The 461,373-nt window shown below is 65.7% G+C and carries 367 protein-coding genes, 5 tRNA genes and 14 pseudogenes (2 of these 386 only partly in view); 195 read left to right on the top strand and 191 right to left on the bottom strand.

Annotation, left to right across the window (positions count from 1 at the left end; all coding sequences use genetic code 11):
* Together ACV7NQ_RS21040 and ACV7NQ_RS21035 are read left to right on the top strand one after the other, a co-directional pair.
* Window positions 1–388, top strand: partial view of a CdiA C-terminal domain-containing protein gene (locus ACV7NQ_RS21040; protein WP_463365760.1) — the 3' end only. The gene continues 6,944 nt to the left of window position 1, outside the view; 388 of the gene's 7,332 nt are visible here — the last part of the coding sequence; its start codon lies beyond the left edge, outside the window; the stop codon is at window positions 386–388.
* Between the two features lie 68 nt (window positions 389–456).
* A complete protein-coding gene (locus ACV7NQ_RS21035; protein ID WP_463361234.1) occupies window positions 457–603 on the top strand; it encodes a hypothetical protein in 147 nt (48 codons plus the stop codon).
* 87 nt (window positions 604–690) lie between these two features.
* Here ACV7NQ_RS21035 and ACV7NQ_RS21030 read toward each other — a convergent pair whose 3' ends face one another.
* A complete protein-coding gene (locus ACV7NQ_RS21030) occupies window positions 691–900 on the bottom strand; it encodes a DUF397 domain-containing protein (RefSeq protein ID WP_463361233.1) in 210 nt (69 codons plus the stop codon).
* A complete protein-coding gene (locus tag ACV7NQ_RS21025) occupies window positions 897–1,790 on the bottom strand; it encodes a helix-turn-helix domain-containing protein (RefSeq protein WP_463361232.1) in 894 nt (297 codons plus the stop codon). Before ACV7NQ_RS21025 ends, ACV7NQ_RS21030 begins: the two co-directional genes overlap by 4 nt.
* Window positions 1,791–2,351: 561 nt before the next feature.
* Here ACV7NQ_RS21025 and ACV7NQ_RS21020 point away from each other — a divergent pair.
* A complete protein-coding gene (locus ACV7NQ_RS21020; protein ID WP_463361231.1) occupies window positions 2,352–2,996 on the top strand; it encodes a hypothetical protein in 645 nt (214 codons plus the stop codon).
* Window positions 2,997–3,023: 27 nt separating this feature from the next.
* Here ACV7NQ_RS21020 and ACV7NQ_RS21015 read toward each other — a convergent pair whose 3' ends face one another.
* The 4 genes and pseudogenes from ACV7NQ_RS21015 to ACV7NQ_RS21000 form a co-directional block, all read right to left on the bottom strand.
* On the bottom strand, window positions 3,024–3,341 hold the full coding sequence (locus tag ACV7NQ_RS21015) for a type II toxin-antitoxin system PemK/MazF family toxin (protein WP_463361230.1): 318 nt from the start codon (window positions 3,339–3,341) through the stop codon (window positions 3,024–3,026).
* Window positions 3,338–3,538, bottom strand: a complete 201-nt coding sequence (locus ACV7NQ_RS21010) for a hypothetical protein (RefSeq protein WP_463361229.1) — start codon at window positions 3,536–3,538, stop codon at window positions 3,338–3,340. Before ACV7NQ_RS21010 ends, ACV7NQ_RS21015 begins: the two co-directional genes overlap by 4 nt.
* The gene (locus tag ACV7NQ_RS21005; protein ID WP_463365759.1) at window positions 3,501–3,782 is read right to left on the bottom strand and encodes a Scr1 family TA system antitoxin-like transcriptional regulator; all 282 of its coding nucleotides are present in this window, start codon (window positions 3,780–3,782) and stop codon (window positions 3,501–3,503) included. The genes ACV7NQ_RS21010 and ACV7NQ_RS21005 overlap by 38 nt, the downstream gene beginning before the upstream one ends.
* Window positions 3,783–4,034: 252 nt before the next feature.
* Window positions 4,035–4,180 (bottom strand): annotated as a pseudogene (locus tag ACV7NQ_RS21000) (DUF397 domain-containing protein).
* 20 nt (window positions 4,181–4,200) lie between these two features.
* Here ACV7NQ_RS21000 and ACV7NQ_RS20995 point away from each other — a divergent pair.
* Window positions 4,201–4,578 carry a hypothetical protein gene (locus tag ACV7NQ_RS20995; RefSeq protein WP_463361228.1) on the top strand — a complete coding sequence of 126 codons (378 nt, stop codon included), beginning with the start codon at window positions 4,201–4,203 and terminating at the stop codon, window positions 4,576–4,578.
* Between the two features lie 679 nt (window positions 4,579–5,257).
* Here the strand turns inward: ACV7NQ_RS20995 and ACV7NQ_RS20990 are convergent.
* On the bottom strand, window positions 5,258–5,911 hold the full coding sequence (locus ACV7NQ_RS20990) for a Uma2 family endonuclease (protein ID WP_463361227.1): 654 nt from the start codon (window positions 5,909–5,911) through the stop codon (window positions 5,258–5,260).
* A 605-nt stretch (window positions 5,912–6,516) separates the two neighbouring features.
* Between ACV7NQ_RS20990 and ACV7NQ_RS20985 the strand changes: the two genes are divergently transcribed.
* Entirely contained in the window at window positions 6,517–7,746 is a 1,230-nt protein-coding gene (locus ACV7NQ_RS20985; RefSeq protein WP_463365473.1) for an IS110 family RNA-guided transposase, read from the top strand.
* A gap of 318 nt (window positions 7,747–8,064) precedes the next feature.
* On the opposite strand, the gene ACV7NQ_RS20980 is transcribed toward ACV7NQ_RS20985, so the two are convergent.
* A complete protein-coding gene (locus tag ACV7NQ_RS20980; protein ID WP_463361226.1) occupies window positions 8,065–8,322 on the bottom strand; it encodes a hypothetical protein in 258 nt (85 codons plus the stop codon).
* Window positions 8,323–8,376: 54 nt separating this feature from the next.
* On the opposite strand from ACV7NQ_RS20980, the gene ACV7NQ_RS20975 reads away from it, so the two are divergent.
* The 4 genes from ACV7NQ_RS20975 to ACV7NQ_RS20960 all read left to right on the top strand — a co-directional run bounded on the left by ACV7NQ_RS20975 (window position 8,377) and on the right by ACV7NQ_RS20960 (window position 11,535).
* Entirely contained in the window at window positions 8,377–9,255 is an 879-nt protein-coding gene (locus ACV7NQ_RS20975; RefSeq protein ID WP_463361225.1) for an ATP-binding protein, read from the top strand.
* A 78-nt stretch (window positions 9,256–9,333) separates the two neighbouring features.
* Window positions 9,334–9,558: an alpha/beta fold hydrolase gene (locus ACV7NQ_RS20970; RefSeq protein ID WP_463361224.1), complete on the top strand. Its 225-nt coding sequence runs from the start codon at window positions 9,334–9,336 to the stop codon at window positions 9,556–9,558.
* 231 nt (window positions 9,559–9,789) lie between these two features.
* A complete protein-coding gene (locus tag ACV7NQ_RS20965) occupies window positions 9,790–10,755 on the top strand; it encodes an alpha/beta hydrolase (RefSeq protein WP_463361223.1) in 966 nt (321 codons plus the stop codon).
* Between the two features lie 48 nt (window positions 10,756–10,803).
* A complete protein-coding gene (locus tag ACV7NQ_RS20960; RefSeq protein ID WP_463361222.1) occupies window positions 10,804–11,535 on the top strand; it encodes an alpha/beta fold hydrolase in 732 nt (243 codons plus the stop codon).
* Window positions 11,536–11,816: 281 nt separating this feature from the next.
* Here the strand turns inward: ACV7NQ_RS20960 and ACV7NQ_RS20955 are convergent, their stop codons facing one another.
* The gene (locus ACV7NQ_RS20955; protein WP_463361221.1) at window positions 11,817–12,383 is read right to left on the bottom strand and encodes an isochorismatase family protein; all 567 of its coding nucleotides are present in this window, start codon (window positions 12,381–12,383) and stop codon (window positions 11,817–11,819) included.
* A 23-nt stretch (window positions 12,384–12,406) separates the two neighbouring features.
* Window positions 12,407–12,814: a MarR family winged helix-turn-helix transcriptional regulator gene (locus tag ACV7NQ_RS20950; RefSeq protein ID WP_463365758.1), complete on the bottom strand. Its 408-nt coding sequence runs from the start codon at window positions 12,812–12,814 to the stop codon at window positions 12,407–12,409.
* Between the two features lie 152 nt (window positions 12,815–12,966).
* Between ACV7NQ_RS20950 and ACV7NQ_RS20945 the strand changes: the two genes are divergently transcribed.
* On the top strand, window positions 12,967–13,740 hold the full coding sequence (locus tag ACV7NQ_RS20945) for an RluA family pseudouridine synthase (protein WP_463361220.1): 774 nt from the start codon (window positions 12,967–12,969) through the stop codon (window positions 13,738–13,740).
* A 228-nt stretch (window positions 13,741–13,968) separates the two neighbouring features.
* Here the strand turns inward: ACV7NQ_RS20945 and ACV7NQ_RS20940 are convergent, their stop codons facing one another.
* Window positions 13,969–14,622, bottom strand: a complete 654-nt coding sequence (locus ACV7NQ_RS20940; RefSeq protein WP_463361219.1) for a TIGR03086 family metal-binding protein — start codon at window positions 14,620–14,622, stop codon at window positions 13,969–13,971.
* An 87-nt stretch (window positions 14,623–14,709) separates the two neighbouring features.
* Here ACV7NQ_RS20940 and ACV7NQ_RS20935 point away from each other — a divergent pair, with 87 nt between their 5' ends.
* The 3 genes from ACV7NQ_RS20935 (at window position 14,710) to ACV7NQ_RS20925 (ending at window position 17,743) form a co-directional block, all read left to right on the top strand.
* The gene (locus tag ACV7NQ_RS20935; RefSeq protein WP_463361218.1) at window positions 14,710–15,141 is read left to right on the top strand and encodes a MarR family winged helix-turn-helix transcriptional regulator; all 432 of its coding nucleotides are present in this window, start codon (window positions 14,710–14,712) and stop codon (window positions 15,139–15,141) included.
* 327 nt (window positions 15,142–15,468) lie between these two features.
* Window positions 15,469–16,248: a metallophosphoesterase gene (locus ACV7NQ_RS20930; protein ID WP_463361217.1), complete on the top strand. Its 780-nt coding sequence runs from the start codon at window positions 15,469–15,471 to the stop codon at window positions 16,246–16,248.
* Between the two features lie 298 nt (window positions 16,249–16,546).
* On the top strand, window positions 16,547–17,743 hold the full coding sequence (locus tag ACV7NQ_RS20925; RefSeq protein WP_463361216.1) for a glycosyltransferase: 1,197 nt from the start codon (window positions 16,547–16,549) through the stop codon (window positions 17,741–17,743).
* Between the two features lie 217 nt (window positions 17,744–17,960).
* Here the strand turns inward: ACV7NQ_RS20925 and ACV7NQ_RS20920 are convergent, their stop codons facing one another.
* On the bottom strand, window positions 17,961–19,526 hold the full coding sequence (locus ACV7NQ_RS20920; protein WP_463361215.1) for an alpha/beta fold hydrolase: 1,566 nt from the start codon (window positions 19,524–19,526) through the stop codon (window positions 17,961–17,963).
* Between the two features lie 246 nt (window positions 19,527–19,772).
* Complete coding sequence (locus tag ACV7NQ_RS20915; protein WP_463361214.1) at window positions 19,773–20,831, bottom strand: AraC family transcriptional regulator; 1,059 nt, start codon at window positions 20,829–20,831, stop codon at window positions 19,773–19,775.
* Window positions 20,832–20,936: 105 nt separating this feature from the next.
* On the opposite strand from ACV7NQ_RS20915, the gene ACV7NQ_RS20910 reads away from it, so the two are divergent.
* From ACV7NQ_RS20910 to ACV7NQ_RS20890, 5 genes are all read left to right on the top strand, one after another.
* Complete coding sequence (locus ACV7NQ_RS20910; RefSeq protein ID WP_463361213.1) at window positions 20,937–22,403, top strand: flavin-containing monooxygenase; 1,467 nt, start codon at window positions 20,937–20,939, stop codon at window positions 22,401–22,403.
* A 67-nt stretch (window positions 22,404–22,470) separates the two neighbouring features.
* Window positions 22,471–24,576 (top strand): ABC transporter ATP-binding protein, encoded by a 2,106-nt coding sequence (locus ACV7NQ_RS20905; RefSeq protein ID WP_463361212.1) that lies wholly within the window; start codon window positions 22,471–22,473, stop codon window positions 24,574–24,576.
* The gene (locus tag ACV7NQ_RS20900) at window positions 24,576–25,313 is read left to right on the top strand and encodes an energy-coupling factor transporter transmembrane component T family protein (protein WP_463361211.1); all 738 of its coding nucleotides are present in this window, start codon (window positions 24,576–24,578) and stop codon (window positions 25,311–25,313) included. Before ACV7NQ_RS20905 ends, ACV7NQ_RS20900 begins: the two co-directional genes overlap by 1 nt.
* A 118-nt stretch (window positions 25,314–25,431) precedes the next feature.
* Window positions 25,432–26,109 (top strand): hypothetical protein, encoded by a 678-nt coding sequence (locus tag ACV7NQ_RS20895; RefSeq protein ID WP_463361210.1) that lies wholly within the window; start codon window positions 25,432–25,434, stop codon window positions 26,107–26,109.
* Window positions 26,110–26,346: 237 nt separating this feature from the next.
* Complete coding sequence (locus ACV7NQ_RS20890; protein WP_463361209.1) at window positions 26,347–26,994, top strand: cysteine hydrolase family protein; 648 nt, start codon at window positions 26,347–26,349, stop codon at window positions 26,992–26,994.
* A gap of 74 nt (window positions 26,995–27,068) precedes the next feature.
* On the opposite strand, the gene ACV7NQ_RS20885 is transcribed toward ACV7NQ_RS20890, so the two are convergent.
* The 10 genes from ACV7NQ_RS20885 to ACV7NQ_RS20840 form a co-directional block, all read right to left on the bottom strand.
* The gene (locus ACV7NQ_RS20885) at window positions 27,069–29,411 is read right to left on the bottom strand and encodes an ATP-dependent DNA ligase (RefSeq protein WP_463361208.1); all 2,343 of its coding nucleotides are present in this window, start codon (window positions 29,409–29,411) and stop codon (window positions 27,069–27,071) included.
* A gap of 48 nt (window positions 29,412–29,459) precedes the next feature.
* Window positions 29,460–29,669 carry an antitoxin gene (locus ACV7NQ_RS20880; RefSeq protein WP_463361207.1) on the bottom strand — a complete coding sequence of 70 codons (210 nt, stop codon included), beginning with the start codon at window positions 29,667–29,669 and terminating at the stop codon, window positions 29,460–29,462.
* A gap of 34 nt (window positions 29,670–29,703) precedes the next feature.
* Window positions 29,704–30,846 carry an MBL fold metallo-hydrolase gene (locus ACV7NQ_RS20875; RefSeq protein WP_463361206.1) on the bottom strand — a complete coding sequence of 381 codons (1,143 nt, stop codon included), beginning with the start codon at window positions 30,844–30,846 and terminating at the stop codon, window positions 29,704–29,706.
* A gap of 1 nt (window position 30,847) precedes the next feature.
* Window positions 30,848–31,573 carry an enoyl-CoA hydratase gene (locus ACV7NQ_RS20870; RefSeq protein ID WP_463361205.1) on the bottom strand — a complete coding sequence of 242 codons (726 nt, stop codon included), beginning with the start codon at window positions 31,571–31,573 and terminating at the stop codon, window positions 30,848–30,850.
* 179 nt (window positions 31,574–31,752) lie between these two features.
* Window positions 31,753–32,610 (bottom strand): aldo/keto reductase, encoded by an 858-nt coding sequence (locus tag ACV7NQ_RS20865; RefSeq protein WP_463361204.1) that lies wholly within the window; start codon window positions 32,608–32,610, stop codon window positions 31,753–31,755.
* 231 nt (window positions 32,611–32,841) lie between these two features.
* Window positions 32,842–34,359, bottom strand: coding sequence for a carboxyl transferase domain-containing protein (locus ACV7NQ_RS20860; RefSeq protein ID WP_463361203.1), 1,518 nt, complete (start codon window positions 34,357–34,359; stop codon window positions 32,842–32,844).
* Between the two features lie 52 nt (window positions 34,360–34,411).
* Window positions 34,412–35,014, bottom strand: coding sequence for a GTP-binding protein (locus ACV7NQ_RS20855; RefSeq protein WP_463361202.1), 603 nt, complete (start codon window positions 35,012–35,014; stop codon window positions 34,412–34,414).
* Complete coding sequence (locus ACV7NQ_RS20850) at window positions 34,995–35,369, bottom strand: DUF742 domain-containing protein (RefSeq protein WP_463361201.1); 375 nt, start codon at window positions 35,367–35,369, stop codon at window positions 34,995–34,997. The genes ACV7NQ_RS20855 and ACV7NQ_RS20850 overlap by 20 nt, the downstream gene beginning before the upstream one ends.
* Window positions 35,370–35,376: 7 nt before the next feature.
* On the bottom strand, window positions 35,377–35,790 hold the full coding sequence (locus ACV7NQ_RS20845) for a roadblock/LC7 domain-containing protein (RefSeq protein ID WP_463361200.1): 414 nt from the start codon (window positions 35,788–35,790) through the stop codon (window positions 35,377–35,379).
* Window positions 35,787–39,389 carry an ATP-binding protein gene (locus ACV7NQ_RS20840; protein ID WP_463361199.1) on the bottom strand — a complete coding sequence of 1,201 codons (3,603 nt, stop codon included), beginning with the start codon at window positions 39,387–39,389 and terminating at the stop codon, window positions 35,787–35,789. The genes ACV7NQ_RS20845 and ACV7NQ_RS20840 overlap by 4 nt, the downstream gene beginning before the upstream one ends.
* 319 nt (window positions 39,390–39,708) lie before the next feature.
* On the opposite strand from ACV7NQ_RS20840, the gene ACV7NQ_RS20835 reads away from it, so the two are divergent.
* The 4 genes from ACV7NQ_RS20835 to ACV7NQ_RS20820 all read left to right on the top strand — a co-directional run bounded on the left by ACV7NQ_RS20835 (window position 39,709) and on the right by ACV7NQ_RS20820 (window position 44,637).
* Window positions 39,709–41,745, top strand: a complete 2,037-nt coding sequence (locus ACV7NQ_RS20835) for an AMP-binding protein (RefSeq protein WP_463361198.1) — start codon at window positions 39,709–39,711, stop codon at window positions 41,743–41,745.
* A gap of 253 nt (window positions 41,746–41,998) precedes the next feature.
* The gene (locus ACV7NQ_RS20830; protein WP_463361197.1) at window positions 41,999–42,388 is read left to right on the top strand and encodes a hemophore-related protein; all 390 of its coding nucleotides are present in this window, start codon (window positions 41,999–42,001) and stop codon (window positions 42,386–42,388) included.
* Window positions 42,389–42,437: 49 nt separating this feature from the next.
* On the top strand, window positions 42,438–43,157 hold the full coding sequence (locus tag ACV7NQ_RS20825) for a response regulator transcription factor (protein WP_463361196.1): 720 nt from the start codon (window positions 42,438–42,440) through the stop codon (window positions 43,155–43,157).
* Between the two features lie 97 nt (window positions 43,158–43,254).
* Window positions 43,255–44,637, top strand: coding sequence for a sensor histidine kinase (locus ACV7NQ_RS20820; protein ID WP_463361195.1), 1,383 nt, complete (start codon window positions 43,255–43,257; stop codon window positions 44,635–44,637).
* Window positions 44,638–44,968: 331 nt separating this feature from the next.
* Here the strand turns inward: ACV7NQ_RS20820 and ACV7NQ_RS20815 are convergent, their stop codons facing one another.
* The 4 genes from ACV7NQ_RS20815 to pdxH form a co-directional block, all read right to left on the bottom strand.
* Window positions 44,969–45,328 carry an FKBP-type peptidyl-prolyl cis-trans isomerase gene (locus tag ACV7NQ_RS20815; RefSeq protein WP_463361194.1) on the bottom strand — a complete coding sequence of 120 codons (360 nt, stop codon included), beginning with the start codon at window positions 45,326–45,328 and terminating at the stop codon, window positions 44,969–44,971.
* An 85-nt stretch (window positions 45,329–45,413) separates the two neighbouring features.
* Window positions 45,414–46,718 (bottom strand): citrate synthase, encoded by a 1,305-nt coding sequence (locus ACV7NQ_RS20810; protein ID WP_463361193.1) that lies wholly within the window; start codon window positions 46,716–46,718, stop codon window positions 45,414–45,416.
* 201 nt (window positions 46,719–46,919) lie between these two features.
* Complete coding sequence (locus ACV7NQ_RS20805) at window positions 46,920–48,221, bottom strand: MFS transporter (protein WP_463361192.1); 1,302 nt, start codon at window positions 48,219–48,221, stop codon at window positions 46,920–46,922.
* Window positions 48,222–48,273: 52 nt separating this feature from the next.
* The gene (gene pdxH, locus ACV7NQ_RS20800) at window positions 48,274–49,056 is read right to left on the bottom strand and encodes a pyridoxamine 5'-phosphate oxidase (protein WP_463361191.1); all 783 of its coding nucleotides are present in this window, start codon (window positions 49,054–49,056) and stop codon (window positions 48,274–48,276) included.
* Between the two features lie 120 nt (window positions 49,057–49,176).
* Between pdxH and ACV7NQ_RS20795 the strand changes: the two genes are divergently transcribed.
* The 4 genes from ACV7NQ_RS20795 to ACV7NQ_RS20780 all read left to right on the top strand — a co-directional run bounded on the left by ACV7NQ_RS20795 (window position 49,177) and on the right by ACV7NQ_RS20780 (window position 55,206).
* A complete protein-coding gene (locus ACV7NQ_RS20795) occupies window positions 49,177–50,325 on the top strand; it encodes a citrate synthase 2 (RefSeq protein ID WP_463361190.1) in 1,149 nt (382 codons plus the stop codon).
* A 142-nt stretch (window positions 50,326–50,467) separates the two neighbouring features.
* Window positions 50,468–51,355: a polysaccharide deacetylase family protein gene (locus tag ACV7NQ_RS20790; RefSeq protein ID WP_463361189.1), complete on the top strand. Its 888-nt coding sequence runs from the start codon at window positions 50,468–50,470 to the stop codon at window positions 51,353–51,355.
* A gap of 201 nt (window positions 51,356–51,556) precedes the next feature.
* Window positions 51,557–54,622 (top strand): sensor histidine kinase, encoded by a 3,066-nt coding sequence (locus ACV7NQ_RS20785; protein WP_463361188.1) that lies wholly within the window; start codon window positions 51,557–51,559, stop codon window positions 54,620–54,622.
* Window positions 54,619–55,206, top strand: coding sequence for a GTP-binding protein (locus ACV7NQ_RS20780; protein ID WP_463361187.1), 588 nt, complete (start codon window positions 54,619–54,621; stop codon window positions 55,204–55,206). The genes ACV7NQ_RS20785 and ACV7NQ_RS20780 overlap by 4 nt, the downstream gene beginning before the upstream one ends.
* A gap of 56 nt (window positions 55,207–55,262) precedes the next feature.
* Here ACV7NQ_RS20780 and ACV7NQ_RS20775 read toward each other — a convergent pair whose 3' ends face one another.
* A complete protein-coding gene (locus ACV7NQ_RS20775; protein WP_463361186.1) occupies window positions 55,263–55,943 on the bottom strand; it encodes a hypothetical protein in 681 nt (226 codons plus the stop codon).
* Between the two features lie 28 nt (window positions 55,944–55,971).
* Between ACV7NQ_RS20775 and serC the strand changes: the two genes are divergently transcribed.
* From serC to ACV7NQ_RS20760, 3 genes are all read left to right on the top strand, one after another.
* Window positions 55,972–57,096, top strand: coding sequence for a phosphoserine transaminase (gene serC / locus ACV7NQ_RS20770; protein WP_463361185.1), 1,125 nt, complete (start codon window positions 55,972–55,974; stop codon window positions 57,094–57,096).
* A 188-nt stretch (window positions 57,097–57,284) separates the two neighbouring features.
* On the top strand, window positions 57,285–58,430 hold the full coding sequence (gene sepH / locus ACV7NQ_RS20765) for a septation protein SepH (protein WP_463361184.1): 1,146 nt from the start codon (window positions 57,285–57,287) through the stop codon (window positions 58,428–58,430).
* Between the two features lie 504 nt (window positions 58,431–58,934).
* Window positions 58,935–59,681, top strand: a complete 747-nt coding sequence (locus ACV7NQ_RS20760) for a DUF6928 family protein (protein ID WP_463361183.1) — start codon at window positions 58,935–58,937, stop codon at window positions 59,679–59,681.
* Here the strand turns inward: ACV7NQ_RS20760 and ACV7NQ_RS20755 are convergent.
* Together ACV7NQ_RS20755 and ACV7NQ_RS20750 are read right to left on the bottom strand one after the other, a co-directional pair.
* Window positions 59,678–59,992 (bottom strand): DUF2537 domain-containing protein, encoded by a 315-nt coding sequence (locus tag ACV7NQ_RS20755; RefSeq protein WP_463361182.1) that lies wholly within the window; start codon window positions 59,990–59,992, stop codon window positions 59,678–59,680. The genes ACV7NQ_RS20760 and ACV7NQ_RS20755 overlap by 4 nt on opposite strands.
* Window positions 59,989–60,792, bottom strand: a complete 804-nt coding sequence (locus ACV7NQ_RS20750; RefSeq protein WP_463361181.1) for a TrmH family RNA methyltransferase — start codon at window positions 60,790–60,792, stop codon at window positions 59,989–59,991. The genes ACV7NQ_RS20755 and ACV7NQ_RS20750 overlap by 4 nt, the downstream gene beginning before the upstream one ends.
* Window positions 60,793–60,956: 164 nt before the next feature.
* Between ACV7NQ_RS20750 and ACV7NQ_RS20745 the strand changes: the two genes are divergently transcribed.
* The 4 genes from ACV7NQ_RS20745 to ACV7NQ_RS20730 all read left to right on the top strand — a co-directional run bounded on the left by ACV7NQ_RS20745 (window position 60,957) and on the right by ACV7NQ_RS20730 (window position 63,780).
* Window positions 60,957–61,301 carry a GNAT family N-acetyltransferase gene (locus ACV7NQ_RS20745; RefSeq protein WP_463361180.1) on the top strand — a complete coding sequence of 115 codons (345 nt, stop codon included), beginning with the start codon at window positions 60,957–60,959 and terminating at the stop codon, window positions 61,299–61,301.
* Between the two features lie 134 nt (window positions 61,302–61,435).
* On the top strand, window positions 61,436–62,017 hold the full coding sequence (locus tag ACV7NQ_RS20740; protein ID WP_463361179.1) for an IS607 family transposase: 582 nt from the start codon (window positions 61,436–61,438) through the stop codon (window positions 62,015–62,017).
* Window positions 62,014–63,234 (top strand): sterol carrier protein domain-containing protein, encoded by a 1,221-nt coding sequence (locus ACV7NQ_RS20735; protein WP_463361178.1) that lies wholly within the window; start codon window positions 62,014–62,016, stop codon window positions 63,232–63,234. The genes ACV7NQ_RS20740 and ACV7NQ_RS20735 overlap by 4 nt, the downstream gene beginning before the upstream one ends.
* A gap of 123 nt (window positions 63,235–63,357) precedes the next feature.
* On the top strand, window positions 63,358–63,780 hold the full coding sequence (locus ACV7NQ_RS20730) for a YccF domain-containing protein (protein ID WP_463361177.1): 423 nt from the start codon (window positions 63,358–63,360) through the stop codon (window positions 63,778–63,780).
* An 11-nt stretch (window positions 63,781–63,791) separates the two neighbouring features.
* Here the strand turns inward: ACV7NQ_RS20730 and ACV7NQ_RS20725 are convergent, their stop codons facing one another.
* The gene (locus ACV7NQ_RS20725; RefSeq protein WP_463361176.1) at window positions 63,792–64,229 is read right to left on the bottom strand and encodes a MarR family winged helix-turn-helix transcriptional regulator; all 438 of its coding nucleotides are present in this window, start codon (window positions 64,227–64,229) and stop codon (window positions 63,792–63,794) included.
* 63 nt (window positions 64,230–64,292) lie between these two features.
* Between ACV7NQ_RS20725 and ACV7NQ_RS20720 the strand changes: the two genes are divergently transcribed.
* The gene (locus ACV7NQ_RS20720; RefSeq protein ID WP_463361175.1) at window positions 64,293–64,532 is read left to right on the top strand and encodes a DUF2530 domain-containing protein; all 240 of its coding nucleotides are present in this window, start codon (window positions 64,293–64,295) and stop codon (window positions 64,530–64,532) included.
* 7 nt (window positions 64,533–64,539) lie between these two features.
* Here the strand turns inward: ACV7NQ_RS20720 and ACV7NQ_RS20715 are convergent, their stop codons facing one another.
* The 5 genes and pseudogenes from ACV7NQ_RS20715 to ACV7NQ_RS20695 form a co-directional block, all read right to left on the bottom strand.
* Window positions 64,540–64,881, bottom strand: a complete 342-nt coding sequence (locus tag ACV7NQ_RS20715; protein ID WP_463365757.1) for a neutral/alkaline non-lysosomal ceramidase C-terminal domain-containing protein — start codon at window positions 64,879–64,881, stop codon at window positions 64,540–64,542.
* Window position 64,882: 1 nt separating this feature from the next.
* On the bottom strand, window positions 64,883–65,320 hold the full coding sequence (locus ACV7NQ_RS20710) for a neutral/alkaline non-lysosomal ceramidase N-terminal domain-containing protein (RefSeq protein ID WP_463361174.1): 438 nt from the start codon (window positions 65,318–65,320) through the stop codon (window positions 64,883–64,885).
* Between the two features lie 77 nt (window positions 65,321–65,397).
* Window positions 65,398–65,553, bottom strand: a pseudogene (locus ACV7NQ_RS20705) (neutral/alkaline non-lysosomal ceramidase N-terminal domain-containing protein); the annotation flags it as partial.
* Window positions 65,554–65,612: 59 nt separating this feature from the next.
* Window positions 65,613–66,584 carry an RNA-guided endonuclease InsQ/TnpB family protein gene (locus ACV7NQ_RS20700; RefSeq protein WP_463361173.1) on the bottom strand — a complete coding sequence of 324 codons (972 nt, stop codon included), beginning with the start codon at window positions 66,582–66,584 and terminating at the stop codon, window positions 65,613–65,615.
* 133 nt (window positions 66,585–66,717) lie between these two features.
* Window positions 66,718–66,840 (bottom strand): annotated as a pseudogene (locus ACV7NQ_RS20695) (hypothetical protein); the annotation flags it as partial.
* An 18-nt stretch (window positions 66,841–66,858) separates the two neighbouring features.
* On the opposite strand from ACV7NQ_RS20695, the gene ACV7NQ_RS20690 reads away from it, so the two are divergent.
* Complete coding sequence (locus tag ACV7NQ_RS20690; protein ID WP_463361172.1) at window positions 66,859–67,032, top strand: type II toxin-antitoxin system prevent-host-death family antitoxin; 174 nt, start codon at window positions 66,859–66,861, stop codon at window positions 67,030–67,032.
* A gap of 45 nt (window positions 67,033–67,077) precedes the next feature.
* Here ACV7NQ_RS20690 and ACV7NQ_RS20685 read toward each other — a convergent pair whose 3' ends face one another.
* Window positions 67,078–67,290, bottom strand: a complete 213-nt coding sequence (locus ACV7NQ_RS20685) for a hypothetical protein (RefSeq protein WP_463361171.1) — start codon at window positions 67,288–67,290, stop codon at window positions 67,078–67,080.
* Between the two features lie 128 nt (window positions 67,291–67,418).
* Between ACV7NQ_RS20685 and ACV7NQ_RS20680 the strand changes: the two genes are divergently transcribed.
* The gene (locus ACV7NQ_RS20680) at window positions 67,419–68,039 is read left to right on the top strand and encodes a TetR/AcrR family transcriptional regulator (RefSeq protein ID WP_463361170.1); all 621 of its coding nucleotides are present in this window, start codon (window positions 67,419–67,421) and stop codon (window positions 68,037–68,039) included.
* Here the strand turns inward: ACV7NQ_RS20680 and ACV7NQ_RS20675 are convergent.
* Both ACV7NQ_RS20675 and ACV7NQ_RS20670 read right to left on the bottom strand, forming a co-directional pair.
* On the bottom strand, window positions 68,033–71,437 hold the full coding sequence (locus ACV7NQ_RS20675; RefSeq protein WP_463361169.1) for a sacsin N-terminal ATP-binding-like domain-containing protein: 3,405 nt from the start codon (window positions 71,435–71,437) through the stop codon (window positions 68,033–68,035). The genes ACV7NQ_RS20680 and ACV7NQ_RS20675 overlap by 7 nt on opposite strands.
* Entirely contained in the window at window positions 71,434–73,299 is a 1,866-nt protein-coding gene (locus ACV7NQ_RS20670; RefSeq protein WP_463361168.1) for a DUF3027 domain-containing protein, read from the bottom strand. The genes ACV7NQ_RS20675 and ACV7NQ_RS20670 overlap by 4 nt, the downstream gene beginning before the upstream one ends.
* Before the next feature lie 17 nt (window positions 73,300–73,316).
* Here ACV7NQ_RS20670 and ACV7NQ_RS20665 point away from each other — a divergent pair, with 17 nt between their 5' ends.
* The 3 genes from ACV7NQ_RS20665 (at window position 73,317) to ACV7NQ_RS20655 (ending at window position 76,572) form a co-directional block, all read left to right on the top strand.
* Complete coding sequence (locus ACV7NQ_RS20665) at window positions 73,317–74,090, top strand: glutaminyl-peptide cyclotransferase (RefSeq protein WP_463361167.1); 774 nt, start codon at window positions 73,317–73,319, stop codon at window positions 74,088–74,090.
* Between the two features lie 80 nt (window positions 74,091–74,170).
* Complete coding sequence (locus ACV7NQ_RS20660) at window positions 74,171–75,985, top strand: MFS transporter (protein ID WP_463361166.1); 1,815 nt, start codon at window positions 74,171–74,173, stop codon at window positions 75,983–75,985.
* Window positions 75,982–76,572, top strand: a complete 591-nt coding sequence (locus ACV7NQ_RS20655) for a DUF2771 domain-containing protein (protein ID WP_463361165.1) — start codon at window positions 75,982–75,984, stop codon at window positions 76,570–76,572. Before ACV7NQ_RS20660 ends, ACV7NQ_RS20655 begins: the two co-directional genes overlap by 4 nt.
* Window positions 76,573–76,744: 172 nt before the next feature.
* Here ACV7NQ_RS20655 and ACV7NQ_RS20650 read toward each other — a convergent pair whose 3' ends face one another.
* Window positions 76,745–77,170 carry a cold-shock protein gene (locus ACV7NQ_RS20650; protein ID WP_463365756.1) on the bottom strand — a complete coding sequence of 142 codons (426 nt, stop codon included), beginning with the start codon at window positions 77,168–77,170 and terminating at the stop codon, window positions 76,745–76,747.
* Between the two features lie 199 nt (window positions 77,171–77,369).
* Between ACV7NQ_RS20650 and ACV7NQ_RS20645 the strand changes: the two genes are divergently transcribed.
* A complete protein-coding gene (locus ACV7NQ_RS20645) occupies window positions 77,370–77,612 on the top strand; it encodes a hypothetical protein (protein WP_463361164.1) in 243 nt (80 codons plus the stop codon).
* 371 nt (window positions 77,613–77,983) lie between these two features.
* Window positions 77,984–78,631, top strand: a complete 648-nt coding sequence (locus ACV7NQ_RS20640) for a resuscitation-promoting factor Rpf1 domain-containing protein (RefSeq protein ID WP_463361163.1) — start codon at window positions 77,984–77,986, stop codon at window positions 78,629–78,631.
* Between the two features lie 250 nt (window positions 78,632–78,881).
* Here ACV7NQ_RS20640 and ACV7NQ_RS20635 read toward each other — a convergent pair whose 3' ends face one another.
* Entirely contained in the window at window positions 78,882–79,070 is a 189-nt protein-coding gene (locus ACV7NQ_RS20635; RefSeq protein WP_463361162.1) for a hypothetical protein, read from the bottom strand.
* A 74-nt stretch (window positions 79,071–79,144) separates the two neighbouring features.
* Here ACV7NQ_RS20635 and ACV7NQ_RS20630 point away from each other — a divergent pair, with 74 nt between their 5' ends.
* Window positions 79,145–81,442 (top strand): helicase-associated domain-containing protein, encoded by a 2,298-nt coding sequence (locus ACV7NQ_RS20630; protein ID WP_463361161.1) that lies wholly within the window; start codon window positions 79,145–79,147, stop codon window positions 81,440–81,442.
* 16 nt (window positions 81,443–81,458) lie between these two features.
* On the opposite strand, the gene ACV7NQ_RS20625 is transcribed toward ACV7NQ_RS20630, so the two are convergent.
* A complete protein-coding gene (locus tag ACV7NQ_RS20625; protein ID WP_463361160.1) occupies window positions 81,459–81,980 on the bottom strand; it encodes an LppU/SCO3897 family protein in 522 nt (173 codons plus the stop codon).
* Window positions 81,981–82,187: 207 nt separating this feature from the next.
* Between ACV7NQ_RS20625 and ACV7NQ_RS20620 the strand changes: the two genes are divergently transcribed.
* Entirely contained in the window at window positions 82,188–83,018 is an 831-nt protein-coding gene (locus tag ACV7NQ_RS20620; RefSeq protein ID WP_463361159.1) for a hypothetical protein, read from the top strand.
* Window positions 83,019–83,025: 7 nt separating this feature from the next.
* Here the strand turns inward: ACV7NQ_RS20620 and ACV7NQ_RS20615 are convergent, their stop codons facing one another.
* The 4 genes from ACV7NQ_RS20615 to ACV7NQ_RS20600 all read right to left on the bottom strand — a co-directional run bounded on the left by ACV7NQ_RS20615 (window position 83,026) and on the right by ACV7NQ_RS20600 (window position 87,562).
* Entirely contained in the window at window positions 83,026–84,414 is a 1,389-nt protein-coding gene (locus ACV7NQ_RS20615; RefSeq protein ID WP_463361158.1) for a M1 family metallopeptidase, read from the bottom strand.
* A 72-nt stretch (window positions 84,415–84,486) separates the two neighbouring features.
* Window positions 84,487–85,125, bottom strand: coding sequence for a LysE family translocator (locus tag ACV7NQ_RS20610; RefSeq protein ID WP_463361157.1), 639 nt, complete (start codon window positions 85,123–85,125; stop codon window positions 84,487–84,489).
* Window positions 85,126–85,178: 53 nt separating this feature from the next.
* Window positions 85,179–85,847, bottom strand: coding sequence for a DUF3239 domain-containing protein (locus ACV7NQ_RS20605; protein WP_463361156.1), 669 nt, complete (start codon window positions 85,845–85,847; stop codon window positions 85,179–85,181).
* Window positions 85,848–85,888: 41 nt separating this feature from the next.
* Window positions 85,889–87,562 carry a DNA repair helicase XPB gene (locus tag ACV7NQ_RS20600; RefSeq protein ID WP_463361155.1) on the bottom strand — a complete coding sequence of 558 codons (1,674 nt, stop codon included), beginning with the start codon at window positions 87,560–87,562 and terminating at the stop codon, window positions 85,889–85,891.
* A 777-nt stretch (window positions 87,563–88,339) separates the two neighbouring features.
* Between ACV7NQ_RS20600 and ACV7NQ_RS20595 the strand changes: the two genes are divergently transcribed.
* From ACV7NQ_RS20595 to ACV7NQ_RS20585, 3 genes and pseudogenes are all read left to right on the top strand, one after another.
* The gene (locus ACV7NQ_RS20595) at window positions 88,340–89,206 is read left to right on the top strand and encodes an NHL repeat-containing protein (protein WP_463361154.1); all 867 of its coding nucleotides are present in this window, start codon (window positions 88,340–88,342) and stop codon (window positions 89,204–89,206) included.
* A 138-nt stretch (window positions 89,207–89,344) separates the two neighbouring features.
* Window positions 89,345–89,501, top strand: a pseudogene (locus tag ACV7NQ_RS20590) (enolase); the annotation flags it as partial.
* Between the two features lie 346 nt (window positions 89,502–89,847).
* Window positions 89,848–90,426 carry a hypothetical protein gene (locus ACV7NQ_RS20585; protein ID WP_463361153.1) on the top strand — a complete coding sequence of 193 codons (579 nt, stop codon included), beginning with the start codon at window positions 89,848–89,850 and terminating at the stop codon, window positions 90,424–90,426.
* Window positions 90,427–90,765: 339 nt separating this feature from the next.
* On the opposite strand, the gene ACV7NQ_RS20580 is transcribed toward ACV7NQ_RS20585, so the two are convergent.
* The 5 genes from ACV7NQ_RS20580 to ACV7NQ_RS20560 all read right to left on the bottom strand — a co-directional run bounded on the left by ACV7NQ_RS20580 (window position 90,766) and on the right by ACV7NQ_RS20560 (window position 96,122).
* Window positions 90,766–91,944, bottom strand: a complete 1,179-nt coding sequence (locus ACV7NQ_RS20580) for a pyridoxal phosphate-dependent aminotransferase (RefSeq protein ID WP_463361152.1) — start codon at window positions 91,942–91,944, stop codon at window positions 90,766–90,768.
* A gap of 424 nt (window positions 91,945–92,368) precedes the next feature.
* On the bottom strand, window positions 92,369–93,292 hold the full coding sequence (locus ACV7NQ_RS20575; protein ID WP_463361151.1) for a sigma-70 family RNA polymerase sigma factor: 924 nt from the start codon (window positions 93,290–93,292) through the stop codon (window positions 92,369–92,371).
* Window positions 93,293–93,561: 269 nt separating this feature from the next.
* On the bottom strand, window positions 93,562–94,653 hold the full coding sequence (locus tag ACV7NQ_RS20570; protein ID WP_463361150.1) for a 3-deoxy-7-phosphoheptulonate synthase: 1,092 nt from the start codon (window positions 94,651–94,653) through the stop codon (window positions 93,562–93,564).
* 380 nt (window positions 94,654–95,033) lie between these two features.
* Window positions 95,034–95,504 (bottom strand): carboxymuconolactone decarboxylase family protein, encoded by a 471-nt coding sequence (locus tag ACV7NQ_RS20565; protein WP_463361149.1) that lies wholly within the window; start codon window positions 95,502–95,504, stop codon window positions 95,034–95,036.
* Window positions 95,505–95,597: 93 nt separating this feature from the next.
* Window positions 95,598–96,122, bottom strand: coding sequence for an Lrp/AsnC family transcriptional regulator (locus ACV7NQ_RS20560; protein ID WP_463361148.1), 525 nt, complete (start codon window positions 96,120–96,122; stop codon window positions 95,598–95,600).
* 16 nt (window positions 96,123–96,138) lie between these two features.
* On the opposite strand from ACV7NQ_RS20560, the gene ACV7NQ_RS20555 reads away from it, so the two are divergent.
* From ACV7NQ_RS20555 to ACV7NQ_RS20545, 3 genes are all read left to right on the top strand, one after another.
* Window positions 96,139–96,417, top strand: a complete 279-nt coding sequence (locus ACV7NQ_RS20555) for a hypothetical protein (protein ID WP_463361147.1) — start codon at window positions 96,139–96,141, stop codon at window positions 96,415–96,417.
* A gap of 201 nt (window positions 96,418–96,618) precedes the next feature.
* Window positions 96,619–96,783 carry a DUF5993 family protein gene (locus tag ACV7NQ_RS20550; protein ID WP_463361146.1) on the top strand — a complete coding sequence of 55 codons (165 nt, stop codon included), beginning with the start codon at window positions 96,619–96,621 and terminating at the stop codon, window positions 96,781–96,783.
* On the top strand, window positions 96,783–97,412 hold the full coding sequence (locus ACV7NQ_RS20545; protein WP_463361145.1) for a disulfide bond formation protein B: 630 nt from the start codon (window positions 96,783–96,785) through the stop codon (window positions 97,410–97,412). Before ACV7NQ_RS20550 ends, ACV7NQ_RS20545 begins: the two co-directional genes overlap by 1 nt.
* Before the next feature lie 12 nt (window positions 97,413–97,424).
* Here ACV7NQ_RS20545 and ACV7NQ_RS20540 read toward each other — a convergent pair whose 3' ends face one another.
* Both ACV7NQ_RS20540 and ACV7NQ_RS20535 read right to left on the bottom strand, forming a co-directional pair.
* Entirely contained in the window at window positions 97,425–98,303 is an 879-nt protein-coding gene (locus tag ACV7NQ_RS20540; protein WP_463361144.1) for an oxidoreductase, read from the bottom strand.
* Window positions 98,304–98,530: 227 nt separating this feature from the next.
* Window positions 98,531–99,295, bottom strand: a complete 765-nt coding sequence (locus tag ACV7NQ_RS20535; RefSeq protein WP_463361143.1) for a DUF2127 domain-containing protein — start codon at window positions 99,293–99,295, stop codon at window positions 98,531–98,533.
* Between the two features lie 195 nt (window positions 99,296–99,490).
* On the opposite strand from ACV7NQ_RS20535, the gene ACV7NQ_RS20530 reads away from it, so the two are divergent.
* The gene (locus ACV7NQ_RS20530; protein WP_463361142.1) at window positions 99,491–101,902 is read left to right on the top strand and encodes a glycerol-3-phosphate 1-O-acyltransferase; all 2,412 of its coding nucleotides are present in this window, start codon (window positions 99,491–99,493) and stop codon (window positions 101,900–101,902) included.
* A complete protein-coding gene (locus ACV7NQ_RS20525; protein ID WP_463361141.1) occupies window positions 101,902–103,392 on the top strand; it encodes an HAD-IB family hydrolase in 1,491 nt (496 codons plus the stop codon). Before ACV7NQ_RS20530 ends, ACV7NQ_RS20525 begins: the two co-directional genes overlap by 1 nt.
* Before the next feature lie 80 nt (window positions 103,393–103,472).
* Here the strand turns inward: ACV7NQ_RS20525 and ACV7NQ_RS20520 are convergent, their stop codons facing one another.
* From ACV7NQ_RS20520 to ACV7NQ_RS20485, 8 genes are all read right to left on the bottom strand, one after another.
* Entirely contained in the window at window positions 103,473–104,192 is a 720-nt protein-coding gene (locus ACV7NQ_RS20520) for a polyprenol monophosphomannose synthase (RefSeq protein ID WP_463361140.1), read from the bottom strand.
* A gap of 843 nt (window positions 104,193–105,035) precedes the next feature.
* Window positions 105,036–105,200, bottom strand: coding sequence for a hypothetical protein (locus ACV7NQ_RS20515; RefSeq protein WP_463361139.1), 165 nt, complete (start codon window positions 105,198–105,200; stop codon window positions 105,036–105,038).
* Window positions 105,201–105,292: 92 nt separating this feature from the next.
* Entirely contained in the window at window positions 105,293–105,625 is a 333-nt protein-coding gene (locus ACV7NQ_RS20510) for a DUF6247 family protein (RefSeq protein WP_463361138.1), read from the bottom strand.
* Window positions 105,626–105,835: 210 nt separating this feature from the next.
* A tRNA-Phe gene (locus ACV7NQ_RS20505) sits at window positions 105,836–105,912 on the bottom strand.
* Between the two features lie 61 nt (window positions 105,913–105,973).
* A tRNA-Asp gene (locus tag ACV7NQ_RS20500) sits at window positions 105,974–106,047 on the bottom strand.
* A gap of 29 nt (window positions 106,048–106,076) precedes the next feature.
* Window positions 106,077–106,149 (bottom strand) — tRNA-Glu (locus ACV7NQ_RS20495).
* A gap of 94 nt (window positions 106,150–106,243) precedes the next feature.
* The gene (locus ACV7NQ_RS20490; protein ID WP_463361137.1) at window positions 106,244–106,909 is read right to left on the bottom strand and encodes a TetR family transcriptional regulator; all 666 of its coding nucleotides are present in this window, start codon (window positions 106,907–106,909) and stop codon (window positions 106,244–106,246) included.
* A gap of 989 nt (window positions 106,910–107,898) precedes the next feature.
* Window positions 107,899–107,971: transfer RNA gene (locus ACV7NQ_RS20485), tRNA-Lys, on the bottom strand.
* Between the two features lie 413 nt (window positions 107,972–108,384).
* On the opposite strand from ACV7NQ_RS20485, the gene ACV7NQ_RS20480 reads away from it, so the two are divergent.
* From ACV7NQ_RS20480 to eccA (ACV7NQ_RS20465), 4 genes are all read left to right on the top strand, one after another.
* Window positions 108,385–108,921 (top strand): hypothetical protein, encoded by a 537-nt coding sequence (locus ACV7NQ_RS20480; protein WP_463361136.1) that lies wholly within the window; start codon window positions 108,385–108,387, stop codon window positions 108,919–108,921.
* Window positions 108,921–109,202, top strand: coding sequence for a hypothetical protein (locus tag ACV7NQ_RS20475; RefSeq protein WP_463361135.1), 282 nt, complete (start codon window positions 108,921–108,923; stop codon window positions 109,200–109,202). Before ACV7NQ_RS20480 ends, ACV7NQ_RS20475 begins: the two co-directional genes overlap by 1 nt.
* A gap of 485 nt (window positions 109,203–109,687) precedes the next feature.
* Window positions 109,688–110,653 (top strand): acyl-ACP desaturase, encoded by a 966-nt coding sequence (locus ACV7NQ_RS20470; protein ID WP_463361134.1) that lies wholly within the window; start codon window positions 109,688–109,690, stop codon window positions 110,651–110,653.
* Window positions 110,654–111,148: 495 nt separating this feature from the next.
* Window positions 111,149–112,975, top strand: coding sequence for a type VII secretion AAA-ATPase EccA (gene eccA / locus ACV7NQ_RS20465; protein WP_463361133.1), 1,827 nt, complete (start codon window positions 111,149–111,151; stop codon window positions 112,973–112,975).
* 459 nt (window positions 112,976–113,434) lie between these two features.
* On the opposite strand, the gene ACV7NQ_RS20460 is transcribed toward eccA (ACV7NQ_RS20465), so the two are convergent.
* Complete coding sequence (locus tag ACV7NQ_RS20460; protein WP_463361132.1) at window positions 113,435–115,081, bottom strand: hypothetical protein; 1,647 nt, start codon at window positions 115,079–115,081, stop codon at window positions 113,435–113,437.
* Between the two features lie 634 nt (window positions 115,082–115,715).
* On the opposite strand from ACV7NQ_RS20460, the gene ACV7NQ_RS20455 reads away from it, so the two are divergent.
* Window positions 115,716–188,477, top strand: a complete 72,762-nt coding sequence (locus tag ACV7NQ_RS20455) for a C2 family cysteine protease (protein ID WP_463361131.1) — start codon at window positions 115,716–115,718, stop codon at window positions 188,475–188,477.
* A 358-nt stretch (window positions 188,478–188,835) separates the two neighbouring features.
* Here the strand turns inward: ACV7NQ_RS20455 and ACV7NQ_RS20450 are convergent, their stop codons facing one another.
* The gene (locus ACV7NQ_RS20450) at window positions 188,836–188,979 is read right to left on the bottom strand and encodes a hypothetical protein (RefSeq protein ID WP_463361130.1); all 144 of its coding nucleotides are present in this window, start codon (window positions 188,977–188,979) and stop codon (window positions 188,836–188,838) included.
* Between the two features lie 33 nt (window positions 188,980–189,012).
* Here ACV7NQ_RS20450 and ACV7NQ_RS20445 point away from each other — a divergent pair, with 33 nt between their 5' ends.
* Complete coding sequence (locus ACV7NQ_RS20445; RefSeq protein WP_463361129.1) at window positions 189,013–189,345, top strand: hypothetical protein; 333 nt, start codon at window positions 189,013–189,015, stop codon at window positions 189,343–189,345.
* 226 nt (window positions 189,346–189,571) lie between these two features.
* Here ACV7NQ_RS20445 and ACV7NQ_RS20440 read toward each other — a convergent pair whose 3' ends face one another.
* Window positions 189,572–189,913: an alpha/beta fold hydrolase gene (locus ACV7NQ_RS20440; protein WP_463361128.1), complete on the bottom strand. Its 342-nt coding sequence runs from the start codon at window positions 189,911–189,913 to the stop codon at window positions 189,572–189,574.
* 213 nt (window positions 189,914–190,126) lie between these two features.
* Between ACV7NQ_RS20440 and ACV7NQ_RS20435 the strand changes: the two genes are divergently transcribed.
* From ACV7NQ_RS20435 to ACV7NQ_RS20395, 9 genes and pseudogenes are all read left to right on the top strand, one after another.
* Window positions 190,127–190,249: a hypothetical protein gene (locus tag ACV7NQ_RS20435; RefSeq protein WP_463361127.1), complete on the top strand. Its 123-nt coding sequence runs from the start codon at window positions 190,127–190,129 to the stop codon at window positions 190,247–190,249.
* A 117-nt stretch (window positions 190,250–190,366) separates the two neighbouring features.
* On the top strand, window positions 190,367–191,557 hold the full coding sequence (locus tag ACV7NQ_RS20430) for a cytochrome P450 (RefSeq protein ID WP_463361126.1): 1,191 nt from the start codon (window positions 190,367–190,369) through the stop codon (window positions 191,555–191,557).
* A 24-nt stretch (window positions 191,558–191,581) separates the two neighbouring features.
* Window positions 191,582–192,475, top strand: a complete 894-nt coding sequence (locus tag ACV7NQ_RS20425; protein WP_463361125.1) for a hypothetical protein — start codon at window positions 191,582–191,584, stop codon at window positions 192,473–192,475.
* A 66-nt stretch (window positions 192,476–192,541) separates the two neighbouring features.
* Complete coding sequence (locus ACV7NQ_RS20420; RefSeq protein ID WP_463361124.1) at window positions 192,542–192,805, top strand: hypothetical protein; 264 nt, start codon at window positions 192,542–192,544, stop codon at window positions 192,803–192,805.
* Complete coding sequence (locus ACV7NQ_RS20415; protein WP_463361123.1) at window positions 192,802–193,104, top strand: hypothetical protein; 303 nt, start codon at window positions 192,802–192,804, stop codon at window positions 193,102–193,104. The genes ACV7NQ_RS20420 and ACV7NQ_RS20415 overlap by 4 nt, the downstream gene beginning before the upstream one ends.
* Before the next feature lie 742 nt (window positions 193,105–193,846).
* Entirely contained in the window at window positions 193,847–194,146 is a 300-nt protein-coding gene (locus tag ACV7NQ_RS20410; RefSeq protein WP_463361122.1) for an EndoU domain-containing protein, read from the top strand.
* Window positions 194,147–194,907: 761 nt separating this feature from the next.
* Window positions 194,908–195,384 (top strand): annotated as a pseudogene (locus tag ACV7NQ_RS20405) (SAM-dependent methyltransferase); the annotation flags it as partial.
* 100 nt (window positions 195,385–195,484) lie between these two features.
* Window positions 195,485–195,709, top strand: coding sequence for an SAM-dependent methyltransferase (locus ACV7NQ_RS20400; RefSeq protein ID WP_463361121.1), 225 nt, complete (start codon window positions 195,485–195,487; stop codon window positions 195,707–195,709).
* Window positions 195,710–195,796: 87 nt separating this feature from the next.
* Window positions 195,797–196,633 (top strand): transposase family protein, encoded by an 837-nt coding sequence (locus ACV7NQ_RS20395; protein WP_463358528.1) that lies wholly within the window; start codon window positions 195,797–195,799, stop codon window positions 196,631–196,633.
* Window positions 196,634–196,796: 163 nt separating this feature from the next.
* On the opposite strand, the gene ACV7NQ_RS20390 is transcribed toward ACV7NQ_RS20395, so the two are convergent.
* Together ACV7NQ_RS20390 and ACV7NQ_RS20385 are read right to left on the bottom strand one after the other, a co-directional pair.
* A complete protein-coding gene (locus ACV7NQ_RS20390; protein ID WP_463361120.1) occupies window positions 196,797–197,333 on the bottom strand; it encodes a hypothetical protein in 537 nt (178 codons plus the stop codon).
* A gap of 60 nt (window positions 197,334–197,393) precedes the next feature.
* Window positions 197,394–197,900, bottom strand: coding sequence for a hypothetical protein (locus tag ACV7NQ_RS20385; RefSeq protein ID WP_463361119.1), 507 nt, complete (start codon window positions 197,898–197,900; stop codon window positions 197,394–197,396).
* Window positions 197,901–198,012: 112 nt separating this feature from the next.
* Here ACV7NQ_RS20385 and ACV7NQ_RS20380 point away from each other — a divergent pair, with 112 nt between their 5' ends.
* The 17 genes from ACV7NQ_RS20380 (at window position 198,013) to ACV7NQ_RS20300 (ending at window position 213,233) form a co-directional block, all read left to right on the top strand.
* Window positions 198,013–198,162, top strand: a complete 150-nt coding sequence (locus tag ACV7NQ_RS20380; RefSeq protein ID WP_463361118.1) for a hypothetical protein — start codon at window positions 198,013–198,015, stop codon at window positions 198,160–198,162.
* A 24-nt stretch (window positions 198,163–198,186) separates the two neighbouring features.
* A complete protein-coding gene (locus ACV7NQ_RS20375; protein ID WP_463361117.1) occupies window positions 198,187–198,858 on the top strand; it encodes a hypothetical protein in 672 nt (223 codons plus the stop codon).
* 153 nt (window positions 198,859–199,011) lie between these two features.
* The gene (locus ACV7NQ_RS20370) at window positions 199,012–199,482 is read left to right on the top strand and encodes a YbaB/EbfC family nucleoid-associated protein (RefSeq protein ID WP_463361116.1); all 471 of its coding nucleotides are present in this window, start codon (window positions 199,012–199,014) and stop codon (window positions 199,480–199,482) included.
* 14 nt (window positions 199,483–199,496) lie between these two features.
* Window positions 199,497–199,856, top strand: a complete 360-nt coding sequence (locus ACV7NQ_RS20365) for a YbaB/EbfC family nucleoid-associated protein (RefSeq protein ID WP_463361115.1) — start codon at window positions 199,497–199,499, stop codon at window positions 199,854–199,856.
* A gap of 34 nt (window positions 199,857–199,890) precedes the next feature.
* Window positions 199,891–201,645: a WXG100 family type VII secretion target gene (locus ACV7NQ_RS20360; RefSeq protein ID WP_463361114.1), complete on the top strand. Its 1,755-nt coding sequence runs from the start codon at window positions 199,891–199,893 to the stop codon at window positions 201,643–201,645.
* A gap of 40 nt (window positions 201,646–201,685) precedes the next feature.
* Complete coding sequence (locus tag ACV7NQ_RS20355; protein ID WP_463361113.1) at window positions 201,686–202,471, top strand: ESX secretion-associated protein EspG; 786 nt, start codon at window positions 201,686–201,688, stop codon at window positions 202,469–202,471.
* Window positions 202,464–202,988, top strand: coding sequence for a hypothetical protein (locus ACV7NQ_RS20350; protein WP_463361112.1), 525 nt, complete (start codon window positions 202,464–202,466; stop codon window positions 202,986–202,988). The genes ACV7NQ_RS20355 and ACV7NQ_RS20350 overlap by 8 nt, the downstream gene beginning before the upstream one ends.
* Window positions 202,985–205,183 carry a hypothetical protein gene (locus ACV7NQ_RS20345; protein ID WP_463361111.1) on the top strand — a complete coding sequence of 733 codons (2,199 nt, stop codon included), beginning with the start codon at window positions 202,985–202,987 and terminating at the stop codon, window positions 205,181–205,183. The genes ACV7NQ_RS20350 and ACV7NQ_RS20345 overlap by 4 nt, the downstream gene beginning before the upstream one ends.
* 1 nt (window position 205,184) lies before the next feature.
* Window positions 205,185–206,003, top strand: coding sequence for an ESX secretion-associated protein EspG (locus ACV7NQ_RS20340; protein ID WP_463361110.1), 819 nt, complete (start codon window positions 205,185–205,187; stop codon window positions 206,001–206,003).
* A gap of 47 nt (window positions 206,004–206,050) precedes the next feature.
* On the top strand, window positions 206,051–208,273 hold the full coding sequence (locus tag ACV7NQ_RS20335) for a hypothetical protein (RefSeq protein WP_463361109.1): 2,223 nt from the start codon (window positions 206,051–206,053) through the stop codon (window positions 208,271–208,273).
* Window positions 208,274–208,471: 198 nt separating this feature from the next.
* Window positions 208,472–208,792: a type VII secretion target gene (locus tag ACV7NQ_RS20330; RefSeq protein ID WP_463361108.1), complete on the top strand. Its 321-nt coding sequence runs from the start codon at window positions 208,472–208,474 to the stop codon at window positions 208,790–208,792.
* On the top strand, window positions 208,789–210,060 hold the full coding sequence (locus tag ACV7NQ_RS20325) for a hypothetical protein (protein ID WP_463361107.1): 1,272 nt from the start codon (window positions 208,789–208,791) through the stop codon (window positions 210,058–210,060). Before ACV7NQ_RS20330 ends, ACV7NQ_RS20325 begins: the two co-directional genes overlap by 4 nt.
* A gap of 43 nt (window positions 210,061–210,103) precedes the next feature.
* On the top strand, window positions 210,104–210,409 hold the full coding sequence (locus ACV7NQ_RS20320) for a PE family protein (RefSeq protein WP_463361106.1): 306 nt from the start codon (window positions 210,104–210,106) through the stop codon (window positions 210,407–210,409).
* A 65-nt stretch (window positions 210,410–210,474) separates the two neighbouring features.
* Complete coding sequence (locus ACV7NQ_RS20315; protein ID WP_463361105.1) at window positions 210,475–211,509, top strand: PPE domain-containing protein; 1,035 nt, start codon at window positions 210,475–210,477, stop codon at window positions 211,507–211,509.
* On the top strand, window positions 211,506–212,441 hold the full coding sequence (locus ACV7NQ_RS20310; protein WP_463361104.1) for an ESX secretion-associated protein EspG: 936 nt from the start codon (window positions 211,506–211,508) through the stop codon (window positions 212,439–212,441). Before ACV7NQ_RS20315 ends, ACV7NQ_RS20310 begins: the two co-directional genes overlap by 4 nt.
* 110 nt (window positions 212,442–212,551) lie before the next feature.
* On the top strand, window positions 212,552–212,860 hold the full coding sequence (locus ACV7NQ_RS20305) for a WXG100 family type VII secretion target (RefSeq protein ID WP_463361103.1): 309 nt from the start codon (window positions 212,552–212,554) through the stop codon (window positions 212,858–212,860).
* 64 nt (window positions 212,861–212,924) lie between these two features.
* Entirely contained in the window at window positions 212,925–213,233 is a 309-nt protein-coding gene (locus tag ACV7NQ_RS20300; protein WP_463361102.1) for a hypothetical protein, read from the top strand.
* Window positions 213,234–213,308: 75 nt separating this feature from the next.
* On the opposite strand, the gene eccE is transcribed toward ACV7NQ_RS20300, so the two are convergent.
* Window positions 213,309–215,090 carry a type VII secretion protein EccE gene (gene eccE / locus ACV7NQ_RS20295; RefSeq protein WP_463361101.1) on the bottom strand — a complete coding sequence of 594 codons (1,782 nt, stop codon included), beginning with the start codon at window positions 215,088–215,090 and terminating at the stop codon, window positions 213,309–213,311.
* A 97-nt stretch (window positions 215,091–215,187) separates the two neighbouring features.
* Between eccE and eccB the strand changes: the two genes are divergently transcribed.
* Genes eccB through ACV7NQ_RS20275 form a run of 4 tightly spaced genes read left to right on the top strand, consistent with a single transcriptional unit; the run spans window position 215,188 to window position 219,511 of the window.
* Entirely contained in the window at window positions 215,188–216,639 is a 1,452-nt protein-coding gene (gene eccB / locus ACV7NQ_RS20290) for a type VII secretion protein EccB (protein ID WP_463361100.1), read from the top strand.
* Window positions 216,640–216,685: 46 nt separating this feature from the next.
* Window positions 216,686–217,759: a glycosyltransferase gene (locus ACV7NQ_RS20285; protein WP_463361099.1), complete on the top strand. Its 1,074-nt coding sequence runs from the start codon at window positions 216,686–216,688 to the stop codon at window positions 217,757–217,759.
* A gap of 3 nt (window positions 217,760–217,762) precedes the next feature.
* A complete protein-coding gene (locus ACV7NQ_RS20280) occupies window positions 217,763–218,629 on the top strand; it encodes a CgeB family protein (protein ID WP_463361098.1) in 867 nt (288 codons plus the stop codon).
* Window positions 218,630–218,656: 27 nt separating this feature from the next.
* Window positions 218,657–219,511, top strand: coding sequence for a CgeB family protein (locus ACV7NQ_RS20275; RefSeq protein WP_463361097.1), 855 nt, complete (start codon window positions 218,657–218,659; stop codon window positions 219,509–219,511).
* Here ACV7NQ_RS20275 and eccA (ACV7NQ_RS20270) read toward each other — a convergent pair.
* Window positions 219,505–221,310 carry a type VII secretion AAA-ATPase EccA gene (eccA, locus tag ACV7NQ_RS20270; protein WP_463361096.1) on the bottom strand — a complete coding sequence of 602 codons (1,806 nt, stop codon included), beginning with the start codon at window positions 221,308–221,310 and terminating at the stop codon, window positions 219,505–219,507. The two genes, ACV7NQ_RS20275 and eccA (ACV7NQ_RS20270), sit on opposite strands and share 7 nt — an antisense overlap.
* 203 nt (window positions 221,311–221,513) lie before the next feature.
* Between eccA (ACV7NQ_RS20270) and eccD the strand changes: the two genes are divergently transcribed.
* From eccD to eccCa, 3 genes are read left to right on the top strand one after another with little or no spacing between them, the layout of a single operon-like run.
* Window positions 221,514–222,971, top strand: a complete 1,458-nt coding sequence (eccD, locus tag ACV7NQ_RS20265) for a type VII secretion integral membrane protein EccD (protein WP_463361095.1) — start codon at window positions 221,514–221,516, stop codon at window positions 222,969–222,971.
* Window positions 222,964–224,406 (top strand): type VII secretion-associated serine protease mycosin, encoded by a 1,443-nt coding sequence (mycP, locus tag ACV7NQ_RS20260; RefSeq protein WP_463361094.1) that lies wholly within the window; start codon window positions 222,964–222,966, stop codon window positions 224,404–224,406. The genes eccD and mycP overlap by 8 nt, the downstream gene beginning before the upstream one ends.
* Window positions 224,407–224,416: 10 nt before the next feature.
* Complete coding sequence (gene eccCa, locus ACV7NQ_RS20255) at window positions 224,417–228,445, top strand: type VII secretion protein EccCa (RefSeq protein ID WP_463361093.1); 4,029 nt, start codon at window positions 224,417–224,419, stop codon at window positions 228,443–228,445.
* Window positions 228,446–228,448: 3 nt separating this feature from the next.
* On the opposite strand, the gene ACV7NQ_RS20250 is transcribed toward eccCa, so the two are convergent.
* The 4 genes from ACV7NQ_RS20250 to ACV7NQ_RS20235 all read right to left on the bottom strand — a co-directional run bounded on the left by ACV7NQ_RS20250 (window position 228,449) and on the right by ACV7NQ_RS20235 (window position 233,788).
* Window positions 228,449–229,522, bottom strand: a complete 1,074-nt coding sequence (locus tag ACV7NQ_RS20250; RefSeq protein WP_463361092.1) for a glycosyltransferase — start codon at window positions 229,520–229,522, stop codon at window positions 228,449–228,451.
* Window positions 229,523–229,710: 188 nt separating this feature from the next.
* On the bottom strand, window positions 229,711–232,497 hold the full coding sequence (locus tag ACV7NQ_RS20245) for a WXG100-like domain-containing protein (protein WP_463361091.1): 2,787 nt from the start codon (window positions 232,495–232,497) through the stop codon (window positions 229,711–229,713).
* 12 nt (window positions 232,498–232,509) lie between these two features.
* Window positions 232,510–232,869, bottom strand: coding sequence for a hypothetical protein (locus ACV7NQ_RS20240; RefSeq protein WP_463361090.1), 360 nt, complete (start codon window positions 232,867–232,869; stop codon window positions 232,510–232,512).
* A gap of 163 nt (window positions 232,870–233,032) precedes the next feature.
* Window positions 233,033–233,788: a MerR family transcriptional regulator gene (locus tag ACV7NQ_RS20235; protein ID WP_463361089.1), complete on the bottom strand. Its 756-nt coding sequence runs from the start codon at window positions 233,786–233,788 to the stop codon at window positions 233,033–233,035.
* Between the two features lie 175 nt (window positions 233,789–233,963).
* Between ACV7NQ_RS20235 and ACV7NQ_RS20230 the strand changes: the two genes are divergently transcribed.
* Complete coding sequence (locus tag ACV7NQ_RS20230; RefSeq protein WP_463361088.1) at window positions 233,964–235,544, top strand: amino acid permease; 1,581 nt, start codon at window positions 233,964–233,966, stop codon at window positions 235,542–235,544.
* Between the two features lie 136 nt (window positions 235,545–235,680).
* Complete coding sequence (locus ACV7NQ_RS20225; RefSeq protein WP_463361087.1) at window positions 235,681–237,981, top strand: serine/threonine-protein kinase; 2,301 nt, start codon at window positions 235,681–235,683, stop codon at window positions 237,979–237,981.
* A 79-nt stretch (window positions 237,982–238,060) separates the two neighbouring features.
* Here the strand turns inward: ACV7NQ_RS20225 and ACV7NQ_RS20220 are convergent, their stop codons facing one another.
* Together ACV7NQ_RS20220 and ACV7NQ_RS20215 are read right to left on the bottom strand one after the other, a co-directional pair.
* Window positions 238,061–239,032: an ATP-binding protein gene (locus ACV7NQ_RS20220; RefSeq protein ID WP_463361086.1), complete on the bottom strand. Its 972-nt coding sequence runs from the start codon at window positions 239,030–239,032 to the stop codon at window positions 238,061–238,063.
* Window positions 239,033–239,210: 178 nt separating this feature from the next.
* On the bottom strand, window positions 239,211–239,492 hold the full coding sequence (locus tag ACV7NQ_RS20215; protein WP_463361085.1) for an AlbA family DNA-binding domain-containing protein: 282 nt from the start codon (window positions 239,490–239,492) through the stop codon (window positions 239,211–239,213).
* A 317-nt stretch (window positions 239,493–239,809) separates the two neighbouring features.
* Here ACV7NQ_RS20215 and ACV7NQ_RS20210 point away from each other — a divergent pair, with 317 nt between their 5' ends.
* Window positions 239,810–240,232 (top strand): DUF6924 domain-containing protein, encoded by a 423-nt coding sequence (locus tag ACV7NQ_RS20210; RefSeq protein ID WP_463361084.1) that lies wholly within the window; start codon window positions 239,810–239,812, stop codon window positions 240,230–240,232.
* Between the two features lie 205 nt (window positions 240,233–240,437).
* Here the strand turns inward: ACV7NQ_RS20210 and ACV7NQ_RS20205 are convergent, their stop codons facing one another.
* Together ACV7NQ_RS20205 and ACV7NQ_RS20200 are read right to left on the bottom strand one after the other, a co-directional pair.
* Entirely contained in the window at window positions 240,438–241,238 is an 801-nt protein-coding gene (locus ACV7NQ_RS20205; protein ID WP_463361083.1) for a hypothetical protein, read from the bottom strand.
* Between the two features lie 102 nt (window positions 241,239–241,340).
* Window positions 241,341–241,433, bottom strand: coding sequence for a helix-turn-helix domain-containing protein (locus tag ACV7NQ_RS20200; protein WP_463361082.1), 93 nt, complete (start codon window positions 241,431–241,433; stop codon window positions 241,341–241,343).
* A 22-nt stretch (window positions 241,434–241,455) separates the two neighbouring features.
* Between ACV7NQ_RS20200 and tnpA the strand changes: the two are divergent.
* From tnpA to ACV7NQ_RS20185, 3 genes and pseudogenes are all read left to right on the top strand, one after another.
* Window positions 241,456–241,707, top strand: a pseudogene (gene tnpA, locus ACV7NQ_RS20195) (IS200/IS605 family transposase); the annotation flags it as partial.
* A 249-nt stretch (window positions 241,708–241,956) separates the two neighbouring features.
* On the top strand, window positions 241,957–243,186 hold the full coding sequence (locus ACV7NQ_RS20190) for an IS110 family RNA-guided transposase (RefSeq protein WP_463365473.1): 1,230 nt from the start codon (window positions 241,957–241,959) through the stop codon (window positions 243,184–243,186).
* 20 nt (window positions 243,187–243,206) lie between these two features.
* Window positions 243,207–243,983: pseudogene (locus ACV7NQ_RS20185) on the top strand (ISAs1 family transposase); the annotation flags it as partial.
* 519 nt (window positions 243,984–244,502) lie between these two features.
* Here the strand turns inward: ACV7NQ_RS20185 and ACV7NQ_RS20180 are convergent.
* The 3 genes and pseudogenes from ACV7NQ_RS20180 to ACV7NQ_RS20170 form a co-directional block, all read right to left on the bottom strand.
* A complete protein-coding gene (locus ACV7NQ_RS20180; protein ID WP_463361081.1) occupies window positions 244,503–245,072 on the bottom strand; it encodes a tetratricopeptide repeat protein in 570 nt (189 codons plus the stop codon).
* A gap of 658 nt (window positions 245,073–245,730) precedes the next feature.
* Window positions 245,731–246,628, bottom strand: a pseudogene (locus ACV7NQ_RS20175) (IS110 family transposase).
* 189 nt (window positions 246,629–246,817) lie between these two features.
* Window positions 246,818–247,228 (bottom strand): transposase family protein, encoded by a 411-nt coding sequence (locus tag ACV7NQ_RS20170; protein WP_463361080.1) that lies wholly within the window; start codon window positions 247,226–247,228, stop codon window positions 246,818–246,820.
* 432 nt (window positions 247,229–247,660) lie between these two features.
* Here ACV7NQ_RS20170 and ACV7NQ_RS20165 point away from each other — a divergent pair, with 432 nt between their 5' ends.
* Window positions 247,661–247,930 carry a type II toxin-antitoxin system Phd/YefM family antitoxin gene (locus ACV7NQ_RS20165; RefSeq protein ID WP_463361079.1) on the top strand — a complete coding sequence of 90 codons (270 nt, stop codon included), beginning with the start codon at window positions 247,661–247,663 and terminating at the stop codon, window positions 247,928–247,930.
* On the top strand, window positions 247,905–248,378 hold the full coding sequence (locus tag ACV7NQ_RS20160; protein WP_463361078.1) for a PIN domain-containing protein: 474 nt from the start codon (window positions 247,905–247,907) through the stop codon (window positions 248,376–248,378). Before ACV7NQ_RS20165 ends, ACV7NQ_RS20160 begins: the two co-directional genes overlap by 26 nt.
* 12 nt (window positions 248,379–248,390) lie before the next feature.
* Here the strand turns inward: ACV7NQ_RS20160 and ACV7NQ_RS20155 are convergent, their stop codons facing one another.
* Window positions 248,391–249,020, bottom strand: a complete 630-nt coding sequence (locus ACV7NQ_RS20155; RefSeq protein WP_463361077.1) for a transposase domain-containing protein — start codon at window positions 249,018–249,020, stop codon at window positions 248,391–248,393.
* A gap of 532 nt (window positions 249,021–249,552) precedes the next feature.
* Between ACV7NQ_RS20155 and ACV7NQ_RS20150 the strand changes: the two genes are divergently transcribed.
* Both ACV7NQ_RS20150 and ACV7NQ_RS20145 read left to right on the top strand, forming a co-directional pair.
* The gene (locus ACV7NQ_RS20150) at window positions 249,553–251,286 is read left to right on the top strand and encodes a flavin monoamine oxidase family protein (RefSeq protein ID WP_463361076.1); all 1,734 of its coding nucleotides are present in this window, start codon (window positions 249,553–249,555) and stop codon (window positions 251,284–251,286) included.
* Between the two features lie 320 nt (window positions 251,287–251,606).
* Window positions 251,607–252,872: an ATP-binding protein gene (locus ACV7NQ_RS20145; RefSeq protein WP_463361075.1), complete on the top strand. Its 1,266-nt coding sequence runs from the start codon at window positions 251,607–251,609 to the stop codon at window positions 252,870–252,872.
* Window positions 252,873–252,887: 15 nt separating this feature from the next.
* Here ACV7NQ_RS20145 and ACV7NQ_RS20140 read toward each other — a convergent pair whose 3' ends face one another.
* The gene (locus ACV7NQ_RS20140) at window positions 252,888–253,070 is read right to left on the bottom strand and encodes a hypothetical protein (protein WP_463361074.1); all 183 of its coding nucleotides are present in this window, start codon (window positions 253,068–253,070) and stop codon (window positions 252,888–252,890) included.
* A 109-nt stretch (window positions 253,071–253,179) separates the two neighbouring features.
* Between ACV7NQ_RS20140 and ACV7NQ_RS20135 the strand changes: the two genes are divergently transcribed.
* The 5 genes and pseudogenes from ACV7NQ_RS20135 to phoU all read left to right on the top strand — a co-directional run bounded on the left by ACV7NQ_RS20135 (window position 253,180) and on the right by phoU (window position 258,562).
* Entirely contained in the window at window positions 253,180–253,674 is a 495-nt protein-coding gene (locus ACV7NQ_RS20135; RefSeq protein ID WP_463361073.1) for a patatin-like phospholipase family protein, read from the top strand.
* A gap of 161 nt (window positions 253,675–253,835) precedes the next feature.
* Complete coding sequence (dusB, locus tag ACV7NQ_RS20130) at window positions 253,836–254,990, top strand: tRNA dihydrouridine synthase DusB (protein WP_463361072.1); 1,155 nt, start codon at window positions 253,836–253,838, stop codon at window positions 254,988–254,990.
* A gap of 85 nt (window positions 254,991–255,075) precedes the next feature.
* Window positions 255,076–255,381: pseudogene (locus tag ACV7NQ_RS20125) on the top strand (tRNA dihydrouridine synthase DusB); the annotation flags it as partial.
* 170 nt (window positions 255,382–255,551) lie between these two features.
* The gene (locus tag ACV7NQ_RS20120) at window positions 255,552–257,798 is read left to right on the top strand and encodes an LCP family protein (protein ID WP_463361071.1); all 2,247 of its coding nucleotides are present in this window, start codon (window positions 255,552–255,554) and stop codon (window positions 257,796–257,798) included.
* Window positions 257,799–257,899: 101 nt separating this feature from the next.
* The gene (gene phoU / locus ACV7NQ_RS20115; RefSeq protein ID WP_463365755.1) at window positions 257,900–258,562 is read left to right on the top strand and encodes a phosphate signaling complex protein PhoU; all 663 of its coding nucleotides are present in this window, start codon (window positions 257,900–257,902) and stop codon (window positions 258,560–258,562) included.
* A gap of 73 nt (window positions 258,563–258,635) precedes the next feature.
* Here the strand turns inward: phoU and pstB are convergent, their stop codons facing one another.
* From pstB to ACV7NQ_RS20085, 6 genes are all read right to left on the bottom strand, one after another.
* Window positions 258,636–259,412: a phosphate ABC transporter ATP-binding protein PstB gene (gene pstB, locus ACV7NQ_RS20110; RefSeq protein ID WP_463361070.1), complete on the bottom strand. Its 777-nt coding sequence runs from the start codon at window positions 259,410–259,412 to the stop codon at window positions 258,636–258,638.
* A gap of 18 nt (window positions 259,413–259,430) precedes the next feature.
* A complete protein-coding gene (gene pstA / locus ACV7NQ_RS20105; protein ID WP_463361069.1) occupies window positions 259,431–260,333 on the bottom strand; it encodes a phosphate ABC transporter permease PstA in 903 nt (300 codons plus the stop codon).
* Entirely contained in the window at window positions 260,333–261,307 is a 975-nt protein-coding gene (gene pstC / locus ACV7NQ_RS20100; protein WP_463361068.1) for a phosphate ABC transporter permease subunit PstC, read from the bottom strand. Before pstC ends, pstA begins: the two co-directional genes overlap by 1 nt.
* An 88-nt stretch (window positions 261,308–261,395) precedes the next feature.
* The gene (pstS, locus tag ACV7NQ_RS20095; protein ID WP_463361067.1) at window positions 261,396–262,508 is read right to left on the bottom strand and encodes a phosphate ABC transporter substrate-binding protein PstS; all 1,113 of its coding nucleotides are present in this window, start codon (window positions 262,506–262,508) and stop codon (window positions 261,396–261,398) included.
* A 246-nt stretch (window positions 262,509–262,754) separates the two neighbouring features.
* Window positions 262,755–263,663 carry a mycothiol synthase gene (mshD, locus tag ACV7NQ_RS20090; RefSeq protein WP_463361066.1) on the bottom strand — a complete coding sequence of 303 codons (909 nt, stop codon included), beginning with the start codon at window positions 263,661–263,663 and terminating at the stop codon, window positions 262,755–262,757.
* 122 nt (window positions 263,664–263,785) lie between these two features.
* Window positions 263,786–264,550, bottom strand: coding sequence for a winged helix-turn-helix transcriptional regulator (locus ACV7NQ_RS20085; RefSeq protein WP_463365754.1), 765 nt, complete (start codon window positions 264,548–264,550; stop codon window positions 263,786–263,788).
* A 184-nt stretch (window positions 264,551–264,734) separates the two neighbouring features.
* On the opposite strand from ACV7NQ_RS20085, the gene ACV7NQ_RS20080 reads away from it, so the two are divergent.
* From ACV7NQ_RS20080 to ACV7NQ_RS20055, 6 genes are all read left to right on the top strand, one after another.
* A complete protein-coding gene (locus ACV7NQ_RS20080; protein ID WP_463361065.1) occupies window positions 264,735–265,550 on the top strand; it encodes an LmeA family phospholipid-binding protein in 816 nt (271 codons plus the stop codon).
* Window positions 265,547–265,984: a thioredoxin family protein gene (locus ACV7NQ_RS20075; RefSeq protein ID WP_463361064.1), complete on the top strand. Its 438-nt coding sequence runs from the start codon at window positions 265,547–265,549 to the stop codon at window positions 265,982–265,984. Before ACV7NQ_RS20080 ends, ACV7NQ_RS20075 begins: the two co-directional genes overlap by 4 nt.
* A gap of 293 nt (window positions 265,985–266,277) precedes the next feature.
* Window positions 266,278–266,775: a DUF4395 domain-containing protein gene (locus ACV7NQ_RS20070; protein WP_463361063.1), complete on the top strand. Its 498-nt coding sequence runs from the start codon at window positions 266,278–266,280 to the stop codon at window positions 266,773–266,775.
* 30 nt (window positions 266,776–266,805) lie between these two features.
* Entirely contained in the window at window positions 266,806–267,639 is an 834-nt protein-coding gene (locus tag ACV7NQ_RS20065; protein ID WP_463361062.1) for a sulfurtransferase, read from the top strand.
* Window positions 267,640–267,643: 4 nt separating this feature from the next.
* Complete coding sequence (locus ACV7NQ_RS20060) at window positions 267,644–267,949, top strand: DUF1416 domain-containing protein (RefSeq protein WP_463361061.1); 306 nt, start codon at window positions 267,644–267,646, stop codon at window positions 267,947–267,949.
* Between the two features lie 208 nt (window positions 267,950–268,157).
* Window positions 268,158–268,862, top strand: coding sequence for a heme-binding beta-barrel domain-containing protein (locus tag ACV7NQ_RS20055; protein ID WP_463361060.1), 705 nt, complete (start codon window positions 268,158–268,160; stop codon window positions 268,860–268,862).
* 401 nt (window positions 268,863–269,263) lie between these two features.
* Here ACV7NQ_RS20055 and cydC read toward each other — a convergent pair whose 3' ends face one another.
* The 5 genes from cydC to ACV7NQ_RS20030 form a co-directional block, all read right to left on the bottom strand.
* Window positions 269,264–271,051: a thiol reductant ABC exporter subunit CydC gene (cydC, locus tag ACV7NQ_RS20050; RefSeq protein WP_463365753.1), complete on the bottom strand. Its 1,788-nt coding sequence runs from the start codon at window positions 271,049–271,051 to the stop codon at window positions 269,264–269,266.
* Between the two features lie 349 nt (window positions 271,052–271,400).
* Window positions 271,401–273,332 (bottom strand): ABC transporter ATP-binding protein/permease, encoded by a 1,932-nt coding sequence (locus ACV7NQ_RS20045; RefSeq protein WP_463361059.1) that lies wholly within the window; start codon window positions 273,330–273,332, stop codon window positions 271,401–271,403.
* 4 nt (window positions 273,333–273,336) lie between these two features.
* Window positions 273,337–274,386: a cytochrome d ubiquinol oxidase subunit II gene (gene cydB, locus ACV7NQ_RS20040; RefSeq protein ID WP_463361058.1), complete on the bottom strand. Its 1,050-nt coding sequence runs from the start codon at window positions 274,384–274,386 to the stop codon at window positions 273,337–273,339.
* 9 nt (window positions 274,387–274,395) lie between these two features.
* Entirely contained in the window at window positions 274,396–275,895 is a 1,500-nt protein-coding gene (locus tag ACV7NQ_RS20035) for a cytochrome ubiquinol oxidase subunit I (RefSeq protein WP_463361057.1), read from the bottom strand.
* 180 nt (window positions 275,896–276,075) lie between these two features.
* Window positions 276,076–276,996, bottom strand: coding sequence for an aminodeoxychorismate lyase (locus ACV7NQ_RS20030; protein WP_463361056.1), 921 nt, complete (start codon window positions 276,994–276,996; stop codon window positions 276,076–276,078).
* Window positions 276,997–277,096: 100 nt separating this feature from the next.
* Between ACV7NQ_RS20030 and ygfZ the strand changes: the two genes are divergently transcribed.
* From ygfZ to ACV7NQ_RS20010, 4 genes are all read left to right on the top strand, one after another.
* A complete protein-coding gene (gene ygfZ / locus ACV7NQ_RS20025) occupies window positions 277,097–278,215 on the top strand; it encodes a CAF17-like 4Fe-4S cluster assembly/insertion protein YgfZ (RefSeq protein ID WP_463361055.1) in 1,119 nt (372 codons plus the stop codon).
* A 91-nt stretch (window positions 278,216–278,306) separates the two neighbouring features.
* Window positions 278,307–279,011, top strand: a complete 705-nt coding sequence (locus tag ACV7NQ_RS20020; RefSeq protein ID WP_463361054.1) for an MOSC domain-containing protein — start codon at window positions 278,307–278,309, stop codon at window positions 279,009–279,011.
* Window positions 279,008–279,961 (top strand): asparaginase, encoded by a 954-nt coding sequence (locus ACV7NQ_RS20015; RefSeq protein WP_463361053.1) that lies wholly within the window; start codon window positions 279,008–279,010, stop codon window positions 279,959–279,961. Before ACV7NQ_RS20020 ends, ACV7NQ_RS20015 begins: the two co-directional genes overlap by 4 nt.
* Window positions 279,962–280,134: 173 nt before the next feature.
* Window positions 280,135–280,353, top strand: coding sequence for a DUF3073 domain-containing protein (locus ACV7NQ_RS20010; protein ID WP_463361052.1), 219 nt, complete (start codon window positions 280,135–280,137; stop codon window positions 280,351–280,353).
* A 167-nt stretch (window positions 280,354–280,520) separates the two neighbouring features.
* Here the strand turns inward: ACV7NQ_RS20010 and purM are convergent, their stop codons facing one another.
* The 6 genes and pseudogenes from purM to purF all read right to left on the bottom strand — a co-directional run bounded on the left by purM (window position 280,521) and on the right by purF (window position 289,849).
* Window positions 280,521–281,600, bottom strand: a complete 1,080-nt coding sequence (gene purM / locus ACV7NQ_RS20005; protein WP_463361051.1) for a phosphoribosylformylglycinamidine cyclo-ligase — start codon at window positions 281,598–281,600, stop codon at window positions 280,521–280,523.
* Window positions 281,601–281,870: 270 nt separating this feature from the next.
* Complete coding sequence (locus ACV7NQ_RS20000; protein ID WP_463361050.1) at window positions 281,871–283,565, bottom strand: ABC transporter ATP-binding protein; 1,695 nt, start codon at window positions 283,563–283,565, stop codon at window positions 281,871–281,873.
* 334 nt (window positions 283,566–283,899) lie between these two features.
* Window positions 283,900–284,760: pseudogene (locus ACV7NQ_RS19995) on the bottom strand (ABC transporter permease); the annotation flags it as partial.
* 92 nt (window positions 284,761–284,852) lie between these two features.
* Window positions 284,853–285,863 (bottom strand): ABC transporter permease, encoded by a 1,011-nt coding sequence (locus ACV7NQ_RS19990; RefSeq protein WP_463361049.1) that lies wholly within the window; start codon window positions 285,861–285,863, stop codon window positions 284,853–284,855.
* A gap of 170 nt (window positions 285,864–286,033) precedes the next feature.
* Window positions 286,034–287,650, bottom strand: a complete 1,617-nt coding sequence (locus ACV7NQ_RS19985) for an ABC transporter substrate-binding protein (protein WP_463361048.1) — start codon at window positions 287,648–287,650, stop codon at window positions 286,034–286,036.
* A 618-nt stretch (window positions 287,651–288,268) separates the two neighbouring features.
* Window positions 288,269–289,849 carry an amidophosphoribosyltransferase gene (gene purF, locus ACV7NQ_RS19980; protein ID WP_463361047.1) on the bottom strand — a complete coding sequence of 527 codons (1,581 nt, stop codon included), beginning with the start codon at window positions 289,847–289,849 and terminating at the stop codon, window positions 288,269–288,271.
* A gap of 228 nt (window positions 289,850–290,077) precedes the next feature.
* Here purF and ACV7NQ_RS19975 point away from each other — a divergent pair, with 228 nt between their 5' ends.
* Entirely contained in the window at window positions 290,078–291,355 is a 1,278-nt protein-coding gene (locus tag ACV7NQ_RS19975; RefSeq protein ID WP_463365752.1) for a YhgE/Pip domain-containing protein, read from the top strand.
* A gap of 45 nt (window positions 291,356–291,400) precedes the next feature.
* Here the strand turns inward: ACV7NQ_RS19975 and ACV7NQ_RS19970 are convergent, their stop codons facing one another.
* The 4 genes from ACV7NQ_RS19970 to ACV7NQ_RS19955 all read right to left on the bottom strand — a co-directional run bounded on the left by ACV7NQ_RS19970 (window position 291,401) and on the right by ACV7NQ_RS19955 (window position 296,410).
* On the bottom strand, window positions 291,401–293,443 hold the full coding sequence (locus tag ACV7NQ_RS19970) for an ATP-binding protein (RefSeq protein ID WP_463361046.1): 2,043 nt from the start codon (window positions 293,441–293,443) through the stop codon (window positions 291,401–291,403).
* 152 nt (window positions 293,444–293,595) lie between these two features.
* Entirely contained in the window at window positions 293,596–293,991 is a 396-nt protein-coding gene (locus tag ACV7NQ_RS19965; RefSeq protein ID WP_463361045.1) for a sterol carrier family protein, read from the bottom strand.
* Window positions 293,992–294,002: 11 nt separating this feature from the next.
* Entirely contained in the window at window positions 294,003–294,680 is a 678-nt protein-coding gene (locus ACV7NQ_RS19960; RefSeq protein WP_463361044.1) for a lysostaphin resistance A-like protein, read from the bottom strand.
* Window positions 294,677–296,410: an alpha/beta hydrolase gene (locus ACV7NQ_RS19955; RefSeq protein ID WP_463361043.1), complete on the bottom strand. Its 1,734-nt coding sequence runs from the start codon at window positions 296,408–296,410 to the stop codon at window positions 294,677–294,679. Before ACV7NQ_RS19955 ends, ACV7NQ_RS19960 begins: the two co-directional genes overlap by 4 nt.
* 374 nt (window positions 296,411–296,784) lie before the next feature.
* Between ACV7NQ_RS19955 and ACV7NQ_RS19950 the strand changes: the two genes are divergently transcribed.
* On the top strand, window positions 296,785–297,075 hold the full coding sequence (locus tag ACV7NQ_RS19950) for a YiaA/YiaB family inner membrane protein (protein WP_463361042.1): 291 nt from the start codon (window positions 296,785–296,787) through the stop codon (window positions 297,073–297,075).
* 244 nt (window positions 297,076–297,319) lie between these two features.
* On the opposite strand, the gene purL is transcribed toward ACV7NQ_RS19950, so the two are convergent.
* Window positions 297,320–299,614: a phosphoribosylformylglycinamidine synthase subunit PurL gene (gene purL / locus ACV7NQ_RS19945; RefSeq protein ID WP_463361041.1), complete on the bottom strand. Its 2,295-nt coding sequence runs from the start codon at window positions 299,612–299,614 to the stop codon at window positions 297,320–297,322.
* A 247-nt stretch (window positions 299,615–299,861) separates the two neighbouring features.
* Between purL and ACV7NQ_RS19940 the strand changes: the two genes are divergently transcribed.
* On the top strand, window positions 299,862–301,169 hold the full coding sequence (locus ACV7NQ_RS19940; protein ID WP_463361040.1) for a glycosyltransferase 87 family protein: 1,308 nt from the start codon (window positions 299,862–299,864) through the stop codon (window positions 301,167–301,169).
* On the opposite strand, the gene ACV7NQ_RS19935 is transcribed toward ACV7NQ_RS19940, so the two are convergent.
* Window positions 301,118–302,416, bottom strand: a complete 1,299-nt coding sequence (locus ACV7NQ_RS19935) for a M18 family aminopeptidase (protein WP_463361039.1) — start codon at window positions 302,414–302,416, stop codon at window positions 301,118–301,120. The genes ACV7NQ_RS19940 and ACV7NQ_RS19935 overlap by 52 nt on opposite strands.
* 385 nt (window positions 302,417–302,801) lie before the next feature.
* On the bottom strand, window positions 302,802–303,218 hold the full coding sequence (locus tag ACV7NQ_RS19930) for a MarR family winged helix-turn-helix transcriptional regulator (RefSeq protein WP_463365751.1): 417 nt from the start codon (window positions 303,216–303,218) through the stop codon (window positions 302,802–302,804).
* Window positions 303,219–303,286: 68 nt separating this feature from the next.
* Here ACV7NQ_RS19930 and ACV7NQ_RS19925 point away from each other — a divergent pair.
* A pseudogene (locus tag ACV7NQ_RS19925) lies at window positions 303,287–303,433 on the top strand (regulator); the annotation flags it as partial.
* Between the two features lie 420 nt (window positions 303,434–303,853).
* Here ACV7NQ_RS19925 and purQ read toward each other — a convergent pair.
* A complete protein-coding gene (purQ, locus tag ACV7NQ_RS19920; RefSeq protein WP_463361038.1) occupies window positions 303,854–304,531 on the bottom strand; it encodes a phosphoribosylformylglycinamidine synthase subunit PurQ in 678 nt (225 codons plus the stop codon).
* Window positions 304,528–304,764, bottom strand: coding sequence for a phosphoribosylformylglycinamidine synthase subunit PurS (gene purS / locus ACV7NQ_RS19915; RefSeq protein WP_227998287.1), 237 nt, complete (start codon window positions 304,762–304,764; stop codon window positions 304,528–304,530). The genes purQ and purS overlap by 4 nt, the downstream gene beginning before the upstream one ends.
* A gap of 111 nt (window positions 304,765–304,875) precedes the next feature.
* Here purS and ACV7NQ_RS19910 point away from each other — a divergent pair, with 111 nt between their 5' ends.
* Window positions 304,876–305,520, top strand: coding sequence for an MBL fold metallo-hydrolase (locus ACV7NQ_RS19910; protein ID WP_463361037.1), 645 nt, complete (start codon window positions 304,876–304,878; stop codon window positions 305,518–305,520).
* Window positions 305,521–305,523: 3 nt separating this feature from the next.
* Here the strand turns inward: ACV7NQ_RS19910 and ACV7NQ_RS19905 are convergent, their stop codons facing one another.
* Both ACV7NQ_RS19905 and ACV7NQ_RS19900 read right to left on the bottom strand, forming a co-directional pair.
* Entirely contained in the window at window positions 305,524–306,888 is a 1,365-nt protein-coding gene (locus ACV7NQ_RS19905; protein WP_463361036.1) for a M20/M25/M40 family metallo-hydrolase, read from the bottom strand.
* 9 nt (window positions 306,889–306,897) lie between these two features.
* Window positions 306,898–307,107, bottom strand: coding sequence for a hypothetical protein (locus ACV7NQ_RS19900; RefSeq protein ID WP_463361035.1), 210 nt, complete (start codon window positions 307,105–307,107; stop codon window positions 306,898–306,900).
* A 482-nt stretch (window positions 307,108–307,589) separates the two neighbouring features.
* Here ACV7NQ_RS19900 and ACV7NQ_RS19895 point away from each other — a divergent pair, with 482 nt between their 5' ends.
* Window positions 307,590–309,029, top strand: a complete 1,440-nt coding sequence (locus ACV7NQ_RS19895; RefSeq protein ID WP_463361034.1) for a glutamate decarboxylase — start codon at window positions 307,590–307,592, stop codon at window positions 309,027–309,029.
* A 94-nt stretch (window positions 309,030–309,123) separates the two neighbouring features.
* Here ACV7NQ_RS19895 and ACV7NQ_RS19890 read toward each other — a convergent pair whose 3' ends face one another.
* Complete coding sequence (locus ACV7NQ_RS19890; protein WP_463361033.1) at window positions 309,124–309,825, bottom strand: DUF2334 domain-containing protein; 702 nt, start codon at window positions 309,823–309,825, stop codon at window positions 309,124–309,126.
* A 116-nt stretch (window positions 309,826–309,941) separates the two neighbouring features.
* The gene (locus tag ACV7NQ_RS19885; RefSeq protein WP_463361032.1) at window positions 309,942–312,119 is read right to left on the bottom strand and encodes a S9 family peptidase; all 2,178 of its coding nucleotides are present in this window, start codon (window positions 312,117–312,119) and stop codon (window positions 309,942–309,944) included.
* Window positions 312,120–312,268: 149 nt separating this feature from the next.
* Between ACV7NQ_RS19885 and ACV7NQ_RS19880 the strand changes: the two genes are divergently transcribed.
* Window positions 312,269–313,342 (top strand): DUF2330 domain-containing protein, encoded by a 1,074-nt coding sequence (locus ACV7NQ_RS19880; protein WP_463361031.1) that lies wholly within the window; start codon window positions 312,269–312,271, stop codon window positions 313,340–313,342.
* Here ACV7NQ_RS19880 and ACV7NQ_RS19875 read toward each other — a convergent pair.
* From ACV7NQ_RS19875 to ACV7NQ_RS19850, 6 genes are all read right to left on the bottom strand, one after another.
* Complete coding sequence (locus ACV7NQ_RS19875; protein ID WP_463361030.1) at window positions 313,324–313,539, bottom strand: hypothetical protein; 216 nt, start codon at window positions 313,537–313,539, stop codon at window positions 313,324–313,326. The genes ACV7NQ_RS19880 and ACV7NQ_RS19875 overlap by 19 nt on opposite strands.
* A 210-nt stretch (window positions 313,540–313,749) precedes the next feature.
* Window positions 313,750–314,709: an alpha/beta hydrolase gene (locus ACV7NQ_RS19870; RefSeq protein ID WP_463361029.1), complete on the bottom strand. Its 960-nt coding sequence runs from the start codon at window positions 314,707–314,709 to the stop codon at window positions 313,750–313,752.
* 198 nt (window positions 314,710–314,907) lie between these two features.
* Window positions 314,908–315,345: an HIT family protein gene (locus tag ACV7NQ_RS19865; RefSeq protein ID WP_463361028.1), complete on the bottom strand. Its 438-nt coding sequence runs from the start codon at window positions 315,343–315,345 to the stop codon at window positions 314,908–314,910.
* Between the two features lie 73 nt (window positions 315,346–315,418).
* Window positions 315,419–316,840, bottom strand: coding sequence for an adenylosuccinate lyase (gene purB / locus ACV7NQ_RS19860; protein ID WP_463361027.1), 1,422 nt, complete (start codon window positions 316,838–316,840; stop codon window positions 315,419–315,421).
* A gap of 83 nt (window positions 316,841–316,923) precedes the next feature.
* Window positions 316,924–317,562, bottom strand: coding sequence for a TetR/AcrR family transcriptional regulator (locus ACV7NQ_RS19855; RefSeq protein ID WP_463361026.1), 639 nt, complete (start codon window positions 317,560–317,562; stop codon window positions 316,924–316,926).
* Between the two features lie 128 nt (window positions 317,563–317,690).
* Entirely contained in the window at window positions 317,691–318,854 is a 1,164-nt protein-coding gene (locus ACV7NQ_RS19850) for a pyridoxal phosphate-dependent aminotransferase (protein ID WP_463361025.1), read from the bottom strand.
* A gap of 53 nt (window positions 318,855–318,907) precedes the next feature.
* Here ACV7NQ_RS19850 and ACV7NQ_RS19845 point away from each other — a divergent pair, with 53 nt between their 5' ends.
* Window positions 318,908–319,768, top strand: a complete 861-nt coding sequence (locus ACV7NQ_RS19845) for a M23 family metallopeptidase (protein ID WP_463361024.1) — start codon at window positions 318,908–318,910, stop codon at window positions 319,766–319,768.
* Here ACV7NQ_RS19845 and purD read toward each other — a convergent pair.
* Window positions 319,765–321,036, bottom strand: coding sequence for a phosphoribosylamine--glycine ligase (gene purD, locus ACV7NQ_RS19840; RefSeq protein ID WP_463361023.1), 1,272 nt, complete (start codon window positions 321,034–321,036; stop codon window positions 319,765–319,767). The two genes, ACV7NQ_RS19845 and purD, sit on opposite strands and share 4 nt — an antisense overlap.
* A gap of 135 nt (window positions 321,037–321,171) precedes the next feature.
* Here purD and ACV7NQ_RS19835 point away from each other — a divergent pair, with 135 nt between their 5' ends.
* The gene (locus ACV7NQ_RS19835; RefSeq protein WP_463365750.1) at window positions 321,172–321,549 is read left to right on the top strand and encodes a PH domain-containing protein; all 378 of its coding nucleotides are present in this window, start codon (window positions 321,172–321,174) and stop codon (window positions 321,547–321,549) included.
* A gap of 59 nt (window positions 321,550–321,608) precedes the next feature.
* Here ACV7NQ_RS19835 and ACV7NQ_RS19830 read toward each other — a convergent pair whose 3' ends face one another.
* A complete protein-coding gene (locus ACV7NQ_RS19830; RefSeq protein WP_463361022.1) occupies window positions 321,609–322,688 on the bottom strand; it encodes an alpha/beta fold hydrolase in 1,080 nt (359 codons plus the stop codon).
* 113 nt (window positions 322,689–322,801) lie between these two features.
* Here ACV7NQ_RS19830 and ACV7NQ_RS19825 point away from each other — a divergent pair, with 113 nt between their 5' ends.
* Window positions 322,802–323,227, top strand: a complete 426-nt coding sequence (locus ACV7NQ_RS19825; protein WP_463361021.1) for an HIT family protein — start codon at window positions 322,802–322,804, stop codon at window positions 323,225–323,227.
* 133 nt (window positions 323,228–323,360) lie between these two features.
* Here the strand turns inward: ACV7NQ_RS19825 and ACV7NQ_RS19820 are convergent.
* The 3 genes from ACV7NQ_RS19820 to ACV7NQ_RS19810 form a co-directional block, all read right to left on the bottom strand.
* Window positions 323,361–323,432, bottom strand: a tRNA-Thr gene (locus ACV7NQ_RS19820).
* A 111-nt stretch (window positions 323,433–323,543) separates the two neighbouring features.
* Entirely contained in the window at window positions 323,544–323,786 is a 243-nt protein-coding gene (locus ACV7NQ_RS19815) for an MbtH family protein (RefSeq protein WP_463361020.1), read from the bottom strand.
* Window positions 323,787–323,916: 130 nt separating this feature from the next.
* Window positions 323,917–324,750, bottom strand: a complete 834-nt coding sequence (locus ACV7NQ_RS19810) for an alpha/beta fold hydrolase (RefSeq protein ID WP_463361019.1) — start codon at window positions 324,748–324,750, stop codon at window positions 323,917–323,919.
* Between the two features lie 167 nt (window positions 324,751–324,917).
* Between ACV7NQ_RS19810 and ACV7NQ_RS19805 the strand changes: the two genes are divergently transcribed.
* The 4 genes from ACV7NQ_RS19805 to ACV7NQ_RS19790 all read left to right on the top strand — a co-directional run bounded on the left by ACV7NQ_RS19805 (window position 324,918) and on the right by ACV7NQ_RS19790 (window position 329,070).
* Window positions 324,918–325,088: a hypothetical protein gene (locus ACV7NQ_RS19805; RefSeq protein WP_169333842.1), complete on the top strand. Its 171-nt coding sequence runs from the start codon at window positions 324,918–324,920 to the stop codon at window positions 325,086–325,088.
* A 91-nt stretch (window positions 325,089–325,179) separates the two neighbouring features.
* Window positions 325,180–326,760, top strand: a complete 1,581-nt coding sequence (locus ACV7NQ_RS19800; RefSeq protein WP_463361018.1) for an alpha,alpha-trehalose-phosphate synthase (UDP-forming) — start codon at window positions 325,180–325,182, stop codon at window positions 326,758–326,760.
* A 70-nt stretch (window positions 326,761–326,830) separates the two neighbouring features.
* A complete protein-coding gene (locus ACV7NQ_RS19795) occupies window positions 326,831–327,565 on the top strand; it encodes a response regulator transcription factor (protein ID WP_463361017.1) in 735 nt (244 codons plus the stop codon).
* Window positions 327,562–329,070 carry a sensor histidine kinase gene (locus ACV7NQ_RS19790; RefSeq protein ID WP_463361016.1) on the top strand — a complete coding sequence of 503 codons (1,509 nt, stop codon included), beginning with the start codon at window positions 327,562–327,564 and terminating at the stop codon, window positions 329,068–329,070. The genes ACV7NQ_RS19795 and ACV7NQ_RS19790 overlap by 4 nt, the downstream gene beginning before the upstream one ends.
* Window positions 329,071–329,089: 19 nt before the next feature.
* Here the strand turns inward: ACV7NQ_RS19790 and ACV7NQ_RS19785 are convergent, their stop codons facing one another.
* The 12 genes from ACV7NQ_RS19785 to ACV7NQ_RS19730 all read right to left on the bottom strand — a co-directional run bounded on the left by ACV7NQ_RS19785 (window position 329,090) and on the right by ACV7NQ_RS19730 (window position 340,819).
* Complete coding sequence (locus ACV7NQ_RS19785) at window positions 329,090–329,503, bottom strand: h domain protein (RefSeq protein ID WP_463361015.1); 414 nt, start codon at window positions 329,501–329,503, stop codon at window positions 329,090–329,092.
* 98 nt (window positions 329,504–329,601) lie between these two features.
* Window positions 329,602–330,381, bottom strand: a complete 780-nt coding sequence (locus tag ACV7NQ_RS19780; RefSeq protein WP_463361014.1) for a hypothetical protein — start codon at window positions 330,379–330,381, stop codon at window positions 329,602–329,604.
* Window positions 330,378–331,787, bottom strand: coding sequence for an MCE family protein (locus tag ACV7NQ_RS19775; RefSeq protein ID WP_463361013.1), 1,410 nt, complete (start codon window positions 331,785–331,787; stop codon window positions 330,378–330,380). Before ACV7NQ_RS19775 ends, ACV7NQ_RS19780 begins: the two co-directional genes overlap by 4 nt.
* On the bottom strand, window positions 331,784–333,031 hold the full coding sequence (locus ACV7NQ_RS19770; protein ID WP_463361012.1) for an MCE family protein: 1,248 nt from the start codon (window positions 333,029–333,031) through the stop codon (window positions 331,784–331,786). The genes ACV7NQ_RS19775 and ACV7NQ_RS19770 overlap by 4 nt, the downstream gene beginning before the upstream one ends.
* Window positions 333,028–334,296, bottom strand: a complete 1,269-nt coding sequence (locus tag ACV7NQ_RS19765) for an MCE family protein (RefSeq protein ID WP_463361011.1) — start codon at window positions 334,294–334,296, stop codon at window positions 333,028–333,030. The genes ACV7NQ_RS19770 and ACV7NQ_RS19765 overlap by 4 nt, the downstream gene beginning before the upstream one ends.
* Window positions 334,293–335,360 (bottom strand): MCE family protein, encoded by a 1,068-nt coding sequence (locus ACV7NQ_RS19760; RefSeq protein WP_463361010.1) that lies wholly within the window; start codon window positions 335,358–335,360, stop codon window positions 334,293–334,295. Before ACV7NQ_RS19760 ends, ACV7NQ_RS19765 begins: the two co-directional genes overlap by 4 nt.
* Window positions 335,357–336,385, bottom strand: a complete 1,029-nt coding sequence (locus ACV7NQ_RS19755) for an MCE family protein (protein WP_463365749.1) — start codon at window positions 336,383–336,385, stop codon at window positions 335,357–335,359. The genes ACV7NQ_RS19760 and ACV7NQ_RS19755 overlap by 4 nt, the downstream gene beginning before the upstream one ends.
* A 2-nt stretch (window positions 336,386–336,387) precedes the next feature.
* Entirely contained in the window at window positions 336,388–337,521 is a 1,134-nt protein-coding gene (locus ACV7NQ_RS19750) for an MCE family protein (RefSeq protein WP_463365748.1), read from the bottom strand.
* Window positions 337,522–337,607: 86 nt separating this feature from the next.
* Complete coding sequence (locus ACV7NQ_RS19745) at window positions 337,608–338,459, bottom strand: MlaE family ABC transporter permease (RefSeq protein WP_463361009.1); 852 nt, start codon at window positions 338,457–338,459, stop codon at window positions 337,608–337,610.
* A 4-nt stretch (window positions 338,460–338,463) separates the two neighbouring features.
* Window positions 338,464–339,228: an MlaE family ABC transporter permease gene (locus ACV7NQ_RS19740; RefSeq protein ID WP_463361008.1), complete on the bottom strand. Its 765-nt coding sequence runs from the start codon at window positions 339,226–339,228 to the stop codon at window positions 338,464–338,466.
* Between the two features lie 287 nt (window positions 339,229–339,515).
* Entirely contained in the window at window positions 339,516–340,415 is a 900-nt protein-coding gene (locus tag ACV7NQ_RS19735) for a 3-oxoacyl-ACP reductase (protein ID WP_463365747.1), read from the bottom strand.
* A 215-nt stretch (window positions 340,416–340,630) separates the two neighbouring features.
* The gene (locus tag ACV7NQ_RS19730) at window positions 340,631–340,819 is read right to left on the bottom strand and encodes a ferredoxin (protein WP_463365746.1); all 189 of its coding nucleotides are present in this window, start codon (window positions 340,817–340,819) and stop codon (window positions 340,631–340,633) included.
* A 155-nt stretch (window positions 340,820–340,974) separates the two neighbouring features.
* Between ACV7NQ_RS19730 and ACV7NQ_RS19725 the strand changes: the two genes are divergently transcribed.
* From ACV7NQ_RS19725 to ACV7NQ_RS19690, 8 genes are all read left to right on the top strand, one after another.
* Window positions 340,975–342,168, top strand: a complete 1,194-nt coding sequence (locus tag ACV7NQ_RS19725) for an acyl-CoA dehydrogenase family protein (RefSeq protein ID WP_463361007.1) — start codon at window positions 340,975–340,977, stop codon at window positions 342,166–342,168.
* Between the two features lie 31 nt (window positions 342,169–342,199).
* Window positions 342,200–343,309 carry an acyl-CoA dehydrogenase family protein gene (locus ACV7NQ_RS19720; protein WP_463361006.1) on the top strand — a complete coding sequence of 370 codons (1,110 nt, stop codon included), beginning with the start codon at window positions 342,200–342,202 and terminating at the stop codon, window positions 343,307–343,309.
* A gap of 182 nt (window positions 343,310–343,491) precedes the next feature.
* Window positions 343,492–343,731 (top strand): type II toxin-antitoxin system Phd/YefM family antitoxin, encoded by a 240-nt coding sequence (locus tag ACV7NQ_RS19715; protein ID WP_463361005.1) that lies wholly within the window; start codon window positions 343,492–343,494, stop codon window positions 343,729–343,731.
* A gap of 72 nt (window positions 343,732–343,803) precedes the next feature.
* Window positions 343,804–343,971 carry a hypothetical protein gene (locus ACV7NQ_RS19710; protein ID WP_463361004.1) on the top strand — a complete coding sequence of 56 codons (168 nt, stop codon included), beginning with the start codon at window positions 343,804–343,806 and terminating at the stop codon, window positions 343,969–343,971.
* A gap of 1,131 nt (window positions 343,972–345,102) precedes the next feature.
* Window positions 345,103–346,128, top strand: a complete 1,026-nt coding sequence (locus tag ACV7NQ_RS19705; RefSeq protein ID WP_463361003.1) for a hypothetical protein — start codon at window positions 345,103–345,105, stop codon at window positions 346,126–346,128.
* Window positions 346,128–346,439: a hypothetical protein gene (locus ACV7NQ_RS19700; protein WP_463361002.1), complete on the top strand. Its 312-nt coding sequence runs from the start codon at window positions 346,128–346,130 to the stop codon at window positions 346,437–346,439. Before ACV7NQ_RS19705 ends, ACV7NQ_RS19700 begins: the two co-directional genes overlap by 1 nt.
* 15 nt (window positions 346,440–346,454) lie before the next feature.
* Entirely contained in the window at window positions 346,455–347,234 is a 780-nt protein-coding gene (locus ACV7NQ_RS19695) for a hypothetical protein (RefSeq protein WP_463361001.1), read from the top strand.
* A gap of 606 nt (window positions 347,235–347,840) precedes the next feature.
* Window positions 347,841–349,049: an ISAs1 family transposase gene (locus tag ACV7NQ_RS19690; RefSeq protein WP_463358437.1), complete on the top strand. Its 1,209-nt coding sequence runs from the start codon at window positions 347,841–347,843 to the stop codon at window positions 349,047–349,049.
* A 76-nt stretch (window positions 349,050–349,125) separates the two neighbouring features.
* On the opposite strand, the gene ACV7NQ_RS19685 is transcribed toward ACV7NQ_RS19690, so the two are convergent.
* The 4 genes from ACV7NQ_RS19685 to ACV7NQ_RS19670 all read right to left on the bottom strand — a co-directional run bounded on the left by ACV7NQ_RS19685 (window position 349,126) and on the right by ACV7NQ_RS19670 (window position 351,431).
* Window positions 349,126–349,671, bottom strand: coding sequence for a hypothetical protein (locus ACV7NQ_RS19685; RefSeq protein WP_463361000.1), 546 nt, complete (start codon window positions 349,669–349,671; stop codon window positions 349,126–349,128).
* Window positions 349,668–350,537, bottom strand: coding sequence for a hypothetical protein (locus ACV7NQ_RS19680; RefSeq protein WP_463360999.1), 870 nt, complete (start codon window positions 350,535–350,537; stop codon window positions 349,668–349,670). The genes ACV7NQ_RS19685 and ACV7NQ_RS19680 overlap by 4 nt, the downstream gene beginning before the upstream one ends.
* A 2-nt stretch (window positions 350,538–350,539) precedes the next feature.
* Window positions 350,540–350,851 carry a hypothetical protein gene (locus ACV7NQ_RS19675; RefSeq protein WP_463360998.1) on the bottom strand — a complete coding sequence of 104 codons (312 nt, stop codon included), beginning with the start codon at window positions 350,849–350,851 and terminating at the stop codon, window positions 350,540–350,542.
* Between the two features lie 247 nt (window positions 350,852–351,098).
* On the bottom strand, window positions 351,099–351,431 hold the full coding sequence (locus tag ACV7NQ_RS19670) for a hypothetical protein (RefSeq protein ID WP_463360997.1): 333 nt from the start codon (window positions 351,429–351,431) through the stop codon (window positions 351,099–351,101).
* A gap of 638 nt (window positions 351,432–352,069) precedes the next feature.
* Between ACV7NQ_RS19670 and ACV7NQ_RS19665 the strand changes: the two genes are divergently transcribed.
* The 3 genes from ACV7NQ_RS19665 to ACV7NQ_RS19655 all read left to right on the top strand — a co-directional run bounded on the left by ACV7NQ_RS19665 (window position 352,070) and on the right by ACV7NQ_RS19655 (window position 356,232).
* Window positions 352,070–352,468, top strand: coding sequence for a hypothetical protein (locus ACV7NQ_RS19665; RefSeq protein ID WP_463360996.1), 399 nt, complete (start codon window positions 352,070–352,072; stop codon window positions 352,466–352,468).
* A 472-nt stretch (window positions 352,469–352,940) separates the two neighbouring features.
* Window positions 352,941–354,014 carry a hypothetical protein gene (locus ACV7NQ_RS19660; RefSeq protein ID WP_463360995.1) on the top strand — a complete coding sequence of 358 codons (1,074 nt, stop codon included), beginning with the start codon at window positions 352,941–352,943 and terminating at the stop codon, window positions 354,012–354,014.
* A complete protein-coding gene (locus tag ACV7NQ_RS19655; RefSeq protein ID WP_463360994.1) occupies window positions 353,953–356,232 on the top strand; it encodes a type ISP restriction/modification enzyme in 2,280 nt (759 codons plus the stop codon). Before ACV7NQ_RS19660 ends, ACV7NQ_RS19655 begins: the two co-directional genes overlap by 62 nt.
* A 741-nt stretch (window positions 356,233–356,973) precedes the next feature.
* On the opposite strand, the gene ACV7NQ_RS19650 is transcribed toward ACV7NQ_RS19655, so the two are convergent.
* Genes ACV7NQ_RS19650 through ACV7NQ_RS19630 form a run of 5 tightly spaced genes read right to left on the bottom strand, consistent with a single transcriptional unit; the run spans window position 356,974 to window position 358,796 of the window.
* Window positions 356,974–357,177, bottom strand: coding sequence for a DUF397 domain-containing protein (locus ACV7NQ_RS19650; RefSeq protein ID WP_463360993.1), 204 nt, complete (start codon window positions 357,175–357,177; stop codon window positions 356,974–356,976).
* A gap of 43 nt (window positions 357,178–357,220) precedes the next feature.
* Window positions 357,221–357,424 (bottom strand): DUF397 domain-containing protein, encoded by a 204-nt coding sequence (locus tag ACV7NQ_RS19645; RefSeq protein ID WP_463360992.1) that lies wholly within the window; start codon window positions 357,422–357,424, stop codon window positions 357,221–357,223.
* 43 nt (window positions 357,425–357,467) lie between these two features.
* Window positions 357,468–357,671 carry a DUF397 domain-containing protein gene (locus tag ACV7NQ_RS19640; RefSeq protein WP_463360991.1) on the bottom strand — a complete coding sequence of 68 codons (204 nt, stop codon included), beginning with the start codon at window positions 357,669–357,671 and terminating at the stop codon, window positions 357,468–357,470.
* Between the two features lie 43 nt (window positions 357,672–357,714).
* A complete protein-coding gene (locus ACV7NQ_RS19635; protein WP_463360990.1) occupies window positions 357,715–357,918 on the bottom strand; it encodes a DUF397 domain-containing protein in 204 nt (67 codons plus the stop codon).
* Window positions 357,915–358,796: a helix-turn-helix domain-containing protein gene (locus ACV7NQ_RS19630; RefSeq protein WP_463360989.1), complete on the bottom strand. Its 882-nt coding sequence runs from the start codon at window positions 358,794–358,796 to the stop codon at window positions 357,915–357,917. The genes ACV7NQ_RS19635 and ACV7NQ_RS19630 overlap by 4 nt, the downstream gene beginning before the upstream one ends.
* A gap of 356 nt (window positions 358,797–359,152) precedes the next feature.
* Between ACV7NQ_RS19630 and ACV7NQ_RS19625 the strand changes: the two genes are divergently transcribed.
* The 6 genes from ACV7NQ_RS19625 (at window position 359,153) to ACV7NQ_RS19600 (ending at window position 363,828) form a co-directional block, all read left to right on the top strand.
* Window positions 359,153–359,527 (top strand): hypothetical protein, encoded by a 375-nt coding sequence (locus ACV7NQ_RS19625; protein ID WP_463360988.1) that lies wholly within the window; start codon window positions 359,153–359,155, stop codon window positions 359,525–359,527.
* The gene (locus ACV7NQ_RS19620; protein WP_463360987.1) at window positions 359,524–360,156 is read left to right on the top strand and encodes a DUF3558 domain-containing protein; all 633 of its coding nucleotides are present in this window, start codon (window positions 359,524–359,526) and stop codon (window positions 360,154–360,156) included. The genes ACV7NQ_RS19625 and ACV7NQ_RS19620 overlap by 4 nt, the downstream gene beginning before the upstream one ends.
* A gap of 2 nt (window positions 360,157–360,158) precedes the next feature.
* Window positions 360,159–361,526: a hypothetical protein gene (locus tag ACV7NQ_RS19615; protein WP_463360986.1), complete on the top strand. Its 1,368-nt coding sequence runs from the start codon at window positions 360,159–360,161 to the stop codon at window positions 361,524–361,526.
* Window positions 361,523–362,242, top strand: coding sequence for an ESX secretion-associated protein EspG (locus tag ACV7NQ_RS19610; RefSeq protein ID WP_463360985.1), 720 nt, complete (start codon window positions 361,523–361,525; stop codon window positions 362,240–362,242). The genes ACV7NQ_RS19615 and ACV7NQ_RS19610 overlap by 4 nt, the downstream gene beginning before the upstream one ends.
* 244 nt (window positions 362,243–362,486) lie before the next feature.
* Window positions 362,487–363,515, top strand: coding sequence for an IS630 family transposase (locus tag ACV7NQ_RS19605; RefSeq protein WP_463360984.1), 1,029 nt, complete (start codon window positions 362,487–362,489; stop codon window positions 363,513–363,515).
* A 73-nt stretch (window positions 363,516–363,588) separates the two neighbouring features.
* Window positions 363,589–363,828, top strand: coding sequence for an AbrB/MazE/SpoVT family DNA-binding domain-containing protein (locus ACV7NQ_RS19600; RefSeq protein WP_463360983.1), 240 nt, complete (start codon window positions 363,589–363,591; stop codon window positions 363,826–363,828).
* Between the two features lie 203 nt (window positions 363,829–364,031).
* On the opposite strand, the gene ACV7NQ_RS19595 is transcribed toward ACV7NQ_RS19600, so the two are convergent.
* Entirely contained in the window at window positions 364,032–365,621 is a 1,590-nt protein-coding gene (locus ACV7NQ_RS19595; RefSeq protein WP_463360982.1) for an ATP-binding cassette domain-containing protein, read from the bottom strand.
* Between the two features lie 326 nt (window positions 365,622–365,947).
* Between ACV7NQ_RS19595 and ACV7NQ_RS19590 the strand changes: the two genes are divergently transcribed.
* Window positions 365,948–366,409, top strand: coding sequence for a hypothetical protein (locus tag ACV7NQ_RS19590; RefSeq protein ID WP_463360981.1), 462 nt, complete (start codon window positions 365,948–365,950; stop codon window positions 366,407–366,409).
* 24 nt (window positions 366,410–366,433) lie between these two features.
* Here the strand turns inward: ACV7NQ_RS19590 and ACV7NQ_RS19585 are convergent, their stop codons facing one another.
* A complete protein-coding gene (locus tag ACV7NQ_RS19585) occupies window positions 366,434–367,030 on the bottom strand; it encodes a TetR/AcrR family transcriptional regulator (protein WP_463360980.1) in 597 nt (198 codons plus the stop codon).
* A 111-nt stretch (window positions 367,031–367,141) separates the two neighbouring features.
* On the opposite strand from ACV7NQ_RS19585, the gene ACV7NQ_RS19580 reads away from it, so the two are divergent.
* Window positions 367,142–368,332 carry an FAD-dependent monooxygenase gene (locus tag ACV7NQ_RS19580; protein WP_463360979.1) on the top strand — a complete coding sequence of 397 codons (1,191 nt, stop codon included), beginning with the start codon at window positions 367,142–367,144 and terminating at the stop codon, window positions 368,330–368,332.
* A 154-nt stretch (window positions 368,333–368,486) separates the two neighbouring features.
* On the opposite strand, the gene ACV7NQ_RS19575 is transcribed toward ACV7NQ_RS19580, so the two are convergent.
* Together ACV7NQ_RS19575 and ACV7NQ_RS19570 are read right to left on the bottom strand one after the other, a co-directional pair.
* Window positions 368,487–369,272 carry an acyl-CoA thioesterase domain-containing protein gene (locus ACV7NQ_RS19575; protein WP_463360978.1) on the bottom strand — a complete coding sequence of 262 codons (786 nt, stop codon included), beginning with the start codon at window positions 369,270–369,272 and terminating at the stop codon, window positions 368,487–368,489.
* Window positions 369,273–369,421: 149 nt separating this feature from the next.
* Window positions 369,422–371,071: an acyl-CoA synthetase gene (locus ACV7NQ_RS19570; protein ID WP_463360977.1), complete on the bottom strand. Its 1,650-nt coding sequence runs from the start codon at window positions 371,069–371,071 to the stop codon at window positions 369,422–369,424.
* 61 nt (window positions 371,072–371,132) lie between these two features.
* Between ACV7NQ_RS19570 and ACV7NQ_RS19565 the strand changes: the two genes are divergently transcribed.
* Complete coding sequence (locus ACV7NQ_RS19565) at window positions 371,133–371,915, top strand: crotonase/enoyl-CoA hydratase family protein (protein ID WP_463360976.1); 783 nt, start codon at window positions 371,133–371,135, stop codon at window positions 371,913–371,915.
* 51 nt (window positions 371,916–371,966) lie between these two features.
* Here the strand turns inward: ACV7NQ_RS19565 and ACV7NQ_RS19560 are convergent, their stop codons facing one another.
* Window positions 371,967–372,386, bottom strand: coding sequence for a VOC family protein (locus ACV7NQ_RS19560; protein WP_463360975.1), 420 nt, complete (start codon window positions 372,384–372,386; stop codon window positions 371,967–371,969).
* 212 nt (window positions 372,387–372,598) lie between these two features.
* Between ACV7NQ_RS19560 and ACV7NQ_RS19555 the strand changes: the two genes are divergently transcribed.
* Entirely contained in the window at window positions 372,599–373,597 is a 999-nt protein-coding gene (locus tag ACV7NQ_RS19555; protein ID WP_463360974.1) for a sigma-70 family RNA polymerase sigma factor, read from the top strand.
* A 219-nt stretch (window positions 373,598–373,816) separates the two neighbouring features.
* Here the strand turns inward: ACV7NQ_RS19555 and ACV7NQ_RS19550 are convergent, their stop codons facing one another.
* Complete coding sequence (locus ACV7NQ_RS19550; RefSeq protein ID WP_463360973.1) at window positions 373,817–375,367, bottom strand: acyl-CoA synthetase; 1,551 nt, start codon at window positions 375,365–375,367, stop codon at window positions 373,817–373,819.
* 21 nt (window positions 375,368–375,388) lie between these two features.
* Window positions 375,389–376,426 carry an LLM class F420-dependent oxidoreductase gene (locus ACV7NQ_RS19545; protein WP_463360972.1) on the bottom strand — a complete coding sequence of 346 codons (1,038 nt, stop codon included), beginning with the start codon at window positions 376,424–376,426 and terminating at the stop codon, window positions 375,389–375,391.
* Window positions 376,427–376,539: 113 nt separating this feature from the next.
* On the opposite strand from ACV7NQ_RS19545, the gene ACV7NQ_RS19540 reads away from it, so the two are divergent.
* The 4 genes from ACV7NQ_RS19540 to ACV7NQ_RS19525 are packed head-to-tail and all read left to right on the top strand — an operon-like array spanning window position 376,540 to window position 380,216.
* Window positions 376,540–377,538, top strand: coding sequence for a Zn-ribbon domain-containing OB-fold protein (locus tag ACV7NQ_RS19540; RefSeq protein WP_463360971.1), 999 nt, complete (start codon window positions 376,540–376,542; stop codon window positions 377,536–377,538).
* Between the two features lie 10 nt (window positions 377,539–377,548).
* Window positions 377,549–378,589: a thiolase domain-containing protein gene (locus ACV7NQ_RS19535; RefSeq protein ID WP_463360970.1), complete on the top strand. Its 1,041-nt coding sequence runs from the start codon at window positions 377,549–377,551 to the stop codon at window positions 378,587–378,589.
* On the top strand, window positions 378,586–379,752 hold the full coding sequence (locus ACV7NQ_RS19530) for a thiolase domain-containing protein (protein WP_463360969.1): 1,167 nt from the start codon (window positions 378,586–378,588) through the stop codon (window positions 379,750–379,752). The genes ACV7NQ_RS19535 and ACV7NQ_RS19530 overlap by 4 nt, the downstream gene beginning before the upstream one ends.
* 41 nt (window positions 379,753–379,793) lie before the next feature.
* Window positions 379,794–380,216, top strand: coding sequence for a nuclear transport factor 2 family protein (locus tag ACV7NQ_RS19525; RefSeq protein ID WP_463360968.1), 423 nt, complete (start codon window positions 379,794–379,796; stop codon window positions 380,214–380,216).
* A gap of 110 nt (window positions 380,217–380,326) precedes the next feature.
* Here the strand turns inward: ACV7NQ_RS19525 and ACV7NQ_RS19520 are convergent, their stop codons facing one another.
* Window positions 380,327–381,634, bottom strand: a complete 1,308-nt coding sequence (locus tag ACV7NQ_RS19520) for a cytochrome P450 (protein ID WP_463360967.1) — start codon at window positions 381,632–381,634, stop codon at window positions 380,327–380,329.
* 100 nt (window positions 381,635–381,734) lie between these two features.
* Here ACV7NQ_RS19520 and ACV7NQ_RS19515 point away from each other — a divergent pair, with 100 nt between their 5' ends.
* On the top strand, window positions 381,735–382,898 hold the full coding sequence (locus ACV7NQ_RS19515; RefSeq protein WP_463360966.1) for a steroid 3-ketoacyl-CoA thiolase: 1,164 nt from the start codon (window positions 381,735–381,737) through the stop codon (window positions 382,896–382,898).
* Between the two features lie 362 nt (window positions 382,899–383,260).
* Window positions 383,261–383,677, top strand: a complete 417-nt coding sequence (locus tag ACV7NQ_RS19510; protein ID WP_011207048.1) for a helix-turn-helix domain-containing protein — start codon at window positions 383,261–383,263, stop codon at window positions 383,675–383,677.
* A 449-nt stretch (window positions 383,678–384,126) separates the two neighbouring features.
* On the opposite strand, the gene ACV7NQ_RS19505 is transcribed toward ACV7NQ_RS19510, so the two are convergent.
* Together ACV7NQ_RS19505 and ACV7NQ_RS19500 are read right to left on the bottom strand one after the other, a co-directional pair.
* Window positions 384,127–385,038, bottom strand: a complete 912-nt coding sequence (locus ACV7NQ_RS19505) for an SDR family oxidoreductase (RefSeq protein WP_463360965.1) — start codon at window positions 385,036–385,038, stop codon at window positions 384,127–384,129.
* 36 nt (window positions 385,039–385,074) lie between these two features.
* Complete coding sequence (locus tag ACV7NQ_RS19500; protein WP_463360964.1) at window positions 385,075–385,947, bottom strand: SDR family oxidoreductase; 873 nt, start codon at window positions 385,945–385,947, stop codon at window positions 385,075–385,077.
* A gap of 91 nt (window positions 385,948–386,038) precedes the next feature.
* Here ACV7NQ_RS19500 and ACV7NQ_RS19495 point away from each other — a divergent pair, with 91 nt between their 5' ends.
* From ACV7NQ_RS19495 to ACV7NQ_RS19475, 5 genes are all read left to right on the top strand, one after another.
* Window positions 386,039–386,803 carry an enoyl-CoA hydratase family protein gene (locus ACV7NQ_RS19495; RefSeq protein ID WP_463360963.1) on the top strand — a complete coding sequence of 255 codons (765 nt, stop codon included), beginning with the start codon at window positions 386,039–386,041 and terminating at the stop codon, window positions 386,801–386,803.
* A gap of 12 nt (window positions 386,804–386,815) precedes the next feature.
* A complete protein-coding gene (locus ACV7NQ_RS19490; RefSeq protein ID WP_463360962.1) occupies window positions 386,816–387,697 on the top strand; it encodes a CoA transferase subunit A in 882 nt (293 codons plus the stop codon).
* Window positions 387,698–387,743: 46 nt separating this feature from the next.
* Window positions 387,744–388,502, top strand: coding sequence for a CoA-transferase subunit beta (locus tag ACV7NQ_RS19485; protein ID WP_463360961.1), 759 nt, complete (start codon window positions 387,744–387,746; stop codon window positions 388,500–388,502).
* Window positions 388,499–389,593, top strand: a complete 1,095-nt coding sequence (locus tag ACV7NQ_RS19480; protein WP_463360960.1) for an NAD(P)H-dependent flavin oxidoreductase — start codon at window positions 388,499–388,501, stop codon at window positions 389,591–389,593. Before ACV7NQ_RS19485 ends, ACV7NQ_RS19480 begins: the two co-directional genes overlap by 4 nt.
* 312 nt (window positions 389,594–389,905) lie before the next feature.
* Entirely contained in the window at window positions 389,906–390,496 is a 591-nt protein-coding gene (locus tag ACV7NQ_RS19475) for a YbhB/YbcL family Raf kinase inhibitor-like protein (RefSeq protein WP_463360959.1), read from the top strand.
* 1,196 nt (window positions 390,497–391,692) lie between these two features.
* Here the strand turns inward: ACV7NQ_RS19475 and ACV7NQ_RS19470 are convergent.
* From ACV7NQ_RS19470 to ACV7NQ_RS19450, 5 genes are all read right to left on the bottom strand, one after another.
* On the bottom strand, window positions 391,693–392,883 hold the full coding sequence (locus ACV7NQ_RS19470) for an acetyl-CoA C-acetyltransferase (protein WP_463360958.1): 1,191 nt from the start codon (window positions 392,881–392,883) through the stop codon (window positions 391,693–391,695).
* A 22-nt stretch (window positions 392,884–392,905) separates the two neighbouring features.
* Window positions 392,906–393,586, bottom strand: coding sequence for a TetR/AcrR family transcriptional regulator (locus ACV7NQ_RS19465; protein ID WP_463360957.1), 681 nt, complete (start codon window positions 393,584–393,586; stop codon window positions 392,906–392,908).
* Between the two features lie 59 nt (window positions 393,587–393,645).
* Window positions 393,646–394,380 (bottom strand): hypothetical protein, encoded by a 735-nt coding sequence (locus ACV7NQ_RS19460; protein WP_463360956.1) that lies wholly within the window; start codon window positions 394,378–394,380, stop codon window positions 393,646–393,648.
* Between the two features lie 202 nt (window positions 394,381–394,582).
* Window positions 394,583–395,380 carry an SDR family oxidoreductase gene (locus ACV7NQ_RS19455; protein ID WP_463360955.1) on the bottom strand — a complete coding sequence of 266 codons (798 nt, stop codon included), beginning with the start codon at window positions 395,378–395,380 and terminating at the stop codon, window positions 394,583–394,585.
* A 76-nt stretch (window positions 395,381–395,456) separates the two neighbouring features.
* The gene (locus tag ACV7NQ_RS19450; protein ID WP_463365745.1) at window positions 395,457–396,650 is read right to left on the bottom strand and encodes an acyl-CoA dehydrogenase family protein; all 1,194 of its coding nucleotides are present in this window, start codon (window positions 396,648–396,650) and stop codon (window positions 395,457–395,459) included.
* A gap of 97 nt (window positions 396,651–396,747) precedes the next feature.
* On the opposite strand from ACV7NQ_RS19450, the gene ACV7NQ_RS19445 reads away from it, so the two are divergent.
* The 8 genes from ACV7NQ_RS19445 (at window position 396,748) to ACV7NQ_RS19410 (ending at window position 405,632) form a co-directional block, all read left to right on the top strand.
* Window positions 396,748–398,298 carry a FadD3 family acyl-CoA ligase gene (locus ACV7NQ_RS19445; RefSeq protein WP_463360954.1) on the top strand — a complete coding sequence of 517 codons (1,551 nt, stop codon included), beginning with the start codon at window positions 396,748–396,750 and terminating at the stop codon, window positions 398,296–398,298.
* Entirely contained in the window at window positions 398,298–399,221 is a 924-nt protein-coding gene (locus ACV7NQ_RS19440) for an enoyl-CoA hydratase (RefSeq protein WP_463360953.1), read from the top strand. The genes ACV7NQ_RS19445 and ACV7NQ_RS19440 overlap by 1 nt, the downstream gene beginning before the upstream one ends.
* Window positions 399,221–400,363, top strand: a complete 1,143-nt coding sequence (locus ACV7NQ_RS19435; protein WP_463360952.1) for an acyl-CoA dehydrogenase family protein — start codon at window positions 399,221–399,223, stop codon at window positions 400,361–400,363. Before ACV7NQ_RS19440 ends, ACV7NQ_RS19435 begins: the two co-directional genes overlap by 1 nt.
* Window positions 400,360–401,391 carry an acyl-CoA dehydrogenase family protein gene (locus tag ACV7NQ_RS19430; protein ID WP_463360951.1) on the top strand — a complete coding sequence of 344 codons (1,032 nt, stop codon included), beginning with the start codon at window positions 400,360–400,362 and terminating at the stop codon, window positions 401,389–401,391. Before ACV7NQ_RS19435 ends, ACV7NQ_RS19430 begins: the two co-directional genes overlap by 4 nt.
* A 136-nt stretch (window positions 401,392–401,527) precedes the next feature.
* Entirely contained in the window at window positions 401,528–402,583 is a 1,056-nt protein-coding gene (locus tag ACV7NQ_RS19425) for an acyl-CoA dehydrogenase family protein (RefSeq protein ID WP_463360950.1), read from the top strand.
* A gap of 160 nt (window positions 402,584–402,743) precedes the next feature.
* Window positions 402,744–403,187: a MarR family winged helix-turn-helix transcriptional regulator gene (locus ACV7NQ_RS19420; RefSeq protein WP_463360949.1), complete on the top strand. Its 444-nt coding sequence runs from the start codon at window positions 402,744–402,746 to the stop codon at window positions 403,185–403,187.
* Between the two features lie 126 nt (window positions 403,188–403,313).
* On the top strand, window positions 403,314–404,066 hold the full coding sequence (locus tag ACV7NQ_RS19415) for a DUF427 domain-containing protein (RefSeq protein ID WP_463360948.1): 753 nt from the start codon (window positions 403,314–403,316) through the stop codon (window positions 404,064–404,066).
* 87 nt (window positions 404,067–404,153) lie between these two features.
* A complete protein-coding gene (locus ACV7NQ_RS19410; protein WP_463360947.1) occupies window positions 404,154–405,632 on the top strand; it encodes an AAA family ATPase in 1,479 nt (492 codons plus the stop codon).
* Between the two features lie 92 nt (window positions 405,633–405,724).
* Here ACV7NQ_RS19410 and ACV7NQ_RS19405 read toward each other — a convergent pair.
* Window positions 405,725–405,952 (bottom strand): annotated as a pseudogene (locus tag ACV7NQ_RS19405) (phosphotransferase); the annotation flags it as partial.
* Between the two features lie 59 nt (window positions 405,953–406,011).
* On the opposite strand from ACV7NQ_RS19405, the gene ACV7NQ_RS19400 reads away from it, so the two are divergent.
* Entirely contained in the window at window positions 406,012–406,143 is a 132-nt protein-coding gene (locus ACV7NQ_RS19400; protein ID WP_463360946.1) for a hypothetical protein, read from the top strand.
* Window positions 406,144–406,738: 595 nt separating this feature from the next.
* Entirely contained in the window at window positions 406,739–407,149 is a 411-nt protein-coding gene (locus ACV7NQ_RS19395) for a cupin domain-containing protein (RefSeq protein ID WP_463360945.1), read from the top strand.
* On the opposite strand, the gene ACV7NQ_RS19390 is transcribed toward ACV7NQ_RS19395, so the two are convergent.
* Together ACV7NQ_RS19390 and ACV7NQ_RS19385 are read right to left on the bottom strand one after the other, a co-directional pair.
* Window positions 407,150–407,482 (bottom strand): hypothetical protein, encoded by a 333-nt coding sequence (locus ACV7NQ_RS19390; RefSeq protein WP_463360944.1) that lies wholly within the window; start codon window positions 407,480–407,482, stop codon window positions 407,150–407,152. It abuts the gene before it with no gap.
* Window positions 407,482–408,732, bottom strand: coding sequence for a Rieske 2Fe-2S domain-containing protein (locus ACV7NQ_RS19385; protein ID WP_463360943.1), 1,251 nt, complete (start codon window positions 408,730–408,732; stop codon window positions 407,482–407,484). Before ACV7NQ_RS19385 ends, ACV7NQ_RS19390 begins: the two co-directional genes overlap by 1 nt.
* Before the next feature lie 198 nt (window positions 408,733–408,930).
* On the opposite strand from ACV7NQ_RS19385, the gene hsaA reads away from it, so the two are divergent.
* Genes hsaA through hsaB form a run of 4 tightly spaced genes read left to right on the top strand, consistent with a single transcriptional unit; the run spans window position 408,931 to window position 412,538 of the window.
* Window positions 408,931–410,094 carry a 3-hydroxy-9,10-secoandrosta-1,3,5(10)-triene-9,17-dione monooxygenase oxygenase subunit gene (gene hsaA / locus ACV7NQ_RS19380; protein ID WP_463360942.1) on the top strand — a complete coding sequence of 388 codons (1,164 nt, stop codon included), beginning with the start codon at window positions 408,931–408,933 and terminating at the stop codon, window positions 410,092–410,094.
* Between the two features lie 8 nt (window positions 410,095–410,102).
* On the top strand, window positions 410,103–410,984 hold the full coding sequence (gene hsaD / locus ACV7NQ_RS19375) for a 4,5:9,10-diseco-3-hydroxy-5,9,17-trioxoandrosta-1(10),2-diene-4-oate hydrolase (RefSeq protein WP_463360941.1): 882 nt from the start codon (window positions 410,103–410,105) through the stop codon (window positions 410,982–410,984).
* Window positions 410,985–411,036: 52 nt separating this feature from the next.
* Window positions 411,037–411,942: an iron-dependent extradiol dioxygenase HsaC gene (gene hsaC / locus ACV7NQ_RS19370; RefSeq protein WP_463360940.1), complete on the top strand. Its 906-nt coding sequence runs from the start codon at window positions 411,037–411,039 to the stop codon at window positions 411,940–411,942.
* Between the two features lie 20 nt (window positions 411,943–411,962).
* The gene (gene hsaB, locus ACV7NQ_RS19365; RefSeq protein ID WP_463360939.1) at window positions 411,963–412,538 is read left to right on the top strand and encodes a 3-hydroxy-9,10-secoandrosta-1,3,5(10)-triene-9,17-dione monooxygenase reductase subunit; all 576 of its coding nucleotides are present in this window, start codon (window positions 411,963–411,965) and stop codon (window positions 412,536–412,538) included.
* Between the two features lie 86 nt (window positions 412,539–412,624).
* Here the strand turns inward: hsaB and ACV7NQ_RS19360 are convergent, their stop codons facing one another.
* Both ACV7NQ_RS19360 and ACV7NQ_RS19355 read right to left on the bottom strand, forming a co-directional pair.
* Window positions 412,625–413,431 (bottom strand): hypothetical protein, encoded by an 807-nt coding sequence (locus ACV7NQ_RS19360; protein WP_463360938.1) that lies wholly within the window; start codon window positions 413,429–413,431, stop codon window positions 412,625–412,627.
* A gap of 50 nt (window positions 413,432–413,481) precedes the next feature.
* Window positions 413,482–414,345 carry an asparagine synthase-related protein gene (locus ACV7NQ_RS19355; RefSeq protein WP_463360937.1) on the bottom strand — a complete coding sequence of 288 codons (864 nt, stop codon included), beginning with the start codon at window positions 414,343–414,345 and terminating at the stop codon, window positions 413,482–413,484.
* Between the two features lie 254 nt (window positions 414,346–414,599).
* Between ACV7NQ_RS19355 and ACV7NQ_RS19350 the strand changes: the two genes are divergently transcribed.
* From ACV7NQ_RS19350 to ACV7NQ_RS19330, 5 genes are all read left to right on the top strand, one after another.
* Entirely contained in the window at window positions 414,600–415,040 is a 441-nt protein-coding gene (locus ACV7NQ_RS19350; RefSeq protein ID WP_463360936.1) for a hypothetical protein, read from the top strand.
* Window positions 415,031–415,735: a DUF6236 family protein gene (locus ACV7NQ_RS19345; protein ID WP_463360935.1), complete on the top strand. Its 705-nt coding sequence runs from the start codon at window positions 415,031–415,033 to the stop codon at window positions 415,733–415,735. The genes ACV7NQ_RS19350 and ACV7NQ_RS19345 overlap by 10 nt, the downstream gene beginning before the upstream one ends.
* A 264-nt stretch (window positions 415,736–415,999) precedes the next feature.
* Entirely contained in the window at window positions 416,000–416,251 is a 252-nt protein-coding gene (locus ACV7NQ_RS19340; protein ID WP_463360934.1) for a hypothetical protein, read from the top strand.
* An 84-nt stretch (window positions 416,252–416,335) separates the two neighbouring features.
* On the top strand, window positions 416,336–416,557 hold the full coding sequence (locus ACV7NQ_RS19335; protein ID WP_463360933.1) for a hypothetical protein: 222 nt from the start codon (window positions 416,336–416,338) through the stop codon (window positions 416,555–416,557).
* On the top strand, window positions 416,529–416,870 hold the full coding sequence (locus tag ACV7NQ_RS19330; RefSeq protein WP_463366113.1) for a hypothetical protein: 342 nt from the start codon (window positions 416,529–416,531) through the stop codon (window positions 416,868–416,870). Before ACV7NQ_RS19335 ends, ACV7NQ_RS19330 begins: the two co-directional genes overlap by 29 nt.
* Window positions 416,871–417,171: 301 nt before the next feature.
* Here ACV7NQ_RS19330 and ACV7NQ_RS19325 read toward each other — a convergent pair whose 3' ends face one another.
* Window positions 417,172–417,363, bottom strand: a complete 192-nt coding sequence (locus ACV7NQ_RS19325; protein WP_463366112.1) for a hypothetical protein — start codon at window positions 417,361–417,363, stop codon at window positions 417,172–417,174.
* A gap of 80 nt (window positions 417,364–417,443) precedes the next feature.
* Window positions 417,444–417,761, bottom strand: a pseudogene (locus ACV7NQ_RS19320) (recombinase family protein); the annotation flags it as partial.
* Window positions 417,762–418,178: 417 nt separating this feature from the next.
* Here ACV7NQ_RS19320 and ACV7NQ_RS19315 point away from each other — a divergent pair.
* The 4 genes from ACV7NQ_RS19315 to ACV7NQ_RS19300 all read left to right on the top strand — a co-directional run bounded on the left by ACV7NQ_RS19315 (window position 418,179) and on the right by ACV7NQ_RS19300 (window position 422,752).
* Complete coding sequence (locus ACV7NQ_RS19315) at window positions 418,179–419,288, top strand: site-specific integrase (protein WP_463360932.1); 1,110 nt, start codon at window positions 418,179–418,181, stop codon at window positions 419,286–419,288.
* A complete protein-coding gene (locus tag ACV7NQ_RS19310) occupies window positions 419,285–420,787 on the top strand; it encodes a tyrosine-type recombinase/integrase (RefSeq protein ID WP_463360931.1) in 1,503 nt (500 codons plus the stop codon). Before ACV7NQ_RS19315 ends, ACV7NQ_RS19310 begins: the two co-directional genes overlap by 4 nt.
* Window positions 420,777–421,229, top strand: a complete 453-nt coding sequence (locus ACV7NQ_RS19305; protein ID WP_463360930.1) for a DUF6262 family protein — start codon at window positions 420,777–420,779, stop codon at window positions 421,227–421,229. Before ACV7NQ_RS19310 ends, ACV7NQ_RS19305 begins: the two co-directional genes overlap by 11 nt.
* Window positions 421,230–421,864: 635 nt before the next feature.
* Window positions 421,865–422,752, top strand: a complete 888-nt coding sequence (locus ACV7NQ_RS19300; protein ID WP_463360929.1) for a tyrosine-type recombinase/integrase — start codon at window positions 421,865–421,867, stop codon at window positions 422,750–422,752.
* A gap of 143 nt (window positions 422,753–422,895) precedes the next feature.
* Here ACV7NQ_RS19300 and ACV7NQ_RS19295 read toward each other — a convergent pair whose 3' ends face one another.
* The gene (locus ACV7NQ_RS19295) at window positions 422,896–423,657 is read right to left on the bottom strand and encodes a dienelactone hydrolase family protein (RefSeq protein ID WP_463365744.1); all 762 of its coding nucleotides are present in this window, start codon (window positions 423,655–423,657) and stop codon (window positions 422,896–422,898) included.
* Between the two features lie 486 nt (window positions 423,658–424,143).
* Between ACV7NQ_RS19295 and ACV7NQ_RS19290 the strand changes: the two genes are divergently transcribed.
* Window positions 424,144–424,920, top strand: a complete 777-nt coding sequence (locus ACV7NQ_RS19290; protein WP_463365743.1) for an ArsR/SmtB family transcription factor — start codon at window positions 424,144–424,146, stop codon at window positions 424,918–424,920.
* Window positions 424,920–425,417, top strand: coding sequence for a hypothetical protein (locus ACV7NQ_RS19285; protein WP_463360928.1), 498 nt, complete (start codon window positions 424,920–424,922; stop codon window positions 425,415–425,417). Before ACV7NQ_RS19290 ends, ACV7NQ_RS19285 begins: the two co-directional genes overlap by 1 nt.
* Before the next feature lie 377 nt (window positions 425,418–425,794).
* Here ACV7NQ_RS19285 and ACV7NQ_RS19280 read toward each other — a convergent pair.
* Window positions 425,795–426,285, bottom strand: a pseudogene (locus ACV7NQ_RS19280) (Tn3 family transposase); the annotation flags it as partial.
* Between the two features lie 272 nt (window positions 426,286–426,557).
* On the opposite strand from ACV7NQ_RS19280, the gene ACV7NQ_RS19275 reads away from it, so the two are divergent.
* Window positions 426,558–426,971: an NUDIX domain-containing protein gene (locus ACV7NQ_RS19275; RefSeq protein ID WP_463360927.1), complete on the top strand. Its 414-nt coding sequence runs from the start codon at window positions 426,558–426,560 to the stop codon at window positions 426,969–426,971.
* Here the strand turns inward: ACV7NQ_RS19275 and ACV7NQ_RS19270 are convergent.
* The 5 genes from ACV7NQ_RS19270 to ACV7NQ_RS19250 form a co-directional block, all read right to left on the bottom strand.
* Window positions 426,855–427,472: a hypothetical protein gene (locus ACV7NQ_RS19270; RefSeq protein ID WP_463360926.1), complete on the bottom strand. Its 618-nt coding sequence runs from the start codon at window positions 427,470–427,472 to the stop codon at window positions 426,855–426,857. The two genes, ACV7NQ_RS19275 and ACV7NQ_RS19270, sit on opposite strands and share 117 nt — an antisense overlap.
* A gap of 108 nt (window positions 427,473–427,580) precedes the next feature.
* Window positions 427,581–428,618, bottom strand: a complete 1,038-nt coding sequence (gene dmpG, locus ACV7NQ_RS19265; protein WP_463360925.1) for a 4-hydroxy-2-oxovalerate aldolase — start codon at window positions 428,616–428,618, stop codon at window positions 427,581–427,583.
* 14 nt (window positions 428,619–428,632) lie between these two features.
* Complete coding sequence (locus tag ACV7NQ_RS19260) at window positions 428,633–429,577, bottom strand: acetaldehyde dehydrogenase (acetylating) (protein WP_463360924.1); 945 nt, start codon at window positions 429,575–429,577, stop codon at window positions 428,633–428,635.
* Window positions 429,578–429,587: 10 nt separating this feature from the next.
* Window positions 429,588–430,373 carry a 2-keto-4-pentenoate hydratase gene (locus tag ACV7NQ_RS19255; protein ID WP_463360923.1) on the bottom strand — a complete coding sequence of 262 codons (786 nt, stop codon included), beginning with the start codon at window positions 430,371–430,373 and terminating at the stop codon, window positions 429,588–429,590.
* 1 nt (window position 430,374) lies between these two features.
* Complete coding sequence (locus tag ACV7NQ_RS19250) at window positions 430,375–432,009, bottom strand: FAD-binding protein (RefSeq protein ID WP_463360922.1); 1,635 nt, start codon at window positions 432,007–432,009, stop codon at window positions 430,375–430,377.
* Between the two features lie 83 nt (window positions 432,010–432,092).
* Here ACV7NQ_RS19250 and kstD point away from each other — a divergent pair, with 83 nt between their 5' ends.
* Both kstD and ACV7NQ_RS19240 read left to right on the top strand, forming a co-directional pair.
* The gene (kstD, locus tag ACV7NQ_RS19245; RefSeq protein ID WP_463360921.1) at window positions 432,093–433,823 is read left to right on the top strand and encodes a 3-oxosteroid 1-dehydrogenase; all 1,731 of its coding nucleotides are present in this window, start codon (window positions 432,093–432,095) and stop codon (window positions 433,821–433,823) included.
* 160 nt (window positions 433,824–433,983) lie between these two features.
* Entirely contained in the window at window positions 433,984–434,850 is an 867-nt protein-coding gene (locus tag ACV7NQ_RS19240) for a MaoC family dehydratase (RefSeq protein WP_463360920.1), read from the top strand.
* 305 nt (window positions 434,851–435,155) lie between these two features.
* Here the strand turns inward: ACV7NQ_RS19240 and ACV7NQ_RS19235 are convergent, their stop codons facing one another.
* The 12 genes from ACV7NQ_RS19235 to ACV7NQ_RS19180 all read right to left on the bottom strand — a co-directional run bounded on the left by ACV7NQ_RS19235 (window position 435,156) and on the right by ACV7NQ_RS19180 (window position 447,490).
* Complete coding sequence (locus ACV7NQ_RS19235) at window positions 435,156–435,611, bottom strand: hypothetical protein (protein WP_463360919.1); 456 nt, start codon at window positions 435,609–435,611, stop codon at window positions 435,156–435,158.
* On the bottom strand, window positions 435,608–436,882 hold the full coding sequence (locus tag ACV7NQ_RS19230) for a DUF58 domain-containing protein (protein ID WP_463360918.1): 1,275 nt from the start codon (window positions 436,880–436,882) through the stop codon (window positions 435,608–435,610). The genes ACV7NQ_RS19235 and ACV7NQ_RS19230 overlap by 4 nt, the downstream gene beginning before the upstream one ends.
* A gap of 10 nt (window positions 436,883–436,892) precedes the next feature.
* Window positions 436,893–437,855, bottom strand: a complete 963-nt coding sequence (locus tag ACV7NQ_RS19225; RefSeq protein WP_463360917.1) for an AAA family ATPase — start codon at window positions 437,853–437,855, stop codon at window positions 436,893–436,895.
* Window positions 437,856–437,884: 29 nt separating this feature from the next.
* A complete protein-coding gene (locus tag ACV7NQ_RS19220) occupies window positions 437,885–438,382 on the bottom strand; it encodes a hypothetical protein (protein WP_463360916.1) in 498 nt (165 codons plus the stop codon).
* Window positions 438,379–439,290 (bottom strand): DUF4129 domain-containing protein, encoded by a 912-nt coding sequence (locus ACV7NQ_RS19215; protein WP_463360915.1) that lies wholly within the window; start codon window positions 439,288–439,290, stop codon window positions 438,379–438,381. Before ACV7NQ_RS19215 ends, ACV7NQ_RS19220 begins: the two co-directional genes overlap by 4 nt.
* A 441-nt stretch (window positions 439,291–439,731) precedes the next feature.
* A complete protein-coding gene (locus tag ACV7NQ_RS19210) occupies window positions 439,732–440,172 on the bottom strand; it encodes an NUDIX hydrolase (RefSeq protein WP_463360914.1) in 441 nt (146 codons plus the stop codon).
* A 163-nt stretch (window positions 440,173–440,335) separates the two neighbouring features.
* On the bottom strand, window positions 440,336–441,514 hold the full coding sequence (locus ACV7NQ_RS19205; protein ID WP_463360913.1) for a lipid-transfer protein: 1,179 nt from the start codon (window positions 441,512–441,514) through the stop codon (window positions 440,336–440,338).
* Window positions 441,507–441,929, bottom strand: a complete 423-nt coding sequence (locus ACV7NQ_RS19200; RefSeq protein ID WP_463360912.1) for a MaoC family dehydratase — start codon at window positions 441,927–441,929, stop codon at window positions 441,507–441,509. Before ACV7NQ_RS19200 ends, ACV7NQ_RS19205 begins: the two co-directional genes overlap by 8 nt.
* A 147-nt stretch (window positions 441,930–442,076) precedes the next feature.
* Entirely contained in the window at window positions 442,077–443,003 is a 927-nt protein-coding gene (locus ACV7NQ_RS19195; protein WP_463365742.1) for a bifunctional MaoC family dehydratase N-terminal/OB-fold nucleic acid binding domain-containing protein, read from the bottom strand.
* Between the two features lie 34 nt (window positions 443,004–443,037).
* Entirely contained in the window at window positions 443,038–444,264 is a 1,227-nt protein-coding gene (locus tag ACV7NQ_RS19190) for an acyl-CoA dehydrogenase family protein (RefSeq protein ID WP_463360911.1), read from the bottom strand.
* Window positions 444,249–445,313, bottom strand: coding sequence for an acyl-CoA dehydrogenase family protein (locus tag ACV7NQ_RS19185; protein ID WP_463360910.1), 1,065 nt, complete (start codon window positions 445,311–445,313; stop codon window positions 444,249–444,251). Before ACV7NQ_RS19185 ends, ACV7NQ_RS19190 begins: the two co-directional genes overlap by 16 nt.
* Window positions 445,314–445,339: 26 nt before the next feature.
* Window positions 445,340–447,490 (bottom strand): acyl-CoA dehydrogenase, encoded by a 2,151-nt coding sequence (locus tag ACV7NQ_RS19180; RefSeq protein ID WP_463360909.1) that lies wholly within the window; start codon window positions 447,488–447,490, stop codon window positions 445,340–445,342.
* A 153-nt stretch (window positions 447,491–447,643) separates the two neighbouring features.
* Between ACV7NQ_RS19180 and kstR the strand changes: the two genes are divergently transcribed.
* The 4 genes from kstR to ACV7NQ_RS19160 all read left to right on the top strand — a co-directional run bounded on the left by kstR (window position 447,644) and on the right by ACV7NQ_RS19160 (window position 453,450).
* Window positions 447,644–448,291 (top strand): cholesterol catabolism transcriptional regulator KstR, encoded by a 648-nt coding sequence (gene kstR, locus ACV7NQ_RS19175; RefSeq protein WP_463360908.1) that lies wholly within the window; start codon window positions 447,644–447,646, stop codon window positions 448,289–448,291.
* Between the two features lie 266 nt (window positions 448,292–448,557).
* On the top strand, window positions 448,558–451,128 hold the full coding sequence (gene otsB, locus ACV7NQ_RS19170; protein ID WP_463360907.1) for a trehalose-phosphatase: 2,571 nt from the start codon (window positions 448,558–448,560) through the stop codon (window positions 451,126–451,128).
* Window positions 451,129–451,381: 253 nt separating this feature from the next.
* Window positions 451,382–452,551, top strand: coding sequence for an acyl-CoA dehydrogenase family protein (locus ACV7NQ_RS19165; RefSeq protein WP_463360906.1), 1,170 nt, complete (start codon window positions 451,382–451,384; stop codon window positions 452,549–452,551).
* Between the two features lie 89 nt (window positions 452,552–452,640).
* Entirely contained in the window at window positions 452,641–453,450 is an 810-nt protein-coding gene (locus ACV7NQ_RS19160) for an enoyl-CoA hydratase/isomerase family protein (protein WP_463360905.1), read from the top strand.
* A gap of 20 nt (window positions 453,451–453,470) precedes the next feature.
* Here the strand turns inward: ACV7NQ_RS19160 and ACV7NQ_RS19155 are convergent, their stop codons facing one another.
* The 6 genes from ACV7NQ_RS19155 to carD all read right to left on the bottom strand — a co-directional run bounded on the left by ACV7NQ_RS19155 (window position 453,471) and on the right by carD (window position 457,954).
* The gene (locus ACV7NQ_RS19155; protein ID WP_463360904.1) at window positions 453,471–453,749 is read right to left on the bottom strand and encodes a DUF4190 domain-containing protein; all 279 of its coding nucleotides are present in this window, start codon (window positions 453,747–453,749) and stop codon (window positions 453,471–453,473) included.
* Window positions 453,750–453,826: 77 nt separating this feature from the next.
* On the bottom strand, window positions 453,827–454,807 hold the full coding sequence (rlmB, locus tag ACV7NQ_RS19150) for a 23S rRNA (guanosine(2251)-2'-O)-methyltransferase RlmB (protein ID WP_463360903.1): 981 nt from the start codon (window positions 454,805–454,807) through the stop codon (window positions 453,827–453,829).
* On the bottom strand, window positions 454,807–456,213 hold the full coding sequence (gene cysS / locus ACV7NQ_RS19145) for a cysteine--tRNA ligase (RefSeq protein WP_463360902.1): 1,407 nt from the start codon (window positions 456,211–456,213) through the stop codon (window positions 454,807–454,809). Before cysS ends, rlmB begins: the two co-directional genes overlap by 1 nt.
* A gap of 66 nt (window positions 456,214–456,279) precedes the next feature.
* Window positions 456,280–456,747 carry a 2-C-methyl-D-erythritol 2,4-cyclodiphosphate synthase gene (gene ispF, locus ACV7NQ_RS19140; protein WP_463365741.1) on the bottom strand — a complete coding sequence of 156 codons (468 nt, stop codon included), beginning with the start codon at window positions 456,745–456,747 and terminating at the stop codon, window positions 456,280–456,282.
* A 2-nt stretch (window positions 456,748–456,749) separates the two neighbouring features.
* Entirely contained in the window at window positions 456,750–457,463 is a 714-nt protein-coding gene (gene ispD, locus ACV7NQ_RS19135) for a 2-C-methyl-D-erythritol 4-phosphate cytidylyltransferase (protein WP_463360901.1), read from the bottom strand.
* 2 nt (window positions 457,464–457,465) lie between these two features.
* A complete protein-coding gene (gene carD, locus ACV7NQ_RS19130) occupies window positions 457,466–457,954 on the bottom strand; it encodes an RNA polymerase-binding transcription factor CarD (protein ID WP_040686206.1) in 489 nt (162 codons plus the stop codon).
* Between the two features lie 344 nt (window positions 457,955–458,298).
* On the opposite strand from carD, the gene ACV7NQ_RS19125 reads away from it, so the two are divergent.
* The gene (locus tag ACV7NQ_RS19125; RefSeq protein WP_463360900.1) at window positions 458,299–458,934 is read left to right on the top strand and encodes a hypothetical protein; all 636 of its coding nucleotides are present in this window, start codon (window positions 458,299–458,301) and stop codon (window positions 458,932–458,934) included.
* A gap of 115 nt (window positions 458,935–459,049) precedes the next feature.
* Entirely contained in the window at window positions 459,050–460,453 is a 1,404-nt protein-coding gene (gene radA / locus ACV7NQ_RS19120) for a DNA repair protein RadA (RefSeq protein ID WP_463360899.1), read from the top strand.
* A 532-nt stretch (window positions 460,454–460,985) separates the two neighbouring features.
* Here radA and ACV7NQ_RS19115 read toward each other — a convergent pair.
* Window positions 460,986–461,373, bottom strand: partial view of a hypothetical protein gene (locus ACV7NQ_RS19115; protein WP_463360898.1) — the 3' portion only. 290 nt of this gene lie beyond the right edge of the window; the window shows 388 of its 678 coding nt (coding positions 291–678); its start codon lies beyond the right edge, outside the window — the gene reads right to left on this strand; the stop codon is at window positions 460,986–460,988.

The following is a 461,373-nucleotide window of genomic DNA, read 5'->3' as shown; positions in this document are numbered from 1 at the left end:
CACGATCATCGACAAGAAGGGTCGCCTGATCATCATCGACTACGGGATAGCCTTCCCGGGAGATCCCGACTACGAGTTCGCGGTTGTGAACCACCGCGTGATGGGCAGTCTTCTCCCTTCCAACCTCGGCGGCTGGAACAGGCAGGTCTACGACCAGTACCTCGACGCTCAGCGGGTTCTTTACGATGCCATCAAGTTGTCTTCGCACGACGTGAGTCCGGACCAGCGACGCGCCATCCTCAAAGGCTATTGGCTCAGCCTGGACCGTTTCCGCGACCGCTCGGGTCTCCCCCCGCTGGGGACCTCGAGATCTCGGAAGTACCTCGAGGTCGTGGACCTGATGCAACGGCACAACGCCAGGTTGCAGCGGGAGACCCGGGACAGGTAGCCATCGGCGTCGGCGCGCTCGACCCCGACCATGTCGACCGAGCAATCACGGTTGCCAGCACCGCCCCGATGCTCTACAACATGCGCCGCTGGTCAGGCAATATGTCCGACTCGAACAAGGATGTCTACAACGCCCCGGCTGTCGCCGACATGGCCGCGAAGCTCACCGCCACGGCCGAAAAAGTCGCCAGAGTCGTTGCGCCGCAAGGGAATTAGATGGGGTTAGGTATGCAACAGCCCCGCTCCGACCGCGCGGTGGTCGGGAGCGGGGCTGCTCGATTCGGCTACATGTGCGAGTCCCGGTCAGGCAGGGCGCTCGAACTCCCCATCCTGCACACCTGTGGTGAAGGCATCCCATTCACCCGGCGTGAACATCAGCGCCGGACCGGTCAGGTTCTTGCTGTCCCGAACACCGACCATGCCGCCTTCGAGCCACGCCACCTCGACACACTGCGAACCGCTGGCGCTACGGCTGCTCTTGAGCCATTTCGCTCTGGATAGGTCACCGTTCACCGTTCGTAACTCCTCGCCACCCGCCGCAGCAGGTCTCGCGTTTCCACTTCACCCAGAGATGTTCCCCGGATAGCCGAAGCAAGCTCACTATAGTGGCGTATCTCCTCGGGCTTCTCCAGATATACATCCTGGTTTGGCCCTCCCTCCAAGTAGACAATCGGCGGCTCGACGGGCTCACACTTGGCGTTCGAGTCGAACTCCATGACGATGAACAAACCATGCGGCATCCCCCAGGTCAGTCCCGCGCCGAAGGGATGTATCCGCAACGAGACGTTGGGCCGCTTGGAGATTTCGGCCAGCTGCCGGAGCTGGGTCACCATGATCTTCGGGCCGCCGACTACGCGATGCAGTGCTGACTCGTGCAGAAGGACTTCTAATTCCACCGGCTTGGTTTTGCGGGTGACGAGGGCCTGCCGCCGCAGTCGATGCTCAACCCTCCTGCCGGTGTCGTCGCCGCTGAATTTCGGGTACGCCCCGATCACAGCGCGTGCGTAGTCGGCGGTCTGCAACCAACCAGGGACGTGTTCGTGGTACGTGGTCAGTCGCCGCGCGGCGGCTTCGAGCCCGACGTACATGTTGAAAGCCCCGCTGTAGAGACCGCCATACGCGTGGTACCAGCTCTTGGCCTTGGCTTGCACCGCAAGGTCGACAGCCGCCTTCGTTTCAGCCGCATCGACGCCGTACACCTCGCACAGCGCCTGCGCATCCTGTTTGCGGACCTTCTGAATCTGGCCGGTCTCCAAGCGTTGGAGTACCGCCCTGGACAGGTCAACTAGTTTCGCGGGCTCGGCGAGGGTGAACCCGGTTGCTTCGCGGCGGTCGCGCAGGAAGCGTCCGAGTTGGCGGCGCGGCAGGGTCGACGAGGGGCCTTCTTCATCAGGGCTGGTCACAGGGGTCTCCTGAAATCGAGTCGTGCGGGGTTGGAAATCGATCTCTATCTGCTCCAGAACCGAGTCCCATCCTGGGCATTTGAGCAAACCAGGTCTGGGTTCTCGCTTTTGATGGTATCCGTCGGTCGCTGGTGGTGTCCTGGTTTTCGGCGTTCGGGCGGAACCGATCCAGCGGGCGAGTGCAGCCACCGATGCCACGGAAACCACACGCCACCAACATGATTCGGGGACAACAATGCACGCACACACGACGGAGCAGGCCGACCGGCCAGTCATCCACAACGCACAGAAACCGAAAGCCGTAGGGCTGGTACGGACCGACGTGTCCGGACTACACGCGCCCCGCCACGCAACCGAGATCCGCCGCCACGCCGAACAATTGGGCTACCACTACCTCTACACCGTCCGCCCCCGGAAAGAGAACCCGATCCGATCGGATACGCGCTCACCATCGCAATCGGAGTCCACGCCGCCACCCTCGTCGTCCACGACCTCACTACCGTGAACAACACCCCAGCACGAGTCTGCGAGACATGCGACCTCGAAACAGTGTGCCCAGCCGTGACATGGGCGCGTGCCCAGCCCGGCACCATCGGCCCCGCCCACACCTACCCCGACCACGAACTCACCGTCGCGCAATCGCATCGAATCATGCAGCAGCACAAAACATGTCGCGCTATCGAATGCCCGCGAAAGGCAACGGCACTCAGCCGACTGGTACGAGCGGGCAAACTCGTTCCCCCGGCATTGAGCCCGCGTGAACGTGCCGCCACCCGCGGTCTGAGGTTCGAACCAGCCGCCGATCAACTGCCCGTATCAGTGGGCCCCGACATGCAAACGCTGCTGAATGTGCTCGACGCACTCACCGACCCCCGCACGCTCGTCACCCGCCCGTTCGAAAACACGCGAAGCGAACGGGAGTTATGCGGAATGGACGACATGCACGAGACCGAAGCCGACGGCTTCCGGGCCACCTGGCGACTGGACCACCACCGCATCTCAATCATCTTCGTGCACAACACATCCAACTCGACACCGACAGTGTCATTCACACCTGGCCGGTACCCCGACCTCGCACAAGCCCGCGAACAGCTACCGGAAATGACCAAACTATGGGACGCGGTCCGCCACGACTTCTGGACGGAACTCCTTGCACACCAACGACATTCCGCCACCTCGACCGAAAACGAGCAGGCACGGCCATGACCCCGGTCGCCCGATCCAGCCCTGGTTTCAGCCGATCCCGAGATACAGCGCCAGCGCGTGATCCAACTCGGCCAGGACGTCACGCGGCAGGTAGTCGACCATGTCGCCGATGTACATCGTGTCGACGGCGCGGACCTGGTCGACCAGCAACCTGGTTTCGCGTCCGGCGACAACTGCGGCGGGCCGGTGGATCGACGGCCCGGCTGTGGTCGAGGTGGGCACGATCGTGACCACTGACAGCGGCGAATCGGTCGGGGAGACAAGTACACCGAGCCGCCGTCCGCGCTGTTCGTGTCCGCGCTTGTACTCGCCCAGGTCGACTTGGTAGACGGCCCCCCGGATCACCAGGCATCTTCCTCGGCGTTGAGATCCTCGTCGGCAAGCTTGACGGCGTCGACACGGAACTGCTCGAGCCAGGCTTCTTGGTCGAGCAGGCGCAGGGCGCGGCGAATGACATCGGTGGTGTTCTCACCGCCATGACGGGCGTGCTCGATGATCCTCTCGTCATCGGGGGTGGGGCGGAAGGTGATCGTGGTAGCCATAAGGCAAGTGTATTACAAACATAAGACGCATGCCAAAGGATTCTTGGTCAGCATGCTCGACCATACGGTTGATCCGAGCTTGTCGTTTGGCGCGGAGCTGTGCACGTCGATCCAAGTCCTCAGGCTGATCGTCGGGGAAGTAAGCCCGATCGAGCGCGCGAGCACTGTCCGGGGTCTGGCGTAGTCCCGGAATGATATCCGGCCTGTAGAGGATCAGATGTTGCGCGCTGGATTCCAGCCCCACATACCCATTGAAGTTGCCCGGTATGAGGTCAGGGTACGAATGCCACCAGCTCTTGACCGATGCCTGCAAGGCCAGACCCTCAAGTGCGGTGGCGGTCTCGTCGTCGATGTCGAGGAACCGGCACAGTGCCTCGACATCGACGGTGCGGACCTGCCGTGATTGGCCCTTCTCGACGCGCGTTGCAGCTTGCTCGAAGACCACTGCATGAGCGTCGAGACCTCGTCGAGCGACATGTTTGCTGCCTGGCGCGCCTCACGCAAGTATTTCCGGCCGCGTGAACTCTCCACCCTGCACACCTGCGGTGAAAGCGTCCCATTCGCCGGCGTGAACACCAGCGCCGGACCGGTCGGGTTCTTGCTGTCCCGCACACCGACCATGCCGCCTTCGAGCCACGCCACCTCAGAAAGGCGTCCTCCACGTGTCGCTCAACTACTACGATGCGGCATGTCCCGTTCCGCGTGTCGAGCGTCCGGACCTCCCCGAGTACATGACCTGGGAGGAGTTGGAGCGCCTCCCCGAGGAGATCGCCGCACAGATAGAGCTCCCGCCACACCTTCAGTTCCATGGCTTCGCGCTGCCAGGCTCGGCGGCCATCGACATCGATGTAGGGCTGGCGGACGAGCAGGTCGATACGGCCGCGGCCGACACCGTATTCACGGTCGATATAGCCGCCGCCGTTGACGATCCGGTGCAGGAACGCCATCATCACCAGTTGCGCGGCGGCTTCGTGGTATCCCTGCTGTGCGGTGAGAATTTCCCCGTTCAGTTTCCAGAACGCGGCGAATTCGGTGAGTAGTCGTGGGAAATCGAGGCGTCCGTCGGGCAATCGGAAGCTGCTGGGCTCGGCGAGGATGACACTTTCGACTCCACTGCCGAGAACCCGGACGATGACCTCGTTATAGATCGGGTTGGCGATGCGCACCGTCTTGCCGGTGGCGACGAGACCGAGATCGCGAACGTAGGCGATGGCATCGTTGAAGGTCAGGTCGACGTTCGGAAGGGTCCCTGCGATAAGCGGTTCGATAACGCGCCGCACCCGGGTTTCCTCGAGTTTGGCGACCAGAGAGTCCAGGTGGGTGGCGCGGGCAATGATCAACCGCTCCTTCGCCTCGTCGATGTGGTCGTCGGTGATCACCGTCTCGACCCGCATCCGATCGACGACCTCCGCGGCCAGGGCATTCACCAGCCAGGGTTGGCCCTGAGTGTAGAAGTAGGCGAGATCCACTGCGCGAGAACTGAATTCCTGCCCGGTCGCCGCGGTGTGCTGGCCGTAGAGCCCTGTGGTCGCGTATGGCATCCCAACGCGGAATCCTACCCGCCCCAGAGCTCGAACCAGCCACGGCAGCAGGGTAAAGGGATCGCCGCGCGCCCGGGCCGAACCACGGTGAAGTGCCGTCGATCTGTGGTCGCGGCATGGGTCGGGTTGTGCCGCTCGGCGAGCGCGACCACGGAGGCCGAGCCGAGTAGCCGTCGAGTCAGTACTCGAGTTCGGACCAGGGGATGCTGATCGGGAACGGGAAGTCGATCTCGATGCCGTCCAGGTTGTCGTGGGTCCATTCGCCGGTCAAGAGATAGTTTGCGGAACGCAATGGGTGCACCCCCGGTGGGAGGCGGCCGGGTGAAGTCTCGAGGGCGTACGCGCGGACGGTTGCGATGGCGCTCGAACCAGGGGCCAGAGTGACTTCCCAGTACCAGGGGATACCGGCGCTCGCGTAGCGGCCTTTCTTCGCTTCGATATCGGTCTGTGTGTTGGACGGGGACAAGACCTCGCCGGCCAGTGCCACGTCGCCTGCACGGACGTCCTGGTAGGGGGATTCGAGGCAGCGAAATACAAGAAAGTCGGGTGTCAGGAAGTCAGACTTCCCGCTCTTCCCGAAGAAGACATTCGTCTCGAAGTCGACACGCCAGCAGCTCTGCGAATGCTCCGACATCACCTTCCGTGCGCAACCTTCGATTGAATTCGTCAGGCGGCGTGTGAATGTCTGATGCTCGGAGGGACCACGGCGCACCCAGACGACACGGCCGTTCCACAGCTCGATCTGCTCCGCGACATCCTCGGGAAGTCGCTCCAATTCCTCCCACGTCATGTACTCCGGGAGATCTGGACGCTCGATACGCGGACCGGACATGCCGCAATGGTAGTTGGCGCGACGGAGGATGGCTCCGACCATCATGCCGATCGGGCATGCGGCGAATCGGTCGGGGAGCCGTGGGGACGCGGTCCGCCACGACTTCTGGACGGGACTCCTTGCACACCAACGACATTCCACCACCGCCCACTTCAATGGGCAGGCGCGAGCATGACCACTAGGTATCGCGGAGGACGACGCCGGGCCTGTTCGGCAAGCTCGGCGGCATGTGCCGGCATCGGCTGGCCCGCGCGCTGGTAGCGGCGCACCAAGGCGTATGGAATGTCGACGATGGCCAGCCCGGAAGCCGAGGCGACCACAATGAGGAAGTACAGTTAGTGGAACTATACTTCCTAATGAGATGTAGCGGGTCGGTCGATCGGGCAGACTCGCTACTGGTAGCGGCTGGTAGGTGAGCACTGATTCGCCCCGGACTTCGAGTCCTGCTTTGAGATCGTGCCCCTGCCGGTCGGCCGGGAGAAATGGATCGCTGATGGGATGTCGTGCCTGCCGCATGACGGCGTGAGCACCGATTCATTAGGTCGCCGACGTTCTCCCGCACGCTGCCGGATTTGGTGTCCGACAACGATGAAGAGGGAACAGCTGTGCTGCTGGTCGGTGATGACTGGGCCGAGGACCACCACGATGTCGAGCTGATGGATGAGGCCGGGAAACGGCTGGCCAAGGCTCGATTACCGGAAGGGATCGCCGGGATCACCCGGCTGCACGCCATGATCGGTGAACACCTCGGCGACGACGCCGATGCCGCGCAGGTACGGATCGGGATCGAAACCGATCGTGGCCCGTGGGTCGCGGCGTTGATCGCGGCCGGCTACACGGTGTACGCGGTGAACCCGTTGCAGGCGGCCCGGTTCCGGGAACGCCGCAGCGTTTCGGGTGCGAAGAGCGATGCCGCCGACGCGCATACCCTTGCCGACATGGTCCGTACCGACGCGCACCAGTTGCGTCCGGTCGCCGGGGACAGTCCCGCCGCAGAAGCGGTGAAAGTTGTTGCGCGAGCACATAAAACGTTGATCTGGGAACGCACCCGCCACACGCAGCGGTTACGGTACGCGTTGCGGGAGTACTTCCCCGCCGCTTTGGAAGCGTTCGACGACCTCGACGCTCCCGACGCCCTGGAGCTGCTCGGCAAGGCACCCGACCCGGCCGCCGCGGCGCGGTTGTCGCTCAACCAGATCCGGGCCGCGCTGAAGCGGGCCGGCCGCCGCGGCGACCTCGACGCTAGAGCCGCCCGTATCCAGGCAATCCTGCGCAGCGAGCAGCTGGGCCGCAACCAGGTCATCGCGGCGGCCTACGCGGCAGGGACCCGCGCCGCGGTCGCGGTCCTGGCCACCCTCGACGAGCAGGTGAAAGTCCTGCAAGGGGAGGTCGAGGCCCATTTTGGCCGGCACCCGGCCGCTGAGATCATCTTGTCCCAGCCAGGACTGGGCAAGATCCTCGGCGCCCGGGTGCTCGCCGAGTTCGGGGACGACCCCACCCGCTACGCCAGCGCCAAGGCCCGCAAGAACTATGCCGCGACCAGCCCCATCACCCGCGCCTCGGGGAAAATGAAGGTCGTCGCGGCCCGGTTCGTGCACCAGGACCGGCTCGTCGACGCGCTGATGGCCCAAGCATTCAGTGCGCTCAACGTATCGCCGGGAGCCCGCGCCTACTACGACAAGCAACGCGCCCGCGGCCTAGCCCACCGTGCCGCCCTGCGTCAGGTCGCCAACCGGCTCGTGGGCATCCTCCACGGCTGCCTCAAATCCGGAACCCTCTACAACGAGACCACCGCCTGGACACACCACACCCAAGATCAACAAGCCGCAGCTTGACAAGCTAAGCCCTGGGATGTCTCAAATGAGAAAGGTGGTCCCACTGGTCACCAAGCCAGCCGACATGTTCGACCGTGAGCGGGAGTGGCGCTCGCTCGCCGGTTTCGTCACCAGCGGGCAGCCGCACGCGACCCTCGGCGTGGTGTCGGGTCGGCGGCGGCAGGGCAAGACCTTCTTGTTGGAGGCACTGTGCGAGGCCACGGGCGGGTTTTATTTCGCGGCCGACCAAGCCACCGAGGCGGAGTCGCTGCGGTACCTTGCCGCGGCGGTGGCGGAGTTCACGGGTTCATCGTTGCCGATCAGGTTCGACGATTGGCGTCAGGCAGTCGACACATTGCTCGCAGTGACCGCCGAACGCGAGCTGCCGGTTGTCATCGATGAATTTCCGTACCTCGCCAAGGCCAGCCCGTCGCTGCCGTCGATCATCCAGTCGGCGCTGGCGCCGCGCCGAGCCAAACGGCTCCGCTCGCGGGCGAGGTTGCTGCTGTGCGGTTCGGCGATGTCGTTCATGGGTTCGCTGCTGTCCGGCGGCGCGCCATTGCGCGGACGTGCCGGCTTGGAGCTGATCGTGCCCACCCTGGAAACCGGGCTGCGGCGAATTTCTGGGCGATCGACGATCCGCGGCTGGCGGTGCAGGTGCACGCGATCGTCGGGGGAACACCAGCGTATCGACGCGAATTCGTCGAAGACGATACGCCCGCCGGTCCTGACGACTTCGACGCCTGGGTATCGCGAACGGTGCTCAATCCCTCCAGCCCGCTGTTCCGTGAGGCCCGATATCTGCTCAGCGAGGAACCCGGATTGCGCGATCCGGGCCTGTACCACTCGGTGCTGGCGGCGGTCGCACACGGCAATTCGACCAGCGGCGGCATTGCCTCCTACATCGGACGCAAGGCTAGCGATATCACCCACCCGCTGGCGGTCCTCGAGGACTGCGGGCTGGTGCGCCGGGAACGCGACATGTTCCGCGGCAACCGCATGATCTATCGGATCAACGAACCACTCGTCACCTTCTATCAGGCAATCCTGCGACCCGACTGGACCGAATGGGAGCGTGGGCGCAACACCGAACGCCTGTGGCAGCGACGCCGGCACAGGTTCGAAAGCAACGTGCTAGGGCCGCATTTCGAGGAAATATGCCGGAACTGGGTCGCCGAGCATGCCACAGATGAGGTGTTCGGCGGCCACATCTCCCGTGTTGGGAGTGGAATGGTCAACGACCCCACCGAGAAGGCAACCCACGAGATCGACATTGCAGTGTTCGGCGAACTCCCCGACGGCCGCGAGGTCCTGCTCTCGATCGGCGAAGCCAAATGGAACGACGTGATGGGTATCGGCCATCTCGACCGGCTCCGCCGTATCAGAGAACGGCTCTCCGCCAGATTCGACACCACCCACACCCGCCTTGCCTGCTACAGCGCGGCGGGGTTCATGCCGGCGCTGCGCGACGCGGCCACGGACGGCGAAACAGTCTTGATCGGCCTCGACGATCTGCACCCGAGTGGCTGACAACGTTCCGGTGAACCTCGTCGACGGCAAATACCTGCTGCGGGGCGGATCGATGCGTATCTGCCGAACACTGGATGCATGCCGTCCGCAACCCCCACAATTGTTCTGGTGCACGGCGCTTTCGCTGACGCATCCAGTAGGTCCCCGGTCACCGAGCGACCGCTCGGGCGGGGCCACCGGGTGCTGGCGCCGCCAGTCTTCAATTACAGCCTGTCCGCCGATGCCGCCTACATCAAGTCGTTCGTGGAGCAGATCGACGGGCCGGTGATCCTGGCCGGGCATTCGTACGGCGGCGCGCGGTGATCACGGTCGCCGGTGTGGCGGACAACGTCTGCGCTCGAAGAGAGGGAAAGCCTCGGCCAGTTGCAAGGCGGATTCGGACTCCGACCTCGCGGCCAACCTCGTCTACCCGCCGTACCCGATCGAGAGTGGCGAACCCGCAACCGACGTCTCGGTGAACACCGAGGCGATCGCCGAACTTGCTTGACCCGCTTCACCATTCACCACACATCCGATGACGAGAAAGGCACGACGATGACAGGAAACCCGCTGCGTATCTCGCTCGAGCAGGCGGCGCAGGAGTTTGTCGACGCGACTTCGGAGCCGCCATTCCTCTACCAGCTGAGTCCGGAAGAGGGCCGCAGGGCCGTCGACGGCGTGCAGGACAGCCCCATCTTCAAACCCGAGATCGACGAGGAGTGGATCACCGTCGAGGGCGGCCCCACCGGCTCGGTGCGGGTCCGGATCGTCAAACCGCAGGGCGCCACCGAACCGCTCCCGGTCGTTGTCTACACCCATGGGGCGGGCTGGGTGTTCGGCGACGCACACACCCACGACCGGCTGGTGCGCGATATCGCCGTCGGCGTGCAGGCGGCCGTGGTGTTCCCCGAGTACGACCGGTCGCCGGAAGTGCGGTACCCGGTCGCGAACGAACAGTCCTACCGGGTCGCCCAGTGGGTCACCAGCAGCGGCGCCGAGAAGGGTCTCGACGCGTCCAGAATCGCGATCGCGGGCGACTCCGTCGGCGGGAACATGGCCATCGCGTTGACCCTCATGGCCAAGGAGCGCGGCGACGTCTCGTTCGTGCAGCAGGTTCTGTTCTACCCGGTGACCGACGCCAACTTCGACACCGAGTCCTACCGGAGATTCGCCGAGGGATACTTCCTCACCCTCGAGGGCATGAAGTGGTTCTGGGACCAGTACACCACCAGCGCGGCGGACCGCGCGCAGATCACGGCATCGCCACTGCGCGCCACCACCGAGCAGCTGACCGGTCTGCCCCCGGCGCTGGTCATCACGGGCGAGGCCGACGTGCTCCGCGACGAGGGCGAGGCATACGCGGGCAAGCTGCGCGCGGCGGGTGTCCCGGTGACGCAGGTCCGGTACGGCGCGATCATCCACGACTTCGTGATGGTCAACTCCATGCACTACACCCACGCCGCGAAAGCCGCTGTCGCACAGGCTGTTGCGACACTGCGATCCGCCCTGTACCCCGCATGATCCCCATCCGCCAGCCCACCGGCAGCACGATCATGGAGGACAACAGTCATGAGCACCGATCCAGTCACCGCGTCCTACGCACCGACCATCGTGCTGGTGCACGGCGCGTTCGCCGACTCCTCCAGTTGGAACGGAGTCGTCCAGCGGCTGCGCCAGGAGGGACATTCAGTCCTTGCCGCTGCCAACCCGCTGCGCGGTCTCGATAGCGACGCCGCCTACATCGGCTCGGTACTGCGCACTGTCGAGGGACCGATCGTCCTGGTCGGGCACTCCTACGGCGGCAGCGTCATCACCGTGGCGGCCGAGGCGAATCCTCGCGTCAAAGCCTTGGTCTACATCGCCGCGTTCATCCCCGACCAAGGCGAGAGCGCGTTGGAACTGACCGCCAAGTTCCCCGGGTCCACCCTGGCATCGACCACTCGAGAGGCGTCCTACCCGCTTCCCGACGGGAGCTGGGCGACCGAGCTATACATCCGGCAGGAGCAATTCCGCCAGCAGTTCGCCGCCGATGTTCCCGTCGCGACCGCTGAGTTCATGGCCGTGACACAGCGGCCGGTCGCGCTGGCCGCATTGCAGGAGACGGCATCAGCGGCGGCGTGGAAGTCCATCCCCGCCTACGCATTGCTGACCACCGAGGACAAGAGCATCCCGATCCGTGCCCAGCGGTTCATGGTCGAACGTGCCGGCGCCCACGCTGTCGAGGTCACCGCCTCGCACGCGGTCGCGGTTTCCATGTCCGATGCGGTGAGCGATCTGATCACCCTGGCGGTCAATAGTTAGGGTGAGTTCGGTTGGCGTCCCGGTCATACACATCCGTCGACCGGGGCGTGGCCGAGGGCGGCGGTGCGGCCGCGGCGAGGGCGAGCCGACGCAACCGTTCCCGCGACTCCGAACCGAGCTCCGCCCGCAGCGAGGTCACGCCTTCCGCACTGACGCTCTGAACAAACGAAGTCCATGTTCCCCCACCGTCATCCGAGGGCCAGAAACGACCCGAGTAGCCGAGCAAACCGGCCGCGCGTCAGCAACCCTTCCAATCCGACAGCCACGCTGCGGGCCATCGATCAGCCGTGCAGCGTGCTGAGGATTTCGTCTGTCGTGGTCACCCGGCCGATCCTCGGAAAGATCTTCCCGAAGGAGTGCGCGTGCGATGCGGGGTCGAGGTCGGTGCTGGCGTCTTCGGGGAACACCAGCTGGTAGCTGTGCTCCCAGGCGGTGCGGGCGGTGGATTCGACGCCGACGCTGGTGGAGATGCCGGCGAGGACGATGCGGTCGATGCCGCGGCGGCGCAGTTGCAGATCGAGTTCGGTTCCGGTGAAGGCGCCCCAGTGCCGCTTTGTGATCACGACATCGCCGAGTTCGGCCAGTTCGCTGGGAATTTCGGAGAAGGCGGCCGGTGGCGCGGCGACCGGGCCGGGCTGATCGGCCGCGGCGACGGGCAGGTCACCGCCGTCCGGGGACCAGGCAACCTTGACAAGTACAACGGGAAGTTTGTTACCGCGGAAGGCATTCGCGAGCTGGATGCCTCGTCGCAGTATCTCGCCCGCCGGGACCGTGGTCGGCAGGCCGAGGACGCCTTTTTGCAGGTCGATGAGCACAAGGGCGGTGTTGTCCAAGGCGAGTTCGGGCATGGCGATCTCCTCGAGAATGTGGGTCAGTGTTCGGCAAGGCGGCGCAGTAAAGGGATTGCGGCGGAGAGGGTTTGCTGTTCGGCGGGGGTGAAGCGCTCGGTCATCAACTGAGCCAGCAGTCCGAGGCCGGTGGCCTGGCGCTTGCGCAGAAACTCACGCCCCTGTGCGGTCAGCGCGATCAGCAGTTGCCTGCCATCGGTCGGGTGCGGCGTTCGGGCGACGAAACCCTGCTCCTGCAAGGCATTTACGGTCGCGATCACCGATTGCGGTCGGACCTTTTCGGCACGAGCCAATTCGACCGCGGTCGTTGAACCTTCGCGAGCGAGGTGTTTGAGTACGGAAGTCTGCGACAGCGTCACGCCATCGGCGGCGGATGCTGCCCGCACCTGCCGGACCAGCAGGCCGAGGGTAAATTGTAGTTCCTCGGCCATTTCGCGCACCTGCCGTTCAGCCGTCACTCCACCACGCTAACGATCGACAGGAAAGCTTGCAAGTTTGCCTTACTATTTCCGAGTTCTCCTTCGCGACGTTTGCTCCGGCCGTACCCGACTCGACCTCAGGGCATGACCCTAAGCTCATGCTGGTGGATGTGGACTGGGCGCAGTTGCGGCGGACGTGCGTCGTGTTGGAGGACGCGGCGGTTTTGGCGCTGAACAAGCCCGCCGGAATTTCCGTCACCGGGGAGCGGCACGATACCGACATCGTCGAGGCGGCCGCGGCGGCGGGCGAGACGCTGTATCCGGTGCATCGGATCGACAAGGTGACCTCTGGGCTCGTGCTGCTTGCCAAGGAACTCGCCGCGCACGGCCAGCTGACCAGGCAGTTCAACAAACAGACCGCACAGAAGGCGTATCTGGCTATTGTCGAATCGACGGGGCTGCCCGATCGCGGCGTCATCGATCTGCCGCTCAGCGTCGGGCGCAAGAACCGAGTCCGTATCGCCGCGCCGCGGGAGAGCATTCGCCAGGAGGACTGCCGCTGGTCGGTCGACGCGGCAGACCTGTTGGATACCAAGAACTATCCGTCGGTGACCGAGTTCGCCACAATCCACCGCTGCGACGAACACACCGTCCTCGCGCTGCGCCCGATCACCGGCCGCCGCCACCAGATCCGCGTGCACCTGGCCTGGATCGGACACCCGATCGTCGGCGACCCACTCTTCGACAAGTCCGGCAAAGACAACCGCACCTACCTACACTCCTGGCGCCTCGGCCTTACCGCACCATGGCGCACTGCCCAAGAACTCACCCTCGAAGCAACCCCCGGCCCGGACTTCTGGCAACCAATACAGGCCGACCCGAACACCGTCACCACGATCCTCCACCGAGCCGACGAACTACTGCACGCCGCGCAATAGCCGCTCAGCAGAAGCGAACCGGTGCCCCACCGACCCGCCTCCACGCCACAATCGCCGCGAAGCCGATCAACACCTACACGCCACCGAACAGCCGCCCGGCAGAAGCGAATTGACACCTACCGACCTTAGCCACCCGCCACGGGTCTCCACCGAGTCGACGAACTCCTCCACACCGCGCATAGCCGCTCAGCGGAAGGCAGCGGCACGAAACCGGCGCGGGCTCTCGGCCTATTCCGGCCAGTTGGGTGATCGGCCCAAGATGGCGATGATTTCGTCGAGGGTGGAATCGCCGGACCAGGGGACCTCGGGCGCGAAGGCGGAGCCTGGGGCGAGGCGGATCTGGCCACCGGGGACGGCTTCGGCGACGGGGAGGGCGGCTTTCAGGAGGTGGTCGTCGAAAGTCACTGTCCTGCCGAGGGTTCGGGCGACATCCCAGGAGTGCACGACGTAGTCGATGAAGTGGAAGCTGATCGCCTGTGCACCCGAGAATAGGAAGCCGGCGCTGAACTCCGGTAGCGGGAACTTCCGTTCGAGCACGCCGTCCTCGGCGAAAGCCGCGATGACATGCTCGGCGCAGGCGCGGTAATCGGCGACCGGGTCGTCGCCGAGGGGCCGCAGCTTCCACAGCGCGAGATCGCCCTCGCCGCGCGATGCGGCGGCGAAACCATAGTGCTGGGCGATCATGTGCGTCAGCAGGCTGTGCAGTGTCCAGCCCGCGCACGGTGTCGGCTTGGACAGATCCGCTGCCGCGACCTGGGCTACCAGGTCGATGCTGGTGCGGACGGCTTGTGCGTTGAGCGCGACGAGATCGACGTCGTCGCCGAGCGCGTTGAGGGCGCGCAGCTCTTTTGCTACCGCGCGGGTATCCGAATCGCTGGTCATTGGAGTCCTCTCGATGTGCGGACAAATCATAATCTATCGCTTACCATATGCTTATGCTTACGATATGACAAGCAGTATTTTCTAACCATGCCGGAAGTGAAGCGACCCGACCTGGCCGCAATGATTGTGCCGCTCGGCCGCGCGCTCACCGCGGCGGAACTGCCCGTGCTCGAGCGCCACGACCTGACGATGTGGGGCTACGGGGTACTGCTCGGGCTCGGCGACGAGCCCGTCTACACCCAGTCCGCCCTCGCGAAGGCAATCCGCGCGGACAAGACCCGCATCATCGGCGTCCTCGACGAGTTGCAGCAGCGCGGCCTCATCCACCGCGAACCCGACCCCGCCGACCGCCGCGCCCACCTGGTGTCCCTCACCCCCGCAGGCCGGACCACCCGCGACAACGCGCAACGCGAGATACAGGAGCAGGAAGACCGACTGCTGAAGCACCTGACCCCAGCGGATCGCCAAGCCTTTCTCCGCGCACTACAGACCCTCTCCGCACTAACCGTGCAGCGGTAGATCGGCCTGCACGGACACGTTCGCCGACTCGAACCAGGAAGCTCGCGATCGGGACCGAAACTGTCCGCGTAAGCCGGTGGTCCGGCCATCGAAAGGCCGCATAGCGGACTGCTGAGCGGCGGGACCAACGGAGAGCAAATGAGCCCGGCGCACCACACCGGCGATGTGCGACTGTGAGAGTCGACACAATTCAGTCCGGGGCACCCCGGTGGCGAGGCTCATGGCGACGCGTAATGCGCAGGTCATCTAGCCTGATGACGTGCCGTGAACGCGACGAGGGCACACTCTGACGCAACGGAGCGATCCCCCCAGAGAAAGCGAACGCCGATGATCCTGGTGGCTCAGGTCAGCGATACACATTTCGATCTCGGCGCCCGCAACGCCGAACGTGTCGAGCGGGTGATGGCCTTTCTCGCAGACCTGCGACGTAGGCCCGATGCCATCCTGCTGACCGGCGACGTCACCGATGCCGGCAAGCCCGATCAGTACGCCGAGGCGCGTATGGCGCTGCAAGCCGACATTCCGGTGTACGCCATTCCCGGCAATCACGACGACCGCGCCGCCTTCCGCACCTCGCTGCTCGGTGAACCGCCCTCGACCGCACCGATCAATCACGCGCATGAGGTCGGCGAATTGACCGTCGCCCTGATGGATTCGAGCATCCCCGGCGAACCCGGCGGCAGGCTGACCGACGAGACCTACGACTGGCTGCGCGGTGTGCTCGCCGCCGCCCCCGCCGACGCGCCCGTGCTGCTGGCACTGCATCATCCGCCGGCCCAGCTCTTCAGCCCCATCATCGATGAGATCTCGCTGACCGAACCGGACCGCCTCGCCGAACTCGTCGCCGCCGACGAACGCATCGTGGGCGTGGTCACCGGCCACGCCCACTCCTCGGTCGCGACCACCTTCGCCGGGCGCCCGCTGCTGGTCGCCCCGAGCACCGCATCGATACTGGGCGGCGAGTGGGAACTCGACCTCCCTCACCACGTGATGGACTACGCTCCCGACCCCGCCGTAGCCTTACACGTCATCGACGAAAACCACCGCATGACAACACATTTCCGCAGCGTCCCGATGGGCGGCTGGATCGGCGACCAACCCCTCTGACCCACGCGCCGAACGGGCGAACACCAGTCCCACTGAGACTGGGTGTTATTCGACCGCACCATCACCCGGGACTCTAGTACTGCAACGGCACTCGGGTGGTGGACGAGGTGAGCAGTTTGCAGCATCTGCTCGGTGGTTCCGGGACACATTCGGGCCACGCGAAGCCACTCGTCACAGCCGCAGCGAGCCTGGACGAGTCATCACGCCGAAGCCATCGTCACCGGTGGGGACACTTTGATCGCCGGACTTCCTATGGCCGACTACGGTCCACGCCGGAACACGCGAATAAGGAGTGACGTTGCGGGTGCTGTTGTCTGCGAGCGGGACGCACGGCGATATCGAGCCGGCCTTGGGGCTCGCGCTGCGGTTGCGGGAACTCGGAGCCCAGGTGCGGGTGTGCACGCCACCGGACTTCGAGAGGCGCTTCACCGAACTGGGCGTGCCGCTGGTGCCGTTGGGGCCGCCGATGCCAGGTTCGCATGGCGCAAAAGCCTCGCTGGCGGATCGGCTGGACTACGCAGACCAGTGGCCCGCAGTTCAGTTCGACACGATCTCCACAGCAGCCGCAGGATGCGATGCGGTAATAGCAACCGGCATTACGGAGATCGCCGCCCGGTCGGTCGCTGAGAAGCTGGGAATCCACTACCAGTACGCGAGCTACCAGCCGACCAGCCTGCCCTCGCCGCATCATCCGCCGATGCCGCGGATGCCGGGCGATCGGCCTGCGCCGGAGGCGATTGGTAACCAAGTGCAGTGGGAGATCGACGCTCAGGGGTGGAACGCGCAATTCGGTGAAGCACTGGATACCCGCCGGGCGGCGCTCGGGCTGCCACCGGTGGGCAGTGTGCGCGACCACGTAATCACCGACCGCCCGTGGTTGGCAGCGGACCCGGTTCTGGGGCCATGGCCAGAATCACCCGGTCTGGACGTCGTACAGACCGGTGCCTGGATCGTGCCCGACGAACGCCCCCTCCCCGCCGAATTGGAGGCGTTCTTGGACGCGGGTACACCCCCGGTGTATATCGGCTTCGGCAGCATGCCGGTGCACAACGGCATCGCCCGGGTCGCGATCGAAGCAATCCGCGCGCACAACCGCCGTGCGCTCCTCTCTCGTGGCTGGGCCGAGTTGGCCGTGATCGACGACCTCCCCGACTGCATGGCCGTTGGAGAGGTCAACCATCAGGCGCTGTTCACTCGGGTCGCCGCTGTCATCCACCACGGCGGCGCGGGCACGACAACGACCGCTGCCCGGGCTGGCGTGCCTCAAGTGGTGGTACCCCAGATGATGGACCAGTCGTACTGGGCGCGCCGGGTGGTCGGTCTCGGCATTGGCGCGGCGTGTGAGGACGCTGGTCCCGATACAGCGTCATTGTCCGCCGCTCTCGACATGGCATTGACGTCCACCACCCGAGCGCGCGCAAGCGTAGTGGCCGGCATGATCCGCGCCGACGGGGCGACGGTGGCAGCGAAGTTGCTGATCGACGCGATTAGATAGGGAAGCTGTCGGAATGCTACTGCAACGACACTCAACCGGATCTGGACGGCCGCCGGAGGAAGTTGGAACACCTACGCACCCGGCGACCACACCCGCTGAGCCCGTTTCACCGGGAGGAATTCCGACCACTTGAATACGGGTGCCTACCAGTATCAGCCCCGATTACTACCGGGACCCCGACCTGGACGTTTTCGGCGGCCGTGTAGCGGCGGTGTGGTCAGTCGAACGGGGCTTTGTCGATGTCGCAGCTGGTGCCGGCCTCGGGCAGCAGCCCGGACGTCAGGTACTCCCGCTTCACCTGTTCGGCGCAGGTGCTCGCCACATACATGCTGCTGTGGCCGGCGCCCTCGATCACGACGACCCGGGCGCTGGCCAGTTCGGCGGCGCCGGCGACCGCGCCGGACAGCGGTGTGGCCGGATCGAATCTGCTGTTGAGGACCAGAATCGGGGCCGAGGTCGAGCGATTCCACGGGCCGGTGTACCGGTCGGCGTCGTGGCCATGCCAGAAGGCACAGACGGTGGTGCTGAAGACGCCGACCCGTCCGAAGTGCGGTACCCGCTGGTCCTCGGTGATGGCCGCGCGGCTGTAGACGGCGGGATCGGTGGGCACGGCGCTGTCACTGCACTGGATCGCGTAGAACGCCTCAGTGCGGTTGCCCAGATACGAGGCGTCGGCGATCGACCGCAGGCCGGGGAGGGCGGGGAGAGCGGTGCCCGTATCGAACAGCGTCTGCAACAGGGTGGCGAGATCCGGGTAGGTCGACGGCTGCGAAAGTGCGCTGGCCGCACCGATAATCGCCGAATAGGTCCAGCTCTGGTCCGCCACCCTGATGGGCGCCACGCGCGCTCGCTCGGTGAGCACCATCCATTTCAGTCGCGGATCGCCCGCACCGAATGCGCAGCGTGGACCGGCTGCCGCGCACCGGCGGAGGAATTCGTCGAAGGTGCCCGCGATACCGGCGGCCACATTCTGTCTGACGTCCAATGGGACCGCCGTGCCCTGTCCGTCATGGCCGTTGACGTTGCCCTCGAAGTCCATCGACCCGTCGAACACCATCGCCCGCACCCGGCTCGGGAACATGTTCGCGTAGATCGCGCCGAGTTGGGTGCCGTAGGAAATTCCGTGGTAAGTGAGTTGCGGATCGCCGACCCCGCGGCGCAGCAATTCCAGATCGCGCGCGGTATTGGCGGTGGACGCATGATTCAGGATCGGCCCGGCGTTGCGTTCGCAGCGGTCGGCGAGTTCCTCAGCGCGCGCGAAGTACTCAGCTTCGCCGCTGGCATCGGTAGGCATTTCCGGCATGGAGCCGAGGAAGGCGAGTTGTTCGTCGGTATTCGGGAAACACCGCGTCGCCGAGCTGCGCGCCACCGACCGTGAATCCCAAGCCACGAGGTCGAAACGCGACCGCAGCTCATCGGAGAACAACCATGGCCACCGGGCCCGCTCCCGCAGTCGGTCGACGCCAGACGGGCCGGGACCGCCGAAATTGACGAACAGGGTGCCGATGCGACGGCTCGGATCAGCGGCCGGCAGCTTGACCACCGCGAGGTCGATCTGGTCGCCATCGAGCCGGTGGTAATCCAGCGGTACTCGCGCGGCGGAGCACTGAAAGCCGTCTTGGCAGTCGGACCAGTGCAGTTCCGGCGTCGGCGCGGCCTCGGCGAGACCATCCAGATAGGGGTCGACGCCGTCGGTGGCCGCGGCGGGTGTGCCGAGTGCGGTGGCACTGAAGACAAGCGCGACTACGACGGCACTGATTCGACGAGAACCGTTGCGCCGCAATCGCCGAACCAATGGAGCCTCCTGTGCGCAGATCAACGAACCCCCGGACGGTGCCGGATCGGTGAAAGGAGCTACTCCTGAGTTGTAGTCAATTGGTGAGAGCGTTCCGATCGTCGAGTGGCGCCGCTGATGATTGTTGAAATGCACCCAAATGTCAACTGCAGCAACGAGTTAAGACTTTGCGATGTACGAGTGCCGGTAGTAGGGGGACCGCCCAGACAAGCTCAGGCACGCACAACCCCCGCCCTACCTGTGCAGCACCCGCTCCCGCCGATACACGGCTGGAGTAGCCCCGGTCCACCGCTTGAACGCATAGATGAAGGTCGAGGATTCGGCGTAGCCGAGTCGAATGGCTACGTCGCTTACCGAAAGTGGTGTGGCGGTGAGCATTTCCTCGGCGAGGGCGCGGCGGACCTCGTCGAGTAGTGCGCGGTAGCTGGTGCCTGCGGCGTCCAGGTGGCGACGTAGGGTGCGGGTGCTCATGTTGAGATCGCGTGCGACGGTGTCGATTCCGGGTGGGGCGGCGAAGCCGTCGCTGCCGCCGGATACCAGCAGTTCGCGGACCTCGGCCGCGATGCCGGAGCGGGTGCGGCGGCGATCGACCAGGTCGCGGCATTGGGCCAGGCACATCGCCCAGGTGTGTTCGTTGGCTTGCGGCAGTGGCTGTTCCAGCATCACCGGATCGATGGAGAATAGGTTCTGCGTGCACCCGAATCGGGGTCGAACTCCCAGCACCTCGGTGAGACGGTCCACGTATGTCGGTTCGGCGGAACGGAATTCGACGCGGGCGAGCGGCAGATGGTTGCCGAGCAGGTCGCTCATGACCTGATGCATGGCAGCGACATCGCGCTCGACCAGGAACCGGCGCACGTCGGCGGGGATCGATTCGTCGTGCACCCAGGCGACGAATTCGCCGGAGCGCCATTCGGCGAAGGGCAGGCAGAAGGTGAAGCTGAGCTCCAGATAGCGCAACGCGAACTGGATCGCCTCACCGAGCGTCGGGCTGCTCACACAGGCGAAGCCGAAGATCCCGAAGGTGGTGATCCGATAGCGGCGGCCGACTTCGATGCCGAGGGCGGGCCGGTCGGCCAACTCGCGCACCAGATTGCGCACCACGGCGAGCTCGATATGCGCGTCGATCTGGGCATCCGGGTCCCGCAGCATCGCTTCGGTCAGCCCGGTCCCGGCAAGCATCCGTGCCGCGGGTACGCCCTGTTCGCCCGCGTAGCCGACCATCAGCACCACGCTGGCTATTCCGCGCGGAAAGTTCCAGTTGCGGACTCCTGGATCCTGCACCCATCCCACATGGTCATTATGGCCGAAAATCTCGATCCGCCGTCCGCAATCTCCAGCGGCGCCGCGCCCGGCGGTCCTAGAGTGGAATCAATGCACTGCGGTGAGGGGTGTCACATGAAAACTGGAGACCGGCCGTCGGTCCTCATCATCGGATCGGGTTTCGGCGGCATCGGAATGGCGACTGAGCTGCGGCGCGGCGGTTTCGACGACATCACCATCTTGGAGCGGGCCACCGACATCGGCGGCGTGTGGCGGGAGAACACCTATCCCGGCGCCGCCTGCGACGTGCCCTCGCCGCTGTATTCGTTCTCCTACGAACCGAAGCCGGACTGGCCGCAACGGTACTCGGGCCGAGTGGCCATTCACGACTATCTGCGCGGTGTAGCCGACCGGCATCACCTGCTCGAGCGCATCCAGTTCGGCGCCGAGGTGGCCGACGCCGAGTTCGATGACGCCTCAGGCCGCTGGACGGTGCGAACCACGGACGGCACCACGCGGACCGCGGACGTCCTGATCCCCGCGGTCGGCCAGCTGTCGCGGCCTGCCATGCCCAACATCCCCGGCATCGACACCTTCGCGGGCCAGTCCTTCCACTCCGCCGAATGGGACCACAGCGTCGAGCTGACCGGAAAACGGGTGGCCTGCATAGGAACCGGTGCCAGCGCAATCCAGTACATCCCGGAAATTCAGCCGAAGGTCGCGCACCTCACACTGTTCCAACGCACCCCGGCCTGGGTGCTGCCAAAGTTCGACACCGACTACACGCCGATCCAGCACAAACTCTTCGCACGGCTGCCCGGCGCGTTGATTGTCGAGCGATTCGGCTGGTGGGCCATCACCGAGTTGGTGGCGCTCGGGTTCGTCGAGTTCCCGCGTATCGGCAATTTGGTCGGCGGGATCGCCACCCGGCATCTGGAGAGGCAGGTCACCGATCCGGAGCTGCGCGCCAAGCTGACCCCGGACTATCCGATCGGCTGCAAGCGCGGGCTGTTCTCCAACGACTACTTCCCCGCACTGACCCAGCCGAACGTGCAGGTGGAGACCGACGCGATCACCGAGATCACGCCGCAGGGCCTGCGCACCGCCGACGGGACCGTGCACGAGGCCGACGTGATCATCTACGGGACCGGGTTCAAGGGCACCGAATTCCTTTCGCCGATCAATATTTATGGCCGCGCGGGGCGCAAGCTCTCGGATGCTTGGCAGACCGGCGCGCACGCGTATCACGGAATCACCGTGCCGGACTTCCCGAATCTGTTCCTGATCTACGGCCCGAACACCAATCTCGGTGTGGGATCGATCATCTACATGATCGAATCGCAGGCCCGCTACATCCGCAAGGCTGTCGAGCTGTTGGCCGCCCGCCCCGGTCACTACCTCGAGGTGCGTGCGGAGCCGGAGCAGCAGTTCAACACCGCACTGCAACAGCGCCTGGCCAGGACGCCGTGGAACTTCTGCTCCAGCTGGTACCGCAATGCCTCCGGCCGCATCACCAACAACTGGCCGGGCACCCAGATCAGCTACCGCCGCGGCATCCGCAAAATCAAGGCCGCCGACTACACCCTCACACCTGCCGCCTGACCGCCCGGACGTCTGCGAGCGTGCGCATTGCCGCAACCCGCCTGCTTCGGGCTGGCAGACTTGTTCTGTGAGTGATCTACCCATTGCCGCCGACCCCGTCGCGCGTGGAGCGCTGCGCCCGATCGAGTTGGCCACCGGCGCGGTGCTCGGCGGTGTCACCGTCGGGCTGGTCACCATCGGATCGGTGATCCCGTTCGCGGCCGGGTTGCAGTTGGTCGCCGCGGTGCCGCTCGGCCTGCTGGCGAACCGTTACCGGCTGCGCGCCCTGATCGCCGCCACCATCGCGGCCACCATGGTCACCTTTGTCGCGGCGGGTATCGCGCCCGCCATCGGTCTGGTGAATTCCGCCACACTCGCCGGCATCATCGGGACGGTGAAACGGCGGGGCGGCGGCCTGACTGCGGTGCTCGGGCTCTCGGCGCTGGCCGGTCTGCTGTGGGCCTCGTTCGCCGTCGGATCGCTGCTGGTGTTGTCCCGATCCAGGGATCTGCTGTTCGACAACGTTCGCAACCTCGCGCACGGCATCCAGAACCTCGCCGATCGCCAGCCGCAGTTGGCGCCGCTCGGGCGGGTCGCCGCCGACCTCACCGATTCGGTGCTCGCCTCGTGGTGGGCCTGGGTCGGCGCAGGTATCAGCGCCGGCGTGGTCGCGACCGCGGTGTTCTCCTGGTTCGTGCTCGGCTCGGTGTTGGACCGGCTGGCCTGGCTGCCCGGCAGCGACCGGCTTGACGCGCCACCGGATGACCGGCCGATCGCCCCGCTGCCGGTGACGCTGCGCGATGTCACCTTCCGGTATCCCGGTGCGCCGGTGGACGCGTTGCACGGCATCGACCTCACCGTCGGTATCGACGAGTTCGTGGCGATCGTCGGCCACAACGGATCCGGCAAATCAACGCTGACCCGACTACTCGCCGGTCTCCCGCCCACCTCGGGCACGGTGCAACGCCCCGGCTCCGCGGGCCTCGGTCACCTGGGCGGGACCGCGATGGTGCTGCAGCGGCCCGAAAGCCAGACCGTCGGCGTGCTGGTCGCCGACGACGTGGTGTGGGGTCTATCCGAGGAACTGGCCGCCGAGGTCGACATCGACGCGCTGCTACGCGAGGTGGGTCTCGGCGGCATGGGCGACAAGGAAACGGCCACCCTGTCCGGCGGCCAACAGCAGCGGCTGGCGGTCGCCGCGGCGCTGGCCCGCCGCCCCGCGCTGCTCATCGCCGACGAGGCCACGTCGATGATCGATCCCGCGGGCCGTCGCGACCTGGTCATCCTGCTCGCCGGGCTGCCGAAACGGCATCACATGGCGGTGGTGCTGGTGACCCACCACGAGGCCGACGCCGCGGCCGCCGATCGGGTCGTGCACCTGTCGGATGGATTCACCGTCGATCGGCTGCCCGCCTGGCCGCGGCCGATGCGCGACCTGCGGCGCCGCCCGATGGGCGAGCCGATCCTGGAACTGCGCGATGTGCGCCACACTTACAATCACGGAACCCCTTGGGAGGCACCGGCATTGCACGGTGTGGACCTGTCGGTCCGCTGCGGTGAGGCGCTATTGATCGTGGGCGGCAACGGATCCGGCAAATCGACGCTCGCCTGGATCATGGCCGGATTGATCGAACCGAGCTCCGGGCGCTGCGAACTCGCGGGAAAGCCGATCGGGAAGCAGATCGGCCGAGTGGCATTGGCGTTCCAACATTCCCGGCTGCAGCTGCAGAAGCAAACCGTCGGCGCCGAGATCGCCGATTGGGGCGGGCGGGTCACCGGCTCGGGCGCGGTCGGGCGCGCGCTGGATGCCGTCGGCCTCGATCGACGGCTGGCCGCGCGATCCATCGAGGAACTCAGTGGCGGACAGGCGAAACGGGTGGTGCTCGCGGCGATCGTGGCCAGCCACCCGCAGGTCGTCGTGCTCGACGAGCCGCTGGCGGGGCTCGACCCCGAGGGCCGCGCCGATGTGGTCGAACTCCTTGCGCGCCTACGTGATTCCGGGCTCACGCTGATCGTCATCTCGCATGACGTCGATGATCTGGCGGGTGTCTGCGACCGGACCGTACACCTGCAGTCCGGTCGCATCTTGGGCGCCGAGCCGGTGCATCAGCAGGCCGATACCACGAATTCCCTGGTACGTCAGCATGATTCGCATGCCGCGACGGCATGGCGCCTAGAGCACGGAGGCCACTGATGAGCCCGGTGCTGTTTCGTCAGGTCCCGGTGTCGAGCCCAGTGCACAGCCTGTGGGCTGGCACCAAGATGATCGCGGCGTTCCTGATCAGTCTGGTGCTGATGTTCCTGCCGTCCTGGCCGGTGCTCGGCGTGATGGTCGCGTTCCTGCTCCTGGTCGGCGTGGTCGCGCGGCTGCCGCTCGGCACGCTGCCGCGGCTGCCCTGGTGGTTCTGGGCACTACTCGGTGTCGGCGCGCTGGTAAACGTGCCGGTCGGCGGTGCGGCCGTGCTGCGCTATGCCCAGATCGCGGCGTTCGGCCTGGTCATGATCGCCGCGTCATTCCTGATCGCCTGGACGACGCCGATGGGCGATATAGCTCCCGCGCTCGCCAAACTGGGTGCGCCACTGCGCAAACTCCGTTTGCCCGTGGACGAATGGGCCGTCGTCGCCGCCCTCACGCTGCGCGGCCTGCCGCTGCTGCTTGACGAAATGCGGGTGCTGCGCGCGGCGCGCAAGCTGCGCCCCAAACCCGATCTGGTGCACCGCGCCACCCAAAACCCCCTCATCGACATCCTCACCGCCGCCATGGTCGTATCCACACGCCGCGCAGGCGAATTGGGTGAGGCCATCACCGCCCGCGGCGGCACCGGCCAACTCACCGCCCACCCCAGCTCCCCCGGCCGCCGGGACGCGATCGCGCTGGCCGTCGTCGTCGCGGTCTGCCTCGGTTCGGTCGCGCTCGGCCTACTGATATGAACGCCCGCGCGGGCGCGATCAGCCGATCACCAAGGGCATGCTCGCGTCCTGGATCCAGCAAACTTCGAATGCGTGGCAGGCGCGCAGAACCGGTAGGGACGCGACGATACTGAGCCGTGTGACCGACAGCGACGACGACGTTCCGGCCTGGCAGCGGCGAACGGCCGGTGAGTCTCGGATTGCCGCAACCGTGGCGATGCTCGGGATCGTGGTTCTGCAGATTGTGCTGCCGAAGGAGTTCCTGCCGGAACCCGCGTGGCTATTGCCCACGCTGGAGGTGGCGCTGCTCGTAGTGCTGGTGGTGGCCAATCCAGTGCGGATCGACCGCGAAGAGAGATGGCTGCGGTCGGGCGGCTTGGTAATGACCGCGCTGCTGGCGCTGGCGACGGCCTGGTCGGCGGATCGGCTGGTGCTCGGTCTGATCGACGGGACCCTCAGTGACCAGCCCGCCCAGTTGCTCGGGTCGGGCGGCGCGATCTGGTTGACCAATGTGGTGGTGTTCGGACTGGGGTACTGGGAGTTCGATCGCGGTGGGCCCGCGGCGCGGGCGCATGCGCGAAAGCCATTGCCGGACTTCCTGTTCGTGCAGATGCAGAACCCCGATCTGGCCCCGCCGGAGTGGGAGCCGCAGTTCGCGGACTACCTGTATCTGTCGTTCACCAATGCGACCGCGTTCAGCCCGACCGATGTGATGCCGATGTCGCGGTGGGCCAAGGCGATGATGATGGTGCAGTCGATGATCTCGCTCATTCTGGCGGCATTGGTCATCGCCCGAGCGGTCAACGTCTTGCAATAGCGGCTGGGCGCATGCTTCGCCCGCGGAGAACCCTGATCAGCACCCTGGCGGCCCCACCGGCCACTGACGGTACTGCCCGAACAGGGCCCGGCAACGGTCATCGAAGGGCCGCGCGGTCGCCGTAGGCGTCCTGGATGTCCATCGCTACAGTGGGCTCGAAAGTACCTTTAGCGCAACCGAATCGCGATCGGCCGGGTCCGGACCGTGATCGGGCATGGAGAATGGAGTGAGCTAACCATGCGGCATGGCAACGGACTGGACATTCCCGAAGAACTCGCCGATGTGTGTGCGCCGCACCGCATGGCCGTGATCGTCTACGACATGCAGGTCGGTGTGCTGAGCCAACTACCCGACAGCGCGGAAATCATCGAACGGGTCGTGCGCATCGTCGACGCCGCCCGCCGCGGCGGCTACCCGGTGATCTTCCTGCGGCACTTCTTCCTGCCGGAGCGACTGAGCGGCACGTTCGCCCTGCGGATGGCGATGAGCTGGCAGCAGGCGAAGTCCGTCGAGGACGTGAAATTCATCCTGCAACGCGATACCCCGGCCTTCGAACTGGTTCCGGAATTGCGGCCACTCGCCGACGAGGTGGTGTTCGACAAGACCTCGATGTCGGCATTCGAAGGCACGCCGCTGGCCGCTGTGCTGCGCGACCTCGGTATCGGCGCCTACGCGATCGCGGGCGTCGCGCTGGAGATCGGCATCGCCCCCACCGTCACCCATTCGACCGATCTCGGTTTCGTGCCGGTGGTCATCAGCGATGCCTGCGGCGGCCGCGACAAGGATGCCATGACGCGGGCCTACGAGGACTTCGAGTTCCAGGGCCACGCCATGATCACCGACAGCACGACACTCATCCCACTACTGGTTGGCGACCAAGCCTGACGGCACCGCCGCAATCGGCGGGCATGACGACGGCGAGCACGATCACACCGCAGCGCCGACCAGGCGGTACCGAATCAGTCCGAGGTACCCAACCATGCCGGATGCCAGAGCCGCCCGGTCTCGGTCCAGTTCATGAACCGCACGGTCCCACTGATTTTCGGTGACGCCCACACCGCGTCCTGGCGCTCGTCCGCGGTCAGTTCGTTGTCGAACGGACTCGTCTTGCGTTCCAGCTTGTTCAGCCGCTTGGCCAGGTCCCTCATGTCGGGCTCACTGAACCCGGTGCCGACCCGGCCCACGTAGTAGAGCCTGCCCTCGCGCGTGATGCCGACCAGTAGCGACTTGAAATTCCTTGCATCGCTGCGCCGCCAGCCGCCGATTACCACCTGCTGGGTGCGCCAGTTGCGCTCCTTCACCCACGAATGCCCGCGCTTGCCCGGCAGATACACCGAGTCCTTCCGCTTGGCGACCACACCCTCCAACCCCTGCTCCTGGCTGTAGCGCAGCGCGTCGGCGCCCGAGCCGTCCAGCCGCGGCGGCACCAGCATGGACGGTGCGTTCGCGGCGAGTGCCTCCAGTACCCGGCGGCGATCGGAATACCGTTTGCGGATAAGCGAAGTCCCGTCCAGATACAGCAGGTCGAAGGCAACGAACACCGCTCGCGCCGCATCCGCTTGCAGCAGACCGAGATTAGCGACGCCACGATCGTCGAACACCACGACCTCACCGTCGAGTACCACGCTGTGCCCGGCCAATTCGGTGGCAAGTGCCGCTATCCCCGGGTACCGGTTCGTCACGGTATTGCCCTTGCGGCTGCGCAATGTCAGTGTGCCGGAATTGATCTCGACGATCAGCCGGAACCCGTCCCATTTGGTTTCGAAGCACCACTCGGCGGCATCGAGATCGCCGACCTCGCCCTGGGTCGCCAGCATGGGCTCGAGACCGCGCGGCAACGGCGCGGGTTCACTCGACCGCTGCGCCACCCGTGGCGCCTCGGCTGCGTCCGGTTCATGTTCGGAGCTCTTGGTCGTGCCCTCCGAGCCGTTGGGCTGCGTCGTATCGTCGGCACGGGGCGGCCGTTCGCGCATCAGATGCATCAGCCACTGGTTGCCATTGGTCTGGATCAGCGCGTATCGGCCCTGGAGCCGAGTGCCATGGAACTCGACGATGACCTCGTCGTCGCGCCACTTCTCGGTCTCGTAGGTCCCCGAATCCCAGATCGTCATCTCCCCCGCGCCATACTGGCCCCTCGGAATAGCGCCGTGGAAGTCGAGGTATTCCAGCGGATGATCCTCGGTGTGCACAGCGAGACGGTTTTGGTCCGACGAGGTCGGCGGCCCCTTCGGCACCGCCCACGACGCCAGCACTCCGTCGCGTTCGAGCCGCACGTCCCAATGCAACCGCCGCGCATGGTGTTCCTGGACGACGAACCGATCGCCCGACCCCGAGTCGGCCACTGCCGCGGGCACCGGTTCCGGCGTGCGCGCCGGATCGCGCATCGACCGATACTTCGTCAGCGCATCAGCGCTCGACAGCGGCGGGTCGAGTTCGGCGAGCAGGTCGCCGTCGTCCCGCCAGCGCACGAGCAGCTCGTCGAAGCGTAAGTGCCGCAGCTTGTTTCGGTTCTCGATCTCGTCCCATGTGCGCGGCGCCGCCGCATTGGGCTCGGTCCGCCCGCGCAATGAGTACGGCGCGATCGTGGTCTTGGCCGGATTGTTCTGACTCCAGTCCAGGAAGACCTTGCCGCTGCGCACCGCCTTCGCCATCGTGGCGGTCACCAGATCCGGGTGCAGCTTTTCGAGATTCGTGGCCACCTGCTTGGCCACCGTCGACGCACCACCCGGACTCAGCTCCCGATCCAACGGCACATAGATGTGAATTCCCTTGCTACCACTGGTAACTGGGAACGCGTGCAACCCAATGCCCTCGACCATGTCGCGCACGGCCAACGCCACCCGCGCGCACTCGGCCAGCCCCGCGCCGGGTCCCGGATCGAGGTCGAACACCAGCCGGGTGGCCGGGCCGATCTCGTCACCGTCGAAACGCCATTGCGGCACATGGATTTCCAGCGCCGCCTGCTGCCCGAGCCAGGCCAACCCGGCCTCCGAGTCGATCACCGGATACACCACCCGGCGTTCGGAATGCTCGATGGTATGGCGCTCCAGCCACGACGGGGCATGCGCGGGCAGGTTCTTCTCGAAGAACGACGGCTCGTCGACCCCGTTGGGCCAGCGTTTACGGGTGACCGGGCGGCCCGCGATGTGCGGCAGCATGGCCGGGGCGATCGCCGCGTAGTAGGCGATGACCTCGCCCTTGGTGGTTCCGGTCGCCGGGTACAGCACCTTGTCGAGGTTGCTCAATTCAACCTCGATGCTCGGCCGACCCGGGCCGCCACCGAATTTCCGGCGGGTCACCATAGTGGAATTTTAGAGGCGGGGACCGACATGGCAGGTCCCCGCCGCTCATCAGGCTTCGGGGCCGGGCTGCTGATTCGGCGGGACCACCTTCTTGGCGGCTTCCTTACCCTTCTCGATCTTGTCCGAGTACTTGCCCTTGGTCTTCTCGTCGATGAAATCACCGGCTTTGTCGACCGCTTCATTGATCTTGCCGGCGTTCTTGGACGCCGCTTCCTTGCCCTTACCTACGAGGCCCTTCAGACTGTCCGCCAGACTCATCTGTCGTTCCTTCCTGTCACGGAACCGAGGTAGATCAACCCACATCTTCCCACCACGAATCCCGTGGTGGAAGGCCATTGGGATCGACGCGCTGCCCGGGCATCGGCACCGCGATCGCGGTGCCCGCCGCCCGCGCCGCCTCGACCATCCTGCGCACCGGCTCCGACCATCCGTGGAAGGCCAGATTGAAGGTCGCCCAGTGAATGGGCACGAGCATGCCGTGGCCCGGATCGCCGACACACAGATTGGCGTGAGCGCGAACCGCTTCCTCCGGGTTCATGTGCACGTCCGGCCAACGCTCGTCGTACGCGCCGATCGGCAGCAAAGTCAGATCGAACGGACCAAGCGCCGCACCGGCTGCGGCGAATGCCTTGGTGTAACCAGTATCACCACCGAAGTACACCCGCCGGGTCGGACCGACGATGGACCAGGACGCCCACAGCGTGGTGTTGCGCACCAGGCCGCGGCCGGAGAAATGCCGCGCCTCGGTACAGGTGATCACCAGATCGGTGCCGTCCCGCTCGCGGCCGAGCGCGGCAAGGGATACCGTACCGCCCCAATCCAATTCGACGATCCGATGCTCCGGAACACCCCAGTGCCGCAGGTGCGCGCCGATACCGATCGGCACCAGGAAGGGCGCGGACTGACCGAGCACCAGCGCCCGGACGGTGGCTTTGTCCAGGTGGTCGTAATGGTCGTGCGAGATGATCACCGCATCCACCGGCGGCAGGTCCGACAGCGGCGTCGGGACCGGATGCATCCGCGCCGGACCGACGATGGCCGACGGCGAAACCCGTTCGCTCCATACCGGATCGGTCAGAATTCGGTAGCCATCCACCTCGACCAGCGCGGACGCGTGCCCATACCAGGTGACCGCCAGATCGGCGGCCTCCTGCGGCACCACCGGCGTCTCCAGCGGAATCGCGCCACGCGGATGGCCGGCATTGCGCCGGGTCAGCGCCGAATACAGCAGCGAAAGCGTCGCGCCCTCGACGAGCTGACTGCTCGGCTCGGTGTTGTGGAACTGGCTATTGCGGTAGCTCACCGCGCCGGATGCATTCGACTGAATGGCCGACATCGAGGCGCCGATCGCGGAGGGGATATCCCACACCGCGCGGACCACCCACGCAACACCCAGCGCGCCCGCCGCGGCGGCGACGATCTTCTTCGCCCTCATATCATCGCCCTACGAACTTCGCGGCGCGCTTTTCTTGCCGAGCCAGGCGTCCCTCCTCGGCATCCGCGCTGGTCCACGCGGCCAGTAGGGCATCGCGCTGCCGATGGTTCTCGGGGTCGCGGGTGCCGTCGTCGTTGAGCACCAACTTCAGGTGGCGCAGCGACAATGGAGCCAGCTGAGCGATCGACTTGGCCCAGTCCTGCGCGTCGGCGAGGGTGCCGAGCTGGTTGGCGAAGCCGAAGGCGTAGGCATCGGCGGCCGATACCGATTTCGCGCCGAGCAGGATGGTCCGGGCCGGGCCGCCGCCGATCAGCGACGCCAGGCGCCGGACGGTCCAGCGGTCGACCGAAATACCGAGCTTGGCCGCGGGAATCGCGATGTAGGCGTCCGGGGCGATCACCCGTAGGTCCGAGGCGAGTGCGATCTGCACGCCCGCGCCGAGCGCCGCGCCGTTGATCGCGCAGATCACCGGGACGGGTACGGACTCGATGGCTCGCAGCATGTCCAGCAGGCCCTCGAGAAACTCGTCCGAGTAGGCGCCGGACAGATCCGCACCCGCGCTGAAGATGGGGCCCTGCCCGGTGAGCACGATCACCCGCGCTTCCTGGGCCGCCGTCCACACCGCCTCGCGCAACTGTGCCACCAGTTCGTTGTCGAGCGCGTTGCGACGCTCCTCGCGCTGCAGTTCGATGGTGACGACCTCACCATCGCGGCTAACTCCGAGCATGCATTCTCCCCAACTGACCGGTTCGAGTGGTTACATCAACTCTGCCACAGTCTGCGGCACGAACCGCTGGCCACTGCTTGCAGGTCGCTGGAAATCACACCGCGATACGATTCGCCCCTGTGCTGACAGATTTCGACATGCTGGTGATCGGTGCTGGTCAGGCGGGGCTGTCGAAGTAACTAGGCATCCAGGCCCAGGCTGAAGGTGGCCGGGTCCGGGCCGATTCGCTCGCCCTTGTCCAGTGCGTCGATCGCGTCCATCTGTTCAGGGGTGAGTTCGAATCCGAAGACGTCGAAGTTCGAGGCGATGCGCTCGGGCGTGACGGACTTCGGGATGACGATGATGCCGTGCTGCAGATGCCAGCGGACAATCACCTGCGCCGGGGTGCGGCCGACCTCGTTGGCGATAGAGACGATGATGTGCTCATCGAGCAGGGTGCCCTGGCCGAGCGGGCTCCACGCCTCGGTGGCAATGGCGTTGTTGTCGTGGAAGGCGCGCAGGTCGCGCTGAGCCAGCCGGGGGTGCAGTTCGATCTGGTTGACCACCGGGATCTCGCCGGTCTCACCGATGAGCCGTTCGAGATCGGGGATGGTGAAGTTCGAGACGCCGATCGACCGGACCCTGCCCTGCGCCTTCAATGCCTGGAAGGCGCGGAAGGTGTCGACGTAGCGATCGGCCGCCGCGACCGGCCAGTGGATCAGATAGAGATCGAGGTAGTCCAGGCCGAGCCGCTCCATGCTGGCGTCGAAGGCGCGCAGCGTGGAGTCATAGCCCTGGTCGGAGTTCCACAGCTTGGTGGTCACGTAGACCTCGTCGCGCGGCAGCCCGAATTCGCGGATGGCGCGACCGGTGCCCTCCTCGTTGCCGTAGGCGGCGGCCGTGTCGATGCTGCGGTAGCCGACCTCCAGTGCGGTGGTGACCACCGGGAAGACGTCATCGGGTGGCACTTGGAACACGCCGAAGCCGAGCTGCGGGATCACGTTCCCGTCGTTCAGCACGATCGAGGGAATGGCGTTGGTCTCGCTTTTGAAGGTCACCTCTCGACGGTAGAAGTGCCGCGGCGAGTCGTCAACGACACCGCTTGGCGTGTTGATTCACAATTCGCTGGTCGGACGCGGATTTACCCCCGGCAATTCGGGTTCCGGCCGAGACTTCGGTCGGCGGTCCGACCGCCACCTCGGCCGTGGTTCGAGTCCGGCGGCGGTTCCCCGGTCGCCTGGGTTCCGGATCAAATCCGGGGCGGCGGCAGGACCCAGGGACGGGGGCGTTCAGCCCGCGGGTAGGCCGAGCCTGCGGTAGCGCGTGTGGCGCGTCGCCCGCAGCTCTGCCACCGGCCGGGCGCGCAGAGCCGCGAGCTCCTCGGCGATGGCCGCGACCATGCGGCGGGCGAAGCAGACCGGTTCGTCGGCGGCGTCGGGTAGTTCCGGCACGATCCGGTCCACGATGCCGTCCTGGAGTAGGTCGGCCGCGCGGATCCGTTGCGCCCGAGCCAGTTCCGCCGCATGGTCGGTGTCGCGGTACACGATCGCGCTCGCGCCCTCCGGCGGCAATGGCGCAAGCCAGCCGTGGGTGGCGGCGAGTACCCGGTCCGCGGGCAGCAGTGCCAGCGCGCCGCCGCCGGTTCCCTGCCCGAGCAGCACCGAGATGGTCGGCGTGTCCAAGGTCACCAAATCCGCTATGCAGCGGGCGATCTCGGATGCCAGTCCGCGCTCCTCGGCTTCCTTCGACAGCGCCGCGCCGATGGTGTCGATCACCAGCACCAGCGGCAGCCGCAACTCCTGAGCAAGCGCCATACTGCGCCTGGCCTCACGCAGCGCGGCGGGACCCATGGTGTACTCGCCCAGCCGGCCCGAGCGATCGTGCCCGAACACCACGCACGGCTGGCCACGGAACTTGGCCAGTGCGTGCACGATAGTGCGATCGGACTCACCCTGGCCGGTGCCGCTGAGCGGAACCCGTTGCGTCACATGGCGCAGCAGGTCGCGCAGGCCGGGGCGGCCGGGGCGGCGCGAGATCGTCACCGATTCCCATGCCGGAATTTCGACGGACACCGGTCGCGGCTGCTCACCTTCTCCAATCGGTACGGCCCAACCCGGTTCCGCCGCAACGGGATCCGGCACACCGCTCAGCACGCTCAAGGCGCGGTGCGCAATTCGACGGAACACCGAGACCGGGACGACGCCGTCTATGACACCGCTGTGATACAGGTTCTCCGCGGTCTGCACGCCCTCGGGAAAGTCCTTGCCGTACAACGCCTTGTAGACCCGGGGGCCGAGGAATCCGATCAACGCGCCGGGTTCGGCAAAGGTCATGTGCCCCAACGAACCCCACGAGGCGAACACCCCACCCATGGTCGGGTCGCGCAGATACACCAGATAGGGGTGGCCCGCGGCCTTGTGCGTCGCGACAGCGCCGGCGATCTTCACCATCTGCACGAAGGCGACCGTGCCCTCCTGCATGCGAGTACCGCCGGACGTCGGCGAGGCCACCAGCGGCAGGCCGAGCTCGGTGGCGCGCTCGACCGCCGAGCCGATCCGCTCGGCCGCGGCGACACCGATCGAGCCCGCCAAAAAGCCGAACTCACAAGCGATTACGGCCACCCTACGACCACGCAACAGCCCCACGCCGGTGAGCACCGACTCGTCGGTGCCCGCCGCCACCGCGGCCTTGCGCAGATCCTCGTCATACTGCCGGGTGACGGCCACCGCGACGGGCGGCCGATCCCAACTGACAAACGAGTCCGGGTCGAGCAATTGCTCGAGCAGTACGCGCGCCGAAATCCTCACCGGGCGAGCCTAATCACCCGATCACGTCTCCGGCGCGCGCCGCGCGAGCAACTCAGTAGCCCTGCATCACCTTGCGCAGGGCGTACTCGGTCAACGAGACCAGTGCATGCTTGGCAGGATCACGCCGCCGCGCGTCGATCGAGAGAATCGGCACGTCCGCAGGCACCGCAAGGGCCTGGCGGATGTCCTCGATCGGGTAGCGCGGTGCGTCGTCGAATTCATTGAGCGCGACCAAGAAAGGTAGGTTGCGCGCTTCGAAGTAGTCGACGGCCGCGAAGCTGTCCTCTAGCCTGCGGGTATCGACCAGCACCACCGCGCCGATGGCGCCGCGGATCAGGTCGTCCCACATGAACCAGAACCGGTACTGGCCAGGTGTACCGAACAGGTAGAGCACCAGATCGTCGGCCAGGCTGATTCGGCCGAAGTCCATGGCCACCGTGGTGGTGGCCTTCATCGGAACGCCCGTCAGGTTGTCGATTCCGGTGCTGGCATTGGTCACCAATGCCTCGGTGCGCAGCGGAACGATCTCCGAAACTGCACCGACCAACGTGGTCTTGCCGACACCGAAGCCACCGGCGACGACGATCTTCGCCGAAGTCGGCTTACTGGTGCGGGTATCGACCTGCGCCGTCGAATCAAATACGCCGGAGTCCACTGAGAACCCTTTCGATCAGCTCGCGACGTTCATCGTCGCTGGAATCGTCTTTCAAAGTTGCCGAAACGCGGACATGTCCGGCCTCGATGAGGTCGGCTACCAGCACCCGGGCCACCCCGATAGGAATACCCAAACGTGCTGCTACCTCGGCAACAGACGGCGATTCTCTGCACAACTCCACGATTGACGTCTCGATGTTGGTCAGTTCGAACTGCCGGTCCAGGGCGCCCGGATGCGATGCGACGAGGGCTTCCAACGCCAACTCGACCGCAGGCCTGGTGCGGCCAGCAGTCAGCGAGTATGGACGTACGAGGCTCGGCTCGGCGCTCCCTACGCGGTGATCGTCTATGTCCATCCCACCATCAGGAACCCATCGTGACGCGTGGCGTGGCCTGAACTGTCTGACCCACACGCTCGACCAACAAGGCCATTTCGTATCCGACCTGACCGATATCGCAGGACGTGTTGGTCAGGACCGCGAGGTAGGAGCCGTCGCCGACTGCCATGAGTAGCAGGTAGCCATGCTCCATCTCGACGACCGACTGCAGCACGGTGCCACCCTCGAACAGGTTCGAGACGCCCACTGACAGGCTGGCGAGTCCCGCGGTGACGGCCGAGAGCTGCTCTGCGCGATCAACGGGCAGCTGGGCGCTCGCGGCCATGAGTAGGCCGTCAGCCGAGACCAGGACGGCATGGGCTACGCCAGGAACATCGTTGGCGAAGTTCGAAACCAGCCAATCCAGCTGACGATTCGTACCACCTAGATCGGGATTCATCGGTCTCCTTTATCTCCGGTTAGGTTCGTTGCCTTCATTGCGCGGCCATCCCGGACGCCCTGCTGGTGACGACTCAAGCTGGACCTGATGGTTTCTGGATCGCGACGCGGCGCCCGATCCGCGGTGCCGTTGACGCCACCGGGGACCAGCCTTCCGCCCGGATTGCGTTGCGGCAACCCGGCGGCCGTCTTTGTTTCGGCCTGCGCCTCGCTCGCCCGGCGAGCTGCCTGCCAACCTTCGTCGCCCGGTGATTCGAATGAAGCGGCCACTTGGGACCGGTCCGGATTCGGATCCGACAGCCAGGCCGACATCATTTCGGCGAAGATCGGGCTGTCCATCGGCGAGCTGGTCTCGGCGGCCGGCTGCAATCGAGTCTGGAAGAACGATGCGGTCTTCCCCGGATCGGCCTTGAAGCTGTGGCGACCGGGGTCGCGGCCACCCAGCGGTACACCGGACTCCGAGACCGCGGGCTGTTCGCCGCTCGGCGCGGACTGCGGATTGCTCCGCTCCCGCTGCGGCAGACCGAGTCCCGCCGCCGCTTCCCGCTGCGGCAGACCGGTCGAACCCGAATCACGCTGCGGCAGACCCGGCGGCACCTGCGAACCCGGCTGACGCTGCGGCAGACCCGGCGGCACCTGCGAACCCGGCTGACGCTGCGGCAGGCCGCTTGGCGCGTCCCGCTGCGGCAGATTCGTGGCGGCGGGCTGACGCTGCGGCAGACCACCGGCAGCGGGGTCACGCTGCGGCAGACCACCCGCGCTCGGATCACGCTGCGGCAGACTGCTGGATCCCGGCTCGCGCTGCGGCAAACCATTCAGACCCGGCTGACGCTGCGGCAGACCACCCGTGTTCGAATCGCGCTGCGGCAGACCACCCGTGTTCGAATCGCGCTGCGGCAGACCACCCGTGTTCGAATCGCGCTGCGGCAGACCACCCGTATTCGGCTCACGCGGCGGTACACCGTTCAGCCCCGACTGACGCTGCGGTAGGCCACCGGTGTTCGTGTCACGTTGTGGCAGACCACCCGTGTTCGAATCGCGCTGTGGCAGACCACCCGCACCCGGCTCACGCTGCGGCACGCCATTCAGACCTGCCTGACGCTGCGGAAGACCACTCACACCGGGCTCACGCTGCGGCAGACCGCCAGCATTCGAGTCACGCTGCGGCACACCGTTCACACCCGGTTGGCGCTGCGGCAGACCACCGGTGGCGTTCGGCTGTGGCACGCCGTTGGCATCCGACTGACGCTGCGGCAGCTCACCGGAGTTGGCATCACGCGGCGGCACACCCGACACGGTCGGCTCGGCACCACCAGGCTGCCGCGGCGGCGGACCGCCCACTAGGTTGCGCTTGGGCAGGTTCGCCGCGGCGAGCTTGCCGCGCTGCGGACCGCTTGGCGCCTGTCCCTGCTGACCCGGCGGCGGACGCAGGGTCGGACCGGGCTGTGCCGAATTCGGTCGCAGCCCAGCGGCCATCGACGATCCCGGCGACCGCTGCGGCAAACCACCATCGGCCGGAGCCTGGCGGCCTACGGCGGGGGCGGGGCTGCTCACCGGAATCGGGCCGCTCACCCCGGGATCGACGGTGACCATCACATTGCCCCCAGGAGTCCTGGTAATCCCCCGCATCTGCATCGATGACGGAGCCGCCTGCCGTTGCGCGGCAGCTGCCGACACCTGTGGCCCGGCCTGCGTGGCCACTGCGGATTTCGGTCCCTTTCCGATCACGATGAGACCGACAGGAACGTGCACGACCACGGTGACACCTGGATCGCGCGCGATGTCGAAGGTCGGCCGCAGTCGCACGGTAAGCCCGTGCCGCTCGGCCAACCTGCCGACCACGAAGAGACCCATGTGCCGCGCGGTGTCGCGGCCGGGCTCGGCGGTCTGCTCCAACCGCCGGTTGATATCGGCCATCTCGGTGGGCGGCATACCGATACCGCGGTCGGCCACCTCGATCAGCATGCCCTGGTCGTGGGCCTGCGCGAAGGTGAACTTCACGTCGGTCTCCGGCGGGGAGGCGCGCAGCGCGTTGTCCAGCAGCTCGGCGAACAGGTGCGCCATATCGGAGGCGGCGGGCTCGATCAGCGAACCGCGCGGCGTCGCACCGAGTTTGACACGCTCGTAGTCCTCGACCTCGGAGATCGCGGCGCGCAGCACGTCGGCGATCTCGACCGGTGCGGACTTGGCGCGGCGCTGCCTGGTGCCGGCGAGAATCAACAGGTTGTCGCCGTTACGACGCATACGAGCGGCGAGATGGTCCAGCCGGAAGAGGTTCTCCAGCAGTCGTGGATCCTTCTCGTCGTATTCCATTGCCTCGATCAGGGTGAGCTGATGGTCGACCAGCGACTTGGACCGGCGGGCCAGCGTCTCGAACATGTCGTTGACCTGGGAACGCATCTGCGCCTGATCGCTCGCCAGTCGCAGTGCCTGCCCGTGGATATCGTCGACGGCGCGCGCCAACTGGCCGATCTCCTCGGTGCTGCGCACCGGCATCGGCTCCAGCGGCACGTCCTCGGGGGACGCGCCGTTACGCAGCTGGGCGACCTCGTGCGGCAGGTCGCTTTCGGCCACCCGCAGGGCCGCGAGGCGCAGCCGATGCAGCGGCACGATCATCGAGCGCGCCACGAACACCGCGAGCAACAGCGCCGCGAGGATGGTCGCGACGACGACGGCGGTGTAGGTCCACGCGTCGGTATTGGCCGTGGACACCAGCGAATTCATCGTGGCGTCGATGTCCTTGATTGCCTTGCCCACCACGCGCTCGTAGACATCGAGGCTGGCGGTCAGCGAATTCTTCAAGTCGCCGATCGGGATCTGACCGGCCTGCGCCTGCGGACTGCTCAGCAGCGCGATCCTGGTGTCGATGCCTGCTCGCAGATCGGCGATCGAGGTATCGCCATCGGGGAAGCGATGCGCGAGCACGTTGAGCAGCGAGCGCTCGGTGTTCGCGGCGGTGAGGAAGCCCTGCACGCCGGTCGGCGCATTGCGCAGCACTTCCGGGAACGCGGCGACCTCGCCAACCAGCGAGGCACGGGTGTTGAGCGAGTCGACCAGGCGCAGCTTCGCCTGATCGATGCCGGGGTCGCTGACCTGACCGACCGTGCTCTCGACAATGCGCACACTGTCGTTGCGGACCCGGTCGATCATCGCGACGATGTCGGTGCTGGACTGCGTCGACGCGGTCTTGCCCTGGGCGCGCACGGCTTTCGCCTGGGTGAGCATGCTGTTGAGCGACGCGCGGGCGCCTGGCACCCCACTCAGCCGGTCCACCGCGCCCTCCGCGTTGGCGATGGCGGCATCGAGATCCGACAGGTTCTTGTCCGACACGATGGACGGTGCACCCGGGAACAGGGCAATCATCTGCGAGGCGGCGGTCGTCGCCGTCTGTGCACTCAGCCCGGTTACCGCCGGGATGGCCACGATGTTCTGGGCAGCGGCACCCAGTCGATTCGCGTTCGCGAACTCGGACGCGATCCTGGACACGCCGAGGCCGACCGCGACTGCGAGCGGCACGGCCAAAACAGCCGTAACCTTCCAGCGCAGGTCCCAGTTGCCGAGCGCCCAGCGCTTCCTGCCGGACCTAGCGGCGTCACGCATCTCCCACTCACTTTCCAAACTGGCCCCAACCACGCGCCATCAGCGAACCTCCACACTCGCATGCTGGCTCGACAGGCAGAGCTGGCCGAGGAACTGCGGCTGGCCGAGAAATTGCGTCTACGACTGCCCAATTAAGTGACATCAGATTCTAACGGATCAATAACTTCTTGGATGACTCCGAGTAAGGCTACTGGCCTTGACCAGCCCGTTCCAGGCATAACCAAAGGTCGCGGCACCCACCCGGGCGTCGCGTGAAGTCTGCCACAATCAGGCTGATCTATCGAGGCGGGCATCGAGGCGAGGCTAGGGAGTCACCGGGTTGAACGCGTGGCACGAGTACCGATCGGTCTATCAGACCAGCTTGGTCGATCCCGCTGAGTTCTGGAGCAGCGCGGCCGAGGCGATCGACTGGGTGGTGCCGCCAACCCATATCGTCGACACCACGGGTCGTCCGATGACCAGGTGGTTTCCGGATGCTCGACTCAATACCTCCTTCAACGCTCTCGACCGACATGTGTACGGGGACACGGCAAGTGGCACCGCCGACGAGAAGGGCCGGGCGAACCAGCCCGCCCTAATATATGACTCCGCTATGACCGGCGCCAGAGGAGTTTTCAGCTACGCCGAACTCCTCGAAGAGGTTGCCCGCTTCGCCGGTGCGATGGTCCGGCTCGGTGTCACCAAGGGCGACCGAGTCATCATCTACCTGCCGATGATCCCCGAGGCCGTGATCGCCATGCTGGCCTGCGCGCGCATCGGCGCGGTGCACTCGGTGGTGTTCGGCGGCTTCGCGGCACCGGAGCTCGCGGCGCGCATCGATGATGCCGAGCCAGTGTTGATTATCACAGCCTCCGGTGGTCTGGAGCCGGGCCGCCGGATCGACTATCCGCCAATTGTTCTGCACGCACTCGACCTCGCCGAGACCACCGCGCCGCGCGCCGTCATCGTGAAGCAGCGTTCGCAGTTCCCGCCGATCCGCTTCCCCGCACCGCAGCCCGCGACCGAGTCGCTACCGAGCTCAGCGCAGTCCGTCGCGGCCCAGTGGCTGTCTTGGGAAGACGCCGTACGCGATGCACCGCGCGCCGATCCGGTGCCGGTCGCCGCGACCGATCCGCTCTACATCCTCTACACCTCGGGCACCACCGGGAAGCCCAAGGGCATCGTGCGGGACAACGGCGGACACGCGGTCGCCCTCACCTGGTCGATGCGCAATATCTACGACGTGGGACCGGGCCAGGTGATGTGGGCGGCCTCCGACGTCGGCTGGGTCGTCGGGCACTCCTACATCGTGTACGCACCGTTGCTCGTCGGCGCGACAACCCTGCTCTACGAGGGTAAACCGGTCGGCACGCCGGATGCGGGCGCGTACTGGCGGGTGGTCGAGGAGCACAAGGTCCGGGTGCTGTTCACCGCGCCGACCGCGCTGCGCGCCATCCGCAAGGCCGATGCCGACGCCGCGCTTGCCCACGGTTACGACCTGTCCTCGTTGCATGCGCTGTTCTGCGCGGGCGAGCGGCTGGACCCTGCCACCTACGCATGGGCCACCGACACGCTGCTCGCCGAGCAGCCGGACTGCCCCGTCGTCGACCACTGGTGGCAGACCGAGACGGGCTGGCCGATCTGCGCGAATCCGCTCGGAATGCAGCAACTTCCGATCAAGGTCGGCTCGGCGTCGGCGCCGGTGCCCGGTTTCCACCTGCGCGTGTTGGACGCCGAGGGCAACGCCGTCTCGCCGAACACCGAGGGCAACATCGTGATCGGGCTACCGATGCCCCCGGGCACCCTCACCGGACTATGGCGTGACGAAGATCGCTATGTCCGGTCGTATATGTCGGCCTTCCCCGGCCACTACCTGACCGGTGACTCCGGTTACTTCGACGAGGACGGCTACCTCTTCGTCCTCGGCCGTAGCGACGACGTCATCAATATGGCCGGGCACCGGCTGTCGGCCGGCAGTATCGAGGCCGCGATCGCGGGCCACGAGGCGATCGCCGAATGCGCGGTGATCGGCCTGCCCGATGAACTCAAGGGGCAGCGGCCGATCGCGTACGTGGTGCTCAAGTCCGGCATCGTGATGAATCCGGCCCAGCTGCGCGACGAACTGATCAATCGAGTGCGTGAGCAGATCGGTGCGATCGCGACGCTGCACGATGCCGTCGTGGTGACCGCGCTCCCCAAGACCAGATCGGGCAAGATCCTGCGCAAGACGCTCCGGCAGATCACCGCGGGCGATGCCTACGAGATTCCCTCCACCATCGAGGATCCGTCGGTGCTTGCCGCACTGAAAGAACAAATCGCCGCCGCCCACCCCGCCACCGACCGCACACCGAACACGGATCCGGTTGTGCCGTCCTAGATTGCTTGCCCGCCTCTCCGCGTCGTCAGGCCATACCATTGGGGTGCCACGTACGCTGCGTTCAGGGCTTGGCGGTCAGGTGTTCGGCGAGTTGTCGGCGTACCCGACGAGTTACCCATCTACATACGAAATCAGTTGGCCTGCTCAGAGATTCCTCAGAGTTTGTTCACACAGGTGCCAGCTGTGGGCAATAGCCTCTAGACCGCGTCGAGACCACTTACGCACGCACCCCTCGAAGATCTGGAGGCACACCATGAAGGCTTTGCGCAGTCGGCCGGCCTACGCCGTTCTCGCCGCGGGCGGTATCGCCACGGTCACCATGTTCCTCGCGCCGGCCATCGCGTCGGCCGACCCCATGGCCGACCTCGCCGCGCCGCTGCTGAACTCCGACTGTTCCTTCGCCCAGGTCGACGCCGCCCTGCACGCCAAGGCGCCGCAGCTGGCCTCGATGCTCGATGCGAACCCGACCCAGAAGGCCGAGCTGGCGCGCAAGTTCGATCAGCCGGTCGAGCAGCGTCGCGCGGAGTTCCAGCGCCTCATCGAGGAGAACCCGGGCGCGGCGCAGGACGCACAGAACGATCCGCGCGGCTCGAGCCTGCGTGAAACGATCCGCACGGTGGCCAACTCCTGCCACAGCTACTAACCGGCACACCAGCCGATGCTGACCGGCCCTGGCGTCATATGACGGCACAATGAATGACGTGACCACCGAGCGCACTTCGACCCCGGCCGTCCTTGTTGTCGATGACGACGAGGACGTGCTCGCCTCGGTCGAACGCGGGCTGCGGCTGTCGGGCTTTCGAGTGCTGGTCGCCAGGGACGGCGCAGCGGCGCTGCGCAGCGTGACCGAGCACGCGCCGGACGCGATCGTGCTGGACATGAATATGCCGGTGCTCGACGGCGCCGGGGTCGTCACCGCGCTGCGTGCGCTCGGTAACGAGGTGCCGATCTGCGTGCTGAGCGCGCGGGCCTCGGTCGACGACCGGATCTCCGGGCTGGAATCCGGCGCCGACGACTACCTGGTCAAACCGTTCGTGCTGGCCGAGCTGGTGGCGCGGATCCGGGCGCTGCTGCGTCGTCGCGCGGACACCCCGGCCGCGGCCACCCCGGGCGCGATCACGGTCGGGCCGCTGGAGGTCGACGTCGCCGGGTATCGTGCACTGCTGCACGGGCGCGAAATCGAGCTCACCAAGCGAGAATTCGAGTTGCTGTCCACGCTGGCCAGGAATGCGGGCGTGGTGCTCAGCCGCGAACGACTGCTGGAATTGGTGTGGGGCTACGACTTCGCGGCCGACACCAATGTGGTGGACGTCTTCGTCGGCTATCTGCGACGCAAGCTGGAGGTGGGCGACACGTCCCGGCTGCTGCACACGATCCGCGGGGTCGGGTTTGTGCTGCGGACGCCCAAATGATTCGGGCGCGTAGATGAATTCGAGTCCAGCAAACCCGAAGTCACCGGACCCCAATGCAATTCCGGGTTCGGCGGGTACGAGTGCGGACGCGGCGGGTATGAAGAACCCCAGCACAGCGACGGCACCCACGAAGAGCCGTCGGCGTGGGTCATTTTCGCTGCGCACCCGGGTCGCCGCGGCCGCCGCCGCCGGCGCAGTCATCATCGTGAGTCTGCTGAGCGCGATCAGCGTGCGCGCGATCGAACGCAACAATGTGCAGCAGATCGATCAGCAGCTCACCATCGTCTCGCGCATCGTCCTGCTCCAGCCAGAGCTCGCCGCCGGGTTCGTCACCCTCTCCGGGCTGAACAACAACCTGGCGATCACCGTCCGTGACAACGGCAAGGGCGTGGCAAGCGGCCCGACCCAATTGCCCGATCTACCAACCGGTTCCCGCACAATCACCGCGGGCGGCACCCGCTATCGGGTGCTCACCACGACCGAGAATCAACCCGCGGGACGGACGGTGTCGCTGGGCATTCCCGCCGCGGAGGCGGCCCGCGCAACCGCCGAGCAGCAACGGTGGGTGCTGGCGGGCGCACTGCTCGCCATTGCCGCCGCGGCCGCGCTCGGCTGGTTGCTCGCCGGTCGCGCGGTGCGCCCAATCGTCGACCTCACGCGTCAGGTCGGCGCCCGCAGCGGATTCCCCGATCCGGACAATCCCCAGCCACCGGTGGACGGATCCGGCGTGCGGGAGGCGGAGAAGCTCGCCGACGCGGTGAACACCATGCTGCACCGAGTGGATCAGGCCCAAGGCCAGACCGCGGCGGCACTGGAGACGGCGCGCGATTTCGCCGCCGTCTCCGCCCACGAGCTACGCACCCCGCTCACCGCGATGCGCACCGATCTCGAGGTATTGCGCACCATGGAGCTCGATGAGGCGCAGCGCGTCGAGATCCTCACCGACCTCGCGCGCAGCCAGGGCCGGGTGGAGACCACCCTCGCCGCACTGGAGCGTTTGGCCACCGGCGACCTGACCAACGAGCACGACCACGTCGCCACCGATGTCGGCGACCTGTGCGACCAGGCAGCGCACGACGCCATGCGGCACTTCCCAGGGTTGACCGTACGCATCGACACCGACGCCGAACTGGTGACCCGCGGCCTGCCCGCCGGATTGCGCCTGGCCGTCGACAACGCACTGAAGAACTCAGTCACCCACGGCGGCGCCACCGAGGCCCTGGTGTCGGCGCACCGTGCGCCGGACGGGCACATCGTGATCTCCATCGACGACAACGGCCGCGGTATCCCGGTAGCCGAACGCGACGCGGTCTTCGAACGCTTCTACCGCGGCAGCCAGGCCAGCAAGGGTGGCTCCGGCTTGGGCCTGGCCCTGGTCGCCCAACAGGCTCAATTACATGGCGGGCGAGCCTATTTCGACGACGGCACCTTGGGCGGCATCCGCCTGGTCCTGCACTTGCCCGACCGCACGGCGCAGTGACCGGTCCAACCGGATCGGGGGTCGCTGCTGCCGGTACGCCCGCCTCCGTTCTCCGGTAGCGATCCGCAGGTGGCCGACATCATCGGGAAACTCGAAGCCCTGCACAGCGTTTCGGGCCAGGCCGGATCACAGCTGACCGGTATCGGCTCGCTGGTCGGCGGCGCGGTGGATCCGAACACCGATCTCGGCACCCGCACTCCCCCAGCGCAGCAGCAACCAACAGGCCGCGCTCGCTCTTGCCCTCACCGATCCGGTCGAAATCGTGCATGAATAGAACGACCGCGGCCCGTGTCCACCGGAGTGGAACACGGGCCGCGGTAAGCGTTTTCCCTTAGTTGGCGTTCAGCAGGTCGATGACGAAGACCAGCGTCTTGCCGGACAGGTGATGGCCGCCACCGGCCGGCCCGTAGGCCAGCTCCGGCGGGATGGTGAGCTGACGACGGCCGCCGACCTTCATGCCGGGGATGCCGTCCTGCCAGCCCTGGATCAGGCCCCGCAGCGGGAAGGTGATGGACTCGCCACGCTTCCAGGACGAGTCGAACTCCTCGCCGGATTCGAATTCGACGCCGACGTAGTGCACCTCGACATTGCCGCCGGGCACAGCTTCGGTGCCCTCGCCCTCGATGATGTCCTTGATCACCAGCTCGGTGGGCGCGGGGCCCGCCTGGAACTCGATCTCCGGCTTGGTCATTCGGCTATCCCCTTCGATAGGTGATGGTGGTCGAAACTGAGAGCAGTCGCTAGCGATATTGTTTCGAGCGACTTGCGAGCAGTCGCTAGCGATTGTTGATCTCGTGGTAGTCACGCGCGCCGTAGCCGGTGTAGATCTGGCGCGGACGACCGATCTTCAGTGGCTCGCTCTGCATTTCGCGCCAGTGTGCGATCCAGCCGGGTAGTCGGCCCATGGCGAACAGCACGGTGAACATCCGGGTCGGGAAGCCCATGGCCTTATAGATGACGCCGGTGTAGAAGTCGACATTCGGGTACAGCTGCCGCGAGATGAAGTACTCGTCGGTGAGCGCGGCCTCTTCGAGAGCCTTGGCGATGTCGAACAGTTCGTCGCCGCCGCCGAGCTTGCTCAGGATGGCATCGGCGTGCTTCTTGGCGATCGAGGCGCGCGGGTCGTAGTTGCGGTAGACGCGATGCCCGAAGCCCATGAGCTTCACGCCGTCATCCTTGTTCTTGACCTTGCGGATGAATTCCTTGACGTCGCCGCCCTGTGCCTTGATGCCGTCCAGCATCTCCAGCACGGCCTGGTTGGCGCCGCCGTGCAGCGGGCCCCACAGCGCGTTGATGCCGCCGGAGACGGAGGTGAACAGGTTGGCGTCCGAGGAGCCGACCAGACGCACCGTCGAGGTGGAGCAGTTCTGCTCATGGTCGGCGTGCAGGATCAGCAGCATGTCCAGCGCGGCAGCGATCTCCGGGTCGACCTCGTAGGGCTCGGCCGGGAAACCGAAGGTCATCCGCAGGAAGTTCTCCACCAGGCTCAGCGAGTTGTCCGGGTAGAGGAACGGCTGGCCGACCGACTTCTTGTACGAGTACGCCGCGATGGTCGGCAGCTTGGCCAGTAGTCGGATGGTGGATAGCTCGACCTGCTCGGGATCGCGCGGGTCAAGCGAGTCCTGGTAGTAGGCCGACAGTGCGTTCACCGCAGAGGAGAGCACCGGCATCGGGTGCGCGTTGCGCGGGAAGCCGTCGAAGAACCGCTTCAGGTCCTCGTGCAGCAGGGTGTGGCGACGGATACGATCGGTGAAATCGTCCAGCTGCGCCGGAGTGGGCAACTCGCCGTAGATCAGCAGGTAGCTGACCTCGATGAAGGTCGAGGACCCCGCGAGCTGGTCGATCGGGTAGCCGCGGTAGCGCAGAATGCCCGCTTCGCCGTCGATGTAGGTGATCGCCGACTTGGTGGGCGCGGTGTTCATGAAACCCGGGTCGTAGGTCACATACCCGGTGCTCGCCAGCATTTTGCCAAGGTCGATGCCGTCATTGCCTTCGGAGGCTTCGGCGATCGTCATGGCGTATTCGCCACCCGGGTAGCTCAGCACCGGCTTGGCGTCGTTGATGTGGTCGTTTTCGGGCACGGAAAGATCCCTCTCAGGCTAGGACCGTCGGCATCGGGGTGCGGTCGGCACGGCGGTGCGTTATCTAGACGCTAGTCGCTGCCCACCCGGTCCGGGAACGAGGGTGCCCACCGGACGAGCTTACAAACGTGCGCTCCCCGAGTGAGGTTTCGACGCCCGCGCCGCCGTGTTCGTTCACCCCGTCGAGCGAGTGCCGATGGTTCACTCGCCGCGCTCACTCACCGCAGGCACCGGCTCGGAATGCGACCTGCCCACTCGGTAGCGGACGAACGCCGGGAAGGCCACCGCCGCGATCACCACGCCGATCACCACCAGCACGCCACCGCCCGCCGCGGCAACGGCGGTACCCAGGCCGGCCGCGGCGAAACCGTGGGCAACATCACCGATGCGCGGACCGCCCGCGACGATGACGATGAAGACGCCCTGCAACCGGCCGCGCATTTCGTCGGTGGCAACCGTCTGCAGCATCGTCACTCGCAGCGCGGCCGAGATCATGTCGACCGCGCCGCCGAAGGCCGAGCAGGCCAACGCGATCCACAGGCCGAGCCCGAGATCGAGGCCGTGCCCGGTGAATCCAACGGCGAGACCGAACCCGGCCATGGCCACACCCCACAGTCCGATGCAGACCACCACGGCCAGGCCCTGGCGCCGGATGCGCGGAATCCAGCCGGAGAAGACGCCACCGAGCGCCGCGCCCACCGACATGGACGCGAACAGCAGACCGAGCGCGACACCACCGGTGGCCGGGTCGCCGAAGGTCTCCTGCGCGATCTGCGGGAACAGCGCGCGCGGCATGCCGAACACCATGGCGATCACGTCCACCGCGAACGAGGCGAGCAGGATGCGCTGGGTCGCGAGATAGGCGAAACCGTCCAGGACGGTACGGAATCCGGCCTTACGTGCCGACCCGGTCGGTGGCAGCTCAGGCAGCCGCCACACCGCCCAGACAGTGGCGAGCAGGGCGATGGCGTCGCTCAGATACAGGGTGGGCAGCCCGACCACCGGGATCAGCGCACCGGCAAGCACCGGTCCTGCGATGGCGCCGACCTGTTGCACGGTCATGCTCAGCGAGTTGGCGGCGGGCAGCTGTTCGGGCGGCAACAGCCGGGGGATGGCCGCGCTGCGCGTCGGCTGGTTCACCGCGAAGAATGCCTGCTGCAGGGCGAACAGCCCGAGCACCACCCAGACGCTGTCCAGTCCGGCGGCGGCCTGTCCCCAGAACGCGAGCGCGGTCAGTCCGGTGCCCGCGTTCGTGACGAGCAGCAGCTTGCGGCGGTCCATCACGTCGGCCAGCGCGCCGCCCCACAACCCGAACACGATCAACGGCACCAGGCCGAACAGGCCTGCCAAGCCGACATACCCCGAGCTGCCGGTGATCTGGAAGATCTGCTGCGGCACCGCAACGACGGCAAGCTGCGACCCGATGACGGTGACCACGTTGGTGGACCACAGTCGTCGATAGTCCGCATATCGCAGCGGGGTGGTGTCGGCGAGCAGCTTCACCGGCGAGAGCGTAACGAGTCGATCAGCGGCTCGACGCGATATCGGTCACTCGTCAGGGTTGTAGGCGGTCCACCTGCATCGCGGCGCCGTCGATGAGGACTCGGATTCGGTTGTGCAGCCTGCTGCGCCTGCCCTGCCAGAACTCCACTTCGTCCGGCCGTAAGAGATAGCCGCCCCAGTGCGGCGGCACCGGGATCTCGTCGACATCGGCGAAGCGGGCGGTGGTTTCGGCCAGGATACGATCCAGCTCGGCCCGCGACCCGATCGGCCGGGACTGCTGCGAGGCCCACGCACCCAACTGGGAGTCCCGCGGACGCGAGCGCCAGTAGACGGCGGTCGTCTCGGCGGGCACGGTTTCGACCGCGCCGCGCACATTCACCTGCCTGCTCAGTGCCGGCCAGACGAAGGTAGCCGCCGCGAACGGGTCCGCGGTGAGTTGGTTGCCCTTGGCCGAGTCGTAGTTGGTATAGAAGGTCACGCCTTCGGGTGACAGTCCTTTACACAGCACCGTTCTCGCGACCGGGCGTGGCCCGGCGTCGGTGAGCGCCACGGTGGCAAGCACCATCGCATTCGGTTCGGCGATACCGACGGCGGTAGCCTGTTCGATCCAGTGGCGCAGCAACGGCTCCCAGCCGCCCGCCAACCAGGTTTCGTCCAGATCGGTGTCTTCGCCATTGCCGAACGGGGTGCCGCCGTATTCGACCCGCATCGCGGCCAGATCGGTGGCTGCCCGCAGCACGGCCGGATCGGCGGCTGCGCGCGCATCAGCCGGATCTGCGCCGGCGGGGTTTTCGGCCGTTTCCTCACCGCCAGGTGAATTGTCCAGGTCACGCATGGGCCAGACGTTACTCCGCGGTAGCAAGGAGATAAGGTTTTCGTGATCGGCATGTGCTGGGCGAACCACATCCACTGTTGCCCGCGAACATGCGACCCGATGTGCAAGGAGAGTCACAACATGACTACCAGCCCCGCGGTTCCCGGTGGGCAGGCCACCGTACCCAGCGACTTCGTCAGCGGACTCGAGGGTGTGGTGGCATTCACCACCGATATCGCCGAGCCGGACAAGGACGGTGGCGCGCTGCGCTACCGCGGCGTCGACATCGAGGACCTGGTTCTCGGCCGGGTGACCTTCGGGGATGTATGGGCGCTGCTGGTCGACGGGGAGTTCGGGCGCGGGCTGCCGCCCGCCGAGCCGTTCCCGCTGCCGGTACACACCGGCGACGTGCGGGTCGATGTGCAGGCCGGGCTGGCCATGCTGGCCCCGATCTGGGGCTACGAGCCGCTGCTGGACATCGATGACGAGACCGCCAGGGGGAACCTGGCACGCGCCTCGGTGATGGCGCTGTCCTATGTCGCGCAGTCCGCGCGCGGCATCTACCAGCCCGCGGTGCCGCAGCGGAAGATCGACGAGTGCACCACCGTCACCGAGCGGTTCATGACCCGCTGGAAGGGCGACCCGGACCCGCGGCACACCGAGGCCATCGACGCCTACTGGGTTTCCGCCGCCGAGCACGGCATGAACGCCTCCACCTTCACCGCCCGGGTGATCGCCTCGACCGGCGCCGACGTGGCGGCCGCACTGTCCGGCGCGATCGGCGCCATGTCCGGCCCGCTGCACGGCGGCGCGCCCGCGCGCGTGCTGCCGATGATCGAAGCGGTCGAAAAGGCCGGTGACGCACGCGCTTTGGTCAAGGGCATCCTGGACCGCAAAGAGAAGCTGATGGGCTTCGGGCACCGGGTGTACCGGGCCGAGGACCCGCGCGCCCGCGTGCTGCGCGCCACCGCGAAGCGTCTGGCCGCCCCACGCTACGAGGTTGCCGCCGCATTGGAGCAGGCCGCCCTCGCCGAGCTGCGCGAACGCCGCCCGGACCGAGCCATCGAGACGAACGTCGAATTCTGGGCCGCGGTGATCCTGGACTTCGCCGAGGTGCCCGCTCACATGATGCCCGCCATGTTCACCTGTGGTCGTACCGCGGGCTGGTGTGCGCACGTCCTCGAGCAGAAGCAGCTGGGCAAGCTGGTCCGCCCGGCCGCGATCTACACCGGCCCGGCGCCGCGGCGGCCGGAAGAGGTCACGGGCTGGGCCGGCGTCGCCCACTCCTGAGTTACCTGCCACCGGTTTTCGCAAGAAACCACGGAGGCGTGCGTCTTAGCGAACACACCGCGCCGCAGGTGCTGCAAATCAAACACAGCCCGGCTCGCGTAACATCCCGGTGGACGCGTGCTGGAAAGAGGGCTTACGGGGAATGCTGGATAGAGGAATGTCGCGGCGGCGGATGTTCGGAATCGGCGCCGCTGCCGTCGCGAGTTTGGCTGCTGGATGTGGTACGGACAAGAGCAATACGCCTGCCGCCCGATCGAATAACACGACAACCGCTGCCGGAGCGCGCGCCAGTGCCGCACCGGACATCCCGGTGACCGCGGTGCGGCGGGCGCCTGCCGCGGCAACGCCTGCCGCGGTGGCGGCCAGGCACGCGGCCGACCAGCCGCAGCTGTGGGGCATGGAGATGCGGGGCATCACCAGCAGTTTCGCGGCGAACGGCAAGCAGATGGCGCTGACCTTCGACGCCTGCGGTGGTACCGGCAACAACGACATCGACGAGACGCTGCTGAATCTGCTGATCTCCCAGCAGTTTCCGGCCACGCTGTTCCTGAACAAGCGTTGGATCGACGCGAATCCCGAGCGCACCGCGCAACTGGCCGCGAATCCACTGTTCGAACTCGCCAATCACGGTGTGGCGCATAAGCCGCTGTCGGTGTCGGGCCAATCCGCCTACGGCATTACCGGCACCGGCTCGCCGCAGGAGGCGGTCGACGAGGTCTGGTCCAACCACGAGCGGCTGACCACGCTGCTCGGCAAGCCGCCGCGGTTCTTCCGTGCGGGCACCGCGCACTATGACGATGTCGCGGTGTCGATCGTCAACGAGCTTGGCGAGACTCCCGTCGGCTTCAGCATCAATGCCGACTACGGGGCCACCGCGAACGCGACCGCCGTGCAGAACTCGATGAGTGCAGCGGCGCCCGGCGCGATTTCACTCGCCCATATGCATCGCCCGAAGTCCGGCACCGCCGCGGGCATGACCGCCGCGCTGCCCGCCTTGCGTGCGGCGGGCTTTACCTTCGTGCATCTCTGACCGGAGCACAAGCCGATAGCGAAACGCCCAAACGTCGGAACTATTGGCATCCAGCCAGTATTGTACCGATGCTGATGCTGTCCGAGGTCAGGCGTGCCCTGATCGGGCGTAGCACACGGTTAGACGGATCGCGGTTGTTCACCGGATATTTCGCCGATGGCGAGGTGCCCGGATCGAGCCGGATCCGAGCGGAAGGCAGGTATGAGGGTGGCGCAGGGAACGGTCGCGCGCACTCGGGTATTGAACCTCGAGCAGTGGCGGGTTCGCTGGAAGGTCACTGCGGCCGTTGCGGTTCCGCTGGCCGCGGCCATGCTGCTCGGCGGCCTTCGGCTGTCGGTCTCCTTCGGCAACTACTCGACATACGACGATGCGGCAGACCGGATCTCCGACATTCCCGTGATCACCGCGCTCGAGTCGGCGGCCTCGACCGTCGCGGGCGGACAGGTCTACGGCACCACCACCGACCAGGATCTGGTCGAGCTGTCCACCGCGATCACCAGCGCCACCGTGCGCGCCGGACGCCCGGGTCTCGATGCCACAGTCGTCACGGCGCTGCGGCAGATGACCGCAACCAGTGAGGTCATCCGCTCCGGTGGCAAGGGCGGTGGCGATCCGCTGAAGGCGGTGAGTTTGAACAACGCGGTCGTCCGCGAAGCAATCGGCACCATCGACAACCTGCTCACGCCGATTCAGATCGCTTCGGTCGTCGTCGCCAAAACCCAGCTGTTCGACCTGCTGTACGGCAAGGTCGAGGGCTTCAATTGGCTGATGAGCGCAATGTCGGCCATCCAGGATCCCCAGAAGGTCGACGAGTTCAACGCCGAGCAGGGCGCCTTCGTGGCGATGACCAATACCGTAGAACGCGACCTGCCCTCCGCCAAGCCCGATCTCGACCGGGTGGTCCGCGCCAACAATGTCGCGCTGAAAGGGACGATCGACGAGGCGATCCGCAGCGGGCAGGTGAACCTGCCCGACCTGCGCTCGCTCGCGATCGGGTCCCGCGACGTGTTCACCAAGCTGGCCGACGAGACCGTCGAGCGGATCATCGCCGACGTCGACCACGAGGCCAACGCGGCCCGATCTGCCGCGATCCAGGCTTCCCTCGTGGTGCTCGGCACGCTGGTCGCGGCGCTCGTGCTGGCCGCGCTCGTCGCTCGGTCGTTGCTACGCCCGTTGCGGCGGCTGCAGGCGGGTGCGGCCAAGCTCGCCGATCGCGATCTGCCGGACGAGGTCGAGCGCATCAGCCTCGGCGCCCGGCTCGAGCACATCGTGGTCACCCCGGTGCCCGTGCACACCGGCGGCGTGATCGGCGAAATCGCCCGCACGGTCGACCGGTTGCATGCGCAGGCGCTCAAACTCGCCGTGCAGCAACAACTGCTGCGCGACCAGATCAACGACATGTTCGAAATCATGGCCCGGCGCAACCAGACGCTGGTGGATCGCCAGCTCAGCATGATCGACGCGCTCGAGTTCGAGGAGAAGGATCCCGAGCGCCTCGACCACCTTTTCCGGCTCGACCATCTGGCCGCCCGCATGCGGCGTAACAGTGCCAACCTGCTGGTGCTGGCCGGGACGAAATCGCGGCCCGACCGGTCCGGACCGGTCGAGGTGCGCGACATCCTGCGCGCCGCGCTCTCCGAGGTCGAGAACTACCAGCGTGTGAAAGCCGGTGCGACACCGGATGGTTGGGTAGCGGGCGCCGCGGCCACCGACCTGGTGCACCTGATCGCGGAGTTGCTGGAGAACGCGCTGCGGGCGTCGCCGCCCGACAGCGGGGTGACCGTCGCCTACAGCCGGACCTCGGAAGGCGGGCTGCTCGTCGAGGTGATCGACGAGGGCATCGGCATCGTGGCCGGCGAACTGGACGACATCAACCGCAGGTTTTCGACATTGGTCACGGCCACCCTCGCGACGACCAGGCAGATGGGGCTGTTCGTGGTCGGCAGGCTAGCCGAACGCCACGGCATCACCGTCCGACTACGCCGCACCCAGGACAACGCACTGAATCCGGGCATCACCGCGAGCCTGCATATCCCAGCGCCACTGATCTCGGTGCCGCCCCAGGAACGCGACACTCCGGCCAACGGGCACCCGATCATTCCGGTGCCCCGAGACGCGATGCATCCTGGACCCGGGGCGAGGCCGACCACAACCAACACGCTGCCGTCCAAGTCGACACCATCGCAGTCCAAGCCGACGGGCCCGCGGGCCAAGGCGCCTGGTCCGCAAACCGACACGACGAAAATCCCGGCAGTGAAGCAAGGACTCGCCCCGCGCCCCGCGGCTGCCCCCGAACCGGCGCAGGTAGCTCCGGTTATCACCAGTTACGGTCTGCCGAAACGGGTTCCGGGCGCCAATCGCCGAGGTAGCCGCAAGTCGGGCGGCAGCCAGCGCCGCACTCCCGCTGCCATACCCGCACCGACCGCGACTGCAACGACCGCAACGTCACCAACGGCGGCGGCACGGACCGCGACAGCACCGACTGCACCCGATCAACCCGCGTCCACCACGCCTGCCTCGAATTCCACTGCGCCGGACACACACCAATTCCGCGTCGCCAAGACGGTCTCGTTCTTCCGGTCTGCGTCCAAGCAGCCCGCGTCCGCACCCGCGGAGTCCGAAGCCCCGCCTACCGAACCGGCCGCGCCCACCCCATCGGCGTCCCAGCCCGCGCCCCCACCTGCACAACTTGCGCCCCCACCTGCAGAATCCGCGCCCCCACCTGCGCAACCCAGTTCCGGACCTACCGCGCCCGAGTCCCTGCGCGCGCAGTCCCTTTCTCGGCCCGAGCAGCGTTCATCCATGCTCGCCGAATCCGACTCTCCGGCAGCGCAGGCGGCCAACGCACCTGCGCAACCCACGTCCCGGCCTGCGCAGCCCACCAGATCCACGCCGACCGCCGACGACTCGGCGACGACCCCGATCTTCGAGGAGATGATTTCGGCGTGGCTCGCGGATCCGATGGCGAGTCAGGAGGAGGCTCCGGTGAGTTGGAACTCAGCGGCGGACGAAGGGTGGTCGGCGGCGCGACGGGCCGCGGAGCCGCCGATCACTAAGCGAACCAAATCCGGTCTGCCACGCCGGGAACCTGGGAATCAGCTGGTGCCCGGCGGGGCCGAGCCCGGTCCCTCGGTGCAGGAAGAACCTACCCAGGCCCGTCCCGAACCCGAGTCGATCCGGGCCGGGCTCAATAGCTATGACCGTGGCGTACGTGACGGCCGATCAATTCGATCGTCGAACCCTTTTGCAGCCGAGGACATCCGATGACCGCAACCGAATCCGTAGACAACTCTTCCGGCACCCGCGCCGTCTCGGCGAAAATCGTCATCGCCGGCGAGTTCGGCGTCGGCAAGACCACCCTGGTCGCCGCCGTGTCGGACATCGTGCCGCTGCGCACCGAGGCGCTGATCACCGATCTCAGTGCCGAGGTGGACGATACGTCGCCGGTTCCAGACAAGCAGACCACCACCGTTGCCATGGATTTCGGGCGCATCAGCCTGGCCGACGACCTGGTGCTCTACCTGTTCGGCACCCCGGGCCAGCACCGGTTCTGGTTCATGTGGGACGACCTCAGCCTCGGCGCCATCGGCGCGATCGTGCTGGTGGACGCCCGCCGCGTGGGCGAAAGCTTCTCGGCTGTCGACTATTTCGAGGAGCTAGGACTACCCTTCCTGGTCGCCGTCAACGAATTCGACGACGCACCGCGGTTCCCCGAAGAAGCCATCCGGGACGCCCTATCGGTGCCAGACGACGTTCCGGTGATGATGATCGACGCACGCAACCGCGAGTCGGCGAAGAACGCGCTGATAGCCGTCACCAGTTACGCGCTGAGCCGGGTCACTCCCCCGTAGCCGAACGGCAGGCCTCGCAGGGACAGCCACCGACTCGACTCGACCAATCGCGCGCGCTAGTCCTCGCCGAGCGAGGCGATCCAATCGACCGCGACCGAGTCACCGCGGTCGACGGTGAAGAACGCGACCTCGAGATGCTGGCCGAGATCGACGAGGCCGATCGCGGTCAACGGCACCGGCTGGACCAGGCGCACCCGCCACGGCTTCGGCTCGTCCCAGGCGCGCAGCTCGAGATCCAGGCGAAGAACCGGATCGTCGCGGCCGCCATAGTCGGCGGCCACCGGCGCGGCGGCAAGCACGGTGGCATCGGCGCGACGGCCGTCGGACAGAATCTTCGAAATGCTGGCCCGGCCCGCCTCCGCGATATCCGGCACGTACAGCACCACCCGGTCACGATCGCCGGGATCGACCCGGCAGCAGACCACATCGCCCGGCTGCATCCATTCCAGGTCGTCCTCGCGCATCCGCTGACGCACCCGGGTCTCATAGGGCAACTCCCCATCGACCTGCACCCGCACCCAGAACACATGCCCCGGTTCGCTGCGCCGCGGCCGCACCCCCAAGATCGTTGCCGAGCCCGCGGCTCCGCGAATCAACAACTCCCGTCGCGCCGCATCCGACATCGCCCCCGCACGCAGTCCGAAATTCTGTGCCCGCCGACCGCGCAGTCGCCACCCCGAGTTAGCCGCCGCCATGTTCATGACGGTCAACGTTAGCTGGAGTGTGGTCAGCGACACAGCATTATCACCGTCTACCCTATTGGCCATGACCACTGAGTTGCCGACTATTCCCGACGATCTCAAGCCCGCAGACGGACGGTTCGGCTGTGGCCCCTCCAAGGTGCGACCGGAGCAGTTGCAGTCTCTGGTGAGCGTTGGCGCCTCGGTGTTCGGAACCAGTCATCGGCAGAAACCGGTGAAGGATGTGGTCGCGCGCGTGCGCAACGGGCTGCGTCAGCTGTTCGCGCTGCCCGACGGGTACGAGGTCGTGGTCGGCAACGGTGGCACCACCGCGTTCTGGGATGCCGCCGCGTTCGGCCTGATCCGCGAGCGTTCGCTGCACCTGACCAATGGCGAGTTCAGCTCGAAGTTCGCCGCGGTCGCCAAGGGCAACCCGTTCATCGGCGACCCGATCGTGGTCTCGTCGGAGCCGGGTAGCGCGCCGGAGCCGGTGTCGGATCCGTCCGCCGACCTCATCGGCTGGGCGCACAACGAAACCTCCACCGGCGTCGCCATTCCGGTGCAGCGCCCGGCCGGTTCGGAGAACGCGCTCATCGCCATCGACGCCACCTCCGGCGCGGGCGGTCTGCCGGTGAACATCACCGACGCCGACGTCTACTACTTCGCCCCGCAGAAGTGCTTCGCCTCCGACGGCGGTCTGTGGGTCGCGCTGATGAGCCCGGCCGCGCTGGCCAGGGTCGAGGAGATCAAGGCCTCGGGTCGCTGGACGCCGGAATTCCTTTCGCTGCCGATCGCGATCGACAACAGCACCAAGGACCAGACCTATAACACCCCGGCGCTGGGCACCCTGCTGCTGTTCGCCGACCAGATCGAGTGGCTCAACGGCAAAGGCGGTCTGGACTGGGCGGTCAAGCGGACGCTGGATTCGTCGTCGCGGCTGTACTCCTGGGCCGAGTCGAGCGAGTTCGCCACGCCGTACGTCGCGGACCCCGCGCACCGCTCGCAGGTCGTCGGCACCATCGATTTAGCCGACTCGGTCGACGCTGCCGCCGTCGCGAAGGTGCTGCGCGCCAACGGAATCGTCGACACCGAGCCCTACCGCAAGCTGGGCCGAAACCAGCTGCGCGTCGGCATGTTCCCGGCGATCGACCCCGAGGACGTCACGCAATTGACCCGTAGCATCGACTGGGTCGTCGAGAAATTGGGCTGAGGCCCGCGACACTCCGCTTTCGACACGCCGCGCCGGGAGGCGCGGCGACTCGAACAGAGCAGATTAGCGGGGTACGGAAGGTTGTTCGCAGATCTCCGCCCCGCGTGTCTTGCCTCGAGATCATCAGTAGTGCACTACTGTTTCGGAAAGTGGGCGGTGTCGCGAGCCGACGCGATAAGGAGGTAACGGTGCGTGAACTTCGAGTGATCGGGGTGACGCCCGACTCCACGCACATCGTGTGCATCGACACCGAGACCGGCACCAAGTACCGGCTGCCCGCCGACGACAAGCTTCGAGCCGCAGCCCGCGGAGACCTTGCCCGATTCGGCCAGATTGAGATCGAAATGGAAGCAACTATGCGTCCTCGCGATATTCAAGCTCGCATCCGCGCCGGCGCCTCCGTAGACCAAGTCACCGAAGAGTCCGGGATGCCGGCGAGTCGGGTCGAGCGATTCGCTTACCCGGTGCTGCTCGAGCGAGCCCGCGCCGCCGAACTCGCGCAGAAGGCGCATCCGGTCCGCGCCGACGGCCCCGCGGTAGAAACCCTCATCGATATCGTGACCGCTGCCTTCACCGAGCGCGGGCACAATATCGAGGGCGTCGAATGGGACGCCTGGAAGGACGAGAAGGGCTTCTGGGTCGCCCAACTGCAGTGGCGGAACGGCCGTTCCGACATCACCGCGCATTGGCGCTACCAGCCCGACGCGCACGGTGGGTCGGTGTCGCCGCTGGACGACCCCGCCTCCGATCTGATCGATCCCGACTTCGGCCGTGCCCTGCGCGGATTGGCCACGATCCTCCCGCCGCAGGCCGAGATCGAGGCGCCTGCCGCACCCGAGCCGCCGGTGGAAACCCGTCCGGCAGAGACTCGCCCCGCAGAAAGCCGCCCGGCCAGGGAAGCGGCCCCGGCCGCGCGTACCGCGCCCCGGCAGAGCCAGCCGACGCTGGACGAATACTACGAGCAGCGGTCCGTCGCCGCGGGCGGCAGCAATGCCGCCATCCCGGCCGCCGCGAACAACACCGCGATCCCGGCCGCGAGCACCAACGCCATTCCGGCCGCGGGTGGCAACGCGACCGCGGCTACGGCGGGAACCAGCACAACTCCGGCCGCCGGTGGCAGCGCCGCGGGCACCTCGACAACGGGCACCGCCCCGTCCGCGCCCGCAGCGCCGAAGACTCCCGCCGCGGCCAAGACGCCCGCGGCCGCCGAGGAGAACGCCCAGCCCAACAATGGCAAGGCGGCTCCCGCGAAGTCCAACCGCACCAAGCGGGGTAAGGCGCCCATGCCGTCCTGGGAGGACGTGCTGCTCGGGGTGCGCAGCTCCGGTCACTGAGTCGGGCTACGCACCAGGCTTTCCGCGGTCGTCTCCTACCTCGGCGAACGTCGAATCCAGTGGTGACGTTCTCGGTCTACTCGCATCCGGGCCCCGGGTTCGCGGGATAACGAGAAGACGCCGGTCCGATGGCGAAGTCACCTGGCCCCGAGGCGAGCAGACCCAGTCGCCGCGCCCCAGTCCTGATGACATGCGGGCTCCGGTCCAGGTGATGCCGCATCGCGATTAGCGGTGCGGCGCTACCTAATCCTGGCCGATATCGGTTTGCTGGAGCAACCGGCGAGGTAGCTGGATGGGCGTTGTCGAACGAATTTCTTCGCCCGCTGGCGTGTTCGGGGTCCGAAGCCACCTACTTCACGGTGAAGTGCGGGTAGATTTTTGGTGTGTAGTCGACTGCAAATGTCGGCGTAGGGCGGTTCCCGGTGACGGAGAGTTGTCGAAATCACCGGGAGTTGCTCGAAGTTCGCGGAGCTGTTTCGTGCAACCATCGGGAGGCGCCGGAAAATGCTATCCAAAGCTTCGTCCCTCTGGTATGTCGACGCACTCGATCCGTTGGCTGTACTCCGCGCGAACCACGACTCCGATCCGGATGCCGCACTCGCCTTGGCGAAGCAGCTGCACGCCGACCGTGACGTGTTGCCTATCATGGTCGGCACGCTCGGCGGCTGCGCGGGCCCGGACATGGACGAGGTGTACATCGGCTGCTATCCCGGTGTCACCGTGATGTGTTCGACGCAGGCCGCGCTCGTGCGTCCGACAGCGCTGCCGGAACTGCTCGTCCGTCCGCTGGCTTCGGAACACACCTATCTCATCTCGTTCGACGCCGCGCACGGCTGGGGTGCGTTCGCTCATTGGGAGCGTGGCGAATTCCGGCGGGCGTTCAGCTCGACGCGGGTGAATATCCTCGAAGACGACGGCCTGCCACTGGTCTGGGAGCGCCCGTACTGGGCGGGCGACCATCCGGTGCAGTGGCAGCCCGGTGATCTGCCGGATCCGCAGACGCTGCCCTTCGACCCACCCGATTTCGCGGACGCCGCCAATCACAAATGGCTTGGCTTCCACTACCGTGCGTCCGGCACCGAGGGCGAGCTACTGCCCGGCGACATTTCGGTGTGCGGGTTCACGCTGTACCCGAAGGGGCAAGCACCCGATCCGGCCACCCTGGCGCCCGCGGACCAGGAGCCGCAGGACCAAACGAGAAACAGACGCGGCCTGTTCAGTTGGTTGCGCGGCCACGATCGAGTCTCCTAACCCGCCAACCCACCGAGCAACAGCACCACCCAACCCAGCAGCACGCCCACCGCGCCGCCGGCGAGCACCCAGCGGGTCACCGGCGCAAAGCGCCAGCGCCATGCCGTCGGTGCGGCGCCACCCGCCGCGACCAGGTTCACCACCACCGAAAGCAGCGGATGCACCTGTGCGAGTGCGTCCCCGAACGCGTACACGGCGACCGCCGTCAACAGCGCGACCATGCCCGCCACGGTGAGTCCGGCGGCCCACGGTGTCGGATCCCGATAGGGCTGATAGGGCCGGTACGAGCCATTCGGCGGGTAGCTGCTCACGATGTCCTCACCCGCTCATAGAACGCCATTGCCGCGGCGGTCGCTACATTCAGCGAGTCGGCGCCCGGCGACATCGGAATTCTGGCCCGAATATCGGTGGCCCGCATGGCTTCCTCGGTTAATCCCGGTCCCTCCGCGCCGAGCAGCAACGCCACCCGCTCCCCTGTCATGGCCGTAGCCAGGTTCACTGCTGCGGGGTCCGGGGTGAGCGCGATGATCTGAAACCCCTTGCCCCGCAAGATATCCACACCATCCGGCCATTGCGGCAGCTGCGCGAACGGCACCCGCAACACATGCCCCATCGACACCCGCACCGCCCGCCGATACAGCGGATCCGCACACCGATCCCCGAACAGAATGGCCTCGGCCCCCAGCCCCGCCGCATTCCGGAACATCGACCCGAGGTTCTCGTGATCGTTCACACCCTCCAGCACCGCCACGGTGCGCGCCCCGTCGAGCACCTCGTCCACCGACAGTTCGGCAGGCCGGTTCGCCACCGCGAGCACCCCGCGATTGAGGTGGAACCCCACCACCGCCGCCATCACCTCGGCGCTCGCCCGGTAATACCGCGCGTCGACACCGACAAGATCGTCCGCCAACTCCGCGCGCCGCTTCTCCACCCCGAGCAACGCGGTGGGCGCGAATCGCGAATCCAGCATCCGCTGCACAACCACCACGCCCTCCGCGATCACCAACCCCTTGCGCCCGGGCAGGTCCGGTCGACGATCGGCGGACTTGAGGTCGCGAAAGTCATCGACCCGCGGATCGGCGGGGTCATCGATATCGATCACTTCGGCCACCGCTACATCCTGCCGCGCGAACCTACCCGCGCGGACACCGGTGTCAGGTGGCGCGACCACCCCACTCGCCGGCCGCAGCCGGGCGGACGAATCTACGAGCGAAGTGCGTCCGGACGGAAGAAATTCGGGTGCGGCCGGGTGTCGGTCCGTGGGATGGTCCAGGTATGACGCTGATACCCGGTATCACCATTCGACCGGCTACCGAGGGCGACGCCGCCGGGATCGGGCTGGTGATCCAGACGTCCTTCGGCATGCGGACCGACGAGTCGTTGCGGGAGCCGTATCAGAGGTTGTTTCCGCCGCAGGACGCGATTGTCGCGGTCGACGGTGAGCGTGTGGTTGGGCATGTGGCGTCGACCAGGATGACGGTGACCGTGCCCGGCGAGCGGACCGTGAACGCCTGCGGGATCGCGGCGGTCGTGGTGGCGCCGACGCATCGGCGGCGCGGGATTCTGCGCGCATGTATGCCGAGCAGCATAGGCGCACCGAGGCGGCCGGGCTGCCGTTGACGATCTTCACCGCGAGCCAGGGCACCCATTTACGGACGGTTCGGCTACGGGCCGACTATTCGGGCAAACGCGGTGAGCATCGATCGGCGGTTCGCCGAGTTCCTGCCGTCCGTCCCCGATCCGGACGGGGTCGAATGAAGCTGAGGGCGTGGGCAGAGACGCAAGGCGTCTCGTACCGGACCGCGCTCAACTGGTTCCACGCTGGGACACTGCCGGTGCCCGCTCGGCAACTTCCCACGGGAACGATCCTGGTCGAACCGCCGACAGAGAAATCCGGTGCCACTGTCGCGTACTGCCGGGTGTCATCCCATGACCAGAAAGCCGACCTCGAACGGCAAGCAGGCCGCGTCCTGGTCGAGGCCACCCGGCGCGGGATCACGATCGACCGCACGGTCACCGAGATCGGTTCGGGCTGCAACGGGCGACGCGCCAAGCTGCGGAAGATACTCGCAGACCCCGACGTCACCACCATCGTCGTGGAGCATCGCGACCGGCTGGCGAGGTTCGGTGTCGAACATCTCGAATCCGCACTCGCCGCCCACGGTCGCGCCATCGTCGTACTCGACGACACCGAAATAGCCGACGACCTCGTTCGCGACATGACCGAAGTCCTGACCGCGATGTGCGCCCGCCTGTACGGGCGAGGGTCCGCCACCCGCCGCGCAGCTGCCGCCGTGAACGCGACCAGGGCCGATCCGGCAGAGGGCGCAACATGATCCGGGCCTACCTGTTCGCGCTCGAGCCGACCGATGCTCAGACGGATTCGATGCGCTCCCATTGCGGAGCGGCGCGTGTGGCCTGCAACTGGTGCCTCGCGCAGGTTCGAGCCAACTGGGCGCAACGCTCGGCCGAGCAGACCTATGGGCTGACCGGGGACGAACTCACGCCATGGATCAGCACGTCCGCCTACAGCCTCCGCAAGGCATGGAACGCAGCAAAAGCCGAGTACGCGCCATGGTGGTCGGGCAACAGCAAGGAGGCGTACGCCTCGGGCTGCGCGAATCTCTCGACCGCTCTGGGCAACCGGAAGGCAGGGCGGGCAAGGATGCCCCGATTCAAATCGAAGCACCGCACCCGACTGTCGTGCCGATTTTCGACAGGGAGTTTCGGGCTGGCCCGCGACCGTCGACACATCCAGTTGCCGGTCATCGGTGTTGTCCGCACTGCGGAATCGACTCGCAAGCTGGCCCGCAAGATCGAAGCAAGTGAGGCGCGCATACGGTCGGCGACCCTGTCGTGTCAGCGTGGCCGCTGGCATGTGTCGTTCTCGGTAGAGCTGCCCGACCATGACCCGGTGCCGCGAACCCGTGATCGGGTCGTCGGCGTCGACCTCGGTTTGAAGCAACTCGCCACCCTGTTCCCCCTCGTGCATCCGGACGGGTACGTGCTGTACCGGTACCACTATCGCGACTCGGTCAAGGTCGCCGATGTGGTCGAGATGCGGGCGCTGACGGCGCAAGCCCATGCCGCTCTGTGGCGGACGCTCTGCGGACTGGATCTCGTCACCAGAATCGACGCCGAACTCCCGGACAACGACCCGCTCCCCTACCTGCTGACCGATCCTCGCCTGGTACGGACCAACAGTCGTTACGACGGACTCTGGTTGCGGCTCATGGATGTACCGGCCGCGCTCACCGCCCGCTCGTATCGCCGTGACCTGGATGTCATCCTCGAAGTGACCGATCCGTTCCGCGACGCGGGCGGCGCCTTCGCGCTCACGGTGCGCGACGGCGTGGCCGAATGCACGCCGACCACCCGCTGCGCCGATATCGAACTCGGCATCGACGTGCTCGGCAGCATGTACTTCGGCGCGTATCCAGCGCGGGTGTTCGCGGCGGCGAATCGGTTGCAGGCCAAGGATTCCGGGCAACTGCGGGCCATCGACGAGGCGTTCGGCGCCGAGCGTGACGCGGTGCTCGGTTGGTTCTTCTGACGTCACGTCACGACACCGATCCATTGGCTGGTTTTCCGGGGCCGCATCAGGGTCCGCCCCTGAGAAGGATGTAGTCCCCGGGAGTGATGCCCGAATTGCCGGGCTACTGGCATGCTGGAGCGCATGAAGCCGATTCAGCTGGTTCTCAACATCCTCTGGCTGGTGCTGTGCGGGTTCTGGATGGCGCTGGGGTACATGCTGGCGGGGATCATCTGCTGCATCCTCATCGTCACCATCCCGTTCGGCATCGCGTCCTTCCGGATTGCGGCCTACGTGCTGTGGCCGTTCGGCCGGACCACGGTGGAGAAGCCGTCCGCCGGCGCGGGTTCGCTGCTCGGCAACATCATCTGGTTCATCGTCGCGGGCTGGTGGCTGGCGCTGGGCCATCTGCTCACCAGCATCCCGTTGTTCATCTCGATCCTGGGTATCCCGTTCGGCTGGGCGAATCTGAAGCTGATCCCGCTGTCGCTGTTCCCGCTCGGCCGCGAAATCGTCGACAGCGACCAGCCGTTCGGCGCGCGGTACCCGACAGACGCTCGGTACTAGGTAGTCCCGGGCTATTCGGACTCGGAGACGAGCTGCTTCATGATGCCGACGGCACGCGTGAGGACGACCAACTGCTCGTCGGTGAGCGAGGAGAGCTGTTCGGTCATCCACGCCTCGCGGGCGCTGGTCTCATCGGCGATCAGCGCGCGACCCGCGTCCGACAGCGAGACGATGATCTGACGGCCATCGGTCGGGTGCGGCTTACGTTCCACCAATTTCAGATCGGACAGTGACGCGATCACCCGCGTCATCGACGGCGGCTGCACCCGCTCCTTGGCGGCCAGAGTGCCCGGGGTCATCGCGCCGTCCCGGTGCAGGGTGGCCAACGCCGACAATTGGGTCAGCGAGATTTGGGCGTCGGCGCGCCGCCCCCGCAGATGTCGCGTCAGACGCACCACCGCAATCGACAGCTCACCAGCGAGAGCTCGAACATCCGATGGCGTTGTCACAGTGGCAAACGATACGGGACCCGTCGGCTGCCGGACGCCTGTTCCCGCAGCTACCCTGGGGCTGTGACTCAGAAAGTGCCCGCGATCCCGCCTCGGCTGACCGATCCACGGCCGGTGCTCGCCGTCGGCAGCGCGTTGTGGCTGATCGCCACCATCGTGGTATGGGCCAGTGGCGATCGCTGGGAGTCGGCTCGCCCGGTGTGTCTGATGGGGCTGGCGGTGGGGCTGCTAGGATACACGATCTTCGCGATCCAGCGCCGCGGCGCTCGGCGTGGCGACAAGGGCGCACAGACCGGGCTCTAGGCGAGCGTCAGACCACGTCGAATTCGTTGGTAGTGTCGATGAACGGGCGCAGCGCACCGCCGACACCGAGACTGTCGGCGAAGTGCTGCATACGGTATCGGCCGGGCGCGGCATTGCCCGGGATGTCCCAGGTGAAGCGGGCCACCGATTCGGCAGTACCGCGCTTGCTCCAGTGGAACCGCACGTTCCATTCGCCCTCGTTGGCGACGCGTACCCAGTCACCGGAGTCGTTGCGCCGCTGCACTTCCAGGAAGGTGTCGTTGCGGCGCGGATTGTGTTTCGGGTGCGCGGAGACGAATTCTGCGGCGACCTGGGCGCCTCGGGCGCCGGAGGCGGGCTGGACCAGCACGTCAGGCGAAGTTGCGACCGGGCGGGGCGGCGTCGGGGCCGGGCGCGGACTGGAAGTTCGGCTGGATGGTAGAGACGTCGCGCGGGGCCGGGCCGCGGGGCACCTGCTGGCGGGCCGCGAAAGCCGTTGCCAGCCGGGTGAATTCCTGCTGGTAGGCGCACAGGGTGTAGCGACCGAACAGGGTCGACGCGCCCTCGTACTGCTGCGAGTCGTACTCCTCCGGGGTGGTGACGTATTCGTGGTAGGCGTTCGCGTAGCCCCGCGTGAGCACCTGCTCCAGCGGGACACCGAGCGCGGCCGCGACGGCGCGCCGGATCCGCAGGCCGGCGACGATGGTGAACTCCCCACCGCCGCAGGCCAAGTACAGCCCGCCGAGGCGGACGATCTGGATGGGCACCACATTCGGTACCCACGGCACCGGGGGCAGCAGGCCGAGCATCGGGGTTGCGGTCGAACTCGCGAGCGGTTCACGCTGACGTCGTGCAGTTCGCTGCGGCCCAGCGCGAGCGAGCCCGGGCCGAGGTCTGCGTGCGCGGCGGCGGTGGCCTCCACCATGCCGTTGACCTCCGCGTCGTAGACGTACTGCTGAAAGCCGAGGATCGACAGGTTGTATGCGTAGTCGTTGCTGGAGCCGCCGCAGGTCGCGTGCGAGTGCGTCGAGGTGAGCAGCACGTTCTGCTCGGTTTGACATCCTCCCCGCCCTGAAGGGCGGGGATTCCGGTCTGCATGGCTTACGCCGCGCTCCCGGCGGGTTCCTGCTTCACAGCCGGTCGCTCGACCGAAGTCGAGACTGACACCAGCTCCACAGGCGTTGACCTGTCCGCACGTCCTGCGGCCAGAATGTTCTTCGCGGCGTTCACATCCCGGTCGTGGGCGGTGCCGCACGTGCACGTCCACTCCCGGACATGCAGGGGCTTCTTGCCGCCGACAGCCCCGCACACGGAGCACATCTGCGTCGACGGGAACCAACGATCCACCTTGCCGAAGGTCCGACCATAACGGGCGGCTTTCTCTTCGAGCATGCGGGTGAACATGCCCCACCCGGCATCGTGAACCGATTTCGCCAACCGGGTGCGCGCGAGACCTTTCACGCACAAGTCTTCGACGTACACCGCTTGGTTTTCGCGGATGATCTGTGTCGAATGCTTGTGCGCCCAGTCTCGCCGGGTGTCGGCTACTTTGGCATGCGCCTTGGCGACTTCGACCCGAGCCTTGTCACGGTTTTTGCTGCCCTTTTCCTTGCGGGACAATGCCTTCTGACGCTTCCGCAACCTGCGTTCGGCGTGCCGCAGGAACTTCGCAGACTCGATGACCTTGCCGTCGGACAGGACCGCGAACGTCGTCAACCCCAGGTCGATACCGACCTCGGAATCGACCATCGGCAACGGCTGTTCCCCGGTTTCCACCACGAACGACGCGAAGTACCTGCCAGCCGCATCCTTGATCACCGTCACCGACGACGGATCCGAAGGTAACTCCCGTGACCAGCGCCCCTGCACGTCGCCGATCTTCGGCAAGCTCAGCTTCCGGCCGGGCGTGATACTGAACCGGGCGTTGCGGGTGAACCTGATCGACTGACGATTGTCCTTGCGGGAACGAAAACGCGGCGCAGCGACCTTCGCGCCCCTGCGTTTCCCTGTGATCGAGCCGAAGAAATTCCGGTACGCCGTGTTCAGATCCGCCGACGCCTGCTGCAACACCACCGAAGAAACGTCCGCCAGCCACACCCGTTCCGGGTTTCTTCATCTGCGTCAACCGTTTGGACAGTTCACCATCCGACAGGTACGGCAGCCCATCAGCCCGCGCGTCCTGACGTGCCCGCAACGCATCGTTGAACACCACCCTTGCACAGCCCAACGCCTTCGCCAACGACCCCTGCTGGCCCACGCCTCGGGTAGAGGCGGAAGTTGTAACGAAGCTGCACAGATCAATGGTACATCCACGTACGTGATGGTGCATCCAAGTATCATGGCGTGCATGGAATCCGAAGAGATGAGCGCTGCCGAGGCCCGCCGCCAGTTCGCCGACGTGCTCAACACCGCAGCGGTACGGGGCCGCATCACCTACATCACCAACCGTGGGCGAAAGATCGCCGCCGTGGTGCCCGTGCATGTCGCCGAGTCCGCCGAGCGGGCGCAGGGCGAACACTGATCGTTAGAGCACGCTCGGGCCTTGGCGGCCCTCCCGCGTGGGCCTTCACCCCCGGCCTGAAGGCCAGGAGCACTGGCCCACTTCCCGGTAGCCCATCATCCCGCATTCGGCGGCCGGTCCGGTGATGTCGGACAGGCCGATGCCGATGAGGTATTCACCCGAGTCCGGCGCGGCCACAGCCGCGGCCGACGCTCCGAGTGCCGCGGCTACGCCCGGCATCGTGGCCGCCGCCAAAACCCTTCTGCGTGACACGGGCATACGCGTCTCCCTTCGATCCCGCCGTGAAGCGGGCCACACAACTGGACGATCGTCCAATCATGGTTTTTCGGCCCCGCGAATTGACTGTGCGCTTCTCGGACGCTTAACTCCCTGAGGTGTCCTCCCGATTGAGCGTCGAAGAACGACGGGCCCACCTTATCGAGGCAGCCATCGGCCTTGCCGAGAAAAAAGGCGTGGCGGGCGTGACCACGCGCGATGTGGCTCAGGCGGCAGGTGTTTCACTCGGTGTGGTGCATTACTGTTTCGAAAACAAGGACGCGCTGATGACCGAGCTGGTCAAGGCGTTGTCGATGGAATTACGCGATTCTGTCGACGCCGATGAAACGGTATGGCAAGACGCCGGAAGTGGAAAAGAAGCGCTTCAAAAATTGGTGCGCGCCGGACTGGAACTCATGTGGCTCAACATTGAGGCCACACCCGAACGACAACTGCTCACTTACGAAACCACCACTTATGCACTTCGCGAAGGCGAACAGACTCCCGCAAAACTCGCGATAGCGCGCGAACAGTACGCATTCAACGACTCCACCGTCGCCGACATCCTCGATCACGCGCGCGATGCCACGTCGAGTCGGTTCACCATCCCGGTGCACGACTTGAGCCGGTTCACCCTCAATGTGATCGACGGGATCGTGCTGCGCTGGCTGGTCGACAACGACAGCGAGAGCGTGCGCGGGCAGTTGGATCTGTTGAGCGAGATGGTCGCGAACTACTACGCGGCTCAATAATCGTGCTGCGGCACTCGGACATGCGTGGTCGTGCCGTCCCGCCACCAGGGCACCGCAACCGTGACATCCAACGCCTCGCCTTGCACGCGAACTCTGAGATCATCGTGCAGCACCAGGTCGCCGTCCTGCGGGGGCAACGTGAACAGTTGGCGCAGAACGACACCGAGTGGTTCGGCTGACCAAGCGGTCCGGCGGCCGGCGCTCACCACCGCGGCGATAACGGACTCGGAAACGAGAGGCAAGTCGAGCAGCGTCGCCAGGGCGGGAGCGGTGTCGATGTCACCGAACACCAGACGATCGGGAGGCAACGCCAGGCCGAACCATGGCTGATCCAGCACCAGCGCGGCGGCGGGGTCGACCACCGCGCCGGAGAGTGCGCGGACCCGGTCGGGTAGATCGAGATCGGCCAGGTCGAGGCGGTCGGCGGCGACCGCCGCGGCCAGGCGGGCGTGAGTTCGTGAAACTACCTCGGGTGACGGGGTTTTCGAGAAATCGGCCAGCGCCTCCAAGAGTGCGGCGGCCAACTCCGAGGTGATGGCATCGGGGTTCGCCAGGACGGCGCGGAGGGCGTCCATGTCCGCGCGGCTGAGCCCGGTGACCGCGAATTCTGGTAGCAGATCCGCGAATTCGGTATCGGCGGGGTGGCGCAGCAGGCCGAGCGTGATGCCGTCGATGCGGGCGTGCCTGCGCAGCCACCACGCCGTGTACCCGTCGGAATCAGTGAGCAACCGTCGGGTGCGCGGGCCGGAAGCCAACTGCCGCAATGCTTGCGGCCAGGCGGTCTCGGCCACCAAATCCAGGTCGCGGACGGCGGCTAACTCCGGCGGGTCCTCGGGCAGGCCCGACCACCAGCGCTCCTCGTCGTCCAGATGATGATCCGGGCCGGTCGGATCAGCCTCCACGACGGTGCTGAAATCCCAGCCGACACCGACGGCCCGCAGCGCCTCGACGCCATAGCCGTCCACCAGATCCTTGGCGGCGGTGCCGAACGGCGAATCCTCGACCAGCAGTCCACGCAGCGGTGCATCGGGCAGCAGCAGTTCGTCGGCGGGAAGCAATTCCCCTGAGCTGTCCGGTAATTCGAGCAACCCGAGCCAGGACGGCAGCGCGACCGGATCGGCGTTCGAAGCGAGCCGGAGCACCGCGTCGGCGGTATCCGCATCGCCCGGCTGGTCCTCCAGCTCGGCGCGCAATGCGGGCTCGCTCAACAAGTCCTCGGCGGTGGCCGAACGCGCGCCCAGCCGAGCCAGCAGCGGGTGCGCAGCCTCCGGGTGCACCAGCCGCGCCCAGTGCACCGGAATCGGCACCTCGAGTTGATCATCCAAAACCACGGTGCGCGGACCGGTCACCAGTCGCCCGTCCGCCAGCGGCACGGCCAGCGCCCCCAACTCCTCGGCGGCCAACGGATCCACCACAAACGGCTCCAGCGCCGCATACAGCGAATACCACCAGTCCGGCGACCGCTCCAGCCCACCCGACAACTCCGCAAGTCGAGCCAGCCCCAACCGATGCACGTCCAACACACCCAGCGCCTCGGAATGCGTCCGCCCCGACAACTCCGGAATCACCAACGGCCCGACCACATCATCGAGCAGCCGAGCCAACTCGACTGTCAGCCCGGCGAACACACTCGCCCGAGTCGGCACCGCGGTAGCTGCCACGCCACTCGACAATGTCTGGCGCCCGGCTGATTCCACACTCTGCCGGGCGTTCGTGGCGGTAACGCCGGCGACACCGCTCGCCGACACCGTGACATCGGTCGAGCCCTGGGCCGGACCCGACTCCAGGCCGGCAAGGAAATCGGCAAGATCGGAATCCGCAGTAGCTGAACCCGGATGGCTCGGTACCCCAGGCGATTCCACACCGTCGAGAGGCGAAGCAGCAGATACGGAAGGTCCGGAATACCCAGGCTCTCCGGTCGGCGTAGCGGCTGTGCCGTCCGGAGATGCTTCGCCCCAGGGCAATTCGGCGTCATCGAGGGCGGGCGCTGCGGCCGGGGAAAGTCCGGGGACAACCGGCAGCCAAGAATGCGTCTGGAGTTCACGGACGAGCGCTTCACGGAGCAGGCCGTCGGCCTCGCTGCGCGCGAAGCCAGGGGTCGGGACCAGGACGAGGCGGTCGCGGGGCGGCAGGGCGCGGGCGAAATCGGCGTAGCCCTGGGCTAATTCGGCGATTCGGGCGCCCGGAAGCAGTCGGCGCCGATCCGGCTGCATCGGAATGTCGGCGATCAGGAGGGCGGGAAGCGAGAGCTCCTCATCGGAGCGGGTGGGAGCCCGCAACACGTCCGCCGCGGCAGCGACCGGCCTGCCGTCGCGCAGCGGCAACAGCCAGCGAGCGCGGGCAGTCCGGTACTCCCACCACGCTCGGTGCTCCCCGCCCGGTCCATCGATACGTAACTCCCGGAGTACGTTTCGCTCGGGCTCTCGGTTATACGGCTTCGGCAGGCCGGACTGCCCCCGTCTTTGCCTCTGCGGGTCCAGCTCTCCCGGCCGCTCTGGTCCATCGGCGTGCAACTCCCGCAGGTCGGACCGCTCCGGTCCGCTGCTGTGCCGCTCCGCCAGGTCAGGCCGTTGCTGCTCGTCGTTGGGCGGCTCTCGCAGTTCGGCTCGCTCCGACTCTCCGAGCCACGGTTCCCGAAGGTCGGACAGTTTCTGTCCGTCCAACCGCGGCTCGTGTGGGGCGGCCTGCTGCTGACCCTCGCCGCTCAGTTCGGTGACCGTGCATGTCAATTCGTCGTCGCCGATTCGGATGCTGTGCAGGGCAGGCAGTTCCAGGAGGAGGTCGACGGCCTCGGCGCGCATGGTTGCGAGCAGGGATTGGGGGTCGATGTCGTCGCGTAGTTGGAGGACGATCTCGGTGTCGCCGTCCGCTGGGGGTGTGGGGACCGGCCAGGCCAGGCGCAGCACCGGTGGGGCGGCGGCCGGTTCCGGGACGGTGATTGCGTTGTCGCGCAGGGCCGCCCAGGTGCGTTCGCGGGAGAACCGCAATGAGCCGGTGGTCGAGTGCACCTCGACTTCGTCGCTGACCGAAAGCACCGCGGTGAAGCCGACGCCGAAGCGACCGACGCTCGCCGCCGGATTCGCCTTCGCCGAGGCACGCAGCGCGGTGAGGGCGTGCACGCCGGGAACATCCAGTGGCGCACCGGTATTCGAGATGTGCAGGGTGCACCCGTCCAGCCGGACCACCAGGCGTCCCGCTACGCCCGCCTTCGCGGCGGCATCCGCGGCGTTCTGCGCCAGCTCGGTCAGCAGCCGATCCCGATACCCGGCCCGAACCAGATCCGCCTCGGTGGCCGCGTCCTCGCGCAGCCGCGTCGGCGAATCACGCCACGCCGCAAGGACCGCCGCACGCAGCGCCGAGGTACCGAAGGGATCGGCCACCCCGGCCGTGTCGCTCAACTCTGCGCCGATGACCCGAACTCCGGCCGCACATCGACACCCGGCTCGTCCCGGCCATCAGCACTCGGTTCCGAGTCGGCAGCCGACGCCTGCTCACCAGCCGGAGCCGACTCAGCACCCGGCGCATGCTCGGTACTCGCCTCCGAGTCGACAGCCGATTCCCGATGCGACGCAGCCGCCTCGGCAGCCGGCTCCGACACAGCCGCCTCGGCAGCCGGCTCCGATACAGCCGCCTCGGCAGCCTGGTCGAGCGCCGGTGCTTCCTCAGCCAACTCGCTCGGCGAGCCTTCGAGATTGAACGAAGCCGCGGCACTCGACTCGAGCGAAACATCGCCAACCAAGTCCGCACTCGACGCAACCTCGACACTCGAAAACTCAGCCTCGATACTCACCGGAGTAATTGCACTCGGCTCGGCAGCCGTGCCCGGCTCAGCCGCGACATCGCCTGCTACATCGTCAGCCGACACAGTGTCGGCATCCGAGTTACCCTCGGCACTCACCGGAGCAACAGCAGTCACCTCGACCGCCGTGTTCAGCTCAGCCACAACATCACTCGCAGAATCCGCAATCAACACAGCCTCGGCCACCGAATAGCCCTCGGCACTCACCGGAGCAACAGCAGTCACCTCGACCGCCGTGTTCAGCTCAATCGCAACATCACTCGCAACGTCCGCACTCGCCACAGCACCGACACTCGGCTGCCCCACAGCGCCCGCAGCAGCCGTCGACTCAGCCGGAACGCCGGCCACCTCGTCGCTCACGGACGCAACAGCACTCGGCTGGGCTGCGGCGTCGGACTCAGCCGCGATATCTTCCACATCCGCACTCGCCACAGCATCGGCACTCGACTCAGCCTCAGCACCCATTGCAGCCACAGCACCCACTTCGGCTGCCGTGGTCGACTCAACCGCAACATCGGCGTTCGACTCGGCCTCGGCACTCTCAGGAGCAACAGCAGTCGTCTCGACCGTTGCGTTCAGGTCGGCCGCAACGTCGGTGGTCGAACCGGCGTCGGCCTTTGCCGCACCATCGGCGGCCGCGGTAGTGCTCGAGTCGGTCTCGGATTCCGTAGTCGATGCCTCGGCGCCGGGCTCCGTCGATTCCGGCTTGCGTGGAGCTTGCGGTGCGATCACATCGAACGCGGCGTCGTCGTATGCCTCGGACAGCGGGGAGCTGCCGCCGGTGGGGAGGACGGTGTCGGAGTGTGCGCCGCAGCCGTATTCGGCGTGGACTACGTGGCCGTCGGCGCCCATCGCGTTGCCGCAGACGCCGAAGGCGGCGCGCAGGCTGCCGGCCAGTGGCAGGTAGAAGCCGCACAGGCCGCAGGTCGATGGGGCCGCCTTGGCCATGTCGGTGTCGGGGCCGAACTCGGCGTACCAGCGCTCCGCGGCCTCTTCCCGGCCTTCGAGGCTGAGCGCCTGGGTACGGCCGAGGCCCACCTCGAGTGCGACCTCATCGACCACCGGATCGCCGGTGGCGACATAGCCGGGCACCAGCCGCGGATCGTTCGCTTCGGGGGCGAGCAGATCGCCAGGCGCCAGATCGCCCGGTCGTACCCGCTGGTCCCACGGCACGAAATCGGGCGCGACCAAGGCGTCCGGGCCGGGAAGCAGCGCCGACTCGCTCACCGTCGCGTAGAGCGCCCCTGGTGCGGCCGCCACCACGACGGCCCACTGCCAGCCGCGGTAGCCGGGCAGGGTGGCTTCGAATCGGTGGGTCGCCGCACTGTCGTCCTCCGCGGTCACCCCCAAATGCGCGCCGACCCCGGAGGGCTCCGACTCGACGAGCGCTCGACGGGCCACGTCGACGGCGTCGGCCAAGATCGGCCACACGCCGGACTCCGAAACAGAAACTGCGCTCACGGCCTACATTTTGCCGTATGGAGCGCAATCGGCGTTCGTTGGCCGTCGCAGTACTGGTCAGCCTGCTCGCATTGACGGGATGCAGCGGCGCCGACGACGGAGCACAACGGATGAATATCCAGGTCATCGGCACCCGTCCACACGATCCGACGGCGTTTACCGAGGGCCTGGAGATCGATGGCAACGTGCTATACGAAGGCACGGGCATGCCGGGCGCGTCGAGTGTCCGCGCCACCGACCTGACCACCGGCGCCGAGTTGGCCCGAGTCGACCTGCCCGAGCAATACTTCGGCGAGGGCGTGACGCTGGCAGGCGACACACTCTGGCAGATCACCTGGCAGGACAACGTGGCCTTCGCCCGCGACCCGCGGACACTGGCCGAACGCGCCCGCGTGCGCTACGACGGTGAGGGCTGGGGCATCTGCACTCGCCGCGGCAGCCTGGTGATGAGCAACGGCACCAACAAGCTCACCTTCCGCGACCCGGTTACCTTCGCGCCCACCGGCACCGTCCTGCTCACCAGCCACCCCAACGTCCGCCTCAACGAACTCGATTGCGCGGCGGACGGTTCGGTGTACGCCAACGACTGGCCGACCGACAGGATCGTGCGCATCGATCCCGACACCGGCGCCGTCCTCGCCGACATCGATGCCCACGGGCTGCTCCCCACCACTGTCCGCGCGAATACCGACGTGCTCAACGGCATCGCCCAGATCCCCGGCACCGACCACTTCCTGCTGACCGGCAAGTACTGGCCGACCATGTTCGAAGTCGGATTCGCACCCGCCTGAATCGCGAGCCGCGTCACGTTTGCCCGACTCCTTGGAGCTCGAGTGAACCCGCCGCGACGAAGTACGACAGAATTGAATGCGTGACTACTCCGCGCGATCCTTCCGGCCCTGACCGTGGTCCGTGGGATGGCGAGGAGTCTCCGCCGGTCCAACGCCACCCCGGGTTCGACCGCTATCCGCCGCCCAACGCTCCCTCGACCCGCAGGCCACTGCCACCGCTGCAAGGCCCGCCGTCCACCCGGCCGCTCCCCGAGACTCGGCCTGAACCCGCCGGCGCCGCGGAGTTCGAGACCCGCCGCATGCACGGCGGGCGCCACGAACCGGTCGATCGGCCCGACCCCGACCTGCACAAGCACGGCGGGCAGCGACCCGACCCCGACCAGTACGCCGAACCGGTGACCGACGGCGCGGCGTCGGATGCCGCCGAGCCGCAACGTGCCCCCCGCAAGCCGACCGTCACCAGGGCCGCCGCCATGCGCGGCCAGGAGCTGACCAAGCGCGGTATCGCGAGCTTCCAACGAGCCGCCAAGGCGGACGGCGCCGACAAGTCCGGCCTCACCGCACTGACCTACGCGACCATGGCGAACTTCGCGCTCGATGCCGCGATCGCCGTCGCACTGGCCAATACCCTGTTCTTCGCCAGCGCGACCGCGGAGAGCAAATCGAAGGTCGCGCTGTATCTGCTGATCACCATCGCGCCGTTCGCGGTGATCGCGCCACTGATCGGACCACTGCTCGACCGGTTGCAGCGCGGCCGCAGATTGGCGCTTGCCGTCTCGTTCGCCCTGCGTGCGGGGGTCGCGGTGGCGCTGATCCTGGTGTTCGACACCTGGGCGCTCTATCCGCTCGCCCTCTGCATGATGATCGGGAGCAAATCGTTCTCGGTGCTCAAGAGCGCGGTGACGCCGCGGGTACTGCCACCCGATATCGATCTGGTCCGCACCAACTCACGACTCACCGTATTCGGACTGGTCGGCGGCACCATCGGCGCCGGTGCGGTCGCCGCGCTGGCCGCCGCGATCGCGGGCTCCAATGGCGCACTGGCCTTCGCCACTCTGATCGCCGTCGCGGGCACCTATTTGAGCCTGCGCATCCCGCGCTGGGTCGAGGTCACCGAGGGCGAGGTCCCGGCGACCCTCAGCTACCACGCCAACACCGAAGTGCTGGATGCGACAACCGAAACCGCGGTTCCGGCCCGGCGACGCAGGCAACCACTCGGACGCTCGGTCGTCACCGGGCTCTGGGGCAATAGCGCCATCCGGGTGCTGACCGGCTTCCTCACCTTCTATGTGGCCTTCGTCGCCAAGGCGACCGAGCACCGTCCGGTGCAACAGGCCGCCATGCTCGGTGTGGTCGGCGTCGCGGCGGCCATCGGTAACTTCACCGGCAACGCGACCGGCGCCAGGATCAAACTCGGCAAGCCCTCGCTGATCGTGCTCGGCTGCACCGCGGCATGCACCCTCGTCGCGCTGTTCGCGGTGTTCACGAACAACCTGCTCGGCGCGGGTCTGGCCACCCTGGTCGCCTCGGGAGCCAGCGCGTTGGCGAAGGTCTCGCTGGACGCCTCGATCCAGGACGACCTGCCGCCGGAGTCGATCGCGTCTGGCTTCGGCCGGTCGGAGACCGTGCTGCAACTCAGCTGGGTCGTCGGCGGCGCGGCCGGTGTGCTGCTGCCCACCGACTATTGGAAGGGTTTCGCGGTCGTGTCGGGGATACTCGTGATCGGCCTGATCCAGACGTTCGTCAGCTTCCGGGGTCATTCGCTGTTGCCTGGCCTCGGCGGCAACCGGCCGCAACACGCAGAGCAGGAAGTTCCGACAACGCGAGCGCACGAACCTCCCGAAGCAGGCCACACCCAACGCATTCAACGAGGGACGGGAGATCCCATCTGGTGAGCAAGCCCAAGACTCGCACCATCGTCGTGCTCGGCACGGCGGCTCTGCTGGTGTTCACGGCCGCGTTCGTCGGCGTCCTGGCCGTGCTGATCCGCAACGCACCCGCGCGGGAGCCGCAGCTCACCGCCTACTCCCACGGGACCACGGTCACCGTATCGCCCTTCGGGTACTGCACACCGCTGATGCGCGACTGCCGCATCCTGCCCGAACGCAGCGCGGATTCCGACACCGGCTCGGTATTCTCCCGACTCCCCTGCGGCGACCAGACCCCGGATTGCCTGACCGGCAAGACCGTTCGGCTGGAGGTGCCCCCCGGGTACCCGCTGCAGCTGTCGCTGCCGAAGAACATCGCCGAAGCACCGTGGATCGCCCGACTGGTCTACGCACTGCCCAACGGCGACTCCGTGGACCGCGTCATCAGCCGCAACGACTACCCCGATGGCGCGCTCAACCTGACCATCGACTCGAAGCCGGAACCGGAGCTGCGCCTCATCGGCGTCGAAATGCAGCTGCCGACCCTCGCCAAAGACGAGACAGGCAAAGAGTTCTACCTCCCGCATGCCGCCTGGTCCATCAGCACCACGTAGCCGGATCGGTCGGCCTTACCCAACCCCGACGCGCGAGTCTTACGAGCGCCGTTCGCGGCCCGGCTTGCGTCCGAGTGGCCGTTGCGATTGCGACACAGTCGCGAGCAGCGGTCGCTCGGACGCAAGCCCAAGGGGGCCGCGAACACGCCGCGCGGAGGCGCGGCAATCCACCTCAGTGATCGAGTTCGCGTGCGACGGCGCGTACGACCTCGGAAATGCGTTGCGCCGTCTTGCGATCCAGGTACTTGCCCTTGCGCAGGTCCGGCTGCACCTTCGCCTCGAGCAGGGTGATCATGTCCTCGACCATCCCGTGCAGCTCGTCCGGCGTGTGCTTGCGGGCGACAGGGTCCTTGTGGGCAGCGCGCTCGCGCTCATGGCTCTGGCGGATCGACGGCGGCGCCTCGAGTACCTTCAGGCTCAGCGCCTGCGGCCCGCGACGGCCCGCGGCCATCCCGAATTCGACGCGCTGCCCGGGCTTGAGCGCTTCGATGCCCTCAGGCAGCGCGGACGAGCGGACGTAGACGTCCTCACCCTCGTCCTGGGAAAGGAAGCCGAAGCCCTTTTCGACGTCGTACCACTTCACCCTGCCGGTCGGCACTGCGCTCACCCGTTCATCATCGGAACTCGAACCCCATCGGCCCGAGCACATCCATCTGCCCGGGATCTGCCCGCGAAACACCGCGAGCAGATCCTGTCAGTTTGCGAAAAGAACGCGCCCCACAGGCATGCAGGACGCGATTGCCGTCGAGTCTACCCCGGTGCCAATTACGCAAGCACATCAGTTTTACGGTCTTCGCGTGACGAACCCATCCGCGCCGCCACCTCCGAGCCGGCCTCCGCGCCGCGCAGGCGATCGGCTGTTGTACCTCGCATTGACCCTGTTCGCGATCGGGTTGCTGGCAATTGTCGCGATATTCCTGACACCGGTTCTCAGCGACTCGTCGCCGGGGCTCTGGCTGTATCCGACTGCCATGCTCGCGCCGCTCGGATTCCTCGTCGGCATCGTCTACGCACTACGGTCCGGCCGCCGCTCAAGGTGACGCGAACACGGTTACCCGGGGTAATCGTTACCAAATCCCAGATGTGATCCTCATCACATAACAGCGAGGTCACAGAGTGGTGACGACCCCCTATCGGCCCGCCCGAAACGCACCTAAGCTGCGCGGAAGCATCAAAACACGGATTGAGACCAGCCCGAGACCCGCGCATACACGCCGGTTACCAAATAGTGATTTTTCCCGCGGATCGTCGTAAGTTCTTACCCAGCCGGGACACCCGGCAACCACCGGCCCGCCGCACCAAGCCTCACCCCGCGGGTACCGGACCCCGACGGAAACAGGGGTGAGGGCGGACGGACAACCTCTCAGTCCGGACCACTTGCAGGTGCGTAGGAGAGGCAGAAGAACCCGATATGAGTGGACGCCATCGCAAGCAAACCGCCACCGGGCGCACTGTTGCCAAGGTCGCCGTTACCGGCGCCATCATCGGCACCGCCGGTGTAGCCCTCGCCGGCAACGCCGCCGCGGCACCGGACTCCGACTGGGATCGCCTCGCGCAGTGCGAGGCAGGCGGCAACTGGGGCATCAACACCGGTAACGGTTTCCAAGGCGGGCTGCAGTTCTCCCCCGGCACCTGGACCGCGCACGGAGGCGGCGAGTACGCCGCGACCGCCAACCAGGCCAGCCGTGAACAACAGATCGCCGTCGCCGAAAAGGTGCTGGCAACCCAGGGCTGGGGAGCCTGGCCCTCGTGCTCGGCCAACCTCGGCCTGAGCAGCGCGCCCACCCAGCGCATCGCGCCGCACACGCCCGACGCCGCGCCGCGCTGGCAGCCCTCCGAACCCTCCGAGCCCTCCGCCCCACAGCAGGTGCAGGCCGCTGACAGCTCGCAGCAGGTCTTCTCCGCCGTCGACCGCGCCGTCGCCGTGGTCCAGGCACAGGGCGTCCAGATTCCGCAGGAAGCCCTCGATTTCTTGAACAGCACCAAGTCGAACAACGTCAAGCTCGACCCCGCTGTCGTGAACTTCTTCGAGGCCAACAAGGGATTTCTCCCCGCCTGACCCCATCTCGTTCACAACGAGAGCCCCACATCAACGGCGATGTGGGGCTCTCGTTTTGTTCATATGAGTGCCCTACGAGCACGCGGGCAAGGCCGATCAGCGCAGCACAATGGCTGGTGCCATTTGCTACAGAGTCACGGCACCGGCCACTCGACGAGGAACACCATGTCGGGCCGGACGACGAGACTCGGGTGCGAGCGCAGCGGCCCGCGAACACGCAGCACCGCGGGCGCCGCAGATCCGGCAGACCTCAGCGGTTGATGACCGTGTTGGGGTGCATGTATGGCAGCTGCTCCGCCGGTACCGGAAACTCGGTGTCCTCGCCGTATGGCGAGAGCCCACCCGAACGGGCCGACGAGAGTTCGGTCACCGCGTGGTCACCGTCGGCCGTCTTGGGCCAGCCATTGTCGACATAGGGTTTCTTCGATTTGTTCACCACACCCTCATTCTGGCATGCGACCCGGCGCGCCACCGGTCCGACATAGGTGAGTCGTGCACCGTAGGCTGGATCGGATGACCGCGACCGACTCCCTGGCCGGATGGCTCGGCGCCCGCAGCGATGCCCAGCTCGTGGCTTTGCTCGAACTCCGGCCCGATCTGGCCGTGCCGCTGCCCTCGTCGATGACGGTGCTGGCCGCGCGCGCCGAACAGCGTGCGTCGGTGCTGCGCGCCACCGACGATCTCGACACGCTCGAGTTCGCGATCGTGGAAACCTTTGCGGTACATGGCGTCACCCGCTCGGACCGGGCAGCCACCCCGCTATCTCGCAGCGCATTGCACGTGCAGATGAACGAACGGGTGACCGCCGCCGCGCTGGACGCCGCGCTGGAGCGATTGACCGAACGCGCCTTGATTTGGACCGACGGCAAGGACCTGCATCTGGTCCCGGCCGCCGTCGAGGCGCTGCCCTGGCCGATCGGCAGCACCACCGAGATCCCCGATTCACTCACCGAACCGGAGGTGGTCGCCGCGCTCGCACAGATCGTACCGGGCGAGCGGGCGCTGCTTGACAAGCTCGCCACCACCGGCCCGCGCGGGCGCACCAGGGACGCCGCACCGGGCACACCTGCCGACCGACCGATCCAACAGCTGCTGACGCGCCGCCTGCTGCACTGGATCGACGACGAGACGGTCGAACTGCCGGTCACCGTCGGCCAGGTATTACGCCGGGAGCCGGTGACGCACCCACATGCCCTTACGCCGCCCCTGCCGCGGCTGTCGAAGCAGACCTCGGCGGAGGTGAACGCGGTGGCGGCGGGCGAAGTGGGCGAGCTGCTGCGGCACTGCACGGATGTACTGGAGGCGCTGGCCCAGGCGCCCGCCCCCGCATTGCGGGCGGGTGGGCTCGGCGTGCGCGAGTTGCGCCGCATCGCCAAGCAGACCGGTGTCGACGAGGCGCGGGCGGGGCTGCTTGTCGAATTGCTCGCGGCGGCAAAGCTGGTCGAGAAGGGCCTACCGGACCCGGCGCCGGATTTCGACTCCACCGACGACTTCTGGGCGCCAACCCCCGCCTCGGACGCCTGGCGGGCGGCGCCGCCAGCACGGCGCTGGGTGACGCTCGCGCTGGTCTGGCTCGACCTGGACCGGATGCCGTGGATGATCGGCATGCGCGACGCCAACGACAAACCGCTCGCGGCGCTCTCGATAGAGCTACGCACCCCGCACGCGCCACGCGACCGCCGCGCCATCCTGAACCTGCTCGCCGCATATCCGTCCGGCACCGCACTCGATCCGGCCGATATCGGCCGGATCATGGCCTGGCGTCAACCGCGGTGGCGCAGGCATTTTCGCTCGGAGGCAGTGCAGCCCACCCTCGCTGAGGCCGCCGCGCTCGGCTTCGTGGGGCGAGGCGCGCTCGGTTCACCAGCGAGGGCACTGCTACACGACGCGTCGACCAGCGCGGCCGACGCCGAGGCGGCGATGGAGTCGGCACTGCCCGCACCCATCGACCATGTGCTTGTCCAGGCCGATCTGACTGTGATCGCGCCGGGCCCGCTGACGCCGGAGCTACAGCAGCAGATCGCGCTGGTCGCCGATATCGAATCCGCAGGGGCTGCAACGGTTTACCGAGTCGGCGGCACCTCGGTTCGGCGCGCACTGGATGCCGGGATGACGGCCGCCGAACTGCACGCGCTGTTCACGACGCACTCCCGCACGCCGATTCCGCAGGCACTTACCTATCTGATCGACGACGCGGCCCGCCGCCACGGACAGCTCCGGGCCGGAATGGCGCAGTCGTTCGTGCGCAGCGACGATCCCGCGCTGCTGGCGCAGGTGCTCGCCGCACCGATCGCGAGCACTCTCGCGTTGCGGGGCATCGCCCCCACCGTCGCCATCGCGCAGGCCCCGCTCGGTGAACTGCTGGAGCACCTACGGGCGGCCGGATTCGCGCCTGCCGGAGAGGATTCGGCGGGCACGATCGTCGATCTGCGCCCGCGTGGCGCCCGCATCGCGGTTCGGCCGAACGCACGGCAGCCCTATCGGCCGACACCGCCGAGCACCGACCAGCTGGGGCTGCTCGTGGCGGAATTGCGGGCGGGCGAGCGCGCTGCCAGCGCCCGCAATGGCCAGGCGGTACGCACCGACGGCACCCGAACCAGTACCGCCGCGACCCTGGCGTTGCTGCAATTGGCGGCGCGGGTGCGGCGGTCGGTCAATATCGGCTATGTCGACGCCCAGGGCATCGCCACCCAGCGCGTGGTCGAGCCGTTGAAAGTGGGCAACGGCCAGCTCGATGCGCTGGACCCGGTGACCGGCGCGGTCCGGCACTTCACATTGCACCGGATCGCGTCGGTCGCATTACTCGAATAATCGGGTCGGCCGGTGCTCAGCCCTTGGGCTTGCCGAGGCAGAAAGTCGTCTTGGGATCCGAGACGGTGATGAACTTGTCGGAGTCCGAGCCGCAGAGCAATTCATCGACCTGACCGTCGATCCGCTGGATCACCTTGAAGGTGGCGTCGGTGGCGGCGCAGTCCGAGAACTGGTATCCGGTGAGGTTGTTGTCGATGTAGCAGCTGCCCTGTTTGAAGTTCGGCGCCAGGCACAGGAATGCGGTGGTGCCACCGTTGCGCGTCTCTTCGTAGGAGGTGTAGTCCTTCGCGCAGTCGGTCTTCTTGTCGTAGGTCTGCACAATCTTGTACACAGCCTTTTCCGACGAACAATCGACCGGCTCGGTTTTGGAATCGGCCGCGGAGCCCTTGATGACATTGATACAGTCACCGACTTTCGCCTTGGCCGTGTCGGACTTGCTAGCCCCGTTGATCGCCGAACAACCGGTCACCGCGACCGCAGCCACCACCAGGAGGGCAAGCACAATACGTGCCAGCAGCCTCGTTCCTGGGAACTTCACCTGAGGACCTCTCTCACCGCACACGTTCACGGCAGTCGTGAACGCGGAGAGGATACCCTCATGTTTGTCGCAGCCGCATCAGCACCCGGGATGACCTTTGGTGAGCCCGGCCTTTCCGGGGTGGGTGTTTCAGTGCGGGGCGTACAGCGTTCATGCAATCCGTGCACTCTGTCGCCCGGAAACCTCAGATCGTTACGCTTGGAAAGTATGACCCTCGATGAGGTTGCCGTCGACATGTACAGGCTCGACCCAGCCGAGTTCGTCGCGGCGCGAGCTGCACGGGTCAAGGAAGCCAGGGACGCGGGCGACAAGGAACTGGCCACGGCCATCGGCAAGCTGCGCAGGCCAACGGTCACCGCATGGACGGTGAACCTGCTGGCTCGCACCGTGCCCGAGGAGGTCGACGCCCTGCTGCGGCTCGGCGCCGCGCTGCGCTCCGCACAGCGGCAACTATCGGGTGCGCAGCTGCGCAGCCTGACCACGCAGCGCCAGCAGGTGGTGAACGCCCTCGCCAAGCGGGCCGGGGCGCTGGCCGCCGAGCACGGCCATCCGGTCGGCGAGGGGGTGCTGCGCGAGGTGGGCCAGACGCTGAGCGCGGCGCTCGCCGATGCCGAGGTGGCCGAGCAGGTTCGCACCGGGACGCTGGCCACTGCGGCGACGTACGAGGGCTTCGGCCCGGCCGGGCCCACCTTGACCGCGGTCGACGACGCGGACACCGACGACGCCGCAGCAGAGCCCGAGCCCGCGCCGGAGGCCGGCTCGCGCCAGGAGCTGGACGAAGCGCTCGAAGCTCTCGAATCCGCCCGCGAGGCAAGGGATTCAGCGCATTCGGCGGCCGAAGAGTCGGCGAATCAGTTGGCCGAGAGCGAATCTCGGCTCGCGGCGCTGCGCGAGGAGCTCACCCACGCCGAGCAGCAGAAGCAGTTCGCCCGCACCGCCGAACGGGCCGCACAGGACCAATTGCGTTCTGCTCAAAAGCAACTCGATCGGGTCGAGCGGTGGGTGGAGCGGGCGCGGGAGCGCGTCGACAACGAGTGACACGCGCCTATCCGCTTAGCGAACCAGGGAACAGGTACTCGTCAGCGGGCACGGTCGTCTGATTGAGCCAGGCGCCGAAGAACCCGGTCAGGTCGGTTTTGGATTTCGACTGCATGAAGGTGCGGAATTCCGGCATCGAGGCGTTGCCGTAGGCGTGCGCGGCGTTGAATTCCCGGACGGCGGCGAAGAATACGTCGTCACCGAGCTGTTTGCGCAGTGCGTGCAGGAACAACGGGCCACGGTAATAGACCGAGGTGAATTCGTTTCCGGCGCCCGGGTTTTCCAATGGAATATCCCAGAACTTCTGCACGTCACGGTATTTCTGGATAGTCTTTCGGTATACGGCGTCGACGTCGACGCCGTCCTTCCGCTCCCGCCACAGGTACTCGGCGGTGTAGCTGGCGAAGCATTCGTTCAGGCAGATGTCCGACCATTGGCGCACCGACACCGAATCGCCCCACCATTGATGGGTGATTTCGTGCACCACGGTGTCCAGGTCGGTCCACGGCGCGTAGATCGGGCGGGTCTGGGTTTCCAGCGAGAACCTGATGTCGGCATCGACGAAGATTCCGCCCGCGGCATCGAACGGATAAAGGCCGTACAGCGATTCGATGAAGTCCAGTATCTCCGGCAGCCGCTGCTCGTTGTCCCTGTTGCGCTCGGCATCCGGGGCGAAGGCGCTGATCAGCGGGGTGCCGTTGGCACGGAACTGCTCAAGGAAGCTGAACCGATCGATCGCGATGGTGGTCAGATAGCCGAGCACAGGCTGGTGCGTTTCCCAGCCGACCGTCCGCTTGCCGCCGGTGACCGTGTCCTGCGTCCGGACGCCGTTGGAGATCACCTCCCATTCGGCGGGGACGGTCGCGTGCAGCGCAAAAGTGGCCTTGTCCAGCGGTGTGTCATTGAGCGGGTACCAGGTGGCGGCGGAATGCGGTTCGCCGGCGACGAACGCGCCGCCGCTCGGCGCGATGATCCAACCCGCGCCCGGCGCGTCCGCGGCCGGGCCCGCGTAGTCCACGGTCACCGTGAACGGCAGGCCGGGCAGCAGCGGCAGCAGCGGTGTCACGGTGAGCTCGTGGTCGCCGTTGCGGTCGAATCCGGCGGGCAGGTTGTTCACCGACACCATCCGCACGGCCGGGCCGTTGAAGTCGAGGTTGAACGCCCGCAGTGCCTGCGTCGCGATCGCGTCGATCCGGGTGGTCGCGGTGAGCTGATGACTGGGCGGGTCGTAGTCGAGGGTGACGTCGTAGTTGCGGACGTCGTAGCCGCCGTTGCCATCCAGCGGGTAGTACGGATCGCCCAACCCCGGCGCGCCGACCAGCGGATCGGCGTTCGCGGACGAGACCGTCACAAGCGCACCGGCCACCGCGACGCACAACAAGCCGGACAACCGCATTCGACTACCACCCCTTTTCCCGCCCCCCTGATTCCGGTACCGGCATACCGGCCTCGGTGGATGGTAGCCGCTTCAATCAGCGCTGCCGGTCAGCGCCACCGACGCGCCGAGGCTGAAGATCATCATTCCGCCCGCTCCGCCGATCGCTTCCAGGCGGCGCGGCGACCGCGCGAACCAGGACCGAGCCGACGCGGCGAGCAACCCCCAGGCGCTGTCGGAGACCAACGCGATCGCCAGGAAGATGCTGCCGAGAATCAAGATCTGCAGCGGCAGCGCGCCGGCCTCCGGCGCGATGAAGTGCGGAAGCACCGCCGCGAAGAAGACGATCGCCTTGGGGTTGGTCAGCCCGACGAGGATGCTCTGACGGAACACTCGAGCATCGACCACCGGGTCGATATGCGCGCCCATCGCGTCTCGCAGCGACTTGCGCTGCCGGATCGCCTGAATCCCGAGATACATCAGATACAGGGCGCCGGCGAACTTCACCGCGGTGAGCGCGATCGCCGATGCCGCGAGCAGCGCGCCGAGGCCAATTGCGACGAGCAGCAACGCGACGAAGACCCCCGCGGCGTGTCCGAGTACCGAGACCAGGGCGGCGCGGCGGCCGAGGGCGAGGGCCCGACCGATCGTGAACAGCACCCCGGGACCGGGAATGATGATGATGAGAAACGATGCTGCGATGAACTCCAGCAGATTGGTCGTGGGCACCATCTACCGAGTCTATGCGGCGGCACAACCCGAATTCTGGAAGATCACAGCGCAACTCACGCGCGCAGATCGTCGGGCAACTGATGCGGATCGAGCAGTAGGCGCTTGGTCGAGGTGCGGCGCACTTTGTCGGTGAGCGCGAGATTGTCGGTGAGCAGCCGCCATTCGGTCTCGTTAATCGCGGCGCAGGCCCGTTCGATCACCGTCCCGTCGCGGGTGCCCCACGCGATCGGCATGGCACTGACCGACTGCCACCGCTCCCCCACCTGCCGCGGCGCCCGATCGGTTCGCACCGCGACCGAGGGCACCCGTTCACCCGCCCGCATTTGGTGGCCGGGCAGGTCTCGAACCTTCCTGATCACGAAGGCATAGCGCGGATCGGTCGCGTCCGGCTTCGAGACATCGACAAGGGCGAGCAGCACCACCCCGCTCGGGTGCGTCTCGGAGACCACCGCGGGGACGAGTTCCCCGTCGGCGTACAGCTTGTCGATGCTGGACCGGTGCGGCGTCCACAGCGCTACCCACAGCGCGGTCACCGCACCGAGCACGAAGGCGACGGCCAGCAGATAGGCCCACGGATGGTCCAGCCAGATCAGGAGGGCAGTGCCGGTCGCGGCGATGATGGAGGCGGCGATGGCCATGACGCGCAGACGACGCAGGTCGGCGAACACCTCATTGACCGCATGGGCATGCCTGCGGTCAACCGCGAATTCGAAGCGTCGCACGTTTCACTCCTAGCACAGGTTGCGGAGGACGACGCCTCCGCTTATCCGATGGCCGGTCCCAGCAAGTCGTCGGCATCTGTAATGCGATAGGCATACCCCTGTTCGGCGAGAAAGCGCTGGCGGTGTGCGGCGTATTCGGCGTCCAGGGTGTCACGCGCGACGACCGAATAGAAGTGGGCTTGGCCACCATCCTGTTTCGGCCGCAACAGCCGACCGAGTCGCTGCGCCTCTTCTTGACGCGATCCGAAGGTTCCCGAAACCTGCACCGCCACAGAGGCTTCCGGCAGGTCGATGGAGAAATTCGCGACCTTGCTCACCACCAGAACGGGAATCTCACCCCGCCGGAATGCCTCGAAGAGTTCTTCGCGCTCTTTGTTTTTCGTAGAGCCCTTGATCACCGGCGCGTTCAGCTCGGCGCCGAGTTCATCCAGTTGATCCAGGTACGCACCGATCACCAGCGTCGGCGCATCCTGGTGCTGGGCCAGGATCGATTCCACCACAGCGATTTTCGTGTGTGCCGTCGAGCACAGCTTGTAGCGCTCCTCCGGTTCGGCGGTCGCGTAGGCCATCCGTTCGGCGTCGGTCAGGGTCACTCGGACCTCGACACAGTCGGCCGGGGCGATCCAGCCCTGCGCCTCGATGTCCTTCCACGGTGCGTCGTAACGCTTCGGGCCGATCAGCGAGAACACGTCGCCCTCGCGGCCGTCCTCGCGCACCAGCGTCGCGGTGAGGCCGAGGCGGCGGCGGGACTGCAGGTCGGCGGTCATCCGGAACACCGGCGCGGGCAGCAGGTGCACCTCGTCGTAGATGACCAGTCCCCAATCGCGGCTGTCGAAGAGCTCCAGATGCTTGTACTCGCCCTTGGTGCGGCGGGTGATCACCTGGTAGGTCGCGATGGTGACCGGCCGGACCTCCTTGCGCTCGCCGGAGTACTCGCCGATCTCGTCCTCGGTCAGCGAGGTGCGCGCCAGCAGCTCGCGACGCCACTGCCGACCCGCCACGGTGTTGGTGACCAGGATCAATGTCGTCGCCTTCGCCTTGGCCATCGCGGCCGCGCCGACCATCGTCTTGCCGGCGCCACACGGCAGCACCACCACACCGGACCCGCCCGCCCAGAAGGAATCCGTGGCCATCTGCTGGTAATCGCGCAGGTGCCAGTGGCCGCCGGTGTAATCCAGGTCGATCTGATGCGCCTCACCGTCGACGTAACCGGCCAGATCCTCGGCGGGCCAGCCGATCTTCAGTAACATCTGCTTGATCCGGCCACGCTCCGACGGATGCACCACCACCGTGTCGTCGTCGAGGCGGGCGCCGAGCATCGGCGCAATCTTCTTGTGCCGCAGCACTTCCTCGAGCACCGCCCGATCCAGGCTCACCAGGACCAGCCCGTGCGCTGGATGCTTCACCAGCTGCAGCCGCCCGTAGCGGGCCATGGTGTCCACGATGTCCACCAGCAGCGGTTGCGGCACCGCATACCGCGAGTAACTGACCAGGGCATCGACCACCTGCTCGGCGTCGTGCCCCGCCGCGCGCGCATTCCACAGCGCCAGCGGCGTCACCCGGTAGGTGTGCATATGCTCCGGGGCGCGCTCCAACTCGGCGAACGGCGCGATGGCCTGCCGCGCCCCGTCGGCCAACTCGTGGTCGACCTCCAGCAGCAGCGTCTTGTCGCTCTGAACGATCAGAGGACCGGTGTCCTTCTCGCCATTGGCCATCAGCCTACGATATCGACCCAAACCGACAACCACGCACCAGCGAGTCGACTGGGCTTCATGACCTGCGGCAACCTTGTCAGCTGGGATAAGGTTTGGACCGCGTCGAAGATCCGGCCGGGCCGATCTGAGCGAGCCGGCCATACCCGCATATTCATCAGCACAGTGTGCACGAACCCCGGGTTGTCGAAGTCCAGGCCACCAGCGGCGTACTCCCAGCGCGCGTCGAACCGAACCGCTCGACAGCTTCCCGATCCGACAGTCCTTCGATGCGCTGCAGCACCACCATCACCACCGCCACGATCATCGGCGGCACCGACCGACGCCCCACATCGGTGAACAGATCGGCGACCGCCTCGTTCCCGGTCCGGATCTGAAAAGCTCGTGGTCGTTGACATCGTTGATGACGCGGATATGTTGATGCGGCACTGCAAGTGGATCATCCTCGAGATCCGTGTGACCGCGGTGCGCAAGTTCGCCTGACCGTGTCGGGCAACGCTGTTGTCGATCTGTTCACTCCCGGCGGTGCGGCCGCTTTGTGGCGTCCGTGCCGAGGGGTGCGCGCATTGCCCACCCCGACGAGTGAGTGGTTTTTCGCTGTACCCGCACGGGGTCCCTGTGCGGCCTGTTCCGTAGTCGATACCTCAGCGTGTCGTCGCCCTAGCGTGGCGGCCGCGTCTGTGAACCATGTCGAGAACAACAGAGAGTGAGATACAGAGCGTGAACCTGCATTTCCGTCAGGCCCGGGGTGGCCGACGTCTCGCCGCCGGGGCGAGGTCAGTGAGCAGGGTGCTGGCCGCGGCCGCGACGGCCCCATTGGCGCTCGTGACAGCAATCGCGGTTACCGCCAGCGGCCCCGCCGCCGCGACGCCCCCAACGAATATGCTTTTCATCGCCGAAAATAGCAACGGCATAGCGGTTTCGCTGCCGGTGAGCGGCGGCACACCCACCACTCTGGCCCAGGGCATGGATCATCCGTACGGGTTGGCGCTGTCGGGTAACACCCTCTACATCGCCGTGCCCGGCACCGACACGATCGTTTCGGTGCCCACCTCCGGCGGCACCCCCACGACTGTTGCCACGCTGACCGGCAGCAGCCCTTTCGGTATCGCCGTGTCCGGCACCACCCTCTACGTCACCGAAGGCACCGGCGACGTGGTTTCGTTGCCGGTGACCGGCGGCACACCGACCATCCTGGCTACCGGCCTGCCGAATCCGCAAGGTATCGCTGTGTCCGGCAACACCCTCTACATCGCCGAAAACGCCGGCGCTGGTGCGGTGGTCTCGTTGCCGGTGACCGGCGGCACGCCCACGCCTTTGGTTTCCCTGATCAACCCCTCCGCCCTCGCCGTGTCCGGCAACACCCTCTTTGTCGTCCAAAGCGCCGGACCGGTGGTTTCGGTGCCGACGACCGGCGGCATCCCCACCACCCTGACCACCCTGCCGAACCTCGGCCAAGGTATCGCCGTGTCCGGCACCACGGTGTACATCACAGTAGATAACGGCGAGGTGGTCTCGCTGCCGACGACCGGCGGCACGCCCACCGTCGTCGCCACCGGCCTGAGCAACCCCGCCGGTATCGCGGTGGGACCCGGACCCAGCCAGTGCACGGGTTCGGTGTGCCTGTCCACCGGTTCCAGCGGCTAAGTCCTCGACGCAAATTCCCACGCACGGCGGTCTATACGACACGTACAGACCGCCGTGCGCCGCATTTGTGAGAACCACCACAGGTTTCGGATCGCCAGCCCCGCGAACAGCGGATGGCATCCGCGTTGAGGTGCCAGACGGACCGGCTTCACCGGCTCGCAGCGCACCCACCATCTCGTCCAAGGACTGGGGCTCGATGTCGTCATGGGCAACCCAGGTCGATGGCCAGCTCGGCACTGCCTGCACAGTCGCCTTCGGCACGGCCTACCAGCTCACCTCACGCCGTGCGGGCGAGCGGGTCCTGGATCTCCACGTCGATCCGCCTACCGATGGCCGGGTGATCTGCGTCGACGAGTTCGGGCCGCGAAGTGCCGGACTGAGCCTGCGATTATTTTGTAGCAGACATCGAGGACCCCCGATGGGACGGGGCAGGGCGGAAAACCGCAGCTCGCAGAGCTGCGACCTAGCGACTACCGCCGGGACCAGGGGCGCGGATCGGGAAGCGACCCGGGCCGAGTTGCAGCTAGCAGGTACACGCACAGTCGGGGTGGCGGGATGCCTGATGGAGGCCAGCACCGACGACAAAAGGCATGCGGCGAGACGATTCTGAAGGTCCACAGGGCAATTCAAGGAGTCTCGACATGGTCATGTCCAAAGAAGCCGTCATATCCCAAGAAATCACCCAAGTCCCCGCCCGTGCATCAGCGCAGACCCGCATCCGTGCTGGCGCAACGACGGGCGAGCACGCGCCAGAACTTGCGACGTGGTCGGGCGGCCCCGTTGGCGACCTGATCATCGAGCACATCAACGCTCTGCATGTCACACAGCTCACAATTACCAACCCGCACTCCGCTGAGTTCGCGGCCAGGGTAAATGGCGGAACCCGCGGAGAACGGTGGAGGTTGACCTGGCTGCCCGAAAGGGTGCTGACCCGCAAGCAAGTGTTCAGCGCCATGGTTCTCGATGAGATTCTCATCGCTCACGAGCTCGACAGCGGCACCATGCTACAGGTCATGAGTGCCCTGGCTGCCGAACTCGCGATGCCGCTGCACCAACTCCTCCGCCGCCTGTCTTCGCATCAAGAAGGAAGACCCCGAACCGCGCGGCACCGCGGATCGGCAACGTCGAGCTCACCCATAGACCGTGACGCCGAACGGGATCACCTCCACCTTGTCGTCCATCAGGCCACTGCAGGATCGACTCGCTTACGCTTCAGGTAGGCGATGGTGTCCGCACCGCAGTACCGGTAACCCTGCCGGAGATCTGGACGAACGGACGACTCCAGGGGGGTGAGTCCACGCACGAATGCGAGGCAGTAGGGCTCGAAGTGGTCCTCGTCGATCCATGCATAGTCGGCCGTAACGGCGGCAGGTGCGGCCATCCCGTGGACTCTATGAGACGCGCCGGTAACCAGGGTGTCACCGAGCTCACAGCGCCCCCTTCCAGCAGGGTGCACTCGGAAGGGAGCGGATTCATGGCCGCCGGACTGGACATTATGGCGACACAGATCGACACATATCGGGACGAAGAGTCCGCCTGACCTCCCGGTTCGCCACGCGTCAGCTCACCCGCTCGCCCGCCCGTAGGCGACGCACGCCTTCGTCCAGGATTTCGTCCCGCTTGCAGAAGGTAAAGCGCACCAGCCGTTTCCACGCCTCGGTGTCGTCGGCGAAGACACTGACCGGGACGGCTGCGACGCCGATGCGTTCGGGCAGTTGCCTGCAGAAGGCGAGCCCGTCGGACGCTCCCATCGGAGTGATGTCCGCGCAGACGAAGTAGCCGCCCGCGCTCGCTTTCACCGCGAAACCGGTCTCGGCCAGTGCCGCGGAGAGCCGAAGACGCTTCTCCGACAGGGTGTCTCGCAGCCCTGCCACCCAGCCGAGCTCATTGTTCAAGGCGTGCGCGACGGCAGGCTGGAACGGCCCGCCCGCCACGAAGGTCATGAACTGCTTGGCGGCGAGCACGCCATCGATGAGGTTCGCCGGGCCGCATGCCCAGCCGGTCTTCCAGCCTGTGACGCTGAAAGTCTTTGCTGCACTGGATACCACGACCGTGCGCTCGGCCATGCCCGGCAGCGTGGCGAGGCTGATGTGCTCGGCGCCGTCGTAGACGAGATGCTCGTACACCTCGTCGGTGAGCACCAACAGGTCGTGCTCGCAGGCTATTTCGGCGATCGCCGTCAGATCGGCGCGGTCCAGGATGGTTCCGGTCGGGTTGTGCGGCGAGTTCACCACTAGCATCCGGGTCGCGGGGGTGATCGCAGCGCGCAGACTGTCCAGGTCGAGGACGAAGCCGTCACCGTCGGCGACGAGGCGGGCCGTGCGCCGACGCGCACCCGCCAGTGCGACCGAGGCCGCATAGGAGTCGTAATAGGGCTCGATCAGCACGACCTCCCGGCCGGGCTCCACCAGGCCGAGCATGGCGGCGCTGATCGCCTCCGTCGCACCGACCGTGACCAGCACCTGGGTGTCGGGGTCGTACTGGGTGCCGTAGCGGCGGGCCCGGTCGTCGGCGACGGCGCGGCGCAGCACCGGCATGCCGCGCCCGGGCGGGTACTGGTTCAGGCCGTCGGCAATGGCGCGCCGGGCGACCTCGAGCATGCCTGCCGGGCCATCGGTGTCGGGAAAGCCCTGGCCGAGGTTGACCGCATTGTGGCGGACGGCGAGCTCGGTCATCTCGGCGAAAATCGTCGAGGCAAAGGGGCGCAGGCGGGCAACGGTGGCAGGTCGCGAGAGCATAAACGGAGAGTAACCCAGCGATCGCTATTGTTGCGATTAGATAGCGAAAGGCTATGTTTCGCTTAAATTTAGACTTCTACCTGCATTGTTTTGCGTTATCCCAACGGCGGCCAGCCTCACCATGTTCTACCTCACATCTCGCCGACGCAGCTTGAAGGGGCGATTATGGCCTCGTACCTCGACCTTGTACTGCAGCCGGCCGCGTCGGAGGTCGCCGGATCGGTACTCGGTTTCCTCCGCGACATCGCACACGATCTGATCGCCAGATAGTCCTATGGTTCCTCGACCGGGGACCAGGGCCCCGGATCGTCGGTCGGCAACGGCGGCCCTCGGGTCATCGACCGGCAACTCGTTCTACGGCTGGACCATCCCGTTGTGACAGGGCGACGCCCGGCCGGACGATGAGGGCCCGGCCCGGCGTCGTTCACCCGAGGTGGAGGCCCGACAACTTATCGGGATTGGCCACATCGTAAGCGCCCCATACCAATCCGTCGCGCACCGCGAAGCCCATGACCCGCTTGCGATGCCCGCTGAGCACATCATCAGGCTCGGCCTGGGTCAGCACGAGGCCCAGTTGGCCGTTGACCACGGCGAATTCGAGTTCCAATGCCGGTTTATCGATGGACCCGTCGAGCCCGTACCTGTGCACGAGGCCGAGGGAGAACCGGGCGATCCGGTCCGCGCCGCCGATCACATTGATCGCGGTGGGGGTGGTGCCGTTCGCATCGCCGATCATCACCGAATCCGGGTGCAGTGCAGCGGTTACCGCAGCGACATCGCCGGAACTCAATGCCACCAGCAGGCGCCGCACGGCGGCTTCGTGCTCGGTATCGGCCACCGGCTCCGGCGTATGCGCCACGGCCTTTCTGGCGCGGACGGCCAGTTGCCTGGCCGCATCGGCCGAGATGTCGAGAATGTCGGCGATCTCGTCGAACGGCACCGAAAGGCCGTCGTGCAGAACGAAAGCAACGCGCTGCGCCGGCGTCAGGGAATCCAGCACGACCATTGCGGCGAAGCGGTATTCCTGTTTGCGGACCACCACATCCAGGGGATCCGGCGTACTGGACGGCATGATGGCGGTCACCACCGGCTCCGGCAACCATTGCCCCACGTAGCTTTCCCGGCGCACCGCGGCACTGCGCAAGCGGTCCAAGCAGATTCGACTCACCACGGTGGTCAGCCAGGCGCGCAGATCCTCGATCCCGGACTGGCGTGCCCCCGCCAGCCGCAGCCAACTCTCCTGCACCGCATCCTCGGCATCGCCGACGCTGCCTGTCAACCGGTATGCGACGGAAAGCAGGTGTGCCCGATGCGATTCGAACAAGTCGGCGAGAAGAGCGGCAACCATCGGTCCGATTCTACGGTCTCGCGGAGGGTGTCTTTACCACGCCTCCCTCGGGTCCGCCATTCGAAATCCCGATGAACCGGTCGCCGCCCACATGACACCATGCTCGAATGGAGCAGCGCCGGCTGGGCGCCCGCTTGTCCACCGACCCCACTGGACCCGCGGATGGCTGGCCGCCCGGAGTCTGAGCCCGGCCGGGATCCACCCTCAGCCCCGGCTTGCGCCGGGGTGACGGGCGGTAATACCGATACTGACCGAAAATCCTTGTGGTGTCAGAGGTTTCGACGCTGCGCGACCGCGCCGGCCAGCCGGTCGAGCTGGCGAGCGGTGGTCTCCCAGTCGAGGCAGGCGTCGGTAATGGACTGACCGTAGGTGAGCTCATCGGCGTGACCGAGGGTCAGGTCCTGGCGACCCTCGACGAGGAAGCTCTCCAGCATCACGCCGACGACGCCGGGCTCACCGGCGCCCAATCGACCAGCGATATCGGTGACCACGTCGACCTGCTTGTTGTGGTCCTTGTTGCTGTTGCCGTGGCTGGCGTCCACCACGAGCCGCTGCGGCAGCGACGCCTTCTCCAGCCGTATGCAGGCCTCGGCGACCGAGGTCGCGTCGTAGTTGGGGCCGGTGCTACCACCGCGCAGGATCACGTGGCAGTCGGGATTGCCGGAGGTGCGAATCAGCGCCGCCCGACCGTCCAGGTCGGTGCCGGGGAACACGTGGCTCGCGGCGGCGGCACGCACACCGTCGACCGCCACCTGCACGTCACCGTCTGTGCCGTTCTTGATGCCGACCGGCATGGACAGCGCACTGCTCAGCTGGCGATGCACCTGGCTGGCCGCGGTGCGCGCACCGATGGCGCCGTAGGACACCAGGTCCGCGATGTACTGCGGGGTGATCGGGTCGAGGAATTCGCACGCCACCGGCAGGCCGAGGGCGGTGATGTCGACTAGCAGCTTGCGGCCGAAGCCGAGGCCGGTGTTGACGTCGAAGGAGCCGTCCAGGTGCGGATCGTTGATCAGCCCCTTCCAGCCGAGGGTGGTGCGCGGCTTTTCGAAGTACACGCGCATCACCACGTGTAGCCGGTCGTCGAGCTCGGCGGCCTTGGCGGCCAGGCGGCGTGCGTAGTCCAGCGCGGCAGCGGGATCGTGCACCGAACACGGTCCGACGATCACCATCAGGCGGTCGTCGTCGCCGTTGAGCACATCGACGGTGCCCTTGCGGCCTGCGCGGACGGTATCACCGAGCGCATCGGTAATGGGGTGCACGCGGCGCACCTCGGCCGGTGAGCGCAATGGGCTCACACTGAGGGTGCGTTGATCATCGAGATCGGAATGCCGCGCATCGACGTCGGCTGCGGTAGTCATCGTGTGGGTTCCTTTTCATCAGGCCGACCCACGGACTGAAACCCGTCGAGCCGGTCTTCATCCGGCTCGGGGTGGAGGTTGGTCAGCGCAGCAGGTTGCCGCAGACCGACCCATCCGGGGCCGGCTTGCTAAACCAGAAATACACGCGCTGCACGTCGGGAACAGTACCAGGCTGTGTTGGATTGCAGCGCGGGCGCTGCGTGTTCGCGGCCCTGAGGTCTCGCGTCCGAGCGGCCGAGACTCGCGACTGCGTCGCATGCGCTTCGGCCACTCGGACGCGAGACGGCCGCGAACGGTCGCTCGTAGGACTCGCTCCGTGGTAGTCGGGTTGGGGGGTCACTTTTAGTTGTCCCCAGTGACCGTTATCTCCAGTGACCGGCTTATCCCCACTGGCCGGGCTCGTAGCTGCCTGCCGGGGTGCGGGCGATGACGTTCATGCGGTTCCAGGCGTTGATCATCGCGATGGCGGCGATGAGCGCGGCGACCTGGTCCTCGTCGTAGTGCTTGCGCACCTGGTCCCAGACCTCGTCGCTGACACTGCGGCCGTCACCGATGCGGGTGGCCTCCTCGGTCAGCGCCAGCGCGGCCCGTTCCGCCTCGGTGAAGACGGTGGACTCGTGCCAGGCGGCGACGAGATTGAGCCGCACCGAGGTTTCTCCGGCGTGCGCCGCGTCCTTGGTGTGCATGTCGGTGCAATAGCCGCAGCCGTTGATCTGGCTGGCCCGAATCTTGACCAGCTCGTAGGTCGCGGCGGGCAGCGCCGAATCGCTGATTACCTTGCCCGCCATGATGAGTCGCTTGGTGAAGCTGGCGGCGACGGGGTTGCCGTAGAGGTTGATCCGAGCGTCCATGATGTGACCTTCCTATCTGTTGGGTTCACAAAGAGGACGGCGCAGCGCATCGGGGTGTGACAACGGTTGAATGTGACTCGGGTCACTCACAGCTCAACGGCGGCGGCGAGCTGGCGCCGGGGTCGGCTGGGCCAGCCGGTCGCCGACGGTGAGCGCCGCGGCCTGCTCGAGTCGCCGCAGTACGGGCGAGAGTTCGAAGCTGTGGACGCCGTCGAGTGCGGCCATCTTCGTCGCCATATAGCGGTACAGATGGTCGGCGCTGTCGCAGAACACCACCGCGAACAGGTTGAACGGACCGGTGACCGCCGCCGTATAGGTCGTCTCGTCATGGTCGACCAAGGCCCGACCGACCGAATCCAGCTGAGCCGGACCGACATTGAGCCACAGGAACGCCGCGAGGCCCGAACCCATCACGGCAGGGGCCATATCGAGATCGAAGTAGAGGACCCCGCCCGCTTGCAGTGCGGCGATACGGCGGATGACGCGGCCGCGGCTCATGCCGGTCGCCCTGGCCAGCACGGCGTAGCTGGTGCGCCCGTCTCGGGCCAATAGCTCCAGCAGCGCGTGATCTGCGTCCTCGATGGCGTTCGGAATCGCGGCGCTCGGCAGCGTATTCACCGCTCGAGCACAGGATGTGCTCACTGCTCACGCGGTGCCGGATGCGGCCGCGGCGGCGCGGGCGGTGGCGGGTGGGCGCTCGTCGCTGCTGCTGGCCAACGCTCCCGCGGAGGCACGGTCCGCGCTCCAGGATGCGGTGCACGGGGCGGCGGTTGCCGGTGTTCAGGGTGCCCTCGCCGGCTCCGGCGTTGTCGGCCTACTCGGCGGTGTGCTGACCCTGGCGCTGATCCGGCCCGCGTGCTCGACAGAACCCGTTGCGGCAACCGATGTGGAACTCGCGCCCGAATCCGCATAACGGCTATGGTTTCGCTCCCGAGGGTGGGAGCGGGACCATAGCCGTCGGTCGGCCGAATCATCGCGGGCTCGCACAGTGGTTGTGCACCATCCCGGCCGCATCGCTGAACCGTTGCCGAACCACATCGAACAGTACGTTGCGCGGCGTGTCCTACGCGGTGTTCACGCAGGTAAACAAGCTTAAAGAGTACCGTGCGGCACCATGGACACGCTCATCTTCGGCGGTTTGCTGGCGGCCATGGTCGCCCTGTTCCAGCAACGTTCCCGGCGCGTGGTGCTCGGCGCGTGGTGGGTGCTGCTGATCGCGACGATCCTGCTGCTGGCGCATCACATCACCAGCAGTCTCGGACTCGGACTAACCTACTGATGGCGATCATCGAGATAGCGACCGCCCGAAAAAGCGCGCTGTTGGGGCAGATCCAGTACTGGCTCGCCGTTATCTTCGTGGTCGGCTGGACCGGCGTGATCTGCGGTGGACTCGCCTTCCAATTCGGCGCCTGGGAGTACCCGTGCCCGCTGTGCATCGTGGCGCGCATGTTCATGGCGCTTGCGGCATTGGGCGCGGCCTTCATCGTGCGCGAGGGGATGAACGGGATGATCGAACCCCACGACTACACGACCGGCTGGGGGCTTGCCATAGTCGGTTGTGTCGCAGGCGGATTCGCCTCCTGGCGGCAGACCGTGCTGCACATCCTGCCCGGCGATCCCAGCTATGGAGATCCGATGCTCGGCCTGCATCAGTACGTCTGGGCGTGGATCCTCTTCGTCGCCGCGATCGCGACTATCGGTGTCGTGCTGTCGTTTTCACACCGGACGGCCGCCATGACCATTCCCGCGAAACCGCAGCGGATCATCGGACGGATGGCGCTGTGGTTCCTCGGCATCGTGCTCGCCGTCAACCTGGTGGCGGTGTTCGGGCTGGAGGGCTTCCACTGGTTGCTGCCCGACAATCCGAACCGCTACCAGTTCTTCTACGACCTGCACATCCTCGACTGAGTGAGACCGCACTCAGCTCGCGAAGTCGTAGCTGACGCCGGTCAACTTCTCCGACAGCTCCCACAGGCTGCGGGCGGTCGCCTCGTCGCGTGACTGTTTGCTCGAACCGGACGGTCCCGGATGGCCGCGCAGCCCGCGCCAGCTGGTCGGCCCATAGTACGCGCCCGGGTCCACCTGGGCCGTCGCCGCGAAAAGCTCTGGCAGCGCTCCCATTTCGGCACTCTGCGCGAGCAGCCGGTTGCCAAGCGCCATGATCGTGTCCTGGATGGACTCGGTGTGCGACTGCAGATCGGTCGAGGCGTAGCCGGGGTGCGCGGCGACCGAGATCTTCGGCGAACCCGCCGAGGTCAGCCTGCGCTGCAGCTCGTAGGCGAACATCAGGTTGGCCAGCTTCGCCTGACCGTAGGCGGCCCACCGCTGATATTTCCGATGCTCCCAGTTGAGGTCGTCCAGATCGATCTTCCCCATCGCGTGCGCGCCGCTGGACACCGTCACAACCCGGTCCGAAATCTTGCCGAGCAGTAGGCCGGTCAGCGCGAAGTGGCCGAGATGGTTTGTGCCGACCTGCATTTCGAAGCCGTCGGCGGTCCGCGATTCCGGCAGTGCCATCACACCGGCGTTGTTGATCAGCACGTCAACCTTGTCCACCGTATCGGCGAACTCACGCACCGAGGCCAGGTCCGCGAGATCGAGCTTGCGCACCTGCGCCCGCTCCCCGAGCTCGGCGGCCACCTTCTCGCCCTTGGCCACATTGCGGCAGGCCAGCACGACCTGTGCCCCCGCCCCGGCCAGCGCCCGCGCGGTCACCGCGCCGAGGCCGCTGTTCGCGCCGGTCACGATGAACGTCCGGCCGCTCTGATCGGGGATGTTCGAGGTGTCCCAACGACTCATACCTACGAGTCTAGTGCGAACTGGACGGTTCCACAGAGCCCCGCCTCGCGCCATGCCGACGATGCTCGCGCCCGCACACAGCCACGCGCCCTCGGTGTTCTGGTAGACCGCTCGCAGGACGAGGGTCGCCTCTATGACGCAGGTCGGGGAAACCGTCAGCACCGCACCGGAATTACCTGACTGACCGGAACTGTGCCGACAACCACAGCAACCGGCCCGCCACCGGGTCACTTGTCGGGCAGCGCGATTGCCGAACGCTCGACGCTCAGCAGGCTCTCCGCACTGTGCTCGGCGTGATACGCCGCGCCACCCCCGCGCAGTCCGAACAGCCGCTTGCTGTAGACCAGCCAGATCACAGCCGCGATGTTGATTACCAGTGCGCCGACGCGCAACACGGTGATCTTCTCGGTCAGCTCATAGATCTCCAACGGCAGGAAGATGCTGGTCGCGACGACCGCGAAGTACTCACCCCAGCGCTTGACCAGCCACAGCCCGACCGCCTCGATCACCTGCAGACCCGCATAGGCGAGGATGCCGATGCCGATCCACATCAGGGTCGTAGCCGACAGATCGAACGCCTCACCGGCCAGATGCACGAGCTTGGAGCGATCGATATCCCAGCCGATCTGATCGGTGAACGGTCGCAGCATCGGCAGATCCTTGTCGAACGCCGCCCGCATCGTCTCGCGCGAGGAACGGAATTTGAAGACGACCACCGCGCCCAAGATCAGCACCAGAGCGCGCGCCACCCGCTCGATCGCCAACGCGCGCATCAGCCAGCGGTCCCGTAGCAGCCGGCCGCGTGGCACCTCTGGCGCATGATCGGCAGGCCCCGAGCCGACCGGATCGCCCGGTACGAAAGTGCCACAACGCAGACAACGCCATGCCGCCCCGGCGACGGTCTCGACCCGCAGCCGATCCCGCAGTTCGTCTTCGTCCGGCGCGTAGGTGTAATGACCGTGCCAGCCGCACGCGCGCAACGCCCAATCCATGCGCGCAGCCTAATGGGCGTAGGCGTCGATAGCCTCGCACTTGGACGGCCGGATAGTCGGGCGCGACAACTCGCGCGCCGGAGTTCCTGCGCGGAATCCGCGGGCGGGCTTCAATAGGGAGATCGTCAGTTGCGGAGGGATCAGGCCATGATCGATCACCGCGGGGACTCACCCGCGCCAGCTCACAGAGCAACAATGCCCGGATCGGTGGTGGCCCTCGTCGATGCGGGTTCCGGCGTGGAACGCGAACTCGTCGGCGCCTGGCTGAACGACGGTGGCATCGCCAAGGAGTTCGGCGTCGACGCACCGGTCACCCAGCTGGACCTGGATGCGGACGCAATCGCCACCCGGCTGGTCGGCCGGCACGACGACCCGTTGGTCGTCCCGGTACGTGTGCTGTGGCTGCCACCCGAACGCGACGGGGTCCGGCGAGTCACCTTCGCCGACCTGGCATTGCTGAGCAACCCCCGCAAGCCGCACCGGCTGGCCCAGCGCAGGCTCATCGGCAAATCACCGGACCGGCACGTGGTGGTGACCGGGCAGCCCGCGCTGCTCAGCGAGCTGCGTGCCAATAACCCCGAGGCCGCCGCGCTGCTCGACACGGGCGCCTCCGAGCCGTTCGCCCGCGCCATCGTGCGCGCCGCACTGGTGGTGCTGGGACGCGCCGAGCGCAATGTGATCGGCGATCGGTACAAGGTGCCGCGGCTGGTGGCCGAGGAGATCCTCGACTCGCCTGAATTCCTGCAGCGACTCGACCTCATCGCCGACCAGATCGGCGCCAACCAGCATGAGGTGTACCGGCGGGCGGAGAAGGCGCTGCGGGAACTGGTCGCCGCGCAGAGCAGGCTGGTCTCCGACCTGTTCACGCAGGCCATGCGGCCCGTGCATGCCTCGACCTGGAAGGTGGAGACCAAGGAGTCGGGGCTGGCCGCGCTGCGGGCGCTCAACCGGCGCTATCCGCTGGTCTTCCTGCCGTCGCACCGCTCCTACGTCGATGCCTTCGTGCTCGGTGACGTGCTGGCCCGCAACGATTTTCCGCCGAACCATGTGATCGGCGGCGCGAACCTGAGCTTCTGGCCGATGGGCCCGATCGCCCGGCGCACCGGCACCGTCTTCATCCGGCGCAGCTTCGGCGACGACGAGGTCTACAAAGCGGCGGTCGAAGAGTACTTCGCCTACCTGTTGGCCAAGCGATTCAACCTGGAGTGGTACTTCGAGGGCGGCCGCACCCGCACCGGTAAGCTGCGGCCACCGCGCTACGGTCTGCTGAATTACCTTGCCGCCGCGGTCCGTACGAATCGCATCGACGACGTCATGCTGGTTCCCGTGTCGATCACATACGAGCGGCTCAACGAGCTCGGCGCCATCGCCACCGAACAGGTGGGCGGCCGGAAGAAGCCCGAGGGCCTGGCCTGGCTGGCGCGTTATATTCGCAGCCAACAGCATTCGGCCGGACACGTCTATGTGCGCTTCGGCGAGCCGCTGTCCGCGCGCGAACGGCTTGCGGCACATGGCGATCCGCTCACCACGCCACCGCTGTCCATCCCACTCCACAGCACCGACTCGACGACGGACACACCGAGTACCGCCTCCGCCGAGGACGACGCCGCCGAACTCGGACGAAAGGCCGTGCAACGACTCGCGTTCGAGGTCGCCGTCGGCATCAACGCGGTCACTCCGATCACGGTCAACGCGCTGGCCACCCTCGCGCTGCTCGGCGTGCACGAACGCGCGCTGACGCTCGGCGAGGTGCGTGCCGTGCTCGCGCCGGTGTTGAACTACATCGAGAAGCGCGATCTGCCGCGTGGCGAGCTCGACGCACTGCGCGACGACCAAGGCCTTGCAGTGGTGCTGGAACAGTTGTCGCTGGCCAAGGTGGTCACCGTGTATCGCGGTGGGCTGGAGCCGGTTTACTCGATCGAGGCGGGCGCGCACCTGGAGGCCGCCTTCTATCGCAACAGCGCCGTGCATTGGTTCATCAACCGCGCGATCCTCGAATTGTCAATCCTAGCCTCCATCGACACGGAAGCGCCGGACCAACTGGAGGCGGGCTGGGATGAGGCATTCCGGCTGCGCGATCTGCTGAAGTTCGACTTCTTCTTTCCTGAACGCGCCGAGTTCGCGGCACAACTGACGGCGGAAATGCTACTGCTCGACCCGGATTGGCACAGCCACACCAGGGAGGACACCTTCGGCGAAGACGTGCTCGCGACGCTCACCGCCTCCGGATTCATGATGGCGCACCGCACGCTGCGCTCGTTCTTCGACGCACAGTTGGTGGTGGCCGAACGGTTGGCCGCCCACAATCCGGCCGAAGAGATCGACCGAAAGGAATTCATCGACGAATGTGTCCGGGTCGGCAAGCAGATGATGTTGCAGCAGCGGCTGCACAGCCCGGAATCGGTGTCCACCGAACTGTTCACCAGCGCTCTGAAACTCGCGGACAATTACGGACTGCTGGCACCGGTCGGGCATGATTCGGCCAAACGCAGGGCCGAATTGACCGCGCGCCGAATCGAATTCGCCGAGCGACTGCGCACCATCGGCCACCGGATCTCGAAGGCCGCCCTACTGGATCCGTCGAACCGGCTCCGGCGGGAGCCGTGATGGGTACGCGGCACGCCGCCGAGGATATCGATGTGCCACGCAGCGCCGCGATTCCGGCGGACCTCGAGTCGGCCATCGCGGCGATCCGATCGGGGCCGCAGGGACCCGAGATCGCCGTATTCTTCGACTTCGGTGGCACCGTCGTCGACGGGTTCGCCCGACCGTCATTGCTGAAGCGCCTCTTCCGTCCTGGCGCCTCGCGGACCGCGGCGGCCACGCTGCTCGGCGGTATCCGCAACGGCCTCACCGACGGTGAATACGGCCGGTTCGTGCAGCTGTCCATGCACTCCCTGGCCAATCGGTCGGAAGCCGAGCTGGACGCGCTGGGCGAGCAGCTGTTCCGCCGCACCATCTACGGACACCTGTATCCCGAAGCGTGGCAACTCATCCGAACCCATGAAGCCGCCGGTCACACCATCGTGCTTGCCAGCTCGCTGACCCGATTCCAGGTAGTGCCTGCCGCCGCCGAACTCGGCATCAAGCACGTTCTGTACACCGTGATGGCGACCATCGACGGCGTGCTCACCGGATATGTCGACGGAAAAACGCTGTGGCGCGACGGCAAAGCCGATGCGGTTCGCAATTTCGCCGCCGCCAACGGCGCGGACCTCAGCCGCAGCTACGCCTACGCCGACGCCATCGCGGACCTGCCACTGCTGTCACTGATCGGCCACCCGGTGACGGTGAATCCCGATCGACGGCTGGGTGCGACTGCCGCCGAACAGGATTGGCCGACGCTGGCCTTCAGGCCGCGGCGGGCGCCCCGCCCGAGCGACTACGCCCGCACGATCGCCGGATTCGTCGCCCTGCTCGGCGGTGCGCTCCTCGGCATAATGGCGAAGTCCTACACCAGGCAGCGTCGTAAGATGGCCGACGGGCTGATGGCCTATGGAACGCGCGGCACCCTCCGGGCTATCGGAGTGCGACTGCGGGTATCGGGCGCGAAGAATGCGCACGCACCACGGCCCGCCGTGTTCCTCTTCAATCACCAGAGCCAATTCGACGTCATCATCGTGCCCAATGTGCTGGGTGGCGGCGTCACCGGGATCGGCAAGAAGGAACTCACCCGCAATCCGATCTTCGGGCCGCTGATGCGGTTTGTCGGCGTGACATTCATCGATCGCTCCAACACCGAGCGGGCGAAGGCGGCGCTCGCGCCGGTGGTGGAAACCCTGCGCGGTGGTCTATCCATTGCGATCGCGCCCGAGGGGCACCGTTCCTACACGCCGAGCCCGCTCCCGTTCAAGAAGGGCGCATTCCATATCGCGCTGCAGGCGGGTGTGCCGGTGATTCCGGTGGTGATTCGCAATGCGGGCGAAATCTCGTGGCGCAATTCGATGATCGCGCGCAAGGGGACCGTGGATGTGGCGATCCTCGCGCCCATCGACGTGAGCGGCTGGGATCCCGACGATATGGACGACAAGGTGGAAGCGGTCCGGCAGCTGTACATCGAGACGTTGCTGAACTGGCCGGAGCCGGACGCCGACTAGCGCTGACCCCGTAACGACGCTGGCCCCGTATCCGAGTGGATACCGGGCCTGCGTTATCGACTACACCCGCGTCGGCTCGATTACACCGAGCGGCCCAACAGCAGCTTCCACGGCATGAGCGCGGATTCCAACTGCACCTTGAGCGTCATCTTCGAGGCGCCGAGGGTGCGCTCCTCGAACCGGATCGGCACCTCGGCAATGGAGATGCACTGCTTGATCGTCCGGTAGTTCATTTCGACCTGGAACGAATACCCGTTGCTGCGGATCGAGGCGACGTCGATAGCACGCAGCGTGTCGGCCTTCCACGCCTTGAACCCCGCGGTCGCGTCCTTCACGCCGAGCCGCAGGATCAGGTTCACATAGAAGTTGGCCCACGCCGACAGCGCCTTGCGATGCCACTTCCACTCCGCAGCGGTCGACCCGCCCGGCACGTAGCGCGACCCGAGCACCACACCGGCATCGGTGGTGGTCAGCTTTTCCAGCATCGCCGGAATCACGTCGGCCGGGTGCGAGAGGTCGGCGTCCATCTGGATCACCACATCAGCGCCTTCGTCCAGCGCCCGGGTGATCCCGGCGATGTAGGCCCGGCCCAATCCGTCCTTATCGGTGCGATGCAGCACGCCGACAACGTTCGGCAGCTCCGCCGCCAACTTGTCGGCGACCTCACCGGTCCCGTCCGGCGAATTGTCATCCACCACGAGCACGTGCAGGTCGGGCACTGGCAGCGCCGTCAGCCGCTCCACCGCAACCGGCAGATTCTCCCGCTCGTTGTAGGTCGGCACAACAACGGTAACCCTCAAGGGTCGCCCTCCCTGCTCACCTGTCAGCCCCGAGCCCACGACAGGACCCCGAGCATTCGTTTGATTTCAAGAAACCGTACTTGATCGACCTAACGAGCACCTGAGCGCATGCGCTACGCCCCCACCGCACACCCGGCACTCCCCCGCCACAGCCCGCGCCGCAGGCCCACGCCTTACCCATCGCCGAGTCCGCCCGACCTGGACGACCCACCCCCACCCGCACGAAACCACTTGCCGCGCAGAGATCTACAAACCCGAGCGACCGACGCACCCCCACCAGATCTCATTCCCCCTCGCGCCAATTCCGATCCCGAGCGTCCTCTCGCTCATTCCGCGCCTCAGCAATCTCCAACGCCCGCTCAGCAGTCGCCTGATCCGGATACGGCCCCATCCGATCCTGAAACCAACACTGCCGCCCCCTCTCGGCGCAATGATGCTTCAGGCAGTAATACCAGCGCTCAGCCATACCCCCAGCATCCCACCGCAGCCTCCCCCGAGTCGGCATTTCCAACCCCCGAGATCATCCCCAAGCCGCAATGCAAGACACAGCCGCAAGACACAGAACCCCACCAAGACCGCCGTTTGGAACCGGCCCGACGGCAGCTTGCGAACGAGGCCGAACCGGCGGCGCGCGCGGCCCATTACGCGCTCACCTGCCCGCCGTGCCAGTTCACCTTGACCGGCTCGACGCGTCCGGACTGTGCGAAAGCTTCCAGATCCGCGACCGAGAACCGCGCGAAAGGCATTGCCGGGCCGATAGTTCGCCAGCGGCGTCCAAAATCGACCTCCGGTCTGCCCGGCCGACCAGCCGTGAACACACTCAGCGAAAAGTGTCGATGCCGGTCAACCCAGCCATTGCACCAGCAGCAAATGAACCTCGCGTTGCTGCTCGAGCACGAGGTAGACGACCTGCCCGGCAGAGCCGGGGCCGAACAGCCAGTAGCGGACGGCACCGTCGGGATTGGCTGTGTGCTGCGGGTGCCCCGCCCACGGCTGGACCTCGAGCACAGTCAGCACTTCCGCTTAGTCCGCCAGCGCTTCAACTGGAAGTGCCGCGACCTGCTCGAACGTTTCCGGGTCTGGGATGATTCGGTACAATCTCAGCTGGCCTGCCGCCGCGCGATCAGTGCCCGCATGTCCTCGATAGAACCCGCGCCCAGGTTGGTGCCGGCGCGCTGGATCTGCTCGGCTTTGGCCTGCAACCGAAAGTAGGCTCCCGGCTCGCGCGCCTCGGTGGTGGCGATGTGCCGCCATTTGGTGAGCAGTTCGAGGACGCCGGAAAGTTCTTTGCTGTCCTTGGCTCGATCCAGCACGATCTCCCACTCATGGTCGAACTCGGCGAGCAGCGTGCGGGTCAGCGCCGCGCGGATCGCTGCTGGTTCAGCCGCGGGGACACCCATCACTGGTTCGGGCAGTGGTGCGGGAGAGGCCATACCTCACCCTAACCGCCGACACTGACGATGTCGCCAATACAGCAGCGTCTGGGTCACGCTCAAGCCCCGTGGTGCCGATGACGAGCGTGCGACCTGCGTGCGATAGCGGGCGGCAAATGCGGGGGATCGGCGGTAGATCACGGTGTATAGAAGACTGGTCGTACACCACCCGAAAATGCTTGAGGACCAGCCGATTCGACTGGTCCTCAATGGTGGCCAGGGCCGGGATCGAACCGGCGACCTTCCGCTTTTCAGGCGGACGCTCGTACCAACTGAGCTACCTGGCCGCAGGCACCCGTATTTTGAATGCCATACGCGAAGTGCCGGATTGCTCCGGCACTCAACATGCGACCCTGACGGGACTCGAACCCGCGACCTCCGCCGTGACAGGGCGGCGCGCTAACCAACTGCGCCACAGGGCCTTGCTGTGCTACCAACGATCCTTAGACCGTACCCCCTACGGGATTCGAACCCGCGCTACCGCCTTGAAAGGGCGGCGTCCTAGGCCGCTAGACGAAGGGGGCTCGTCCTGGATTCCTCCAGACCGGCTTACAACGGGTGTCCGTTGGGAGCTCGGCTAGCTTATGACAGACCGGTGGAGTTTCCCAAACCGGCTGGTCAAAGCTCCAAACCGAGGTCCTCGATGCGAGCCTGGGCTTGCCAGCCGTCCTTACGGAACTTCTCGCTCCACTCCGGGGTGGCCATGGACTCGACCATCACTTCCAGCGCCTCTTCGAATCTGCCACGCAGATCGACTCCGCCGCCGACCAGATCCACCATGTAGCGCTGGCCGGCGAGCGCGGCCGCCAGTGTTCGAGTGAACCGATCGGGGTCGGCGTCGGCGCGCAGCTGGCCCTGCTCGATCGCGCGGACGGTGAGCATCCGGGTCGCGCGGCCGAGGATCCGTCCGCCGCCGGTTTGCACGTCCCGATAGAAGTCGGGCTCGATGATCAACCGGTACTCGGCTTGGACGATGATGTCGTGTTCCAAACGCAGCGCCATCTCGTCGATCATCCCGTGCAGGATGTCCAGCGCGCCGAGATCCGTTCTGGGGAGCCAACGTTCGGCCGACGCGCGATAGCGTTCGACCGCCGTCTCGAGGACGGCCCGGGCTAGATCTTCCTTGGAATCGAAATGAAAGTACATGGCGCCCTTGGTGGCGCGGGAACCTTCTAATATGCGGTTGAGCGATGCAGCGGCATAGCCGCTCTTCCCGAACTCAACGGCGGCGGACCTGATAATCGCCGCACGTGTTCGGCGGGCCCGCTCTTGCTGCCGTGCCATGCTCGAAACGCCTCCGAAGCCTACTCGCCGCCAGACGGTGCCCGCAAAAGAACAGACCCGTGGCGCGAAGTTATGAGTTTTATCAATACTTCAAATCGGGTTTTCGCACAGTTTCAAACTTTCGGTACGAAAACTTGGCGAAAATCCTGAAACACACCAGCTGGTATAGTTTCTCTGCCCGGGTGCGCCGCAGGGGGTGCGCACCCGGGTATTTCTTCGTCTCGAATCTGCCTCCCCCGGCGTCGACTCGCAGGAAGCCGCGATTGACCGTACCGCTCGCGACACGTTCGGGCACAACAACGATAAGCCGAATTCCGGAACGCCGGGCAAGATGGCGATTCTTCCGGTATTCACCAAGTCGTCACCGTACCCGGAATCGTCATCCGACACGCGGCAAACCGAAGAGTCGGGTAGTAACCACACATAGTTATCTGTTACAGCAAACATCTCGCAATCAGTTAGGGTGCCTCGGCGGATTCCCGAATTCGACAGCGTCGCAGTCACGTTCACCCGAGTCGACCGGCCGACCGGGCACCAGACCACACGACGCGCGTCATCCACCCGCGTCCACGGCGCTCTCCCCCGAGCTTCGGCTCCGCGCCTCGCGCAAATCTAAAGGCGTTGGTAGGCAACATGTTTCGATAATATCCATGTTCGGTCGCAATGAACAAAGCTGGGTACCAAATGTTTACCGGTAACATCGCTGTCCCCGCACCCTTTGTTACCCGGCGCCACAACAGGTCTCGGCAGCGCGCGACCCGCGCCGCCGCAGCACCCAACCGCCGCGGCCGACTACCGAGCTCCGACAGGTCTGAACCCGCCCCTCCCCCGGTTACCGGATGCGCTCCCGGACTTACTACACCGGCCCCGCGCCCCTATGGCTCAGTCGGTAGAGCTACGGACTCTTAATCCGCAAGCTTGGGCGCATCTAACTGGGGAAACGTTAGGATCATGGGGCCAAACGTGGGGCTCGCAGCCTCCAACGTGAGTGCCCCCAGTAGGACTCGAACCTACGACCTGCTGATTAAAAGTCAGTAGCTCTACCAACTGAGCTATAGGGGCTCGACGGGACAGAGTACCTGACAGCGGTTGCCGGGCACGAACCGATAGAAGGAGCTTGGCTCGATGGCATGGGCGGAGACGCTTCCCAGCGGCAGGTACCGCGGCGTCTACCGCGACCGGCGGGGCGAAGCGGAGCCTTCCTGGCACGTTTGCACGCCAGCAGGAGGCGGAGCGCCATGCGACAGCCAAGGAAGTTGAGCAGCGGAGGTCTCCCCCTCCGGCCGGTGTCGACAAGCTGACGTGGGGCGAGTGGGAATCCAGCTGGGATGCGGCGCGAATTGTGAGAAAGAGCACAGCGCGGTCGGATAGGGTTCGACTCCGGGATCACGTTCGCCCCAATGGAAGAACGAAGTCCTACGGTTGATCACAACGACGATGCGCAGACGTGGATAACCGGGCTATCCAATGCTGGCATGGCGCCCTCGACCGTCGCGAAGTGCTACTACCTCTTGAGCTCATCAATGAAGGCCGCATATCCGGCCCTGCGCATTCGCCTCTTCGCCGGGCGACAGCTGGCGGAACGTTCCACCCCGGAGGTGGACGAACCGGCGCGGCTCGCACAGCGTCACCGCCGCTACTATCGGGACAAAGTCGTTGCGGCGCAGCTCGATTGGTTCGGTCCCGCCGAGCATGAACTGCTGGACTGGGCTCGCGCGGCGTGGGACAACATTGTGACCGCGATCGAGACGAGCCTCACCTCCGGCGAGCCGGCACTCGGTTTGGAGATCTCCACGGGTCTGATTACCTTGCCCATCTTCAGAGGTTCACCCCGGGAAATGCGTCACTGGACCGAACGCACGCTACAGGCCACCCACGCGTGGACCCCGCAGACGACCGAACTCCAACTTGCCGCGATGACCTTGACCGGATGGCTCTTCTTCGGCGGCAGACGCCGGAAACCGACACATGCCTCCCCGCTCCCCTCGAATTCTTGTGGGGGTTGGAACTGATGATGGCCCACCGAGACCCGAGAGCCGTCACTGTGTTGGCACGCGCCCGTGAAAAGTTCCGTGCCCTCGGCGATCGTGGTGGCGAGGTGATGAGCGAGCTGAACGAGGGCTGGGCCGCGAGCTTCCTCGGATCGGCACAGCAGGCCCTCGAGATCACAAGACGCCACCACCTGACCACCGGTGGTGTAGCGGACGGCGGGCTGGAAGCCCCGCCGGGCTTGCCCAGGAAAACCGACACGCCGAGACCGAGAACGAAGTCGCTGAACACGACGTCCGGGTAGCCGTCGTGGTTGAGGTCGGCGACCGCGGGAACCGCGGGGCCCGTCAGGTTGGGAAGCACATCGGCGGATGCCGGGGTGTTCGTGGTTGCGGCCAGCGCGGTTCCGGCCAACGCCAGAGAAGCGAGAGCGCTTGCGACGAACGTCTCGGCAACGTACTCGGCGGCCTGTTCGGCGGCAAACGCTGAGCCAGCGCTCGCGACACACCCGGTGGCCGTCCGGCCGAGCGCATTCGGTCGCGACCGGCCGGAATCCTCCGTCCAGGCGCTTTGTGCCCTCGAGCACGCCGGGGCCAACAACTCTCGGCATACACTCGACGGGGTCGCCGAGCGCCAACGACGGCGTATGCGTGCATCACCGGGCATCAAATTGCTCGAGAGATGCGTTTCGCATCACACCTACGGTGCCGTAAGGTATGGCCGCATCGGCACGGTCTTACATTGGGGGGACGACCTGCAAGAGCGCACGCACACATGAAGGGCATATGCATGGCAAGGGATCTAACTCAACTCGATCTGCTCACGGAGTTGGAGCCGGTTGCCGAAGAAAACGTCAACCGGCACCTCTCCCTGACAAAGGAATGGCATCCGCACGACTACGTCCCGTGGGATGAGGGCCGCAACTTCGCAGCACTCGGCGGGGTGGATTGGGACCCGGAGCAGTCCCGGCTGGGCGAGGTCGCCAAAGCGGCCATGATCACCAACCTGCTCACCGAAGATAACCTGCCCTCCTACCACCGTGAGATCGCCGAGAACTTCTCTCAGGACGGCGCCTGGGGCACCTGGGTGGGTCGCTGGACCGCCGAAGAGAACCGCCACGGCATCGTCATGCGGGACTACCTGGTGGTCACCCGCAGCGTGGACCCGGTCGCCCTCGAAGAGGCGCGCATGATCCACATGACCAACGGGTTCGCCTCCCCCACCGACGCCGACGCGGGCTTCCTGCACTCGGTCGCGTACGTGACCTTCCAAGAGTTGGCCACCCGGGTCAGCCACCGAAATACCGGCAGGGTCTGCCACGACCCCATCGCCGATCGCATGCTGCAGCGCGTCGCCGCCGACGAGAACCTGCACATGATCTTCTACCGCAACATGTGCGGTGCCGCGCTGGATCTGACGCCGGACCAGTCCATCGAGGCGATCACGCTGATCCTGGAGAACTTCCAGATGCCCGGGGCGGGCATGCCCAACTTCCGTCGCAACGGCGTGCTCATGGCCAAGCACGGCATCTACGACCTGCGCCAGCACCTCGAAGAAGTGGTGCAGCCGGTGCTCAAGAAGTGGAACATCTTCGAGCGCAACGACTTCACCCCGCGCGGTGAGGCCGTCCGCGAGCGCCTCGGCATCTTCCTGGAGAAGCTGGCGGGCGACGTGATCAAGTTCGAGGAGCAGCGCGACCGCATGCTTGCCCGCGAGGCAAAGAAGCGCGAGCTGGCCGGGGTCGCCGTGAGCTGATCCCACACCGACGAGAACGCGCCGCCGTCCGGATTTCGGACGGCGGCGCGTTTTTGTCTTGCGTTCCCCCGGGCGGGTGCCGTGGTCGCGGCGAAAGGTGCTCCGACCTTATGGCTGCGGGCAAGCGCCGGCATTTCGACTGGACCGAGTTCGGGGTGGGTCCTTCCACACCGCGCCGAGTTTCGACACGTTCCACACCGCGCCCGAAACGGTCGACGACACAGCAGGATCAATACTCGGCACAGTTCGGGTTCCGCGGCCGTCCGGCCGCCGTGCGATGGTGCGGTCATCAGACAGTCAACTCCGGATCAACGGTGCTCCCACGACGATCTGTGTGCTGGCAGAACCACTCTCACCCCGTCAAATGCGTTCACGTTGCAACCCTTCGGCAGCGAACCCTAATGTATCCGACAGGCGGACATGGCGCGATCGGTAGGCTGGTCAGGAGACGTACGGAATGGACCGGAACAAAAGAAAATTCGGGGTTCGACTGCTATGACCGGCAACCGCCAAGCACAGCGTGCCTTCGACGCTGGGGTCCTGTCCCTGGGTTTGACCATCGACGGGCAAGAGGCCACACGCGACCTGGACTACGCCAAATTGGCGTTTCATCGCGCCACCGAACGGGATCCGACGATGTGCGATGCCTGGCTGGGCCTGGCCGCCGCCGGAGAAATTTCCCCCGAGGTGCTGTCCAACCTGTACAAGACCAGCGGTTCGACGCTCTGCCGCGAACAACGTCGGCTCGGGCTGCGGCCGCGGGAGCTGGCCGGCCGGTTCGCCACCGGTCTGTACATCGACTACCCGCTGTCAAGCTACACCGAGATCTGGTGCGCCCAGGCCGGGCAGCTGATCGCCGACAAGGAATTCGACGAGGCCGAGCGGGTGCTCACCGAACTCGCCGACTTCCTGCGTGCGCAGCCGCAGACGCCGGAGGCCGGGGCCGACAACCGGATCGCCGCCTATATGCACGGCGTGCTGCACTACACCACGCAGCGCTGGCCCGATGTGATGACCGTACTGTCTGGCTCCGCCGAATGGGACGATCCGTACATGGCCGCCGCTGCGCACGTGATGGTCGGCTCGGCCTGCGCCCAACTGGGGCTTTTCGGTGAGGCCATTCGCCGCATGGAACTGGCCGAGCAGGGCCCGATTCCGGCGGCCCGCACCACCGCCATGTTCTGCCGCGGCCTGTGCCTGCGCGAGAACGGCGCCGGCGACGAGGCGCAGGGTCTGTTCGAGAAGGTGTATGCCCAGGCGCCCGATTTCACCGCCAACACCGAGGCGATGCGCGACCGGAGCTACCGGATTGCCATCACCTCCAAGGAGACCATCGCCGCCCGCACCGACCGCTGGGATCCCGATTCGGCGCCCTCGATGCAGCAACAGCAACAGGCCGATACCGAGGACCGGGCCAAGCGAGTGCTGGCCGAGGCGCGCAAGGAACTCGACCGGCAGATCGGTTTGGCGTCGGTGAAAACCCAGGTGGCCAAGCTGCAATCGTCCGCACAGCTGGCAAAGATCCGCGCAGAGAAGGGCCTGTCGAGTGCGGCGCGCGGCAATCACCTGGCCTTCACCGGTCCGCCCGGCACCGGCAAGACAACCATCGCCCGGGTCGTGGCCAAGATCTACTGCGGCCTCGGACTGCTCAAAACCGATAAGGTCGTCGAGGCCAAGCGCATGGATCTGGTCGGTGAACATCTCGGCAGCACGGCAATCAAAACGGACAAACTGATCGACAGCGCAATGGACGGCGTGCTGTTCATCGACGAGGCGTACACCCTGATCCAGGCGGGCTTGTCCGGCGGTGACGCGTTCGGCCGCGAGGCCGTGGACACCCTGCTGGCCCGCATGGAGAACGATCGCGACCGGCTGGTGGTGATCATCGCCGGATACGACGGCGAGATCAACCGGCTGCTGGCCGCGAACGACGGGCTGGCCTCCCGCTTCGCCAAACGCCTGCAATTCCCCTCCTACAGCGCCGAGGAACTGGGCCGGATCGGCGAGGTCATCGCGAAGGCCCGCGATTCCGAGTTGTCCAGCGAGGCACTGCAATTGCTGATCCAGGCATGTGATCGGCTGTACCACATGGAGAGCACAGATCAGAACGGGCAGCCACGGCGCGGCGTCGACCTGGCCGGTAACGGCCGGTTCATCCGCAACATCGTCGAGGCCGCCGAGGAGGAGCGGGAATTCCGCCTCTCCAACGACGAATCGCTCGATCTGAGCCAGGTGGACGAATCGGTCCTGATGCGCATCGAGGCGCCGGATATGCACATCGCCCTGGGGAGCGTGCTCTCCTCCCTCGGTCTGGGGGGTTGAAGCCGGGAACATCCCGGCATACCCTCACCAGTCGTCCCGGCGGATGACTTGATTGGGTCCTCATATCGCCCTGAACTGGCGTTCGCCACCCGTCGCCGACGTGCTCGGGACGGATCGGGCGGAGCCGGACAACCTCGCCGCCGCTCACCCGAACCGTCCCGATGGCATGGCCGCCCAGCGGGCAAAAGACATTCGCGGGCAGGCTGTTTCGACCTGCGCTACACACATCACGGCGTGCAGCATGATCACGTCGAGATGGTCCGGCGCCGGGGTGATCACGGCGTCGACACCAGCGACCCGGACCTGATCGACCAGCGGGACAAACCAGTCGTACGACCACGGATGGCATGGGTATCCTCGGACACCGGCCCGTCATTCCGGCGTGCTTTCGGCCGGGACCACCGGCGGTGGATTCCGGCCGAAAGCACGCTGGTCATGGCCGACTCACCCCCCTGGTGATCAGATCGTGAAATCGACCGCGGCCCTGGTCTGCCGCAGGTGAAAACGCTCTTCGAAGCTCTCCGTGTAGATCGACGGCGCGATCGAGGAAGAGGACTGCTCGATCACCCCGTCGTCGGCGATGTAGAAAATTGCCCGGCCGATGGCGATCTCGCCCGGAGCCACCGGCACGAACACCATCCAGCCCACGCTCAGGCGCTCGGCAACCAGATCCTCCACCGGATAGCCGGAGGTGTCGACACCCAGTCCGAGAATGTGCTCGCGCACCAGGGCGATCGCGCGATCCTCGGGCAACGCAACGGGATCCGTGGTCACCAGCCCGGCCAGCGACAGCTGGTACAGCGCGCTGTCGATATCGTCGGACGGGTCGTCGAACAGCGCGCCCAGGGTATCGCGGGTCACCACGCCGGCCTCCGCGGCGGCAACCAGATTGGCCGCGGCCGCGCGCTGCTGCTCGCTGGGATCACTGCTCACCACGCCGCAGATGACATCGGCCACCGTCTGGGCCGACCATACGCCGGGGACGGCCGCACTGATCTTGTCCGAGGTCGGCGACTCGCCGCGGTGCCAGCCGCCGCCGTCCCACCAGTAGCAGAACGACAGCATGCCCCGCGCCGCACGCGGATTGAGTACCTGGTTGGCCATCCACTCCGGTGCGCCCGCATACAGATCGGGCATGGGCTCGCCGTCGTTGTAGGCGGCATCCAGTTCGGCTGCGTCCCATACCCCACCCGACAGCACCGCGCGCCCGCCGGGCAGCACATACAGCGTGGAACCGCTGCGGGCCGAGCCCTCGAAGACACCGAGGGCGGGCAGGATTCGCGGACCCCACTCGGATCCGATGGCCACGAAGGCCGCCGCGATCGTCGCCCAGCGCGCCCACAGCACGGGCAGCACCGGGAAGTCGTCGGTGGACCGCACGCTGGTGATGCCCGCCTCATGGTCGATGCGCGACTGCGCCGCCGCCAGCTGCGGAGACCGCCACTGGCGGTTGTCGTGGCCGACGTAGGCCGCCAGCCAGACCGGCACCCGCTCGCGCGGAAACGCCTGCAGATCGGCAAGATACGCATCGGGAACCAGCAGCTGATCGTCGGGGAACGGCTCATCGCCGTAGTCGTAGTCCACCTCCACCTGACCGGTGACATCGAGCTGGACCACCATCCGCCACCACGGGCCGTCGCCGAGCTGGGCCGACAACTCACGCTGCATCCGGACCAGTTCGACAATGTCCGAGGACGGCTCGGACCGCGCGGCGCGGTCGGCATCGTCGTAGTAGAGCGTGTACGTGACCCCGCCCACGACCGTGATCGCGAAGACCGCCTCGAGCCGCCGCCATCCCTCCGGACCGGCGGCGGCGAGTTCGCGCGCGATGCTGTGGGCGAGCTGGGTCGCCTGCTCCTCGACCGAGGACGGCGCGTCGTCGACGACAGACTCGTCCGGCGGCGGCCCGTCGAGGGCGTCCGGCGGCGGCCCGTCGGGGGCGTCCGGCGGCGGCCCGTCGGGGGCGCCGACTGCGAGAGCGGCGGATTCACTCTCGTCGGCGGCCGGTTGCGACGCCTCGGACGGCGACTCCTCCAGGCCGCTCAGGCTGAAGGTGAAGTCCGGAGCCTCGTCGCCCTCGGCGGGATCCTGTTGCGGATCGTTCATATGGTTGAGCCCTCCTCATTGCCGCGACGGCCGGCCTCATCACGGACACCGGCAATCTTGCCGCGTACACCACCGTCGCGCCATACAACGGCATCGTCTCATTGCTACCCAGCCGAGCACACTCATCAAGTCCATCGGTGATCAATTCTCTTGTCACCAGCCGGAATCGGTGACACCCGGCTCTCGAGAACGTCGCTGCCCGGCCGGCGGCGCCCGTATGCCCTTGGGTTAGCGATCGCTCAGATCTGGCATATCCGGAGTCAGATCCGACAGCTCGAGCAGCCGGGCCTCCTGCTCCGGGACCGGCGCCATCAGTTTGCCGGTGTCGACTTCGACCGGTAGCCCGTGGCGGCCATGCGCACCTGGTGAGCCGGCTCCGAGCAGCCGAGCTCACCGAACTCGTTCCGGTACCGCGGGATCGCATCGACGCCGCGGGCTACCCGATCCGCGGCCTTCAAGTCGCAGGGTTGCCGACGGTTGACTATCGTATGAGTGTTGTTCCCACACTGGTAATGTCGCTTCGCCTGACCGAGTCTTCCTGGGAGTACCCGTGACGCCCAACGGTTTTGCCGCCTGCCGTGGCACCGTGGTCCGGCCCAGGTGCGGAGTTGTTGTGAGCCGGGTGTGAGTTGTTGTGACTGATATTGATCTCCCGGCGCCGTTACAGCCGTTGTCGTATTTGGCGGGTGCGCCGTGGCCCAAGGGTAGTGAGACGGGGATGTTCTCGCTGTCGACGCAGTGGTCGGATGCGGCGTCGGCGTTGTCGGGGGATTTTGTGAATGAGGTCGAGTCGGCGGTGGCTGCGATCAAGAAAGCGTATGCGTCGGGTCCGGGGCGGGATGCGATGCTGGCGACGCTGGCGACGTTGACCGATTCGGGGTCGCAGTCGGTGCAGGCGGTGGCGGCGTCGATGAAGCAGGTGGCGGATTCGGCTAACAAGGTCGGAGACGAGATCCAGGCGTACAAGATCCAGATCCTGGTGGGGTTGGCGTGGCTGGCTTATGACCTGGCGACGGCGTGGATGGCGGGTCCGGCGGCGCCGGCGGTGGAGGCGGCGGAGATCGCGGCAACGGAGGCTGCGTTGGCGATCGCGAAGCAGATCGTGATGGAGGTGATCAAGGCCGCGGCGGTGGGTGCGTTGGTGATGGGGGTGACCGATGCGTTGGTTCAGGTGATACAGATCGCTCAGGGTCATCGGCAGGGTTTCGATTGGACCGAGTTCGGACAGTCGGTGGCTATGGGTGCGGGAGGGGGCGCGGCGGGTCATGCTGTGGCGCGGGGGGCGGGCAAGGTGCTCGACAACACGGTCGGGACGAAGTTGGAAAATGTTGTGGGGGGTCGGGGGCGGGCGATCGCGAGCACTGTGGTGACGGGGGTTGGTGGTGGGTTGGGTGGCATGTTGGGTGGTTCGCTGGTGGCGATGGGGTTCAACGGGGGGCAGTTCGTGTGGAATATGGCGGGGTTCGGTGCTGGTGTGGCGGGGGCGATGTCGGGGGGCATGCGGGGGTATCGGATGAGTTCGGGTAGTGAGGGTGTGGGCGCGAGTGTGCCGCAGATCGATACCAGCATGTTGAAGCCGATAGCGGGCGGGAGTTCTGTGCTGCCGGAGCGCAACGTGCCGGCGGTCGATCCCAGCGTTAGCGGCAGTAGCAGCGACAACAGCAGTATCGCTGGCGTCAGCACACACGGCTCTGAAACCAGCAGCCTCAGCAGCATCAGCAGCAACGGAAACGACACCACCGGCAACAACATCAAAGCCACCGACAACAACAGCATCTCCAGCGAAAACACAAACAACTCCGAAACCAGCAGCATCAGCAGCAACGAAACTCGCAATGCCACCACCAGCAACAACGACAACAACATCAAAACCACCGACAACAACAACATCTCCGGCAACAACACAAACAACTCCAAAACCAACAACATCAGCAGCAACGAAACCGGCAACGCCACCACCAGCAACAACGACAACAACATCAAAACCACCGACAACAACAACATCTCCGGCAACAACACAAACAACTCCGAAACCAGCAACATCAGCAGCAACGAAACCGGCAACGCCACCACCAGCAACAACAGCAACGGCATCAAAGCCACCGACAACAACAACATCTCCAGCGAAAACAGCATCTCCGGTGGCAAGGTCACCTCGTCGGTATCCGACCCGACCACCGTGTCGCCACGGCAGAATTCCGCGGCGATACAGGACACCGTGGTGAACGGTTCGTCCTCCTCGAAAACCGAGGCATCCCGGCCGATCACCGAGACCGGCGACGCGCAGACCGGCACGCAACGGGCCGGTGTGAACCCGAACGATACGAACTCCTCGCAGCAGAACTCCAGGGTCGCCGGCTCGGACCAGACCGGTGCCTCCAACAGCGGCAGGCAGTCCCCCACACCGATCGCCGCCGGCCGCCAGAGCGGCCCCACCGGCCGGCAGGCCGCAGCCGACGAGCAACGCCCCGGGAACGAAAACTCTCTCCAGCAACGCACTGCAGCCTCGGAACCGAACGATCCGACCCTGCAGTCGAAAAAGCAAGCTACCGACGAGCAGTCGACGAAAACACAAACTGCGGACAAGCAGTCGACGGGGAACAACCGCAGCGACGAAACCGGTAACGAGCCACGTGCGGGTGTCGGCAAGCAGGGCCCGTCCAAGTCCCCGGAGTCCGTGCAGGCCGACGATCAGAGGGTCCCCTGGGATAGCGCGGCCGATGGACGTCCGTTGCAGAAGCTGACCCCTGAGCAGTTCAAGCAGTGGCGCGAACAAAACGACGGTGTCGCATTCCTCGGTGACGACAGCCATGCCGAGTTCACCGCGGTCGTCCATCCGGGCGAGATCACCGTGACGCGTACCGGCAGCGGAGAACATGTCGAACTGAAGGGCGGTATCGACGGGCTGATCGCGGAGCGCGGCATCACCGAGATCCGCGTCGGCCAGTCGGCCGGTCACACCGAAGGCTCCGCCCGGCCGCGCACCGATGGCAAGGATTCCCCGATCACCGCGGGCGCCCGGGATCCGCATGTCGCACAGGGTGATAGCCCTGCAGTCCACGAGAATCAGGAACCATCGCCGTCCGGCCGCACGCCGGCGGGCGACGCTACCGGACCGGCGTGGAAGGACCTCGGCGACGGCACGCCGTTGCAGGAGCGGACCGCTCAGGAGTTCCTGGCCGATCTGACGAAGTTCAGCGGTACCGCATTGCTCGGCGACCAGGCCCATATGAAACTCGTCGCCCGCGTCGACGGTGACAGCGTGCGCGTCGTCGACCACAACAACGAAGCCGTCGCAACGTTCGACAAGTCCGAGCCCGAGGCCGCCGGTCTGACCGCGCTGATCGCGGTCCACGACATCACCCACGTCAAGACCGCCGCGAGCGGAACCCGTCCCACCGTACGCCCCACCGACACGCGCGCCCCGGAAAACGGTGGCACACAACGGAATACATCCGCCGGCACGGACCCCGCCCGCACAACGACCAAACCCGATTCCGCCACACCCGGTGCCACAACCACCACCCGCGGCGGGGCGGCGCACCGCACCACCACCGACGGCGGCGCCATCCAGCGCGGCCCCGGCTCCGTCGCCAAGGAATTGCTGCTCCGGATCCCCGTGATCGGACACCTGTTCCGCCTCATAGGCGAGCTCCTCACCCGTGACCCCGCCAGCCGAACCATCCACTTCGAAGGCACCGAGGACCTCGTCCCCGCCCGCAACACCACCCGCATCCACAACGACGCCCCCCTCACCCTGCGCCGCAACCCCCGCACCACGACCACAAAAACCGACAACCACGACAACCGCACCGACACCGGAAACGGCCACACCAGCAGCCGCAACGACAACAGCCACACCGACACCGAAAACCGCACCGACACCGGCAACAACCGAACCGACAGCACCGACAGCACCAATGGCGCAGGCGACTCCCGCACCGGCACCGACACGAAACCCGACACCGGGTTCCCCGAACCCTGGTACCTCACAGAAAAACTCGCCGAGCAATTCCGTGTCGTCGTCCACGACGGCAAGCTCTACTCCGCCCGCACCGGCAAACTCGTCCACACCCCCGACAGCCCCGCCACCAGATGGCCCACCCGCACCCGCGGGCACCTGTTCGTCTCGGACCGCAACGGCAACCACTACATCGCCCCCGACCTCGGCTGGGTCCGCACCCACCAAGCGTTCGACGATCTCGGCATCCACGCGGGCGGCACCATCGAGGTCCATCACGGCGTCATAAAGTCCGTCACCGACTACGTCGGCCCTTACCTACCCAACCGCACCCGCCTGGCCACCGTCCTGGACGGCATCGAACGCACCGATGACTTCCGCCACCTGGACTACAACGGCAAACCGGTCTCCGACGAGGCATCCACCGGTTCGCGGGATAACGAATCCCAGCAAACCACCTCCCAGACACCACGATCCGGCGGGCACGACGACCCCCCGGACACCTCGGCGAACCCCGCCAGGGACACGACGCCCCAGACCGAGGAAACCCCCACCACCAGGGACGCAGCCACCCAGACCGACAAAACCCCCACCACCAGGGACGCAGCCACCCAGACCGACAAAACCCCCACCAGGGACGCGGCCACCCAGAGCGAGGAAACCCCCGAACAGACGCGGCAGCGGATCGCCGAGGCGGAAATCCGTGCAGCCCAGCAACGGCAGCACCACAACAACCTGATCATCGACTCCAAACAGCGGGTCGCCGATGCCAGGTATGCGCTGAAGGAGGCCACCCGGCAGGACCACACCGCGACCACCCGCACCACCGACGACACCACCCCGCACGACACCGTGGCCGCCGCCCGCAAATACGACGATGCGGTATCCCAGCACGTCGAGACGCTCAGGGACGCGGCCGAGAGCGCGCTGGCGACGCTTGCCGGGCCACACGAATCCGCGCCTCATGACGCCACCCCTGAGGAGGTCACGCAGTACAAACACGCAGCGGCGCGGGTCCGGCAGTATTACTTGGCGGCGCGTACGCAAATGAAGGCGCTCGAGCCTGAGGAACTGTCGACCAGGATGCAGCACGGCAGCGAGCTGGACGCCATGACGGCCATGCTCGAGGCGATCCACCGGGGGACCGGCAGGGTGATGCGGTGGAATCAGGTGTGGGCGACGCTGGGCGCCCGCGACGGCTGGATGAAGCAGATGAGCACTTCCCAGGGCAAAACGCTGGTGTCACTGGGGCATGCGCTGTGGAAGGCCTACCGGGAGGGGACCACCCAGGTGGTCACCACGACCGAGACACTCGCCAACAAAGCCCTCAAGAAGGACTTCGGGCCCACGGCGGATCTGCTGGGGATCAGGGCCGTTCGGTGGAACCCGGAGCAGAGTTTCGTCGAGTCGGACAAACCGACAATCCTGCTGCTGACCGATGGCGAGAACAAGACCGGCCGCCTGAAAGACAATCCGCCACCGGGTCGCACGGTCATCCTCGACGAGGTCGACGCAGTCCTGGTGCACCGGCAGACCGAGCACTATCTCTCCGAAGGCGGCGACAAGAAGGCGAGCCCGGAGCGAGCGGCCGAGGTCAACGGGATGCGGGCATTCCTGGAGAAGCAGCTCAAACTCGGCACCTTGACCGAGCAGGACTTCGGCCGCACGCCCGGACAGGTCAGCAGTCGAGTGGCGGTGACCGACACGGTGCGCGCCAAGGCCGAAGAGCTGTGGGGGCACGAATTCAGCACCCAGGAAGCCAAGGACTTCACCCGAGCGGTCGAGGCCGAATACACCAAGATCGAGAACCGGCATTACGTGGTCCACACCGACGCGGCGGGTAAGAAGAATATCGTCCTGCTCGATATCGATGGCAAACCGATGCGCGACGCCAAACTCTCGACCGAAAGCAAATGGCAGGACGGCATGCATCAGGCGGTGCAAGCCAAACATTATCTCGAAGAGATCGATGCTGAAACCGATCCCAATCGGATCAAAAAAATCACCGGTGAACAGACCTACAGCTCCGAGAACTACGACCAGATTTCGGGCATGTCAGGCACCCTCGACGGCGCTGCTACCGAAATAAAAGCAAATTTCCCGGTGCGCGGCATTATGCGAATAGATGATAACGTCCGCTCGCGGCTGCGCATAGAACCCGACCGGGTGTCAGGCACCGACGCGAAGCGTTTCGCCGACGCCCTCAACAAAGCCCTCGAAGTGCACGAGACCCAGCGGCCGGTGGCGGAGATCGCTCCCTATAACGACCAGGTCGCCAGATTCAGCGACATGCTCACCGCCAAGGGAATACCGCACCAGCATGTCGACGCCGAGTGGTTCCTCAAGCACGAATTTGCCGACTGGGTGCAGGGGCCCGAGAACACCGACTGGTTCAAACCCACCGAGCATGGCGACCTGCTGCGCGAGGGAGATGCCAACGCGCTGGCCGAAATACATTTGATGCACATCCAGGAGGTAGCCGGCAAGGAGGGCATGATCACGGTCGCCACCGGGCTGCTCGGCCGCGGCGCGGACATCGAGATCAGCGACAACGTCAACAATATCGGCGGGCTGCACGCGGGGATGCTGGGTCGCGAGCCCAACGTCCCCGACGAAGACCACCAACGCGCAGCCCGCGCGGGCCGCGGTGGGAAAAACGGCACCGCGGGTTTTCACACCGCGGTCACCGACGAGCTGTATGCGGAATCGCATAATCCCGGTGTGCCGATCGCCGTCTTCCACTACACAAGGGCCGCCGACGACCACACCAGGGCCGTCGCCGAGCTTGACCGGATCGCCGCCGAGCACGGCGACGACCCCGCCACGGCCCCGCACAACATCCAGGCCACCACCGCGGCGAAGGTAGCCGACGCCGCAGCACGGCTCGAGGCAGCGAAAGACGAGATCCTCGCGCTGACTCCACAACTGCAGAAGGAAGCCGCAGCCCGCGCCGAGTTCAACCGGACGCTCAGCCGCGCCACACCTTCCACCGAGCCTCCAGCGCCCACCGACACTCGGACCGGCAGCGCCCCGATCGATCACGCGGCCTCCCCCGCCAACACGCAGTCCACCGTGTCGGACAGCACCACCGTCCAGACCTCGGCGAACAGCGCGGCGGCTGCCCAGACCGGCATCACGAACACCGCGGGCAACCCGGCAACCAATAACTCACAGCCGAGCTCGTCGGGCTCCGGCCACGACGACTCGTCCGACATCTTCTCCCCGACACCGGGATCCGCTGATGCCGGCGCGATCACACTCCTCCACACCAGCCAGCTCCCCGACTGGCTGTCCAGCAACAAAGCCCTCCCCGGAACCCGGCTACTGTTCACCGACGAAACCCCGGCCACGACGGCCGAGGACGAAACTCAAACCACGACAGTCGAGCTCACAGGTGACGGCAACGTCCTCGTTCAGGACGTCAACGGCAAAGGTGATGTATCGGAATACACCCGTACTCGCAACGGCCTGCTCGGAATGGTTCAGGACAGGCACATCGGGACGCTCATCGTCATCCCCCCGCAACCATCGAACAACGCAACTACCGAGCCCGTCGAACCACAGCCTCACGCAAGCACAACGGACGACATCACAAGGACCCCCGGCGATCAGACTCGGTCGCCGTCACCGACCCAGTCGGATCTGCAGCTTCACGCCGATAATGTCTCCGAGGCCCAGCAGGAGGATCCGCCGTCCAACTTTGATCCGGAACCGACGAATAATGCCCAGTCGCCCTCGGACGAACAGCAAGCCGACGAGTCCGATCCCAACAGCTCCGATCCGACCTCGACCAGCCCCGGGATCCCGCACTCCAGTTCCTCGGATGACTCGGACTCCGGCCGGTCGGAGCACGGTTCGCAGTCGAGCTCGTCCAGCTCCGAGCACGACGACTCGTCCGATATCGTCTCGCAGGCTTCGGAAGCCGCTGATGGTGGCGTAATCGGGGCATTCACACCCGATGAATTTGCTGACTGGCTTTACCGGAACGACATCGAACCCGGCACCTCGCTACTGTTCACCGAACAAAATCTCACCAGGGTCGAATTCACACCCGACGGCCACGCCCTGGTTTATCACGAAACCAACGGAAACCGCCTGGAACGGCCCACCTCACTTTCCCCGGAACAACTATCCGAACTGGTTCAGAACAGGGCCGTCGGCACCGTCGACGTCTTCTCCCCGGAGCGGTCGACCGATACGCCCCGACCGGACGACACCGCCACACATCAGGAGACCACTGAGGACTCCGCGACGACGATACTCACACCCGATGAATTTGCTGACTGGCTTTCCCGGAACGGCATCGAACCCGGCACCTCGCTACTGTTCACCGAAGGAACCCTGACCACCGTCGAATTCACACCCGACGGCGACGCCCTGGTTTATCACGAAACCAACGGAAACCGTCTGGAACAGCCAACCTCACTTTCCCCGGAACAACTATCCGAACTGGTTCAGAACAGGGCCGTCGGCACCGTCGACGTCTTCCCCCCGAAGCGGTCGACCGATACGCCCCGACCGGACGACACCGCCACACATCAGAAGACCACTGAGGACTCCGCGACGACGATACTCACACCCGATGAATTTGCTGACTGGCTTTCCCGGAACGGCATCGAACCCGGCACCTCGCTACTGTTCACCGAAGGAACCCTGACCACCGTCGAATTCACACCCGACGGCGACGCCCTGGTTTATCACGAAACCAACGGAAACCGTCTGGAACAGCCAACCTCACTTTCCCCGGAACAACTATCCGAACTGGTTCAGAACAGGGCCGTCGGCACCGTCGACGTCTTCCCCCCGAAGCGGTCGACCGATACGCCCCGACCGGACGACACCGCCACACATCAGAAGACCACTGAGGACTCCGCGGCGACGATACTCACACCCGATGAGTTTGCTGACTGGCTTTCCCGGAACGGCATCGAACCCGGCACCTCGCTGCTGTTCACTGAACAAAATCTCACCAGGGTCGAATTCACACCTGATGGTGATGCCCGAGTTTATCGCGAAACCAACGGCAACCGTCTGGAACGGCCCACTTCCCTTTCTCAGGAACAACTGTCCGATCTGGTCCAGAACAGGTCCGCTGGCACAGTCACCGTCTTCCGCCCGGAGCCGTCGGACCACGCAGCTGCCGAACCCGTCACGCCACCGGCCGCTACGCTCGAACCGGAAAACGCCGACCGGCATCAGCGGACCCCGCTCGATTCTTCCCCGGATGTTCCATTCAATTCTTTCTCGGATATTCAACGGGTCGCCGAGCCGACGACGTACGAGGACCTTTCGCTGTCGACCGAACAGCAAACCGTAAGCCCGCCCCCGGAGCAGTCGCGTACTCCGCAGCCGTCGGGCGAGGAGCATTCGCCGTCGACCGAACAGCAGTCACAGCATCAGGGGCAATCCGAACTTCCGGCGGACATCCCCACGATCGAAATCACGCCTCCCGCGGAGGACATTCCCACGATCGTGGACGAGGGCCTCCCGTCGCCGACCATCAAAACGAACCCGGCGCGACAGCAAGTCGACATTGTGGACCCGGATCCCAACACGCACCAGTCTTTCGAGGCGGAGGTCGTCACCCCCGCAGAGAATCCGGCCGAGCACCCCACCGATGTCCGACCTGAGAAGGTCGATGTCGAGGAGGCCCAGCAGGGGGAGCGCAGCAAGGCGCAAGAGGAACCCGACCCTCCGGCGGACATCCCCCCCATCACCATCGAAATCACACCTCCGTCGGAGGGGGATTCTCACAAGCCGGGCGATCCCACTACCAAGAACGCGCCCCCGCCGGACGGTGCGCCCCCGCCGGACGGTATCAATCCGTGGATCCGGAATTTCGGTACCCAGCGTGACGGCGCCCAGGGAATGAGCCACATCACCGATATCCCGCAACGGACGGTCGAATGGCTGCACGAGCAAGTCTTCGGCCTGGTGGGTCGGGATGAGAAATTCCAGGCCGCCGTGCGCGGGGTACTGACCTCCCAAGCGCTCTCCGGCGAGTGGGCCCGCCTGCTGAGCAGGTCCGGCATGCCCCTGCGGGTGACGTATCGGGGCAAGTTGTACCCGATTGTGCTGCGTCTGGTCCTGCCTGTCGTCGGCCCGTCGCAGGAGCAGATCGCGCCGGTGAAGGGCGAGCCGCCGGTGACCTCTCAGCGCTGGGGGATTGGCACCTTCGCCACCGCTCGAACCGCCGCCAGCGGCACCCTTCGGGCCTTCACGTATGCGTTCTCCCCCGCCTGGAATAGGTACTATAACGCGTTGCGCAATGTGGTCTTCTCACTGCAGCCAAGCCTCATCTACAACCAGGTGACCGGCCGTACCGACGTCACCAAGACGGTTCAGTCGATAGTCAAGGTCCGCAGTAAGGGCCCTTCGAGACCTTTCGACCACAATATGGTCTGGCAGGCACGCCTCAACAATGACGGCGTGCGGGGTGTGCTGGGGCCGGAGGTGCCGACCACCGGCTGGCAGGACATCGGTACCGCGCCGGACACATTGCTGGTCTGGCACCCCAAATACCTGGCCGACGCAGGTGCGCAACCGCCGAGGATCGATCGGGCAAGGCCCGAGACCGTGCCCGCACCGATCCGCCGTCTCCGGGAAGCGTCTCCCCTGTATGGCGTGGTCGGTATTCCGAACGCTGACCAGATCCTCGCCGATGTCATGGCGTCGTTCGGCACGCATCTCTCCGATATCCCCGACGCATCCGCCGTACAGCTGCTGGAGTTTTTCTCCGAGGGCAATCTCCGCAGCAACATCCCGTTGGCGTGGGGCGACGCGACCGTTAGCGACATCCCGCTGGGGTGGGGTGGCTCGGTGCCCAGCCCGACCTTGAAAACCTCTTCGGGTGACGTGATCGGTTATCTGGAGTTGGTCGTTGCCGACATGCGTGGTGGGACCGAGCTCACCGGCCCCACCATGCAGAACTCCGTGGTCGAATCCAACGTGGTGCGGATAGTGGCGACGCAGGACAATTCCATGACCACCAACGCTCTCGGTCTGAATGTGACGGCCACCGCGGGTTTGGGTTCGGGCCCAACCGACCCCGTTACCGGCATCGCACCCATCGGCGGCCAGGTCGGCCTCACGGGTGGCGCGACGCATCAGGTCAGTAGCGCCAACAGTTACGGCGGCAGGGCCTACACCTCGCACAGTTTGCGCCTCGCGCAGAAGGAGGAGGGTCTGCTGGACGTGACGCCCGACATGGTCGTCCAGATGAGACTTGTCCGCCCCAAGGGTCCCCCCGTCGAAGCGGCACCGGGGACGCCGCTGCACGGGGGTCGCGCCTATCCGGTCAATATGATGGTGCCCTCACTGAAAGCCCTCGGTGAGGAACCGACCAAACCCCTGTACCTGCCGGCCGAGATCCTGCACCTGTGGCAGCTCGGGGTGTCCGTTACCCCGCTCCAGGTACTCGGTCTGTATCCGGTGTTCGCACGGGCCTGGCAGCACCTGTCCGACCGTGGTTTCTTCCCCTTCGGCCAGAACCCCCAGGGCCTGCTGGACAAGATCACCCAGGATGCCGTCGACGAACAGCGCCTGAACAATCTTCGCAATTTCATCCAGATGATCGGTCTGGCCGGTCGTCGCTCCGGAGTGGACGAGGCGACCGACGGCGGCATCGAGGAGGTGTTCGAGCTGCCCACCCTGACCGGCATCCGGCGCTTCACCGTCACGCTGAACACCAAACGCCGCTATCTCTCACTGGATCCCCATGAGGGTGTCTCCCACGACTGGACCTTCCCCGATATCCAGACGATGAACTACTACGGCTCCAGCCTTCTCGGAGACGAGCAGTTCACCAAGACGCCGTTCGGGTGGAATTTCGGCCCCACCGGTTCGATCACCGATCCCTTCAGTAGCAGTGGCGGCACGTGGCTCCAAGCCATCACCTCGGTGTTTACCGGCATAGGTTCGAAATCCGAGACACGAGATCGCGGTTTCGGCATCGGCGAGGAGGTGTACAACTTCAGCCCCGAGACCGGTACTCAGGTATTCACCGTGCCCACCACCACCGAAGGGGTTTTCACCGACAGCCACCGCGCCAACCCCGAACGCGTCACCGCCCACGGCAACATCCGCATGGCTGTCCCCACCTTCCGGACCCTTGACGAAAAACCCGCCAACACACCGCGGCCCGCCCCGGCGACGGTCCGCGATCTCACCGACGAGGACATCCGGCAACTCGCACTACCATCGAAACTTCGCGAGCCCTTCAACCTGGACCGGAGCGCCGGCGCCGGGGAACTCCAGGAGGTCGTGGCCAAACTCGTCGACGCCGTCTTCGTTCAGGAAATCGTCGCCGCCCAAAAAGCCGCTATCGCCCACAAAGCCGCCGCCCGGGACGCCGCCGCCCGGGACGCCCCGCCGATGCCGGGAGCCTTCCCTGCGGACCTCACCGAGGATGGGTACGAACTACAGGTTGTGCGCGGTGGTTCGCAGGCGCCCCCGCCGGTGTCCGACGTTAACCAGAGGATCGAAGACGAGCCCGACCTGGAGGCGCAACTACACGACGCGCTCGCCGCGGTCAGCGGACAGGCCTCGAATCCGGCGTCCATGGCCCACGGGGTCATCCATACCGCACTCTCCCCGCACCACATGCTCTCCAGGGCGCTGCTGATCTATGACGGCAGGTACGTCTTCGCAGTCACAGTCCCCGGCCTGGGGCCCGATATCCACGCCATCGTCGAGATCGAGGGTTACATCACCGACCTCGAGGTACGTCCGGAGCCGGAACAGGGCTTCGAACATTGGCTCGAGTCCGTCGACTTCTCGACCAAGGGCAAGAGCGGCCAGCTCGGCTGGGCGCTTGGCACCACCGGATCCATCTACACCGGCCAGACCATCGATCTCGCCGGGATCTTCACCCCTATCCATCAGCATGTGTCCACCGACACGAAATCCTCCGCCGCCACCGACGCGACCGACAACATCCGTGTCATCTCCGACTATGGCGCCCGCTCCTGGGGGGTCTCCGGGACCGTCCATCTTGTCGTCCGGGTGAAGGGCGGCACCGAAATGCTGTTCGCCGGCAAACCACTCGGCGCTCTGACCCGCGTCATCGACCTCCCGAACGGCGTGAAGTATTCCGTCGTCGCCAACGACCTGCACAATAACCCCGAACTGCTCGCCCTCGCCCAGGCCAGCACCGCCGGCAACGCCCTGGGCGGTACCGGCTCCACAATTCCCGACGCAAAACCGCGCAATCGTGGGCTGCCCTGGACGTTCATCCGCAGTGGTGGTGACCTCGGGTACGCCAGCGCCGCCGAAGTCAAGGTCACAGGCGGTCGTAATGCCTTCCAGGATCTTGTTGTCCGGCTCGTGAAGCAACAGGCTCCCGGTGTCACCACACCCGGCTCGGGCACCTACAACGACACCGTCTTGCCCCTGATCAACGAGTTCACCACCAGCTTCGGTAAGCGCACCCTCCCCAACGCCGGACCCGACGGACGTATCGGCTTCAGCTTCCCCTACCGCTCCCGGAGCGGTCTCCGCAAAGTCACGATCGTGTTGTCCGCACGCCCGGACACCGACCTGCACAAGGTGACCGGTAGAGAGGTCCCCACCACCTCCGCCCTGGACAAGGTCTCCGGCCACTCCACCGGCGACGGGGCCGCCCTCGTCGTTCCCGGCGCCACCATGGTCGGCGAATCTCACACCAGCACCAACAAGTACGGCTTGTCCGTCGGCGGCCAGTTCGTCAGCCAGCGCCCCATGTTCACCGTTGCCTTCCAAAATGACAAGAGAGAGGGCCAAATCCAGACTTCCAGCCGCGATCGGCGCGACTGGATACACAGTGGCGGCAGCACTACCGAATTCCCCGACGTCCTTTATCTGTTCACCGTCGAGGTCAGCTCGAGACCCGATCACGATCCGCTGCTGAACTTCCTGGTGCTCAGCGTTATCGCCGGTCTCGTCTACGGCGGACGGGCCCTGTGGAACCTGCTGGACATCTGGGTGCTGAACCTCCTGATGCACACCCTCGCCCACAGCGGCCAACTCCCCTTCGGGATCCTTGCGCCACCGGCCGCCCCACCGGCACTGACACCGGCGCCGGCACCGGCGCCGGCACCGACCAACGTCTCCCGCGGCAAGCTGACCGCCGAGGTCAGCCTCCGGTTCCACACCAGAGAAACGCGAGAAGTAGGCGACACTGCCACCATCCCCCGCATCACTCCCCGCATACTCCAGTCCAACCCCACAGTCCCCCGCCCGCCGGCGCCCGCGGACTCCATCGCCATCGACATGGAAATGTCCAGCGATGCGCGGGCCCTGTTCGCCGGACCGGCCTGGGTGCCTACCATGCCGTTCGAAATCTACTCATTCGACGGCGCCGAACAATTGGCCCAGGTCCTCGGCGCCGACCCCGCCTTCGCCTCCCTCGCCGATGGCGAGCAAATCTTCAACCCCCACTCCGCCGAAGCCATATTCTCCCGCCTGAACACCCTGGCCGCGAGCGGCCGTGTCACCGTCCTGAGCCCCGCCGCCGCCCTTCCCTTCCTCAGCGCCGAGGCGCCTGCGGAACCGCTGCCCGGGCCCCCGGAGCTCGCCGAGGGCGTCCACGCCACCGACACCACCGTCAAACTCACGCTTTTCCCGGCCAACCTCGTAGAGACAGACGACGGCGTCGCCATCGACCACTTCGACTTCACGGTCTACGGTTCCCAAGTCCAGGGGAGCTCCACCTTCAGCCCCACCGTCACCTTCGGCGTCAGAAGCGAGCTCACCCCGGACAACGCCAACCAAGGCACACCCAACCTCCCCCTTATCGGTACACACCGCACGCAGGGCAATGCTGGTTCCATCGCCAGCGTCAGGCGCTACCTCCTGCGCTTCGGCGGCAACGGAACGGCCGGGTACGTCGTCCAGGCCGGCGTTGTCCTCGAAATCACCAACCGTACCGGCACCTACTGGGTCGTCGGCAACGCCTGGTTCCGGACCATCGAGAAACCACCGCTCAGGGACACCGGCGAATCCCCGTCCCCGACGCAGGAGAATGGGCAGCAGTCGAACATCGCGCCCCCCGGCGCTGGGATGGGGCAGTCGCTTGCCGTGCCACGGAGCGGAACCCCACCGCGCGGAGACGGCTCGGCCGGTGCGGGCGGTCCGGTGGCGATGGCCGCCCTCGACACCCCCATCAAAGATCCAGCGGAAACCGAGCAGATCGTCCCCGCCGCGGAACCCCAGCACCAGCCGGAGCAGACCGAGCAGGCCCAACAGACCGAGCCGCAGCAGCAGAGCAGCGATGCCGGCCGCTCCGAGACCAATAACGATGCAGGACTGGACAACTCGATGAAACAGGTCGAGCCGCAGCAGCAGAGCACCGATGCGGCCGCCCATTCCGACACCAATAATGATGTAGGACTAGACAACTCGACCAAGCAGACCAAGGCGCAGCAGCAGGGCACCGATGCCGCCACCCACTCCGAGACCAATAATGACGTAGCACTGGACAAGTCGGCCGAGCAGGCGCAACAGCCAGCGCAGCCCAAGGCATCTACCGGCGACCAGCACTCCGAAACGGAGCGGCCCAAAGCCGGTGCGGCAGAGGACGACAACCCTAGCGAAGCTCTGCAGCCTTCGCCGACCGGCGTCCGGCGGCAGGGCCCGCGATCGGACACTGTGGGTGGCATCGTCGCACCGGCAGGGCATGTCTGGGAGTCCATGCCCGCCGACGGTGATTGCTTCTTCTATGCCCTCGAGCGCGTTGTCTACCGGGACGACCCACCCCTCACGCAGGCCGTACTGGACCAGCGGATCACCGAGCTGCGCGCGGAGGTCGCCGACGAGATCAGAGCGAATGTCGAGGACTACTTCAGGCAGTTCTACACCGTCATCGACTGGGCCGTAGCCGAACCTCACGCCGGAATTCTCGACCGCGCAGAATTGCGAGCCCTGATTCAGGCACGGGAGAACTTCCAACTCCTGGCCCGGTTCCACCAGCAGATCCGGGCAATAACCAACCGAGGCGTCTGGCGGAACGCGATCAGCCACCTGGTACCCCGAGCCGCCAGCGCCGTAATCAACCGCCGAGGGCTTCTGCTGGGCTTGCAGAGCGAGGCGTACAGATCGGCCGGAGTGATCCTCGGTGAAGACACCACCGCAGCACCCGACGCCTCGGTCCTGATCTACAGGAGCCATTACTACCTCGCCGTACAGACCGGACAGCGCGCACCGCGCTCGCCGGAGCGTTCGCCCTCGCACGAGCAGCACATGGAACACTCACTCGGCAAGGACTGGGCGGAGATCGCAGCCCGGTTCGGCACGAATTTCCAACGGCCCTCGAAGAACTCGTTCGGGAAGTACGCCCCGAGCCCTTCCGAAATTACGGTGCTGGGTGACCAGTTCAGCGGATGGTACATCTGGCGGCAACCTGATGGCTCACCGAACCGTGGAATGCACGATGCCAATGACAAACCGGTGACGGCAAACCTGGATGAAGTGCTTGCCAACGACGAGATCACCGTCGTCCGTGTCTACAACCAACTCGAACACCGCAGCACCCCCGCGGCCGAGGATCCCAACCCGAGCAGACCTGGAAGCTCACACTCCGATTACTCCGAGAGCGTGTACTCCCAAGATTCGAAGGGCACCCCTTCCCCCGACCGGCCGGCCGATGGTCCGCGGCCCGACTCGCCCGGCTCCACCCACGACGACGAGTTCAGCCAACCGCTGTCGCACAACACCACAGACCCCCAGGACGCTGACATCGATCCCGATTTCTTCGGTCTGGGCGGTCTGGGCGAGAAGATCGAGCACAACTATTTCATCGGTCTGGGCGGTCTGGGCGGTCTGGACGAGACGATCGAGCACAACCCCATATCCATAGACCGGCAAAAGCCCATCGCGGACGACGAGGGTTCCCGGCCTGCTAGCAGCAGTGGCGAGCAGTCCTCCTCGACGCACGGTAACGAGCAGTCCGTGCCCGCAGACAGTGCGCGACAGGTCGAGCCGTCGAGCGTCGTGCTACCTGCCGACGTGCCCGAGGATGCGGTGGAGCTGCCGGGAGTCGACGGCGTACGGCCGATGCGGCCCGAGCAGCAGAACCGGCTCGCACAACCGCAGCAGCAGGAGTCTTCGCCGAATTCGCCTGGTGTCGAGCCCACGGCCTCCGCAGCGGACGACAGTTCTGCACAGTCCATGCCGGTGGGCAGCAACGTCGACACCCGCATCCGCGTGCCCGGCCCCACCGAACAGCGTGACACCTTCGCCACCGCCGGATTCCTCGCGACGTTCGACGGCGCCGAATACCCCGACGGTACGAAAATGCGTTTCTCGCTTCCCCAAGGTTCGATAACCGCTGTATTCGCCGACGGTCACGTGGACATGTCGGACGACGTGCATGACATGTCCATTAAAAGCGAGCACTCGATCGCTGGTTTTTGGAGCTATCTCCGACGCCAGGGTGCGGCATTGAAATCAGGTGACGTAACGGTAGTTCAACCGGCTTTGGCCGGTTCCGTCGCCAGCCGTGTCTGGGGGATTTCCGCCTTCGGAGAGAAGATAGCCGGCAACGGCTTCACCGCCGGGGCGATTATAAAATTCCGAGACGATTCCGGAGCCAAGACCGCTGTCGTCCGCCATGACGGTAACCTTGAAATTCGCGACCCCGGATCCGAACCGGCCGCCGAGTTCCCGGTCATAAGCGGCCAGGAATTCTATAATTCAATTCGCGACCATGGGCTGAATTATGTCGAGATCACTCTCCCCCTACCTGAATCCTGGCGCCCGAACCCCCCGGGAGTGAACGGTACATTCTCCGCCTACAGCGACGAGCAGTCCGAGTTCACGGAGCGTCCCAGCGGCGTGCCCGAGGATGCGGTGGAGACGCTGGAAGTCAGCAACATACAGTCGGTGCAGCACGAGCAACAGAACCGTGCACCACCGCAGCAGCCGCAGTCTTCGCCGAATTCGACTGGCGTGAACGAAGACCCCGATTATTTCCTCGGTCTGGTCGGTTTGAGCGGTCTGGTCGGTCCGGGTGAGCTGGGCGGTCTGGGCGAGCTAGGTGAGCTGGGCGGTCTGGGCGAGCGCAGCCCCATCCCCGAAGGCCAGCAAGAGCCCATTGCGGAGCTCGCCGGCAGCACACCCACGAAGAACGATGGATCGAAGAACGGCAGCGATGCGGGTGATCCGCGGACGATCCATTCGCCGACGGCCGGCGAGGATTCCTCCTCGACGTACAGTGACGAGCAGTCCGAGCCCGCGCAGCGGCCCAGCGATCTGCCCGAGGATGCGGTGGAGACGCCGTATCGGGGTGTCGACGACCGGGTCGCTGCAATATGGGAACAGCTCGACCATGGCTGGGATGCGGGAACCGCTATATGGTATGTCGACGCTTATGACGAGCTGTATCAAGCAACGTTGGGTCCGGTCATCGGAGACGACTCATTGCGTCGGGTCTACCTCGCTTTCGAGGGGAGGTACATAGGCGAAATCGACACGAACCGGTTGCGGCAACTGCTCGAAGCGGCGGGAGTCGGCTACGTGCAGGCGCCTACGGCATCCTGGGTGACCCCGGTGCCTTCCGCCGTCTCGGACCCGTCGCGCGATTCGGCGGTGCCCGATCTCAGCCCGCCGTTGCCGCAGGATCCTGTGGGCCCGATCCAGTCGGATTCCCAGCCCACACCGCAGGAATGGGTGCCGGTGCACAGTACCCGCGATCCGCTGTTCACCGCACTGGCCCGGGTGTTCAATATGGACGATTCGCTGAGTCTGCGCACTGCGCTCGCCGATCAGATCGGCGAGTATTTGCGCGATTACGCGATAGTCTTCGAGCCAGAACAGCGGCAGTCCATCCATGCTCCGGAGATCGCCCGCCGGCAGAATTTCGACATATGGCTGAAGACGTTGACTGATCCGGCTGAAGTCGAACAGTGGAGGTCGTGGGGACAGGCCGAGCAGCAACGCTACACCGACCAGCATCTGGGTGAAGCTGCCGAACGGCTGAAGCGGGCGATGGCAGATCTACGGAATCCCGGGATCGATTTCGGCCGCCGCGCCGCCGCCGGTCACGACCTGACACACCGGGAATTGCTGAAACTGGTGGGTGATCGGTTCAATGCGAATCTCGTCCTGGACTATCACCGGACCGGACTGCCGACCCACTCGGTGGTCAATCGTCGGCTATCGACTATACACGTGCGGCAATCCGCTCTGGGCCATTACGAGATAGGGGTGAATTCCGACGGCTCGCTATTCGCGTGGATGAACCCGCTCGAACCCGCTACCCATCCGGCTACTGTTCCCGGTGCAATACCACTGAAGGATATTCCGGCCTCGTACGATCGCATTGTGGCATCCCGGCAGATACCATTGCTGGATGGTGCCGCGCTCGGCAGGAAATACCTCGGCGAGAACCGGCCGATTCGGCACCGGACGATTCGACACCGGACGTGGCTCGGGCTGCGCAGTCGAAAGGTGGTGGATCGCAGAAACCGCAAGTTCACATCAGACACAGTCAATATACCGACCCACTATATGACACCGGAAGAACGCGAACAGCACCGGATATTCGTGGGCCCCGATGGCAGGTTGTATCAAGCGCGCGACGGCGCTCCGTTCCACGCACCGGCCGGCGCGAAATTCGTCGCGGACGAGTTCGGCAACTGGTACGCCGGCAATACGCACCTGGTGCGGTACCACTCGTCGTTCCTCGGCGGGAAAACGGTCACCGCCGCCGGCTACCTCATGGTGAACAACGGATTGCTCGAGGTGATGACCGACCACAGCGGGCATTACCATCCTCGGCCGAAGATCAACGACTACTTCCTCGACCTGCAGAGACGACGAGGCCTCAGAGTCGCACCCGGATTCCAGAGGAAGGCCGTCGGCCCGGACGACACGACGGGCATCAACGGCCCTGTGCGGGAGCGAGTCGGCGAACTGGCGCGGCAAACCGCCGAGGTCGATTGGCAGCTACGGCTCCTTGACGCACAGGACGGGTTGCTCGAAAGCTGGGAGAGTCGCAGCGGAAACACGTCGGCGGTCACGGATAAGCTACTTGCAGAACGCCTGAATTGGGCGCAGCGGCAGCAAGACCTCGAGAATTGGCGGCAATCGCTCGAGGCAGGGACCGTGCGTCCTTCTCTGGACCTGGACCTCTGGGCGCATCCGGCGCCGCGTCGCCGGCCGGACGGCGCGTACGACGAGCACGACCGGATCGTGCCACCGAACGCTCCGGAAGGCTTGCGCGGAACCGGCACGACGATAGGGACGACAGCCGCGCGCGGCCGGACCCGGCAGCTGGCGAACTGGTGGAACGAGTACGGCAAGCAGTGGTGGAACGATCTGCACTTCTCCGATCTGTCATCGGAATTCCAGTACCGCCTGGTCACCGATTACCCCGGACTACGCAATGCCGACGGTATTCCCGCCGAGGTACGGAACACACTCAACCGGAGCTATATCCAATCCGCGCTACAGAAGCAGGGATATAACCCCGCACGATCGGAACTCGAGCAGCAGCGCAAGGACAACCTGGGCCATTTATTGGTGAACCTGTACACTGCGGAGCTCGAGGCCCTCTTGGTCGCCGAGCAATCCGGAATCGACACACCACCCGTATATCTGCTGAAGGCCGATCCCGACGCATTCGGCGGACGCGGTGCGGCGGTCATGAGCTTCGGAGATATAGATACCGCGACTTCACTGTCATGGTACGTCCCCAGAGGCCGCATTTCGATGGCCTCGATGAGCCACGATCTCACCACGTCGATGAGCGCTCTGACCAGCGGAATGCAGCTCTACGTCACGACGAAAAGCAAATATCCGGATCAGCCTGCGGCGGCGGTGGTATGGGTCGACTACAAGAATCCGTACCAATTCGGTGAACTGGCGCAGGGACTGGACGGCCCGGTACTCGACGGCGCCGGCCGATTGCAGAACGCGCTGTCCGCGTTCGACGAAGCCCGCCGGATCAACGCGCTGGGCGAATCGGATCACAGCATCGGGGTATCCGGTCTCGGATTCGGCGAGATCCTTGCCCGGCGCGTCACACGTAACAACGCACCCGCACACGTGACAGACGGCAGCCGGCCCGCGATTCCTCCCCGAACCAGCTCCCTACCGCATGTGCGAGGGGCCGAAACCTCCACGCAGGGAGCCAAAACCTCCCTGCGCACCCGGCTTCCTCATACGTTCACCATCGAGGTTCCCGGCCGCGACACCTCCGTACCGCATCCGCAGCGGGACGATATCTCCAGACAGAACCGGGTTCCCCTCCGGAGCACCTACGAGTGGGTCTCCGGTTCCCTACTGCATACCAAGCAGTCCGATACGATCGGTCAGCGGCGATCGGACCGGGAGACGCAACAGACCCGACCGAAGCGTCCGTTCGGCATCCAGGCAACGCTGGTGCCGCCACGCTATGTGCGCTGGCCGGGCCTCGAGACACACGGGCGGTACGGCGAAACATTACGGGCCGAGATGGCCCGGCCCCCCGGAACGGCCCGCCCCGGACGGGATAACCCCCAGAGAACCGACGGCAGCACGCACATCCACACCGCCGACACCCCACGCGAGCCCTCCAGCGCACCGCGTGCTCTGCAACGCCTGGTATCCCGTATCGATGGCCGTGGCATCTTCGGCGGTCCGAGAATATCGCGGGCAGCGCAACACACCCAAACCCCGCCGACCGAGCGCACCCCAGGCCGTATCAGCGCCCTGTTCCGACGGCTCGTGCGCCAATCACTCAGCCGCACAACCACTCCCACTACGAACCTGGCATCGAGCACCACCCACGGTGACGGCGCCACCGCCCACACAGCCGTCACGAAACGCCACGCCGACCTCGCACTCGTGACAGACGGCAGCCGACAGCATGCCACCGCCCCCGAATCGTCGGCGCCCGCACAACAACTCCCGGCACCCCGGACCGGCACGTCCGATGGATACCTTCCCGGCGGATATTCGATCAATGTCTGCGCGCCGCTCACCGCGCAGCGAGTTGCTGCCGGCACCAACAGCACCCACATGCGCCCCCCCTACGGCCCAGGCGGCTTGGCCGGACTTGCCAGTGCGGTCGGACTTGCTGGGATCAGCCCCGAAGAATTCGAAGAGTACGGCGGTGAGAACGCACAAGGTGAAGGCGCACAACTACAACCCTTCGCCAGCCACGACGCCATCGCCGAAATCTTGAAAACCCATCCCGAACTCGGGCCCGGCTCCCACGCCATGATCGCTGCCACCCTCACCACCACCGATCAGCACGGTGCCGGCGCACATTCCTATTACCTGCGCCACAACAACACAGACGTTGTCCAAGCGAACCCGTTTACCGGCGCCGAAACCCCCCTCACCCCACACGACCCCACCAAAATCAGCGCCCTGCACGCCATCTTCATCACCCCACAAGGCCAGCCGATCACCATACCCGGCCACCCCCGCACCATCGGCAACGTCCGCATCGGCGCCAGTGACGGGTCGTCACACCTGGCCATTGCCACCAATTCCGTTGCGGCACATCGGCCCACGCCCGCATTCGAACCGCCGGCACACTTCCTCGCCCACGATGCGCGAGATCTGCAGCTGGCCAAGGCGATCGGACTGCATCATCGCGCCGACGCACTCACCGGCCTGTTCCAGGATCCGGGGCCGCGGCTACGCGCGCTCGAGAACCTGCACACCGACCTGACCGGCCTGGTGCCCGGCGATGTGCAGGCGAAGGTCCGGGAGCTCACCACCGTCCGGCGGCTGACGGATCTCCTGCGGGATCGGGGAATTCTGCCCGGATCGACGGCGCCGACCGTGGCGCACGTCGATCGGTTGCTGACCGATTTCCATGCGGGGGCGGCCGGCGCGGTGACCCCGTTGCACCATGCCCTGCTACTCGATGTGCTCGACAATCTCAAGGTGAAGGGCCGGGCGCTCACGGTCGACCAGGCCCGTGCCGGGTACCTGCAGTTCCGCACCCGCACCGCCGCGACCCTCGGCGACCGGGCGGTGACGATCGGTGACCTGCCCGCCGAATTCGATCGGCTCACCGGTTCCGGGGTCGTGCTTCCGGCCCGGTTGCTCATCGCCGGTGCCGGGCGCGCCGGTCTGCGCCGGGTGGGCGACCGGATGGCCGCGGATCTGCTGCCGAAATTGCGTGCCGCCGACGCGACCCTGGTGCACGAGATACCCCGTGAGATGAACTTCACCTGGTTCGGTGGCGAACTCACTCCGACGGCACTGGCGAACATCAAGGCGTGGGTGAAATCCGCGGGGAATTCGGACTGGGCGTTCACGCTCTGGACTCAGGGTGGCTACGACAAGGTTCGCGCCCAGCTGGAACAGGACCCGGACATCCGGGCGGCCGCACACAAATTCGTGATCCGCGATGATCTGCGTGACCTGGTCGCCGAGGTGGGCGGCGGGGAAGTGGCTGCTATTTACGAATTAAGCCTGCAGACAGGGGCTTTCAACCTGGTCTCGGACATCGGCCGGTATGCGGTGCTGACGTTGCGCGGTGGCGTGTACGCCGATGTGGACCTGGCCCCCGGTGCGGTGAAGCTGGCGGACCTCGAGCCGATGTTCCTGCACGAGGACGATGTTCCGGTGTTCGGCCCGGGGATTCGTGACCGAGAGGATCTGGAGGCGGAGGAGTTGCAGGAACTGCCCGCCGCGGAGCGGTTGCAGGCCGCGGTCGAGGGCAAATATAGGCGGGGGGTGCTGGGCAACCACTTCATTGTGGCGCCGCGGAATTCCCGGTATCTGGCGGACCTGATGACGGCGGTCCCGGAGCGGTTCGTTGCCCGTTACCATGAGTCCGACCGTGCCGCGATCCAGGCCGACCGCGCGCAGCTCGAGCAGATGTTGAGCAGGCTGGCGGCGGCCGAGGGCGAGCCGGAACGCACCGTGCTGGGACGGGAGTACCAGAGCCTCCTGGAATCGCTGCGGACCGGTGGCATCGAGGCGATCCCGGCCGCTGTGCTGCGCCTGCATCAGCTGGCTACGCTGCGCGGCGTGCTGCCGCCGCGGCTGGCCCGGGCTGCTCCCGGTGTCAGCGGTCCGCTGCTGATGCAGCCCCTGAGGGACGAGAGGAGCGTGCACGGGTCGATCGCGAACTATGCCGTCCGGGTGTTCGGGCTGGCGTCGTTGGCCGCGGAAGACTATGCCGCCGCGATGGATCCGGCGATTCTGGCGACCTTCAAACCGCTGGGCTGGCTGACCGACGAGAGCGAGGCACAGCTCGGTCACACAGCGATTATGATAATCCCGGGCCTCGCTCCGAAGCTGGTGCCGGTGACCCCGGCCCCCACGACAGAGACTACCGCGGTGACGCCCGCGCTCACGCACGATCAGCGCCGGGAGGCGGCCCGGCTGCTGTTCGCCGGCGAGTTCGCCGGCCCGCTGGACATGGCACGGCAGCAGGGCCGCGAGGGGGTCCTCACCCTCCGTGACGTGCTGTCGGCGACCGACGATCCAGGGGCAGGGGTGGCGGCCGCGGCATTGACCCAGGTTCTGCAGGCCGCCGATCCGGAGCAGGCGTTCACCGAATTGCGTGCTCAGCACTGGGCTCCGAACCATGCCCAGCTGCAGGCGCTGCGGGCGGCCGGACTCGAGCTGATCACGGTCGAGCCCACCGGCGACTGCCTGTTCGAGTCGTTCGTCATCGCCACGGGCAGTGTGAAGGATCACCTGAGGGTCCGCGCCGAGGCCGTCGGCCACATCGCGGCGAACCGGGCGGCCTTCTTCGCGCTCTACAACCCGCCGGGCGTCGCTGAGCAGGATCGGGCGGCGCGGTTCGACGCGGAACTGCAGCGGTTGCGCGCGGCCGGGGTGTACCAGAACGACCTGGCCGATCTGCTGCCGCGGGCGATCATGGAATCACAGCACACGACGATCGCGATCCTCGACGACCGGTGGCCCGCGCCGATCGGCGATCCGGCCACCGCGAGCGCGGTGCTGGTGCGCGTCGATTACGGTGGCGGCCACTATCACGCGGGCGTCCGACCGGCGGCCGCCGATCTCGGCGGGCAGCCGAGCCGGCAGCACTCCGAGCGCGCGCAGCAGCAGGCGCCGGCCGCCACCGCCCAGCGGTCCGGCCCGGCGGCGTGGCAGCCCATGGGCGATGTCGCGGATCCGCAGTCGTCCCTGCCAAATGCGCTTCAGGCAGTGGGATCTACCCCCGAGTCCCACGGTGAGCACCCCCTGGCAGGTGGTTCCCGCACACCATCAACCCAGCCCACGCTGCGCACCCACATCAACAACATCTACCCACCCGATGGCATGTGGGAATCACAGCTAGGGGACGGGAACTGCCTGTTCCACGCCCTTGCCCGCATAGTCGGCATGAACGACCCCTCCGCACACGAAGACATCCGCGCCAGCGCAGTCCAGGCCGTATACACCAGCCGGACCGGCACCCCCGACCAATCGGCGCAGGCGGACCCACCCGATGATTTCATGCCGGGCGGCCCACCAAATGAGTTCATGCCCGCAACACGATCCGACCAGATTCGCCGAGCAAGGTACAACGAATTCCGCCGAGCCGCGTTCAACAACCAACTGGAAAACCTCCTACTGGACGGGCAATACGCCGACCTCGCGGCCGAATTCCTGCTACCCGCAGTAGCCCGAACCTACAAACTGAACCTGGACATCCGCTACCCAGACGGCTACACCCGACGCCTGCACCACGGCGACCCCGACACCGAAACTCCCACATACACACTCTTCCGCGAAAACACCGGCTATCAGAGGACGTTCGGATTCCGCGAAAACACCGGCGGAGGTCACTACCACGTCGCAATAGACGACGACGGAGACCCAGTCGCAATATTCCCCGAAGACCAGCGCCTACGCCCCGAGGATGTGCCCGCCGACTGGGAATTCGACAAATTCGACTGGGAATTCACCGAGAGGGAGCGAAACCTGTTCGGGGCGGAGTTGGTGGGTACGCGCAACCCGTATGCCGGGCGCAGGAGGTTCGACTCGGCAGTACTGGACAAACTGGTGGTGCAGCAGCTGAGCACGATCGAGCACACACAGAACACCGTGCTGATCGACGAGAAGGGTCAGGCGGTAGTGATCAGGCCTACGGACAGGATGTGGCTGGACCAGAAGGCCGATCCCAGCGGGGCGTTCCGATATTCGATCCGGCTGGATTCGGACCCGGTGATGCATCCGGTGAGTATCGAGTTGCTCGACCATTTCAGCTGGACCACCGATTCGAGCGGCGCTGTGCAGGGCTGGCCGACGCGTGACCAGCGGCACCAGGAGCACAACGAATCTCCCACCCAGCTGCTGTTCGCGACCGCGCAAGGGTCGCGGGTAAAGCTGGGATACGGCGCTCAGGTGCCGACCCAGTCGACCGGCGACGGTGGACTGTATTTGGAGCATCAGGGCATGCGCGTCGTGCTCCCGGCGGACGCTGTGACCGCGCTGGGTATGGATACGGCCTCGGCGATGACAATGCATGCGGGACCGGTGTTCTCGCAGGAGAATTCGCAGCCGGTACCGAAACCGGCGGATGCCCAGCGCGGCACTCATTCGAAATATGCCGAGCTGGTGGACGACCTGGGTGAGATCGCCAAGCGGGACCCGCAGGCGTTGGTGGACATGTTCCACGAATACCGCGACGGAACTCACGTATACACCGACGGAACTCAGGAATATACCGACGGAACCGTCGCGGTGCGGTTCTTCGTCAACGGCATGCCGCAATGGGTGCGGATCGACCGGAGCCTAATGCACGGCCCTAGGTCCGGGCTGCCGGTGTATGTGGCCCACACCGACGGCGCGCCGATGTGGCCGGCGTTGGCACAGAAGGCATATTCGCTTCTGCGGTTCCAGGTCGGGGTCGATGCGACGGTGTCAGTCCTGCCGTTCGCCGCACCAATCGACCCGGATTCGCTACCGGTACAGGATATGCCGCGGTCGACGATCACCCCGCCGTCGGACCGGTTGAGCATTGCGGACCGCCGCGGTGGGCTGCTGAACGTGCGGCCCGGCGATCTGCTGCACGAAACCGACGACCCCAAGGTCCCGAATTTCATCTCGGTGCGTGTCGGTGACGATTCGGCAGTCCACTGGGTGCACCGCAACCTGCTACCCGAGCTGACCCTGGGCAGTGACGGTAAGTATCAATGGATGGTGCCCGACGTCGCTGGTTTGCGATTGTTGAAACCCGAAGACATCGCGTACCACCTTCCGCCCGGTGAACCGCTGTCGGTGGATGTCGGGCCGCGCGGTGTCCTGCTGGACGGGCATACCCCGGTGACCGAGCACGCGCTGCGAGCGCTGGGGCTGACGATACAGCCCCCATGGGGTGCGGTGTTCCGCACCGACAGCGCCGGAAAACCGGTGGTGATGTCACAGGATGTGGCGCAGGGCAAACTCGGGGACTGTTATCTGATAGCGCCGTTGAAGAACATGGCCGAGCGTAAACCACAGGCAATCGTGGATATGATTCGCGAATATCCGGACGATACTGTCGCGGTGCGATTCTTCGAGGGGCAAGTTCCGATCTGGGTGCGGATCACCAAGGATTTGTTTGCCGATGCGAACGGGAAGGTGATCTATGCGGCCAACGATAAAGACCATCCGTTGTGGCCGGCGCTCATCGAAAAAGCGTATGCGGCATGGAAAGGCGGAGACTACGATAATATCCACGGAGGCAACCCGACGATAGCGATGGCGGAGTTGCTGCCGCCCTACGAGATAGGTGGCTTCGGCTCCATACATCAGCCGGTACGCAGTCTCGGGGTGATGACGTTCCTGCATCCGATGCGGTTCGGTGCCGATGCGCTGCAGGAGTTGATCTCCGAGCAGATGGGGAAGGATGCGAAACCGGAGTCGGTGTTCGCGTTCGCGAAACGGCTCGCCAGGTTGGAGCCGCTATGGCAGCAGGAGTGGTACCTCGGGCAGACCGACCCGCTGTCTGCGGATTTCCAGAGTTTCCTGGAGAATCATCTGAGCAATGATGAGCGAAACCAGTGGTCGGCCGAAATCGCTGCCATGCTCGGCTATTTAGTTCAAGCCTATGATATCGATAAGCCATTCACCAGTGCCATCGCCGGTAAGCATGTCGCCGATTTGATCCGGTTCACCCTCGATCGCGGCGATACAATTACTTTAGCCACTCATGATTTCGGCGGCGCAGCGGAGAACGACATCAAATACCAGGGGCTGGTGGGGCTCCACGGATATTCAGTGCTGGATGCGAAGTTCGATGACAACGGTCGTATCACGCTGCAGCTGGAGAATCCGCGGAGTCGCAACCCGGACGTACCTGACATCATGGACGGCGTCGCATACGGTGAAGGCACCAGGCTCAATGTCGATATCAAGCATCTGAATAAATTCAGGGTCATTCACATCCGCGGCACCGGTGCGCACTTCGCCTTCGGAGATCCCGATCCGATGCAGCCGGACGTCTGGAACCTCGTACAGACAGCGCCACCGGCCACACCCCCCGCGGTGTCCACCGCCGAATCGAGCCGAACCACCACCACCCACGATGGCCCCCCCGCACAACACCGCATCGGCCTCGACGAGCAAAACCCCCGCGGCATCGGCGCACCCGGCAGCAACGCTGATGTATCGGTCGACCACCCCCAAAATGCCAACACCGGTGACGCCTCGGACAGGCCCCCCGCATACACGGACCACCCCACCGACGCCCCTCTCACACTCCCCGTCCCACCCCCGTACGTCGGCGACAACCAGACCATGGACGATTTGGCGGCGGATCTGTTACGTCGGCGTGGCCTCAGGCTCAATGACGGCTTCACCCGCGACGGTAACTACATCATCCCGGCGTGTGACGATCACGGCGACTACATCATGGAGGGTGGCCGTTTCGATGAGTTGAGCCGTCAATATGACGAGATCCAGCGCCTGCTGGGCGTGATCGGGGGAGTGGAGAGGGGGTTGGATCGTCGCGAGGGCGTGGGCAGTCCGAGTAATTCGTCCGAGGCGTTTATTGCGGCCATGCGTCGGAGCCTGGGCCGGCAGACCGAGATCCTGCGGGCGTGGAGCGATCAGAATTACTTACGGAGAATCTACGTCGGTCCGTCGGAACCGCCACCCTACGGTCCCACTAGTCGGCCGGAACCACCACCTTTGCTCTGGCGCGTCGGGCCGACCCCGCGGGACTTAGCCACCTGGTGGCAGCAGTACGGCCGCGCATGGTGGGACAGGCTGCACTTCACGGATCAGCCGACGGCAGTACAGTTGCGTCTGGTCACCTATTTCCCGCGTCTGCGCAACGGTGAAGGCATCGATGCACCGGTGCGAGACCAGTTGAATCGCACGTATCTAGAGCTCAGCATCGACCGGTTCAACCGCAGCCCCCGCCTGGCGAGGTTCAGCGGCGGGTACCAAGAACGGGCCAGGCTGCACGCTGTCCAGGCGGCCGTGATCAACGCGGACCTCGAGACCGCGCTCATCGCCAGGCAATCCGGTCACACCGAGCCCCCGGTGTATTTGCTGTCCTTGGTTGTCGGCAGTGACATCAGCGACGCCCAAACCGATCCGGTCACGAGACGCGCACCCGGCCGCGCAATCATCGGATTCGGGCCCGTGGACACCGCCACCACAGTGCAATGGCATGTACCGGATACAACGGGCCCAACACCATTCGACGCGCTGACCGGTCTGGTGATCCAGGCCGGTCACCAGCATGTCCAGGCCGCCGTTACCCATCCGAACCACGCGACAGTGGTGTCGGCAGGCGACGCCCTCCACAAACACGCCACCCCCGAGGAATTACAGACAGCCGCACAGCCACGAACCTTCTTCTCCAGACTGCGACCGTCCCCGCAGCCCGACCGGTTGAGCGCGGCGATCTCGGCGTTCGTCGACGCGCGCCGCAACGCCGGGCTGCTACGAGTCGACCTGTTCGCACCGATATCGCTGGGCGGAACCCGCACCATCCGCCCCCACAGCACGACAGCACACGACGGATCCCACACCCGCCCGGGCAGGCCCGGTAATGCAAACCACCCGGCCGAGCAGGATCCTCCGGACACCCAGACCACCGAGTCCCGCGGCGGGCATAGCTCCCACGTCCACGTCGGTGTGGACGAGGCCACCGGCGCGATATCCGATGGCACGGCATCGTCCAACGGCACCGGCGCCCCTGCCCACTCCACCGGCACCCGCGGCGACACAATCTACGACGGTGTGGTTGGGCGTGTGGATCCGGACGGGACGGCGGTGTCGCGGGTGGATACTTTCGACAACTTCGACCGAACCGTCAACCCTGCGCATCGCCCTCCTACCGAGTCCGCGCCCGCGCACGAGCTCGAGCTCGAGCTCGAGCTCGAACGCGAGCGTGTGGGACGGGTTGTGGGACCGGGTTCCGCGGAGGTGCTGGGTGACCAGTCGTGGCGCCATTCGACCGCGGAATCGGCGCCGTGGTTCGATCCGGTGCCGGGTGTCGCGCCGCTGCGGCTACCGGACTGGGAACGCGCACGCGCGTCCGCGCCGGTGCGGGTGGTGGACGTGGAGGTGGCCGATCCGGATGTGTGGGCACTGGAGCCGGGATTACGGCCCGGTCGCCCCGCGGCGCCGGGCACGGGGCGATTGGGCGGGCCGCGGCAGCTGGTGCGCTACGAGGTACGGCGGATCCGGGTGGGCGATCGGTTCGTGCGGGAATTCACCGTGCGCGTGCAGTGGGATGCACAGCAGGTGCTGCCAGGGACCGAGGAGCGGGTTGCCGCCGAAGCGCAGGCGGGGCTGGACGAGCTGGTCAACGATCACGGGTTCCGGTTGCCGAACGGCGACCAGATCTACGTGCGGCTGGACGTGGCGAAACAGGACGAGCCTGCCGATCCGACGCGGGTACGCCCGACCCGGGTCCTGCTGTTGCCCGACGATTCGTCCTCGGGCACCGATCAGGTCCGGTGGAAATCGTCGGACACTCCACGCGACCGAGGACATGAGTCACTGCATTTCCTGGGCTTGACCGATGGATACCTGGATCGGAGGCGGGTGTTCCTGGCCACCGGCACCCGCAGCCGGGTGGTGCCCGGCGGGCCGATGGCGGGACTGTCGGCGTCCGGGGTGCGCCTGGTGCCCCGGGGGGCGTGGCTGATCGAGCACACCCTCACCAGCCAGCACGGGTTGGTGGAGGCGTGGAACCCACACCCGGCGCCGCGAGTGGCGCCGGATATCACCGTCGACGAGGCAGCCCGATCGGGCGACTGGTTCGTCCCGGTCAACCAGGACCTGCTCGTGCCCGACGACCGGGGCCGGGTCGTTGAGACCGAACCCGGCATCATCGTCTACCACACCACCAACACGGCGCCGCCCGAGGTGTTCGCGAAGGGCATTGGGCCCGAGAGACCGGACGCACGCTGGTCAATTGAGTTCCACGTCAAGACGACCGGAATGACGCAGTTCGTAGCCACATCGTTGAACCCGGACTACTTTTACAGGCTCAGCCGTTACCGCTACACGATCCGGGCGCCGAGCTCCGGCATCGACGTGGCCCAGACCTTCGCCCTGCAGGGACACTACTACTCGTTCTCCTGGGAAAAGGAGGTCGCCTTCACCGAACCCATCTCTCCCGAGGACATCGTCGAGGTTTTCGACAAACAGACCGGAGAGACCATTCCGAACCCCGGTTACCGGCCGCGGGACTCCACGCTGGCCCAGATCACCGAGAAGACGGCGATCGCCAACCCGAACCCCCGATCCGACGGCAGCACACCCCACCTCGGGGTCGCTTCGCATACCGCTACCACAGCCAGTGCCTTCTCCGCTGACCACCTCGTCAACAACTGCGCGCAGGTGGCCATGCGACGAGTCGTCGAGTTGACCGGCAGTACTGTGGTTCGGCCACCCGAGGCCCCTGTCGGTCCGGCCGGTATGAGCGCCGCCGAATTCGAGACTGCCGCCGGCGCCGGACTTCAGTACTTCAACGACTACGGCGCCGTCGCCTTGCACCTGCTCGGCAAAGACTTCGGTCCCGGCTCCGTCGCATTCGTCGTGGACACCTACGGCGGCTCCACCGATGGTTACGGCGTCGGCGCACACACCTATGTCTTCCGGAACGTAAACGGCCTCATCGAGGTCGACCCGATCACCGGCCCAGTGCCATCCCTGGCCGCGCAGACCTCCCCGGACCGCATCGCTACCTACGCCATCCTCTACACCTCGGCCGGGGTCCCTCGTACCGTCGAAACCACCACCGTGCACCCCTTCCCGGACGTCCGGATCGGCTTACTCGACCCCGCCGAGCAGCGCGACGAGTTCGGCATCGACGAATTCCGCTCGAAGTTCAACGGGACCGAATATCCTGCCAGGACAGTAATACGTTTACATTCCCCGGGCCACGAAATGTCCGCTACATTCACCGAGCAGGGCGTCGATACAGTGACGTCGCGCGGCGGTCCTCGCGATCGGCCGGAAGAGACGGTCCGGCGAACTGTCGACGAATTCTGGAGTGATCTCGCATCCTTGGACACAGCAATGGGATCAGCTCGCGTGGAAGTGCACCAGCCGGCTCTACTCGGTTCCGCCGCCGACCGGGTCATGGAAATGTCCGACTTTAGACAAGAGCTGTCCCGCAACGACCTCAACAGCGGAACAATCATACATTTCCGTGACGGCACCTCAGCCAAGACGGCCGTCATGCGCGCCGACGGCGATCTCGACATTCGCGACCCTCGATCCGATTCGGTCACACAACCAGAGGTCGTGAGCAGATCGGAATTCGGAGATTTCATCCGGGAGCGCGGGGCGACGTCTGTCAAGATTACTCTTCCGGTACCGAAATCATGGAGAGCGGTCCCCGAGATATATTTTGGGGCCGATCCCCAGACTGACTTGTACCACACGTTGGCCCATGTCCTCGGTGTCCATCACGATAGGTGGCTGCAGCGGGAGGTCGCTGTCTACGTCCAAAGAGAATCGGATTACTTCAGGCACCTCATCACAGACAATCACCGCGACCGCATGCAAGACCGGCGGGAACGCTCGGATCCCAACTATGGGTCGTTGATGCTGGCATATCAGGATGAAATTCTAAGACAGCATATACGGATGTTGAATGGCGACTACGAGAACTTGGGGCACCGGGTCATGGGCCTGCCGGACACTGATTTTGACTTGGTGGCGGCGTCCGAGGCCAAGCGTGCTAATTTCATCACCTTGAATCCAGGTTCGGGAAGAATCGAGATTTTGAACGACCGAGAGAAACCGATCTTCTTCCTGCGCAAATCAGGCAAGAACGAGCGGGGCGGCTACGACTATGAGTTCGGGGTCAACGCCGACGGCACCGTATTCTCGGTCATGCCACCTCGGTGGCGCCCCGAACCGGACTGGCTCGCCGGTGTAATCGAGGCGCGACACGACAGCGACGCCCTGATGGATCACTTGGTCCGCGCGACCCTGACCGCCTTCACAGCGGGCCACCCGTACTACCCCGGGCCCGACGCCACTGCCACCGACACCATCGGCGCCAGTGACTTCCGCACCGGCACCGCCACGGACGTTCTGACGGCGAATCCGAATGCCAAAGTGGAAAGAATGGAAACCCCCCTTTTCGGGAGCCTGCTCAGGAACAACGAGTTCCTGAGCGGAACGAAAATTTTCTCGACTAGCCGGACTACCCCGATAGAAGCTTCGGTCATGCTGGACGGCAATATTCGCGTGCAGGGCGTGAGCGCGGACGGAGAAATCCGGTTCCGCATAATCGTCGCCCACGGCGAATTCTTGCGCATGATTGATGCCGGATCGGTGTCCGTCATACGACCTGTGCCTGAAGATTGGGTCCGGGCTCCCGGCGATAACGATCCAATCAGCATTTTCGCGCATATATTGAATTCCTCGACACCGCAACAGCTCCGCGATGCGACAGCGGATGCGCTCGAAAGAAACGTCGAACAATACTCATCGCGGTTCGACAGCGACAGCGACCGGATGAAAAATGCGCTGTGGCGTGCGAGCAGACGGTTGGAGGTGTTGGAGGTGGTTGAAAGGTATCCTGACGAATATTCCGACGAGACACTCCGTCGAGCGCACGAGCAGCATAACGAAGCGCTGGAGACGATTAAGGCGATTCGAGTAGTGGATTTTCGAGCCTATATCGAAGCACTGCGCGCCGGCGCGAGCCCGGAGGGTCGGTATCTGGACACCCAGCATAGTTACCTGCTGGTCGCCTTAGCTGACGTACACCGGATCAAGCTCAACATCGTCGATTCGAACGAACGGACCACTATACCCACGATCACCGAGTCGGATACCGATCACTGGTTGCCCCTGTTCTTGAAATTCGAGGACGGTCATTACGAAATAGGCACCACCGCCCGGGGTAGCTTGTTCAGTCCCAGGGTTCCATTCACATTCCTGCGTCACTACGCCAGTGATCGGGGCGAGTCTGTTTCGAAAGCCGATATTCCATCGAAGTTCACCGAACTCCTGATAGGCCGGCAGAAACCTTTGCTTTCAGGACTCGCCATCAACCGATCATATATGGCAGATAATAGGCTGGTGAAGGTCGACACAGAGCTCCGCGACAGGCTTTCCGCGGAACAATCCACCAGGTTCGACGCGGCCCTAGCTTCGGACGAACGCCGCGACCGGCTAATTCGGGCCCCGATGCACGATCTTACGCCGGTTCATTACATGGACGAATTGGAGCGTGAAACGCATCGACTGTTCATCGGCAAGAAGAACGGCAAATTGTATAGAGCATTCGACGGGCGACTATTCGATACGCGAATGGTTCGATACCTGAACGGCAGGACGATATTCGTTATGGATGAGTTCGGAAACCTGTATGCCACCGCAGGTATTCATCACTCCTCATTCTTCGGGGGTGGAACGGTTACTGCCGCTGGAGAAATTGTGGTAGAGGACGGGCTGCTCCTAGAGTGGACGGACCGGTCCGACGAGTACGGGCCGGTCTCGGCAAGCAATGACATGGCACTCGGACTGCTGCGAACTCGCGGCATTGCGTTTAGTCGATACTTCATGAGGAACGACAAGATATACAATAGATATCCAGCAGGGCAATCTGCCAATGAGAAAGCCGCATTCGAGCGCGTTAAGAAGATACTTGCCGCACAGAACACCGACACCCGGCCACAAACCCGGTACTACCGCATCGACAGAGAAGATGATACAACCGCATTGACCAACCTGGTCCAGAAAGGTCTGCCACCCGGATCCTACGCACACTTTGTCGGCGCCGGCCGCACCAGCACCGTCACTTTCAGAAAAACTATCAGCAACCGGAAATATTTGATTCATGAAACGGACAGCGAAGGGCACGAAGAGGAACATTCACTGACGCTGTCGGAAATTATCGAACTGCTCACCGAGCGGGAGATAACAAGCATTGCGGTGACGACTCCCAAGCAACCGGGATCTGCCGAACAACCAGGACCTGCCCAACAACCAGGACCTGCCGGACAACCGGGATCTGCGGAGCAGCGAGGGGGACTTGCGGGGTTGGGTAGAAGATTTGGCGGATTACGTCGGCTCGGTGCGGGTGGCGGGTCACAGCCATCGGCCGAACGCGCGCTCCGCGCCCACATCAATAACGTGTACCCACCCCAGGGCGGCGTGTGGGAATCACAACCAGCAGACGGGAACTGCCTCTTCCACGCCCTCGCCCGCGTACTCGGCATCGACACCAACGACACCACCGCACACGAAGACCTCCGCGCCACAGCAGTCCAAGCCGCATACCAAAACCTCACCAAAAACCCCAACGCACCCCCACAACCACCCACCGACTTCCTGCCCACAGAACCCGACCACACCCGCCGGGCACAGTACGAGATATTCCGCCAAGCCACACTCGACGAACTACCAGACCTCCTCATCAACTCGACATACGCCCTCGCCGCAGCCGAATACCTACTACCAGCGATAACCCAAACCCTCGGACTGAACCTCGACATCTACTACGACGACGGCTACACCCGATCCCTACACCACAGCGACCCCGACACCCAAACCCCCACATACACCTTCTTCCGCGAAGACACCGACGACGGAGGCCACCTCCACGTCGCGGTACACCACAACGGAACCCCCGTCACACACCACCAAAACACCCACACCACACCAGAACCCACCACCACCCTGCACCCACTCCGCGCAGGCGCCGGGACGACCCCGGTCACCGACACCACGTTCGGCGATCCGATGGAAGGCGTTGAGTTTACGACCCCTGCGAGTGGCAGCAGTTCTACACAGTCCACGGCCGGGCCCGGACAGTCGGAGTTCCCAGGAAAGATGGCGGATTACCCTGCGGGTCCCGGGTATCTCGTGGCCCCGCGGTTCAAGTTCGTCAAGGACGAGTTGCGGTGGTTGTTCGAGGACGGGCCGGTGCCTAAGGACACGGGTAAGGATCTGCGCGCCGCGCACACGATGTTCTCCTCGGCGGTACCGCGCGATCTGGCGCTGCAGCAGGTGAACACGATCGGGCACACACGGAACACCGTGCTGATCGATAACAACGGTCAAGCGCTGGTGATCGGGCCGACCGACAGCGTGTGGCTGGACCGCACGGTCGATCCCAGCGGCTCGGCGGTGACCTATTCGATGTGGCTCGATTCGGACCCGGCCCGGGTAACGCATCAGATAAGTAGCAAGCTGCTGAGCCATTTCGCCTGGTCCACCCATCCGAGTGGATTGATGCTCGGCACACCCAAGCGTTCCCCGGCACAAGAGCAGAACAACCAGTCCCCCAGTCAGCTGCTGTTCACCTCCGTGCAGGGGCCCGGGGTGAATCTGGAATCCGGCGCCCAGGTGCCGACCCGGCCGGCCGAGGGCGGCGGACTGCAGTTCGATATTCAGGGCACGGTTGTGGCGCTCCCGCCACACGCTGTGACCGCGCTGGGTATGGACACGCAGCCGCTTATGACGATGCATACCGGCCCGGTGTTCGCACAGGTGAATGGGCAGCCGACACCGCAACCGGCCGATGCCCGGCAGGGCACTCATTCGAGATTTGCCGCGATGGCGTACAACTTGCGTGAGATCGCCGACCGGGACCCGCAGGCGCTGGTGGAAATGTTCCATGAGTACCCCAACGGGACCGTCGGGGTGCGATTCTTCGTCGACGCCAAGCCGAAATGGATACGGATCGACCGGAGTCTCCTGCACGATCCCCGGGTCGGACGGCCGGCATATATCGCACACACCGACGGTGAGCCGATATGGGCGGCGCTGGCACATAAGGCATATTCGCTGCTGCAGTTCCAGATCGACGGCACTGCGACGGTGTCGGTCCGGCCGTTCGGCGCACCGGTCGATCCGAATTCGCTGCCGATACGGGGTATGCCGCGATCCAAGGTCAATGCCCCGGCAGACCGGTTGAGCATTGTGGACCGCAGCGGTGGACTGCTAACCCTGCGGCCCGATGACCAGCTCCACGAAACCAACGACCCCGCCGTCCCGGATTTCATCTCGGTGCGCGTCGGTAACGACCCGGTAGTGCACTGGGTGCACCGCAACCTGCTGGCCGAACTGGCCGACATATCCAACCTGGCCGGTGACGGCAGACGGCACTGGACGGTGCCCAACATCGCGGGCTTGCGGTGGATGAGGCAAGACACCCGGATGCTTCTTCTGCCCGGCGGATCGGTGCCGGTGGCGGTCGGGCCGAAGGGCGTCCTGCTGGTGGACGGGGACACGCCGGTTACCAAGGAGGCGCTGCGGGAGCTGGGGTTGACCATAAAGACCCCGACCGTTCGCGTCTTCCGTACCGGCGACGACGGAAATCCGATGCCGGTATCGCAGGATGCGGCGCAGGGCTCGGCCGGAGATTGCTTTCTGATAGCGCCGCTCAAGAGTTTGGCCGACGGTAAACGCCAGGTGATCCCGGATATGATTCGCGAATATCCGGACGGCACTGTGGCGGTGCGGTTCATCAAGGATCTGGAAGTTCCGGTCTGGGTGCGGATCACCAAGGAATTGTTTGCCGATGCGACCGGAAAGATGATCTATGCGGCCCATGACAAAGACCATGCGTTGTGGCCGGCGCTCATCGAGAAAGCCTATGCGGTGTGGAAGTGGGGTGACTTCGAAAAGGTTCGGAGCGACAGCCCGGCGACAGTACTGGAGGAGTTGCTGCCACCGTATGAGATAGGCGGTTTCGGCTCTGTACATCACCCGGGTCGCATTCTCGAAATGCAGACATTCCTGCATCCGATCCGGTTCGATGTCGATACGCTGCACGAGCTGATATCCGAGCAGATGGAGAACGCCGAACCGGCGTTCGCGTTCGCGAAACGGCTCGCCGAGTTGGAGTCGCAATGGCTGCGGGAGTGGCACCTTGCGCAGACCGACCTATTATCCGCAGATTTCCGGACTTTCCTGGAGAAGCACCTGAACAATGACGAACAGAACCGGTGGTCGGCCGAGATCGCTGCGATCGTGGATTATCTGCCTCGAGCACATGACACAGATAAACTATTCACCAGCGACGTTGCCGGAAGAAATTTCTCCGGTTTCGTACGATACTTACTCGATCGCGGCGATGTCGTCACTATCGGCACTCATGATTTAGGCGACGCTGCAGCGAACATGACCAAATACCCCGGCCTGCTCGGACGCCATATTTATTCCGTGCTCGGCGTGCAGCCCGACGACAACGGCCGCATCATGTTGCAGCTGGAGAATACGTGGAGCCACAACCCGAACGTCCCTCATGTCATAGACGGCGTCGCCTACGGCGAAGGCGCGAAGCTCGATGTCGATATCAAGCATCTGAATAAATTCTTGAGCCTGCATATCGGCGGCACCGGTACGCTTTTCGCCTTGGGAAACCCGGACCCGACGGAGTCACGCGACTGGAACGCCATGCAGACGGCACCGCCGAGCACACACTCCGCGAACCCCGACGCGCCGACAACCGCAATAGACGACGACGGAGACCCGGTCGCAACGCTTCCCGAGGATCAGCGCTTGAGTCCCGAGGATTACCCCGCCGGCTGGGAATTCACCGACTGGGAATTCACCGAACACGAGCACGAACAGATGTTCGACGACACTGAGCAGCCCAGCGAGACGGCGGCGCCCGACCCGCTCACCACACTGCGTATCCCGGTTGCCCTGCCCGACGATGTGCACGGGGCCGTGCGCGCGTACGAGGACGCGCCACGGATCGACACCGTGCTGCGAAACGCCTCGGACGCGGAACTCCCCGCCTGGATTGATCGGCTGCAGCGCAACGCCGGCCTCGCGGATCTGTTGTCCGGCCCCCACGACGGCCGGCCGAACCTGGCCGCGCTGACCGATCGGCGAAACCAGCTGCGCGCCAAGCCCGACCGCACCCGCGACGAGGAGCGGGAGCTGGGGACGCTGGACGAGGTGTGGACCGGTGTGGCATACGAGGAACCGACCCCGGATCCGTGGGAGCACCTCCGGGACGACGATTCGATTACTTTCCTCGACAGCGAAACCGACCATCCCGCCCCGGACTCGGAAGAGCAGACGGCCGCGGACCGATGGGAGCGGATCCACCAGGACGCCGATTTGTATCGCGAACTGCGCGAATACTTCCGCGACCACCTCGGCCGGGAATTCGAGCCGTCCGCCGTCCGGGAATACATCGCACAGCTCGATCACGGGACTCGACGCCGGTTGCGGCTGACCACGCCGATCCGCGCCGCGCGCAGCCTCGCCGGAATCGACGACATGATCGCCGCGGACGGCAAGCCATTGGCCGGCAGAGATCCAAAGTGGCTGATCGGCGCGACTCAGACCGAACGCGGCTACCAGCTCACCTCGGTAGGCGCCGACCTGGCCGAGGCGCCGGGAGCCGACCGCGCCCCGCCGTACCGCCTGGAATTGGCGGTGGAGCCCGGCGCGCGGGGCCTGTACGTCGGTCCCGACGACCGCCGTCCGACGCGGCAGAAACTGCTGATGGCGCGGGATACGCGCTACCGCATCACCGGCGTCGGGGTGGACCCCGACGACGCGGGAATCACCGTCGTGCACGCTACGGTGGAGCCCCCGCCGATGCCGCCACGCTGGGTGCGGGTGGGCCCAACCCGCGATCCGATGGTCGCCGTCGCCCGCATCCTGAACACCAGCGCCGAGCACGTCCACGTTTCGATCGTGGACCACCTGTACGAGGAGCGGGACCTCGAGCGCGAGCGCCGCGGAGAGGCCGACGACCTGCACCGCCGGGGAGAGATCGACGACGCCGGATGGCGGCGGGAACTCGAGCGGCGCCGGACATTCGACGGCTGGCTGACGCACGCAGCCCGGATCACGCAGGATCACACCGCCCGACCGGCCTCAGCCGATCCCGACCTCGCGCTGCGCCTGGCCGCCGCGGCCTTCGAGCAGAACCTCGTCAGCGTGCATCCGGACGGGCGAGTGGTCGAGATCATCACCAAACCCGGTGCAGCGACGACGTTCCTGCAACGCACACGCAGGGGCCGCTACAAGATCGGCGCCACCCGGGTGGGCGGGCTGTTCGAGCTGCCGGGAGGGCCACGCCTGTGGGATCGGCTCGCTTCCGCGAGCGGCGCAATCCCCAGGGACCAGATCCCCGAGCCGCTGAACCGGGTGCTGATCGGATCACAGATCCCGCTGCTCGACGCCGCGAGGATGGGGAAGGATTTTCTCGGCGAAACCCGGCCGATCGCCGTTGCATCCCGTGTCGTCGTCGGGCTCATTCCGGGCGCCGGGCTTCCGGAGCTCGGAGACCGGCCCGGGCCCCCCCATCACTACATGGACGCCGAGGAACTCGAATCGCATCGGTTATTCCCCTGGGGACGGGACGGCAGGCTGTACCGCGCCTCGGACGGCCGGCCGTTCGACACGACGCAGATCAGCGACCTGCGCGACGGCGGCTTCGATCGAGTGCTGTTCGTGATGGACGAGTTCAGAAACCTGTATGCCGCCCCCGAGGAGCACGGTCGGATACAGCACTCGTCGTTCCTGGCCGGGCGGACCGTCACCGCAGCCGGTGAGATCGAGGCGATCGACGGCAGCCTCACCTTGTGGAGCGACGGCAGCGGACACTACCTGCCGCGCCCGGAGATCAACGACTACGCGCTGGATCTGCTACGGCGGCAGGGGCTTGTGCCCGACCCCGATTTCGTCCGGTGGGATTACGACGAACGGCCACGCGATCGGGTCGGTGAGCTGGACCGCCAGCGGGCGGAGATCGCGCACCGGCAGATCGTGCTCGACGCCACGAAACAGGCGCTGCTGCGCGGCGAGCGGACCTACGACGCAGACGACGCGGTAGCACACGAAACCCTGAACACCCTGCGCGAGAGCGTGACCCACGTGCAGGCCCGGATCGATCAGTGGCGCGAGGGCCTGACCGCAGGTGAGATCCAGCACGACCTGGGGAACCAGATCTTTGCGCACCCCGCCCCCTCTGCCGTCCCGTGGATCGAAGACGATCGAAGACGACGCCACCGCCCCACCTACGAGCCCGACGCGCGGATCACACCGCCGCACCCGCCGCGCGGGCTCGACGACGCCGGATCCATCGAGCCCCGGTCGCAGTGGTGGCAGAAGTACGGCCGCCAATGGTGGGACGCTCTGCATTTCCAGGACCTGTCACCGGAGTTCCAGCTGCGCCTGCTCACAGACTTCCCGGGCCTGCGCAACGGCGAGGGGATCCCCGCCCGGGTCCGAGACGAGCTGAACCGCCGATATCTCGAGCTCGAGATCGCCCGGCTGAACACACCCGACGGCACCGGAAACCTGCCGCAGGCCAACCGTCGTCCCTTGCAGAACCTGAAAACCACGCTCGCCGACCTGCATTCCGCGGAACTCGAGGTCGCGATCGCGGCCCGGCGATCCGGTGCCGGAGCCCTCCCGGTGTGGCTGTTGTCGTTCGAGCAGGATGCGCAGGGGCGGCGCGGCGGCGCGGGAATCGGGTTCGGCCCGGTGGATACCGCGGCGTCGGTGCATTGGCACGCGCCCGCGAACGCCTCGGTCGGATCGATGAGCCACGCCGTCACCCGGGCGGCACAGCTACACGCGCAGGCGGCTCGCACGCAACCCGATCACGCCACGGTGGTATGGGCACACCACGACACCACCCGGAACTGGTTCACACCGTCGCAGCTGCTTCCCAGCATGTTCACCGGCCCGCGCCCCGGCCGGTTGAGCAGCACGGTCTCCGCGTTCGTCGAGGCACGACGTTCCGGCGCGGAAACCGCTCTGCCGCACCAGGTTCACCTGTTCGTCCCGCCGTCGACGGCGAAATCGGTACGGCCGCATGTCGATCCCGCGACGGTGACCGTGCACGAGGACGGCTCCCACCTGCAGAAATCCTCGACGCGGCCGCAGACGGCCGATTCCCGGACCGCTCGTGATGCGCCCGCCCGCAGCACCTTCGCACCGCCGAATCTCCAACCACGGCACGGCATACCGACTCTCGCCATCACCCACCCGGACGGAACCTTCGCGATATCCGATGGCACGGCATCGTCCAACGGCACCGGCGCCCCTGCCCACCCCACCGGCACCCGCGGCGACACAATCTTCGACCTCCCCGCCGGCACCCGTATCGGCGGACTGCAGGACACCGGCGGCACCGAGCACGAATCGGCCTCGGCCGACACCAGCCGGCACGGACCGGTCGGGGCTGGGGACTCAGGACCGGCGCCGCAAGTGTCACCGGAGGTCACGGTCGACGAGGCAGCCCGGTCGCGGGCCGGATTCGCGCCCATGGCCGACCTGCCATATGCAAAGGCCCTGAACACAGTGCTGGGCGGGCACGGCCCGGTCGACTTCGCCCGGGTGCTGGCCATCTTGCGCCACACCAACACCCAAGGGGACGGGCACCTGCTCGAAGAGACGTTCGCGGGTGAGCACGGCCGGACTCTGCAGGACGCGGTCCGCCAAGCGGTCGAACAGCAGCGGCTGCCCCAGGCGCAGGCACAGCGGATAGCACAGCTGATGGGCTGGCAGCCGAAGCAGACGTTGCCCGCCGACGCACCCGCACCGCCCCGCACGGCAGTACGAGCAGGCCAGGCGCCGGAGGAACTGCCGGGAGTGCGTGACTACCTGCAGGCGATACGAACCGCAACCAACCCCAAAGCCGTACTGGCACTGATGGAGCAGCTGAACCGCAACTCGCGCAAGCTGTGGGCGATACAAGACGGATACCGGCAGCAGACCGGGGGACGCGACCTGGCCGAGGACCTGCGCACCAGGCTACCGGAGGAAAAGGACTATATCGGCCACGTATTCGCCGAGCCGCCAGCGGAATCCACGGCCTGGAAGCCGGGCACCGAGCCGGTACCGGTGGAGTGGGACACGGCGCAGAAGTGGTTCTCGCACATCCAGACCATGCCCTTCGAGCACTGGACCGGCGACCATCCGATGCCCCACGCCTTCCTCGACACCGGGTGCGTCCAGCTGGCGCACCACGTGGCGCTGGAACTGATCCGGCTGGGCACTTTTCCGCGCAAGATTCTCGTCAACGGTGAGGACCTGCGGATGATGCAGACCTTGCCGGACGGCTCGGTCAAGAAACTGGACTGGCGCCACCATGTCGCCAACCTCGTGTACACCCGCAACCAGGACGGTCACGCCGACTGGATGGTATGGGATCCGTCGGTCGCACGCGGACCGGTGACCGTACGGGAGTGGCTGGCATCGATACACATCGACACCGACAAAGCAGAACGCCTCGAGGGGCCGGTCGAGCACATCATCGACACTTTCGACAAACGCCGCACCGAGGACAAGGCCAACGACCGCACACAGGACCGGTGGACAAGTGCCGGTTATCTGCGCAATCAGACCGTGGTCGTCACGGACGCGCACGCGATGGCCTTGGCGCCGGGCCGTCTGCTACCGCCTCGCCCAGGTGAGAAAGCCTACCGCTGGGAGACACTGCAGGAACTCGACCGAGCACTGGCAAGCGATGATAGTGACAATCGCTTATTGGAACATCTGAGCATCATGGCGCGCCGGAACCTCGGCGGGGAGATCACCGATGCTGTGCACGACTATCTCCGCACACGAGAGGCCGAGGGGAAAACACCCGCCGAGGACGACATCCTCGTTATCGTCTCGTCGCGGCTGGCAGGCAACCCGGCGAGAGTGGGATTGCTGGAGGCCAACCCCAGGCTCACCGCTCTTCTGCGGACGCGGTTGCGCACCCGGTTCGATGCTGTTCTTGCGGGAAACCGGGAATCGGATGCGGATAACGACTACGCGTCGCAACTTGCCACGATCCTGGGAGGCACCGGCTCGGTCGACTTCCGCGCGGTGCTGGACAACCTGCGCCAGGCGACGGCGCGACGCGACAGCGCCTTCCTGGAAGCCGCCTTCCAGTCAGCCTATGAGGACCGATCGGACGGCCCAGTCCGGTTGGACGACGCAGTGCGCCAGGCCCACGCGGCGGGCCGGTTGTCCAGCGCGCAGGCGTCTCGGGTGGCGCGACTGATGGGCTGGGCATCCGATGCGCTGCCCCCATCCGCGCCGGCCCCACCCCGGATGGCGGTGCAGCCGGGAGAACGACCGGAGAACCTGCCGGCGGTGCGGCAATACGCGAACGCGGTATGGGAGCAGGTCGGCTCGGGGCGGGCCGACGCCGCGCTCGCGCTGGTGGCGCGGTTGGACCGGGATCCACGGAAGCTGTGGGCCGTGCAGGGCGCCTACCAGCAGGTGTCCAGGGGACGCGAGCTGATCACAGACCTGCGAAACGCGCTCCCCGACGAGCACGACTACATCGACCACGTCTTCGCTGAGCCGTCGGCGAAGGTCCTGGCCTGGGAGCCGGGCGCGGTACCGACGCCGGTCCAGGAGGACACGGCGCTCGACTGGATCAGGGGCCTGGACGGCATGACATTCGAGCATCGGACCGGGGACCAACCGGAGTCTGGTCTGGAAGTCGGATCCGCTGAACGGGCGCATCTGATGGCACTGGAACTGATCCGGCTGGGCACCTATCCCCGCAGGATCATCATCAGCGGCGAGGGCATGCGCGTGTCCACAAGAATGCCGGACGGATCGCGCCGTGAGGTGCCCTTGAAGCAGTACGTCGGCAACCTCGTGCACACCGTCGAATTCGGCGTCCCCGACTGGCAGGTGTTCGATCCCGCCCTGGGCAGGACACCATTGTCCTTGCCGGAGCTGCTGGTGGCACTGAACGCACCGCAGGACGCGCTGACTCGGCAGCTCAGCGGCCCGGCAACGGTGATAACCGAGACTCTCGCCAAACTCCACGCGCAGGATCCGAAACGATGGACAACAGACGGTTACCCGGTCGATCCAATGCTCGTGATCACAGACCCGCACGCGGCACACCTGTCTCCGGGCGCTCTGCTACCGCCCTTCCCAGGCTCGCGGATAGTGCGCCCGGCAACACTGCAGGAACTCGACCAGGAATTCGGCCATTCGGATACACCGACCGATGCCGGGCCAGTCGACAAACGAACCTCGCCGATCCACGACAACGCCGAAGTCCCCGCGCCGCACCCCGATGCGGACGGTGGGCAGGGGATGCGCGGAGGCCTGCCGGAGGGGCCACCGGCGGTGCAGCAGCGGCTCACGGATGAAGACGGGATCCTGCCTGCGCATCGCCCTCCTACCGAGTCCGTGATGCAGGAGCTCGAACGCGAGCGTGTGGGACGGGTTGTGGGACCGGGTTCCGCGGAGGTGCTGGGTGACCAGTCGTGGCGCCATTCGACCGCGGAATCGGCGCCGTGGTTCGATCCGGTGCCGGGTGTCGCGCCGCTGCGGCTACCGGACTGGGAACACGCACGCGCGTCCGCGCCGGTGCGGGTGGTGGACGTGGAGGTGGCCGATCCGGATGTGTGGGCACTGGAGCCGGGATTACGGCCCGGTCGCCCCGCGGCGCCGGCCACGGGGCGATTGGGCGGGCCGCGGCAGCTGGTGCGCTACGAGGTACGGCGGATCCGGGTGGGCGATCGGTTCGTGCGGGAATTCACCGTGCGCGTGCAGTGGGATGCACAGCAGGTGCTGCCAGGGACCGAGGAGCGGGTTGCCGCCGAAGCGCAGGCGGGGCTGGACGAGCTGGTCAACGATCACGGGTTCCGGTTGCCGAACGGCGACCAGATCTACGTGCGGCTGGACGTGGCGAAACAGGACGAGCCTGCCGATCCGACGCGGGTACGCCCGACCCGGGTCCTGCTGTTGCCCGACGATTCGTCCTCGGGCACCGATCAGGTCCGGTGGAAATCGTCGGACACTCCACGCGACCGAGGACACGAGTCACTGCATTTCCTGGGCTTGACCGATGGATACCTGGATCGGAGGCGAGTGTTCCTGGCCACCGGCACCCGCAGCCGGGTGGTGCCCGGCGGGCCGATGGCGGGACTGTCGGCGTCCGGGGTGCGCCTGGTGCCCCGCGGGGCGTGGCTGATCGAGCACACCCTCACCAGCCAGCACGGGCTGGTGGAGGCGTGGAACCCACACCCGGCGCCGCGGGTGGCCCCGGATATCACCGTCGACGAGGCAGCCCGATCGGGCGACTGGTTCGTCCCCGTCAACCAGGACCTGCTCGTGCCGGACGACCAGGAGGGCCGGGTCGTCGAGACCGAACCCGGCATCATCGTCTACCACACCACCGACACCGCGCCGGACGAGGTGTTCAAGCAGGGCATTCTGCCCGAGAAACCGGACCCACTCAGGTCAATTGAGTTCCACGTCAAGACGACCGGAAAGACGCAGTTCGTAGCCACATCGTTAAACAAGAACTTCTTCTACAGGCTCAGCCGTTACCGCTACATGATCCGGCCGCCGAGCTCCGGCATCGACGTGGCCCAGACCTTAAAGCTGCAGGGACACACCTACCCGTTCTCCTGGGAAAAGGAGGTCGCCTTCACCGAACCCATCTCTCCCCAGGACATCGTCAGGGCTTACGACAAAAAGACCAACAAGACCATTCGGAACCGCGGTTACCGGCCGCGGGATATAGCCGCTGTGGGATCCACGCCCGGATCCGGCGGCGGTGACCGAACGAGCCATACCCATATCAGCGACGGGAGTAGCCGGGCCGGCCACACCCGTCAAACTGCCGGCAATCCCGACCCGACACGCACGGAAGGCAACTCCCACGTCCACGTCGGTGTGGACGAGGCCACCAGCCAGCAGATCATCAACGATTGCGGTCGGCAACTGCTACAACGCCTGGCCACCACAATCCCCAACATCGACCCACCCACAGACCCCGTCGGCCTAAGCGGCATGAGCGGCCGCGAGTTCCAGGAACGCTCCCGGGGGACACTGCGAATCTTCGCCAGCCACGCCGCCCTCGGCACCCACCTCACCAACCTCGGCGACGGGGCCAGGGCCGGACTCATCGAAGTCTACAAAGGCCCCACCGACCACAACGGCATCGGCGCACACGGCCTGGAACTGAGCAACAAAAACGGCGAAATCTGGGTCTGGGACCCCAACACCAAACACGAATACCCCCTGGCACTGCACAAAACCGCCGGCGTCGCCATGATCGCCGCCGTCGTCTACACCCCAAACAAACAACCCGAACTCGTCCCCGACGACGCCCACGGCGTCGACGCCATCGGCGACATCCGCATCGGCGCACCCGGCGACAACGCCGAAGTCACGGTGTTCGACGACACTAAGCAGTTCCTGACAGCCTTTAAAGGCGCCGACTATCGGCCCGGTACCCGAATACATTCTTCCGGTGACTACCTGTCCTACCGGTGGACGCTGCGGATGACCGTCACCGACGGGCGCGACACCGAGACGGATACTCGGCTCAATGATGTGCGGTTCCGCGCGGTCGACGGCTTCTACCACGACGGCACTGTCCTCAACCAGGAGGCCACCGAGAAACTGCTGAGACATCATTTCGACACTCGCGACATCGGGGGACCGATCGTGGTGCGGTCGCCACAGCCCGATAACTCCGGCCCGGTCGTGCGAATGTACAGCACGGAGCTGGCCGGTCCCCTCAACCATTTGCTCGCCGGTACCCGGTTCCGGTTCGCCGGCGGGCACGCGGTGCTACGCCCCGATGGTGACTTGGACATCCAGCTGGACCACATACCCCCGGCAAGCGGGGACGTCATCGACCGGGGCGACTTCGTGGACGGCTGGCTCGAGCACGGTCAGGTCGAGATCACCCACCCCACCCCTGCCCTCGCACACTGGTCGCGCACCCGCCACGACGGGCTCGACGCCCTGGCCATGGCACGCGGTATCAGCCCCGAACTGCTGCGCCGGCGAGTGGCACGGCACCTGGAAGACAATCCCGACCTCTACCGCGACCAAATCACCAACGACATCCTCGACACCGAACACGCCCGCGCGCGCGCCCAGCACCTACCGGTCGACACCGAAACCGACCGCGCCGAACGCTCCAATCTGCTGCGGCAGGAGATCCCGGCGCTGCACGCCGGGCGTGCTACCGACAGCCGGTACCGCGGCAACGACGATGTCGAATTCCGCCTGTGGATCGCCGCCCGCGTCACCAGCACCAACCTCGTCGTCATCCACCCCGGCCGCAGCCGGTACCAGTTCCTGCCTGCCGCCGCGGCCGGAAACCCCGTGGTGTTCCTCCAACGACACCCCGACGGCAGCTACTACACCACAACCCTCCCCTACGACCACTTCTACACTCCCAACGCACACGGCGACCCGGTCACCCCCGACACCTCACTCCCGCTCACTGGTCCCGACGCTCACGGTAACTCCGACCACTACGTCGACTCCATCACGGTAACCGCTGAGCTTCCCGCCGGCCGCGTCACGGAAACCCGCCATAACTATGACGGCACCTACACGATTACCTACCAGCGAGCCGATGGCAGCAGCACGGAAATCCATGATGCCACTTACGGTATCCGTACAGTTACCAACAGTGATCCTGACGGTATCCGTACGGTTGCACGTTATCTCCATCTCGCCGACGGTACCTATACGGTTACACGCCAGCACGCCGATGGCAGCAGCACGGAAATCCGTAATTCCCCCGGTGGCGCCCGTACGGTTACCCGCCATCTCACCGACGCCGATATCCCGCTCCAGCCCACCGGCCCCGACACTCACGGTAACTCCGACCACCCCATCACGGAAACCATTCAGCATCCCGACCACCCCATCACGGAAACCATTCAGCATCCCGACGGCCGTGTCACGGAAACCATTCAGCATCCCGACGGCCGTGTCACGGAAACCATCCGCCATACCGACGACACGAGCACGGAAATTGTCTGCTACACCAACGGCCTGGTCAAGATCACCGACCGCTTGCCCGACGGCACCAACACGGTTACCTACCAGCGAGCCGATAACGATACTGTGGAAATCCTTGAAATCCTTAATGGCCCCGGTGGTATCCGTACGATTACCCACCGTAGTCGCTATGGCGCTCGTACGGTTACCCACCATAATCTTGACGGTAGCCGCACGGTTACCAATCATTTTTTTAATGGTAGCCGTTTGGTTACCAACCATTATCTTGACGGTAGCGCCATGGAGACCAACCATCATCGTGACGGTAGCCGCACGATTACCCACCATGATCCTGACGATACGGTTACCGATCTAGCGGTGACACCGCCACAGAATCGACTGTCACCCCGGGAGACGATGATGTTAAATCTCGTTGCCCGGGGCTACGACCGCGACGAAGATATTGCCAGGGTCCTTCGTACCAACGGATTTCCCACCACCACCGAGCAATTGGTGCGGGACACTATGCAAAATGCACGCCGGAAGCTCTTGAATCAGGTCGCAACGATGTCACTCTTGCGTCAGGACGCAACAAATGCTGACATCCTCGCAGCTGCCCCGACTGCAGGGCGTGATTCCGGCTTGGAGCTGCTGGATGACGATACCCTCGCCGCACTCCCGCAACCCGTGCTACCGGTACGACTGGACGGCCTCGACACGAGGATTCTTCACTACGCCGCCAGGGGCTACACCAGCTACCAGCACATTGCCGAACTCCTTCGTGTCGACGGACATAGAAATTTGTCCGGGGTTCAGGTACGCAATCGCATGATCAGGGTGCACACGTATCTCGGCCTTCCTCGTAGCGAGGGCGTGCACACCGTCCAGCTCAGTGCCGTGGCTGTCGCCAGGGCACGGCAGCTCGGCCTGCTCGATGAAGACGCGATCACCGCTCTCCCGGCCCCGCCCCCCGCCCTGCCTCCGGGCACACTTACACTGGCACCTCGGGACACGATGGCGTACGAATTCTCCGACTTGGGTTACTCTCATCGAGATATCGCCACTATCCTTCGTGACAACGGTTTCCCTGGAACCGTGGATTCAGTGACGGAAACTCTGAGCTTTATATACCGTAACCACCACTCCATATACCGTAACCACCACTACCTCCACACCGGGCGCGATACCGGCGCGGACAACAATCGGGTCGATGCCCCCCCCAACACCCCCGATACCGGCAGCCAGCCTTCCGAACTCGGCCACACCACCGACGACGCGGCCGAGCCCCTGACATACCCCAGCATCCGCGCGATGGACCTGTTGCGGCGCCAGGGCCTGCTGGTCGGCCAGGACTGGGACCGCCGCGGGGACTACATCGCGGTGGGTGAGCATAGTAGCGAGGTCGAGCGGCAGAGGAACGAGCTCAACCGCTATTGGGACGCGCACGACACCCTCTGGGTGCGTCTGGCGATCGGTGATCTGGTTGGCACGCCCAGGGCGGTCATGGAAGCCGTGCACCGGTCTCTGGACGAGCATGAGCGCAATCTTCGAGAGTGGCTGCGTCAGCTGGGCCGGGGCATGATCCGGCGGCCGCTGCCGGTCCCGGACCCCGCCGGCGCTACGCCACCGGGACTGCCGCGTGAGGGTGCGGGGGCCAGTCGGTCCCCGCAGGAGATGGCGGACTGGTGGTCCCGACACGGCCGAACATGGTGGGACACCGCGAATTTCGCGGACTGGTCGGTCGAGGAGCAGTTGCGCCTGCTCACCGATTTCCCGGGCCTGCGTAACAGTGAAGGCATTCCCGCACCGGTACGAGACCAACTGAACCGCACCTACCTCCAACTCGTGATCCGCGATACACCGGGCACCGGTGGCCCGACCGAGCCCGCCGCACGCCGTCATTGGCGCGAGGAGGTCTCGCGGCTACACGGGAACATACTCACCGCGGACATCGAGATGGCGGTCCATTCCCGGTGGTCCGGTCCTACTGCACCCCGGGTGCATCTGCTGTCCTTCGAGCATGACCGCCAGGGGCGCCATAGTGAGGTCATCGGGTTCGGGCCCGTGGATACTGCCCGGACGGTGCACTGGCGTGTAGCCGATACCGCACCCGCGGGAACAAGCGCGAGAGAGAACTCGATCCGGAGGCGGGACGAGTTGATGGTGGCAGTGCGCGAGCACCAACGAGAGGCCCGCGGACGGCCTGACTATGCGACGGTGTTTTCGGCAGGGCACGAGACTCTCCGACGCCCCCGCGATCCCCCTCCCGCACACAACGTTCCCCAGCGTTCGTGGCTGCGTCGTGTGTTGCCCGGCTCGCACCGCCCCGATCGACTCGCTGCGGCGATCTCGGCGTTCGTCGACGCGCGCCGCTCGAGGGCCGGCTCTGTGGATCTGGGACGAGTCGAGGTGTTCGCACCCCGTTCGATCGCGCAATCCGCGGCACGGCAGGTCGACCCACACGTCGTGCACATGCACGATCGGGACGGAATCCCCCTCACCGGTACCCGCGGCCCACCCGGCAACGACGGATCAGTCCCCCACCGTGGCGGGCCGAGCCCCGCCGGCTCCCAGACCCGCGCCGATTCCCAGCCCCGCACGGGCTCCCGGCTCGGCAGGCTGCGCCGCCGCATCGGCTCACATCCGCGCGCGGAAAAGATCGACACATTCCTCATGACCGACTTCGTCCGGAAATTCTCCCGGACCGTCCAGGGGGAAATCTCCGGGGTCCGCTACCCGGCCGGCACGACCATACATTTCCCGCCCGCCGACAGCGAATGGAGGACCGCTCGGTTCACCGGCGGGGCCGTTCATATCACAAACGCTGAGGACACCCTCTCGGTGGTGAGTGTCGCCGACTTCTGGAAAGGCCTCCGCGACAAGGTCGACCGGGGCGGCAACGACGAGATAACAGTGATCCAACCGGCCATCGCGGGGACACAGGCCAGCCGGGTCTGGGAAACCCCTCATTTCCTGGGCGCGGTATACCGCAACGACTTCACCACCGGAACCACCCTCACCTGGCGTGACGCGACCGTAACGACAATAGCGGTCCTGCGAGCCGACGGCAGTTTCGCCGTCCAAAACAACATCGGCCTCAACGTCGTGGAACTACGAGCCCAATTCGCGCGCCGCCTCGAGACCATCGACGCTGTCGAAATCACGCTACCCACACCCACCGAGTGGCATCCGATCCCCCCGGGCCCGGACTCTTTCTTCGACACCCTGACCGATATCCTCGAGGTCGATCCGAACCAGTTACGCGACAATGTGGCCGACTACCTCGACGAGAACAAGAACCGCGAGAACTTCGAGCACTTCGCGACGTTGATCACCAACAACGCTATCGACAACATGACCCGCGCCCCCATTGCCACGAACCCGGACTACTTCGAGCAGCAACTACTGGCGACCAAGCGTGCCCTGCTGCGCTACGAAATAGAGTCACTGCGCAACCCCGCATTACGCGACCCCACCGCAAACAGCGACACCCGGATAATCGGATCCGCACGCCTGGAATTCTGGTGGCTACCAGCCCTCAAACACCTGGGATACAACCTCACCCTACTGGACCCCGGCCAACTCAGAACCGACTACATCCTGACCCCTGGAAACCCACACATCTTCCTGTGGAGACTGCAAACCGGTGGATACCAGATCGGCACCACCACACAAAACATCGGCTCCACCACACAAAAAGCCCTGCTCACCACCACACAACCCACCCCCCACCACATCGGCATCGATCCCGTCACCGACCTGCGCATCGTGTTGGACGACGACCAGTTCAATGTGCTCGCCCGCCTGGCGCAGGGCGACACAGATCAGCAGATAGCCGACCACCTCGGGAAACCCTACGACTTCGCCGAAGTCCGGAGACTCAGGACCCAGATCTCCACAAAGCTGAAGGTGAAACCGGGCACTGCGCAGCGTACCGTGAGGCGGGCTCGTGAGCTGCGATTGCTGCCGCCACCGGCGCCCGGTGAACTGGTCGTGCATATCGAGTCCGATCCCGACACCGGCGAGGACGTGGAACTGTCACAAACTCAGTACGAAGTAGCCGCCTACCTCTCGGACAACCCCGACCACTCTCTCACCGTGGCGGCCAAGAATTTGGGGCTGCTGGATGAGTGGGGGCGGCCGAAACCCCTCAAAAACTTCCTGGACGGTGCAGCCCGCGCGCTGAAAGTTAAGGGTAAGGCTGAGGTACGAGTACGACAGGCTGTTGTGGACAAGGTCCGCGAGATGGGGTTGGTGCGTTACCCGGCACCCGGTTCGTCCGGTACACAACCGGGTATGCGCTCTGCCAGTAGCGCTGCGGCCGGTAGCAGCGGCGAGCCGGTCACCGGACGACGGGGTCCACCAGGCGACGGCACAGCCCAGTTCCAACACCAGCCCGCAACCGCGAGCCAGCACAACCCACCACCACAGGACAACAACTGCGGGCCACTCGCCGTAGACGACGTCACCTTCCTGACCGGCAGAATCCCCCCGGCTAAGCAAGACCCGCCAGGCCTGGAAGGCTGGACAGCCCACACCCTCCAAAAAGCAGACGGCGGAACACTGCACTACTTCCACCGCCATACCGAGATCGCCGAACTCCTACGCAACCTGGGCCACCGCGCCACCGCACTCGTCGTCGACACCTACCACGGCCCCACCAACAAACGCCCCACCAACAAACACGGCGTCGGCGCACACGCCTACACCATCACCAACCGCCACGGCACCATCCTCGTCCGCGACAACAGCACCAACCCCCACACCGAAATACCCTTCGAATTCTTCACACCAGGCCCCGTCCGCACCATCCACGCCATCATCCACACCCCCACCGGCCAGGAACACCCCCTCCCCGACAACACCAAAGCACACCCCCTACCCACCGCCGGCATCGGCGCACCCGGGGGCCAGGTGGACAACCGGATGGACCTCCAGCTCGACGCTCCCGCCGATCGTTCCGTTGCTGAGGCGACGGAGGCAGCGGGTGTGGGTGTTGCGGGGCCGGTTGTCGGTAGTTCTGTCGCTGATGTGGTCGAGGTGTCCGGTGATCGCGTCTGGGGGATCGGTGAGGTATTGAATGGGATGGGTCATAACGTTTTCACGTCGGGGACCACACTGGTGTGGGGTGACACGTCGGCGACGGTGCGTTCTGACGGCAATTTCGATGTCCCGGTCCTGCACCGCGCCGTGCCGGGGGATGAACTCGCCCGGAAGTTGCGAGCCGCGGGTGTGGCTGCTGAGGTCCGGGTTGTCCTGCCGGAGCCTCCGGACTGGCGTCCGCTGCCCCAGGGCCGGGATTCACTGTTCCACGCTCTGGCCTACCTCCGCGAGTTCGCCGCCGGCCTGCCCCATCACCGCAACCGCACAATCAACGACCTGACCCGCATCCTCGAGACCGATGATCTGACAGGGTTCCGGCGGGAAGTGGCCGAATACCTCGATCAGAACATCGAAGGGTACAGGCAATCCATCACCGACGACGCTCTCGTCAATTATGTCGTTGGCCATAATTTCGTTGACCCCGCCACCGAGGACGACTTCATTCAGAAACTGGTGATCCAGGGTTCGATATTGGCGCGAAAGGAGATCAACAACCTGCTCGATCCCGTCTGGAACAGTAATAATCGGGTCAACACTCCCACGCGGTCGCAGTTCTCACTGTTGCCGGCAGCGAGAATCAATGGACTGAACTATATTCAGGAGACGGGTCAGCGCAGAATCGAATACACTCCCGTTCCCGCGAGGCCACGGTATTTCCTGAAAGAAACGGCCCCCGGCGTATACGCAATCGGCACAACCACCACCGGCATCCCATTCTCCACCGTGCGACCCGGCAGCGCGAAACTCGGACAGCTCCGTTGGAAAACGGTCTACCTTGCCTCGCAAGGCAAAACCAATAAGCAGATCGGCGAGGCCCTCCGCAAAAAAAAGGACGCCCTCGATAGCATCTGGCAGCATGTGAGGAAGGCGATGGATATTCCCCGGGAGATTTCGGGATATCCTGTGACTCCGGAGGATGTGGTGGAGCGGGCCCGTGAGCTGGGGTTGCTGCCCAAACCTCTGCCCGGTGAGATCGACATCGTTCATGCCGTGACCGTCAACGGCAAACGCTGGAAGCTCACACATGACCAGTGGAAGACACTGAAACTCGCCGCAGAGAGAAAAACCAGCCGGCAGATAGGCGCGGCTCTCACCGAAAATCCCAATGAACCCGTCACCGCGAATGCTGTAGACAAGCGCATATCGCAAGCGGCGAAGGCGATGGGTATGCAGGAGGATCTGGATCGGAGGGATGTGGTGGCGCGGGCTCGTGAGCTGGGGTTACTACCCAAGCCGCTGCCCGGTGAGGCGGACATCGTTCATGTCGCGACCAATCCGATAACCGGCGAGCCCTATATCAATCCAGTTACCCGCAAACGTGTGGGGCTGACGCATCGCGAGTGGGAAATACTCACCCTCGTCGCGAAGGAAAAATCTGATGCCGAGATAGCCACGGCGCTTAAGACAGATACGAATGAGACAGATACGAATACTATCAAGAGTGATCTGGCGCACGCAAAAAACCAACTGGGACTGACGGGTGAGGTTCTGACTCGGGAGGCCGCTGTGCAGCGGGCCCGCGAGTATGGGTTGCTGCCGATGCCGGAACCGGGTGAGGTCGACATCGTTCATATCGCGACCACTCCGACCGGCAAGCGCGTGCAACTGACGCATACGCGGTGGCAAGCACTCACCCTCCTCGCAGACGAAACCAAACAGTTTGCCGACGTGGCCAGACAGATTGGCATACGCGCGGAACACGTCAGTAGGTTCCTGGGCGGGCTGCGCGAGGCGCTGGGCCTGCCCGGTGATATGACTCCGAAGGCTATGGTGGCGGAGGTCCGCAAACTGGGTTTGCTGTCGCAGCCGGCCTCTGGGGTGTCCGTGCCGGTGGTGCACCAGCCGACCGCTCTTCCCGCCGCCGATGACTGGAAACCCAGCCAGCACGGCGACCGCGAGGATCCCCTGACTGCCTCTCTGGCCCTGGCGGCGGGTGTTGAGCCCCAGGACCTCCGGGACGCCGTGGCGGACTGGCTGTACGCTCACTTCGCCTACTACCTCGGCCTCATCACCACCGCTGACCTCGACGCCCGGCAAGCCGCTGAAGACACCCGCCGCCAGCAATTCCTCACTACCTACTCCTCACACGACGACCTCGACGTATACACCGAGGAAAGAAACCGCGCCGACGCGTTCGACACCGCACTGGCCACCGAACGCGCCGCCCTGCTGCGACACGAAATCCTGTCCCTGCGCGCGGGACACACCACCGGTGTATCCCTGCTCGGACACCAAGGCCTCGCTCTCATACTCCCCGTCGTGGCCCGGCTCCTGCCGGTCAATCTCGTCGCCGTCCACGCCGACGGCAGCCACCACCAACTCATCCACGCACCCGACCAGCCAGTCATTTACCTGCAACCGGACCCCGACCACGACGGCGGCTACCTGACGGCGATCGCCCAGCAACCGCCCGCGGGCTTCTCCACCCCCGGCGACAACACCCCGATCCCAGCGCTCGGGCAGCCCAGCAAGTCGATCAACACCTGCGCGCCACGCACACTACGACGCGCCGCCCAACTCCTCCGCGACCACGGCACCACCATCATCCGACCGCCGGCCACCGAGCCCGGGCTGGCCGGCACAAGCGGCACCGATTTCCGGACCTACGCCGGCGACGTCGAACTACAACCGGTCAACGACCACGCCACCATCGCCGGCTACCTGCGCTACCACCCCGGCCTCGGCATCGGATCGGTCGCCATCCTCGCCGACACCCACACCCCAGACCACTACGGTGTCGGCGCGCACTCCAGCCTCTTCTACAACCTGGACCACAACACCTGGTTCTACGACTCAATCACCGACACAGACCGACTCTGGGACGAAAAAATCCCCGCCGGCATCACCGCCACCGCCGTCACCTTCTACAACCCACACGGCAACCCACTCCGCATCCCCGACCTCCCCATCATCGACCACAACACCCTCCACAACACCCGCTTCGGCACAACCGGCCCCACCCGACAGCACGAGCCCACACCCGATTCCGCCAGTCCACCACCAGAATCCAGCCACCCCGCCGACCGCAGCGATGCGGCGGATGCGCCGCTGCCGTCCGATGACCCGCCGTCGTATCGCGGCGTTGTCGCCGACGGATCACCTCCACACCCCGCGACGGTCACGGTGGGTTCGGTCGCCGACCGGGTCATGGAAATGTCCCATTTCGTCGAGGAGCTGTCCCGCAACGACCTCAACAGCAACACCGTCATACATTTCCGTGACGGCGACTCGGTCCGGACGGCCGTCATGAACGCCGACGGTGATTTCGAGATTCGTGATCCCGGATCCGATCCGGTCGCGCACCCACGAGTCGTGCCACGGTCGGAATTCGGTGATTTCATTCAGGAGCGCGGGGCGACGTCCGTCAAGATCACGCTTCCCACGCCGGAATTGTGGAGCGAGGCCTTCGAGGGTTTGTTCGAAATGTTCCACTATCTCCTCACTGACGGTGACCCCGTGGAGCTGCAGAAGAAGGTGGCTGCCTACATCAAGGGCAACAAAAAGTACTTCGCGCGACTCATCACAGACGATTCTCTGGAATCGGACCCCAACTTCGAGTCGTCTAGGCTGGATTATCAGAATGACATTCTGGATAAGCATATTTCGATGCTGGAAAACCAGTACGACCCCAATTTGGGACATCGGGTCGTAGGTCTGCAGAATACGGATTTCACGTTGGTGGCGGCGTCCGAGGCCTTCCGCATGAATTTCATCACCGCGGAATCGGTAAGTATTTTGAACACCCGATCGGCGCCGATCTACTTCGTGCGCAAGACCAAGAAGGGCGACGACTACGAGGTCGGAATCAACGCCGACGACACCGTGTTCTCGGTCATGCCACCGAAGTTCCGGCCCGCACCGGAGTGGCTCGCCGGTGAAACCGGGCCGCGACCCGCCGGTGACGCCCTGCCCGAATACATGGTCCGCGCGGCGGCTCTGGCCGATCTCGCTTCCGCGGCCTTCGCACCGCGTACCCTACCCAGGCCCGCCGCGCCGCGATTGACCCATCGGACCGCCGCGGACGTCCTGGCAGCGAATCCGAATGCCGAAGTAGAAGAAATGGAACCCTCGCGTTTCGAAGACCTGTTCGAGCGCAATGATTTTCTGAGCGGAACCACAATTTTCGCGACCAGCCGGACCGTCCCGATAGAAGCTACGGTCATGCTGGACAATATTCGCGTGCAGGGCGTGAGCGCGGACGGAGAAAGCCGGGTCCACAAAATTGTCACCCCCGCCGAATTTTTGCGCGAGATCGATGCCGAATCGGTTTCCGTGATACGACCCGCGCCCGCAGGCTGGTTCCCGGCCCCCGGCGACAACGATCCATTCAGCATCATCGCTCATATATTTAATTACTCGACACCGCAACAGGCCCGCGAGAAGACAGTCGATGCACTGAAGCGAGACATCGAACGATACTCGCCCTGGTTCGACAGCGACCGGCAGGACTTTATAAACATGCAGTCGCTCGCGAGGAGGCGCGAGGAGGTGCTCACGATCTACGGTGACGATTATTCCGACGAGACACTCCGCGCGGCGGAGGAGGAGCTCGACGTAATACTGAAGGCGATTAAAGATATTCGGGCAGAGGATTTGCTGTCGTATCTCACAGCCGTGCGCGACGGCGCGAGCCTTGCAAACCTCAACGGCCGATATCGGGACACCCAGCATAATTTCATGCTGGTCGCCGCGGCCGACGCGCACAGCCTCAAACTCGTCATCACGGACCCGGATGGACTGGTCACCACTCCTGGGATCACCGATCCCGATTCCGATGGCTGGCCGACCATATCCTTGAAGCAATTCGAGGACGGTCATTACGAAATGGGCGCCACCACCGAGGGTGGATTGTTCAGCGCCGCGAGACCGGCTCGGTATAGAGCCGAGAGATGGCCTTGGGACAATGTTGTTTCGAAAGCCGATATTCCATCGAAGTTCACCGAACTCCTGGTAGGCCCGCACAAGCCTGTGCTTTCGGAGATCACCATCAACCGCTCGTCTATGGCAAACAATAGGCTGATGGGGTTCGACACGACGTTGCGCGGGAGGCTTTCCGCGGAACAAGCTGCCAGATTCGACGCGGCGACAGCCTCACAGCCCGCTCTCGCGTCGGTTCATTACATGGATGAATTGGAGCGTGAAACGCATCGATTGTTCATGGACGAGGAAGGCCTGTTGCATCGAGCGTTCGACGGTTCGCTATACCATGCACCCATGATGGCGCTATTCGTCATGGACGAATTCGGGAACATGTACGCCATTGAGAAGCTGGCCTTGTGGAATGGGATTATTCGTCACTCTTCATTCTTCGGAGACCAAACGATCACTGCCGCCGCATACGTCCGTATAAACCTCGGAAAACTCACGGGATGGAATGACCTGGTCGAGGACTACGGGCCGGTGTCGGCAAGCAATGATCTGGCACTCGGACTGCTGCATGCTCGCGGCATCAAGTTTTACTACTTCAGCAGGAACGGCGGCGCGCCCGATCCCACCATCTCCAGATATCCGGCAGGGCAATCCGCCGAGGCGAAAGCCGCATTAAAGCACGTTGAGTGGATGCTTGCCGCCACACGACCGCGTGTATCCGCGACATTGCGCGGAGGAGTAGGAAACCGCAGCACCGAACACGGCGGCGACGGCCCACCCGGCAACGACGGATCAGTCCCCCACCGTGGCAGGCCGAGCCCCGACCACTCCTCCACGCCCAACGCGCAAGGCGACCCGGTCACCCCCTCCGCCGAGCTTCCCGACGGCCGCGTCACCGAAACCATCCGCCACAACGACGACGGCGCCTACCTGGTCACCTACCAGCGAGCCGACGGCAGCAGCACCGAAATCCATGACGCACCTGACGGTCTCCGCACCGTCACCATCCGTGATCCTGAGGGTATCCGTACGGTCGCACGTTATCTCGATCTCTATCTCGCCGACGGTACCGATACGGTGACACGCCAGCACGCCGATGGCAGCAACACGGAAATCCGTAATTACCTCGGTGGCGCCCGTACGGTTACCCGCCATTTCACCGACGCCTATATCCACCTCATCACCGAAATCATTGAGCATCCCGACGGCCGCGTCACGGAAACCATCCGCCATCCCGACGGCACGAGCACGGAGATTGTCAGCCACACCAACGGTCTGGTCAAGATCACCGACCGCCTGCCCGACGGCATCAACACGGTTGCCTACCGGCAAGCCGACAGCCGTACCGTGGAAATCCTTCATGGCCCCGGCGGTATCCGCGCGATCGCCTACCGTCAGGCCAATGGCCTTCGTTCGGTTACCCATTATCACCGTGACGGTAGCCACACGGCTATCGATCATGGGGTTGGAAACGTTTTGGTTGACCGCCATTATTCTGACGGTAGCCGTTTGGTTGCCTACCATTATCCTGATGGCCGCCGTACGGTTAACCACTATCATCCTGACGATCCGGCTGCCATTCCGGCTCGACCGATGACGCCGCCACAGGATCGACTGTCACCCCGGGAAATGATGATGTTCAATCTCATTGCCCGGGGCTACGACAGCGACGAAGATATCGCCAGGGTCCTTCGTGCCAACGGGTTTCCCACCGCCACCGAGCAATTGGTGCGCGAAACTATGCGAAATGCACGCCGGAAGGTCTTGCCTCAGGACACAATGATGTCCAATGCTGAGGTCTTCGTCCTCGCGCTGCGGCCGTGGCAGCAACATAATGATGCCGGCTTGCAGCTGCTGGATGACGACACCCTCGCCGCACTCCCGCAACCCGTGTTACCGGTACGACTGGACAGCCTCGACACGAGGATTCTTCACTACGCCGCCAGGGGCTACACCAGCTACCAGCACATCGCCGAACTCCTTCGTGTCGACGGACTCCTTCGTGTCGACGGACGTGGAAATGTGTCCGGGGATCAGGTACGCGATCGGATGCTCACGGTGCACACGCGTCTCGGCCTTCCCCGTAGCGAGGGCGTGCACACCGTCCAGCTCAGTGCCGTCGCTGTCGCCAGGGCACGACAGCTCGGCTTGCTCGATGAAGACGCGATCACCGCTCTCCCGGCCCCGCCCCCCGCCCTGCCTCCGGGCACACTGCCACCCGGGGTGACGATGGCGCTCGAATTCTCCGACCTGGGTTACTCCCATCGAGATATCGCCATTCTCCTTCGTGACAACGGTTTCCCTGGACATACCGTGGATTTAGTGACGGAAGATCTGCGCTTTATATACAGTCACCACTACCTCCACACCGGGCGCTATATCGGCAACCAGCCACCCGACGACGCGGCCGCGCCTCCCAGCATCCGCGCGATGGACCTGTTGCGGCGCCAGGGCCTGCTGGTCGGCCAGGACTGGTACCGCCGCGGAGACTACATCCATGTTCTCCAGCTGCGCGCCGGCGCGCAGCAGGAGCTGGGCCAGGCCCGTCGACCGGGCGAGCTGCTCGCCTTGTTGGGTGACAACGGTAACCGCGAGATCGCGCGACAGAGGAACGAGCTCAAGCGCGATTGGGACGCGCACGCCCTCCTCAAACATGAGCTGTCCGGGTACTGGATGGTCGGGGGTGAGCTGGTTGGCACGCCCAGGGCGGTCATGGAAGCCGTGAACCTGGCTATGGACGAGCATGAGCGCAATCTTCGGGAGTGGGAGCGTCAGATGGGCCGGGGCATGATCCGGCGGCCGCTGCCGGTCCCGGACCCCGCCGGCGCTACGCCACCGGGACTGCCGCGTGGGAGTGCGGGGGCCAGGCGGTCCCCGCAGGAGAGGGCGGACTGGTGGTCCCAACACGGCCGAACATGGTGGGACACCGCGAATTTCGCGGACTGGCCGGTCGAGGAGCAGTTGCGCCTGCTCACCGATTTCCCGGACCTGCGTAACAGTGAAGGCATTCCCGCACCGGTACGAGATCAGCTGAACCGCACCTACCTCCAACTCGTGAAGCGCGCTGTACCGGGCGCCGTTGCCCTGGCCGAGCCCGTCGCACGTCGTCATTGGTTCGAGGAGGTCTCGGGGCTATACGGGAACATACTCACCGCGGACATCGAGATGGCGGTCAACTTCGAGCAGTCCGGTCCTACCGCCTCCCGGGTGCATCTGCTGTCCTTCGAGCACGACCACCAGGGGCGCCATCGTGAGGTCATCGGGTTCGGGCCCGTGGACAAAGCCCGGACGGTGCACTGGCGTGTAGCCGATGCCGCACCCGCGGGAACAAGCGCGATAGAGAACTCGATCCAGATGCAACGAGAGTTGATGGTGGCAGCGCGCAGGCACCAACGACATACCCCAGGACGACCCGACTACGCGACGGTGTTTTCCGCAGGGCACGACACTCTCCGACTCCCCCGCGATCCCCCTCCCGCACACAACGCTCCCCACCGTTCGTGGCTGCGTCGTGTGTTGCCCGGCTCGCACCGCCCCGATCGGCTCGCTGCGGCGACTCGGCTCGCTGCGGCGATCTCGGCGTTCGTCGACGCACGCCGGTCGAGGGCCGGCTCTGTGGGTCTGGCACGAATCGAGGTGTTCGCACCCCGATCGATCGCGCAATCCGCGGCACAGCAGGTGGATCCACACGTCGTGCACATGCACGACCAGGACGGAATCCCCCTCACCGGTACCCGCGGCCCACCCGGCAACGACGGATCACTCCCCCACCCCGGCGGGCCGAATCCCGCCGGCTCCCAGACCCGCGCCGATTCCCAGCCCCGCACGAGCTCCCGGCTCGGCAGGCTGCGCCGCCGCATCGGCTCACATCCGCGCGCGGAAAAGATCGACACATTCCTCATGACCGACTTCGTCCGGAAATTCTCCCGGACCGTCCAGGAGGAAATCTCCGGGGTCCGCTACCCGGCCGGCACGACCATACATTTCCCACCCGCCGACGACGACTGGCTGGGGATGACCGCTGAGTTCACCGACGGGGACGTGCAACTCACAAACAACACGGGCACCCTCTCGGCGGTGAGTGTCACCGACTTCTGGAAAGGTCTCCACGACAAGGGCTGGGGCGACAACCTTCAGATAACGGTGACGCAACCAGCCATCGCAGGCACACACGCCAGCCGGGTCTGGGAAACCCCCCACTTCCTGGGCGCGGTATACCGCAACGACTTCACCACCGGAACCACCATCACCTGGCGTGACGCGACCGCAACGACAATAGCGGTCCTGCGAGCCGACGGCAGTTTCGCCGTCCAAAACAACATCGGCCTCAACGTCGTGGAACTACGAGCCCAATTCGCGCGCCGCCTCGAAACCGAGCGTGTCGACGCTGTCGAAATCACGCTACCCACACCCACCCAATGGCATCCGATCCCCCCGCGCCTGGATGCGTTCCTGCGCGCCCTGACCCCCGGAGCCAACCCGACGCAGTTGACACAGTTATGGGACGGCGTGGCCGACTTACTCGCCTGGAACTTCGAGCACTTCGCGACGTTGATCACCAACGACACTATCGACAACATGACCGGTGACCACACTGCCACGAACCCGGCCTCCGAACGGCAGGTACTGGAGGAAAAGCGTAAAGCGCTGAGCACCGAAATAGAGTCACTGCGCAACCCCGCATTGCGCGACCCCACCGGACACAGCGACAACCGGATGATCGGATCCCCAGCCCTGAAATTCTGGCTGCTGCCAGCCCTCATACACCTGGGATACAACCCCACCATGCTGGACCCGGGCCAACTCAGAACCGACTACATCCTGAACCCCGGAAAACCACATATCTTCCTGCGGCAAGGAGAAAACGGTTATGAGATCGGCACCACCACACAAACCATCGACTCCACCACAGAAAAAGCCCTGCTCACCACCACACAACCCACCTCCCCCCATATCGGCATCGAACCCGACACCGGCGCGCACGTCTCACTGACCGACGACCAGTTTGATGTGCTCGCCCTCATGGAACAGATGGAGCACATGGCACCGAACGACACTATTAGCCAGACGGCCGCCCACCTCAACAAAACCAAGAAACAAGTCGACCATCTCAGGGAAGAAATCTTCAAAATCCTGAACGTGAACCCGAGCACTCCGCAGCGTGCCGTGAAGCGGGCCCGTGAACTATGGTTGCTGACACCACCGGCACCCGGCGAACCGGACATCGTGCATATCGCGCGCGATCGCGACACCCGCAAGGAGGTGGAACTGACACAACTTCAGTACAAAGTACTCACCTACCTCTCGGACAACCCCGACCACAGCTACACCCAGGCAGCCGCAAATCTGGGGATGCTCAATGAGCAGGGGGAGCCGAGCGAGCCAGCCATCAACGGCGTAATGGCAAATGTATCAAGCACGCTGAACGTTCATAGACGACAGGAGGCTGTGGACAAGGCCCGCAGGATGGGATTGATACGTCAACCGGCACCCGGTCCGTCCGGTACACAACCGGGCATACGGTCCGCCCGTATTGATCCGGCCGGCAGTAGTGGCGAGCCGGTTGCCTGGCGGCGGGGTCCACCAGGCGACGGCACCGCCCAGTTCCAACACCAGCCCGCAACCGCGAGCCAGCACAACCCACCACCACAGGACAACAACTGCGGGCAACTCGCCTTAGACGACGTCACCCTCCTGACCGGCAGAATCCCCCCCGCTAAGCAAGACCCGCCAGGCCTAGAAGGCTGGACAGCCCACACCCTCCAAAAAGCAGACGACGGAACACTGCACTACTTCCACCGCCATACCGAGATCGCCGAACTCCTACGCAACCTGGGCCACCGCGCCACCGCACTCGTCGTCGACAGCTACCACGGCCCCACCAACAAATACGGCATCGGCGCACACGCCTACACCATCACCAACCGCCACGGCACCATCCTCGTCCGCGACAACAGCACCAACCCCCACACCGAAATACCCTTCGAATTCTTCACACCAGGCCCCGTCCGCACCACCCACGCCATCATCCACACCCCCACCGGCCAGGAACACCCCCTTCCCGACAACACCAAAACACACCCCCTACCCACCGCCGGCATCGGCGCACCCGGGGGCCAAGCGGGCGACCCGATGGGCTTCGAGTTCGACCCTCCCGCCGCTGATCTTTCTGTTCCTGATGCGGCCGGAAACAAAGTAGCCGGACCCGACATCCTCGCTCCGGCCGGCATCCCACCGTGGACACCACGGACCCGCATCAGCGCACCCCCGCACCAACAGCTCACCTACGACCTGCACCGGATGGATCTCGACCCACCCGATCCAACCGATCTCGATCGCGGGGTCGCCCTCGAGCAATTCCTGGGGCAATTCTCCGGGACCGTCTTCGCCGACGGCACCGTATTGGGGATCATCGCCCGCGACGAGAGCCATGAGGGCAGGGGGTTGACCGCGCAATTCACCGCCGGGGGTGTGCAGACCATCCAACGGGGAAACGCTGAGGAATTCCGCCGTCAGGACGGCATCCCGAGTGAAAACATCGGTCTGCTCAGTGTAGGCGACTTCTGGAAAACTCTCCCAATCCTGGCCGTCCAAGAGCCGGGGGGCAACGGTGGCTACAAGATCCACGTGCTTCCCCCGGTCGGGGAGTCTATCAACCGGATCTGGGCAACCTCGGACTTTCCGAGCGTGGCCCGTGGTTTGACCATCGGCAGCACCCTCACCTGGACCAGCGGTGGGGACACCGATCAGCCCGGCGCGGCCGGACCAACAATAATCGCGGTTGCCCGGGGCAATGGATTCTTCGATATCGCCCTGCGCGACACCGGCGACCAGCAGCCATCCCCGATAGCAACCGAATCCGTGACCGAACTCGAGAACCGCCTCGCGGGAATCGCTACCGTCACCACCAGCGTGCGGGCCACCAGCACACAAGACCAACCCCCCACCCCCACCGCCCCCGACCTGATAATCATCGACGAGACCAACCGGGTAACCATCGAACAGCGCCGGGCGGTCCCGGATCCGATGCAGGTATCCGGCGATCGTGCCTGGCAGCCGGTGGATGAGGCCTTGGACGAGCCTGCGGCGGTCATCGCGCCGTGGTCGGAAGCCGGCGATCACGGTGCGGGTTTCTCCCCGGGGCCGGCGGTGGCGGACTTTGCTTTGCCGGAGTTCGCCGGTGGATTGTCCGGGGCTGTTTTCCCGCCCGGGACGACCATAGATATCCGGCCCCCGGGGCGGAGGGAAGCCCTCGGGTCCGATGATGAGTTCGTGTGGTCGGTGAGGATTGCCGGTGATCCGGGCGACCGCAGCGACAGCCGGCACGAGGTGCCCGCCGGTGATTTCTGGACGACCCTGTCCGGCCGGAACCTGGACGCGGACTCTCGTGTGATCCTCACCCAGCCCGCGTTCACCGCCACCGCCACGGACCGTGTTCACCGGACCAGTGAATTCCTGGACCGGGCCACCGGCAATGATCTGCTTACCGGAACCGCGGTCACCTGGCGCGATACCGCCACCGGAACCCAGACAACGGCGATCGTGTATGCCGGTGGTTCTTTCCACGGGTATCGAACCGTGGTGGGGCACCCGACCGAGTGGATCCAGCCCATGACACTGGCTCAACTCCGAGCACACCTGGCATCCCCGCACGTCAACACTGTCACGATCACCCAGCCCGCTGCCCCGGACTGGCATGGATTCTCCACCGGCCGGAACTCGCTGGTGCACATGCTGGACTACGGTCTCATGGGCACGTGGCCCGATGGTTCGGTACCTGTGTTGCAGGGGGATCTGCTCGAGCATCTGACTCGTCACCGGCAGTGGTATGCGCGTGCTATCGCCGGCACCGGCACCGTTGCCGACAGGCTTGCCGTGATCGATCGCCTGATAGAGGCAATACGCGGGGGGCAGGACTTCCACGATGCCCGGCTCGAGGGATACGAGCATGTGGAGTTGTTATTGCTGCTCGTATCCCGGTACTGGGGGGTGAATGTTGTCCTGTTCGATGGCCCGTCACGGATCGAGTACGTTACCGCACCGGCCAGGCCGTATCTTTTCCTGAAACGATCACCCGAGGCCGGCGGATACAAAATCGGCGTCATCAGGAAAGGCGACGCATTCGCCCCGTTCACCGCTGCCCGGCCCGACAGCCCGATAACCGAGCACAGGCAGTACCAGATACTCGCCGATATCACCCACGGGAAAAACAACGCCGAGATAACCAAACGCCTCCGAATATCCGCAAAGAGCGTGAGGAATGCACTCGACGCTTTTGGACTGACGGATCCGGGCAACGGGGTCGATCGAGACAGAGCCCGATTGGTTTCTGTGGCGCGGGCCCGCACGCGCGGGCACCTGCCTGCGCGTGCGGTGCCCGGTGACCGGGACTACGGCACTCATGTGGCGTTCGATGCTACTGGCCGGGCCATGGACCTGATCGATAGCCAGCTGCGGGTACTCGCCCTCTACGCGCAGCTCGGGAACACTGCCGCGATGGCGCAATGGGCACGCCGGAACCCCACCTTCGGGTTCGTGAAGTACCCGTCCGAATTAACGCAAATCCTGAACATTGCGGCCAGCAGGCTGGGTGTGGCCACGTGGGCAGAGGCGGTCGAGGTGGTTCGCGGGCTGGGGTGGTTGCCCACGCGGCCGGTGGCCGGTTCGGCCGATGCCCCGAGGTCGGTTATTGCCGCGCAGGGTGTATCGTCACCCCGCGGTGGCTCGAATCTCGAGGTGACACGCCCCGTCGGCGTCGTGGCGGGCTCGGACGGCAGTGCAGTATATGTGCCTGTCGACACCAGTTTCATGGAAATGGATCTGGACCCACCCGCCACCGCATCCAGGTTCGAGGCCGACGGTGGGTATTCTCTGCCTGCGGTAATCAGCGATGAACTTCCGTTCCAGCAATTCGTCGGATTGTCCGGAACCGTGTTCCCGGCCGGTACGACAATAGACTTCCAGAACCCGGAATGGATAGTAGAAGACGGACTCGGCAGTGAGTTCGCTTGGTCCGTGCGGATCACCGACGATCTCGAGGACAACAGTCAGGACGATGGCCGCGCCCGGGTCCGTGCCAGTGAATTCTGGGACGTCCTCGCCTATAACTTGGAACTGCACGACGCCTGTACCGTCGTCATCACCCGACCGGGGGTCAGCGGAAACAGTGACCGAAACGCACCGGCCGTTGCGGGATCACAACCCCACCCCGCCGGTGGACGCCGTGGCCGGATCGGTCACGCACTACCAGCCGATACCTTCACGCACCCCGGCCTGCATCCACAGCGCAACACAGCAACAATTCAGCACTCCGCCGTCGCGCGCCCGACATCCGACGGCAGCCACACCCTCGGCAACGACCGAACCGTCGACTACGGCATACCACACGGCACAAACCCACGCCCCAACAACTGCGGCCCGCTGGGTGCCGGTTCTGATGGCAGTGCCTCTGGTGCTCGGGTCTCGCTCCGCGGAGGCGGCGGACAGCACGACGGATCACACGGTGAGACCACCACCGGGCGTGTGTTCCCTCCTGTGGCTATCGGCGCGCATCCTTTCGGGGACGACCCCGGCAGCCCTGTTCGAGAGCCTGCCCGGTCCGTCACCCCCGGCCGGACCGGCGACGGTACCGCACCGCACACCACCACTACTGGCACCACACCACACATCCCTATCACCGACACGCCTGCCAACAACTGCGTCCACCGCGTGGTCGAGGTCCACTACGAACACACCGGTAACCCCAACCTCACCACCGGCCACCTCACCATCGGCCTCGAAGGCAACACCCACCGGCAACTCGAACAAGCCCACGGCCCCACCGCCCGCCTCTACACCGTCGGAGACCACAACACCATCGCCGACACCCTCAAAAACTTCTTCGGTCCCGGCTACAGCGCCACCGCCGTGGAGAACTACAAAATCGTCGAACTCGGCATCGGCGCCCACGCCTACCCCGTCACCAACACCAACGACAACAACCCCGCCACCACCCCCACCAACGACAAACTCATCGTCGAAGACCGCGCACTGGACATAACAGGCTCCTTCCCCCCACGACCACTCCGGGAAATCTCGAGCATCGAGGTCATCTACCTCGACCCCGCAGGCAACCCCGCAACACCCCCCCGGCACAACCACACCCCCACCCCCACCACCGCCGGGCGCATCGGCGTGGGCGGCCGCAACGGGTCCGAGTCCATCGGCGACGACCCGATGGATATCGACGGGTCCGAGTCCATCGGCGACGACTCGATGGATACCGACGGGTCCGAGTCCATCGGCGACGACTCGATGGATACCGACGGGTCCGAAAACACCGGCCCCACACCTGCGTTCGAGCCCGAGGGCGGCGACACCTACTTCGGCGACGACCTGCTGAAGCAACTGATGAAACCGAAGAAATTCGAACTGCCCAGCGACTCCGATCACCCGGACCTGAGGCGGACCCGCTTCGACGACCCCCGGCTCGCACGCCCCGGACCGCTCCCCGCCAACCAGCTGAAAAACCTCAGCCCCGAGGACAGGGATGAGTTACTGCCGGCACCGGCCGTCCCGATCACCTTGCCCCACCAGAAGTTGCCCGACGGACGGGACGCTGTGGTCCTGGTCGACGAGACGGGCCCGCACTATCTACCCCTCTCGGGCATCAGAACAGCGATACGCACCGACCCGCCTTACGGACGGCCGTTCTACACCATCCGGCATCCGGAGGACGGAAAAACCGAGGACATCCCCGTCGATCTGGCGGAGGTCGAGGGCTTCGATTTCAAGCCCGGCATCGACGGCCGATCCGGCACGTTGAGCTGGAGCATGCCGAAAGGCGGAGTCCATTTCCTCGGCCACACAGAGGCGGGGGATACGAGTGTGGTCTCCGTATCGCCCGAAAATCTGTTGATAGCACGGGCTGGGGACACGTCCGAGACTCTGTTGGTAGCCCAGCCCGGGGACTCGCCACAGGTGTGGGTAAAGAATCCCGGTGACAGGCAGTGGGTCGCCATCAATGCCCCTCCCAGCGTCATGCCGAAGCTGCCCACGCTCGTCCCGCGCCGCGACACACCCCTGTTCAGGCTGGATGAACACGGCAGACCACAGCTCCCCAGACCGCACGAAGCACGCCAGCGCCGGGCGCCTAACTGTGCCCTGGTCGCGTTGATGAAGCAGCTGGCGGAGAACGAACCCGGATCGATCGTCGAGGCGCTGCACGACCACGGCGACGGCACCGCCAGCGTCCGCTTCATAATCGACGACGTCCCTGAATGGGTCCGTGTCGAAAAGAGCATCTACGTCGCACCGGGCACCGAACGAGGCTATTTCATCGATCACGAACCCGGAGAACCGCTGTGGGCCGCCATGATCGAAAAGGCCTACGCGGTCAAATTCGGCGCCGGCAACGGCTACCAGTTCTACGGACTCTACGCCGCGTTGTTCGTCAAGAATTTCTATCAGAGGAACGAGGACGCAATACAACAACCTGCCCGCAGCGTCGGCGTCAAGAATCTGCTGCTTCCGCTCCGGTTCGACCCCGACACAGTCGATGCCCTGCTGCACGCCGCACTGCCGAAGGGATCCCCGATCGACCCCGCGTTCTCGCGCCGGTTCGCCGATACCGCCGAACACTGGTACGAACAGCAAGAAGAGCTGTTGGAACCAGCCTGGGACCGTCTCGTCATGGAGTATCCGGACGATGAGGTCACCAGGAATGCCAAGTGGCCCGAAATCGTGAAAACCCACGATCTGAACGCGGTCCAGGATTTCCGCAAATATTTGAACGACCAGTTCCCAGGAAAGTGGCAAGCCGAGAAGAACGCTCTCGCAGACTACTACCAGGACGTATACGGCGGCGAGCCCGGAGATCGCCTACTGCCGGAAAGATACCGGGTCGCGGCCGAGGTTTTCGCCACCCAAATCGACTACGCCCTCACACGTCACACCGTGGTGTTGCTGACAACCCACGAGTTCGAGGAGACCTCGGTGCCCGGTTTGCCGGGCAACCATACCTTGGCCGTCCACGCGGTCGAATACGACCGCGACACAGGCAAACCTATGCGACTGCTCCTGGAGAACCCGTGGGACGACCAGGATTTCGAACCCATCAGCTATCCCACCCCGCTGGACGGTATGGAATACCGCCTGATCCCTGCCCGAGGCGACTTCATCAGTGATTGGACCGATGACGCGGGCACCCGGTTCGTCACGGCCAGGGACGGAACCGAATACATCGCCGTTTCGGACGGCACCCAGGATCGCCTCGATCCGGTTCCGGATGACCCGGATGCCTCAGAAGAAGATCGCCCGCTGTACCAACTCACGACCAAGGGAAAGCGGTACTTCCGGAGCCCCGACGGCACGCAGTACTGGGCGGACGGCGAGGGCACCGTGACCTGGGAGACGCCCGACAAGACCGAGTATCTAAGGACCCCCGAACCGACCGAGCAGGGCCAGTACTTCATCAAGAGACCCGGCGAAACAGACTGGTCCGCCTACCACCTGGGCCACACCACATGGCAGGACCCGACCATTCCACGCCGCGGTGGACTCATCGCGGTCGACCTCGCGCACGTGCCGAAATTCGAGTCCGTGGCGATGAGCGGCCCCGGCGCACGCGGCCTGTTCGGGCCAGCCCCCGAGGAGTCCGGCACGCTCGGCGTCTCGCCCCACGCGCCCAGCCCCCCGCTGGGCCGCAGTGGCCGCCCCCGCCCGACAGACATCCCCGAGGCCCCCGCCGACCGGCCCGCGTCGCCATCACACGCCGACCACACCGCGTTCTTGCGGACCGCCGCAGGCCCCAGCACCGTACCGGCGGCACATCAGGAGCCCGCTCACTCGTCCGGCCCGACCGAGCCGATGTCCTGGGAACTGTTGCCGGACACCGGCAATAAGGCGCTCGAGGCGTTGTCCATTCTGTACGGTTACCCGACCGCGCGCGAGGCGCGTGATGCGCTCATCAACCGGCTGCAGGAGACTTTCGACACCAGTGCCCATGCGTTCATCACTCCCCGGATAGGCCAGGTCCGCCGGACTGAACATATCCGGCGCCGCGACGTCGACGCCGACCATAGGGGCGGGAAACTCACACCCGAGCAGTGGGTGGCGGAAACGACCCGTCGCCAGCAATTCGAGCAGCATGTCGGCCAATTCCAGCGGACCGAACTCCGGAGCTTCATCGACTTTCTCCGCAACCACCAGAAGGCCACCGACCAGCTGTCGGGTCTTCTACTGCCCACCGCCGCCCGGGTGCTCGAGCTCAATCTCATTGCACTGCAGCCGAATCGCGCGCGCATTGTGCTCCAGTACAACGAGTCCGACGCACCGTTCAGGCTGCTGTACATGCCCCTCCAGAATCCGGCACACACGCGGGTGGCGATGGCCGCCGACGGCACCGGCTTCACCCTCCCTCCGGCGGACCTGCACACCCCCGCAGCCTTCACGCCTCCGCCGGGTCACGCCGCACTGCCAGCCGTGCCGACCGGGGCGGACCACCAGGGGCCCGGCATCGGCCACATCAACATCGACGGCATCCGGGTATTCGACACCGACGCAGCAGGTCTGCACTTCGGCGAGACAATGCTGAACCGCTGGCCCGAACTAACATCCGCACAACAGCACGCGGTGTGGGGCTACGACGCCAGCCCCACCCCCAACCGCGCTCTACGATTCGGCGATGACCATGTGCAGGAAGAGCTCGTCAAGGCCGCCGCCGACAGCGCATCCCTGAAGCTGCTCACCGCACTGACCAAGTCGGAAAATCCGTCGCTGGCCGAGCTCGCACCGATGTACCGAGGCGGGGAAACAGCCCTGCACCAAGCAATTCCGGATCCGGAACGGGCAACCGCCACCTGGCAGGTCCTCCACAAGATCTTCGAAAGCCCAGCCCCGGACCTCGCACTGAGTGCTGTGATCAGCAACCACGAGACCGCGCAGCGACACCACCGCATATTCCAGACAAACCTCGGCCTGCCGGTGCACGTCGACTCCATCCACCACCAGATCGCCCTGATGGACCAGGCCACCCGCCGACCGGTGCCGATCACCGAACCGATCCGTCTCGTCCGCGGCCTGTTCGAGATCACCTTCCTGCTTGCCACGGACGGAAACCCCCTGGGTGACAGGGACCCCGCACTTCTGGTGGGCGCCGTACAAACCGAGGTCGGTTACCTGTCCACCTCGGTCAGCCGCAACCCGGTCACCATGCCGAGCGGCAAACAATTCACCGCCCGCCTCGACCTCACCGCGCCCGTCGGAACCCACGGCCTCTGGATCGGACTACGCAGCGCGGTACCCAAGGGCACCGAACTCCTCCTGGCGCGACTTACCCGATACCGCATCACCGCGGTGTACCGCCATCCGGAAACAGGCCTCCTCCTCCTCGACGCCGACATACTCCCCGTACAACACCTCTCAACCGGCAACTAGCCACGCATCGGCCTCACCCCGCCACACCCGCCCGGTCTTCCAACCGACGGATCCCCAACCACGGCACAGCACAACAACTCCCACGATCACACGCCCCGACGGAACCACCCTCGAAACGACCGACGGCAGCACACCCCACGCACACGACACATCACACGCCCAGATCGGTGCAACCCCGCACACGACCATCGATCTCTCCGACACCCCAGCGACCGACTCGCAACGCAACAACTGCGGTCCGCTCACGATCGCCGCACTCATCGAGCACACAAACAGCCCCGTCGTCCGCCCGATCACCACCCCCACCGACCTCACCGGCATCACCAGCACCCAACTCGAACACGCCGCCGCAGCACCATTACGACCATTCCTCAACCACAACGACATCGCCGAGAACCTCCGCACACTCGGCCACGGCCACATCGCCCTCGTCGTCGACACCTACACCACCACCGACCAACACGGCATCGGCGCCCACACCTATCTGCTGATCAACGACCACGGAACCATCACCGTCGACGACCGCGGATTCGGTGTGCGACACCCCTTCCCGCCACAACCACGACGAGAACTCGCACACACCCACGCCATCCTCTACACAGCACACGGCATTCCCATCGAACCCACAGCACACCCCGGAACCCCCGGGCCGAGATGGGAACCGCTGCCCGACAACGGCCATCACCTGTTCGAGGCGCTGTCACGCTTGTACGGCTACCCGACAGCACACCATGCGCGTAGTGAGCTCGTCGGGCGGATAGCGGAGAATCCCGCCGCGAGTCTCCGGTCGATGCCCTTGACCCCCGAGATCCGCCGGACCCTGCAGGATGAACGTCGCCGCCGCGACGGCGTCGACGCCGAATATTGAATCGGGCGGCTCACACCCGGCCAATGGAAGGCGGAAACCGACCGCCGCCAGCAATACGACCAGCAATTCAACAACTCTCGGCAGACCGAATTCCACGACCTCGTCAACAGCCTCCGCAACCCGCTTTCGGCGGAGGTGTACAGCAGCGTGAACGGTGCGCCGGACTCGTTGTGTGACGGGGCCGAACCGGGCGCGGTGAAGCTCGCGACCGAGGCCCGAACGGTCGCTACTGGGGCAGTGACAACGCGGTAATCGTGGGCTGGAGCCTGGGCGGAAATATCGCGTTCGAGGCCGCTCCGGCCCTGCCTCGAGCGGCGAACCCGGCGAGTACGGCGGCGTGGCCGGGCAGGGAGTAGTCCTCGGTGTTCTTTGCGCGGGCTGAGGATCCGTGCCCCGGCAGGTCGAAGGCCAGACAACGGAAGCGCTGGCCGAACGAGCCGGTCAGGATCGGATCCCAGGTGCGGGCCGACGAGGAGTTGCTGTGCACGAAAATGACTGTGCGGCCACGGCCGTAACTCTGTGTGAAGGCGATCTGCTGATGACCGACGGTGATGTCCTGCCGGTTCACATGCTTTCCTGTCGCTCCGCCCGGATCCGGTACTCACGAGACATGCCTCCGAGCCAGGTGCGTCCCGCTGAATTCGCGCGTCTCACCGACTACCTACGGGACCATTCGCGTCACCGGCACTGTACACGTAGTCAATTACCGTCCTGAAATGCAGCACTGCCGTGGCCCGTTCATCGGTCGCCCGGCCACACATCGCTACCACCGGCCGCCACGATGGCGGATGAAACCGCGCTAAAACTGGTGTCGGCCAGGGGAATCAGTGGACTCACCGTGGCCGAGGCCAACCGTGGGGCCGGGGTCAGTGAGCCGGTTACCGCACCCTCGCTCGGCGACTGAGCGGCGATTCGAGCAGAAATCCGTTACGCTGCTTGACAAGCCTGCGTCAGAGTCGTAAGCCACAGCACCCCAACGACTTTGATGCAGCAACCACTGTTCGAATCGTCTGGAGCAACTGTGGCCGCTATACCGGTCAGCGATGCCGACCTCTACACCCACGAGGCCCGGATCGACCCGTACCCGATCTACGAAGAGCTCCGCGCGCTGGGCCCGGTGGTGCATCTGTCCCATTACGACCTCTATGCGCTTCCGCGCTATCAAGAGGTCCGTGCGGCCCTCATGGACTGGAAAACATTCTCCTCGGCTCGCGGCGTATTCGTCGACCCGACGGTGAACTCCCAGCTCGAGGGCATCACGCTGTGCAGTGACCCGCCAGACCACACCATGATGCGCTCGGCGCTGGGTGGTCCCCTGCGCCCGGACAGGATGCGCGAGGTCGCGCCCACGATCGAGGCTGAGGCAGACCGCATCGTCAAGGCGCTGGTCGACCGGGGCCGGTTCGACGCCGCAACGGAACTGGCCGAGCATCTGCCCATGACCGTCGTTTCCGACCTGGTCGGGCTGCCCGACCAGGGCCGCGCCAAGATGCTGGAATGGGCCGCGGCCATGTGGAATGCGCAGGGCCCGGCCAACGAGCGCTTCGCGAACGCCATGCCCGCGGTCGAGGAATTTATCGCCTTCGCGAACAACGAGGCGGTGCCCGGACGCATCGACCCCGACGGTTGGGCCGCCCACCTTTACCAGGCGGCCGACCGCGGGGAACTGCCACGCGACAAGTGCCCCGGGATGATGCTCGACTACGTCACCCCGAGCCTGGACACCACCATCCTCGCGATCACCAACGCAATAGCGCTCTTCGCCCAGCATCCCGAACAGTGGGACCTGCTGCGGGCCGACCGGTCGCTGATTCCGCATGCGATCAACGAGTCACTGCGCCTGGAGTCCCCGGTCCCGCAGTTCAGCCGGGTCCTTACCGAAGACCACGAGATCGGCGGCGTGTCCGTCCCGGCCGGCAGCCGGATGGCACTGCTCTACGGTTCGGCGAACCGCGACGAGCGCCACTACCCGGATCCGAAGCGCTTCGACATCACCCGCCGCCCCTCGGACCACCTGGCCTTCGGGCGCGGCGAGCACATCTGCGTCGGCATGCATCTGGCGCGACTGGAGATCAGCACACTGCTCGATCGGCTGGCCGACCGGGTGACCCGGTTCGAAGTCGTAGCCTCGACACCGATGATCAACAACGGCCTGCGCGGCCTCGAGCACCTCGAGGTCGCCGTCCACACCACCGAGAACGCTCGCGGATAGGACGCACACATCCTGGATGGGTCTATGACCGCAAGACCGAGCGGCGCGACCAGACAACTGGCATCATCGTTCCCGGAGGCCGAAGTGCTGCCCGCCGATACCGTCGAGCCCGGAGTACCCACCATGAACAGCACCCCGACCGTCTATCACCGCTGGACCCGGCAGCCGCTGATCTATCTGCCGGTGCACCGGCGCGGTCAGGTGATCGGCTTCCTGTGGGCCGCGACCACCCAGTACGCCGCGGGATTCGAACGCCGCCTCGCGGTGGCCGGTGACGATCTCGACTGCCTGATCGCCTGGGAGACAAGGCTGAACGAGTCAGCCGCACGCGGGTTTGCCCCGGCCGCGGCCATCGAACAGTGGATCGGTGCACCCGAGGACGCGTCCGCGGGCGCTGTCCCGGCCGATATCCGGCCCGGCAGGTTTGCGAGCCTGGCGGAGCTGTGGGATCGGCTCAATCCGGATGGCCCGCCCCTGGACGACGGCCCTCTGATCCAGGACGGCACGTATCCCGATGGGACACCGGTCGATCGGGCAGAGGGCTGGGGACCGCTGGTGAGCGTCCCGCTGCAGACCTACGCCGCAGACACCGACGCATCGGTCCGGTATCTGCCGGTGCGGCTGGATTCGGTGGTCGTCGGCTACATCTGGGCCGCGGTCACCGGTGATGCCGCCGGATATCTGCCGCGGGCGCAGGCCGGGCGCACCGGCGAGGTCGCGGCAGGACTGTGGCAACTGCGGTTCAGCGACGCCTACCTCGCCGGGCAACCGGCCACCGCGGCATTGAGCCGTTGCCGCACCTTTCCGGCGGATCGGCTGTCCGGGGTCGTCGGACCCGAGGTCACCGAATTCGAAGCACCCAGTCTCGCCGATCTACGCCAACTCGCCGGCGAACCCGCGACAGACCGGCGAGGCTGACAACACGCAGCGCACGATCATCACGTTGCGCCCCAAACTCGTGTGCGGCGACCTGAGCCGAAATCCGTGCCGGAGTACATCACTCGTGCCGACTCCGCGCCGGAGCCGTTGAACCCGACCATCGTCGCGCTCGGTGGCCTCGCGCTGGGTTTGTTGTTGTTGATCGTGGCGTTCGCGAATCTGAATCGGATGCCGAGCTGGGCCGACGACTACGGCACGGTTCTCGTTTATTTGGCGTTCTTCCTATATATGTCCATCGCCGGACGGCTCACCTGGTGGGGCATCGACACCCTGCGCGAGCAAGCCAAGAACCGCCGGGGTCGCCGATGAGCGCCCGTCTCGCGCGGCACGCCGCGCTGGTGCTGGCCGCGGCCGCGGCCGGCCTGGGCGTCGGTGCCGAGGTCGTCACCGGCTCGCCGGCCGCGACCGCGCAGGGTTATGTGCCGTGTGGCAGGCCATGCATCCGGGCTGGCCGTGCGTCGATGTCCCCACCCCGCCGCCGGGCGGCCCGCACACCGTCTGCACCCAGCCCCCTTGCCGTCGCAGAACCCTTCCGTGCCCGGCCAATCCGGCACCGGCGGTGGGATCAGCGCGGGCGCGCTCACCCCACCACCGATCGCGCCCGGTAACGGGACACCGATCATGCCAGTCCCCGGCGCAGAGACCCCCGTACTGCCCGGTAATCAACCGGCTGCGCCGACTCAGCCACTGCAACAGCAACCCGTACCGGCGGCGACTGCCCCGCCACCGGTATCCCCGCCGATCGCAGAGCAACCGCGGCCTGCACCGGAGGCCACACAACCCGCGCCCGCACCGGCAGCGGCGCCCGTACCAGCACCTGCATCGGGTGTGTCGATACCGTCGCAGACGCCCGACCCTGGCCGTCGCCCAGACCCTCGGCTTGCACTACTCGTGCTTGCCGGAGCGACCGCGTTCGTGGCAGGCGCTCGACCGGGCCTGTTCTCCGCTGACGCGAGTCGGGCACTCTGGGCTTCCCGTTGAGCAGGTGAACGGCCCGGTCAGCGATGGGAGTCTCAATCCCGTCGATCCGAACAAAAACTACGATTCCAATCTCTTGGTTGATCCACCGACTCAGCCGTCGCCAGGCAGGGTTACCTGGCTGCCGGACGCGCCGGGGTCGCAGACCGGAACATTGACCGGCGGAGTCCAGACCGGCATCGACGACGGCCGTGTGACCGGCAGCTACATTATTGTGAACATCAATGGCAAGCCCGTGGAAGTCGCGGTCCATAAAGATGGAAACCATATCTCTGGTGGGAGATTCCCAATGTCCACGCGGACGACGAGGCGGATTTCACACAGACAGTCACTTTCGTCACTCTTGAAGAGATATGGAATCATGACATTCCGTTGGAACTCTTTTTCAAGGGGCACTTTCGCATCCAGCAATATCCACCCCGCGACAAGATTAAATTCACCCCGGACCGAATTACCCATGTCGTCTACAGTGATGGCACCGGCGGTGGGCACATGTACAAAGACGAAGATGGAAAGCCGAGCAAGACGGTATTCCCTAAAAGTTGGGACGAGGCCAAGATTGTTCAGAGCGTCATCGATGTCGCGAAGTCGCCCGATGCGTACCCGAACAACCGCAGCCCAACGGGCGATACAAGGTCGAAGGTACCCGCGATGGGGTGCACATCGTTGTGATTGTGAACGCGGACGGCACGATCCGGACGGCCTGGCCTACCAGTGGTCCCGGCGTCTGCAAGAATGACGGCAATGGAATTCCTCAACCGCTGAACTGACATGCCAAAAAGATGGGAGTGAAATGCTTGCACCAGAATGGGGCGCATCGGAATGGGAATCCAGGGCCACTGCGTTGCTTCACGCCATGGCAGATCGTCTCCGCCCTGACGCAGTGGAGGCATGCGAATCCATGATTTTCGGTGGCGAGTGGGAAGAGTGCGCAGACAACCTGTTAGCCACGCTGCAGGCACAAGAATTGACAATAGCTAGGGGCGAGTACTCGGAATTGTCCGTCCTTACAGATGCTGTCGGGGGCAATGTCGATGGGTTGGAATACCTGGCGAGGAGGCGCGAGATCCTCGCCAGTCTAGCGGTTGTCGATTGAAGCCCAAGACCAACCTAAAGGGACGCGGTCTTGCTGACGGCTCCAGAGACCGGCATGTCCGTTTGCGGTAACCCCAACACCACACTCGCGACCAGCCGGAAAGGCGTCAGAATAGAGTCCGATCACGAATTCCTTGACATCTGTCCGGCAGGTTCTTGAAACTCAGCCTGACATTTTGCGTACGGCCCAAGCTCGACGAGCTACTCGCCTTCGTTCGCGACGGCGACACCGTGATCGTGCATTCGATGGACCGGCGACAGATCCCAACGCACAAGGAGACTTTGCCGTGCCCAACGGCCCTATCGACCTGCACACCGACGTGGCGCACCCGGCTCGGATGTACGACTACTTCCTCGGCGGCAAGGACTCCTACGATGCCGATCGCCAGGCCGCCGAGCAGGCGCTGCGTGACTTTCCGTCCGTCCAACTGACCGCCCGCACCAACCGCGAGTTCATGCGCCACGCCACGCGCTACCTCGCCGGACAGGGTATTCGTCAGTATCTCGACATCGGCACCGGCATCCCGACCGAACCGAACCTTCACCAGGTCGCCCAGGAGCAGGCACACGAGTCCCGGGTCGTGTATGTCGACAACGACCCGATTGTGCTCGCGCACGCGAGGGCGCTGCTGGTGAGTGCGCCCGAAGGTCGCACCTCCTACATTCAGGCCGACGCCTCGGATCCGGCGGCCATCCTCGCCGCGCCGGAGTTGCGGGCGACGCTGGATCTCTCGCAGCCGGTGGCGGTGTCGCTCATGGCGTTGATCCATTTCGTGCCCGGCGACGTCTACGACATCGTGAACAGTTTGATGGCGCCCTTGGCGCCGGGGTCTTATCTGGCGATGTCGCATGTCACAACGGATTTCGACGACGGCGCCAACGACCCCGAAGGCATAGCGCCTGTTGCAACTCTACGTGGATCGCGGGATTCCCGTGCGGCCGCGGACCCGCGCGGAAGTGACGCGCTTCTTCGACGGGCTGGAACTCGTGGAGCCCGGCGTCGAGGTGATCCACCGATGGCGCAACGAGGGCATCGAGCACCCGCAAAGCTATGACAAGCGGGTGTCGCTCTACGGCGCCGTGGGCAAGAAGGCCTGGAGGCTTATTCATAAGCCTGTCCCGCAATCGGCTGTGGCATAGCAACTCTCGTGGCCTGTGTGGCCGGTGAGACGGTGATCGCACTGCTTGATACGTCGGCGCGTCGCAGCCGAATTGGCAACGGCCCTCATGTATCTCAGTTCGTGGAGTTACGAAGTCTACGAGCGAGAACGAGGGCCGTTGCGGTACAAGGCTATTACGGGGCTGACCGATGGGCAACTGACGGAACTGACTGCCCGGGTACACGAGACCGTCGGCGGGTTCGAGTCGGCCGGTCGCCCTTACGCGTTGAGCTTGTTCAGGTCTGTCGCTTTGGTGGTGTCGTTGATGCGCAGAAACCTCGTCCAGGATGTCGCGGGCGCGTTCTTCGGGATCAGTCAGTCCACGGTGAGCCGCCGCTGGGATCTGCTGCGACCGGTGATCGCTGACGTACTCGAAGAGTTCGTTCCCAACCCCCGCGACGTCATCGGAGTCGGGTCCGTGCTGGTGGACGGCACAATCTGCCCGACCTGGGACTGGTCGGCGATCCCGGACCTGTTCTCCGGAAAAACCCAGTATCCGGGGTTCAACATCCAGATCGCCGCCGACCTCGACGGCAGGCTCGTCGCGGTCGGCATGACGATCGTGCACGGCGCCCGACACGACGCGCACGCATACGCCGCCTCCGGACTCGCCGACCTTCTCGCCGAGATCGACACTGTCGCCGATTCCGGTTACGTCGGTGTCGACGGAATCGATCTGGTGCCCTACAAGAAACCTCCGGGCCGCGAACTGCACGAGAGCCAGGCCGCGTTCAATACCGCACTCTCCGGAATCCGGGCCGCGGTGGAGCGAGCCGTCGCTCACCTGAAGACCTGGCGCATGCTCAGCGAGGAAGGCGGCCGCTACCGCGCGCCAGTCCACAAATTCCCCTCTGCCCTGAAAACGATAGTCGCACTGCACTTTTTCGCGGAGGCTTATGAATAACGCTCCTGAGTCGCGGAATCCCTTCGCATTCACTAATCTTATTGCACTCGTTCCACATTGCCCTTATTGCATATTTGTCGTGATGGTTCCGGCGCAACGGCCCTCCCGGTGCGCTGTCAGGAGGTCCCGTGTCGTCGCCTAACTCGTCCGACCCGCTGGAAGTTCAGGTAGATGACCTGAGCACGGCGGGTACGAACTTCGAGGATCTGGCGGGCACTCTGACGTCGCTCGTCTCGAACCTGAACAACAGCCTGAACGCTCTTGGCGAGCCCTGGGGCACTGACGACCTGGGTAAGAACTTCTCCGAGGGCGCATCGGGATACCTCGCCTCCAAGGACTCCCTCCTCGGCGCCAGTGGAGCACTGTCGTCGTTCGAGTCCATATTCAGCGTGTACGGCAGCGAAATCGTCGACGCGGCCGCAGCGTTCCAGAACGGCGACGATGCGTACGGCGAGCAATTTATCGAAGCGATCGGCGGCACCGGCAGTTCCAGCGGCAGCACCGGCAGTTCCAGCGGCAGCAGCGGCAGTTCCAGCGGCAGCAGCGGCTCCAGCGGCAGTTCCAGCGGCAGCAGCAGCAGTTCCAGCGGCAGCAGCAGCAGTTCCAGCGGCAGCAGCGGCAGCAGCAGCAGTTCCAGCGGCAGCAGCGGCAGCTCCAATAGCAGCTCCAACGGCAGCAACGGAAGCAGCGGCAGCTCCAACGGCAGCAGCGGTAGTAGCAGCGGAACTTCCTCGAGCACGCCCAGCACCAACAACGGCGCCTACGGCAGCTCGGGCGGAACCGGTTCCAGCGACGGAACCACGCAACCGAGCACGACCACCTCCACGCCCAACAGCTCCGGCGCCACCGGCGCCACCAGTCCTACCAGCACCACGAGCACGACAAGCGCCAGTGGCCCTACCGGCACCACAACCACGACGAGCGCCAGTGGCCCTACCGGCACCACAACCACGACGAGCGCCAGCGGCCCTACCGGCACCACAACCAAAACCACAACCACAACCACGACGAGCGCCAGCGGCCCAACCGACACCACAACCACAACCACAACGAGCGCCAGCGGCCCTACCGGCACCACAACCACAACCACAACCACGACTAACGCCACCGGCCCAACCGACACCACAACCGGACCGTCAACGTCCGGCAGCAGCGGGCCGTCCTCGTTCCCCAGCACACTGAACTCGTACTCCGGAGGAACCGAGAATCCCGGCAGCCTGCCGAATTCCGGACTGCCGGGCGCCTCCACCATCCCCACGGCGGCCAACGCGAGCCTCGCCAGTCAGCAGCTGGCCAAGGGGGAATTCCAGGGCGAGGAGCTCGCGCGGTCGACCGGCCTGTCCCAGTCGCTGCCGCGCGCCGGCATGCAGCAGGGGGACATGCCCTACTCGCCGTCGTCGAGTTCGGGCTCCTCCGGCGGGGGCAAGTCGTCGGAATCCGACCGCAAGAAGCGCCTCGGCGCCACCAAAGCCACGTCCGAGCAGTCCGCTCCCTCCTCGGACCCGCCCGAGGAGCAGCCGGGCACGTGAGTTGCAGCGAGAGGTAGATGGCCCGTGAACCCCGAACCCGCGGAACAGGATTCGTTCACCGGCGACGAACGGTACGAGACGCTGCTCGAAATGTTCTGCGCCTCCGCGAATGACGTTCCGGATTTGGCAGGCGGCGAGATGATTTCCCAGGCCGCCGACGACCTGATCGACGGGATCAGCTACCAGCCCGCCATAGCAGATTTCCATCGGGCGTTCGTCCGGGCAGTGAGCACCGCGACGCTGCCGCCGACGGCATTGGCCGCCGCCGAAAACCATTCCGAGGTAGCGCTCCTGCTATTTCTGGGGCAGTTGCTGGCCGAAATGGAGCGGCGGCGGCCGTGGCCGGCCCCGGCGCTGGTGCAGGCCGATCCCGAGGAGTGGCCATCGCTCGGCTCCAGCCTGCCGATCGCATGGATGGAGCTGCCCCTGCCGCTGGTGCAGGAGGCGGTGAAGGCATCGTTCACTGCCGAGTCCGATGCGGATATGCCGCTGCTGGTGCTGCGGCTGCGCACCGGCCAACTGGTTGCCCTGGTCGGCGAGCAGAATCCCGAGCCGAGCCGCTTCCTGGTCCTGCTGCCCGATGCCGAGGGACAGCAGGATTCCGCCGCGGTGATCGACTACCTGGTCCAGTACACCGGCCTCCCGCTCGAGACCGAGGGGATCGAACTATCCATGACAACGCTGCCGGACCTGTGATGCTGCCGGACCTGTGATGTCCGCCGCCCGCCACAATCACCGGCGTGATCGGCGAGGCGATATCTTTTGCGGCACAGTGCAAGACGCGGTAGCGTTGCCCCGACAGTACGTCGAGAGATGTGGTGAGGCGTCGTGTCCCAGTCAAATGATCGGTTGATCACCGATGTAACCCAGTTCCTGGATTCCTTCCAGAGCGCCATGGCGCAGGCGAGTGACGCACGTCGGCAACGTGACGCGCTGACCGCGTCGGCGAGCGTAGAACGCGGGCGAATCACCGTGGTGGTCAACGCTTCCGGTTCCATCGTGCAGACCCTGTTCAGCGAGGACGTCGACGATCTCACCTACAGTCAGATCGCTCGGGCCACCGTAGAGGCGGCGCAGCAGGCAGCGGCCGAGGTGAAACGCAAGAGCGACGCGCTGCTCGCACCGCTGCAGGCGGCGCGAGCCCGGCTGCCGCAGCTGCCGGATCTGTTCGACGGCGCACCCCGGCTGCGGGACGAAATCACCGCGCCGCCAATGGCCCCGCTGACCCCGCCCGGCGAGCGGCAGGCCGCCCCGGCGAGCGCCGAGTTCGAGGACGCGGTGGAGTATCGGCCGTCCCGGCGCAGCACATTCGATCGCTGAGAGGATTCCTGCGCATGCACGACGACGAGTCCACCGCGAAACTCGAGCAGTACCACGCCAAGCTGGGCGAAATCACCCGTCTGCAACAGGAACGCACCCAGCTGATGGGCGTCGGCGTCGTCGAGCGCCGCCGGGTCACCGTGACGGTGAATGCCGACGGCATCACGATCGACATCAAATTCTCCTCCGATATCGGCGATCTCGACTACGACGAGATCGCCGCCGCGATCACCGAGGCATCACAGCTGGCGGTGGCCGACGTGGCCGAGCAGACTACGGCGCTGTTCGCGCCGATCACCACCGATCCCACCGACCGCATCGATATGGACGAAACATTTAGTGGCATCGCAAATATGCGAGATCAGTTGCGCTGAACGATAATCACAAACGGCACGTGGGAGTTTGACGGTGGCACCCCAAACGAATATTTCCGACAAAATCGGCTGGTCGGGCCTGAGTACGGCCGCGCGCGACGGTCAGCTGTCGCTGGAGCCGGGAATCGCGAAGACGTCCGCCCAGCACGTCGAGGCCGTGCTGAATTCGATTGTCGGCGTGAATTCCTGGATCTATACGAACTTCCAGCAGGCGAGCCCGACCATTGCAGCCACGCAGTCGGGCACCGACCTGGCGGGGGCCTTCGAGCTGAAGATCGCCATCGAGATGGAAGTGCGGATGCTCCAGCATCAGACCGTCCTCACCGATATGGGCAACACGTTCGTCGCGGCAGGACAGGCATACGAGGGCAGCGAAACCGACTCAACGGTGAGCTTCGACAGCATATCGTTCGACGATCCGAGCGGGACCTCGCCGAGCGGTGCGCCGGTTGTGCAGGCGCTACTCCCGGATCAACCGCCGCCGAACTACCCGGACACGGTGATGGAAAAGGTGGACGTCACCCCGGAGGAGGGCAGCAATTTCTCCTGGCAGCAGTTGTACGCGATCGGCCAGAGTATCGACCCCCAAGCGGTGGCCAACGCCGCGGGCGTCTGGTACTGGCTGGCGATCGATCTCGCCGACAACTTCGCGACGCTGCGCAGCAATATCGACGCGGTGGCGAATCAGTGGACCGGAACCGGTGCGACACGGGCAATCTCCGCCACTCAGCGATACACCACGGCATCCCAGCAATTCACCAGCGATATGAACAAGATCGGTGACGTCCTGCTCTATACGTCGCACTGGTTGCAGCAGACCAAGAACAGCATGCCGACCACGCCCAACCCGCCGACCACCAGCGGCTCGGGCTATCAGACCACGGCCGCCGATATTGCCCAGCTGACCGCGCCCTACCAGAGCGCGTTCACCACGAACTACACGGACTCATTCGGAGACTCCAGCAACAATCTGGTCGTGCTACCCGAGCCGCTGCAGGTGACGCGCCCGCCGACCACCGACGGCGGCTCGAACAACGGCTACTCGACCACCGGCAGCGGCAGCGGCCAGACCACGGGCACCACCACCACCTCACCACCCATCATCACCACCACCACCTCACCACCGACCATCACCACCACCAGCAGCTCACCGAACGACACCTCGCCGATCACCACCACCATCACGTCACCGAGCGTCACCTCGCCGATTACCACGACCACTACGTCACCGACGACCACCACCACCTCGCCGATCACCACGACCACTACGTCACCGACGACCACCACCACCTCGCCGATCACCACGACCACTACGTCACCGACGACCACCACCACCTCGCCGACCACCACCACCTCGTCGGCGATTCCGAGCATCCCGAGCATCCCGTCGACAACGAACTCGCTCGGCAACTCGTCGAGCGGCCTGCCGACGTCGGCCAAGGCGGCGTCCGCCGGCAACCTGGCCAGCGAACTCACGAACGCGGAGAAGGGCATGGTCTCCCGGCTCGGTGGCGGGCTCGGTGGCGGCAGACCACTGACCGCCGCGGAGCAACCCCAGCAGGGGTCGAAACTGTTCCCGCGCTCGAGCCTGTCCGGGCCGGAGGGGCCGGGCCGGGCCGGGCTGGCGGAGGAGGAGCGGGCACCGGGTTACCCGATGGGCGGCTCCCCCGGTGCAAAGAAAGACCAGGAGAAGCAACGAAAGCACTCCGATCTGCTCAACTCCACCGAGCACCTGGACGAGGCGATCGGCGAACTCGACCGCAGTGTCCGTCCGGTACTGGACCGATGACACAGCGCGCGGCGCAACCCAGCGCCGATGAGGTGCAGTCGTGACCGTCACCTGGGATCTCACCGATGCCGAACTGGTCGTAGCGTGGGACAAACTGTTCAGCGAGCGTCTGCCGTCGCCGCTGTGCGCACTGCTGCCGGTGCACTACGCCGACGAACTCCACCGCTCGGCCGCCCGGACCTGGGCCGGCCTGCAGGACCGCTACGACGGCTCGCTGCACGACGCGCTCGGTCGCGTGGCGCGCGCCGACGTGCGGGTGGTTGCGCACGCCGTGGATCCACAGCATCCGGAGGACTCCGAAGCCCGCGTCCGGGTGCTCGGTGCGCAGCAAGGCTCGGTGGGCGTGCTGATTCAGCAGCTTCCCGGCGAATCCATGTGGCACAGCGGCGGATTCGTGATCACCATGGGTGACGCCGAACGCCTCGCCGGCGCGGTCGTCGGCGCCTTGCCCGCGCGCGACCCGGGCCGGCTACCGGATACCCCCATGGTGAAAGCGCCGGATCGCAGCGACATCGACCACTGGTACGGGCAATCCGAAGTGCACGACAGCTATCCGGAACTCGAGCGGCGCAGCACCGCCTTCCTGAATTATCCTGTCCGCGTGCTCGGTTCCATCGAGACATCCCAGGGCAGTTCGGTTTTCGGCCCCCGGGGTATCACCACCCGCCGCATCTACTGGCGCGATCTGGTCGACGACGGCCGCTACGCCATCCCCGACACCACCCGCCCGGTCGCGGTCGGCGTCGATCCGCACCGGCTCGCGGCGCTGATCGCGACCGACATCGCCACGGTGCGCCAGACACTGGAGGACGAGCGCCGTGCCTGAACAGCCCTGGTACCCCGCTGGCGAGACTACGGATTCCGGAGCCGCGATCCACGAGACCGCCGTCTACGAGGGGCCCCGCGACGAGGCCGATGTCGGCAGCGACGCGGATCCCGGCGGCGCGGATCCGGCCGAGCACAGAGCGCCGGATACCGACGGCACGCCGCAGGACAGCGGATTCACCGCCTATTCGACCGGCGAGGCCACCCTGCGCGGCGGCGAGATCGTCGTCACGGCAACCGAATCCGGTCTGCTGCTGGATCTGCAGGTCGCCCCCGGGCAGCTCCGCCGCGACCCCGACGACCTTGCCGACGACCTACTGCGGCTGTGCCGGCTGGCAGCCAACCGTGCCGGACTGGCCAGACGCGCCGAGTTGACGCGTCTGGGCCTGACCGACCGAGCCCTGGACCTGCTGGGCCTGCCCACTCAGGACGCGGTTGAACAGACCGAACTCGGTGCCGAGAACAACTATGAATATGAGCCACGCAGCTGGCTCGAGCATGATGGGAGTACGTGGTGACTGGGCCTGTAGGTGTGGGTAGCGACACGTCCGCGTGGCCGACCCTGAAAACGGATGCACAATCAGGCCAACTGCTCTTCGACACCAGCGTGGCAACCGCCTGCTACAACGCCTGCCAAGAGCTACTCAACGGCGTCACAGGCATGATGAACACCGTCGCCACACTCACCAGCCCATCAAACCCCCTCGTCACCAACAACTTCAACACCACCCTCGACTCCATCAACTCCGCCTCGAGCTTCCGCGCCCTGCTCATAGGCAAATGGACCGACCTCTACAACGACCTCTACGAACACTCACTGATCCTCACCGACATGGCCGAAACCTTCGTCGCCGCCGCCACCGCCTACAGCGCCGCCGAGGGCACCAGCGCCGCAACCTTCGCCTCACTCAACCCCACAGCAATCCCCGTCACCATCACCGCCAACGGCTCCACCGGCAGCATCCCGGACTGGTCGAGCACCTACGCCTCAGGCTCCTCAGGCTCCTCCAGCCTCGGCGGCAGCGGCTCCAACCTCGTCAGCGCCGACAGCTACGCCACCACCATCGCCGACATGGCCGAAGACGGCACCTCCTTCACCCTGGACGACTTCCTCAACATCGGCACATCCATCAACGACAACAACCCCGGCCTCGAAACCACCGCCCAACAATGGAGCTCCCTACAAGGAACCTGGAACGTCTGGGCCACCCAGTTCCACGAAAACATCAAAAACGCCCTCAACTCCGGCGCCTGGTCCGGCAGCGGCGCCACCGCCGCCGCCACCGCCGTCGACAACTACGCCAACGGCGCCGCCACCGCACTCGGCCAAACCATGGGCGCCATGAACAAAACCATCACCGAACTCGTCAGCCTGCTCGCCGACATCTACAAAAACATGCCCACCCAATACCAATACACCGACGCAACAGGTCAAGACGGAACCGTCACCGAATCCGGCTCAGCACAAACCGGAGACGGCACCTACTACACCTACAGCGGCTGCAACCGACACACCCACAACGTCGGCACCCTCCAACAATTCTGGAACCAAACCTACCCCCCCGGCCTCCAACAAATCGCCGCCATCACCCCCACCTTCTCCGACCCCGGCACCACCACCACCAGCGGAGCCAGCGGAGCCAGCGGAGCAAGCGGCAGCGCCACCACAACAACCACCACCGGAGCCAGCGGCCCCACAACAACCACCACCGGAGCCAGCGGCCCCACCACCACCACCACAACAACCACCACCACAACCACAGGAGCCTCCGGCCCCACCACAACCACCACAACAACCACCACCGGAGCCAGCGGCCCCACCACCACCGACACCACCGGAGCCTCCGGCGCCACAACCACCACAACCACATCCCCCACCACAACCACATCCCCCACCCCCACCACAACCACATCCCCCACCACTCCCACCACTCCCACCACTACAACCACATCCCCCACCACTCCCACCACCACAACAACATCCCCCACCACCACCGGAGCCTCCGGCGCCACAACCACCACAACCACATCTCCCACATCTCCCACATCTCCCACCACTACAACCACATCCCCCACTCCCACAACCACAACCACAACATCCCCCACCACCACCGGCGCCTCCGGCGCCACCACCACAACAACCACCACCACAACAACCGCAGCCTCCGGCGCCACCGACACCGGCGCCTCGGGCTCCACCACCACAACCACAACAACCGCAGCCTCCGGCGCCTCCGGCAGCTCTACGGACATGCTCACCCTGTTCGCGGAGGCGATGCAGCTGCTCGGGTCGGGTATTCCCGCACTGCAGCAGCTCGGCAGCCAGCTGTTGCAGCAGCTGCCAGCGGGCCTGCAGCAACTCGGCCAGGATTTCCAGAACGGCACACTGACCCTGCAGCAAGCCTTCGGCGCCGCCTCGGCGGAGGTCGGCACGAACATTCATCGCCTGGAGCAGTACGCCGATTATCAATTGCGAGGTATCGACAGAGCTCTCGGCATCTCCCCGCCGAGCGTCACCGAAGCGGTCGGGCTGGCCGGACCCGCGGGCCCAACCGGTCCGCTATCGCCGGAACCGGCATTCTTCCGCGCATCGGCCCCCACCGAGTCCACACCGGCGGTACCGGACAACGTGGTGGCCCATACCACGACAAACGCCAGCGCAACAAATACCGATTCGAGTTCGGCTCCAGTGACACCGGAAGCAGACGCCTGAGATGCACCGTACCTGGACCATCACCGACCTGGAATTCATCGTCCTGCGCAAGCAACTGCTCAACCGTTACCTGCCCTGGCCTTTCACATATGTCGGTCCGGTCCGCACCCGCATCGACTTCCTGCGCGAGCAGGCGCAGATCTGGTCCAGACTGCAGGCGAACTGGGACCCTGATCTGGCCGAGGCGATCATCAATGCCGGTGATCCGGATGCCCGGGTCCAGATCAGATGCTGGGACAGCCATGACATCCGCGACCCTGCGGGCCGATACTTCATGGTGGGCAATCGATGTGGTTCTCGTGCTGTTTTGATACATGGCCTCTGTGAGAGCCGTGCCGAGACCTACGACCGCTACCGCATCGTCGAATGCGATGCGCAAGCGCTGTCTTCCATTCTCGTCGAGAGCCTGCCCGACATGCCGGCCGGGTCGCAGGGCCGCGTCGAGCTGATGAGCTCCCACGGCGTGGAAACGGTGGACCATTGGAGTGGCCGTTCGAACCTCTACGACGACGGCGACGACGATATCGATTACCGAAGTCACCGCTGGCAGCGTGCGCAGAAGGCAACCGTCGGCATTATCGAGATTCGCCAGGGCAAGTCGAAGTTCGGCCCGCGGGGAATGGGGATGAAGCAGATGTTCTGGGAGGATCACCCCGGCGACGGACGCTATCTCATCGACCTGGTCCCACCGATGGCGGCGATCGGCATCGATGCCACCGGGCTGCAGGGGCACATCGATCAGGGGATCGCCGAGATGTTGCGCATGGCGCAGGACGAATCCCGGGAAGGCGTCGTGCGGGCGAGCGTTTTCGACGACTAGTCGATCTGTGGAAGCCGGTGGCGTAGAACGAGTTACAGGAGTGTGTGGTGACTGGGCCTGTAGGTGTGGGTAGCGACACGTCCGCGTGGCCGACCCTGAAAACGGATGCACAATCAGGCCAACTGCTCTTCGACACCAGCGTGGCAACCGCCTGCTACAACGCCTGCCAAGAGCTACTCAACGGCGTCACAGGCATGATGAACACCGTCGCCACACTCACCAGCCCATCAAACCCCCTCGTCACCAACAACTTCAACACCACCCTCGACTCCATCAACTCCGCCTCGAGCTTCCGCGCCCTGCTCATAGGCAAATGGACCGACCTCTACAACGACCTCTACGAACACTCACTGATCCTCACCGACATGGCCGAAACCTTCGTCGCCGCCGCCACCGCCTACAGCGCCGCCGAGGGCACCAGCGCCGCAACCTTCGCCTCACTCAACCCCACAGCAATCCCCGTCACCATCACCGCCAACGGCTCCACCGGCAGCATCCCGGACTGGTCGAGCACCTACGCCTCAGGCTCCTCAGGCTCCTCCAGCCTCGGCGGCAGCGGCTCCAACCTCGTCAGCGCCGACAGCTACGCCACCACCATCGCCGACATGGCCGAAGACGGCACCTCCTTCACCCTGGACGACTTCCTCAACATCGGCACATCCATCAACGACAACAACCCCGGCCTCGAAACCACCGCCCAACAATGGAGCTCCCTACAAGGAACCTGGAACGTCTGGGCCACCCAGTTCCACGAAAACATCAAAAACGCCCTCAACTCCGGCGCCTGGTCCGGCAGCGGCGCCACCGCCGCCGCCACCGCCGTCGACAACTACGCCAACGGCGCCGCCACCGCACTCGGCCAAACCATGGGCGCCATGAACAAAACCATCACCGAACTCGTCAGCCTGCTCGCCGACATCTACAAAAACATGCCCACCCAATACCAATACACCGACGCAACAGGTCAAGACGGAACCGTCACCGAATCCGGCTCAGCACAAACCGGAGACGGCACCTACTACACCTACAGCGGCTGCAACCGACACACCCACAACGTCGGCACCCTCCAACAATTCTGGAACCAAACCTACCCCCCCGGCCTCCAACAAATCGCCGCCATCACCCCCACCTTCTCCGACCCCGGCACCACCACCACCAGCGGAGCCAGCGGAGCCAGCGGAGCAAGCGGCAGCGCCACCACAACAACCACCACCGGAGCCAGCGGCCCCACAACAACCACCACCGGAGCCAGCGGCCCCACCACCACCACCACAACAACCACCACCACCACCACAGGCGCCTCCGGCCCCACCACCACAACCACCACAACAACCACCACCGGAGCCAGCGGCCCCACCACCACAACCACATCCCCCACCACCACAACCACATCCCCCACTACCACAACCACATCCCCCACTCCCACCACCACATCCCCCACCACCACATCCCCCACCCCCACTACCACATCCCCCACCCCCACCACGGCCACCCCCACCACTACCGCTGCCGCTACCCCCACCACCACCGCTACCCCCATTACCACTACCCCCATTACCGCTGCCGCCACCCCCACCACTGTCACCGGCGCCACAGGCGCCACCAGCCCGACCAGCTACACCGTCACATCCCCCACCGATACCAGCGCCTCCGGCTCCACCACCACCACAACAAGCGCCGCCTCCGGCTCCACCACCACAACAAGCGCCGCCACGGGCTCCACCACCACAACAAGCGCCGCCTCGGGCTCCACAACCACCAGCGCCACCGGCGCAACAGGCAGCGCCCTCTCCACGCTGCTGCAGGAGTTGGCCGGCGCCACCGGCGTCACCGGATTGATCAGCGGGCCGTTCGGAATATCCGGGCCGTACAGCGTGAGTGGGCCCAGCCCCGCCAGTCTCGACAAGCTCCTGGGTGCGAGCGGCCCCTTGCCCGGCCTGCTGTCCGGGGCCGGCGGTGGCGGCGGTGGCGCCCTCGGGCCCGGCAGTTCGAGCCCCCTGTCGCAGGATTCCGTCGGCGGAGCCGCCCTGTTCCCCCGCGCCACCACCCCGGGCAACTCCACGATCGACCAGCAACAGTCGACGAGCCAGGCCGGGATAGCCCCCGGGGCACAGGGCCCGATGATGCCGATGGGGGGCGGCATGGGCCGAGGCGGTGCGCAGGGCCAGCAAAAGGACCGCAAGCGCTCCTCCGCCCTGGACTCCAAGGAGAACCTGGACGAGGCGCTCGGTGAGGATCCGTTGAGCGTGCGCTCGATCATCGACCGGTGAGCTCGTACCCACACCGTGGTCACAGCCGCCGCACAGCAGGCTCTCAACGCGCGCAGTGAGCTGATCACCGAATACAACGCGGAGGTAAACACTTGGCCCGCGATCGGCCCCCGACTTGCCGAACTTGCTGTGCGCGTTAACATTAAGCAGGCGTCACGGAGGTAGCAAGTACGCAAAACAGCGCTAGGAGGTGACGTGATGGGCGTTCTCGAAGTAGAACCCAACACGTTTCAGCAGTACGGCGATATCACGGCGGGCATGGCCACCGCGGTCGCAACAGCGGGCACTGTCGACGAGGCCGCCAGTGTGGCCGCGGCGGCGCCGGTGTTCGGACTCATCGGCCAGGAATTCCTGGCCAGTTTCGCCTACGCCCAAAGTAATCACTTCACCGCAGTGAACCAGCTGGCGAACGTCTACGCCAACACGTCGACAGCCGCGCATACTGCCGCGGGCGCCTACGAGCAGACGGAGCTGAGCAGCGCGGCCGGATTCATCGCGGCCGAACCGGTCCCACAATGAGCCCCGCCGCCGAAACTCTGGCGGCGCCATTGCATCCCACGGTTCTCGATGCCCTACAGAACACGCCTGTCGCACCGTTGGTCGGCCAACCTGTCGCGCAGGTGCTGGCCACCATGGGATTACCCGCTATGCCGCAACCGCCCGCACTGGCACCACTGCCGGGGATGCCCGCACTGCCGGCTCTGGATCCGGCCGCCCTGATCAAGCCGATCACCGACATGTTCGGCGGTTTCGGCACCGGCGTCCTGGGCGCCGGCGGGGCCCTCAACCCGCAGTCGCTGCTGCAGAACGTGATTCAGGCGCTGAGCACGGCCATGCAAGCGGCTCAGCAGGGCCTGCAACTGCTGGGGTCGATGCAAGGCTCCGGCACCCAGGCCGCCACCGCGTCCGGAGTCGCCGCCCAGGGCAGTGCGGCGGCCGTCTCCACTCAGGCCACACAGATCCACGCCACGCTGGCCGCGGCGTCGGCGACGGTGGCGACCGGGGCGGCCGAAATGGCCGCGGTGGCGGCCCAATTGGTCAGCACCGAAGCGCTCCTGGCGCCGCTGGCCGCCACCCCGGGCGGCCAAGCAGCATTGCTGGCCGCGGCACTGGAGGCGGCCGCCGAGGCGGCCGCGATCACCGCCAATACCAAGGCCCAACTCCTCGTGCAGGCGGCCACGATGACACAGACCGGTGGTACGGTGCAGGTCAGCGGCGGATCCACCACCAGTACCAGCAGCAGCGCGCAATCCGTACTGCAGGAAGTGATGTCGGGGGCCGAGCAGGTCGCTCAGGTCGCACAGCCGCTGCTGTCGGCGGCGCAGCAGGTCGGCGCCGGCCCGGTCCAGCGGCCCACGGCCACTCCCATATTGGCGCCTGCCAAGTTCGACTCGCTCGCCGGTGCCGGTGCCGGTGCCGGTGCCGTACTCGCCGCCGCCGGATTCGGTGCCGGCGGCGGATTCGGCGCCCCCGGTGCGGCGGGGTCCGTACCCATGGAGGCATGGCAAGAGGACAACCTCACGGAGGCCGCGGCAGCAGAACCCACGGGTGAAACCATCGCCTCTGCCTCGGCGGTGTCCGAGAGCGCCGCGATACCGCCGATGGTTCCGGGTGGCGGTGCGCTGTCGGCCTTCCGGGCGAGCGCCTCCACCAGCACACCCGAGGCGCTGGTGAACGCCCGCCACACCGACGAACTGATCGGCGACGACCCCGACGATATCGCCGCGCCGGTGATCGGCGCGATCCCAACCAGCCCAACCAGCCCGGATACCCCGTTCAGTCTGTAGGCGACCCGCCTCCCGATATTCACACTCTCACAAGGAGTTTCCCGTGAACAAGACCGCCTTCGACCACGAATTGGCACGGCAGGCCGCCGGTCGGCTGGACACGCTGGCCGACCAGCTGGAGGGCAGTCTGCGCGACACGCAGATCTCGCTCAGCCCGGCGGCCGCCGCCCTCGACCCGGTGTCAGTGCACACCGGGCAGACCTTCGATCGGGTCGGCGACTCGTTCCAGCAGTCGTATCGCACGGGCGTGCTCGAGCTGCGCAAGATCGCCGCCAATCTGCGCTCGCACTCCGACTCGTTCGGCGACACCGACGATCAGGCCGTCGACGCATTCCACGCCCTGCTGTGACCCGCGCCCTGCTGTGACACCGCGGGTGACCCCTCCGCGGTGAGAACGAGACGAGGACCGAGACGATGGTGGAACCACCGAAGCCCGGGTTCACCGGCACAGTGTGGGAGGCCGTCCCGCCCGAACAGCTGGTACAGGAGGTGACCACCGGCCCGGGGGCGGCGCCGATGGCCGGGGCCGGGCTCGCCTACTCCGGACTGGCCGCCGAATTGAGCGAGGCCGCAACGGAATACCGTGCCATCCTGTCCGTGCTCGGCGACGCATGGGGGTCCTCAACCAGCGCGGACGGCCTGAATCAGCTTGCCGGGCTGACCGAGTGGCTGGATCGGATCACCGCCTCGGCCCATGCCAACGCCGCGATCGCGACCCGGCAGGCGGCCGCCTATGAGATCGCCCGCACCACTCTCCCCCATCTCGTGGAGGTCGCCGAGACCGCCCGCGCGGCAGAGGATTTGATGCGAAACAGCCTGCTCGGCGCCCCCCTGGCCGGCCTGCTGGATATCGCCGAGCAGGAGCTCGACGATATCCGGCAGCAAGCTGCACGGGTGATGCAGGCGTACGAGTCCGCCAGCGAGCGGCTGGCCCACCCATGGCAGCAGGATCACGCTCCCGAGGTGTCCGCCGGCGCGAATTTCGTTGCCGAACAGTCGCCTAGCACGCCGGCGGACGCGCCGTCGTCCGGGGCCACACAGAGCACCCCGCAGCTGCAGCATGCGATGCCCGATCTCCCGCAGCTCGATCTGTCCGCGCTGCAACCGGCCCCGATGGTCCCGACGGTCCCGGTCGGCGGCGAGGCACTGGCTATGCCCGCGCTGCCGCTGCCCGGCACCGTACCCGCCGGTCCCATGCCCGCGCCTGCGCAGGTGGTGCAGCCACAGCCCGCCACCGCCGCGCCACCGATGGTGGTGCCGGCCTCGGCGATCGCCGCACCCGCACCCGCACTGGCGCCCCGCGCGGTCCCCGCCGACGCCGGCGCTACGGCCGAGACGATCATGGTCAATGCCGGATTCGCCACCGCCCCTGCGGTATTGGGTGGGACGGCACCAGCTGCCGCGGCACAGGTCATGGCCCCTGCCACGCCGGAACCGGAGTCGTCATGACCACCCTCACCACCGACGGCGTACTGGCCGTCGCGGCCGCACTCGGCGTCCAGACGCTGCCGACCGCGCTGGCGGTGCGTCCCCGGCACACCGACCACGGGCAGCTCGCTGCGGCCCGCGCCGCCGCCGCGGCCGGCCTGCGCGACCGCGGCGTGCTGGATCCCGACGGCGACGTCCGCGACGACGACCTGATCACCGCGCTGTTCGCGCTCGCCCGCCCCGAACGTCAACTGATCGCGCGAATCCGTCGTCCCGGCATGCCCGAGTCAGGCCGCGGCGCGCCCGGCGGGCTCGGAGGAGGCAGCTTGCGTAACCGCGTAGAGCCCTCGGAAGCGCCGCTATCGGACACTGCGGCGGCAGCGGAGCGTAACCACGCAGGACCCTCGGGCATGCCCCATGAACACGACACGCTGATTCGGTTCTGCCTGGTCCGTCGGGGGCTCGAGCATGCCGTCGCGGTCCGCACCGGTGACGAGCTGGATGTACGGACGGTGTGGGCCGACGAGGATCCGATGACGCTGGCCCGCCCGCTGCTGGCCGTGCTCGGGTCATGCCCGCCCGCCGATATCCCGGCGTTCAGCGCCCCGACCACCGACCTGCAGCGGCGCCTCGACGCCGTAGGCGCCGACTACGCGGGCGCTGCCCATGGCCTGGGCATGCCGGAGACCGACGCCGTCTCCCTCGGACTGGCGCTGCGCCAACGGTATTCGACCGCCGAGATCGTCTGCTACAGCCACCGCGACGGCCTCGCCGTCCGGTCCCCGGCCGCGGCCGCCGTCTATGACACGGCAGCCGGGCGCATCATCGGCGGCGGCAGCGTCACCGCCGACGGCCAGACCTGGACCACGCTCGCACCGGGCAGCGACCATCGGACGGCACAGGTGATCGCCGCGCTGATCGAGTCGCTGCCGGAAGGCAGGTGGATGCCGTAGCTCGTGTGTGATTTCGATGCCGGGATCGACCGGCAGCTCCCCAATGTCCGAACCGTCCGGATCCATGCCTCCGCCGACACCGACCCATCCAATACTCGAAGGGATTTCCCATGGCTACCCAGTATCTTGATTTCGCGACGTTCCAGAAGTTTGCGAATGCCTATGCCGCTGTCATCGACCCCATCAACAAGACCGTGGATCAGCTGCGGTCCTCGGCAGAAGCCGCAAAGTCGGGCTGGGAGGGTACCGCTTACACCGCGTTCGCCTCCTTCACCACACAACTGGAGGATCAGATCACCAAAGTGAACCAGGATCTGACCGCGGTCGTCGATGCACTGAATACAGGCGAGAAGAGCGTTTCCACATCCGACGACGAAAGCACGTCGGGATTCACGTCGCTGGCCGCCACCTACAGCTAGTTCCTGCGCCCGCCGACGACAAACACCCAAACCAGCAATACAAGGACTCGAGAACGGATTCTTCATGAGCGGCACATTGAAATACGACGACAGCACCGTCAATAACCTGGTCAGCGATCTCACCACTTACAACAAAACGTTGACCACGGAGATGCAAAACGCCCAGGATGCGGCGAACAATCTGCTGAGCCAAGGCTGGGACTCCGGCACGGACACCGGCGCCTCGGCCGCCTTCCAGGCGAAGCACAAAACTCTGATGTCCGACATGCAGGGCCTGCTCGACATCCTGACCAAGGGAACCCAGAACGTGACGGACGCGCTGACTCGGGCGAGGTCGACCGACACCAAGGTCGCCGACGACTTCACCTGGTAACCCGCCCGGACTCCGTGCAGGCCCGTCGCCACCCGGCGCCGGGCCTGCACGAACGTGTGCTCATACCGGCTGCACTCACGCCGGCTGCAAGGTCTCCACCTCGCTCGGATCCACGGCGGACAGATACCGGAGCTCCTCCGGGATCGACACCATCCGCACAGTGAGTTCCCCGGCCGCGGTGCGGATGCGCACCTCGTCACGCTGGGCCGACTCGATGAGGACGACGTCGGCGTCGAGGGTCGCCATGGACACCTCCTCATCCGGGGCGCGCACGTGCACCACGGTCGCCTCCGATACCTGGCCGGCGGAGGCGACGCCGTCGTAGACGATCAATGTCGCCGCCGCGGTGTGCTGCGCGCCGACGCCGGGCCGCGACACCGACAGCGCCTCCGGCGCGTCGATCTGCGCGGCCAGGTGCGCCCAGTCCTGCGGCCGGGCGCTGTGCACGATCACCCGGGCGCCCACCGCCATCGCCCGCAGTGTCGTCTGCTGCACCAGCCGCAAGCTGCCCACGATCTCCACGCGCCGCACCGCCGGTCCGAACATCGGCACCGCCACACCGAACCCGTCGGCAGTCGCGCCGATCACCTGCCCGCATCCGCCGGACGGCACGGTCAACCGGGTCAGGGCCGCGGGCACGCCGTAGGCGGCGGCCGCATGCTCCTCGCCTTCCAGCAGCACCTGTCGCTGCACCCCGGTGAGCGACCGCAGACCCAGTTCGGACAGCGCAGTGCGTACCTCGCCGGTGACCGAGCCGGCGACGTCGTGCCGCACCAGCGCGGTGACCGCGACCCGCCCGCCGGACTCGCGGCGGGCATCGGCCCCCTCCGCCGGGCACACCCGCAGCCGCACCATGGTCGACAGTCCGGACACCGCCCAGATCCCCGCCAGCACATCGGAATTCAGCCGATCCGGCCGGATCGCATACCCGGCGAGCTCGATTTCGTTGCAACGCAGCGCATGCCAGTCCTCGCGCCACTGCCCCGGATCGGTGTCGTGCCGGGCGGCCGATTCCGCGGCGGTCAGCCCGGCGGCGCTCAGCACCCGCACCCGCACACCGTGCCGGGCCAGCCGGTTGACAACCCGGCGGGTGGCAACCACCGCGGTGCGGACGGTGCCCTCGGTGCCGCCGCCGCGATTGCCGATCGCCTCGGCGTTGTCCAGCGGATCGAAGCGCAGCACCAGCCACACGGTGCGCGTCGCCGTCGCCGGCAGCGATCCCAGTATCTGCTCGTATATCCGCACCGCCTCGTGGTTGCCGCGGACGCGGACCCCGAGCGCGACAACGTCGATGGCGGCCAGCCGGATATCGAACTGGGACAGGCAGCGCGCCACCTCGTCCAGCGGGACCTCGTCGGCGGTGCGGATCACCGTCGGGGACATCAGCGTCGGCGCCACCCCCCTCGGCTCCACCCGCAGCATGGTGATCAGGCACCGGCCGTCCCAGCGCATTCCGTATATGTCGCCGCCGGTTTCCGGGACCGGCACATCGAACGGTTCCGCGCTCGGCGCAATACCGGCGTGGCGCCTTTTCCGCCACCGCAGTGCCAGGCGCATTCCGAGAATTCGCCAAACATTTCTTTCATGCACTCGCAGGGCTCCAAATGCGGCCACGACGGCCCCCGCGCCGAGTGCGGCCACCAGCGGCCCGTGGAATGCGATCACCGCGGTACCCACCCCTGCCCCGAGGGTGGCCGCGGGCAGAATCACCGGCAGCGGGAGACGATGAAAGACACCGGGCTTATCCGATGTCAATGGCGGCGGCCCCTCGGATAGCTCTCGGGCCGAGTGTGTGATTGTCTCCCGGCCCGTCGTCACCGATTCGGTCTGCTCGGACGCGGCGGCAGTATCAGCCATTCGGCATGTCTCCCATCAGCATTCACCCCCGCATTACGGTAGCCTCTCATACGTCCGCCAGTTTCGGGTGACCGCGGGCATGGTGGAGGAGTTTGCAGTGCCGGCACAGCTGACCACTCGGGCGCAGGTCAATGGCTATCGATTCCTGTTGCAGCGTTTCGAGCACGCGCTGGTGCGCCGTGATGTGCGCATGCTGCACGATCCCATGCGCATCCAATTCCGTTCCCTGATAACCGGTCTGGTGCTGGCGGTGCTGGCCACGGGCGGCTGCGCGGTGCTGGCATTCCTGCATCCGCAGGGCCAGGTCGGCCAATCCAAGATCATCATGGGTTCGGACAGCGGCGCGATGTACGCCATGGTGGGGACCACCCTGCACCCGGTGCTGAATCTGGCCTCGGCCCGCCTGATCACCGGCAGCAGTGAGTCGCCGACCTCGGTGAAGGACAGCAAGCTGGCGGCACTGCCGCGCGGGCCGCTGCTCGGTATCCCCGGTGTGCCGGCGGCGCTGCCCGGCCCGGCCGACCGCGACCGGTCCGACTGGACCCTGTGTGACGACGTCACCACCGGAGTGAAGTCCACGGTTCTGTCCGGCCCGCCGCAACTGGGCCCGCTGGCGCGCGAGGTGGCCGCCGACGAGGCGCTGCTCGTATCCCAGGGCCAGTCAACCTATCTCGTCTACGACGGCAAGCACGCCCGCATCGACATGGGTAACACCGCGATCGTGGCCACCCTGGGACTGCAGGGGCTGCGACCGCGGCCGATCAGCGACGGGCTGCTCAACGCCACGGTGGTAGCGCCGGACCTCACCGCCCCGGCGATCCCGGGCGCGGGGGCGCCGAGCCCGGTGCGGTCGGCGAACGTCACCGCCGGTGCGGTGATCCAGGTCGACAAGGTCGGCGGCACCACGCTGTACGTGGCGCTGCCGAACGGCGTGCAGCACCTCTCGCCGTTCGCGGCGCAGGTCGTGCGCACCGCCGGCTCCATGGGACTGACCGACATCGTGCGGGTCCCGCCGGACGCGCTCGCCGGTGTGCCGGTGGTCGATGAGCTTGCGGTGGACCAGTTTCCGGCGCAACAGCCGCGCATTGTGTCCGGCGACGACCAGCCGGTGGCCTGTGCGCACTGGTCGCGCGGTCAGCGCGACCCGGCCGCGCGGCTGGGACTGCTGGTGGGCAAGCAGGTGCCCCTGGCCGAGAACATGCATCCGGTCACGCTGGTCGACGGCGGGCGGGGTCAGCTCGCCGACGCCTACGTACCACCGTCGACCGGTGAATACGTGCAGGTGACCGGCATCGATCCGGACAGCGCGCGGCGGGAGGTGCTGTTCTATGTCACCGACACCGGAGTGCGGTTCGGCATCCCCGATACCGCCACGGCCACCATGCTCGGCCTGTCCGCCCCTAAACTGGCGCCCTGGCAAATCGTGAGCCTGCTGCCGGCCGGCCCGATGCTGGACCGCCAGTCCGCGCTGGTCGCGCACGACACCCTGGGTACCGGCCAGGCCGATCCGCCCGGTCGGCCACCCCCCGGTCACGGTGGCGGCCAGTGATCACCCCCCGCACCCGGACCCACTACCGACGAGCACAAGTGAGCCGATGAGATTCCACGTCGCTGCGCTGCCCCACACGCAGACCACCAAGTACTACTCGTCGTGCGCGTACACGCAGAAGGTGCGCAAGTTCTGCGACATGATGATGAGCCTGGGCCACGAGGTGTTCCTGTACGCCTCGCAGGAGAACGAGGCCGCCTGCACCGAGTTGATCACCGTCGTCACCGAGGAGGATCGGCAAGCATGGTTCGGCGAGAAGACACTCGCCGACGGATTCGACTGGTTCAGCTGGAACCAGCAGGACCCGCACTGGCTCATCACCAACGCCCGCACCATCGCCGAGATCTCCAAGCGCAAGCAACCGCGCGACTTCATCTGCGCCATCGGCGGATCCGGCCAGAAGTCACTGGGCGATGCCTTCCCCGAACTGCAGACGGTCGAGTACGGCGTCGGCTACAGCGGCGTATTCGCCAAGCACCGGGTGTTCGAAAGCTACGCCTGGATGCATGCGGTGCACGGCGCGCGCACCACGGTCGCGGGTGTCATGTCCGACCAAGGCCAGTTCTACGACGCGGTGATCCCGAACTACTTCGAGGTCGAGGATTTTCCGTTCTCCGCCGAGAAGGACGATTACTTCCTGTTCATCGGCCGCCTGATCGAGGCCAAGGGCTTTCAGATCGCCGTCGACACCTGCAAGCGCCTGGGCGCGAAGCTGATCGTCGCCGGCGCCGGCCGCCCGCCGGATTACGGCGAATACGCCGGAGTCGTGGACGTACAGCGGCGCGGTGAACTGATGAGCCGGGCCCGAGCGGTATTCACGCCGTCGCTCTATCTGGAGCCGTTCGGCGGCGTACACGTCGAGGCCATGCTGTGCGGGACGCCCGTGATCACCACGGACTGGGGCGCGTTCAGCGAGACGGTGCAGCAGGGCGTGCAGGGCTTCCGCTGCCACACGCTGCGCGAGTTCTGCGATGCCGCCGAGGCGGTCGGCAAGCTCGACTACCAGGGGATCCGCGACTACGCGGTGGCCAAGTTCTCCACCGAGGCGGTCGCCAAACAGTACGACGACTATTTCCAGCGCCTGCACACCCTGTGGGGCGACGGCTTCTACACACTGTAGGCGGTGACCATGCAATTCAATGTCACACTGTCGGATCCGGACCTGGTCACGCCGGCCTTCGACGACGTGATGATCGGCGTCGACGCTGCCCTGCGCGATCTCGGCCACACCACGGTGAACGCCGGCGGGCACGCTCCCGAGCACATCGACGTGGTGTTCGGGCACTACATCGCGCCGCAGCGGTTCCCCGATAGATCGGTCGTCTATCAGCTGGAGCCGGTGTGCGGAAATACTCTGCAAGTGGGCCATGTGCCGTTGGATGTGCTGCGGGCCAATGTCGTGTGGGACTATTCGCGGCTCAATGTCGAGCAACTGCGCGCGCGGGGAGTGCAGGCGCATTACGTACCCATCGGCTACCATCCGCGCCTGCAGCGTGTCCCCTCGGTGCCCGAGCAGGATATCGACGTGTTGTTCTACGGCACCGGCTCCACGCGCCGGCTCGTGATCCTCTCCGCGCTGCGCCGGGCGGGCCTGCGAACTGTCCATATCAGCGGCGGTATCCACGGCAGTGCACTGGATCAGACCATCGCCCGCGCCAAGGTAGTACTGAACCTGCACTCGCGCAGCGAATACCGGGTGCTGGAAACCGTGCGCGTCGGGTACCTGCTGTGCAACCGCAAGGCGGTCGTCGCCGAGGTCGGCCACCAGGACGACGACGACGAGCTGGGCGGCGGCATCGCCGCCGTCCCGTATCCCCAGCTGGTGGACACCTGCGTCGACCTCGTCCGCGACCACGCGGCCCGGGTCGAGCTGGAGGCCGCGGGTTTCGCGACCATCTCCCGTCGTCCCATGACCGATGTCCTCGCCGGCGTCCTGCACACCGCCGCGGCACTCGACCCACTGGCCGGCGCCTGGGGCCCGCGCTACTGAGTCGATCGGTCCGGAGGACCAACCACCATGCATTTCAACCTCACCCAGCCCCCGCACCGGAGGCTCCCTTTTTATCTGGACATGATGGAAACCATCGGCCATGGGCTGCGTGATCTCGGCCATACCACCGTTGACGCGGGCGGGTTCGCCGCCGACCGGATCAACATGGTGTTCGCCTATTACACCGGACCGCAGGCATTTCCGGAGCGATCGATTTTCTACCAGCTGGAACCGGTGTGTGACTGGCGAATGCAGATGGGCCACATCCCGATCCCCCGGCTGTGCTCGAATGTGGTCTGGGACTACTCCCGGCTCAATATCGAGCGGCTACGCCATCACGGCGTCGCAGCACACTACGTGCCCGTCGGCCATCATCCCGCCATGCAGTATGTCCCTGTCGCCGACGAAGAGGACATCGACGTCTTGTTCTACGGCGTCGGCACGCCGCGCCGCATGGAAATCCTGTCGGCGCTGCGCTACGCCGGGCTGCGGGTGAGTCATCTCGACGATGTCTTCTGCCGCGATCTGGATCCCGCCATCGCCCGCGCCAAGATCGTGTTGAATATGCACGCACGCGACGACTACCATGCGCTGGAGTCGGTGCGCGTTGGATACCTGCTGAGCAACCGCAAGGCGGTCGTCGCCGAGATCAACCACAGCGACGACGACGACGAGCTGGGCGACGGCATCGCCGCCGTCCCCCTCTCACAGCTGGTGGACACCTGTGTCGACCTCGTACGCGACGACAACGCACGAACCGAGTTGGCGGACAAGGGCTTCGCCGTCATCTCCCGGCGCCCCATCACCGACATTCTCGCCGGCATCCTGGACACTGCCGCGGCCATCGACCCCCTGGCCGGTGCCTGGGGCCCCCGCTATTGAGGCACGTTCTCCAGCGACTTCACCATATCCGCCACCTCGATCCGCATCAGGGTCTCCGAGTCCAGCGCTCGCAGGTCCACGCTGTCGTCCATGGCGAGGCGGTATTCCCGTTCCTCCTCGGCATTTTCGATGACGTTGCGGATGAAACGGCCGTTGCCCGCGATGTCGATACCGCGCCGCGGCAGCCCGCTCTGATCGGTCCGCTCGGCGTCGTACAGCACCGCGCACGCCCTGCGCAGCAGTTCGACCGCCTCGTCCGACATGGTGGAATCGCGATTGTGGGCAATAAGACGGCCGATCTCGCACAGTTCGTCGGGCGAGTAGGAGTCGAACTTGATCCGCTTGGCGAACCGGGAGGCCAGGCCGTCGTTGGCGGCCAGGAACCGGTCGATCTCGCCGTCGTATCCGGCGATGATGACCACCAGCCGGTCGCGGTCGTTCTCCATGCGGGCCAGCAGGGTGTCCACGGCCTCGCGGCCGAAGGCGTCACCGCCGGACAGACCCTGCTGGATCAGCGTGTACGCCTCGTCGATGAACAGCACCCCGTCCATCGCGCTGTCGATCAGCTTATTGGTCTTGATCGCGGTGGAACCCAGGTGCTGGCCGACGAAATCGGCGCGCTTGGTCTCCACCACCTTGTCGGTCTTGAGCAGCCCGAGCCCGCAGTAGATCTTGGCCACCACCCGGGCGATGGTGGTCTTCCCGGTACCGGGCGGGCCGGTGAAGGCCAGGTGCTGGCCGCGCGGCATGCTGGTGAGCCCCTTCTCCGCGCGGATCTGCGCCAGCGTGGCCGACGACTGCAGCTTGGCGACCTGAACCTTCACCGCGCCCAGGCCGATCTGCGCATCCAGTTCGGCGCGGGCGGCGGCCAGGGTCGCCTCCGCCTTGTCCTGATGATCCTGCTCGGCGACTTCCGCGAGCGACGGCGCGGACGCCGGATCCCAGCGGTCCGTGCGGGATTCGATGTTCTCCCGGCTCGTCCCCATGATCCGGAACGCCGGGTCGCGCATGGCCTGCACGTTGGCCTCGAAACCGGGAACCTGGGTGTAGACCGTCTCGAACAGCGCACGGGCGGCATCATCGTTGCCCTGCTCACGCAGGCACAGGCCGTGGCAGTACATCGCGGCGGTGCGAGCGGCCGGGATCGGGCCCCGCTCCGCCAGTTCCAGCCGCCGGATCGCCTCACCGAACATTCCGAGGTGCGCGCACGCGGTGCCGACCATGACGTGCGCACCGGCGGCCATATAGGGATCCTGCCACTCCGCCGAGCCGGCCAGCACCGACATCACATCCGGCCAGCGCTGCGTGTTGAAGTGCAGCACCGCCCGCGTATAGCCGCACACCCGGTCGTCGGTGGCCCGGTCCGGATCCTCGCGCACCCGGCGCCGCTGCTCCAGCTCGTCGAGCACCTGCTCGGCGTCGTCGTACTCCTGATCGTTCATCAGCTGGACCGCCTGCGCCAGCCAGATCTCGGTGAGGCCGGCGATGGGATACTCGATGTACTGACCGATCTGGAACCGGCCGGCCAACTGGCGGGGCGCCAGCCCGATCCGGCGCTGCTCGCGCAGCAGCGCCGAGGCGGACGTCTTGTGCAGGTTGAACAGCACCTCACGGGTCACCTCGCCGGCGGCGGCGCGGCCGAGCCAGGCATCGCACATGGTCGGGTCGAGTTCGGTGGCCCGCCGGAACGCGACCTTGGCGTACTCCAGATCCTTGGCGGCCTGCTGACCGTCGACCATCAAACCCAGGGACAGCACGCCCGCGTCGAAGATCTGTTGCGCTTGCTGAATGGCGGACATGCTGGGCTACTCCCTGAAGGTAAACCGAAATCTCCTACCGGCACAGGTGATTCACAGCTGACAATTATGAAAACTGGGCCGCGACAGGCATTTTGCCACGCCGACAGCCAAAGTGGCGACTGCACTGCAAGTCCGAGAGGCGCGGCGTCCGGGCATCTGATACCTTCCACAAGGGCACGACCTGAGATACGGGAGTTCGTCCATTGTTCGAATCATCGACCACCGAGCCACAACTCTGCCGTGTTTCAGTGATCGGCGGCAACACCCAGGTCGATATGGCGTTACCCGCCTCGATCCCGGTCGCCAATTTCATCCCGGATGTGGTGGCGCTCATTGCCTCACGCAACCCGGATCTGTCCGAGCACGACGACGGCGGCGCACAGCTACACGCCCAGCACTGGACCCTGGCGCGGCTGGGGCATGAGCCGATCGAGCCGCACCGGTCGCTGACCGAGGCCGACGTGTTCGACGGCGAGCTGCTCATCCTGCGCACAGTAGACACCGTCGAAGCACCCGCCTTGTTCGACGACGTCATCGATGCGGTGGCCCGGCTGACCGAAAGCTCTTTCCGCGGGTGGAGTTCCGAGATCGCCGGGCGGGCCGGGCTGGCGGCCGCGATCGCGGGCAGTATCGGCGCGGCGCTGCTGCTGGTGGTGACCGCGGCGCAGGGCCGAGGCCTCCCGGCCGGCGGAGTCGGTCTCGGCGTGGGACTGCTGACACTGGTGGCGGCGGCGCTCACCGCGCGGTTCTACGCCGAGCCGCGAGCGGCGACCGCGCTGTCGCTGTGCGGTCTGGTCCTGAGTGGCACCGGTGCGGCGGTGCTGGTGCCCGGTGGTGTCGGCGCCCCGCAGCTATTGCTGGGCTGCGCGGTCACCCTGTTGCTGGCCGTGCCGACGCTGCGCCTGGTCGGCACGGGCACCACCGTATTCGCGGCGGTGATCACCACCGCGGTGTTCGGCATCGCAGGCGCCGGCGCGACGACGCTGTGGCACCCCGCACTGCCGAAGGTGGGGGTGGTCGCGGTGGTGTGCGCCCTGCTCAGTGTCACGTTCGCGCCGCGCCTCGCGGTGGCGGCGGCCCGGTTGCCGGTGCCGCCGGTGCCGACGGCCGGCGGCGTGATCGATCCACGCGACCACGAGCAGCGGCCCACCATCGAGGGCATCGGGGCGATCGGCGCGACCGCGATCCCGTCGGCCGCCGGGCTGGGCCAGCGGTCCCGGCTGGCCAACGAATACCAGTCCGGCATGCTCATCGGGCTCGTGCTGGCGGCGGTGTCGGGGGCACTCGCGGCGACCGGATCGGCCGATCACCGCTGGCAGGGGGCCGCGCTGGCGGCCGCGGCGGGCCTGGTGCTGTGCCGGCGCGGCCGCGCCTTCGCGGACCTGACCCAGGCGTCGACCCTGGTACTGGGCGGCTGCACGATCCTGGTGGCCCTGTCGATACTGCTGGGAGTCAGGCTGCACAACCTGGCCCTGCCTGCGGCCGAGACGCTGGTGCTGTTCTCGGTCGCCGCGGTGGTCGTGGGCGTCATCGGCCCGCGGGTGGACGTGTCGCCGGTGGTGCAGCGGCTCGGGGAGATACTGGAATACCTGCTCATCTGCGTGATCGGCCCCCTGGCGTTCTGGATCCTCGACATCTACACCCTCGCCCGCAATGCCTAGCTTCGCCATCCCCGCACGCGCTGCCCGCACCGCTACCGCCCACCGTCCCGGGGCTGTCGCCCAGCGACTCGGGGCCGTCGCCGCGGTGCTGGCGCTCGCGCTCGCGCCGGCGGGCGTCGCCCAGGGCGTCGCACCGCCCGGGGTGGATCCCGGGGCATTGGTGCTCGGCGCCCCGGTGGCGCCGCCGACCGCCACCCAGCAGCATCTGGTGTGCTCGCATCCCGTCTGGACCGGCCCCGCACCGACCAGCGAACCGGCGGCGCAGAAAGCGCTCGAGCTCACTCAGGCATGGGAATTCAGCCGCGGTGCGGGCCAACTGGTAGCGGTGATCGACACCGGCGTGAACAACCACCCGCGGCTGGCCGTCATCCCCGGCGGCGACTACGTGTCCACCTCCGACGGCACCGTCGACTGCGACGGGCACGGCACCCTGGTGGCCGGCATCATCGCCGGCCACCCCGCCCCCGACGGCAGCGACCGCTTCTCCGGGGTGGCGCCCGACGCGACCATCCTGTCCATCCGCCAGACCAGCCTGGCCTACCAGGCCAAGAACAGCGACGACCAGAACCACCCGGGCCAGATGTCGGCCGGCGGCTACGGCAACGTGACCACCCTCGCCTACGCGATCGTGCACGCGGTCGACCTGGACGCGACGGTCATCAACATCTCCGAGGTGTCATGCACCGCCGTAGGCCAGAACCCGGGCGATGGCGCGCTGGGGGCTGCGTTGCGGTACGCCGCCGACCACAACGTGGTAGTGGTCGCCTCGGCCGGCAACCTGGAGAGCCAGGGCGCGTGCAAGACCCAGAACGGCACCACCGGCTGGGATTCGGTGAAGACCATCGCCACCCCGGCGTGGTTCACCCCGAACGTGCTGTCGGTCGCCTCGGTCGAAACCGACGGCACGCCATCCGCGTTCACGCTCTACGGCCCGTGGGTCGGGGTGGCCGCGCCGGGCAGCAACCTGATGTCACTGGACAGCAACCCCGACGGCACCGGCCTGGTCAACGGCACCCCGCAGTCAGACGGCACGGTCGCCCCGGTCGACGGCACCAGCTTCTCCAGCGCGTTCGTCGCCGGCGTGGCCGCCCTGGTACGCGCCCACTACCCCGGTCTATCCGCCGCAGAGGTCGTCGACCGGATCGTGCGCACCGCACACGGGCCCGGCAGCGGCCGCGACGACCGCATCGGCGCCGGCCTGGTCGATCCGGTGGCCGCGCTGACGGCGGTGCTGCCGGCGCAGTCCGGCACGCCCGACCTCGGGCACGCGATTCCCGCGCCGCCGCCGCCACCGCGGGTGGACCCGTGGCCGCGCCGCATCGGGGTGGGCGGCGCACTGACCTGCCTGGCCCTGCTGGCGATCGTGCTGGCGGTGTCGATTCCGTTCCGCCGCGAGAAGCGGCGCCCACTCGTCCTGCCGGGCGACGACAACTGAGGGAACAGCCATGACCACACAAGGTTTCGTCCGGCTGGCCCGGATCGCGCCGCCGCGTCCGCCCGGCGGCGAGGTGATCCTCGATGCGCCGCCGGAGATCACCTCGCCGATCCCGAACCCGCTGTGGCAGCGGCTGATGCCGCTGGTGATGGTGGTCGCCGTGCTCGGCATGATGGGCCTGATGTTCACCATGAGCGGCAAGGCCATGCTGAGCAACCCGCTGACCATGATGTTCCCGATGATGATGCTGATGTCGATGGGCGGCATGGTCGCGGGCAACCGTGGCGGTGGCGGTAAGAAAGCCGCCGAACTCAATGAGGAACGCAAGGACTACTTCCGCTACCTGGAGCAGCTGCGCAGGGACGTGCGCCACACCGGCACATCGCAGCGCGAGGCCCTGACCTGGAGTCATCCGCATCCCCGGGACCTGCCCGCCCTCATCGGTACCCGGCGCATGTGGGAACGCCGACCCAACGACCCCGATTTCGGGCACGTCCGCATCGGTGTCGGCAGCCACCGCATCGCCACCAAACTGGCTCGGCCCGAAACCGGGCCGCTGGAAGATCTGGAACCGGTGGCGACGGTGGCGCTGCGCCGGTTCGTGCGCACCCATTCGGTGGTGCACGGCCTGCCGACCGCGATCTCGCTGCGCGCCTTCCCCGCGATCAACATCGAGGGTCCGCGCGAGCACGGCCGCGCCTTGGCGCGCGCGGTGATGATGGAGCTCACCACCTTCCACGGCCCCGACAATCTGGTGATCGCGATCGTCACCGCCGATCCCGATGCGGCGCACTGGGAGTGGGCGAAATGGCTGCCGCACCTGCAGCATCCGAGGGACAAGGACGCCATCGGCTCGGCTCGGATGCTGTATGAGTCGCTGTCGGAACTGGAGACCGCGCTGTCGGAGGATCTGCTCGAACGCGGCCGGTTCCTGCGCAACGGACCGCCCACCGCCGGGCGGTTGCACCTGGTGGTGGTGATCGACGACGGCTATGTCAGCGGCTCCGAGCGCATCATCAGCGACGCCGGTCTGGATTCGGTGACCGTGCTGGATCTGACCGCGCCGCAGGCCGGTCTGGCCGTGCGCCGCGGCCTGCAGCTGGTGGTGGAGGAGGAGGTGATCGGGGCCCGCACGTCCGGCATGGTGGAGAAGTTCGCCGGCCCCGACCGGGTGAGCATGGTCGAGTCCACGACCTTCGCCCGGGGGATGGCGCGCTACCGCATCGCAACCGCCAGCCAGATCGTCGACCTGGGCGAGGATCTCGTCGCCGACCCGGGTCTGATGTCGCTACTGAAGATTCCGGACGCGGCGGCCATCGATGCGGACGCGGCCTGGCGGCCGCGGTCGGTCCGGGAACGGCTGCGGGTGCCGATCGGCACCACCCCGGACGGCACCCCGGTGGAACTGGATATCAAGGAAGCCGCCGAGAACGGCATGGGCCCGCACGGATTGTGCATCGGCGCAACCGGTTCGGGTAAATCGGAGTTTCTGCGCACCCTGGTGCTGTCGATGGTGACCACCCACTCCCCGGACCTGCTGAACCTGGTGCTGGTCGACTTCAAGGGCGGCGCCACCTTCCTCGGCCTGGATCCGCTGCCGCATGTGGCCGCGGTCATCACCAACCTCGAGGACGAGCTCTCGATGGTGGACCGCATGCGCGACGCACTGGCCGGCGAGATGAACCGCCGGCAGGAATTGCTGCGGTCGGCCGGCAATTTCTCCAATGTCACCGAGTACGAGAAGGCGCGCGCACACGGTGCCCAGCTCGACCCGCTGCCGGCGCTGTTCGTCATCGTCGACGAATTCACCGAACTGCTGTCGCAGAAGCCGGACTTCGCCGAGCTGTTCGTGATGATCGGCAGGCTGGGCCGGTCCCTGCGGGTACATCTGCTGCTGGCCTCGCAGCGGCTGGAGGAGAACCGGTTGCGCGGCCTGGACTCCCACCTGTCCTACCGGATCGGCCTGCGTACCTTCTCGGCCAGCGAATCGCGGCAGGTACTCGGCATCACCGATGCCTACCATCTGCCGAGCCAACCCGGCGCCGCCTACCTGAAGAGCGATGCGGCCGACCCGCTGCGCTTCAACGGCAGTTACGTCTCCGGCACGTATGTGCCGCCGGCCGACACCGGCCCACGGATCGGCAGCGGACCGGCAGCGGCGGGTGCCGCGGACCTGTTCACCGCCGGCCCGGTGGCGGTGCGCGAGGCGCCCGGACCGGTCGAGGTCGCGCTGCCTGATCTGAGCGCGCTGCTCGCCGAACCGGATGCACCCGGTCCGGAACGCAGCCTGCTGCAGGTGGTGGTCGACCGGCTCATCGGCCACGGGCGCCCCGCGCACGAGGTCTGGCTGCCACCGCTGGACGTCTCACCCACCGTGGATATGCTGCTGCCCGAATCGGACTGGCGATCCCCCGGCAACCAGCACGGCAAGCTGTGGATGCCGATCGGCGTCATCGACAAACCCTACGAGCAGAAGCGTGACGTGCTCACCATCGACCTGGCCGGGGCACAGGGCCACGTGGCGGTGGTCGGCGGTCCGCAGTCGGGCAAGTCCACCACGCTGCGGACCATCATCATGGCCGCGGCCGCCACCCACACCCCCGAACAGGTGCAGTTCTACTGCGTCGACTTCGGCGGCGGCACGCTCGCCGGGCTCGGCGACCTGCCGCACGTCGGTTCGGCCGCCAGCCGGCTCGAGATCGACCGGGTGCGCCGCACCATCGCCGAACTCGTCACGCTGCTCCGGCAGCGCGAGGCCCGATTCCTGCGGCTGGGCATCGAGAACATGCGCGAATTCCGCAGGCTCAAGGCCGAACTCGCCGCCAAGCCCGAGCCGGAGCAGGCCACGCATCCGCTGGCGGAGGATCTGTTCGGCGATGTATTCCTGGTGATCGACGGCTGGGCGGGGTTCCGCGAGGAATTCGAGGCCCTCGACGGGCACGTGGTGTCGCTGGCGGCCCGCGGCCTGTCCTACGGCATCCACGTCATGCTCGGCGCCAGCCGCTGGGCGGAGATCCGACCTGTGATCAGGGATCAGATCGGCACCCGCGTCGAGCTGCGGCTGGGCGACCCGTCGGACTCCGAGATGGATCGCCGTTCCGCGGCCGGGGTTCCGCTCAACCGGCCGGGCCGCGGCATAAACAGTGCCAAGCTGCACCTGCTGCTGGCCCTGCCCCGGCTGGACTCCAACTCCGACCCGGAGACTCTCTCCGAGGGCGTGACTGCGGCGAAGACGGGGCTGGCCGAGATGTACGGCGAACGCCGGGCGCCCGCCGTGCGCATGCTGCCGCTGGAGATCCCGCGCGAGCAGGCGCTGGCCACGGCGCGCGAGCTGGGTGTGCAACTGGACCACAAGCATGTGCTGATCGGCCTGGGCGAATCCGAATTGCAGCCGTTGGTGCTGGATTTCGACGAGCAGCCGCACCTGATGGTGTTCGCCGACGTGGGCTGCGGCAAGACCACCCTGCTGCGCAACATCGCGATGGGCATCGTGGAGAACTCGCACCCGAACGATGCGCGGATCATCCTCGTCGACTACCGCCGCACCATGCTGGGCGTGATCGAAGGACCGCATCTGGCCGGCTATTCGACCTCGGCGCAGACCTCGATCGGGACGATCAAGGAGGTCGCGGGCTTCCTGACCAAGCGCATCCCCGGCTCCGACATCACCCCGGCGGAGCTGCGCGAGCGCAGCTGGTGGACCGGACCGGAGGTGTATGTGATCGTCGACGACTACGACATGGTGGCCTCCAACAATCCCCTGCTGGCACTGATGGATCTCATCCCGCAGGCCCGCGACATCGGCCTGCACGTCATCATCGCCCGCCGGTCCGGTGGCGCGGGCCGGGCGCTCTACGACAATGTGCTCGGCCCGATGAAGGATATGTCCGTCGACGGCATCCTGATGAGCACACCCAAGGACGAGGGCGTGCTGCTCGGCGAAGTCCGGCCCGCGAGGTACCCGCCCGGCCGCGGCATGCTGGTGTCGCGCACCCGGGATCTGGAGCTCATCCAGGCCTGCCACCTGCCGCCGGTGTGAGGCTCAGAGGGCGTCGAACCCGTCGCCCCAGAGGGTTTCGAGGCGGTGGAAGTAGGTCTCGTACTGCTCGGCGACGATGTCGGTGGAGAAACGGGACACGGCGTAGTCACGAATCCCCTGATAGTCGAGTTTGTCGACGGCGTCGGCGGCATCGACGAATTCGCGCAACGTGCGGCAACGGAAGCCGGTGACGCCCTGCTGCACGGTTTCGCTGAAAGCGCCCCAGTCCGTGGTGATCACCGGGGTACCGCAGAGCATCGCCTCAACGTGGACACCGCCGAAAGGCTCCAGATACAGCGACGGCACGAAGACCGCACGGGCCCGGCTCATCAGCTCGCCACGCCGCTGGCTATCCACGATGCCGACGTACTCGCCGAAGTCCGGTGGTGTGCCCGCACCTGCGACCACCAGCTTGCGGTCCAGGGTGCGGCAGGTGTCGATGGCGATCTGAATACCCTTGGCTTCGACCAACCGGCCCATGAACAGGTAGTAGTCGTCCTTCTCCGCGGAGAACGGAAAGTCCTCCACCTCGAAATAGTTGGGGATCACCGCGTCGAAGAAGCGGCCGCGGTCGCTCATGATCCCCGGCAGTGTGGTGTGGGCGCCGTGCACCGCGTGCATCCACGCATAACTTTCGAAGACACGGTGTTTGGCGAATACGCCGCTGTAACCGATGCCGAATTCCACGGTGAGCATGTCCGGGAAGGCGCCGCCGATGGCCTCCTGGCAGGTTCCGCCGATAATGCAGATGAAGTCACGCGGCTCGGCACGCTTGGCGATTTCGGCGATGGCCCGGTGATTGGTGACCACCCAGTGCTTATCCTTCATACCCCAGGTGATGTTGATGGGGCCCTCAAAGACGTCGTTGTGGCCGAACCACTCCCGCTGCTCGTCCTTCGTCACGATGGTGATCAGCTCCGCGCAGGTGGCCTCGTTCTCCTGCGAGGCGTAGAGGAACACCTCATGCCCCAGGCTTGTCATCATGTCGCAGAACCGGCGCACCTTCTGCGTGTAAGCACACGGCGAGTAATGCTTGGTGGTCTGCGTGTGGGGCAGATTGACAACGTGAAAACGCATCGCGGGCACCGTATTTCGATCGGATCAGTGGTTCTGGGACGCAGGCGCCGCTGCCGGGATCTGCGGCACCGCCGCGGTAGCCAGGGCGCACTCGGTAACAGCGTGGTCCACGATCTGCCGCGACGCAAGTTTTCGGATCACGCTGTGCCGGGAACAGCGGCTCGACCGACTCGAGGCAATCTCGTGAATCACCCGGGCCCGCCGCGCGGACCGCCCAAACCGGTTGCGGCCCACTGCTCGGCATTGTCCAGGGCCTGCAGTATGCCCCGATAGAAATCGGGCCCAGCGCCACCAAGGTCGGCGCGGCCGTCGTTGCCCTGGTTTTGGTCGTCATCGGGGCCGTGGCCCTGCTGCGACTGACCATCACCGGCACCTGGACCGTCACCACCGGCACCCGGACCAGGGCTGCTTCCATCACCAGCACCCGGACCGTCACCACCGGCACCCGGACCGGGGCTGCTTCCATCGCCGGCACCTGGACCGTTACCACCGGCACCCGGACCGGGGCTGCTTCCATCGCCGGCACCTGGACCGTTACCACCGGCACCCGGACCGGGGCTGCTTCCATCGCCGGCACCTGGACCGTTACCACCGGCACCCGGACCGGGGCTGCTTCCATCGCCGGCACCTGGACCGTTACCACCGGCACCCGGACCGGGGCTGCTTCCATCGCCGGCACCTGGACCGTTACCACCGGCACCCGGACCGGGGCTGCTTCCATCGCCGGCACCTGGACCGTTACCACCGGCACCCGGACCGGGGCTGCTTCCATCGCCGGCACCTGGACCGATGCTGCCCGGCCACGACAACGGGGCCGCCACCGCGGTGAAGCCCGCCGGCTCCGCATAGGACTGCTGGTGCTGTTTCAGCCGGGTCCTGGCGCGCAAACTCTCGCCCGACAGCGTTTTCTGGACGTTGCGGCCCAATGCACGGTCCAAGGCCTCGGATTCACCCCGCTGCGTCTGGGCGAGTTCCTCGCGCTCTGTGTTGTGGCGCTCGACGCGTTGCGCCTGGGTCTCGTTCGGACGTTGCTGCTCCCCCTGCTGCCGCTGTTGCTGCCACCGGCTCGCGCGGTCCTGGGTCACGCCGAGCTCATCGCGCTTGCCCTGCGCCTCGGCGGCGCGCTGCTGACTGCGGAATTGGGACTGCCGGGCCTGAGTTTCATTGTGCGACAGATTATCCTGATGAGCTTGGACCGGATTATCCTGCTGCTCCGGCAGATGCGACAGGTGTTCGTCCGTCGTCTCCTTGTCGCCGCCCGAGCCGATCCGGACCGTGCTCGTGACACCGCCCGTATCGGTGGTGGTCTCGGTACCCAGCGCATCCCGGGTGACGGCGACACCGCCGGTGCGGGTGGTGGTCATCAAGCCCTGCTCGGTGGTCGTCGACACCCGATTGCCCGCGGCGTCGAACGCACTGGTCGTCGCGGTGCCGGCGCGGGTGGTCTCGGAGGTGCGAGTCCCATCGGGCTGCACAGTGGTCCGCGTGACCGAACCGTCGCCTGCTGCAGTCTCGGTGATGGTTCTGCCCTGATCGTCGCTGAAGGTCCGGGTGGTGGCGCCGGCGCGCGTGGTCGTGGTGACGGCATCCGTTCCACGAGTGGTGACGGCATCCGTTCCACGAGTGGTGACGGCATCCGTACCACGAGTGGTGACGGCATCGGCGCGGCCGCTGGTGGTGGTGGTGGTGATCGTGGTGGTCCGACCCTGCCGATCGGTGGAACTGCTGGTGGTGATGCGGCCGGTCTCGGCGCCCGTGTCGTCGTAGGTCTTGGTCACCGTCGTCGTGGTGCGGCCGTCGGCGGATCGCGTAGTGGTCGGTCCGGTCCGACCGTCGTCGGGGTTGACGTCGGCGCGGGCCGCCCCCTCGCCGGGCGCCTTCAGACCGAGTTCACCGACAGACCCTTTGATCGTGCCGACCGCGGCACCGCGGGCCACGCCGCCGACCAGGCTCGCACCCCATCCGCTCGGATCGAGCGTACCGGTGAATGCCAGGTCGGACACGATATTTCCGGCCACCCCACTGGCCAGACCGCCGACCGAACCGGCGAATGCACCGCGCACCCCGCCGGCCAGCCCACCGGACACATCGGCACCGAACGTCCCCACCGCCACCCGGTCGAAACCACGGGCGGCGATATTGGCCAGCGGCACCCCCGCCAGCGTGCCGGCGACCGAGGCCGCCGCCGAGACGCCGAGCTCCTCCCAGTCGAGCCCCTTCTTCTTCCCCTCGGCGATCTGCACCAGCTGCACCGCCAGATCCTGCTTAACGGACAACGCCATGGTATCGGCCGCCCTGTCCCAGGCCAGCTTCGGGAAATACGACACCGCGTCGGCGACAATCTCGCCGGCCGCCTCGCGGATCGCCGTCGCCACCCGGTCGCCCGCATTCTCGATGGACCCCACCACAAATGCCTTGGCATCGCCCGCGATCTGTTCTGCACGGACGATGAACGGCGCGAATTCGCGCAGCGCATCGATCAGCTGCTCCACCCAGGTCGCGATCCGGCCGTAGGTCTGCTCGACCACCTGTTGCAGAAACAGCCGGGTGGCCCCGATTGCGCCGGCCTCCACCGCCGGAGCCGTCGGCGGGAACAGCCATGCCATGATGATCTCATAGGCCAGCATGATCAGGGAGCTGATGATCGTCAGCTTGGTGCTCTGCAGCTGCGTTCCGGTGCCGGTGCACGCGGTCGCCACCTGCGCGAACTGATCGGCCAGATCGGCCAGCGAACCCGAACCCTGTACCAGCCCACCGAAGGACTGCGCGATCTGGTCGCTGCCGGTCCCGCTGGGATAAGCGGCCGCGGTATCGCGCTGCGCCTGCTCCACGGTCACGATCAGGGCCCTGACCTGATCGGCCGCGTGCTGCCAGGCATCGCCCATCGCCCAGAGGCCGTCCTCATCGCCCTGCGGCCACGCCGCGCCGGCGACATATCCCAGCCAGGACAGCTCCGGCGGCAGGTAAAGCCCCATCCCCTGCGCCGTTCACGCCGCCTGGAATACGTCGACGGCGGTCTGCTCGTTCTCGTTCACCTTCTGCACCGTGGCCACCATCCCGTCACCGAAGGACCGCAGGCTGGCCACGAGCCCCTGGGCGCCGGGCGTCACACCGGTGGTGGTGGCGGACCCGTCGCCGATCAGGTTCTGCTTGACCGCCAGGTATCCCGTGACACCGTCGGCAAACTTTTTCCCGTAGCTGTCCTGCCCCCATCGCGTCCCGAGCGAGGCCAGTGTGGTGGACAGCGTCTGCACGATGGCATCCAGATCGCCTGCCAGCGCGTACATCTCGCCGGCGGCCTTGTTCAACTGATCCGGCAGCACCTCGACCGTGCCCGTAGTGCTCATGTCGACAACCTCCTGGCCGGCCCCGGCGGTTTCCGAGCGCCGTGTCCACATCACCGGATCCGGATGACCTCACGGTGACAGGCAGACCAATGCCGCGACAATGCTTTTCGAAGGCACAGAATCTAATTCGCGCGCCGGCCGAGCGTGGACACCTGGCCGAGGCTCAGGCCCCGTCGGGCAGCACGTCGCCCAGCTCCCGCGTGACGTGTTCCAGATATCGAGTGACGTACTGACCGATGAGCTCGGCGGCCACCCGGCCGGGCATGGTCCGGGTCATCGAGAGATGCCCGACCAGTTCGGCCACGTCCTGCGACTTGCGATCCGAGCGGCGAAAATCCCGCACCGCGGTCCGCTCGAACATATCGACGAACTGCCGGGCGATGTGGTCGCAGTCGTCGCGGAGCCGCTCCAACTCGTCCAGCACCCGGGCCGGCGGCATACCGGCCCCCAGCAACTGCGCGGCGATGTCGACCAGCTTCGGATCCTTCACCCGGTAGGTGGTGGCGTCCACCGGCTCGTACAGCCCGGCGGCAACGACCCTCGCCAGGCCGTTCGGAATCTCCCGATACCGTTCGGCGAGATCGGTCGCGGCAATCGTGGTTTCGACCTCCACGACAACCGGTTTCGGCACCGGGGCCACGGCCGAGGCCGAGGCGCTGACCCCGAGCACGGCGCCCAGATCGTCGCCACGGTCCCACGCCTCCAGCAGATCACGCACGCCGTTGAGTTTGATCCCGCGATCGAGCAGGCGGCTGATGATGCGCACCCGATTGAGGTGCTCGTCGCTGTAGAAGCCGGTGCGCCCCTTGAGTGCCGGTGGCGGCAGCAGGCCACGCTCGTTGTACACCCGCAGCGTCCGCACCGTCATACCGGCCTCGCGCGCCAGTTCGTCGATCGTAAACTCCGAATCCACTGCCATACCTCCAGGAAACCACACCGAAACCCATCCCTACCCGCAGCGTAGCGATCGAGCTGCGATGGCGGCCTGGGGTTTCAGTGGGGCTACAAGTAGCGCCACCTCTTGCATGTGCCATTTCTCAGCGGTACGTTACACCGAATAGCGGTATGATCGGCATCACAGGAAAGGTCCCATCATGACCACCGTCCAATCTCCCCCGGACCCGGAAGCACGTACGCTTCATGCCGAGGACGCGGGCTACCACAAGGCACTGAAACCACGCCAGTTGCAGATGATCGCGATCGGCGGCGCCATCGGGACCGGACTGTTCCTCGGCGCGGGCGGCCGGCTCCACGACGCGGGCGCCGGCTTGTTTCTGGCATACGCAATCTGCGGCATCTTCGTGTTCTTCATCCTTCGGGCCCTCGGCGAGCTGGTGCTGCACCGCCCGTCCTCGGGTTCGTTCGTCTCCTACGCCCGCGAATTCTACGGCGAGAAGCTGGCCTTCGGTGTGGGCTGGATGTACTTCTTCCACTGGTGTATGACCGGCATCGTCGATATCACCGCGATCGCCACCTACGTGCACTTCTGGGGAGCCACCAAGGCGATCCCGCAGTGGTTGATCGCGCTGCTGGCGCTGGTCATCGTGGTCAGCATCAACATGATCTCGGTGAAGTGGTTCGGCGAACTGGAATTCTGGGCCGCCCTGATCAAGGTCGTGGCCCTGATCGCCTTCCTCGTCATCGGCACGATCTTCCTGGCCGGCAGGTTCACGATCGACGGCGCCACTACCGGGTGGAGCGTGATCAGCCAGCATGGCGGCCTGCTGCCACATGGCGCGATGCCACTGGTGTTGTCCACGACTGGCGTCATCTTCGCCTATGCCGCGGTGGAATTGATCGGTACCGCCGCCGGTGAGTCGGAGAATCCGGAAAAGATCATGCCGCGGGCCATCAACTCGGTCATCGCCCGCATCGCACTGTTCTACGTCGGCTCGCTCGTGCTGCTCTCGCTGCTGGTGCCCTACACGGACTTCAACTCCAAGACCAGCCCGTTCGTGACCTTCTTCGCCAAGCTCGGCATCCACGGCGCCGGGACGATCATGAACCTGGTCGTGCTCACCGCGGCGTTCTCCAGCCTGAACGCCGGCCTGTATTCGACCGGCCGCATCCTGCGGTCGATGTCGATGAACGGCAGCGCGCCCAGTATCGCCTCGCGGATGTCCACCGGGGGTGTGCCGTACGTGGGCATCCTCGCCACCGGCACGATCGCGCTGGCCGGTGTCGGCCTCAACGCGATCGTCCCGGCCCAGGCGTTCAACATCGTGCTGAACGTGTCGGCATTGGGCACCATGTGTGCCTGGGCGACGATCATCCTCTGCCAGCTGCAGCTGTGGCGGTGGTCGCGTGAAGGCAAGATGGAGCGCCCCTCCTTCCGCCTGTTCGGCGCGCCCTACACCAGTATCGCGACGCTGATCTTCCTGGCGGTGGTGGTCGTCATCATGGCCACCAGTTCGGACATAGTGCAGCGCGGGGCCGTTATCGCGATGGTGTGCGGCGTATTGCCGCTCATGGTCGGCGGCTGGTTCCTGGCCCGGCGCCGGGTACTCAGCCTGGCGGCGGAACGCGTCGGTTACACCGGACAGTTCCCGGTGCTGGCCGAGCGGCCGATGGAACACCGTGCCGAGCACGCCGTACAACACCGTGCCGAGCACGTTGCGGATCCTTCGGCAGCGAGTCCCGGCACCACGCCGGATGATGAGGCACAATCGCACTAATGCCCGTTGGTCCCGGTATCCGACCGTGACGCCACCGGGACCGGCCCCCGCCGCTCCGCAGCACGGATGCCCTCCGTCTGCGGAGCGGTCGGGTTTTTCCGGGTCAGTGCGAAAGTTCGAGGTTCTGAGAAGGCGAATGGCCGAGAATTCCAGTACATCCGGCCAGCCGCAGCCGTCACCCTGGGCGACCCGGCAGCTGCGCGACGCCACCGATGTGCCGCACCAATGGGCGACTCGGCAGGCTGTGGCCACCCAACCCAGTCCGTGGGAACCGGAGGAGAACTCAGAGCGGTCGCGCGCGGCCGAGCAGGATTCAGACGGGCGGTCCCGGCCCAGCGTGCGGCGAATCGGGGCCGGGCTGGTCACGCTCCCGCGGGTGACGCCGGTCGATCCGACCGCCGCGGTGTTGCGCAATCCCGAGGTGCCCGAGGACAAACGGTACTGCTGGAAATGTCAGCAGCCGGTCGGGCGCTCCGACAACGGCCGGCAGGGCACCTCGGGGGGCACCTGCGCACACTGCGAATCACCGTTCAACTTCCGGCCACTGCTCGAGCCCGGCGAGCTGGTCGCCGACCAGTACGAGGTGCGTGGCTGCCTGGCCTACGGCGGGATGGGCTGGATATTCCTGGCCCGCGATCGCAATGTCAGCAGCCGCTGGGTGGTGTTGAAGGGGCTGCAGAATCCCCTCGATATCGAGGCCCATGTGGTGGCGCTGGCCGAACGTCAATTCCTTTCGGAGATGGCACATCCGGCGATCGTGAAGATCTTCAATTTCGTCAAACACCGTTCCGCGGACGGGATTCCGGTCGGCTACATCGTGATGGAGTACGTCGGCGGGCGCTCCCTGAAGACCGAGCTGGATCTGCGCGCCCCGGACCACCTCCCGGTCGCCGAGGCCCTCGCCTACATGCTGGAAATCCTTCCGGCATTGGACTATCTGCATTCGTTCGGCCTGGCCTACAACGATCTCAAGCCCGATAACATCATGGTCAGCGAGGATGAGGTCAAACTCATCGACCTCGGCGCGGTCGCGGCCCGGCAGTCCGGTGGCAGCCTGTACGGGACTCCCGGATATCAGGCGCCGGAATTCACCCGGTCCGGACCCACGGTGGCCTCCGATATCTATACGGTGGGACGCACCCTGGCCGCCTTGACCATGACGATGCCGACCGACCGGCACAGCTACAAACTGCCCGACCTCCCCTCCCCCGACGACGAACCGGTGCTGCGCCGCTATCCGTCGTTCGCACGCCTACTGACGCGGGCCACCGAACAGGATCCCGCACAACGCTTCCCGTCCGCCTACGCGATGTACTGCCAACTCCTCGGCGTACTGCGCGCCGTCCTGGCGGAGGACACCGACCGAGACTATCCGCAGGTGTCGTCCGTATTCAGTGCTCCGCGTAGCGATTTCGGGATCGAGACGCTGATCCGGCAGTCCGACGGTATCGTCGACGGCGTGCGCCGGGCGGCCGCCCTCGATGCGCCGAGTGTCGTTTCCGCACTACCGGTTCCGCTGATCGACAGCGAGGATCCCAACGCAGATCTGTTGTCGCCGTTACTGCACGGCGATCCGCACCTGGCCCTGGACACGCTGCGCCAGAGCCGGGAGAACATGCGCACCGGAAAAATCGGCACACCCGAATCCTTCGAGTTGGAAGGCACTTTGACAGAGGTCCGCGCCTACCTCGATCTGGGCGAGGTGGAATATGTGCGGACCAAACTCGCCGACCTGCGGCTCGGATATCGCACGGATTGGCGCATCGAGTGGTACGCGGGCGTCGCCGAACTCACCAGCGGTGACCACGAAAAGGCCTACGAGCAATTCGATCTCGTGCATTCCATGGTGCCCGGCGAGATCGCACCGCAGCTGGCGCTGGCCGCGACCGCCGAACTCCTGCTCGATATCGACACCGAACATCAGGACCGCTGGGCGCGGGCCGCGACGGACTTCTACCAAGCCGTCTGGCATACCAATCGCGGCGTGGCGAGCGCGGCATTCGGCCTGGCCCGCCGGCTCGCCGACGACGGCGATACCGCCGCCGCCGTCGCCACCCTCCAGCAGGTGCCCGAAACCTCGCGGCACCACAACGTGGCACGCATAACCGCCTGCCTACTGCTGGTCTCACGTCCGGTCACCGACCTCACCCAATCCGATCTCGACGAGGCCGCCGACCGCCTGCGGGGCCTGCCCGACGAACCCCGCCTACTCCAGATGCAGGCCCTGGTCCTCGGCTCCGCGCTGGGCTGGCTGCGGCGCGGCCAGCGCCCGCAGGATCCGGACGCGACGATCCTCGGTCTCCGCTACACAGACGAAGACCTCCGCGAGGGAATCGAACTGCTACTGCGCCACATCGCCCGCGCGGCCCCGCGCAGGCTGCAGCGATACGCCCTAGTTGACCTCGCCAACTACCTGCGACCCTGGTCATGGTGGTGATCGGCGCCGAAGTAGTGGCCCAAACGCAACCACCCAGTCGGACGGTCCCCGGTCACCACCTGGATCCTGCCAACGGCCTCTACTCAGAGGTTCTGCGGTAACTGGTGGGCTTTCCTCTGCCGCCCAGCTGCTCGGTCAAGCCTCTGGACCGCAACTCGCGCAATACCTTACGGACGTTGGGAGCCGACAGATCCAATTCCTCCTTGAGTTCGGCCGCGCTCTTCGCTCCAAGCGCCAGTGCGTCATACACGCGTAGTTCGGTTTCGTTCAGGTCGTCGCCTGCCTGAACTCGACGGAAAGCTTCCTGGAGGATGACGGTGAAGCGAATGCCGGCATCCACATAATGTGCGGGCGGAAGCCCAGCCTCGGCCAGAGATGCGGTGACGATCGGGATGCCAGTTGCTAGTGCCTCGATCACGCGCGCTCCGGTTCCGGGGGTTCGCACATGCTGACAGATTGCGACTAATCGTGCGTTTCGGGCGGAGGTGACGGCATCACGGCCAAGTCGTTCCACGGTAATCCCGTACAGACCACCCGGGTTAGACACGATCAGGCGGTCTCTGCGGAGCCTGACTTCGACGGCCATACCCGCCGACCACTGGTCGAGGTCACGGTGGATCAAAGCGTTGGCGATGATCTCTCGAAACGCGATGTAGGGATAGGCAGGTCGGTCATGGACGGTCCCGTCCGGATTCGAGACGATCGTGGTGTCGAACGCTCGCCGCGCCCAAGCCAACGCTTCGTCCAACATCCGAGGAATCGCCCCGGTGATCGTCGCCTGATTCCGCGCCCTCGAACCTGCCGGATCGGTGGCAAGGGGTTCGGCCGAGGCTTGGATGACGAAGCGAGGGAACCACTCTTGCGGGTATACACCCAAAGCCAGCAGCCCTGCGACCGTAGGCGTCCCGTCGGCCACAGTTACACCTGCTCGGCGCAGCAATTCCCCATCGTCACGGAACCGCCCCAGCCCCTGTGGGTCCCGGTCTCGAGCTGAATGCATAAACGCATCCACGAGGTCGGTATCGAGATCGTCTCTGGTGGCACCGGCCACAGGCTGACGGTCGAAAAGCGGTGCCCGACGGGCTCCGAGGAACGCCTGCTCCTCCAAGGTCGATAGCGGGAAGTCTCCGTCATGGCCGCGCACATAGCCGACGCCCGTCGCGGTAACCCGGCACGGCTTGACTGAAGGGTCACACTCGTGGACCTGCGCGACGACGACGGTAAGACCGTCAACCTCGCCATCGCTGAGGGTGAGCCGTATCGGCGGCGTGAACGAAGTCTGTGCCTTGTGCGCCAAGCGCCTGCGGGTCATCGAGCGGCACCGGCCGAAATCCGGTCGCCTCGTCCAAGCCGAGGATGATCGTCCCGCCACCTGGATGGTTGGCCAGGGCGCTCAACGTCGAGGTCAGAGACTGCGGCAAGCCACCGGCCGCGGACTTGACCTCCACCTCGTCATGGTCGCCGCCCGTCGCGCGGAGCCGCTCGATCAATTCGCTCAGGCCCTGGCCCATAAGGCAAATATAACCAGAAATCAGTTACATTTGCCTTGATTTTAGTTATATTTTGCCAAGGTTCCAGCAACTGCGCTCCATCGCCGAAACGCAGCGTGCCTCGAGGCGACGCCAACCCGATCAGCGGGGGTGTGACGCACCCAGCCTCGGCGCGAGAATCCGAAGTACGGTCGATCTTATGCAACATGGTGCTTCGAACTCCCTGAGCGTGCACCGCGACGGGGCGGGCGAGCAGACGAGTTTCCAGAGCGCATGAGCGGGAGATGTGCTGTGATCATGGTCGCCACATCCGTTACCCTGGAAGGGATTCCACGCTCGTGATCATTCTGCCCGACATCGAGAACTCGCTTGTCGTACGCACGGACTTCTCCGATCAGCAGGCTTGGGAAGCCTGCCGTTCGTCGATCGAGACTTCCGCGGTCGAAGCTACCGGCGAGGCGGGCACGTTTGTCGAGTTCCTCGACAATCCTGAGTACCGCGACATCACGGTTCAGCAGTTTCTCGAGCTGCTCCCGGAAGAGGATGCCGGCACGTACCTGATGCTGGCAGACCAGCAGACCATGGCAAGTGATGAGCACCCGATTCTGGTTCTCGACCTTTTCGAAGAGGGGCGCGGCACAACCGCTCGTGTCGCTTCCTCCCAGCTATGGGAGGTGGTCGCCAACCTGGACGAGGCCAACATGGACATTCAGGACTACGTCGACGGCGCGGACGAAGACGGCGTATTCCGCAGCTTCTGATGACCTGTCTGCTGGTCAACCACGAGCAACAGAGGGCGGCCCGGCCGGCTCATGCAGCACCCAGGGAGCTCCGCCGTCATCGGGCTGGTACCTCAAAACATGCACCTCGGGTCGTCCAGCCAGATCGAGGAAAATGGGCAACCCACCCTGTACTTCCAGCCCATCCTCTGCGGCAACATCGGACGGTAGTCCGCGGTAGTGCCGATCAGACGCCGACCGGTGCCGCCGGGGGTTCGCCGGCGAGTTGCCGCAGATCGGCGAGACTGGGTGCTTCGAATTCGGTGGCCTCGGGTCCGACGACCCCGGACAGCCGATCCGCCGGAAAGGTGCGGCAACGGCTCAATGCCGCGGTGGCCGGTTGCCCGGCGAGGTAGGCGTCGCTGAACCGCAGTTGCCACAGTCCTGCCGCGACCTCGCCGGTGCGCCCGGCCTGCGCCCGCGGCAGATATCCGGCCGCATCACCGGTGACCGCGGCCCAGATGTAGCCGACGACCACCGAATCCAGCCGCACCGGCAGATACCGGACCGATGCGTCGGTGTCTGCGGCGTAGGTCTGCAGCGGGACGCTCACCAGCGGTCCCCAGCCCTCTGCCCGATCGACCGGTGTCCCATCGGGATACGTGCCGTCCTGGATCAGAGGGCCGTCGTCCAGGGGCGGGCCATCCGGATTGAGCCGATCCCACAGCTCCGCCAGGCTCGCAAACCTGCCGGGCCGGATATCGGCCGGGACAGCGCCCGCGGACGCGTCCTCGGGTGCACCGATCCACTGTTCGATGGCCGCGGCCGGGGCAAACCCGCGTGCGGCTGACTCGTTCAGCCTTGTCTCCCAGGCGATCAGGCAGTCGAGATCGTCACCGGCCACCGCGAGGCGGCGTTCGAAACCCGCGGCGTACTGGGTGGTCGCGGCCCACAGGAAGCCGATCACCTGACCGCGCCGGTGCACCGGCAGATAGATCAGCGGCTGTCGAGTCCAGCGGCTATAGCCGGTGGGGGTGCTGCTGGTCATCGGGATACTCCAGATCGGGTCTAGTCGATGGTATGTCCACTGTTCGATGCCGGCGGCGGGCAGCTCGCGAAGTTCGAGGAAATTACCTCCGACGTAATCCGCCTAATACACCACCCGCGCGCAACCGAACGCCTTCGTCAGCGCGATTCGCTGGCCGGGCTTCGGATAGACGCGGAAGTTGTACCTGCGCTGCACACGACAATTCTATCATTGGCCTATGGCGGACTACCATTCCATTCGCACTGGCAGACAGTGTGTTTTCGTGCTACACGCCAACTTGGTTTTCGTCACCAAATATCGACATCGGGTGTTCAGCGAACGCCACCTCATGCGCATGGAACAGGTCATGCGGGATGTGTGCGGCGACTTCGAATGCGAACTCATCGAATTCAACGGCGAGGCCAACCACGTCCACCTTCTCGTGAACTTTCCCCCGAAAGTGGCGCTGTCGAAGCTAGTGAACTCCCTAATGAGATGTAGCGGGTCGGTCGATCGGGCAGACTCGCTACTGGTAGCGGCTGGTAGGTGAGCACTGATTCGCCCCGGACTTCGAGTCCTGCTTTGAGATCGTGCCCCTGCCGGTCGGCCGGGAGAAATGGATCGCTGATGGGATGTCGTGCCTGCCGCATGACGGCGTGAGCACCGATTCATTAGGTCGCCGACGTTCTCCCGCACGCTGCCGGATTTGGTGTCCGACAACGATGAAGAGGGAACAGCTGTGCTGCTGGTCGGTGATGACTGGGCCGAGGACCACCACGATGTCGAGCTGATGGATGAGGCCGGGAAACGGCTGGCCAAGGCTCGATTACCGGAAGGGATCGCCGGGATCACCCGGCTGCACGCCATGATCGGTGAACACCTCGGCGACGACGCCGATGCCGCGCAGGTACGGATCGGGATCGAAACCGATCGTGGCCCGTGGGTCGCGGCGTTGATCGCGGCCGGCTACACGGTGTACGCGGTGAACCCGTTGCAGGCGGCCCGGTTCCGGGAACGCCGCAGCGTTTCGGGTGCGAAGAGCGATGCCGCCGACGCGCATACCCTTGCCGACATGGTCCGTACCGACGCGCACCAGTTGCGTCCGGTCGCCGGGGACAGTCCCGCCGCAGAAGCGGTGAAAGTTGTTGCGCGAGCACATAAAACGTTGATCTGGGAACGCACCCGCCACACGCAGCGGTTACGGTACGCGTTGCGGGAGTACTTCCCCGCCGCTTTGGAAGCGTTCGACGACCTCGACGCTCCCGACGCCCTGGAGCTGCTCGGCAAGGCACCCGACCCGGCCGCCGCGGCGCGGTTGTCGCTCAACCAGATCCGGGCCGCGCTGAAGCGGGCCGGCCGCCGCGGCGACCTCGACGCTAGAGCCGCCCGTATCCAGGCAATCCTGCGCAGCGAGCAGCTGGGCCGCAACCAGGTCATCGCGGCGGCCTACGCGGCAGGGACCCGCGCCGCGGTCGCGGTCCTGGCCACCCTCGACGAGCAGGTGAAAGTCCTGCAAGGGGAGGTCGAGGCCCATTTTGGCCGGCACCCGGCCGCTGAGATCATCTTGTCCCAGCCAGGACTGGGCAAGATCCTCGGCGCCCGGGTGCTCGCCGAGTTCGGGGACGACCCCACCCGCTACGCCAGCGCCAAGGCCCGCAAGAACTATGCCGCGACCAGCCCCATCACCCGCGCCTCGGGGAAAATGAAGGTCGTCGCGGCCCGGTTCGTGCACCAGGACCGGCTCGTCGACGCGCTGATGGCCCAAGCATTCAGTGCGCTCAACGTATCGCCGGGAGCCCGCGCCTACTACGACAAGCAACGCGCCCGCGGCCTAGCCCACCGTGCCGCCCTGCGTCAGGTCGCCAACCGGCTCGTGGGCATCCTCCACGGCTGCCTCAAATCCGGAACCCTCTACAACGAGACCACCGCCTGGACACACCACACCCAAGATCAACAAGCCGCAGCTTGACAAGCTAAGCCCTGGGATGTCTCAAAGGTGCCCGCAAGGCCAAAGCAGCGGCTTCGCATCTGGTGTCGATGTACGCACACCGCACCCGTCTGGTGCTGGGCCAGCTCGCCATCGACGCCAAGAGCAACGAAATACCTTGTTTGAGAAAACTTCTCAAGAAATTCCCGCGTATTCCGCTGCTGGTTGTCGTCGACGCCCTCCACACGCAGACAGCTGCCGCGAAACTGATCTGCCGGACCCTGAAATCGCATTACATAATGGTCGTCAAGGCCAACCAGTGCGGTTTGCTGGCCCGGATCACCGCCCTGCCCTGGGCTCGCGTCCCGGTCTGCGCGACCGATGACAGCCACGGCCACGGACGCGACGAACACCGCAGCTTCCAGATCATCGCCGCACCCCGAGGCATCAAGTGGCCGTACGCGAAACAGGTCATCCGCATCACCCGCGAACGCCTCGTAATCGCCACCGGAAAAACCAGTTACGAGGTCGTCTACGCGATCTGCAGCCTGCCCTTCGACAAGGCCCGGCCCGCACAGATCGCCTTCTGGATCAGATCGCACTGGGGCATCGAGAATTCTATCCACTACGTCCGCGATGTGACGTTCGATGAGGATCGCTCGACAGTAGCCGCACGCAGCGGACCGCAGGTCATGGCGACCCTGAGAAACACGGTGCTCAACCTTCACCGTTTCCACGGCGCCACCAACATCGCCGAAGCCAACCGGGAAACCGCCTTCGACCCCCACCGCGGAATCCATCTCCTCAACCCACAAACGCCCAGGTCACAGGCCGCTTAACGAGAACGCCGGAGCCCTGCGGTCGACGTGGTTGGAAACGGACTCAACGCAGGCGATCGGATGGCCGCCGAATCGGCAACCACCATTCCCCAACGGGGTCATCGAAACTCACGCTTATGCTGCCGACGGATATCTGCTCGACGTTCTGTGTGTTCTATCCCCGACGCGATGAATCGGGCTTGATATGTCCCGCCGCAATCAGCGTCGCGAACGCGGCGCGCTTGCGGGCGCAATAGTGTTCCCGATGCATTTGCATCGTGCGGTGGGCTTCCGCAATCGTCAGCGGCTGTTCGGGTGTCGAACACGACCATGCGGGCGGCCAAGCCGATATTTCCGGGCGGTGGCGGGCTGGGGGAGACCTGTGTCCGGACATTGCCGGTCGCCACGGTCCGATCGACCACAGCAACGCGAAAATGAACCCGATGCCGCCAAGGGCCACCAGCACCACCAACGCCAGATTCCATATGCCCATAACCGAAATCCTTCCGAACTGTATCGATAATTGTGGCAATGATGTTTCTAAAACCAGGTTCGCGGCCGGACCAGATTGGCGAGGTCCACCAGTCGGATTCGATGATCGGTATCTGTCGTGGTCTGGGCCAATGCGCACAGGCCGGCCTCGAGGCCGTGACGCACGCGAATCATCTGCAGGCACGCCTCGAACTCGAACGATCCTGGCGCGCCGGTCGGTGCCGTCCATGCTCGGTCCGGCATCCGTTGCAGCAGATCTAGAGCCTGGCGAGGTTGTGTGTGCTGCAGGTTGGCCAGCAGTGCGCAACTCGGATCCTGGCTGCCGACCTGCGGTACCGGCAGCGCCGCGACGACCTGGTATCCGTCGAGTGAGGCCCGGCGGGGTTTACCGTCGAACATGCCGTCGAGCTGCACCACCAGCATATCGATGCCGAAATCGCCTCGTGGGCACCCGAATTCGCCCGATGTCCCGCCCCGGCTACGGTCGTGATCGAGCATCCCTCCGGCCTCGGCTCCATGAGCTCCGGCCGTGCTGGGAACCGCGGGTCGGTCCCCGGGGTCGATCGGATGTCCCGAGGCCCGGATCGAGCCGGGGGTCCGGGTGAGTTTCAACGTCATGCCCACTCGCTATGGTGCGAAACGTGCCACTGTTTTATGTAATGTACCGCTGATTTATGGCACATAACAAGAGGTGTTCGCGAGATTCTGCTGCATCGAGTCGCGGAGTTCAGTTGCCGGCTGTGATCTTTCGCCGGCCACGCCGGTGTCGCCTGGTCGGTGACCTTCGAACCGAAACTGCTACTCACACGCCACTTTTGGCACGAATCACCTGCGCCGACGCAGGTAGTCAGCTCGCCGATCTGGTGGCCATCCCGCATGACGGTGAACGACTGACAGGCTGGGCTGCGTCAACCTACTGATGTGCCACCGTTACCACCTGGTGACGCACGGACCAGCCGTAGCGACGCCTCTATGTCCGCTTGCCGAACGACCCGCAGCGCGGCTACCGAATGTCCGCCAGTGCGCCGCCCTTCAGGGCGGTGGTGAAGGCGGATGTGGGAGTCGGTGCAGCGGGTGAGCGTGTCCTACACTGGGCGGTCCTGCTGCTCAATGTAGTGCCGTAACACGCTGATCGGGGCACCGTGCACCGATCCGGCGAAGTAGGAGCCCCCTCACCACAGGTGTTGCGCGCGTCAGTAGTGCTGCACCAGGTCGGGGAACTCTTGGCGCAGCCTGGGTGATGACACGCCTTTGAGACATCCCAGGGCTTAGCTTGTCAAGCTGCGGCTTGTTGATCTTGGGTGTGGTGTGTCCAGGCGGTGGTCTCGTTGTAGAGGGTTCCGGATTTGAGGCAGCCGTGGAGGATGCCCACGAGCCGGTTGGCGACCTGACGCAGGGCGGCACGGTGGGCTAGGCCGCGGGCGCGTTGCTTGTCGTAGTAGGCGCGGGCTCCCGGCGATACGTTGAGCGCACTGAATGCTTGGGCCATCAGCGCGTCGACGAGCCGGTCCTGGTGCACGAACCGGGCCGCGACGACCTTCATTTTCCCCGAGGCGCGGGTGATGGGGCAGCGCGGCCCGGATCTGGTTGAGCGACAACCGCGCCGCGGCGGCCGGGTCGGGTGCCTTGCCGAGCAGCTCCAGGGCGTCGGGAGCGTCGAGGTCGTCGAACGCTTCCAAAGCGGCGGGGAAGTACTCCCGCAACGCGTACCGTAACCGCTGCGTGTGGCGGGTGCGTTCCCAGATCAACGTTTTATGTGCTCGCGCAACAACTTTCACCGCTTCTGCGGCGGGACTGTCCCCGGCGACCGGACGCAACTGGTGCGCGTCGGTACGGACCATGTCGGCAAGGGTATGCGCGTCGGCGGCATCGCTCTTCGCACCCGAAACGCTGCGGCGTTCCCGGAACCGGGCCGCCTGCAACGGGTTCACCGCGTACACCGTGTAGCCGGCCGCGATCAACGCCGCGACCCACGGGCCACGATCGGTTTCGATCCCGATCCGTACCTGCGCGGCATCGGCGTCGTCGCCGAGGTGTTCACCGATCATGGCGTGCAGCCGGGTGATCCCGGCGATCCCTTCCGGTAATCGAGCCTTGGCCAGCCGTTTCCCGGCCTCATCCATCAGCTCGACATCGTGGTGGTCCTCGGCCCAGTCATCACCGACCAGCAGCACAGCTGTTCCCTCTTCATCGTTGTCGGACACCAAATCCGGCAGCGTGCGGGAGAACGTCGGCGACCTAATGAATCGGTGCTCACGCCGTCATGCGGCAGGCACGACATCCCATCAGCGATCCATTTCTCCCGGCCGACCGGCAGGGGCACGATCTCAAAGCAGGACTCGAAGTCCGGGGCCAATCAGTGCTCACCTACCAGCCGCTACCAGTAGCGAGTCTGCCCGATCGACCGACCCGCTACATCTCATTAGGGTCTTGCCGTCCATCGACACCACCAGCAACTCTCCGTTCCCGCCGGCGGTCACGGCCAATTCGGCGAAATACGCACCCAATCGGCGGTCCAGATCGGCAGCATCCAGGCTCGACAAGACTCGCCGAAAGGTCCTCTCCGAAGGACGACTTCGGCGTTGATGCCCCAACCCGGCCAACACCTCCGGTGGTGCGGTGCGGGCCCAGCAGGCAAACCCCGCATAGCCGCGCATCCCGGCCGCGACGGCCAGGATCGCCATCGCCAACAACGCCACCAACGGGTACCGCCTGCCACGCGGATCTCGGGGATCGGGCACCGATGCCAGCACCTCGAGGAACTCCGAATCCACTACATCCACCCTGTCGGCAACCTGCCAGCGATCCAGGGTTTCGGAAGTGGGCGCGACAGGCGATACTGCTACAGCGGGCACGGACGACTCCAGTGACGTTCTTGTGTGGTAACTCGATCCTCACAGAGTCATCCGTGCCCGCCCACACGAAACACCAAGAGCCACGCCCTAATTCACGCCGACTCCCCGCAGGTCACAGACCTGCCAGTCGAGAATGCCGGAGCCCTGACGTCGACCGTGTCCCACACCGGCAGTGTGATCACCAGTCGCGTCGACCAGCACGTCGCCGGCACCGAACCACGTCGATCCAGTTCGAGACAGATCTATCTCATCTCTGGGTAAGTTCGCGGTCGCGTGCGGTTCACGGCCAATTCGGACGTTTCAGTGTGCCACCGGGTGGCACATGGTGGCACATGGGAGTAAGGTCGGGATATGTCGGCGTTGTCGGAAATTACCCAACGTGACCTGCGTAACCGGTCTAAAGAGATCATGGACGCAGTCCAGCAGGGTCAGTCGTTCACCGTTACGCGGGATGGCCACCAGATCGGCGAGCTGATCCCACTGCGCCGGCGCAGGCGATTCGTCTCCAGAGCAGAGTTCGCGGCGATGTCACGCAGCGCACCGGGAATTTCCATCGACGCGTTCCGCGCTGATCAGGACGCTACCGCTGACCACGATGCGAACGACCCGTATGCCCGCTGAATACGACCAAGGCCTCCTCGACACCAACATCATGATCCTGCGGAAATGGATCAACCCGACAGAACTGCCCGCGGAGATGGCGATCAGCGCGATCACCCTCGCCGAGCTATCGGCCGGACCGCACGAGGTTCGCCGCAACGACGAACAAGACGAGTACGACGAGCACATCGAGCGCGCCCGACGACTTGATGTCTTGCAGCGCGCCGAGCACGAATTCGATCCGATCCCCTTCGGAGCCGAGGCGGCCCGCGCCTACGGCAGGGTCAGTGCAGGTGTCATCAGCATCGGACGTAAACCACGCCGTCGGGTAGCCGATCTCATGATCGCCGCCGTCGCAATCGCCGAGAACCTGCCTCTTTTCACCACCAACCCAGACGACTTCCGCGGCCTCGACGACCTGCTGGACCTGGTTCCCGTGACCCGGCCGGTTGTTCCGCTGTCGCGCTAGTTTTCAAGAGTCTCATCTCTCGGTTGCGGCGGCACTCAGGGCACGCGGATGCAGGAGCTGCCCGCGTTGAGTCCGTTTCCCACCAGGGCAAGCATCGACCTCCGCGGTCACGAACACGTGGGTTGCGCACTCGGCCAACGCGACCACCCGCGCCTTCGGGAACGCCGACCGGTTCTCCCCGGACCCGGCGTAACCGAACTCGGCGGCGTTGGCGTCGGTGTCGGGCAGGTCGACCTCGAACCCGTCGATCGCCATCAACCGCCATTCCCGCAGCCACACACCCCGCGTGAACCTGGTCGCCACCGGTTGGGCGACCCCTCGAACACCTCGGACATAATGTTGCGGTCCAACCGTTTCCGCGCCGGCGTGATCCGCTGGCCGTGGGCACAGTCCACGCGGCGTCCCAACACCCCCACCGCGACAACGACCCCGTGCCCCTCGTGGCGACTTCCTATAATCGTCGTCGCTGAACAGGCACAACGCCATCATCAGATACGCCGTCACATGCGGCGGCAACTTGCCACCCGACCGCTTCGACTCCACCCCGCACGCCGCCACCGCCGCATCGACCACATCCCGGGGCACCGCGTTCACCACCACCCCCAACGACACCATATCCGGCGTCACCACAACATCATTCACGCCGGCATCGTCTCGAGATCCCAACAAAAACTTGAGCCCCACCGCCGAACAACCCACAAAACCCCAGCTCAAGCCTCAATCAGCCACAAGCTACGTGGCATTGAGGTCGAGCTTCCCGTCAGCCGTCATCTGCGCAGGATCTACTACGACACCTCTAATCGCAATCCGCACGCGTTGCGTTGCGCGGTCGACACGTTGGGCTCGCAATCCCGGCGCAGTTGGCGGTCGACACCGGGATCGCTGAAGACCACCGCGTATGAGCCTCTGCACGAGGCCGTCCACTCGCCGCGCAGGCCCCGGACCTGCAGATAGTGCTGCTGGCTGCGAAAAATGCCGGGCACGAACATGTTTCGGTGGACGGCGCCACCGTAGCGTACCGGCAACTCGTTCAATGAAATGTAACTTACCGGCAACTTATCGGCAACTGTTTAGCGGTGCGAACGACCCCGTCGGGTAGTGGGCTGGCAAGCATGGCAGCAGCTTTCACAGTACCGTCGGCGCAGCAGGCCCAGCTTCCGCATTCGGCAGCGCGATGAGCAGCCTGCCGGGGCCTGCTGTCCCGCCCACTGTGCACGAGGTAACCGACCCTGTCTCCTGCGATGCGAAGAAGCCGATCACGATGTTCGGACCCGACTTCCCGTTCGCGTACGACGACTACCTCGTCCACCCGGCCGGTATCGGGTCGGTCCCACATGCGGCCCGGGGTACTGGGGTGGCAGTCATCGGCGGAGGTTTGGCAGGGCTGATAGCTGCGTACGAGCTGCTGAAGATGGGGCTCGCGCCGGTTGTGTACGAGGCCGATCAGCTCGGCGGGCGGATGCGCTCCACGCCGTTCCCGGGCGTTCCGGAGGCGCTGGCCGAGCTGGGCGCGATGCGGTTCCCTCTGTCGTCCGCCGCTCTGTTCACGTACTTCGGCACGATGGGCCTACGGACCGAGCCGTTCCCCAACCCGCTGGACGCCTCAACCCCCAGCACCGTCATCGACCTCGAGAGGGTCTCGCACTACGCGAGGACTCTCGACGACCTGCCGCCGGTCTACCACGAGGTGGCGAACGCCTGGGCCGATGCCCTCGACGACCCGGCGAACGGCGTGGAGTTCTCGCAGATGCAGCACGCGATGCGCGAGCGCGACACGGCGACGGTGCGCGAGATCTGGTCCCGGATGGTGCATCGGCTCGACGATATGTCCTTCTATGGGTTCCTCGCCCAGTCGCCCGCCTTCAAGTCCTTTCATCACCGCGAGGTCTTCGGCCAGGTGGGATTCGGCACCGGAGGCTGGGATACCGACTTCCCCAACTCGATGCTGGAGATCCTGCGTGTGGTCTACACCGGCGCGGACGACTACCACCGGCGCGTCGTCGGTGGCTGCCGACAACTTCCGCTCCGGCTGTGGCGTGCCCCGCAGGACACGGAGATCGTGCACTGGCCGGTGGGGACGTCGGTCCAGTCGCTGCACCCCGGCGGCGTCCCGCGTCCCGCGGTGACGCGGATGTACCGCACCCAGGACGGCATCACGATCGCCGACGCGGACAACGAGATCCGGACGTATCGGGCCGCCGTCTTCACTGCGCAGAACTCGATGATGCTGTCGAAGATCAAGTGCGACGAGGCGTTATTGCCGACCGACGTGTGGACGGCGGTGTCGAGGACGCACTACATGGGTGCGTCGAAACTGTTCGTCGTCGTGGACCGGCCGTTCTGGCTCGACCCGAGCCCCGACTACCCGACCCGGGACACCATGTCGATGACGCTCACCGATCGCATGCCGCGCGGGGTGTACCTGCTGGACGAAGGGCCGGGAAAGCCGGGCGTCATCTGTCTGTCCTACACGTGGGCCGACGACTCGATGAGGTTCGTCCCGCTCTCGCGCGAGGAGCGCCTCGAGGTCGCCCTCGAAGCCCTCGCGGAGATCTACCCGAGCCTCGACATCCGCTCACACATCATCGCGACGCCGCTGACGGTCTCCTGGGAGACCGAGCCGTACTTCATGGGCGCGTTCAAGGCGAACCTGCCCGGCCAATACCGGTACCAGCGCCGCCTGTACACGCACTTCATGCAGGATTCGCTGCCAGACAGGCAACGGGGGTTGTTCCTGGCCGGCGACGACATATCGTGGACGGCCGGCTGGGCCGAGGGCGCGGTCACGACGGCACTGAACGCCGTGTGGGGCGTCATGCGCCACCTCGGCGGATCAACCCACCCTGAGAACCCCGGACCCGGCGACCTCTTCCCATCGATCGCACCGCCAATACTCGACGACTGCTGAAACCGCGAGGCCATCGACGTACTCGCCACCCAGGACCTGCAAACGCTCGCGCGGGAGCGACAGCGCGTCGGCAAGTTCGTCGACGGTGTCGGCGACGATGGGTTTTTATCTGGCGGGACGCCGTGCTGATAGTTCTCGACGGGTTCGAGCTGCCGATCGGTGATAAACCAGGCACTGCCGGAGTGGTCGGCCCAGATGGTGTGCGCAACTCTCGCAGCAACGAGCAGAGGATCGGCAGGTTGGTAGCGGAGCGCCCGGCTGCTCGGTAGCATCATGTCGGCAGATTGGTAATGAACTTTACGGCAGATCGGTAATAAGCGATGAGTATGGACCAGCTGGTTCCGCGGGCGGCTAGTGCGCTATTGCGGGAACTTGCCGCTGCATTTCGCATCGTGATCGTCAACGGACCCCGTCAGGCCGGCAAGACGACGCTGCTCGAACTCTTCCACCAGGATGTGGGTGGGACCATGCGTTCGCTCGACGATGCGGATATGCGCCGATCGGCTGATCTGGACCCGGTGACCTTCGCAGACCAGAAGCCCCGGCCGCTCATCATTGACGAGGTCCAACGCGGAGGCAACGACCTGATCCTCGCAATCAAGCGAGCGGTAGACACCAACCGGAGCCGTGGTCAATACGTGCTGTCCGGGTCCTCTCGCTTTCTGACGATCCCGACCCTGACGGAGTCCCTGGCCGGCCGGACCGTCTTCATCGAACTCTGGCCGTTTTCCGCCGCTGAGAGGTTCGGCGCGGCACCGGACTTCATCGATCAGATATTCACCGAGCCCGGCCGGCTCGTCGGATCCGAATCTTCCTGGAGCCGCAGGGATTATCTCGGTCTCATCGTGGGTGGTAGCTTTCCCGAAGTTGCCAGCTTGACCTCGCCCCTGGCGCGGCGCGCGTGGTACGACGCCTATGTCGAAACCGTTGCGATGAAGGACGTTCAAGAGTTCGCCCAAGTTCAGCGCATTACGGACCTGCCGCGAATGCTGGAGCTGATCGCCGCTAGAAGTGGCTCCAGCCTTGTGCTCAGCGACCTCGCAGCGTCCCTTGGCATCACCCACAACACCATCCGGACATATTTGTCCTATCTGGAGACCGTCTTCATTGTCGACGAACTCACGGCGTGGTCTACCAATCTCACCAGCAGAGTCACCAAGAGCCCGAAGGCTTTCCTCACCGATTCGGGGCTGGCCGCGCATCTTCTTCAGGTGTCCGTCGATGACCTTGCCTCAGCAGGCAACCGCGCTCTCGGCGGGCTGGTCGAGACATTCGCATTCTCCGAGCTGCTCAAAATGCGAGCCCTGACGACTCGAGGATTCAGGCTCTACCACTATCGGGACCGGGACGGCCGCGAGATCGACTTCATCTGTGAGGGTCCCGGCGGAGGCATAGTGGCAATCGAAATCAAGGCATCGGCATCACCACGCAGCTCGGACACCCAGCACCTGGCCTGGCTCAGAGACAAGCTCGGCGCCCGTTTCGTCGCAGGCATCGTTCTCTACCTCGGAAACCACGGCCTTTCATTGGGCGACCGACTGTACCTGCTGCCGATGTCGGCCCTGTGGGATCACCGAACCGGATAGCCGGCGGGATGGACGTCAGGAGCCCGGCTTGCCGATCGGGCCGGACCCGTCGGCGCCCGGCAGCTGAGTGGCCGGTGCGGTGACGGGTTCGCTGGCAAGTTGCCGTAGGTCGGCGAGACTGGGTGCTTCGAGTTCGGTGGCCTCGGGTCCGACGACTCCGGACAGCCGATCCGCCGGGAAGGTGGGGCAGCGGCTCAATGCCGCGGTAGCCGGTTGCCCGGCGAGGTAGGCGTCGCTGAACCGCGGCCCGATCCCGTGCCGCCGCCGCAGCCCTGCTGCTCTTCCCGCGAACTACGGAGACAGTCCTATGACCTTTTATCGGACCCGCGCGCTCGTTCTCGGTGGCGGCGGACCACTCGGAATCGCCTGGGAGACCGGGCTGTTGGAGACGTTCCGTCGGCGCGGAGCCGATTTGTCCGGCTCCGACCTCATCGTGGGCACCTCGGCGGGATCTGTGGTGGGTGCGGCGCTCGCCCTGGGCAGGGACCTGGCCGAACTCGCCGGGTACGTCAAGGGCCCGCTGCCGATACCCGCGGGCACCGGCAGCGACCTTACCGGGTTGCGGACGCTGGCGGCCGAAACCTCCACGGCCGCTGCGACTCCCGAGCAGGCGATGGTGCGCATCGGTGCCTTCGCCCGCCGTGCCCGGACCGTGGACGAGGCCGACTACCTGGGGAGGCCGGTGTTCGCCCGCTTCTCCGGCATGCCGTGGCCGAGAGGTTTCCGCTGCACCGGAATCGACGCTCACACCGGCGGTGCTGCCGATGGTGGAGCCGCATTGTTCGGCTGCCAGCGTGAATGAATCGGAAGCTTTCGGCGTTAACGTCGTTCTGCGGGTTCCATGCTCGCCGTGGTGTCGAGTTGTCGGGGCTCCCGCCACAACCACCCCCGACGCGTCCGCACCCCACCCAGACCCAACGCCTGCAGGATCCCGCCGCCGCCGAACGGGCGGCAGCATGGAGAATGGCTATCGTGCAGAACGCCCAGAAGGAAGCGTGTGTACGGATCGGCCCCTACCCGGTTGATCCGCCAGTCGTGCTTGCTCCGATGGCCGGAATCACCAACCTGGCGTTCCGCAAGCTGTGCCGCGAGTTCGGCAGCCCGACCGCGATCTACGTCTGCGAAATGATCACCGCTCGCGCCGTGGTCGAACGCAATGAGAAGACGCTCCACATGATGAGCTTCGACGAAGGGGAACATCCGCGGTCGATGCAGCTCTACGGTGTCGACCCGGCAACTCTTGGAGAGGCCGTACGGATCATCGCAGGGGAAGGTTGGGCTGACCATACGGACCTGAATTTAGGGTGTCCTGTTCCCAAAGTGACCAGGCTGGGCGGTGGTGCTGCGCTTCCCTACAAGCGCAGGTTGTTCGCAGAAATCGTCCGTGCGATGGTCAAGGCCGCCGAACCGGCGGGTGTGCCGGTCACGGTCAAGTTCCGAATCGGTATCGATGACGACCATCAGACCTTCATCGATGCTGGCCGTATCGCCGAGGCCGAGGGTGCCGCAGCGGTCGCATTGCATGCGCGCACGGCTGCGCAACGCTACTCGGGCACCGCCGACTGGACAGCCATTGCCCGGCTCAAAGAAGCGGTGACGAGCATCCCGGTACTCGGCAACGGCGACATCTTCTCTTCGGCCGACGCGGTGGCGATGATGGCGCAAACCGGCTGCGATGGAGTGGTCGTAGGCCGCGGCTGTCTCGGTCGCCCGTGGTTGTTTGCCGAGCTGAGTGCGGCCCTCCGTGGAGAACCTGAACCGACCCCACCGAACCTCGGTGAGGTCGGCGGAATACTCCGTCGGCATGCCGGTCTGCTGTCGGAGCACCATGGCGAGGACAAAGCCATGCGCGATCTCCGCAAGCATATGGCTTGGTACTTCATGGGCTTTCCGCTCGGCGCTGAACTCCGCCGCAGTTTCGCGACCGTCTCGTCGCTGACCGAACTTGACGATCTGATCGGTCAGCTCGACCCCGCTGTACCGTTCCCGAAAGATGCTGAAGGACCACGCGGGCGGCAAGGATCTCCCGGCAAGGTCGCCTTGCCACACGGCTGGCTGGACAATCCTGACGATCTAACGGTGCCTGCGGCTGCCGATGTCATGCATAGCGGTGGTTAGCAATCTGCCCCTTGGGCTGGCGGTTCTCACGGCGCCAGGTCCCCGGGGGCAGTTGCCCGGTGCCGAAGGTCACCCGCCTCGGCGGCTGCTGTCCGAGCATTTCGGCGAAGACAAGGCCATGCGCGATCTGCGCAAGCACATGGCCTGGTATCTGATGGGCTTTCCGGTCGGCGCGGATCTGCGCCGCTGCTTCGCCACCGTGTCGCGGCTGACCGAATTGCGGGACCTGATAGGACAACTCGACCCGACCGCCCCGTTCCCGAAGGACGCCGAAGGACCGCGCGGACGGCAGGGCTCGCCGGGCAAGGTCGCACTTCCGCACGGCTGGCTCGATGACCCGGACGACCCCGCCGTGCCCGCAGGCGCGGATCTGATGCACAGCGGCGGCTGAGTCCTCGACCAGCGGTCACGCGCCTCGAAACACCCCAGTGGCCGATCCGATTTCGCACTCGGCTGGCTCCTCGTGGCGAAATCGTTATCATTGGCGGAATCGGTCATGCCGGTCGAAACCGACCGTGGTGTTGAATAGCCAGGCGTCGAAACGAAAAGCGAGGTTCGTTGGTGGGTGACGATCGGCACGGGCGTTCGCCACGGCCCGGAGGTCGCGCACCGTGGGAGCGCAATCCCACGGCGGATTACACCGAACGAGACGGCTCGCGGGCGTCCCGGCGGTCCAGGCATACCGACGGCGCCCCTGACACCGGTTCGGCGCCGCTGACGGTGCAGGATCTCGTCCAGAAGGTCGACAACGAACGCAGCGGGCGCAAGCGAGCCAACCGACGGTCGGAGGCCGCGCCACCGCCTCCCGCGGAGAGTGCCCCACCACGGCAGGCAGGCCCCACCGCAGCACGCGGAACCGGTACAACACCCCGCGGAACCAGTGCCACACCCCCCGGAACCAGCGCCACACCCCGCGGAACCGGTACGACACCACCGCGCCCGCCAAACGCCGCGCCGCGGCGCCCGTCGGACCCTGCCCCGGCCCAACCGTCGAATCCGACCATACGGCGCGCCACCTCCTCGCCCGTCGTCGAAGACATCGCCGCGGGCGGACAGCCCACAACCTCCCGACCAACTACCAGGCGACGCGACACGCCCGAGGACAGTCGGCGCTCGGCCTTGGGCGCGCCGGGCGCGCAGGAGCCGCCCGAGGTCGTCACCGACGTCATCCCCCCGGTCATCGAGCCGACTCGTACCAAGCGTCGCCCAGCAGCATGGCCGACAACCGGATCCGACAAACCCGAGACCGCCGCACAATCGAAATCCGTCGGCAAGCCGCCGCTGTCCCGGCTGGCTGCCAGCAAGCAGCGCCGCGATAGGCGACTGCGACTCGCCGGGCGCGTCACCCTCATGATGTGCGCGGTGCTCACACTGCTCGTCACCGGCGGTGGCTGGAGCTACCTACGCTCGACCGCCAACGGCTTCACCCAAGTCAACGCACTCGACGACCACCCGGAAGACGTGGTGGACGCGGGCGGGCAGCTAGGCGACGAGAACTACCTGATCGTCGGCACCGACACCCGCGCGGGCGCCAACGGGCAGGTCGGGGCGGGCTCGACTGCGGACGCCGAGGGCGCCCGGTCGGACACAGTCATGCTGGTGAACATTCCCAAGAACCGACAGCGGGTCGTCGCGGTGTCGTTCCCGCGCGACCTCGACGTCACCCGGCCGCAGTGTGCGGGCTGGGACAACGACAAGGGCACCTACACCCAGGACAACTTCCCCTCCGCCATGGGCGACAAGCTCAACGCCGTCTACGCCCTCGGCGGCCCGAAATGCCTGGTGAACGTGATCCGAAAAATGACGGGCCTGAGCATCGGGCACTTCATCGGCATCGACTTCGCCGGGTTCGAGACGATGGTCGACCAGGTCGGCGGCGTCGAGGTGTGCGCGGCCAAGCCGGTCGTCGATGAGGTTCTCGGCAACGTGCTCGATACCGCTGGCACGCAGCGGATCGACGGCGCGACCGCGCTCAATTACGTACGCGCCCGGCACGTCTACGGCGAGGAACGCAGCGATTACGACCGGATCAACCGGCAGCAGCGGTTCATGGCGTCGCTGCTGCGCGGCGCGATGTCCAGCAAGGTGCTATTCGATCCGGGCAAGTTGAACGGCTTCATCACCGCGTTCACCAGCCACACCTTCGTCGACAAGGTCACGCCCACCGATCTGCTGACGCTCGGTCGCTCGCTGCAGAAGGTCGACGCGGGCGCGGTGACCTTCCTGACCATTCCGACCGCGGGAACCACCTCCTACGGCAACGAGATTCCGCGCGAGTCCGACATCAAGTCGATCTTCCGCGCGATCATCGATGACCAGCCGTTGCCCGGTGAGAAGAAGCAGACGCCCGCACCATCGTCGAGCTCGACGGCTCCACCCGCACCGCCGCGCGTGATCGCGGTCGATCCGAGCTCGGTATCGCTGTTGGTCTCCAACGGCTCGGATACCGCGGGCGCAGCCAGCAAGGTGGCCACCAAGCTGAGCAACCAGGGCTTCCCGATTTACAACACCGGCAATTACTCCGGCGGCACCTCGCCGACCTCCAAGATCCGGTACGCGTCCGGGCACGAGGCCGATGCGGCCACGGTGGCGACTGCGATACCCGGGGCGACTCTGGAGCAGGCCAGCGATCTCGGCGGCATCATCGAGGTGGTGATCGGCGGCGATTTCGCGGGGACGGTCAAGGCCCCGACACCGGTCGGCGACCCGATCACCAATGTGTCCATCAGCGCACCGACGACTGCGGCGCCGGTCACACTGCCTGCGGATCTGGAGCACGTCAACGCCGGCGACGAGAGTTGCAAGTAACCACGGCTCTCAGCTGCGGCAACGCCACCGCAAACCGAATGCACCGGTCATTCACCGTCCGTTCGTGACTTGGTCAGGGCTTGGAACTAGTGTCTGAACTCATGCGTGTCATCTACAACGAGCAAATGGCCGATCTTGCCCGCCTGCTGGGTGAGATGGCCGGCCTGGCGGGTTCGGCCATGGACCGGGCCACCCAGTCACTGCTCCAGGCCGACCTCGCTCTTGCCGAGTCGGTGATCACCGAATACGACCGGATCGCGGAATTGATCCAGGACGCCGAGGAGCGGGCATTCGCCCTGCTCGCGCTGCAAGCTCCGGTCGCCGGCGATTTGCGACAGGTCGTCAGCGCCATCCAGATCGTCGCCGACGTGAACCGGATGGGGGCGCTTGCGCTGCACGTGGCCAAGGTCACCCGGCGCCGCCACCCCAACCATGCGCTGCCGGAATCGGTCAACGGCTACTTCGCCGAGATGGGCCGCATCGCGGTGAATATGGGCGCGGGCGCCAAGGAGGTACTCGAGACGCGCGACCCGGAGCGCGCCGCGCAACTCAACGACGACGACGAGGCGATGGACGATCTGCACCGTCACCTATTCACGCTGCTGATGGATCGCGACTGGAAGTACGGCGTGGCCGCAGCGGTCGATGTGACCCTGCTCGGCCGCTACTACGAGCGCTTCGCCGACCACGCCGTCGAGATCGGCCGCCGGGTGATCTTCCTCGTCACCGGCGTGCTGCCGCCCGACCCCGACGTGGAAGTGTGAGATTCGGCGAAAAACGCTGCCGGACAACAAGAAAGGCCCGCGCTACGGCGCGGGCCCTTCTTGTATGTACTCCCTAGCCGAAGCGACCGGAGATGTAATCTTCTGTGGCCTTCTGGCCGGGGTTGGAGAAGATCTTCTCGGTGTCATCGATCTCGACGAGCTTGCCCGGCTTGCCCTGGGCCTCCAGGTTGAAGAAACCGGTCTGGTCACTCACGCGCGCGGCCTGCTGCATGTTGTGGGTGACGATGACGATCGTGAATTCCTTCTTCAGCTCGGTGATCAGGTCCTCGATCGCCAGGGTGGAGATCGGGTCCAGTGCCGAACAGGGCTCGTCCATCAGCAGCACGTCCGGGGAAACAGCGATCGCGCGCGCGATGCACAGACGCTGCTGCTGACCACCGGAGAGGCCGCCGCCCGGCTTGTCGAGGCGGTCCTTCACCTCGTTCCAGAGGTTGGCGCCGCGCAGCGAGCGCTCGGCGACCTCGTCGAGTTCCTTCTTGTTGCGCACGCCCTGCAGCTTCAGCCCGGCAACCACGTTGTCGCGAATCGACATGGTGGGGAACGGGTTCGGGCGCTGGAACACCATGCCGATGGTGCGACGCACACCGACCGGGTCGACCTGCGAACCGTAGATGTCTTCGCCATCCAGCAGCACCGCGCCCTCGACGCGGGCATTCGGCGTCACCTCGTGCATGCGGTTGAGCGAGCGCAGCACCGTGGACTTACCGCAACCCGAAGGACCGATGAAGGCGGTCACGCTGCGCGGCAACACCGACAGCTTGACATCGGCAACCGCATGAAATTTGCCGTAGTAGATGTTCAGGTCTTTGACGTCGATCCGCTTGGCCATCTGAATATCCGTTCGCTGTTATCGGTTCCGCGTGAGTAGCTTGTTGACGACCGCCGCCGCCAGGTACAGCAGCGCGATGATCAGGATCAGCGTCAGCGCCGCACCCCACACCCGCAGTCGACCGGCGGGCTCCGGATTCGCCAGCTCTTGGTAGATGAGCAATGGCAGCGAGGCCATGTTGCCGTCGAAGAGGTTGGTGTTGATCGACTTGCTGTAGCCGACCAGCACCAGCACCGGCGCCGTCTCACCCATCACGCGGGCAAGGGAGAGCAGGATGCCGCTGAGCATCCCCGGCAGCGCGGTCGGCACGACGATCCGCACGATCGTCTTCCACTTCGGGATGCCGAGCGCATAGGACGCCTCGCGCAGCTCGTCGGGCACCAGCTTCAACATTTCCTCGGTGCTACGCACGACCACCGGCAACATCAGCAGCACCAGCGCCAGCGCCACCGCTAAGGCGCTCTGCGGGAAGCCGAACGTGGCGATCCAGAACGCGAAGATGAACAGCGCCGCGACGATCGACGGCACACCCGCGAGGATGTCGACCATGAAGGTCGTGACCTTGGCCAGTACGCCCCGGCCGTACTCGACCAGATAGACGGCGGCCATGATGCCCAGCGGCACCGCGATAACCGCGGCGACAGCGGTCTGCACGATGGTGCCGTAGATCGCGTGATACACGCCGCCCGCGAACTGGTCGGGCAGCACGCCCTTCTGCGAGTTCTGCCACCAAGACAGCGAGGCGATCGCGTGGAAGCCCTTGCTCACCACCATGATCAGCACCCACACCAGCGGCACGAGTGCGATGGCGAAACAGGCCCACACGACGCCGGTGGCGAGGTTGTTGCGAATCCGGCGGCTCGTGCTCACATGGCGGAAGGTCGGCGCCTTGACGGGCTTGTCGAGTGTCGTGGTGGTCATTATCCGTTCACCCTTCCACCGGCCACGAGGCGCGCCAGCGCGTTGACGACGAAGGTCAGCGCGAACAGCACGAAACCGGCCGCAATGTAGGCGCCGGTCGGCAGCGGTTGACTGAATTCCGAAGCGGCGGAAGCGATCTTGGAGGCGAAGGTGAAGCCGCCGTCGAACAGCGACCAGTGCCCCGCCTGCGCGGAGGTGCGCAGCACAAGCAACACTGCGATCGTCTCACCGAGCGCGCGGCCGAGGCCGAGCATGGAACCGGCGATCACGCCGCTACGGCCGTAGGGCAACACCGTCATCCGCACCATCTCCCACTTCGTGGCGCCCAGCGCGTGTGCGGCCTCGATGTGCGCGGCCGGGGTCAGATTGAAGACCTCACGCGACACCGAGGTGATGATCGGCAGGATCATCACCGCCAGCACCACACCGGCGGTGAAGATCGTGCCGCCACCGGAGATGGTCACGTTGCCGTCGGAGAACAGGAAGAACCAACCGAGCTTCTTGTTCAGGAAGGTCTCCACCGGTTCCAGCTGCGGCGCGAGCACCAGGAAGCCCCAGAGGCCGAACACGATCGACGGCACTGCCGCGAGCAGGTCGACGAGCATCGCGAACGGCCGCGCCATCGCCTTCGGCGAGTAATGCGTCAGGAACAGCGCGATACCCACGCCGACCGGCACCGCGATCACCAGTGCGAGCAACGAGCTCAGCACCGTGACCATCAGCAGATCGCGGATGCCGAAGCGTAGGTGATCGGCGTTGTTGGTGACGAACTCCGTACTGGTGAAGAAGTTCGCCTCGTTGGCCATGACCGAGGGCCACGCGCGGATCAGCAGGAACAACGCGATCAGCGCGATGGCGGCGACGATGGTGGCACCGGCTGCCATCGCAAGCGACCGGAAAACGATTTCCGCCCGCTGGCTGTGGGCAGGACGACCCTTCTTCAGGGCCGGTTCGGTGCTCGGTTCACTCGGCATAGGGGCAGTATCTCCAGCCGCCCGCGGGCTCATCGAGTCCGACGAGCCCGCGGCGGTCACCTCAGGGTGCACGGTCATGGCAGTGCGATCAGGAGATGGCGTTGATCGCGGCGGTCAGTTTGGTCTTGAACTTGTCCGGGATCGGGACGTAGCCCGCCCCGTCAAGGCCGTTCTGGCCGTTGGTGGCCGCCGAGGTGAGGAAGGCCTTGACCGCCTTGGCGGTGTCGGCATCGCTGTACTTCGAGCAGACGACCTCGTAGGTGGCCAACATGATCGGGTACGAGCCCGCCTCGGTCGGCTTGTAGAACGAGGTGGTGTCGAGCACCAAGTCGTTGCCCTGGCCACTGATCTTCACACCGTCGATGGCCTTGCCCGCGGTGGCGGCGGTCAGCTTGACCGGGTCCTTGCTCGCCGAGGTGACGATCTGGGCGATCGACAGGTTCTGCGACTTCGCGAACGACCACTCGGTGTAGGTGATCGAGTTCTTGGTGCTCTTGATCGCGGCCGAGGTGCCCTCGCTGCCCTTCGCGCCCTCACCGACACCGCCGGCGAAGACCTTGCCCGCGCCCTTGCCCCAGGCGCCGTCGGACGCACTGTTCAGGTAGAGCTGGAAGTTGTCGGTGGTGCCCGACTCGTCGCTGCGGAAGATCACGGCGATCTTGTCCGAGGGCAGCTTGGCGTTCGGGTTCAGCGCCTTGATCTCCGGGGCGTCCCAGGTGGTGATGGCGCCGTTGAAGACCTTGGCGGCGGTCGGGCCGTCGAGCACGAGGTCGGTGACGCCGTCGATGTTGTAGGCGACGGCGATCGGACCGAACACGGTGGGCAGGTCCCACGCCGGGGCGCCGCAACGCTCCTGTGCCTTGGCCGGCTCCTGCGCCTTGGGGCTCAGGGGCGAGTCGGAGCCACCGAAATCGGTCTGGCCGCCGATGAATTCGTTGACGCCCGCACCCGAACCGCTCGAGGTGTAGTTCAGGGTGTTGCCGCTGCAGTTCGCCTCGTAGGCCGCGATGAAGCGATCCATGGCGTTCTTCTGCGCCGTCGAACCGCTGGCCTTGAGGGCCTTCTTACCGCCACAGGCGACGTCGACCTTCGCGGCGCTCGGGCCGGCGGTCGACGAGTTGTTGTCGCTGCCACAGGCCGCGAGAGACATGGCGCCAACGGCCAGCACGCCGACGAGGGCGCTGCTGCGCTTGAAGTTCACTTATTCCTCCGAGAAATCACGTCCGACCCGCCCGGTCCCTCACCAGCCCGGGCGGGTGTTTGTGGTGCCGTTCGCGAGGAACTTGCGCACCAGGCAGCGGTGCCGCCCATAAGTAACGTAGAGTCGCGCGGTTGACATTTGGACCAGGCTGGGTGAACAGAAGTTGAACAGCCCGGCGCGATTGGCCCGTCAGGTGTGACATTTGCCCCAGCGTTACTCGGACTACCCCGTCAGGCTGCTTTCCATTCAGTCCCGGGCGGTGTACGCGACGTCGATATGCGCGGGGGAAAAGCCGAGGCGCGTGTAGGTGTGCACCGCCGCGGTGTTGTCGGCCTCGGTGTAGAGCAGCACCTCGGCCAGGTGCCGTTCACGCAGGTAGTGCAGGCCCGCGAGGGTGAGCAGGCGGCCGAGTCCGCGGCCCTGCGCGGACGGGTCGATGCCGACCACATATACCTCGCCGACGACCGGGTCCTCGTCGTAATGCACCTTGGTCCAGTGGAATCCGAGCAGGCGGGCCGGCTCGGCGGCATCGGTTGCCAGGAACAGGCCCTCCGGGTCGAACCACGGCTCGTTGCGGCGGGCCTCGATATCGCGCTCGGTCCAGCCGCCCTGTTCCGGATGCCAGGCGAAGGCGGCGTTGTTCACGCGCAGCAATTCGGCGTCGTCGGCGGGACCCGAATAGGTGCGCAGCGCGATGCCCTGCGGGATGGCCAGCTCCGGTAGCTCAGGTGTTGCCACTGGTCGTCGCATCTGCCACAGCTCGCGCGCGGTCGCAAGGTCGAGCCGGGCCGCGACAGCTTGGGCGGGCGGCCGATTTCCATGCGCCCAGACCCGGGTTCCCGACCCGCCCTCGGCGAGTGCCGTAGCCACCAGTTGCGTGCCGATGCCATGATCACGGGCGGCCGGATCGACCGCGACCTCGGCCATCGCGGGATGTTCGCCGTGTGCGGGAACGAGATTCGCGTATCCGGCGATGGTGTCGTCGCGCAGCGCGAGGAGGTGGCGAGCGGTGCCGGCCGTAGTCAACGACAGCTCGGCCTGTTCGGACACCGGGGCGACGCCGTCCGCTGCGGTGGCACGATCCAGCAGGTCCCGTACCGACCGCGCCGCATCGGCCCCGATCGGCTCGATCCAGCGCAGTGTCGTATCAGCCATCGGCCACACCTCTCTCGTCATCGCGGCGAATGCCGCAATCCAGCAGTACCAGAGGAGGTCAGGTCAACACTGGATCCCGGCTTCCGCCGGGATGGCGCGGACGACAGCCGCACCGGCCGAGGTCACTGCACGGACCCGTTCACGGGCGCAAGCGGGGAGTCATCGGTGCCCTCGGTCTCGTCCTCGACGACCGGAGCCGGCTCACCCTTGGCGGCCGACCGGGACGGGCGCACCGCCTTGTAGCCGACATTGCGCACGGTGCCGATCAGCGACTCGTATTCACTGCCGAGCTTGGCGCGCAGTCGACGCACATGCACGTCGACCGTGCGGGTGCCGCCGAAGAAGTCGTATCCCCACACCTCTTGCAGCAGCTGGGCCCGGGTGAACACCCGGCCGGCATGCTGCGCGAGGTACTTGAGCAATTCGAATTCCTTGTAGGTGAGATCGAGCGGGCGACCGCGCAGCCGCGCGGTATAGGTGCCCTCATCGATCACCAGCTCGCCGAGGGTAATCTTGCCGGTGTTCTCCGGGCTCGCCACCCCGCCGTTGCGGCCGACCAGCAGCCGCAACCGGGCGTCCAGCTCGGCCGGGCCGGTGCCGGGCAGCAGAATGTCGTCGAGGCCCCAATCGGCGTTCACTGCCACCAGGCCGCCCTCGGTGAGCACGGCGACGACGGGCACCGAGGAACCGGTGCTCCCGAGCAGCCGGCACAGGCCGCGGGCGGCGGCCAGGTCGATGCGCGCGTCGACAAGTGCTACATCCGCGGTGCCTGCTTCCAGCAGGGACGCCACCTCGGTCGGTGCCGGACGCACGTTGTGCGCCAGCAGCGCGAGCGAAGGCAATACCGACTCGGGGTTGGGGTCGGAGGTCAACAGGAGCAGCTCCACAAGCCGTCCTCCCATCTCGTAGCTCCGACGACAACAGCTGCACCGCCGAAGCCACGTCGCTCATCACACGTAATCGGATGCAAGATTAGCGCGTGAACCGCGATTGCCTCGCCATCCGGGTGACCAATGCTCAGGTAACGAGACATTCGATACCCCAAATGCACCGCCGGATAGGGTTGAACTCATGCGAAAGCTGATCATCGGACTGCTGTGTCTCGCGGGATTGGCAGTCGTCATCGATTTCGGCGCCGCTGCTTACTCCGAGTATCGCGTCTCGCGCACTCTGCGTGAGGGCGCCGATCTCATCGCCGATCCCGAGGTGACCATCCACGGCTTCCCCTTTCTCACCCAGGCGTTCGACGGCCGACTCCAGAGCGTCGACATTCGCGCGCGCATCGTGCGCCCGGATATCCCCGGCGAAGTTTCCGCCGAGGCGACGCTGACCGGAGTGCATCTGCCGCTGCATGATCTGGTCGACGGCAGCGTGCGTCATGTTCCGGTAGAACGGGTCGAGGGGCGGATGCGTCTGGAGCCGACCGAACTCGGCAGGCTCTTCAATATCCCGGACCTGCAGGTGCATTCGCCCGCCGCGGACAAATCCGACGGATCGGGCGGATCGGGCGGATCGGGGATGACGACGGCGGGCGTGCTGGTGCTCACCGGCACCTTGCCTGGCGCTCCCGCGTCATCCGGGGGCCCGCGCACACCGCTCGGTGGTGACAAGGTGAGTGTGCAGGCGGATCTGCTGCTCGACGGCGACCAGGTGCGGATCGTCGCGACCGGTTTCTACCGCGGCACAGGCGCCGACGCGACCCCGACCGCCGTCATCCCGGAAGCCGACCGGCCCGCGGTGCTCGCGCAGTTCACGCGCACCATCGATACGAAGGAATTACCTTTCGGTGTCCGGCCCACGAAAGTGTCCCCGCAGGGCGGCCAGATCTGGATCGAAGGCAAGGGCGAGAACGTGATGATCGACCTCGACCGATTGCAGCGGCCATGATCGAAATCACAATTCTGGTGGTGATGATGCTGGCCGCGCTGGTGGTCGGCACGGCGCTGCGGCGCCGGGAGGGAAAGCTGCGCGCCACCACGGTGGTCGAGCCGGCGACGTCCGCGCGCGCCGAGCTACTCGCCGCCGCCGGAGTGACCTGTTCGGGTCCCGCGGTACTGCATTTCTCCGCCGACTGGTGCGTGCCGTGCGCCGCGGTGCGCCGGGTCGTCGCCGGGGTGACCGAGGAACTGGCGAGTTCGCCGAATCCGCCGCTGGATATCGAGATCGACATCGACGCCGAGCCCGCACTGGCCAGGGAACTGAACGTGCTCTCCTTGCCGACCACCTTCGTCTTCGATGTCGAGGGCAGGGAGCGATTCCGGATCTCCGGTGTCCCCAAGACCGGAGACCTGCGCACCGCGCTCGAGCCGCTGACAGTGTAAAAATCGGGCTTGAAAAGGCTTAATGGCCGATGCGACGAACCCGGGGTCCAATTCTCCGACCGAACCGGGTAAACTGCCTATCGTGCAATCCAACCACGAGCTGATGCTCACCCGACGCCGCACAGTTGACCTGTGTCGCCTCGGTGGTTGTTGCTGCCTGTGCCGCTGATCGGTCGGCTCGTTCAGATTTCCTGACGCCGAGCTATGTCCGCCGTGCGAGTGATCTCGTTGATCCCCCGGCGAACTGGCAATTTTTCCAGCCACCAGTGTCATTCAGCGCAGGAGTACCCACAATGTCCCCCAAAACTCGTAACATTGCCGCCGGGCAGCCCATTCCACCGAACTCCGTGGACGTCCGCGGTCCCCGCTTCGCCGCATGGATCACCACCGCCGTCCTCGTCGTCGTGCTGATCGCCGCCGCCTTCTCCACCGCGGCCGCCGCCGTGCTCGTCACGATCCAAACGGTGGTCTTCGCGATCGGCGCCGCCACCGGTCCGCGGTGCAGCCCCTACGGTCGGATCTACGCCGCGCTGGTCGCACCGCGCGTCGGCCCGCCGGCCGAAACCGAACCCGTGGCACCGCTGCGGTTCGCCCAATTACTCGGCCTGGTCTTCAGCGCCGTCAGCCTGCTGGGTTTCCTGGCCGGCTCCACCGTCGTCGGCGCGGTGTTCGCCGGCTTCGCCCTGTTCGCGGCGTTCCTGAACGCGGCGTTCGGGATCTGCCTGGGTTGCCAGATCTATCCGCTGGTAGCCCGGTTCCGCCGGACCGTCCCGGCCCCGGCATCGAACTGACACTGCAAGTCACCACCCGAAAGGAACAACATGGCTCGCTCCGATGTCCTGGTCTCCGTTGACTGGGCCGAAGAGAACCTCAACGCCCCCGGCGTCGTCTTCGTCGAGGTAGACGAGGACACCTCCGCCTACGACGGCGGCCACATCGAGGGTGCCGTCCGGCTCGACTGGAAGAAGGACCTGCAGGATCAGGTTCGTCGCGACTTCGTGAACCAGGAGCAGTTCTCCGATTTGCTCTCTGCGCGCGGTATCTCGAACGACGACGAGGTCGTGCTCTACGGCGGCAACAACAACTGGTTCGCCGCCTACGCATACTGGTACTTCAAGCTCTACGGCCACAACAACGTCAAGCTGGTCGACGGCGGCCGCAAGAAGTGGGAGCTCGACGGCCGTCCGCTCTCGCGCGACGCGGTCAACCGCCCTGCCACCCAGTACAAGGCCGCCGCACCCGACCTGACCATCCGCGCCTTCCGCGACGAGGTCATCGCGGCCATCGGCGCCAAGAACCTGGTCGACGTGCGTTCGCCTGACGAGTTCTCCGGCAAGATCCTGGCCCCGGCCCACCTGCCGCAGGAGCAGAGCCAGCGCCCCGGGCACATCCCCAGCGCCATCAACGTGCCGTGGAGCAAGGCCGCGAACGAGGACGGCACCTTCAAGTCCGACGCCGAGCTGACCGAGATCTACAACGAGGCCGGCCTGGACGGATCCAAGGACACCATCGCCTACTGCCGCATCGGTGAGCGTTCCTCGCACACCTGGTTCGTGCTGCAGGAGCTGCTCGGCCATCAGAACGTCAAGAACTACGACGGGAGCTGGACCGAGTACGGCTCCCTCGTCGGTGCACCTATCGAATTGGGAGCCTAATTACATGTGCGCAGCACCTACCCAGGGTCAGGCCATTCCGGCCGGAGTCGATGTGGAGAAGGAGACGGTTATCACCGGCCGCGTCCTGAGCACCGACGGTGAGCCCGTCGGCGGCGCGTTCGTGCGCCTGCTCGATGGCAATGGCGATTTCACTGCCGAGGTTGTCGCCTCGGGCACCGGTGACTTCCGCTTCTTCGCCGCTCCCGGCGCGTGGACCGTGCGGGCGCTCTCGTCGGCCGGCAACGGCTCGGCCGAGATCCGTCCGGACGGCGTGGGCATCCATCCTGTCGATGTCGCCGTCGCGAAGTAATAGCTGAGGGCGCTGCGGCGACCCAGAGCCACCAACGGCCCCGGCGTTTCCCCGATTTCGTGGGGAAGCTCCGGGGCCGTTGTGCTGGGCGCCGCCGAAGTCGTTAGACTCCAAACGTGGTCCTCTTCTTCGAGATTCTGCTGGTGGCCGTGGCCATCCTCATCGGCTGGTTCGGTCTGTACGTCTTCTACCGGTTGTTCACCGAATCATGAGTGAACTCGCGAGCGAAGGTTCCAACCCGGCCGAGCGAGCGAGTGAACAACTGAACGGCAACGCTCGGTCCGAGTCCACTCGGCGCAGCGGCGACCAGGCCGTGGCCGAGGCCGCCGAGCGCGCGAAATCGACCGGTGCCCGCAATATTCCGGTCCTGCCGGATCTCCCGCTGCCGGAAGACACCGCGAACCTGCGCCTCGGACCGGATCTGAGCTCCTCGATGCTAGCGATGCTGCCGATGGTCGGTGTGTGGCGTGGCGAGGGCGAAGGCAACTCCCCCGAGCGCGGCGATTACCGATTCGGGCAGCAGATCATCGTCGCGCACGACGGCGGCGACTACCTGACCTGGGAATCTCGTTCCTGGGTCATCGAGGCCGACGGCAGGTATGGCGGCCCGGACCTGCGTGAGAGCGGTTTCTGGCGGGTCGGCATCGACGGCGACGACGAGGTCATCGAACTGCTGCTTACCCACAGCACCGGCATCGTCGAACTCTTCTACGGCCAAGCCCTCACCCAGTCCTCCTGGGAACTCGCCACCGACGTCGTCATCCGCAGCCAGTCCGGCATCGTCGTCGGCGGCGCCAAGCGCCTCTACGGCATCGTCGAGGGCGGCGACCTGGCCTACGTCGAGGAACGAGTAGTAGCCGACGGCCCCCTGCAGCCCCGCCTATCCGCGCGTCTCCAGCGCTACATCGGCTAGTACCGAGCGCGGCAGGTACCGCACAGTGCACTCACGCCTGTTTACGGCGAAGAGCGCCCGCATCTCGAACAACTCACCAGGCCGGGGCGCTCTGCAGTCCGACAGTCCCATCAGGCGTCATGAGTCGGCCGTGTTCGGCGTGCCATCGATTGTCATCCAGCGCCGCTCAGGTTGAAGATCGGCCCAAAAAAGAACGACCCCCGAGCCTTCCCGTTGTGGATGCAACTCACACAAGGGCCCGATCGGACAAGACCGGGGGCTCGGGGGCCGGGTGGCTGCCTGGGATTCGCTTGCGCTCGCGCGGGAATCCTCCTGCAGCGGTGGCGCTAGCGGACAACCACCTCACGTGTCCTTTGGAAATACATTCTTCGAACCACCTCCTTCCTTGTGTACAAACGAACTTAGCGAGGTGTCAGCCGGTCGGCAACGGAATTTCTGGCCTCGGCGGAAAGGAGCGGTTCCAGCGGTTCGGCCGAGGCGGGGAAATCGGTTGTCACCTGGCCTGATACGGCGACGCGGACGACCACTTCGGCGCGATGGTCCAACGGCAGCTGGTGGGTGACGACGACCACAGTTCGGTCGGGTTCGACCAGGCCGCTGTCGATGTCGAGTAGATCGCGCAAGAGTTGGGCACCCGGTTCGGCCTCGAGGTGTTCGGTGGGCTCGTCGAGTAGCAGCACCCGCGCCAGCGAGATCAGGGCACGGGCGAGGAGGATGCGGCGGCGTTGGCCGCCGGAGACGGCTGCCGCCCCGCCGACCAGGTCGGTGTGTACGCCGTCGGAAAGCGAGTCCAGCCAGTCGCCGAGGCCGACGGTGCGCAGGGCCTTTTCGGCTTCCTGCTCGGAGAGGTCGCCGCGGGCGACTCGGAGGTTCTCCAGGACGGACGTGCCGAACAGGTGGGCGTCCTCGGCGAAGAAGGTCACGCCCGAGTGGGGTGTGTCGAAAAGCCCGGCCCAGGACATGAGCAGCATGGTCTTGCCCGCACCGCTCGCGCCGACGACCGCGATCCGGCGGCCGTCGGGGCGATCGGGCAGCTGCGGTAGCCCCGGCAACGTCCCGACACCGGCGACCCCGTCACCGTGAGGGCGTTCGCCGCTGCCACCGTTGGAGCCGTCGGATTGCCGCTGCCGCAGCAGATCTCGCCTCGCACCGGTCGCGCTGTGTTCGATCAGCCTCAGCCGATACAGGGCGGCACGGGCGGTGGTCAGTGCCTGGGCGGCGGCGGGTAGCGGGCCGACCGCTTCGAAGGCCGAAAGTGGCAGCAGCACAAGGATGGTGAGCGCCATCGGCGTTATCGCGCCGAGGCTGCCGCCGTTCGGGCCGTAGACGGCGATTCCGACCAGCAGCGCGCCGAGCACGCTGGCACCGATCGAGAGCGGCGTCGCCGCGGCCGCCCAGGCGCTGCGTGCGGCCGCCGAATCCTCCGCTGCCACTGCACGTTGCCCTGCACGGCTCGCGGCCGCCAGCGCCGCATCCAGACGTCCTGCGACGCGCAACTCGGCCGCGTGATCCAGGACCGTGACTGCTTGTGCGGTGAACTCGGCGCGATCGGCCCGCACGGCCGTCTCTGCTTCGCGGGCGGCGCGAGCTGACAACCACGGTGCGACGATCCCCGAAACCGCAAGTGCGCCCGCGAGAATCGCCGCCGCACCCACCGAAATACTGGCGAGCAGCCCGATCGCCGCCGCCGATAACACCAGCGCCACGGCGATCGGCACGAACACTCGCACCACGACCGCACCGAGATCGTCGATGTCACTGCCGATTCGAACCAGCAGATCGCCGCGCCGCAGCTGGGCGGGATCACTACCGACGCTCGCCCGAACCGCAGCAGCGGAATCCGTTGCGACAGCACCTGCGCCGGTCCCGCCCGCGCCCGAACGCCGCCGCATCCACTGATCGGACCGAGCCAGCGTGCGGTAGGCCGTCGTGCGCGCGGTAGTCATCGCACGCAACGCAACATCATGCGTCGCAAGACGTTCCAGATACCGGCACAGACCACGCGAGATACCGAGCGCCCGCACCGACACCACCGCGACACTGAGATCCAGCACCGGCGGCATCTCCCAAGCCCGCGCGATCAACCACGCCGCAAGGGCTGCCAGCCCCAGCCCACTCCCCAACGCCAACGTCCCCCACCCGATGGCCACCGCAATCCGCAACGGCGACAACGCAAGCAACCGCCACATCCGCCGAAGATCGCCGAACACGGTCCCATCGCCCACAAGCGCCGCGCCACCCTGCCGACGGCGGGCCGGACTCCCCTGACGACTCATCCCCACACCACCCCTCCGACCTCGACGTGCTCCACCGGCTGCGACCTCCGCCGCAGTGGCACACCATCGTGCGCGCCTCCCGCGAAACGCCACACCCACGTGGCACTCGCCGACCCACCGCTACCCGCAGCCACCCCAGCCGCGCCACCAATCCGCGCGAGTGGCGCACCGTCGAGGCGAACTCGGCGTGTTGCCGCGGCCGTGTGCCGCTCGCGGATTCGAGTCCGGTGGGGGCTCGGGGACGGGGCGGCGATGGGGAGGGTCATTGGTGCACCGCCGTGATGAAGTCTGGGGTGGCGTGGATTCGGACGATGTGGTCGGCGGCGGCGACAACCGACGGGCGGTGGCCGATGACGACGACCGTGGCGCCGGTGCCGGCGCGTTGCTGCAAAGCGGCCAACACGGCAGCCTCGCTGTCGGGGTCCAGATGGGCGGTGGGTTCATCGAGCAGCAAGACTGGACGCGGGGCGGCGAGGACTCTGGTCAGAGCGAGGCGCTGGCGTTGGCCGAGTGAGAGGCCGACGCCGCCGGTACCGAGCACCGTGTCCCAGCGGTCCGGCAGTTCGTCGAGGACGGCGTCGAATCCGGTGGCGACGCACGCTGCTTCGAGGTCGTCCACGACGCGGGTGGCCATACCGGTCACATCATCGGGCGTGCGGGCTCCGAGTAGCTCGAGGTTCTCCCGGAGGGTCCCAGGCACGAGGACCGGGCGCTGCGGCAGCCAGGCCACTTGCGCCCACCAGCGATCCTGGTCCAGTTCTCGGACATCGGTGCCATCGACCGTCACCGAACCGCGATCAGGCTCGATCAGGCTCAGAATCGCTTGCAGTGCGGTCGATTTCCCGCTGCCGTTGGGACCGGTCAGGACAGAGACCGACCCGGGTCGCAGCACCGCGGACAATCCGGCGGGCGCGGCACCGTCCCTGGCACCGACGGTCAGATCGTGAATCTCGATGACACCGCCGAATACTCCCGCCGGACCGCTCGTGCGGTCGGCCGCCGTACCACCCACGGCACCAAGGGAATTGATATCGGCCGACCAGACATCGCTGCTGTCCCCCCCGTTTGCCTTCATCGCAGGCACCGATTCCAGCACCGCAAAGGCCTTTTCCGCGGCCACCATTCCGTCCTGCGCGGCATGGAACCGCTCGCCGACCATCCGTAGCGGCAGGTACACCTCGGGCGCCAGGATCAACGCCACCAATCCCGCGTACAAGCTCATCTCCCCGTACACCAACCGCAGCCCGATGGACACCGCCACCAGCGCCACACTGAGCGTCGCGAGCATCTCCAGCACCATGGAGGACAAGAACGCCACCCGCAGCGCTCGCATTGTGCGCTGCCGCAACGCATCCCCCAACTCGCGCACCCGATGCTCCATCGAGTGAGCCTGCCGCACTCGATCACCCGCACCGGCATCCACAACATCGTCAGCGTCACTGACTCGCCTCGGGGATCCGCCCCGCGGATTCTGCTGCACGTCAGCGAACTCAGCGGCATCGAGGTGGAATTCCCTGCCAGATTCGCCCGCACCGCTCTCGCGGCCGAGCGCGCGCAACGTCGGCATACCGGCAAACAAGTCCAGCAGCTGGTCCGAGAGGCGGGTGGTGGCGGCCAAGGTGGCTTCGGCGCGGCCCTGGGTGAGCAGGCCGATGAGGACCATGAAGACCGGGATGAGCGGCAGGGTGACGATTGCGATGATGCCGGAGATCGGGTCGTGAACGGCGATGACTACCAGCACGATCGGTGGCACCAGGCAGGCGAGCAGTAGTGCGGGGAGATATCCGATCAGGTAGCCGCGCAGTCCGGTCAAGCCGGTGCTGACGACCACCGCGAGTTCGGTTCGGCGGCTTTCGAGTTCGCGCGGTGACAGGCGGGCGCCAGCGCCCAACACCGCGGTTTCCAGCTCGGTCACCACGGTCGCGCCCGCCCGATGCGCGAGCCGGGATTGCCACCAGGTGGCCAGCACCCGGCAGCCGATAGCGCAGGCCAGCACCACGAGTTCTGTCGTCCACGCGCCGAGGGTGCGCTTGCCGGGGTCGGTGATGACCCCGGCGAGCACCCGTGCCAGCGCGACCGCGGTGACCACGATCGAGGTCGTAATCACCAGGGACAGCGCCACACTCAGCGTCAGGTAGCGGCGGGCCGAACGAGCGTGCCGCCACAAGCGGGGATCGACGGGCGGACGAGCCATGGGATCAGTCCTTGCTTGTTTCCACCGGCCCGGCCGATTCCAGCGGGAGGCCGATGGGCGGGGGAATCTGATCGACGGTGATGCGCTTGCGGAACACCCAGTACGTCCAGCCCTGATAGACCAGCACGACCGGGGTGACGATGACCGCGGCCCAGCTCATCACCTTCAGCGTGTACGGCGTGGACGACGCATTGTCGATGGTCAGGTTGAACAGGTCACTGATGGTGGAGGGCAACACATTCGGGTACAGCGACCCGAACAGCAGCACGGTGGCCGCGGCGACGGTCAGCGTGGTGCCGGTGAACGCCCAACCATCACGGTGGGCAAATGAGGCCGCCCCCGCGAGGACGAGTCCGATCACCGCGAGCGCCAACGGAATCCAGGTCCAGCCGGTGCCGTAGGCCAGCTGCGTCCAGACACCGAAGACACCAACGACCACAGCGGTCGGGGCCAGCAGCAACCGAACCGTCTTCACGGCGTCGTCGCGCACCTCGCCCCCAGTCTTCAACACCAGGAAGACCGCGCCGTGCAGGCCGAACAGCAGCCCGGTGGTGAGAGCGCCGAGCAGCGCGTAGGGACCTAGTAGATCCCACACCGAACCCGCGATCTGCTTCTTCTCGTTCAGCGGAACACCGTGCACCACATTGGCGAACACCCATCCCCACGCCAAAGCCGGTATCCAGGAACCGATTCCGATACCGATATCGCAGCGTGCCCGCCACTTGGGGTCGTCGATCTTGCTCCGGTATTCGATGGCGCAGATCCGCAGAATCAGCGCGACGAGCACCAGCAGCAGCGCGAGGTAGAAGCCGGAGAAGAGGCTCGCATACCACTCTGGGAAGGCCGCGAACATCGCGCCGCCCGCGGTGATCAACCAGACCTCGTTGCCATCCCACACCGGACCGATCGTGTTGAGCACCACGCGCCTTCGCGCATCACTGCCCTTGCCGAGGATCGGCATCAGCATGCCGACCCCGAAGTCGAAACCCTCCAGCACGAAGTAGCCGGTGAACAGGACGCCGATCAGAATGAACCAGAACTCTTGCAGACTCATCGTCGACTCCTAGTAGGCGAAGGAAAGCTGTTCGACGGCAGGTTCTTCGGCGCGGTGGCGGCCAACGGGGCCGTCGGTGTCGTCCGGTCCACCGCGGGGCGGGCCGAGGGTCGGCTGCTCGGGTCCGGCGATGACGTAGCGGCGCATCAGGTAGAACCACACCACCGCGAGCGCGCCATAGAGCAGGGTGAAGACCACCAGAGAGGTGATCACCGTGCCCGCGACGTGGTCGGAGACGCCCTGCTGCACCATCAGCCGCAGCCGCGGGTCGCCGGTCGGATTCGGCGCGACAACCCAGGGCTGCCTGCCCATTTCGGTGAAGACCCAGCCCGCGCTGTTGGCCAGGAACGGCGTCGGGATGGCGATCAGACACAGCCACGAGTACCAGCGCTGGTCGGCGACTCGGCCACCGCGCGTCACCCACATGCCGACCAACCACAGCAGGATCGCTCCCGCGGACAGGCCGATCATGGCGCGGAAGGACCAGTAGGTCACGAACAGATTGGGCCGGTAGTCGCCGGGCCCGAACTTCTGGTTGTATGCCTGCTGCAGGTCGACGACACCGTCCAGGGTGACGCCGCTGAACTCGCCCTTTGCCAAGTAGGGCAACACATACGGCACTTCTAGCACGTGCGTGACGCTGTCGCAGTTGTTGTGCGTGCCCACCGTGAGGATCGAGAAGTCCGGGTCGGTCGCGGTGTGGCACAACGATTCCGCCGACGCCATCTTCATCGGCTGCTGCTGGAACATCAGCTTGCCCTGGATGTCACCGGTGACGAAGATGGCGATCCCGGACACCACGATGACCCACATGCCCGCGCGGCCCGCCGAGCGCCACATCCCCCGCGCCTCGGCAACTTTCGTCGCATCGCCGCTGCGCGCATTCCGAACCATCCACCAGCCCGAGATACCCGCGACAAACGTGCCCGCGGTCAGTAAGGCGCCCGCGACGACGTGCGGGAAGGCCGCGAGCGTCGTGTTGTTGGTCAGCACTTCCCAGATGCTGGTGAGCTCGGCCCGCCCGCGCTCCGGGTTGTACCTGGCGCCGACGGGGTGCTGCATGAACGAGTTGGCGGCGACGATGAAGTACGCGGAGGCATTCACGCCGATCGCGACCGCCCAGATGGTGGCGAGGTGCAGCTTTTTGGGTAGCCTCGTCCAGCCGAAGATCCACAGGCCGAGGAAGGTCGACTCCAGGAAGAACGCGACCAGCGCCTCCAGCGCGAGCGGGGCGCCGAACACGTCACCGACGAAGCGGGAGTATTCGCTCCAGTTCATCCCGAATTGGAATTCCTGCACGATGCCGGTGGCCACACCCAGCGCGAAGTTGATCAGGAACAGCTTCCCGAAGAACTTGGTCAGCCGATACCAGTGGTCCTTACCGGTGACCACCCAGGCCGTCTGCATGGCTGCGACCAACGGCGCGAGGCCGATCGTCAGTGGGACGAAAATGAAGTGATAGACGGTCGTGATGCCGAATTGCCAGCGCGAGATGTCAAGGACGCTCATTCGACCTCCAGCCGCTCTACGACAAGACGTAGTAATTCTACGCCGGAGGCTGGGCCGATCAACGAGTGTTACGCCACGACACACCGGGGTTTCTGGCCCGCAGCAGTCCATTTCCCGAGCTCGCCACAAACTCCTACATGCTGTAGAAGGACGAAGATCACGGGAGACCGTCCCGACTACCTACCAATCGCTGATCGCCCCGGGCCGCTCCACTCCTCGATCCACCAGCTCGATGATTTCGGCCGCGTTGTCCGGCGCCATCATCCGCAGTCCGTCCAGTGAATTCACCCGCGCGGCCAGCGTGATGCTCGACAGCATCCAGACGCTGTCGCAGGTGAGCAGGTCGGCGGTGAACAGCGACTTGTATTCGCACTGCCAGCCAGCCCTCTCCGCCTCGACGAAGAGCGCTCGCTGCGTGACGCCGGGCAGGATCCCGTTCTTCGCCGGCGGCGTGATCAGCTTTTTGTCACGCGCGATCACCACGTTCGAGCGCGGACCCTCCAGCACTCGGTTCTCGGTGCTGGTGAAGATCACGTCGTCGGCGCCCATCCGTTGCGCGAACCGCAGCGCCGCCATGTTGGTGGCGTAGGACAGCGTCTTCGCACCGAGCAGTTGCCACGGCGCGGCTTGCGCCAGGTCGACCGAGACGCCGCGCGAAAGCGACATCACCGCAACGCCATCGGTTCTGGCCTTCAGCACCCGCTCCGGCACCGGCAGCACCAGCACATAGGAGGTGGGCACCGGCACCGCGGCGGCGAGATCACCGGAGGTGACCGACGACTTGGTGCCGGACAGCTCGGAGTCGCGCCCGCGCGTGCACACCAGCCGCAGCAGGCCCTCGCGCTCGGAGCCCCACTCCTTCGCCGCCCGCTCGACCGCCTCGCGCCACCGGCCCAATTCGGGCTCGGGCAGGTCGAGCGCCTGGGCCGAACGACGTAGCCGACCTAGATGAAATTCGATCGCACAGGGATTGCCACCACGCACCAGTACCGTCTCGAAGACACCGTCACCGCGCAGCACGCCGATATCGTCGGCAAACAACAACGGCGCGTCCGGATCCCGCACCGCGCCGTCGAGTGTCACAAGGACTCGATCTACCATGCTGGAAGCGTAGGCGGTGTTGGACTGCTGCGCCTATGGCACGGGTATGTTCACAGCCCGGCTACGGCACGCGACTCGGCACCCGCATAGAGTGGTTGGCGTGTCCGTGGTCGTTGTACCCAGTCCCATCCTCGCTATCCCGGGCGCCGTCGCGGGACCGCCCGGTTCTCCGGATGCGCCCGTCGCGTGGCATTACGGTGATCCGTTCGGGGAGCAACGCGCGGCCGCGGAACGGGTGGCGGTCGTCGATCGGTCGCATCGGTTCGTGCTGAGCATTACCGGCGCCGAGCGGCTCACCTGGTTGCATACGATCAGCAGCCAGCACATCGCGAACCTGAGCGACCGGCAGTCGGCGGAGAACCTGGATCTCGACCTCAACGGCCGGGTGCTGCACCATTTCGTGCTCACCGATCTGGACGGCACGCTGTGGATCGACACCGAGGCCGAGCGCGGACCCGGACTGCTGGAGTTCCTGCGGAAGATGGTCTTCTGGGCCGACGCCAAGCCCGAGGCGGCCACCGATTACGCGGTGCTGAGCCTGCTCGGTCCGCAGGTGAGCAAGCTGACCGAGGTGCTCTGTCTGACCGACCAGCTGCCCGGAACCTACGCGGCCATCTCGTTGCCCGGTGGCGGTTTCCTGCGTCGGATGCCGTGGCCCACCGACGATTCCTACGACCTGCTGGTGCCACGCACGCAACTGGCCGATCTGTGGACCCGGCTTACCGCGGCAGGCGCCGAACCCGCGGGCATGTGGGCCTTCGAGGCGCTGCGCGTCGCGTCGCTGCGCCCACGCATCGGGCTGGACACCGACGAGCGGACCATCCCGCACGAGGCGCACTGGATCGGTGGCGTCGCCGAGCACGGCGCGGTCCATCTCGACAAAGGCTGCTACCGCGGGCAGGAGACGGTGGCCCGCGTGCACAATCTCGGCAAACCGCCGCGCCACTTGGTGCTGCTGCACTTGGACGGCTCCGCCGACGACCGCCCCGCGATCGGCGACGACGTCACCGCCGGTGGTCGCACGATCGGCCGCATCGGCACCATCATCGACCACTACGAACTCGGCCCGATCGCACTGGCCCTGATCAAGCGCACCATTCCGGCCGATACCCAGCTGACGGTCGGGCCGTGCGCCGCCGCCATCGACCCGGATTCGATGCCCGCCGACGACACACCGCAGGCAGGCAGGCTCGCGGTCGACCGCTTGCGCGGACGCTGAAGTCGCATGAATGCCGCAGTCCCCGAAGACCGTGGGGTCCTCGATAGCCTCGTGACCCGCCAGCGCGGACACCGTGAGAGGGGCAGTGCCGATGCGAACCGATGACTCCGCCCGCGTGCTGGCGGTCTGCGTCGTGCACGCCGAGCTCGAGGTGCCAGGCCGGATCGGCCGGAGCGCGATCGACAAGCGACCGCAGCCCGGTCGGGTGGCGGTGCGGACCCTCGGACTCGACGGTGATCACGTGTGCGACACCGAGCATCACGGCGGTACCCATCAGGCCGTCTACGCCTACTCCGAGGCGGACGCGCAGCGCTGGGCCGACGAACTGGGTCGCGAACTGCCGCCGGGCTGGTTCGGCGAGAATCTGCGCATCTCCGGGCTCGCGGTCAGCGACGCCGTAATCGGCGCACGCTGGTCCATCGGTGACACGTTGCTCGAGGTGAGCGCGCCGCGCGTGCCGTGCGCCACCTTCCAGCACTGGTCCGAGGAGGCCCAGTGGGTCAAGCGCTTCACCGTGCAGAGCGACACCGGGGCCTACCTGCGGGTGCTGACCGAGGGCAGCATCGGAGCGGGCGACGCGATCACCATTGAGTACGTTCCTGAGCACGGCATCACCGTCCGCGATCTTTTCACCGGCGACGACCCGGATCTGCTCGCGATCCTGATATCCGACGAGCCGACGATTTCCGACGACGTGCGGATGCAGGTCGAACGGCACGCCCGCCGTCATGCCAATGCCAAGCGCGGAGCCGAGCGGCGCGCGAACGACGGACTCGGGACGGGAGCCCAGCTATGAGTGTCGAGCTCGTCGAAGTCGTTCGTTCCGGTTTCCGCGAGTGCGTGCACCGCGGCTCGGCGGTGATTCTCGGCACCGACGGCGAGCCGACCCTCGCGCTCGGCGAGGTGCACCTGCCGATCTTCCCGCGTTCCACGAATAAGCCCATGCAGGCGATCACCCTGCTGCGCAATGGCTTCGAACCGCTCGACGAGGCGGAGCTGGCCATCGCCACGGCCTCGCATTACGGCGAACTCGCTCACGTCGCGCTGGTGCGGCGCCTGCTCAACCGGTTCGGGTTCGACGAGAAGGCCCTCGAATGCCCGCCCGACCTGCCGTTCGAAGAACGCGCCAGGGCCGCCGCGCTCGCCGAATCCGCCGAGCCGCGCCGCGTCTACATGAACTGTTCCGGCAAGCATGCGGCGATGCTGGCGACCTGTGCGATCAACGGCTGGCCGACTGAGGGCTACCCCGACGAGGCGCACCCGCTACAGCAGTCGGTCATCGCCACCATCACCGATCTCACCGGCGAACCGGAGACCGATCTGGGGATCGACGGCTGCGGGCTGCCTATCATCCCGGTCTCGCTGGTGAACCTGGCGCGCGCGTTCGCGACCATGGCGACGGCCGATCCCGGGACACCGCAGCGGCGCGTCGCCGACGCGATTCGCGCCCATCCGCGAGTGATTTCCGGCACGAACGCCCCCGATTTGTTGACTATGCAGGCGACCCCGGGACTGGTCTGCAAGATCGGTGCCGACGGTGTGCACGCAGGCGCGCTGCCGGACGGAACGGCCTTCGCCTACAAGATCGATGATGGCCACGATCGGGCCCGAATCCCCCTGACGCTGGCCATTCTGCATCGAATCGGAGTCGACTGGACCGACGCACACACCGAACTCGCTGCGCCGGCGGTGCTCGGCGGCGGTGCCAGAGTCGGCGTCATCCGGGCCATCCCCGGGGTTCTGTAGGCACTCGCGCCGAGGGCGACAACCGGCAAACCGAACCACTCGAAGAGTTCTTCACCTACTCGTGGAAGCGAGACCGCCGGACACACGCTAAAGTGTCTGTCAGGAAGATATCAATTCGAACGGGGCCGCCAAACCACCCCAGGCCGCCCCGCAGTGACGCGAGGGGGTCAGCCATGGGCCGTGGCCGGGCTAAGGCAAAGCAGACCAAGGTCGCACGCGAGCTGAAGTACAGCTCTCCGTCGACCGACTTCACGAGCCTTCAGCGCGAGTTGGCGGGTAGCAGTGCTCCCCACACCGCGCAGCGCAGTGATGTGATCTCCGACGAGCACGACGTCGACGAGTCGCGGTCCCCGTGGGACGGCGACGACAACTACGACGACTGGCGCCGCTGACACACGTCAACGTATGGGGGGAGGCCAAGACCTCCCTCGCTTTTCATGCGTCGATTTACCCTGTGTTAGCGGACGCAACCATCTAGGCCTGCAACACAATCACCTGCGTACGACAACAGAGTCCCGCATCATCCGATGCGGGACCCTGTTGTGCGTTCTGCGGTCGGTCAGAACCTCGGGTGCTCACCGACCAGGACCGCACGCAATGCGTCGGCATCCTTGGCCTTCTTGACGGTGCCCAGGGTCCAGCATTCGATGTGCCGGGCGGTGAGCACGGCCAGCGCGCGGTCGACGTCCTCCGGCGCGACGATGGCCACCATGCCGACGCCCATGTTGAAGGTCTTCTCCATCTCGACCCGCTCGACCCGACCGCGCTGGGCGATCATCTTGAAGACCGGCGCGGGATTCCAGGTACCACGATCGAGCTCGGCGACCAGCCCGGCGGGCAGTACCCGAGCCAGGTTGGCGGCCAATCCGCCGCCGGTGACGTGCGCGAAGGTGCGCACGTCGGTCTCGGCGATCAGGGCCAGGCAGTCCTTGGCGTAGATCCGCGTCGGCTCCAGCAGTTCCTCGCCGAGCGTGCGGCCGAACTCCTCGATGTGTCCGGTCAGCGACATCCGGTCGATGTCCAGCAGAACCTTGCGGGCCAGGCTGTAACCGTTGGAGTGCAGACCCGACGCGCCCATCGCGATGACAACGTCGCCGGGACGGACCCGATCCGGGCCGAGCACAGCATCCGCCTCGACCACGCCGACACCGGTCGCGGACAGGTCGTAGTCGTCGGGATCCATCAGGCCGGGATGTTCGGCCGTCTCGCCGCCGAGCAGCGCGCAGCCGGCCTGCACGCAGCCCTCGGCGATGCCGGAGACCAGCTCGGCGACCCGCTCCGGCACCACCTTGCCGACCGCGATGTAGTCCTGCAAAAACAGCGGCTCGGCGCCGCACACCACCAGATCGTCGACGACCATGGCGACCAGGTCCAGCCCGACGGTGTCGTGCTTGTCCATCGCCTGCGCGACCGCGATCTTGGTGCCGACCCCGTCGGTCGAGGCCGCAAGCAGCGGCTCGCGGTAGCCACTCTTCAGCGCGAACAGTCCGGCGAATCCGCCGAGACCACCCTGGACCTCGGGACGGCTGGCCTTCCTCGCCAATGGTCCGAACAACTCGACGGCGCGGTCACCGGCCGCGATGTCAACGCCCGCTGCGGCGTAGGAGCCACCGGCGCCACCTGGTGTCTGTTCAGTCATTTTCGGGGAAAGCTCCAAACCGAATCGGCGGATAGATGCCTGATCACGCTACCGGAGCCGGATAACGAGCCTGCACCGGCGTTGGTGCTCCCCCGCCTCATGCCCTTCGCGGTATGACGTGAACAACTGGTTTCGCAAGCACATGGAGTAACTCGCCGGGCACGTCCAGAATCCAGCCAGTCGCTCGACCGCCGGCCCGCGATGCACGGCTCACGGCACTTACCGACCGGCAGAAGTTCGCGTAGAGGCGGGGGAGAACACGGATGCGGGTCATTCGGCCTGCTCGGTGGCGAAAAGTCCCGCCGCCTGTTCCCGGCGCCTGCGCTGCTCGACCGGATCTGGTACCGGCACCGCGGCCACCAGCCGCTGGGTGTATTCCTCGCGCGGCGCCCGCAGAATCCGGTCCCGGTCACCCTGTTCGACGACAGCGCCGTTGCGCAATACCACGATCCGGTCGGCCAGCTGGTCGACCACGGCCAGATCGTGGCTGATGAACAGGCAGGCCCAGCCGCAATCGCGCTGCAACTGCCCGAACAGCTCCAGCACCGCGGCCTGCACCGAGACGTCGAGCGCACTGGTCGGCTCGTCGGCGACCAGCAGATCGGGGTCCAGCGCCAAGGCCCTGGCCAGGCTGGCGCGCTGGCGCTGACCGCCGGACAGCTCATGCGGATACCGGCGATCGGTCCCCGCGGGCAGCTGCACGTCGTCGAGCAGGTGACGCACCCTGGCCCGGATCGCGGCCGCGCTGCCCATCTTGTGCACGATCAGCGGCTCGGCGACACAGTCGCCCACGGTGAGCCGCGGATTCAGCGAACTGGCCGGGTCCTGGAACACGAAGCCGAAGCGCCGCCGGATCGGCCGCAGCTGCCGCTGTGACAGTCCGGCGATGTCCTGCCCACGCACCCGGACGATCCCGGACGTAGGACGTTGCAGGGCAGCGACGCAGCGGCCGATGGTCGACTTGCCGGAGCCCGATTCACCGACCAGCCCCAGCGTCTCGCCCGGACCGATGGTCAGGCTCACCCGGTCCACCGCCTGAAACGGCGGGCGGCCGAAGGGGCCCGGGAATTGGACCACGAGATCGGAGACCTCGAGCACCGGCTCGCCCGCGATGGTGACATTGTCGGCCGGACCGTGCTCGACCTGTTCGGTACCCAAATGCGGAACCGCCGCGAGCAGCGCGCGGGTGTAGTCCGCGCGCGGATTCGCGAACAGCTCGTCGACCGGAGCCTCCTCGACCACCCTGCCGTCGCGCATCACCACGACGCGATCGGCCAGATCGGCGACCACACCCATGTTGTGGGTGATCAGCACGATGGCGCTGCCGATGCGATCGCGCAGATCGCGCAGCAGCTCCAGGATTTCGGCCTGCACGGTGACATCGAGTGCGGTGGTCGGCTCGTCGGCGATGATCACCTTCGGCTCGCACGCGATGGCGATGGCGATCACCACGCGCTGCTTCTGCCCGCCCGACAATTGATGCGGGTAGAAGTCGACCCGATGCTCGGGGTCGGGCAGGCCGACCATCCCAAGCAGTTCCACCGAACGGGCTTTGGCCGCCTTGCGGCCCATGTCGCTGTGCGCCCGCAGCGCCTCGCAGATCTGGAAGCCGACGGTGAACAGCGGGTCGAGCGCGAGGCCCGGCTCCTGGAACACCATCGAGATCGCGCCACCGCGCACCGCGGTGAGCTGCCGCTCGTTCATCGAGGTGATGGCCTCGGTGCCGAGCGTGACCAGGCCGCGCACCCGCGCGGTGGACGGCAGCAGCCCCATCGCCGTGCGGGAACTCACCGACTTGCCCGAACCCGACTCCCCCACGATGGCGAGGACCTCGCCGGGGAACACCTCGTAGGACACGTCGCTGACCGCGTAAACCGGACCCGCATCGGTCGCGAAGGTGACCGACAGCGATTCGATGGACAGTGCGGGGCGACCCCGATCAGCGACTGCGGATGATTCACTCATTAGTCTCGCCCTTCCCCGCGGTTTTCTCGTCCGCAGCACCGCTCTTGCCGATGACATCGGGTTCACCTGCGGCACTTGATGTTTCGACGGCACCAGCAGGATTCTTCGTGGTACCTGCCGTCTGGGCGGTCCCCGCGGCCGCGGTATCGCCCGGCCCGGTGTCATCGACTTCCCTTGCGGCGGTGGAACTGCCGGCCGTGGCCGACTTCCCGGCGGCGCCGTCCTCTTCGGCAACGGAGTCGTCTTCCGTGACAACATCATCGGGGTCGTCGACCCCTGCGGCATCGTCGGACCCGGCGACGGTGATGCTGTCGTCGGCGGACACCGCCACGGCGCGACGGGTACGCAGCAGCGGGTTGAGGACCTCGTTGAGGCTCTCCCCCACCAGCGTCATCCCCAACACGACCAGCACGATTGCGGTACCGGGGAAGATGCTGGTCCACCAGATGCCGTTGGAGACATCGTTGAGCGCCTTGTTCAGGTCGTAACCCCATTCGGCGGCCTGGGTCGGCTCGATGCCGAAACCGAGGAAGCCGAGCGCGGCCAACGTCAGGATGGCGTCGGCGCCGTTGAGGGTGACGATCACCGGCAACGACTGGGTGACGTTGGCGAGGATGTGCCGGAACAGGATTCGAGTGGTGGAGGCGCCGGTGACCCGGGCGGCATCTACGTACGGTTCGTTCTTCACCGCGACGGTCGCGTTGCGAACAACCCGAAAGTATTGCGGCACATAAATCGCCGTGATCGCCACCGCCGCCGAAAGCACGCCGCCGAAACTGCTCGACTGCCCGCCGGCCACCACGATCGACACCACGATCGCGAGCAGCAGCGTCGGGAACGCGTAGATGGCGTCCATGAACAGCACAAGTATCCGGTCGACCCAGCGGCCGACGTACCCGGACACCAGACCCAGCGGCACGCCGATGAGCAATGACAGCGTCAGCGATATCGCGATCACATACAGTGCGGTGCGGGCGCCGTAGATCACCCGGGAGAACACGTCCTCGCTGCGCACCGAGGTGCCGAACCAGTGCTGCCCCGACGGCGGTTGCTGCGCAACGAAAGCGACTCCGTCGGAGGAGTTCTGGGCCAGACCGTACGGTGCGATCAACGGCGCGAAGATGGCCGTCAACACGAACAGCACGACCAGCCCGAGACCGACCATCAGGGTCACTCGCTGCAACCCCGCGGTCATCGTGAACAGTCGCAGCCCGGGCAGTCGCCTGCGCACGGCAGGCGGCACCGGTGGCACGACCAACGGCTCGTTGGCCAATTCCGGTGCGGTCATCAGAACCTCACCCTCGGGTCGATCAGCGCCACGACGACGTCCACCAGGAAGCTCATGGCAGCGACCGCCAGTGCGACGAATGCGACAATGCCCTGCACGGCGATGAAGTCACGCTGGTGCAGGTACTCCGCGAGCTGATAGCCGAGCCCCTTCCATTCGAAGGTCGTCTCGGTGAGCACCGCTCCGCCCAGCATCATGGCGATGTACATGCCCATCACCGTGACGATGGGAATCATGGCGTTGCGCACGGCATGTCGACCGGTCACCACCCGCGACGAGAGACCACGCGCCCGTGCGGCGTCCACGTAGTCGCTGCGCAGGGTTTGGATCAGATTGATGCGCACCAGCCGCAGGAAGATGCCCGCGGTCAGCAGACCGAGCGCGATCGCAGGCAGCACAGCATGTTTCAGCACATCGACCAGATAGTTGGTGTCCCCGTAGAGGATCGCGTCGATCACCATGATGTTCGTCTTCGGCGATACGTGCTGGAGTTCGAGTTCCACGGGGGTGCTGGCCCGGCCCGCGACGGGCAGCCAGCCGAGCTTCACCGCGAATATCAACTTCAACAGCATGCCGACGAAGAAGACCGGCGCCGCGTAGGCCAGGATGGCGAACATCCGCAGCCCCGCGTCGGCCGTCGAATCACGATGTGTCGCCGCGTATCTGCCCAACGGGACACCGACCGCGAACGCGACGATCAACGCCCAGAACACCAGCTCGAGGGTGGCCGCACCGTAGGTCGTCACCACCTCGCTGATCTGCCGATTGTCTTGGGAATGACCGAAATCCCCGTGCAGCAGCCCGCGGATGTACTCCCAGTACTGGGTCAGGATCGGCCGGTTCAAACCAGCCGCTTCCTTGCGCACTTCGATCTGTTGCTGGGTCATGCGTCCGCCCATTGCCGCGCTGATCGGATCGCCGATCACCCGCATCAGGAAGAACACGACCGTCACCAGAATCCACGCGGTCGGCAGAATCAGTAGTAGCCGAATCCCCAAGTACCGCAACAACGCCAGCTGCCGAGAGTCCCCGCCACCCCCCTTGACGCGGCGCGGCAGCCCGAGCCGCCGGGCCCGAGGCGGTGCCGTTTCGAGCGACCTGCGAGCAGTCGCTAGCGATGCCGTTTCGAGCGACCTGCGAGCAGTCGCTAGCGATGCCTCGAGCCCGGCTTCACCGGATGTCACTTGCTCAGTACCGTGTAGCGGAACTTGAACGAGGCATCGAGTGTCTGCGGCACCCCCTGGACCTTGGGATTGGATACCGCGATCTGCTTGCCCGACAACAGCGGCAGCGTCGGCAGGAAGTTCTGCGCGAGATCACGCTGCACCGCTTCGATCAGCTTGACCCGCTTGTCCTTGTCCGGTTCGGTCGTCTCAGCGCTCAACTGCGCGGTGATGCCGGGATTCTCGAAGTGCGACTGCAGGAAGTTGTTCGGCGCGAAGAACGGGGTCAGGTAGTCGTCTGCGTCCGGGTAGTCCGGGAACCAGCCGAAGTGGTAGAGCGGGTACCCGTCGCGGGCCCGTTCCTTCTGGTAGGTGACCCATTCGGTGGATTGCAGGTTGACCTTGAACAGCCCGCTCGCCTCCAGCTGCGACTTGATCGCCGCGTACTCCTCGGAGCTGCTGGAGCCGTAGTGATCCGGGTTGTACTGGAGGTTGAGCTCGACCGGTGTCGCAACACCTGCGTCGGTGAGGAACTTGGCGGCCGCTTCCTTGTTGGGCTTCGCGCCATAGAGCTCCTGGAGCGGCTCGGCCGCACCCGGCATGCCTTGTGGCACATACCCGTACGCGGGCTGATAGGTGTTCTTGTAGACACCCTCGGCCAGTGCGGGACGGTCGATCGAGGAAGCGACGGCCTTGCGTACCGCGAGCTTCTGCTCCGGGGTGCCACCCGGCATGGTGTTCATGTTGAACACGATGTACCGCAGCTCACCGCCGGGGCCGTCGTCCACCTTGACCTTGTTGTTGCCGCGCAGCGACTCGATATCGGTCGGCGTGAAGGTCCGGTAACCGACGTCGAGCGCGCCGTTCTGCAGGTCGAGCTTCATGTTGTCGGAGGTGGCGTAGTACTTCGTCGAAACCGTCGTGGTCTTCGGAGTCCCGAGAATGCCCTTGTAGTCCGGATACGCCTTGTACTCGACCAGCTTGTTCTTGTCGTAGCTCGCGATGGTGTACGGCCCGGAGTAGCCCTTGGCCTTCACCACGTCCTCGTCGGCCATCACCTTGTCGGCCGGGAAGACCTTCTCGTCCACGATCGGACCGGCCTGGGTCGGCAGGATCGCCGGGAAGGTCTGGTCGTTGGCCACCTTCAGCGTGAACGCGACGGTCAGGTCATCGATGACGTCGGTCTTGTCCAGGTTGCCGAGCAGCGAGGCGGGTCCGTTGGGATCGTTGATCTTGAGCATCCGGTCGAACGAGAACTTGACGCTCTTGGCGGTAAGCGCGTTCCCGTTGGCGAACTTCAGTCCGGACTTCAGCTTGCAGGTGTACACGGTCGGCGTGGTGAACTCACACTTCTCCGCGGCGTCCGGCTTCGGCGTGGCATCGCCGGGGGCGAAGTTCAGCAGGTACGAGTAGATCTGGGTCTCGACCAGCAGCGATCCGTTGTCGTATGCCGCGGCCGGATCCAACGAAAAGATCTTGTCCGTGGTACCGGCAACCAACCCGGCACCGTCACTACCACCACCGGTACGACCGGAACCACAGCCCGCGATCGCGGAAACGGCAAGCGCCGCCACCCCGACCGCAGCGATCCGTTTCGTTTGATTCCTTCGCCCAGGCTTCTTTGAAACCAACATCAGGCCCCACTTCTCGAGCGCCGCACCACGTTCTCCTGGATCACAGGCCCGGTACGGACACGGTGAACTTCCGATATAACCGGGACCGTACCCACGAACCATTTCCGACAGGTTGCATTTTCAAAGAAAAATTGCCGGGGTGTTATCAGTCGTTGCGTATGACGCAGAGGCGCCGCGCGCTCACCGGTCGAATGACCAGGTTCGCGCCGTCACCGCCGCGGCCATGTCTCGAAGACGCCATGGCACGAGAATCGGCAAGATTGAGCCGGCCCAAGGCGAGTGCGAGGCAAACCACCGCTGGAGAACTGGCCCCGAGTGCTCCCATATCGGGGGTGCTCGGTCGTCAGCGGTGGAACCGGGTGGCGGGGCTCGGCGGGGCCCGGTAGCGGGTGCGCACCGACGGCGCGGAAGCCGTCGGTGAGCAGAGCCAGGTGACGACGCCAGGCGTCGGGTGTGTGGTCGACGCCTTGACCAGACCGTCAAGTTATTGATTCGAAGGAGTAACCATGTCGAAGACGATTGCTGTGTTCGGGGCGGGTCCGGGATTCGGCCGAGCCGTCGCGCACCGGTTCGGGCCATCAAGAACGGCTCAGCGCTCAGGTACGACTCAGCGCGCAATCAAGGGCGACTCAGCGCGCTCGCATTCGCGTTGTCACTCAACAGCATTGCCTCGGACTGGCCGGTGAGCATGCCCTCCAGCACGTTCTTGCCGATCGCCGCCTCGGTGGGCAGCGCGATCGGGTAGTTGCCGTCGAAGCAGGCGCAGCACAGCCGGGAGCGGGGCTGCTCGGTCGCGGCGATCATGCCCTCGGTCGAGATGTAGCCGAGGGTGTCGGCGCCGATCGAGCGGCGCACGCCTTCCACCATCTCGTCGAAGCTGCCTTCCGCGCCGGTGCCGTTGGCGATCAGCTCGGCCCGCGAGGCGAAGTCGATACCGTAGAAGCACGGCCACTTCACCGGCGGCGAGGCGATCCGCACGTGGATCTCCAAAGCGCCTGCCTCGCGTAGCATCCGGATCAACGCGCGCTGGGTGTTGCCGCGCACGATGGAGTCGTCCACGACGATGAGCCGCTTGCCGCGGATCACCTCGCGCAGCGGGTTGAGCTTGAGCCGGATGCCGAGTTGCCGAATGGTCTGGCTCGGCTGGATGAAGGTGCGCCCGACGTAGGCGTTCTTCATCAGGCCCTGTCCGTAGGGCACGCCCGAACCCTGGGCGTAGCCGACCGCGGCCGGAGTGCCGGATTCGGGGACCGGGATCACCAGGTCGGCCTCGATCGGATGCTCCTTCGCGAGCAGCCTGCCGATCTCCACCCGGGTGGAGTGCACCGAGCGGCCGGCGATCGTGCTGTCCGGCCGGGCCAGGTACACGTACTCGAAGACACAGCCCTTGGGCTCGGGGTTGGCGAAGCGCGACGAGCGCACGCCCTCGGAGTCGATCGCCAACAGTTCGCCCGGCTCGATGTCACGCACGAACGCCGCACCGACGATGTCCAACGCGGCCGTCTCGCTGGCAACAACCCAGCCACGATCGAGCCTGCCGAGACACAACGGACGCACGCCGTGCGGGTCGCGCGCGGCGTAGAGGGTGTGCTCATCCATGAAGGTGAGGCAGAACGCGCCCTTCAGCGTGGGCAGCAGTTCCATGGCGGCCTGCTCGATGCTCGAGTCGGCGGCGGCGTGCGCCAGCAGCGCGGTCACCACATCGGAGTCCGACGTCGCGGCGATCGGCGCGGGACGACCGTTCATGACCGGGGCGCCGATCAGCCCGAGTTCCCTTGCGCGACCGGCCAATTCGGAAGTGTTGACCAGATTGCCGTTGTGGCCCAAGGCAAGTCCGGAGCCGACGGCGGTGGTGCGGAAGATCGGCTGCGCATTCTCCCATGTCACCGCGCCGGTGGTGGAGTAGCGGCAGTGGCCAATGGCGATATGGCCCGGCATGGCGGCCAGGGTCTGCTCGTCGAATACCTGGCTGACCAGCCCGAGATCCTTGAAGACCAGGATCTGTGAGCCGTCGGAAACAGCGATGCCCGCCGCCTCCTGACCACGGTGTTGCAATGCATACAGGCCGTAGTAAGTGAGCTTGGCCACGTCCTCACTCGGCGCCCAGACTCCGAAGACGCCACATTCTTCACGTGGCTCGTTCTCGTCCTGATCCGGAGGGGCGGGGATACTGTCGACCGGCAATTCGGCGTTGGTCACCATTTGCTCCCTGTTCGGGCGGGCTGGGGGCAACCGTCATTCTACGGGTGTTTTTCCATGCGTGATCACCGACACCGCATCCGCGCAGCAATCGCCTTGCCGAGCTGCCGAATTCCGACACGGTCAGCTGTTACCGTGCCTGCGGTGACGACTACGGACAGCGCGGGCGCGGGTGGGAGCACAGCAGGCGGCAGTACGGGTGAACCGCAGCGGCGCCGCTGGGCTCGCATGGTGTTGCTCCCGGTCCTCGTACTGACGCTGCTGACGACGTTGCTCGGCATCATGTACCTGGACTATGTCGTCGATCCGGAAAAGAATTTGCACGACTTCCCGATCGCGCTGGTCAACCAGGATGTCGGGGACACCCTGGGCGCGCCCGGCCAGGAGCAGCGCGTCAACTTCGGCGACCAGGTGGTCAAGGGGCTGAAGCAGGCCGTGCCCAGCGACGAGATCGACCTGCGAGTAATCGGCATCAACGAGGCCCAGCTGCAGATGCAGAACGGAAAGATCTACGGCGCCATCATCATTCCGAGCGATTTCAGCAAGCGGCTCGGCATTTTCGGTGTCGGCAGCGTGGTTCCCGGCGACATCGAGCGTCCGATCATCACGCTGCGGACCAACCCGCGCACCGGCGCCTTTGCCACCGAGATCGTCAACCGCATCGGCGCCCAGGCCCTGCCGCAGGTGAACACACAGGTCGGCAAGCAGCTGACCGATCAGGTGAAAGCACAGCTGACGCCGCCGCCCGGCGGGGCGCCCGCACCGGAGCTGACCGGAGCCACCCGGGTCGCACTGGCGAATCCGCTGCAGATCGTCGTCGAACCGTTCCGTCCGCTGCCGAGCGGCACCGGCCAGGGCCTGACCGCCTTCTTCTTCGCGCTGTTGCTGCTGCTGGCCGGGCTGGTCGGCTCGATGACCATTCACACGATGGTCGACGCGGCGCTCGGTTTCGTGCCGACCGAGTACGGGCCGTGGTTCGTGCACTTCCCGCCGACCCCGATTTCCCGGTTCCACACGCTGCTCATCAAGTGGGGCGTGATGGTGTTGACCGCGAATATCGTGGCTGTGATCTTCCTCATCATCGCCAAGGCGCTCGGCATGCCGATCGACCATCCGCTCGGGCTGTTCCTGTACAGCGCGTTGGCGATCATCGCTGTCGGCATCACCGGTCTGTCGATACTCGCCGCGATCGGCTCCGCCGGCCTGCTGGTGAACCTGATCTTGTTCATCATCCTCGGCCTGCCCTCCTCGGGCGGCACGGTGCCGATCGAGGCCACCCCGAAGTACTTCGGCTGGCTGGCCCAGTTCGAGCCGATGCATCAGGTGTTCCTCGGCGTGCGCGCAATCCTGTATTTCGACAACAACTTTTCCGCCGGACTGTCCCGCGGCGTATGGATGGCCGTGCTCGGCCTCGCCGTCGGCCTGGTCTTCGGCACGGTCATCACTCACTACTACGACCGCAGGGGCCTGCACCGCGGCGCCGCAGCCGCCCCCGCCGCGGCCTGACGTCGGTACCGGCCACAGCATCGATAGCCGACGTCTGAGCACGAGCTAGCCCGCGGTCGCATCCGCGGTGTCGCCGTCGGGTTGTTCGCCGAGGCGCATCGCGTAGACCCGTTCCAGGAAGTCGCGGTGGGCGCGCAGGGTGGCGTCGAGGAGTTCACGCCAGGTTCTTCGATCGATTCGCTGATCACTGACCAGCGAGGACAGTGAGGCTGGGCGCAGTTTGTCGATGTGGTCGACGATGACGGTGAGGCGGCGGCGCGGGAATTGCGCACCGATGCGCGGGTTTTCGTTGAGGAAGGTGTCGAGCGCGTAGAGGTAGTTGATCGCGCGGTTGTACTCCTCGTCGGTGAGGTGATAGTCCATCCGCTTGATCTCCACGATCCAGAGCTCCCCCGCGTCGTGCAGCAGGACGAAATCGGGCTCACGCCTCTCGCTGCCGATCGCGGTGGTGACCAGGACGGCGCCGAATTTCTGCTTGTACCAGCGCTCGAAGCTGGCGCGGACGCGTTGGAGCGATTCGTTCATGCCCAGCGGAGTCCACTCCGGGGCCAGCAGCCATGGCGCCCGTTCGATCAGCTCTTGGAAAGGACGCTCCAGCGAGCGGCGGTCATCGATCAGGCTCTGCAATCGGTTCACCACGGCGACCCGCTCGGAGGCGATCTGGCCGAGCGAATACACCTCGGCGACCCGCGCCGTTTCGAACAGGGCGACGACGACATCGAGCTGATTGTCGGTGTCTTCAGCGACCTCCTTCAGGGTTTCGAGCAGGCTGCGCTGCGGACCGAGCGACAGCGCGAGCCGGACGATGCTCTCGACGTGGACGGTGTCCTCCAGCGCGGCCCGATCCTTGTTGTTCACCAGGATTCGCGCAGCATCCATCACCGACTTCCGAAATACCCTGTCCTGCGGCGCAATTGCCTGCAAGGTCGCGTGAATTCCCGATCGCTCGACGAACTCCTCCCAGACGCGCCGCTTGACAGAACTCTCGCCGAGCCTGCCGAGCTCGCGTACCAAGGTACGGCCCCATACCGAAAGCGCCTCGCCGCGTTCGGAATTCCAGATGATGTCTTGCCGATCGGAGCGGACCAGATCTTCTTCGTCGTCCAGCCAGTCCACGTGCACAGCGCCGACCAGGTAGGAGCGCAGCTTGAACTCGCCGGTGAAGCCTGCGGCAATCCCGAAGTCACGGGTCTGCGCGACCAGTTTGCCTCGGGCATAGATCCGGACGCCCGCCATCGCCTCGTCCCGGTACGGCTGCTTGGCATAGGCCGCCCATCCGGTCACCGGAAGGAACCGGTCGCCGATCCACACCGGCCGGGTCCCGACATCGATCCTGGTCTCCTCCATCACATCGACGGACAGGTCCCGCAGCACGAAATTCTGCGGCGTGTCGCGCACGGCGATGCTGTTGTGCACCCGCACTTGCCAATCGCTGCGCTCGAGCCCGAATCGCGATGCCAGCTGACGACTGAGTTCGGCGCCGGAACCGACCCGCTTGCGCAGGAAGTCGCGCAGGATCACGGTCGTGCCGCGCTCGTCACTGAAGGTGCCCTCCCGCGGGCCCGGCCGCGGGTGGTAGTCGCGTTCGGTGTCCGAAAGCATCTCGTCCAGGCTCATCACGATGTTCGCCACCGGCCAGCCCTGCGGGGTCCGCTCCGCGTCACCGCCACCGACCGACACCACCTCGATGGTTCGGCAGATTCCGAAGGCCGCCAGTTTGCCGATCCCCTTCCGGCCCATGACCGGTCTATCGAGCCGTCGCGATAGGTCGGTGCCGACCCGCAGCCGACGGTCCGACCCGACCATCAGGTAATGCTTGTTGATCTCGTCGGACGTCATGCCGTGGCCGTTGTCCCGCACCATTATTCGATAGGGCGGGTGTTCGGCGGCCTGGAGCGTCCCGGCCAGAGTCACGCCCCACGGCAGTGACACCTCCACCTCGGTGGCGTCGGCGTCGTAGGCGTTGGCGATCAGCTCGGCCAGCACCGCGGAAACACGGTCGTAGAGCCGAATTCCGAGTTTGTCGATGGTGAGTCGACTGATCCGCATCGTGTACTTGTGTGGCAGGGCATCATTTCCGTTGTTCATGTCTGCGACCCCAATCGCCCGAACGTGGTAGCTGATTGTCCGCTTGACCCCATCCTCGTCCAAGCGGTTGTCGGGGGCCTGAACTTCTGACCACCAGTTCATAACGGGCGGTTCGGTTCCGGCTCGCCCAGGCAGCTACCCGGCAACGATCGTCAGTCCGAGGACACTCGCACGATCGGCAGCCAGTGGGCAACCTCGCCGGCGCGGCTGCCGGATGCGGTTGCCGCCCCGACGTCTACCGCTACCGCGAATTCGAGCAGCCCGGTAGCCAACAGCAGCCAGGTGCGCGGGTCGGTTTCCACAACGTTCGGTGGTGTTCCCCTGGTGTGGCGCGGCCCCTCGATGCATTGGACCGCCACGTAGGGTGGTACCCGGACCTCCACCGAATGGCCCGGCGCCGAGGCGGCGAGGGTGCGCGCGGTGGTGCGCACGGCGGCGGCCAGATCGGTCCGGGCAGGCTGCGGCACCGATTCATCGCGCAACCAGTCGGCCACCGCGGCCACCGCCGCCCTGACCTCTGCCGGATCCACCGTTCCACGTCCCGCCACGACCAACGAGGTTACTGAAACGCGCGGCGCAGCGGGTTGCCCGGTATTGCCGAGCACGATGTAGCCGAGATCTTTCGCGACAAGGTAGAGACGATCACGCCGCCACAATTAATGGCCAGATGCAAGAGGGCTGGGGCGGTGCTGCTGTCGGCGCGGCGACGCAACCATCCGAATACGAGACCGCCTACCGCAGTGGCGGCGATCGAAGCAGGCACGCTATCGCCCGCGGCGCGAGCGGACTGGATGTGCCACAGTCCGAAGGTCGCCGCGCCGAGCAGTCCACCGGAACGTGGACCGAAAGCGTTGTCCAGCAGTGGATCCAGGGTGGCCCGGAAGATCAGCTCCTCGCTGTACACGGTGCCGATCGGGATGTGCACGGCGATCCATTCGGCGGGCGACACCTCCGGGCTGCGATCGGCAACCGCGGCAAGCGTGCTCCGCACGGCCGGAATGGCAAGGGCCGCACCATAACCAGCGGTGACAACGCTCGCCGCTACGAGCCCGACACGCAGGCGGCGCCCGGACCACCAGTTCGGCCGACCGCCGAACGCGGCGGCGTAACTTGTCGCGAATCCGGCATTGGCGGCCGTGCGACCGCGCATGCCGAGCCGCAGCCGTGGCAGCACCACATTGCTCCACAGCAGCGGGGCTGCAACGGCAGCAACGATTCTCGGGATACCCCCGGTCACTTGATCTCCCGCTCGTAGTCCTCCGCGGCCTCGATCTGCACCCGGATCTTGTCGGACTGTTCCGCGGTCCAATCCGGCGGCGCGGCGACCGCCGCCCAGCCGTCCACCACCAAACTGCCGTAGCGGTGTCCGTGACCGTCGGACACGCCCTGCGCGTTGGTGAGATCGGCGGCCACCTGCCAGAACGTGACGAACGGCCACCAGCGCATCTGCGAGGACACATCCGAGCCGCGCGGCTCCGACAGCCAATCCGGTTGCGAGAAAATCAGATCCGTCGACCACCAGACGATCGGGTCGGAAGCGTGCTGCAAATAGGCGATGCGCGGGGCGCGCCATTCGGACGATGGCCGTGCGAGATCCGCACTGTCGGAGGCGAAGCGGACCACGAGCCCGTCCGCGTACACCGGCTGCACCTCCCGGGAGCCCGGGTCGCGCCGCGAAACGAACTGTTCCCACAGTCGATTCGAGTTCGGCGGGCCGACCCACAGCGCGCCGTCCACCTTCGATCGCAGATCGGCCAGCCCGTCGAAGGCCGCCTCCGAGCCCTGCGAGCCCAGGCTCTCGCCGTACACCAGCAACTTCGGCCGAACATCCGGCGGGCGGGCCGACCAATGCTCGTAGACCGCGTCGAACAGCTGCCTACCAGCCGTCGCGGCCTTGCTGCGGTCCGCGAGGAACGACAGCACGCTGGGCAGATACGAATACTGCGTCGCCACGACCGCGGTATCGCCGCCGTACATGTACTCGATCGCACCGGCCGCCATCGAATTCACCCACCCGGTGCCGGTGGTGGTGACCACCACGAGCGCCTTCCGGTCGAACGCACCGGTGCGTTCGAGTTCGGCGACCGCGAGCTCCGCGGGCGTCTGGGGACTGACCGCCGATTCCAGGCCCACATACGCCCGGATGGGCTCGCGGGCCGGTTTACCGGTGACGGCGGCGATCTGACCGGCCGACGGCGCGTGCGAGACGAACCACCGTCCCTCGAAACCAAGCGAGTCCCATTTCGCCAGCGACGCAGGGCTGCCCGAGCGTTCGGGCTGCGTCGGCTGTGCCGCATTCGGCGAGGTGTGGTCGTTCTGCACGCTGAACGCCGAGTTGGCCACCGCGAAGAACGCGCGTGAGGCCACACCGTTGAACATGGTCACGATCAACACCACGAGCACCAGGAAACCGGCCGTCGGCGCCAGCTCGCGCGGCACCCGCACCCAGCGATTGAGCTGGCGGGCCAGGAACAGAATGATCTCGCGCAGCGTCCGATACACCGCGACCACCGCCGCACCCACGGCCACGCTGAGCAGCCCGGTGCGCAGATACGCCGGAGTGGTCGTACCCGTCATCCCCATCAGCGCGGTGATCTCACGCTGCCAGCGCGCCGACTGCACCAGCATGAAGGCCGCGCTCAACGCGCTGGTCAGTAAAACGGCGGATTTCACCGTGTAGCGCACCCAGGTCGGCGGCGCCGGAAACTTCAGCCGCGGCCGAACCCACAGGCGCAACAGCCATTCCAGCACACAGCCGAGGCCGTAGCCGAGCGCGGCATTGATGCCACTGATCAGGCCCTGGAACAGCCAGTCACGTGGCACCAGCGACGGCGTCACCGACAGCGCGAAGAACACCGTCGCGACGACCAGCCCGACATAATTCAGGTCGATGATGTCCTCGGCACGCCGCACCACGACGACGCCGCGGGCACGCAGCTTCGTCAGGGTCGTCGCGGTCTCGAGCACGGTCGGCTCAGCTTGACTGCACGGTGCGGAGGTCGGTCATGGGTGGCGTCGGCGGGTCCGTAGCGATCATCACCCGAACAGTATGGCGGTGTCTGATTTGCAGCGCCTGCGGCGCTGCGTGTTCGCGGCCCCGAAGGCTCGCGTCCGAGCAGCCGAGACTGGCGACTGCGTCGCGTGCGCTTCGGCCGCTCGGACGCGAGCCGGCCGCGAACGTCGCTCGTAAGACTCGCTCCGTGGTGGTTGGGTTGGTGTGGATGGTTGGGATCTACCAATTGCCCAGCTAACCAAGCGATTCCGCTGGTACGGCAACTACCCAATTCGCTCGAGTAGTTGTACGCGGTTGCGCGCGCCGCCGGGCCAGCAGACTTTTATCCATGAGCACACCCAACGCACAGCCGAAAACCACCTCGGCCTTCGTCGCGCAGGCCGCCATCGCGTTCGGCGTCAGCTTTTTCGGGGCGGGCGTCGGCATCTTCTATCTCCCACTGGACATCTGGCAGCGCGGCTTCCTCGCGATGGCCGTCCTGTTCCTGGTGACGAGCACCTTCACGCTGGCGAAGGTGGTGCGCGACCAGCAGGAAACCGCTACCGTACGCAGCCGCATCGACGAGGCACGGATGGAAAAGCTGATCGCGGAGCACGATCCGTTCAAGTCCGTCGCCTGACGACGCGCACCTGGGCGGGCCCGGCACACGAGGGGTCCGGGTCCGCTCGGGTGTCGCGTTCCTAATTTCAGCGCGCGCTCGCGCACGGCCGACTGCTCCAGGTAAACCCGGATTCGGTCCGACAGTTCGGCCGACCAATCCGGCGGCTGTGCGATCGCCGCCCAGCCGAACCGCTCGACGGCGCCGACAATCCGGCCGACGCCATCGCGTAGACGTGCTAAGACCGCTCCAGCCCCAGCCCCGATCAAATCGCGCTGGCCCCGAACAGCTTCGGCAGCGTGCCCTCGTGTGCGGCGCGCAATTCGTCCATGGGGATGGAGAATTGGCCCTGCACCTCGACCGAATCGGCGCCCTGGTCGACCACACCGATGCGCACCCACGGCAGATCGCGGGCGGTGCACATCTTGGTGAACCGAGTCTCCTCCGAGCGCGGCACCGCGACGAGCACGCGGCCGGCCGACTCGGAGAACAGCATCACGAACGAATCGGCGTCCTCGGGAAGCAGGATGCGGCAACCGGTTTCACCGGCAAGCGCGGCCTCGACCACGGCCTGGATCAGGCCGCCCTCGGACAGATCGTGCGCGGCGCTGATCATGCCGTCGCGCGAGCCGGCGGTCAGCACCTCGGCGAGCAGCTGCTCGCGGGCGAAATCGACCCTGGGTGGCACGCCACCCAGGTGCTCGTGCACGACCTGCGACCAGATGGACCCGCCGAACTCGTCGTGGGTGTCGCCGAGCAGGATCAGCGTCTCGCCGGGCTCCAGGCCGAGGCCGGTCGGGATGCGCCGGTGCACGTCGTCGATGACGCCGAGCACGCCGACCACCGGGGTCGGCAGGATGGCGTCCTGGCCGGTCTGGTTGTAGAAGCTGACGTTGCCGCCGGTCACCGGAATGCCGAGGGCCACACAGCCATCCGCGAGACCGCGAACGGCCTGCTGGAACTGCCACATCACGCCAGGGTCTTCGGGGGAACCGAAGTTCAGGCAGTTGGTGACGGCCTTCGGCGTCGCGCCGGTGGTGGCCACATTGCGGTAGGCCTCGGCCAGCGCGAGCTGGGCGCCGGTGTAGGGGTCCAGCTTGGTGTAGCGACCCGACGCATCGGTGGCCAGCGCGATGCCGCGGCCGGTCTGCTCGTCGATCCTGATGACGCCCGCGTCGGCATGCTCGGCGAGCACGGTGTTGCCGCGCACGTAGCGGTCGTACTGCTCGGTGATCCACTTGCGGCTGCACAGCTGCGGGCTGGCAAGCATCTGCAGCAGGGTTTCGCGCAGCTCGTCGGGGGTCTTCGGGCGGGTGAGCCTGTCGGTGCTGTCGGCGATGAGCTCGTCCTGCTCGTCGGGGCGCTGCACTGGACGCTCGTACACCGGGCCCTGGTGGGCGACGGTGCGCGGCGGCACGTCGACAACGGTCTCGCCGTGCCAGCTGATCACCAGCCGGTCGCCGTCGGTGACCTCACCGATCACCGTGGCCAGCACGTCCCACTTGTGACAGACGGCCATGAACGCGTCCACGTTCTCCGGCGTGACGACCGCGCACATGCGCTCCTGCGATTCGCTGGAGAGCACCTCGGCCGGGGTCATGCCGGTGGCGCGCAGCGGCACCTTGGTCAGGTCGATGTGCATGCCGCCGTCACCGGCCGCGGCCAGTTCCGAAGTGGCGCAGGACAATCCGGCGCCGCCGAGGTCCTGGATGCCGACCACCAGCTTGGCCGCGTACAGCTCGAGACAGCACTCGATGAGCACCTTCTCGGTGAACGGGTCGCCGACCTGCACGCTCGGCAGCTTCTTGCGGCCGGTGCCGGACTCGTCGCCGGAGAAGGTGTCCGAGGCGAGCACCGAGACGCCGCCGATGCCGTCGAGCCCGGTGCGCGCACCGAACAGGATGATCTTGTTGCCGGCGCCGGAGGCGAAGGCCAGGTGCAGGTCCTCGACTCGCATCACGCCCGCGCACAGCGCGTTCACCAGCGGATTGCCTTGGTAGGACGCGTCGAACACGGTCTCGCCGCCGATATTCGGCAGGCCGAGTGAGTTGCCGTAGCCGCCGACGCCGCGCACCACACCGTCGACAACGCGGCGGGTATCGGCCGCGTCCGCCGCACCGAAGCGCAGCTGATCCATCACCGCGATCGGTCGCGCGCCCATCGCCATGATGTCGCGCACGATGCCGCCGACACCGGTGGCCGCGCCCTGATACGGCTCGACGTAGGAGGGATGGTTGTGGCTCTCCACCTTGAAGGTGACCGCCCAGCCGTCGCCGACATCGACGACGCCCGCGTTCTCACCGATGCCCGCGAGCATGGAGGCCCGCATCTCGTCGGTGGTGGTTTCGCCGAAGTAGCGCAGATGCACCTTGGAGGACTTGTAGGAGCAGTGCTCGCTCCACATCACCGAGTACATAGCCAGTTCGGCGTCGGTCGGCCTGCGGCCGAGGATCTCCTTGATCCGCGCGTACTCGTCGTCCTTGAGACCTAGTTCCTTATACGGCTGCGCAGTGTCGGGAGTTGCTGCGGCTGCGCTGACGGTGTCGACCTGCGGAGTCACGGAGTACCAGGGTCCTTTCGGGCCGGGAGCGCGAAGCTGGGGATTCGCTCCAAAGTTTAGCCGTGGCCCTCGGTGGGCAGCGGGCCGCATCGACCGGCAGCCCGGATCGCCGGTTTCGAGTGCCGATACTCGCCCGCCGCGGCGACGATTTCCCGGTCCGGAATGTGACGCAGAACATGGTGTAAGTCCCGGCAAGTGGCTCAGGCCGGCACCCAAAGTGCGCCAACGCAACCGCTACGCTTTGGCGGTGAACGATCGATCGGGGGTTGCGGATCAGGCTGAGCAGCCCGCCACTTCGGAGAACGTGCGCTCGGATTCCGCAACCTCCGACATCGTGTCGCCGCTTTCGGCGATGTCGAACCGGCAGGTGCGCTGGCTCATCGGCGCCATCGGCCTGTTCGTCGTCTCGGTCCTCGTCTCGCTACTGGCGAGGTGGTGGAGCGGCTACATCGATCTGCAGGTCTACCGCAACGGTGCCCGGGTCTGGCTGGACAATGGCGAGTTGTACGGCCCGATGCCGCCGGTGATGGGGATTGGGCTGCCGTTCACCTATCCCCCGCTGGCCGCCCTGTTCTTCGCGCCGCTCGCACTGCTGCCGCTGCTGATCGCCGAGGTGCTGGTGCTCGCCACATCGGTAGCGAGCCTTGGCATCACGCTGTGGCTGGTGTTGTCGCGGCTGCGGCCCGAACTGGACCGACTTGCCATACTCACGCTGGTCATCATCGCGGTCGCGCTGGCGCAGACACTGGAGCCGATTCGGCAGACCTTCGGATTCGGACAGATCAATCTGGTGCTGATGGCCGCGATCACCATGGATTGTCTTGTCCGCAAACCATTCTGGCCGCGCGGCATGCTGATCGGCATCGCGGTGTCGGTGAAGCTGATCCCGGGCGGGTACCTGCTGTATTTCCTGCTGCGCAAGGACTGGAAGGCGGCGGGCACCGTGGTGGTGTCCGCGATCGCGGCGGTCGGGCTCGGATTCCTGCTCTTCCCCGGCGATTCGGCCGAATACTGGTTCCACACGCTGGCCGACACCGGCCGCATCGGCCCGCCGTATTACGCGGGCAATCAGTCGATCAAGGGCATGGCCTTCCGGCTCGGTGTCGCAGACTCTGCTGCGACCCTGATCTGGATCACGCTCTCGTTGGTGGCGATCGCACTCGCGGCGTTCTGGATGCGCAGGCTCATCGAGGCCGGCGCACAGGTGGCCGCGCTGATGGTCAACGCGGCGGCGATCCTGCTGGTCTCGCCGGTCTCCTGGTCGCATCACTGGGTGTGGATCGCGCCCGCCCTGGTGATGGCCGCCGACGCGATCGCGCGCGGCAGGCGCGGCCGCTGGTTCATCGGCACCGTCGCGGCCTTCACCGTGCTGTTCCTGATCGGCCCGCAGTGGCTGCTGCCACACCAGCAAGACCGCGAGCTCGGCTGGGCCTGGTGGCAGCAGATCATCGGCAGCAGCTACGTTTTCGCCACCCTCGGGGTGTTCGTGGTGGCCGTGGCCACCTACCGCCCGGTCGTGGCCGGGGTGAGGAACGCCGCCAGCGCCGCGGCGTAGGCCGAAACGTCTGCCGCACCCATGATTTCGCGGGCCGAGTGCATGGCCAGCTGGGCGGCGCCGACATCGACGGTGGACATGCCGGTGCGGGCCGCTGTCATCGGGCCGATGGTGGAACCGCAGGGCAGATCGGCGCGGTGCACATAGCGCTGCAGCGGCACCTCCGCCTGGGCACAGGCCAGCGCGAACGCGCCGGCGCCCGCGGCATCGGTGGCGTAGCGCAGGTTCTGGTTGACCTTGAGCACCGGGCCGCCGTTCACCTCGATCCGGTGCGCCGGCTCGTGCCGGTCCGGATAGTTGGGGTGCGTCGCGTGCGCCATATCACCTGAGGCGCACACGGATCCGGCCAGCGCGGCCAAATACTCGGCCCGACCGCCACCGCGGGACAGCACGATGCGCTCGAGCACCGCCGGCAGTAGATCCGACTGGGCGCCACGATCGGACTGGCTGCCGACCTCCTCGTGGTCGAACATCGCAAGCACCGCAATGGCGTCGCCCGGTTCGTCGATCGCCGCGAGGAACGCGCGCAACCCCGCGTAGCAGGTGCCCTGGTTGTCCAGCCGCGGCGCGCTCACCAGATCGCGGTCACGCCCGACCAATCGGCTCGGCGCCAGGTCGTGGGTCATCAGCTCCCAGCCGAGCACCTGGCCGGGATCGACCTCCGCGTGCTCGGCGACGAACTCGAGGAACGAACGCGGTTGCGCGCCGAGACCCCAGATCGCGTTGACGTGCCGCTGCGGATCCAGCGTGACACCGCGACGATCCTCGGACAGGTGGATCGCCAGTTGCGGCACCCGCAGGATCGGCTCGTCGATACGAACTAGACTGTCGTGCAACACATTTCCGTCGCGCACGCTCAAACGGCCGGAGATGCCGAGCTCCCGGTCCAACCAGGAATTCAGCCAGGCGCCGCCATAGGGTTCCAGCCCGACCAACTGCCAGCCCGCTACGGCCAGGTCCGGGTGCTGCTTGACGCGCAGGTTCGGGCTGTCGGTGTGCGCACCGACGACCCGGAACGGCGTAGTCCCGGACGAGTCGGCGGTCGCCCAGGCAACCAGCGAGCCGCCGCGCACCACGTAGTGGCGACTCGGCCCGTCCGAGGGCCACGGCTGCGATTCCGGCAGCCGGGTGAAGCCGTTGGCCTCCAATTCTCGGGCGGCCGTCCGGCACACGTGGAACGGCGAGGGCGACTCGTCGATGAACGCGCACAACCCGGCGGCCGTGGCGGCGGTACTGGAAACGGGCATGCCTGCGATCCTAGGCAGACCCCGCGACGCACCCAGCAGCGCGCGAGCGAACCGGCCTACGACTCGGCCGCGCTCGGCTCGCCGATGACCGATCCGGTAGCGGTTCGCCAGTACTTCGGCACGGGTAGGCAGCCGCGGCATCACATGGTTGACGACTCCCACGTGTACCGCATCCGGGTTCGACACAACCGCTTCGATCGGCCCGAACTAATTCTGTTCGGAAACACAACCGAAGGAACGGTATTCCGCTCACTCGTCACGCGGCAACCGGACGTACGAGGAATTCATCGGACGATTACATCCCATGATTTACATTTGCATCAATTCGTCGAAAACGTCGCATCACCGAAACACCAGGTCGATGAAACGCCGAGCCGATCGGACACTAAGTCGCGGAAACGAGTTCGAGTAATCGCATCAGCTCGGCGTAACGGCGCGCACCCATCCGGGCCCGCAGTTGCTGCTCCGCGCGCACCTCCTCAGCACGCACCGACTCGACCAAATCGACTCCGAGCCTGCTCAGCCCGATCAAAATTCGGCGCCGATCGTCCTCGGCGGCCAGTCGGAAGATCAGGCCACGTTCGGCGAGGAAGTCGGCGTGCCTGGTCGCCGACGACGGCGCCAACTGTGACCTGGTCGCTAATTCGCTCATGGTGATGCCGGTCTCATCGGAGAGATTCGACAGCATCGACCATTGATCGGCGGAGAGTTGCCGGGCGCACAGTGCGTCATCGAGGTGACCAAGCCAACGACGTTCCGCGGCACGCAGCGCACCATGCAGCGTGGAATATCCGCCTACCATGGTCGTCACTATTTCCTGCCTGCCATGAATTTCGCTCGAACGAGAACGAACGAGAAGAAGAGTACCGAATGCCGGCGTTCGGCGAGAGCCCAGACGGGACCGCCGAGGTCCTGAACATCGTTCCGATGCAGGGTCCCGGCGGTATCGTGGCGCCCTCCAGTGACGCGGCAATATCCCTCGCGGTGGACGAAATCAACGACGCCGCAGGAATTCTCGGGCGCGAAATTCATACCACGAATATCGACGGCGGGCGGGCGCCTAGGGAGGTGGCCGACGAGGTGGGAACCAGGCTATCCAACCGTGCTACATCGCGCGTGCGGAAGGCGTCGAGTTCGAGATCATCGACCGCATCGTTCGACCCGACCACCACGCGCGGGTCTTACGAGCACCGTTCGCGGCCGGCTCGCGTCCGCGCGAAGTCGCGACCAATTCGATCCAGCCGAGTGGCCGAAGCGCATGCGACGCAGTCGCGAGTCTCGGACGCTCGGACGCTCGGACGCTCGGACGCTCGGACGCTCGGACGCTCGGACGCTCGGACGCTCGGACGCTCGGACGCTCGGACGCTCGGACGCTCGGACGCTCGGACGCTCGGACGCTCGGACGCTCGGACGCTCGGACGCTCGGACGCGAGCCAACTACGCAGAGACCAGGGTGTCCAGCACCGAGAGGAACAGGCCGAGGCCATCGTCGCTCGGGCCGGTCAGCGGTTCGGTGGCGTGCTCGGGGTGCGGCATCAGGCCGACTACGCGACCGTTGGCCGAGGCGATACCCGCGATACCGCGCTGCGAGCCGTTCGGGTTGGCGCCCGCGTAACGGAACACCACCCGGCCCTCGCCCTCCAGCTCGTCGAGCACGGCGGTCGAGGCCTGGAACCGGCCCTCGCCGGACTTCAGCGGGACCAGGATCTGGGCGCCGGGCTCGTACCGCGAGGTCCATGCGGTATCCGCCGACTCCACGCGCAGCCATTCGTCGCGGCAGATGAAGTGCAGGCCCTCGTTGCGGGTCAGCGCGCCGGGCAGCAGGCCGGCCTCGCAGAGCACCTGGAAGCCGTTGCAGATACCGAGCACCGGCAGGCCCTGGCTCGCGGCGCGGACGACCTCGCCCATCACCGGCGCGAACCGGGCGATGGCGCCGGCGCGCAGGTAGTCACCGTAGGAGAAACCGCCGGGCACGACAACCGCGTCGACCTGCTTCAGGTCAGCGTCGGCATGCCACAGGCTGACCGCCTCGGCGCCGGCCAGCCGCACCGCGCGGGCGGCGTCGACGTCGTCGAGCGTGCCGGGAAAGGTGATGACCCCGATGCGCGCCGTCATGAGACGCGAACGACCTTCCATTCCTCGATCACGGTGTTGGCCAGCAGCGCCTCGGCGATCTGTTCGAGCTCCGCATCGCTGACACTGTCGTCGATGTCGAGTTCGAATCGCTTGCCCTGCCGCACATCCGAGACTCCAGCGAATCCCAGACGCGGCAGCGCGCCGGCGATTGCCTGCCCCTGCGGATCCAGGATCTCGGCCTTCGGCATCACCTCGACCACGACTCGTGCCACGCGTTGCTCCTCAGGTGGTATTGGGGTTACCTGAGCAGCGTAGTTGTCCCGGCTGTCCGTGCTAGCTGCGGGGTCGGGTCAAAATCGGCATGCTGCCAATAGCATGGCAGCATGCGCATAGCCCACTTCGGCCATTCATGCATCCTCGTCGAGCTGCTCGGCAAGAAGGTCCTGTTCGATCCGGGTAACTTCTCGCACGGCTTCGAAGGCATCACCGGTCTGGACGCCATCGCAGTCACCCACCAGCACCCCGATCACATCGACCCGCGCCGCATCGAGGCGCTGATCGAGGCCAATCCCGGCGCGCGGCTGCTCGCCGACCCGCAGACCGCGCTGCAGCGCGGTGAACCGTGGCAGGCGGTGCACGCGGGAAATGTCCTTGCCCTCGGTGACCTGCAGATCACCGGTGGCGGCGGCAGGCATGCGGTGATCCACCCGGAAATCCCGGTGATCGACAACACCGTGTTCCAGCTCGGCACCCCGGACGACCCCGCGCAGCTGGTCCACCCCGGCGACTCGCTGTGGGTGCCGCCGGTGCCGGTCGGCGTGCTCGCGCTACCGGCCGTGGCCCCGTGGATGCGGATCAGTGAGGCGGTCGACTACCTGCGCGCGGTCGGTCCGCGCACCGCCTTCCCCATCCACTACGGCATCATCGCCACCGCGGCACAGGGCATCTACTTCGGCCGGTTCGCCGAAATGGCCCCGTCCGGAACAAATTTCAAGGTGATCGATCCCGAGGACTCGGCTGACCTGTAGCCCTCAGGCCCGCCCGGAATACGTGGTCAGGAACAGGGCTTCGGCCAGCGCCATGTGCTCGATCTCGCTGGGGTCCACGCTCTCGTTGGGGGCGTGGATCAGGCATTTCGGTTCCTCGACGCCGAGCAGCATGATCTCGGCGTCGGGGTAGGTGTCGGCGAAGACATTGCACAGCGGGATCGACCCGCCCTGCCCCTGCGTGGTCGCCGGTCGACCGTAGGAGGCGGCAAGCGCCGCCTCCATCGCGACGCGGGCCGGTCCGCCGCTGCCGGATTTGAACGCCGAGCCGGTGGCCTCGGTGTCCACGGTCAGCGTCGCCTGCCACGGCGTGTTGGCCTGTAAGTGCTCGGTGAGCGCTTGCAATGCCTGATTCGGATCGGTGCCCGGCGGGATACGCAGGTTGAGCCGGGCCCGCGCCGAGGGCTGGATGGAGGCGGACGAGCCGACCACCGGTGGCGCGTCGATGCCGAGCACCGTCAAAGCCGGTCGCGCCCAGAGCATGTCGGCGACGGTGCCGTCCCCGGTCAGCTCGACGCCGCCGAGCACACCGGCGTCGGCGCGGAACTGCTCCTCCGGATACTGCGCGCCCGGCCACTTCTGGCCGCTCGGCAGGCCGGACACGGTGGTGTTGCCGTGTTCATCTCGCAGGGTGGCGAGCACATGGATCAGCGCGGCAAGCGCGTCCGGAGCCGGACCGCCGAACATGCCGGAATGCACCGGCCCGGACAGGGTTTCGACCGTGATGACGACATTCACGGTGCCGCGCAGAGTTTCCGTGAAGGTGGGCACGCCGACGGCGAAATTTCCGCAGTCGGCGACCACGATCGCGTCCGCGCGCAACAGCTCCGGGTTGGCCTCGACGAACCGCTCGAGCCCGCCGGTGCCCTGTTCCTCGGAACCCTCTGCCACCAGCGTGATTCCGAGCGGCACGTCGGGACCGAGCGCCCGCAGCGCGGTCAGGTGCATGACGATATTGCCCTTGCAGTCGGCACTGCCGCGCCCGTACCAGCGCCCGTCCTTCTCGGTCAACTCCCAGACCGGGGTACGCCAGGCCGCAGCGTCCAGCGGCGGCTGAACATCGTAGTGGCAGTACAGCAAAACCTTCGACGCACCCGTGGGCGCAGGCCGCGAGGCGATGACCGCCCGACTGCCGTCGGGGGTTTCGTGCAGGCCCACCCTGGTCAGCCCGGCCGCGGCGAACGCGTCGGCCACCCACTGCGCGGTCCGGTGACATTCCTCCGGCGGGAACTGCCGGGCGTCGGCCACCGACTTGAACGAAACCAGCTGGGTGAGATCTGTTTTCGCCTGCGCCATCAGGGCCGCGACGCGCTCGCGCAGCTCGGCGATATCAGGTTCGTCGGAAGTCATGCCAGCGCCTCACTTGGTTGTGTTGTCGAACTTCATATCCTGCGACATACCTGCCCACCATCGCGGACGAGCGTGTCCGCGATGACCTTCGGGTAGCTCAGCAGCTACACCGTCATCGTCGGCGCGGGCCGCAGGCCGGCCACCGAGCTGGTGGTCATCAGGGGCCAGCGTCATCCAGGAGATGTACGCGGTCGCCTTCGCCGCCGCCTTCGTCGTCATCGCCGCTCCCTGCTGCCCGTTTCGGTTCGATCCGATCCCGCACACTCCAGAAGCGGCCCGCTACCTTGCCGCTACTGCACTCTGACACGAACCGGGAGGACCGAGAGGCTAATTCACCGGACCGAGCGGTCTGTGTCGCGAACCTCAGCACACTGAGCAGCCGGTCGTCTCGGCGAAGGACGACTGCATGGCACGCCGATCCGATAGGCGCCTTCGTCTACCGCGGTGCACCCGAATTGGTTCGGATCGACCTTCGCGGTATCGGGAAGGCAGTCCGCGATACGGCCGGAACCGATGCTCGATCTAGTATCAGACATCGCCTGCCCTATGACATGCTGATAGTCCAGGGTGTGAATAGTAAATGGTTAGCATCCATATTGTTTCGATGAATATGCAGGTACCGCAGCCAGTTTCGAATCGCAGATACTGTGATCCACCGCATGGCAAACATCAAGCGAGCCGATACTCGGGAGGACTTTTCGATGCCCGACACCCCAGATGCCGACGACCTGTTCACGCTGCCCGGCCTGAGCCGGACCGCGCCGAAATCCGGGTTCCCGATACGGGAGCTGTTTGCGCAAGTCGCCTACGAAATCGTGCACGACGAGTTGATGCTCGACGGCGTCTCGCGGATGAACCTGGCAACCTTCTGCACCACCTGGGTGGACGACCAGGCACGCAGGTTGATGGCCGAATCCATGGACAAGAACATCGTCGACAAGGATGAATACCCGCAGACCGCCGAACTCGAGCGCCGCTGCGTGCGCATGGTCGCCGACCTGTGGCACTCCCCCGACCCGGCACGCACGCTGGGCACCTCCACCACCGGATCCAGCGAGGCCGCGATGCTCGGCGGCCTGGCCGCCAAGTTCCGCTGGCGCCAGCGCGGCGGCACCGGGACACCGAACTTCGTCTGCGGTCCGGTGCAGGTGTGCTGGGAGAAGTTCGCCCGCTACTTCGATGTCGAGATCCGGCAGATCCCGCTGCGCGGGGACCGGTTGACCATGCACCCGGACGACGTGGCCGCCTACTGCGACGAGAACACCTTCATGGTGGTGCCGACCTTCGGCCAGACCTACACCGGACTGTACGAGAACGTCGAGGGCATCAGCAAGGCCCTCGACCAGCTGCAAGAGGTCAGTGGTCTGAACATCCCCATCCACGTGGACGCCGCCAGCGGCGGCTTCCTCGCGCCGTTCACCGCGCCGGACCTGATCTGGGATTTCCGGCTGTCCCGGGTGAAGTCGATCAACGCCTCCGGCCACAAGACCGGCCTGGCCCCGCTCGGCTCCGGCTGGGCGATCTGGCGCGAGGCCGCCGACCTGCCGCAGGAACTGATCTTCAATGTGGACTACCTCGGCGGCAGCATGGCCACCTTCAACCTCAACTTCTCCCGCCCCGGCGGGCAGGTGATCACCCAGTACTACGAATTCATTCGGCTCGGCCGCGCCGGATACACCCGGGTGCAGTCCCAGATCTATCGCGTCGCAAAGCATTTGGCCGCCGGTCTGCGCGAGCTCGGTCCGTTCGAAATGATCCACGCGGGTAACCCGCAACACGGCATCGCGGCCGTATCCTGGCGGCTGAAGGACGAACAGGACCAAGGCTTCAATCTCTACGACCTGTCGGATCGGCTGCGCACCCGCGGCTGGCTGATCGCCGCCTACCCGCTGCCGGCCGACCGCGAGAACGAAACCATCATGCGCGCCCTCATTCGACACGGGTTCACCATCGATATGGCCGAGATGCTGCTGTCGGATGTCATCCGCGGCATGAACCAGCTGGTAAAGCATCCGCTGACGTCGTCACTCACCAAGGAAGAGGCGGGCGGCTTCACCCACAGCGCGACCGCGGCCGTTCCGAGCGAGAAGGTGAAGCCCGCCAAGGCGAAATCGTCGCCGAATAGAGCTGGCGCCGAATAGGGTGCCGCCGCGCGCCGCCGCCCGGTCACGCCATTTGCGGGCGGCGGCGCCTCGCGTGGCGGTGCCGACCACACCACTCACACGGCTGTGTCGCTCACGCCGCCTGGGCTGCGGTGAACGATTCCCACCGGTACACACCGCAGGCAGCGCCGTGGAAAAGCGCGAGGTCGACCGCGTCGAGCAGGGCTTGGCGCGGGCCGGAGCGGCCCAGCTGAGCCGCCGAAACCGCGAGCCGCAGCACCCCGCCGCGGCGGGCGGTGCGACCGGCGCCCATCACCATGGCGCGACACCACCACGGTTCGGCTCGGAAGCCCTCGCCGATGCCGTACACGCGGGCCTTCTGCGCCACATTGCGTTCCAGATCGAGGATCGAGGTGAGGCTGAGCGCCAGCCGGAAGCCGACCTCCGGCAGCGCCTCGATGGCACCCGCCGAGGCATCCCAGCGCGGCGCGGCGAAGAGCCGGGTACGCAGTTCCACCTGCTCCATCACCCGGTCCGCGGCGGTGAGCCGCAGCCGCGCCTCGTGTCGAGGCAGCGTCGCGAACTCGGCGCGACGACGTTTGGTCGCCGCCTGGTCGTAGCCGTGCAGCACGATGGCATCGCCACGCGCGCGGCGACCACGCAGCCAGGATTGGGTCGCCGGATCGTCGACCAAGCGGTACTTCCCCCGCAGCCGCGGCGCCACCAACAGCGACAGCGGCACGCCACGAAGATCCATCTCCGCCGCGAATTCGATTGCCGCGTCCCGAGTGGTGTCCCGGATTCCGGAAACCGACACGATCAACTCAGCGTTCATGAATTCACGATGCCCGGGGTAGATGTACTGGGCGTGCAGCCCCGATGACCTGGCGAAGAACTCCCCGTCAAGCTCTTGTCGATCGGGGGACCCGACTCCTTAACACCTTCGGTGAGTTATGCGTCGGCCAAGCCGACGGTGTCGAGGACCCAGGCGTACTCGAACGCCACTTCCTTCCACTTCTCATAGCGCCCGCTGACGCCGCCGTGGCCCGCGGTCATCTCGGTCTTGAGCAGCAGCGGCGCATCGCCGGTCTTGGTGGCGCGCAGTGCGGCAACCCATTTGGCGGGTTCCACGTACAGCACCCTGGTGTCGTTGAGGCTGGTGATGGCCAGGATGGCCGGGTAGTCCTTGGCGTCGACGTTCTCGTATGGCGCGTAGGAGCGCATGTAGTCATAGACGTCCTTGTCCGCCAACGGATTACCCCACTCGTCCCACTCAATGACGGTGAGCGGCAGGGACGGATCGAGGATCGAGGTGAGCGGATCGACGAACGGAACGTTCGCCAGAATGCCGGCGAACAGCTCGGGCGCCTGGTTCGCCACCGCACCCATCAGCAGACCGCCCGCGCTGCCGCCGTCGGCGACGAGCACGTCGGCCGACGTGACGCCGGTATCGATGAGATGCCTCGCACAGGAGACGAAATCGGTGAAGGTGTTCTTCTTGGTGAGCGTCTTCCCGTTCTCGTACCAGAGCCGACCCATCTCACCGCCACCGCGAGCGTGGGCGACCGCAAAGACCATGCCGCGGTCGAGCATCGACAGGCGCGAGACCGAGAAGGACGGGTCGATGCTGATCTCGTAGGAGCCGTATCCATAAAGCAGCAACGGTTTCGGCGCAGCCGGGTCGGCGTCCTTCTTCCACACCAGTGAGATCGGGATTCGGGTGCCGTCCGCCGCCACTGCCCAATCCCGGTGCTGCTCATAGTCGTTCGGGTCGTAACCACCGAGTACCGGCTGCTCCTTGCGCAGCAGCAACTCACCCGTGGCGGGCACATAGTCGAACACCTGCAGCGGCGTGATGAACGAGGTCAGCGTGATACGCAGCGTCGGCTGCTCCCATTCCGGATTGGCGGCCGAGGCAACGGCGAACAGTTCCAGATCGAATTCGAGTTCGCGCCGCTCGCCGTAGCCGGACTCGGTCAGCGGCCAGACGGCCACCCGGGTCAGCGCTTCGCGCCGATAGCTCAACACCAGATGCTCGGCGAAGCAGTCGATGTCCTCGAGCCGCACGTCGTCGCGGTGCCCGATCAGGATCGTCATATTCGATGGATCGGCGACCGGGGCGTCGGCGAGCACGAAGTTCTCCGCCTTGACCCCGTCCACGACGTCGTTGTGCAGGATCAGGAAGCGGTCCTCGCCGCCGACCACCGCATGCTCGGCGGAGTATTCGACGCCCTCGCGGCGCGGCAGGATGACCCGGAATTCGCCCTCGGGATTATCGGATTCGAGGACCAAGCCCTCGGTGGTGATCTTGGAGCCGACCCAGATCATCAGGTACTTCTCCGAGCGGGTCGCCTCGATGCCCACCCAGTAGCGCTCGTCCGGCTCGTGGAATACCCGCACGTCGGCATCGACGCCGGTGCCGAGCCGGTGCCGCCAGACGGTGTCGGGCCGCCACGATTCGTCGACGGTCTGATAGAAAACGTGCGTCCCGTCCAGCGACCAGGTCGCGCCGGGCGCGGCCCCGGCGATCTCGTCGGCGAGCAGCTCACCGGTGCGCAGATCCTTGAACCGCAGCACATACCGCTCGTCACCGACTGTGTCCACCGAATAGGCCAGCAGATTGCCGTCGTGGCTCAGCGAGAACGCACCGAGCGCGAAGAAGTCGTGGCCCTCGGCCACCTCGTTACTGTCGAGCAGGATCTGCTCGCCCGGGATCTCGGTGCCCACTTCCAGCTGCGGCGGCGTCCAGGCGTCGATCCCCGCGGCATCGGCGTCGATGGGACAGCGACAGTGCACGCCGTACTGCTTGCCCTCGAAGCTGCGCGAGTAATACCAGTGCTCCCCCCGCCGGGTGGGTACCGAAAGGTCGGTCTCCTGGGTACGCGCCTTGATCTCTTCGAAGATCTTCTCTTGCAGCGGACGCAGGTGCGCGGTCTGCGCCTCGGTGTAGGCGTTTTCCGCCTCCAAGTACGCGATGACCTCGGGGTTCTTCTTGTCTCGCAGCCACTCGTACTGGTCGATGAAGGTGTCGCCGTGATGTACCCGCTCAGTGGGCACGGCCTTGGCGATCGGCGCCGTCACAACACCGTCTGGGTTGGACATTGTTCCGGTACCACTGTCGAGAGCCATGGGCACTACCCTACTGTTTTGGCACCTGCCCGCCAGCCGACGCGATGATGCCATCGAGCACCTGGCCGGTCCGATGCAGATCCGTAGCACCGGGACACGGCGGTTGTCGGTCCCGCAGCGCCGCCGCGGTTCGCACTAGGCTCGTGGCCATGCGTTTCGCCTTTACCGTTCGGGTTGCCACCGTTGCGGCGACGCTGCTCGCCACCGGCGGAATCGGTGTGGTCACACCGGCGTACGCGTGCGCGTGCGGCGGCGTGGTCAACGTGCGTAACGAGACCGCGACGGTGAACAACGAGGTAGCGCTTGCGGATTGGGACGGACGCCGCGAGACCATCCTGATGCAGTTGGCCATGCAATCCGGCTCCGGCACCGCGGCGTTGATCGTGCCGACACCCACCCCGGCCACGGTCGCCGCAGGTTCGTCTTCGACCTTCACCGAGTTGCGGCGGCTGACCGCACCCGCGGTCGTCACCGACCATCGGTGGTTCGGCTCCGGGGCATGGTCGGACGGGGCATCAGCCGGATCGGCGGCCACCCCCGGCGGTCCCACGGTGCTCGGCCAGGTTCAACTGGGACCGCTCGAGGCCACCACCCTGTCCGGCGGCGGCCTGGATGGTATCCGAAAATGGTTGAGCGACAACGGATACGAAATGCGTCCCGAAGTCACCGCCACCCTGGAGCCCTACCTGCGCGAGGGCTGGTCGTTCGTGGCGATGCGCCTCACCAGCGCCGAGCCGCTGAACGGGACACTCGATCCGGTCCGGCTGACCTTCGATTCCGACCGCTTCGTCTACCCCATGCGCATGTCCAGCGCCGCGAAATACGCTCAGTCCGTGCGGCTTTACGTACTGAGCGACCATCGCGTCCAACGCACGGACGCCGACGCCGACCACCAGACCAGCAGCGTCGACTTCGCCGGGCGGATCAGCGATATCGGCGACGCGGACCTGAAACAGTCCGCCGGCAACGGCCGCGACTACCTGACCGCGCTGTCGATCAGCATCGGAAACCCCACCGCGATCAGCACCGACTTCACCTTTGCCGCCGCTGCGACCGACGAGGACTACCGCGAAGTGATCTACCGCACCAAGAATGTCGAGATCCTCGGCCTGCCTGCGGGTCTGGTCATCCTCGGCGCAGCGACCCTGGCCGCGATCGGTGTGGTCCTCGCCGTCACCCGGACCTCCCGCCCGCCGCTAGCTGGTCAGCCGCCGAACGGGTAGGGCGGCCGGCCCTCTTGGGTACTGGGAGCGGGCGGCCCGAAGCGCGGGTCGTGGGGGCGGCACAGTGCGGCAGATCCGCTCTGACACAACAGTGATGCGAACGGGTCGGCGTGCGCGACGCCCGTGGCGCCGGTGGCCGTGCCGATCGCGATCACGGCCGTGACAACGGCACGCCGAATCAGCGGGTTACTGCTCATTCATGGTTCCCCTCGAAAAGTGTTGCACCGCAGCGGACCTCCTGCCGCCGTACACCAGCCGAGCGTAGCGACAGCCACCGACGGTTACCACCACCGCTAGGAGGCCGCGAACAGACGCTTCGGGGCGATGCGAGCCCGACTACCGGCTCACCCCCGGCGCGTTGCTCGGCGGCGTGCTCACCGACAGCTTCGATTGGCTCGGTCAGCCGTTCATGCCCCGATCGCCGGGCCGACGGTGGGCCAGGAGGCGTGCAGGGTGTCCTGCCAGTAGGACCACGAGTGGGTGCCGCTCGGGCTGTAATCGACGCGGGCGGGGATGCCGAGGCCGCGCAGGCGCTGTTCGAAGGCGATCGTGCAGGTGTGGACACCGACCTCGACGGGGCCGCCGAGGAAAATGTTCTCGGCCAGCTGCGGCTTGATCTCGGCCTCGTGCGGGCCGGGAATTCCGGTGCCGGTGGACAGGTAGATCGCCTTGCCGCGCAAGCGGTCTGCCATCAGCGCTGGATCATGTTCGGCCCAGGCGGGGCTGCCGGGGGCGCCCCACATGTTCACCGGGTTGCCGCCGCGGTTGGCGATGGAGAACATCACCGCGCCCTGGGCGAGGCCGGTATCGGGGCAGGCGCTGTAGCCCGCGATCGCGCGATACAGCTCGGGATTGCGGGCGGCGATGATGAAGGCCGCGTTGCCGCCCATGGACAGGCCGCCGATAGCGTTCACGCCGTTGCCGCCGAAGCGCGCGTCGATGATCGGCGGCAGTTCCTGGGTCAGGAAGGTTTCCCACGTGTAATGGCCGAATTTGGGGTCGTCCTGCTGCCAATCGGTGTAGTAGCTGGCCTGGCCGCCGACCGGGAGCACCACATTGACGTTCTTGCCCGCGAAGAAGTCCTCCGCGTCGGTCGCGTTAGTCCAGGTGCTCTGCCCAACGCCGGGATCGAGGCCGTCGAGCAGGTAGTAGGAAGGCCGCGATCGGCCACCGGCCGGGTGCAGGACCTGCACCTGGACGGTCTTGCCCATCGACGGAGAGTCGATGAATACCGCCGACTTGGTCGGACTCAGGTCGTCGATCCCGACAACCTGGGCGGCCGATGCCTGCGCGGGCGTCAGCGAAACCGGAGCGAGCACACCGAAAGCAAACGTCAGCACAGCGACAGCAACAACTGTTCGTTGCATGTCCCCACCTCCACCAGCCCAACGCAGTTGGCATTCAACGTAACTCACCGACTGACACATAGGAAGCAAATCGGCATTCTGGCGCTTCTTCAGTAAACTACCCAGCTCGCAACAGCTTTCGCGAACGCATGTTTCGGACCGACGGACAATGAAGGAAGGCCAGCGGGTTCGATTCTGCACCCGCTGCCCAACTCGCGCTCAGGAACCTTGTGCAATCCGCTCGAGTGCGCCGCGAATCGAGCCGGCCAGGTAATCCAGATCGGCGCGCCTCGGACTGGTCGGTCGTCCGCGCAGCCCGAATCCGTCCCCCGGTGTGCGCGGGATCACGTGCAAATGCACATGGAACACCTCCTGCCCCGCCGTCACCCCGTCGGCAAGAAAGAAGTTCACCCCGTCGCAGTCCACCTCGGACGCCCGCAGCGCCCCGGCCAACCGCTGCCCCACCTGGAACAGCTTTCCGCCGATCACCGGATCGAGCTCCGCGAGACTGCGCGCCGCTACCTTCGGCACCACCAGCAGATGCCCCGGCGTCATCGGCCGAATGTCCATGAAGGCCAGCACATCATCGTCCTCGTACACCTTGCTGGCGGCAGCCTGCCCGGCGACGATGTCGGCAAAGATCGTGTACGGATTCACGGCATTCACTATCGCCGGTTATCCGGGCCCGACCAAGCTCGGATCCGGTCGGGCCGGTGCCGCCGACCAGCCGTCAGAGGATCGGGGACGGGGTGTACCGGGCGGCCTCGGGGTAGGTGTCGACCAGCTTCTGGACCTGGGCAACCACGTCGGCGACCTGAGCCTCGGCCGCGCCGATGAAGGCGGACTTCTCGGCGAGGGCGGCGTCGAGACCGGCGCGGTCCAGCGGGAAACGCTCGTCGGCGGCGAGCCGGTCGAGCAGGTCGGGTTCGCGGCCCTGCTCACGCATGGCCAGCGCGACGGCGACGGCGTGCTCCTTGATCACCTCGTGCGCGGTTTCGCGGCCGACGCCGGCGCGAACGGCGGCGATCAGCATCCGGGTGGTCGCGAGGAAGGGCAGGTAGCGGTCCAGTTCCCGAGAGATGACGGCCGGGTAGGCGCCGAATTCGGCAAGCACGGTGAGGAAGGTTTCCATCATGCCGTCGATGGCGAAGAAGGCATCCGGCAGCGCGACGCGGCGCACCACCGAGCAGAAGACGTCGCCCTCGTTCCACTGCGCGCCCGCCAGTTCGGCGGCCATCGAGGCGTAACCGCGCAGCACCACCTGCAGGCCGTTGACGCGCTCACAGGAGCGGGTGTTCATCTTGTGCGGCATCGCCGAGCTGCCCACCTGGCCGGGCTGGAAGCCCTCGGTCACCAGCTCGTGGCCGGCCATCAGGCGGATGGTGTGCGCGAACGACGACGGACCCGCACCGACCTGCACCAACGCGGACAGCACGTCGTGGTCGAGCGAGCGCGGATACACCTGGCCGACGCTGGTCAGCACGGTGGCGAAGCCGAGGTGCCCGGCGACCTGCTGCTCCAGTGTTGCCAGCTTGGCCGGGTCGCCGCCGAGCAGGTCGAGCATGTCCTGGGCGGTGCCCATCGGGCCCTTGATACCGCGCAGCGGATACCGGTCGATGAGTTCCCGCAGCCGGGTCAGCGCGATCAGCATCTCGTCGGCGGCGGAGGCGAAGCGCTTGCCGAGCGTGGTGGCTTGCGCTGCGACATTGTGCGAACGACCCGCCATCACCAGCGTCTGATACTCGGCGGCGCGCTCGGTCAGCCGGGCCGCGATGGCGACGCCGTGCGAGTGCACATGCTCGAGGGAGAGCCGGATCTGCAGCTGCTCGACGTTTTCGGTGAGGTCGCGGCTGGTCATGCCCTTGTGCACGTGCTCGTGCCCGGCCAACGCGTTGAATTCCTCGATACGCGCCTTCACGTCGTGTCGGGTGACCCGCTCCCGCTCGGCGATCGAGCCGAGATCGACCCGATCGATGACCCGCTCGTAATCGGCGATGACACCGGGCGGCAGGTTGATGCCGAGCTCCGACTGCGCCCGCAACACCTCCAGCCACAGCCGCCGTTCGAGCACGATCTTGTTCTCGGGCGACCACAGATGCACCAGTTCCGGGCCGGCGTATCGGGTGGCTAGGACGTTCGGGACGATGCTCACGACTGTGCCTCGCTGACGCTCGGCTTCGTCGTTCGCCGGGGCGCTGTGCCGATGGTTCGCTCGCTGCGCTCACTCACGACCGATCAGTCTAGTGCCCGGAACCTATCGATCTGCTGGGGCGTCGCGGGTGCCACGATATCGATCACTTCCAGGAGTGCGCCTCGCGCCATTCGTCTTGGCTCCGGGTCCAGTTCGCTCAGCGCCGCCACCACCGCGCCGTCGACCACGGCCACCAGCCTGCGCAATTGCTCCGGTCGCACCGCCCGATCGGAGCGGCGCAGCACATCGGCGAGCAACTCATCGAGCTGCGCCCGTAGTCGTAGCTGCACATCCCGTAGTTCCGGATGCCGCGCCGAGGCCACCGACCGCTCGTAACGCGCGATCAGCTGACCGCGCGCATCTTCGTCGCGCCCGTCGGTCCCGACCAACAGATCGAGCACCAGATCGACCGTCGCCTCGGCGCCACGCCGGCGATGACTCACATCGCCGACCCGGTGTCGCATCGCGTCCAACTCCGCATTACCGCTGAACTCGACCGCGCGCGCGATCAGATCGTCGAGCGATTCGAAGTAGTACGTGGTCGATGCCAACGGAAGGTCGGCTCGCGTCGCGACCGAGCGATGTCGCACAGCGTCGAATCCGCCTTCGAGTAACAACTCGGCGGCGGCTGCTACCAGAGCCTGGCGACGCCGTTCGCCTTTCGGGGTCGTCGCGGTTATCACCGTGCCATCGTGCCAGTCGTCATCAGTTCATCCGTGCGAAATCAGAGAGGAAAACCCAGCCACCGTTTTTTACCGCATCTGCGCGGTCCGGGTGACGAACTGTGCAAACTCGTTGCCGGACACGAGGATCAGCCGCGCAGATAGCGACGCAGCCGAACGAGTGCCTCCTCGATGTCCGCGGTGGCTCCGGCGAAGGAGAAGCGCACGGTGCGGAGTCCGGCAACGGTGTCGAAGTCGACGCCGGGCGCCAGCGCCACCCCGGTGTGCTCGAGCACCTCGGCGCACCACTTCCGGGAATCGTCGGTGAGGTGGCCGATGTCGGCGTAGGCGTAGAAGGCGCCATCGGCCGGAGCCAGGTCGGTGATGCCCAGTTCCGGCAGGCCATCGAGCAGCAGTCGCCGGTTCGTGGCGTAGCGCTGCACGTGTCCGTCGAGCTCGGCCTTCGCCTCGGCGCCGAAGGCATGCAGCGCCGCGTATTGGGAGATGGCGGGCGGGCAGACGGTCATGTTCGAAGCCAGCCGCTGCAGCGCGGGCCGCAATCCGCTCGGCACCAGCATCCAGCCGAGCCGCCAGCCGGTCATCGAGAAGTACTTCGACACCGAGCCGATCACCACTGATTCGCGCGAGGTCTCCCACGCCGACGAGGTGCCCGCGCCGGCGCCCGCGTAGGTGATGCCGTGGTAGATCTCGTCGGAGATCAGCAGCGTGCCGTTCGCGTCGCACCAGCGCGCCACGGCGGCGAGTTCGGCCGGGTCGATCATCGTGCCCGTCGGATTGGCCGGGCTGGCCACCACCAGACCCGCTGGCGGCTGCGGCAGCGCTTCCAGCATCGCCACAGTCGGCTGGAACCTGGTCTGCGCACCGCAATCCAGCTCGACCACGCGACACCCCAGCGCGGCCAGGGAGTTTCGATAGGCCGGATAGCCGGGTCGGGCCACCACCACGGTGTCGCCCGGATCGAAGGCGGCCAGGAAAATGAGCGTGAAGGCGCCCGAGGATCCGGTCGTCACCACCACGTCGTCAGCATCGACGTGGTAGCCGTAGGTGTCGCGGTGGTGCTCCGCGATCGCCGCACGCAACGGCAGAATACCGAAAGTCTCTGTGTAGCCAAGCAATTCGGCGTCGATTGCCGCCTTCGTCGCACGCAGCACCGGCGCGGGCGCCGGCGTGGACGGCTGCCCCGCGGCCAACATGAGCACACCGCCATGCGATCTGGCCCGTTCCGCGGCGGCTTTCCAGACATCCATCACGTAGAAAGGTGCAATGGTCGACCGGCGAGATTCTCTGGACACCCGACAGACGGTAGAGCACCCACTTCCGTTCGGTCGCGGCTATGGTCGACTTGATGCTTGACAAAGCTCGCCGCGCTGGACTGGAACGAGTACGTGGAGTGGGTGGCGTCGGAGTCATTCCGCCCGATTGGCGCGCCGGGTTGCAGGAGCGGCCGCGTCCCGATTATCGCGCGCTGTTGCGCAAGCATCGGATTCTGATTGCCGGGGTCTGTGCGGCGGCCGTGCTCGCCGCGGCCGATGCGCCGTACACCTGGGGCGTCACCGCCCGCGCTCCGGGACCGGACGATGCGCAACGGGTGGCCATCGCCTACCCGCCGCAGGTGCAGTCCACCCCGCCGTCGGTGCGCCGATACCTCAACGCCATCGCCGATGGCGAGCAGCTGCGCGAGCAAGCGGTGGTCGCGGCGGCCGCCCGCGCCACTCTGGACCGCGCCAAGGCCGAGGCCGCCGCCGCGGTCGCCGGGGACCGGCAGCCCTGGATGACCGGCAACGCGCCGGTGGTGCCCGGTTCGGTACTGCCCGGTAGCACCGGGTACGTGCTACCGACTCGCGGCACCTTCACCTCCGGATTCGGTGCCCGCTGGGGCACTTTCCACGCCGGCATCGACATCGCGGGCCCGATCGGGACCCCCATCTACGCAGTCGCCAACGGCACTGTCATCGACGCGGGCCCCGCGCAGGGCTTCGGGCTGTGGGTGCGCATCCGCCACGACGATGGCAGCATCACGGTGTACGGGCACATGTACGACTTCTTCGTCTCCGTCGGCGAGCGCGTCCCCGCGGGCATGCAGATCGCCCGCATGGGCAACCGCGGCGACTCCACCGGCCCACACCTGCACTTCGAGGTGATCATCGGCGGCCAGCATGTCGACCCGCTGCCGTGGCTCGCCGCACACGGCCTCGTCTTCGGCTAGACGGTAATGCGGTCCTCGACGGCGGCGAGTCCGATATCGGTGCGGTAGTGGCTGCCCGGGAGTTTGATCGAGGCGATGCGGTCGTACGCGTGGGTACGGGCCTCGGCCAGGTCGGCGCCGATGCCGACGACGCTGAGGACGCGGCCACCCGCGGAGACCAGCGCGCCGTCCTCGCGCTGGGCGGTTCCGGCGTGCAGCACCGCGGCGGAGTCGTCGACAGCGCCGTCGCCCGCTCCGGTGATTACATCACCGATGCGCGGGCGGCCCGGGTAGTTCTCGGCCGCGACGACCACGGTGACAGCGGAGCCGTCCCGCCAGCGCGGCGCGTCGACCTCGTCCAGGGTGCCGGTGGCGGTGGCGTTCAGCAGCTCGCCGAGCGGGCTGTCCAGCAGCGCGAGCACCGCCTGGGTCTCCGGATCGCCGAAGCGGCAGTTGAACTCGACAACGGCCGGCCCGGCCGCGCCGATCGCTAGACCCGCGTAGAGCAGGCCGGAAAAGGCATCTCCGCGCCGCACCATTTCGGCGGCGACCGGCTTGACCACGTCCTCGACGATGGCGGTTACCGTCTCCTCGGGCAGCCACGGCAGCGGCGTGTAGGCGCCCATGCCGCCGGTGTTCGGGCCGGTATCGCCGTCGCCGACGCGCTTGTAATCCTGCGCGGGCAGCAGCGGAATCACCGTCGCACCGTCGACCAGACAGAACAGCGAAACCTCCGGCCCATCGAGGAAGGATTCCAGCAGCACCGGGTGGCCGTTCTCGAGCAGTTCCGCGGCGTGATCGCGTGCCGCGTGCCGGTCCGCGGTCACCACCACGCCCTTGCCCGCAGCAAGGCCGTCGTCCTTCACCACCCAGGTGGGGCCGAATCGGTCGAGCGCGGCATCGAGTTCGGCAGGGGTGTCCACGATCTCGCTGTGCGCGGTGCGCACCCCGGCCGCCGACATGACGTCCTTGGCGAAGGCCTTCGATCCTTCGATCCGCGCGGCCGCCGCCGACGGACCGAAGCACGCGATGCCCGCCGCCCGTACCGCGTCGGCGACACCGAGCACCAGCGGCACCTCGGGACCGATCACCACCAGATCCACGTCGAGGTCGGTGGCCAGGGCGACCACGGCCTCGGCGGAGCACGGGTCGACCGGCCGGGTCTGCGCATGTTGGGCGATCCCGGCGTTGCCCGGCGCGGCGTATAGCGCGCTCACCGCGGAGTCCCGGCGCAGCGCCAGGACGAGGGCATGTTCACGGGCTCCGGAACCGATGACGAGTACGCGCACGGCCAACATCTTAAAGGTGCGCCGAAATCAGTTGTCACCTCGGCCGACACGAGCCCGACGGAGAGGATGATGGATCGGGGGTGGGCGTCGAATCTGCCCCAACCACACTCGGACTGCGCAAAGGACGTGCTGACGATGGGTCTGATCGACGGACTGATGGGCAATGCCGGACGGATCGATCCCGGCCAGGCGACCCGCGAATACGCGAAGCTCCTCGGTAACGGTGAAGAGATCTACGCCGCGTATCTGCTGGTACGCGATGCCATCCTGTTCACGAACCGGCGCCTGATCCTGGTAGACAAGCAGGGCGTGACCGGCCGGAAGGTGAGCTATCACAGCATCCCCTACCGGGCGATCACGCACTTCTCGGTGGAAACCGCGGGCACCTTCGACCTGGACGCCGAGCTCGCCATCTGGATTTCCGGGTCGCACGAGCCGGTGCAGAAGCGGTTCAATCGTCAGGTCGACATCTATGAGGTGCAAGGGATCCTGTCGCATTTCGTTGCCGTGTAACAGTGTTGCGGCGTAACAGTTTTGTCGTGTATCGGCGCCAAAGCCCCCCGCCGCCACCGCTATCGAGCCGCCGGTGCCACCCGGCTCTCGACGACCACCGGACGCACCCGGGTCAGCAGCAGTTCGAGGAACTGCTCGGGCTGCCAGAACGACGCGAAGTGGGTGGCGTCGGTGATCAGCGCGAACTCCTTGTGCGGCGCCCGCACGTCGTCGAAGTAGTGGCGCGCGCGGGCCGCAGGCGTCAGGCTGTCGTGTTCGCCCTGAAAGATGAAGAACGGGAGCTCGAACCGGGTTCCGTCGAGCCAGGAATCGAAGTGCACGGATTCGACGCCGATCCGTTCGGAGAACTTCATGCCGTCCGCGCCTGCCTTCAGGTCGCGCAGCCGGTGCTGCGGTGAGAACCACATCGAGGGGAGGATCAGCTGCTTCAGCATAGTGACGAGGAAGGGGTCCGAGCTGGTCTTCAGCTTGGCGTGCAGTCCCCACTCTTCGGCGCTCCACTTGGTGGCATCCGGGCCCATCTTCTCCAGTTTCACTGCGGCGGAACGCTTTCCACTATCGCGCAGCCGCCGCACTGTCGCGTAGAACGCGCTGTCGTCGCATTCGCCGCCGCAGATGTTCTGGTCGGTGCCGACGTAGGCCGAGTACAGCTCGGGGTGGTTGCGCGCCAGGCGAAGTCCGAGCACCGATCCGAAGGAGTTGCCGAGCAGCACCACGTTGTCCTTGTGCAGCCTGTGCCGCACGTAGCGGGTGACCTCCAGTGCGTCGTCGAACAGCCGGTTGACACCTATCTCGCCCTGCTCGCCGCGACCGAAGGTCTTGCCGGTGCCGCGCATGTCCCAGCGGACGATGGTGAAGTGCCGCTGCCACTCGCGGGTCCGGTTGGCGAAGTAGGTGTTCGTGGCGCCGGGGCCGCCATGCAGGTCGAGCAGCACCGGGTTATTCAGGTCTTCGCCGCGAATCTCGAGCCACTGGTCGATGCCCCCGATGCGAACGAAGCCGGATTCGACGATGCCGTTGGGGGTGTCGATACGCAGTGCGCGTGCGGCGCCGCGGCGACGCAACTGGCGGTGGCTCAGCAGGCCGGCGGGGGCGGCGGAGAATGCGGCGGCGGTGGCGAGCGCGATGGCGATCATCATCTTCCTAAACTGTGTCTGATGGAAACTAATATGTGTATGTTAGACACAGTTTCAGGCGGCCTCAACACCGTGCACTCTCGAAATCGTTCGACACCGGCGCGTAGCCTGCGGGCATGGCTTCTGTTTTCAGTGCGATCATCGACGGTCAACTGCCGGGCCGATTCGTCTGGGAGGACGACGAATTCGTCGGTTTCCTCACCATCGCCCCGGTCACCCCCGGTCACACCCTGGTGGTGCCCCGCAAGGAAATCGACCAGTGGCAGGACATCGACGCCGAAACGTTCGCGCGGTTGAACGGCGTCGCCCAGAAGGTCGGGCAGGCGGTGCGGCAGGCGTGGGACGCGCCGCGCGCCGGGCTGCTCATTGCCGGGCTGGAGGTGCCGCACCTGCACGTGCACGTCTTCCCCGCGTTTACGATGGGCAACTTCGATATCTCGGGCGCCGACCCGAATCCCTCCCCGGAATCCCTCGACGAGGCTCAGGCCAAGATCAAGCAGGCGCTGCGCGACCTAGGGCACGGCGCGAACGTTCCCGACTGACTTCGCGGTTCACCGAAGACGCTCTCTTGCCCGCGTCGTTGGCGGCGGGCGTGTCCCGCCGCCGCGATGCGTTTCCACTCCGCCCATCGACAGAGCCTCGACCGCTGAGCTCAGCCGCGCAGTGGCCGGAAAGAGCCCCCTGTCAGGATTGAACTGACGACCTTTCGCTTACAAGGCGAGTGCTCTACCACTGAGCTAAGGAGGCGGGAAAACGGTGCCTATCATAACCGGGCGCGCCAACTGCGTGACACCGGATTACGGTGCCACGCAGCGGCAGTTCAGTCGAACGTCCCGGCGCAGTAGCGGATACTGCAGGTCAGGACCTGGCGCCCTGCCGGGCCGCGTCATCGGCGGCCATCGCGTCACGCAGGCTCTTCGGACGCATGTCGGTCCAATTCTTTTCGACGTACTCGACGCAGGCAGCGCGGCTGTCCTCGCCGAAAACCACTCGCCATCCGGCCGGAACCTCCGCGAAGGCCGGCCACAGCGAATGCTGTTCCTCGTCGTTGACCAGGACGAAGAAGCGACCGTCTTCGTCATCGAAGGGGTTGGTGCTCAATTTCACCTCACTGGATACTGGCGCATGTACGGGATTACTCCGGACCTGTCCGGCGCTGCTGGAGCGCCGTTAGACTCCCCGAGCGTTGTGTCGACCCTAGCAAGGCAGACGTTACGCGTAGGCAGTTACCTCAGGCCCCGAAAAAATCGAGCAGGATTTTGTTGACAGCCTCGGGACGCTCCAGGTATCCATAGTGTCCCGCATCGGGAACTTCCTGGTAGCGCGCTCCCGGAATTACCTCGGCGACCTCGCGCGAGAGGTATGGCGGAATCATCCGATCATCGGCGAACCCAATGGCCAGACACGGCACCTTGACCCCCCGATATGCCTGCATCCGATCGAAATCGTGGTCCATCCGGCGCTGCGCACGGATACCCGGCGTGACCGGGCCGCCGGTGAACTCGAACAGATCCAGCCAGTCGCGAGCGGCATTCGGGTCGGCCATCGTCGCGGGCGACAGGTTCATCACGGCGGTCATCGCGGCCTCGTACTTCACCGGCAGCTTGACGCCGCTGGCATCGAGTTCGTGCTCGCCGAACGAGAGCGTCTTCTGGAACTGATCGAGGCGGCCGTGACCGGCCATGAACACCGCCTTGCGCACCAGTTCGGGCCGGGCCAGCGCCACTTCCTGGGCCACCCGCGCCCCCATCGAAGTGCCGACCACCAGCGCGGGACCCTCGTCGAGCACTTCGATGAGCCCGGCGGTGTCGGCGGCCAGGTCGTCGATGGTCATGCCCGACGGGGCCTCGAAGGACGGCGCGATGCCACGGTTGTCGAAGGTGCACACCCGGTATCCGGCGGCGAGCAACGCCGGAACCTGATGCAGTTCCCAGACGCGTCCCGGGCTGCCGGTACCCATGATCATCACGACCAACGGGGCCGATCCCTTGACGTCCGTGCCCCTGGCTCGGTCGCCCTTGACCTGGTAGTTGAGGGAGATTCCGTTCACCGTGGCCAGCGGCATCTTCAAACCCTTTCGTGGAGTGGTGCTGGGTCACCACGGTATAGGGACGCGCGCGGGGACGCACCGACCCCGGGCGAACTGGTATCCGGGTGCGGCGCGTTCTCACCTGATCCAGATATCATTGACTACTCGCACGTACGAGCGTAACGAGCCGGGAGGACAAGAAGATGGCCGCGAAGGGCAGCGCGAACGACATCGCGGACGACGATCTGGAACCACTCGCCGACGAGACCGCACGCCAAGCGCAGCGCGTCGTTGCCGCGTACGCGGAGGACGCGGACGAGTGCCGGATGCTGTTGTCGATGCTCGGCATCGGACCGAGCGCCCGAGGCGAGTAGCGACCAACTCGAGCTCGACGACAACGGCGCCGTCGACCAACCGATAACTTCAGCGGGAAAAGCGACGCGCAAAGGATGCGTGAGTGGACCAATGACACAGCAGCCGTCCGACGACTCCGAGCACGCCCTACCAAAGCTCTCACCTGATACCGCCGACCTCGAGGTGACAACCAACGGTCACGCTGAAACCAACGGGGCCGGCTCCGGTTTCGTCGTCGTCGCCAATCGCCTTCCGGTCGACCTGGAACGTCTGCCTGATGGTTCCACCCGATGGAAGCGCAGCCCCGGTGGCCTGGTCACCGCGCTGGAGCCGGTGCTACGCAACAACAAGGGGGCGTGGGTCGGCTGGGCCGGCGTGCCGGACGTCGACGTCGATCCGATCATCGAGGACGGGCTCGAGCTGCATCCGGTGCAGCTCACCGCGCAAGAGGTCGCCGACTACTACGAGGGCTTCTCCAACGCCACGCTGTGGCCGCTCTATCACGATGTGATCGTGCGGCCGGTCTACGACCGGGCATGGTGGAGCGCATACGTCCAGGTGAACCGACGCTTCGCCGAGGCGACCGCGAAGGTGGCCGCCGAGGGCGCCACCGTGTGGGTCCAGGACTATCAGCTGCAGCTGGTGCCGAAGATGCTGCGTATGCTGCGCCCCGATCTGACCATCGGGTTCTTCCTGCACATCCCATTCCCGCCGGTCGAGCTGTTCATGCAGATGCCATGGCGGGCCGAGATCATCGACGGTCTGCTCGGCGCCGATCTGATCGGGTTCCATCTGCCGGGCGGCGCACAGAACTTCCTGTACCTGGCCAGGCGCCTCGCCGGTCAGCCCACCTCGCGTGGCACCGTCGGCGTCCGTTCCAAGCTCGGCGTTGTGCAGGTCGGGTTCCGCACGGTCCGGGTGGGTGCGTTCCCGATCTCGATCGCCTCCGCCGAACTCGACGAGTATTCCCGGCGCCGGTCGGTGCGGGAACGCGCCGCGAAGATCCGCGCCGAGTTGGGCAACCCGAAGAACGTCCTGCTCGGCGTCGACCGGCTCGACTACACCAAGGGCATCGACATCCGGCTCGGTGCCCTGGAGGAACTGCTGGTGGAGGGCCGGATCGATCCGACGGAGACGGTGATGGTGCAGCTGGCCACACCGAGCCGCGAGCGGGTGGAGAGCTACGTCCAGATGCGCGGCGACATCGAGCGCCAGGTCGGCCGGATCAACGGCGAATTCTCCGAGGTCGGCCACCCGGTGGTGCATTACCTGCATCGCCCCATCCCCCGCGACGAACTCATCGCCTTCTTCGTGGCCGCCGATGCCATGCTGGTGACCCCGCTGCGCGACGGCATGAACCTGGTCGCCAAGGAGTACGTGGCCTGCCACAGCGGTCTCAACGGCGCCCTGGTCCTGAGCGAATTCACCGGCGCCGCAGCCGAATTGCGCCAAGCCTACCTGTGCAACCCGCACGACCTGGACAGCGTGAAGGACGCCATCGTCTCAGCACTCGAGGACGACCGCGACACCAAGCGGCGCCGGATGCGCTCCCTGCGCCGCCAGGTACTCGCCCACGACGTGGACCGCTGGGCCCGCTCCTTCATGGAGGCGCTGGCCCAGGACCAGGTCGCGGGCAGCGCCCTGCTCACCGACGACGACCTATACCCCGAATCCCGGGAACCACATCGCTGACTTACCCATTCACAGGAATCACCCAGGAAAGTTCCAGCGGGTTCCCAGTCCCGTCCCGGACCATGAAGGTATGAACGTGCCTGCGGAGAGCACACCCGAGGCTCGGGTACTCGTGGTCGACGATGAACCGATGATCGTGGAGCTGCTGTCGGTGAGCCTGCGCTATCAGGGGTTCGAGGTCGAGTCGGCCGCCGACGGGGCGCAGGCGCTGGACAAGGCCCGCGTCTTCCGGCCGCAGGCCATGATCCTCGACGTGATGATGCCCGGCATGGACGGCTTCGGGCTGTTGCGCAGGCTGCGCGCCGATGGCATCGACGCCCCGGTGCTGTTCTTGACCGCCCGCGACGAGGTGCAGGACAAGGTCGCCGGGCTCACGCTCGGCGCCGACGACTACGTCACCAAGCCGTTCAGCCTGGAAGAGGTGGTGGCCCGGCTGCGGGTCATCCTGCGCCGATCCGGCCAGCACATGCCGGTGCGGGAGACTTCGCGCATTCGGTTCGAGGACATCGAACTCGACGACGACACCCATGAGGTGTGGAAGGCCGGCGAGCCGGTCGCGTTGTCCCGCACCGAATTCACGCTGCTGCGCTACTTCATGGTCAATGCGGGCACGGTGCTGAGCAAGCCGCGCATTCTGGATCACGTGTGGCGCTACGACTTCGGCGGCGAGGTCGGGGTGGTGGAGACCTATGTGTCGTATCTGCGCAAGAAAGTAGACACCGGGGATCAGCGGTTGATCCACACGCTGCGCGGCGTCGGGTACGTGATGCGCGCGCCGAACCGGACCCGACAGCACGACAAATGATCGCTGAGCCGCTCGAACGCGCCCGACGCCGGGTGTCGCGCACCTGGTTGGCGATCCCGCTGCGGGTGCTGTTGGTGCTGGCGCTGGTCATCCTGTCCGCGCTCGGGCTGCTGGTCTCGGGGATGGCCGTCACCTCCTCGTTGGAGAAGGGGCTGACGAAGCGCACCGACCAGCAGTTGCGCGACGCCGCGATGGCGTGGGCGCGTCCGCAGCGACAGGCTCCGCAGAATCCAATACATCCGTCGAGCACGTTTTACATCCGTTCCGAATCGGCCAACGGCGGCGGCGTCCACTTCGAGGCCAGACCGTTCGGTGTCGATATCGGTATCGACCCGGACGTCCCCGCCCCATCGAACGAAGTGCGGCAACTGGGTTCGGACCAGGGGATCGTCGGTCCGGTCGTCCTCATGCAGCCGAGGACCGTCGGCTCCAAGAACGACGCACCGATCCGGTGGCGGGCCCTGGTGGTCGGCACGCCAGAGACGACAACGACGGTGGCCATACCTCTTACCCAGAACATCGACACCGTGCGCAGGCTGATCATGCTGCAGCTCATCGTCGGCGCCGCGGTCCTCGCCGCGCTCGCGGTGGCCGCCTACTTCGTGATCCGCAGCAGCCTGCGGCCGCTGCGCGGCGTCGAGAATATCGCCGCCGCGATCGCCGCGGGCGACCTGCATCGCCGAGTTCCGGTGCACGGCACCAACACCGAGGTCGACCGGCTGTCCCAATCGCTGAACGGCATGCTGACGCAGATCCAGCGCGCCTTCGCGAAAACCGAGGCATCCGAGGCCGCCGCGCGCCGCTCCGAGGCGAACATGCGGCGCTTCGTCGCCGACGCGAGTCACGAACTGCGCACCCCGCTCACCACCATCCGCGGCTTCGCCGAGCTCTACCGCCAGGGCGCGACCTCGGACCCGGCGCTGTTCATGGACCGCATCGAACGCGAAGCCCAGCGCATGGGCCTGCTGGTGGAGGACCTGCTGATGCTGGCCCGCCTGGACGCCCAACGCCCACTGGAACTCGACCCGGTCGACCTGCTAGCCGTCGCCAGCGACGCCGTGCACAACGCGCGCGCCGCGGCCGCCGCCGGAAACCCGGACGGCCCGCCCCGCTCGATCCAGCTCGAAATCCGCCCCGGTGACGGCACATTGGAGGTCATCGGCGACGAAGCCCGCCTACGTCAGGTCCTCGCCAACCTGCTGAACAACGCACTCACCCACACCCCACCGGACGCCTCGATAACGGTCCGCCTGACCCCGCGCCCCGACGAGGTCGTCCTGGAAGTCTCCGACACCGGCCCCGGCCTCCCCGACGAGGAAGTCGACCGAATCTTCGAACGCTTCTACCGCACCGACACCTCACGCACCCGCAGCAGCGGCGGCACCGGCCTCGGACTCTCCATCGTGCAGGCGCTGGTCACCGCGCACGGCGGCACGGTCGATGCGCAAAGCACCCCGGGCGAGGGCGCCACCTTCAGCGTGCGGCTGCCGCGCGAAACGCACTGAACCCGGGTTGATTCGCCGATCAGATCGGCGTGACATCGGAGACCATCCAGCGATTGCCGTCCTTGTCCAGGCTCACCTTGACCCGGCTGGTGCTGATGTTGGCCTGCGGCGAATCCTTGCTCGTACTCACCTGGTTCAGATAGAGCATCACCACCGCGCGCGCCGGCTCGGTGGAGACCACACCGGCGGCCTGGGTGGTGGCCTGAACGTTCAGTTGCTTGTCCTTGGCGCCGGGGGCGATCGCTTCCTTGATCAGCTTCAGGTAGTCGTCGCGGAAGCTGCCGGTGAGATTGTCCGCAGCCTTGGGCAATTCGGCGTCCACGGTCTTGAAGTTGTAGGTGAACATCGCCTCGACGGTGCGCTGCGCGACCGGGACCACCTGGGTGCGGGCCTGCTCGCTGGCGCGGTTGTCGAAGTACCTGAACCCGGTCACTGCGCACACTACGGCCGCGGCCACGACGACAAGGGCGACGCAGGCCCACGGAACTACTCGACGCACGGCTGTGCTTATGGTTCGCTCGCTGCGCTCACTCATGCCACGAACTCCACTTGTGAGGCAGTGATGATCCCGTTGTCGCCGCGGGTGACAGTCACCCGGAACCGGTAGAACCGCGTCTGCGGATCCTTCATACCCGCGTTGGTCAGGGTCTGTTTGGCGGCGATCAGCACGCGCGCCGAATTCGGATCCTCGTTCTCGATGGCGGTCTCGACAATCTCGCCGGTGGCCTTGACCTTGGCCTGCTCCACCACGCTCGCGTAGGCGTCCTTGCGCTCGGCGTATTCCGCCTTCAGCTCACCGGAGGCCACCGCGAGGACGCGGTCGATATCCGCCTTGGCGGTCTCGTCGTTGATGGTGGTGAGGTTGAGGATCGCCTGCTTAGCGGTCTGCTCGTAGTCCGCGCGCCGGGCGTCGCGGGCGTCGGCCGACCGCAAGCCAAAGATGAAGAAGCCGCTCGTCACCACCAGCGCGATCACGGCGGCCGCGGCCACTGCCGCCGCGGCCATCCGCAACCACCGTGGCACACCGCGCTTGGCCTCGGTATCGACGAAATCCGCGGCCTCGGGGATGTCCCGCGCCGGTTCGGACACCGAATCCGTGGCGTCGCTCGCGGTTTCAGCAGGGGCATTCGCGACGACCGGCGCGGACTTCACTATTGTGACATCGACGGCCGCGGCCTTCGACAGCTTGATCCGCTCCCCGGTGTCGCGCTCCTCGATCTCCTCGATTTCGCTGGTGTCGTCCGGCGGCGGGCCCGCTGAGCGCACCGCGCGTCGCCGGGACCGGCTCTTCACCACACTGGATTCACTCATCGTTGCTGCTCCTGTAGCATCGCCTGCCAACTCGCCGGTATCGTGCCGGATCCGTCCTTCCCGATATCCCCCTGCCGGTACGTCCGACCGTCGGGTCCCATGAATGTCCCGCTGCCTGGATCGTAGGACCTGCCGAGTGCGGCCGGGTGAGTCGCTCCCGGCGCGTCCATCGGCTGACCCGACGGCGTGAACGCCTGCGGCGCACCGAACGGCGGGTTGTTGCCTTCCGGCACGTAACCGTTCGGGTCACGGCACAATTCCGGCGTCGGCGCCCGCTTGCCGGGCACCTCGGCGCACGGCGTATTTCGGATGCCACGCACCGCCTCCGCGGCGTTCTGCGGAACCTTGCAGTAGATGCCGGGCGGGGTGTCGGCGGAGTCGAGTTCGGACGGCGCCCGGCGCTGGTCGGGCGGCAGGAAGCCGGTGGTGCAGCCGGGCGGATCGTTGAGCTCGAGATGGAAGTCGACGATGGCGCCGTATTCGAGCGGCCCCCGAACGACCGTCTGGAAGGCCGCGACCAGCGGCGGGAATACCACCAGGATCTGTTCCAGCCCGGCGTGATACGTCGCACCCACCTGTGCGACGCTGACCAGGTTCGAAAGCAGCAGCGGCAGTGTCGGTTTCAGATCCTGGAACAAGTTGCTGACAGTTTGTGCCGCAGCGGGCGTCTTGTTCAACAGGTTGTTCAGCGCCGGATCGTGGGCGCGCAGCTGATCGGTGACCGTGGCCAGGTCGGCCGTCCACTCTCGAATGGCGGCGTCGGACTGGTTCTGGGTGTCCAGCAGCGGACCGATCTTGTCCAGCAGATCCTTGGTCGGCCCGGCGTTGGCCTGCGCCTCCTGCACCAGCAGGGCAGCGGAGTCGATGAACTTCTGCAGATCGGGGCCTGCCCCGTTGAATGCCGTGAACGCGTCATCGATCACCTGCCGCAACTTGGTGTCGGCGACGCTGGCGAGCAGGCGGTCGGATTGATCGAGCACCGACCCGATGTCCTGCGGCAGTCTGGTGCGGTCCACCGGAATCACCGACCCGTCGGAAAGGTTGCCGCCCTTCGGATTCGCAACCGGAACGAGGTCGACGTACTGCTCGCCTATCGCGGATACGCTCTTCACCCACGCATCGACGTCGGAGGGGATCTTGTAATCGCTGTCGATGGACAGTTTCGCGTCCACCCCGGTTGGGGTCAGCCGAACCTCTTGCACCTTGCCGACATTCGTCCCGCGGTAGGCGACGTTGGCCGTCGGGTACAGCCCGCCGGTCGCGGCCAACTCGACCGTCACCTCGTAGCGGCCGATGCCGAACATGGCGGGCAGCTGCACGTAGGTGCCGGCCATGACCACCAGGCCGATCACGGTCAGCACCCCGAAGATGGTCAGCTGGATCCGAACGAACCGAGTGAGCTTCATCGACCCGTACCCCCTTGCGGTGCGGTTTGACCGGCAGGCGGAACCGTCAGACCCGGAATCGCGGGCAGACCCGGAATCGGCGGCAGGCCAGGGATACTCGGCGTCGGCGCAGGAGTCGCGGGTGGCGGCGGCTGCAGCGGCGCGGTCGCCGGGTTGCTGTTGCCCTCGGCCGAACCGGCGAAGCTTCCGAGTGCGCCCTCGACACCACCGAAGCGGCCGCCGAGCGGGGTGCCGGTCAGGAAGTTCGAGTCGAGCCGCTTGCCGGTGAGGTCCACGGTCATGATCAAGTTCATGTAGTCGCCCTTGATCGCATTGCTGAGGTTCTTCATCGGGAACGGAAAGGTCGGTATGACCTTCAGCGCCTCGACGAGCTTGCTCCCCGTGTCCGCGAGCGTCTGCAACACCGGTGCCAAATTCGCCAGGTCGGCCTTCAGACTGTCGCCGCCCTGCGCGATGATCCGCTGCACCACATCGCTGAGATCGCCTAGGGCGACAATGGTATTGGTGATGTTCTCGCGGCGGTCGGCAAGCACCGTCAAGGCCGGATGGATCTGCTCGATGGCCGCCGTCACCCGATCCTTCTGCTGGGCCAGCTGCCCACTGAAGCGATCGAGGCCGTTCATCGCGCCGATAATGTCGTTGGTCTGGGCGTCCAGGGTGGTGGTCAGCTGGTTCAGCTGCGGCAGCAGATCCTTGATCGCGTCCGCACGTCCGGTGAACGCGGCATTCAGCTCGTGCGTAATGGTTTCGAGCTGGCTGATACCGCCGCCATTGAGCACCACCGACAACGACGAAAGCGTCTGCTCGGTGGTGGGGTATGCGCCGGCCCGCTCCAGCGGGATCAGATCGCCGTTCTTCAATTCACCCTGTGCCGGAACGTCTTTCGGTGCGGACAGCTCGAGATGGTTGCTGCCGAGCAGGCTGGTCTGCCCGATCCGCGCGATCGCGTTGGCAGGCAGCTTCACATCATGACTCAGGGTGACCGTGACCAGCGCATGCCAGCCCTCGACCTCGATGTTCGACACCGTGCCGACCGCAACATCATCGACGCGGACCGGAGAATTCCGGGTCAGCGTGGTGACATTGGGCATCTGGATCTTCACCTGGTAGGCATTCGGATCATTGCCTATCGCACCCGGCATCGGCAGCGAATTGAGGCCGTCCCATTGGCAGCCGCTGACGCCGAGCACAGCGGCCAAGCCGATCGCGGCGCAGGCGATCCGGATCCGTCGACGTTGCATCATCGCCCTCCTCCCGGAATGGCCAGTCCGGCAATCCCGTTCGGCACGGTGACCGGGGCCGTCCCCGAAGTCGCGTCGCTCGGCCCGCCGGCGGCGAGGCTCGGCGGACTGTAGACGAGCTGATTGGGGAACGCCGTCTGGTTGGAGGCCGGGTTGGCCAGCAGCGGTGGATAATTCATCATCAGGCCCTGGACCACCGGCGCCAGGTACTGTGCACAGAGGTTCGCGCTGTGATCGGACTGGTTCGCCTCCATGGCCTGGACCGCGCCGCACAAGAAGGCGAGGGGGTTGGCGAAGTTCGGCGCGACGACGGCGCCGGTCAAGCTGCCCTGAGCGGGGTCGTAGATCTGATAGAAGTTCACCAGAGCCGTTGGACCGGAATGCAATACCTGCTCGAGCTGGGGTCGCTTGTCGGCGAGCACCTGCGTGGCGGCGCCGAGCCGCTGCACGCTCTCGGTCAGCGCGCCGCCGCGCTCGTCCAGGAAACGTTTGATATCGCCGACGGCGGTGTCCAGGTTGTCCAGACCGGCGCCGAGGTCGTCGGAGACGCCGGCCAATACCGAGGACACCGAGGCCAGCCGTCCGCCGAATTGCACGATCTGGTCGTTGCTCTTGGAGAGCACGTCCACGAACTGCTGCAGGTTGCGGATGGTGCCGAACAGGTCGGTGCGGCCGTCGGACAACGTATTCAGGGTGCTCGACAGCTCACGCAGGGTGTCGCGGAACGCCTGAGCATTGCCGTTGTCGAGGTTGTCGGCAGCGGTGTTCACGAACCGCCCGAATGAACCCTGCTTGTCCTCACCGACCGGACCGAGGGTCGTGGCCAGCTTGGACAGTTCGGTCTTGATGTCGTCCCATTCGACAGGTACCGCGGTGCGTTCGATCGGGATCTGGGCGCCGTCACGCATTTTGGGCCCGCCGACGTAGGCAGGCGCCAGCTGAATGAACCGGGCCGACACCAGCGACGGCGAGATGATCACGGCCTTGGCGTCCGCGGGAATGTCGATGCCGCGGTCGAGGGTCATCGCGACCCGCACCCGATCCTTGCCGGGATCGATGGAGTCGATCCGCCCGACCTTGACCCCGAGTACCCGCACTTCGTCCCCGGCGTACAGGCCGTTCGTCGATGGGAAATACGCGGTGACCGAGGTCTTCCCGATCCGGGAGAGAACCGACCAACCGACGGCCACCACCAGGCAGACCGCCACCACCGCGGCGAGCACTCGTGCCCACCGTGGCGCCTTCTTGACATTGCGAAGGGCGTTCATCGCGGCGGCTCCTGAATCGCGGGGCCGAGCGTCGGTGGCTTCGGCTCGGTGAAGTACCGGCGGAGATCATCCGGCAGATGCTGCGGCCACACCAGCGAGTCGACCAGTATTTGCAGGCCCGGGCTGGTCGCATTGGCCACGTACGCTTGGAAATACGGGCCGCTGCCCACCTGCTCGCCGAGCGCCGCCTCGAACGGCCCGAGCTCGTCGAGCGCCTTGCCGATGTTCTCCTTGTTCCGCTCCAGCAGGTCCAGCACCGAATTCAGCTTGTCCAGTGTGGGTTTCAGCTGGGCCTCGTTGTCGTTGACGAAGCCGGTCAGCTGCTGCGCGAGCCCGTTCACGTACACGATCAGCTGGCTCAGCGCGGCGCGTCGGTTGTTCAGTTCGCCGAGCAGACTGTTGCCGTCCACCAGCAGCGAGTTGATCTGATTGCTGCGGTCCGAGAGCACCTTCGTCACGCTCTGCGCATGGCTGAGCAGCTCGGTCAGCGCCTTGTCGCGGGTGTTGATGCTGCGCGACAGCTGGGTGACGCCGTCCAACGCCGACCGCAGCGGCGCCGGAGTGTCGGCGAAGGTCGTCGACAGCGCGTCCAGGGTTTTGTTGACCTGGTCCATGTCCAGATCCTTGACGGTATTCGACAGGTCACCGAGCGCGTCGGTCAGCGAGTAGGGAGAAGTGGTGCGGTCCAACGGAATCGTGTCGTCGCGCCGGGTCGCGCCGTCCCCGGCCGGCGTTACCTCGAGCGACTTGCGGCCGAGCAAGGTGTTGGTCTTGATGGCCGCGGCCGTCTTGCGCCCGAGCACGATCGACTCGTCCAGGGTGAACCGGACGTACACCTTCGCGCCGTCCAGCTTGACCTCGTCGACACGTCCCGAGCGCACACCCGCGACCTGTACCTGGTCACCGGGCACCAGCCCGCCCGCGTCGGCGAAGAATGCGGAGTACTCCGCGCCGGAGTGGATGAACGGCAGCCGGTCGACCTGTAGGGCAGACAACGAAACGGTCACCGCGACAACGATGCCGACGATGCCGATGGAAACTGCGCGTGATCGAGGTTCGTTCATCGGTTCTTCGCACACCTTCCGGTCTCCTGCCCACCGGGCGTGTTGAAGATCATCGGCTGACCGTTCGGGCCGTCGAAGACGATGTTCGTCCCACAGATGTACATGTTCAGGAACGATCCGTACGAACCGATCCGGATGAGCTTCTTGTAGGCGTCGGGCAGGTTCTCCAACACATATTGGACGGTGTCGGAACCGTCGTCGAGATTGCTCGCGAGACGGCCCGCCTGCTCGATGGTCGACTTCAGATCCGGGCGAGCCTGTTGCAGCAGCTGGGTCAGGTCGCCCGTCGCGCCCGCGAGGCGTGGCAGCGCGGCGCCGATCGGATCCTTGTCGGCGGCCAATCCGCTGACGAGTCGCTGCAATTCGTCGAGCGTGGTGCCGAACTGCTGATTGCGGTCATCGATAGTGGCCAGCACGGTCTTCAAGTTCTCGATCACGCTACCGATCAGCGCGTCCCGGTCGGCGAGCGTCTTGCTGAAGGACCCGGAGCTGTTGAGCAGCGCCACGAGGGTGCCGCCCTGCCCTTGGAAGACCTGCAGCAGCGCATTGGTCAGATCGTTGACCTGAGCCGGATCCAAGCCGCGCAGCAGCGGTTTGAAGCCACCGAGCAGCATGTCCAGATCCAGTGCCGGCGAGGTGCGGTCCTTGTCGATGGTGCCGCCCTTCGGCAGTACCTGCGTGGTGCCCGGACCCTCCAGCAGCTCGAGATACCGGTCACCGACGAGGTTTTCGTAGCGGATGGTCGCCTTGGTGCTGGTGTAGAGCCGGTACTTGCTGTCGACATTGAAATCGAGGTGGGCGAGGTGATCGGTGCCCACGTGCACGCCGGACACCGAGCCGACCGGCACACCGGCGATCCTGACCTTCATTCCTGGCAGAATCCCGGACGAACTGGTGAACACCGCGTGGTAGCCGTTCTCGCGGGCAAAGCGCATCTGGCTGAACACGATGACCAGCCCGGCCAGCACGAGCGCCATCGCCAGCGTGAAGATCGTCAGTTTGACGGTAGCCGCGTGCGGTTTGATCCTCACGGCTGATCCACCCCCGGAAGTCCGGCGAACAGTAGCTGGAACACCTTGGGTCCGTTCAGATGTGGCGACGTGGACGGCGTCCACACGTGACCTTCGGAGGTGTCGGTGACCACGTAGTTGGCGTGGCTGTCGGGCACCCGGTTCTCGATGCCATCGCAATGCGGGCCACCGGTAGCGTTGACCTTGGGCAGATCCTGCGGGTACTGGTACGGATCGGCGCCGGGCATGAAACTCGCGTTCAGCGGCACCGCGTCGAACCGACCACCGAAGACGTCCTCACCGAGCGGGAGCACATCGGCGAGGCCGACGACGATGCAGCGCAGCGCCGGCTTGTAGTCGTTGAGCAGTTGAGCGGTCGGGCGCAGCAGATCCAGCGCAGAGACGAGCTGGTTCTCGTTGTCCCGCAGTACCGAGCCGGTGGTGTCGGCCAGCCCGATCAGGTTGGCAAGCAGGGCGTCGACCTGCTGTTCCTGTTCGACGATCGTCTTGCTGGTCACGATGGCGTTGTCGGTGGTGCGCAACAGATCCGGAACCGTATCGGCGTACAGGTTGGTGACACCGGTCGCCGAGTTGAGGTCCCGCTGCAGCGCGGGCAGACTCGGATTGATGTCACGCAGGTAGGCGTCGCTGCGCGCGAGCAGATCGCCGAGCTTCTCGCCCCGCCCCTGCAGCGCGGTACCCAGCGCCGACAGCGTGGCATTGAGCTTCTCCGGCTCGATCTTGGCCAGCACGTCGGTCAAATGCTGGAACAGCGTATTGAACTCGACCGTCACCGCGCCCGCCGTCAGCGTCGTACCCGGCCGCAGCGACTGCGACGAAGGCTGCTGCGGAACAACGAAGTTCACGTATTTGGCGCCGAATACGGTGGTGGACCTGATATCCACCGTCGCATTGGCGGGCACCAGCTTCAGCTTGTCGGGATCGAGCGCCAACCGCAGCCGCGCGCCGTCGCCGATCTGGTCGACGGCCGCCACCCGGCCGATCTCCACGCCACGGATCTTCACCTTCGCGTCGGGGTCGAGCACCAGTCCGCTGCGCGGCGACTCGATGGTGACGGTCGCGGACTTGGTGAACCCGCCCGCGAACATCACCAGCGAGACGGCCACGATCGCGACCAACGCCAGCACCATCGCGAGGCCGGCGAGCTTCAGTCCGAGCCCACCCCGCAGCGCTGCTGCCAGGCCGCTTTCTGCTTGCGTCGATTGCGTCATACCGCTTACCCGGAGAGGTGGAAGTTGCCGGAGGTGCCGTAGATGGCCAGCGAGATCAGCAGTGTCACCGTGACCACCGCGACCAGCGAGGCCCGCACCGCATTGCCGACCGCGATCCCGACCCCGACCGGCCCGCCCGCGGCGTGATAGCCGTAGTAGGTGTGAATCATCATGACCGCCAGGGCCATGAAGATCGCCTGCGCGAACGACCAGAGGATGTCGCTGGGGATCAGGAACGTGGAGAAGTAGTGGTCGTAGACGCCCGCGGACTGCCCGTAGATGACCACGGTGGCGAACCGGCTGGCGATGAACGAACAGATCACCGCGAGCGCGTACAGCGGCACGATCGCGATCATGCCCGCCAGCACCCGGGTGCCGACCAGATATGGCACCGGCCGGATCGCCATCGACTCCAGCGCATCGATCTCCTCGGCTACCCGCATCGCGCCGAGCTGCGCGGTCGAACCCGCGCCGATGGTGGCCGCCAGGCCGATACCGGAGATCACCGGAGCCGCGATGCGCACATTGATGAAGGCCGCGAAGAATCCGGTCAGCGCCTCGACGCCGATATTGCCCAGCGAGCTATAACCCTGCACCGCAATGGTGCCGCCGGTGAACAGGGTGAGAAACCCGACGATCACGACAGTGCCACCGATAACAGCCAAAGCGCCTGTGCCCATGCTGATCTCGGCGATCAACCGAATCGTCTCGGTTCGATAGTGCACCAGCGCACGCGGGATGGACCCGATTGTCTGTGCATAGAACACAGCCTGTTTACCCACTGAATCGAGTGAGCCCGAAAATCGACGCACTCGCCGCACGGTACGTGGAAACCGGGATTCGATCACGAAAGCCATGAGGTCACCGTGCCGCGAACTTGATACCGACCGCTGTGACCACGACATTCACCACGAACAGTGCCATAAAGGCGAACACTACGGTCTGATTCACCGCATCACCGACACTCTTGGGACCACCTTTGACATTCAGGCCCAGATAACAGGCCACCAGCCCAGCGATCAGCCCGAACAAGCCGGCCTTCACTTCGGAGATGACCAACTCGGGCAGATGGGTGAGCAGGGTGATGCCATTGACGAAGGCGCCTGGATTCACGCCCTGCAGCAACACCGAAAACAGAAAGCCGCCGACAATGCCGATGGTGCACACCAGGCCGTTGAGCATCAGCGCGACGAAAGTCGAGGCAAGCACCCGCGGCACCACCAGCCGCTGCACCGGGTCGATGCCGAGCACGCGCATCGCGTCGATCTCTTCGCGAATGGTGCGGGCGCCGAGGTCGGCGCAGATCGCAGTAGCGCCCGCGCCCGCCACGATGAGCACGGTGACGATCGGTCCAACCTGGGTGACCGCGCCGAATGCGGCGCCCGCGCCGCTGAGGTCGGCGGCGCCGATCTCGCGAAGCAGGATATTCAGCGTGAAGCTGACCAGAACGGTGAACGGGATGGCGACCAGCAGCGTCGGAACAATCGAGACACGGGCGATGAACCAGGCCTGATCAATGAACTCGCGCCCTTGGAATGGTCTACGGATGCTGGCGCGGGCGACATCGGCGACGAGTTCGAAAAACCCGCCGACCGCCCGCAACGGCACAGCAAGGATGTCGTTCATTCGCGATCCTCCTTGCTCAACCTGCGTGTACAGCTCAAAGCGTGAAGCCCCATCGGGGCGCCTTTGCCTCACCGATTAGAACATGTTCATTTTGCTTATGGAAGCTTTTCGCCACATTTGAACTGCACTTTTCTGCAACGCCGGGATTGCATATTGAAACGTGTGTCAGAAATGCGCGACCCACGCTTTGTGAGCCGTCACACACCATGACTCCCATGTCTACCAAGTGCCGGACTGGCGATCAACAATTGGTCACATGATCAGTAGTTCACTGACGACAACCGCCATCAGCCGAGATCGAGCAACGTAGCTGCCGAAAATGTACGACCTTCGGGCCGATCGGCGAAGTACCTGCCGAGCGTGGCGGCCAAATCACCGGCAGACCACTGACCATCGGCCGCGTCGAACCGCTGCTCCACAGTTGGCGCCGCCATCAGTGCGACCATCGGTCCGTACACCACGAAGACCTGACCGTTGACCGCATCGGCCGCGGGCGAGGCCAGATAGGTGACCAGCCGGGCCACGTGATCCGGCGAGAGCGGATCAATGCCGCGCTCCGGCGGCGCACTGAACACGGCCTCGGTCATCGCGGTCCGTGCCCGCGGGCAGATGGCATTGGCGCGCACGCCGAAACGGGAAAGACCGCGCGCCGCGGACAACGTCAGCGCGGTGATACCGGCCTTGGCCGCGCCGTAGTTGGCCTGCCCCTCCGGCCCGAGCAGACCCGCCTCGGACGAGGTATTGACCAGCCTGCCGTAGATCGGCGCGCCCGCCGCCTTGGACTTGGCGCGCCAATAGGCTCCGGCATTGCGGGACAACAGGAAGTGACCGCGCAGATGCACCGCGATCACCGCGTCGAAGTCCTCGTCGGTCATGTTGAACAGCATTCGATCCCGCGTGATGCCCGCGTTGTTCACCACGATGTCGACGCCGCCGAATGCCTCGTCCGCGATGCGGATGAGCGCGTCGGCGGTCGCACGCTCGGCGATGCTGCCGGCGACGAACTCAGCCTTCGCGCCGAGTGCCCGGATCTCGGCGAGGGTGTCGACCACCGCATCCGATTCCGACAGGTCGTTGACTACCACCGACGCGCCCGCGGCGGCAAGGGCGAGCGCCTCTGCCCGCCCGAGCCCGGCACCGGACCCGGTCACGATCGCCACCCGGCCCGCGAGGTCTGTGTTGCCCATCACTTCTGAATCACTCACGACTGCACCTCGCTAGCGCTCGGCTCCGTCGTGCCCGACGGCGCTGTGCTGATGGCTCGCTCGCTTCGCTCACTCACGACTGCACCTCGCTAGCGCTCGGCTCCGTCGTGCCCGACGGGGCTGTGCTGATGGTTCGCTCGCTTCGCTCACTCACGGCGCCGACTCTAGAACGTGTTCCTATCAAGAGCAAGAAGCGGTCACAGCAACCGCAAGGCTGCCTTCGGGCACTGCGCCACCGCATCCTCCACATCGGCGAGCCGATCCGCGGGCACCTCGGCCGCGACGATGTGCAATACGTCCTCATCATCGAGTTCGAACACGTCGGGGGCGATTCCGACGCAGATTCCGTTCGCTTCACACTGGTCCAGATCGACACTGACCTTCATGACAACTCCTTTGACACGACTCTGGCCGAAGCCTAACAAGGCGATGTGGCGGCGCGCGCCATCATCGAACGGATTCACCTGCAATACTGGAACATGTTCCAGTTTATATGCAATGATCGACTGAACCCAATCGAACGAAGGCATGAGGTATTGCCATGCGCATTGCGTACACGCCGCAGCAGGAAGAGCTCCGCGCGGAGCTGCGCGACTACTTCGCGCGGCTGATCACACCGGAGCGCCGAGCCGCGCTGAGCTCGCAGACCGGCGAGTACGGGCAGGGCAACGTGTACCGCGAAGTCGTGCAGGAGATGGGCCACGACGGCTGGCTGACCCTGGCATGGCCCAAGGAATACGGCGGCCAGGACCGGCCGACGATGGACCAGCTGATCTTCACCGACGAGGCGGCCATCGCGGGCGCGCCGGTGCCGTTCCTGACCATCAACTCGGTGGCGCCGACGATCATGCACTACGGCAGCGAGGAGCAGAAGAAATTCTTCCTGCCCAAGATCGCCGCGGGCGAACTGCACTTCTCCATCGGCTACTCCGAGCCGGGCGCGGGCACCGACCTGGCCAGCCTGCGCACCACCGCCGTGCGCGACGGCGACGACTATGTGATCAACGGTCAGAAGATGTGGACCAGCCTGATCGCTTACGCCGATTACATCTGGCTGGCCGTGCGCACCGACCCCACCGCCAAGAAGCACAAGGGCATCAGCATGCTCATCGTGCCGACCACGGCGGAGGGCTTCTCGTGGACGCCGGTGCACACCATGGCGGGCCCGGATACCAGCGCCACCTACTACCAGGACGTCCGCGTGCCGGCGAGTTCGGTGGTCGGTCAGGAGAACGGCGGCTGGGCACTGATCACCAATCAGCTCAATCACGAGCGGGTCGCGCTGACCTCGGCCGGACCGCTCAGCCTCACGCTGAGCCAGACCGTGGACTGGGCGCGCAATACCAAGTCGGCCGACGGCCAGCGGGTGATCGATAAGGAATGGGTACAGCTCAATCTGGCCAGGGTGCACGCCAAGGTCGAGTACCTGAAGCTGATGAACTGGGAGATCGCCAGCCGCGCCGATGCGGGCGGCGAAGCGGCACCGCGGCCGTGGGATGCCTCCACCTGCAAGGTGTACGGCACCGAGCTGGCTACCGAGGCATACCGGCTGCTGATGGAGGTCCTCGGTCCCCAGGCGTACCTGCGGCAGGACTCCCCCGGCTCCGTGCTGCACGGGCGGCTCGAGCGGATGCACCGGGCCGCGCTCATCCTCACCTTCGGTGGCGGCACCAACGAGGTCCAGCGCGACATCATCGCCATGACCGCCCTGAAACAGCCGGCCTCGGCACGCTGACGCCACACCTTTCGAAAGTAGGTAGATCGCCATGGATTTCACCCCAACCGAGGCCCAGCTCGATCTCGGCCGGCTGACGGGCGAGGTGTGCGGCAAGCTGGTCACCGCCGACCGGCTGCGCGAACTCGACAAGACCGCCGTGCGTTTCGACGAACCGCTCTGGGCCTCATTGGCCGAGACGGGCGTACTGGCGGCAGCTCTGCCGGAAGCAGTGGGCGGCAACGGCTTCGGCCCGCTCGAGCAGAGCGCCATCCTGCGTGAGCTCGGCAGGCATGTGGCCGCGGTGCCGTACCTGTGGTCGGTCGTACTCGGCGCGGGCGCGCTGGCCGCGTTCGGCACTGACGCACAACATGATTGGGCCAACCGAGCCGGTACCGGAAGCGCGATCCTCACGGTCGCACTGGCCGAGGAGCGGAACTGGGAGCCGACCAAGCCGGCCACAACCGCGGTCGAAACCGACGGTGCCTGGCGGGTGACCGGCGCCAAGCTGGCGGTGCCGTTCGCCGCGCAGGCCACCCGAATCCTGGTTCCGGCAACGCTTTCCGGTCGCACCGCAGTGTTCCTCGTCGATCCCTCCGATGCGTCGATCCAGCTCACCGCCCAGCAGGTGACCGACCTGAGCGCCGAGTACTCGATCGAATTCCACGACACCCCTGCCGAATTGGTCGGCACCGTGGACGACGGCGCCGAAATCCTGGACTGGCTGCTGACCCGGGCCTGGCTCGGCCTGAGCTCCCAACAGCTCGGTACCGTCGAGCGCGCACTGGAGCTCGTCGCCGACTACGCCCGCGAGCGTGAACAATTCGGCAAGGCCGTGGGCAGCTTCCAGGCCGTCGCCCAGCGCCTCGCCGATGCCTACATCGATGTCCAGGGCCTGCGCCTGGCGGTCACCCAGGCCACCTGGCAACTCTCGGAGAACCTGCCGAGCACCGAAGCGGTGCACACCGCCAAGTTCTGGGCCGCCGACGCGGGACATCGCGTGGCGCACACCGTCATTCACGTGCACGGCGGTGTCGGCATCGATCGTGACCACATCGTGCACAACTACTTCACCGCCGCCAAGCACAATGAATTCGCTCTGGGTGCGGCCACCGATCACCTCCGAGCCATCGGCGCCCTACTAGCGGACACTCCTGCCTGACCTCGTCGCTAGCGACTGCTTGCAGGTCGCTCGAAAAGGTCAGCTAGCGACTGCTTGCAGGTCCCTCGAAAAGGTCGGTATCCGCCCCCGAATCGGCCCGCCGACCCTGCCACCGGCGGGCCGATTGCCGTGGTAGCGGCACACTTCTGTACGTAATTTCGACTTAGAAGTACAGTTTTGCTATGACTGCATCGCCCGCCCCCGAAAACTGGGAACTCCCGGTCACTGAAGCAAGAGAGCGACTGGCCGAGGTCATCGCAGCGGCCGAGGCGGGTACGGTCGTGCATCTCACCCGCCATGGCCGAAGAGTCGCGGCAGTTGTCCCCGAAGTCATGGCGGAGACGGCGGACAGCCAGGTCCGCACGTTGTCCGAGCAGTTTGCCAAACGCCACCGCAGTCTGCTCGACAGGCTCGCTGAGTGACGAGGCCCTCGCCCTACTATCTGACCGTCGCAGACCTGCATGTCATCGCCGGCGACGTCATCGAAAATTACCTTGTCCGCGACCACGGCCGCTGCCATTTTCCTCGCCCGCAACGATTTCTCTATCGACTTGCTTGACGAGGATCTCGCGTACGAGTTGATAATCTCGGTAGCCAGCGGCACGATGCATGAGGTCGCCGAGATTGCTGAGCACCTCGCCGAGGCGCTCGATTACCGCTGACGGGAGCGTAGGCCAGGTCGACAGCCTGGCAGGACCGCTCAGCGGCCATTCCGGTGAAGGAACACCACGCCGGAATCGCCTGTGGCGGTTCGCGACAGCGTACTGGCGGTCGTGTCAAGTATCCGGTACAAAACCTCCGGATGTGCTCATTCGCAAAACCACACTCTCATCGAGCGGATTTGATCCGGTTTTCATGGAACCGGAAGCGTAGGAAAGACGTCCTATGTTGTGACCGGAAGTCTGATCCCTGCGCAAGGAGACCGATGCTGATCGTCAATGCTCTACATGCAACGCTCGCGACACCGCCGGACCTGCGCTCGGCATCCAGGCCGCCGAGGTCACACATCGTCATGCGGCGGCATTGCTGTCGCTCACTCATCCGAACCGGTTGGCGATCCAATAGGGTCTGCGCCTCGGATCAATTTAGGGGGTATTGGTTACGGCGCTGGCCGACTCGGGGCTACGCTCGTTTCGGTACTCGCCGAACAACATGTTGTTGGGCCGCTTGGCATTTGCCATCTATCCAGTCCGCCCGCGCGACTGATCGAGGCATCGGAGCGGGACTCGGCTCAACCAGGAACTCACCAGCAAGGAAAGTGAACGACAGCGTGACTATTTCTTTGATCGGGGTTGGCCTGTTCGAGATAACGCTCGACGATGGCCGTCTCCCCGTTCAGGTCGGCGTGAACCAGAACCTGCATGCCCACCGCGGAATGAATCGTCTCAGATTTATACCCGTGCAATATCCGTCATCGCACTTTCGGGCTGATTAGCCTGCGAATCTCGGCCGCGGCATTTCAGCAGACATTCGGCAGATAACCCGAAGATCAGCCCCTCGAAATAGCTGCAATACAAGCTTTCTGAGCCCGGAGCGACCAAACGCCCGGCGGTAGCGCACATTTGCGCTCCGGCGGTGCCATCGGGCGGGATCTGCGCATGAAGTACATTCGTCCACAATGGCTTTCGCGCGCGGAAGCACCACTTCTGCCCCGTTTGACAAAACGAACGATGCCAGACAGGGTGGTGGCGTCCGCCTCATGGTGGAGGTAGCGCGAATGGGGGTTTGATGCAGATTCCAGAGAAGACAACGCTGTCCGCGTCGACGGCCAGCGGTAACCGCGAGGTGCAATGATGGCTGGCCAAGGGTTCTACAACCACTACGACGACCCCGACGAATTCTGGGACGAAGCACCCCTTGAACAGAAACCCAAAACCTCTCCTGCGGCGTCGACTCCACACCATCCGGTCAGCCCGCCTCCTTTGTTCAGTCCAGACCCGCCGGCGACGCCCGCTCGTCCCGTCACCCCGCCTCGCCCGTTCAACCCGCCTCCTCCCGTCGCCCCCGCAGGTCCCGATACCTCGCCGACATCAAGTTTGTGGGGGGCGCCTTTTTCCGCACCCGGTACGACGCCTCCTCAAACATCAGATTTAGGAGGATTCGACAAGATACTCAACGACCTTGCCCAGTTCCACGCGTATACCCAAGAAATATCCGGTCTGATGCAAGAGGTCTTTTCCGCCGGGCCGTCCCACGTTACAGGTCGCGATAGCACGGGGGCGGTGGAGGTCATTCTCACGGACACAGGAGAACTTGCTCAAATTATCGTTTCAGACAACTGGCGACGATACCTCGATCCAGGTGGTATCGGTACAGCCGTTGTCAACGCCGTCAAGAACGCCGAGCAGCAACGTTTCGAATCGACCTGCACCACCGCAGTCGAAAACGGCACTATCGATAGACTCGAAACATTAAGTATGGACGACGTCGTACCGACCAAGTTCGCCCCACCAGAACCCACACCCTCCCCTACAGTCGGCACCGAGCAGCTACTGGAGGAGGCGCTTCAAATGCTGAACAGCAATCCCGACGAAGAGAAGTTCGGCGAATTCGTGGGCACGGCCGGTTCGGAGGACGAACTCTATGCTTCGGTCACGTTGAGCCAAAACAGTATTGCCGACTGCATCGTCCGCATTCCATGGGGAATGGATGCCGGAGGCGGCCCGATTGCGTGGGCAGTCAAAGAATCATATGACCAGGCCCATAGTCACCGACTCGCCGCCGGGACCCGCAATTCGCCGAACGCATTCGGGACGCTGGCCAGCGACGCTATTCAGGCCTTACTGAACATCAAAAATCAATCGAGGAGGGGAAACTAGTGGGTGCTGATCCACAGAAACTCAGGGTTGCTACTGACTCATTGCGTAACGACGCAAATGTTTGGGATGGCAAGTCAACCACCATGTCGGACCTCAAGACAAAGATAGAGACCTTGACGTTCACCCACCTTGAAGCGGGATTGTTCCAGGTTATCGTCAGTGCGAACGATGAACTTGTCACGGACTTGGCCAGCCGATCAAGCGAAGCTTCCCAGCGCTTCACTGAGGTGGCCAACGTGCTGCGCGTTTGCGCAGATACTTACGAGGCCGAGGATGCGGCGGGCAAGCATCGCATCGACAATGTTTGGTAAATCAGAAAGCTAATAATGAGTTTTGATATTTCTCAATACAATTCGGTTCTCGATGGGTTTGACAAGTTCTTTAGCGAGGTTGATGACGCAATTAGAATCGAGGTCCCGAATGCCAAGGACGATGCCCTTGATCTCCCCTACGTGAGATTACTTCCCGCGCTTCAGCGGGTCATCAAGGCTTGCGCAGACAAGATTATCGAGATTTGCAAATGGATATGGGAAAAGATCAAAGAAATATACCATGGAGTACGCGCACCGTACGAAATGTACCTGCGAAGCAAGGACTGGGCGGATGTGCGGGACGCTGCAAGCGGGGTCAAGCAGGGGCTCGACCCCAACAATGTGCATGCACTTCGAAACTGGGAAGGTGCGGCGCGAACATCGTATATGCAGACGTGCACCAGCCAGAGTGGCGCCGCAGGAACATTTTCTGACATCGCCGAGAAGGCGAGGAGTGCGATGATGGATTCTGCGTTGGGGGGCCTCGCCTTTTATGTCGGGGTGCTGCTGACTTGTGCTGAATTCCTTATGGGTCTCGCCAGAGCGATCGGTGAGCTGTGCACCGGTGTTGGAGCAGGTGTCAGCATCGCCGATATCGCCGCCACATCCGGGATCTCCACAGCAGCGCTCTGGACTTCAATCGGCCTGCTAGCGACCTTTCTCGGATCACAGGCAAAAGCATACGGTGAGCTCGATAGGGCCTTCCCCGACGGGAAGTGGCCGGACTCGCAGGCGTCGAGTTTTGGTGATGCATCGGTTGAAGGGGACAACAAATCCAATTGGAAGATCGTGTAATCGTGTCCCATGAAGGGCTCCAGAGCGGAACGAAACGGGAACGGCGGGTCCGCGTGTTCGGGCTCGTTGTCTCAGCAATCGTGCCCACCCTGATCGGGTGTGGACTTATATTCACGTTCGCCGGTGATGTGGTGGGAGCCGGTCTCGTCCAGCGAGTTGCGATCGGGTTAGCGTTGGCAGTGCTGCTGCTTGGGATCGCAATCAGCCTACGAGAGCCGCCACAGGGGCGACTCCTGGTCGTAATGCGCAGCGCTTTTTTCACTACATATGCGGCGGTGGCAGTAGCGGCGGTTCTCACGTTCCCAGACGAGGATTGGGGAATCTTGTCAATGTCAATCCCGCTCTACTTTTCGCAGGTCGCTTCCATCCACAATGTGTATGAACACTGTGTCCAACCAACTGGATCGTGGGGTAAAAGAAGAAGAAGAAGAAAAAGATGAGCCTTTTCATCCTGCCCTGAGAGCTCAGGGCTCCGGCGTTGTCGGTCTGCAAGCCGGTGAGCTGCGGTAATTAGCTGTGCGACACGCCGTTTCGGATGCGAGGCGGACACGGGTGGCTCGAGGAGGATGAAGGTTCCTTAGGCCAGAATCTTCCCCGGAGTCGCCCGTGTCCGTCTGTTCAGTATCCCTTGTCGAGCCCGTTGTGGAGGTGTTGGATCGACGGCGCGTCGAACCGGAAACCCACACGGTCGCACCGTGTTTGCTGGAGGTGCTGAAGACGGTTCCCGACCCGCGTGATCCCCGTGGAATCCGGTACCCGTTGGTGGGGTTGCTGGCGATCATGATCCTGGCCACGGCGGCGGGGATGCAGTCGGTGGCCGGGTTCGCCACCTGGGTGCGTACCGCGCCACCGGAAGTGTTGGCAGAACTGGGCATCCGAGTGCGTCGCCCGAGCGAGAAGACGTTGCGAACCCTCATCGCCAGACTCGACGCCGCGGATCTGGATCGCCGGTTGGGTGACTATTTCGCCGCCGTGGCCGCTGCCGCGGACTCCGGCGGACTGATGGCGGTGGCCCTGGATGGCAAAACCGTGCGCGGGGCGCGCCTGGGCGGGGGCCGCGCACCGCACCTGGTGTCGATCTTCGCCCACCACGCGCGATTGGTCCTCGGCCAGCTGGCAGTCGCCGCGAAGTCCAACGAAATCCCCACGGTGCGAAAGCTTCTGAAGGCAATGAACCGGACCGGGCTCATCGCCACGATCGATGCGATGCACACGCAGGTCGCCACGGCGAAACTGATCTGCGGGCAGCTCAAGTCGCACTATTTGATGACGGTGAAGGCGAATCAGCCCAAGCTGTTGGCTCGCATTATCGCCCAGCCGTGGGCCGAGGTCCCCATCGCCCACCGTGACGCCGACGCCAAGCCATCGCACGGCAGGATCGAGACCCGCACCATGAAGGTGCTGAGCGTGCCGCGCGGGATCGGGTTTCCCTACGCCCGCCAGATCATGCAGATCACCCGCGAACGCGTCCAGGTCACCACCGGGAAACTGACGGTCGAGACCGTATACGCCATCTGCAGTGTCACCTTCGAGCAAGCCAAACCCCGACAGTTAGCCGAATGGTTGCGAAACCATTGGGGAATTGAGAATGCGATCCACTGGGTCCGTGATGTGACCTACGACGAAGACCGCAGCACCCTGCGGACCGGCACCGCTCCGCAAGTCGCCGCGACGCTCCGAAACACGGCGATAAGCCTTCACCGCATCGATGGTGCCGCCAACATCGCCGAGGCCTGCCGGACGACAGCCTTCTCACCGAACAGAGGCCTCCACCTGCTGACGAACACCCAAAACCCTTGGTCGCAGGCTAGTTAGGCGACAACGCCGGAGCCCTGCCTGAGAGCTGGTGTCGCAGCGCTTGGCGCTACAGCGGTCGATCGGCCAGTGAAGATCATGAACCCTTCAAGGCGCGAATCATATTCACCAGAACGGGTGCGCCCGCTTGCGTCCCTTTCTCATCGCCCTGTTCGAACCCGAGTTCACCCTTCCATCCGTCGATACTGGCAGTCAGCATGAATGATGGGAGCGTGGTGGAGGGATCCAAGGGAGCCGGTACGGGTTCCACGATTTCGGAGATGGCCACACCGTCCACTGTTATGACGCGAGCCGGGAAATTCTCTTCTGTCGAATATGTCGAGTCCTCGACTATGCGAGACAGAAAGACGTATCCGAGGTAATCCCGTTCCGGCGTTTGATAACTGCATCCGTTGCCGGTCCCAATTTTCTCGGTCAGTGGCCTGGTGGCAGTCACACTGGCCTCTAATTTAGTGGCATTATACCGAGTGGTAAAGAACTGTTTCGGAAAATCGCACAACTCCTGGAGCGTATGGTTGCTCGACGACACTGCGTACTTGTCGGGATGGGTGCGGGGTAGCAGGCCGCATCCGGGCAGAAATATCGTCAGCACCGAAATCGCGGCAACCTTCAGCAGATTCATGTCGCCTGCCATTCGGTGGGGCTGGTAACGTTGATGTTGAAGGCGTCAGATTTACTTTGCGGCCAACAGTTGTTGTAGAATCCTTTCTGGTTTGACGTGGCTTCGGTTATCTTTTTTATGCTCTTCTGTTCTGCGGTAAGAGCTTGGACGAGCTTATCTCCGTAATCTATTGCACTCTTGATGATCTTGCCAAGAAGATCTATAGCATCTGAAACTCCAAACGGGGCCCCAACTCCGGTGGCAATTTTACCTAGAGCTGCGGCGAAGTCCACAAGAAAACCGGCTACGTCCTTAACGATGGTGGAGTAGAAATTCCAAGCGGCATCTGATATCGACCCGAGAGTGTCACTCATTTTATCGCAGATCGTTTTGGCCGAATCCATGGCGGTGTCCTGGAGCGTACGTGCCGCCGCGTATTTGAGTGCCGCCGCACCCGCCCAATAGCCGGTTAAGCTCCCGTTGTTCACTTCGTTGTTCTGGGCCTCGCCGATCTTAGATTTCAGAGTCAGCCAGTCCCCGCTTGTTTGCAGGAACACAATAGGAGCCTTCAATCCATCGACGGCTTTCTGCAGTTCCTCCAAAAGTTCTTGGATCTTTTTCTTTATCTCTTCTTTGTGGTCTTTTAGGTAGCCGGTCATATCATCTTCGCTTATTGCGCCGTAAGCTGCTCCAGCCGCCGCGCCGATCACAGTGCCGAAGATAGGTACGACCGATCCGAAGGCTGCTCCTTCGCTCGCCGAAAGCGCAATCGCTGCCTGCTCGAATTTCTTCTCAACTTCGGCAGGCTGAGTCCTGATTTGCTCTATCTGGTTCGAGAACTTTCTAAGTACATTATTGATCTCTTCGAGAGATTTGGTAGCGCCCATTACTATCCTTCGTCGAGTTTGATCAGGATGTTTGCGAAGTTTTGGTCTTGTTCTTGGTACACCTTGGCGACATGTTCGAGGACGGCTCCGATGGAATCTGTTTCCGTGGATCCCTCGGTCAGCCGGTCGTACATGCATTGCGCGGCCGCGACTTGAGCATCCCATGCCTCCTGAAATAATGCCCAGACAACCTCTTTGTTGCCATTTTGAATATTCTGTGCCTTTGTCGCGGCTTCGCCGAGCCTGTCGGACGCATGACCCCAGGCCCTCGAAGCGGAAACCAACTCGTTCAGATCTAGCGCGAAATTGGCCATTATGAGTTCCTCATCAGATAGTTTTTGTATTCCCCGAGTTCGTACTCGAGTTCGTCATCGGAGCGGGCCGCCCACGATCCGCCTTCGTGGAAGTTTGGGCGCTGTTGACGGATCTGATTCGCGCAGTCGACGATATCGTGGGCGATGTACGATGGGCTGGCCGTTGCTGCCCATCGCCCATCGATGTTGATCTCACCGATACGCGAGATACTCGCTGCGACAGTGACCGAAGGTCGACCGAAGTCGGTCAAGGGACCTCGGCCAACGAATTCGTCACGCAGGCGCAGGGCTCGTTCGACCGTTCGACTGCCTCGAATTCGGAGAGTGACTGTGTGTCGAGGAGTGTGATCAATTCGGCACGGCGCGAGGGAGATTTGCTCAACGCGGCCCATTTCCCTGATGTGATGATCGGCGCGTCGTGACGCCAAAGTGCCACGTAGTAGCCAGTCATTGCCGCTGCGGAGAAATATTGTGGATCCAAACGGTTGTGGAGATTGCGGTTTACTTCGACGTGTACAGGAAGGCGACCTTCATCGAGATTCATCTCGAACAGTCCCAACCCGATGAGGCCAGTAGTCACTCCGTCATTCACTTCCTCCGCTGTTGTCCATACAAAGCATTCTTAATCATCATGTTGTCGGCCTGCACCAGTTGCGGATGAGGCACTCTCAGTTCGATCAAGCCGACTTCTCCTCGGATTCCCATGACCTCTCGGCAAGGGTTGGCGGGCCCCATGTGGGCAACGCCCTTCTTGGGAATCGGCAATCAAACCCCCCGCTTGCGCCTAATCGACCGCCACGCGCGGCGACCGCGACGATCCTCTCTGCACCTAAAGGTCTTGTCAAGCTGGCCAATCGGTCGTCGTCCGTCGGGAAAGCTGCTGCGAGCGAACCGACTTCGCGGTCGACCATGCCTCGGTGAAGGTCCCGGGCCAGGCAGTTTCCCGTACCGGCGGCGCGAGCGCCGGATCCAGGACGAACTCTCGATGCTCTTGGGTGCCAAGCACATACACGGCGACGATCGGCACGGCTGGGCCAGAGATCATCAACTGAACAGTTTGATGGCGAAATGGAACTTGGGCAGCGCCTGAGTTAGGGCCGCAGTCGAGCATTGCGATCCTGGCAGTCCTATGTCTGATCGAAGCCGCTCGTTTCCACAACAATTTCTCGCTGCAGTACCCCCTTATCGTAGGGTGCATCGACACGTTTGCAACGCCGAATGGACGTCAACTCGACAGGAAACCGAGTAAAAACTACCGTCTACGCGTTGACCACTGCGGTTATCGCGGGATTCACTGCATTGCTGTGGCACAGCCTGCTGGTTACCAGCTGTGAGGGCATCGAGTACAGCGAACTCGATGTCATCGCGCTGACTCTCACCGCCGTGGTCACGGTCCTTGTGATTCCCGTCATCTGGCTGGGCTACCGGACCCCTCGGCTCGTGCATATTGCAGCGATCGCAATTCTGTCGTCGAGCATTGCGACCCTGGCAGTCCTATGTCTGATCGAAGCCGCTCGTTTCCACAGCAATTTCTCGCTGCTGTACGCCCTTATCGTAGGGTGCATCGACACGTTTGCGACGCTGGTCCTCCTGCACCTCTGGCGCAGCATCCGGTGAGTAGTTCGATGATCTCCGGGAGTCGGCGCGGGTTCATTGAGCTTGCTATCGCTGCGGGAGTTACATGGCCGGTCAATTCGACCCGCCATCATGGCCACCGATCCCAAAGGCACCGGCCGCAAACGCTGGTCCAACCGATGGAAGGAGACCCTCAACGCCTTCGACACGACCTTCGACGGACGCCTGTCCACCGGACGGAAGTAACTGCAGGACAACAACTTACACCGTTATCTTGACAGTCCCGCGAGCTATAACCATTGACGTGTGGGTACTTTTCGTGGGATTTTGTTGGGCCTCGGTGTCGTCGTATGGCGTCAGTTGCGAAGGTGATGGTCAACCACTAAGCACCGTCACGAAGACCTGTCGTAGACGGCGTGAATTCTTTTGAGCGAGCGAGAGCAGGTCAGCGAGTCGTGTCGGTGTTGGTGGGTAGTGTCACGCCCGGATGGATCGCTGGGACGGAAGGACGCGGATGAGCAGCGCAGTGCCGCGGTGGCTGTCGGATGCGGTGGCCGAGTTCGGGTCTGCCTGCCGTGACAAGCTGGCGGGCCCGGGGGATCGCGAGGCGGCGATCCGAACTCCGCTCGAGGGCCTGCTTGGGGCAGTCGGTTCCCGTCTGGGGATTCCGGCTGTGTTCCATGACGAGGTACGCGATACGTCGCGGCGAGTCCGTCCTGACTACGGTGTCAGCGTCGACAGTGCTGTGATCGGGTACATCGAGGTCAAGGCACCGGGCAAACCGATAGATCCGGCGCGGCTGACCGGTCACGACAAGCGGCAGTGGGAGCGGCAGAAGGATCTGCCGAACTTGCTGTACACGAACGGTACCGAGTGGCGGCTGTACCAGGACGGGGAGCCCCGGGGTGGGCCGCTGTCTTTTGGCGGCGGTGATCTCACCGTTGCGGGGGCCGGGCTGGAGGCGCCCGCGCAGTTCGAGTCCCTGATGGCGGCTTTTCTGCGCTGGCAGCCGAATCCGATCACGTCCGTGGCGGCGCTGGTCCGGGCGGTCGCACCGTTGACCCGGCTCCTGCGCGGTGAAGTGCTCGACCAATTGGAGGTCGAGCGGTATGCGGTTCGGGGAGGGGAGGACAAGGACGCCCAGTCGTTCCTCGGGCTCGCGCATGATTGGCGAATGCTGCTGTTCCCGCAGGCAAGCGATGCCACCTTTGCCGACGGGTACGCGCAGACGGTCACTTTCGCTCTGTTGCTCGCGCGGACCGAAGGAATCGATATCGCGGGATCTTCCCTGCATGAGGTAGGAAAGGCCCTCGGTTCGGGTCACTCCTTGATGGGGCGCGCGTTACAGCTGCTCACGTCTGACGTGGCAGCGGACTTCGTGGTGACGCTCGGTCTGCTCGTACGAGTGGTCGGCGCGGTGGACTGGCCGCGGGTCCGGCGTGGCAGACGTGACACGTACCTGCACCTGTACGAGCACTTCCTCGAGGACTACGACAACGATCTGCGCACGCGAGGTCGTCGATTTCATGGTGCGGCTGACCGAGGAGGCGCTGGTCTCGCGATTGGACAAGGCCGAAGGTTTCCGTGACGAGGACGTCACGACGATCGATCCGGCGATGGGCACGGGAACGTATCTGCACACGATTCTCGAGCGCGTCGCCGAAGTGGTGGAGGCGTACGACGGACCAGGCGCGGTGCCCGGAGCAGTCCAGCAGGTCGCGGAACGGCTTGTCGGTTTCGAGCTGCAAATGGGTCCGTACGCGGTCGCGGAGCTGCGCACTGCCGATCTGCTCAAGACGCACCGGGCCAGCCCGCCGCCGACCGGCATGCACCTGTATGTGACCGATACTCTGGATGATCCATACGCGGCGCAGACACAGCTTGCGTCGGGGCTGCGTTTGATCGCCCAGCAGCGCAGGAAGGCCAACAAGGTCAAGGCCAAGGCGGCCGTGACCGTGGTCATCGGCAATCCGCCGTACCGGGAGCGGGCCGAGGGCCTGGGCGGCTGGGTCGAATCGGGAAGCAAGGCGGATGGGAAGAACCCGCGTGCGATTCTCGAGGACTTCCGGGAGGAGGCCAACGGTCGCGTCGAGTACACCCTCAAGAACCTGTATGTGTACTTCTGGCGGTGGGCCACGTGGAAGGTGTGGGAATCCACACCAACCGATCCAGATGGTGACTCGGGGATCGTCTGCTTCATCTCGACATCCGGATATCTGCGCGGGCCAGGATTCAAGGGTATGCGCCGCTATCTGCGGAAATGGGCGTCCGAGGGGTGGGTCGTCGATGTGACGCCGGAAGGTCAGACACCCGATATCCCGACCCGAATTTTCCCAGGCGTACGGCAGCCGCTGGCCATCGGCCTGTTCGTCCGGAAGGCCGACACCTCAGCCGATACACCGGCCGCGATCCGGTTCCGGTCGATCACCGGCAGCCAGGCACAGAAGTTCGACGCGCTCAAGGCGATCACACTGGACGGGGCGGGGTGGCAGTTGACTCGTACGGACTGGACAGCGCCGCTCACGCCGGCCGCAGACGGCGCATGGGACGACCACCCCGCCATGGACGACCTCCTCCCCTGGGTCGCACCTGGTGTCAAGCCGAATCGAACGTGGATCTACGCGCCGGCACGGTCGATCCTCGATGAACGGTGGAGACAGATCATCGGAGCTTCGACACGAGAAGAGAAGGTGCGCCTCTTCAAGGAGAGCCGAGATGCGTATCTTGATCGAGTGAAGAAGCCGCTGCGTGGTGCGGGAACTCATCAGTTCGCCGGCCCGTTTGCGGCTGAAACGGGGCCCCCGCCAGCGGTGCTTCGAATCGCATACCGCGCGTTCGATCGGCAGTGGATCATTCCCGATTCGCGGCTCATGCATGCTGAGAGTCCTCCACTGTGGGAGTCTCGGATTCCGGGGCAAGTCTTCGTGGTCGAACAGCATTCCAAGCCCATAAGTAGCGGGCCCGGCCTGCTGTTCACGACCTTGATACCTGACATGGACCTCTTCAACAATCGAGGCGGGCGAGCGCTGCCGTGCCTGCACCCTGACGGCTCGGCGAACCTCGCGCCCGGACTCCTGAACGCACTGAACTCTGTTCTCGTATGCGAAATCTCGGCTGCGCACGTCCTCGCCTACATCGCGGGCGTCGTCGCGCATCCCGCCTACACACGCACCTTCGCCGACGAGCTCACGACTCCGGGCATCCGTGTTCCGATCACGGGTGATGCGGAACTGTTCACCGAAGCAGTCGAATTGGGTGAACGGGTGCTGTGGCTGCACACCTACGGTGAAATTTTCTCGGACGCGGACCGGCCGGAAGGGAACGTGCGGTATCCGGTCGGCGACGAGCGCCGGCCCCGGGCGCTGACGCCGATCACGGAAATGCCGGCGACCATGGATTACGACGAGAATCGGCGGGTTCTGCGGCTCGGCGCAGGCGAGTTCGGTCCCGTGCCGCCCGCCGTCTGGGCCTACGATGTCGGCGGAAAGAACGTCCTGAAGTCGTGGTTCAACTACCGCAAGGCATCCCCCGGCGGGAAGAAGACCTCACCGCTCGACAATATCCACGTGCACCAGTGGCCCGCCGAGTGGACATCGGAGCTACTCGACCTATTGTCCGTGCTCGGGCGTCTCGTCGAACTGGAGCCCCAACAGGAGGACCTGCTGGGCAGGATTCTCAACGGACCGCTGCTGACCAAAGCGACTCTCGCCACGGAAGGCACACGCTGGCCGGCGAACGGCAACGACCGCAAACCACGACGAGCGCTCTCCCCAACGAGCGACAATGCCGAGGCAACCCTACTCTGAGTCGGGGGGCCACCGCCCTGAGAACCATCGACCGGCCGGGCGTGAACTCGCCATTTCTGAAAGCACTCTCATGCCCCGTGTGGTCTCGAACACTGACCATGCCGATTTCGAAGCGGACAGGCATGGACGCATGGCGCCGTGCGCGCCCGCTGCACAGTCGAACGCCGGGCGACACTCGACTAGTAACCGGACTCCACCATGGGGGCGTCGAGAACGACGTACCACCAGTACTCGCTAGGTCGGTCAGGCGCGGTAGCGGCACGCACCGCCACGATCGGGTTCGTCGTCACGCGACGATTGCCACCCCGCAGGCGTGCGACACCCCCTGTCGGAACCTCGGATCAATGGTTCGCTTACTGCCCGCGCCGACCGCCTTCGACCTACTCGGGTTATGCGAAGGGATCGCGGGTTGCGTCGCAAGGTTCCGTGCCCGCAGGCCGGCCCACGGATCATTGATCACGCCGTCGGTGAGACCATCACCGGTTACTTACTGCCGGTCATGCTCGGTTCCTTTGACTTTCGTCGTAGGGTCCGCAAATGCACTCCTCGATGACTTCATTTACCACCCAACGGTTTCCGTGCTCGCACTCCGCGCGGCAAGGGTGCCCGCCGAACTAGTCTTCGCCTGCCGGGGCAGTCACGGGAGGGCTGGGCCGAGTCCGATCAGCACACCGAGGTCGGACACCTTGATCAGGAATCAGCGGACGACGACTCCCTTGCGAGGGCGGCGGTTGTGAGCAGTCAGCGGTCGAACTCGCCGTGCGCCGCAGCGACTGTGAAGGCCGACCACTCGGACGCGGTGAACAGCAACGCCGGGCCGGAGGGGTTCTTCGAATCACGAACGCCGACAAGGTCGTTCGAGAGGAACGCGACCTCGACGCATGCCTTGTCACCGCCGCTGCGACTGCTCTTGAACCACTTCGCGTTCGAAAGATCCACAATCACCTCGTGCACTCCTTCTCCACCCGCCCGGGCAGACTCAGCGTCGTCAGCTGTCAAACTCGCCATACGTTGCCGCGACCGTGAAGGCCGACCACTCGGCCCAGGTGAACAGCAACGCCGGACCGGATGGGTTCTTCGAATCACGAACGCCGACAAGGTTGTTCGAGAGGAACGCGACCTCGACGCATGCCTTGTCACCGCCGCTGCGACTGCTCTTGAACCACTTCGCGTTCGAAAGATCCACAATCACCTCGTGCACTCCTTCTCCACCCGCCCGGGCAGACTCAGCGTCGTCAGCTGTCAAACTCGCCATACGTTGCCGCGACCGTGAAGGCCGACCACTCGGCCCAGGTGAACAGCAACGCCGGCCCAGAGGGGTTCTTCGAATCACGAACGCCGACAAGGTCATTCGAGAGGAACGCGACCTCGACGCATGCCTTGTCACCGCCGCTACGACTGCTCTTGAACCACTTCGCGTTCGAAAGATCCACAATCACCTCGTGCACTCCTTCTCCACCCGCCCGGGCAGACTCAGCGTCGTCAGCAGTCGAACTCGCCGCGCGTTGCCGCGACCGTGAAGGCCGACCACTCGGACGCGGTGAACATCAACGCCGGCCCAGAGGGGTTCTTCGAATCACGAACGCCGACAAGGTCGTTCGATAGAAACGCGACCTCGACGCAGTTCCTGGAGCCGTCGCTGCGACTACTCTTGAACCACTTCCGCTTCGATTGTTCGTTCGTCAAGTCGCGTACTCCTTCGCCATCTGCCGCAACAGGTCTCGACTGGCCACATCATCCAATGCACTTTGCCGAAGGCAACCGTATGCCTGATAGTACCGGCGGACGGCGTTGGGTTTCGAGAGATACAACTCGCCCATGAAGGATTCTAAGTAGACAACCGGCGGTTCGATCTCCTGTCCTGTCCGGTCTGCGCCGAACTCGAGGATGACGAACGGACCGACCGCCTCCCCAAGCGGGAACCCCACACTGAATGGAAGGACTCGTATACTGACATTGGAGCGAGTCCCCATGTCCGCCAAGTGCTTCAGCTGTGCCGCCATAACCCTCGGACCGCCGACCACACCCCTGAGAACCGACTCTCGCACAAGGACGTCGAGCGCCGCCGATTTGTGCTTCCTGGTGACGCGGATTTGCCGCCGCATACGGAAATTAACTCGCCGCGCATGCTCGTCGGCGCTGTCCCCAGGATGAGCGGCATGCATCACAGCGCTGGCATAGGCCGGAGTCTGCAACAGGCCCGGCACGAACTCTGCCTCATAGGTTGTCAGCTTCCATGCCGCGGCTTCCAAACCCACGTAGAACTGGAAGTTTCCCGGAATCAAGTCGCCATATTCACACCACCAACTATCCTCGTTGCCCTGCGCCGCAAGACCTTTCATCGCCGCAGCGTGGTCCGCATCGAAACCGTAGATCTTGCACAGCGCCTCGAGATCCACATCGCGCAGCTTCGCCACCACACCCTTCTCGATGCGCTGCAGTGTGCTGGTGCTGCGCTGAATCAGCTCGGCCGCTTGCTGGAGCGTGAACCCTGCCTCGTCCCGTCCGTCGCGTAAAAACTTCCCCAACTGCCGCCGCGCCAGCGTCGACCCGTTCCCCGACATGCCGCCTCCCTCCAGGTTTGCGTTGCTCGCCCAGCACAGCACACCGCAATCCCGCACGGGAGCATCACCGCGAATTCTCATGCAATCAGTGCATAGCCCCAGGAAGCGTTGCATCCCATAGCGATTTCGCAGCGCACCTCGACACCAAAGCCATCCCGTTCGCCGCACCTGCACGATTCATCGCGCACCCGACCCACCACACCTCAGCCGGGGGACTGTCACCCGCGCACGGCCCGACGCGAGCTGAACCCCCAGCACCGATCCCACTCGAAGCGCCTTCGCGTCCCAATGGAACCGATCGTCCGATTCATGCGTCCAGTACAGTAAACAGGCCAGCAGAGAGGGAGGGCCTGTCGATGGATGTGGGGCAATCGACTGCGAACGCGCTGTACCAGCAGGCCGTGGCGGGGACATTTCGGATGGAAGCCGACGCTGCTCGGCGGTGCGCCGAGGTCTACACCAGATTCGTCGATACGACAGTAGATCCACAGATCGTGCGTTCATCCAACCTGCATTCCTTGACAGGATTCGGCGGGTTCGAATCCGCCCAGCAACTGCAGTCAGGTTTCTCCGGCAAGGCGGAGGGGATGACCGAAGCGCTCAACGGGATCAAAGAAGCGGCACTACAGATGGCAGCGGCCTACCTCCGGGCTGGTCAGTTGGTGGAGGAGGCCGATGCGATGTATGCCCACGCGATCAGCACAGCCACTGCGGGGGTGCCGCAGACATGACGCCGATCCGTAGCGCTTCGATAGCTCTGCTGTCGTTGGTAATCATCTCCGTCGCGAGCTGTTCAGGTACCGATACCGCGACACAACGCCCGACCGATTCGGCACAGGCAACCACGTCGTCCACCGCAACGCAACCGGCCCGGCCGACCCTCACGAACCCGAAGATTCAGCCGCCGTCTCAGGACAACAAATACACAGCCAGCACGGCACGCTCCAAGGTCGTCTTCGACCCATGCACATGGATTAGCGACGACACAATTCAGAAGGCTGGGTTCGATCCACCATCCCGCAAACGACTGGATGATCTCGTGGCGGAGTACACCTTCTTGACGTGCACCTTCTCATCGCAGCAACGTACGTTACGACTGAACTCCGGGAACGTGACCTGGGCGGAAGACCTCACCAAGGTCAGTTCCTATAGCGAGCCGATCACCGTGAACGGCCGCGAGGCCCTATTGGTCCGGGACCCGGTAACTCCTCGCGGCTGCCAGATCGATGTGCGAACCAAGGTCGGATTCGTACAAATCAGCGTCGATCTGACCGACCGCGCCCCACGCGATCTCGCCCCCTGCGACGGCATGCGCGACATCGCCTCCACCATCGAACCGGAAATCGGCAAGGACAACTGACCATGACCGACCCCGGCTACATCAATATCAACAACGATCCCGCCGCACTCGGCACCTTCCTCCCGGACAAGAAGCCCGATACCACCCAGCCGAACACCCTCTCGCACACTCAGCAGCACGGCGCACAGCAGACTCAGCAGTCCATCTCCTACACCGGCGCGGATCCGGCGTACATCACCCGGATGGAACAGTTCGAGGGCCACACGCACGAGGAGATCTACCGCAATGCCCAGGCGATGAGTCCGGGCATCATGCACTCTCAGGCCGATACCTGGATCAGCATTGCCGACACTCTCAGCGGCGGCCTGCTCGGCGCGAATCTCGCGATTCAGAAGGCGCTGACCAACGGTATCGAGGGCCAGATGGCGGATGCGGCACTCGCCGCCGCGCGGAAGTTCTACCAACAGGCGAGCGATGCGCAGGAGGTGATCAGCACCTGTGGGCACCGCATCAAGGCCGCCGCGCACGCCGCGGAGGTGGTGAAGATGTCGGTGCCCCCACCCGCCACAGCGCAATCAGGCGCCGGCTCGCCGAACGCGCTGCAACCGGCGCAGATCATCATCGCCGCGGTGGGCGCGGGGCTGGCGAGCGCCGGAGACGGTGACCAGGTCGCCTATCAGCGCGGCGTGGAGGCGCTGTATCGCACGGCGATCGACACCATGAACAACAACTACAAACCGTCCTACGGACCAGCCGGGGACGGCGTCCCGACCTTCGTACCCGTGGAAGTGCCGGGCGGCGCAACCGGTGGCGGTAGTGGCGGTGGCGAGACCGGCGGGCCGGGCACCGGGGGCACGGGCAACGACGGCGGCAACAGTGGCGGGCAGGGTGCGCAAGAGCCATCGCCGACCGATCCGGCCACGACGCAGGCCGCGGCGCTGGACTCGAATTCGACAGGCGCACAGCAGTCGAGCAGTAACCGCACACCGGATGCGACGACCAACTCCGGCGGCAACACCAGCACCTCACCCGCCACGGCGCCGACCAGTCACGGCACGCAGCCGGTCAGTCCCGGCCGCGGCACCGCCATGCCCGGCGGCCTCGGCGGGCCGGGTTCGGGCAGCCCTGGACGCAGCGTTTCCGGGGTGCCGGTCGGCGCGAGTCCCACCGCGACGGCGACCGGCAGCGGATCGAGCGGCACCACCTCGACCAGTCGATCCGGCACGCCGGGCATGATGTCGCCCGGTGCGGGGAAGCGGCAAGACGACGCCGACTCGACTCGAAAGACTCCCGACTACCTCATCGGTGATCACGAAGAAGAACTACTCGGCCATCACATTCCGATGGTCCCGGAGGTTATCGGGGACGACGCGCCCGCGACCCGGCCGGATTCGCCACAGCGCCCACCAAGCCGGGATCAGCGCCGGTGAAATGGGAATTCACCCCCGACGAGTTCATGCACATCTGGCGGGAGACCGGCACGGACCGCTACCCATTCCCCCTGCGATTGATCGCGTCGGTGCGATGGGAGGATGAGTTCCAGCGGCTGGCACGCGAATTGGATCAACGCCTCCCGCTCGGCAACGATCCGGATCTCACAGCCGTATTGCGGGTGGCCGCTGATCCCGAAACGTCGCTGGCGCTCATCGGCACTCGGCGGCGCCCGATGCGGGCTTACGGCGCGATCGACACCGATATCGGTGTGACACTGGTCCAAAGGCCCGGCCCCACACCCGTTTTCGGCGGAAACGTCGTGATCGAAGTTGGTGCTCCGGCGACCGTGTCGAGGGTATTCGCGGCGGTGCTCGGCGATATTCCTCCCGGTAAACATCCGGCACTGGCCGAAGATACCGACCGGCTACTCAGCAGCCTCGAATCCTGGACGGGCACCAAGGAAACCACATCAGACCGAATCCGCCGCCTGCTGTGCGCCCCACGCTCAGGTTCGGGAACCGTGGAATGCTTTCGCGGCCTGCGGAATTCACCCGCGCCCATATCGGAGTACCTGAACTGGTTCGATATCGACGGCGACGGCCGTTACCTCTATTGTCACCGGTACAACGAATTCCACATCGCGCCATGCGATAACGCCACCATCCGCCACGAAATCACCCGCATGACACAGACCCTCCGGGATCCAGAGTGACTCCGCGCGGTCGCAACACCACCCGTCGACCCTGCTCTTCGGTGTCCGCCGCATCAACCGCCAGCGCTGACGCCGACCCGATCGTCACCTCAGTCGCCCAAACGTCGCTGCCTAGCTAGCGGGCCGACCTTCGATACCACGGCGCTGATCAGCCCGTTCGCGCTTACTAAGGAGATTGAAAGTAAGTCGAGACACGTCGGTCGATATTCGTATTTCCGGGCGGAATGGGGTGCAGAATTCCGGTGTGCGTGACAACGACGGCCGGAAGCTGGATCACAAGACCCTTGAGGTGCTGCGGATGCGGGCGGTGGAGCAGGTCGCCGCGGGCGCGCACCCGGAACAGGTGGCGGTGATGCTGGGGTTCCACAAGAACACGGTGTACGGCTGGTTGGCCAAGGCGCGTAAGGGTGGTCGAGATGCGTTGAAAGCCAAGGCGATTGCGGGTCGTCCGCCGAAGCTGTCGGCGACCCAGATCTCGCGGTTGTACGGGCTGATCGTGGGTGTCGATCCGCGGCAGTTGTCGTTCGAGTTCGCGTTGTGGACCCGGGAGATGGTGCAGCAGTTGATCCGCCGCGAGTTCGGGGTGAAGCTGAGCGTGGCCAGCGTCGGCCGGCTGCTGCGTACGATGGGCTTGTCGCCGCAGCGTCCTCTGCATCGCGCCTACCAGCAGGATCCCGAGAAGGTGCAACGCTGGAAGGACGAGGAGTTCCCAGCCATCCGCGCCGAAGCCAAAAAGTCCGGTGCAACAGTGTATTTCGCTGATGAGGCCGGTATCCGCTCGGACTACCACACCGGCACCACATGGGCGCCGGTCGGACGGACCCCGGTCGTGGCGAACACCGGAGCCCGCTACTCGGTCAACATGCTCTCGGCGGTCAGCGCCCAGGGCGCACTGCGGTTCATGGTGCACGACGGCACCGTCGATTCGGGCGTGTTCGTCGAGTTCTGCAAACGCCTGCTCAAAGACACCGACGGCCCGGTCTTTCTGGTCGTCGACGGGCACCCCTGCCATCGCTCCAAGGTGACCGCCGAGTTCGTCGCCTCCACCGGCGGGCGACTGCGACTGTTCCTGCTGCCCGGCTACTCACCCCAGCTCAACCCCGACGAATGGGTCTGGAAGAACGTCAAGCACGACCGAGTCGGCAAGATCGGCGTCACCAGCAAGGACGACCTGAAGAACAAGGCCACCAACGCGCTGCGCCGACTGCAGAAACTGCCCGCGAAAGTACGCGGTTTCTTCGCCGACCCGAGTTTGGCCTACATCACCGCCTGACTCGACTTACTTTCAATCTCCTTAGTAGTAGTACGTAATATGCGTATTACAGATTCAGCCCGAGGACGTTACTGTGCTGCTCAACAGCAAAGGCCAGGTAACGATCCCCGCCCAGCTTCGTGCCAAGCACAATCTGCGCGAGGGCGATGACATCGAGATCGTCGAAGTTGATGGCGCGCTCCGGATCGTGCGTACCGAAGGTGCCCCCACCCGAGGCCAACGCCTTATCCGTCGGCTGCGCGGAACCGCAAAGAGCCGAGATATCGAAGGTATGAGCACCGACGAAATCATGGACCTGCTCCGTGGCGAGTAGTCCGACACCCATCGCCACTCGCTTCTACCGTCCAGCCACTTTGGCAACCCCGCAGGCAAGGCGCGGTTGGTCGAGCCCGACCTCGCCCCCTTCCCCTGGCAGCAGTCACCGACCTAATCGGTCGAGTTTGCCTGGTGTTCAACGCCTTTCGATTCACCACAGGTGTCCCGATGTGACATGACACCATCACGAATACAGCCACTCTAATCGCGATAAGCGCGCGCTTGAAGCTCATACAGTTCGTAGTAGTGACCATGCGCCGCAATCAACTCCTCATGAGTCCCACTTTCTACTATCTTCCCCTTATCCAGCACGACTATTCTATCAACGGTTCTTACGTTGGACAGTCGGTGTGTCACTAGAGCCGCTATTCCATTAGTGCGTTCGACCAGACCACGAAGACTTTCGAAGACTTTCGTTTCAGCCTTTGCATCCAACGCGGCAGTCGGCTCATCGGCAACAACGATGTACGCGTCACGGAATATGCCTCGGGCAACGCCGAAACGCTGCCATTCGCCACCCGATAGATCGTAACCATTTTTAAACTTATTGGACAGCACAGTTCGACTTTCCTCCGGAAGGCGAGCAATTACTGTATCTGTACCCGATTTTTCGATGGATTCCTTCCATAATTGATCGTCGGTATCCGAACGATCAAGCCGACCTATGTGGACGTTATTCCAAGCTGTCATGGGCCAACGAGCAGGATCCTGAGCAATTATCGCAACCTGGGAGTGAACACTCAGCTCGTCGACCTCGGACAAATCCGCGCCATCCCAATATACCGCCCCCTCAGTCGGCGGATACAGACCTGTCATAATCTTGCCCAGTGTGGTCTTCCCAGATCCGTTCTCGCCGACAAGTGCAATAGTCTCGCCGGCATGGATAACCAAGTCGATACCTGATAGCGCTGGCTCTGCCCTGCCGGGATAGAAAAACGACACACCGGAGAGCTGAATTTTTTGAGGAGCTTGGGGCGCCTGCCTACCGGTCACCACGGGTCTGAAACGTATACTTTCGGCAAGCAACCGCCGGTAAAGATCTATCCGAAGACTGCCGTCGTGCAGAATATTGAGTTGGCTCAAAGAATTCGACAGTGCCGCAGAAGCTGTACGCATCGCAACAACCGCTGCGCCCGCAAGCGCAAGTTCTATTCCATGAAAGTAGAGTAATACAGCAAGCAGCACATAAATCAGCCCTGATCCGATACCTGTTGCCGCTCGCCCCTTAAGCTGAGCAAACGTGCGTCGAACCGCAAGGGCGACTTCTCTTCCCATAAGGAAATCAGCGGCCTGCCGATATTCGTAAATCAGTTGCTCCTGCAAGGTAAGAGCATGCCGCTCCAGCGCGAAAGCACGATCGGTCGCTACCTCATCGATAACCGCTTTACGCATATTTTCTGTCACAGTATCCATGAAGTGCTGGTGATTTAGCTGGACAACTTTTGTGGCGGCCCAACCATTGATCGCAGCCGCTAGTATCAACGCCGGCGGCAGCCACGGACTGAGATATCCAACAGTGGCCAGCGCAGAAATCAGGGCTACGGACGATCCCATCAAAGATGCTACAGTGTGAACTGAATTCTCGATCGCAGTGACCCCGTCGTGGGCGCCTTGACGCGCAAGCTCGCGAAAGTCTGCATCTTCCATTGCGAGAAGGCGGACTCTGACTAAGGCTTCCGTAACCCGAACGTCAGCATTGCGCTTGATTCTGGGCCGCAACACGCCTTCTACCGCGCCGGACCCACTATCAAGAAGTGCACGGATAGCATAAGAGCACACGACTATGGCCATTGCAGGTATCGAAGCCAACACACGATGTGGGGTCGGACCACTCTCCAATAGACTGGTAAAAACGTTGGCAGTGGCAAGCAATCCGAAGGCCCCGACGCAGCCCGACAAAAGGTCTAGACCCAACATGGCAATCAATAGTCTCGGAGAAGTTCGCCAGGCCATTCCGAGAATTGCGGAAAATGATCGGGGAAGAGTCCGAAGAGACTTCCAAAATGAGATCTGAATCAGTCTGGTAGCCGTGGATGCCCAGTCCGGAGTTATCACTCCCTCTACACCGATCAGCCGTTCGCGACTCGTTGCAGAATTGTCAACGATGGAACCAGAAGATGGACTACTCACGATACCGCTCTCCCGTGCCCAAAGGTCTCGAACTTTCTCAAGTTGACCGCCGATTCAATGTCCGCAATACGATGGACAAGGCCGATAACGTACACATTGAACAATTCACCCAATCACGGGTATCCTTGCTACGACCGCGGCAAGACCTATTCTCACTGCGGCAAGTCGGCCCCTTCGTAAGGAGCCTGACCCATCCAGCACTGTTGTTCATCGCTCGCAGGCAGACGGCGGATGACCGACCATCGACCTCGCCGCAGCTAGTTCCGTTCAGCACCGCCCACCTCTTCCGATGTTCCAACCGTGACGTCGCGATGCGCGCGACAGCCGGGCATTCCCGCACTCATACCAGCGACCTGCCACACGGTAACGCGTTCAAAGGCGGCGAGGACCCGACCGTCAAGGCAGCAGCTGAGATGCTGGTGAATATGATTCGCACCCTGAAGAATTGACCTCCGCCTGGCAGCCGCTACCGGTCAGGGCCTGCTCTGCCGAGGGTTGGAGGTCAGGTAGCGCTGGAGGGTGGGGGCCACGTCGGCAATGATCTGATCCCGCGTCAGCCCGACGACTGGAGGTAACTCGAGTACGTAGCGACACAGCGCGAGCCCGAGCAGTTGTGTGACGATCAATCCCCCGCGGCGCGGCGCATCGGCCGGATCGCCGAAGCGCAGCACCGCCGGCAGCACCTGCTCGGCGAAGATCTGCCGAACGCGTTGGCTCACACCCTCATCGGTGATCGATGACCGCAGCAGGATCACCAGCGCCTTGTTATCGGGCTGGTCCTCCCAGATCGCCAGGAATCGCCGAATCAACAACTCGCCAAGGGCATCCGGATCGGCGGCGGCGAGATCCGGCAGATCGAGACTGACATCGACCGCCGCCGCGAAGAGCCCGTCCTTGCTACCGAAGTAGCGCATCACCATCGACGGATCGATGGCGGCATCGGCCGCGATGGCGCGGATCGTCGCCTTGCGGAAACCCTCGGTGGCGAAGCGGGCGCGGGCGGCCTCCAGGATGGCCGCGCGGGTGGCATCGGAGCGGCGCGAAGGGGAGTGATCAGGCTCGACGGGCATGCTAACAATTGTAGGCCAACAGCCGTTGACTTTGACAAGCGCCGCTTGCTACCTTTATGTCAACAAGCGTTGGCCAACAGATGTTGACCTGGTTTCGACCTAGGAGTTCCGATGAACACCACCCCGATCCACGAACTGCCGGACACCACCGCCGTCGTCATCGTCGGAGCCGGACCCGCGGGACTGACCGCGGCCATCACGCTGGCCGATGCCGGCGTCGACTTCGTGCTGCTGGATCGGCTCGCCGAGGGCGCCAACACTTCTCGCGCCGCGGTGGTGCACGCCCGGACACTCGAAGTGCTGGAGGAACTCGGCATCGCCGACGAGCTCATTTCCCGTGGCATCGTCGTGCCGACCTTCACCGTGCGCTACGGCGCCCGCACACTGGCCACGGTGTCCTTCGGCGGACTCCCGACCAAGTACCCCTACACCCTCATAGTTCCGCAGGACACCACCGAGGCGGTGCTGCTGGACCGGCTGCACAAAGCAGGCGGCGCGGTATACCGGCCATACCAGGTGAGCAAGGTCGTCGACGAAAATGCCGGCGTCACCGTGGCATACGTGGACGGCGCGGGCGCGACCGGAACCATCAGGGCCGCCTACGTGATCGGCGCCGACGGCATGCACAGCGTCGTCAGGGAGCAGGCAGGCATCGGCTTCACCGGCGACACCTACCCGGCCTCCTTCGTGCTGGCCGATGTGCGGATGGACTGGCCGATCGCGCGCAACGAAGTGGCACTGCATCTTTCGCCGGAGGGTGTCACCGTGGTCGGGCCGCTGCCCGACGATCTCGAAGCGAACCGCTACCGGGTCGTCGCTACCGTCGACGACGCCCCCGAACAGCCCAATGCCGCCGATATCCAGTCGATCCTCGATACCCGCGGCCCCGGCGGCACGGTGAAAGTGCATGAGGTGCTGTGGAGCTCACGCTTCCAGGTGCACCACCGCGTCGCCGATCACTACCGCGCGGGCCGCGTCCTGCTCGCGGGCGACGCCGCGCACGTGCACAGCCCGGCGGGCGGACAGGGCATGAACACCGGCATCCAGGATGCCGCGTTCGTCGGCCCGCTGCTCGCCCGAGTCATCAACGGCGAGCCCGATTCCATCCTGGACACCTACGAAACCACCCGCCGCCCAGTGGCTCTCGGCGTCGTCGCCTTCACCGACCGCATGACCCGCGTGGCCACCCTGCGCCCGCGCCCCGCCCGGATCCTGCGCAATACCGTGATGTCGCTGCTGACCAGCATCCCCGCGGTCCGCACCAAGCTGGCCTACCAGCTCGCCGAACTCGGCAATCGCTGAGCCCGATCAGCCATGGCCACTGTTTTCGGCCCGCCCCACACCGTAGGGCGAGCCGTTGCGAGCGCCTGCCCCGTCCGGCATGCGACTCGGTCCGCCGCCGTGTCCGACATCGCGCCGTCTGCCGCCGGCCGGAGCAGGGACCCACCGAGTGAGCTCAGTCCGGAATGGCGAAGCGAGTACCGACTTTCGCAAGCATCTCGTCGTTTGCGAAATCGACCTGTCGCTCCGCATTCGACAGCGCGGTCACCACACACGTCCCGAAGGACCCGGATCGATCGAACAGTGTCGCGCTGCCGACGGCAATCCCCTCCGCGCTGATATGACTGTCGGCCTCCACACCGACCTCCGAACCCACCGGGAGCCGCGCGAGGGCCAGCGTCATATCGGCATTGATGAATCCGATCCCCGCGCTACCCCAGTTGGTCATCATGCTCGTCGCCTCGCCGATCGTCGCGGCGCCGACGAACGCCGACGGTGTCTCGCCCGCGAACACCGGCACGGGCACTTGCCACGTGCGCTTGCGGCTTTCGTTCTGGTGCTCCCCGATCCTGGCCGACCAGCCGTCGGCATTACCGTCGCTGTTCCACAGCGGCCGGGTCGGTCCGGTGGCGACCGGGCCTGGTGGCGGCTCCGGATGAGCGTCGCGGGTCCACACCTGCCCCGGCGGCTGCACCGAGCGCTTCAGGAAGATCACCGATGCCCTGGCGACATCCTTGCCGTCCTGCATCAGCGCGGCATCCGCGACGCGAATCCGCTGTCCCGAGCGCACCACCTCGGTCACCACCTGCATCGGCTTGGCCAGCGTCGGGCGAAAGAGGTCGACGGTCAATCGAGCAGGAGTGAACCCCTCGACACCATGCTCGCGTTCCAGCGCCCGCGCCATCAGCGCACAGATCGCGGGCCCATTGATCATGTCGCGCGACCATGCGCTCGCCGCCATCGGCAAAGGCTCGAAGCCACGATCCGTGGCAACGAAAAACGCGTACTGCTCGACCAATTCGATCCCCTGTCCGACCGGGACTCCGACAACGACGCAATGGCAAGGGCGACCGCACCGTCGCGGCCGCCCTTGCCATTTGCTGGTGTTACCTACTTACTACTCGCCTCGGCATGCTCGTCGGCGGGCCGGTCCTCGGTTTGCGCCTTCGCCCAGCGGTAGTCGGGCTTGCCCGCGGGATTGCGCTTGATCTGATCGACGAACCACAGGCTGCGCGGCAGCTTGTAGGGCGCGATCTCCTGAGTGAGCACCGGACGCAATTCGTCAAGGGTGGGACGCTTGTCGCCGCGACACTGCACGACCGCCGCCACCCGCTGGCCCCAGCGCTCGTCTTCGACACCGACCACGAGCGCGTCGAAGACCTCGGGGTGGCATTTCAGCGCGCCCTCGACCTCCTCCGGGTAGATCTTCTCGCCACCGCTGTTGATGCTCACCGAACCGCGCCCGAGCATGGTGACCGTGCCGTCCTCCTCGACCCTGGCGTAGTCGCCGGGAATCGAGTAACGAACGCCGTTGAACTCCTTGAACGTCGCCGCGGTCTTGGCCTCGTCCTTGTAGTAACCGATGGGGATGTGGCCCTGGCGGGCGATGACGCCGATCTGGCCGGAGCCAGGCGCCACCGGATTGCCCGTGTCGTCGAGTACCGCGGTGGCGGCATCGATCTTCACCCGCGGTCCGCCGGTGTGATTTACACCCTTGGCGACCACGGAAAGCCCGCCGAAGCCGGTCTCGGAGGAGCCGATAGAATCGGTGATCATCCGGTTCGGCAGCAGTTCGAGGAACTGGTCCTTGAGCGTCGGCGAGAACAGAGCCGCACTGCTGGCGATCACGTACAGGCTCGAAAGGTCGTACGGTGCACCGGTTTCCGGGTTGCCCTCGATGATCGCATCGACCATCGGCCGGGCCATGGCGTCGCCGGTGATGAAGATGAGGTTGATCTTGTGGCGGTCGATGTGCTGCCACACGCCGTGCCCGGTGAACTCCGGGATCATCACGGCCTTGCCGCCGTCGAACAGGCTGTGGAAGGTGGCCGTCTGCGAACCGCCGTGAATCATCGGCGGGATCGGGAAGCGGACCATCTGCGGATTGCCCGCGCCGGTCTTGGCCTGATGCCATTCGTCATCGACGTATTCACCGGTAAGGAAGTTGATGCCGCCGCCGAGCACCCGCCACCAATCCTCGTGGCGCCACATCACGCCCTTCGGCAGTCCGGTGGTGCCACCGGTGTAGAGCATGAAGATGTCGTCCGCGGACCGCGCGCCGAAGTTGCGTTCGCCCGAGGACTGGGCGAGCACCGCCTCGTATTCGACCGAATCGCCTGCGGTGGGGATCGCGCCGGTCGTATCGTCGTCCACGACGATGACCGTCTTCAGCAGCGGGGTATTCGGACGAACCCCGGCCACCCTGTCGCTGTAGCGGCGCTCGTGAATCAGCGCGACCATGTCCGAGTTGTCGAAGATGTACTGCAACTCGTTCTCGACGTAACGGAAGTTCACGTTGATCATCACGGCGCGAGCCTTGAACACCGCGACCATGGCCTCGACGGCCTCGACCGTGTTGCGCGAGTAGATGCCCACTTTGTCGCCCGGCTGGACGCCCTGTTCCAGCAGGTAGTTGGCCAATCTATTGGCTCGCTCCTCCAGCTGTGCGTAAGTCACCTCGCGGCCGTCGTCGGCCAGCGCCACGCGGTCGGGCATCAGATCGATGGCGTGTTCGACTAGGTCCGCTATGTTGTAGCTCACAGACCTAAAAATAGAACGTGTTACTGTTTCTGACAAGGCTTGAAAGTCAGGAGAATCAGCAATGCCAGATTGCCTCGTCGAGAAGAGCGATCACGTCCTCATCGTCACCATGAATCGCCCCGAGGCCCGCAACGCGTTGTCGGGCGAGATGATGGCGATCATGCGCGACGCCTGGGACCAGGTGGACAACGATCCCGACATCCGCGTCGCGATCTTGACCGGCGCGGGCGGCGCGTTCTGCGCCGGCGCGGATCTGAAGGCGATGACCGCGCAGCACCCCGGTGATTCGTTCGCCGGTGGCGGCTGGGATCTGTCCAAGATCGAGGCGCTGCTCAAGGGCCGCAGGCTTACCAAGCCGCTGATCGCGGCGGTGGAGGGCGCGGCCATCGCGGGTGGTACCGAGATCCTGCAGGGCACCGACATCCGGGTGGCTGGCGAGAGCGCGAAATTCGGTGTGTCCGAGGCGCGTTGGGGCCTGTTCCCACTCGGTGGTTCGGCGGTGCGGCTGGTCCGCCAGGTGCCCTACACCGTGGCCGCGGACATCCTGCTGACCGGTCGGCACGTCACCGCCGCCGAGGCCAAGGAGATCGGCCTGATCGGGCACGTTGTTCCGGACGGGACCGCGCTGGACAAGGCGCTGGAGCTGGCCGCGCAGATCGCCGCCAACGGCCCGCTCGCCGTGCAGGCGATTCTGCGCACCATCCGGGAAACCGAATGCCTGCCCGAGGAAGATGCCTTCCAGATCGACGCGAAGCTGGGCATGGCGGTCTTCCGCTCGGCCGACGCGAAGGAAGGGCCGAAGGCCTTCGCCGAGAAGCGCAAGCCCACTTTCACCGGCAACTGAAAACAAAGGACCCCCGGCGCCTTCCGCGCCGGGGGTTTCTCGCGGTGGGGCTCAGCTCCCGCCGGGGTAGTCCATCCAGAACGGCTCCCACTGGTGGCCGTCGGGATCGATGAAGGTGCGGCCGTGCATGCCGACCTGCGCTTCCTGCGCCCGCTTGTCCTCGTTGACCTCCTCGGTCGCACCGGACGCCAACGCCGCGGCGGTGAGCGTGTCGACCTCCTCGGCGCCCGACAGCGCCAGCGCATAGGCGGCGCTGATGTTCGAGACCGTGTCGGCGAGTGGGCGCTTGCTGAAGGTCAGGAAGAAATCCTTGGTCAGCAGCATCAGACATATGTTGTCGTCGACCACGATGCAGGCGGCATTGTCATCGGTGAAGTCCTGGTTCACCTTCCAGCCGAGAGCCTGGTAGAAGTTCTTCGACCGGCCCAGATCGGCGACGGGGAGGTTGATGAAGATCATCTTGCTGCTCATGTTCGGCGTCCTTCTGTCGGTCCGTCGTGTGGTCCGTCTTTTTCGGTCACAAATACAGACGGACCATCGACCGAGAACTCATCGCTGCCCGGTGTCGTAATGCCGGACACAGCCGTGCAACCGGACCTGCGGCAGCGCTGATGATCTTGATTGCGCAGGTAGGAGGCTTTCGGGTCTGCGCCGTGTCGGTGGGCTGTGGCAGGGTGACAGCCATGACCGACCTGTCCGGCAAAACCGCCGGCCTCGCCCCGGAAGTCCTCTCGTCCTTCGAGGGCCATCGGCGGGAGCTGTGCGCTTACGCCTATCGAATGCTCGGATCCTCCTTCGAGGCCGAAGACGCGGTGCAGGAGACTTTCACCCGCGCCTGGAAGTCCTACGACTCGTTCGAAGGACGGGCCAGCCTACGTTCCTGGCTGTACCGGATCGCCACCAATGTCTGCCTGGACATGATCGACGGTCCGCAGCGGCGCGCCAGGCCGATGGACCTGTCGGGGCCGTCGCGGCCGGATTCCCCGCTGCCCATGCCGCAGCCGGACTATGTCTGGATCGAGCCGATCCCGAATGCGCTGGCGTTCGGCTCGGATCCCGCCGAGCACGTCAGCACAAAGGACACCCTGCGACTGGCCTTCGTCGCGGCCTGTCAGCATCTGCCCGCCACCCAGCGCGCCATTCTGATCATGCGCGAGGTGCTGCGCTTCTCGGCCAGCGAGACCGCCGAAGCGCTCACTATGTCACCCGCATCGGTGAACAGCGCGCTACAGCGGGCCAGGGCCACCATGTCGAAGGTCCAGCCGACCACCACGGACAACTACGACGAGACCGATGAGGACCAGCGCAAGCTGGTCGACGACTTCGTCAAGGCCTTCGAGGCCTACGACATGGACACGCTGACCACGCTGCTGAAAGCCGATGTGGCGCTGTCGATGCCGCCGCTGAAGCTGTGGATCTCCGGTCCGGAGAACGTGACCGCGTTCATGCTCGGCACCGGCCAGGCGTGCCGCGATTCCCGGCTGGTCCAGTTGGAGGGTGCCAACGGCCTGCCCGCCTTCGGCCACTACAAGCCCGGTGACGAGCCGGGCGTGTGGATCCCGTGGTCGGTCACCGTGCTGGAACTCGACAACGGCACCATCGCCGGACTCAACTTCTTCCTCGACACCGAGAAGCTGTTCCCCTTGTTCGGCCTGCCTCCCGAACTGCGGGAACCGGTCTGAGACCGGAGCACCCTCCGGCGACCACCACGCGCTCTGTCTTACGAAGAGTCAGGACGGCTACCGCGGGGCTCCCCTACATACTCTCTGTCTTACGAGCGGCCCGTTCGCGGCCCGGCTCGCGTCCGAGTGGCCGATGCGATTGCGACGAAGTCGTGAGCATCGGTCGCTCGGACGTGAGCCCAAGGGGGCCACGAACACGCAGCGCCGCAGGCGCTGCAATCAAACGCTGTAGCTTTCTTTGAGCTTGCGCTTGTACATCTTGCCGTTCGGGTCTCGCGGCAGCTCCGGCAAATAATCGATCGAGCGCGGCATCTTGTACTTCGCCAATTGTGTTGCGGCGAAAGCGAGCAGCTCGGCGGTCAGTTCCTCGTCGCCCTCGAAACCATTCGCGGGCTGCACCACCGCCTTCACCTCCTGGCCCCAATCCGCGTGCGGCAGACCGAACACCGCGACATCCGCGACCTTCGGATGGGTGATCAGCACGCTCTCGATTTCAGCCGGGTAGATGTTCACCCCGCCGGACAGAATCAGATCCGACCGACGGTCGTGCAGGTAGAGGTAGCCGTCCTCATCGAGGTGGCCGATGTCGCCGACGGTGAACAGGTCACCGACCCGCGAATCCTCGGTCTTCGCCTTGTCGTGGTGGTACTCGAAACTCGAAGCGCCCATCCGCATGTAGACCAGGCCGGGCTCCCCCGCGGGCAGCTCGCCGCCGTCTTCCTCGCTGAGCACCTTGACCACCGACCAGGGCCAGGCCTTGCCGACCGAGCCCGGCTTGAGCAGCCACTCGGTCCCGTTGATCACCGTGCCGCCGCCCTCGGTGGCCGCGTAGTACTCGGTGACCGTAGGGCCCCACCACTCCAGCATCTGTCGCTTGGTCTCCTGCGGGCACGGCGCCGCGCCGTGCACCATGCTGCGCAGCGAGGACACGTCGTACTTGGCGCGCACCTGCGCGGGCAGTGCCAGCAGTCGATGGAACTGGGTGGGCACCATGTGGCTGTGGGTCACCCGATACTTCTCGATGAGCCGCAACATCTCTTCGGCGTCCCAGCGATCCATCAGAACAACCTTGTGCCCCAACTGAATCGAGATGGTCGCCCAGTTCAGCACCGCCGTGTGGTAGAGCGGCGAGCCACAGATGTGCACGTGATCGTCGTAGGGCGCCAGCGCGAACAGGCTGAAGAAGGCATTCGTATATGGCGCAACGACATCCGGGTCGGCCCCGGTGAGCGGGCGGCGAACGCCCTTGGGGCGACCGGTGGTTCCCGAGGTATAGAGCATCGGCGCACCGGTGGTCCGGTTGTCCGGCCGACCGGTGTCGGCGGCGCCGAGCCAGGCCACCGACTTGAAGCCCTCGATCTCGCCCACCGAAAAGCGTGCCGAGGCAGGCAATCCGGCCTCGTCGGCGGCGGCGATCGCGGCCGCGGCGAAGCGGTCACTGGCGATGAACGCCTTCGCCTCGCTGTCGGACAGGATGTAGGCGACCTCCGGCCCGGTCAGGTGCCAGTTCACCGCGACGATGTACAGCCCGGCCTGGTAGGCCGCGAAGTAGGCGGCGACCGCCTCCACACTGTTGTGCACCATGCTGACCAGCACGTCGCCCGGCTGTAGGCCCAACGACCGCAGGCCGGTGCCGTATCGGTTGGCGAGGGTGGACAATTCGCGATAGCTCACCTCCCGGCCCGAGGGATCCACCAGGGCGATCCGATCGGGTTCGGCGTTCGCAATGTTCCACAGACCGAGAATTTCTACTGACTCCTGCGTCGTCACACTTTGAATCTAGAACGTGTTCTACATATCGACAAGGGGTGCGAGCCGATGCAATTGCCCGGGGTCGGGCACGGACACCAACATCATGGTGACGCCGGCCGCGTCCCAGACCCGCAGTTGCTTACGAACATGCTCCTCGTCGCCGATGATCGCGGTATCCATAATCATCTCGTCCGGCACGACCGCGGCCGCCTCGGCCTTCTTGCCCGCCATGAACAGCTTGCCGATCTCGTCCACCTCACGCTCGTAGCCCATCCGCCGGTAGACCTGGGCGTGGAAATTCAGTTCCGGCGCACCCATGCCGCCGATGTAAAGCGACATGATCCAGCGCATCCGCTCGATTTCGCTCGCGGGATCGTCGGTGAGCACCACCTGGCAGCTCGCGGCAATCTCGAAGTCCTCCCGCGACCGGCGCGCACCGGCCCTGGCGAAACCCTCGTCCAACCAGTCGTTGTACATCCCGGCCAGCCGGGGCGCGTAGTAGATCGCGAGCCAGCCGTCGGCGATCTCCGCGGTCAGCGCCACGTTCTTCGGCCCTTCCGCACCCAGCCAGATCGGCAAATCCGCACGTAGCGGATGCACGATCGGCTTCAACGGCTTGCCGAGCCCGGTCGAGCCAGGCCCCGAGTAGGGCAGCGGGTAGTGCGGACCGTCGCTGGTGACCGGCCCCTGCCGCTGCAGCACTCGCCGAATGATGCCGACGTACTCCCGGGTCCGTTGCAACGGCTTGGCGAACGGCTGGCCGTACCAGCCCTCCACCACCTGCGGCCCGGAGACGCCGAGTCCGAGGATCGCCCGGCCGCCGCTGAGGTGGTCGAGGGTCAGTGCGTGCATTGCGGTCGCCGCCGGGGTACGGGCCGACATCTGCACCACCGAAGTTCCCAGACGCACCCGATTTGTCGACGATCCCCACCAGGTCAGCGGACCGAACGCATCCGACCCCCACGACTCGGCGGCGAACACCGCGTCGAATCCGGCATCCTCCGCCGCAAGCACCAAATCACCCGCATTTTCCGGCGGTGTCGCACCCCAGTACCCGAGCTGCAATCCGAACTTCATGATGGACCCTTTCACCCAACTGCTTGCCAGCAGAATAAGAACCTGTTCTACTCAACATTGTGACTCAGCGGAATACTGCATCCGGCACAATCGCGGATGAGAGAGGGTCGGATTTGAACACCGGCGAGCAGGAGCGCAGCGACCCGAGAATCGGTGCCGCACCCGATGTACTCAGCGCGCCCCTTCGGGTGCAATTCGACTACACCCGGTACGTCGGACCGACCGTCGGCAAGTTCCTGACCGCGCTACGCGCCCGCAAGATCGTCGGCGTACGCGGCACGGATGGGCGGGTGCACGTGCCGCCGCCGGAATATGATCCGATCACCTCCTTACCGCTGACCGAGTTCGTCGACGTGGCCGATACCGGCACGGTCGAATCGTGGACCTGGGTTCGCGATCCGCTGCCCGGCCAGCCGTTCGATCGCCCCTTCGCTTGGGCACTGATCAAGCTCGACGGTGCGGACACCGCGCTGCTGCACGCCGTCGACGTGGCCGCGCCCGAGGATATCCACACCGGCCAGCGCGTGACCGTCAGGTGGGCCGCCGAGACCACCGGCAGCATCAAGGACATCGCCTGCTTCGAGCCCGGCGAAAAATCCAACGCACCAGCGCAATCCGCTGCCGACGGCGAGCCGGTTACGGTGATCACCACGCCGGTCGACCTGAACTATACGCACAGCGCCTCTCCACAGGAGACCATCTACCTGCGCGGACTGGCCGAGGGCAAGCTGCTCGGCGGGCGCACCGACGCCGCGGGCAAGGTGTATTTTCCCCCGCGCGGCGCGAACCCGACGGACGGCAGGCCGACCGACGAAATCATCGAACTGCCTGATCGCGGCATTGTCACCACCTTCTGCATCGTCAATGTGCCGTTCCTCGGCCAGCGGATCAAACCACCGTACGTCGCGGCCTATGTGCTGCTCGACGGTGCCGATATCCCGGTTCTGCACCTGGTGCTCGGCACCGAAGCGAGCGAAGTGCGGATGGGCATGCGGGTGGAAGCGGTGTGGAAACCGCGCGAGGAATGGGGCTACGCGCTGAGCAACGTGGACCACTTCCGTCCCACCGGTGAGCCGGACGCCGAGTACGACACCTACAAGCACCACCTCTAGAGAGGCCCACGTGACCGACCATTCCACCGACATCGCGGTCGTGGGTTTCGCCCACGCACCGCATGTGCCGGAGACCTTCGGCACCACAAACGGTGTCGAGATGCTGGTGCCGATCTTCCAGCAGCTCTACGCCCAGCTCGGCATCACCAAGTCCGATATCGACTTCTGGTGCTCCGGTTCCTCCGATTATCTGGCCGGACGGGCCTTCTCGTTCATCTCGGCGATCGACGCCATCGGCGCGGTGCCGCCGATCAACGAATCCCACGTGGAAATGGACGCCGCATGGGCGCTCTACGAGGCATTCGTGAAACTTCGCTCCGGACAAGCGAAGACCGCCCTGGTGTACGGATTCGGTAAATCCTCCGCGGGCAACCTGCGTCAGATCCTCACGATGCAGCTCGATCCCTACCTGGTCACCCCGCTGTGGCCGGATTCGTTTTCCATCGCGGGCCTGCAGGCGCGCGCCGGACTCGACGCGGGACGCTGGACCGAACGCGATATGGCGGCGGTGGCCGCGGGTGCCTGCGGCGATATCGAAAGCCTGCTCGCCACACCGTATGTCGCCGACCCGCTGCGCGCGCACGACTGCGCACCGGTCACCGACGGCGCGGCGGCAATCGTGCTCGCGGTCGGCGATCGGGCCCGCGAGCTCTGCGAGCGACCGGCCTGGATCACCGGCATGGCGCACCGCGTGGACACCCCCGTGCTCGGCGCCCGCGATCTCACCGTCTCACCCTCGACTTCGGCTGCGGCACAAGCCGTTACCGGTGGCGACACCAGTGGGTTCGACATCGCGGAACTGCATGCGCCGTTCAGCCACCAGCAGCTGATCCTCGCCGAGGCGATCGGTCTGACATCCGATACCGAGGTGAACCCGTCGGGTGGCGCACTCGCGGCCAACCCGATGTTCGCCGTCGGCCTGGAACGAATCGGCTTCGCGGCCGACGCCATCATGGCGGGCACCGCGAATCGTGCCCTCGCCCATGCCACCAGCGGCCCCGCGCTGCAGCAGAACCTTGTGACTGTTTTGGAATCGGAGACCAGCCGATGAGCTTCCCGGCCGCGGTGCTCGGCACCGGACAAACCCATCACGTGACGAAACGAACCGACGTGTCCATGGCGGGCATGTGCCGCGAGGCAATCGATCGTGCGCTCGACGATGCCGGGCTCACCATCGCGGATATCGATGCGGTGGTCGTCGGCAAGGCCCCGGACTTTTTCGAGGGCGTCATGATGCCCGAGCTGTATCTCGCAGATGCCCTGGGCGCCACCGGAAAACCGCTGCTGCGCGTGCACACCGCCGGGTCCGTCGGCGGTTCCACCGGTATCGTCGCCACCAACCTGGTGCAGGCCGGGGTGCACAAGCGCGTGCTCGCGATCGCGTGGGAGAAGCAGTCGGAGTCGAATGCCATGTGGGCGTTGTCGTTTCCGGTGCCCTTCACCATGCCCGTCGGCGCGGGCGCGGGCGGCTACTTCGCGCCGCACGTCCGTTCCTACATTCGCCGCTCGAACGCGCCGAGCCATATCGGCGCCATGGTCGCGGTGAAGGATCGCCGTAATGGCGCCAAGAACCCGCTCGCGCACCTGCACCAGCCGGACATCACGCTGGAGAAGGTGCTGGCGTCCCAAATGCTTTGGGATCCTATCCGATTCGACGAAACCTGCCCGTCTTCCGACGGCGCGTGCGCGGTGGTGATCGGTGACGAGGAGGCGGCGACCGCCGTCGAAGCCGCCGGCAAGAAGGTCGCCTGGGTGCACGGCACCGCCATGCGCACCGAGCCCACCTTCTTCGCCGGACGCGACCAGGTCAATCCCCAGGCCGGCCAGGATGCTGCGGCGGCGCTGTGGAAGGCCGCGGGTATCACCGATCCGCTCGCCGAGATCGATGTCGCCGAAATCTACGTGCCGTTCTCCTGGTTCGAGCCGATGTGGCTGGAGAACCTCGGCTTCGTGCCGCCGGGCGACGGCTGGAAGCTCACCGACAAGGGCGAGACCGAAATCGGCGGCACGTTGCCGATCAACCCCTCCGGCGGCGTGTTGTCCTCGAATCCGATCGGCGCCTCCGGTCTCATCCGCTTCGCCGAGGCAGCCAAGCAGGTGATGGGACGGGCCGGGGCCTACCAGGTCGAGAACGCGAAGAAGGCGCTCGGACACGCGTATGGCGGTGGGTCACAGTACTTCTCGATGTGGGTGGTTGGGTCGCAGCGGCGGTGAAGTTCACCCATCGAGAATCCGATCATCGCGAAGGAGCAGGGATGACCGCCACCACCACCGAACATCCGGCCAGGGTTGCCGGGCTGGCCTCCCAAACCGCGGTGCGGGCCCGCGACAAAGAGGCATGGCTCGACCTGTTCGCCGCGGACGGCATCGTCGAAGATCCCGTCGGCCCCTCGGGTTTCGACCCTGAAGGCAAGGGCCACCGCGGTCGCGACGCCATCGCGGCGTTCTGGGACAAGGTGATCGCCCAGACCGAGTCGATCGAGTTCCTGTTCAACGACTCGTTCGCCTGCGGCAAGGAGGTGGCCTTCACCGGCACCATCCGCAGCAAGCTCCGCGGACATCAGATCGATGCCGACGGCGTGTACACCTACCGGGTCGACGATTCAGGCAAAATCGCTGCCCTGCGCGCCTTTTGGGAGGTCGACCGCGCCATGGCCACCGCCGAACGCGTCGACTAAACAAACCCGCGTATCGCCCCTCGGTACGCGAAAAGGGCCCTCGAACCGGTTGGGGACTACCGGTACGAGGGCCCTTTGGCGTAACCGACTCAGTGGGCGACCGGGGCAACTCAGTGGGCGACCGGGCAACCCTTGGTCTTGTAGTCCACCGGAAATTCCTTGATGCCGTTGAGCCAGCCGGAGCGCAGCCGCTTCGGGTCACCGATCTTGGTGATGTCGGGCAGGTGATCGGCGATGGCGTTGAAGATCAGCTCGACCTCCAGCCTGGCCAGGTTCGCGCCGACACAGAAGTGCGCGCCGGTGCCGCCGAAGGACAAGTGCTGGTTGCCGGTTCGCATGATGTCGAACTTCTCCGGGTTCTCGAAGACATCCTCGTCGAAGTTGGCCGACCGGTACAGCATGACCAGCCGCTGGCCCTTCTTGATCGCTACGCCGCCGAGTTCGGTGTCTTCCAGCGCGGTCCGCTGGAACGAGGTGACTGGGGTGGCCCACCGAATGATCTCGTCGACCGCGGTGGCCGGGCGCTGCTTCTTGAACAGCTCCCACTGATCGGGGTTGTCCAGGAAGGCCATCATGCCGTGGGTGATCGCATTACGGGTGGTCTCGTTGCCCGCGACGGCCAGCAGGATCACGAAGAAGCCGAACTCCTCCGGCGAGAGCTGATCGCCGTCGACATCCGCCTGGACCAGGGTGGTGACAATGTCGTCGGCCGGACATTCCTTGCGCGCCGCCGCCATTTCGTAGGCGTAGCCGAGTACCGCGGCGGACGACGCGACCGGATCGACATCGATGTCCGGATCGTCATAGCCGGTCATCTCGTTCGACCAGGTGAAGACCTTCATCCGGTCCTCCTGCGGTATGCCGATCAGCTCGGCGATCGCCTGCAGCGGCAGTTCGCACGCGACCTGGGTGACGAAGTCACCGGACCCGGATTCGGCCGCGGCCTCGACGATCTCGCGGGCGCGATTGGACAGTTCCGCGCGCAGGCCATTGATGGCGCGCGGGGTGAAGCCACGGGAGATGATCTTGCGCAGCTTGGTGTGCTCGGGCGCGTCCATGTTCAACAGCACCAGCCGCTGCAGTTCGATCTGCTCACGCTGGATGTCGTCGTTGAAGCGCGGGATCGCGGTGTTCTCGAAGGTGGAGAACACATCGCCGCGCCGCGAGATCTCCTTGACGTCGGCGTGCTTGCTGACCACCCAGAAGCCGTCGTCGTGGAAACCACCGACCTCCGGTGGCTGTGGGTTCCACCAAATCGGCGCGCTGCGGCGCAATTCGGCATACTCCTCGACGGGGAGTCGCTCGGCATAAATGTCGGGGTCCGTGACGTCGAACCCTTCCGGCAGATTCGGCCGGGCATTCCGGGGGTCTACCACCAGATGTCTCCTTCGACAAACTGAAACACGTTCTACAATCATTGAAGCACAGGAGGAAGAATGAGGAAAGAACCAGGACGGATCCACCTGGCGCTATCGTGGATACACGTTTCAGTTTTCTGTCCCTAAAGAAAGGTCGGACATGGGCACACCCGTCATCGTCGAGGCCGCTCGTACCCCGATCGGCAAGCGCGGAGGCTGGCTGTCGGGCCTGCACGCCGTCGAACTGCTCAGTCTGGCCCAGCGCGGACTGCTGGACAAGGCGCACCTCGACCCGGCACTCGTCGAGCAGGTCATCGGTGGCTGCGTCACCCAGGCGGGCGAGCAGTCCAACAACATCACCCGCGTCGCATGGCTGCATGCCGGGCTGCCGTGGCAGGTCGGCGCCACCACCATCGACGCGCAGTGCGGGTCGGCGCAGCAGGCCAACCACCTGATCGCCGGGCTCATCGCGACCGGTGCCATCGACATCGGCATGGCCTGCGGCGTGGAGGCGATGAGCCGAGTTCCCTTGGGCGCCAACGTCGGTACGAACGCGGGTCCGCGCAGGCCCGCCTCCTGGAATATCGACCTGCCCAACCAGTTCGAGGCGGCAGAGCGAATTGCCAAGCGGCGCGGCATTACTCGCGACGACGTGGACGCGCTCGGCGCGCGCTCACAGCAGCGGGCCGCACAGGCGTGGGCCGAGGGCCGCTTCGACCGCGAGGTGCTCACGGTGACCGCGCCGGCCGTCGACAAGGAGGGCAACCTCACCGGCGAGAAGCTCGAGGTGACCAGGGACCAGGGCCTGCGGGATACCAACCTGGAGAGCCTCGCCAAGCTGAAGCCGGTCCTCGAGGGCGGCGTGCACACCGCAGGCACCTCGTCGCAGATCTCCGACGGCGCGGCCGCGGTACTGCTGATGGACGAAAAGGCCGCGCAGCGAGCAGGATTGCGGCCACGCGCCCGGATCGTCACCCAGGTGCTCGTCGGCGCCGAGCCGGAGTTCCACCTCGACGGACCGGTGCAGGCCTGCACCCGGCTGCTGGAGCGATCCGGCATGAATATCGGCGACATCGATCTATTCGAGATCAATGAGGCTTTCGCATCGGTCGCACTTTCGTGGGCTTTCGTACACAATCCGGACATGGACCGGGTTAATGTCAACGGTGGTGCGATCGCACTCGGACATCCGGTAGGCTCCACCGGATCTCGGCTCATCACAACGGCTTTGCACGAACTGGAGCGAACCGGTGGAAGTACAGCGATGGTGCTCATGTGCGCGGGTGGCGCACTGGCGACAGGCACGATCATCGAGCGGTTGTAGGAGCGTCAACAATTCCCCACGATTGGTTGAACGTTCATCCCAGAGCCGCCAAAACGTGTCGCACGCCACACAACCGCCGCTACAGACCAGTTCCATGAGATGTCAGCTATCTTTCGGCTATCATGATTCCGTTCGGGAACACCCCTGCGACGGGCCAGAACCGGGTGACACCACCCCTTCGCAAGAGGCGTTGGGGTGACCCGCAAACGCAACGGTCGCAGCCACTTCCCCGGAGCGGTACCTAGAAGCTTCAAGGAAATCCTGAATCAGGCGTAGGTTTTCAGTTACTGAGCCGCTAATATCGATGATACGTATCCGAGATAACGACTGTTAGTACAGTGAAGGGAATTGGGCGGGTCACAATGGCTGATTTCGCGGCGCGGCTGAACAAGCTGTTCGAAACCGTGCATCCCCCGGGGCGCAAGCCGCACACCAACGCGGAGGTTGCGGCTGCGCTGACAGCCTCCGGGCATCCGATCTCCAAACCGTACCTCTCCCAGTTGCGGTCGGGGCAGCGGACCAACCCGTCGGACGAAACGGTGGCTGCACTGGCCAAGTTCTTCAAGGTCAAGCCGGACTACTTCTTCAACGACATCTATGCCGCCAAGATCGATCACGATCTGGAGTTGTTGTCCCAGCTGCAAGGCTACGGACTGCGGCGGTTGTCGAGTAGAGCGTTCGATCTGTCGGAAGAATCTCAGAACCTCCTCACGTCTATGGCGGAGAAGTTGCGGGCAAGCGAGGGCCTGCCTGAAATCCCTCCGGATGGCACCGAATAGGTTCTCCTGCAGCGCAGTACGGTGCGGCCTTCGGGCCGCACCGTACTGCGTCATGGGTCAGGCACTCCCTGGCGAGTTGATCACGCCTGCGATGCCCCGAGAGTTGTGGGCTGGCGGCGGTGTGCGGGGTTGGGTTATAGGCGTCCATGCGACTTACCCATGCGCACGAAAACAGTGGGATACAGGGTCGGCTTACACGAATCCGGCTCGGCGATCGCCGAGCCGGATTCGTGTTCCACCAAGGGGATTGAATACCGTTGGGTTTGGTCGACAACGCGCCGAGGTGATCCTTAAATCGACGAGACGATCAATTCCGTACCGACGCTGGAGTAGTCGCCTCGTAGGCATGGGCGATGGTCTCCGACCCAGCCGCGCGGGCTGATTCCCTCGGGCGGAGCAATCCAGCGCGCGTCTACCACTATGTCGCCCAATGGATTACGCGCCCTCGCTCAGGCGCCGTACACCGGCTCCGGCGGCACCGCCTTCGCGATCAGGTCGGCCACGACCGGACCGAGTTCGGCCGGTTCCCAACGTGCGCCACGATCGACCGCGGCGCCGTGCCGCCAGCCGTCGGCGAGCGCCACCTTGCCGCCCTCGACCTCGAACATCCGTCCGGTCACGCGAGCGGATTGCGCACTGCCGAGCCAGACGACCAGCGGGGAAACGTTCTCCGGCGCCATCGCGTCGAAGCCGTCCTCGGGCGCCGTCATGGTATCGGCGAAAACGGTCTCGGTCATCCGGGTGCGCGCGGCGGGTGCGATGGCGTTCACGGTGACGCCGTAGCGGGCGAACTCGGCGGACGCGGTCAGGGTGAGACCCGCGATGCCCGCCTTGGCCGCGCCGTAATTGCCCTGACCGACGCTGCCCTGCAGGCCCGCGCCCGAACTGGTGTTGATGATGCGGGCCTCGACCGGGCGGCCCGCCTTGGACTCACCGCGCCAATACTCGATCGCGTGCCGCATGGTCGCGAAGTGGCCCTTGAGATGAACGCGGATCACCGCATCCCATTCGTCCTCGCCGAGGTTGACCAACATCCGGTCGCGCACGAAACCGGCATTGTTGACCAGCACGTCCAGACCGCCGAAGGTGTCTACGGCCTGCCGGATGAGGTTGCGCGCGCCGTCCCAGTCCGCGATGTCGTCACCGTTGGCGACGGCCTCGCCACCCAGTGCCTTGATCTCGGCGACGACCTGCTCGGCGGGTGTCTCGCTGGTTTCCGCGCCGTCGAGCGCGGAACCGAGATCGTTGACCACCACACGCGCTCCGGCGGCGGCGAAGGCCAGCGCATGTGCCCGGCCGATCCCCCGGCCCGCGCCGGTGACGATGACGGTGCGCCCGGCGCAGATCTGCTCGGTGTCCATAAACCTATGTCCTCTTCGTTTTCGGGTTCGGTTTGTTCAGGCCTGTGCGGGCCCTTGGCCGGAAGCCGCCGCGTTCGCCACAGTGCCGACGGCCGCATTCGGCACAGTGCCGACGGCCGCATTCGGCACAGTGCCGACAGCCGCATTCGACGCGGCCAGGAATGCGGGGCGCTCGCCGCCGCCGTGGACGAGTAGCGTGGCGCCGCTGACATAGGCGGCCAGCGGTGAGGCGAGGAAGGCCGCACAGCGGCCGATGTCCTCGGGCCGGGCCATGCGCCCGAGCGGGATGGTCTCCCCCACCGCGTCGATGCCGTCCTGATCGCCGTAGTGCAGCTGACTCTGTTCGGTCTCGACGGGACCGACGACGAGCGAGTTGACCCGGACCTTGGGCGCCCATTCGACGGCGAGCGAGGAGGTGAGGCTGTCGATGCCCGCCTTGGCGGCGCCGTAGGCGGCGGTGCCCGGCGAGGGCCGGTGCCCGCTGACGCTGGAGACCATCACGATCGATCCGCCACTGGACTGCTGCTGCATCACTGCATTGGCGGCCTGCGAAACCAGCAGCGGCGCAAGTAGATTCAGTTCGATGATCTTGGCGTGGAAGTTGCGGCCGGCGTCGGCGGCGAGGGCGAAGGGAGCGCCGCCCGCGTTGTTGATCAGGTGGTCGAGGTGGCCGTGCCGCTCGACGATCGAGTCGACCATGGCCCGCACGGCGGCGGAATCGCGCACATCGCAGGGCAGGTATTCGATCTCCCGTCCACCGCTGCGCACCGGGCCGTCGGCCGGTCGGCGCGCACAGGCGATCACGGTCGCACCCGCGGCGAGAAATGCCTTGCTCACCCCAGCGCCCACACCGCGCACACCTCCGGTGACCAGAACGACGCTGCCGGCGAGATCGATTTCGAGTGCCACCGTGCTAACCTACCAAGCAACTGCTTGCTTCGCCAATGCGCTGGGCTTATTCGACCGCCGGGTCGGTCCGGCACGCACGATGGGACACGCGATGGGGATCAACCGTCACTCCGAATCAACCGGGATCACCGTGGTCACGGTCGACTACCCGCCGGTCAACGCCATACCGTCGGACGGCTGGTTCGCCATCGCGGACGAGCTGCGCGCGGCCGGACGCGACCCGGAGACCAAGGTGGTGGTACTGCGGGCGGAGAACCGCGGATTCAATGCCGGTGTCGATATCAAGGAGATGCAGCGGACACCCGGCCACCAGGCATTGATCGACGCGAATCACGGCTGCTTCGAGGCGTTCGCCGCGGTCTACGACTGCCCGGTGCCGGTGATCGCGGCCGTGCAGGGCTTCTGCCTCGGCGGCGGCATCGGACTCGTCGGCAACGCCGACGTCGTAATCGCCTCCGACGACGCCACTTTCGGCCTGCCCGAAGTAGACCGCGGCGCACTCGGCGCGGCCACGCACCTATCGCGGCTGGTGCCGCAGCATCTGATGCGGGCGCTGTTCTACACCGCGAGCACCATCACCGCACAGCAGCTACAGCACTTCGGCTCGGTGTACCAGGTGGTCCCCCGCGCCGAACTCGACGCCGCCGCACTGGAAGTCGCCAAGAACATCGCGGCCAAGGACGGCCGGGTGATCCGGGCGGCGAAGCGGGCGCTCAACGGCATCGACGTGCAGGACGTGCACCGCAGCTACCGCTACGAGCAGGGCTTCACCTTCGAGCTGAACCTGGCCGGTGTCGCGGACGAGATCCGGGCCCGGTTCGACGACGATCTGGCCGCGCGCAAGGCCGGCGAATAGGAGCGGAAAGTCATGCGAGACAAACGAATGTCGCTCGACGAGGTCGTCGGCGAACTGCGCAGTGGAATGACCATCGGCATCGGCGGCTGGGGTTCGCGGCGCAAGCCGATGGCCCTGGTGCGGGCCATCCTGCGCTCGGACATCACCGACCTGACCGTGGTGAGTTACGGCGGTCCGGATCTCGGACTGCTCTGCTCGGCGGGCAAGGTCCGCAAGGCGTATTACGGCTTCGTGTCACTGGATTCGCCGCCGTTCTACGATCCGTGGTTCGCCAAGGCGCGCAGCTCGGGCGCGCTGGTCGCCCGCGAGATGGACGAGGGCATGCTCCAGTGCGGGCTGGAGGCGGCCGCGGCGCGACTGCCATTCCTGCCGATCCGCGCCGGGCTCGGCTCGGATGTCCCGAACTTCTGGGAGGGCGAGCTGAAGACGGTCGCATCGCCCTACCCGGGGCAAGACGGCACACCGGAGACTTTGATCGCCATGCCCGCGCTGAATCTCGATGCGGCGCTGGTGCATCTGAACCTGGGCGACCCGCACGGCAATGCCGCCTACACCGGCGTCGATCCCTATTTCGACGACCTGTTCTGCCTGGCGGCGCAGCGGCGCTATGTCTCGGTGGAACGCGTGGTGGAGACCGAGGAGCTGGTGAAAACCGTTCCGCTGCAGTCACTGCTACTCAACCGCATGATGGTCGACGGCGTGGTGGAAGCGCCCAACGGCGCGCATTTCACCCTGGCCGGTGAGAGCTACGGCCGGGACGAGAAGTTCCAGAAGCACTATGTCGAATCCGCCAAGACGCCAGAAGCTTGGCAGGAATTCGTCGATAAATACCTGGCCCGCTCCGAGGAGCAGTACCAGGCCGCCGTGCGCGAGTTCGCGGAAGGTCGCGCGTGATGACAGCAGTGGACCGGGTGTCCCGCATGACACAGGAGGCGTCGCGATGACCAGCACCGAAACCATCACCAGGGCCGAGGTGTGCGCGGTCGCCTGCGCGGAGATCTTCCATGGCGCGGGGGAAATCATGGCAAGCCCCATGTCGCCGATGTCCATCATCGGCGCACGCCTCGCCAAGCTCACCACCGAACCGGATCTGCTGCTCTCCGACGGCGAGGCGCTGCTGCTCGCCGAGACTCCTCCGCTGGGCGGCAAGGCGCCGATCGAGGGCTGGATTCCGTTCCGGAAGGTCTTCGACGTGGTGGCTTCCGGCCGCAGGCACGTGGTGATGGGCGCCAACCAGATCGACCGGTTCGGCAACCAGAACCTCTCGGCGTTCGGCCCATTGCAGCAACCCACCCGGCAAATGTTCGGCGTGCGCGGCGCGCCGGGCAACACCGTCAATCACGCCACAAGCTACTGGGTTGCGCGGCACACCAAGCGGGTGTTCGTCGAGCAGGTCGACATTGTCTCCGGTGTGGGTTACGACAAAGTGGACCCGGCCAACCCGGCCTACCGCTTCCTGCACCTGCACCGCGTAGTGACCAATCTGGGCGTCTTCGATTTCGAAGGTCCCGATCACACCATGCGCGCCCGCAGCCTGCACCCCGGCGTCACCGCCGACGAGGTCGCCGAGAACACCTCGTTCGAGATCGCGGGCCTCGCCGACGCAGGCGAGACGCGGCTGCCGACCGTCGAGGAGCTGCGGCTGATTCGAGAGGTGCTCGACCCCAAGATGATTCGCGAAACCGAGGTCCCGTCATGACCGCGCAGCTACACACCGCGCTGACCGATCTGGTCGGCGTCGAACACCCGATCGTGCAGACCGGCATGGGCTGGGTGGCAGGTCCGAGCCTGGTCTCGGCAACCGCCGAGGCGGGCGGCCTCGGCATCCTCGCCTCGGCCACCATGACCTTCGCGGAGCTGAAGGCGGCCATCACGAAGACCAAGGAGCACACCGCGAAACCGTTCGGCGTGAATATCCGCGCCGACGCCGCGGACGCCCCGGAGCGAATCGATCTGCTGATCCGGGAGAAGGTCGCCGTCGCGTCGTTCGCGCTCGCGCCCAAACAGGATCTGATCGCGAAGCTGAAAGACGCAGGCGTGGTAGTGATTCCGTCGATCGGTGCGGCCAAGCACGCGGTGAAAGTAGCGTCCTGGGGTGCGGACGCGGTGATCGTGCAGGGCGGCGAGGGCGGCGGGCACACCGGCCCGGTCGCCACCACCCTCCTGCTGCCCTCGGTGCTGGACGCGGTGGACATACCCGTGGTCGCGGCGGGCGGGTTCTTCGACGGGCGCGGCCTCGCCGCCGCCCTCGCCTACGGTGCGGCAGGTGTCGCGATGGGCACTCGGTTCCTGCTCACCCAGGAGAGCACGGTGCCCGACGCCGTCAAGCAGGAGTACCTGAGCAGGCAGCTCCAGGACACGGTGGTCTCGCTGAAGGTCGACGGCATGCCGCACCGCGTCCTGAATACCGAACTGGTGCAGCGCCTGGAACATTCGGGACGATGGCGTGGGCTCGCCGCAGCGGTCGGCAATGCCGCCCGGTTCAAAAGCATGACCGGCATGAAGTGGTCCACCATGATCCGCGACGGCCTGGCGATGCGAAAGACCAAGGACCTCAGCTGGTCTCAGGTCGTGATGGCGGCGAATACACCGATGCTGCTGCGCGCTGGGTTGGTCGAGGGCAATACCGAGGCGGGTGTGCTCGCCGCGGGTCAGGTGACAGGGATCATCGATGATCTGCCGACGTGCAAGGAACTGATCGACCGGATTGTGACGGACGCGGTCGCGCGGATCGAGGCGATCGACGCGCTCGCCGACCGCGCGGAAACCGCTGCGGGCCATCCCGAGTGACGTACGTGCTGCCTTCGGTCCAGTGGACCAAAGGCTCTCGCTTTCGCTCTGTCAATGCGGCATACCCACCGACCTCGCGCGCGACCATCCCCGGCACGCGCCCGGGTGAACCCACTTCACCCCTTCCTGGGAGGTAAGACCCGTATACGCCGGAAAGGGGCAATGACGATCACACGGTGCTGTCGGCCTCGGCCAGTCGGCCCTCTGAATCCGAGCACGGAGATTGCCTGTTTGCGCAGGGCAGCGCTTTCTTGCCCCAGCCCGAGGCGGACCAGTCTGGTTGGCCGGGCATCCTCGGCCTACTGTTGATCTATGACCATGTACCGGGTTCGCCTGGTATCTGCCGCAGCCCTCTCGGCGCTGGGGATCGTCGCGGCATGCGGCGACACGGGCGAATCGAAGGACTCGACGACCACAATCACCACCACTCGAGCGGAGGCCACGATGCCTGCGACCAACGAGATCAGTGTGACCAGTAGCGCTTTCGCCGACGGCGCTCCCATTCCGGCAGTCTACTCGTGCACCGGAAACAACGAGCCACCCCCGCTGACCTGGACCGTACCGACGCAAGCCGTCCGGCTGGCCCTGATCATGGACGACCCGGACGCGGTCGGCGGCCTGTTCACCCACTGGGTGGTCAGCAACATCCCACCGACCACGACATCCAGCCAGGAGGGGCAGGCACCGCAGGGCGGTGTAGTCAGCGCCAACAGCGCGGGCAGCGCCGGTTATCTCGGACCGTGCCCACCGGCCGGGACCGGAGTGCACCACTACCGGTTCACCGTGCACGCGCTGTCACACCCGGTCGTATCGAGCCCGGAAACCTCAGTGGCTCAGGCGAAATCCGCGATCGAAGAAGCCAGTGTCGGATACGGCCGGTTGGTCGGCACCTACACCAGTTGACATTTTCCGCCGGTCAAGTGTCTGACGAGCGCGGCAAGGACGGCAGGCGTAGTGACGAACAGGCCGACTATGACGGTTGAGATGGTGCCGATGCCGCACCGGCAGCCCATCACCGTGGAAGAATTCGACGCTCTGTCTGTCGACACCAGCCATAGGTACGAGATCGAGAACGGATTCTTGCTCGTGAACGCTCGCTCAGCGGCGCCGCACAGCCGCGCCATCAATCTGTCGGCCTCACCATCTATACCCTGGACATCACCGGCGAGTACCACGTCACGCCGAGGGCAACCGGTGCTGTGAAAGTGGAGACCCCCTTCCCGCTCACCATCGACTTGGACTCTCTGACCGGTCGCCGCATCGTGGGCAGCTGAGCAGCCGTGCCCGAGGTCCGGCCCTCGAGCTCGGGTTCAGGCGGTTGTCTCGTCGGCCAGACGCTGTAAATAGATGGCGAACTGGCGACGGTCGTGTTCATCCCATTCGGCGGTGAGTTGATCGAAGCAGCGGTTGCCATTTCACCAACAACGGGCACAGCTACGAACTGTTCACCACTGTCCCGTGACCTCGGCAGCACGTCGGCCGACTCGAAGTCTGTGACAAACTCCTTGAATCCGCGAATCCGAGCAGTCACGCCGTAGGAGTGTGCGGGTCAGGTGCCGATCACGATGAGATGTCGACCTCGTCACGATGGACCGGCTGTGTGACCGACCGATACAGCTTCGGCACCGCGCGCTTGGTGGTTCGCCCGCACCCGGCCGCGGCGATCGTGTCCAGCTTCGCCGATGGCAACCCCGGATCGGTTCGTCGCACCACCAATCCCCAGGCCCCAGCCCGGTGTCGGTGAATCAGTCCTCGGCCATCGGCTCCAGCTCGGTAAGCATTCCGCGTTGGTTCACTTCACGCGCCAATGATTTGTTCTGAGCGCAAAGCATTTCGATTGTCGATACAGAGATCAGTGCGGGCTTGCACAATCACTGCCTGACCTCGCCATGCACACAACGGTCTCGACCAGGTCGGAATCGTTGAACTTCCCGGCAGATCCTCGCTTGAACTCCGTGGTCAGTGTCTCGCCACCGTCGATGAGCTCTCGGACGCGCGCGCTATCCATATGCGCATTGTATGCATAACTTTACATCAAGGTGTGTTTAATATGTCATTAACTTCAAAATTATGCATAAACACCGCTCACCTGTGCGGGGTCAGCGGGAAAGGCGCTCGATGATGGTGACGTTTGCCGTGCCGCCACCCTCGCAGATGGTGAGCAGGCCGTAGCGGCCGTTGATGCGCTCCAGCTCGTTCAAAAGCGTCGCGAAAAGCTTTGCGCCCGTTGCCCCGAGCGGGTGGCCGAGGGCGATGGCGCCGCCGTTGACGTTGACCCGTTCCGGGTCCGCGCCGGTCTCCTTCAGCCAGGCGAGGACAACCGGGGCGAACGCCTCGTTGATCTCGATCACGTCGATGTCATCGATGGTGAGACCGGTCTTATCCAGTGCCCACTTGGTCGCCGGGATCGGCGCGCTCAGCATGAAGATCGGGTTTGCACCGCGCGCGCTGACGTGGTGGATCCGAGCCCGCGGCTTCAATCCGTATGCCTCGACGGCCCATTCGGAGGCAAGCAGGGTGGCGCTGGCGCCGTCGGAGATCTGGCTGGCCACCGCGGCGGTCAGCGGACTGCCCTCGGCGAGCGCGGGCAGCGCGGCCATCTTCTCCAGGTTGGTCTCGCGCGGTCCCTGGTCGATCCAAAAGTCGCCGACCGGCACGATCTCCCGGTCGAATCGACCGTTCTTGATCGCCGCGCGGGCCCGCTCGTGGCTGCGCAAAGCCCAGCGCTCCATGTCTTCTCGGCTGATGTCCCATTTCTCGGCGATCAGCTGCGCACCGTTGAACTGCGAGATCTCGCCGGTGCCGTAGCGGTGATCCCAGCCCGTGGCGCCGACGAACGGCGAATCGAACCCGTACTCCTTGCCCGCCAGCATGGCCGCGGAGATCGGGATGGCGCTCATGTTCTGCACACCGCCCGCGACGATGACCTCGGCGGTGCCGCTCATGATGGCCTGTGCGCCGAAATTGATGGCCTGCTGGGAGGATCCGCACTGCCGGTCGACCGTGACGCCGGGAACTTCCTCCGGGTAACCGGCGGTGAGCCACGCGGTACGGCCGATATTGCCCGCCTGCGGGCCGATGTTGTCGACACAGCCGACGATCACGTCATCGACCACCGCGGGGTCGATCATGTTGCGGTCCAACAGACCTCGCAACGCGGCAGCGCCGAGATCGGCGGGGTGCACACTGGCCAGCGCGCCATTGCGCTTGCCGACCGGGGTGCGCACCGCGTCGATCACATAGGCATCCCGCAGCGGGGCGTAGGGGCGGCGAGCGGATGGTGCTGACATCAAAGAACTCCTACTTGGTGTGCTACTCGGCGGGAGCGACGGGCCCGGAGGTGGATGCCTGCGCAACCACGGGGGGCCCCGCGACTGCCGAACTGGATTCCGACATGGTGAGCCCGTCGAGCACGATGGTCAGGTATTGCTTGGCAAGGTTGTCGACGGTGATGACGCCTCCCGGCTCGTACCACCGCACCGCAACCCACACCGTGTCGCGCAGGAACCGGAAGGCCAGTTCGACATCGAGTTCGGGCCGGAAGCTGCCGTCCTGCACGCCGTTGGTCAACACCCGATGCCAGAGCTCACGGAATTCTCGGTTGTAGTCGGCGATGTAGGTAAACCGCTCCGAATCACGCAGCCGCTTGGCCTCCGCCTGGTAGATCGCCACCGCCGCATGTGAACGGTCGAAGGACTCATAGGACGCGATCACCAAGGCTTCCAAGGTATCTCGCGCGCTGAGCCCCGAGCCGACGATCTCCCGGTAGCGCCCGAACAGATCGTCGAGGAAGCCGCGCAGGATCTCGTCGACCATCGACTCCTTGGAATCGAAGTGGTGGTAGAGGCTCCCCGATAGGATTCCGGCCGCGTCGGCGATATCGCGCACGGTCGTCGCGCGCAAGCCCCGCTCGGCGAACAGTGCGGCCGCCAGCGCGAGCAATTCGGTGCGCCGTGCCGATTTCGAGGCGTCTGGTGCGGTCACAGTGGTCATAATACAACCAAGCATTTGCTTGGTCGAGCGCCACACCGGTTATTCAACGAACCCCGCGCTCAACGAACCGAGTACCGCAGGGGCGAGGACATCGAGAGATCCGCCAGCAGCCGGTCGCAGATCACCACCGGCGAGATGCCCGCCCGAACCATCCGCGCCACCAGCGCCAAACGTCGCTCGCAGCTGTCCCATTCGACCGTGAGCTGCCCGCGACCCGGCCCCGCGTCCACCGTGGCCATCACCCGGGGCGGACCGAACGGCACCGCTTCCTCTCTGAGCTTCAGCACCATGCCGCGCTGCCATGCCTGATAAGTGTCCATGTCGGCACCGATCACCAACTTGTCGGTGGCGGCGGACAGTCCCTGCGCGATCTCGTCCGCGAACGCGACGCGATCGAACCGGAACTGCCTGCACTTGCGGACCACCTCGAGCAGATCGGCTCGCACCTCGTACAGCCGCGCGGTCTGCCGCTGTCTTCGCCGGTCCTGTTCGGTGGGCGCCACGCCGGGCTCGGCGTTGAGCCCGATCCGGCAGGCCCGCTCGTGATCGCGAGCCATATCCGCGCGCAGCGCGCCGCGCGGATCGCGCGCGACCGCGCGCTCGTCGACGGCAAACAGTTCCAGGATTTGCGCGGCCCTGGCCGCGGTCGCCCGCTCGGACAGGTGGTCCATCAGTTCGGCGCCGAAGGTCAGCGCGGCCAGTACCCGGCTGTCCAGACTGCGTCTGGCCAACACCACTTCGCGCACCAATTCGAGTTCCAGCTGTTCGCGGGCAAGTGGGCGATCCGGGCCCATAGCCATCGCCCCTTTGGGAAGTGCAGGATCCGACCTTTCCTAGCATGGCACACCTCGCTGCGCAACGCGCCGTCCTTTTTTTACCTGATCAGACGCCCACTTCGGCAGCGAGGACAGAGGACAGAAGGCGATCGCATCAAGGCGCTACCGACCACCACGCGCGAGTCTTACGAGCGCCGCAGGCGCGGCAAATCAAACACAGTCAGGCGCGTTGGCTGCTCACCGAGACGACCTCACCGGTCAGGTACGAGGTGTAATCGCTGGCCAACATGGCGATGGTGGCGGCTACTTCCCACGGTTCGGCGGCGCGGCCGAAGGCCTCGCCCTCGGAGAGCCGGTCGAGCAATTCGGTCGAACTGACCTTGTCCAGGAATGCGTGCCTCGCGATGCTCGGGGCCACCGCATTGATCCGGACGCCGAGTTCGGCGGCCTCGATCGCGCTGCATCGGGTCAGTGCCATCACGCCCGCCTTGGCCGCGGCGTAGTGGGCCTGGCCGTATTGGGCGCGCCAGCCGAGGACGCTGGCATTGTTGACGATCACGCCGCCATGGCCCGCATCACGGAAGTAGCCGAGTGCGGCGCGGGTGCAGCGGAAGGTGCCGTTGAGGGTGATGTCGAGGACGCGGTCCCACTGTTCGTCGGTCATGTCGACCACCGGGGTCTCGCCACCGAGTCCGGCGTTGTTGACCATGATGTCGATGCGGCCGAGCGCGGTCGCCGCGCCGCGCACCAGCTCGTTCACCTGCTCGGTGCTCTGCACGTCACAGGCGATCGATGCGACTCGGCGATCCGGGAACTCGGCCTTCAGCTCGATTTCGGTTTCGGCCAAACGCCGCTCGTGCCAATCGGATACGACGACGTCGGCGCCCTCGGACAGCAGCCTGCGAGCGGTGGCCGAGCCGATGCCGGTGCCCGCGGCCGCGGTGATCACGGCGGTCCGGCCGGTCAGCAGCCCGTGGCCGGGAATGGGCTGTGGCGCAACGGAAAGTGGGCCGGTCATGACTGCGCCTCGCTGACGCTCGGCTCCGTCATACCCGGCCGGGCCGCTGTGTTGATGATTCGCTCGCTCCGCTCGCTCATGATGGACGCGCCTCCCGCGGCAGGCCGAGCACGCGCTCGGAGATGATGTTGCGCTGCACTTCGTTCGAACCTCCGTAGATGGTGTCGGCGCGGGTGAACAAATACAGCCGCTGCCATTCGTTCAGATCGTCTGCATCGGCCACCAGGCCCGCCGGTCCCAGCACAGCCATGGCGAGTTCGCCGAGTCCGCGATGCCAATTGGCCCACAACAGTTTCGAGACCGACGCCTGTCCCCCATCATCGGCGCTCGTGCCCTCCATCGTGCGCAAAGCGTGGGCGCGCAGCACGCGCAGTCCCACCCAAGCCTTGTCGATCCGGTCGGCGATCAGTGGATCGCCGGCCGCGCCGGTGCGGCGGGCCAGCGCCTCGACATCGGCCAGTTCGCGGGCGAACCTGATCTGCTGGCCGAGGGTGGAGATGCCGCGCTCAAAGGTCAGCGTGCCCATGGCGATGCGCCAGCCGTCGCCCGGCGCGCCGACCACCAGGTCCGCGGCGGTGCGCGCGTTGTCGAAGAAGACCTCGTTGAATTCCGAGGTTCCGGTCAGCTGGATGATCGGCCGCACCTCGATACCCGGCTGCTTCATGGGAACCAGCAGGTAGGACAGGCCCTTGTGCCGAGCCGAGCCGCGCTCTGTGCGCGCGACCACGAAGCACCAGTCGGCGACGTGGGCCAGTGAGGTCCAGATCTTCTGGCCGTTGATCGACCATTCGTCGCCGTCCAGGTGGGCCGCGGTGGTGATGGCCGCCAGGTCCGAGCCCGCCCCCGGTTCCGAGTAGCCCTGGCACCACAGCTCGGTCACATTCCGGACACCGGGCAGGAAGCGAGCCTTCTGCTCGTCGGTGCCGAAGGCGATGACCGTGGGGCCGAGCAGCTCCTCACCGACATGCGAGACTCGGGCGGGCGCATCGGCTTTGGCGTACTCCTCATGGAAGATCACCTGCTGCCGCACGGACGCCTCGCGGCCGCCGTATTCCTTGGGCCAGCCCAGGCAGGTCCAGCCGGACGCGGCCAGGTGCCGGTCCCAGGCGAGGCGTTCGTCGAACGCCTCGTGCTCCCGGCCCGGCCCGCCTAGTCCGTGCAATTCACGGAATTCTCCGTTGAGATTCTCTGCCAACCACTCGCGCACTTCTGCGGAAAACCGCGCGTCCTGTGCGGCAGTGTCGGAATCTGAGGTCTGGATCGCAACCACGCCGGTAGGATAACCTACCAAGCACTTGCTTTGTTAGAGCCTGCGGACTTTGACCGAGCATTGGCATCAAATGACCGCACCGACGGTGAGGACAACCGTGACAACCCCTGCTCAAACGACACCGCTGGCCCTGCACGACGCCGCGCGCACCTTCGGCGCCGCACCCGCCGTCGGTGACGGCGATGTGCGGCTCGACTGGACGCAGCTGCTGACGGCGGTCCAGGAGGTGGCGCGGGCATTGATCGCGCGCGGGGTGCAGACAGGCGACCGGGTCGCCATCTGGGCACCCAATACCCACCACTGGGTGATCGCGGCGCTGGGCACCCATTACGCGGGCGCGGCGCTGGTGCCGCTCAACACCCGTTACGTTGCCGACGAGGCCGCCGACGTGCTCGCGCGGGTCGACGCGAAGGCGTTGTTCATCGCGGGCACCTTCCTGGGCCGCGACCGGCTCGCCGAACTGAACGCGGCCGCACCGGAATTGACCATCGATACGGTCGTCGTCATCCCGGTCGAGCCGGGCGCCGAAGCCTCCGGCGAGAACGTGCTGAACTGGTCGGAACTGGCCGGGGTCGCCGAGTCCATCACGGTGGCCGAGGCGCAGAAGCGCGCGTTGGCGGTCGACCCCGAAGACATCTCCGACATCCTGTTCACCTCCGGAACCACCGGGCGCAGCAAGGGCACCCTGGTCGTGCACCGGCAGGCGCTGTCGGTGGTGCGGGCCTGGGCGGAGTGCACCACGCTGAACGGCGACGACCGCTATCTGGTGGTCAGCCCGTTCTTCCACAACTTCGGCTACAAGGCGGGCATCCTGGCCTGCCTGGTCACTGGCGCGACGATCATTCCGCAGCCGGTATTCGACGTGCCCGCCACCATGCGCCTGGTGAGCGAGGAGCAGATCACGGTGCTGCCCGGGCCGCCCACCATCTATCAGACGATTCTCGACTTCCCGGACCGCCACAAGTTCGACCTGGGCACGCTGCGGGTCGCGGTCACCGGCGCGGCGACCGTGCCGGTGGTGCTGGTTGAGCGGATGCGTTCGGAGCTGGACTTCGATGTCGTCATCACCGGTTACGGCCTGTCCGAGGCCGCGGGCTTCGGCACCATGTGCCGCGCGGACGACGACGCCGCGACCATCGCGGGCACCTGCGGGCGGCCGGTCGCCGATTTCGAACTACGGCTCGGACCGGACGGCGAGGTACTGCTGCGCGGCCCGAACGTGATGCTCGGCTATCTCGATGATCCCGAAAGCACCGCCGAGACAATAGATTCCGACGGCTGGCTGCACACCGGTGATATCGGCACCATCGACGAGCGCGGCTATCTGAAGATCACCGACCGGCTCAAGGACATGTACATCTCCGGCGGCTTCAACGTGTACCCGGCGGAAGTGGAGCAGGCGCTGGCCCGGCTCGACGGCGTCGCCGAATCCGCGGTCATCGGCGTGCCGGACACCCGGATGGGCGAGGTCGGTAAGGCATATATGGTCCGCAAGCCGGGCTCCACCCTGACCGACGATCAGGTGCTCGCCCATGCCACCAGCGTGCTGGCCAACTTCAAGGTGCCACGGTTCATCGAATTCCGCGATCAGCTGCCCTACAGCGCCGCCGGGAAAGTGCTCAAGCGTCAACTACGTGAGGAGAAGTAATGTCGGACGAAGCCGGGGATTCCGTTGGGGCGGAGGGGCGGGAGAAACTCGAGGGGGACGTCGTCACCTATGAGCGGCGCGGTCGGGTCGCGATCGTCACCCTGAATCGGCCGGACTACCGCAACGCGCAGAACTCGGTGATGACCTACGCCCTCGATGCCGCGTTCGAGCGCGCCGTCGAGGACGACGAGGTCGGCGTAATCGTATTGGCGGGCAACGGAAAACACTTCAGCGCCGGACACGACATCGGCACCCCCGGCCGCGATCACCATGTGCACTACCCGAACAAGGCAGCGCTGTGGTGGGACCACGTCGACAAGGTCGGCGGCGATCAGCGGTTCGCGCGTGAGCTCGAGGTTTATCTCGGCATGTGCCGTCGCTGGCGTGAGATTCCCAAGCCGACCATCGCAATGGTGCAGGGCGCGTGCATCGCGGGCGGCCTCATGCTCGCCTGGGTGTGCGATCTGATCGTCGCGTCCGACGACGCGTTCTTCTCCGACCCCGTTGTCCGCATGGGCATTCCGGGTGTCGAGTACTTCGCGCATCCCTGGGTGATGGGGCCGCGGGCCGCCAAGGAGTTCCTGTTCACCGGGGACCGCTTCGGTGCGGCGCAGGCCAAGGAATGGGGCATGGTCAATCGGGTCGTGCCGCGTGCCGAGCTCGAGGCCGAGACCCTCGCGCTTGCCGAAAAGATCGCCACCATGCCGCGATTCGGGCTCGCGCTGACCAAGAAGGCAGTGAATCAGGCCGAAGACCTCATGGGTATGCGCTCGGGCATGGATTCGGTGTTCGGACTGCACCACTTCGCGCACGCGCACAATGCGGAGGTGGGCGCCGACTCGTTGGGCGGCATGAACGCCAAGTCCATGAAGGCGACCGCCGACAGCGCGCAGCCAACGTCCGAGCAGAACGGGACAGCGTAGTGGATTTGGATCTCGACCAGGCGACCAAGGAATTCCAGCAGGAAGTCCGCGAATTCCTCGCCGCCAACAAGCCCGCCGAGCCGCTGCCCTCGATGGATACCAGGGCCGGTTTCGAGGCGCACCGCGAGTGGGAAGCCACCCTCGCCGCGGCACGTCTGTCGGTCGTCTCCTGGCAGCCGGAGTACGGCGGCCGCGATGCCTCGCTGCTGGAGTGGGTGCTGTTCGAGCAGGAGTACTACGCCGCCGGCGCGCCGGGGCGGGTCAGCCAGAACGGCATCTTCCTGCTCGCCCCAACGCTTTTCGAACACGGCACCCCCGAACAGCTGGACCGCATCATGCCGCGGATGGCACGCGGTGACGATATCTGGGCGCAGGCGTGGTCCGAGCCCGAGGCGGGCAGCGACCTGGCGGGCATCCGATCCACCGCGCGCCGCACCAAGGGCGGCTGGTTGCTGAGCGGACAGAAGACCTGGAGTTCGCGAGCGTCCTTCGCGGACTGGGCATTCGGACTGTTCCGCAGCGATCCCGAGGCCGAGCGGCACCGCGGACTCACCTATGTGATGTTCCCGCTCTCGGCCGACGGTGTCTCAATCCGCCCGATCCCACAGCTGGACGGCGAGCCCGGTTTCGCCGAGATCTTCCTCGACGACGTCTTCGTCCCCGATCGCGACGTGATCGGCGAGCCGAATGACGGCTGGCGGGTGGCCATGAGCACCTCGAGCAACGAGCGCGGCTTGTCGCTGCGCAGCCCCGGCCGGTTCAGCGCGACCGCGCAGCGGCTGATCGATCTGTGGCTCGACACCGGCGACCGCACCAATACCGCACAGCGCGACGCGGTGGTGGACGCCTGGATCGGCAGCGAGGCCTATCGACTGCACACCTTCGGCACGGTGACCCGGCTGAACGAAGGCGGCAAGCTCGGCGCGGAATCCTCGATCACGAAGGTGTTCTGGTCCGAACTCGATATCGCCATGCACGAGAGCGCGCTGGAGGTACTCGGCGCCGCCGCCGAGCAGTCCGGACCGTGGACCGACGGCTACCTGTTCTCGCTGGCGGGCCCGATCTACGCCGGTACCAACGAGATTCAGCGCAATATTATCGCCGAGCGGCTGCTCGGACTACCGAGAGGGAGCAGCCGATGAGGTTCGCGCTCAGCCCGGAACAACTCGACTTCGGCACCAGCGTGCGCAAGCTGCTCGATGCCGGGCGCACACCCGCCGCGGTGCGGGCCTGGTCCGCCGGTGATCCGCGGCCCGGCCGGTCGCTGATCCGTCAGCTGGCGGGCGCGGGCGTGCTCGGCCTCGCCGTCGAGGAACAGCACGGTGGACTCGGCGCCGAACCGATCGATCTGGTCGTCGCATTCCTGGAGATCGGCCGCGCCGCCGCGCCCGGCCCGCTGGTGGAGACCGCCGCCGCGATTCCCGCGCTGCTGCAGGGCCTTCCGGATGCCGGACTGGCCGGACGCTGGCTGTCTGGTTTCGCGGACGGCGCCGCCCTCGGCACCGTGGCGTTCGCCTCGCCCGATCAGAGCACCATCGCGCTGGATGCCGATACCGCCGAGGTGGTGTTGATCGCGAACGGCAACCAGTTGTTCGTCGCGCACCGGACCGGTCTGGTGCGGTCGGTCGATCCAGCCCGGCGGCTGTTCACCCTCGCACCGGACGAGATGGTCGCCGACGGCGAACAGGTATCCGACGCCATCGCGGTCGCCTTCGACACCGGTGCACTGGCCGCCGCGGCCCAACTGCTCGGCGCGGGCCGGGCCCTGCTGGACGCCGCCACCGGATATGCCAAGCAGCGCAAGCAGTTCGGCAAGCCGATCGGCGAATTCCAGGCCGTCAAGCAGAAGCTGGCCGATGTGCTGATCAGCCTCGACCTGGCCGAGCCACTGCTGTTCCGCGCCGCACTGACCATGGCCGAGACCACCCGCAGCCGCGATGTATCGGCGGCGGTAATCGCCTGCGGCGACGCCGCGTACCAGTCCGCCCGGGCCGCACTACAGGTGCACGGCGCCATCGGCTACACCGCCGAGTACGACCTGTCGCTGTGGCTGACCAAGGTCACCGCGCTCCGGTCCGCTTGGGGCACAACGGATCTGCACCGCTCACGCATCGCCCGCGCCCTGCGCGACGAAGCCGTGCGCGACCGAGCTCTGCGAGGCGCGATATGACCGACACCGGCCGGCATCCTGGCGCACCCTGTACGACTGGCGCGCAGTATCAGGGGGCCACCATGTCAGCCCGGTTCCACAGCATCCGTGTTCAGCTCGTGGCCGCCGGAATGGATCGAGTCTCACGGGGCACCACATGACCAGCACCGAACATCAGGAATTCGTCGCGTCGGTGCGGGCGCTGCTCGCCAAACATGCAGGCCGCAGCGCGGTTCGCGCTGGTATGGATACCGAGCTCGGTTACGACGAGGCGCTGTGGCGGCTGTTGTGCGAGCAGATCGGTGTTGCGGCGCTGGCGATTCCGGAGGAATATGGCGGTTTCGGGGCGAGCCTCGTCGAATCCCTTGTGGTGGTCGGCGAACTCGGTCGCACCCTGGCCGGTGTTCCGATGATCGGTTCGGCCGTGCTCGGCGCGCAGGCGGTGCTGCTGTCCGGCGATGTCGACGCTTGCGACCGGCTGTTACCCGAGGTTGCCGAGGGCACCCGCACCCTTGCCGTGTGTTGGGCGAGCGAGCGTGGCTGGGACGAGTTCGGTGTCCATGAAGACAATGGAACACTCACCGGCACAGCGTATTACGTGCTCAATGGTCATCATGCCGACACCCTCGTCGCGGTGACCTGCTCCGGTCTGTTCGAGGTGGAGGCACACGCGACGGGTATCACCCGACGTGCGGTCGCGACCATGGATCCGACGCGCAAGCTTGCCGAGATCACCTTCGCGGCGGTCCCCGCCCGCAGGCTCGGCACCGAAGATCCGGCGGCTGCCATCGCACGCCTGCACGAAATCGCCTGGGCCGCGCTGGCTGCCGAGCAGGTCGGCGCTGCTGAACAATGCCTGGAGATGACGGTCGAATACACCAAGTCCCGGGTGCAGTTCGGCCGGGCGATCGGCAGCTTCCAGGCCCTCAAGCACCGCATGGCCGACATGTACGTACTGCTGGAATCCGCCAAGTCCGCGTCCTACGCCGCGACCGCCGCTATCGCCGCCGGCAGCCCGTCGGCCGCCGAGGACATCTGGGCCGCCCGCATGCACTGCTCGGAGGCCCTCAGCACCATCGTCGCCGAGACGGTCCAGTTGCACGGCGGCATTGCCATCACCTGGGAACACGACGCGCACCTGTTCTTCAAGCGCGCCCATGGCGACGCCCAGTTGTTCGGGACACCGCGCAGGCCCCGCACGCAACCTGCGTAGTCACCGAGCCCGTCGTAACCACAGGGGACCCGGCGGAGTCTTCGCCCTCCCCGGGGCGCTGCCGCATCGACATGTATCCGCAGGTAGAAGCATCGTGACGCACCTTCATGAGAAATACATAGTTAGGTTATGTAGTAATATTCGGGTGCAGCAGGCTCACGTGACATCAGCAGCAGACAGCGTAGTCAATCTAGTCGTCACCGCGGGTCGGCTGACCCGGCTGGCCGGGGTGATCGGCGGCGACGACCTGCCGCGGGCCGTGATGCGGGCACTAGCGGTGCTCGATGAACACGGCGCCCTGCGGGTCAGCGAGTTCGCCCGCATTGATCGATGTTCACAGCCGGCGGCAACGGCGCTGATCGGCCGACTCGTCGCGGATGGATTCGCCACCCGGCGCAAGGCCCCGGAGGATTCCCGGGCCGTCGTCGTAGAACTCACTCCGGCCGGACGTGACCGTTTGCACCACGCGCGCCGCGCTTTCGGCACCGCACTCGCGACCCGACTGTCCGAGTTCGACACCGACCGACTCGCTCGAATGGAAAAAGATCTGAACGAACTGCTGGACGCCCTGAAGAAGGCTGCGCCGCAGCACTATTCAACCTAGAGGTGACACCCGAGCATGACCATGGATGTGCCACCCGCGTTCGTATGGGCGGTAGCACGTGGGAGTTCGTGACGGGCTTCTCGCCTTCGCTCGGCGGGTCACCTGGGCGGAGTAAGTTCGGGAGGTATGACCGATGAGAAGCGGGGCCGCGTCAAGATCGAGACGAGCCAGAAGCGGGTGCGGGTCTATCTCGGGGGACAGTTGGTCGCTGATTCGGCGCGGCCGGTCCTGGTCTGGGAGTGGCCGCACTACCCGACCTACTATCTGCCGATCGCGGATCTGCACGCGAAACTCGAGCCGAATGGCACCAGCAAGCACTCCCCCAGCCGCGGTGACGCGACCGGATACGACGTGGTCGTGGACGGCGCGAGGGCCGCGGGCGCGGCCCGGCGCTACCACGATTCACCGTTCGCCGAGCTCAACGACCTGGTCCGGCTGGACTGGAATTCGATGGGCGAATGGTTCGAGGAGGACGAGCCGGTGTACGTCCATCCGCGCGACCCGTACTCCCGGGTCGACATCCTGGCCAGCTCGCGGCACGTGCGCGTCGAGATCGACGGCGTCACCGTCGCCGACTCCCATTCGCCGCGCATCCTCTTCGAAACCGGCCTTCCCGCACGGTATTACCTGCCGCTGACCGACGTGCGCATGGATCTGCTGCACCCCTCGCAGACCCACACCAGCTGCCCTTACAAGGGCACCGCCGAGTACTGGAACGTCCGCATCGGCGACAAGGACTACCCCGACATCGTGTGGGGCTACCGCACGCCACTGCCGGAGAGCCAGAAGATCGCGGGCCTGGCCTGCTTCTACAACGAGAAGGTCGATATCTACCTCGACGGCGAACTCCAGGACCGGCCACACACGCCGTTCAGCTGAGGAAAGTACTTCATAGAAACAGCTTCTGAGCAGGTCTAATCTAAGAGTAGTACAGTTATGGCAACTATACTTCTCTCAGGAGACGCCTTGCGGAAGCCGAAGGACATGTTCGACCGCGACCGTGAGTGGGCCGCACTGACGAGGTTCGTAGCGGATGACGCGCCGAGCGCCACTCTCGGCGTCGTCTCCGGTCGTCGACGGCAGGGAAAGAGCTTCTTGCTCGAAGCGCTGTGCGAGGTTGCGGGAGGGTTCTACTTCTCAGCTCAAGAGGCGACCGACGGAGAATCGCTGATCTCTATCGGGGAAGCGCTCACCCGGCATCTGGATCCGGTTGTTCCATTCACCCCGACGAACTGGGGTCAGATCATTGATGTCCTGCTGCGAATGGGGGCGGAGCGCAACACTCCAGTCGTCATTGATGAGTTCCCCTATCTCGCCCGAGCGAACCCGGCACTCCCTTCCATCATTCAAGGCGCGTATGCCCCCCGACGAGCCGAGCGAACAGGTTCGCGTACCCGATTGCTGCTGTGCGGTTCGGCGTTGTCCTTCATGGGCGGTCTACTGAGCGGCAACGCACCACTGCGTGGCAGAGCATCCCTCGAACTACCAATTCACACCTTGAATTTCCGCTTGGCTGCGGACTTCTGGGGGATCGCCGATCCGAAGTTGGCATTGCTCGTGCACTCCGTTGTCGGCGGGACACCGGCCTACCGAACGGAAATGATCCGATACGACACCCCGACGGGTCCATCCGACTTCGACGACTGGGTAGTACGTGCAATCCTGTCGCCAGGCAGCCCGATGTTCCTCGAAGCGCGTTATCTGCTGGCTGAGGAGCCAGATCTGCGTGACGCGGCCCTTTATCACTCGGTGCTCAATGCGATTGCCAGCGGCAACACCGGTCGCGGCGGCATTGCGGGGCACATCGGACGAAAGGCGAACGAGCTGGCTCACCCGCTGACAGTCCTCGAGGACGCAGGGCTGATCTCCCGCGAAGTGGATGCATTTCGGTCGAATCGCACGGACTTCCGCATCTGCGAACCCTTACTGACCTTCTACCACGCGATCATGCGCCCATTCTGGCCGCAGTTGACTCTCGCGGCCGATACCCGACGCATCTGGCAGCGAGCCACGCATCGGTTCGCCAGCAATGTGGTTGGGCCACATTTCGAGCGTATATGTCGTGAGTGGGCACTGCGTTTCGCGCACGAACCCAGCGCACGTGATCGCCTCGGCGACCTACCGGTTCGCGTCAATTCCGGCACGGTCAACGATCCGGCCAACCGCACAACGCACGAGGTCGATATAGTCGCTGTTGGCTATGCCGACGACAATCGGCCACCACTGCTCGGACTCGGCGAGGCGAAGTGGAACGAAACAATGGGAATGCCGCACCTCGATCGGCTCCGCCACATCCGGACGCTCGCCGAAGGCAGCGGGAAATACGACGTCACACAGACCAGGTTGCTGTGCTTCTCTGGCATCGGATTCACTGATGAACTCCACACGGCGCAGCGGCGGGGTGAGGTCGAACTGATCGGGCTCGACGAACTGTACGGGCGTTGATCCGGCTACCGGGCAGGATCCCGGCTCACACCGCGACGAACGCCATCATGGTCAGGTCGGCACTCGGCAGAACGACATGGTGATCTCAGCCGTCACTCGCGGTACCCGGCCAATCCATCGGCCAACTCCGCGGTGTCATCGTCGCGGTAGGCGGCGAGGGCCTGCTGCAGTGCGAAAGTTCCTTGGATAGCTGCCATTCGGGTCCACAGCTTCGGGTCGGCCGCACCATCCAGCGCGAGTATCCGCCGCAGCAGGCCTGCGCCGTATCCCGCACCGAGGGCAGCCAGGTCTTCGGCCGGATCGCCGAGACACACGTCATCCTGGCTGGCACTATGCGGACGGCGAATTCCGTACCGGCACAACAGCTCGCCATACCGAAATGACCTTCCCCGGCGACACCGCACCCACCACCGTGGCGAAATTCCCGCAGCCCCCGGTACTCACGATTCCCCGGCACTCGAACGTCTCCTATGTCGAGGGCGTACTGGCCACACAGATCCTCGAACTCTGAGTGGATTCGGCACGTGGGGTCCAGATTCGAGAAAAGTCACGGTAACGAGTAACCGCAGGTAAGAGCCCCCCTTATCTGCGGTAGCAACGCTGCTGCACTGGGTGAACGGCACCCCGCTGGGCAGGTGACTCCGCGAATTATCTGCGGTAGAGCACGCCCCGGCCGCCCTGCTCAGTCATAGCGAAACCGCTTAACGTGACTTTTCTCGAAAGTGGACCCCACACCCCGATTCACCGAGGAGATCATCGACTCGCTGCCCGACAGTCCGAGTTCGGATCTGCGCTACGACCTCGTCGTGGACGCCTACGGAGTCGACGGCGCGAAGGTCCCGGCCGTCGTGAGCGGCGTTCATTCCTACCGTGATTCGGCCCTGATGGCGGTAGCAGCCGCGGGTCCGTCTCATCGACGGCACCGCCAAGCCCGGCACGCTGGCACCGGCCGAGGCCTTCGACGCAGCCGACTTCCTCGACGCGCTCGCTCCCTTCGGGATCACCTGGCGCATCGAAGATGCAGTGAGCCTCCTGGACCACAACCAGTCGCTCTGCCAACTGTGAGCTACACCACCATGCGCACGTCGATGAGGCATAGTCGGAGCATGACCGATAACCGACCGCCGCTCGCCGTCGCGCTCGATCTTCAGCCGCACCCAGAGGGCGGCTGGTACCGCGAAACCTGGCGCAGCGCCGTGGAATTCACGCCGGAGGGGTACGACGGTCCCCGCGCGAGCGCGACCGGGATCTACTTCCTTCTACTGCCGGGTGAGAAGTCCGCACCGCATACGGTGCGGTCGGATGAGCTATGGCTCTGGCATCGTGGCGGACCATTGGTGCTCGACATCGGAGGCGAGGAAATCATCCTCGGCCCCGTTGTCGAGCACGGTCAGGTGTTGCAGGCCGTGGTGCCGGGCGGTGTCAGCCAGGCCGCGCGCCCGGCAGGCGAGGACTACGTACTGGTCAGCTGCATCGTCTCACCGGGCTTCGACTTCGCCGATTTCCGGCTGGACTGACTACTCGACGACCTCGAGCACGCCCTCGTCGACGGCCCATTTGATGGTCTTCTCCAGTTGCGCACAGGATTCTGGACGGCCCGGGCCGTGCCCCTCCGCGCTCAGCTTGGCGAAGACCGGGCAGCGGGTAGCCGGAGGCTCGGTCCACTGCACCGAGGTCTGGTGCGAAGAACTCTTGCGCACCAGCACCTCGCTCTGGCAGGCCTGACACCGCAACGGTGTCAGGCCCTCCTCCAGATAGCGCTGCTTGTCGACCACGGTCTGGGCCTGCACCGCGGCCCGCCGGGCCGGCTGGTCGGCGAAGTCGGGTGCTTTCGCCCAGGTTGCCGCCATCAGACGCCCGCTTCCGCTTCCTTGGTTTCGGATCCCTCGGCCTCGGATTCCCGCTTGCGACGCAGGTTCTCCGCGACCTCGGCCTCCCACGCCTCGTTGGCCTTGGAGGTGTCCACCTCGAACTCGAAGCGCTGCGTCATCTTCGGCGTCACCTCGGCTAGGTCCACATAGAACTGGTCGTACCAACGACGCAGCTGATAGACCGGACCGTCTTCCTCGCACAGCAGCGGGTTTTCGACCTTGGACTTGTGCTTCCAGATCTCGACATCCTGCAGGAAGCCGACGCTGATGCCCTCGGTCATCTTCGCGGCCAGCTTGTCGGCCATCTCGCCCTCGACGCCCTGCGGCTTCTGCAGCGTGATGCCCCACTGCAGGACGAACGAGTCCTGCGATACCGGGTAGTGGCAGTTGATCAGGACACTCTTGACCACGTACCCGCTGTAGATGTTGATCAGCGGATTGATCATGTAGGACGGGCCGAAGTACGACGCTTCCGACTTCAGCAGGGTGTCGCCGCCGTACTTGGCGGCCATGCCGATGTCGGGACGACCCTTGGTCTCCAGGAACTGAGTGGCGATATGCCCCTCGAAGACGTTCTTGAAGTATGTCGGGAACGCGAAGTGGATGTAGAAGAAGTGCGCCATGTCGACGACGTTGTCGATGATCTCGCGGCAGTTCGCGCCCTCGATCAACATGGAGTTCCAGGTCCAGTCGGTCCACCCGCTGTCCAGCTCTTCGGTCGGGTTGCCGTCCGCGTCGGTGTAGGGGCCCTCGATATGCGGGATCGTCACCTCCGGTGGCGGCTGGCTGCCCTCGTAGTCGTGCCAGACGAACAGCTGACCGTTGCGCTCCAGCGTGGTCCATTTCCTGGTGCGCGCCAGCGGCGGTACGCGCCGCGCGTAGGGAATCGATGTGCACTTGCCGCTGGCGCCCCAGCGCCAGTCGTGGAACGGGCAGGCGATGTCGTCGCCTTTGATCTCACCCATCGTCAGGTCGCCACCCATATGCCTGCAGTACGCGTCGAGCACCCGCAGTTCGTCATTGCTGTCGGCCCAGATGACGAGCTTGGTGCCGAACACCTCGACGGCGTGCGGCTTGCCGTCACGGAACGACTTCGCCAGGCCGAGGCAATGCCATCCCCGCGCATAGCGGGTGGGGGCGGAGCCCACATCGAGCTCTCTGGGCTTACCCACTCCGCCGTCGACCGTCCCCCTTTCCTTCGCACCGCTCCCCTGTGGGGTAACTGCCATCGCGATTCCTCCTCCTTCTGTACTAGAACACGTTACAAAAATGTCGCGTTCCACGCCAGCGATTCGGCCTACTTCCAGCACATGTCCATACTTTGTCCGAGCTGAACACCCGTTCTCGACATAAATAAGAACCTGTTCTAGTCTCAGAGACAAATGAGTACCGGTTATCAACCCGACCAGGCAGGAGCAGGTCCCCAGATGACGCAAGAAGTGACCGAACGGGTCGAAGCGCTATTGCCGACGCTGCGCGAGCGCGCGCAGGAGGCCGAGGACCTGCGGCGCATCCCCGACGAATCGATGAAGGCCCTGCAGGAGACCGGCTTCTTCCGGCTGCTCCAGCCCAAACAGTGGGGCGGCCACGCGGCAGATCCGGTGATCTTTTACGACACGGTCCGCAAGGTCGCCAGCGCATGCGGTTCCACCGGCTGGGTCGCGGGCATCGTCGGCGTGCACAATTGGCACCTCGCGCTGTTCTCGCAGCAGGCGCAGGAAGACGTGTGGGGCGAGGACACCGACGTTCGCATCTCCTCGTCCTACGCTCCGATGGGCGCGGGCACGGTGGTCGAGGGTGGCTACCTCGTCAAGGGCGCGTGGGCCTGGTCCTCGGGCTCCGACCACGCCACCTGGGCGGTGCTCGGCGGTCCGGTGATCAAGAACGGCAAGCCCGTCGACTTCGGCAGCTTCCTGATCCCGCGCTCCGACTACCACATCGACGACGTGTGGAACGTGGTCGGCCTGCGCGGCACCGGCTCCAATACCGTTGTGGTCGAAGAGGTTTTCGTGCCGTCGCACCGGTTCCTCAGCTTCCGCGCGATGAGCGAGCTGAAGTCGCCCGGCCTGGAGCAGAACACCGATCCCGTCTACAAGATGCCGTGGGGCACCATCCATCCCACCACCATCGCGACGCCGATCGTCGGTATGGCCTACGGCGCCTACGAGGCGCATGTCGAGCACCAGGGCAAGCGCATTCGCGCCGCCTATGCGGGCGAAATGGCTAAGGACGATCCGTTCGCCAAGGTGCGAATTGCCGAGGCGTCCAGCGATATCGACGCCGCCTGGCGGCAGCTGGCCGGCAATGTCGCCGACGAGTACGCACTGTTGCGCGCGGGCGAGGAGATTCCGTTCGACCTGCGGGTGCGGGCACGGCGTGATCAGGTCCGCGCCACCGGCCGGGCGATCGCGTCCATCGACAAGCTGTTCGAGAGCTCCGGCGCCACGGCGCTCGCGAACGGCACGCCGCTGCAGCGGTTCTGGCGGGACGCGCACGCGGGACGGGTGCACGCGGCCAACGATCCCGAGCGCGCCTATGTTATGTACGGCACCCACGAGTTCGGGCTGCCGGTTACCGACGGCATGGTCTAGGAGACTTTGTGACCTCGACAGTAGAGCTCACCTTCGAATCCACCTCCCGATACGCGCAGGTGCGGCCGGATCTGCGGCTGCACTACCACGAGGCCGGTGTCGGCAACGGCCCGACGATCGTGCTGCTGCACGGCGGCGGACCCGGCGCCTCCTCGTGGTCGAACTTCGCCCGCAACATCCCGGTGCTGGCGCAGAATTTTCATGTGCTCGCCGTGGACCAGCCGGGGTTCGGGCGGTCGGATAAGCCGGTCGACCATCCGCAGTACTTCGTGCACAGCTCCGCGGCACTGAAGGACTTGCTGGACCACCTGAAGATCACCGAACGGGTGCACCTGCTCGGCAATTCGCTCGGCGGCGGTGCGGCGGTGCGGTTCGCGCTGGACAACCCGGATCGCGCGGGCAAGCTGGTCCTGATGGGCCCGGGTGGGTTGAGCGTCAACGTGTTCGCGCCCGACCCGACCGAGGGCGTGAAGAAGCTCGCGAAATTCAACGCGGAGCCGACGAGGGCCAACCTGGAAGAATTCCTGCGGATCATGGTCTTCGATCAGTCGCTGATCACCGAGGAACTCATCGACGAGCGCTTCGCCTCGGCTAATACACTCGAGGCGCTGGCCGCCACCCGCGCGATGGGAAAATCGTTCGCGGGCGCGGACTTCGAGAAGGGCATGCTCTGGCGTGAGGCGTACAAGCTGCGCCAGCCGGTGCTGCTGATCTGGGGTCGCGAGGATCGGGTCAATCCGCTGGATGGCGCGATCGTGGCGACGAAGCTGATTCCGCGGGCGCAGCTGCATGTGTTCGGTGGTTGCGGGCACTGGGCGCAGTTGGAGAAGTTCGACGAATTCAACCGGCTGGCAACCGACTTCCTCGCGGGCGTCAAAGAGCCACGATGAGTGACAATCGCGCAGCCACGCACCGTCCCGACCGCATGACACAGGAGAAGTGATGGGTATTCGATCACTCGCGTACCTGCGCATCGAGGCCACCGATTTGGCGGCTTGGCGTGAGTACGGGCTCAAGGTGCTCGGCATGATCGAGGGCAAGGGCAGCGATCCGGACGCGCTGTACCTGCGGATGGACGACTTCCCGGCGCGGCTCGTCATTGTGCCCGGCGAGCAGGACCAGCTACAGGTTTCCGGGTGGGAGACCGCGAATGCCGGTGAGCTGCAGGATATTCGGAATCGGCTCGACGCGGCCGGGGTGGCCTACAAAGAGGGCACCCCGCAGGAGCGGGCCGATCGCCGGGTCGACGAGCTGATCCGCTTCGAGGATCCCTCGGGCAATACGCTCGAGGCATTCCATGGTGCGGCACTGGAACATCGGCGTGTGGTCAGCCCGTACGGGCACCGGTTCGTCACCGGCGAACAGGGACTTGGCCACGTGGTGCTGAGCACCAAGGACGACAAGGCGTCGCTGACGTTCTACCGGGACGTGCTCGGCTACCGGCTGCGTGACTCGATGCGGCTGCCGCCGCAGCTGGTCGGGCGGCCCGCCGACGGCGAACCGGCCTGGCTGCGCTTCTTCGGCTGCAACCCGCGGCATCACTCGCTGGCCTTCCTGCCCATGCCGACCCCGAGCGGCATCGTGCACCTGATGCTCGAGGTGGAGGGCTCCGACAGCGTCGGGCTGTGCCTGGATCGCGCGCTGCGCAAGAAGGTGAAGATGTCGGCGACGCTGGGTCGGCACGTCAACGACAAGATGCTGTCCTTCTACATGAAGACGCCGGGTGGCTTCGATGTCGAATTCGGTTGCGAAGGACTCGAAGTCGACGATCATTCATGGATCGCACGGGAATCCACCGCGGTGAGTCTGTGGGGTCACGACTTCACGGTCGGAATGAAACAGCAATGACGGACGGGGCGAGGGCGACGATGACAACCGACGGACAGCCGGCGATCGACGGACGGCAGTTCCGAAATGTGCTGGGGCAGTTCTGCACCGGCATCACGGTGATCACCACCTTCGATGCCGACAGCACCCCGATCGGGTTCGCCTGCCAATCGTTCGCCGCCCTCTCCCTCGAACCGCCCCTTGTCCTGTTCTGCCCCACCAAGACCTCCCGGTCCTGGGCGGCCATCGAAGCGTCCGGCCGCTTGTGTGTGAACGTCCTCGCCGAGCAACAGCAGCAGCTGTGTGCCCGCTTCGGTTCCCGCGAACCCGACAAGTTCGCCGAAACCCCGTGGCACACCTCAGAACTGGAGCTCCCGCTCCTGGACGACGCCCTAGCCACCATCCAGTGCAAGGTGGACAGCGTCGTGGACGGCGGCGATCACTACATCGTGATCGGCCGAGTGCTGGCTCTGTCGGAGTCGACCACCTCCGGCAGGCCGCTGTTGTTCTACCGTGGCCAATACACCGCCATAGAACCGGACAAGACCACCCCCGCCCCCTGGCGCCACGACCTCGAGCACTTCCTCACCACCACCACACTGGACACCTGGCTCTAACTGGCCGAGTCCGCGAATGGCCCGGCCAACTGGCCCGACCAACAAGGGCCATCGAAAGTTGCCGGGGTGATCCGTGGATCGCACGGCTACTCCTGGTCCGCACGGTCGGCAGGTGGACCTGATCGATCTCGCTGCCCGGCCGCGGCGGTGCGCGTGTGCTGTGGCGTCAGGTCCGTACAGGTCGCGGCATCCGGCAATTCAGCTGCCAGGAACACGGTTTGGGCCATCATCTTGAAGCCGGACATCCGCTCGCGAAAGACCTCGATGGATTCCTCGGGGTGGACCGAGTCGATCACCGCATGCGGGCCGATGGCATTGAACTGGTGGCTCGCGCCGCGGGGAATCTGCATATCGACGAAGGAGCACGGCGGCACGATCAGGTTGTATCTGGTTCTGTGCACACCGGGCGGCATATCCGGCAACTCGTCCTGGAACTGCTCGGGCCGAAACGGCGTCACGCCGGGCACGTCGGTCACGTCGAAAGGCGACAGACTGCCCACCCGGATGTGGGTGTCGGGGCCGGTCATCATGCGGACGAAGCGCAGGCCGGTATGCAGATGCATCCGCGAGCAGATGCCGCGCTCTTCGGCGTTGTAGAAATCCATGATGTAGCGATCGGCGAAGAATCCGTCGAAGGGCGTCTCGATCATGTACACATCGCCCTCCTCGAAGGTCTGCGAGCGGACGATGCCCTCGGCGTCCGGTGTCGTCGCCGCGTGGCTGGCCTTGGCGTTCCTGACAATGTCGGCGAACGCCTGCACGACCACCGCCGCGACCTCGGCCGGGAACCGCGCCACGGGCGTGACAGCGTTGCGGCCCGCGTCCTGGAAGCAGGCCGGATCGTGGACCTCGTTCTCGTCGTCGGCGCGATTCTTGATGCGTGGATCGGACATTCGGTGGTTACTCCTCGATGCTCTGCTCATACGGCCGGTGCGACGGCGGATCACGGCCCCACGTCGAAGGAGCGCAACCACAGCTCCAGCGAAAGCACCAGCCACAATTTGCCGCCCTGCCGCGGCAGCAGCGCGCCGTCGCCGCGCAGCCAGGACCGAATGGTGTCCTCCCGGAACAGCCCGCGCGCCCGTGCAGAACGCCCCAGCAGCAGTTCATGGCCGAGTTCGCGCAGCGGACCGGAAAGCCACTGCTGCACCGGAACCCGCATTCCGCTCTTCGGCCGGTCCACGATGGTCGCGGGCAGCAGATCACGCACGGATTGTTTGAGGATCCACTTTTCGGTGGTGCCTGCCAGTTTGAGCGTCGGCGGTACCCGGAAGGCGTGATCGATCACGGCCCGGTCGAACAGCGGCGCCCGCCCCTCTATCGCACTGGCCGCGGTGAGGCGTTCGACCTTGGTGAGAATGTGGTGCGCCCCCTTGGTGCGCAGGTTGGTGTGCAACAGCTGGTTGAGCAGGCTGTTCATCCGCCCCTGTCGCAGATAAGGCGCGACCAGTTCGGTCAGTGGCGGGGCGTCGGTCAGTGCGGCGAGCGCATCGCGGCTCAGCAGCACCGGCAGATCGTCGTAGCACTTACGGTAGCTGTCCAGATAGGCCAGTGCCCGAGCGTCCGGATCCGGATTATCGCGGGACAATTCGAAAATCAGCATCGGCAGGTTCTTGGGTCCGCCGAAGACCGGGTCGCCACCCTCGCCGTTGAGGGCAACCCGGATGCCGTCCGCAGCAACAGCTTCGGCGAGCATCAGATTGGGGACGGTGAGCGGATCGCCGACCGGGCAGTCCAGCAGCGCCACCGTGTGCGCCAACCGGGACGCCACCGTCTCCCCCTTACGGGTCGGGTTGTCGCGCAGCATGATCGGCGACATGGTGCGCGGCCGGTACCTGACCGCCGACCGGCTGCGGCTGGCCCTGCAGGTGTGCGGCATCCCCGGCGAGCAGATCCATCGGTGGCTCACCGTGTTCTACGCGGTGAGCGGTGAGGACGAGCCCGCCCCGGGGGCAGGTGCACCAGGGGAAAGGCCTGTGAGGTTGAAAAGGCCTACGCTGGGGGGGGCATTCGCCGCTCGGGCTGTATTTTCCCTGGATGCACTTCCAGAGCGACAATTGGGTGAAGCTCTCGCTGCTGTGCTGGGACCGGTTGGTGCGTGTACGTCCCAGCCTCATCGACAACGACAGCGCTATGGTGCGCGAGATCTGCGCCGAATCCGACTTCATCATCGACATCGACCCTGGTCTGCGCGACGTGGAGGAGGCCAGCGCACGATTCATCCTGACAATATGGAACCGGGGGCTCGAAACCCACCGCGATCAGCGCTGGGCCCTCACTCTCGACGAGGGTGAGCACCTCGGCGTAGGTGCCCGCAGGCTCGCGCACGGTCCGGAGCTGCCGCCGGACCTCATATGGATCTACGTCAAGCATGGTTACAAGATGGCGCCGAGAATGGTCAAGGAGCTGACCGGGGTGATCTCGCACAGCTCAGGTCGGATGATAAGTGGGGCGCGGATTGCTGGCTGGGGCTTCATCCGCGGTTGGCGGCGTTGTATCTGACAGTCCTGGGCGACGCGATTGCCCAGAGCAATTGCCTCTCCCTGGTAACCGATGATCCGATCGTCTACGAAGTGGCCGGTTATCCGCTGCCGGCCGAACTCCTCGACGACCACGGCCCACCGCAGGGCAGGGGAGCTCAGAACGCGGCGTTCATGGAGATGGCCGTCGAGGCGGCGATCCGGCCCGAGCGTCTTGCCGAGGTGCCGGTGGGGAAGCTGCTCCGCTTCCGTGAGCGCTACGGCGGCGAACTACTGGCCTTTCACCGACACGTCGAGGGGCTGGGGGATCGTCTACGAGAGGCAGCACTGGCTGAGAACGCGGCCGTCGCCGCCTCGCATCTGCGCAATGTCTATCGCACCGAGACCGAGCCTCAGGTGGAAGAGCTCCGACGCGCGCTGCGGGGCATAGGCGTCGAATCCTCGCGCGTACCACTACGGATGAAGGTCGACCTCGGGATACTGGCAAGTGCCGCCCTGCTCGGCGGCGGCCTCGCAACGGGCCAGCCTGGGCTGGCCGCGGTCGGGGCCGGGGTGGCGGTCAGTGTGGCGGCCTACGTCCGCAGCGACGAGCGGCAGCACCTACAACCAAAAGACCGCACCATGTCCTACCTGCTGAGGCTGGAGAACGAATTGGCGAATCCGACATGGCGGACTGCGCCTCTCTCGTGGCGGCCGCGGTTACACAGCGGGTGGTGATCGGCGGCGAGCCAGTGGTTCCACCGCACAAAGTGCACGGTTGCTTCGGTGTGGTCGCGGCCGACGACCGCCGCCGTCATCTTGTGGCGTTTCGGACTGTTTTCGCGCAAAAAACAACGGAAATGGACGTATCCCCTGTTCAGCGCTCTGGGGCTGGCACAGATAGCAGGGTCGACTCGCCGCTGCGCGAGAGGTGTTGCCGCTGGTCGGTTCTGGTGTCGCCAGGGGATAACAGGCCCCTATCCATGGCGACAGGCAACTTCGTTGGATTTTCCGCCATTGCTCCGGGACCCCGGCCGCAAACACGCCCGTGACGCCGCATTCGCGTGGGCCGCAGGACAAGCGCGGGCGGCCGAGCGGCTGGAAGAACTCGCCGCAGAGTTGGAAACGGCGCTGGGGCGCGGCACGCCGCCAGATGTGCTCGCCGAGTTCATCACCGAGGCGTGCGAACGGTTCGGGCTCAACACCGCCAGCGTGCCAGCGCATATCAGCGCCATCACGGCCGATAGACGTTGAGACAGCGGCTGGTTCGGGAGGAACCGAATCGGGGCGTGCCGCGTCCAATCACTGTGTAACGCCACACAACAGAAGGGCAACACGATGACGCTGAGTGTTAAATGGATGATGACGGTCGCCGCGGCCGGAGTGCTGACCGTGTTCCCGCTGGCGATATCGGCGACGACGGCGGAAGCTTCGACGATCAATTGTGTATATTCCGGGCCGGTCGTAGACCATCCTGGGATGCAGTACATCTGCTATGTCCACCACGACGACGGTTCGATGGAGATCTTCTATGCACCCGGACCCGCAGCCAACCCCTAAGCCCGTTGTCCACGTGATGCGGCGCCCGCAGTTCGTGTCACAGTCCGATGGCACGGTCCGCGCCTACTACCCTGGCGAGGACTGGCACGTCACCGGCACCGATCGCGAGGACGCGATCAAGCGCCTGGTCGCCGAGTCCGATAAGCGGATGCATGATCCCGCCTACGTGGCTCAGCAATGGGAGATGGCCCAGCGCCACCGCGACGGCCTCGAGGTCACCCCGGGGTTCGAGGTGCGTGAGCTCACCCAGGACGAATACCAGACGCGGACAGCAGTGCTGGGCGACCAGCTTAGGGATACGACGACGGATTGACCCACCGCAGCCGCGCCGGGTGCCGCTCCTGCCACACTCGGTGCGGCACCGGCGGATCCTGCCGCAGCGGCACCCCGGTGAGCACCGTATTCGGGCACTCCGAGCTTGTCTCGAAACCAGGGTAGTGAGACGGGTTGCCGGTCGGGGGTCCCCGACCCTTTCCCCAGGTGAGTCTGTCTCAGAAGTCGGAGTACCGGACTTGTAGTAATCGCCGAAAAAACAACGGATATGGCATAGCCGCAGGTGACGAAGTTCTCGTAACCGCTGGTGAAGGACGGTTATCCGGCTTCGCCCGGTGGGCTCAGGTGCGCGGGGCCGGGCTGCTGGTGATGCGGTGGATGGTGGAGCGGCCGACGCTGTATTCCTCGGCGAGGTCGGCGAGGCTCGCGTCGTCGTCGGGGTCGTGGTAGCGGCGGTGGATCGTCTTGCGTGCTGTGAGGGGGAGTTTCGGCTGTTTGCCTTTGAGGCGGCCCTTCGCGCGGGCTTTGGCCATGCCCTCGCGGGTGCGCAGTGGTTCAGGTTCGCCTCGAACTCGGCGACCATGGCGAGGGTTTGCAGGAACAGCTTGCCGAACGGGTCGGCCCAGTCGTAGACCTGGCTGCCGAGCCCGAACAGGACATCGCGCTCACGCAGGTCGGTCAGGATCTCGCCGGCCTCGGCCATGTTGCGGGCGAACCGGTCGAACTTGGTCGTGGTCAGCACCACCTGCCGCCCGGTGACGGCTGCCGCGGCGGAGGTGACCGCTGTGAGCGCGTTGTCCAGCCCGGTGCGGTTGCGGCGGGTGGTGCCGGAGAACCCCTTGTCGATCAAGATCCGTTCGCGTGGCACTGCGAGGGCGATCAGCTGCTCGGTTTGGATCTCGACGTCTTGTTCGTCGGTGGAGCAGCGCACGTATCCGACACGGAAGGGCTCGATCACGGCCCGATCGTTCGTTCCATATGACAGGGGATCATCGGAACAGTTCGCGGAATACCTCTACGGAACACTGTGACCTAGGGCGGAATCTTGCGGCTGTGGTGTTCCTTTGGCCGATCGGCTTACGGAACAGCTCAGGATGTCGTGGCGACTTGACCTGGCCCCCTCCGCCGGAGTTGACCAGCAAAGCCTCCGCCATCCCGACGCGCTGTCCGCCTGCGTGTGGGGCGCGTGCAGCGAAGGATCCTTCTCCGGGTGCCGTTAACGGTCGTTATCTAGAGCCTTCGGAGCTGTGTTGTTGATGTCGAGCACGAGGGTTTCGGCTTCCCGGGTTCGCGTGGTGGACGTGGTTACCTACAGCCCGTCCATCTCGCGAATTGTCTTGGAGGAGCGATGCATGTGGTGCGGGTGTTGTCCCCGGTCTCGCGACGTGAGTCGTGGACGGTCCTCGGCGACGACGGGCCGGTGGGACCGGTGGAGCGGTATCTGGCGTATCTGACCGACATCGAGCGGTCGCCGAACACGATCAAGGCGTATGCCCACGATCTAAAGGACTGGTTCGTCTTCCTCAGCCAGAAGGAGATCGACTGGCGGGCGGTCCGGCTGGAGGATGTCGCGGAGTTCGTGTCGTGGCTGCGGCGGCCGCCGAACACTCGGGACGGGTCGGTGGCCGTACTGCCATCGGTGGAGTATCACTGCACGGAATCGACCGTGAACAGGAAGCTGTCGGCGGTCAGCGCCTTTTACCAGCACGCCACCCGTAATGGCGTGGACTTGGGCGAACTGCTGGTGACGTGGCAGCCGGCCGGTCATCGTCGGGGAACGGGCTGGAAGCCGTTCCTGCATCATGTCACCAAGCGAGAGCCGCAGGCTTGGCGCGCGATCGCTTTGAAAGCGCCTCGGAAACTTCCGCGGGTGCTGACCGTCGCCGAGATGCAGGCCATTCTGAACGGTTGCGACCGGCTACGCGACAGGTTCCTGTTCGCCCTGCTGCACGAGACCGGCATGCGGATCGGCGAAGCGTTGGGCCTGCGACATGAGGACATCGCTGCCGCTGAGCGGGAAATCAGCATCGTGCCGCGGGACAACGACAACGGTGCTCGCACGAAATCCCAACGGCCACGGGCGATCCCCGTCAGCGGCGAGCTGGTTCGCCTCTATGCCGACTATCTGCATGGAGAGTACGGGGACCTGGATTCGGACTATGTCTTCGTCAACCTCTGGGCCGGTCCATACGGGCGTCCCTGGTCGTATCCGGCGGTCTACGACCTGGTCTGCCGCCTACGGCAACGGACCGGAATCGACTTCGATCCGCACTGGTGCCGGCACACCGCAGCCACCCGGATGCTGCGGGACGGTGTGCCGATCGAGGTCGTGTCGAAGCTGCTCGGCCACGCCAGTCTGACCGTCACCTCGACCGTCTACGGTCACCTCACCGTCGAAGACGCCCGGAAAATCCTTGAGAAAGCCGGATGGTTCAGCGGGAACGAGGTGACGTTGTGAACTCGAGTGCCTCGATCAGCGACATCAGTGAGGCCAGTGGAAACCGGCGGCCTCAAATCCGTGCGGCCAGCCGCGACGACGACCCCTGGGCCGAGGAATACAGTCGCGACACCTGGAATCTCCGTCGGGTCGGTGCGCGCCGCGAACACGGGCATCTGGCGTATCTGCGGTTCGGCGGCATCCCTCAAGGCTGGCTGAAGGAGTTGGCCAAGCGGTGGTCAAGGTGGCGGATCTCGGTCGGAAGGACCAGCGAGACCGTCGGCTTGGGCGTTCGCGCGATCACCAGGTTCGCTGAATTCCTTGCTGCACAGCCGATTCCGGTCCGCCACCTTGGAGAAATCGATCGATTACTGCTGGAGCGGTATCTGGCTCATCTGCACTCCGAATGTGGTGGGCGGGTGATGCACCGTCACATGATCGGGCAGCTCAATCAGTTCTTGATCGCGATCCGCCAGCATGGCTGGGACACTGCGCTGCCGGTCAGCGCCATGTTCTTCCCGGAGGACATCCCCAAGGATGGTGAGTGGCTGCCGCGGGCGTTGAGCGACCACGTCATGGCGCAACTGGAGAGCCCTCAGAATCTCGACAAGTGGCGCATTCCCGCATATCGGCTGGTGACACTCATCCTCATGCGATCCGGGCTACGCGTTACCGACGCGCTCGGTCTCGGCGTCGACTGCATCGTTCGTGACGGCGAAGGCGCGCCTTATCTGAGGTACTTCAACCACAAGATGCGCCGGGAAGCGTTGGTGCCCATCGACGAGGAACTGGAACAAGCCATCAAACAGCACCTGCACGATCTGGAAGGTCAATGGCCGCAAGGGGTTCCGCGCCTGTTCTCGCAAGAGAGGAACAATCCAGACGGTCAAAGGCCCATTTACGGTGACGTCTATCGCCGCGCTCTGCGCAGGTGGTTGGCGCGGTGCGATATCCGAGACGAGAACGGGCAGCGGGTCCGGGTCACGCCGCACCAGTGGCGGCATACTCTCGGGACCCGGCTGATCAACCGCGACGTTCCGCAGGAAGTGGTCCGCCGGATTCTCGATCACGATTCACACCTGATGACCGCGCGATATGCCCGGCTGTCTGATACGACTATCCGTCGCCACTGGGAAGCCGCCCACAAAGTCGGCGCCGCTGGCGATACCGTCGTCCTCGATCCGGATGGACCACTCGCCGAGGTGTCCTGGGCCAAACAGCGTGTCAGCCGGGCGACCCAGGCCCTGCCGAACGGATACTGCGGGCTTCCGCTGGTGAGAACCTGTCCGCATGCCAACGCGTGTTTGACCTGCCCGATGTTCGTGACTACCGCCGAGTTCCTCCCACAGCATCGACAGCACCGCCAGCAGGTCATCGAACTGATCTCCGCCGCCGATGCCCGCGGCCAGCAGCGCCTTGCGGAGATGAATGAGCAGATTCTCGGCAACCTGAACAACATCATCACCGCCCTCGAAAACGGCCCTAATTCCACCGAGCAAGGAGCGGCGGATGCGAGCTGACAACAGCCGGCACCTCGTTGCCGCAGCACATCACCGGCACGAACTAACCCGCAGCAAGGCCATACGAGCAATCCGCGAACTGGATGCCGCTGGCGCACCCGTGACCTTCCAGACCGTTGCCGCCGCCGCAGAGGTCTCGCGATCCTGGCTCTACTCCCAGCTCGACATCCGAGCCGAGATCCAGAGGCTACGCGATCTCAAACGCCGCGCCCCGGAAACGTCGCTACCAGCACGTCATCGCACCAGCGACCCATCGCTGGTCCGCCGACTGGAACTCGCGAATACCAGAAACCGGGAACTGGCCGAGGAAAACCAGCGGCTGCGACGCCAACTCGCAGAAGCACTCGGCCATCTTCGGCACGCGGGCATTCGCCCCGCACCTGAAATCGAGTCTCCCAGCCCTCCACCGCGTTCCAGGTCCATAACGATCGGCCCGTGCTGATCAACCATCCCATCAGGATCGTCTGTTTGTCGGCGACGTTGTCGCCGACAAACAGACGCAGGTCAGCACCACCGGGGCAATCAGCGGCTCTAGATAACGCTCGTTTCACCTGGTTCATGACGCCCTGTTCGGCGAGGCAGCCGCCGAACTCACTCCTGTTCGGGCGCTGGTGTGGGGTAGCGATACAACGAAACTTCTGAAGCTGTCATGGACCAGGTGGGAGCGAGTGCGCGGTCATTGATACTCGAGCAACGGCACGTGCCCCCTTCCCATCGATGGCGAGTGCAGGCGGCACCGCTCCCGCGGCGAATGTGGGATCGTCTCCATTTCCGTAGCTCTGAGAAGGGAAATTCTGCGTGATCAACGCTAAGAAGATCGTATGGCAGTCAGTGCGGTGCCGGATACCACGTGATCGACCAGAAAGACCTGGGGGACGTCGCCACCATCTTCCTCACCTACAACAACAGTGATGGCAACAATTGTGTAGTCACCGTGCGGGACCACCCGGGCGCCGCGATCCTCATGTCTGCCGACATCTCGAAATCCTTTGCGGACGGAAGCTCCAGCAACTTCACAGAAGACAAGGGTAACTACACCACCTACGCCGGCCCGGTGAAGGTGCACGCCCCCGGCGTTTGCATCAGGTGGGGAGGCGGCGCGGTGGGGTCCGTGCTCCGGACGGCCTGCTCACACCGAGCCGCCGGCTGGCCTCGGTAACCGGCGACGAGATCGGCGCGGCCCTCGAATCCCTGTGGGGCACAGCGGCGGTCAATACCTGGAACGCGCGCCGTGCGGCCGTGGGCAAGTGGCTGAGCTGGTGCCGCGAACAGGGCTGGGACGCACCGGCCGTTCCCACCTCGGCGGGCCGCTCGACCCCGCCGGACTCCGACACCCCGGTCCGCTCACGCACCGCGATCGACCGACTCATCACCCGCCGCGACATCCACATGCGGGAGAAGACGCTGTGGCGGATGCTGTATGAAACATGCGCTCGCGCAGACGAACTGCTCCAAGTCAACATCGAAGACCTGGACCTGGCCGGGCGCTGCTGCCCGGTGAAATCCAAAGGCGCGACACCCCGTACCCGCCGCCGCGGCGCCGCGCACCACGAATACGCTCTGGCGGCCGTGTACTGGGACGCGGGCACCGCCCGGCTGCTCCCGAGATTGATCAAGGACCGTAGCGCCGGTCCGTTGTTCGTCACCCACCGCCGTCCCGGGCCCGGCAAGTACCTCGCCGACCGCGACGTCTGCCCCGATACCGGGCTGGCACGGCTGTCCTACGACCAGGCGCGTGACCTCCTCGACGCCGCCACCGCGATCAATGGGACCGGAACCGGGTGGGACCTGCACGAACTCAGGCATTCCGGCCTCACACATCTGGGTGAATCCGGGGCCAGCCTGCTCGAACTCATGGCCAAGTCCCGGCACCGCAAACCCGAGAACCTGCGCCGCTACTTCAAACCGTCACCGCAAGCCATGCGCGACCTCACCAGCCTCCTCAGCCCCGGAGCCGAACGGTGACGCTGACCAGCAGCTACACGAACTTCGTTGTTTTCTGCGCCGTCCGGAACCCCAACAGCTCTGAGTACTGAACTCGACTGAACAGCAGTCGGTTTCAGTGGTATCGGCGTCCAGTTCGATACTGGACGCCGATACCCGTCAGGTCAGATCGCCGGTACGCCGGCCCAGCCGAGATGGGTATCGAAGAACCGGGCGTGATTGTCGGCCATGAATGCGGCCATCTGCTGATGCCTGCCCGGATAGACGTGCAACGCCTTGTCCTCAGAGGCACAGGCATCGAACAATTTCAGGCCGGGCTGACGGCCGATTTCCGAATCGTCCCATGAGATCGTGAACTCGACCGGGATCGTGAGCTGCCGGGCGGCCTCGATCACGGCGTCGTATGCGAAAACCGGTCCGAAAGCCGCTGCGGCGATTCGGGGTTCGGCCGTCGTCAGCATCAGCCCGATCACGACGCCCAAGGTGGTGCCGCCGTAGCCGATCGGAGCATCGGCGCCGATGTCCGGCAGCGCCTGCAGGGCATCGATGGTCGCCTGCCATTCCGGTACGGCCCGCTCGGCCAGCGAGGTGTTGTATTCGATGATGACCTGATCCATCGGCTCACCTGCCGCCCGGGCCGCATGTAGTGCGTCGACCCACTCCTGGTCCCGGGCATTTCGCGGACGGTCGCCATGACCGGGCGCATCGATGGCAGCAACCATGTAGCCCCTGGTGGTCACCAAGTGCTGTGCGCTGGCGACGAGTCCCGGCGCTCGCTTGTGCATGCCGCCGCTGTGTCCACTCAGGAGCAGCGGCGCGCCAGGTACGGGGCCGGATTCGGGTGAGAAGAGCACACCGGTGATGTCGCCGAGTGTGAAGGAACGCTCCAGAACGCCATCGGAAGATGTCTCAGCGCTGAAGTGAATAGTGTTGTGGTTCATGGTATTGCCTTTCGGGATTGCCTATCGGCGCTCCCGGCGACACCAATGTCAACCGACCGTCCGCGAACGGAAATGGGAGCACCCAACAACTACTGCGTTCATGGGTCTCACCTCCTTGCGTGTGTCACGGACTCGAAGAGAATAGCAGCAGAGGTGGGTCTCCCGTCAACAGTTTTTCTGACTCGAGCTCATGGCCAAATCCCGGCACGCAAACCCGAGAACCTGCGCCGCTACTTCAAACCCTCACTCCAGGCCATGCGCGACCTCACCAGCCTGCTCGGACCCGATCGCGGTCGCTGACAGCCGCTTCACCTGCGTCTACGCCATATCCGCCCGATTTTCGGCGAATACTACGGCGACCCCGACTCTTAGGGGAGGTTCCTACGGGCCGATACGCCGGTCGGTGGCGCTGCGCGTTGACATATGCAGGTAAATGCCTGCATAATTTTCGGCGTGCAATCCAAACCCGAGATGGACGCGGTTTTCAAGGCGCTGGCAGACGGCACCCGCCGACTGCTGCTGGACCGGCTGCGGGAGCACAACGGCCAGACGCTGCGGGAGCTATGCGAGCGGGTCGATATGGCCCGGCAGTCGTTGACCCAGCATCTCGACATTCTCGAGCGGGCCGGGCTGGTGACCGTGCTGCGGCGCGGGCGCGAGCGGGTGCACTACATCAATCCGACACCGATTTACGACATCGAACAGCGCTGGATCTCCGTCTTCGACCGCCCCCGGCTGGATGTCCTGCGCGCCATCAAGAACCAGGCAGAGGAGTACGCCATGACCGCCACCGTGCCGAGCTACGTCTACGTCACCTATATTCACGCCAGCGCCGAGCGGGTGTGGAAGGCGCTGACCGACGCCGACCTGACCGCCCAGTACTGGTTCCACGAGAATGTGTCCGACTGGCAGCCCGGTTCGCCCTGGGAGCACCGCCGCGCCGACGGCTCCGGCAAGATCGACGTCGTCGGCAAGGTGCTCGAGTCCGAACCGCCGACGAAGCTGGTCCTCACCTTCGAGGATTCCCCCGAGGAGGACCGCTCGCCGTCCGTGGTCACCTTCCTGGTCGAGTCCTACCGGGACATCGTCCGGCTCACCGTCACCCACGAAAATCTGCCGAACGAGCAAATGCTGCAAGGCATTTCGCGCGGCTGGCCCTCGGTGATCGCCAACCTCAAGTCTCTGCTGGAAACCGGCAAGGTCCTCCCACAGGCCCCGTGGGAAATGGACTCGGCGGTGCACGCCTGATGTTGGACACCACCGCATTGCGCGAGGCCTACGACTCGCTCCTGGAAGCCGCTGTCACCGTGGCCGATTCGGCCCACCTCCGGACGCCCCCGCCGGGTGAATGGAATGCCGATCGGATCCTGGCCCACGTCTGTCTCGTCACCGCGGGCACCATCGCCGCGGTGGCGGCGGGCGCGGCGGGCGAACACACCACCTACGACAATCGCCACGCCCTCGACACCTGGACCATCGACCGCGTGGCCGAGCGGGCGGGCGGGTTCTCCGGCCTGCGTGAGCGCCTGCGCCGTCAGGCCGAGATCCTCTGCGGCTTCGGCGGACCCGCCCTGTCCGATCCCGAACTCGATAGCCCCGTCCCGCTCCTCGGGCTCTCCGCGGGCGCCCTGCTCACCGACGCGGTCGTGCCGCTGCGCGGGCTGTTCGGGGGCCTGGCCGACATCGAAATCCCCAACCACACCCGGCAACTGTTGGCCCTACTGCCCGAGGAGGCCGCCGTCTGACATACGAAAGGCACCGGAGCGAGGGACATTCGCTCCGGTGCCTTTCACGGGTAATGCTTGCCGCGGGGCCCTCACCATTTGAGCATCGGGTTCTCCACGACTACTGCGAACACGGCTACGTCGACGACATCGACGAGCGCCGCGCGAGAGGAATCCTCACCATCCACGCCCCTGTGACCGCCGTGCCCACGCAAGCAAACCGCGGCCGAGTACCTCGCAACACTCCAAGAGGAACAGCCAGTGCAGGAACACACGCTCAGCGGCCGAACCGGGGGTTACGGCAGCACGTGACCCGCGCGTGGACTGCCGTCAGAACAGCGTGGCTCAGCGGCCGAACCGGGGGTTACGGCAGCACGTGACCCGCGCGTGGACTGCCGTCAGAACAGCGTGTCACGCACCCGCAAGGGCCGATATCGGTCGGCCCGAGCTGGGCGAGCTCGGCGTCGATGTCGATCGCGCCGAAGAAGTTGATGTTCTCGCTGTGCGCCGGGGAAATATGCGCCAACACCTCGTCATCGATGCGGCGCCCCGCCCGCCGCATCTGCTCGATCGCGAGCCCGTAATACTCTGTCGTCCAGGCGATTACCGCGTTCGTAACCAGCGTCAAGCACCAGGCTTGCTCGGTCTGGGCATCCAGGTGCCGCGCCCGGATGATGCCTTCATGGGCGTAAAGCAAGTCACGTTTGAGCGCGTGGATCGACTCGCCCTTGTTCAGCTGACGGGCGATCCTGCGCCGGTAGCCAGGATCCGATATATACCGGGCGGCGTAGATTGTACGGCGAAGCGCCCCATACTCTTTCAGCGCCGCCGCCAGCGAGTTCTGCCGACCCGACGCGGACAGTTTGCCGACCAGCAGCGACGCGGTCGCCTCCTCGCGGCTGATCTCCGGGAACTCCCGCAGACGCGCCAACTCCTCGTCCGCGAACACCCGCGTCGCCACGAACCCGAACCTCCAGCACGCCGACCAACCCCATCAGCGCCAAGCCAAGCACTACCAGCCAGAACTCGCATCTTGAGTACGAGAACTGTTAACTACCAACGGATTACGCATATCCGTTGGTTTTTCGGCGATTACTACCTGAACCCCAGGTACCTCGACGCCATCGCCAAGGTAATTCTCCACGCTGACGAACTGAAAGGATGACCATCGTGCCCACCCCTATTGAAGCCCTCACCGCGGAAGCCGAACGCGATGGAGTGCAGCAACTCGTCGTCGGCGCAGTCGTCGAACACGACAGCAAGGTCCTTCTCCTCCGTCGACCCGGCGACGACTTCATGGGCGGCATGTGGGAACTGCCCAGTGGCAAAGTCGAACCAGGCGAAGCCCTCGACCAAGCCCTCGCCCGCGAGGTCGAAGAGGAAACCGGCCTGCGGGTCACCGGACCCGCTCTACATCGACTGTTTCGACTACCGTTCCGGCAGCGGCAAACACAGCCGTCAATTCAACTGCACCAGGCTGCGTTTGAACCGCTGCTGGGCCAGGCTCCGCTCGACGCCCCCGATCGCCTCGATCTGCGCCGGACGCAAGCTCGACGTGTCCAGTACGGGCAGTAAGCGAACCTTGCCCCGCCATGTGGGCGCCGCGGGGTCTGCCGCCGCGTCACGGACGATACGCGCCAGCGTCGCCGGCTTGGGAAAGTGAAAAAGGTTGCGGGCGCGTAGTTGCGGGTCGTATCCGTTCGTGAAGTGGAGCTCGGAGCCGGTGGACTCGAACACGAACGGCAATCGGCCGTCCACTGTCAGCGACTTCAACCGGACGTCGGCGGGGAGACCATCGGCGTACATCGCCGACTGCCACTCCACCCCGGACAGGGGAGTCCCGACGGGCTTGGCCTCGATCACACCGACAGCCTTCTTATCGATGTAGAGCAAATAGTCGGCGCGGCCGTGACCGGGCGCCATCCCGGCCTCCCGCACCGCGACCCCCTGCGCGGCAAACAGGTTCAGTTCACGCTTGTCCTGCACCGCCCAACCGGCCGCGGCAAGTTGGGAGTCGATGACCACGCGGGCGCGCTGCTCAGCGGCAAGCCGCTGCCCCGCGAGATCGTCGGTCATATCGATGAAGAGTATCGGAGGAGACCGACATATACCTCCCGCGCTGTCGGACGCACGAGAGCGGGCCGCAATCCGGTTGGCCCGCTTCGCAGCCCACTCGAGACGGCCTCAGGCGGAGACGATCTGCTGTTCGCGCTGGAGTTCCAGTGCGATGTCGATGAGCTGGTCTTCCTGGCCACCGACGAGCTTGCGTTTGCCCGCGCGGACAAGCATTTCCGCCGCCGACACCCCATAGCGTTCGGCTTGGCGTTCGGCGTGCCTGAGGAAGCTCGAGTAGACGCCCGCGTATCCCATCATGAGGGCCTGGCGGTCCAGGAGGCATTCCTGCGGCATCACCGGGCGCACGACGTCTTCGGCGGCGTCGGCGATAGCGAAGAAGTCGATGCCGGTCTTGATGCCAAGTTTGTCGCAGACGCCGACGAATGCTTCGACGGGGGTGTTGCCGGCGCCCGCGCCGAAACGTCGTGCACTGCCATCGATTTGCTTGGCGCCGGCGCGGACCGCGTAGACCGAGTTGGCTACGGCCAGGTCCAGGTTCTCGTGACCGTGGAAGCCGACTTGGGCGTCGTCGCCCAACTCCGCGACGAGGGCGGCAACGCGGTCGGAAACCTGTTCCAGCACAAGGGCTCCGGCGGAGTCGACCACATAGACGCACTGGCAGCCCGCGTCGGCCATGATGCGGGCCTGCTTGGCCAGCGCCTCCGGCGGCTGGGTGTGCGCCATCATCAGGAAGCCGACGGTTTCCAGTCCGAGTTCGCGGGCCAGGCCGAAGTGCTGGATCGACACATCCGCCTCGGTGCAATGCGTCGCGATCCGGCAGATCGAGGCACCGTTGTCTTGGGAGACCTTGATGTCTTCCTTGACACCGACACCCGGGAGCATGAGGACCGCGATCTTGGCCTGCTTCGCCGTCTCGGCGGCGATCTTGACCAGTTCCTGCTCAGGAATATGGGAGAAGCCGTAGTTGAACGACGAGCCGCCGAGGCCGTCGCCGTGCGTCACCTCGATGACCGGAACACCGGAACCATCGAGCGCCGCAACGATATTGCGCACGTCCTCGCCGGTGAACTGGTGGCGCTTGTGGTGCGAACCGTCACGCAGCGAGGTATCGGTGACGCGGATGTCGAGTTCTGTCGAGTACGTCATGGTTTGATCCCTTCTCACGCCCGAGCCGCGGTGTCCGATTGGTCGCCTCGCTGCGCTCGGCTCGCAATTTGCTGGGCTATGACTTCGCCGACCTGGGTGGCGGCGGCTGTCATGATGTCGAGGTTGCCCGCGTACGGCGGCAGGAAATCGCCCGCGCCCTCGACCTCGACGAACACCGAAACCTTCGCCATACCACCGGAAACCACCGACGGCGGGTCGAACTGCGGCTCGTTGAGCAGCCGGTAGCCGGGCACGTACTTCTGGATGTCGGCGACCATCCGGCGGATGGAGCCGGCGATCGCGTCGGTGTCGGCGTCCTGCGGAATCGCGCAGAAGATGGTGTCGCGCATGATCATCGGTGGCTCGGCCGGGTTCAGGACGATGATCGCCTTGCCGCGCTGCGCACCTCCGATCGTCTCGACGCCACGGCTGGTGGTCTTGGTGAACTCGTCGATATTGGCGCGGGTGCCCGGTCCGGCGGATACCGAGGACACCGACGCCACGATCTCGGCGTAGGCCACCTCGACCACCCGCGACACCGCCGCCACGATCGGGATGGTGGCCTGGCCACCACAGGTGATCATGTTGACGTTCAACGCATCCAGGTTCGCGCCGAGGTTCACCGGCGGCACCACCGCGGGACCGACGGCGGCAGGCGTGAGGTCGACCGCCCGAATACCGGCCTCGGCGTACTTCGGCGCGGCGGCGCGGTGCACGTACGCGGAGGTCGCCTCGAAGATGAGGTCCGGCAGCTCGGACTGACCGAGCAGCCAGTCGACGCCCTCGGCGGAGGTCTCCAGACCCAGCCCACGAGCCCGCTTCAAACCCTCACTGTCCGGGTCGATTCCGATCATCCACCGCGGCTGCACCGTGGTGGAGCGCAGCAGTTTGTACAGCAGATCGGTACTGATATTGCCGGATCCGATGATCGCGGCGGTGACGGTCCCCGTTTCGGACACGGCAAGCCTCCTACGTGAATTGCAAACGAACGGAACCGAGTCCAGCGAACTCGGCGTGGAAAGAGTCGCCCGGATGGGCATCGATGGCGCGGGTGCACGAGCCGGGCAGCACGATGTCGCCCGCCTTCAACCGCACCCCGAAACTGGCGACCTTGCGGGCCAGCCAGGCCACCGCGATCACCGGATCACCGAGCACCGCGTCGCTGCGGCCCTCGGCGACCACCTCGCCATTGCGGGTGAGCACGGCGTCGATGGCCTTGATATCCAGGTCTTTCGGCGCGACCCGCTCGGCGCCGAGCACGAAACCCGCCGAGGACGCGTTGTCGGAAATGGTGTCGGTGAGCCCGATCTTCCAGTCCTTGATGCGCGAATCGATCAGCTCGATGGACGGGGCGTAGGCGACCGTCGCGGCCAGCACGTCGGCCTCGATGCAATCCTCGCCCGGCAGGTCCGCGCCGAGCACGAAACCCACCTCGACCTCGACGCGAGGCAACAGATACCGCGACGCCTCGACCGGAACGTCCTGGTAGACCTGCATATCCGCAAGCAGGTGGCCGTAATCGGGTTCGTCGACGCCCATCATCTGCTGCATCGCCAGCGAGGACAGACCTACCTTGTGCCCGACCACGCGGGCGCCGTTGTCGAGCTTGCGCCGGATATTGATCAGCTGGATCTTGTAGGCATCGACCACATCGATGTCGGGATGCCGGGCGACCAGGGGGTCGATGGGCACCCGATCGCGTTCGGCGAGTTCGAGTTCATCGGCGAGTTCGGTTCGTACCGCGTCGGACAGCACGCTAGTTTCCTTCCACTGTTGTCGAGTCGAGTACGGCTGCCCCAGCCTGTGCGCCTGCCGCGAACCTGCCCGCGCGCCGACCGGAGAAGATGCAGTCGGCCAGCGACAGACCGCTGACATACGAATCCGAGCAAATCCCGACCGCCGTCCGCCCCGCCGCGAAGAGGCCGGGAATATCGTTTCCGGCAGCCGTTTGCACCGATCCGGTGGTCTCGTCGACGACCACGCCACCGAGCGTGAGCATCGGGCACGGATTGATGACACTGGGCTTGATGCCGACATCCAACAACCAGAACGGCCCTACGCCTACCGGTTTGGTGAATTCGGCCGGTTTGCCGACCGGGTCGGGCGTGCCGTCCTCGATCGCGGCATTGTGCTCCGCCACAGTCGCGCGCAGTCCGGCCGCGTCGATACCTGCCTTCGCGGCAACCGCGTCGAGGGTTGCGCCACGCACCGCGGTGCGGCGCAGTGCCTCGAACTGACCGCGCTGGAACCAGGCCGACTGCTTCGGGATCTGGGCGATCGCGGCGCGCATCAGCGCATCGTCGGCCAGCAGCCAGCCCTTGCCGTCGTGCTCGGTGATCAGTGCGTGCCCGACCGCGGCGCCGTAGCGGGTTTCGTCGATGACCCGGCGGCCCGCCGCATCCACCAGCAACGCGCCGGTAAAAGCACTGGGCGGCAAGATGAATCGCCACGCCGAGACATTGCCCATTCGGTCGGTGGCCGCACCCACCTGCCCCGCCATCCGTATGCCGCTACCGTCGTCACCGGTGGTGCCGAGCGGTAAGCCGCCGCGATATCGCGGCCCGTATTCCTGCATCATCGTGCGATTGGCGATGAATCCACCGGCGCTGAGCACCACGCCCCGGCGCGTCTGGATCCGAATCGTGGTGCTGTAGCGGCGATCCAGCTCGGCCAGTCGCCGTTCCAGCGCCTTGCGCAGCGGCGGATAGTAGATGCCGGGCTTGGCAGCGATTTTCGCCATCCGGGTGTAGCGGTCGCGGACCCGGCCGGGGGCGTCGCGCAGCGTGCGGCACTCGACACCGATCACGGTGCCGTTGTCATCGACGATCAATTCGGTTACCCGCGTGAGGGTTTCCACCCGCACGCCCAGCCGCGACGCGGATGCCGCGAGCGGGGCGAAGAGCTGCCTGCCGGAGGTACCCTTGCCCTTGACGCGGTGTCCGCGCTGCGCGGGTGTCGCGACCTCGCGGCCGTAACCGGATACCTCGCTGCCCGAGTAGTAGAGGTAGTAGCTGTCGTTCGGATAGGACGTCTTGTAGGGGCACAGCGACGCCTCGAACGGGACGCCGTGGCCGATCAACCACTCGATCATGGCGGGGCTCTCGGCCACGAAGCGCCGCAGCGTCTCGGGCGATACGGCGGTGCCGACCTCACGCTCGAGGTAAGCAAGCATCTGCTCCGGTGTATCGGTCACACCGCCCGCTTGCTGCACCGACGTGCCGCCGCCCGCATAGATGATGCCGCCGGACAGCGCGGATGCGCCACCACCAGCGAACCGCTCGAGTACCAGCACCTGCGCGCCTTCTGCCGTCGCTTCCAGCGCGGCCGCGGCACCCGCCGCGCCGTATCCGACGACCACCACGTCGGCGGCCAGGTCCCAATCGAGGCCCATGTACTTCACTCCGGTCTGAAACTGAAACGAGTTTCTCAGCGTATGAAATGCCGAGCAAGTCTTCTGCCACACAACATAGACCAATGGCGGCATCATTCTATAACGTGTTCTATATGACTGATCGGGAATACGATGTGGTGGTGGTCGGCAGCGGCGCCGCCGGCATGACCGCCGCCCTCGCTGCCGCACACCACGGGCTGAGCGCGGTGATCATTGAGAAGGCCGCGTTCTACGGCGGGTCGACCGCCCGCTCCGGTGGTGGCGTGTGGATCCCCGGCAACAAGGCACTGCGCGCGTCGGGCCGACCCGACGACCGCGAGGCGGCCCGCACCTACCTGCACAGCATCATCGGCGACGCCGTCCCCAAGGAGCGGATCGATACCTACATCGACCACGGCGCCGAGGCCTTCGACTTCGTGCTCGATCACACGCCGCTGAAGATGCGTTGGGTGCCGGGCTACTCCGACTACTACCCGGAGGCACCTGGCGGCACCGCCGACGGACGCTCGTGCGAACCGAAGCCGTTCAACGCCAAGATCCTTGGCGAGGAACGCTTCAAGCTGGAACCGCCGTACAGCAAGACGCCGCTGAATGTCGCGGTGACCCAGGCGGATTTCAAGCTGCTCAACCTGATCAAGCGGCACCCGACCGGCATGCTGCGGGCGATGCGGGTCGGCGCGCGCACCACCTGGGCAAAGCTCACCAACAAGCATCTGATGGTGATGGGCCAGGCGCTGGCCGCGGCCATCCGCAAGGGTCTGATGGATGCCGAGGTCCCGCTGCTGCTGAATACTCCGCTGACCGGACTGATCACCGAGAACGGCTCGGTCACCGGTGTCACGGCCACCCACGACGGCGAGGAGATCCGGCTGCGCGCCAGGCACGGCGTGGTGCTGGCCGCGGGCGGCTTCGAGCACAATGCCGAGATGCGCCACAAGTACCAGCGCGAACCGATCAGCACCGAGTGGACCACCGGCGCCGCGGCCAATACCGGCGACGGCATCCGGGCCGGTATTGAACTCGGCGCGGCCATCGACGTGATGTCGGACGCCTGGTGGGGGCCGACCGTCTTCAAGGGCGGCAAGCCGTGGTTCTGCCTGGCCGAACGCAATCTGCCCGGCTGCATCATCGTCAACTCCGACGGCAAGCGATTCGGTAATGAGGCCGCTCCTTACGTCGAGGCCGTGCACACGATGTACGGCGGTGAATACGGGCAGGGTGCGGGGCCGGGTGAAAACGTGCCCGCCTGGCTTGTCTTCGACCAGCGCTACCGCGATCGCTACATCTTCGCGGGCCTGCAGCCCGGACTGCGGTTTCCGTCCCGCTGGATGGAAAACGATCTGATCGTGCAGGCCCCGACGCTGGCCGAACTGGCCGCCAAGCTCGGGGTGCCGGAGCAGAATCTGGCGGATACCGTGCAGCGGTTCAACACGTTCGCGCAGACCGGCGTCGACGAGGATTTCGGGCGCGGCAAGAGCGCCTACGACCACTACTACGGCGACCCGACGGTGAAGCCGAACCCGTGCCTGGCCGCACTCGTGCAGGGGCCGTACTACGCGGCCAAGATGGTGCCCGGCGATCTCGGCACCAAGGGCGGCCTGGTCACCGACACCGCGGGCCGGGTGCTGCGCGAGGACCAGAGCGTCATCGAGGGCCTCTACGCCGCGGGTAACTCCAGCGCCCCGGTGATGGGCCACACCTACGCGGGCCCCGGCGCGACCATCGGCCCGGCGCTGACCTTCGGGTACCTGTCGGTGCTCGACATCGTGAAGCGCAAGCAGGAGAAGCCCGCCGAAACGGTCGCCGAGGCGTGACGGGATCGGGGCGTCCCACGGAACGGACGCCCCTTGCCCATCCCGGGTCGGCACCGCAGTATCGATCCGAGCAGACGCCTGCGCCGGAGTCCGACCGGAAGTGCCTGTCATCGCGGCGAACGAGGTGACCTTCCGCCGCCGAGCATTCCTAGGAGAATTGATGCCCATCGATCCGAAAGTCGCTCTGGGAGCAGAACTTCCAAGCCGGGAGTTCGCCTGGTCGCCGTCCGATGTGCAGCTGTATCAGCTCGGGCTCGGTGCGGGTGCACGCTGGAGGGATCCGGCCGAGCTGCGCTACCTCGACGATCGCGGGCCGCAGGTGCTGCCGACGTTCGCGACCGTCGCGGCCACATTTCACGACACCGAGCCGCCGAAGGTCCAGTTCCCCGGCATCGATATCGATCTGGCGAAGGTGGTGCACGGTCACCAGGAGGTCGAGGTGCACCGTCCGATCCCGGCCGAATGCAAGGCGGCGAGCACCGGGCGAATCACCGAGCTCTGGGACAAGGGCTCCGCCGCCGTTGTCGTACAGGAGCAGACGGTCACCGGTTGCGACGGTCAGCCGCTGTGGACGGCGCGCTCGTCCATCTTCGCCAAGGGCGAGGGCGGCTTCGGTGGCGAACGCGGGCCGAGCACCACGTCCGAACTGCCCGATCGCGCACCGGATTTCGACGTCACCACGCCGACGCTGCCGCAGCAGGCGCTGCTGTACCGGATGTGCGGCGACCGCAATCCGCTGCATTCCGACCCCGAATTCGCCCGCGCCGCAGGCTTTCCCGACCCGCTCCTGCACGGCCTATGCACCTACGGCATCGTCTGCAAGACCGCGACGGATACGGTGCTGGACTCGGACGCGAGCCGGGTCACCGGATTCCGTGCCCGCTTCGCGGGTGTGCTCTACCCCGGTGAAACCCTCCGCACCCGGATCTGGCGTGCGGACAACGAATTGATCATCGCGGCAACGGTTGTCGAACGTGATGACGCACCGGTACTGGGAGACGTGTCGCTGCGCTTCCGGCCCGCCTGAGCACACCGCCGTCGGCTCGGCGGCCCGGTCTCACTTCGAGACACGACCAGCGAGCCGGGGCCGAAGGCGGTACGCACCGAACCTTCGGTGGACATCCGGCCATTTCGGTCGCGAGAGGATCGTTCCGACATGGGCTTGGCCATGGCGCTCTACCCGATGCGAGACCCCGCCGCGGCCGAACACGCACAGATCGCCGACCGCGACCATACGGAATGGCTCGGCTCGTCGCACCGCGACGGCGCGGCAATTGTGGGGGTGGGCACTGGAGCTGAACGAGGACGACCGGTAGCCGTCCGGCCCGGCTACTACCCGTCGGTAACGGCGCCGCCGCCGACACTTCCGCGTCGGGCGCTCAGTCCCTGAATCACTAGGGCATACAACACGATCACCAGGATCGGGGCCGCTATCGGCGCCCAGGCCAGGCGCAGTGGCAGCATTGCCGCGCCGACCGCGGCCGCGGCGAAAGCCACTGCGCCGACAACCGAGGGGACCGTCGTCGCAACCACGCCGACCGGCGCTGAGACGGTCGCGGCGTTCAGCAGGTAAGCGGTGGCGACCAATCCCGTCGCGGCGGCGGCGAGTACGCCGGTGTCGGCGACGGCGAGCACGGCGATGGCGAGCAGGACCGCGGCGACGGCGCAGAGTCTCAACCACCAACCCGCGGCGACCAGGATCAGCGCCGGTATACCTGCCCATGGCGTCATGAGGGTTACCGACGCGACCAGCAGCGCACCGGACAAGACTGCCAGGAAACGGATCATCGGCGTACCCGCACGGTCCGCCGATGCTCCGGGATCAGGCGCATGACCTCGTCGAGGCGGGCGGTCTCGGGCCAGGCCACGATGTCCACGCCGACGGTACCCATGTCGCGGTACATCGACGTTCGCTCCAGTTGCCACATTTTGGCCAGGGTCGGATCGAGATGGGCGTGAAAAGGTGTGCCGCGCAATACATCCACGACAACCACCACGTGTCCTCGCTTGCGCAGATCGATCAGTGCCAGCGCGAACTGGGTGTCGAGCAGCGTGGAGAAGGCGACGACGATGGCGCCGAGCGGCACCGCCCTGTGCGGCGCCAGCGTGCCGGTGGTCGGTATGTGCTCGTCGCCCACGTCCAGCACCGTGTCGACGATTCGGTAGAACTGGCGGCGCCCGATATCCGGCCGCAGCCAACGTGGTTGCTGCCCCAGGCAGACGACCGCGGTGCGATCTCCGGCCTGCAGCGTCGACTGCACCACCTGCGCCGCGCCGCGCACCGACAGCTCCAGCGAATCGGTGGCCGGGCCCGGCGCCTGCTGCGAGGTATCCACCAGCACTACCACCTCCGCAGCACGATTGGTCAGCCGCTCGGTGACATACAGTCGGCCGCGCCGCGCGCTCACAGGCCAGTTCACGATCCGCAACTGGTCGCCGGGAGCGTAGGCCCGGATGTCGGCATACTCGACGCCGGGACCGTGCTTACGGGTGAGGTGGGTGCCGAGCCGCTCCGGAAGTTCGATGCGCGGCAACCGCATTCGCTGCGGATCGGTGATCGGATACACGAAGAGCTGACCGGCGGGCAGCACCGCGGTGGCCACCGACAGTCCCGCCGGGCTGAGCGCGGAAACTCGCACCGACAGCGGATACCGGCCCCACCGGTCCGCTGTCAGCGCCAGCCGCAGCCCGGCGGGAGCCGCCCCGGAATCGCTCGCCTCCTCGACCTCGATCCCGAGTCCCGCAACCTTTTCCGGCTTGCAGCGCAGCAGCACGTGGCCGGATTCTACGAAGGCCGCGACCGTCAGCACGACCTCCTCCGATTCGAAGCACCGCAGCGTCCCGCCGCCGTCGACCTGGATCTTGGTCGAGGACTGCTGCCACGGCCCGGTGGCGAGCACACCGAGCAGCGGTGCGGCGAAAACCACCAGTTGCCACCGGCCGAGCACCACCGCGAGCAGCAACGCCGCCGCCGCGCCGAGGGCCAGCATGAAGACCAGTGGCGCTGGCCGCCACCGCAATTCGGCCTCGACCGTCGTGCTCGCGTCGCGATGTCTCATGGTTGACGGCTCACGTCACAGAGGCGCGCGGAACAGGCAGGCGGCGCAACAACTCGGCGATGACATCCTCGCCGCGAATCCGGCGCACCCACATCTCCGGCCGCAACGTGATCCGGTGCGCCATCGCCGGAATCGCCAGCGCCTTCACATCCTCCGGGATCACATAATCCCGCCCGAGCAACAGGGCCCGCGCCCGCGACATCTGCACCAGATCCAGTTCGGCGCGCGGACTCGCGCCCACCTCCACCTGTGGATGCCCGCGCGTCGCACCTGCCAGCGCGACCACGTAGCTGACCACGTCGGAATGCACCGTGACGAACTCGACCGACTGCCGCATCTCCAGCAGCCCGTTCGCGTCCACCACCTGCCCCACCGTCGCCGGTGTCGAGCCGCGCTCCAACCGGCGGCGGATCATCTGCGTTTCGTCGTGCTCGGACAGGTAGCCGAGGCGCAACTGGATCGCGAAGCGGTCGAGCTGGGCCTCCGGCAGCGGATAGGTGCCCTCGTATTCGATCGGGTTGTCGGTCGCAAGCACGATGAAAGGCTGTGGCAGCGGGAAGGTTTCGCCATCGATACTGACCTGCCCCTCGGCCATGGCCTCCAGCAGCGCCGCCTGCGTCTTCGGCGGGGTCCGGTTGATCTCGTCGGCCAGCAGCACGTTGGTGAACACCGGCCCGCGCCGGAACGTGAACCGGCCCGAGGACATGTCGTAGATGGTGGACCCGAGTAGATCGGCGGGCAGTAGATCCGGCGTGAACTGCACGCGGGTGAAATCCAGGCCGAGCGCGGCGGCGAAGGACCTGGCGATGAGTGTTTTGCCGAGGCCGGGGAGGTCCTCGATCAGGACGTGACCGCCGGATAGCACGGCGATCATGATCAGTTGCAACTCATCCTGCTTGCCAACGATGACCCGGGACAGCTCCCGAAGCACCGCCTCGCTGCGCTGGACGGTCGCGTCCATCGGCATCGTCATTTATCTACCCGCACTTGCCTCAACCCATTTCACATTCTCTGAAGACGGCGCAGGATCTCATCCAGCGCAGCCCGCCCCGGTGCGCGAGTCGTCTGATCGCGCAGTGCCGAGTTCGCCGGATCCACCCAGCGCCACAGTTCCGGGCCGAACTGCAGTACCCCAGCGGCCTCGGTCGCCCTGCGGTTCTTCGCGACCCGAATGCCTGTGGACGACTCGAACTCCTTAGCCAGCAACGGACGCAGGTGCCGGTCCCAGTCGGCACGGGTGCCGTTGGCACGGTCGGCCAGCATCTCTGCCCTGACATGCCAGCGGTACAGCATCTCCGCCGGGCCGTTCTCGATATCGGCGGGATCGATGTCGATCCGCGACGCCGAGCGTTCCCGCAACGACCAGATCAGCTGAATCAGTGCCAGGGCCACCGGAATTCCGGCGAAGACCAGCATGGCGCCGCGGGCCTTTCCAAGGGTGACGAGCTCGATCAGCCCGATGACCAGCACCGCACCGATCACGATTGCCGTGCGGTTCATACCGTCTCCCCCTGCAGATCGGCCAGCACGATGCGCAGCAATTGCGCGGCTCGCATCCGCTGCCACTCCAGCATCGAGTGCGGGCTGAACCTGGCCTCCCCGAACAGCGCGACCAGTTCCCTTGCGGACGCGTCGTGCAGTGCGCCGCGCTCGAAGGCCCGCGCGAGCACCTCCATCGGGGTGTCCGAGGCCAGCGGGGCCGCCGCACGGTTGAAGGACAGGCCGTGTTCCATGGCGACGTAGCAGGCGATGATCGCGGTGCGCGGATTCTGGCCCGGCGCATTCATGGCGGCCAGGCCCATTTCGGCCGCCCTGGCCAGCGAACCCGCCGTGGTCGGTGCCGGCTCGAGCGTCGGCGGTGCAATCGGGACTGGCTCACGCCGGGCCGCCACGGCCACCACGATCAGTCCGACGATGGCCACCGCGACCAGCCCGCCCGCCGCGACCCTTGCCAATACCAACGCCGTCCCGGTCAGCTGGGAGGGCTCAGCGCCGGGATCCACAGGCGGGTTGGCCACCTGGTCGGCGGGTTGGCTGGATCCGGTCTGCGGCGCCGGTGGCGTGGTCGGCCTCTCGTGGCCGACGCCGACGAAAAAGATCGCCGAGGCCGCCGCGAGCACCAGCGACAAGCCCGCCAGCACGGCCAGCACCAGCAGGCCGACCCTGCCGAGGCGCCAGCGCTCCCGCTCGCTGTCGCGATCGGGTTCCGGAATGGCGAGCGGCAGCCGATGCTGACTCGCGATCACACCGGCCAGCAGGATGACCACCGACACGGTCAGCAGCACCGGCATCAGGGCGACCGCGAGCGCGGACGGAGTCGATCGGTGATCGGCGGATTCGGTGGCCCCCGGAATGTGCCCGCGCAACGCGATCGCGGCAAACGCAAGCAGCGTGATCAGCACGATCACGCGCGATATCGGCGCTCGCGCCCCGGCCACTCCGCTACCACCACATCATCTGAGTGCTGCACAAAACAGCCACATGGTTACATGCCGAGCGGTCGGCTCGGGAGGGAATCGAATACTTAGGACTACCTCCTCTTTTACAGTATCCGCGACACTGTGGCTTCGGACACCAACCGCGGCCGCGGCGAGGGCCCATTCACACCGTTCGGACCGCGTCACAGACGCCGTGACCGAATGTTGTGACGGCGGCTAGGCCACCGCCACGGGTGGATCGGACCGCATCACCACCCGCTCCCGCGCGGACTTCATCGCCGCACAGTTCGAATCAACCGGGCCCAACGATCCCGAGGCCACCGCACACGACATCGCCGCCTGGCTCGACCTGCGGCATGTCTCGGCTTGTCGAACATATTCGGGTCCCGGCGTTTCGCCAGGACGACGGGACTACGAGTCCCAGCCCCGTTCGCTATAGGTGACGCCAGTGAAGTAGGCCCGGATTCCGGCGGCGGGGTAGCGGATTATGGCGCCCTCGGGCAGGGCATCGAGGGGGAACCAGCGCAGTTCGTAGCACTTGTCCGGCTCGCGGTTGACCGGATCGCCAGTCCAGCTCCTCGCCTCGAAGAAGAGGCCGAGCCGGGGTTCGTAGCCGGAGCCGACCACATGCGCGGTGTGGAAATGGCGCAGGTCCGCCCGGTCGATGACGATGCCGACTTCCTCGTTCGCCTCGCGCGCTGCCGCCGCGGTGGCCGACTCGCCCGCCTCCAGCTTGCCTGCCGGCAGGTGCCAGAGGCCATCGAACTCGTCGTCGCTGCGTCGCTTGCTGAGCAACAGCTCGTCGGAACGGATGAGCAGAACGTGCACGTCGACGAGGTGGCGGTCGGTCATCAAACTCCTCCAAGGCCGGTGCTGCCGCTCCAATCTACGCGGATCTTGCGACTACGGACCTGATGTCGAGCGGCGTAGGCCAGCTCATCGGGCCGCGGACGGCAGACACCAGCCCCGTCCGCCCCGCGACAGCCCCGTCATCCCGGCGAGCGCCGGCACCCGGTCAGTTGGCACTGAGCACCAGGCCCGAGGTCGGTACGCCGGTTCCCGCGGTGACCAGGATGTTCTCCAGGTTTTCGACCGGGTTGACCGACGTGCCGCGAATTTGGCGGACGGCCTCGGCGATGCCATTCATGCCGTGGATATATGCCTCGCCGAGTTGGCCGCCGTGGGTGTTCAGCGGCAGCCGCCCACCCACTTCGATAGCGCCGTCGGCGATGAAGTCCCGTGCCTCGCCGCGACCACAGAAGCCGAGTTCCTCCAGCTGCATGAGGACGAACGGGGTGAAGTGGTCGTAGAGAATGGCGGCCTGCATGTCGTCGGGACGCAAACCGCTCTGCGCCCAGAGCTGCTCGCCGACCAAGCCCATTTCGGGTAGCCCGGTAAGGGCATCGCGGTAGTAGCTGGTCATGACGTACTGATCGGCGCTGGAACCCTGTGCGGCGGCTGCGATTACGGCCGGACGCTGCGGCAGGTCACGGGCGCGTTCGGCGCTGGCGACCACGATCGCGACACCGCCGTCGGACTCCTGGCAGCAGTCCAGCAGGTGCAGCGGTTCGGCGATCCAGCGCGAATTCTGGTGATCCTCCAGGGTGATCGGCTTACCGTAGAAGAAGGCGTTCGGATTCACCGCGGCGTGTTTGCGGTCCGCGACGGCGACCCGACCGAAGTCCTCGCTAGTCGCACCGTAGACGTGCATGTAGCGGCGCGCGACCATGGCAACCTGCGCGGCGGGGGTGCCGAGGCCCTGTGGATAAGACCAACCGGCATCGATGCCCGAGGAGGTCGGCGCGGCGGCCAGGGCAGTGGAGAACTGACCGAAACGCGACACCGAGCGCTCGTTGAAGGCACGGTAGGCGACCACCACGTCCGCAACCCCGGTAGCGACCGCCATGACCGCCTGCTGGATGGTCGCGCAGGCCGCGCCACCGCCATAACCGATGTGGCTGAAAAACTTCAGCTGCGCAATCCCCACGGCGCGGGCGACCGCGGCCTGGGTGTTGGTGTCCATGGTGAATGTGGTCAGGCCGTCGACATCGGCGGGTGTGAGGCCCGCGTCGGCGAGCGCGGCGGTGACCGCCTCGGCGGCCAGCCGCAATTCGCTGCGCCCGGAGTCCTTGGAGAAGTCGGTGGCGCCGATGCCGACAATAGCCGCGCGGCCGGAGATACCCTGCTCAATCATTCGACGCTCGCTCCGTTGAACTGGGGTAGGAAATAACGGCTTTCGCCGTGATGTGGTCACCGAGGCTGTCGCGGCCGACGACATCGATGTGGATGTCGTCGCCCGCCACCTCGGTCACCGTGCCCGAAAGGGTCAGCGTGTCATCGGAATACAGTGGAACACCCAGCCGCAGGGCAATCGATTTCACGATCGCGCCCGGCCCGGCCCAGTCGGTGACGAAGCGCTGCACCAACCCGGTGTCGGTGAGGATATTGACGAAGATGTCCTTGGAACCGCGGGCGACCGCCTTGTCCCTGTCGTGGTGTACATCCTGAAAATCCCTGGTGGCCAAGGCCGTACTGATCACGAAGGTCGGGTCGACGGTGATGACCAGCTCCGGCAGCACGGTACCGACCTCCACCGCGGTCGCGGTCATGACTGCGCCTCGCTCGAGCTCGGCTCCGTCAGGCCCGCCATAGCGGTTGTGTTCATTATTCGCTCGCTCATGCCGACACCTCGCTAACGCTCGGCGCCGTCACGAGCGACCGCTCGGCTGTGTCTATTGTTCGCTCGCTGCGCTCGCTCATGCGATCACCCGCCAGACCGGCAGCACGATCTCGTCGTCGAGCTTGTCGAACTCCACCTCGACCGGCAGCCCGACCTCGACTTCGGACGGTTCGATGCCGCGCAGTTCACCGAGCATGCGCACGCCTTCCTCCAATTCGATCAGCGCGACGACGAACGGCAGTTGCCGCCCAGGCACTTTCGGCGCGTGATGCACGACGTAGCTGAATACTTCGCCGCGTCCCGATGCGACCTCGTAGTCGGTCTGCTCGGACTTGTCCTTCCAGATCGCCGGGATGGGTGGGTGCCGCAACGTGCCATCGGGCAACCGCTGGATCCGCAGTTCCCCGGCCTTGGCGCCCTCCCAGAAGAACTCGGTGTCCCAGGAGACCAGCGGCTTGACCCGTTCTCCGGCTGGCGCTTTCGGCGCGGCACCGGTGCCCGGCGCGAACTTCAGCAGCCGGAACAGCATCTCGGCGACGACCTCGTCACCCACCTGCCAGCTGGTCTGGAAGGTGACAAACCAGCCCTCCCCCAGCGCGGTCCGCTTCGGGCCACGAATATCGGCCAACCGGCTGGTCACCGCGACCTGCTCACCGACATTGAGATACCGGTGGTAGGTCTGCTGACAATCGGTGGCGACCACCGAGGTGTAGCCCGCGCCGTCGAGCAGCTCGGTGACCTGGGCCATCGGATCATCGTCCGGGCGGGAACCGTTGAGCCCGAACATGGTCCACACCTGGGCCATGGCCGGTGGCGCCACGGTGCCCGGGAAACCGGCAGCCCTGGCGGCCCCCTCGTCGACGTAGATGGGGTTGCCATCCCCCAGCGCCTCGACCCAGTTGTTGATCATCGGCTGGTTCACTGGGTCACGCCCGAGACGGGGCGCGCAATCCCCCGCCGCGATGATGCGGTCGGCGGCAGCGGTAATCGCTTCCGGTGTCATGGTTTCCGGCACGCGCGGCTCCTTTGGTTGTTCACTATCGCGGTACTCGCGGCAACTTCAGGCCGAACGAGGCGACCAGTTCACGCATCACTTCATTCACGCCACCACCGAAGGTCACCACCAGGTTCTGCTTGGTCCTGCGGTCCAGCCAGGTGAGCAGTTCGGCGGTGGCGGGGTCGGCGGGATCGCCGTAGCGGCCGATGATTTCCTCGGCGAGCCGGCCCGCCTCCTGCAGTGCTTCGGTGGAGAACACCTTGGTGGCCGACGCATCGGCGATCACCGCGGCCTCGTCGCCGCCGACATCGGCGGCGGCCGCGACGGGCCCGGAGCGTGACCACGCAGGGCCCCGCGAACGCCGCCCATCGGATGCAGCGGCGACCTGCCAGTTCAGCAGTTCGTTCAGCCGAACCATGGCGTGGATACGGCCGAGCGAGCGGCGCACATCGATCTCGGCGAGCACACCACGCGGCTGCGCCCAGTCGCGCACCCTGTCGTAGAGCTGCTCGATCTTGCCGGACGGGCCGAGGCTCACCCGCTCGTGGTTGAGCTGGGTGGTGATCAGCTTCCAGCCGCCGTTTTCCTCGCCGACGAGCATGTTCGCGGGGATGCGCACGTTGTCGAAATAGGTCGCGTTGGTGTGGTGCGCGCCATCGCAGGTGATGATCGGGGTCCAGCTGTAGCCGGGATCGGTGGTGTCCACGATCAGGATCGTGATGCCGCGGTGCCGCGCCTGGACCGAGCCGGTCCGGCAGGCCAGCCAGACGAAGTCGGCCTCGTGCGCACCGGTGGTGAAGATCTTCTGCCCGTTGACGATCCAGTCCCCGGAATCGTCCCGGACGGCGCTGGTGCGCAGCGACGCCAGGTCGGTGCCCGCCTCGGGCTCGGAGTAACCGATCGCGAAATGGATATCACCGGAAAGGATTCCGGGCAGGAACTTCTGCTTCTGCTCCTCGGTGCCGAACTGCTGCAGAGTAGGTCCGACCGTCAACAGAGTCACCAGCGGCAGCGGCACATCGGCGCGCACCGCCTCGTTGAAGAAGATCTGCTGTTCCATCGGCCCGAAGCCCTGGCCGCCGTGCTCTTTCGGCCAGCCGACGCCGAGCCTGCCGTCGGCGCCCATCCGGCGCACCACCGCGCGGTAGGCATCGCCGTGCCGGTTCACCGCCATCTCGGCTTCCTCCGCAGGAGTCACGAGATCGGCGAAATACGAACGCAATTCATCGCGCAGCTTGCGCTGCTCCGCGGTCAGGTCGATGAACATCTGGCCCCCAATCGATCGAGTCGGAACGATTCACCGCCGAGCCAGCGGGCGATGTCCTTGGCCTGTGAGAAATAGCGGTGCATCGGGTGGGTGATATCGACACCGAGGCCACCGTGCAGGTGATGACACTTCTGCATGGCGGCGGGCAGTTCCGACGCCACGGTGTAGGCGAGCACGTCCAGATCGTCGTCGACCCGCTCCTGGTGCGTCGGACCGGCATCATCCTGTGCCAGCGCCCAATTCGCCGATACCGCGACGGCATGCAGGGTGCGCGAGACGACGTACAGGTCCGCGATCTGCTGGGCAACGGCCTGGAATTCGGCAAGCGGCCTGTTGAATTGGCGTCGGGTCCGGACGTGCTCGGCGGTCAGTACGAGCGCGCCCTTCAGCAGTCCGTCCGCGACGGAACCGATCGATGCGACCGCGAGCCGGTGGAGGTCACCGATGCCGACAGGCAGCAATCGATCGGCCGGAATCTCGACCCGATCCAGGCGCACCGTGCCCTCGGGCATGCCGCCGGACACCGGCGACGAGGTCACCGTGAGTCCCTCCGCACCCGAATCGACTAGGGCGATACCGGAATTGGTCGGGATCAGCAGCCAGCGGGCCTGCTCCGCGTACGGCACGCCGACCTTATGGCCGGTAATCCGCACCGAAGCCCCGTCGGAGACCGCCTTGGTTACCGGTTTGACGACGAAGGGGTTGGCAGGCTCGCTCAGCGCGGCGGTGAGCACCGCACCCTTGGCCAACTCGGGGTACACCTGCTCGGCGACGCTGTCGGGCAACGAGGCCAATATCGGCAGCAGCCCGAAGCCGAGCGTCGCCACGACAGGCACCGCCACCGCGTCGGTGGCCAGCTCGGTCAGCAGCACGGCTACTTCCGGCAGGCCCATGCCATCACCGCCGAAGCGCTCCGGCAACGCGACCGACAGCAACCCACTGTCGACGAGCTTCGGCCATAGCTCGATATCGCGTGCCGGTTCATGTTCCAGCAAACTCACAACAACTTCGGCCACGGCGTCCTGGCTCTCGTCCCTGGTGAAATCCACGCTTGTTCTCCCAGTTGACTCGTCGACTAGCTGTCCGCGTCGCGTGGTAGTCCGAGGATTCGCTCACCAGCCACGGTCAACAGAATCTGCTCGGTACCACCGGCGATCGATAAACAGCGTGTGAGCAGGAACTCTTTTGCCACCTCTGAGTCCTGCGCACCGATAGGACCTGCCGTCTCCACGGCAAATTCGGCGACCGCTTGGCGGTGGCGGACACCCACCAGCTTGCGCACGCTGCTCTGCGCGCCCGGATCGCCGCCCGCCAGCATTCGCACCGCGGCGCGCTGCTCCAGCAATAGTCCAGCGATCGCATCGGCGACAAATCCGCCGAGCCGGTCGTTCAGCAGCTCCGCGCCGGGCCCGGCAGCGGGCAGCTTGGCGATGAGCTCCTCGAGCACCGGCCCGATTCCATTGCCGCCCATGGCGACCCGTTCGGTCGACAGCGTCGAGCGGGCGATCTTCCAGCCGTTATTCAGCGCGCCGACCACACCGTCGTCGGGTACGAAGACATCGTCGAGGAACACCTCGCTGAAACGCGCCTCACCGGTGATCTGCACCAGCGGACGCACCTCCAGCCCCGCGCAGCGCATATCGACGAGAAAGTAGCTGATGCCACGGTGTTTCGGCGCGTCGGCGTCGGTGCGAGCCAGGCAGATCGCCCAGTTCGCCTTGTCGCCCAACGACGTCCACACCTTCTGCCCACGCAGCACCCAACCGCCGTCGACCTTCTTGGCGGTGGTGCGCAGCGCGGCCAGATCCGAACCGGCCCCTGGCTCACTGAAGAGCTGACACCAGATCACCTCGCCGCGCAGCGTCGGCCAGGCGAACCGGTCGATCTGCTCCTCGGTGCCATATTGCAGTAGCGTCGGCACCGCCCAGCCGCCGATCGCCAGATCCGGCGACTCCAAACCGGCACGGCGCAACTCCTCCGAAATCACCAGGCCCGTCATCGGATCCGCGCCACGGCCGTAGGGCGCGGGCCAGTGCGGCATGACCAGCCCGGCCTCGACCAGCGCAGTGCGCCGCTCATCGGCGGGCAGCGCGGCGATCCCAGCCACCTCGGTGGCCAGTTCGTTCGCACTGCTGTCGTCGATGGCGACATCGTCGGCCGCGAAAACCCGGTCCGCTCCGGTGGTTCGACGCTGGCCGGCGCGGGTCAGCTCGGTCACCCTGGCCCGCCAGCGCGTGGCGCCGCCGAGCAGCTGACGCAGGGCGACCGCCCGGCGCAGATAGAAGTGCGCGTCGTGTTCCCAGGTGAAGCCGATCCCGCCGAGCACCTGGATGCAGTCCTTCGCGGTCTCGACCGCAGCGTCCAGCGAAATGGTGGCGGCGATCGCGGCGGCGATCGGCAGCTCGGCGCCTCCCTCGTCCACGGCGGCCGCGGCGTCGGCCGCGACGGCACGGATCAGCTCGGCCCGGCAGAGCATCCAGGCGCACATGTGTTTGACCGCTTGGAAAGACCCGATCCGGCGGCCGAATTGCTCACGCACCTTGGCGTATTCGACCGCGGTCTCCAGGCACCATCCGGCAAGTCCGGCGAGTTCGGCGGCGACAAGCACCACCACGAGATCCTCGACCGGATAAGGGGACTCGAACACCCGCTGGGCGGACACCCGTACCTCGGCGCAGTGCACCCTGGCCAGCGGAGTGCTCGGATCCAGCGGTGGCAACGGTTCGACCCGTAGGCCCTCGGCATCCGGGTGAATCAGGCACCAGCGCTGCCCATTCGGGGTTTGCACCGGTAGCAGCACCGCGGTTTGCGGCGCGGCGCCGAGCACCGAATCCCAGACACCGGTGAGCGACAGCTCGCCGGACGCGGCCGGTATGCTCACGCCCGAGTCGACAATGAAGTCGAGTGCGACACCGCACGGCAGGTCCTCGTCGAGGGCGGCCGCGGTGACCAGATTCGCCAATGCCGTGGCCAGCACCGGTCCGCCGACCAGATCGTGGGCCGCCTGTTCGAGCAGAACAGCGAGATCGGCGACCGTTCCGCCGGCGCCGCCCGCATCTTCGGCGACCGCGACCCGGAAGATCCCGAGGTCGGCCAACGCGGGCCAGTACGCGCGCCAGAAGCTGGTGGCATCATCGCGCATTGTTGCAATTGGACGGACCGATCCTGCCCATCCGCGCATCGACTCCTGAACGGCTTTATGCTCGTCAGTGGTGGCGATGGTCACACTCCATACCGCCTCTCCGGCGTGACTCCCACGCCTAGAACATGTTCTAATATCCTAGCTGGGCGGAAGTCAAGAGACGACCCCGCAGCGGGCTAAATCGAATGCGCACGCAAAGCCGCCGACAACGACGTTTCCGGAAAGGACTCTCAATCAATGGCCAGTCCCTCCCGATCGCAGCCAGCCGACTCGAGCACGGCGCCGCCTACCGCGACGGTCACCACGCTCAGTGAGGATGAGCTGAGTTCGGCCGCACAGCGGGAACGCCGGAAGCGAATTCTGGACGCGACGCTGGCGCTGGCCTCCAAGGGCGGTTACGACGCGGTGCAGATGCGCGCGGTGGCCGAACGCGCCGATGTCGCAGTCGGGACGCTCTACCGGTATTTCCCGTCCAAGGTGCACCTGCTCGTCTCGGCGCTCTCGCGCGAATTCGAGCAGATCGAGAGCAAACGTAAGCCTCTTGCCGGACAGTCGCCGCGCGAACGCATGCACCTGCTGCTCACTCAGATCACCCGGATGATGCAGCGCGATCCCTTGCTCACCGAGGCGATGACCAGAGCCTTCATGTTCGCCGACGCGTCGGCCGCCGCCGAGGTCGACCGAGTCGGCAGGGTGATGGATCGGGTGTTCGCGCGCGCCATGAACGACGGCGAGCCAACGGAGCGCCAGCTGGCGATCGCGCGGGTTATCAGCGATGTGTGGCTGTCGAATCTGGTCGCCTGGCTCACCCGACGCGCCTCGGCGACCGATGTCACCGAGCGCCTGGAATTGACGGTGGACCTGCTGCTCGGCGAGCGCGGCTGACCCGGCGCTCAATTCATCCCAGGCAGATCCAGCACGCTCGTTTTACCCGACTAGTGGCCCGTCCCGGTCGGTCGGTCGGTCCGGCGTGAGGCAGCCCGCGCTGGAAGTTGTGTAGAAGGCGTGCCAGCTGGGCAGATCCAGTAGATGGTCAGCGGGCAAAGACACAATCGTGCGCACGCACACCAGCACGCGTATGTGCGGCAAATTAAACACAGTATTGTTCAGCGCGCCCATGAAAAAACTCCTCCGATCACTAGGTTGGATGCGTGAGCGCACAGGATCTGCCACTGGAACTTCGCCGTGCATTGTCGACGGTTGCGCGCGTGCCACGGCTTTTAGTCGCTTCGGACTACGACGGGACGATCGCGCCCATCGTGTCCGACCCGGCAAAAGCGTTTCCCCACCGGGAATCGGTGAGCGCACTACGCGCACTCGCCGGTCTCACCGGCACGACCGCCGCCGTGATTTCCGGCCGCGCGTTGCGGGATCTCGCGGCACTGTCTCGACTTCCGGTCGAGGTGCAACTGATCGGTAGTCATGGTTCCGAATTCGACGTCGGCTTCGTACATGCCATCGACAACGACGCCAAAAAATTGCTGCAGGAAGTGCAGGCGGCGCTGTCACAGATCGCCGCGGACAATCCCGGTGCCTCGGTCGAGATCAAACCGGCCAGCATCGCGCTGCACATGCGCAATGCCAGTCCGGAAATCGGGCGGCGCGCCCTCCAGCAGGCCCAACTGGGCCCGGCCTGCTGGGTCGGCGTGCAGGTGACCGAGGGCAAGTCGGTCATCGAGTTGGCGGTGATACCGACCGACAAGGGCACCGCACTCGACACCATCCGACATCAGGAAGGTGCGTCGGCGGCGGTGTTCTTCGGTGACGATGTCACCGACGAGAAGGCCTTCCGGATGCTTTCCGGCCCCGACGTCGGCATCAAGGTCGGTGAGGGCGACAGCCTGGCCAAGTACCGGGTCGACAGCACCGAGGCGGTGTCCTGCGCACTGGCCTATCTCCTCGAGGAGCGGCGCACCTGGCTCGCGGGCGCGAGCGCGCCGCGGATCGAGCGACTGAGCATGCTGGCCAGCCCGCGCTCGGTCGCGCTGCTCACCCCCGACGCGACGGTCACCTGGTTCTGCCATCCGGAGCCGGATTCGGCGGCGGTGTTCGCGCACCTGCTCGGCGGACCGCAGGCCGGCCACTTCACCATCGCCCCGGAGCGGGCCGGTCTGCCGCTCTCGCAGCGCTACATCGACGGCACCATGACCGTCGAAACCCGTTGGGCCAGCTTGAGTGTGATCGACTACCTGCCGCACGACGTGGCGCCGAACCGGACCGACCTGACCCGGGTGATCACCGGCCACGCGAAGGCCGTGGTGACCTTCGCTCCTCGGCCGGAATTCGGCCAGGTGCCGGTGACCATCGAATGCGAACCGACCGGGCTGCGGGTGCTCGGCACCAACGACCCGATGGTGCTGCGCTCGTCCGGCGTCGAGTGGGAAATCCTCAGCGACGGCACGCACAGCTCGGCCCGCGCCGTCGTCGATCCGTCACGCGGCCCGATCGTGCTGGAAATGCGCTGCGGTACACAGGATCTCGCACCCGCCATGAGCAGCGAGCTGGAGCGCAGGCGGGACGCTGAGGCGTACTGGTCGCAGTGGGCCGCGCGGCTCGAACTGCCGCCGCTGAAGCCGGATCTGATGAAGCGCTCGGCCCTCATACTGCGCGGTCTCGTGCACGCGCCGACTGGTTCGATCCTGGCGGCGGCCACCACGTCGCTGCCGGAAGACATTGGCGGCGTGCGCAACTGGGACTACCGCTACTGCTGGCTGCGCGACGCCTCGCTGACCGCACAGGCACTGGTGTCGCTCGGCTCGCTGACCGAGGCGGAAGAATTCCTCGGCTGGGTACATCGGGTGCTCGAGACGCTGCCCGGGCCGGAGCGGCTGCACCCGCTGTACACGCTCTACGGCGAGACGCTGCCTCCCGAGGCCGTGATCGACCAGTTGCCCGGTTACGCCGGATCGCGTCCGGTTCGCGTCGGCAACGCCGCGAATATGCAGGTGCAGCTGGACGTGTTCGGTCCGATCGTCGATCTCATCGCGGCGCTGGCGCACGGGCGCGAGCACAAGGGAATCACCGATCCGGGCCATGCGCTGCCCGATGCCGACTGGGAACTGGTGCAAGCCATGGTTTCCGCGGTGCAGCGGCGCTGGCAGGAACCCGACCACGGCATCTGGGAAATCCGCGGCAACCCGCGCCACCACGTGTACTCGAAGGTGATGGGCTGGCTGACGGCGGATCGCGCGATCACGCTGGCGCAGAAGTTCGATCGGCAGGTCGATCCGGCCTGGGTCGTATTGCGCGACACCATCGCCGACGAGGTGCGGACCAAGGGCTGGAACGACGAGGTCCAGTCCTACACGGCCGCCTACGACGGCACCGACCTGGACGCGGCGACCCTGCACATCGGGCTCAGCGGACTGATCGATCCGTCGGATCCGCGGTTCGCGGCGACGGTGGTGGCGACCGAGGCGGAGCTGCGTAGCGGTTCCACCGTGTACCGGTACCACCACGACGACGGCCTGCCCGGCGGCGAGGGCGGTTTCCATCTGTGCGCGGCCTGGCTGGTCGAGGCGTACCTGCTGATCGGGAAGCGCTCGGACGCCGAGGCGCTGTTCGCTCAGCTGGTCGACGTCGCCGGTCCGACCGGATTGCTCAGTGAGGAATACGACCCGGTCGCCGAACGCTCGCTCGGCAACCACCCGCAGGCCTACAGCCACCTCGGCCTGCTGCGCTGCGCCCAGCTGCTCGGCAAGCCGGTGGAGGCGTTCGTCTGAGCATTCCGACATCATCCGGGCCCGCGAACGAACCCCCTGTTCGCGGGCCCGGTTTTGCGTCCGGAGTGACGCGGGAAACACCGACTCGTGTCCGGCGTCGCCGCCACCCAGGATCTCCTGACCGCGCATCGACCGAAGTTTTTCCGCTTCCTCGAAAGAAGCACCTCCGATTGCTGAGGGCGGGTGCCTTCAGTAGCGGGCCGCGGATTTCGTATGCTCGACGGACGCGCCCCCGAACGAATGGTGACCAACGATGATCGACTTCACGGTTCCCGCCGAGCTCGCCGCCGAACGCGACCGGGTCCGGCAGTTCGTCATCGATAAGATCGTCCCCTACGAGCGCGACCCGCGACTGACCTCGCACGGCCCCACCGACGAGCTCCGGCAGGAACTCGTCGAACTCGCCCGTGCCGAGAAGCTGCTGACCGTCCAGGCCCCGGAGGCGCTCGGCGGGCGCGGCCTGACGCACATCGAGCAGGCCGTGATCTACGAGGCGGCGGGCTGGTCCACCCTCGGCCCGGTCGCCATGAACTGCGCCGCGCCCGACGAGGGCAATATGTTCCTGCTCTCCAAGATCGCCAACCCGGAACAGGTCGAGCGCCACCTGGCCCCCGCGGTCGCCGGACACCAGCGCACCGTCTTCGCGATGACCGAGCCTGACGGCGCGGGCTCCGACCCCGGCCAGCTGGCCACCACCGCCACCTTCGACGGCGAGAACTTCACCATCAACGGCCGCAAGTGGCTGATCACCGGCGCGGACGGCGCGAAGACCTGGATCATCATGGCCAAGGTCGCGCCGAACCCGCACGTGCCCGACGGCCCGACACTGTTCCTGACCGACGGCGACCAGCCCGGCATCATCATCGAACGCACCATGAACACCATGGACCGCAACTACGTCGGCGGGCACGGCGTTGTCCGCTTCGACAACCTCTCGCTGCCCGAGTCGGCGCTGCTCGGCGAGACCGGTCAGGCGCTGCGCTACGCCCAGCTGCGGCTGGCCCCGGCCCGGCTCACCCACTGCATGCGCTGGCTCGGCGCGGCGGAGCGGGCGCAGAGCATCGCGGTCGAATACGCCAAGACCCGCACTGCCTTCGGCAAGTCGATCGGCGAACACCAGGGCGTCTCGTTCATGTTGGCGGACAACGAGATCGCGCTGCATCAGTGCCGCCTCACCATCTGGCACGCCTGCTGGCTGATGGACCAGGGCGAGAAGGCCAGGCACGAGAGCTCGATCGCCAAGGCGTTCGTCTCCGAGGAGCTGTTCAAAGTCGCCGACCGCTGCGTCCAGGTGCTCGGCGGCATCGGCATCAGCGACGAGACGGTCGTGGAAATGATCTTCCGCGACATGCGCGCCTTCCGCCTCTACGACGGCCCCACCGAGGTGCACAAGTACGCCATCGGTCGTAAGGTCCTGCGGTGACATTTTCCGCGCGTGTGCGCGGTCGGATCACGTTGGATCGAGTTTTTTGCCCACGATCTCAGCCGCCCCGGTCGACTAACATGCGTGGCATGAGTTCGGAACTGCTCGTCGACGTCTCCGCGGGCATCGCCGTGCTTACGTTAAATCGGCCCGCTCAGCAGAATGCCTTCACTCCGGCGATGGCTGCCGACCTGAGTGCCGCGCTACAACGCTGTGATGCCGAGGATGCCATTCGCGCGGTGGTCATCACTGGCACGCCGCCCGCGTTCTGCGCGGGCGCGGACCTGTCCAATCGCGTCGGTGATGTCAGCGCGACCATCGATCCACCGCCGTGGCGGGTGCGTAAACCGGTGATCGCCGCGGTGAACGGTCACGCGGTCGGCATCGGGCTTGCGCTGGCACTGCAATGCGACCTGCGGTACATGGCACGGGACGCGGTGTACGGCCTCAACCAGGTGCGCCGCGGAGTGCTTGCGGACGGCTACTCGCACTGGACGCTGCCCCGGCTGGCGGGCATGGCCAACGCCGCGGACATCATGCTCACCGGCCGCACCTTCGACGGTGACGAGGCGAAGGCGATGGGCCTGGCCAACGGCTGCCTGTACGCGGGCGAGGTGGTGCCGACGGCGCTGGCCATCGCGCACGACATCGCGAACGGGACGGCGCCGCTACCGGTGGCGCTGTCGAAGCGGCTGCTGTGGGAGGGGATCGGAATGAGCCCGACCATGGTCGGCCAGTTGGAGACCGACCTGAACGAGCACGTCGGCACGAGCATCGACGGCGGCGAGGCGATGGCGGCGTTCCGGGATCGCAGGCAGCCCAACTGGACAGGCCGCGTCAGCGAGGAATGGCCGGCCTGGGACAGCAGCGGCGAAGCCGAGCGGCCGAGCCTGGACTGATCAGGGTAGGCGACGCGCACCTACGCGCGGCCGCCGATCAGGATCAGCAGTAAGAGCGTGGCCCAGATGATCATGAGAATCGTGCCGACGATCCCCAGGATGTACCCGACCAGCACCTGAGTGCGGCCACCGTAGGCGCCACCGGACTCTTCGATCTGGTCGAGCGCGCGCTTGCCCAGCGCCCAGGCCACCGGCCCTAGCAGGCCACAGCAGAGCAGACTTGCCGCGCCGAGCCACAACACAGCCGTCGCGTTCGGATGTTCGACCGGCTCACCGATCGGCTGGTTGGGTATCACCACAGGCCGAATTCTACGGGGACGGAGACGATTTGCCGCGAACCGGCGTGAGTCGAGTTGCGGTACACCGACCGAATGGCTCAGGCGCGGCGCTGGCGGGCGATCTCGGAGAGCACCACGCCCGCCGCGACCGAGGCGTTCAGCGATTCCACCGGGCCGGCCATCGGGATGCCGAGGATCGAGTCGCAGGTCTCGCGGACCAGGCGGGACAGGCCCTTACCCTCCGAGCCGACCACGATCACGGTCGGCTCGCTGCCGTCGAAATCGTCGAGGGTGGTGTCGCCGCCCGCGTCGAGGCCGACGATCTGGAGGCCCTGCGAGGCCCAATCCTTCAGCGTGCGAGTCAGATTGGTGGCACGGGCGACCGGAAGCCGGGCCGCGGCGCCCGCGCTGGTGCGCCAGGCCACCGCGGTGACGCTGGCACTGCGCCGCTGCGGAATCAGCACACCCTGCCCGCCGAATGCCGCCACCGAGCGGATCACGGCGCCGAGGTTGCGCGGATCGGAGATATTGTCCAGCGCCACCAGCAGGGCGGGCTCACCCGAATCGCGAACCTTGGCGAGCAGATCGTCCGGGTGGGCATACCGGTACGGCGGCACCTGCAGCCCGACGCCCTGATGCAATCCGTTGGCGCTCAACCGATCCAGATCGGTGCGCGGCACCTCCAGGATGGAGATGCCCGCGTCGGCGGCCATCTTCACGCTCTCGGTCAGCCGTTCGTCGTTCTCGGTGCCGACCGCGACGTACAGCGCGGTCGCCGGGACACCGGCGCGCAGGCATTCGACCACCGGGTTGCGGCCGAGCACCATCTCCGGAGCGTCGTCGTTCTTGCGTCCGGCAAGTCGACCCGCACTGCCGCGGGCGCCGGGGCGGCCCTTCGTCTCGGCCTTCGCCTTGGCCGCGGCGCGCTTGGCCGCGGGATGCTTCGTCCGCGCCTCGGCAGGCGGGGTCGCGCCACGTCCCTCGAGGCCGCGGCGGCGCTGGCCACCGGAGCCGACGACGGCGCCCTTCTTGGTGCCACCCTTACGAATTGCGCCACGACGTTGCGAGTTGCCTGCCATCAGTTCGCCTTTCCACTCTGAAGTGTGCCCAGCGACCATTCCGGACCGTTTGCGGTATCTGTCACTTCGATCCCGGCGGCCTGCAACCGGTCTCGCGCCGCGTCGGCGCTCGGCCAATCCTTATCGGCGCGCGCCTGCTGGCGACGTTCGAGTTCGGCGCGCACCAGCACGTCCAGCGCGTCGAGTGCGGCCGAGTTGTCCTCGGGGGTGTACCAATGCGGGTCGAGCGGGTCGACCCCGAGAATGCCGAGCATGGCGCGCACCTGGCCGGCCAGGTCCTGGGCGGCATCCACCGCGCCCGCCTCCAGTGCCTTGTTGCCCTGGTGCACCACGTGATGGATCTCGGCAAGCGCCTTCGGCACCGCGAGGTCGTCCTCGATGGCGGCGGCGAAAGCATCGGTCCACTTGCCGACCGGAATCTCCGCTACCCGCTCCATGACCCGATGGATGAAAGCCTCGATACGCTGGTAGGACTGCGCGGCATCGTAGAGCGCCTTGTCCGAGTACTCCAGCATCGACCGGTAGTGCGCGCTGCCGAGATAGAACCGAAGTTCCACGGCCCGAACCTGTTTGAGCACATTGGGCACCGAGAGCACATTGCCGAGCGACTTGGACATCTTCTCGCCGCTCATGGTCACCCAGCCGTTGTGCAGCCAGTAGCGCGCGAAGCCGTCACCGGCCGCCTTGGACTGGGCGATCTCGTTCTCGTGGTGCGGAAAGATCAGATCCATACCGCCGCAATGGATGTCGAACTCCGCGCCGAGGTAGAACTCGGCCATCGCGGAGCACTCCAGGTGCCAGCCGGGGCGACCTGGACCCCACGGCGACGGCCAGGACGGCTCGCCCGGCTTGGCCGCCTTCCACAGCGTGAAGTCGCGCGGATCGCGTTTGCCCGTGCCGAGGCTCTCGCCCTGATGCACGTCGTCGAGCTTGTGCCCGGACAGGCTGCCGTATTCCGGGTAGCTGACCACGTCGAAGTAAACGTTGCCTTCCGCGGCGTATGCGTGCCCACGATCGATCAGCCGCTGCATCAACTCGACCATCTGCGTGATGTGGCCGGTGGCCCGCGGTTCCGCGGACGGCGGCAGCACGCCCAGTTGGCAGTAGGCGCGGTCGAAGGCGCGCTCGTGCGTCGAGGCCCATTCCCACCAGGGGCGGCCCGCGGCGGCGGCCTTGTTCAGGATCTTGTCGTCGATATCGGTGACATTCCGGACGAAGGCCACGTCGTAGCCGTTCGCTGTCAGCCAGCGCCGAAGGACGTCGAAGGCGACTCCACTACGCACATGTCCGATGTGCGGTTCCCCCTGAACCGTTGCGCCACAGAGGTACGCCGAGGCATGGCCGGGGACCAGCGGCGTGAATTCCCGCATGGTCCGCGTCTCGGTGTCGAAAAGGCGCAGAGTCACGACCGTCGATACTAGCGGGTGTACCTGCTGGTTCATGGCCCGGCTCGGGTCTGACCGGCCCGGATGCTATACCCGAGCCTTCAGCAACGCGGTAGCCACCGCCGCGACACCCTCACCGCGGCCGGTGAGTCCGAGTCCGTCGGTGGTGGTACCGGAGACCGAAACCGGCGCGCCGAGCAGTTCGCCGAGCACCTCCTGTGCCTCGGCTCGGCGCGGACCGATCTTCGGCTTGTTGCCGATGACCTGCACCGCGGCATTCACCACACCGAAGCCCGCCGCGTCGAGCAGCCTGCGCACTTCTTTCAGCATCGCGGCCCCGGACACGCCTTCCCATTCCGGCCTTCCGGTGCCGAATACCGCGCCGACATCGCCGAGCCCCGCCGCCGAGAGCAGCGCGTCGCACAGCGCATGCGCGGCGACATCGCCATCGGAGTGCCCGGCGCAGCCATCGGCGCCGTCGAAGAGCAGACCGGCCATCCAGCAGGGGCGGCCCGGTTCGATGGGATGCACGTCGCTGCCGATACCCACGCGCATGGTCACCGTGTGCCCACCGCGCGCCGAATATCCGCGCCGTCGAGCACCGCATGGGCAAGCAGCAGGTCGAGCCGTGTGGTGATCTTGAAAGCCAAAGGGTCTCCGGGGATCGTGCGCACCTGGATGCCGAGCATTTCGACCAGCCCGGCGTCGTCGGTGACTGCGACGCCCTCGGTCGCATAGGCGTCGCGAAGCACACCGGCTGCGAAACCCTGCGGCGTCTGAATGGCCCGCAGGCCCGAGCGGTCGGGCGTGCCGGTGACGCCGCCGAGCGGATCGACGGACTTGATGGTGTCGACAACCGGAAGCGCGGGCACGACCGCGGGATTGCCTGCCCGCAGCTCGGCCGCGACCCGGGCGATCAGCTCGGGCGGCGTCAACGCACGGGCGGCATCGTGCACGAGGAAATAGTCGGCATCGGGAGCGGCCGCAATGCCCGAGCGCACCGAATCGGTGCGCTCGGCGCCACCGGCGACCACCTGTACCGAATCCGAGGGCGGCAGCAGGGCAACGGCGCTATCCACGAATTCGGCGGGAACCATCACGATGACCCGATCGACCGCCCCGGAGGCGATCAGGCCGTCGACGGCGAGCCGAACCATAAGTGTGCCGCCGACCGCGACGAACGCCTTGGGTGTGGATTCACCCAGACGCACGCCGCGGCCGGCGGCAGGTACCAATGCAACGACGCAACCGTCGTTGTTCACGACATTCACGGTCAGGAAGCCGCTGCGAGAACCTCATCGAGCAGCGTCTCGGCCTTGCCATCATCGGTTCCCTCGGCAAGTGCGAGTTCTCCGACAAGGATCTGACGGGCCTTGGCCAGCATGCGCTTCTCGCCTGCGGACAGGCCCCGATCCTGCTCTCGACGCCACAGGTCGCGGACGACCTCGGCAACCTTGTTCACATCGCCGGAGGCGAGCTTCTCCAGGTTGGCCTTGTAGCGGCGAGACCAGTTAGTCGGTTCTTCGGTGTGCGGCGCCCGCAGTACTTGGAAGACTCGATCGAGACCCTCCTGGCCGACAACGTCACGCACGCCGACGTATTCGGCGTTCTCTGCGGGAACGCGAACCGTCAGGTCACCTTGAGCGACCTTCAGGACCAGATACTCTTTCTGCACACCCTTGATAGTGCGAGTCTCGATAGCTTCGATCAACGCCGCTCCGTGGTGGGGGTAAACGACGGTGTCTCCGACCTTAAAAATCATGTGTCCCGTGCCCCTTTCGATGCTCACAGTTTAACATGCGACTCGGTAACGGCGCGATCAACTGTGCAGGTCAGGGCCACAACGAGCTAACCGCGGGGGTTGACAGAACCCACCGGGTGTGCATATACGTTGTGCTAGAACGAGTTATCGACCGGCGTGATTACCACATCGGCCCGTCGGCGCGGACAGCAGGACCCCCTCAACTCTTCGACACTCGACCGAACTGTTACCTACCGCCCGCGAGTCGCGAGCCCCCGCGCCCGCTGGCGTGAAGGCAACTACTACGCTCCCTAGTTACTACTCTCCCTAGCGGAGTGAGCCCGGTCGACATGGAGGGACAACCCGTGACTGCCCTGAAAGCTGTGACCGCCTCGAAGGGGGCGCGACGTCGCATGGTGACGGTTGCCGCACTCGCCGCCGGAGCGGCGCTCGTACTGTCCGGCTGCGGCGCGGGCCAGATCTCGCAGACCGCCGTGTCGGCCGCCGCCGTGAACGGCAACCACGCGAACATCAACAAGATCGCGCTGCGCAATGTGTACATCGTCTTTCCCGGCGAGGGCTACACCAACACCAAGGGCGGCAACGCGCTCGTCGCGCTGTCGATTATCAACAACAGCGAGTCGGTCCCCGACGAGCTCACCAGCATCACTAGCGACCTCGGCACCGTGAAGATCACCCCGCCGCCCGGTGATCCGGCGTTCATCATCGCGCCGCAGCAGACCGTCGTCGCGGCCGCCACCGGGCACGCCTCGGCCAAGCCGGAGGTGGCGCCGAGCACCGCGCCCGGTGCGCAGCCGACCGACAAGCCGGCCATCGCCCCCGAGGCCAAGTCCGGGCTCATCGAGATCACCGGTCTGACCAAGGACATCATCCCCGGCCTGACCTACACCGTGTCGTTCAACTTCAAGCAGAACGGCACCGTGCAGGTCCAGGTGCCCGTCGACGCCGGGTCTGCCGACCGGCACGAGGGCGGACACTGAGTACTTGTCACTCCGCCACCGCGCTGGGGTGAACACGGCTGTCGCGCACTACGCGCGGCAGCCGTTTTATTTTCTGTCGAGCCGGGTTGTCGGACGCGGTACGTAAGGTGCGCCTGTGGCAAAGACCAAGTCGATCTTCCAGTGCTCCGCCTGCAAGCACGAGGTCGCCAAGTGGGTGGGCAAGTGCCCCGACTGTGGCGCCTGGGGCACCGTCGACGAGATAGCCGGGTCCGCGGGCGGCTCGGGGTCACCCGCAGGGCGGCGCGCGATGCTGCCGAGCACCGCCGCGGCGCCGATCTCCCAGATCGATTCGCAGGTGACCAGGGCCAGGCCGACCGGTGTCTCCGAACTCGACCGGGTGCTCGGCGGCGGCCTCGTGCCCGGTTCGGTGGTGCTGCTCTCCGGTGAACCCGGGGTCGGTAAATCGACGCTGCTGCTCGAGGTCTCCCATCGCTGGGCGAACCAGCGCGACGAGAAGTCGCTGTACTTGACCGCCGAGGAGTCGGCTGGGCAGGTCCGGCTGCGCGCGGACCGGACCGGTGCGGTGCACGAACGGGTGTACCTCGCGGCGGAGTCGGATCTTTCGGTGGTGCTCGGGCATGTCGAACAGGTGCGGCCGTCGCTGCTCGTGGTCGACTCGGTGCAGACCATGCTCGCCCCCGACGTGGACGGAACCATCGGCGGCGTCACCCAGGTGCGCGCCGTGGCCGCCGCGCTGACCTCGCTGGCGAAGGCGACCGGGATCGCGGTGCTGCTGGTCGGACACGTCACCAAGGACGGCAATATCGCGGGCCCGCGCACCCTGGAACACCTGGTGGACGTCGTACTGCAATTCGAGGGCGACAAGAACTCCACCCTGCGCATGGTGCGCGGGATCAAGAACCGGTTCGGCGGCGCGGACGAGGTGGGCTGCTTCGAGCTGCACGACGACGGCATCGCCTGTGTCACCGACCCGTCCGGCCTATTCCTGCACCACCGCACCGATTCGGTGCCGGGAACGGCGGTCACCGTGGCAATGGACGGCAAGCGCCCGCTGGTCGCCGAGGTCCAGGGACTCACCGTGAACACCGAGATTCCGCAGCCGCGCCGGGCGGTCAGCGGCCTGGACTACAACCGGGTCGCCATGGTCCTCGCCGTGCTGCAGAGCCGCGGCCGGGTCTTCCTCGGCAAGCATGACGTCTACGCCGCGACGGTCGGCGGCATGCGGCTGCAGGAGCCCGCCGCCGACCTGGCCATCGCGCTGGCCATCGCCAGCGCCGAATCCGATACCGCGCTGCCACCCGGTTGGGTGATCCTCGGCGAGGTCGGACTGGCCGGCGAGGTCCGCAAGGTGACCGGACTCGCACGCAGACTGGCCGAGGCCGAACGCCTCGGCTTCACCACCGCCCTGGTGCCGCCCGGCCTGGAACGCGCGAAGAGCGGCATGAAGATCCACGAGGTCACCGACCTGAAATCGGCCATCCGCCTGGCCGGCCTGCGCAAATCGCGGAAGACCGCAGAGAAAGCGCCAGACTTCTGATGAAGCCGCTCATGCCGCCCACGTGACCACCACGAAGCGAGATGCTCCTATGGATGTCAAGTGGCGGGTTCGGTGGTGATGAGCTGGTAGAGCTCGCGGGCGACGATCACCGGGTCGTGTTCGCCGATCACCGGGTCGTGTTCGTGTGTAATGGAGAGCATCGCCGTCCTGTGCTCGTAGCGAAGTGGGCAGGGCGGCACGCACCAGCCGGACGAACGGACAAGACAGAGACGGGTCTGCTGCAACAGGCTCCTATGAAGTCACCAACGCCGCGTCCGGTGCGTGCACGGGAGCCCCGCGGCAGACCGACCGACAGATCTCGCCCAAGACACCGAGGTCAGTCTTACGAAGAGTCAGGACGGCTACCGCGGGGCTCCCCTACATACTCTCTGTCTTACGAGCGACGTTCGCGGCCGGCTCGCGTCCGAGCGGCCGAAGCGCATGCGACGCAGTCGCCAGTCTCGGCCACTCGGACGCGAGCCTTCGGGGCCGCGAACACGCAGCGCCGCAGGCGCTGCAAATCAAACACAGCTCAGGCGATGTTGAATGGCTCTATCGAGCTGCGCACCGAACCGAGTTGCGCGACAACGGCATACGCGCCCGGCGGCACCGGGACGCGGTCGCCCGCGCAGTTGGGCTGGGAGGTCGAGCCCGACCAGGTGACGGTGAACGCCGCCTGCTCACCGCGGTTCAGCGTGCGCACGTCGGGCTGGCCGTCCGGGTAGCAGTCGGTGCTCGACCACAGCCTGCGCTGGCCGTCGAGGGTCAGCACGGAAACCTGCTGCAGGCCGGAGCCGACATCGCGGGAGCACGCCGCAGACGAGATATTGGTGATCACGATGCCGAATACCGGCTGCTCACCAGTCCTGTAGGTGGGCTGCTCCACCGTCACCCGCACCGCGAGTGACTGGTCTGGACAC

The organism is Nocardia sp. Tas62D01 (assembly GCF_055232035.1).
This window is presented reverse-complemented; position numbering and strand designations above follow the sequence as displayed.

Coding starts and splice junctions, on each gene's coding strand:
- ACV7NQ_RS21035 (WP_463361234.1), top strand. CDS start 457: ATGCTCTACAACATGCGCCGCTGGTCAGGCAATATGTCCGACTCGAAC.
- ACV7NQ_RS21010 (WP_463361229.1), bottom strand. CDS start 3,538: ATGGCTACCACGATCACCTTCCGCCCCACCCCCGATGACGAGAGGATC.
- ACV7NQ_RS20990 (WP_463361227.1), bottom strand. CDS start 5,911: ATGTCCGGTCCGCGTATCGAGCGTCCAGATCTCCCGGAGTACATGACG.
- ACV7NQ_RS20970 (WP_463361224.1), top strand. CDS start 9,334: ATGCCGTCCGCAACCCCCACAATTGTTCTGGTGCACGGCGCTTTCGCT.
- ACV7NQ_RS20965 (WP_463361223.1), top strand. CDS start 9,790: ATGACAGGAAACCCGCTGCGTATCTCGCTCGAGCAGGCGGCGCAGGAG.
- ACV7NQ_RS20960 (WP_463361222.1), top strand. CDS start 10,804: ATGAGCACCGATCCAGTCACCGCGTCCTACGCACCGACCATCGTGCTG.
- ACV7NQ_RS20955 (WP_463361221.1), bottom strand. CDS start 12,383: ATGCCCGAACTCGCCTTGGACAACACCGCCCTTGTGCTCATCGACCTG.
- ACV7NQ_RS20950 (WP_463365758.1), bottom strand. CDS start 12,814: ATGGCCGAGGAACTACAATTTACCCTCGGCCTGCTGGTCCGGCAGGTG.
- ACV7NQ_RS20940 (WP_463361219.1), bottom strand. CDS start 14,622: ATGACCAGCGATTCGGATACCCGCGCGGTAGCAAAAGAGCTGCGCGCC.
- ACV7NQ_RS20935 (WP_463361218.1), top strand. CDS start 14,710: ATGCCGGAAGTGAAGCGACCCGACCTGGCCGCAATGATTGTGCCGCTC.
- ACV7NQ_RS20930 (WP_463361217.1), top strand. CDS start 15,469: ATGATCCTGGTGGCTCAGGTCAGCGATACACATTTCGATCTCGGCGCC.
- ACV7NQ_RS20910 (WP_463361213.1), top strand. CDS start 20,937: ATGAAAACTGGAGACCGGCCGTCGGTCCTCATCATCGGATCGGGTTTC.
- ACV7NQ_RS20900 (WP_463361211.1), top strand. CDS start 24,576: ATGAGCCCGGTGCTGTTTCGTCAGGTCCCGGTGTCGAGCCCAGTGCAC.
- ACV7NQ_RS20890 (WP_463361209.1), top strand. CDS start 26,347: ATGCGGCATGGCAACGGACTGGACATTCCCGAAGAACTCGCCGATGTG.
- ACV7NQ_RS20885 (WP_463361208.1), bottom strand. CDS start 29,411: ATGGTGACCCGCCGGAAATTCGGTGGCGGCCCGGGTCGGCCGAGCATC.
- ACV7NQ_RS20880 (WP_463361207.1), bottom strand. CDS start 29,669: ATGAGTCTGGCGGACAGTCTGAAGGGCCTCGTAGGTAAGGGCAAGGAA.
- ACV7NQ_RS20875 (WP_463361206.1), bottom strand. CDS start 30,846: ATGAGGGCGAAGAAGATCGTCGCCGCCGCGGCGGGCGCGCTGGGTGTT.
- ACV7NQ_RS20870 (WP_463361205.1), bottom strand. CDS start 31,573: ATGCTCGGAGTTAGCCGCGATGGTGAGGTCGTCACCATCGAACTGCAG.
- ACV7NQ_RS20850 (WP_463361201.1), bottom strand. CDS start 35,369: ATGGACATAGACGATCACCGCGTAGGGAGCGCCGAGCCGAGCCTCGTA.
- ACV7NQ_RS20845 (WP_463361200.1), bottom strand. CDS start 35,790: ATGAATCCCGATCTAGGTGGTACGAATCGTCAGCTGGATTGGCTGGTT.
- ACV7NQ_RS20840 (WP_463361199.1), bottom strand. CDS start 39,389: ATGCGTGACGCCGCTAGGTCCGGCAGGAAGCGCTGGGCGCTCGGCAAC.
- ACV7NQ_RS20830 (WP_463361197.1), top strand. CDS start 41,999: ATGAAGGCTTTGCGCAGTCGGCCGGCCTACGCCGTTCTCGCCGCGGGC.
- ACV7NQ_RS20825 (WP_463361196.1), top strand. CDS start 42,438: ATGAATGACGTGACCACCGAGCGCACTTCGACCCCGGCCGTCCTTGTT.
- ACV7NQ_RS20820 (WP_463361195.1), top strand. CDS start 43,255: ATGAAGAACCCCAGCACAGCGACGGCACCCACGAAGAGCCGTCGGCGT.
- ACV7NQ_RS20815 (WP_463361194.1), bottom strand. CDS start 45,328: ATGACCAAGCCGGAGATCGAGTTCCAGGCGGGCCCCGCGCCCACCGAG.
- pdxH (WP_463361191.1), bottom strand. CDS start 49,056: ATGCGTGACCTGGACAATTCACCTGGCGGTGAGGAAACGGCCGAAAAC.
- ACV7NQ_RS20795 (WP_463361190.1), top strand. CDS start 49,177: ATGACTACCAGCCCCGCGGTTCCCGGTGGGCAGGCCACCGTACCCAGC.
- ACV7NQ_RS20790 (WP_463361189.1), top strand. CDS start 50,468: ATGCTGGATAGAGGAATGTCGCGGCGGCGGATGTTCGGAATCGGCGCC.
- ACV7NQ_RS20785 (WP_463361188.1), top strand. CDS start 51,557: ATGAGGGTGGCGCAGGGAACGGTCGCGCGCACTCGGGTATTGAACCTC.
- ACV7NQ_RS20780 (WP_463361187.1), top strand. CDS start 54,619: ATGACCGCAACCGAATCCGTAGACAACTCTTCCGGCACCCGCGCCGTC.
- serC (WP_463361185.1), top strand. CDS start 55,972: ATGACCACTGAGTTGCCGACTATTCCCGACGATCTCAAGCCCGCAGAC.
- ACV7NQ_RS20760 (WP_463361183.1), top strand. CDS start 58,935: ATGCTATCCAAAGCTTCGTCCCTCTGGTATGTCGACGCACTCGATCCG.
- ACV7NQ_RS20745 (WP_463361180.1), top strand. CDS start 60,957: ATGACGCTGATACCCGGTATCACCATTCGACCGGCTACCGAGGGCGAC.
- ACV7NQ_RS20740 (WP_463361179.1), top strand. CDS start 61,436: ATGAAGCTGAGGGCGTGGGCAGAGACGCAAGGCGTCTCGTACCGGACC.
- ACV7NQ_RS20735 (WP_463361178.1), top strand. CDS start 62,014: ATGATCCGGGCCTACCTGTTCGCGCTCGAGCCGACCGATGCTCAGACG.
- ACV7NQ_RS20730 (WP_463361177.1), top strand. CDS start 63,358: ATGAAGCCGATTCAGCTGGTTCTCAACATCCTCTGGCTGGTGCTGTGC.
- ACV7NQ_RS20710 (WP_463361174.1), bottom strand. CDS start 65,320: ATGCTCGGCCTGCTGCCCCCGGTGCCGTGGGTACCGAATGTGGTGCCC.
- ACV7NQ_RS20690 (WP_463361172.1), top strand. CDS start 66,859: ATGGAATCCGAAGAGATGAGCGCTGCCGAGGCCCGCCGCCAGTTCGCC.
- ACV7NQ_RS20685 (WP_463361171.1), bottom strand. CDS start 67,290: ATGCCCGTGTCACGCAGAAGGGTTTTGGCGGCGGCCACGATGCCGGGC.
- ACV7NQ_RS20665 (WP_463361167.1), top strand. CDS start 73,317: ATGGAGCGCAATCGGCGTTCGTTGGCCGTCGCAGTACTGGTCAGCCTG.
- ACV7NQ_RS20640 (WP_463361163.1), top strand. CDS start 77,984: ATGAGTGGACGCCATCGCAAGCAAACCGCCACCGGGCGCACTGTTGCC.
- ACV7NQ_RS20630 (WP_463361161.1), top strand. CDS start 79,145: ATGACCGCGACCGACTCCCTGGCCGGATGGCTCGGCGCCCGCAGCGAT.
- ACV7NQ_RS20620 (WP_463361159.1), top strand. CDS start 82,188: ATGACCCTCGATGAGGTTGCCGTCGACATGTACAGGCTCGACCCAGCC.
- ACV7NQ_RS20615 (WP_463361158.1), bottom strand. CDS start 84,414: ATGCGGTTGTCCGGCTTGTTGTGCGTCGCGGTGGCCGGTGCGCTTGTG.
- ACV7NQ_RS20610 (WP_463361157.1), bottom strand. CDS start 85,125: ATGGTGCCCACGACCAATCTGCTGGAGTTCATCGCAGCATCGTTTCTC.
- ACV7NQ_RS20600 (WP_463361155.1), bottom strand. CDS start 87,562: ATGGCCAATGGCGAGAAGGACACCGGTCCTCTGATCGTTCAGAGCGAC.
- ACV7NQ_RS20585 (WP_463361153.1), top strand. CDS start 89,848: ATGGTCATGTCCAAAGAAGCCGTCATATCCCAAGAAATCACCCAAGTC.
- ACV7NQ_RS20580 (WP_463361152.1), bottom strand. CDS start 91,944: ATGCTCTCGCGACCTGCCACCGTTGCCCGCCTGCGCCCCTTTGCCTCG.
- ACV7NQ_RS20575 (WP_463361151.1), bottom strand. CDS start 93,292: ATGGTTGCCGCTCTTCTCGCCGACTTGTTCGAATCGCATCGGGCACAC.
- ACV7NQ_RS20570 (WP_463361150.1), bottom strand. CDS start 94,653: ATGACTACCGCAGCCGACGTCGATGCGCGGCATTCCGATCTCGATGAT.
- ACV7NQ_RS20565 (WP_463361149.1), bottom strand. CDS start 95,504: ATGGACGCTCGGATCAACCTCTACGGCAACCCCGTCGCCGCCAGCTTC.
- ACV7NQ_RS20550 (WP_463361146.1), top strand. CDS start 96,619: ATGGACACGCTCATCTTCGGCGGTTTGCTGGCGGCCATGGTCGCCCTG.
- ACV7NQ_RS20545 (WP_463361145.1), top strand. CDS start 96,783: ATGGCGATCATCGAGATAGCGACCGCCCGAAAAAGCGCGCTGTTGGGG.
- ACV7NQ_RS20540 (WP_463361144.1), bottom strand. CDS start 98,303: ATGAGTCGTTGGGACACCTCGAACATCCCCGATCAGAGCGGCCGGACG.
- ACV7NQ_RS20535 (WP_463361143.1), bottom strand. CDS start 99,295: ATGGATTGGGCGTTGCGCGCGTGCGGCTGGCACGGTCATTACACCTAC.
- ACV7NQ_RS20530 (WP_463361142.1), top strand. CDS start 99,491: ATGCCCGGATCGGTGGTGGCCCTCGTCGATGCGGGTTCCGGCGTGGAA.
- ACV7NQ_RS20525 (WP_463361141.1), top strand. CDS start 101,902: ATGGGTACGCGGCACGCCGCCGAGGATATCGATGTGCCACGCAGCGCC.
- ACV7NQ_RS20510 (WP_463361138.1), bottom strand. CDS start 105,625: ATGGCCTCTCCCGCACCACTGCCCGAACCAGTGATGGGTGTCCCCGCG.
- ACV7NQ_RS20490 (WP_463361137.1), bottom strand. CDS start 106,909: ATGGCACGGCAGCAAGAGCGGGCCCGCCGAACACGTGCGGCGATTATC.
- ACV7NQ_RS20480 (WP_463361136.1), top strand. CDS start 108,385: ATGGCGCCCTCGACCGTCGCGAAGTGCTACTACCTCTTGAGCTCATCA.
- ACV7NQ_RS20475 (WP_463361135.1), top strand. CDS start 108,921: ATGATGGCCCACCGAGACCCGAGAGCCGTCACTGTGTTGGCACGCGCC.
- ACV7NQ_RS20470 (WP_463361134.1), top strand. CDS start 109,688: ATGGCAAGGGATCTAACTCAACTCGATCTGCTCACGGAGTTGGAGCCG.
- eccA (WP_463361133.1), top strand. CDS start 111,149: ATGACCGGCAACCGCCAAGCACAGCGTGCCTTCGACGCTGGGGTCCTG.
- ACV7NQ_RS20460 (WP_463361132.1), bottom strand. CDS start 115,081: ATGAACGATCCGCAACAGGATCCCGCCGAGGGCGACGAGGCTCCGGAC.
- ACV7NQ_RS20435 (WP_463361127.1), top strand. CDS start 190,127: ATGGCGGATGAAACCGCGCTAAAACTGGTGTCGGCCAGGGGAATCAGT.
- ACV7NQ_RS20425 (WP_463361125.1), top strand. CDS start 191,582: ATGACCGCAAGACCGAGCGGCGCGACCAGACAACTGGCATCATCGTTC.
- ACV7NQ_RS20415 (WP_463361123.1), top strand. CDS start 192,802: ATGAGCGCCCGTCTCGCGCGGCACGCCGCGCTGGTGCTGGCCGCGGCC.
- ACV7NQ_RS20395 (WP_463358528.1), top strand. CDS start 195,797: ATGTATCTCAGTTCGTGGAGTTACGAAGTCTACGAGCGAGAACGAGGG.
- ACV7NQ_RS20380 (WP_463361118.1), top strand. CDS start 198,013: ATGCCCTACTCGCCGTCGTCGAGTTCGGGCTCCTCCGGCGGGGGCAAG.
- ACV7NQ_RS20365 (WP_463361115.1), top strand. CDS start 199,497: ATGCACGACGACGAGTCCACCGCGAAACTCGAGCAGTACCACGCCAAG.
- ACV7NQ_RS20340 (WP_463361110.1), top strand. CDS start 205,185: ATGCACCGTACCTGGACCATCACCGACCTGGAATTCATCGTCCTGCGC.
- ACV7NQ_RS20330 (WP_463361108.1), top strand. CDS start 208,472: ATGGGCGTTCTCGAAGTAGAACCCAACACGTTTCAGCAGTACGGCGAT.
- ACV7NQ_RS20325 (WP_463361107.1), top strand. CDS start 208,789: ATGAGCCCCGCCGCCGAAACTCTGGCGGCGCCATTGCATCCCACGGTT.
- ACV7NQ_RS20315 (WP_463361105.1), top strand. CDS start 210,475: ATGGTGGAACCACCGAAGCCCGGGTTCACCGGCACAGTGTGGGAGGCC.
- ACV7NQ_RS20310 (WP_463361104.1), top strand. CDS start 211,506: ATGACCACCCTCACCACCGACGGCGTACTGGCCGTCGCGGCCGCACTC.
- ACV7NQ_RS20305 (WP_463361103.1), top strand. CDS start 212,552: ATGGCTACCCAGTATCTTGATTTCGCGACGTTCCAGAAGTTTGCGAAT.
- ACV7NQ_RS20300 (WP_463361102.1), top strand. CDS start 212,925: ATGAGCGGCACATTGAAATACGACGACAGCACCGTCAATAACCTGGTC.
- eccE (WP_463361101.1), bottom strand. CDS start 215,090: ATGGCTGATACTGCCGCCGCGTCCGAGCAGACCGAATCGGTGACGACG.
- ACV7NQ_RS20285 (WP_463361099.1), top strand. CDS start 216,686: ATGAGATTCCACGTCGCTGCGCTGCCCCACACGCAGACCACCAAGTAC.
- ACV7NQ_RS20275 (WP_463361097.1), top strand. CDS start 218,657: ATGCATTTCAACCTCACCCAGCCCCCGCACCGGAGGCTCCCTTTTTAT.
- eccA (WP_463361096.1), bottom strand. CDS start 221,310: ATGTCCGCCATTCAGCAAGCGCAACAGATCTTCGACGCGGGCGTGCTG.
- mycP (WP_463361094.1), top strand. CDS start 222,964: ATGCCTAGCTTCGCCATCCCCGCACGCGCTGCCCGCACCGCTACCGCC.
- eccCa (WP_463361093.1), top strand. CDS start 224,417: ATGACCACACAAGGTTTCGTCCGGCTGGCCCGGATCGCGCCGCCGCGT.
- ACV7NQ_RS20250 (WP_463361092.1), bottom strand. CDS start 229,522: ATGCGTTTTCACGTTGTCAATCTGCCCCACACGCAGACCACCAAGCAT.
- ACV7NQ_RS20245 (WP_463361091.1), bottom strand. CDS start 232,497: ATGGGGCTTTACCTGCCGCCGGAGCTGTCCTGGCTGGGATATGTCGCC.
- ACV7NQ_RS20240 (WP_463361090.1), bottom strand. CDS start 232,869: ATGAGCACTACGGGCACGGTCGAGGTGCTGCCGGATCAGTTGAACAAG.
- ACV7NQ_RS20235 (WP_463361089.1), bottom strand. CDS start 233,788: ATGGCAGTGGATTCGGAGTTTACGATCGACGAACTGGCGCGCGAGGCC.
- ACV7NQ_RS20230 (WP_463361088.1), top strand. CDS start 233,964: ATGACCACCGTCCAATCTCCCCCGGACCCGGAAGCACGTACGCTTCAT.
- ACV7NQ_RS20225 (WP_463361087.1), top strand. CDS start 235,681: ATGGCCGAGAATTCCAGTACATCCGGCCAGCCGCAGCCGTCACCCTGG.
- ACV7NQ_RS20215 (WP_463361085.1), bottom strand. CDS start 239,492: ATGGGCCAGGGCCTGAGCGAATTGATCGAGCGGCTCCGCGCGACGGGC.
- ACV7NQ_RS20205 (WP_463361083.1), bottom strand. CDS start 241,238: ATGACCAGCAGCACCCCCACCGGCTATAGCCGCTGGACTCGACAGCCG.
- ACV7NQ_RS20180 (WP_463361081.1), bottom strand. CDS start 245,072: ATGACGTTGAAACTCACCCGGACCCCCGGCTCGATCCGGGCCTCGGGA.
- ACV7NQ_RS20165 (WP_463361079.1), top strand. CDS start 247,661: ATGTCGGCGTTGTCGGAAATTACCCAACGTGACCTGCGTAACCGGTCT.
- ACV7NQ_RS20160 (WP_463361078.1), top strand. CDS start 247,905: ATGCGAACGACCCGTATGCCCGCTGAATACGACCAAGGCCTCCTCGAC.
- ACV7NQ_RS20150 (WP_463361076.1), top strand. CDS start 249,553: ATGAGCAGCCTGCCGGGGCCTGCTGTCCCGCCCACTGTGCACGAGGTA.
- ACV7NQ_RS20145 (WP_463361075.1), top strand. CDS start 251,607: ATGAGTATGGACCAGCTGGTTCCGCGGGCGGCTAGTGCGCTATTGCGG.
- ACV7NQ_RS20135 (WP_463361073.1), top strand. CDS start 253,180: ATGACCTTTTATCGGACCCGCGCGCTCGTTCTCGGTGGCGGCGGACCA.
- dusB (WP_463361072.1), top strand. CDS start 253,836: ATGGCTATCGTGCAGAACGCCCAGAAGGAAGCGTGTGTACGGATCGGC.
- phoU (WP_463365755.1), top strand. CDS start 257,900: ATGCGTGTCATCTACAACGAGCAAATGGCCGATCTTGCCCGCCTGCTG.
- pstB (WP_463361070.1), bottom strand. CDS start 259,412: ATGGCCAAGCGGATCGACGTCAAAGACCTGAACATCTACTACGGCAAA.
- pstA (WP_463361069.1), bottom strand. CDS start 260,333: ATGACCACCACGACACTCGACAAGCCCGTCAAGGCGCCGACCTTCCGC.
- pstC (WP_463361068.1), bottom strand. CDS start 261,307: ATGCCGAGTGAACCGAGCACCGAACCGGCCCTGAAGAAGGGTCGTCCT.
- mshD (WP_463361066.1), bottom strand. CDS start 263,663: ATGGCTGATACGACACTGCGCTGGATCGAGCCGATCGGGGCCGATGCG.
- ACV7NQ_RS20080 (WP_463361065.1), top strand. CDS start 264,735: ATGCGAAAGCTGATCATCGGACTGCTGTGTCTCGCGGGATTGGCAGTC.
- ACV7NQ_RS20075 (WP_463361064.1), top strand. CDS start 265,547: ATGATCGAAATCACAATTCTGGTGGTGATGATGCTGGCCGCGCTGGTG.
- ACV7NQ_RS20070 (WP_463361063.1), top strand. CDS start 266,278: ATGTCCCCCAAAACTCGTAACATTGCCGCCGGGCAGCCCATTCCACCG.
- ACV7NQ_RS20065 (WP_463361062.1), top strand. CDS start 266,806: ATGGCTCGCTCCGATGTCCTGGTCTCCGTTGACTGGGCCGAAGAGAAC.
- ACV7NQ_RS20060 (WP_463361061.1), top strand. CDS start 267,644: ATGTGCGCAGCACCTACCCAGGGTCAGGCCATTCCGGCCGGAGTCGAT.
- ACV7NQ_RS20055 (WP_463361060.1), top strand. CDS start 268,158: ATGAGTGAACTCGCGAGCGAAGGTTCCAACCCGGCCGAGCGAGCGAGT.
- cydC (WP_463365753.1), bottom strand. CDS start 271,051: ATGTGGCGGTTGCTTGCGTTGTCGCCGTTGCGGATTGCGGTGGCCATC.
- ACV7NQ_RS20045 (WP_463361059.1), bottom strand. CDS start 273,332: ATGGCTCGTCCGCCCGTCGATCCCCGCTTGTGGCGGCACGCTCGTTCG.
- cydB (WP_463361058.1), bottom strand. CDS start 274,386: ATGAGTCTGCAAGAGTTCTGGTTCATTCTGATCGGCGTCCTGTTCACC.
- ACV7NQ_RS20035 (WP_463361057.1), bottom strand. CDS start 275,895: ATGAGCGTCCTTGACATCTCGCGCTGGCAATTCGGCATCACGACCGTC.
- ACV7NQ_RS20030 (WP_463361056.1), bottom strand. CDS start 276,996: ATGGTAGATCGAGTCCTTGTGACACTCGACGGCGCGGTGCGGGATCCG.
- ACV7NQ_RS20020 (WP_463361054.1), top strand. CDS start 278,307: ATGCGAACCGATGACTCCGCCCGCGTGCTGGCGGTCTGCGTCGTGCAC.
- ACV7NQ_RS20015 (WP_463361053.1), top strand. CDS start 279,008: ATGAGTGTCGAGCTCGTCGAAGTCGTTCGTTCCGGTTTCCGCGAGTGC.
- ACV7NQ_RS20010 (WP_463361052.1), top strand. CDS start 280,135: ATGGGCCGTGGCCGGGCTAAGGCAAAGCAGACCAAGGTCGCACGCGAG.
- purM (WP_463361051.1), bottom strand. CDS start 281,600: ATGACTGAACAGACACCAGGTGGCGCCGGTGGCTCCTACGCCGCAGCG.
- ACV7NQ_RS20000 (WP_463361050.1), bottom strand. CDS start 283,565: ATGAGTGAATCATCCGCAGTCGCTGATCGGGGTCGCCCCGCACTGTCC.
- ACV7NQ_RS19985 (WP_463361048.1), bottom strand. CDS start 287,650: ATGTTGGTTTCAAAGAAGCCTGGGCGAAGGAATCAAACGAAACGGATC.
- ACV7NQ_RS19975 (WP_463365752.1), top strand. CDS start 290,078: ATGGTGTTGCTCCCGGTCCTCGTACTGACGCTGCTGACGACGTTGCTC.
- ACV7NQ_RS19970 (WP_463361046.1), bottom strand. CDS start 293,443: ATGAACAACGGAAATGATGCCCTGCCACACAAGTACACGATGCGGATC.
- ACV7NQ_RS19950 (WP_463361042.1), top strand. CDS start 296,785: ATGAGCACACCCAACGCACAGCCGAAAACCACCTCGGCCTTCGTCGCG.
- ACV7NQ_RS19935 (WP_463361039.1), bottom strand. CDS start 302,416: ATGCCCGTTTCCAGTACCGCCGCCACGGCCGCCGGGTTGTGCGCGTTC.
- ACV7NQ_RS19930 (WP_463365751.1), bottom strand. CDS start 303,218: ATGGTAGGCGGATATTCCACGCTGCATGGTGCGCTGCGTGCCGCGGAA.
- purQ (WP_463361038.1), bottom strand. CDS start 304,531: ATGACGGCGCGCATCGGGGTCATCACCTTTCCCGGCACGCTCGACGAC.
- ACV7NQ_RS19910 (WP_463361037.1), top strand. CDS start 304,876: ATGCGCATAGCCCACTTCGGCCATTCATGCATCCTCGTCGAGCTGCTC.
- ACV7NQ_RS19905 (WP_463361036.1), bottom strand. CDS start 306,888: ATGACTTCCGACGAACCTGATATCGCCGAGCTGCGCGAGCGCGTCGCG.
- ACV7NQ_RS19900 (WP_463361035.1), bottom strand. CDS start 307,107: ATGACGACGAAGGCGGCGGCGAAGGCGACCGCGTACATCTCCTGGATG.
- ACV7NQ_RS19895 (WP_463361034.1), top strand. CDS start 307,590: ATGCCCGACACCCCAGATGCCGACGACCTGTTCACGCTGCCCGGCCTG.
- ACV7NQ_RS19890 (WP_463361033.1), bottom strand. CDS start 309,825: ATGAACGCTGAGTTGATCGTGTCGGTTTCCGGAATCCGGGACACCACT.
- ACV7NQ_RS19885 (WP_463361032.1), bottom strand. CDS start 312,119: ATGGCTCTCGACAGTGGTACCGGAACAATGTCCAACCCAGACGGTGTT.
- ACV7NQ_RS19880 (WP_463361031.1), top strand. CDS start 312,269: ATGCGTTTCGCCTTTACCGTTCGGGTTGCCACCGTTGCGGCGACGCTG.
- ACV7NQ_RS19875 (WP_463361030.1), bottom strand. CDS start 313,539: ATGAGCAGTAACCCGCTGATTCGGCGTGCCGTTGTCACGGCCGTGATC.
- ACV7NQ_RS19870 (WP_463361029.1), bottom strand. CDS start 314,709: ATGCAACGAACAGTTGTTGCTGTCGCTGTGCTGACGTTTGCTTTCGGT.
- ACV7NQ_RS19845 (WP_463361024.1), top strand. CDS start 318,908: ATGCTTGACAAAGCTCGCCGCGCTGGACTGGAACGAGTACGTGGAGTG.
- ACV7NQ_RS19835 (WP_463365750.1), top strand. CDS start 321,172: ATGGGTCTGATCGACGGACTGATGGGCAATGCCGGACGGATCGATCCC.
- ACV7NQ_RS19830 (WP_463361022.1), bottom strand. CDS start 322,688: ATGATGATCGCCATCGCGCTCGCCACCGCCGCCGCATTCTCCGCCGCC.
- ACV7NQ_RS19825 (WP_463361021.1), top strand. CDS start 322,802: ATGGCTTCTGTTTTCAGTGCGATCATCGACGGTCAACTGCCGGGCCGA.
- ACV7NQ_RS19810 (WP_463361019.1), bottom strand. CDS start 324,750: ATGCCGCTGGCCACGGTGAACGGAATCTCCCTCAACTACCAGGTCAAG.
- ACV7NQ_RS19805 (WP_169333842.1), top strand. CDS start 324,918: ATGGCCGCGAAGGGCAGCGCGAACGACATCGCGGACGACGATCTGGAA.
- ACV7NQ_RS19800 (WP_463361018.1), top strand. CDS start 325,180: ATGACACAGCAGCCGTCCGACGACTCCGAGCACGCCCTACCAAAGCTC.
- ACV7NQ_RS19795 (WP_463361017.1), top strand. CDS start 326,831: ATGAACGTGCCTGCGGAGAGCACACCCGAGGCTCGGGTACTCGTGGTC.
- ACV7NQ_RS19790 (WP_463361016.1), top strand. CDS start 327,562: ATGATCGCTGAGCCGCTCGAACGCGCCCGACGCCGGGTGTCGCGCACC.
- ACV7NQ_RS19780 (WP_463361014.1), bottom strand. CDS start 330,381: ATGAGTGAATCCAGTGTGGTGAAGAGCCGGTCCCGGCGACGCGCGGTG.
- ACV7NQ_RS19775 (WP_463361013.1), bottom strand. CDS start 331,787: ATGAAGCTCACTCGGTTCGTTCGGATCCAGCTGACCATCTTCGGGGTG.
- ACV7NQ_RS19770 (WP_463361012.1), bottom strand. CDS start 333,031: ATGATGCAACGTCGACGGATCCGGATCGCCTGCGCCGCGATCGGCTTG.
- ACV7NQ_RS19765 (WP_463361011.1), bottom strand. CDS start 334,296: ATGAACGCCCTTCGCAATGTCAAGAAGGCGCCACGGTGGGCACGAGTG.
- ACV7NQ_RS19760 (WP_463361010.1), bottom strand. CDS start 335,360: ATGAACGAACCTCGATCACGCGCAGTTTCCATCGGCATCGTCGGCATC.
- ACV7NQ_RS19750 (WP_463365748.1), bottom strand. CDS start 337,521: ATGGTGCTGGCGTTGGTCGCGATCGTGGCCGTCTCGCTGGTGATGTTC.
- ACV7NQ_RS19745 (WP_463361009.1), bottom strand. CDS start 338,459: ATGGCTTTCGTGATCGAATCCCGGTTTCCACGTACCGTGCGGCGAGTG.
- ACV7NQ_RS19740 (WP_463361008.1), bottom strand. CDS start 339,228: ATGAACGACATCCTTGCTGTGCCGTTGCGGGCGGTCGGCGGGTTTTTC.
- ACV7NQ_RS19735 (WP_463365747.1), bottom strand. CDS start 340,415: ATGGGCAACACAGACCTCGCGGGCCGGGTGGCGATCGTGACCGGGTCC.
- ACV7NQ_RS19730 (WP_463365746.1), bottom strand. CDS start 340,819: ATGAAGGTCAGTGTCGATCTGGACCAGTGTGAAGCGAACGGAATCTGC.
- ACV7NQ_RS19725 (WP_463361007.1), top strand. CDS start 340,975: ATGCGCATTGCGTACACGCCGCAGCAGGAAGAGCTCCGCGCGGAGCTG.
- ACV7NQ_RS19720 (WP_463361006.1), top strand. CDS start 342,200: ATGGATTTCACCCCAACCGAGGCCCAGCTCGATCTCGGCCGGCTGACG.
- ACV7NQ_RS19715 (WP_463361005.1), top strand. CDS start 343,492: ATGACTGCATCGCCCGCCCCCGAAAACTGGGAACTCCCGGTCACTGAA.
- ACV7NQ_RS19705 (WP_463361003.1), top strand. CDS start 345,103: ATGGCTGGCCAAGGGTTCTACAACCACTACGACGACCCCGACGAATTC.
- ACV7NQ_RS19695 (WP_463361001.1), top strand. CDS start 346,455: ATGAGTTTTGATATTTCTCAATACAATTCGGTTCTCGATGGGTTTGAC.
- ACV7NQ_RS19685 (WP_463361000.1), bottom strand. CDS start 349,671: ATGAATCTGCTGAAGGTTGCCGCGATTTCGGTGCTGACGATATTTCTG.
- ACV7NQ_RS19680 (WP_463360999.1), bottom strand. CDS start 350,537: ATGGGCGCTACCAAATCTCTCGAAGAGATCAATAATGTACTTAGAAAG.
- ACV7NQ_RS19675 (WP_463360998.1), bottom strand. CDS start 350,851: ATGGCCAATTTCGCGCTAGATCTGAACGAGTTGGTTTCCGCTTCGAGG.
- ACV7NQ_RS19665 (WP_463360996.1), top strand. CDS start 352,070: ATGGACGTCAACTCGACAGGAAACCGAGTAAAAACTACCGTCTACGCG.
- ACV7NQ_RS19660 (WP_463360995.1), top strand. CDS start 352,941: ATGAGCAGCGCAGTGCCGCGGTGGCTGTCGGATGCGGTGGCCGAGTTC.
- ACV7NQ_RS19655 (WP_463360994.1), top strand. CDS start 353,953: ATGGTGCGGCTGACCGAGGAGGCGCTGGTCTCGCGATTGGACAAGGCC.
- ACV7NQ_RS19630 (WP_463360989.1), bottom strand. CDS start 358,796: ATGTCGGGGAACGGGTCGACGCTGGCGCGGCGGCAGTTGGGGAAGTTT.
- ACV7NQ_RS19625 (WP_463360988.1), top strand. CDS start 359,153: ATGGATGTGGGGCAATCGACTGCGAACGCGCTGTACCAGCAGGCCGTG.
- ACV7NQ_RS19620 (WP_463360987.1), top strand. CDS start 359,524: ATGACGCCGATCCGTAGCGCTTCGATAGCTCTGCTGTCGTTGGTAATC.
- ACV7NQ_RS19615 (WP_463360986.1), top strand. CDS start 360,159: ATGACCGACCCCGGCTACATCAATATCAACAACGATCCCGCCGCACTC.
- ACV7NQ_RS19595 (WP_463360982.1), bottom strand. CDS start 365,621: ATGGCCATAGTCGTGTGCTCTTATGCTATCCGTGCACTTCTTGATAGT.
- ACV7NQ_RS19590 (WP_463360981.1), top strand. CDS start 365,948: ATGGACTACTCACGATACCGCTCTCCCGTGCCCAAAGGTCTCGAACTT.
- ACV7NQ_RS19585 (WP_463360980.1), bottom strand. CDS start 367,030: ATGCCCGTCGAGCCTGATCACTCCCCTTCGCGCCGCTCCGATGCCACC.
- ACV7NQ_RS19580 (WP_463360979.1), top strand. CDS start 367,142: ATGAACACCACCCCGATCCACGAACTGCCGGACACCACCGCCGTCGTC.
- ACV7NQ_RS19575 (WP_463360978.1), bottom strand. CDS start 369,272: ATGGCGGCGAGCGCATGGTCGCGCGACATGATCAATGGGCCCGCGATC.
- ACV7NQ_RS19565 (WP_463360976.1), top strand. CDS start 371,133: ATGCCAGATTGCCTCGTCGAGAAGAGCGATCACGTCCTCATCGTCACC.
- ACV7NQ_RS19560 (WP_463360975.1), bottom strand. CDS start 372,386: ATGAGCAGCAAGATGATCTTCATCAACCTCCCCGTCGCCGATCTGGGC.
- ACV7NQ_RS19555 (WP_463360974.1), top strand. CDS start 372,599: ATGACCGACCTGTCCGGCAAAACCGCCGGCCTCGCCCCGGAAGTCCTC.
- ACV7NQ_RS19545 (WP_463360972.1), bottom strand. CDS start 376,426: ATGAAGTTCGGATTGCAGCTCGGGTACTGGGGTGCGACACCGCCGGAA.
- ACV7NQ_RS19530 (WP_463360969.1), top strand. CDS start 378,586: ATGAGCTTCCCGGCCGCGGTGCTCGGCACCGGACAAACCCATCACGTG.
- ACV7NQ_RS19525 (WP_463360968.1), top strand. CDS start 379,794: ATGACCGCCACCACCACCGAACATCCGGCCAGGGTTGCCGGGCTGGCC.
- ACV7NQ_RS19520 (WP_463360967.1), bottom strand. CDS start 381,634: ATGATTGTAGAACGTGTTTCAGTTTGTCGAAGGAGACATCTGGTGGTA.
- ACV7NQ_RS19515 (WP_463360966.1), top strand. CDS start 381,735: ATGGGCACACCCGTCATCGTCGAGGCCGCTCGTACCCCGATCGGCAAG.
- ACV7NQ_RS19510 (WP_011207048.1), top strand. CDS start 383,261: ATGGCTGATTTCGCGGCGCGGCTGAACAAGCTGTTCGAAACCGTGCAT.
- ACV7NQ_RS19505 (WP_463360965.1), bottom strand. CDS start 385,038: ATGGACACCGAGCAGATCTGCGCCGGGCGCACCGTCATCGTCACCGGC.
- ACV7NQ_RS19495 (WP_463360963.1), top strand. CDS start 386,039: ATGGGGATCAACCGTCACTCCGAATCAACCGGGATCACCGTGGTCACG.
- ACV7NQ_RS19490 (WP_463360962.1), top strand. CDS start 386,816: ATGCGAGACAAACGAATGTCGCTCGACGAGGTCGTCGGCGAACTGCGC.
- ACV7NQ_RS19485 (WP_463360961.1), top strand. CDS start 387,744: ATGACCAGCACCGAAACCATCACCAGGGCCGAGGTGTGCGCGGTCGCC.
- ACV7NQ_RS19480 (WP_463360960.1), top strand. CDS start 388,499: ATGACCGCGCAGCTACACACCGCGCTGACCGATCTGGTCGGCGTCGAA.
- ACV7NQ_RS19475 (WP_463360959.1), top strand. CDS start 389,906: ATGACCATGTACCGGGTTCGCCTGGTATCTGCCGCAGCCCTCTCGGCG.
- ACV7NQ_RS19470 (WP_463360958.1), bottom strand. CDS start 392,883: ATGTCAGCACCATCCGCTCGCCGCCCCTACGCCCCGCTGCGGGATGCC.
- ACV7NQ_RS19465 (WP_463360957.1), bottom strand. CDS start 393,586: ATGACCACTGTGACCGCACCAGACGCCTCGAAATCGGCACGGCGCACC.
- ACV7NQ_RS19460 (WP_463360956.1), bottom strand. CDS start 394,380: ATGGGCCCGGATCGCCCACTTGCCCGCGAACAGCTGGAACTCGAATTG.
- ACV7NQ_RS19455 (WP_463360955.1), bottom strand. CDS start 395,380: ATGACCGGCCCACTTTCCGTTGCGCCACAGCCCATTCCCGGCCACGGG.
- ACV7NQ_RS19440 (WP_463360953.1), top strand. CDS start 398,298: ATGTCGGACGAAGCCGGGGATTCCGTTGGGGCGGAGGGGCGGGAGAAA.
- ACV7NQ_RS19430 (WP_463360951.1), top strand. CDS start 400,360: ATGAGGTTCGCGCTCAGCCCGGAACAACTCGACTTCGGCACCAGCGTG.
- ACV7NQ_RS19425 (WP_463360950.1), top strand. CDS start 401,528: ATGACCAGCACCGAACATCAGGAATTCGTCGCGTCGGTGCGGGCGCTG.
- ACV7NQ_RS19415 (WP_463360948.1), top strand. CDS start 403,314: ATGACCGATGAGAAGCGGGGCCGCGTCAAGATCGAGACGAGCCAGAAG.
- ACV7NQ_RS19400 (WP_463360946.1), top strand. CDS start 406,012: ATGACCTTCCCCGGCGACACCGCACCCACCACCGTGGCGAAATTCCCG.
- ACV7NQ_RS19395 (WP_463360945.1), top strand. CDS start 406,739: ATGACCGATAACCGACCGCCGCTCGCCGTCGCGCTCGATCTTCAGCCG.
- ACV7NQ_RS19390 (WP_463360944.1), bottom strand. CDS start 407,482: ATGGCGGCAACCTGGGCGAAAGCACCCGACTTCGCCGACCAGCCGGCC.
- ACV7NQ_RS19385 (WP_463360943.1), bottom strand. CDS start 408,732: ATGGCAGTTACCCCACAGGGGAGCGGTGCGAAGGAAAGGGGGACGGTC.
- hsaA (WP_463360942.1), top strand. CDS start 408,931: ATGACGCAAGAAGTGACCGAACGGGTCGAAGCGCTATTGCCGACGCTG.
- hsaC (WP_463360940.1), top strand. CDS start 411,037: ATGGGTATTCGATCACTCGCGTACCTGCGCATCGAGGCCACCGATTTG.
- hsaB (WP_463360939.1), top strand. CDS start 411,963: ATGACAACCGACGGACAGCCGGCGATCGACGGACGGCAGTTCCGAAAT.
- ACV7NQ_RS19360 (WP_463360938.1), bottom strand. CDS start 413,431: ATGTCCGATCCACGCATCAAGAATCGCGCCGACGACGAGAACGAGGTC.
- ACV7NQ_RS19355 (WP_463360937.1), bottom strand. CDS start 414,345: ATGCTGCGCGACAACCCGACCCGTAAGGGGGAGACGGTGGCGTCCCGG.
- ACV7NQ_RS19335 (WP_463360933.1), top strand. CDS start 416,336: ATGACGCTGAGTGTTAAATGGATGATGACGGTCGCCGCGGCCGGAGTG.
- ACV7NQ_RS19330 (WP_463366113.1), top strand. CDS start 416,529: ATGCACCCGGACCCGCAGCCAACCCCTAAGCCCGTTGTCCACGTGATG.
- ACV7NQ_RS19325 (WP_463366112.1), bottom strand. CDS start 417,363: ATGGCCAAAGCCCGCGCGAAGGGCCGCCTCAAAGGCAAACAGCCGAAA.
- ACV7NQ_RS19315 (WP_463360932.1), top strand. CDS start 418,179: ATGCATGTGGTGCGGGTGTTGTCCCCGGTCTCGCGACGTGAGTCGTGG.
- ACV7NQ_RS19305 (WP_463360930.1), top strand. CDS start 420,777: ATGCGAGCTGACAACAGCCGGCACCTCGTTGCCGCAGCACATCACCGG.
- ACV7NQ_RS19290 (WP_463365743.1), top strand. CDS start 424,144: ATGGACGCGGTTTTCAAGGCGCTGGCAGACGGCACCCGCCGACTGCTG.
- ACV7NQ_RS19285 (WP_463360928.1), top strand. CDS start 424,920: ATGTTGGACACCACCGCATTGCGCGAGGCCTACGACTCGCTCCTGGAA.
- ACV7NQ_RS19275 (WP_463360927.1), top strand. CDS start 426,558: ATGACCATCGTGCCCACCCCTATTGAAGCCCTCACCGCGGAAGCCGAA.
- ACV7NQ_RS19270 (WP_463360926.1), bottom strand. CDS start 427,472: ATGACCGACGATCTCGCGGGGCAGCGGCTTGCCGCTGAGCAGCGCGCC.
- dmpG (WP_463360925.1), bottom strand. CDS start 428,618: ATGACGTACTCGACAGAACTCGACATCCGCGTCACCGATACCTCGCTG.
- ACV7NQ_RS19250 (WP_463360922.1), bottom strand. CDS start 432,009: ATGGGCCTCGATTGGGACCTGGCCGCCGACGTGGTGGTCGTCGGATAC.
- kstD (WP_463360921.1), top strand. CDS start 432,093: ATGGCGGCATCATTCTATAACGTGTTCTATATGACTGATCGGGAATAC.
- ACV7NQ_RS19240 (WP_463360920.1), top strand. CDS start 433,984: ATGCCCATCGATCCGAAAGTCGCTCTGGGAGCAGAACTTCCAAGCCGG.
- ACV7NQ_RS19235 (WP_463360919.1), bottom strand. CDS start 435,611: ATGATCCGTTTCCTGGCAGTCTTGTCCGGTGCGCTGCTGGTCGCGTCG.
- ACV7NQ_RS19230 (WP_463360918.1), bottom strand. CDS start 436,882: ATGAGACATCGCGACGCGAGCACGACGGTCGAGGCCGAATTGCGGTGG.
- ACV7NQ_RS19225 (WP_463360917.1), bottom strand. CDS start 437,855: ATGACGATGCCGATGGACGCGACCGTCCAGCGCAGCGAGGCGGTGCTT.
- ACV7NQ_RS19220 (WP_463360916.1), bottom strand. CDS start 438,382: ATGAACCGCACGGCAATCGTGATCGGTGCGGTGCTGGTCATCGGGCTG.
- ACV7NQ_RS19210 (WP_463360914.1), bottom strand. CDS start 440,172: ATGACCGACCGCCACCTCGTCGACGTGCACGTTCTGCTCATCCGTTCC.
- ACV7NQ_RS19205 (WP_463360913.1), bottom strand. CDS start 441,514: ATGATTGAGCAGGGTATCTCCGGCCGCGCGGCTATTGTCGGCATCGGC.
- ACV7NQ_RS19200 (WP_463360912.1), bottom strand. CDS start 441,929: ATGACCGCGACCGCGGTGGAGGTCGGTACCGTGCTGCCGGAGCTGGTC.
- ACV7NQ_RS19195 (WP_463365742.1), bottom strand. CDS start 443,003: ATGACACCGGAAGCGATTACCGCTGCCGCCGACCGCATCATCGCGGCG.
- ACV7NQ_RS19190 (WP_463360911.1), bottom strand. CDS start 444,264: ATGTTCATCGACCTGACCGCGGAGCAGCGCAAGCTGCGCGATGAATTG.
- kstR (WP_463360908.1), top strand. CDS start 447,644: ATGGCCAGTCCCTCCCGATCGCAGCCAGCCGACTCGAGCACGGCGCCG.
- ACV7NQ_RS19165 (WP_463360906.1), top strand. CDS start 451,382: ATGATCGACTTCACGGTTCCCGCCGAGCTCGCCGCCGAACGCGACCGG.
- ACV7NQ_RS19160 (WP_463360905.1), top strand. CDS start 452,641: ATGAGTTCGGAACTGCTCGTCGACGTCTCCGCGGGCATCGCCGTGCTT.
- rlmB (WP_463360903.1), bottom strand. CDS start 454,807: ATGGCAGGCAACTCGCAACGTCGTGGCGCAATTCGTAAGGGTGGCACC.
- ispF (WP_463365741.1), bottom strand. CDS start 456,747: ATGCGCGTGGGTATCGGCAGCGACGTGCATCCCATCGAACCGGGCCGC.
- carD (WP_040686206.1), bottom strand. CDS start 457,954: ATGATTTTTAAGGTCGGAGACACCGTCGTTTACCCCCACCACGGAGCG.